A 369,924-nucleotide genomic window follows, 5' to 3' on the forward strand; every position below is an offset into this window, starting at 1 on the left:
TTTGCTAAAGGATAACTTGCCATGGCTGATAATAAAATCACTAGTACTACTGATATCACTGTAACGATTACACTGTTTAGAAAGTAACGGAAAAAATCAGATTCAAATAATAAGAGATAATTATCAAATGAAAAGGTCTTAGGTAGTGACCAAGGGGAAGTCATAAATTCCAATTGTCCCTTAAATGATGTGTTTACCATAATTAAAAATGGAACACCTGTAAAAACCAATAAAATTATCGCTAACATATATAGTGGTATTTTTTTAATCCCTTTTAACATTTAATTAACTCCTTTCCTTCTTTGATCTACGATTAAGATAACCGCTATTACCATAAATGCAATAATAAACATTGAAAACGAGATACTACTTCCATAACCCATATTAAAATTAGTAAACGTTTGCTCATACATATATGTTGCCATTAACTCAGTTGCATTGTTAGGTCCGCCACCTGTCATCACGTAGATCAGATCAAAATATTTTAATGATCCGATAATAGAAAGGATAGATGAAGTAACTATCGTTGGCATCAGCAAGGGTAATGTAATATTAAAGAATTTTTTTCTAGAATTAGCTCCATCAATTTCCGCCGCTTCGTATAACTCCTCTGGTATTCCGACAATTGCAGCTCTAAATAAAATCATATAAAATGGAGCAAACTGCCAAGAGATAGTCGCTATGACTGCCCAAATAGCTGTCACTTCATTTCCTAGCCAGCTTCGTTGTAATGAATCGAGCCCAATAGATCCCAATATTTGGTTAACAATACCAAAATTCCCATCAAATATATATACAAATAATATCCCTATTGCTACAGTTGACATCAAAAAAGGCATAAAATAAATAGAACGGAAGAACCTCATTCCTTTTATCGGACTGAATAGTAAGAGCGCCATTATTAATCCTAAAGGTAATTGAGTTATTAATGATGCTGCGACTAGAAGAAAGTTATTCTTTACAGAGGTCCAAAATACTCCATCTTGAATTAGGGTTATGTAATTCTGGATTCCAGCGAAAATAAGATTATCGTCAATTCCTGTCCATTCAAACAGACTATAATAAAATGTCATTACTATTGAATAGATAACAAATACACCATATATAAGCAAAGCAGGTGCCATAAATCCAAAAATTACCCAAAAATTATTATTAGTTTTTTTTGATTTTGGTTTAACCTTTTTGGTTCCAGAAATCCAACTGCTTTCTGTCTCCTTCTTTCTACTTATTAGATTTTCTTCTAATTTTCTCTCCAAAATATCTCACCTCTATTTAAAAGGGAACTATATCAAACACGAAATGTTTGATATAGTTTTCTTCTATTATTTTAGTGCTTCCTTTGCGCTCGCTTCCACTTTCTTGGCAGCCTCTTCTGGAGTTATAGTCAACCCGAACAGCGCCTGTGTGGTATCTAGATGTTCAGTAGCAACTTCAGGAGGAAGTGTCTGGTCATAAAAGGTTTGTAAATATTCAGCTTCATTTAGAAGCTTATACATTTCAGCTGAGAACTCATCTTCGTATGTTACATTTTTGATTGCAGCAATACCACCTGCCAAATCTACTAGATCTTGACCAGATTCAATAGATGTTAGCTCTTTGACTAATTCTGTCGCCAAATCAGGGTGCTTACTTTTTTCCGAGACAGAAAATGTAGGACTCACTCCCCCAACTAAGTGACTTTTATCTCCTTTTCCTCCTTCAATTGATGGAAAAGGAAAAAACCCTAACTTCTCCTCAAATCCAGGAGCATCTTTTCTAGTATTATCTAAAAAACTAGTAACTTGAGTTATCATTGCTGCCTTTTCTGAATAAATCAATTGTCTTGATTGTCCAGTATCATAATTCATACCATTTACTCCATCTGGAAATGCGCCCATTTCAACTAAGTCTTGGATTTTTTGACCTGCTTCGACATAGGCTTGATCATCAAAACCCCTTCCATCGCGTTTATATGCCTCATTGAATAGGTCCGGCCCGCCAATTCTTTCCGCGAAATACATTAAATAAAAGGCTCCAGGCCATTTGGATTGGTTTGCAAGAGCAAAAGGAATAATATCATTCGATTTTAGTGTTTCTATAACTGTCAAAAGTTCATCATATGTTTCTGGAACCGCTAGGTTATACTCCTGAAATATTTGCTTGTTGTACCATACTGGAACAAGACTCATACCTAAGGGTGCACCATAAACTTTATCATCAAACGTAGATACAGCTAATCCTGCTTCTAAATAGTTTTCAGCATCAATTTCTTCAGTAATCTCTTTTACTTGACCAGCTTCAACAAATTTTTCCAGCCATCCTCCACCCCATGAATGGAATACATCTGGAGGTGTGCCTCCACCCATTGCAACACTTAATTTTGTTTTGTAAGGATCGTTCTCTTGTTGCACCAGTTCAACATGTACACCCTCGTGTTTTTCTTCAAATCTAGCAACTGCATTCTCAAGAGTTTCTTTTTGGCCCGCAGTAGCAATATGCCATAAAGTAATAGTTGTAGAATCATTATCATCCGAAGTCGATGCTTTATTATCAGATTGACATGCTCCCAGAATAAATAGCAAACAAAATACAAAAAGTATCAATAGTAATTTTAGCTTCCTTTTTCTCATATAAATTCCTCCTCGTCTGTTAACGCTTTCATAAATAAGTAAATAATAATGATTGTCTACTATTTAATATTTATCCTCCCCTCCCCAAATCTATGTTTATCCATTATACGAACTAAGTATTTATATAGTAAACTATTATTCGTGCAATTGCAACACTTTTCACTATTGAATACTAATACAAAATATTCATTTTATTAATTAAAGTTTTCTTTATAAATTACCATAGTATTTATTTTTCTATTTCCTTCCATACTCTAGCTGATTTTTCGTATTTAAAAATTTTTCAAAGAAATTACTCTACACTAATTTAGCTCTAGATTAATGAATATTTTACTTTTTTTATATCCTCGTTTAGCCTGTTTTACGCGGTAACTTCATAGTTTACACAGATTATAGGGTGCATTCTCACAGGTAACTCTTTTTTAGTTCAGCACATGACTTGTTATTCTTTTATTTTTAGTCCGCTTATATTCGTGAAATTACTTTGAAATAAATCAAAATATTTGTACTATTCCTTATAAAAATTGCCACTTTTCATAGAAACTGCATTATTTTGTTATATACAACTGGGTGAACTAAGGTAGAGAGTGTAAAATATTTTAGTAAACTAAAGAGGCTTAAAAACAGTTTAATAATTGTTTAAACTTTAATTCTTTGGATGTTGGTATGAAAACTTCTAATTATAAGACTTTTTACAATATCTTATGGTATTGATTTTAGAGGAAAAGGGGATTTCCAATAAAAAAACACTAGACTCAATTACAGTATATCCTGCAAACTGAATCTAGCATTTAGTTGGATTGGAGTGCCCATCTGTCGAACGGTTAAGATATGAATTCGAGCTGTCAACAATTGGAATTGAGTGTATAACTAATTCCGAGTTAGCCGCTCACCAAATGGAAAATCCTACTCCAACCCCTCAACTTCTCTTAAAACCACTCCAACCAATGGATGATCTGCATCTAATCCTGATACTTTTTCAAGTGTTTTTTCTACACCATTCTCAGCAATAATTGCTTGTAATTCAACAGATTCTTTATCCTCGTTGAAATCATATTTCAATGCTGCTGCGATTGTTTTTGCAAGGTATGTTGGCTCTTTCCCGTTTGTTACTTCCATATAAACACTTGCAGGTCTGATCAGGCGATCTTGTGGACCGAGTTTGCGAATTGGACCACGTGCAACCCTTGTTACATCATCCGAGATGTATGGATTCATAAATCTGCCAATAATTTTATCAATGTATGCTTGATGTTCTGCCCTATCGAAGTCATATGTTTGAATGACTGCTTCACCTGACTCTGCTAGTGCTCCTTTGATGATTTCTTGAACTTTTTCATCATGCATTGCTTCGTTAATTGTTTTGTAGCCCATTTGGCGACCGATGTATGCTGGAACAGCATGACCAGTGTTTACTGTAAATAATTTCCGTTCGATGTAAGGTTTTAAATCCTGTACATAGGTTACACCAGCAATCTTTGGCACCTCACCTTTGAATGCAGGTTCTTCAACTACCCATTCAAAATATGGTTCAACAGATACTTCTAATGGATCTTCATTTACTTGATTTGGTACGATGCGATCAACTGCTGCATTAGGGAATCCATAGAGTTCATCAAATACAGCATGTTCTGCTTCTGTGATATGGCTGTATACTTTTTCTTTTAATAAGTCACTGCCGCCAACCATATTTTCACAAGCAATTAGATTTAATGGCTTTTTATTTGTTTTAGCTCGTTCACTTAAGCCTTTTGCAAGTAATTTAGAAATAATTGCTAGTATATTCGGTCCAACAGCAGTTGTAATGAGATCTGCTTCACAAATAGCTGCGATTACTTTGTCTGGATCTGTGATACTGTTGATTGCAGATACATTTTTTACTGTCACTGTTTCACTTTCTTCAGCGGCCAGTACGACATTGTATTGCTGCTTGTCATTTATTTCCTCAACAACCGATGCATTTACGTCTACAAATGTTGTGTGGTAGTTCGCTTGATTTAATAATAGGCCAATAAAGCCTCTGCCAATATTTCCTGCTCCAAAATGTACTGCTAACATTTAGTTCACCTCATCAAAAATACGAATGATTTCTTCTTTTGAAGCTGCATTCACTATTTTTTGGATATTTTCTTCTTCTGATAAAACGATCGCAATATTTGAAAGAACCTCCAAATGATCGTCACCTTTCCCAGCAATACCGATTAAAATTTTGACAATATTTCCATCACCAAAATCAACGCCATCTGGTACTGTTACAACGGATAAACCAGTTTCGATTACTTGGTCCTTCGCGTCTTCCGTACCATGAGGAATTGCAACGTTATTTCCCATAAACGTAGATGTTAATGCTTCTCTTTCTAACATTTTATCCACATAGCTTGCGTTCACATAGCCATTTTCGACAAGGATACCACCTGTATAACGAATTGCCTCTTCCTTATTATTCAAACTTACATTTAGCTGGATGTTATTTGGACTTAGTATTTCTTTTGCCATTATTTAATGCACTCCTTACAATAAATTTTTTTCTATTAAAAACTGCTGAAATTGTTCGGCTAAATAACGCTTTACCTTCGCCTCATCACCAGTTGAAAATAACCTGATGCTTTCCTCATCTTGAATTAATAAACTGCTTAGGAAACTAAATACCTCTAGCACTTCTTGATTCACCATTTTAGGCGCAAGCATGATTAATATAGTGTCTACACTCATTTGTTCACTATCCATTCCCTGAATCATTAATGGATAGTCTAACGTATAAATCATAAAGCTTGATTTAACAATATCGCTTGAACGAGTATGATAAAGTGCGGCAGATGTATTAGGTATTCCGAGTCCACTTAGCTGTTCCCTTTCTTGCAGCCTTTTAACAACATTTTCTTTATTTTTTATCATTTTTTCTATTTCTAATGTCGTACAGACTTCATTTAGAATCAATTCAATCGTCAGCTTTTCTGTTGCTCGTTGAATATGGAATGACTGCAAGAGTCCTAATATCGCTTGTGAATAGTGCTGTATAGCCTCCATATTGTGTAAAATATCGCTGTTTACAGTTTCTTCCTTAACAGATGCTGGCCCAAGTTCACTTTTATTCGATCGTAAACCAAGCTTCTTTTGCCTTACTTTTTTCTTAATGCGATGGATTTCTCCGTTTGTTAGCATTGGCGATGTTTGAAAGTATTCCCGGTCGAACTCCTGCAATGGTATCGTTGAAACGATGATATCATATTGATCAAGATTCATTTGTCGTAAATCAAAGAGTGATTTATTGTCCACTTTTTTAATTTCTGGAACACGTTGCATCAGCCTCGTTGCAAGCATTTTTGCTGTGCCAATTCCACTGGAGCAAATCACAAGCGCACGTAAATCCAGCTCTTTTTCATCATTTAATATCGTCGAGGCAAAATGAAGCACGAGATAACCAATTTCATCGTCGGGAAAATCCATATTCGGGAACGTTTCACGAACACCCTCGGCAATTAAATGAAATAAATCATAATAATCATCCTTGATGTCCTTGATCATCGGATTCTTTATTTGCATTCGCTGCTGCAGCCGATAGATCGTCGGCTTTAAATGGGCGACAAGGTCATGCAATAATGTTGCATTCTTAGTTAAATCGATATTTACATTTGTGCTAACATACTGAATCAGATCCTTCGCTTGAAAGGCAATGTCAATACTGGATTCTTCTATTAAATAATTCTGATCCACTCGTACTTTTGCTCCCATTAGATGCATCGTAATATAACCAATTTCATCTGTAGGTATATCCAGCTGCAGTTCTTCTTTCAGATTATCAATCATGCTTTTTGCAATCGCATATTCTTTCGTTGTTACAATTTGCTGCAAAAAGGCTTGATCAAACTTAATGGATTCCCCTTTTTGCAATCGTTCCATCGCAAGTGCAAGATGAACAACAAGCCCAATATGAGCGCTATCTGCTAATTCATATGGTAATTCTCCCCGTGCGTTTTCCACGACACTTTCTATAATGTTCAGCTTTTCTGGATTTACAAAATGTAATAATCGATTGGAAATAGCATTCAATTGATGTGTTGACTTCATTTGAATGCTATCTTTTATTAAGGAAACAAATTCAAAGGGGTCAACGTGCTTGGTTATTAAATAACTCAATGCAGCACGCTTCGCCTCTTCATTTCCCTCTATTTTCACGCCATATCCTCTTTTTCTAATTAATACTAGTTGAAATGCCGCGAGCTCCTTTTCAAGCTGATCTAAATCATGACTGATCGTTGCATCCGTTACTTTTAATTCATCTGCAAGGGTGAACAGTTTTACTGCTTCGTTCATTTCTAGAAGTGTAGCTAAAATAACCGATTGCCTTTCCTCTGGTGAAAAGTCATAGACCGACACATTGGTAAGAGCGAATTGCAACTGCAGCCTATCTGCATCGTCACCAATAATTTGAATCCCGACACCTGACTTTTTCACTAATGTTAAATGATAATCAGAAAGTATTTTTTCGATACTTTTTAAGTCGCGATGGACGGTTCGCTCACTTACTTCAAGTGCTTCAGCAATTGCCTTTACCGTTATTTCCTTACCACTTTTTAGTAATAGGTCGGTAATTCTTCGCTCACGACTAGTAATATTCAACCCTGTTCACCCCCGTTGCAGTAATCATTGTTAATCTTGTTTTAAACGATTCACGAGTTCATCATATTTTGGACTATTTAAGAAGTTTTCTACAGATATATGCTCAGCTGTAGGGATTTTCGCTTTTGCACGATCTGTTAAATCTTTATGTGTAATAACGATATCTGCATCATCAGGAATTTCGTTAATCGCTTTGTTCGTTACAAAAATATCGACATCTGATTTCTTAAATTTGTTTTTAAGCAGGGAGGCACCCATTGCACTAGAACCCATTCCCGCATCACATGCAAAGATAATCTTATGAATATCTTCTGTCTTCTTAGCTCCAGTCGCCGCTTCAACTTGCTCTGATGCTTCTTTATTCAGCGCACCTGCTACTGAGCTTTTCTTCCCTTTCATTTCTTCCATTTTGCTCGTTGCTTCAGATAAATCTTCTTCCTCTGCTTTGCTCGTTTTTAAAATAATTGCAGAGACAATAAAGGAAACAACCGCTGCCACTACTACACCTAGGATAACGCCAAGGTAACTATCTTTTGCTGTCATTGCTAACACTGCGATAATACTACCTGGTGATGATGCTGCTACAAGTCCAGCTCCAAAGATTTGGAATACGAACACACCACTTACACCACCAGCGATTGCCGCTAAAATTAATGCTGGTTTCATTAACACGTATGGGAAGTAGATTTCATGAATCCCACCGAAAAATTGAATAATCGCCGCTCCAGGAGCAGAGCTTCTGGATGAACCTTTACCAAAGAATGTGAATGCAAGCAGAATACCTAATCCTGGTCCTGGGTTTGCTTCAAGCAAGAAGAGGATTGACTTCCCTGCATCTGCTGCTTGCTCTAAACCAAGTGGACTTAAGATTCCATGGTTAATTGCATTGTTTAAGAATAAAATTTTCGCAGGTTCAATGATGATGTTTGCCAGTGGCAAGAGCCCAGCGCCAACGATTACCTCAACCCCTGCTGCAAGTAAATTCGTAAGTGCCCCTACTATCGGACCAATTCCCCATAAACCAAACATTGCAAGAAGTGCCGCAAGAATTCCTGCTGAGAAATTATTGTACAGCATTTCAAAGCCTTGGCGAATTCGATGCTGTAAGCCTTTGTCAATTACTTTCATCAAGTATCCAGCTAATGGACCCATGATCATTGCACCTAGGAACATCGGCACATCCGCACCAACAATAACCCCCATTGCTGCAGTCGCACCAACGACACCACCACGTAAATCATAAACCATTCGTCCACCTGTAAACGCTATTAATAGCGGTAACAAGTATTTAATCATTGGATCGACTAATGTTGCAAAGCTCTCATTTGGCAACCAGCCGTCTGGAATAAATAATGCAGTAATAATCCCCCATGCAATAAAAGCACCAATATTTGGCATTACCATGCCACTCAAATAACTACCGAAACGTTGCACACCTGCCCTGATGCCCGTTTTTTCAGCCATAAAAATACCCCTCTCAAAAATATGATTTTATAATAATTATTCCTTAGTTCTATCGTAGGACTTTGGTATGCAATAATCAATAGAATGTAAACCGCAATTTGGCAGGACGATGTTGACAAAATTTAATTACTGCTTTGGAAAATGAACAATTTGTCCTCAGAGTTATTGATGCTACTCTTGGTGTGACTGATTTGGCATGTTAACTTCTTGATTTGCCGCTCCAACTAAATCTGTGTACGCGCAATGTTCTATAATTCCCGCTCCATACTAACAAGAATGCATTCAAGATACCAATCAATCGTTTCAAACACACACTATTACTATACCCACCAACAAATAAAATAAGCGCTTGTGAAATCCAAGCGCTCGTGATGAAAAAATTCTATTTATTTTCCATTAATTACAGACAATGCTGCTTCATCTGCAATTACTGTTACATTTGCATGGTTTTGTAAGACAGATGCTGGAACATCTTCTGTTACTTCACCGTTTATTAATTTTGCAAGTGCTTCTGCTTTATTTTCACCTGAGACAAGTAAAAGAATTTCTTTACTTCTCATGATTGTATCGATTCCCATTGAGATTGCTTGCGTTGGAACCTCTTCAATGGAATTAAAGAAACGAGAATTTGCTTCAATTGTTGATTCATCTAAATCAACAACATGTGTTGTGCTTGTAAAAGGTGTTCCAGGCTCATTAAAACCGATATGACCATTTGCACCAATTCCTAGTAACTGAATATCAATGCCACCTGCTGCTTTCATTGCTGCTTCATGTGTCTCGCATTCTTCTTTTAAATCTGCTGCAACACCATTTGGCACGCGTACATTATCTAAGGTAATATCTACATGATCAAATAATTTATCCTTCATAAAATAGTAATAACTATTCGGATCTTCCTTTTCTAAACCAACATATTCATCTAGATTGAATGATTTTACTTGTTTAAATGATACTTCATTTTGATTATATTTTTCGATGATTCGTTTGTAAAGACCTTCAGGAGTGGAGCCAGTTGCTAATCCTAACACCGGATTTTCGAAACGATTGATTCTTTCTACTAAGAATGCACATGCCTCTTCGCTCATTGCTTCGTAATCTTTTACTTTAATAATTTCCATTGCTATTCTCCTTTGTATGAAACTACACCACGACAAATGGTGTACTTTATATTCATATGGTCATCAACGATTAAAATATCTGCATCTTTTCCTTTTGCAATACTTCCTTTTCGATCGAAAATTCCAATCTGTTTTGCCGGATTTATTGAGGCCATTTCAATGACGTTTTCCATTGATACACCATCCAACTGCAGTATTTGCTTTGCACCTTCATGCATCTTTAAGATGCTTCCTGCAAGTGTTCCATCTGCCAAAACAGCACGGTCCTCCGATACAATTACAGGTTGACCGCCAAGCTCATAATCGCCTGGTGGCAAGCATTTTGCACGCATTGCATCCGTAATTAGAATTAGGCGTTTGCTTCCCATATTTTGATAAATTAATTGTAGCATCTCTTTGGAAATGTGTATACCATCTGCAATGATCTCGCCAGATAATTCTTCCAATTGAAATGCAGCACCAACTGCGCCGATATCCCGATGGTGAATGCCGTTCATTGCATTGCATAAATGTGTTAATTGAGTGACACCTTGAAATACTGCCTCTTTCATTCCAGCAAAATTTGCATTTGTGTGCCCTGCAGAAACAGTTACACCAGTATCTACTAAATACTTAATAAATTCTCCTGTCTGATCATGCTCGGGTGCCATTGTAATTGTTTTGATCCTGTTTCCTGAAAGTTCCTGCCATTTCTTAAATTGGCTGATATTCGGTTCAATTATGTATTCCATTGGTTGTGCGCCAGCTTTTGATTTTTCTACAAATGGCCCTTCGAGATGTACGCCAACCACCTCTGCTTGACCTGCTTTATTTTCATAATTTGCAACGTTCTCTAATGCTCTTTCGATATTTTCCGGTGACTGCGTAATGGTTGTTGCAAGGTAGCTGGTTGTACCTTCCTCTGGCAAAATAAATGCCATCTTATCAAGCGCTTCTTCTGTTGCGTCCATTACATCAGCGCCATTTGCTCCATGAATGTGACTGTCAATGAAGCCAGGGATAGCATTAAGATTGGTGCCATCGATTAGTTGGACATGAGCTGGTAGTTCTATAAGAGATGTGATTGCTTTAATTTGTCCCCTTTCAATCAGAATATTACCATTTGGAATCACTTTGTCTTCGAGGAAAATCTTTGTGTTTTTAATGTAGACTGGTGTTTGTTGCATTCTCCATCTTCACTTCTTTACTTTTTATTTATTATTCTTAAAAATTAGAACATAGTCGGTGTCTTTATGCAGCAATCTTAGGTACCCTTCATAGATAAAAAATAGTAATATTCCTCTGAGTTGATTTTCTCCATATTCGGATTATCTAGTTGGCGCCAAACATCATTTTGAAGCTCGCTTTAAGTTTAATATTAGAACAAAAAATTGGTTTTGTACTTGAGAGTAAGAAAACGAAAAGCCTTTCTAAAGCAACTATTTGTATAGCGAGTCATTTGACTAAAAGCGACCTTCCTAATGTGTTGATCCTTGATGATTCTTCCTGCGAGCAGAACCGTATTAAAAGGATAGAATTACTTGGATCGCTCTTTTGACCATGCATCCAAAAGACGTTTCTATAAAGACTTTCGTATACTTACTCTTGGATGGTCAGATGGTGCCTCCTTCATGCCAAACGATTTCTCCCTAATACACTCCAAGAAATCAAAGATAAATGGTGTATCTGGAAACATTGATAAACGTAATTCTGGTTATAAGAGACTTGAAGAATCTTTACAAACAGCTCCTGAACAAATACCAGCTATGGTTGCATGTGTATGTTTGCAGGGGTACGTGCTTCCTACGTATTAATGGATTGTTAGTATACCCAGCAACCACTTGTTCAATCTATTAAAGAACTAGGTATCGATGTGATTGGTACGGTGAAAGCCACCAACTAAAGGCATATGGTTAATCAATAGCGAGTTGAATTAAAAGAAATTTACCGTCTGACAAAACCAACATAGGAAACGAAAACATCTTGCATTCCTTTCATACAAAAGTGGTAAACGAAATGCTAATACTATTTACTATATTATTATCTAGATGTACACCTATCATGACAAATAAAATTATAAACATTGAGTCCATAAGCTAACTTATGGACTAGGTTATTTTAAATAATTCAAACTAAGTTCAATACTCTCTAGAGGAGAACGTCTGCATTGATCTTGTTCTACAATCAACCACTCTACATTTGAATTACTCGCCTGTTTTATTACACCATCTATGTTTACTCCACCAGTACCTAATTCAGCAAAGAACCTCTCTTCGTCAGTAGTCATGTCCTTTAGATGAATTAGAGGCGTTCTGTTATGATATCGTTTTATCCATTCAATCGGATCTTCACCAGCTTTTGTCAGCCAGTAAACATCAAATTCTGTCTGGACCCATTCTGGATTTGTTTCCTTTAATAACAATTCAAGTGGTTTTTTTCCATCTTCTAATGGAATTAGTTCAAAATCATGATTGTGATAGCATAATGTAATTCCTGCCTCATAGCAGCGTTTTCCGGCCTCATTTAAAATAGAAATTAACTTATAGTATGCTTCTTGTGTCCTCCATTCGAGTGGAAGGTAAGGGCAGACAATGTGATTGTTTCCCAAAATGTGCTGATACTCAATTTCCACATCTAACTTTAGTTCTAATGAAGAAAGGCTAACATGGCTGGAAGCAGCTTTTAAACCAAGATCTTCTAATAATTTCCTTAATTCCACAGCATTTAGTCCACCATAACCTGCAAATTCCACACCATCATATCCGATTTTAGCTACCTTTTCTAAAGTCCCAACAAAATCTTCATGGCACTCATCTCGTAATGTGTACAATTGAAGTCCAATAGGTATATTTTTCATAAGATCATTCTCCCCGTCGAGATAAATTTGTATATTATACACCAATCTTAGAGACATCCATAATGTTATAGATTAATAGATTTATTTTTTTCACTTGATTCATAAGCAGCAAGTGCTACTTCCAATGCTTTTAACCCATCAAAACCTGTAATTGACGGTTCTTTTCCTTTCTGCACACATTCCACAAAATCCTGTATCAAGCCAAAGTCCATGTCATTGCCGTAAAATACATTGCTTAACGATTTCGCGCCACTGGTAAACATTCGAATATGCTCTTTATATGCGTCTACTTTGATCGTTTGCTTTGTGCCAATAACTTCAATTGTTACGTCGCCCCATGTTGGATATTCTGCAAATCTTGACCAACTCGCATCATGCGTTGCGATAACACCATTTTCAAATTCCAATGTAAGGATTCCTGCATCATCAATGTCGATGTCGTGAAAATAGGAAGCAACCATTGCATCAACATGGGTGATCTCTTTTCCTAAATACCAGCGCATAATATCTACCATATGTACCGTATGATCTAATACCGCACCACCACCGGATAAGTTTTTATCAATAAACCAACCACCCGGATTTTGTCCACGGTTAGTCGTCCGAAAAGCTACGATATCACCCAGTTCACCATTATCGATCAGATTTTTCAACTGAGCAATCGGCGAACTAAAACGAACTGGAAAAGCAATTTGTAAAATGACACCATTTACTTTACATGCCTCGATCATCTCTTCTGCATCTTCAATCGTTGTAGCAATTGGTTTTTCACATAATATATGCTTTTTTGCTTCTGCTGCGTTTAGTACCATCTCTTTATGGCGAGTATTTTCACTACAAATGATAACAGCGTCCATTTCCGTACGTAAAAAATTTTCTTGATCCGAAAAATGTTTCGTAAGATATTTTTCTGCCACTTTCTTTCCTCGCTCTAGGTCGTCATCAAAAACGCCAACCAATTCAATATTCCCAAGCTTCATCAGGCTATCCGCATAACTGTATGCATGCATATGCGCGAAACTCATCATGCCAATTTTCATTTCGTAACACCTCCGGAGAGTAGCGACGTGAATTCTTCCAAACGATTTAATACATTTTGATCCGCTTTGCGTGCGGTTGCTAAAATTGAATCGACAGAATAAGCAAGGGGAAGTGATGTATAATTCTTTAGACTAAAAGGATTCATTTCAGCACTATTAAATTCTATGATTTGCTTGATACCGCTCCATTCAAGCTCGATTTTCTCGTCATCATTTGAAAATGTATATTCCAAATGTGCCATTGTCCCATTACCAAAGTTAACGGTTACAATCGTATGATAGGGTGTAACTGCTGGTGTTGTACGCTTCACTTGTATAGTTAACGGTTCACCAAGTATTGCAGAAAACACAACTAAATCGCTAGCTATTAATCTTTGGTTTTCAGTTATAATTCCCGTTCTTCTAAAACGAAGCACTCCCTTAGGGTTGACGATGACTTCTTTTATTTTTTTAAAAAATGGATATTGCTCTAATTCATAATACACATACAGATTTTCATTAACCACATTAAGCAATGTTGAAGGGATATATACTTTATCCGTATCATTGATGACAGAATCAAAATTCACTTCATCTACAAGGAATGTCTCAATTCCCTCTGTTAGTTGATCCGCTGATTTAACAATGGTAACTTTGGCTGTTGTTGTAGCAAAATCTATTTTTTCTAGCTTTTTATATACAATTTTACGCATCGTTTTAACCTCCCTATATTTCGTAAATTATCGCTAATCTAGTGCACCACACTCTTCTGTCTTTCCATAAAATGATAGGCAGCACCTATCATACCTGAATGGTTTGAAAATTTAGCGAGTACAATCTCTGTATTTCGGAAAATAGAGGGATGTGCATACTTCTGTACATCGCCTTTAACCTCTTGTAAGAATTGTTCACCCCTACCAGTTATTCCACCACCAATAATAACTTTTTCTGGATTAAAGATATAGATGAGATTGGATATTCCGATAGCTAAATGTCTATAAAATTTTTCTACAGCCAGCTTCATTTGTGAATCCCCACGATCATATAATGCGAAAATTTCTTTTCCTGTCCAAGTACGATTCTCTCTAAACATTTTTGCCATGTGAATAAGTCCACTGATTGACGCAACCTTTTCAAATGGTTCTCCTTCAATCCGCATATATCCCCATTCGCCTGCACTAAATGTATGTCCGGTATAAAGTTCATTATTTATGATAATCGCTCCACCAACACCTGTACCGATTGTCAATGTAATAAAGTTTTCTACTTGATGATTACCTTTCCATTTTTCGCAAAGTGCTACACAATTAACATCATTACTGACTTCTACAGGCAATTGAAGTGCAGTTGAGACAATACGCTTGATTTCTAAGCCTTCATAATCAGGAATTGTATCTCCTGCACCAACAATTGTTCCTGTATAAATATTCACTTGTCCTGCAGTACTAATCGCAACACCAGCTATTTGATGGTTCTGTATCACTATTTTAGCTGCCTCGATTACTTTATTGATAATGAAACTTCCGCCGAGGTGTGCTTCTGTATCCATAGTTGAGTCATGAATTATTTCTCCATTTTCATTAACAATTCCATATTTAATATGAGTACCGCCTATGTCAAATGCTAAATAGTTATTCATTGTCCATAGCCCCTTTTCAAAAAAAAATTAAGCAAACAAAAGGCTTTTTGCATAATCAAAAGAAGCCCTTGCACCAAAACGACACTCCTCCAAGCCTTCAAATTCAATGGAAACATAGCCATCAAAGCTAGATGCTTTTAAAAGATTAATAATTTCTGGCATAGGCAGATCACCATGCCCAACAATTGCACCCCTTAGCTGGTTTCCAAAATGGGTTTCAAACCATCCGCCATATCGATTCATTTTATCTTGACGATAGTAAAAATCTTTAATGTGCACAACAGAAGCAAATGGTAAATTATTCTTTACAGCTGTTAACGGATTTTCGTCATAGCATAAAAAGTTTCCGACATCTAACGTTGTTCTAAAGTTATCACGATTTACCTGGCGAACAATGGTTTGCACGCGATCACTTGCTTGAACATAGAATCCATGATTTTCTATACTTGTTACAATCCCTTTACCGCTTGCATAGTCAGCAATCCGCTGACATGCCTCGACAAGTCTAGGTAAATCTTTAATAAAGAAATCCAATGTACGTTCATGTGGATCTCTACTTGCCAGATCATGACGCATGAATTTAATTCCGAGTTGAGCGCAGATATCAACATGCTGCATTACTCTTTTAATTTCTTTATCATAAGTCTCATCAGATTCACAGATGAAATTCGCACCGATTGCATAATTAGATAAATCAATCTTGAGTTGTGCAGCTTTCTCTCTCACCTTTTCAATTAAATCAGGTTTTTCTATGAAATCAAATCCCATAGGAACAATTTCAAGATGTTCCCCGCCAATTTCCTTTACCCAATCAATAACATCAATAATATCCATATCACCTTTACTAATTGCCTGATACAAACTATATGAGCTCATCCCTAGTCTCATCTATCTCACTCCCTAGTTTTTTAAAAATACTAATTATTGGTTAATCACCTGGTGTATCCAAAATTCGAAATACACCAGATGAAAGTTCATTCCTAACTCATTATTTTGTATATATTCCTTTTAAGAACATGTACATCATGTCATATAATGCACGCTTTTCTGGATCATCACTTGTTGCTGCTTGGAGTATTGTATCGTTACCTTGATAATATGCTTTAAACGTATTATCCATATAACCATAATCTACTCCGCCATTTAAATAATTCAGATACTTTTGCAAGTAATTTCCAGGTTCACTTAACAAGCGTTCGTCAAATTCAATTTCAACACCCATGCCATATTGTTTGGCACGGTGTGCACCATCAGGAATTCGATGATCCACGTTATCATAGAAGAAATGATTTGGTTGTAGTGCTGCTGCATCAAAACCTAGTTCTTCCCATGCATGACTTTTGTTTGAATACCAATTTGGAATCCAGTAGAACTTCAGATCTTTCGAGTGCACAAGTTCACTCGTGTACTGAATAACTTCTTCTTCATGGGAGACATCATTTTCAACATTTTCATTCATCCAGTAAATTCCACTCAATTCTAGATTGGAATAGTTTTCCTTATTCCATTTGTTGAAAAGCTCTCTCAAATACCAATCGATTGCTTTTTTCCTGTTCTGGTAGGATACATCCTCGCCTACTTGAACATCATCAAAGTTTTCCGATACTCCATCCCCATCTATATCACCAAAATCACTTTGTGCAACGGATGGATATGGGACTGTCAATACAACTTTAGTCTTCTTATTTTTCTTTTTCAGTTTTTGAGCTGCTTCTTTCGTTGCTTCATTTAATTGAGATAGATCGCCATTTTCGGCAAATGTCTTATCCATGTACCACTGCCAGTCTTCTTTGTTAGCAGGGTTGACAATTGTACCTAAATCACGACCTTGCTCAGAACGTATCCCTAAATAAAGAACGCCATCATACATCCAATCTTGAGGTTCACCATCTTCTCCAACATACGTAATATAAGGCATTATTTTTTCTTTCGTCCAATTTCCCCTACCATTTGGATATTGACCGTTGTATAATAGTACTAGGTCTTCTATACCATTAGAAGTTTTCTTAGAGGGTGCTAAATATTCAGCTTCTTTCGGATTTACCTTTTTAGCACCCTTCACTTTTTCGTCATATCCCCAAATTTCAATTTCGTCAATAAATGCCCACATTTCTGGAATAAATTCTACCTTCACATAACGGGCATACGCCATCGTTGTATTTTTGCTTTCATCTGGTATTCCATCAACATTGCCATCCCATAATAGCTTGTCTGTTTCGCCAGGACCAGCACCCCACAATGCATTTGCAGAGCTTAAATTTGAAACATTTTTCCAATGCTCACCGTCAGTAGATACATAATAGGAAACGGCAACTGGATAGAAAATAGCTATTTTCGAGTCACGTAGAAAGTTTGCAGTAATTTTTTGTATCGATTTTTCTTTACCTAAATCGAAGACAACACTACGAGTACCACCTCTTACATGTCCTTGCCAGCTTGGATTATTAAAGTCGTTTTCGCCATACTGTCCATCAGTTAATTCATTGCCTGAATCAATGTAGCTTTCTGGTGCATGGGATATCTCATAGCTTAAGCCAGATGCTAAGTTTTTGTATTCACTACCCTCATCTTTTTCCTTTGCAAATGCAGTTGTGGAAATACTTAACATCAAAACGGCTATGAATATTCCAATAAAGCTTTTTCTACGTATCAATCGTTTTCCCTCCCTAAATTAAATGATACTACCAGGACCTCTGCCAAACGCTTTTAGATTCGTTTTATAGGCAACACCCCTTTCGATATGTTACTTCTAAACCTACCTCAAACATCCGCTTCCAAGGCGAATTTACATTATCCAGCGTGATTTTATCTTTTATTAGGAGATTTTGATCAATAAATGATTGTAGTTGTGCATTAATTATTCCTTCTATTATTTCTAAATTTTTAGATATATCAAAGTATGTAGCCTCATATTGTGCTAAAAAGTCTCTAATCATCACATGCTTTACGATGGCTTGATAGCCCCAATCTTCAATTAATCTAGCATAATAAAATTCTCTGCTTTTATGTTGATACTGTTCTTGAGTATTTTTTCGATTAAATGATTCAATAGTGGTATGGGCAATAACCGTTCCCAATGTGTTTCCAGACGTATTCCAACCAGCATATGCATTTACTTTATCAATTAAGTTGTGGTCTTTAAGTAAATTCATTAGCACCACATCACTACCATTACAAAGTGCAACATCTGCTATGCCTAGCACTTTTCCTTTTTCTACATACAGTCTTATTGCATTTACAAATTCTTGATAATTCATTTCCGAAAAATATGATGGATGACGCTCCTGCAGTGTATGTACAGGTTCTGCAATATCATCCTTGCTGACTGCAGGAGAATGCACCATTAGAACAGCATCAGATTCTAAATTGTTATCCACTATTTTCCCGCCAGCAGTGCTTATTTGTGATTTAATACTTTCCCCTAATGAACGGTCTTCTAGTTTCGGAATGATGAATGGACCTTTTGTCGATGAGTAACGCACAAAAAAAGATGGTCTGAATTTCTTCACCTCACAAAAAGCCTTTGCAAATAGGGTGCATCCAACTTCATCAGCCCCAGGATAGATTGCAACCTTATCGTTCAACCCCAATTCTAAGACTCTTTGAATAAGTGATCGTTGTTCTTTCGAGCTAAATCCATATTCAGCATTGTCATCAAGAGGGATAACTAGAAAATCAACAATCCCTTGCTTTACTAGTTCTAATGCATATTTATTCGCAAACGCATTTGTCTTTCTACGATTTGTGTAATCATTTAGTATTTCAGCTGGTATTTCACTTACAATCTCTTTAAAGGCTATTTCTTCCTCAACTGTTTGCTTCGACCGATCGATTTTGTCTAATAGATGTCCATGTCGATATAACTTTTCTCCATACACAGCATAATAGTCCGGTTCTTCATCACTACTATTATACGAAGGTGTCCGCATAATTAAATTGAAAGCAAGTATTCTAATATCCTTATTGTTTTCTTTCATTTCCGCTAGTTGATTTAACCTGTTTACTACTTCATCAGGTGTACTTTGATGGAGACGAGACGGAACAATTCCCCCATATAAAAACATATCAAGTGAAACAATAAGATAATTTGCATCTTTAATTTCATTATTTAACCAGTCATAAATCTGGTTTGTGTTTGCAGGTATCTTCTTTTTTCCTAATAGCTCTTTCCTTGGAACGGTTAATTCCAAATCCGTCATTGCAGCTAGCTGCATTGGATAGTTTAGATTACATGGCCGCTCATCTAATGGTAAATAAACAATTTTCATGGTTTGTACCTCCAACTTAGATCAAGTAGAAATTAATAATGAGGCAACAGTTGCTTTTCTAACAAGCCCATAAATAATCCTCCTGATATTTGTGCTACTGTCCAACCTGATTCAATCGCCCATGGCCCCCATCCCACATCAGCAGGGGAACCAAATACTTCTTTTTTCTCAACATCAAATGCCCTTGCCCACGCCCCATTAATTTGGGGGTTTTCACTCTGAATTTGTGTATTCATCAAGAATGATGCGATGCTTTCCCATCGTTCTTTAAACATGTTGTCCTCTGTTACCAGATAAGCTTGAATAAAACCTATCGGGAGCCAATTATTGGAATACAATAGATCGACAACAGGGTCACCATTTTTTGTAAGCAAGGAACTCTCTCCTTCCCCTACCTCATGCCTCATATTTGCTTTATAACCAGAATCCCGCTCCAAGTAGCCTCCAGTATGATGTCGGTATTTCTCTAAGTCGTGCGTTACTTGATACAACCAGTCTTTGTGTTGCTTTGTTCCTGTAATCCAATATAACCAGCTTAATGGCAGGATAAGACGGCAATATTCTTGTGTTTCACTTTGTTCTCGTTTTGTATTCGGGTATACACTCATAATTGTCGATAATCCCCTAACTGCGGTTACCTTAAATTCCTCGATTCCTGTCAGATTATATGCTAATAGTAACGCTGCAAAGTAATGGGCGTTATAATGTGCACTAGGAAGATTTCCTGGATTTGCTTTCAATTCTTGCAATTTTTCTTTATTTAGATCAATGTTATCGGTACGAGCAACTCTTGTTCCATCTGTTCCGGTTGTTTTAACTAGAAATTTAAGCGCAATCACACAATCATCTAAATGCTTATCCGTTTTATGATAGAAGCATTTCAGCAATTGAGGGATGATCGCTCTAGCAACGTCATCTTGGTAACATATTCCCCATGCTTCATTTGTCCAGCGCATCATGCCAAATAAATCGCCATCCCCTTTGTATAAGTAATTTTCAAATACAAAGTCTGCTAGATTATCAGAAATCTGAAGACTTTCTAGATTTCCATGCAGTAAATAGTCCAAGAAATACGGAAGTGAAATTTCACCTATACAATCTGCCCTAAGTACATTGCTTTTACGTTGACTGCCTCCATAATATAATTCCGTTCCGAATCCTTCGAGAGCTCCCCCTTTTCCCTTTTCCAGAACAATTTCGGCATTTTCAAACCAGTTAATCGCTTTTACAGCAGATACTTGTATGCGCTCTTCTAAAGGAGAAATGTCATGAAACACTCCAGTTCTATATACAGGCTGATAATTGCTTAATGCTATCTCTTCGTCTAATAACCACCCCACAATAAACGCTACAACTTTTTTAATTTCTTCCCACGGGGCATAACGAGTTTTTCTGAAATTCCCTAAACGAAAAGAACAAATCAATAAATTGTTTGGATTATCAAACCATAAAGCCCGATCCGTAATTTCCTCCAGGATGGCATCGTTTATAGTAATCCGGTCATGTGCATGTTTTCTTACAAACTGTAAAATAGGGACCTTATTGTTGCACGTATTCATATGTGGCTTTATCCGCATGCCACATTGATCATCAATCAAAGTGCCCAATTCCAAATTTGAGATTTCCATCTTACTGGAACAATAAGCAAGCCGTTCGTATCGGGTACTTTCTGGTGGGGAGAAATATACATTACCAATACTAGCCATATATTCCACAAAAGTTTTCTTTCCTTTTTTTATCTGTTCTTCTAAGGCTCTTCTATTCCTTGGCTCTAATAGTAAAGGAACATTGTCTCCTCCTCCAAGGACAGCAATACTATCATAAAGATCTAAATTTGCATCTGCTATTTCAGAAGGCTTTATAACTACTACTTTTGCTTTTGTGTTCTTTACTATTTGTAGAAAATCGCTTTCGTGGGCAGTGATAACTACTAGCTTATTGTTATTCATGAGATAAACCTCCTTTTGAGCCGCATACTATTTTCCATATGTATGAAAGCGGACAATATAAATTTCCTTTTTGCCCACTTTATAAATGTCTTTGTTTTTCCATTGATGGTGCTCGTGATGTGTATATAAGCAAACCTACAATATATCCCTAACTAAATTATTATTTTTTCTACTTTTTGGATTGAATGTTTAGTAATTTTGTAGTGAACATAGGTAAACACACTAAACATACACAAGAATGGGAGAAATTGTAAAACTGTCGACAACATTACTAAGCTTACAAGAAATAAAATGATTCCCAGTACAGAAAATGGTTTATAAAAAATCAAATAGAATGAATTTCGAACTAAGTCTCTGATATTCATTTTATAATTTAACAACAATGGGTAAATATATAAAAACATTGATAAGACGATTACCACTAAGATTACAAATACAGAGAGAATGAATTCCTTTCCTTTATCTACCAAATGAAACAACACAAAGAAATCACCTGCTAACACTATGAATATAATCAGTTGAACAACGCTTACTGCTAGTCCTATTTTAAAATTCCCCTTAAATTGTTTAAAGAAGGTGGATGTAATCGGAGGTTCTTTATCTTGTGACCATTCCCGAATCACACCCATCATAGCAAGCCATGCAGGACCAATTGTGATTAAAGGCAATGATGAAATAATAAATAAGGCATTTAAGTAGACGAGATTTCCAGCAATCTCTAAACCTCTAAAAACTTTCCCATCATATCTCATTGTCTAATCCCCTTCTATGCTTTCATGTAATAAGTAAAAATTATTTAAAACCAGTTAACGTTACACCTTCAATAAATTGCTTTTGTACAAAGAAATAGAGGACTATGACCGGTAAAGTAAACATTACCGATGACGCCATTAACATTCCCCAATCAATTTGATTCGCCCCAATAAATGCCTTAAGCCCGATAGAAAGCGTCCAATTTGCAGGATCATTTAAGTAAATTAATGGACCTAAGTAATCACTCCATGCAGCAAGGAAAGTAAGGAGTGCAATGGTAAACAACGCTGGTTTTGATAATGGTAAGATAATCTTCCAATAAATTTTAAATTCAGATGCACCATCTAATTTTGCTGATTCTGTATATTCATTAGGAATCCCTAAAAAGAACTGTCTCAGTAGAAATATGTTAAAAGCGGATCCAAAGAAACTTGGTAATACTAATGGAAGAATCGAATCAACCATTCCTAATTTATTAAATAATACATATAGTGGAATCATAGTAACCTGATAAGGCAAGATCATAGTTGCCATCATTAAAAAGAATAAAAAATTACGCCCCTTAAATTGTAATCTTGAAAAGGCATATGCGACTAATGGAGAAGAAAATAATTGCCCTGCCACTGATAACATACAAATAAGTACCGTATTCCATAGATAGTTAAAGAACGGAATAGATTGCATTGCATCTGTATAACTTGACCAGATGAATTTTTCTGGAAGCCACTGTAATGGAATAGCAAAAATCTCATCTGATGTTTTTAGTGATGTTAACACTAACCATACAAAGGGCGTAAGGAATAATAATCCAACTACTGCTAAAATTAAATGTGGTATAACAGATTTTTTTAGAAAACGATTCTTTCCCTTTTTGTATTTCTTTGGTGTTGGCTTATTGCTTAGCCCTTTGCTTGGTTCAATTTCTTCTAACAATGCCAAATTTGCCATTTATTTGTCACCTCCATAATAAACCCATTTAGCGGATGATTTGAATATAAGAATGGTGAGGATTAATACGATAATAAATAAAATCCATGCCATTGCTGAAGCATATCCCATTTTCAAGAATGAAAATGCATTTTGGTATAGATAAACCGCATAGAATAGCATGGAGTTCTCAGGTCCACCCACTGACTGTGATTGCGTTCCCAATACATGTGCCTGTGCAAAAGTCTGGAACGAACCAATTAACCCAATAATAAGAAGAAAGAGGGTAATCGGTGAAATTGCAGGCAAAGTAATATGCCAGAACTTTTGCCACGAATTTGCTCCATCAATTTCCGCAGCTTCATAAAATGTTTTCGGTACATCCTGAAGTGCTGCAAGGTACATAATTGTATTTGTTCCTGTAGCCCAGAACCCCATGATAATAATTGCTGCTTTTGTCCAGTTAGGATCAAGCAACCAATTTGGCTCAATAAGTCCGATTGCACCAAGAAATTCATTTATCAATCCATACTGTGAATTAAATAACCACATCCATAATAATGAGCTTGCTACAACCGGAACTAGTGTTGGAAGAAAATATATCGTACGGTACAATGATTGTCCCTTTACATTCATATTAAGGATTAGAGCCATTACCAGGCTAAAGGCTAATTGGGGTATTAATCCGAACACAGTAATATAGACGGTATTGTAGAGGGATAAGTAAAATTTATCATCCCCAAACAATTCCTTATAATTTTCAATTCCTACCCATTCTGGTGCGGAAAAAAGATTATAATCTGTAAGACTATAGTAAAATGATGTAATAATTGGATATACTTGAAAGATAAGAAAACCTATTATCCAAGGACTTGCAAATAAAAGCCCAATGATTAACGTGCGTCTCTGTCTATTACGTGGTGATATTTCCTTATATATTTTCCCTTCCATCCTTTCTCCTCCTTCATACAGAAAGAACAAGACAACTAAAGACCAGTACTATAACAAGAATAAATATTAGGGACTTATGTATAATATGTTTTTTTAAAAAAATATAAATATCCTATTATTCTTGGACGCCTTAGCCTAATCTAGCATTAACCCCTACCTAATATGACTTTTCTGGCAGGGGATATACTAGTTATTGTCCTATTTCTTTTATTTGCTACTATTTGGAACTCTCTTTATCGGCTAATGGTTGAATCTTTTCTTTTACATTATCCATTGCTTCCTGCGCAGAGAGATTGCCTCGTAATACTTGTTCGGTTTCTTCATTCAATGCTTGTAAGTATTCATTGATATAGACGCTGTTAGGGAAACCTTTTAAGTTGTCACTTTTTGCAGCTTCATAGAATCCCCACATAATTTTTACATCTTCGTTTTCTGTTAAACGTGGATTATCTAAGGCAGCTTTTACAACAGGAATATTCCCATATTCGATAGCAAAATCGATTTGATTTTCTTCATCAAGTAAAAATTTCATAAATTGCCATGCTTCATCTTTATGTTCTGCATTTTTTGGAACATATAGAGCAGTTGGCGATACCATACCAGAACCTTCTAAATCTGGACGATCTTCCGGATATGGGAATGGTGCAACACCAATTGAACCATCTTCTCCTCTATAATCTCTAAAATTGTTTTCCCAGCCTATTAGCATTGCTAATTTACCAGTAATTAGTGGATCCTGTGGTGTTTCCCATGCACCCATTCCAGAGCGGATTGTATTAATTGCATCTACACCAAATTCGTTATAAAACTCTTTCTGATATGCAATTGCCTGCACATTTTCTTCTCTGTTTGGTGTAACTTCTCCTGTTTCTTCATCATAAAAGTCCCCACCAAACATTATTGGCCAAAATACATTGTCGATCCAAGGGTAATCAGGGATAAATCCTATTTGTGTAAGTTCGCCATTTTCTTCTATTGTTAGAGCCTTTGAATACTCTAATAATTCTTCCATTGTTTTGGGTGGTTCTGTATAGCCGGCATCTGCTAATGCCTGTTTGTTATAAAACAGCTTAGAAGCCATACTCATTGTCATCGGCATTCCGAATTGCTGGCCATCAATACTCATTCTGTTTGTAGCCGCTGGAATTAAACTATCTAAATTAAATCCATCCTCTTCTATGAATGTATTTAATGGCTCCAATGCACCAGCTGCAGCCCATGGACCAACCAAATTCCAGTAGATAAATGCGATATCTGGAGCATTTCCTCCTGAAATAGCAGTTAGTTGTTTTTGATCATCTTGATTTCCTAGAAAATTAACATGTACCTTATCTTGGCTCTCATTGTATTTATCTACTAACATCTCCATGGGACCAGAGTCCTTTTCACCTTGAACGCTCCAGAAATCTAGTTCTATTGTTTCGCCTGATTCATTTGTTCCAGAAGCTCCATTATCTGAACATGCAGCTAATGTAATCGTTGCCAATAATGTTACTAAGAAAACTAACCATTTCTTCATTTTCTAATCCCCCTTATTTAAGTCCAATTATTAAAAAATCACATTTCGAAACTAAATTTAAAACACCACCCCCAGTTCATAGTAAAATGTGAATATCAAAGCTTAATACATCTTGTTCAGTACTGATTTTGCTGTTTTTTCAACTGCAGAAAATGATGAATCCTTTTCTTGCCTATCAATAATCACTGTTAATATATCTAGCAAATGTAACTGTGCAATCTTTGAGGTAAAAGCTCCGCCTTGAAGTGGTGTTTCTTTAGATGCCGCTAGTAAAATAACATCTGCATATTGCGTAATTGGTGATCTGGCATGGTTTGTAATGCAAATAATAAATGCTTTATTCTCTTTAGCAATTTGGATAGCATCTACAACATCCTTTGTGCTTCCAGATGAGGAAATACCTACAACAACATCCTGTTCCCCAACGAGTGACGCTTGCATCGCCATAATATGTGAGTCTGATGAATAGTCAACATTTAAACCCATACGCATGAATCGTATTCTTGCATCATTTGCTGTAGTTCCTGATGAACCGACTCCAAAGAAATACACTTTTTTTGCATTAATGATTGCTGTTACTGCCTTTTGTAAACTTTCATTTTGAAGAAGTTCTAGCGAATCCTTCAACACTTTCGAATTTTGTTGTGTAATCTTTGCTGCAACCTCTTCTATCGTATCAGTTTCTTCAATCTTTCCATGTATTTGTTCATTAGGGTTAGCAAGATTTTGCGCAACCGCAAGTTTAAATTCTTGAAAACCTCTAAATCCAAGCTTTCGACAAAAACGAATTACCGTTGTTTCTCCAACTCCTGCTTTTTCTGAGAGATCTGTAACTGTTGAGTATACGGCTTCTTGGGTGTCAGACATAACGAGTTCTGCTACTTTTTGTTCGGATTTAGTTAATGATTTATATATGCTTGGTATTATCGTAAGTGGGTTTGATTTACCCGCTACTGTGCTCATAGTCTCCCCCTAAAAATATATTTCTTTACCTGTTTCACTAGATTCATAGATTCCACATAATATTTTCATCATCTCAACGCCATCTTCCACTGGGCTGACAACTTCTTTTTCGTTTTGAATACAATTGATAAAACTATTGATTTCATTTTGAAATGCTTGATTAATATCAGATGACAAACTATCAATCTGTGGTGTAACATTTAGAATGGTATTATGTTTTTCAGAAACAATAAGTAATTCTGGTTCTATTTCTGCACCACCCTTATCCCCATACAATTTTACCGAAATTTCATCTTCCTTCGCATGTAGTGTGAAACTAACATCGACTAGTAGTGATGCACCATTTTCAAAACGGATTAATGCATTTGCCATATCCTCCACATTATTTTGATATGGGTTATAATCTGCAGCTTTATAAAAGTCTAGGTTTTTTACGTTAGAACGATTCCCTAATTTTTCATACGTATTCCCACTAATTGATTTAACCTTTGGTCGTCCCATTAAATACCAGCATAAATCAATGACGTGAACACCGATATCAATTAATGGTCCACCACCAGAACGATCCTTATCCGCAAACCAACCACCAGGGTTTCCTAATCGTCTAAGGCAACTGGCTTTCGCATAGTATATTTCTCCTAAGTCACCATGATCGATAAATTGCTTAAGTAAGTTAATATTATTTGTATATCTTCTAACAAATCCTACTTGGAGGATTTTACCTGATTGTTTAACAGCTTTCTCTATTTGTTCCGCTTCTTCAACTGTTTTAGCAAGAGGCTTCTCGCACAGCACATGTTTTCCAGCTTCTAGTGCTGCAATACTGATTTTAGCATGCGTATTGTTCCAAGTACAAATGCTGACGGCATCTATTTCTTCATTACCTAATAGCTCCTTATAATCTGTATACACGAATGTTGCACCATAGTTATCCGCTGTCTTTTGTGCACGTTCTTTGTTTAAATCGCAAATAGCATATATTTCAGCGTGCTCATTTTGTGCATATGACGATAAATGTATATCTGATATGGACCCTGTACCGATAACTCCTATTTTCATTTTCCCCATCCTGTTCATCCTTTATAATATAGTTTAAAAGTGGCAATTCACTCTGTCTAATTCAATTTAATTGTTAGCGCCTTCATTTTATCCACAAAACGTTTTGTTACCACTGTAGGTCTTGTTATTGAAGTTCCAACCACTACCGAATAGGCGCCGAACTTAATCGCTTTTGAAGCGTCTTCTGGTGAATTAATTCTCCCTTCAGCCAAGATAATAATATTTGAATCCGTCGATAACTCCTTGATCAGTTCAAAGTCTGCCTCGATTAATTGCCTACTGTATGGTGTATAGCCTGATAGGGTTGTGGAAACAAAATCACACCCAGCTTCAATTGCGTATTTCCCTTCTGCCGCTGTTGAAACATCACCCATAATTAAGCAGTGACTATTCTTTTTGATGTAAGCAATTAACTCTTCTAAAGAAACGTTGTTAGGACGAATTCTCCTTGTTGCATCAAGGGCTATTACTTCCGTACCGGATTCAATTAGCTCCTGTACTTCTGTTAATGTAGGTGTGATATAGACACCACTATTCTCATACTCTCTTTTAATGATTCCGATTGTTGGAAGGCCTGTCGCTTTACGAATGGCAATAATATCTTCTTTCCCATTGGCTCTTATTGCAACTGCGCCCCCCTCTTTAGCTGCAAGACTCATTTTCGACATTATTGTGGAACCAAATAGGGGTTCACCTGGTGCCGCTTGGCATGACACAATTAGTTGGTTTTTAACCGCTTTCAAGAAATCCATCTTTTTCATCTTGTCACCTAACTTTTTGATTATTTTTCTCTACTTTGCTGTAAATGTAGCTTTCTAATTTTATTGATGTAAGGATTAACTCACTAAAACTCGCATTGGAGGATATTTGCTCCTCTTTTTATTATTTAATTGGATATATCCTCTTTTAATTTATATTATTTACTATTATCTGTCAATAGAAAATTATATAAACATTAGGAATACTTATTTCCCCTCCTATTTACTTGTACAAATAAAAAACTACATCAATTGAAATGTAGTTTCAGTTTGTCTTACTATTCGGATCGCCTACACATAATTAATCCCTTCCAACCTTGGCAACAGCAGAGGAAACACGCCATCTAGAATCATTTACAAATCCAAACAACAATTCCACTAACTCACTATTAGATAATGTCTTCGCCAAATTTTAGCAAGACATTATAAACACCCCCCTTATAATGGACAATAGGATATACGTCATAATGTTTGTAGGGTGTTGTACACTGTCACTCCCCGAATCTTGTCAAATTACAGGGTTAATCCAACTAATACAATCAAAAAATTTTACTATTATAATTTTACACGCTATTATTATAAATGCTGCATATATATACATCGAAAATAGGGGACAATGCAAATGAAATACATAAAGAAATTCATACCTATTTTATTTATTCTTTCATTAGTATTAGCTGCTTGTAGCACAGCAAATGAAAGCAAAGAATCGACAACCGATTCAAACAAAAATCCGGACGCAACTACCGAGGAAAAAGTGGTTCGACTAAGTGCTGCTGGAGAAATCCCAGGACTTGATCCCACTTTAGCTGATAATGATTTTAGCTTCAACGTAATCAATCAAGTATTCGAGGGATTGTATCGCTTGGATAAAAATGGTGAACCACAATTAGCGCTGGCAGCGGAAGAGCCGGAAGTTACGGAAGATGGGAAGGTTCTTACCTTCAAATTAAGGGACGATGCTTTATGGTCGGATGGTTCACCCGTTACTGCATATGACTTTGAATATTCGTGGAAAAAGGTTGTTGACCCAGACACAGGGGCAGCTTACGGACCACAGCTGGAAGAAATTGTTACAAATGCAACGGAGATTCTAGTAGGCGAAATGTCCGTTGACGAGCTAGGGGTGGAAGCACTTGATGACAAAACCCTTAAAGTAACGCTTGAGAGTCCTGTGCCGTTTTTCAAAGAATTATTAACAACAGCGACATTTATGCCGCAAAAACAGGAATTTGTGGAGGCACAAGGGGATCAATATGCGACAGATAGTGAACATACCCTATTTAATGGGCCATTCGTTTTATCAGATTGGACTAGTACAGACCTTTCATGGAATTATGAAAAAAATGATCAATACTGGGATAAAGAAGCAGTAAATGTCGATCGAATTGAAGTCAATGTAGTAAAAGATACCGAAACTGCAGTAAATCTTTATTTGAGTGGACAGCTTGACCGTGTCGAATTAACGAGTGATAATGTACAGCAATTCCAAGGGGAAGATGAATTTGCGACAACATTAACAGGAGCAGTAACCTATTTAAAAATGAACCAAGGAAAAGATGGCGAAACAACAGACCTTGCGAATTTAAATATCCGAAAAGCATTAAATATGGTGATTGATAAGCAAGTAATCGTTGATGAATTATTAAATGACGGATCGATTGTCGCAAATGCAAATGTGCCAAAGGGATTGGCTGAAAATCCAGAAACTGGCGAGGACTTCCGTGCTGAAAATGGGAATCTTACAGAATATAATCCAGAAAAAGGAATAGCGCACTGGGAAAAAGGTCTAGATGAATTAGGCAGGACTGAGCTTGAATTCGAGTTAATTAGCAGTGATTCCTCTGCATCTAAACAACTAGCAGAAAATCTAAAATACCAAATGGAATCCAATCTTCCTGGTTTGACAATAAATATAAGAAATTTATCGCCTAAAGCGAGCATTGCCGCAAATGTTGGCCAGGATTACGAACTGATTATTACTGGCTGGGGTGGAGATTATCAGGATCCGCTAACCTATTTGAATCTTTTTATCACAGATAGCCCTGGAAATCATACCGGATATTCCGATTCAGAATACGATAAGCTTGTACTCGGTTCGAAATCGGATTTAACCTACCATCCAGAAGAACGCTGGCAAGCACTTTTAAAAGCAGAAAGAATGCTTATTGAAGAAAATGCGGTACTTATCCCGCTATATCAAAAAGGTGTTTCATATATGCAAAAGGATAATATAAATGATTTCATTACCTATCCAGTTAGTTCAGATAACTATAAATGGATTGATATTGTAGAATAGATTGACCCACTTTACGGAGTGTCTGCATAAGAAGGACGTGCAGGCACTTCTTTTGGTTGGACAAATTATATGGTGGGACTATTTTTATCTCCGAGTGATTGGCACATGATTGGAGTACTTAATTCAATTTTTGAGCTTTCGGCACTTGGCCAAAGGACTTAATTCAATTTTCGAGCTCCCAGACTTCTAGTCAGATTTCCCCCAGCAAATCTTCCCCCTCACACAACCCCAACACTCTTCAACATAGACCACAATGGTGCTTCCAACCCATTTGCCATTTTCATAAAACCATAATCATTTGGATGCACGCCATCAACTGTGCCTTCATGCCAGCGCATGCCTAGTAATTTTGATCCGTCAACAAACACAATATGACTATCACCGTTTTGCTTAAATTGGTCTACTACCTTTTTTGAATGATTTCTGCGTCTCATTGTTTCTAGATTTTGCTCTGGAAGAATATCCAGTGCATGTGGAATCCGCGACATTACCATTATCGGAACGAGGGGATGCTGCTCACGATAAATCTCAATGAAAGAAACCAATGTTTTTTCGTATTCATCCGGAGTTACATTCGCCTCGTAGTCAATCACCAGACATGCTGGATTTTCGATGTCCCTAATTGTAAGTGCAACTTCCCGCTCACCTTTGCCACTACCGGAGAATCCCAGATTAATGAATTCAAGTTGAAATCTCCTGCTTAGAATATTCGTATAGGACATGCCTGGTCGACTGGCACTGCCGCCCTGTGTGATTGATGTACCATAAAATAGTGCGCGTTTATTTGAAATATAGGAAGTTGGCGCTTCAATAATAGCATCTGGTTCAATTCCAATAAGCAGCTCTTCAATGCCTTGATATAATGGGAGATTGATTGTCACTTCCCTAAGCTCGCTGGACGTGCTTGTAAAATCCCATAGCATTGCTTCATAGGTTTTCTCGTGAATAGGCGGGATCGCCGTTGCAAGATAATGCTGCTTTCCCGGCTCGCCAATGTAAATGTCAAATCCAGACTGTCCCGTTGCAGCCATATGCCCGATGTCAGCTACACCAGAAAGCCTAGTCTTCAGCAAAAGCTTCGTTGAATCTGTTTTAAAGCGAATCTGTCCACCAGATGTACAGTTAGCCAATTCATCTACACATATAGGAAGTTCCATAACACTGTGTTTAGGCATGCGCCGATACTCTTTTTCCTTGTCGAACCATGCAAAGCCATTCACTTTAAATGGATCATTTTTTGGGTCATGCCATTCGATTGGATCCACTTGTTGCTCCTGGATGTTTAACACATGCTCCATACTATAATTATTCCAGTTGTAGTTAGGATTTTCCATATTACCCCTCCTTATTATCATTTGGTCATTGTAGAAAAACCGCTCACTTTTGAGTTAAATTAATAATAGCAATTAATTGTTAACAAAATATTGATTTAAAGTTATTTTTTATAAATAATTCTAATAAGTTACTAGGAATTTTAACTGAAGGCAAAAAACGCAGGCCCCACCACGGGAACTGCGTTTTTCTTCGGTAGTTATGAAAGTATAACGACTTTCTTACTACATAAGTGCAACTAAGACTGTCACCGAAAGGCTTGGTGACACCCAAGTTTTCTAATATTAATTTTTACAATGCTTCTTCCCAAATGTCTTCTGCCCATTCAGGATTATCGATAAATGGATTACGGTTTCCTTGTATATCTTGAATTTTGTTATTACGATTTATTTCCCATTCATTGACAGGATCCTGTTCATGCCATTTCAGCAGGACAGAAATTTTACCATGGAATGGATTGCTACCATTATTCACACGATCATTTAATTCTAAATCTACTTTGTCGCCTGCTTCATAGCGCACTGCCATGTAAAATAACATTCTAGCGATATCGCCTTTTACTTCATTTGGTGGCTCAAAGGAATCGCCATCACGTTTACATTCCGCACAATTTTTTACACTAGATCCACCGTTATCGAAATCGAGGTTTCCTCTAGAGCTGTTTACTTGTACATCAGATGGTCGCAAGTGATGGATGTCTGTGCCTGGTCCATTACTTGTGCCAAAGTTTCCATGGGATTTAGCCCAAGTATGCTCACGATTCCAGTCACCAACCATGCCACCATTTCGATCCTTAGAACGTGATTCACCAGAATAAAGCAAGATCACATTATTCGGATTATTCGGGTCTTCATCTGTTACTTTCAGTGCATCCCATACTTCACTATAAGAAAGCTGGTGATGGTCATCGATGATTTCATGTAAAGAATCCTTTAATGCATCTCCTTTTTTACCAATCGCACTCGCATAATAATCTGCTTGCGGTACATCTACTTCAACCGCTTCAACGGTTACACTGAACGTTTCTGTAATACTTTCTGTTCCATCTGTAGCAGTAACAGCTACGATATGACTTCCTTCATCAAGCTTAAGCGTAAGGGTTGCTGTAGCTGAGTCGATTTCTCCCTTTGTAGAAGTAAAAGATAATTTATCGCCATCAGCGTCAGAAAAATAATCCGCTAATTTGAACGCAATACTCTCTCCCACATTCACCTTTTGATTTGAAAAAGGCTTTGTTAATGTTGGTGGATTATTTACTGGTGCTTCAGGTACCTCTTCAATTGAGTCGATAAATCTAATGCCATCTGGGTTTGCACCTTTCTGGTAGTCAAACTTCTGGACGTTTTCTGCTCCTCTTATTTGTGAAACGTTTTTGCCTTCAATAATAACCTCAGACATTTCCGTTCCTTTGAAATCAATAATCGCTCCTGCTTTTTTAGGTTTAATCGTCACCGTTTTATTCTTAAATCCATCACCATAAAATTCGGCGTACTCACCAGTAAAGACGATTCCATTCTTAACATTTGCTTTTTCGCCAAGTGTGATGGCAATGCTCTTATTATTAATGTTCAATTTTCCTGTATTGATGTTGCCATAATCTTGTGTTTCTTCTGGTACAATCTCAGATATAATTGGCTTTCCATTAGAGCCTATGAAAATAATATCATCTTGGTTGGCACCCTTTTTATATTCTATCTTTTCGATGTTTTCAGCGCCTCGTATTTCCGCAACATTTTTCCCTTCAATCGTTACCACTTTCATTTCCGTTCCTTTAAAGTCAAGAATCGCTCCGGCCTTTTTAGGATTGATGATTACTTCCGTCTGCTTGAATCCATCCCCATGGAATTCTGCGTATTCGCCGGTAAATGTAATTCCTTTTTTAATTTTGGAATTTGAATCAAGGTTAATTGAGATGCTCTTATCGTGAAGCGTTAATTCTTTTGCTTCTAAATTTGTAAAATCATATTCTTTCTCAGGTTTAATCGATGTAGGATCCTCTGGATTTTCTGGCTCTCCCGGTTCTTCAGGGTTCTCACCGTTTTCTGCTGCTAAATCAAGTTTAACCATTACTGGATCATGGTCACTTGCACGCCCTGCCATATCAGTAAAATCTGCATTAATATGAAGGATATCGATTTCGGTTGCTTCTACTAAATTATTCGAGACTAAAATATGGTCGAGTACCTGTGAATTTCCTTGGAAAAGATACGTATAACGATCCCCGTCTTCAACCTTGTTGATCATATTTGTCATATGTTCGCCTTCATGGATTTTCAATGCATCTGTAAACTGATAATCATTGAAATCTCCAACAGATACGATATTTGCTTCTGGACTTTGTGTTTTAATATCTGTTACAAAATCACTGACAATCGCAGCGATTTTCTTACGTTGCACTTCACTGTCATAAACAGGTGGCTGTGTAGAACCAAATAATGGAGTGTCTCCTGTTTTTGAATTCCAATGATTAGCAATGACGATAACACTTTCACCTTGGAAATCAAATTGTGCTGCTAAAGGCTTACGACTACTATTAAACGCTTCATTTGTTGGATCAATTCGACCAGGATTATGCGTTAATTTACCATTTTCATAGCCAACTGCTGTTGTTGCGTCACCTGCTGGCATACCTTCCGTTAAAGCAACACGTTCTGGGTTGTACAAGAAACCGACACGAATATTAGCATTTGGTGCACCACCATCCGCATTATTCACCGGATCAATATTGGCATATTCGTATCGGACACCACCTGCATCAACGATTGCTTGAATTAAACGCTCATAGCTTTCATTTGCTGCTGAATCCCCTGCATCCTGTCCATTATTATCCTGAACCTCTGTTACACCAATAATATCTGGGCTTTGCATGTCTTTCGCAAATGCTCTTGCTAATTTTCTTGCTTTATCAACTGAAGAAGATGATTTATTATTTGAGAAGTTTTCCAAATTATAAGATGCTACCGTTAACTTGTCCTCTTCCTTTTCAATTGTTGTAGTTTCTGGTGTTGCTTCCCCTTTTACAAACTTAGCTTGCATATCTTCTAAATCAGCATAAATTTTATAGTTTTGGAAGCCATAATTCACAACACCAGTAATTGGTCCTGTAAATCTATCGCCAGTTGCTACCTCAAAATTACGTGCTTGATTATTATCGTATAGTTTGAATTGGATACGATCTGGATTCGCTGTTTCTTCCGTTAGCTTCACACCGCCATGAAGTGTATTGGTTTCTCTATTTTCAAGAACCGTGATTAAATCACCATGCTCCTGTGGTGCAACTGCTTTCACAGTGCCAACCTCAACGAGCATTCCTTCAAGGCTTTCCCAGAAATCAATCGCATCTTCTTCCGGATCAAAGGCCGCGAAGCTATCATTGTCGATCACTTCAGTTGGAAGATTATTTTCATCAATTATGATTGGTGTTGGAAGTGCTACATTTTGTTTCACAGTTTCCACGATTCCACCACGATCGTCTCTTGCGTTAATTTGTGTAACCGTTAAGTCTGTATCTTGTTTTGTATCGTTATAGCCATCGATATGAAACTCATCAACCGATCCTGTTACACTTACCAAATCGCCGACTTTTACATTTGCAGCTTTATTTCCCGTATAAACGACCAGACCTTCTGATGTATTTGGGTTGTTGTCTGCTAAATTATCTGGTGTTTGGAAATGGAAATAGTTCCCGCTACCGATTTTATAAATATACGTAACCACACCTTGGATATCATTAACAAATGTACCCTTTAATGGTGACTCATGCGATTCCCCTTGAATATCATGGATTTGCATGCCTGCTTCTTGGTCGAAAACGTTGTAAGCGAATGTAGTGACATTACTTGCTGTCAGCCCATCTTTTACTGCAATTGCTTTAATTATTGTATCTTGCCCAATCACGATAGCTTTCTCATATACTTCACTAGACTCTGTTGGCTCATCACCATTCGTAGTGTAGTAAATCGTTGCACCATCTGTTCTTGTTGATAATGTTACTTCTGTTCCTGTTGGTACTGTTCCAGCACCAGGCGTTGCGGCTACTGCTTGAACCGCTGATCGATCAGCAACGATATCTGCTGCATTTCGCGGAATGATTTGGAATGCGCCATTGAATTCTTGCACAATCCCAGTAATCGAATCATAAGTATTCCTTACTTCTAACCCGAGTGCACCTGTTTCATCCCGTACGATAAATTCCGTTCCATCCGTAGCAGTAAAATTCGCCCAACCGTTACCTTCCTGAACATCTGCAATCGAAACATCATTTACATTTGCCAGCTCCGATTCGTTTTCTTCATTAAGCTGTTGGCCAGTTAATACGATAGCATTTGGAACACCTACCTGTGACACTTTCTTGTCAACGGTTGCATTTTGTAATTGTAATAATCCATTAAATGCGCTAAGTGAACCTGAAACCGTGATTTCATCCCCGATTTCTACATCTAATGCGCTCGGATAAATGGCAAGTGCTGCCGTTTTATCTTGAAAATGAATCGTGTTTTTCAATTTTGCAGTGACAATCCCTTTCACCTTAACAGCTCCAGTTGCTTGTGCACGTGCATCTGCAATGGAAATCACATCTTCTGGATTACCTGGTTCTTCTGGCAGATTACCATCCATTGTGTGGGTTCCTAGATTTGATGCGTCATCCATTGGAAACGCAGTCCATTCGATTGCTGGATCAAATGCATCATCAATGATCTTGTCACCTGTTGTGATATCACTGTTTCTTACTAATGTAACATCCTTTAGGTTCTCAATTCGTTTCCCTACTTGGCCAATCGAATCAATCACTTTCCCTGCTTTTTTCAGTACAATGGCGTCGTCACCATTGAAATTAATGACCGTCATATTTGCTAAATTGCCCTTTGCTTTTATCTCGTTATTTGCTTGATTATGGTATAAAACATACGTTTTCCCATCTGCCAATGTACTTGTTAAATTTACTTTTTGACTCGCTGTAGTCGCCCCATTTGCATAAAGCTCCAGCGTGTATTCACTTAAATTCATTGTCTGACCGGTACCATTATAAAGCTCGATTGCTTTATTAAAACTGCTGCCCTCAATGTATTCGGAAATAATTAAGTCCGAAGCATTTGCAGGTTCTGCACTTGCGGCCATCGGCAATGCTGGTAGCAATAAATTAATCACAAGCGTAATTGCCAACAAGGAACTCAGTCTCTTTCTCCATTTACCTTTACTCATGTTAAGTAAGCTCTCCTTTTAGGGTTAGACCCATTCATTTTCTAGTATTCTATCAATTCGAGTTAAGTATAAGTTTCATTAAATCCTCTGTCAATTTCCCATATTATCAATAGTTTGGAAGTTTCATTACTTTAGAACTAATTCATTTGAACTAATAATCTTCTGTAAGAATTTTTGTGCAAATTGCTATTTATTATTCATTTCCAGCAAACTTTTCATTAATTTGTCAGCTTTTAAGACTATCATTTGATTAATGAACTTCAGATGACTATATAGACTTTATACCTATTCGATTGTAAATTTTGTAAATTTAGGTTTATATTTATGTTAATAAAACTTTACGATAATCACAGGTGAATGCTCGTGCAGGTTGGAAATTATCGAGAGTGTTGATTAAGATTCAGACCCTTTCTGCATTGATAACAAAAGAAAATAGAATAGATCACGCTCTTTATTATAAAATGGTAGTATGATGATAATGGATGAAAGGAAAGGTGAGATAAAGTTGATTGAAGTTTATACTGATGGTGCATCGAATAGCAATTTAGGACTTAGTGGTGCAGGTGTCTATATTAAAGCAAATGGACAAAATTACGAATATACATTTCCTTTGAAAGTATTATCTAATCACGAAGCAGAATTTCATGCGGTGATTAAAGCACTTGAAATATGTCAGAAGAAGTTCCCAAATGAGGTTGTATCGTTGCGTTCCGATTCACAAGTAGTAGTCGATGTTATTGATAAAGATTTCACTAAAAACAAAACATTTCTCCCCTTATTAGAAGTAATAAGGGGAGAAATCAGTCATTTTCCATATTTCTTTATCAAATGGATTCCTGAAAGCAATAATAAAAATGCGGACCGTTTGGCGAAAAAAGCAATACATATGCAAAGATAATATTTGTTAATCGATGCTGGAGCACCTTTTATCAGCCAGCACGCTTAAACTTTTCCCAGTATAATCTTAGCCGGTATACTCACTCCTTTACCTGCATGCTTAATACACGAGGGTCTGGCAAGCATTCGATATAACCAGTCTAGATTTAGCTTCACCCATTGGTCTAGGACACGTTTCATTTTACCCGCTAGTATATCAAACCTCTCGCCAACACCGATAAATAACCCTTTCTTGCGGCTGGCAGATGTATTAGCAATCCACTGCTCCTGTTCATTTCCGTTCAAAGATACGAATACAATATCAGCATCTGACCTCCGCACATTTTCCGCAATAAGTGTATCCGTAAGTTCAAATGCACAGTGATGATATCCTACGATGATTAGTTTTGGAAACTGCCTTTCTATTTCCAAAACCAGCTTTTCATTAATATAATCTTTTCCACAAAAAAAAAGCAGCTAAGCCCCTTAACTTCTGCAAATTGATGCAAATCTATCATTAATGCTTCACTATCTAGTAGTTCCTGAAATGCTTGTTTTCGATTCTTCACCGCCAACATTAGACCACTGCTTGCTGGAAGCACATAGTCCGCTTACTCGACTATCGCCTTATACATTTGATTTTCCGTCGTTTCAATCAATAGTCTTAAATTTGCTAGAAAAACCATACACTTTTGCTGCCGATTCAATCTCGGAAAAAGATGATAATGTAGCAGATTCTTTTTGCTTAAATTACTAATATTAATTGATGCAACTGTTATTTCATTCTCCATTTATTAACATCCTTTAACTTTCATGAATTTATATATTTACTAATAATATAACAAATGAAGCAGCAATATGTGGTATTATTTAATAAATGCTGCGCTATTTGGAGGAAATAGACTACGATGAAGATTATTACGTATGGCACTTTTGATTTGATTCACGCTGGCCATATTCATCTGTTAAATCGGGCCAAAGCGATGGGTGACCATCTGACGGTAGGAATTTCTACCGATAAATTTAATCAGGAAAAAAGGAAGCAGGCATATCATTCTTTTGAACATCGTAAACTAATCTTAGAATCAATTCGATATGTCGACTTTGTAATCCCCGAAAATACTTGGGAACAAAAGGTCGACGATATCAAAAAATACAATATCGATGTTTTTGTAATGGGTGACGACTGGAAAGGTAAATTTGATTATTTACAAGATTATTGTGATGTTGTCTATTTGCCCAGAACGAATGGGATATCCAGTTCAACGATAAAGCAAAATGCCTTTGGGAAAAAACCATATGACTTATAAAATGATGCAAATTACTTACTTTTTACTTATTATAGTAATCTATTCTTAATGTCACTCATTTATAATAATAATGTCATAGATTGTCATTGCAATTGAATGAAGTAAAATTTATAATTATTAGGATGGAAATTTTACGGAGTTAAAGGAGAAATACGATGGGTCGTATATTAGTACGTAAAACAAAAAAGAAAAAGAGATTACGTCGTATTTTATTTATCGTAATCCTTATGTTTCTAGTATTAGTAGGATTTGGTGGATATGTTGCGATTCAAACGCTGCAGGCCGCAAGTGAATCTTACAATGATTTAGGTAGAGAAAAATCAGACCTTCGTGATGAGGTTGTTTCAATAAGTAATGATCCGGTATCTATTCTGCTAATGGGAGTAGAGGATTATTCTACAAATGGTGATAATGGTCGTACAGATACTTTAATGGTAGCTACATTTAATCCCGATGATGAAAGACTGAAGCTTTTAAGTATACCAAGGGATACATTAGTTGAGATTGTTGGTAAAGAATACCAAGATAAAATCACACATGCACATGCCTTCGGTGGAAAGAAAATGACAATTGATACTGTCGAGAACTTTTTAGATATTCCTATTGATTATTATGCTACCGTTAATTTTGACGCATTTAAAAATGTCATTGATATTTTCGGCGGTGTTACAGTTGATGTTCCATTTGATTTCGAGCAAAACAGTGATGATCGTAAAGCTGAGAAACTGCAATTCTATGAAGGTGAAATGGATTTAGATGGCAGATACGCTTTAGCATATGCACGAATGCGATACCAGGATCCACGTGGAGATATTGGTAGAAATGAAAGACAACAACAAGTAATTGAAGCACTTATTGGTAAGGCTTTATCGGTTGGTACAATAACTAAAATTGATGACTTAGCGAAAGAAGTAGGCAACAATGTCGAAACAAATATGCGGATAAGTGAAGTACTCGCTTTTGCAAAACAGTATTCCAATTTTAGTACAAGTAAAATTGATAAATTAAAATTGGAAACATATGAGGAAAGAATTAATGGTGGAAGTTATCAGATAGCGGATGAAGCTTCACTGGATGAAGTCAGGGCAGCACTGAAAGACCACTTGGAGATTGTATCAACGAATAATAATGATCGACTTTATGAAGCTTCTGCATATAAGGATAATAATTAATTGATAAAAAACAGGATTCTCAATCTAAGAGATTCCTGTTTTTTTATCTATATTAATACCTTGACAATGTTTGCTGCAATATTGTAGGGATTACTGTTGTTCCCCCAACAATCGTGAAATCACTGATTTTATTTTTCGTAATAAAGGTGTCAACAGGTTTTGGAATAATTTTACCTACTAATAATAAACCTTTACCTTCTTTCGCTGCTAATGCAGCACTTGAGAGTGCATCAGGGAATTCCAGTCCAGTAGTAATATAATAATGCTTGTTTTTCAGATTAAAATATTCTGCAATTTTCACTGCTGTTTCATAACGGTCTTGTCCGGATATTCTCACAGGATTTGGAAGCTGCTTAAATACATTATCACTAATCGCTAAATTACCGCCAATTGCTAATGTATTTGTTATTTTTAAATCCTTTAATGCCTGTTTCGTTTGTTCAGGCAGCTTATTATTTTGTGTCAGCAGAATCGGCATTCCCTGCTGAGATGCATAAGATGCAACCGACAATGCATCCGGGAAATCATAGCCATCGACTATTACTGCTTTCCGCACACCACTATTCACTTCTTTTGCAATAGCTACTGCTGTATCTATACGGGAACCTCCACCGATTCGTTTTACCTTTGGAACTAATTTTCTCATTTCATTTTCAACTGATTTACTTACCGCCAGCTCGCCGCCGAGAATATAAATATTAGTTGCTTTTAATCGCTGGATTTCCTTTTTCGTTACATCTGTAAATTGATTAGATTGTGTTAGCAATAAAGGAGAATTATACTTCTTCGCCAATGTAACACCAGCAAGTGCATCTGCATAGTCATCACCACGGGCGACAACAACAGAATTCGCAGTTTTCCAACCATCCTGACTGATTGCTACTGCAGTATCATACCGGCTGTGACCAGAAATTCTTTGGACACTCATTTCGTTATACTTAGAGGTTACTAAATTAACAAAGTCATTCCATTTATAGCCATATCTTGCAAAATATCCGTGTGGGTCGACATGGTTTGTTCCACCAAGATGCGTGGAAACGGCTTTATGCGACCATAATGTGCCTTTTCCTGTGTTTTCAGCGTCTGTAACACCAAGATTATAATCAAATAATACTTTAGCTATATAATAAGCATAGTTATTAATAGAGCGGGCAAATTGATCAAAACTGTGAACTCTTACAAGTTCGACATGGACAAATCGATCATTAGCAATAGGTCCTGCTCCCCATGCCCCATAATCTGTTGGATGTGTTTCAATAATATGATTATGATCGATAAATGCATGAACAAAAGCCCTTTTATAATTTCCCTTCATATAATTAATTTCACCATTAATAGTAGATTTATCATTGGCTGTTTCATGCGCAACTACACCTTCAACCGCACCATATCCACTCCGATAAGGAAATTTCGGCAGATGATTAATATGGTTATAATCAATATTAACTGGCTTCATATTCTTGATATAGTTGTTCACATCTGGATAGGAAGCATTTAAAGTAGCGGCTGGTTCTTCTTCCGCTTCGGGATGACTGTCATCAAAAACGCCATCACGCCAGGCCTCTGGTACATATTGTAATTCCTCTTCACTAAACTTACTGATGTCTATTCCATAAACCTCTGTACCAATCTTGATTCCGAATTCATTGTATTCGTCTTCCAGAGCTTCCTTCGTGTTCTCTACTTCTGATTGCTCATTATGTTCCGTACTTTCTGCAGCAGCTGGTGATTGTAAAAAGATGATTTGCATGATAAGTGCCAGCGCCACTGCTAAGCTTATTTTCTTCATTTTTACCTCCTATGATATGTTGTCTGAGCATTTTTCTAAATCTATTCCTCTAGCTGGCATCTAATATTATGTCGAATTTTAGCATTATTTAAGGAATTATTGTAACATTCGTAGATTCTTAGATTTATACTATTAATAATAGCAAAGATTTGTCTTATTGTTAATATGCAGGGAAATGTTTTAATAGCTTGCTAGAAATAATGCGATAAAGTGGATTAAATATACCGTAATAAATACATAGGAAGATTTTCCGTTTACAAAATTGATCATCTTATAGTACAATGAAAGAGCATTTTATGCATTTCGCTTAATCTTGCTTTTAAGAACGGGGGACCCAATAATTACTGCGGTATTTCCGCGTGGAGTGAATCCTTCTACGGATGGGCTTACTGTTTCCCACAGCCCTAACCCGAAAGCTAACCTCGTCAGCGTTTAATGGAAACAAATGAATATCTGAATTAGTGCTAATTGACACTACCCGTGTCTTTTTTTATTGGATAGGAAAGTATAAAAAATACCCTATCTAATTCTTATGACAAGTGCAGCCACGTTCAGCTCCCAGCTACTAGCGCGACTTCCCTCACCTCCGTACGATAAAGAAGACTTGCCGATTGTTGAAAACAGAGGATTAGTCGCACTTATCCCTTGTGGTGAAAGTCAACATTGACTCCTGTTGTTAAGGAAGGCCGACTAAAGCCTGGCTTCGCCAACGTCGGCATACCCCTAAAATGCAGGGGTATGTTTCCTTTATCTCAAAGGGCAAGGAAAAGTTCGACTAAGATCGCCACTTCCTGGGACTGGGATTACTCGCCCCATCGAAAACCTTTGTGGCAACGTCGAACCACCCCACGTCTTGTGGGGCGCAGTCCGTACTTCGCTAAACGGGCGCTTCCGCTATTGTGTTTGTCAATTCTCGTTTTTATTCAAATCATCTTTGTTTCCCTTGCCTAGGCACATATAAAACTAACAAGAAGGTAGGGTAATTGATGAAAAAGTTTAGATTTAGTTTAGCTAATCAAATTTTCATTGGTCTGATTTTAGGTGTTATTATTGGTGGTATTTTCTACGGAAGTGAAACGGCGCAAGGTTTCTTACAGCCATTCGGTGATCTGTTTCTCCGTTTAATTAAAATGATTGTTGTTCCTATTGTACTTTCAAGTATTATCGTCGCAATTGCCGGGGTTGGAGATTTAAAATCTGTTGGTAAACTTGGCGGTAAATCATTAACATATTTTATTGGTATGACATTGGTTGCAATTGCAGTTGGTCTAATAGCTGGGAATGTATTTCAGCCTGGCGCTGGAATAAATATGGACAGCCTGGAAAAAGGTGATATTTCCAGTTATGTCGAAACAAATGAGGATCAAGACGGCAAGTCTATCGCGGATACACTCTTGCATATTGTTCCTACAAATCCATTACAAGCGATGGTTGAAGGCGACATGCTGGCAGTTATCTTCTTTGCAGTTGTATTTGGTCTTGGTATTGCTGCAATTGGCGAGAAGGGAAAACCCGTACTCAGGTTCTTCGAAGGTATGGCAAATGCCATGTTCTATGTTACAAATCTATTTATGAGGTATGCACCAATTGGTGTATTTGCTTTAATTGGTGTAACGATTTCTAAATATGGATTCACTTCACTGATTCCATTAGGTAAGTTAGCCCTTACTGTATATGGAACGATGTTTTTCTTTGTTATCGTCGTTTTAGGCTTGATGGCTAAAATCGTTGGATTTAATATCTTTAAATTATTGAACATGATTAAAGAAGAATTAATTTTGGCATTTTCAACTTCAAGTTCAGAAACAGTGCTTCCAAGAATTATGGACAAGATGGAGCAAGCAGGAGCACCTAAACACATTGCTACTTTTGTTATTCCAACGGGTTATTCCTTTAACCTGGATGGATCTGTTTTATATCAAGCAATTGCATCGTTATTTATTGCCCAAATGTTTGATATCCATCTAAGCATTGGACAGCAAATTTTACTAATGTTAGTTTTGATGGTGACATCTAAAGGAATGGCCGGTGTACCTGGTGTATCCTTTGTTGTATTGCTGGCTACATTCAGTACGATCGGCTTGCCTGCTGAAGGATTAGCGTTTATAGCTGGAATCGACCGTATTCTTGATATGGGGCGTACAGCAGTTAATGTGGTAGGAAACTCATTGGCAGCAATTGTTGTTGCTAAATGGGAAGGTCAATTTAATCCTCCTGCTGAAGATGAAATAGTAGAACAAGCGATATAAAATGAAAAAGACTCTAGAGCAATCTAGAGTCTTTTTACAATACAAACCCAAACCATTTCTATTAATCTACTAATTTTTTAAGTTCATTTAGAATCTTGTCACTTACAGCTAGAGGTCCACCAATTACTTTAACCCAATCAATGTCGTTTTCTGTAATAAATGTGCCTACCCCTTCAGATACAGAATTTCTCACAAGAAGAACTCCTGTATTATCTTTAGCTGCTCTTGCTGCAACTGTTAATGCATCTGGGAAGTCAGCACCAGTTGTAACATAGTATTTCGTGGAATCTACATCAAAGTATTCTGCAACCGCTACAGCTGTATCTTCACGAGAATGTCCACTAATTCTTTCCGGATTTGGAACAAGTTTTGCTACTTTTTCAGAAATTGCTACAGGTCCACCAATTACTAGTGTTTCATCTACATACAAGTCTTTTAGTAATTGTTTAGTTGCATCTGGAAGCTTATCTGTTTGTGTTAATAGAATTGGGATTCCCGCTTCTGCTGCATATGAAGCAACAGATAATGCGTCAGGGAAGTTGTATCCATTAACAAGTACCGCTTGTTCACTTGATCCTTCTTCCACGACTTCATTCGCAATTTCAATTGCAGTATCGACACGTGAATGACCAGCTAAACGAATAACTTCAAGTCCTTGCTTCGTTAATGCTGCTTCGACATCAGCGCTGATTGCTACTTCGCCGCCAAGCAAGTACACAGTAGTTGCACCTAAACGTTCAATCTCTGCCTTCGTTACTTCTGTATATTTCGTTGGTTGTGTTAATAATAACGGTGCATCGTATTTTTCAGCCAACGGAATACCCGCAAGTGCATCTGCAAAGTCGTTTCCTTGTGCCAAAACAACAGTATCTGCAGAAGCCCAACCGTCCTTACTCACTGCTACTGCTGTTTTATAACGATCAGGTCCTGAGATACGTGAAACTGCTTGATCTTCAGCAGATGTTGCACGATAAATGCTTACTTCTTTCGTTGTTGTGTTGCCTGCTACATCCACTACTTCTAAATTAAATACGTTTTCACCTGGTTCAAGTGATACTTCTGTTGTTACTTCTTTACTAATTGCCTTCATCTTATCACCAGACATCTGTTGCGCAAATTCTTCATTGCCATCCACAGTATAAATTAACTCATCAAAGTTATCTGTAAGCTGTGCAACGAGCTTCGCTGATGTTGTTTTGTGATCTACAAAACTTGGTGATTTCACCTTGATTCCAGGTGCTGTTGTATCAACGAAGAACAATCTGCTATTTGATAGTGATGTTTCATTGCCTTTCTCATCTTTAGCATAAATGTGCAATGGGTGGTCCCCATCTTCAAATTCAACAAAGGTGTCAAAGAAGTAAACTCCTTTATCAAACTTTTCTAATTCTACTGGTTCTCCCTCTACAGTAAAGTCAACAATTTTAGAATCTGCTGTAACAGTACCAAATACTTCGATTTCACTAGTATTATAGATTCCAAATGTTTCAGGAGAATAAACTTCAACTACTGGTTTATTAGGATTAAGTTGTTCTTGTACTTCTATTTCTTTACTATTACCAGCATTGTCAACTGCTACTAGAGTCACACCATCTTTTGGTCCAATCTTTTTGGTAAACGTATATTCTTTGGCAGTAGCTGGTAAAATTTCATGGCTCTTTCCATTTAACACTACTTCTACATAAGACACTCCAGAACGATCATCAGAAGAACTAAATGTTACTTTATTTCCCTCCAGATTAGCGTTAAGTTTAGGTGCCACTGTATCAACAATTACAGGTACTTGAAGCTTCTGTGCTTCTTTTCCTTTATAGTCAATTGTCGCAGCAATTTCAAGATAATATTGTCCATCAGCAACTACTTTATTCTTAACCGTACCATCCCAGAAAACATTTGGGTTTAGTCTGTATGGTGAGTCAAGACCGCCATCAAAGTAATTTTTTCTAATATCACTCTCTGATTTGATTTTACGTAAAGATTTTTTATCTTTATCTAATACACTGTATTCCACTGTTTTCGCATTTCGCAAAAATGATAGCAGTGGAATAATTTCGTCATTGGCACTATCACCATTTGGCGAAATTGCAATATTTGCTGTTGAATTTTTTCCTGTAACTGGATCATTACCTAGATAGTAATAAAAACCATCTTGTCCATCAGAAAGCATTGCAGCCTCTTCATAGAATGAATCATTTTCATCATAAGCCAGTTCGTCCAGAATCGGTGCAGCATTCCAGTCACCTGCAAATCCGACATATGGTACAGATAGATCTGGCAGTTCGTCTGCTTTTGCGTCAGACAATGTTACAAATCCTTCAACAAAGTAGCCATTAGGGAATACTTCATTAGGATCTAAATTCATGAAAACTCCATCATCATTAACCGTAAATACTTTTGCTTTTGACAAATCAACTTCAACTTTAATTGTCGCTGTTTTTCCAGCAGGAATTGTCACGATTGATTTACCATTATTGACTTTTACATCAGCTTGAAGCTCTGCTGCTTCGAGTTGATCAAGAGTACCAGTTACATATGCATTACCTAAAAGACCCCAAACTTGGAAATCTGTTTGCACATTTGCTGTTACATCGTACGCCACTTCTTTATCACCATAGTTTGTAGCTTCTAAAGTAAAGTTAAATTTATCGCCAACTTCTTTTAATGCTACCTTTGCTTCGCCTGTTTCCTTTTCAGTTACAACAACAGGTGTTGAGATTGCTTTATGAAGTTGCATAATCCCTGCACCTTGACGACGTGGTGAGTAAGGAAGTTCAGTGTCAAACGCATCATTTACTGCTCCCTTATCAATTATCGGCTCAGCTGTATTCATTAAAATATTTTTTGCCATTTCAACGCGTGATTTACCTTCTAAATCAAACTCTTCATCCACACGTTGGAGTACAAGTGCAGAACCACCAGATACATGTGGTGCTGCCATTGAAGTACCACTCATTGTTCCATATTTATTATCCTGGAAAGTGGACAAAATATTTCCACCTGGTGCTGTAATTTCAGGTTTGAAATCAAGATTCGGTGTAACACCCCATGATGAGAAATCTGACATAGAATCTGCTAACGGATTCGCTGCAGTAAGCGTATCACCATTAAAGGAAACGGTAACCTTTTCTCCAGCATCTAGCTGTTCTCTTAATAACTCACCATCCGTTTTTGCCATGAATAGTTGTGGGATAACAATATCCGATTCTGATGCCATGTTTACCCATCCATCAGAATGGTTATAAACTATTACACCTGCTGCATTTGCATCCTGTGCATTATATGCTGTGTCTACGAATGAATTTCCACGAACAACAAAGGCAAATTTACCAGTTAGATCTTTACCCGCAAAATCATCTGCTGTACCTGTTCCAACAAATTCAAATTCATACGTTCCACCGAGATCATTTGGATGGACACTGCTTGCTGACATGAATGGAACAAGTCCCGAATTTTTGCCAAATGCATATTCCAGTGCATCCATATCCATGTAGCTATTTTCGATGGAAGCTACTTGTAATGAGTCATAAGACAAACCTGGTGAGCCTACCACACCAATATCTGGATTTGATGCATACGGATTAAAGAAGCCATTTCCTAGATGTGCAGAGTTTCCTGCAGAAATAGACATTAGCACACCATTTTCAACTGCATTTTCAATTGCTTGCTGCTCAGGATCAGTTTCATCAACAAATGATGCTGTAGAACCTAAACTCATATTCAGTACATCTGCACCTAAAATGATTGCATCGTCAATTGCTTTAATATAGATATCTCCCCATGTAGATGGCATCATTGGATCATTACCGAATACTTTAAGCGCTAAGATTTGTGCTTCTGGTGCAACACCTTTGATTCCGCCATTTTCTTCGTCCCCATTTGCCCCAACAGTTCCTGCAACGTGCATACCATGCATCGAAGCATCTGGGCCTAAGTCGCGGATTTCCTCGTTTTCATCCATATAGTTATAACCATATGGTACTTTTGCTGTATAGTATTTGCCTGGAAGATTTTCCTTATATCGGAAATTCAATACAGAATCCTTCGTTAACTCTGCTCCGTTTTCATTCGTTAAAATAAAGTCCTTATGGCTAGGATCAACTCCGGAATCAATGACACCGACAATCATTCCCTCACCATCATAACCATATTCATCCCAAGTCTTTTGCGCTTCAACTAATTCTTTACTATAGCGCATTTCTGGATCAGCTTTTGGACGTTCATATTCATTACTGATTGTTACATTTGTAACACCAGCTAGCTTTTCTATTGCTGCAATCTTTCCAAATTCAACAATTCCACTAAATCCATTGAACACTGTCGTAAAGCTTTCTTTATATTCGACATCCAATTTCTTTTTACTTAGTTCATTTTTTACTTTTTCTTGTGCTTTAAGTGCACTTGCCTGTAATTCTTCTTTTTTTGCTTTTGAAAGTTCACTAAATTTCTTTCCTTGTCCTGTCGCATATGTAATTGCAGGTTCCCCTTGCACTTCTACAATTACTCTTACCTTATCGGTTTCTTTGTATTGCTTTTCCAATTCTTCTTTTTTAATTTTATCCTTCGTAGTTACTTCTTTCTTTAACTCTACTGGATCTACTTTTTGCGGATTAGCAGAAATCACTGAGAAATTAGAGAAAGTAAGTAAAAGCACTAAAACTACTGCTAATAACTTTCTAATCGTTTTCAAAAAATTTTCCCCCTCTATTTAATTTACTTTTAATCCTGTAGTTAATCCTTACTAAATGACAGCTATTTTGTAGGATTAACCTCATCTAAACGCCCCTCCTATTCTACAAATATTAAGTTCATTTTACATATTCTTTACATGGCAATTATATTTCTAATAGGTATAATAGTCAAATAATTTATCATAGTAAAATTAATAGGCAATAAATCCCAAAACTATGAATCTAAGGTTACTAGTTCAGGAATTTACTGCCTATTAAAGCCCATTTTATTTAATTAACTCTCAATTAGGATGGAACTTAGAATCTCTACTGAATGGATACTTCCTTTATTCCTCAATCACGAATGATTCGGAAACGACATATTCGGACATGTTCTTCGCTACTAGAAAAACGGTTAGCTGATATTCACCGGGTTTTAACGTTTGTAAAGAAATATCATAGCCTGTGCTTTCCCATGGGGCAAGCTTCGTATCACCTAGTACCTGCATAAATGCGCGTCCATCCGAATATTTTGTAGTGGTCCCTTCTGTTATGTTTCTTAATTCATATTCATAACGCTGACTTGTCGTGAAGTTGAGTTCTATTTCTTCTGTACTATCATTTGTAACGGTATAGTGAAATGCTTTGCCATTACCTGCTGCTTCCACTTCTGCTAATTCAAACGTTAAACCATTATCTGCTTTTACTATTTGCTGGGTCACTGATTCATCCCCCTCATTTTGTTCTCCAGTACTACCTTGATCTGATTCTGTGTCTTGCTCATTTGACTCATTCGTCAGGTAAAAAACACCCCAAATTAATCCCAATATTAAGATTATAGACAGGGCAATAACTCCTGATTTCTTCATGGCTCATACCCCCTTGTCATTTAATGGTTATACTTTTGGCTAGGCAGATGTAACTCTGTCTAAGCCTTCCTTGTCCTGCGGGAATGGGAATGGCAATCGCTGAAAATCCACTAGATGGCCCTTTCTTCCGGAGGAGTTGAAGAGTTACCCAAGGTGCACGACTATCCGGAGTTGCAATCAACATTGCGCCTAATACCAGTTTATAAAAATAGCTTCAACTATATGAAATAAGTAATTATCTAAAAAATTAACATAAGTCCATTCATCTATACCCTTTACTAATCATTTGAAACGTTATGAAAAAAACCCATCTTCAAATAGAAAGACGGGTTTATATATAATTATTTGGCAAGTAATTGTTTTAGCTGATTTTCCTGTTCTGCTTTAATTGCAACGTTGCCACCGAAAATTGTCAAACGCTCTAACGCTTGATTTTTAATATAGGTTGACGTTATTTCTGGTATTGTTTGATGTACCAGTAATATGGCACTATTATTTTTAGCTGCAAGTACTGCACCTGTTAATGCATCCGCATAGTTTTTACCTGTTGCTACATACATATGCTTATTAGTAATCCCAAAATACTTTGCTATTTCAATATTTGTTTTGTAGCGATCCTGGCCACTTATTCTAACTGCATTCGGTAACTGCTTCATAAGCGATTCATTTACAACTAATTTTCCACCGACAACGATGGTCTGTTTAGCTTTTAGCTTGCCGATTGCAGCCTTTGTGCTTATAGGAAGCTTTTTACTTTCCGTTAATAGAATAGGCATGCCTGCTTTTGCTGCATAGGCCGCTATTGACAAAGCATCAGGGAAGTCATAACCATTCGCAATAACAACCTTATCAATACCCTCTGGTGAAACTTCTGAAGCTATTAATGCAGCAGTATCTGCTCTTGAATTTCCTGAAATTCTCCGAACATTAATCCCTTCCTTCTTCAGTTCTTCAGCAACAGCTTTTTTAACTGCGACTTCTCCACCTAAAATGATGACATTAGATGCACGTAATCGCTTAATTTCACGCAATGTTTGCGCATATAACTGCTTGTTGCTAGGAGTTAGCAGCATAGGCGCATCTAATTTAGATGCCAATGGAACGCCAGCCAGTGCATCTGCAAAATTATCGCCTCGAGTTAAAATAACTGTATCTGCAGAATTCCAGCCATTTCTACTTACTTCAATTGCTGTATCATACCTTAAGTAACCAGCTATCCTTGTTACCGGCTCCTTCCCAGCTGCAAGAACTGCAGTCAGCGCTGGCATTGCTTGTACTAATCCATACCCATATCCATTATTCGGATATCCTGGGTACTTTCTATCTTTTAATCGTATTGCTGTATTCTTTAAAATTTCACTCATTTGATCAATAGATAGGTCAGGCGCTGCTTGATATAATAGGGCAACTACTCCGGCCACTGCTGGTCCTGCCATCGAAGTTCCATTCAGGCGCCCGTAACTACTATTAGGTAATGATGAGCGAATTCCAACACCAGGGGCTGTGACATCTGGTTTTATTTCTTTATATGGTGAAGGACCCAATAAAGAAAAGGATGCTAGGTGATTATCCTGGTCTGTTGCTCCAACAGCAAATGATTCAGGATAATTTGCGGGCACTTCAACCGATCCCGGTCCACCAGTATTATTTAATGTCGTATTTCCAGCAGCGAATACGGGGAATATTCCAGCAGCCTTCCAAGCCTTGACTACTTCACGATACCATTCATCATGACCTTTTCCTCCTCCCCAAGAGTTATTCACGATATCTGGGGCAAGGTCAGGTCTTTCATTTCCAGCTTCATCTGTTGGCGATAATATCCATTGGGCTGCCTCCAATAAATCTGCATCAGTTGCCGAGCCATCATCGCCAAAAGCCTTTACTGCTATCCACTTAGCACCTGGCGCAACCCCGATTTGATTAGACCCATTTGGTTCACCACCGACAATTGTCCCGGTAACATGGGTACCATGTCCATCTGGATCATATGGTACTTTGTTCTTTTCTTTCACTGCATCAAACCAACTATATTGATGATTTACTTTACCTGTTTCAGCATTGTATCCACGATACTTTTCTTTTAGTGCAGGATGCTCCCAGTCTACACCAGAGTCAATTGTAGCAACTACAACACCTGTTCCATCAAAGCCACTGCTCCATGCCTCTGGAGCACCTACACGGTCAATGTTCCACTCGATATTTTGCACAGCATTTTGCATGCTCACATTTTCATCAGTTTTTGTCGTTTCATGCAAATAACGTGTTTCATTTGCAAGAATCTTTTCAACCTCAGAATATGTACTTACTTCTTCGGCAACCTCTTTGGTAGCAGTTACTACGATTCCGTTAATAATATAGTAGGGTCTAATATTTCTAGCATTACCAGCTTTCACTTGTTCTTCTAGGTACCCAAGTACATCCTGCTGTGATTCATTGGATGTATCTTTTAATGCAGAAATAACTGCCTCATGCTTTACTTCCTCTATTTCTTGTAAACTAGCACGAGAGCGTTCCGCACCTTCCTTGGCAATTTCAGCAACTTCCCCCGTATTCGTTTGTTCTCTTAATTTAATAATAAAGGTTAACTGTTGATCATTTGTTGAAAATTCATTCAAAAATTGCTGTGATATTTTTTCTTGATTGTCTAATCTATGTAACGACCCATTCGCCAATACTAAACTCGGATTCAGTAAGGATTGGATTATGATTAATACTAGTATTATATTAAATAGATTGTATTTACGCTGCATTATTTTCCTCCTATCTATAAATATTAAAAGCTAATTTAAAGCTTGTGAGCACTGCTTTCTTCAGTTATTTCCCATCAGATAGCCTCTGAGTGCTTTACTAGATTACAACTATTCATGATACCTACTCATTGGGTCACTTTCCAAGAATTCAAACTGCTTAGGCACAGATTTCCAGCCAATTCCATACATGCCTATGATTTCATTCTCCACATTGTAGCTTTGACTAGCCGCTTTTATGAATGGATAGTAGGACGAATCATAGGAGTCTTTAAGAATATCAACATTTGTCGGTGTATAATTCGGTCCTATATAATAGGCTGCATCTGTTAGAATCTCTTGTTGCACTAGATTCCTCAAAGCATTTCCAGCTGCCGCATGATCTGGATGTGGATCATAGTAACTGAAGGTCTTATGGATTGCCATCGGGTATTTCTTATTGTATTCCTTTATTACAGCTTCCACTTGTTCTTCTGTAAGCTGTCCATCTGTGTAAGCTCTCTTCGTAATATTTTCAGATTTTACACCTAAAACCGCTAATGCCTTATCAAATTCCTGATTTCTAGCAGTAACAAATGCTTCCTTTGTCATCCCTAATTGCTTCCGTATACCAGAATTAGATCCATCTGTTAATAGTACGACATGAACATCATATCCTTGTTGTAAATAGCTATAAATCGAAACACCAAATGTTAGTACTTCGTCATCCTGGTGTGGGATGTAATAAATAACTTGATTTCCATCTCCGTTAGAATATACAGTTCCAGTAAATAGTACTGGGAAAAATAGTAATAATAATAAAAGCAATATCTTCTTCATTTTCATGTTCCCCCTGCTTCTATTATACATTTTTTTAGTATGAAAGAGAGACAAATCTAGAATTTCCTTCATTACACGATAAAAAGGAATTCTTTTATGTTAAAATTAATCCATCTATGATTCATAGATTAATATGACGAGAATAGTCGAATTAAGGAAAGGTAATTGTATGGAAAAAAATATTAGTAGAGAACATCAGCGTAAACGAAGAATACATTCTATCGATATGACACGAGGACTAATCGTTTTACTTTCTGTTTTTATGTTTAGCATCCCTTCAGGAGTTTTTTCTTTTGACCAGCATGCTGAATGGTATGGATTGACGCTTGTAGATTTTATTTTACCTTGTTTCCTAACTATTTTTGGTACGAGCATGGCGATAGCATATCAAAAAGGAGTAAAACGCAAAAGATTTTTAACGCGGACAATCAAGCTAATTATCTTCGGTCTAATCTTTAATATTATCGCTGCATGGTCATTAAGTTTTTCGACTTTACGGTTTACAGGGGTATTACAAATGTTTGCCGTCCTAGGGATTGCGACTGTTATTATTACCAAATATGTCAAAAATCCAGTCCAATTAACCTTGATTGGGATGTTGATTTTATCTATTCACGGAGCAAACTTACTTTATATTGGCAGTGCTTGTGAGGAAGGCTTACCACAGCCAGATTGTAACCCTTCTGGAGTAATTGATACTGCCATTTTTGGGGAAAACCATATTTATGCACAGGGAGAACTGGGCTACGACCCTGAGGGCATCCCATCAACCTTCGCTGCTTTGGGAAATGTTTTATTCGGATTTTCAGCTGGTAGAATGTTATTATCGAAAAAAGGAAAAGAAAATAAACTACTCATACACGGCATTGTACTAATAGTACTTGCACTGATTGTTTCATCCATTCTTCCTTTTGGGAAAAGAATATGGACACCAGCGTTTGCATTAGTAACTGCTGGGGTTACATCAGTACTTTTGGCTATTTTCCATCTACTATTTGATAGGAACCCGATTACTTCAAGAACCAAGCCTATTAAAAGGGCTATTCTATGGTTTATGGAGGCTTTTGGGAAAAATAGTTTCTTTATCTATTTTGGCAAGTATGTTTTATATTCCCTTCTTATTCATATTACGATTCAAAATACAGAAGGGGTATTTTCCATTAATCATTATATCCATATGTTTACGGAGAAGATTAGTTCAGCCCCAGTCTTAATATACGCCTCCATTATATTTGGAATCTGGACAGTCTTGGCGCTAGTTTTTCATAAGTGTAAATGGTATGTGAAGATATAAATAATGAACCCCCTATTCATGTAGCAGGGGGTTCATTATTGGTTTCTTATTTATTTAGAATAGCTTCTAGTGCTTCTTTTACTACATCGCTAACTGCTTCTGATCCACCGAAGATTGTTAAGTCTTCTAGTGTTTTTCCTGATAGATACGTACTAATATTCTTCGGTACGATATCACGTACTAACACTAATCCTTTACCTTCTTTTGCTGCAAGTACTCCACCTGTCAATGCATCCGCATATCTAGTACCTGTTGCTACGTATAGAGAGTTAACATCTGCCCCAAGAGCCTCTAAAATAGCAATGTTTGTACCGTATCGATTACTTCCACTTAGGCGCTCTGCATTTGGAAGCTGTGCTTTAACATCATCAGATACTACTTGAGTACCACCGACAACTAATGTTTGTTTAACGCCAAGATCTGTTAATGCATTAGCAGTTGCATCTGGAAGATCAGAATCCTTTGTTAAAAGAATTGGAACTCCAGCTTGTGCTGCAAATGAACCGATTGTTAATGCATCAGGGAAATTATGACCATTTGCAATAACAACTTGTTCAGATGTACCGTCTGTAAGTTCTTCTGCAATTGCTACTGCCGTATCATATCTTAAATTTCCTTTAATACGACTAACACTATAACCCGCATTTTCTAGTGACTGTTGTGCATTTTTACTAACTGCAATGTCACCACCAAGAACATAAACCTCCTCAGCGCCTAAACGCTCGATTTCAGCTAATGTTGAATCTAACATACGGTCACTTGGTGTTAATAAAATTGGTGTATCCCATGCATAAGCTAATGGTGCTCCCGCTAATGCATCAGAGAAATCATCACCGCGTGCTACGATAACTTTATCTACTGAATCATCTGCCCACCCATTTTGACTAACTTCAATTGCAGTTTCATATCGATTCTTTCCAGATAAACGTTCAATTTCTTTTGCTGGATGTTCTGGTTGTTCTGGCTGTTCAGCAATTGCGTCTGCTGCAGCAAGTGCATCTACTAATCCATGACCAAATCCACTATTCGGTACCTCTGTATATGTTTCATTTGTTAGTGGTGTTGCTGTTTCTTTTAATACATTCTTCAATTCCTCCACTGTAGCATCTGGGTTAGCTTGAAGAAGTAATGCTGCTACACCAGATACTGCAGGTGCTGCCATTGATGTACCACTTGCAGTACCATACATATCACCAGGGTATGATGAAATAATATCTACACCAGGTGCTGAAACATCTGGTTTTGTTTCCCCATATGGTGAAGGACCAATCGATGAGAATTCTGCAAGTGCATCATTCTGATCTGTTGCCCCAACTGCAAACGCTTCTGGGTAAAGCGCTGGAAGACCTACTGTTCCTTCTTTCAATTGACCATCATTTCCCGCTGAAAATACTGGGAAAATATTAGCGTCTTGCCATACCGTAATTACATCACGGAAGTATTCCCCTACATCTTCAGGAGAAAGTCCTGACATCCCCCATGAATTATTAACAATATCTGGTGCATTATTTGCATCCCCACCTGGTTCAAGGATCCACTGAGCTGCATCAAAAATTTCTTGGGCTGTTCCAGAGTTTGATGAGTCAAGTGCTTTTGCTGAAATAAATTTTGCTCCTGGAGCTACACCAATTTCTATTCCTTCTCCAGTTCCAACCATTGTTCCAGTAACATGAGTACCATGTCCTTGATCATCGTATGCTGCTTCTTCTCCATTTACCGCATCAAAGAAACTAGCTGAGTGATCAACTTCTCCTGTTTCTGCGTTAAACCCACGATAATTGTTTTTTAACCATGGATGGTCCCACTGAACGCCAGAATCAATACTAGCAACTACTAGTCCTTCTCCATTAAATCCTTGCTCCCATACTTCTGGAGCTTTTACACGATATACATTATAGAATTGATCTGCATTTTGAAGCTCGTTTGTTAATTGACTAACTGGTTCATCCACTTTCACTTCAAAGTTAGGAATAATACTTGAAACTTCATCGTATGCTGCAATTTCTTCAGCTACTTCTTGTGTAGCTGTTACAACGATTGCATTCGTGATATGGAAAGATTTAACTTCTTCAACATCGCTATTGTTATTAAGAAATGCCTTCACGTTCGCTTGTGATTGGTTAGCAGTTGCTTTTAATTCGTTAATAACAGATTCACGTTGCGAAAGTTCCGCTTTTTTAGCTGACAAGTTTGCAATACTCGCTTCTGCCTTGGCTTGACTTGCTACTTTAGCAGTATTAGCTTTTTCTTTAAAATCTACAATAAAAGTAACTTTTTCTTCATTCTCAAACTGTTCTACTAAACTACTTGATAATTTATTTACTGCCGTTGTATTCGCTTCCGCACTAATTGCTGCTGGTGCAAGTAATGAGAATACTATTAACAATACGGCAATAATACTAAACCTTTTTGTACGTGCCTTAGAATTTTTCCCCATGAGATTCCTCCTCAAATTTTTGCAAACGTGACAGTTCCTAGAAAACTAAGGTTTAACTAAGCTTTTAGGTGACATTCTTAGTTGCACTCTGTAGTCAGAAAGTTCCCGTGCTTTCTTACCTACTAAAATAAATTGCAAGTATCCCTTTAACCTATTCTTTGAATGAACCAATTCACCCCCCGTGAGTATACGCATTTCACGGTAGCAAAGATAACTGTCCTGTTGTTATGTATCCGCTTTTTATTATATGTATATATCTATGTACCTAGCTAACTAGCATATACCTTAATTGATTTCCTTCTAAACCCTATATTCAGCTTTTTGAAATTCTCCTGCTCTGTTAAATTGCTAATATAAAAACTTCTGAGAATCATAGTTTCATTAAAGCTAATTATAGGAGGAAATATGTCAGTTCGTTTTCATTATATTAGAGGCAATTTTCCCAGTCAATGAAATATTCAATAAATAGTAATTTCATACCAGTGGTAACAATTACTTTTAAATCACTTATTTCAAGTCTGTGCTTTTTGGACTATCCAATATTTACCAATAACTAGGTAGGATGAAAATTATTGCCTTTAGACAACTTCAGAAAAACACCCCCTATCCCATTGAAAAAACCACAAGATTACCTTATTCATTACTATTGAAAAATAGAAGTATTTTATAAAAGGATAGCTTTTTATTGTTAAGCGGAAATCAACATTACGATAAGAAAGTATAAAACCTAACTCACTTGCATAAGTGCAACTAAAGGTATCACCAACAGGCTTGTTGTCACCAAAGTCTTCTAAAAAATACCACATTTCTTACAAATTTCACTCACAAAACAAGCTCCACCCACTAAAGTAGGTGGAGCTTGTTTTGTGAGTTCTTATTTTTCCCTTGCACGTACGCCGACGATTCTACGCATTCCATTTAATAATGGTTGCTTGCCATTTAACATGACACCTGACATCTCCGCCATTACTTGAAGGCCAATGACAACAATTCCTAAAATGATAAGCGACGTTAATAATGTACCACTATTAAAGGTAATTGCCAAAACACCGAAAAAGAAACTAAATGCATAGATGATCAATACTGATGCTCTGTGACTAAATCCCATTTTTACTAGCTGATAATGAATATGCTTTTTATCCGCTGTAGCAAGACTTTGTCTGCTGATCGTCCTTCTAATTATTGCAAGTACGGTATCGAAAATTGGTACTGCAATTACGATAATTGGTATGATAAAACTAAATAAGGCAACATTTTTAAATAGTCCAAGCATCGAGATTACTGCGATAGAATAACCGAGGAATAATGCTCCTGTATCTCCCATAAATATCTTCGCAGGATAAAAATTATGGTAAAGAAAACCAACACAGCTCCCTATTAATATGATACATAGGTAAGCTACTACAATACGATAGTCCATAACCGCCATTACTAGAATACTAGTTAAACCGATCGCAGACACCCCTGCTGCAAGACCATCTAACCCATCAATGAAATTAATAGCATTCGATGCACCAACAATCCAAAGTATTGTAATGAGGTAGCCAAGACCTTCTAAATAAACCGTTCCAAAGAATGGCATCGTTAGCTTCTCGATAATCAAACCGGAAGAGACAACTACAAGCGCCGCAGAAATTTGCCCTATTAGTTTATAAATTGGTTTCAAATCAAATATATCATCTAATAAACCAGTAATAATCATAATGCATGCCCCAATAATGATTGCTGTCATTTGTGGGTGCTCTGGCTGCAAAAATAAAAATCCCGGAATAGCACCAATGAAGATTGCTAATCCACCTAAGCTTGCTTTCACACCATCATGCATTTTTCTATGATTATCCGGTTTGTCTGTTGCATTTATTTTAAAGGCTAATTTTTTAATTAATGGTGTAATAAGAAACGCTGTTAATGCTGAAATGATGAATGCAATGATAAATTCAGCTATATTGAACATTAGAACACCTACTTAAGATAATAGTGTTGGAGATTTAAGAAGAGTATAACATAATTCTTTAGATTTCTCACCTATCAGTCTGACTAATTTATATAGGAATTACTTTCAATTGACTACTTTAAGATGGTTCATGCTATCTGATATACTTCCCTTTTTAAATTTGTATACTAAAATATCACTTTTATTATAATACCTAGACACTTTTATACAAGCATTCTCCAATCTCTCAAATATGGTAATATTAATAGTTGATATATAGGTTAAGATAGAAGAGAAAAAGTATCAATCACTTTTGTTATGCAACATATTATTTACGCATTTTTTTAGATTGGATGGTGGAAATGGATTTATATAGAAATGCAGATAGAAAATTTAGAATGGAAATAGAAGGTTTGCGTGCTGTCGCATCAATCCTTGTTGCTGTATATCATATATGGCTGGGAAATGTTTCAGGTGGTGTTGACGTCTTCTTTGTTGTTTCCGGATTTTTAATCACTACTTCACTGTTAAATAGGTTTGAAAGAAATGGAAGGATAGACTTTCCTGGATTTATTTTGCGTTTGGCAAAAAGGCTGTTCCCGGCAGCATTTTCCGTGCTGTTCATCGTTATGATTGCTTGTATTTTATGGCTCCCGCAAGTTCGCTGGGATCAAACCCTAGCAGAAGTTATTGCTTCTGCATTGTACTTCCAAAACTGGGAGCTAGCGACTAGTGCTATTGATTATCTAGCACAAAATAATGAGGCTAGCCCATTCCAGCATTTTTGGGCTATGTCAATTCAAGGGCAATTCTATATCATTTGGCCACTTTTATTATTTATTGCAATCCTACTTGCAAAGTATATTTTGAATAAATCAGTTCGGTTTACTTTCTTAATGACATTAATCGTAATATTATGCTTGTCATTTACTTATTCTGTTTATTTAACAGAGATTAATCAACCATGGGCATACTTTGATACATTTACAAGAGTATGGGAATTTAGTATCGGTGGTATAGTGGCACTACTGATTTCGAATATAGTTTTGCGTAAATCAGTCAGTGTGATCATCGGCTGGCTTGGTCTATTTGGGCTAATAAGTTGTGGTATCCTATTACAAGTTTCTACCGTTTTTCCAGGATACGCGGCACTTTGGCCTACATTGAGTGCGGTCTTTATCCTCTTAGCAGGGAATCAAGGTGGTTCATTTGGGGTTCATCGTCTATTAAGTACTAAACCGCTAGTAAAGTTTGGCAGCATATCTTACGGATTTTATTTGTGGCACTGGCCTTTATTGATATTTTACTTTATCTTAACTGGAAATGAAACAGCTCACTTAATAGATGGCTCTATTATTATTATTTTGGCAGTTGTACTTTCTTATTTAACGATAACGTTTATAGAAAAACCAATCAGAAACAATAAATCGATTAATACAAATTTAAAAACGGCATTGGTTGCAGTGGCTATCATGGCACCAGTATTAGTATTTTCAGGTTTCTGGTCAGGAAATATTAACCATCAGAATGCAGATTTAGAAAATGTAGTTGAGAATGAAGAATATCCAGGGGCAGCAGTATTTGCTTTTGCTTCCGGAGAAGATAACATAACAGAGGAAAGTGATATACCAGTAGCTCCTTCCCCTATCCAAGCAAGAAATGATTTACCGGTACTTTATAATGATGGTTGTCATCAAACGCTAGGTGAATCAGAAGTAATCGAATGTGAGTATGGTGTTACAGATAGCCCTGATTATATAGTAGCTCTTGTTGGCGGATCTCATTCCGCACATTGGCTTCCTGCTCTGCAAGGATTTGCAGAGGAAGAAAAAATAAAAATACTAAACTATACAAAGAGTGGTTGTCGTTTCTCAGCTGAAGAATTTGAAGCTGAGGATTGTACGGAATGGAATGAAAATTTGAAAGATATTCTTCTGGCAAATAAGCCTGATATCATTTTTACAACTGCAGATGCCACGGAACTGGATAATGTACCAGAAGGATATGTTAAACAGTGGGAAACATTAAGTGATGCAGATATACCAGTTTTCGCTGTTAGGGATAATCCAAGATTTGGATTCGATGTTCCATCCTGTGTTGAAGAGAAAGGGAAAGATACTATTGAATGTTCTATTGAGCGTGAGGAAATTCTTCCAGCAGCAGACGCATGGAGTAAATTGGAAAAACCACCAAGTAATGTTCATTACGTTGATTTGAGTGACTCTTTCTGTGAAGTTGATTACTGTAAGCCAGTTGTTGGGAATATATTAGTCTATAGAGACTCGTATCATATTACAGCAACTTATGCAAACACATTGGCTCCAATTATCCGTCATAAACTAATGCCAATATTAGAGCGATAACACCCTATAAACTTTATAGACTTTAAAATCAAGGTAACCCCTAACAGATCTAAGACTGTTAGGGGTTACCTCTTTCAAATTGTTATTTTACTAGATTGATAATTTGGTTCCTCGTGTTTTCAGAAATGGCTACCGAGCCACCTAAGAAATATAGATCTGGTTTAGAATTCACTTTTTTATTTAGCCAAGTATTAACTTCATTTGGTAATTTATTTGAAAGCGTCAAAATAATCGGAGCACCTAATTTCGCTGCAAATGGAGCAGCAGTTAAAGCATCAGCAGTTTCCATTCCTTGCGAAACAAATAAATTATCAATATCACTAGTTCCGTAATAATGATCTACAATCGCAGTGCTTGTTTCAAATCTTGTAGCACCAGATACTCGTACGACATTATTTGTGCCGACTAACTCCTTCAATTGTTTTTCAACAGTAGAGGAGACAGCTATTTTTCCACCTATAATTGTTACCTTTTTAACACCATAATCTGTAATATAAGTTTGTATATTTTCGTTTAACTTTTTGTTACCTGTTAGTAAAATAGGAATGTTATTTTCTCCTGCATAAGGCGCTATTGCCAATGGATCAGATGATGTTTCTGAACCAGTAGTCACAAAAATTTCGTCTACATTAGAATGTTTATCAACTTCTTTTGCAACCTCAAGTGCAGTAACATATCGGTCACGACCTGAAATACGGTTTATACCGCTATTAGGGAATTTCTCTTTTAGTGCTTTTTCTACATCTGCAGATATCGCTTGTGTTTCTCCGCCTAAAATGTAGATTACATCAGGTTGTAGTCTATCAAGCTCTTTCTCTACAGAAGCTGTAATTTTATTATTTTGAGTTAATAACAAAGGTGAATCCAAGCTAGAAGCAAGTACACTTCCTGTTAATGCATCAATCGGCAAGTCTCCTCTACCGATGACTACCGAGGACGGCTGTTCCCAATGCCATCCGAAGTTCGAAATACTTACTCCTGTCTCATATCGTGTGAGGCCTGATAGTCTGTAGACATCCAAGTATTCATTTTTAGGACTTAAATAACTTGATGCAACCCAGCCTGTTTGACCGGAGCTTGTACGGATTGGCAACCATACATACTGATTTACATTTGAATTATTTCCTTTATAGATCCCGGTTATAGTTACTTTTGTACCTTTATTTAAGGACCCAATTACACTACCACCTGCACTGCTTCGTAGTCGTACACCATTTGCATTGATATAAGCTGTGTCATTTTTCACCAATGACTGGCTTGAATAGTGCTGTGGACCTTCTACAACAACATTTTCATTATGAAATCTAAGTTGACCATTTTCTAGCTTATACGGCTCTAACTTATATGTTGGAAATGGTGTAATATCGATTAAGCTATAATCTCTTAATCGCTCAAAAACCTTTTCCTGATATGCAGTATAAGGATTTTCTAATGGATTGTTTCTTGGTAACATTCCATTGTATGCCATTATAGCAAAATACCAGTTTTCAATTACCATAGGATCATCATTATTAATGGTTGGAATTATCGGAGTTTTTGCTTTGCTATAATTCCATTTATCTTTTAAGATCTTAATTCCCTCTTGAATATTAAAGCGAATATTTGTTTTCAAATCACGAATATACTTTTCTTTTTCAGGTCCATCTTTCAAATACATATGATTTGAAATTTGCATTATGCCAATACCAATACAATCATAACCTAGTTTAACATTGGTATCATCGTATGCTAGTGTTTTGTCCCCTGCTTTACAGGCTTTAACTCTATCTGGAACTACTGTCCAATCTTGTTGCCATCCGCTTTCTTGAAAAGCAATTGCTTTTACGATTTCTGGTGCAACTCCAGCTTTGAGAGATTCTTCAGTTAATATTTTATTAACTTCTGCATAAGAAGGATTTTCACTTAGGGCACCAATCTTTTTATCACTGCTTAGGATATTTGAATTTTCTATATCCCTTTTTCCTTCTACTACAATATTATTTGTAATAGAAAACGTTTGTGTAACAATTTTGGAAGGCTCAGTCATTATATCCCCTTCCTCAAATTCAGGATAATTTAGTGTAATTTGATTATCTTCTATATTTATCCGTGCACGTTCATACACATCAGATGAATAAACACTTTCTGCACCTGTTTCGTCAAGTTTTAATACTTCAAAGTATAGTGCATTTGATGAACCATCGTAACGATAAGTAATTATTGCATAGTTCTGGTTATCAATCACAACTTTTTTAAGAGATGATACTTTGACTGTAAAAAGTTCTTTATTGAAAATTTCCTTACCACCTTCTATAATAGAAAGCTTTGAATGTACATCTCCGTTAGAAACTAGTATTTCTTTTGTTTCTGTTAATTGCTCCTTAGTCTCGCCATTGTTGAAATAATATGTATCTACTTCTTCAGCTCCAACTTGAAACGGTAATATGAGTACTAATGACAATAGAATCATAGAAAATAGATATTTAATTAATTGATTGTGTTTCACTTTAGTATAGTTCCTCCTTCAAACTTATTTACTTATAGCATAACATGACTAACATGGTTTTATCTATTTATTTCCTGATGATTTCCCTTAAAGATACAAAAATGTAAAATAATGTACTCCTCTTTATATTTAATCAAATAACTGTTGAAAAAATATAAACATTATTCAACAGTCATTTTTTACACTAACCACATTTATAAGGTACAATATAATTACTCTACTTCTATTATTAAAGGAGCAAAATTATATGAAATTTTCGCAAGAGGAAATCTTAACTTTCAATCCATATAAGGATCATAATTTAGATGTTGAAGTTAGATTAGTGCTCAAGGACATTGTAAAAAACGAATTCTCACACTTAATTGTCATTAAGCCGAGAAAATCTGTTCAAATTAAAGTAAAAGAGCTAGACAATCATCTGCTGTATAAATATAAATACCAAATTAAGTCAGGCAACAAATGGCAGGATCATATTATGTATCAAAATATTATTGAAGAAAATGAAACGGATGAAGGAATTAAGTATTTGTTTTTTCCTGGAAATCGTAAAACCAACCTATTTGCCAAAAAGAAAGATAATCACTTAATTGTTATCTTTCAAGGTATAAAGGACCTTAATAGAACGACTTATTATAATTATATTAAAACACTTAAAGACGTAAACGCACCACGACTTTATATTAAGGATGATTATGGAACAGATGAAAAAACGCATACATCGTATTACTTAGGACCTAATAAAAGCTTTACGATTTCTGATAAGGTTTTAAATTTAATTGAAGCTGCGAGAACTGAATTAGATATCGATAAAGAAAATGTTATTTGTGCTGGTTCTAGTAAGGGAGGATACGCTGCACTCTATTTTAGCCATAAAGGGAAATATGGTTATGCAGTTGTAGGTGGTCCACAAATATTAATTGGAAACTATTTGAGTAATGGAAAAATTGATGGGCATGAAGAGAAATCCATTCTACCGCCAATTCTTAGATACCTATGTGGTGAAATTACAGTTGAAAACATTGAATGGGCGAACAATATCCTATTAAACGAGATTAAAAGGTCAGAACATCAACCTAATATTGCATTACATGTTGGAAAAGATGAACCACATTACCCTAATCATGTTGTTCCACTATTACACTTTTTTGAAGAAACTGGGAGAAAGGAAATACAATTAGACCTTGGGGATTATAGTACTCATAAGGACTTAGCGAAACATTTCCCAGACTTTCTAGAAAGGAATGTAAAAGCTATTTGTGATAGCAACTAATCGAATAACTAATAGCCTTCCTTGATCCAATTAACAAAAAAAACACATTAACTCAAATTTTGTTAATGTGTTTTTTCGTTAATTAGTTTTATAGACTGGAATATCTAATACATATTAGAAATTTGTTTTGATGCCCAGCCAATATCTGTTGCATATTGATGCGAAGCATATCCAAGGGATTCCATTGCATTTTATATAGCGTATTTTGACCAGACCTTTGAGAAAGTATTTAACACAGTTACGGACAAGCCACTAAGTCTTGATAGATCAGGAAATTGGAATCGCTGTTTTTCGTCATTTACAAAGTTAGTTGGATTTAAATATGTCCTAACATCTTGGACCTTAGCATTTCTCCAAGCACCTAAGCTTACTCGATGCCAGCTACTTACTTCTTCTAGTATGGTAAATGTTGCTCCTTTTGCCATTGCATAAATATAACTATCTGTACTCTCAGAAGCATGAATTTTTAGATTTACTTTTGCTTCGCCTATTCTCTTGTTAACATTTGCTAAAGTACTATGGACATACAATGTAACCACTAAACTAAAATAGACAATTTTTGCTAGATAAAAAGAAGCACTTATTTCGCTAAAAAATAAGTGCTTCCATTTGTAAAATTGTTGTTGTTCTGCTATAAAGTGAACCCTCATTCATCATTCAGTGGGGGTTTCCCTACCATCTCCACTGCACAGACAAGCTTTACAAGGTTCTTACAGCCAGATAATGCGGGATAAGCAGTGAATGGTTGCACTTGCCACTTTTAATTAACCGATTAAATGATAAGTTTGTATTCGTCTCCAAGTATATTTATCAAAAGTACACTATTTTCTGTGTCGAATGCGATATTTTTTAACTTTTCATTTCCATCACCAAGCGCTATTACTGTTACAAACTCCACTTCGTCTCCATATTTTACAAAAGCTGCTTGTGTGTTATTGGTTATCTCTCCAAACTTCTCAGAAATTATTGCTCGGGGTGTTTCACGATCACCTGAATACATCTTTACGTCATCAACCTCTAGCAACTGTTTAAAAACCACTTTATCGTTTTCTGAAGATGCCAATAGTTTATCTTTATTCACTTCACCAACTTCAACATCTGGAGCAAAGTTAAATATTTGATGAAATTGCGTAGCTTCTTCACTACTTATTTTATCGTGGATGATAACAATATTTGGCTTGAAATACACGACTGCTCGTGAAATTTTAAGACCAGGATATGCATTGTTGATTCCTTTAACATAATCATAAACATCATTAGACACAAAATTCACAGTACGAATTTTATTTCTATTTTCAAATGGGTCGGTAATTTCATAGTCCTTGTCCGGTATATAAATCGTCGAATGGGCTTGTGGAGATAAGAAATATTTTCTTAATTTGTCTTTACTATCATAATTATATCTTCCTGAATCAGTCAAAATATCCTTTCCATTATAATACAATGAAATAGACAAATCATCACGGTGTTTATGCGTTTTTCTTCCATATCCGCTGATGAAGGAAATCCATGTGGAATTAGCCTCTGTATCTCCCTCTGTTTGCATAATTGTTATACCTGCATGCGAATCAGAAAATGACGTAAATAATTTTTTTCCCCAAGTATAACTACCCTTTTGTGTATCACCCAATAATGGCAGATCCCGATTAGGCTTTACCATATATTCAAGATATTCATTTGTTTGCGATAGCTTTTGATTAATTTCATTACCAAGTGTTAGTTTATTTTTCCTCAAAAATCTCTCGACCTCATTAAATATTTTTCTAGTCATCAAGTGATAGGAAGGAGAATTTTCTAAATGAACTCCTTTAGAGCTGAAATCCCTATAAACTGCATTTGTTATTCTTAGTTTCCCTTTTTGAAACCATTGTTTTGCTCTCGAATAATTCCCCATAAAAATGGACAAGAGCAGTATTGACCTGTCAACCATAATTCCATGATTATTTTGAACATAGTTCTTATCATCTTCTAAAAATTCCCCATGCTCGATTAATAATTTTGCAATAAGCTTCTCATTTATTTCAAGCTGATCTTTGGCGATATTGTAAAAATAAATAATATTCATTACTCGATTTGCTACTGTATGGTCTACCCACTTAAATTTATTCCGTTCTTCATCCGTTTTAATATATTGAATCCATTCTAAAAGTATGGAGTATGCCTTATACAAATATTTTTTATCCTCAGTAAGCACAAATGCATCACATAAATGACTAATCACATTCAAACATTGCATATACAGTTGATAGGTATTGGCCGAAACATGGTGCTTATAATTCCAATCAATTTTACTACCAAAAGAAATAACCTCTAGACTACTTATCAAAAAAAAGTCATTATTAAGAATACCCTCTGCCCATTCAATAGAGTCTTCGTGAGCAATCGTCGGCTTAATTAGATTTTTAGGATCAATTCTTTTAAATAAACCTTCCACGTCAAATGGATCATTATAAAAGGGAGCTAACTTTTCTTCTAGATCACTGATTTTACTTAAGATTTCTTTCATAAAAATCCTATCCCTTTTCTGAGTTTTTTTCTCATTAATAAAGCTTGTAATGATTTCACGCAAAATGAAACTCCCTTTCATCAATTACTATTCAACAAGGTTCAGCCTCTACTATCAAAATATTGTTCACAATAAGAGACAAACTCTTCGTACTGCTTATTATTTATTAAACGTTCAAATTTACTTAAAGGTTCAACTGGATTTCGAATTAACGGTTTGTAAAGCTGGTAAATTTCATAAAGAACCTCTAATCCTTCTTCCATGTCATCCCGTTTAATTCTAGGTACTCTAGATAGATACCAGCCAACAAAATAACTCGCAAACCTTCCTGTTACGTAAATCTTCAAAAGATTATTTTTCTCTAGAAATACATATCTTTCTCTTTCTAGCAGTAAATATTTTTTAAAAAACTTTTTAGATATCGTATTTGTTACAGAGTTAGTCACGGCTGCATAATACAAATGGATAACTAAATCAATCGCTTTAATCTTTGAGCAATGTAAGATCAACTCTTGGAAAAACAATGTATCCTGTCCTGCAGCCTTTTCAACCATAATTAAATTATTATTTTCAATAATTTCTTTCTTAACAATTAATGCCTGGATACTCTGTGCACGCATATTGGATTCCTTGAGAAATTCATAAGTATCCGTTACGATGCCATTTGAATCCCATTTAAAAGCATTTTTAGAGTAATTTAATACCTTTTGTTTTGTATCGTATTTGATAATATCTCCTACTACCAAATCAATACTGGTATCTTTCTGTAATTCATTGAATAACTGGAAGTATCCATCATTCACTGCTTCATTATCAGGATCAAGGTAAGTAATATAATCTGTCTTTGCTAGTTCTATTCCTTTGTTTCTAGGACGTGAAGCACTGCCACTTCCACCATCATTGAATTTATAAACTTGCACATTAGGGTACAGTCTTTCTAATCTATCTACCATATTTAATGTTGTATTGTCTGTAGAACCATCGTCAACGAGAATAATGTCCATATTCTTAAACATCGTAGATCTTAATAGACTCATGAAACATTTCCCATATAGGTGCTGTCCATTATTATAAACAGGAATAATAACAGATAACTGTAAATCCATTGATTTTTCTTCGGTATGATTCAAACGTTTTACATTAATTTCCAGACTATCTATACTATATCCATTTTCTCTTTCAGTTGGTTCCGTAGTATTCACTAGCTCACTAAGTTTGAAATCACTTGTTGTAAATAAGGTCCGATATTTATCCTTAATTTCTTGTACGAAATTATGTTCAATCCCTTGAATCTTCTCATTTCCCTCGTAATACGAGTCTTTCGTAATATACGATGAATTTGTATACTTAAATCCATTAACCAAATCTTCTAAATAGTATTCCCCATAATCATAGCCATCATTAAAGAAAGTTACATAATCATACGTGTCATATGTTTCATGTAATCCATCTAATAATACTAATTCCTTATCTTGATATGTTTGCCGATTGAAGTTTTCAAGTACTATTTCATTCTGCTTATCATTTACTATTACGGCAACTTTCTTGCTTGGTACATAATTCTTCTCGAAACCAATATTATTTAATAGTGTGTTTATTCGATGGAAGGATGTATGTTCTTTAAGTACACTTCTTACTCCATACATTCGAAGCAAGTATAAATCATTTTCACTTAGATTATTCATCATAAAATCCAATTCATTGCTATTTTGTATAATGAAAATGTTTGGAAACAGATTATTGATTCCTAAACTATAATTGGATAATATTAAGTTTCCCATTGCTTGTAATTCATAAACTCGATTCGCAAACATCGTTTCACTATTTTGAACAGAGTTTAAATTAATGGTCCAAGGGAAAATCTTAAATAACTTTTGTAATGTGGAATGTTCTATACTAGGTGATATGTATTGCAAATATTCAGGTGGGAAAAAATGATTTGGCAGGTTTTTATCAAAATTACGATCAATTATTTTCAGCTGTTTCCCTGCAGCAATTACGCCATCAAAAATAGTCCGTGAATCTGCTTTTCGATTTGGGTACTTCTCATACCATGATCCAGCAAATATTGCGCCCATATCTCCTACCGTATTGTTTATTCCAATCGGATTATTGTATATTGGGTTGACACTAAATTCTAATGGAAACACTTGATCATTATTGCAGTCGTTTTTATAATCCGCTATTTTCTCAATTGCTGTAGTAAAGATATAATCACACCGCTTGGCAATGTCCACAAAACGGTGATAATTGGTAGGATCTTCTTTCGAATAGAATACGATTTTAACTCCCTGATTACGGAAAAAGTTGATTAAATCAAATAGGTCATTCCTTACTTTCACATTGTTTGGATTTCCAAACCCTTTCCAGTCCTCATTCAATCCTCTCCAGGTTGAAGCTACGATTAACACATCAAGCTTTCCAGAGAGAGCTTCATATTCATCTTTCTTTACATAGTAAAAGTTGGCAACATCTTCATAGGATTTAAATAAAAACTCGTCACAAATAATCCCGATATTTACATCTATTCTATTGAAAAACCTTGTACCATTACTTTTTGGAATATCTGATATTTTCGGGAGTACGCTTGTTAAAAAATCCTTATCTGCGACCTGATTCTTAAGCGCCAAATATTTTTCTATATCCACAACGCCTTCACTACTGTTACCTGATGAATTTATATCTATGTTAAGGTGAATGTTCTCGCTCTTTAAATAGCTGAGTTCCATTAATAATTGATTAGTCAATGTTTCTTTCTCGACTTTTATTACTTTAAGACGCTCCTGTATTGGATCCCTTTCCATCACTTACTATCTCCCTTTTTTGTTTCGCAGCTTCCAGTATCTTGTCGTTAATTTACCTAGTTTAGAATTTTTTAAGCTTGAATACCTATTTTCAATTTTTTCAATTTCCTTAGTCATTTCTTTTTTCTCTGATAACAGTTTTTCTTCCCGTTTATACTCGTCTAATAATTGCTTTTGAATTTTAACCTTTTCTACTTTTTCATCCAAGTATTTTTTTTGATAGTCATTTTTATTAGCCTTTGTATTTTCTATTAATAACTGATTATCTTTTTCTAACTGAATTTTTTTTTCCATTAACGCATTTATTTGTTCTTCACTATTTTTAGTTTTATTTTCCAGCATTTTAACTTTTTTATTCAATTTTTGCTGATTTGTTAACAAACTTCTTTCAATATTATTAAATGCCTCTTCAAGCTCATCAAATAATTTTCTTTCGGATAATAAATCATTTTTATTTTCCTGACCCTTTTGATATATTACTCCAATCCACTTACCGAAGAATTTAACCTCAGCAATTGAGATTTCACTTGTTTGTAATTTGAGAAAGTCATTTAAATAGAAGGTTCTTTTATGATCTACGAAATCGTTAATGCCAAAAGGCGTGGTAATAATTAACCGTCCATTTTCTTTTACCAAGCTGGATGCTTTTGTAAAAAATGATTCGATATCATTGATGTGTTCTAATACTTCACCTAGGATCACACTACTATATTGTTGTTCAAATTCCTTTAGTACAAGATTACCCTTTTCGAAACGAACAGAATTCCGTGTTTCTTCCTCTTCTTTTTCAAGATTTTCATTTGCTTCACGGATTGCATCTTCTGATAAATCCAAACCTAATACTTTTTTGCCTTCTCTTCCTAGTAGGATAGCTGTTATACCTTGAGAGCACCCTATATCTAACACTTCATCGCCGGATATATTTCTGCATATCCAATGAATTCTTTCCCGAACTTTTCTTCTGAAATTTGTATCTGTCTCAGAATAGTAAACATCGTATATTTTATCTTGGATTTTTTCCACTTTTCCACCGCCTATACTAGTATCCAAACAGCATTAACGCACCAAATAATATGAGTGGGATAAATAAGCCTATTCCCTTTCCAACAGAGATAATACTACTATTTTCATTGCCTTTTTTAGCTATTTCTCTATTTGCATATTGCTTTTGAAGCATCTCTTTTTTGTACTTTTTTTTCTCTGATTCGGCTAATTCATTAAACCATCTTGTATATCTTCCATATTTGTTTAAAACCTCTACCTTGGAGCCAAATTCCTTCATTTCCCCGTAGTTTATCCACATAACACGATCACAGAAGGTTTTCATTTGACTTGAGGAATGGCTTATAAAAAATATTGTTTTTCCTTTTTTCTTAAATTCATCCAATTTGATTAGACACTTATTTGCAAAAGTAGAGTCACCAACTGACAATGCTTCATCAATTACAAGTATGTCTGGGTCCGTATGAATAGAAATAGCAAAACCTAATCGAGATCTCATCCCGCTTGAGTAATTTTTTACAGGCTGGTTTATATAATCACCTAAATCGGCAAAATCAATAATATCCGGAGTAACTCGCTCAATTTCATCATCTTTTAGCCCGTGCATCATACATTTTAATTTAATATTATCCATTCCAGAAAGATTGTTATTTAACCCTGCGCTAATAGCAATTAGCGAGGGCTGTCCATCTATATATATTTCACCTTCAGTTGGTTTTATCACCTGTGAAAGCATGTTGGAAATAGTTGATTTACCCGAACCATTAAGACCAACAATTCCAATCGTTTCACCTTCATATACTGTAAAAGAGACATCGTTAACAGCCATAAATACTTTATTTTCTTTCCGACGACGTAGTGAAAATAAAGATAACAATTTTTCAAATTGTTTCGTATGGATTTGAAATGCCTTAGAAACATGTTTAAATTCAACTTTTACTTTCATTAAAATACCTCATTTATAGAAATTATAAATAATCCATAAAATTCTCTCTGAATTTCAAATGTACTTTTGAACCAATAAACATCAAAGTTAAAGTAAGTGCCCAAAAATAGCATAAATAGACCGGATCCTCAAAGAACCATTGTCGCGCAAGAAAAGAGTCTCTAAATCCTTCAATAATATAATAGATCGGATTAAGCTGTAATACATTTGTGACCCAGTCTGGAACTCTATCGCCTGCAGGGTCCCATAACACTGGAGATAAATATAAAATCATTCGTACCATTGATTGTAAGAATGATTGATAATCACGAACAAGTGTGGCAATTGTTGAGCTAAATAATGTAAAAGCAAACAAAAATGAAAATAGGCATACAAGATAATATAGTAGCTGAATAAAATACATCGTTGGGTAGAACCCATATATCAACAACACTATACATAATAGAATCATTAAAATGAAGAACTGTAAGCTATTACCAACAATTTTTATTGTCGGTAATAAGCTTACAGGAAAATTCATCTTTGAAACCAAATTCATTTTTTGAAAAACACTATTTGATCCTTGGAGCATTGATGGATTTATGAAAAACCAAGGAATTAGCCCCATTAACATCCAAAGGAAAAACGGAACTTCTCCAACTGTGGTTATTACTGGACTCCCACCTCTTATTCCAAGACCAAAAACAACCCAGTAAATTGCTATTTGAATGACAGGATTCAAGAATTGCCAAAGTGAACCTAAATAGTGTAGCTGATACATTCCTTTAATATCAAAACTAGCCATTCTAATAATTAAATCCTTATGTTCGATTTGTTCCTTGATAACCTGTCTCATCGAATTAAACATATAAGATAGCTTCCTTTTTTTTGGTTATTATATAAATTTATATAAGTTCCCGTAATTAATGTAATTAATATTATCCGCGTATTCTTTAACAACATTTTTCGTATCGAATACTTGGGCAACGTTCATTTTGCTGAAATATGCACTTGTTAGCTCTTTAAATTCATTATGGTCACTTAGAACCAATACTAAATCAGATCCGTCCAATGCTTTTTCTAAGTCTTTTTCAACAAAGCTTAACTTAACATGTGGATCATATGCAACAACATCATATTCAGGAAGGGCATGTAGATGCTCATAGATTTCCATTGCTGGACTTTCTCTTATATCATCAACATTTCCTTTATAAGTTAATCCAAATACTGTAATTTTCTTACCGTTATGCTTCGCAAGTAGCTTCTCTGCAGATTCTACAACATAGCTAGGCATTGATTTATTTACTTGACGTGATAAGTTAATAATTTTCGCTTGTTCTGGTGCTTTCGCGATAATGAAGTATGGATCAACCGCTAAGCAGTGTCCGCCAACACCAGGACCAGGTGTATGCAAGTTAACTCGCGGATGTTTATTCGCCATTTCAATTACTTCTAAAGCGTTAATATCTAATTCATTACATACTTTTGTTAATTCATTTGCTAATGCAATGTTAACATCACGGAATGTATTCTCCATTAGTTTAGACATTTCTGCTGTACGTGCATTTGTTTTAATCAATTCACCTTGAACAAAAGTAGCATATACTTCTGCACCTTTTTCCGTACATATTGGTGTAACACCACCAATAATACGGTTGTTATGAATTAGTTCATGCATGATTTGCCCTGGTAATACACGCTCAGGACAATGTACTAAGAAGATATCCTCACCAATGACAAATCCTGCTTCCTCAAGTCTTGGCTTAACAAAGTCATCCATCGTTCTAGGCGCTATTGTTGATTCAACAATTACAACATTCCCTTTTTCTAAAAACGGAATAATGTTGTCTAATGCTTGCATTACATATGTTATATCCATTGATTTAAATTCATCGTCTTTATTCGGTGTTGGTACCGCAATAATAAACGCATCTGCAGGTTCAGGCTCAACTGAAGCTCTGAAAGTTCCTTTTGCGATCGCCTTTTCTAACGCTTCCTGTAGTCCAGGCTCTTCTATATGAATATGTCCATTATTTAACATGTCAACTGCTTCTCTTTTAACATCAACACCAACAACATCTACATCATAATTTGCAAACATAATGGATGTCGGTAAACCAATATATCCTAATCCCATTGTACAAAGCTTCACTGTAATTCCTTCTTTCTTTTCTTTAGGTTATTAAGGATTGTAATTTTTTCGAACAAAAATTAATACTTTCGATAAACTTCGAGCAAGTATTTCTGTTCTTTCTCCCAATTATACTTCTTTCGAGCATTTTTGCAATTCATACTAAAGTAGTCACGCTTCTCAGGATTTTCCAATAAGAAGTTTACACCTTTGGCTATTTCCTTAGGGTCGTGCGGGTCAATTGTGACACCTACTTCACTTTCTTCTACTGCTTTTTTAATTTCAGGGAAATTACATGCTACAACTGGAACTTCATTCATCATATACTCGAATAATTTATTCGATGATGCTGACCAGTGATTGAAGTTAATATTATTTAGCACTTGAAAGCCAAGATAAGCATTTTTTGTATATTTCGGCAATTCGCGAACAGGAACCTTTGATATGAACCGAATGCCTTTCTCAAGGTTCCTTTCCTGCACCATTTTGATTAACTTGTCTTTTATCTTCCCATCACCAATCAATACTAGTGTACCTTCTTTAAACAATGAATATGCTTCAATTAACTTTTCAAGTCCACGCCCTGCTTGAATTCCACCTTGATACAGCAGAATTTTCTCATTAGGCGGCAGGTTCAGCATGCCATGCAGGTCTACTTTTTCAGCTGTTTGCTGAATTTCCATTGACGGGTAATTATGCAGCACATGTGGATAGAATCCATATAAATCTTCGTTATATTTGGCACGAGTATCATTTTCAACCATCATACTATCCATCCGTTTAATGAAGAAGTGCTCAAATTTCTTGTACCACGGACTATCATAGCCTGTCCTGCTTGTTTGTACCTCATGTGAATCATAGATTAGAGGTTTTTTCTTGAATCGCCATTTAGAACTGATATAGCCTTGAGGCATTGTGTTTAAGTCATTGGAGTGGTAAATATCATAATTTCCTCGATGACCTTTTATAATCATCCGTAAAATTAATGCACTACGAATCCATACTACTCTTACTTTCGTTTTTAACAGCAAGGCTAACATAACAGTAAGAATAATTGTAATCCACGGAATATAATAAAGTAAAAATGCCCAAACCGCCAATAGTGGAATCAATGGCCATCTTTGACCAACTGCAAAGCGATATCCCTTTTGCAAAAATAACAGAGTGGCCGGATATCTCTTCATACGATGAACCCGGAAATGCTCATTCACTTCTTCATATTGTGAAATCGATGGATCATTTGGATCATCGATACATATTAATTCTACATCATAACCATTCTCAGATAAAGAGGTGCACTCTCTAAGCACCCTCGCATCGTTTGTAAAATGGTTCCAGACAAACATACCAACACGTTTCATTACGTTCTTCCCTCTTCATTCATTAATTATTTGTACAAGTTCATTTATATTATTTTCCCAGAGAAACGCATCTTGAACTGCTTTTGTACAGTTTTCACCGATTCGTTCAAGCTCCTTGGGATTATCCTTCAGTTTTACAATTTTTTCAATCATTCCTTGAATATCCTGCTGTTCAAAAGCAAAGCCAGCCCCACTCTTTGTTATTATTTGTGCTGCTGTCCCTTTTATTCCTGCGATAATTGGTGTCCCGCACGTCATATAGTCGATAATCTTTCCAGGGAGCACTGTAGAAAATACATCTACATCATTTAGAAAGGCAACGGCAATATTACTATTCTCAATTAATTCTAAGCTTTTCTTCCTCGTTGTGGGGTGATGCATATAGACATTCTTCAATTGATGTTTATCGATATAACTCGTAAATTCATCAGTCTTTATCCCATAGCCAATGACATCAAAGCGAATTCCTTCTTTTTGCAATGCGCTGGCAATTAATTTCAGGTGATCGATATCCTGGGCTAACCCGAGATTTCCCGTGTAAACAACACGAAATTCACCTTCATAAGTTTTACTACGAACAATTTCATGATCTCTTGGCCCATTCGGCAAGTAAATAATCGGGATATCCTTTTTTAATTTGGACCTTATATGTGACTCAAAGCCCTTACTGTTAATAACAATTTGATTTGCTGCTCCGTACATCCTCTTTTCGAGCATGCGGAAGATCTTAAGAATGAATCGATTATCGAATGTCTTCACACCAACTAAACTGTCCGGCCACAAATCTCTCACTTCTAATATGAGTTTTGATTTAAGAAATAATTTGCCAATCAATGCCGAAAAAACGATAAAAATTGGTGGTGAGCTAACCATGATATAATCATAATTCTCTTTTCTTAATTGCCAAAGTTTAATCAAAAACCGCCACATTATTTCGATATAAAAGTATAATCTGCTAACTATATGATTCGAAAACTTTTTATTTTTTATTGGCACCCGGATGATTTTTTTTGTTTCTTTATTTAAAGCCTCATCATCCCAAAACGTTTTATCATTGTATAAATTTTTGTTTGGATACGCTGGTTCTGTTGTCAAAACATCTGCGTCAATATCGGAATCATTCAATAGCTGATAGATATTTTTCATTCGATTACCTGCGCTGCCAATAACAGGATAGAAGTTTTGTGTCATTATTAATACTTTCTTTTTCATGAATCGTAACGCTCCTATATAGGAAATATACACCCAGTTGATTTTATCATAAATAAATATTTTATGATATTTTAATCCATATCGCAATTGAATTGTCGATTTTGGTTTTTACTGAGATCCAAGTATTTCCGTATATAGTGATCCTCTGAAATATTGGTATTTTCCCAAAGTGAAAATTACATTATGTTACAAATATACAATTCAATTTACAAAGTGTTTAATCACAGAAGACAAGTTTTATTTAAAAATCAGCTTGTTTAATCGTTCGTTAATATTGGATATATCATACTTCTCTACAATTGGTAAAAAATTATTATCCTTCTTTTTGTCCTCTTTTGTAAGTTTTACAATTAGTTCAACCGCTTCATCTATATTATTAACAATAAATTCCTTTGGATAAATCGTATCCGCACCTGGCCAATTAAAAACAATTGGCGTAGCTCCACTAGCCATTCCCTCCATTGGTGCTAGATGGAAGCTTTCGATATCACTAGTCGATAGCATATAATTAATATTTGTTAGCCATTCCGCAACATCATCTCCATGTCCATCAAAGAAGACATGATCTTTCCATGGAGAATCATTAATCTTGTCAAACACTTCAGTGAAATATTCCATTTCTGTTTTCCGATTTTTTAACCAAGGTAATTCCTCAGGTAATTTCCCTTTAATAAATAATTTATATCGCTTATCTTTTTTCCACAGCTTATCAAATATATCGATTACCCGATCAATTCGTTTTAGTTTAGGCAAAATACCTATAATACCCAAATTATGTGTGATATTTTCTTTCTTAGGTTGCTGGTATTTCTTTATATCAACCATATTCTGAATTAAGATTAGTTTGTCACGAGGGATCTTTTTAAGTCGATTAAATTCTTCAAATATATAAGGGCTAATTGCAATTACATTTGTTACATTCTTGTAATTAACATTCTCTAAATAGTTTGTCTCTAATTCCTGCCTGTGAACCCTAATAAACAATTGCTGACCAGGCAGTCTATGATTGGAATAAAACACTGCATTTCCAAGTCCCCATTCACAGAAAATAGCATCTGCTTTTTGCATCAGTTGCTGACTCTCTTCTAGATTGTGAACATTGTGACTGCTCCATTTATCTATCAGAACGTTTAACTGACTCCTCTCACAAAAGGCAATATAGTCTTTTAGAAATTTAAAATCATGACCTGCGAATAGTATCGTTTCTTTTTCCTGGTTAAAATTCCACAGCTTTTTAAGAATGTAGTTACTGACATGTGAAAATTGATAGCGAAAACTTGCTTTAAAACATCTTTCAGAAGCAATTTTATATATCTCCTGATTTCGAAATGCTAAGATAATCTTTTCCTTCGATTCTTGAAGACTACCTGCAAATAAAGGATAATCTTCACCAAGAATCTCTTCAAATTGAGCATTTCGATTTACTATAACTGGTTTTCCTTGAATCGAAAATGCCAATAATTCCTTTAAAGTCTCCCTTTGTTCATAATTAGAGGTAGAAGAATAATCAAAGAGATATCCTAAATCTGATTCATAAATTAATCTGTTGAATTTTTCGGGGGAATCATTTTCTATCGCTGTTAATCCCTTTATCTTCCGGTAGCGGTTTAAGAAGCTTAACTTTTCTCTCTCCTTTACTAGATGGTTACTTAGGATTATCATTGAAAAAAGTGTCTGCTTCCTTTTCGTCGTTTGAAATATACTTATTATTTCATTTGATAATTTCCCTTTATAAAGCAACGAAAAATAACGATTGCAAAATTCAGGTTTTGATAGGATATCATCGATAATCGGTGGTATTAAAATTACTTTATCCTCTAAAAGATCCGTGGTTTGTAATAATAGATGTTTCATTTTATAGGACTCTACAAATACAGCAGGGAAATTTTTGGAAACCTTCTCTAATTCACTATATTGATAATTCTTATCTATTAAAAAAGGAATCACTTTTTGTTTATACTTATCACACAGGGCTAATGACATTATTTCCTTTCCATGCAAAATAATAATATGATAATTGGATTTGTTTTCTAATTCCGAAATTTTATTACTAATATCCGTTGCCGTTTCATCTTCCATCTCTTTACTAACATTCCCATTTGGTAACCATGTGATTTTTTGATTCGTTGACAAGCTAGCCTGAGCCTCTTTCGACATGGGGGATCCTGGTAGAATATCCAGTGCTACCTTTTCATCGCTCATCAAAACTGAGGTCAAGGATGAAAGCCGTTCAATTGAATGGGGCGATACGGTTGACAATTGTTCGATATAAAGTAATATTTTTAAACGCTTCATTCTTTATCGCCACCCTTTATTAGAAAGCTTGACCGTCGCCTAACCTTTGGACGACTTGTCTTATTGCACATATGCAACAAGAGGATTACCATCTATACTTCACTGTCAAGCAAGTACATATTGTATTTTTTCTACCTTTATTATAATAATTGTTCATTACTAAACATCTTCTTATTCTTCTGTATAATGAGTTTCTCTATAACATCGTCTTGATGATGTATTAATTCATTAATTGAACAATCATTAATCGCCTCTACTTCAAAAAAAGCAGTATAACTTTCAATTTCATTTACATATTCAAACTCGGCTTCTTGATATCTATGACTTTTGCCATCTTCGGAAAACCCTTTTTGTCCAATACATGCGGCTTTTGAATAACAGAAAGCATGAATATTATCCTCCACATAATATTCCCCGTATGAATAATCAGGATTTAATACAGTTACATACCTCGTATCAATTAATTCAGAAATACTATATTTTTCATATACATAGTCCTCTAAATATACCTGAATACAATCATGATTGTACTGGTTATATATTTCTTCAAACCCATCAAATACCGAAATCAACGCGATAATTTTGATTTGTTGATAAGACTGATTATTAATCATATCCATAACCTTATAAAAAGCTTCTTTTGAATGTGCAGTAAATAGTAGCGTAACGTCAAGAGACGGCACTTTAAACGGGATGGAAATACAATCTAAAATAAATTGTATTCGATTTTGATACGTATGATTTCTAAAGATTTCTCTTCTATTTTTACTTGATATTTCCCGGTATAGTTGTGGGTTACTGCTTAGCATATTGACTGATTCTAAATCATTACTTGCTAGTGCTGTTACAGGAAATGCTTTAAGAGGAGAATGATAGATTATTGGGATACCTGAAGCAAGGGCTTCAATTTCTATTTTTGAAATAAAACGACTGGATCTCCCTTTATTCTTATTATTTAAGAGGAGTGAATTACCCTTTTTACTATTCGCCAGAAATGACTGCTCCATATCCATTTCTGGATTAATCATTCCGACACCCAATTCACTCAGCTTTGCATCATAATTTTTAAAACTGCTGATTGAAAGTTTCTTTTTAGGAACTGTTAATTTATCGTCAAAAAACCTATTGACTATCGCTTTATTTAATTCCGTCGGGTTATGAACTTTTGGATTCACTCCATATGGTAAATGATAAATATTATCATGATCAACAAGATCCCGATATACTGGGATCAACTTGTCATCAACAGTAAAAATATAATCAATAAACGAAGATATTTCTCTCATAACACCAACATGTGTCGAAGCCCCTAAGTCCCAAAACACAATAGGAATATGATTCGTTTTACACCATAAAGTTATCCGTTTTATTGCTTGGTATGTTCGATCATTTATAATTTCTTCACTATCCTTACATTGCCAGCTAGAATCAATTAACATGAAATCAGGAATAGACTTATTTAACATTTCATCCCACATATCTAAAGAAATGATAGAAACAATTTCAGCTATATTTGATAAATATTCGTCATCAAGTATTGCGGCGACTCTTATTTGTGATAAGCTCTTCTCTTCTCTCTTCTGGATTCTTGTTGCTTTTGGAATAGAATCTGAAGTAAAAACATTAAAAATCTCAAGTTCACCCTGACCGGACAAACGGATAGCGATTCTGCAATATTCAGTACTAGAAGTTGTATGGAATGACGTTAGATGATTGAATGGAATCCTTTTTTTTCTTACCTGCCGGAATTCACCATCATATTCGAGTAAATAGATGATTAAATCAATAGAATCAGTTTTTGTGCCACTAATTTTTATCGTATTCTCAGCACCAATTTTTATTTTTTGTCGATCAATATTAATTAATGAAAAATTTGTGTTATTTTCAAATAACGTTAAGTACTTTACTTCTTGGCTTTTAGATTTAATCAGAAACTTATATTGATATTGAGTTATTTGTATATCCTTTTTTGGGTAAAACCAATTATTTATATCAAAAAATTCTTGAGAAAGATTTTCAAAGCGATGGGTATTACTTTTATCCTTTTTAGGATATTCATTATTTTTTTCTAGCACATAAATCAAATCCTAACTGTTAAATGTTTTAGTAAATAATCGTATTTATAAGACTGAATGTTCGTAATAATCCTTGTCTGACACTTTTCAATACATTAAATTATTATTTCTAGTTTATCATATTCCTACTATATTAGAAATCTGAGCAACGACTTAAATTGCTTGTGAATTCTAAGATGATATTAAAAGGGAACAAGGCTAAAAGCTACCTTGTTCCCTTTTGTTTTTCTTTCCTGCTGCTGTTTATTTATTTTGCAACGTCAACAATTCGTCCTTCAACCTTGGGTACAATGTTACCAATACCTGCTAGATGATTCGCAAGGTTTTCCCAGTCTGAAGATCCTAAATCTGTTACACGGCCTTCTTCGTATGCTTTAGCAAAGCCTGTAAAACCATCTCCGCCTTTAGCAGTGAATGCATTTGTTACGATTTTATACATTTCTTTATCTTGAATTTCAGTATATGATCCATCTTCATTTTTATAAGAGACAGATATAACACGACTTTTTGCAGGTTTAGAAGAATCAAATTCTACTTTTCCACCAGCTACATGCAGGAAGCCGCCATTCTCATAAGGTAGCTGACCAACACTGATTTCAAATGCTTCTTTTAGTTCTGCACCAGATAGTTCCATTATTGCTGGGGTATTTCCAAATGGTAGTACTGTTATTACTTCACCAACTGTAATTGGCCCTTTATCAATCGCAGCACGAATTCCACCACCGTTTTGCAATGCCATTACTACATCTTCGTCAAATTTCTTTCCTTCAGCAAGCATACCATCTGTAATTAGATTTCCAAGTGGTGTTTCGTTCTTACGCACACTTACTTGTTCCTTATTTCCCTCGTCTGAAATTCTTGGGTTTTCTAATGCACTTTCAGCTGTTGCACCAATTTCCGTTTGTGAAACTTTCTCTACTTGAGAAGAATATTGGTCTAATAAACCTAGGGCATATGGATCATCTGCTTTTTCCGCAATATTAATTAATTTACCTGCAGAAGAAACAACTACTCCCTTATCATCAAACTCAACATCTAATTTTCCTAAGAAATTATTGTATTGATATGCTTGAACAATTACAGTAGGATCTTTCTCTTTTCCAGCATCATCTTTTGTAATAACGACTGGTTTATTTAATTGTGTATGGCTGTGTCCACCAACAATAACATCAATACCATCTACTTTTGCAGCTAACGTTAAGTCGTTATCTACATTTGGATTATCATCATAGCCGATATGTGTTATTGCAACAATTTTGTTTACACCTTGACCTTCAAACGCTTTTACTGCATTTTCAGCTTCTTGGATATAATCTTCAAATTCGATTGCACCTGGGCTTGAAAGATCTGCCGTTTCTGCAGTTGTTAAACCGAAGAAACCAACTTTTTCCCCTTCAATTTCCCTGATCATTCCATTATAGATATGACCATCTGCAGGTCTGCTTGAAATAATGTCACTGAATAATCCTGTGAATTTACCATCCTTGGTAAAGTCTACGTTTGAGCTTACAAACGGGAACTTAGCACCTTTAACAAAATCTGCTAACCCTTGTAAACCTTCCTCTGTTGATCCAAGGTCAAATTCATGGTTACCAAATGTCATTACATCATAGCCCATTAAATTCATAAATCTCAAATCAGCCATACCTTCGAATTCATTGTAATACAATGTTCCAGACATAACGTCACCTGCATCAATAAGCAATGCATTCGGCTCTTCTGCTCTTACTTCCTTTACTGCTGTTACACGTTTTGCAACATTATCTAAATTCGCATGTGTATCATTAGTATGCATAATCGTTAAATCTAAATGTCCATTTTCACTATTCTTCTTAAGGATATCATCAAGTTCCTCCTTAACAGCATCATTCACTGCTACTGTTCCGCCGAAGATACTCATTTTATCAACATCTTGGTCTAATAGATATTCAGATACTTTACCTGGTACCTTACCATGTACTAACACAACTGCTGAATCTTCTTTTGCTGCAAGTACTGCTCCAGAAAGAGCATCTGCAAAGCTATTACCGCTCGCAATATATACTCCATCGCTATTTACTCCAAATTCATTTAAAATAGCAATGTTCGTTTCATAACGATCCTTACCACTTAAACGTTTAGCACTAGGAAGTTCTTTTGCAACTTTTTCAGAGATTGCTGAATTTCCACCTAGAACTAATGACTCTTTTGCTCCAAGACTTGTTATTGCTTCTGCAGTTGCTTTTGTTAATTTAGAATCCTGTGTTAATAGAATTGGCAGTCCGTCTCTAGCTGCAAGTGCTGCTACTGATAGTGCATCCGCGTATTCCTTACCACTCGCAACGACTACTTTTTCCGCCTTACCATCTGTCAGTTTGTTTGCAATCTCTACTGCTGTTTCATATCTTGTACTTCCTTTAATTCTTCCTACAGTTAAACCTTCTTTTTCGAGTGTCTCAACAACAGCTTTACCTACTGCTACTTCTCCACCTAGAATTGTTACTTCTTTAGCGCCAAGGCGTTTAATTTCCTTTATTGTTTGGTCTAGTAATTTATCCTTCTGAGTTAATAGAATTGGAGTATCCCAAGCAGCTGCTAACGGAACCCCTGCTAACGCATCAGCGAAATCCTGTCCACTCGCAAGGATTACCTTTTCAACTGAACCTTTTTCCCAACCCTGTTTACTTACTTCGATAGCAGTTTCATAACGATTAGATCCTTTGATACGATCAATTTGTTCTACTTCAGCCTTTGGAAATTCCTTAGGATCTTGCTCTGGAGCTTTTTCTACCGGTTTAGGATTACTTGGATTTTCAGATTTAATATTTTTTTCAATTTCATAGACTGCAACAGTACCAGAAATTTCATGTGTTGCAGCTAGCAATGATTTACCTGTAGGACTGTCTTCAGCAGGGATGAACTGTAAGCCTTCCGGTGATACATCACCTTTCACATCCTCACTGAAATCACGGCTTGAAATTAAATCAATAAATTTCGGCTTCTCTGGATTTGACAAATCATAAATCATAACTCCACTTAGTCGCTCTAATGCGATAAATGCATAATTCGTTCCATTTATCTCTCCAACAACAGCCGTTTCTGGTTCTGGCCCCTTCGCATTACTACGGCCATCCTGTTTAATTTCATCACTGTTTGTATTGAAATAATCAGGCATTGCTTTTGCAATAATTTGTTCAAATTCACTGCCACTGTCATAGACTTGTTCCATAGTGTCAGCATCAAAGATGGAGAAGCTGCGTCCGCCATATCCGTAAATAGCTTCATATTTACCAGTCTTTTCATTTAATCCGTTTTCAACCGTAAGTTTATAATCTGCTAAGCTATTAAGATCAAAATTATCTAATTCTGCTTGTGTGTAATTAGCATAATTAGATGCTTTTAAGCTAACTTTGCCTTTTTCAAGTAATTTCTTTAGTTTCTTCTCTTCCGTGTATCCTTCACCATCATCATTGTACTCACCATATGCAAAGTTTCCATCTTCGTATGCACGTGCATCACCTTCATTTGGTGTGATGATGTATGTTTTACCATTTACAGTGAATGAATCAATTGCATCAGGCATATGGAATGTAAGAATCGGCTGCTTTTCTATTTCAATTTTTTCATTTGGAATAGCATCCATTTCATTTCCTGCTACTGAATGATCAATTACACCAAGTCCATTTACTTTTTTAATTGTATTTGTTGTTAAATCAATTGTTGCAATTGCATTGTTTTCCTGTAAAGATACATAGGCTGTTTTGCTGTCTTCTGAAACCGTTATATATTCAGGCTCTAATTGTTCTATTAATGCTTCACCTGTATTACCAGTTTTAGTATAACGTACCTTTTCATCTAACATGTCTTCTGTGAATGATAATGATTCCACTTTAAAGTTTTTAGCATCAATAACAGAAATTGTGCCTTCTGGATCATGTGTCGTTACTTTATTATCTGCATCAAGAGTCGCACGCGGTTCCCCTTCATTTGCAACAAGCACCTTTTCGCCGTCCGGTGTAAATGTTACCATGTCAGGTAATGAACCTACTTCTACACTTTTAACAAATGTTCCATCTTTTTTAACGAATATAATATGGCCAGGATCTGATTCAAGTTTGCTAGTTGCAGAGATTGCAACAAGGCCGTCTTTTGCCGGGCTAACTGCAATACTAGTAATACTCGCAACATTTTCTGAACTAAATCTTCCATTATCTAAATCTTTTAGAAGAATACGTTTAGAATCAATTTGTTGAAATTCACCTGATTTAAGATCTTTAAAAGAAAGAATATCAAAACCAGCTTCTTTACCATTTGTGACGAATGCTCTTTGTGTTTCAGCATCATATGCCAAAATCTCCGTACCTGTTTCCCCAACTTTACTATCATATTGCGCGATTTGAGAAACCTTCAGTTGCTCCTTTATGTATTGATGAAGCGGCGGTTGTTCTGTTTGTGCCTTTGCCTCATCTGCAAACACATTATAAGGTACAACCCCTGTAAACAATAACGATGCAGCTGCTGCTCCAGTTATTAGCTTTTTCTTAAATCCCATCCTGTAAAACCCTCCCTAAATTATCTTGCTATAGGTCATTTTACATATCTTTTGTTAATTAAGTGCAAAGTTATTGTAAAATTTCTGTTAATATCGTTACTTTATGACGATCTATGTAAATAATCAAAAATGGACTTTCAGTTATTAATTGAAAGTCCATTCACTTATTTCGTATTTTTTCCACTTTACGAAGCACCCTTCGCAAATAATCAACAATTGGTCTTTTTCCTCCCATTACAACTCCAGCTAATTCTGCTAGGATCTGAATCAGAAATAGAACGACGATAGTGATAATCAATGAGGTTGTCGTGCTTGCTTCAGAAAACAAGATGGCCATTATTCCAAATAATGCACTAAATGCATAAAGGATAAATACGGTTTTTCTGTGACTGTACCCTGCTTCAATCAACTGATAATGAACATGCTTATTATCAGCCTTCATAATATTTTCTTTATTAAATGCCCTGCGAACAATAGCATATAACGTATCAAAGATTGGTACTGCAAGAACGATGATTGGGATGATAAAGCTAAAGAATGTGACGTTTTTAAACAATCCAAGCATCGACACTACTGCAATCAAGTAGCCTAGGAAATTAGAACCAGTATCCCCCATATATATTTTTGCTGGATAAAAATTATGATAAAGAAATCCAAGATTCGCTCCAATCACTACGATACTAAGAAATGCAGCCAGAATTTGCGAATCGATAATCGCCATGACGAAGATGCTTATTAGGGCAATGGTAGATACTCCTGTTGCGAGACCATCTAAACCGTCTATCAGATTAATCGCATTGGTTATCCCGATTATCCAAACAATCGTGATAAAGACACTGAAAAAGCCGAGATCTACAATACCAAAAATCGGCAAGGTTATCCGTTCGATAATGATTCCAGAGTAAACAAGAAAAGATGCTGCAATTAATTGTCCTGTGAGCTTAACTACTGGTGTGATCGTAAAACGATCGTCAATAACCCCTGTGATAATGATGGCTAGCGCTCCCATAAAGATTGCTGGAAGATGCTGACTTGCAGGATTTAAATATAAGATGCCTAGCAGCGAACCAAGAAATATGGATATCCCACCTAACCTCGGTGTCACCTTCTTGTGGATTTTTCTCTGGTTTGGATGATCAACCGCTCCAATTTTCGTAGCAAATATTTTCACTGGATAGGTTAATAGGAAGGAGGAAATAAGTGATATTAGAAATGCAATAACTAAATCGAACGCGTTAATCATAATATTCTCCTTGCTGTTCATGTTGAATGTTGTAAACCTTCTTAAATAAAATTATAGCGAATGATGCATCTCATTAGCAAATCTAATCTCGAACAGAAAATAGAGAGGCTTCTTAGTATAGACTAATAATAATGAAATTATCGTTCCAACCCTAGTATGTTATGCTATTCACAATACTATTCCAATTATCTGAAAGAAGGGGATTCCTATGGATATTTACTTCTTTGTGATGGCAGCAATTTTAGTAGCTGGTTCAATATCTGTAATTATTAAAATTAATACCAGAAGAATCAAAGAGCAACCGGATCAAGCAAGTAAAGCACAAACTAACTTCTTTTTCGGTGTTGCCATAAGTGAAGCAATACCGCTTATTTTATTGATATTAGGAATAATGAATGCAGAAGCTGGTTCATCAGTCAATCAGTTATATGTACCTGCGATCATTATTATTTACACCATTATATGTGCAAGTTTATTTCTATTCTTGCAAAGTAAAGTAGATGTTGTTGAAGCGAATATAGCTAGTGTAACTAACTTCACAGCAATTGGCATGGCGATGGTGAATGCTATCCCGATTATTGCACTCGTCTTTTTATTTACACTTACACCATAATCAAAGTTTATGAAAAATGGATCACTTTGTACAATTATTAATTCAATTCACACATTGTATCTCTCCCTTTCATTCGCTAGCGTCAAGCTTTATAATAATACATAAAGTTACGAGATTGGTGGTGGCACTGTGGAGAAAAAGGTTTCCATTGAAAAGGTATGTATACTAGCTGGAAAAATTATGCTCGAAAGTGGTGCAGAAACGCATCGGGTGGAAGATACGATGAATCGAATTGCTTCTGCCTTTGATGTCGTAAATCCACAGAGCTACGCAACCCCTACCGGAATTAATTTTGCTGTTGATATCGCGGATGAAACGTACTTTTTGAGAATTACTACGCGGTCTACGGACCTGCATAAAATAGCAAAAGTCAATCATATTTCCCGAAGAATTACAGCAAAGGAACTTAATTTAAGTGAAGCATTCTCTTCATTAAACGCGGTCGATAAGGAACCACTTTTATATCCTTCGTGGGTTCGAGTTATTTTCGCTGCATTTGCAAGTGGCTGCTTCGCGATTATGTTTGGTGGAGTATGGAATGACTTTATTCCAGCATTCGTTGCTGGCGGCCTTGGCTATGCAGGAATGCTTGGCGTTGATCGTTTCCTCGAAATTCGCTTCCTTTCTGAGTTTCTAGGCTCGGTTATTATTGGAATTGTTACTGTGATTGTCATTTATTTCGGAATTGGCAAAGAAATGGACAAGATTATCATCGGTGGCGTCATGCCTTTAGTTCCGGGATTACTGATCACGAATGCCGTTCGTGATTTAATCTCTGGGCATTTAATTGCTGGGCTATCAAAAGGAGCGGAAGCAATAATTACTGCATTTGCGATTGGTGCTGGTATTGCAGTTGTGTTTGCTTTCATTTAAGAGGAGGATGCTGAATGGATATTTTCGCTCAATTAGTCACAAGTTTCATTGCTTCTGCGGCATTTGGCATTCTTTTTAATACACCAAAAAGGGCACTCATTCAATGTGGACTTGTTGGCATGATTGGCTGGATTGTCTATTATGTCCTTGTTGCACAAGGTTTGCATGTTGTTCCTGCCACCATACTCGCTGCGATGCTTGTCGCGTTACTTAGTTATTTTTGTTCAAAAATTTATCGTATGCCGATTATTATTTTTAATGTATCTGGAATCATTCCCCTCGTTCCAGGGGGAAGTGCATACAACGCAATGCGCCACTTCGTTATTAATGATTATTACACTGCAGTCCAATTATCAACTAAAGTAATGTTACTCTCCGGCGGTATCGCGATTGGACTTATGTTCTCTGAGGTGATCAGCCAAGTTGTTCGGAAGATTGCTGCAGCGAAGCGGTAGGGTTCTTCCTTTGAAGCTTTAGGTGGAGTGTTCCATGGGCCGGGGTGGAGCGATTAGCCGAAATTCGGAGCATTCGCAGACAATGCCGGAGCGCCTCGGTCCTAAATGGAGCGCTAGTTATTATTTTCACAATATTTTGAATAGACTTTTAATATTAACATAATCTGCATTATTTGATTAATTCTTTTTTTCCTATAATATAAAATATATATTTCTACATAAAGTGAGGGAACTTATGATGAATCAACCAGTACAACCAAAAGTAGTTATCGTAATTTTCGGGGCAACAGGGGATTTGGCTAAGCGCAAATTGTTTCCTTCCATATATCGTCTTTATCAGCATGGGAAGATTAGTAAAAACTTTGCTGTGGTTGGGCTTGCACGTCGTGAATGGACAGACGAGGTACTAAGGGAGAATGTGGCAGCATCGATTGGAGAAGCAGTTTCTCCAGATGAGGATCTGGAAGAATTTGTTTCACATTTCTTCTATCACCCGTTCGATGTTACAGACGATTCTTCTTACCAAGGATTGGATCATTTACTTAAAAACTTAGAAGGACAATATGACACAGAAGGAAATCGAATTTTCTATTTGGCAATGGCACCTAATTTCTTTGGAACGATTGCAAATAAATTAAAAGAGTACGGGTTAGAAAATTCTGACGGCTGGTCACGCCTTGTGATTGAAAAGCCTTTCGGGCATAATTTAGAATCCGCAAAAGAATTAAACAATCAAATTCGGTCTGCATTTAATGAGGATCAAATTTACCGAATCGACCATTATTTAGGGAAACAAATGGTCCAAAATATTGAGGTCATTCGTTTTGCCAATGGAATATTTGAGCATCTTTGGAATAATCGTTTCATCTCGAATATTCAAATCACATCAAGTGAGGTGCTCGGTGTAGAAGAACGTGCCCGCTATTATGATAATTCTGGTGCAACACGTGATATGGTACAGAATCATATTCTGCAAATGGTTGCGTTGCTATTAATGGAACCACCAATTAAACTCTCGACGGATGAAATTCGTTCTGAAAAGATCAAAGTACTCCGTGCCATCCGTCCATTAGATAAAAATGAAATTAGTAACTCCTTTATACGTGGTCAGTACGGATCGGGAGAAATAAACGGTGAGGCTGTTCCAAGTTATCGAGAAGAGGCAGAAGAGTTGGCAGACTCCAATACAGAAACGTTCGTTGCTGGTAAGCTTTTAATCGATAACTATCGCTGGGCAGGCGTGCCGATTTACATTCGTACCGGGAAAAGAATGACAGGAAAGTCGACTAAAATAGTCATTGAATTTAAAGATATCCCAATGAATTTATATTATAAAAAGGACAATGACCGCAATCCTAATTTACTCAGCATCAATATCCAACCAAACGAAGGAATCACACTTGGCCTAAATGCAAGAAAGTCCAGTGAGGGCGCACTAGCTGAACCAATTCAGCTTGCTTATAATCTAGACGAGACTTCTGGAATCAATACACCAGAAGCATATGAAAGATTACTCTATGATTGCATGATTGGTGACGCAACGAACTTCACACACTGGGACGAGGTAGCACTTTCTTGGAAATTCGTTGACTCCATTTTAGGTGTATGGTCTGAAGAGAAAGCTGATTTCCCGAATTATAAATCAGGATCGATGGGACCTAAGGCAGCCGATGAGCTCTTAGAAAAAGACGGATTCCACTGGTGGGAAGTATAATCTTCCTCTGCAATTTTCATAATTGTTAAAAGGAGCATACTCATCGGAGTATGCTCCTTTTTCTTATAATAGAATGGACAATCATTTTCTATTTCAATTCCTATGATAATTGAGGACACGTCCAGCGCAAGCGCCCGTGCTCCTAGCGAGACCGCATATAGCTTATTAATAGTAATCCTTTTTATTTGGAATTAAGGCGGTGATTGCAAGCACAATTGCAGTGATAATATGCATTATCATCCCGAGCACCGGAATAATCCCAATAATAGAAGTAATAATTCCTAAAATACTACCAGCTGACGCGCCTCGATCCCTATTTGTGATAAGTAATGTAATAATGTGAAGGATCAACATAACAAAGAGTGGTGTCCAGCCATTGGCAATAATATAGGCTCCACCGATTAACGGAATTCCTAATAGTCCTTCAAAAATTGCAGTTATCCATTTTAAGATTTTTGATCCTGACAAAATATCCCCTCCGATACATACTAAAAAGCTTCCAAACGTACTCATCTGTCAATAATATGATTTCTTATCAATCGTATCATATTATCCCCTGAAAAATAATATACCGACGCCTATTTTGGCAATAATTTTTAGAAAACTTCCTGTTGGCCCGATTTTCTTACCTCCTTAGCAATCAATTCTCAGGTTCATCTCCATGCCACCAGCGGATTTGCCCTGTGCCAAACAATATCGATCGATTCAATTGGACAATGACCTGGCACATTCGTTTAAATTGGCTATCAACCGTACTAAGCGATGCATTTACATAAATCCCTGTTCCATCACGAAAGGCAATATAGGTCTTATCATTATGTAAAAAGTAATCTCGAATGTGGCTAGCAGATAGCCATACACATTCCGTATTTTTCGTTGAAGCGGTGGGGAACATGTAAATTCCATTCATTTGTGATACTGGAACCGGAAGCTTACTCGTTGACTTTAATATGTCCTTTACTGCGCCACGTCTGCCGTCTAGTGTCGAACCGTATAAGATACAGCTATTATCAATGATTTGTTCAGCCTTCAAGCTAGAAAATTGCTGACTATCACCTTCGATTATGACCGATCGATAATATTGAGAATCATTCGCTAAGATTGCTTTCGTTTTCTGGGATACGAGATATACATTCTCCATGATAACCCCCTATTATTATTTATGACGTATATTACTGCTAGTATACTTATTTATTCAAACTATTTCTATAATTTTTAACTATTTTATCCAAGGTTATCCATTTTCCGTCAATTTTAAGTGAATGCAGTCGTATTTTGTAAGTTATTATACTACTTGGTTTCTGTTTCACTAGTTGTGATATACTTCTTGTAGATATTTGGAAGGAGAGATTTTATATGGATATTGCAGCCCTTTCAGTTGCAATGGCACAAAATCAAGTGCGAACAGAAGCGGGGTTCACGTTAATGGATAAGGTTATGAATATGTCTGAGCAGCAAAGCGGCCAATTAAACGAAATGTTAGGTCAGTCCGTAACCCATTCCGACCATCCTTCATTAGGTACGAAAGTGGACTTGAGAGCGTAAACAAAAGCGCAAGCGCCCGTTTAGGGACGTACGGACTGGACTGAACCGAAGGAGATAAAGGAAACACGATGAGCTTTAGCGAATCGATGTTGACTTATCGTACGGAGGTGAGGGAAGTCTCGCTAGTCGCTGGGCGCTGGAGCTGGACGTGGCTGTTCTCGGTAATTAAGTTATCCACAGCATTTAAATTTTATAATTTCCTAGACGTAAATAAAGAAGCTACAACCCACATTGGGGTGCAGCTTCTTTAGATGTATAATGACCTACCGATCATCTATTGTCTTTATTCGTTCCATTTAAATCATCTTGTGGAATATTATTATTGTGCAGATTATCTTCCACAGGTGCTCCATTGTTGTTTCCATTATGATCTAATGGCGCTCTTTCATTAACTGGTGCCTGTTCATTAACTGGTGCTTGTTCTTTAACTGGTGCCTTATTTGTTCCTGTTCCACACGCAGCAACCAGTGATAATGCAATAATCGGTGCACCAAGCTTAAACACAAGTTTGCCTCTCATATTACGTACCTCCTTTTGATGTAAGTTATCGTCATTAGGATAACCAATTTCAAAGAAGTCATACCCATATTTAGACAATTATTTTATTGCAAATGTAATTTCTGCTTCACAAGCCAACTCACCGTTTACAGTTGCAATTCCCTTACCTTTGCCAATCGGCCCCTTCATCCTTGTGATTTCCACCTCTAAATGCAATTGGTCACCTGGTCTTACTTGGCGCTTAAAACGGCATTTATCGACACCAGCTAAAAAACCGAGTTTCCCTTTGTTTTCTTCCTTCCCTAAAACAGCAATCGCCCCAACTTGTGCAAGTGCCTCAATAATTAATACGCCAGGCATTACAGCGTACTGAGGAAAGTGTCCCTGGAAAAATGGTTCATTAACGGTAACATTTTTTATTCCTGCAACACGTTTCCCTTCTTCCACTTCCGTTACTTTATCAACTAATAGAAATGGGTATCGATGCGGTATAATCTCTTTAATTTGTTCTATATCCAACATAATCATTGCTCCCTTGTAAAATTCATATTTTCAATATTATAGTAAAAAAGCATGTCATCTATTAAATAGGCACGCTTTTATGAATCATATTAAATTATGCTTTATCTATCTCTTAGTCTATTCCACTTTCGTTACAATATCAATAATATGCTGCCATGTTTCTTTTTTTAATACATCTGTTGGGACACCATCACCAAGGATACCATAGCCAATCATTAATCCAAGAACTAGCGCGGCTGCAGCGAGAATTAAAACAATAATAATCCGAAGCCAAATTGGAAAAATACGCAATCGTGGCTTTTTATTATTTCTGATTTCAATCTCCTTTTCCTGCTTTTGCTGTTTTCTTGATTGCTTTTCCGTTGTCTGAGCATTCGATTCTACCCTTTTTGTCGGGCTATTTTTCTTCGATTGCTTATATTCTTTTCTTGATTGTTTATCAGCAACGGTGCGATCTGATTGATTGGACATAGATAGTAACTCCTTAATTCCTGGCAAATGAAGTAATGGATGGAAAATCCCCTTGTTTGCATGTGATAGGCAACTGAAAATATCGTTTTCCTCATTGAATAACGAAGGACTGTTATGTAATACTTTGTTACAATCATATTTGCTAATAGTTTATCACAGAATGACAGCTAATATCTATCATTCCTTATGAATTACCTGCTTTTTATGATCTTAGCTGGTTTACCAGCCCCATCATTTGGTCACCCATTGATATCGTTCTTGCATTAAACTGATAAGAACGCTGTGCCAGGATAAGATCGGACATTTGCTCTGCAATATCAACATTGGATTGTTCAAGGACCCCACTTTGTAGTACATTCGCAGCTGTTGCCACGTCTTGAATAATATCTCCAAAGTTATATCCAAGTGCTGCTAAATCCGGTAGACGGAACATGTTCTGACCCGTCGCTTCTAATAATCTAGGACGGACCGCTTCAACTATTGCAATCGTACCAGCAATCTCTTGCACATTCCCACGCTCTACGACAATTTGTCCGTTTTCGCGAATCGTCATCGCCTCGAATCCTTCAGGGATGACAATCGGTCCATTCTCACCAAGGATTGGATTACCATCACTCGATACAAGCATGACATCTTGATTATCATTAATTGGATTTAAATAGAATGATCCATCTCGAGTATAACGGGTTTCTGTGTTACCATTCTCCGTTACTTGAATTTGAAAGAATTGATTTTCGCCAATTAATGCTGTGTCAAGCACTCGATTCGTTGTAACCAATGATCCATGCTCCAAGTTAATATTCGTTGCACCAAGTCTCGCACCAGAGCCAATACGGATACCATCCGGCGTTAGCCGTCCCTCTGCATTTGCTGGGCTATTTAAATTATCGATTTGCTGGAATAATAATGAGGAAAAATCTGCTTGACGGGTCTTATAGCCTGTCGTTTGACTGTTCGCCATATTATGTCCAATCAAATCAAGCTTGTTTTGCAATTGATTCATCGTAACTGCTGCTTGAATCATCATCCGTGACAATATTCATCCCTCCAATTCCAGTAAAAATAGGTTTCCTTTAGCCTTTAACCAATTCTCCCGATTTCACTTACCGCCTTGCCCATGCTTTCGTCATATGCACGTAGCACACGCTGATTCGTTTCAAACAAGCGGTAAGATTCCATCATCTGTGTCATCGTTTGTAAAGAGTCAACATTAGACTGCTCTAATGCGCCCTGTTCAATTTGAAAGGTTGCTTCAGCAGGAACAACCACCGCTTCCCCTGCGAATAGATTCTCTTCCTCTTTTACGAGTTGATTAACATCCGCTACATAGCCTAGCCCAAGCTGCGTGTTCTGCGCTGCCGTTTGCAGGATACCATTAGAAGTTACGGTAAATTCCATGCCCCCCGTTTGGACTGGATTGCCTGCTGCATCGAGAACGTAATACCCTTGATTTGTTACTAAATTTCCTGCACCATCAACGGTAAAGTTGCCATTCGTCGTATAGCGTAATTCACCTGCAGCATTTTGCACAATGAAAAAAATGCCACCTGTTTCATCAGGAAATTGTCCATTTATTAATGCCAAATCCGTCGTAATTCCAGTCTGACGAATATCCCCTTGTGTAAAGTTCGGAACAGTTTCTTGTACATAAACACCGGTATTAAGCGAACCAATTGGATTTTGAAATGGTAAATTGGCATGATGCGTTGTTATAGGAATCTGCTTCGACCCCATTTCCTTCAGCAACATTTCTGGAAATGCACGAACCGCAGTATGATCCGCTTTATATCCCGGTGTATTTACGTTTGCGATATTATTCGCTAGCACTTCCTGCTGACGCTGTTGCGTAATCATTCCACTAGCTGCTGTATAAAACCCTCTTAACAAGTCTTTCTCCTCCTTTATATCGGGAGTTACCGATTCATCACATTAGATTATTTTCTTACGTTCTATTTTATCGATGTTTTCAAGCATAATTCCTGTTCCTTTTGCCACACAGCTCATTGGATCCTCTGCAATAAATACAGGAACCTTTAATTCTTCTGCAAGTAATTCGTCTACGCCATGAATCAATGCGCCACCACCAGTTAAGATTACGCCACGATCAATAATATCCGCAGATAATTCGGGTGGTGTCCGTTCAAGCACAGATTTCGCTGCTTGGACAATTAGATATGCTGATTCTCGAAGTGCTTCCTCGATTTCGCCTGAGCGAACGGTAATGGTTTTTGGCAATCCGCTTACCATGTCACGACCGCGAATTTCCATTTCCTCATTTCGCGAATCTTTAAAGACAGTTGCAACATTAATCTTTATTTCCTCTGCCGTACGTTCTCCAATTAATAACTTATATTTTTTCTTTATGTATTGAAGAATTTCCACATCAAAATTATCGCCAGCCATTTTGATCGATTCGGAAGTGACAATACCACCCATCGATAGGACCGCGACATCGGTTGTTCCGCCACCGATATCTACAACCATATTCCCGCTTGGCTGATAGATTTCCATTCCAGCACCTATTGCAGCAACTTTCGGTTCTTCCTCAAGATAGATCTTCTTTCCACCTGATTTCTCTGCCGCTTCTTTGATTGCCTTTTGTTCCACTTTTGTTATATTTGTAGGACAGCAAATAAGCATTGTTGGCTTCGAAAGAAATCCTTTTACATTAATTTTATTTATAAAATGCTTTAACATTGCTTCAGTAACGTCAAAATCAGCAATTACACCATTTTTCAATGGGCGAATTGCTTCAATATTTCCTGGTGTACGTCCAACCATACGTCTTGCTGCTTCACCGACCTCAAGTACTTTACCAGTATTCTTATCCATTGCAACAACGGATGGTTCATTCAGGACAATTCCTTTACCTTTTACATGAATTAAAACATTGGCAGTTCCAAGGTCAATTCCAATATCTCTAGAAAACATGAATCAAGATCCTCCTAGTATTGCTTATCTTGCACTGTCCGAAAACACAATGCTACTCATTATTATATTTTACCACAAATTTCAACATTTAACTGTACATTGTGAAATAATTTTAGGGGGTTTTTTTTTGGCATTATGGTTGATATGACCTAATACTATTCCGGATAATTTTTTCGGTGGCTGATCTACATTATCCAGCCTTTGATTAATTTTTTCTTTGCGATTAAACATTACGATTTTGACTTCTCATTTTACTTCAATTATGATTATCGTGAAATTCGATTAAATGAGAGGAAGTTAGAACATGAGCAAAATTGGTATTGTAGTTGGTAGCCTGCGGAAGGAATCTTTTTCAAAGAAAGTTGCAAACAATGTAGCAGCTTTATTCCCAGAAGGATATGAAACTGAGTTTATCAAAATTGGGAATCTTCCTTTGTTTAATCAGGATTATGAAGGTGAGCTCGAAACGCCTGCAGAATATACGACATTCCGTAATACGATAAAGGAGTTGGACGCGGTACTATTCGTAACGCCCGAATATAACCGTTCTGTGCCGGGAGCACTAAAGAATGCTTTAGACGTTGGTTCCCGCCCATATGGTGAAAGCGCGTGGAATGGTAAATCAGCAGCGATAATCAGCGTATCTCCTGGTAATTTAAGTGCATTTGGTGCAAACCATCATTTACGTCAATCCCTTTCCTTCTTAAATATGCCAATCGTTCAACAACCGGAAGCATATATCGGAAATGTGGCAGAGCTATTGGATCAAGAAGGGAAAATTACAAATGTAGGTACAGTCCAATTTTTACAATCTTTCGTTGATACATTCGTTGAGTTGATCAAAAGACATAATGCTTGATGAATTTAAATAATTGCTTGGAATAAAGTGAAACTTCATTAAGTGGGGTTAATATCATCCCCCATTTATTGCTAGTTGAACAGAATCGGGATTTTGACTTTCTGTTGATCCCCCACTTACAATTCTTGATTTTTCTTGAATTCTTTTCTTTAAGGGTCTTACAGCTAGTTAATTCGGGATAAAATATAACTGCCGCCTTGCTGGTAATAATCCAATAAGGAGGCAGTTTCTCCATTCATTCCTTCGTAGGCAATAAAGGAAATTGTTTGGGGTATACGGGAATCGATGTCGATTTATCTTGTCATGTGGTGGGGGATATCCCGTTCACGTCTAGTACCAGAATCGGACAGGCTCTCTTTTCACATAGATTTTTTTCTTCCTATTCTTCAAGAAGCAGATTAGATGGAAACACTCTCCTCCCCCTCCTTGTTTGAGTCAAGCCTATATTTTTTCCTTGTTGCTTCGCCACCACGAAGATGGCGGATTGCTTTGTGATATTCTAGAATATCTTTCACTTGGTTCGCTAAATCGGGATTTATTTCCGGTAGTCTTTCTGTTAAGTCTTTATGGACTGTGCTTTTGGAAACGCCGAATTCCTTTGCAATCGTTCGAACGGTTTTTCTCGTTTCAATTACATGATTTCCTATCTTGATTGCTCTATCTTTGATGTAATCGTGCACACCATTCGCCTCCCTAAGTTGATTACTTCCGAGGTGTGAATCGAGACAAGGTGTTCATGGTGCTCAGGCAGCTTATTCATTTACGGAAAAGAGATCGTAATGGATATGTAACGATGGGGTTGGTGATGATGCAATAACGTAAATTGGTAGAATTTTCTGTATTTATTTTACAAAAAAATAAAAAGAGAGCATCCTGTTTGATTTGATGAATGTATCCACACAAGCTCTCACCTCAGATAATATTGAATGCTTGGTTTCTAACATTTTATTACAACACCACTCACTTTATGATTAAAATTGCATATTTGCCAAGGGGACAAGAAGTAATTTTATTAGAACAAAAGCTTAAAGCTAGTTTAGCGACGTACTCCCAGGCCTTTAGCCGTAGGAGATAAAGGAAACTGTTTGGGAGCTTAAGCGAATCGATGTTGACTTTCACCACAAGGGTATATGTGCGACTAAGCCTCATGTGTAACCAATCGGCAAGTCTTCTTTAGATTGTCATGAGGTGAGGAAAGTCTCGCTAGGAGCACGGGACGCTTACGCTGGACGTGGCTGCTTCAGCATAAGAAATATTTCAGCCAAATTTTATTCTTAACTACCAAAAGGAACACAGCCCAAATCTAAAGGCTGCATCCTATTGTTATCATACCTAAATATCAAGTTGTCTTAATGCATAAAGCGGTAATCGGCAGAAAAAGTAATCACGCTTCCTTTCGATAAAATGCAAATAGGATTTTATTAATAATTGTTTATCCTGTTTTGCTTTGCCGAGATAATAAATCTGAAATGGTGTATCAAGTGGCAATTCTGTTAGGATTTCAATTGCTCGCTTGTTATTCCCTTTTGCAATCTCAATATGTGCCTGTTCACTCTTATCTTCAGTTGTAATATTTTCCACACGATTATTATGTGCAGCCAAAAATGGAATATTTCGCTGTTCAATAAGATTAATTGCTTTATGAAAATGGTGTCTTTTAGAAATCTGGAGTGCCTTGGAAAAATGATGCATTCCTTGTTCATGTGAATCAAATGTATACGACAATCCTAATTTCACATGTACATCCGCTTCAATAAGCGGATTAGACACTTCGTTAAGGAGTTGATATGCGAATTTCCTAGCGATAATTAATTCATTTCGATTTAAGAAGTATGTGAGCGATAGCTGCTGAATACGTACTCTAAAATAAGATACTAATATTCTGTCTTCAATTGCTGCAAATAATTGTTGGTAGGTCGCTAATATGTATCCAACCTTTTCGACTTGATTCAAATAATAATAACCAACTGCCTTCGCAATTTCTATCAAACAAATTAATTCTGGATCACTCGTTTTCATTGCGTTTAATTTAGGTACAATTTTTATTGCAATTGCCCGATTTCCATTTAAGTCCAACATGATTTGGTAAACTTCTGCCCATTGCAGATTTGAGTAGTGTCCCGATTCTTTATTTTTGTTAATGAGTACTTGTAGATCAGCAAAATAACCATGAAGAAATAAGAATTCCATTCCTTTTTTTTGAATATCCTTTGAGGTCGATTGTAAACAGAACTTCCTCATTAAATCGATCATTGACTCTGAGCTATTTTCTAGTGAGAAAAAAGCTTGAAGTTGTTCTAAATTGAGCTCGTACTTCTCTGACAACATACTACTGAAAACCTCCAACAATATCCACCTCCCAAAATAGGATACCTTGACTTAATGAGCTTTCATTTAATTCATTTTGTCGGAATTATAAAAATTAACCCACCATTCCCACAGTATATTTTACCATGATTTTAATAGAGAAATAGCATTATCGTTCGACAGTTTTTGCATCAAGGTAAGCGCTTGATAACGTTCGTATCCTGGGCGATTATTGTAGACTACTACTACTAGTATTGATTTTCTCCTAATGATATCCAACTTCATTTTTCACTAATAAACGCATTCTTACCTTGAACAAAAGCGCAAGCGCCCGTTTAGCGACGTACGGACTGGACTGAACCGTAGGAGATAAAGGAAACACGATGAGCGTAAGCGAATCGATGTTGACTTATCGTACGGAGGTGAGGGAAGTCGCGCTAGTCGCTGGGCGCTGGAGCTAGACGTGGCTATTCTCGGTAATTAAGTTATCCACAACATTCAAATTTTATAATTTCCAGACGACTAAAAAATACTCTAGCAGTATTTGCTAGAGTATTCCTCGATCTTAATTTAAATTATGCACCAGATGTATTTGATGAATCATCTGTTTCTTCATTTGAGTCTTCATCATCTACATCGTCACCTGATGCTGGATCATCCGTTTTATCCTTATCAGGATTTTCTTCTGAGTCAATTGGTTCTTCGGTATCATTAGTAGCCTCTTCGTCCTTAACAGATTCTGGATTTTCTGCTGCTTCTTCCGTTAAAGAATCATTTAAGCTGCTTACGGATTGATTGAAATAGGTTTCAGGATTCACTTCTTTACCATCTTTTCTAATTTCAAAATGGACATGTGTTCCATTATCTTTTCCAAAAATACTCTTACCGGCAGTACCAACTTCGTCACCTTGCTTCACTTTATCACCAGCTGCAACGACTACATTTTCTAAGCTTGAATAATATGTCGTAACGTCATTTTCATGCGATAGAATGACAACATTTCCTAGTAGAGGATCCTCTTTCACCTCTGTTACTGTTCCACTTAATGACGCTACGACATTAAATGTTTCATCGTCAGCAGATGCAATATCGACACCCGTACTTTGATAGAACCGATTGTTATGGAGAATCAAAGCATTTTCTCTATCAACTTGTTCTGCATTGTAATCAAAAAATTTAGTTACGATTTCTGCTTGTTCTTGATCGGCTACAGGCATTTTAATTACTTCTTGCTGTTCTAAAACAGGCTCTGCATCATCTTCACTCGGTGTTGGTTGGTAGTCATCCGAATCTTGCTTATTTTGGATGTCAGTTGCATTTGGAATTTGATTTTCCAAATTTTGATACCATACCACAGCAGATAGAAGTAGTGCGGCAATCGTTAAATACAAAGCTGGGAAAAACCATTTCTTACGGAAAATACGACTCCACTTATTTTTTGGAGTGCCTTTGTTTTCCTCATTCATTTGATCATCACCTCAACAACCATTCTGTTCAGATAATGAAAATAATATACATCCTAGTAAAAAAAATATTTAATTTTATGCATATTATTATTGAATTAGGAGAAATTAACTGGTTTCAGACGGAATTCCCGAGTCTTAAGTTTGGAGCAATTAACCCACGTTAGCCTAATTCCTGTCCTGTAACCACAATGTAACCAATTAAGAAGATATTCAATAAGACGATTACACCAGTACATATCCATGCAACTATTTTTACTGGTAATTTGTTTGTAAATTCACCCATTTTCTTTTTATCACTAGTAAATAATACTAAAGGCACTACCGCAAAAGGAAGTGCTAGGCTTAAAACTACTTGACTCCACAACAGTAACTCACCCGTTCCCTTAGAACCAGCCAGCCAGGTCACAACAAAGGCAGGGATTACAGCTAATAAACGTGTAATTAATCGGCGAAGCCACGGTGAAATTCGTAAATTAATAAATCCCTCCATGACGATTTGACCGCTTATTGTACCGGTAATCGTAGAATTTTGGCCTGAAGCAAGTAGGGCAACCGCAAATAAAGTACTTGCAATTCCTATCCCTAATGTTGGACTCAGTAATTCATAGGCTGCTTCAATTTCAGATACATCTAAATTTGTACCATAAAACGCTGCAGCGCCAAGGATCAAGATAGAAGCGTTAATGAGAAAAGCAATGGTTAAAGAAAAAGTGGAATCGATTAATGAAAATTTAATTGCTTCTCTTTTTCCCTCTGTTGTTCTTTTGAATTGTCTTGTTTGAACGATAGAAGAATGCAAATATAAATTATGCGGCATAACCGTTGCACCTAATATTCCAAGTGAGATAAACAGCATTTGGGGATTGGTGGCAATTTCCGTCTTTGGAATAAAGCCTGCGAACAAGGCGGAGATTTCCGGCTTGGATGCAATTACCTCAAATGCAAATACAACAAATATCGTAGCCATCAATACGATGACTATCGATTCAATAATACGAAAACTTTTCTTTTGTAAATAAAGTAAGAGCAGTACATCCAATGTCGTAATGGCAATGCCCAGTAATAACGGAATACCAAATAATAAATTTAAGGCGATAGCAGAACCGATTACCTCTGCTAAGTCTGTAGCAATAATTGCTAGTTCTGTTAATATCCAAAGAAAAAAAGCTGTTTTCTTCCCGGTTGCATCCCTTGTTGCTTGCGCTAGGTCTCTTCCGGTAACGATCCCAAGCTTTGATGATAATGCTTGTAATAGCATAGCGATTAAGTTTGAAAGTAAAATGACAATCAAGAGCGTGTAACCGAATCGCGCACCACCCGCAATGGATGTTGCCCAGTTCCCAGGATCGACATAACCAACCGCCACTAATGATCCTGGGCCGGCAAACGCAAAAAACTTACGCCAAAAGCCACCTGTACTCGGAACACTAACGGAACTATTCACTTCTTCTAAACTCACATTCGAACTATGTTTTAACCAGCCATTCTCTTTCACTGTATCTTCTGGTTGACTACGCATCGATTATCCCTCCCGGTGTATGCGTTAAGGTAAATAAGTTTACCGAATGCAACTTTAATCGTAAAAAAATCACTTTTATAATTATTTATGCCACTATTTTAACTCCTTTATTTCCTTTTGTAAATACTTTTTTATTAATATACTATTTTGCGCATGGTAAACAATTAGCGCATCTTTCTGTGACTAAATCATTTCGAACAACCACAGGTTAGGAACCTCCTATTGATTAGTGCAGCTGATGTGTGCAGGGATAAGTCGAGGATCCTGTCAATTAGTTTCTCCTATAAGCGTGCACAAAGATAATAAAAAACCCTCGTTCATCTTGCAACGAGGGTTGGTGCGGTATCGTTTATTGAGTTAATTTCGACACCTTGATAGTAATATTTAATTATTTCCTGATAGGTTTTCCCTTCCAATGCCATTCCGTTTGCACCGTATTGACTCATGCCAACACCATGCCCATTTCCCTTGGTGGTGAAAACCAAATGATCATTATTTTGCTTTATTTGAAAGTCATTTGAATTTAGCTTTAGCTTTTCACGTATTTCTCTTCCAGAGAAGGTGTGTCCTTCAATCGCTAACTCTTTGACACGCCCACTCTCTGTTCGTGTTACTTCAAGGTTTAATGCAGCACCTTTTGGGAGTTCAATTTGTAGTGCAGCCTCTACCTCGTCAACGGAAAATGTCCCCTGACCGAGAAACTTCGGTGAATCCTTATCCCAAGGGCTTTCCACACTGCGTAAATATGGGAGCTCATTTTCCCAATAATCCTCTGAGTTCTCCGTAAAGCCATTACTTGTAGAAAAAAACTGTGCGGTTATTGGTGCATCTTGATAGGTAATAATTTCACCCTTTGTTGCATTTACCGCTTCTTTGATTTTATTCATATTTGCTGTAAAATCACTGCCCCATTGTTTTTGTAAATCAAGTTCATTTTTATATACCTGATGTGTGACTGTGTCTGTCAGGTCATATGCCGCATCGCTATTTCCATGAAGTAAATGGTTTACCGTAAAGGTCCTCGCTGCAAGTGCCTGTGCCTTCAATGCCTCTGGTTCAAATTCACTTGGCATTTCCGATGCAACAACACCAACAATATAGGTTTCCAATGGTAAATCCTCGACCGTTTTCGTGACACTTCGCATTACTTCAACTGATAATGATGAATCTTCTATCCCCAGTTCCTCATTTTGCTCCATATCAATACTACTTGCCTCCTGCTTATTCTCGTTTACAAATGGAATGACAACCAATGTCGGGATGATAAGAATAATCATCATTAAGCTAGCAAGAATAATGATAGTTGGTGCTCTCCACACCCTTGTTCCCCTGTTAAAGTGAATTGTCTTGCGATACGTAAAGGGAATAATATTTCGTTTATTTGCCATTGTTGTATTCTTATTATTACTAGAATCCTGCTGCCGCTTCTTTTGCAATTCCATGATGCGCGCAATATTTTTTTGATTTGCTTTATAAGGTTTATTGCCTCTTTTCAAAATCTCCCCCCTTTGCATTATTATAATTGAATACCTCGCTCTACCATCCACACTATTAATCTATACAAAAAAGAGTAGATTTAGACCATAAAAAATCATATCATCCTGTCCAAACCCCTTTTTTTGTTAATGCTATTTTATAAAATTGTTACTGCTATCAGGAAAGGCAAGGAGTGTTATCGAGTAATTGATATAAACTGTGGACTAGTGAGAATTTCAAATTTAGAACTTTAGAGAAATTGAAATTGCTCAAAAGTCTACATTGCCTTACTTCAATTAAGATCGTTTTAAGTGGTAAGTTACTCTTTAATATGTGATTTTTTAAAAGCCCAGCGGAAGAAATACCCGAAGACTTCTGCGGGAAGAAGAGCCTAGGTGAGACTACGAAGTGCGACAGCACGAGTAGGCTCACCAGCTCCCCGCGAAAAGCGAAGGGTATTTCTGCAGCGACTGGCCCGAGAGCCCATAGCACATTAAACTAGTCAGCAGTTTATATAAAATAACACAAACCATTGGAGTCTTGCTTATGAAATCGTCACTTTAATCGATGATTCCTTTTTGTTCGTAGATTCCTTATATAAATGGCAAGCAACATAATGGCTTGGCTCAACTTCTTGCCACGTCGGCTTTTCTAATCCACAGACATCCATTGCCATTGGACAGCGGGTCCGGAATACACAACCACTTGGAGGATTAATGGGGCTTGGCAATTCTCCTTGTAAAATAATCCGTTCCCTGCTTTCTTCAATGTCTGGGTCTGGAATTGGAATTGCTGATAATAATGCCTGTGTGTATGGATGCAATGCATGATTATATAGCTGCTCACTATCTGTAAGCTCTACCATATTCCCTAAATACATGACCCCGATTCGATCAGAAAATTGTCTCACCATCGCCAAATCATGGGCAATAAATAAAAACGTTAGCCCTTTTTCTGCTTGTAGCCTTTTAAGCAAGTTAACTACCTGAGCTTGTACCGATACATCCAATGCAGAAATTGGTTCGTCAGCGATGATAAATTCAGGACCAAGGGCAAGTGCACGGGCGATGCCAATCCGTTGCCTCTGGCCGCCACTAAATTCATGTGGATAGCGATTGCTATGATCGCGACTTAATCCCACTTCTTCCAAGAGTTCATAAACACGTTCCAATTGCTCGCGTTTATTTTTATATACCCCATGGATTTCCATTGGTTCTGAAATAACCTCGCGAATCGTTGAACGCGGATTTAGTGATGCATAGGGATCTTGAAAAATCATCTGCATTTTTCGATGCAAGGAAAACATATTTCTTGCTTTTAGTTCATGGACATTCTCACCTGCATATATAACATCGCCAGCGGTTTTCTCATATAGTCCCATAATTGTCCTGCCGATGGTCGACTTTCCACATCCAGACTCACCAACAAGTCCAAACGTTTCCTCTTTATTAATGGAAAAACTCACACCGTTGACTGCTTTTAATGTTTGCCCCTTGCCAACGGTAAAGTGTTTCTTTAAGTTCTTCACTTCGAGTACTTTTTCCACCATCTCGATTTCCCCCTTGTTTTCTAACCAGTGCCAGCTTATATTATAGAGTTTTTCTATCATGTTTGGATCATGTCACTATTTAAATAAACTGTGGACTAACTTAGGATTATATTTTGCTTCCTGGTCCACCGCTCCAGAAATACACTACGCTTTTCGCGGGGAGCTGGTGAGCCTACTCGTGCTGTCGCACTTCGTAGTCTCACCTAGGCTCTTCTTCCCGCAGAAGTCTTCGTGTATTTCTTCCGCTGGGGATAGTGCAGAATCTAGCGACAAAAGGATGATAAAACCACTAACTATCGACGTCGATTGTAGCAAAATACTGGAGACTCGTGAACAAATAGTAACTGCTGACAATATCTGAAATCAAAATTATCACTAGTCCGCATTTTATATCAAATGTTGATTATCATCTATCACAGATAAAAGTAACATCTTTTAAACAGCTAACTTTTTCATCGTAATCATTCACAAATTTCTAGTATTATTGGGTTTAAGAATTAGGTCAAACGTTTGTTTGAATTATTAATCTATTACTCAAACGAGATTATTCTACTACTTTTCCTTACCATTTATCACATAACACCTGGTTTTAGGACAAGTGTTTTATCAAAGGTTGATAGTTTCGCCATTGCACCTAATGGAACGGAGAAATGCGGGAGACAGTGTCCTATTTTGAAACCGCTCATAACAGGGATCATCAATTCCGCAAAGTAATGCTGAAAAACTTGCTGAAGTGTCAACGAACTTGGTAATTTGGATTCCACAATAGCAAAATCGCCGATAACGATTCCCGCAGCGTCTGTTAGTTTGCCTGCTAGCTTCAATTGATTAAGCATTCCATCTATTCTGTACGGTTCCTCGCCAATATCCTCTATTAATAGTAGTTTATCTTTTACATCCAGTTCATATGGAGTACCAATCGAGCTTGCTATTAATGATAGATTGCCACCGACAAGCTGCCCCTCTGCCTGACCCTCTACAATCGTTTGTAATGTAGAAATTGATTCCGAATAGGTTAAAATTGTTGGTTCAAACAGCTGCTGAAATAATGACCCGGATAAAGAATCAAAGTTATTTCTGCTAATATCAGATAGCATTGGTCCATGAAAGGTGATTAACCCTGTTTCTTGGCGAATTGTTGTATGTAAATAAGTAATATCACTATAGCCCCAAATAATTTTAGGATTGTTTTTAATTAACTCGAAATCAAGGTATGGTACAATCCTAGCTGTTCCATAACCGCCGCGCGCACAGAATATCGCCTTGATGCTTCGGTCGTCAATCATCTCATGAAAGTCCATTAGACGTTCTTCATCGGTTCCAGCTAAATAACCATGAACGCGGTTCAGATGCTCAGCAAACCTGACCTGTAATCCCATTGCTTGAAAGAATGAAATGGCCTTGCTTGTTTTTTCTAAATCTGGCGGGCCTGCTGGTGCAATGACACCAATTCTATCGCCTTTTTCTAAGTGCATCGGATAAAGCATAAATCAACCTCCAGTATGAAACATTTTATAGGATGATCCATTGTTGTAATGGACCATCCTATTCTAATGTTACCACTTTCTTATTATTGTTTTTCAGCATATTTTAAATCAAAATAGCCAACAGGATGGCGGAGTATCCCAGATACACCATCCGCTTCCAGTACTACTGTATTATAGTAACGAATCGGCATAATAATCATTTCATCTGCGAGCAATTTTTCCGCTTCATACAAATTCTCCCAGCGCTTTTCTTCATCTGTCTCTGTTTTCCCTTTCACAATCAATGCATCATATTCCGCATTTGACCAGCCTGTACGGTTCATATAAGAATCGGTAATGAAACTCTCGAGGAAATTCACTGGATCATTATAGTCATTAATGAATGAACTACGTGAAAATTGGAGTTCCAGATTTTTCTGAGCGTCAGAAAATACATTCCATTCTTGATTTTCTAAAGTTACATCTACATCTAAATTTTCACTGAACATGTTTTGCAATGTTTCTGCTACGGCTTTATTCGTGTCGGTTGTATTATATGACAGGACAATTGGTGGCAATGTATCATAGCCTTCCTCTGTCATTCCTTCTTCTAGAAGTTGTTTCGCTTGTTCCGGATCATATGCTACAAGTTCACCATTTACACCACGGAAATCTTCTCCCGTTGGACTAGTAAAACCCGGAGATATAAATGCAAATGCAGGCTCCACCCCATTTTTCACTACGAAATCCGCAATATCCTGTCTGTTTGCAGCCAAAGCAAATGCCTGTCTGATTTTCTTATTTTGAAATGGCTCTTCATTCACATTAAAACGATAGAACTCAAGTCCGCCAGCATTCCCAATATAAACATTGTCTCCATCGATTAACTGATCCGATAGCTCCGCGGGGATGGTCGCCGTATCAAGCTCACCACTTTGGAACATTTGATACTGTGTATTATCATCATTTACCATTGCAAAATGAATTTTATCCAGCTTCACTGCATCTGCATCCCAATATTCTGGATTTTTTGTAAAGAGCATTTCGCTATTATGCTCCCACGATTCCAGCTTGAATGGTCCGTTTGCTACGAATGACGCCGCCTCCGCATGCCATGAAGGGTTTTCTTCTGCTACCTTATGATTAATCGGGAAAAATGCTGGATTTGTCAGCAAATCCAGGAAAAATCCTGTTGGTGCAGCAAGAACGACCTCGAATGTTTTCTCGTCTACAGCGGTAATTGCTACATCTTCTGCAGTTCCCTCTCCATTATTAAATGCTTCTGCCCCTTTAATGAAGTAAGCTAAGAATGCCGCTGGAGATGGTGGTGTTGTCGCCGGGTCAAGCATTAATTTCCAAGCATAGACAAAGTCTTCAGCAACGACCGGGTCTCCATTCGACCAATACGCATCTTCACGTAGATGGAAAGTATAAGTTAATCCATCCTTGGAGATATCCCAGTCTTCAGCCGTCCCAGCTGCCGCTACTGAATCTTGATCAAGACGGGTAAGACCTTCCATCAAATTATTTAAAGGATCCCAGGAAACTGCATCAAAACCAATCGACGGGTTTAATGAAGTTGGTTCGATCGTATTATTAAGATGGAGTACTTTCTCTCCTGCTTCTTTCTCTGTTTCTGTCTCTGTCCCTTCATCGGTTGGTGGTGCTTCTTCCGTTGGCTCTTCCACTGCATCTTCATTTGCAGTACATGCCGCGAGGATAAATACTGCAAAAGCTGTAAGTAAAAAAACAAGAAATTTCTTCATCTTTCTGCCCCCATATATTTATTTTAAAGCAGTTGTTGCCATTAGCTGTTCCGCCCGTTCATCCTGTAACCAACAATCTACTCTATGTGTGTCGGTTAACTTAGACTCTTTGGGATAAACTTTATCACACACCTCCATTGCGAAAGGACATCTTGCAGTAAAAGCACACCCTTTCGGAGGTGAGAATAAATCTGGTGGGGTTCCATTGATTGGAATTAGATCGCCCTTTACATCCAGTCTTGGCACCGAATGTAGCAGTCCCTTGGTATACGGATGCTCTGGACGGTAGAAAATATCTCGTTTTGTCCCGGTTTCAATAATTTTGCCAGCGTACATGACTGCAATGCGATCGGCAATTTTTGCAACGACACCTAAATCATGTGTGATTAAGATGATAGAAACACCCGTTGCTTCTTGAATTTTTTCAAACAGCTCAAGAATTTGCGCCTGGATTGTCACATCTAGAGCTGTCGTTGGTTCATCAGCAATTAATAACTCTGGTTCGCAAATAAGGGCAATTGCAATTACAATTCGCTGCCGCATTCCACCACTGAATTGATGGGGGTATTGCTTTAGCCGCTCCTCTGGGTTAGGGATGCCGACAAGGGTCATCATCTCCAGTGCCTTCTTCTTCGCTTCCTGTGCTGACACTTTATAGTGGTCACGTAGTCCTTCCATTAATTGCGTGCCAATGGTTAGGGTCGGGTTCAATGCGGTCATTGGATCCTGGAATATCATGGAAATATCTACTCCTCGAATCGAACGCATCCTCTTCTCTCCTATTCTCGTTAAATCCTGTCCCTTAAAGAGGATTCTTCCATTGGAGATCTTACCAGGAGGGTCGGGAATCAGTCGCATAATAGCATTCGATGTTACACTTTTCCCACATCCAGACTCACCAACGATTGCCAGAGTCTCACCTTTATTTAAATAAAAGTTAACCCCTCTTACAGCCTTTACCGTTCCACCATAAGTAGAAAATGTAACGTGCAAGTTTTCTACTTCAAGAATTTTTTCCAATTTGACACCTACTTCCTAAGTTTTGGGTCAAGTCCATCTTGAAGCCCGTCACCTAATACGTTAAATGCAAACATTGTAAATGAAATAAAAAATGCCGGGAAAAATAACGTCCACCAGTATCCCGATGTAATGGCACCTAGTGCATCATTTGCCATCACACCCCAGCTCGCAAATGGAGCCTGGATTCCTAGTCCAATAAAGCTTAAGAAAGCTTCTGCAAAAATTGCTGTTGGCACCGATAATGTCATTTGTACGATAATCGGTCCCATCGTATTCGGTAATAAGTTTCTTCGAATAATCCGCGAACTTTTCGCACCAAATGATTTCGAGGCAAGTACATGTTCATAATTCTTGATTTGCAATACTTGTCCCCTAACAATTCGCGCCATTCCAACCCAGCCGGTAATGGTGAGGGCGATAATAATCGTGAGGAGGCTTGGTCCAAGAACGACGAGCAACAGAATTGTCACGAGTAAGCTCGGAATTCCATATAGAATTTCAATAATCCGCATCATTATCGAATCGGTTCGTCCACCTTTATATCCGGAAATTCCTCCCCAAATAATGCCAATCGTCACATCGATTAGTGCTGCAACTAGACCGACAAATAAAGAAATTCGAGCCCCATACCATGTTCTTGTAAAGACATCTCTTCCAGCATTATCCGTTCCAAACCAGTGCTCCTGAGATGGTGGCTGATACTGATTTGGTAAGTTTTGTACATTAACTCCATATGGCGAGAAAATAGGTCCGACCGTTGCCATTACAGCAAGTAAGATGAGAAAAGCAAGTCCTAACATTGCCATCTTATTTTGTTTAAGCCTTCTCCACGCATCCTGCCAGTAAGAGAGGGATGGTCTTGAAACAACTTCTGCTGCATCAATGTCTATTTTTTTCCTCGTAAACCATTCATCTGGTATTTCGGATTGATAGCTAGTAGGCTGCATTTCCTCTGTTGCTTTCATTTATTCCCCTCCCCGTTTATGAACTTTTATCCGCGGATCGAGAATTCCATAGGCAATATCAACGAGGAAAAGCATGAAAATGAGGAATGCGCTATAGAAAACGGTTGTCCCCATAATAACCGGATAATCCCGCTGGTTGATACTTTCCACAAAGTATTTCCCCATACCTGGAATCGCAAAGATTTTCTCAATTACAAAGGTACCGGTTAGTATACTTGCAAGCAGGGTTCCCATAATCGTAACGACTGGCATTAATGCATTCCGAAGTGCATGCTTAATCGTTATTTTCCATGGAGAAAGTCCCTTGGCTCGAGCCATCTTTATGTAATCCTGTGTCAATACTTCAAGCATCGTCGACCTCGTGAGTCTTGCGATAATTGCCATTGGTCCAGTTGCTAAAGCTAATATTGGCAGAATCATATGTGCTGGACTTGACCAAGTAGCAACCGGTAAAAGCTCCCAATCAACTGCTATTTTCTGTATGAGTAATGTTGCTAAAATAAAGTTTGGTATCGAAATGCCTAAAACAGCAAGCCCCATTGCTAGATAATCAATAATGCCATTATGGCGCAATGCAGCAATGATACCGAGGGTGATTCCCGAAACAATGGCCACTGCAACCGTAATGATTCCAAGTTCAAAGGAAATTGGAAACCCTCTTCCTAATAAGTCATTTACTGTCTGATTCGGTTGCTTAATAGATGGTCCGAGATCAAGAGTTACGATTGATTTTAAATATAACAAATACTGAATATGGTATGGTTCATTCAAATTATAATGCTTCTCTAAATTGGCTTGTACCGTTGCATTTGAAGAACCTTCACTATTAAATGGCGAACCAGGAATACTAATCATTAGCACAAATGTTACCGTAATAATGATCCATAGAGTCACAATCATAATAAGCAATCGCTTTAATATGTAACGAAGCAACACAGCCACCCCCAGAATTTTCGACAATGTTAGCGGTTTCATTTTTGTGTTAAAAAATATCTGATGTTTATCTATTGGTATATTACTAATTTTCTTTTAATTTTAGCATACAATTAGTAAATTGCAATATTTTTATCATTGTGTGACGTAAAGGGATGAGGATGATGCATATTCAAAATACCACACGAATTCTCTACTCCTCCTTCAAATACCCGTAAATCTCCAACCCCATTTCTGCAATTGCGTCCTTTGAGCGATTATCATCGACGTCCTGTGAAAGTACAGTGGCGACCATTGCACGATCACCAACATATAGTATGCCGATATCATGACGTACACCAGAAGTGAATCCCGTTTTATTAGCTAGCTGCCATTCGGGGATTTTTCCAATGATATCTGAATCAAATTGCGGTAATTTTGCTGGTAAGCAGTCTGTAAGCTGCTGTTTTTTCATAATTGCTATCATCTGCTCACAGGCATGCATTGAGATGATTTTTCCCATTGCTATTTTCTTCATCATCATCGTCAGTTCCTGTGCTGTGACTTGGTTATAGCCTTGTATAGTGGCCGGTACTGTCATTAGTTTATTATAAAATTTACTGTCCTGCATCCCGATATCTTTCATCATTTGCTGAATGCTCTCCATACCAATAACATCGATTAACATATTGGTTGCAGTGTTATCACTTTGGATGATCATTAAAGTGAGCAAATCATATATCGTCCATTTCGTTCCGGGTGACAAATGTTGGAGTACGCCTGAACCACCAACCATTTCTTCCCTTTTCAATTCTAGCGTGTTACTTAAAGACAATCTCCCATTTTCATAATCATTGAATACTGCGGTCATTATCGGTATTTTTATTATACTTGCTGCATAAAATAAATCTCCTTCATTTATGCCCCAGCTATTATTCGTACCTAATTCTTCTATCGATATTCCCCATTTCCCACCAGACTGCTTGATGATTCGCTTGATATGTTGACGTAGTTGTTCCATCGTGACGCCCCCCAATTGTTACTACTTTTGAACGCAGTGAATCTTCCAGTGATATATGGCTATCTTTTCCATTAATGTAGCATATGCATGCTAACTTTGAAAAGCAGGATGGCTTGGAGAAAATTTTGTATAGAAAAAAGCAGATGACTATTGCCATCCGCTTTTTGCTTGCATATGATATTTTGGTAAATTTAAGATAATTTCGTTGCGAATTCTATTTCTTCTTGTGATACAGGTTCCATAACATCATCTGTTTCGTTCACTCGTTCGATATCTGCACCTAGAGATGCAAGCTTTCCAGCTAAATTAACATAGCCACGATCAAGATGCTTTAATTCTGTAACACGTGTCACTCCATCTGCTGCTAATCCAGCTAAGATGAGTGCCGCAGCTGCACGTAAATCTGTTGCAGCAACTTCTGCTCCTTGTAAATCAGAGGCTCCTTCGATGATAACACTTCGACCTTCAATTTTCATTTGCGCATTCATTCGTCTGAATTCCTCAACATGCATGAACCGGTTTTCGAACACGGTTTCTGTAAGTACGCTTGTGCCCTCAGCCCGTAGCATTAATGCCATCATTTGTGATTGCATATCGGTAGGGAATCCTGGATATGGCAATGTCTTGATGTCTGTTGCTCGTAACTCACTATTGTTTGGTCCAATAACACGAAGACCATTTCCTTCTTCTTTAACGGTTACATTCATCTCTTCTAATTTTGAGATGACAGAACGAAGATGTTCTGTAACTGCATTCTCAATTAGTACATTTCCGCCAGTAATTGCTGCTGCAACCATAAATGTTCCAGCCTCAACACGGTCAGGGATAATACTGTGTTCTGCTCCATAAAGCTTATCTACACCTTCGATACGAATTGTTTCCGTACCTGCACCAATGATATTTGCGCCCATTCGATTTAAATAGTTTGCAAGATCAACGATTTCCGGCTCTTTTGCGCCATTTTCAATAATCGTTTTTCCTTCTGCCAGGCTTGCGGCCATCATGATATTCTCTGTTGCACCTACACTTGGCATATCTAAATAAATCTTTGCACCTTTAAGGCGACCATTTACCTTTGCTTCTACAAACCCATTACCTACATGGATTTCAGCACCCATTGCTTCGAAGCCTTTTAGATGTAAATCGATTGGACGTGATCCAATTGCACATCCACCAGGCATTGCAACATTTGCATGTCCATACCGGGCTAAAAGTGGTCCCATAACCAACACAGATGCGCGCATTTTGCGTACAAATTCAAACGGTGCTTCTGTTTTTAATTCATTACCTGCATCAATAACTACTGTATTATTTTCAGCGTAGAACTCAACTTTGGCATTCATATTTCTTATTACTTCGTTAATAGTGTAGACGTCAGCTAAGACAGGGACATCTGTTATTACACTCTTCCCTTCACTTGCTAGCAAGCTTGCAGCTATTACTGGTAACACTGCATTCTTTGCACCCTCTACCTTAACGGTGCCATTTAATTGGTGTCCACCTCTTACAATGATTTTTTCCATGTTTCAAATCTCCTTCAAATCCAATTTCACTATATTAATATTCATGTATTAGGATAGGTGTTCCGATTATATATTCAGTATTCCCTTTTTCGTCTTCTGTACTAGCAACTTGTATATTGTTTGCAATGTTATTTATGGTGATTTTATTATCCCATAATGGTGTATACCCATATATGAATTTTTTAATGACACCTTTGGTATTATTTGTCAAATCTAATTGTGTTTCTACTTCTTGAAGATCAAAATAATCAATAATTTCATCTATCAATGTATTATTAACTATTATATCATCTTGCTTCACTTTGAGCCACGAGAATGTTCTTTCCTTTTCAGAAAAATAGCTTTTATTTAGCGAATCTATCTTCGCTTGATAAAGTTCCATTACAAATTCATCCCAAAAATAGCCATCTAGTATTACAATTAATTCTGGGTGGCCTAGGTTATTTTTAGGCAAAAGAACACGGTAAGTTATCGTAAATGCATCTTCTATTTGAGTGGCTTCAGTTTGATATTGTATAATATTTTCATCTTCACTCATAGTGACTTTATAACTATTTTTTAGATTATCAACAATATTGATAGCAGTATTTTCTTCTAACTGCTCTTTTATAATGACTTGCCATTCTTCAATAGTCAACCTATTATTTTTGGCAAATTCTGCTATATCCACCAATTCATCTGTTGCTGGCGATTTTGCCATCGTATTGATTGGAAATAATAAAATAAGAACAATAAAGAGTATTTTCCACATAATATGTTCCCCCTATTTACTAATTATTTTTAGTATGAACAGGGAAAACTATTAATATACTAAACTTATAGAATGCTATTTAAAACAAATACACTAATTGCCCTGACCATTGCAAAATGTCTAGGAAAAATCTACTTACACCAGTTCCAATTATGATTGAAAGAAACAGCAAAAAGATTCTTCCCTCAGTTGCATGCCCTTTTCTAATAATTGGATCAAAGTTCATTACAATTACTAATCGCCAAGTGATATAGATAAATATTAAATGTGAAAATATACTCATCAATGCCGTTTGTCCAATAGAAAACATACGTAACCCCCTTGATAATTATGACTTGTGCCATCATAAGGTGCATCAATCTTTTCTAATAGTCTTAATTACAATCATGAAATAAGAAATGCTTTTTTACTTTCTTCCTTACTAAAAAAGTTGTATTTATATAGCAGTTTATAAAGAAAATATATTTCATTTCCCGGGGAATATCGACATTGTCTTGTGGAATGTTGGAAGATGTAATTTATTAGAAAACTTAGGTTTAACCAAAGCCCTTCGGTGACAGCCTTAGTTGCACTTATGTAGTAAGAAAGTCGTTATACTTTCTTAACTACTAAATTGTTTATTGTAATTAATTGTCATGATGGTTTGATAGCCACAATAAGGTATTAACAAAAGCGTTACAACTAGCTGTTGCAACGCTTTTATTTTGTAGACACCAAGTCAATTCTGTTGAATATCGGTTATCTTATTTGTCTCCGCTAATGTCCAATCGATTCATTGCTCGTTTGAGTGCTTGTTCAGCCCGTACGTAGTCAACATTGTCCTGTTTAGACTGTAAACGGCGTTCAGCACGTGCCTTCGCTTCCCTTGCACGCTGAACATCAATTGAAGCTGGCTTTTCTGCAGATTGTGCAAGAATGGTTACCTTATTCGCACTTACCTCCATAATTCCCCCACTAATCGCAATATGTCTTTCTTCACCATCGCGTTTTAAACGAATGGCAGAAATGGATAAGGGAGCGACTAAGGGAATATGGTTCGGCAAAATACCAATTTCACCATTCTCTGCTCTACAGACAACCATTTCAAAATCGTCTTCCAAAACTGGACCACTAGGAGTAACAACACTCACTGTTAGAGTTTTCAGGTGTAACCCCTCCTATGACCTCCGAAAAAACGAGGCATAATCATTTTTGACCTATGCACTCATTTCATCGATATGCCTATTGTTCCATACCTTTTGCTTTTTCAATTACTTCTTCAATTCGTCCTACTAATCGGAATGCATCTTCTGGAAGATCATCATACTTACCTGCTAGAATATCTTTAAAACCTTTTACTGTTTCTTGTACTGGTACGTATGAACCCACTTGACCAGTAAACTGTTCAGCAACGTGGAAGTTTTGTGATAAGAAGAATTGGATTCGACGAGCACGTGCTACAACTAGCTTGTCTTCATCTCCTAATTCATCCATACCTAAGATTGCAATAATATCTTGTAATTCACGGTAACGTTGAAGTGTTTGTTGTACTTCTGTTGCTACTTGATAATGCTCTTCACCAACAATTTCCGGATCAAGTGCACGTGATGTAGATGCTAGTGGATCCACAGCAGGGTAAATACCTTGCTCTGAAAGCTTACGATCCAAGTTTGTTGTTGCATCTAAATGCGCGAAAGTTGTCGCTGGCGCCGGGTCAGTGTAGTCATCGGCAGGTACATAAATCGCCTGAATTGATGTAACCGAACCTTTATCTGTAGATGTAATACGTTCTTGTAATTGACCCATTTCCGTTGCAAGTGTTGGTTGATAACCAACCGCAGAAGGCATACGACCAAGTAATGCGGATACCTCTGAACCTGCTTGTGTGAATCGGAAAATATTATCAATAAAGAGTAATACGTCTTGTCCTTGTTCATCACGGAAATATTCCGCCATTGTAAGACCTGTTAATGCAACACGCATACGTGCGCCAGGTGGTTCGTTCATTTGACCGAATACCATCGCTGTTTTTGTAATTACACCAGAGTCTTTCATTTCATAGTAAAGGTCATTACCTTCACGAGTTCGCTCACCAACACCGGCGAACACAGAAATACCACCATGTTCTTGAGCAATATTATTAATCAATTCCTGAATTAGTACGGTTTTACCAACACCCGCGCCACCGAATAAACCGATTTTTCCACCCTTAATATACGGTGCTAATAAGTCAACTACTTTAATTCCTGTTTCTAGAATTTCCGTATTTGTTGACAGATTTTCGAATTTAGGTGGTTGACGGTGAATCGGATCTAAACGTCCACCTTCAGGAAGTGGTGCATCTAAATCTATTTTTTCTCCTAAAACGTTAAATACCCGTCCTAATGTTACATCCCCAACTGGAACAGAGATTGGTCTGCCTAAATTCTCTACGACTGCTCCACGTTTTAGACCGTCCGTAGATGACATGGCAATTGTCCGAACATTTCCATCGCCTAAATGTAATGCGACTTCTAAAGTAAGTTGTGTACTTGTTGCTTCCGTCTCAATTTGTACGGTTAGCGCATTATAAATTTCAGGTAAATGGTTATCGTCGAATCGAACATCAACGACAGGTCCCATTACTTGTGTTACATGTCCCTTACTCATCGATTTCCCTCCTAGCTCTAATCTTTCTTGACGGTAGAACCACGTCCAGCTCCAGCACCCAGCGAGACTTCCCTCATCTCCGTACGATAAGTCAACATCGATTTGCTTACGCTCCCACAAAGTTTCCTTTATCTCGAAAGGCAAGGAGAAGTTCGACTACGTTCGCCACTTCCTATGGCAACGTCGAACCGCCTCACTTCCTGTGAGGCGCAGTCCGTACGTCGCTAAACTAGCTTTAAGCTTTTGCTATTCAAGCGCTGCTACACCACCGCTTATTTCCGTAATTTCTTGTGTAATCGCCGCTTGACGCGCACGGTTATAGGTCAATGATAGGTCATCGATAAGTTCTTTCGCATTATCAGTTGCGCTACGCATTGCCGTCATACTTGCCGCGTGCTCACTTGCTTTACCGTCTAGCAGTGCACCGAAGATTAGACTTTCTGCATATTGTGGTAATAAAACATGCAAGATCTCTTCACGGCTTGGTTCAAATTCATAATCACTTGTTGCACTACCATGTTCATGCAGGTTCTCAATTGGCAATAATTGCTTCATTGTTGGTTGTTGAGAAATCGCACTTATGTAATGATTATAAACAATGTTTAACTCATCAATTTCCTCATCAATAAACATTTGTACCGTTTCCTGTGCAATATCTTTAATATCGCTAAATACTGGTTGATCAGCTACGCCTAGAATACTTTTTGCAACAGGTATGTCCCGCTTCTTACAATATTCATATCCCTTGCGTCCTACGGCGATGATGGTATATTCATCTTTTGATCCATGCCGTTCTGCTATCGTTTGATTTAGCAATTTCAAAATATGACTATTATATCCGCCGACTAATCCTTTATCGGAAGTTATGACAAGATATCCTGTCTTTTTGACTTCACGTTTTCGAAGCATAGGATGAGATACGTCAATACTGGAATTAGCTATATTCGCGACAACTTCCTGGATTTTTTCACTATATGGCACATAGCCTTTCGCATTCCGTTCAGCTCTACTCATTTTCGACGCAGATACTAGTTCCATTGCTCCAGTAATCTGCTTCGTCTTTTTTGTTGAGTCGATTCGCGTTTTAATATCTCTTAGTGATGCCAAGCTTTTTCACCACACTTTCGTTACTTGGTTTAATTAATTACTTGTTGGTAAGAATGTATGTTTGAATGATTCGATTGCATCCTTCATTTCGCTATCCTCTGGTAATTTACCAGTATCGCGGATAGATGCTAATAATTCAGGGCGATTCGAATCTAACCATGTATTCATTTCACTTTCAAAGCGAAGGATATCTTCTACAGCAAGATCATCTAAGAATCCTTTTGTCAGTGCATAAAGGATCATTACTTGTTTCTCAACAACTAATGGCTTATGCAATCCTTGCTTCAATACCTCTACCGTACGTTCCCCGCGGTTTAACTTCGCTTGTGTTGCCTTATCAAGGTCAGATCCGAATTGTGAGAACGATTCTAATTCACGGAATGATGCAAGGTCTAAACGTAGTGTTCCCGCAACCTTCTTCATCGCTTTAATTTGCGCAGACCCACCTACACGAGATACAGATAACCCAGCATTAATCGCTGGACGTACACCAGAGAAGAATAGGTCAGATTGCAAGAAGATTTGTCCATCTGTAATTGAAATTACGTTCGTTGGGATGTATGCTGCAATGTCCCCCGCTTGTGTTTCAACGAATGGCAAAGCAGTTAATGAACCCCCGCCTAATGCATCACTTAATTTAGCTGCACGTTCCAATAGACGTGAATGTAAGTAGAATACATCCCCTGGGAATGCTTCACGACCTGGAGGACGACGTAATAGTAAGGAAAGTTCACGGTATGCTGTCGCTTGTTTTGATAAATCATCATAAACTACGAGAACATGCTTGCCGTTATACATGAATTCCTCACCCATCGCTACACCTGCGTATGGAGCAAGGTATAATAATGGTGCAGGATCTGATGCACCCGCAGTTACGACGATTGTATAATCTAATGCCCCGTATCTGCGTAGTGTCTCAACTGTACCTCTAACTGTTGATTCTTTTTGACCAATTGCTACATAAATACAAATCATATCCTGATCTTTTTGGTTAATGATTGTATCCACCGCTACAGTCGTTTTCCCTGTTTGACGGTCACCGATAATTAACTCACGTTGTCCTCTACCGATTGGTACAAGCGCGTCGATTGCTTTAATCCCTGTTTGCAATGGCTCATCAACTGATTTACGATCCATTACGCCAGGTGCTTGTGCTTCAATCGGGCGTGATTTTGTTGTTTCAATTGGTCCCCGACCATCAATTGGTTGTCCAAGTGGGTTTACAACACGTCCTAGAAGTCCCTCACCAACAGGTACTTGCATGATACGTCCTGTACGACGAATTTCATCGCCTTCTTTAATCCCTGTGTATGGCCCTAAAATTACGATACCAACATTACTTTCCTCAAGGTTTTGTGCTAGACCCATTACTCCATTGGAGAATTCTAGTAGTTCACCAGCCATTGCGTTATCGAGGCCATGTGCACGTGCAATACCATCCCCAACAGTAATAACCGTTCCAACATCACTTACTTCAATATCCGAATCATACGATTCAATTTGCTTTTTAATAAGTGTACTGATTTCTTCAGCATTAATGCTCATACCATTTCACCCCTTACATCATTAGTTCGCAGTCAAAATCTTGCGTTCGATGCTCTTCAATTTCCCACTGATGGTTCCATCATATATCGTATTACCAACACGAATTTTGATACCGCCAATTAGGGTAGGATCAATCTTATTATCAAACGTAACTGCCGTTTTATTTAATCGCTTTGCGAAGGATAGTTCTAATTCATGTTTTTCATCTTCAGTTAATGCTCGTGTAGAGTACACGCTCGCTTCTACCATTCCTTTTGCATCGTTTACCAATTGAATAAATTGATTAATCGTTGCTGGAATAATGTCAGTACGATGACGATCAATAAGTAATTTCAATGTATTTACGACATCTTTCTGCAGACTTTGGAAAGAGGTAGCTATAAGCTCTTTCTTCTTCTCACCGCTAACCGCAGGATGCATCAAAAATACATTCAATTCCTGATTGTTCTGGAATACTTCACGAACCGTTGTGAATTCCGTTACAAGCTCATCCAAATTATTCTTTTCGATACCAAGTTGAAAAAGTGCCTCTGCATAACGTTTTGCTACAACAGTTTCACTCATCGCTCTTCTCCTACCTCTTTAATGTACTCATTGATCAAGTTTTCTTGATCCTGTGCAGTAATTTCCTTTTCAATTACTTTACTTGCAATCAATACAGATAGTGAGGCAACTTGAGCTTGTAGAGCTTGAATTGCTTGTTCTTTTTCGTTTTGAATATCTTTTTGTGCTTGTTCTTTGATACGACTTGCTTCGAGCCTTGCTGATTCAATAATATCTTGTTCCTGCTTTATCCCCGCATTTTTTGCATCTTCAATCATTTTTTGTGCTTCTTGTCTTACTTGATTTAATTGTTCTGCAGCTTGTTTCGAAGCAGCTTCCGCTTCTAGACGGCTTTTCTCAGCAGATTCTATTTCACTTGCGACATATTCCTCACGTTGTTGCATCACATTCATGAGGGGACCCCAAGCAAATTTCTTCAATAACCAGAGTAATAGCAGAAAGAAGAATAATTGAGCTAACATATCGCCAAATCTAAATCCTCCAACTGCGCCAAGTGTTAATAGGCCAACGTATGAATGCACAGACTCCACTCCTTTCATAGGTACTCATGTTCATCTATTATGTCAGTCATTAATTACAAGAGGTTGTTCAAAAAGTCAGTTAAAAATGACACGTCGATGTTTCTGGTTAGCTTTCTTTTCCGTTCCTTGGAAAAGAAAGACGTTTTTCCTGCGTGCTAGATCGTTTGCTCACGTATTAAGATCCTACGTTCTGCTACTCAAAGCTACGCTGCCTCGAACTTCTCGATCCTTTTTATCTTCCTTTTTGAGTACATGTTACAAAATTACATAAAGCAATGGCGAAGATTCGCACAAGATGAACCTCGCCACTTTAGTTTTTTATTGTAATTATTATTGGAATACAACCATAAATGCGATAACCGCTGCGATAATTGGAATCGCCTCTACTAGTGCTACCCCAATAAACATTGTTGTTTGAAGTGAACCTTTCAATTCTGGTTGACGTGCAATACCTTCCACTGTTTTACTAACGATCATTCCGTTACCTAGACCTGCACCTAATGCTGCTAGTCCAATTGCGATTGCTGCTGCTAAAGCTCCCATTTAATAATTCCTCCTTTTATTGTTAAACCTTTAAATATATTTTTATTAATGGTCCTTGCTCACTTTATGAGACATGTAAACCATCGTTAACATCGTAAATACAAATGCTTGGATAGCACCGATAAATAAACTAAATCCTTGCCATACCATCATAGGAATTGCTGCACCAAAGAAACCAAATACACTTGATGTTGCAAGCCCAACAAGAAGACTTAATAGAATTTCCCCTGCATAAATATTACCAAATAACCGAAGACCCAATGTTAATGTGTTGGTGAATTCCTCAATTATCTTGAATGGCAACATTAATGGTACTGGGCTAACAAACGTTTTAAAATAACTCTTTGCACCATTGACCTTAATCCCATAGAAATGAGTTAACATAACAACCATTGCTGAAAGGGTTAATGTAAGTGTCGCATCAGCGGTTGGTGATTTCCACCATAAATCATGCCCGACGACCCCTACTGTCATTACCCCTACAAGATTACTGACAAATATGTAGGTAATTAATGTTAAACCAAGCGGTAAGAATACTTTACCTGTCTTCCAGTCCATCGTATCGCCAATGATACCTTTAATAAACTCAATAATCCATTCCATGAAATTTTGCATTCCAGTTGGTTTCATTTGAAGTTTACGACTTGCCAATGTACAGAGGACAAATACGATTAATGAAACAACGGCAATCATGAATACATTGGATAGGTTAAAGTCAAGCCACGAAATTCCAAACACGTCTTCAACTATTGGAGATGTATGATCCAATTTTTTCACCCCTTTTCACGATTATTCTTAAAAATCCACTCCCACTTCTAATTTAACATTAGTTATCTGATGGATGGTTTCTGCCCGCAATCATGCGTTGTAGGATGTCTAATCCCAAAATGATGTAGGAAGAGACGATACCAATAACCACTGCAATAAAATGAAAGTGCTCTTCAAACTGAAGCGCAATTAAAACAGTTAAAGCAACCGCAGCAAGTCTGGAGAAGGTTCCTAAACCTCCACGCACAGATCTATTTTCTGCAACTGCCTCCCCTAATGCTTTTGTTTTGTGCTGTAATAACCATAAATTATAAAAACTTACAATACTTCCTAATAACAGACCTTGAAAAATGCGAGAATAGGGTGTAAATGCAGTCCCAAGCACTAAAATCGCCAGAAGATAGAGCATCCATTTTCGTTGCCTTGTTACAATACTTCCATACTCGTACATCATTCACTCTACTCCCCTATAAACGAAACTAAGACAATTAGTCAAAGCTTCTTAGAAAACTAAGGTTTAACAACCCTTTGGGTGGCAGCCCTAGTTGCACCTATTCGATAAGAAAGTTGTTATACTTTCTTATCTACCAACAAAATCTGCGGTCTCTTGTATTAGAAAAGTAAGTTATTTTACAATTCACAGCAAAAAAATAGCAAAAATAGACACTGACTTCAAGAGCAAGAGAATAATACTAAGTGTGAAGATGAAAGAAATTGTAAAGTAAATCCCAATTCTTATGTATAATTACCACTTACTTATTATTACTATTGCCAAATTTGCATATGAAAACCTTATCATCCCACAGTAAGTAAGTTTACATTAGCATCACCTTAATTGTCAATGATATAATGAGTGATTTTATTTTAACATAACATTGATTTTCCGCTTTAAACGTTCCATTAATACTCCGAAAAAAATCGAATTTGATCATTTTATCACAAGTGAATAATCCGCTTACTTCGGCTCCTTCTTTTGATGGAAGAGCACTTCTTTCCAATAATTTTTTAAGCCGTTATTTGTCGAATTATAGTGATTTTCTCACTATAATCCGACAATGGGCATGCATTTTAAAAGTATGTCCAAATTGTGACATTTTTATATTTAAGATGCGTTATTTTTTTTAGAGTCAATCGTTAAGGGTATCTCCTGGCTTTCATAATTTCCATTTTCTAAATATACAGTAATGATAGCTGTATAATGCCCTGGTTCACCGATATCTCGCTTCTTTATTTCCCCTGTGTTCATTCCTATTTGTAAATCATCTGCCTCTAGTAGGTTACGATTAAATAGAAGACTATCTGGCGTGTACAAATCTACTTCTACTCGCTCAACCGATTCTGTTACATATAGGTTGTACTGATAGGAATCATCGGAAAAAGGCTTCAATGAGAATTCGAATCCCATTGCCTTTGGATTGTCTGCTTGTTGATTTATGAATAAATACGGCAGCAGATAGGAATGATGATTCTGATTTATTGTTAACCAGCCTTGATGGATCCCATCCTCCAATTGTGGGCTAGTGACTTGGAGCTCAATTGGGATATTCTTTGTTTCATGTTTCTCTACCGAAAAGCTTTGTGGTAATTTCCATGTTATTCCTTTATCCTTTTTCGGGATATCAAAGGTGTAGGTTTGTGTATCGTTTGTTGTATTTTCAATCTCAATATTGAGCGTTTTCGTATCGCTATATGCTTCAATTTTTCCAAACGCTAATTGGGAATGGTGAATAATAAATGGCGTTTTTATTGCCTCTTGCGGTCTTATCTTGCCCATTCCTTGCTCAATTGGTGCCACAATCTTACCTTCTTCAGAAAAAATGGGTGCTGCTGTCGTTCGGATTGCATCATAGATTTGACTCACCGTCCAATTGGGATGTGCTTCTTTTATTAAAGCAATGACACCTGTAACATGCGGTGCTGCCATGCTCGTCCCTTGAAGTGCTTGATAGCCTCCTGGAATGGTGCTCAATATATTCGTGCCAGGGGCAAGTATATCTGGTTTGATCTCCCAATTTACGGTAACGGGGCCACGTGAGCTAAAAGGTGCAATTGTACTCGCAGTTTCTTTGTACATTGTCTCATAATAATGTTTATTGGTTTCCAGCTGCTGCATTAACCATTCCCCATCTTGTTTGGAAATAGCAGCGACGGGGATCGTAATTACTCCTTCTCTACTTTCAATAGAACCTTGGAATAATTCATCTTTATTATTAAATATAACGGCAGCTACTGCTCCATTTTCCTCTGCTTTTTTTGCCATTTGAAAAAATGGGATGTCCCCACGCTTAAAGACTGCGATTTTTCCACGCATTCCCTCTGCTGCTTGAAGACCATCTACAATCGGATATGATTTTTTGAGATTCCAGGAAGATGCACCCATCATTGCTGTTAGCGGTATTTCCCTATTGGAAATTGCCTCAAAAAGGAATGGGACCTGTTGTGGATTGGTTAATGCACCAACTGACAATGCCTTCTCAGCCGTTGCTGGTGCGCCAACTGTCCAGTTATTTGGTCCACTATTCCCATTGGCAATCACGACTGGTATACCAAGATCGACTGCTCGATTAACTGCGACACTCGTTGGATAATCTGGTCCATTCACGGAATTTCCGAGCGATAGATTAATAACATCTACCCCATCTGTTACCGCTTGTTCCATTGCCGCAATAACTTGAACAGATGTCCCTGCACCACCTGGACCAAGTGCACGATACGCATGAATTTCGGCATCTGGTGCTACTCCTTTCAACTCCCCATTTGCAGCAATAATTCCTGCCACATGTGTACCGTGAAGCGTTGGAATGCCTTCACCTGGAACAGTTTCCATAGGATCGTCATCTAAATCAACAAGGTCGTATCCTGCTTTGTAATTCATTTGCAGATCTGTATGATTATAATCGATTCCTGTATCGATAACGGCAACTTTCACCCCTTTGCCTGTATATTCGGTTGTATTTAAATCAGATGGAAGCACGAGGTCTTGTGAAGATTCACTTAGACTTTTGATTATTACTGGATCCAGAGCTTCATAGGTTTGCACCTGATGGATTGCTTTGATAAAAGTTAAAGATTCCATCTTTGCTAATTTGTCTGCCGTTCCTTTTAATGCAAGTCCGTGAAATAATTTTTCATACGTTGCAACCACTTCTACATATGGATGATACTTCTCGATGTATTCCTTATGCACATTTGGGTCACCTTCCACTTCGATGATAACCGACTCGAGGGGCCTGGATGCTTGAGATGAGATTGGATGATGGATGAAGATGATTGCAAGGCATACTGTGAGGAAAACGATGTATTTGCGCATAATGTAATTGCCCCTTTTTACTGCTTAGTTTTTGATTGGGCAATGAAAAATATACATCCTAATTTAGTAGGGTGGTCGAGTCGGTTCCCGGTATACATGAAGCTAATCCGGGTATATCTTGCTTACTTTTCTGCCTGAACAGAAGTTTCTTGTTTCTTCGGTGCCTCATAATGATAATATGCGGTTACACCAATTCCACCTTCATTAATCATGTTTGCTATTCTTTCTTTGTTTTCCGTTGATTCATAATTATTTTGCTTCCCTTGATTCGTTGCCATTATATCTCCCCCCCTGCAGCATTTACTATTACCATATTCAACTGCTAGAGGAATGATGAGTAGTTGGTGGGGAAAAGCAGAAGAGCCGCTATCCCTTAAGATAACAGCACTTTCAACTACTACTTATTAAAATATCCCACAATCGCATCTGCAATTCTTCGGGAGGCCTCGCCATCACCGTATGGATTCGATGCTTTTGCCATTTTATCATGTGCCGCTTTGTCTGAAAGAAGTTCATTTGCAACATTGAAGATTGTATCTTCATCTGTCCCTACTAATTTCAGTGTACCCGCGTCAATTCCTTCTGGTCTTTCCGTTGTGTCCCGAAGTACGAGCACTGGAACACCAAGTGATGGTGCCTCTTCTTGAACGCCACCTGAATCGGTTAAAATTAAGTATGCACGTGCAGCAAAGTTATGGAAATCAACAACATCTAGTGGATCGATTAATTGAATGCGATCATCATTGCCTAAAATTTCATTCGCTGTTTCTTGGACAACTGGATTTAAATGGACAGGATAGACAACATGGATGTCATCATGTGTTTCCACCAACCGTTTAATCGCACGGAACATTTGCTGCATATTACTTCCAAGGTTTTCACGTCGATGTGCGGTCATTAAAACAAGACGCTTGTCACCGATTTTATCAAGAATTTCGTTCGAATAATGCTCATTTACCGTTGTTTTCAATGCATCAATCGCCGTATTCCCCGTTACATAGATGCGGTCTTCCGGTTTATTTTCATCCAAAAGATTTTGCTTCGATTTCTCTGTCGGTGAAAAATGTAAATCAGCCATCACACCTGTAAGCTGACGATTCATTTCTTCTGGAAACGGAGAGTACTTATTCCATGTACGAAGTCCAGCTTCAACATGACCAACTGCGATTTGATTATAATAAGCTGCAAGTGAACCTGCAAAAGTCGTACTCGTATCACCATGCACAAGCACGATATCTGGTTGAACCTTCTTCATTACATCATCAAGACCCTCTAATGCACGGGTGGTAATTTGCGCTAAGGTTTGTTGCTTCTTCATAATATTTAAATCATAGTCAGGTTTAATGCCAAAAATATCTAGTACTTGATCAAGCATTTCCCGATGCTGTGCCGTTACCGTTACAATCGACTCAAATTCATCCGATCGTTTATTTAGTTCTATAACGAGTGGCGCCATTTTAATTGCTTCTGGTCTCGTTCCAAAGATAGTCATTACCTTAATACGTTTTGCCATTGTCATTTTTCACTCCAAGTTCCTATTAGTGGAGCCCTTCGTAAATACTTCCCGAAGCTTCAGGTAAAATTCGGGAAGTGCCAGGCACCCTATATCTTATTTTGTTCCGAATAAGCGATCCCCTGCGTCTCCTAGCCCTGGGATGATATAGCCGTGATCGTCAAGTTTTTCATCCATTGCTGCCAAATAAATATCAACGTCGGGATGTTCTTTTTTAATTACTTCCACGCCTTCTGGAGCAGCAATTAGGCACATAAGTCGGATATGTTGTGCACCGCGCTTCTTAAGGGAATGGATTGCATCATTTGCAGATCCACCTGTAGCAAGCATCGGATCAATAACAATTAATTCACGTTCCGAAATATCCGATGGTAATTTAATATAATACTCCACAGGGGTTAATGTTTCTGGATCACGATATAGACCAACATGTCCAACTTTTGCAGCTGGAATTAGCTTCCGAACGCCATCAACCATACCAAGCCCTGCACGCAAAATTGGAACTAAGCCAATTTTCTTACCTGCCAGTACCTTTGTTTTCGTTCTAGTTACTGGGGTTTCAATTTCTACCTCTTTTACTGGTAAATCTCTCGTAATCTCAAATGCCATCAGCATTGCTACTTCATCTACCAATTCACGAAATTCCTTTGTTCCAGTGCTTTTATCTCTAATAAACGTTAATTTATGTTGAATTAACGGATGATCTAATACAAAAACGTTTCCCATTCACCGATCACTCCTTAAAATTATGATATCCTTAAAATTGTACTGAAAAAAGGAGTAGCTTTCAAGTAATCTGGGAAATTTGTCGAAAAGAAATTGTAAAAGGGACTTTCCAGCTGGAAAGTCCCTGTATGTTTTCATGCCAATTGGCCATATAAAACAAATTTACTTGTTAATGCTTGCACACGATTTTTTGCGTCTGCTTGTATTGCCCTGTCTTCTGGATTTTTCAATGAAAGGGCGATGATTGCTGCAATCTCCTTCATTTCTGTTTCACCAAATCCACGTGTTGTCACAGCTGCTGTTCCAATTCGAACTCCACTTGTAATAAACGGGCTTTCTTTATCGAATGGTATCGTATTTTTATTCGTTGTGATACCAATGTCATCCAATACCTTTTCCGCCACTTTCCCCGTTAAACCTAAAGGAGTTACATCAACGAGCAATAAATGATTATCCGTTCCCCCGGAAACAATACGCAATCCTTCTTCTGTAAGTGCATCGCTCAGTGTCTTGGCATTATCGATAATATTCTTCGCATATACCTTGAATTCCGGTGACAAGGCCTCTTTAAATGCAACTGCCTTCGCCGCAATAATGTGCATCAATGGGCCACCTTGGATTCCTGGGAATACAGATTTATCGATTTGCTTTGCATACTTTTCCTTACACATAATGATTCCACCACGAGGACCTCTTAATGTTTTATGTGTTGTCGTTGTCACAAAATCTGCATACTCCACAGGATTTTGGTGGTAGCCAGCTGCAACGAGTCCAGCAATATGGGCCATATCAACCATTAACAGTGCATCGATTTCATCTGCAATTTCTTTTAATTTAGCAAAATCAATTGCACGAGAATATGCGGAAGCACCGGCAACAATTAATTTAGGCTTCACTTCTTTTGCCTTTTCTAATACGACGTCATAATCGAGCGTTTCAGTTTCTTTGTCCACACCATAATCAACAAAGTTATACTGTTTTCCACTAAAGTTCACAGGGCTACCATGTGTCAAATGCCCACCATGATTTAGGTTCATTCCTAAAACTGTATCCCCATGTTCTAGCACTGTAAAGTAAACCGCCATATTAGCCTGTGCGCCTGAATGTGGTTGAACATTTACATGTTCTGCACCGAATAATTGCTTCGCCCGGTCACGAGCTAAGTTTTCTACGACATCGACATGCTCGCAACCACCATAATATCTTTTTCCTGGATATCCTTCTGCATATTTATTGGTTAACACAGAACCCATCGCTTCCATAACCGCTTCAGAGACAAAGTTCTCAGACGCAATTAATTCAATGTTGTTCTGTTGACGCTTCTTCTCTGCTTGAATTGCTGCAAATACTTCCGGATCTGCTTGTTTTATATGTTCCATTTGATTTCCCCCCTATGTAGACTATTAGATTCTATTGTAGCGTTTTCTCTGAAAAATTGATATATAAAATACAGATTATTCGTAGAATAGGTTATCCATTGTTTCCGCTCTACTGTATTGTTAATTATCTTCCCTTGTATCATCATAATTTGCTCGTTTTCCGCCAATTAATTTTGGTCTACTATATGCGCCAGTAATTCTTGCTTCGCCAATCGTTCGCTGTGTAAAGCGTAATGGTACGGCAACATGCTTCATATGCATTCCAATCATCGTCTCACCGATATCAATTCCTGCATTTGCTACAATGTGTTCAACGAGAACAGGATCGTTCATGTGTTTGTATGCATAAGATGCCATTGATCCACCCGCCGTTGGTACAGGAACAGCAGCAACTTCTTCTAGTCGATTTGCACGCATCGTTTCTCTTTCCACGACAAGTGCACGATTTAAATGCTCACAACATTGAAATGCAAGCACTACATTTTCCTTTTGTAGTAGCCTTTGCAATGCTGTAAAAATACTGCCAGCTACTTCTACACTTCCAGCAGTACCTATATGTTTCCCAATCACTTCACTAGTAGAACAACCAATAACAAATACATCTCCAGCATGCAGATGGCCGCTCTCAAGCCATTCATTCACAACAATATCTATATCATTCTGTACCTTTTGGTTTAATTCCTTCATCAATTACACCCCACCATGTTTATGATTAAATGACCAAGCCACCTTTTGCGACTTGGTCATCTTTTATCCTAAGTAATTCTTAATTTTATCAAGTCGATCTGCATGACGACCTGCTTCAAATTCCGTTTCCAGCCATATCTTGGCAATCTCTCTTGCTAAACCTGGTCCAATCACACGTTCACCCATTGTAATGACATTTGTATTATTATGCTGACGAGTCAGCTTTGCACTATAAATATCATGGACAACCGTTGCACGGATTCCATTTACTTTATTCGCAGCAATTGACATGCCGATGCCAGTCCCACAAATAAAAATACCACGATCAAATTCACCACTAGCTACACGTTCCGCTGCAGGAAGGGCATAATCTGGATAATCGACAGATGTTTCACAGGTACAGCCAGTATCCTCATATTCGATACCCATTTCCTCTAATAGATCCTTCATTTCATTTCTTAATGTCATCCCAGCATGATCCCCAGTAATAATCACTTTCATGCTTCTTCCTCCTCTTTTCCTGTCTAGTTCTAAACGGGCGCTTGCGCTTTTGTTTTAGATTAGGAAATTATAAAAATTTCCCTTTTACAATTTTCTTGACAAGCTAGGCCGCGTCCAGCTCCAGCGCCCAGCGACTAGCGAGACTTCCCTCACCTCCGTACGATAAGTCAACATCGATTCGCTTACGCTCCTCGTGTTTCCTTTATCTCCTGCGGCTCAGTCCAGTCCGTACGTCGCTAAACGGGCGCTTGCGCTTTTGTTCTTAGTTCACAGTAAATTTATTGATTTGCTTATTTAATTTTTCTGCTTGATTTTCAATTTCTAATGCTAATTCATCGACTTGTTCAATGGTAGCAATTTGTTCTTGGATTGCTGCATTTACCTCTTCCGCTCCTGCCGATGTTTCCTCAGCAATTGCTGCCACTTCTTGTGACTGTCTTACCGTATCCTGGATCGATGTAATTTGCTGATCCACCAGCATTGTAATGCTATCAATTTCTGCTGCAACATCGATAACAGATCCTGACATTTTTTCAAAAGCAAGGTTCGTTTCTTTTCCATTTTCAGATTCATTTCTTGCATAAACGACATTTTCGTTAATCTTCACAACAACACGATTAACATCCTCTTGAATGGACTGGATTAAATTACCAATCCGTTGAACCGCCTGTGCACTCTGATCGGCTAATTTGCGAACTTCTTCCGCTACAACTGCAAAACCTCTGCCATGCTCCCCAGCTCTAGCCGCTTCAATCGAAGCATTTAATGCAAGCAGATTTGTCTGTTCAGCAATCTCTCCAACCATTGAAATAATCGATTCAACTTGCAATGTATTTTGTTTCAAATGATCAACATCCTGTAAGGAATGTTCTTGCTCTTCTGCTAGCTTCTTAATACCTTCTACTAGTTGATTGACCACTTCTCTACTTGTATTTAATGTATCAAGCATTTGTGCAGATTTATCCTTTGACTGTCCAGCCTTCTCTTGAACTTTTATCGCCAGTCCAGTTGCCAACTCTACCGCCTCTGCAGTATTTTGGATTGCTTCAGAGGAGCTTTCCGCACCTCGTGAAATTTCATCAATGGACGTGCCGATTACGCGTGAGTGCTGTGCTGCTTTATGTGAAGCTGTTTTCATCTGCATTACAGCTTCATTCGTACTAGCAAAATGGATATCAATATTATGTACAATCGTATTCAGGTTTTTTAGCATCATATCAAAGGCAATCGACAATGCACGAATCTCATCCTCTGATTTAGGGATATTCACAACCTGATTCAAATTTCCTTTTGCCGCATCTGATGCAACCTTTTCTAATCTAGCTAGCGGTTTCGTAATAACACTAGATGCAAAATAAGCAAGTATCCCTGACCAAATAATCCCTAATCCTAGGATAATCACGGTATACCAATTAAATGGAATATCCCAGAAATCTTGAACATAATCATAAAGTAAATAAAGAAAACCCACACTCGTGCCATATGTAATAATTGCTAAAATCGTAGTAAAACAAACTAATTTCCATCGTAGGCTAAATCGATAGTTGTCCTTCATACGTCATCCTCCATATTACCTATCTATTTTCTTTATAAGTAAACGGATATACGCATCCATCTCCTTAAATGTTGCTTCATAAATTGCTAGATCTCCACCAAATGGATCAGGAATATCATAATTGATTAGATTCGATTCAAGTCTACGAATATGCTCGATATCGTTCACTAAATGTTTCCCAAGCATATCATTTAACTGGATATGATTATATTTCATTTGATTTTCTTGAATAAATAAGGATCGCTTCTCCTCGTAATCTGCATAGGATTTCTTTAATTCCTGCCATACTTCTTTATCGGCTTCCGAAATGAATTCCTTTAGTGTATAATATTTTTCCTGAAAATCAGGGAAATCGATAATTAATGATTGCTTATGCTGCGTTGTCATCGTTAAAACTACATCAGACCAGTTCAATAACTGATTGGTCACGGCTTGTGATTGATGGTTAATCGCTATTCCATGTCGCTCTAATACTTTGATTGTATTAGGGTTTGCTTGTTGTTTCCCACCTGCAAAAATCCCCGCAGATTGTACTTCAGCATTTGGCATCCTATCTCTTAAAATCGCCTCTGCCATTGGGCTCCGACATGTATTTCCCGTACAAACAAATAGTATCTTCATAGAGAGCCTCCATTTGGAATTTTATAGTATAAATATACCATAATACCTAGACATTTGACAGGTAATGTTGGACATCATGGGGCTGTGCAGATTTTCACCAAATGAGATTTAAGCTTGGTAAACGAAGGATTAGTAGGGGTTAACCAAATAGCAACCTTAGTCCGAATCCCAATAATATACTTCCGCCTAAAATCTCGCTATATTTCCCTAAAAAGCCGTGTACTTTCCTTCCTAGCAACATACCAATCCAGGAAAGAATCATACTTGATGCACCAAATAAAATAAGCGCGAGAGCTGTTTTCACTCCAGATATCCCAAGACTAAGGCCAATCGAAAAGCTATCCAAGCTTACCGTAAATGCAACAACAAGAAGGCCAATTCCAAATGGTTGGATTAGCTTCTTTGCTTCACGTTGAAAGGCAGAAAAGGCCATCTGTGCACCAATTCCTACCAGTAAAAGCCCAGCCGCAATAGTGGTCATATTTCCAATTTGTCCTGAGATAACTTTCCCTAATAAGATACCGATAAAAGGCATCATAATGTGAAAAATACCAATAGTAAAACCGATAAGCGCGATTCGCTTAAGTCGCAATTCCTGCATCCCCATAGCAAGACTAAGGGAAAATGCATCCATTCCTAATGCAACAGCCATAAACAACAATGCAATCAGCTCATGAATAATATACTCTGACATCGAGTCTCCCCCTAGGACATGCTTCTTTACTATATGCATGTCCTAGGGGGAGTATGAAGGATTAGACGTTACTTTTTTACCTATTCTAATCTAAGTTTGCGATCATAAACACAGTTAGATCGTTAAATATTTACTTGCAGCTTTTTTCAATCGATTCATTACCGCTTGGCCGATCCCTTCCTCTGAAAAGGCTTCGCAGATAATTAGATCAATATCGCTTGCCTTATATTTACGTAGGGCTTCATATAAATTGGAAGCAATTTCGTCGATATTATTTCCAAGGGTGAATATTTCCTCTGCATGCAAAAGACTTGCCGTTTCAGCACTTGCTAAAATGGCAAGTCGCACCCCACTCGCCTTTTCCTTGTCAATTACCTTTTGTATCTCAAGTGGGGTACCTTTAATTAGCCATAATGGAACTTCTGGGGAATAATGTCGATATTTCATCCCAGGTGCTTTTGGTCGATCTGTCGCATTTGTTAAAGCTGGATCAACATTAACTTCCCCAATCACTGCCTGTAGCTGTTCTGCCGTGACACCGCCTGGCCTAAGGATTGTTGGTATGGCCTCTGTACAATCAATAACTGTTGATTCAACTCCAACTCCTGTTGCACCGCCATCAAGAATTCCAGCAATTTTCCCATGCAAGTCTTCATAAACATGATTTGCAGTTGTTGGACTTGGTTTCCCAGAGATGTTTGCACTTGGTGCTGCGATTGGGATATCACAATTTTTCAGTAATGCTTGCGCAACAGGATGACTAGGAATCCGAACACCAATTGTGGATAAGCCCGCTGTCACATTTGCCGCACATGTGCCATTGCTCGGTAATACATACGTTATCGGTCCTGGCGAAAACGTATCCATCAATTTCTCGACGTATGGCTGAATGTTATCCACAAGCTTCATTAACTGCTCCTTTGTCGCAACATGGGCAATTAGTGGATTATCCTGTGGACGTCCCTTTGCCTTGAAGATCTTAGCAACTGCCTCTGCATTTGTTGCATCTGCCCCAAGTCCATACACCGTCTCCGTTGGGAAGGCTACGGTTTCTCCTCGTTTTAGTAGTACTGCAGCTTGATTTATCACTTGAATATTGTCTGTTTCATTATCTTTTATTGTCCATTGTAATGTCTCTACCATGATCGTTCCCTCTTTTCTATATTCTATTTTAGAGGATAAAGTCGATTTTCGCAAAATGTGGATAAGTGGGGTAAAACGTAAAAAATCCTCTGAATAGTTATCCACAGGATTTTTCTTGTTATTGAAGGAAGGATAGGACGAAATAGCTAATTATACACAAATTTTGTTCCATACTAACAGTTTTTTCACAAGTTATTAACACCCACCTGTTGATAATGTGCATAAGTTAACGTTTGCAGTTATTTGATTCTTATAAACGTTCTTTATTAAGGAACTTGATATGACCACCATTTCCCTTTTGAAATTGGATGTTTATCCACAAACGGCGTATTGTTTTGTCGATGAAATTGTAATGCATCTAATAAAATATCCACAACTGGTTGATGACTATTTACATACACACTTTTCGCGCGCTTTTCCTTCGCCATCACGAGAATAGTCTCAAGCAAGAATGGTAATTTATTTGCTGCTGATTTCGTAATATAAAGCTGTTTTAGCCAATAATCATCCTGTTCGACTGGATCTAACGTAAAGCAGCCTTCAATCTCGGAATGATTTTCAACAACATAGCCCGAAGTTAATATAGCCTTACTATCTAAGCTTATGTTTTGTTCAAAAAACTTTTTCAACTTTCCTTCCTCTGCATGGCGTGCTAGAATTACCCTCATCTTATCTCCCTCTTCTCTTATTAATAATAGAATGATAGAAATACCCTTTGCCATTGGCTGATTTCAAATAGATAATTCGGTTATCAAGTATAGAGCATAGTTGTGTAGTTGAAATAAAGTGCGGATTAGTGATAATTTTAATTTCAGATCTGGACGGACGTTGCTGTTCACACCTAAGTTTACATTCTAGTGCTTCAATCAACTACGATTGTTAATGGTAAGCCGCTCTTTTAAATGTGATTTTTTCAACCCCAGCGGAAGAAATATACGAAGACTCCTGCGGGAAGAAGAGCCTAGAACACTAAACTAGTCCGCAGTTTATCTAAATAACAGTAAACAATAAGAATGAATCCTTTCTATTATCTTATGCAGATACTAGAGAAACTATGACCAGCCGAGCCATTCGAATAGGAAGAATTTTACTTTTGGTTGTTCTTCTGCTACTTCTTCACTTTCTTCCTCTTGGTCTACACTGTCCGCATCTGCCGCGGATGCAACATTTGCCCCAAATGAGAAGTCTAGAAAGCATAGTGGCGGGAATAATACACACCACCAATTGGCACCATTGCCCTCACCAATTGTGATTAAAATTGCCTCGTATTCACCTGCTGGATATATATATGATCCATATAATTTGGTTGGAAAGGTAACATTTTTGCCGTATTCAACGGTAAACGCATTTTCCGCTCCTTCTTCTTCGATTACTTCTGCAACCATTTCATTTATGACAGGTAGCTTCGTTTCAATTAATTCCCGGGCATCTTCAATGTCTGTCATGTCTTTAACCCATTCGCTAATTTCCCGGTTCACACGATCTCTGACATGTCGTTTGATTTCTTGGTCACGTTCATCATCACTATTGGCCAATATTCGAAGACGGATTGCTTCATCTGGAATCTCCTGGTAATTATATTCTAAATCAGTATGTTGACTCGCACCTTTAGTAGGAAACATGGTAAATATTATGATAAAAATAAATGCAAAAAATACTAGTTTCTTCATCGTTTTATTTCCCCTCTCCCTCTGATAGCTTCAGTATGGGCAGTGAATTACGATTCTAAACTAGTATTCTAGTAATTTTATTTTATGCCTTTTTTCTTATTGCTGTTGATATAAACTGCAAACCAGCTTGGAATGATATTTGCTCTCTGACATACCGCTACGGAAATACACTACGCTTTCCGCGGGCGGCTGGTGAGCCTCCTCGTGCTACCGCACTTCGTAGTCTCACCGAGGCCTTTCCTCCCGCAGGAGTCTCCGTGTATTTCCTTCGCTGGGATGGTGCTTAATCTTTCTATTTTAAAGTGGCATATGTTCCAAATATGGCCGTTAATTGGAACTAAGGACAAGAAAGAATACTCCTCTAAAATAAAGATCCATTTTCTACGGATGCGATGTCACACTGTCGAAGCCTTCCTGCCTGTGGGATTAGCAACGGCTGAAAATCTACCAAAACCGGTCTTCGGTTTCAATGAAGCTGAAGAGTCGCCCATAGAAAACGATTGTCCACAGTGGAAATCAACATTGCAATCTCTTGGGGGGGATAGAATTAAAACCCCTACAATCTAGCAACAATAATTCGATCCTTCCCATTAATATCTTGAATGGTTTGAACCTTACTCTCTGGAAAAGTATCCTTGATTAACGAGCACACAGCATCTGCTTGTGTATAGCCGATTTCAAATGCAAGTGTTGCGTCCTGTTTTACGACTTTCCGCGCTTGATTGATAATCTGCTTGTATGCAGCCAACCCATTCTCCTCGGCAAATAGCGCCAGTGCTGGGTCAAAGTTTTTCACCGTATCCGATAGCACCTCTGTTTTTGCGATATATGGAGGATTGGATACAATGATATCCGCATGTATTTCACCATTGATGATTGGTTGTAAAAAATCACCCTCATAGAAATGAACGTTTGCTTGCAATCTCGCTGCATTATCCATCGCGACATCTAGAGCATCCGCAGATATATCTGTTGCAAATACAATTGCATTAGAAAGCTCTAGGGCGAGCGTAGTGGCGATTGCACCACTTCCTGTTCCAACATCAACAATCGTAAGGGCTTGTCCGTCATAATCTCGCTTCGCAACGTTAATCACATACTGTACAAGCTCCTCCGTTTCTGGTCTTGGAATGAGTACATTATGATTGACGAGAAATTCTCTCCCATAAAAGCTCTCCACTCCTGTAAGATGCTGGACTGGAATGCCAGTCTCTGCATGCTTGATTATATCTGCCTTAAATCTCGCAATTATGGGCTCATCGAGCACATCGTGCATCATCATATAAAACTTCGCTCTCGAAACACTTAAATAATGCTGGAGCAAGATCTCAGCAACTCTCGGTTCACGGTCATGCTTCTCTAAAAAAAGAGAAGCCCATTTTAGGACTTCATATTGTTTATTTCCCATATTATTCACCAATATGCTCGAGCTTTTCCATTTGTTCTGCGGATTGTAATGCTTCAATAAATTCATCTAACTTACCTTGCAGAATTTGGTCAAGCTTCTGAATGGTTAAGCCAATACGATGATCCGTAACACGGTTTTGCGGGAAGTTATATGTGCGAATTCGTTCTGAACGATCCCCTGTGCCAACTGCAGATTTACGAGTTTCATCTAATTCCGCCTGCGCTTCCTGCTGGTACTTATCATAAATTCTTGCTCGCAGTACTTTCATCGCTTTTTCTTTATTTTTGATTTGCGATTTTTCATCTTGAATGGAAACAACAATTCCCGTTGGTTCATGTGTTAAACGAACTGCAGACATTGTTGTGTTAACACTTTGCCCACCAGGTCCACTAGATGCAAAGGTATCGACACGAATATCCTTCTCATGCACTTCAACCTCTACATCCTCCGCTTCAGGTAAAACAGCTACTGTTGCCGTTGAAGTATGGATACGACCACCAGATTCCGTTTCTGGTACACGTTGTACGCGATGTGCACCATTTTCATATTTCAATTTTGAATATGCGCCATTTCCATTAATCATAAAGATAATTTCTTTGTAGCCACCAACACCAGTTGAATGAGCTTCCATTATTTCCGTTTTCCAGCCTTGATTCTCTGCATAGCGAGAATACATTCTGTACAAATCGCCGGCAAATAATGCAGCCTCATCTCCACCAGCTGCACCACGAATTTCCACAAATACGTTTTTATCGTCATTTGGATCTTTCGGTAGAAGTAAGATCTTCATCTTTTCTTCTAAATCCGTCTTTGACTGTGTTAACTCTGCAATTTCTGCCTTAACCATCTCTTGCATGTCAGCATCTTGCTCATCTTCCAGCATTTCCTTTGCATCAACAAGCTGGGAATCAACTTCTTTATATTCACGAAAAGCTTGAACCGCATCCGTCAAGCCGGATTGCTCCTTCGAGTACTCACGTAATTTATTTGTATTGCTTATAACCTCAGGATCACTTAATAATTCATTTAGTTTATTATAACGATCTTCCAATGATTGTAAACGGTCTAACATCACGAACACCTCTTTCTGATTGACAGTATCATTATAGTATACTCAAAGGATACGGTCAAAATTTACTTTTTCAATATATGTATGGATTACGAATTTCAAAAAGAGCACCAATCAGGCGCTCTAATCAGATACTTTGGATAACTTTTGTAGTAGTTGAATGCTCGGTTTATTTGGAACTTCGTGATGATGGCGGCATCTTGGTTCATAGGATTCTGATGCACCGACTAAGATAACCGAGTCGTCATAGGATGCTGGTTTTCCGTTAATTAGACGCTGGGTTCGATTTGCAGGTGCGCCACAAACTGGACAAATCGCACTTAATTTTGTTACAGATTCACTGATTGCCATTAGCTTCGGTACTGGTCCAAATGGTTCCCCGCGGAAATCCATGTCAAGGCCAGCTACAACAACTCGAATCCCTTGATTCGCTAATTCATTTGCAATGTCAACAATATTATCGTCAAAAAACTGTACCTCATCAATTGCAATGAACTCCACTGTTTTATCAATATGCTTTAGCACTTCTTCTGAGCTATTAATCGGTATCGCAACCGTTGATGTCCCATTATGGGAAACAACAGACTTTTCCTCATAGCGATTGTCAATTGCAGGTTTAAATACACGCATCGTTAGATTTGCATAAGCTGCACGGCGAATGCGACGAATCAATTCCTCTGATTTTCCAGAAAACATACTGCCACAAATCACTTCAACCCAGCCGCTTTGCTTCATTACATACATTTACAAAAATCCCTCACTTTAGCGTTATATAAAAAAGTTATGGATGTTGTTTAGTTTACCACTAAATACGACAACATTAACTTATATTTCATAGAAATAAAAAGTAAAAAACAGGCAAAATATAGACATTTTGCCTGTTTTTTCGTAAAATATGTCGGATACTTTACTTTTATTATGCAGCGACAACTACTAAAAGTTGTTTCAGCTTTTTATTTAAGATTATATTTCTTCTTGAATCGGTCAACACGGCCGCCGACTTTATCAGCTTTTTGTTTACCAGTATAGAACGGATGAGAATCAGAGCTAATTTCAACTCGGATTAATGGGTATGTGTTACCATCTTCCCATTCAATTGTTTCACTAGATCCTCTAGTTGATCCACTCAAAAATTTGAATTCTGAGCTAGTGTCAAGAAATACTACTTTTTGGTATTCTGGATGAATTTCCTTTTTCATCATCTTCCACTCCTTTTTGCCCTGAGTCCTTTAGAAACAGAGTTATTGTAAGAGCCGTCATAGGTATAAAACCTTATCAAAACTCACATGAAATAATTATACCAGTGTGAACTAGTGATTGCAATAGCTAGAAAAAAATAATATAGCTCATGAAACGATATAAAACCAACTACTTCTTGATTCCTTTTCGCTTCATTTCCTCTTCCATTTGTGCAAAAAATTCTTCATTGCTCTTCGACAATTTCAATTTTCTTAAGAAGCGTTCCAAGAAGTTTGGCGAATCCTGCATCGTTTTACGGATTGCCCACATTTTATCAAGCTGATCTTTGGAAACGAGTAATTCCTCTTTACGCGTACCAGAACGTAAGATATCGATTGCAGGGAAAATTCTGCGATCCGATAAATTACGATCTAAATGTAATTCCATATTACCTGTTCCTTTAAATTCTTCATAAATAACGTCATCCATACGTGAACCAGTATCGACTAAGGCTGTTGCTAATATCGTAAAGCTTCCGCCCTCTTCAATGTTTCTCGCAGCACCGAAGAATCGTTTTGGACGATGAAATGCAGCAGGATCAATCCCCCCTGAAAGTGTACGGCCACTTGGTGGGATAACTAGGTTATATGCACGTGCAAGTCTTGTAATACTATCCATCAAAATAATAACATCACGTTTATGTTCTACTAAGCGCATTGCCCGTTCTAGTACGAGTTCTGATACTTTAATATGGTTTTCAGGCACTTCATCAAAGGTAGAACTTACCACATCAACATCCTTTGCAACCGAACGTTCAATATCGGTTACCTCTTCTGGACGTTCATCAACAAGTAAAATGATTAATTTTGCCTCTGGATGATTTATGGTAATACTGTTCGCAATTTCCTTAATTAATGTTGTTTTCCCCGCTTTAGGTGGAGCAACAATTAACCCACGCTGACCAAAACCAACCGGCGTCATCAAATCGATAATTCGAGTAGAAAGATTACTCGCTTCCGTTTCTAGTTTCATGAAGCGATTTGGGTATAATGCGGTTAAACCAGGAAAATGCACACGTTCTTTCGATGTTTCTGGGTCTTCACTATTTACTGCGTCAACGTGTAGCAGGCCATAGTAACGTTCATTTTCCTTCGGTGGACGTACCTTACCAGAAACTTTATCACCGTTCCGAAGATCGAAGCGGCGGATTTGTGAAGCAGAAATGTAAATATCCTCAGCACTTGGAGAATAATTAATTGGTCTTAAGAAGCCAAATCCTTCTGAGGGAATAATTTCTAGCACACCATCCATAAATAGGAAGCCGTCTTTTTCTGCCTGGGCTTTTAAAATTGCAAAAATAAGTTCCTTTTTCGTTAATTTTGCATAATAAGACACTTTATATTCCTTTGCTAACGTATAAAGTTCCTTTAATGTCAGTACTTCTAATTGAGAGATTGTTAATGCGGACATTCTATCACCACGCCTATTCGTTATAATATCTTATGATTTAATATTGGAAAAATTTAATTCTTGTTCAAGATCATACTTATTTTTCATATTTTGAAACTGATTTTTTGTGAATGAAGCTATCTTGAGTGGAGTTGTTAATCTCCCCGATTACATGATGATTTTCTAAGAATATTAACGGAAACGATCTTCCGTTTTTTGTTTGCAGTGCTCATTGTTCGAGGGGGTATACCTTAATAGAACATAATAGCATTATCATAATATTGATCGTTCCACTTCTTTGTTGGAAGATGTCCTTTGAGAAATGTAGAATTAATGCAGAAGCTTAAGTCAGAAGTTTAAGTTAAAACTATAGCTGAATTATTCTCTAAGCGTAATTATGGTAGCGGTTTTATTCAGGTATAAACTATGCTAGCCAAGATGACTCTATCTTAAACATTTATTATCATACGCTTTTCATCCCTATTATTCAATACCAATTTTAGAAATTCTATTTATAATGTAATTTTCCCCACTTAGTTAAACTAGTTTACTAGTATTTTCTTACTAGATCACGATGTATACATGAAACTTATACAGAAATACTCGGGTTATTATATGAAAGGAAAGGAAGCCAATATGCTCCGGCTTCCTTTCTTTCATTATTTATTAGAAAACTTGGCGTTTGCCTTAGTTGCATTTATGTAGAAAGAAATATGGAAATACTTTCTTTACTACCAAGTCATTGGTTAAGGCTGCATGACAAGATTAGGTTTCTTCTGTAAGCTATGTTTTCCTTCAATAAAGCGAACGGTACCACTTTTTGCTCGCATGACAATGGTCGATGTTGTCGCATTCGAGCCTTTAAATTGAACACCCTTCAGTAATTCACCATCGGTAACACCTGTTGCGGCAAAAATTGCATCGTCTCCACTACAGAAATCATCCATGTAAAATACTTTATCTAAATCGGTAATGCCCATTTCATGGCAACGCATGATTTCTTCGTTATTAGAAGGAAGAAGCTTTCCTTGAATTTCCCCACCGAGGCATTTTAATGCAGCTGCTGCAAGTACCCCTTCAGGAGCACCGCCACTACCTAATAAAATATCAACACCTGTATCATCAAAGGCCGTATTCATTGCTGCAGCTACGTCACCTGCCGGAATCAATTTAATTCTTGCACCTGAATTTCGAATTTCTTGAATTAACTTCGCATGTCGCGGACGATCCAATACGGTTGCAACAACATCCTCTATATCTTTATGCTTTGCTTCAGCTACCGCTCTTAAATTATCAATGACAGGTGCATTAATATCAATTTTCCCAACTGCTTCTGGCCCAACAGCAATTTTTTCCATATACATATCTGGTGCATGTAATAAGGAACCTTTATCAGCTATCGCGATAACCGACAGGGCATTCCAAGATCCTTGGGCAACGATGTCTGTCCCTTCTAATGGATCCACCGCAACGTCAACCCCTGGACCATCCCCTGTTCCAAGTTTCTCACCAATATATAGCATTGGCGCTTCATCCATTTCCCCTTCACCAATTACTACCGTTCCTTGCATCGGAATCGTATCAAATACGGAGCGCATTGCGGTAGTTGCGGCATCATCTGCCTCATCTTTTACTCCTCTACCCATCCAACGTGCAGATGCTAATGCAGCTGCCTCTGTAACGCGTACGATTTCCATTGATAAACTTCTTTCCATCATATACCTCTCCCTTTTTAATAAAATATTCTCATCCCAAAAGAATGACTTTATTAATTAGGGTGTACAATTAGAAATTTCATTGCAATAAGTATGTTTTTAAACAGATTGCTCAAATTATGAGTTTTGGAATTGGATAACTTCCTTTTCTGTCATTTCTTCTCTCCATACTTTTGCACCAAGGCCAATGAGTTTCTCTGTTATGTTCTCATAACCTCTGTCAATATGTTCTAAGCCTGTTATTTCTGTTATGCCATTCGCCATAAGTCCTGCAACAATTAACGATGCACCGGCACGCAAGTCACTTGCCTTTACCTTTGCACCTTCTAATTGAACTGGACCAGTGATAATTGCCGATCCACCCTCGACTTTAATCATTGCATTCATTCTTCTCAATTCATCAATATGCTTTAATCGAGCAGAATAGATTGTATCCGTTATGACTCCAGTGCCTGTTGCTCTTGTCAAGAGTGATGTAAAAGGTTGCTGAAGATCTGTAGGAAATCCCGGATAAACCAATGTTTTGATATCGACGCTCTTCAGGTGCTTTTGTGGTCTGATTAGCAGTTGTTCATCGCTTTCTTCAATCGATATCCCCATCTCACGAAGCTTCGCTAACAAGGATTCGATATGTCTTGTAATCACATTATCGATGATTACTTCTTCTCCCTGTGCAGCAGCTGCAATTGCATACGTGCCAGCTTCAATTCGATCGGGAATAATCGTATGCTTACAACCATGTAACGTTGGTACTCCCTCGATTCGAATCACGTCCGTACCTACGCCTTTGATCTTCGCACCCATATTCGTAAGCAGTGTAGCAACATCGATAATTTCTGGCTCTTTTGCTGCATTTTCGATAACCGTTTTTCCTTTTGCCTTCACTGCTGCCAGCATAATATTGATTGTTGCACCGACACTAACAACATCCAAATAAATTCTTGCACCTCTTAATTCCTTCGCGCGCAAATAAATGGCACCTTGTTCATTCGTAACTTCAGCACCGAGTGCTTCGAAGCCTTTAATATGCTGATCGATTGGACGTGGTCCTAAATAACAACCTCCAGGAAGACCAATTACCGCCTTGTTAAATTTACCAAGCATTGCACCCATGAAATAATAAGATGCACGAAGCTTCTTTACTTTCCCATTGGGTAATGGCATTGCAACCATATTCTCCGGATTGATTGTCATTGCTTGTCCATCCCATGATACTTGACCACCAATTTCCTCCAGGAGATCCCCTAATGTATGAACATCAGAAATTTCCGGAAGTCCTTCCAAGGTAACTGGCGAATCCGCTAGTATGGATGCGGGTAACAAAGCAACTGCGCTATTCTTAGCACCACTTATCCGGACCATTCCATTTAATGGATGCCCACCTTCAATTAACATCTTTTGCATATAAATAACCCCGCTTTGAGAGGTTGTCCAAATCAGATTTGAACACACGTCATTTCTTTTTTACTTTTTTGGAAACTAGACGAAAGCCTAACACTTTTGCAAAAATCCCCCTTGCGTATAAGTGATAGTGAACCCATTCATTTCATTGATGAATTCATGCTATAGTCCATAAATAGTTGAGGAGAAAATTAGGATAATTAGGTGGAGATGTAAGCAACGAGCTAGAAGTCTCAAGATTTCTTTATCCTGCTAGCTTCGTTTCTGTAATTCTTATGATGTATGTCCCATCTAACATCCTTCATAAATCGCCTTACCCAGTTGAATAACGTTCTACTGGATAGAGCTTTACTTTAAGTTAGTTTTTACAGCTTAAAAATATTCATACCCAAAATTTAATTTATTCCAGTCGCTTATGAATTTCTCAATTCCTTGGTCTGTTAATGGATGTTTCACAAGTTGTCCCAACACACTGTACGGAATATTTCGAAAAAGGTATGTAACAAAACATCAGCTAGAATGGAAAACCACTCCAGTGCTGATGTTCATTTAATAAAATTAAGCTTGTTGTGATGAACCGAATTCGCGCATCTTACCTTTAACTGTTTCTATAATTGCTTCTGTGCCTGGTCCTAAGTATTTACGTGGATCATAAACATCTGGTTTAGCTGCAAGTGTTTCGCGAATAGCTTTCGTTTGTGCAATTTGATTTTCAGTATTTACGTTAATTTTTGCAGTACCTAAAGAAACTGCTTTTTGGATATCCTTTGTAGGAATTCCTGTTCCGCCATGTAATACCAATGGAACGTTAACAAGATTTAAAATTTCTTCCATTTCTTTAAATCCTAGGTTAGGTTCGCCTTGGTATGGTCCATGTACTGAACCTAATGCAGGTGCTAGGCAGTCAACGCCAGCTTCTGTTACTAGACGTTTACATTCGTTTGGATCTGCATAGTTGATTCCACCGATTACGCCATCTTCTTCTCCACCAACAGTACCTACTTCTGCTTCAACAGAAACACCGTGGATATGAGCTAATTCAACAACTTTCTTCGTTGTTGCAATGTTTTCGTCAATTGGTGAATGTGATGCATCAATCATAACAGATGTAAACCCAGCGTGGATTGCTTCTGCAGCTTTTTCAAAGCTTGAGCCATGGTCTAAGTGAATTGCAACTGGCACTGTTGTACCATATGATTCCATTAAAGACTTAACCATTGCTACAACAACATTGAAACCGCCCATATATTTCCCAGCGCCTTCAGAAACCCCAAGAATTACTGGTGATTTTTCTTCTTCAGCTGCTTTTAAAATAGCTTGGATATATTCCAAGTTATTGATATTGAACTGGCCTACTGCATAGCCATTTTCTTTCCCTTTTTCTAGCATTTCTTTCATTGATACTAACGGCATTATATTTCCTCCTTTAGATAATCGCAATTCATCTACCTAAATTTTTTTTACACTCTAAGAATACCAAGTACTAGAGACAGGTGCAACAATTTAGCTATAACTTAAATATTCAGGAAACAAAATTAGTCATTTTCTAACAGAATAGCATTAACTTGTGCGCAAAAATCACTAATATTAAATGGTTTTGCGATTACCCCTTTTACTAATTTGCTCTGTTTTACATCATCCATTATCTTCTCCACTAAGCCGCTTATAACAATGGTTGCAACCCCTACGTTCTCTTTTTCTATTGTCTCTAATAGCTTTTCCCCATCGATTATTGGTATATTATAATCTAGAATGATGAGGTCAAAGGTATTTGAATAGATTTTATCTAGCGCCTCTTTTCCTGTTGCTGCTGTCATTATTTGGTATCCTTCACTACTAAGGATATCTGTTAATAACAAGCGAATTCCTGGCTGATCATCGACTACTAAAATATTTTTTTTGATATGAATTCTAATCGCCCCCTACAGCATAGATTCATCCTCTTACACTAAGGTTCGCTATTACATCTCTTAATTCCTGCAAAACTGGTAAAAATTGTATTGCCAGTTTTTTACAATTTTTTTCAGACTTTTCATCATCCGCTGCTTTTTAGACAAAGTAACCTATTGCAACTAAGAAACCTACCTTAACTTATATGCTAATGATGAGTTTATATAAACTACGGACTATTTTAGTGCTTAAGGTTCTTCGGCCAGTTACTCCAGAAATACACTACGCTTTCCGCGGGGAGCTGGCGAGCCAACTCGCGCTTCGTTGTCTCGCCTAGGCTCTTCTTCCCGCAGGAGTCTCCGTGTATTTCTTCCGCTGGGGTGGAAAAAATCACATATAAAAGAGCGGCTTACCACTTACAAACGTGGTTATTTGAAGTAAAGCAATGTAACTTTTTGAGTGAATATCAACTTCTCTACTGAGCTGAATTTAAAATTGTCACGAATCCGCACTTTGTATCAACTACAAATTTCCATCCACACTTAATAATGACAACTACCTTTTAAAATAAAGTCATCGATAAAAAACCTCGACTAAGGGAGTCTACTTAGTCGAGGTTATTTTGTTATTTATTATTATATTGTACAGATGCTTCAATAAAGCCTTTGAATAGGCCTTGTGCTCTTGTTGGTCGTGATGTGAATTCTGGGTGGAATTGACATGCAACGAACCATGGGTGATCTTGTAGCTCAATGGTTTCCACTAATCTGCCATCTGGGCTTGTACCCGAGAAGATAAATCCTTTTTCTTCCATTTGTTCACGATAAACATTATTGAATTCATAACGGTGACGATGACGTTCTTCGACAGAATCTGCTCCATCGTATGCTGCTTTCGTCTTTGTTCCATCCTTCAGTACACATTCATATGCACCAAGTCGTAATGTACCACCTAAATCAGAGACATCCTTTTGATCTGGTAATAAGTCAATAATTGGATGTGGTGTACTTGGGTTGATTTCAGCAGAATGTGCTCCCTCCAGGCCAACAACATTACGCGCAAATTCAACAGATGCCAGCTGCATGCCGAGGCAAATTCCGAAGAAAGGAATCTTGTTTTCACGTGCATAACGAATCGCTTCGATTTTGCCATCAATTCCTCTATTACCAAATCCGCCTGGTACGATGATCCCATCCACATTCGCTAATTCCTGTTCAATTGCGGTCTTATCTAGTTGCTCCGAATTAATCCAATGAATATTAATATCTGCATCATACACATAGCCTGCATGCTTTAATGATTCTACAACTGAAAGGTATGCATCCGGTAATTCTACATACTTACCAACTAATCCAATATCAACGGTTTTCGACAGATTTCTTACCTTATTTACGAGGTCTTTCCATTCTTTCATATCCGCTGGTCCACAATCTAAACCAAAATGATCACAAACTAATTGGTCAAGCTGCTGATCTTGTAATGTAATTGGGATTTGATAAAGTGTATCAGCATCCGGCATTTCGATTACGGCATCTACATCAATATCACAGAATAGAGAGATTTTCTCTTTCATTTCTTTACTTACTTCATATTCAGTACGTAAAACAACGACGTTCGGTTGAATCCCTAATGATCGTAATTCTTTTACACTATGTTGTGTTGGTTTTGTTTTCATTTCACCAGCAGCTTTAATGTAGGGAATAAGGGTACAATGCACGTACATCACACTATCGCGGCCTACTTCCTTCTTAACCTGACGAATTGCTTCCAGGAATGGCAACGATTCGATATCTCCAACGGTTCCACCAATTTCTGTGATTACAACATCTGCCTTTGTAGCTTCACCAGCACGATAGACTTGATCCTTGATTTCATTCGTAATATGCGGAATAACCTGTACTGTACCACCAAGATAATCGCCACGGCGCTCTTTGCGAATAACATTGGAATACACTTTTCCTGTTGTAATATTGCTATATCTATTTAAATTATTATCAATAAATCGTTCATAATGGCCTAAATCCAAATCTGTTTCCGCACCATCATGAGTAACAAATACTTCTCCATGTTGATATGGACTCATAGTTCCTGGGTCAACATTAATATATGGATCAAATTTTTGGAGCGTTACCTTTAACCCTCGATTTTTCAATAAACGTCCTAACGATGCAGCGGTTATTCCTTTTCCCAAGGAAGAAACTACACCACCTGTAACAAAAATATACTTCGTCACGATGAATCCCTCTTTCCTTACTTTGATATTGATGTGTTTTATTTATTATTCTCGCAAACTTAATTCTCATCCAGTCATTAGATGACAACAACACTTGCGCTTAGCCAGTGAGCAAATTTTTAAACTTTCTTATCTGCAGATTATAAGTTCCTAAAATTTACTAGGAAGCTATGCTAAAACGATATGCTTTATCCTTATAATAAAAAACAAAAGCGTCTCCCCGTATCTCGGGGAAACGCATTGGAATTTAATTAATAGAGCCCAATTAAAATTGTACTCATAGAACAATAAAAAGTCAAGCAGCCCTAAAAAAATTATTCTTCCTCGTCTACGTCTACATCATCGTCATCGTCATCGTCATCGTCATCGTCAAAATCCTCATCGAAGTCATCTAGATTTTCATCATCAATATCTAAATCTTCATCATCCAGCACTTCGTCTAAATCTAAATCGTCCTCATCATCCAATTCTCCAAGTTCGTCATCGAAAGCAGCATCTTTTTCAATAGGTGTTTTCTTCTTGGCTGTTGTTTTCTTCTTTTTCACCGGAACATGTACTTCTTCATCTTGTTGTTCAACTGGATACCAGCTTCTGAGTCCCCACATATTTGAACCGATTGTCGTAAAGCGTCCATCAATATTCATATCTGTGTAGAATTGAGCAATTTTCTTTTCCTTTTCTTTTTTCGTGAATCCTCTTAACTCGGAAATTCTATCAAAAATTTCATTAAAATGAAGGGCTTTTTTTTCCTCTTTTAAAATCATCCCAGTCAATTCAATCAATGATATACTTTTTATTTCCTCGTGGCTAAGATCTTTTAAGCTCACGGTCATGCACTCCCTTTACTTATATATTGCTAGCCTTAACGCCTAGTTATTTAACGATGAATTCAATTTTATCCATAACATACTATAACATTTTTCATGTAAAATAAACATACATCCATTATAATCATTTTTAATATGATTATGCTAGTTTTCTGGAAGAAAAAAGTTGGAAGCATAAGTACTTCTCAACTTTTGAGGGTAAATTTGATTGATAAGTCTATTTCTTTCATTCTTGATCCAGTAAGTTGTTTTCACTTTTCTTTGTCTAGTTCAGCCTCCTAAAAGCTACCGGCATAAGCAATGGACACTCCAAGCACAAAAACCACGTGCTTTTCGGTCTCTTGCTTATGCGTCCGCTTTTGGGCAGTCGCCTTCACTTTTCTCTGTCTAGTACCGCGTGGGCTATCGACTATGGTCATTTTCAATGGACTCTCCGAGTGGGAAGTTCACTACTCTACGGTCCCTTGTCTCTGCCCTCCGTCGCTGAACAGCCCGCTATACTTTTCCTCCCTACATATTCCTTCGATATTGTCCGCCTACTTCGTATAGTGCATTGGTGATTTGACCGAGGCTTGCGACTTTGACCGTTTCCATTAGGGCCTCGAAGGTGTTCCCTCCGGCCGCTGCAACTGCTTTTAATTGTTTGAGTGCTTCGTCAACATAATCTTTATTTTTTTGTTTAAATTTATTTAGCTCGGTAATTTGATGTTCCTTTTCCTCGGTCGATGCGCGGGCAAGCTCCATCGAATCAATTTCCTCCGCTGCCATTGGGTTGGGATTTAGGTATGTGTTTACGCCGATAATTGGTAATTCACCGGAATGCTTCTTCCGTTCATAGTAAAGCGATTCCTCTTGGATTTTCCCGCGTTGATATTGGCGTTCCATGGCACCAAGCACACCACCACGATCATTCATTTTCTCGAATTCCTTGAGCACTGCCTCCTCGACAAGACCTGTTAGCTCATCAATAATAAAAGCGCCCTGTAAAGCATTTTCATTTTTCCCAAGGCCATATTCCTTATTAATAATCATTTGAATCGCCATCGCTCGTCTGACCGATTCTTCCGTTGGTGTTGTAATAGCCTCATCATAGGCGTTTGTGTGCAGAGAATTCGTATTATCCTGGATTGCAAGCAAAGCTTGGAGTGTAGTCCGAATATCATTGAAATTAATTTCTTGCGCATGGAGCGATCTCCCTGAAGTTTGTACATGGTATTTCAACTTTTGACTTCGCTCATTAGCACCATATTTATCACGCATCGTAATCGCCCAGATTCTACGTGCCACACGACCAATCACGGTATATTCTGGATCCAGTCCATTGGAGAAAAAGAACGAGAGATTATGTGCGAATTTATTAATATCCATCCCTCTACTTAAATAATATTCAACATACGTAAAACCATTTGCAAGGGTAAATGCAAGCTGTGTAATTGGATTCGCTCCTGCCTCCGCAATATGATATCCGGAAATGGATACCGAATAATAATTTCGGACCTGATGATCGATAAAATACTGTTGAATGTCTCCCATCATCCTTAAAGCAAATTCCGTTGAAAAAATACATGTATTCTGGCCTTGATCTTCTTTTAAAATATCTGCCTGCACTGTGCCACGAACGACTCGAATGGTGTCCTTCTTTATTGTCTCATACTCATCATTACTTAGTTCACGCCCGTTTTCCTCTTCAAACCTCACAACCTGTTGATCAATCGCTGTGTTAAAATACATCGCCAAAATGATTGGCGCTGGGCCATTAATTGTCATAGAAACAGATGTTAGTGGATTCGTTAGATCAAAATCGGCATAAAGCTTTTTCATATCAGCCAATGTCGCAATGTTCACGCCACTTTCGCCGACCTTTCCAAAAATATCCGGGCGATGTGCAGGGTCTTCACCGTATAAGGTTACCGAATCAAATGCGGTCGATAGCCGTTTTGCCTCATCGTTTTTTGATAAATAATGAAAACGTCGATTCGTCCTTTCTGGCGTCCCTTCACCAGCAAACTGTCGTGTCGGATCTTCCCCCTGCCGTTTGAACGGGAACACTCCTGCGGTAAAAGGAAAAGCACCTGGTACATTCTCCTTCATTAGCCATGTTAACCGCTCACCCCATTCGTGAAACGTTGGAAAAGCGACTTTAGGAATCTTCAATCCTGATAAAGATTCTGTGACGATATCCATTTCAATTTCTTTATTACGTACAATGAAGGTCATCGTTTCTTGATTGTAGCTTTCCTGGAGGTCATCCCAAGTTTCTAGTAGCGCTTTCGCCCCAGGGTCAAGGGTTTCGCGATATTGATCAAACGTTTGTTTGACTTTCTGTATTTCTAGGTCAAACGTTTGTTTGAATTCATCTTCCCCATACTCCTCGCCAATGATACTCATTGTTCCTTCAAGCTGGTACAGTTTCCGAGCAATCTCACTTTGCTTTCTTACGTTCTCATGATAGGTCCGTATATTAGTAGCAATTTCGCGAAGATAATGTCGGCGATCATTTGTAATAATCATGTTCTGCTTCTCTGCAATTGTATGACGATCAAAATCAACCATTGCATTCCAGTGATATTTATCATTTAATGTATCAACAAGAGATGCGAAAAGGGCATTTGTTCCTGTATCATGAAATTGACTCGCAATCGTTCCGAAGACAGGAAATTTCGTTTTATCCTGTTGGAAGATCATATGACTGCGCTCATATTGCTTCCGTACTTGGTTCAGTGCATCCTCCGAACCATTTTGTTCAAATTTATTAATAACAATAAAATCAGCATAATCGATCATATCAATTTTCTCTAATTGGGTTGGTGCACCGAATTCCGCGGTCATCACATACATCGATAAGTCTGTAATGTCAGTAATTGCAGCATCCCCCTGACCAATTCCACTTGTTTCAATCATGATGAAATCAAAGCTCGATGCACGGAGGACGCCGATTACATCTTGGATTGCTTTAGAGAGTTCCGTTTTCGAATCACGTGTTGCTAGAGAACGCATATATACCCGGTCAGTAAAAATAGCATTCATGCGAATCCGATCCCCAAGTAGGGCGCCACCCGTTTTTCGTTTGGTTGGATCGATTGAAATAATGGCGACTTTCTTGTCGGGAATTTCATTCATAAATCGCCGAATCAGTTCATCAGTTAACGAGCTTTTTCCAGATCCGCCCGTTCCGGTAATCCCTAATACTGGGATATTTTCATCGCCATGTTCCTTCAATAGCTTCAAAACACGTTGTTTTTCTCCTAAATGATCCGTATCACTCTCTACTAAGGTAATAAATTTCGCGATTGCCCGTCGATCTCCCTTTAGTAAATTATGGAAATCGTTTTCTGCTTCAATTGGCGGGGTAAAGTCACTTTCCTCAAGCATACGATTAATCATTCCTTGTAGTCCCATTTTCCGTCCGTCCTCCGGAGAGAATATCCAGTCTACTCCATAATCATGCAGCTCCTTGATTTCACGTGGGATGATGACACCGCCACCTCCACCGTAAATTTTAATGTGCGCTGCACCAAGTTCCTTTAATAAATCTACCATATATTTGAAGTATTCAACGTGTCCGCCTTGATATGATGAGATTGCAATCGCTTGGACGTCCTCTTGGATCGCCGCATGAACGACTTCCTCAACTGAACGGTTATGTCCCAAATGGATAACTTCTGCGCCACTCGATTGTAAAATTCTGCGCATGATATTAATGGAAGCATCGTGCCCATCAAATAAGCTAGATGACGTAATAAAGCGAACAGGATTTTTTGGCCGATATACCTTCACTTCCTCCATCTTGCTTCCCCCTTCGTTCTTTACGAATTAGACTCCTTCATATTGTTTATTTTTAATTATATATAAACTGTGGACTAGTTTAGTACTCAAGGTTCTCAGACCAGCCGCTCCAGAAATACACTTCTCGCAGGAGTCTTCGTGTATTTCTTACGCTCGGGTTTTAAAAAATCACTTAGAATGAGTAACTTACCACTGACAGCTGACGTTGAATGAGATGAAAGAATGGGAACTCATGAGTGAATAGCGACTACTGTATAAATCTGAAAATAAAATTGTCACTTGCTCGCACTTTATTTCAACTTTTCGTCAACATCCGGCCAATAACGAGGCGCTGTATTTCGTTCGTTCCTTCGTAGATTTGTGTGATTTTGGCATCGCGCATGTAGCGTTCGACGGGATAATCCTTTGTATAGCCATAGCCGCCAAATATTTGCACAGCCTCTACTGTGGTTCGCATTGCTACATCTCCAGCAAAAAGCTTAGACATGGCGGATGCCTTCCCATATGGCTTTCCTGCAGATTCTAGCCATGCAGCCTGATAGGTTAATAATCTAGCAGCTTCAATTTCTGTCGCCATATCCGCTAATTTGAAGGAAATCCCCTGGTTATTTGCGATTGGCTTGCCAAATTGCTCACGTTCTTTGGCATATTTTACTGCGGCATCCAGTGCTCCTTGTGCAATTCCAAGTGCCTGTGCAGCGATTCCATTCCGTCCACCATCAAGCGTTGTCATGGCAATTTTAAAGCCATCACCCTCAGCTCCGAGCATATTATCTTTTGGCACACGACAATTTTCGAAGATTAACTCCGTCGTCGGTGAAGAGCGAATCCCTAACTTCTTCTCCTTTTTTCCGAAAGTGAATCCCTCTGTTCCTTTTTCAACGATAAATGCGCTAATTCCTTTATGCTTGGCATCTGTATCTGTTTTCGCAAATACAATGTATAGATCTGCCACTCCGCCATTCGTAATCCAAACCTTATTCCCGTTCAGTACATAATGATTACCGTCCGCTTTTGCTGTCGTTTTCATTGCAGCTACATCACTTCCTGCACCAGGTTCAGATAGTGCATATGCGCCGAGCGCCTTTCCCGTTGCCAGTCTAAATAGGAAGTTCTCTTTTTGCTCTTCGTTTCCATATTTATAAATCGGCCAGCTTGCAAGTGACAAATGCGCGGACAATGTGACTCCAGTTGATGCACAAACTCTTGAGAGTTCTTCTACTGCTATACAATAGCTGACATAATCGGCATCGATCCCGCCATACTTCTCTGACCACGGTATCCCTGTAAGACCTAGTTCTGCCATTTTATCAAAAATTTCCCGGTCAAAACGCTCTTCCTCATCTCGTTCCGCCGCAGTAGGTTCCACTTCCTTTTTCGCAAAGTCTCGAACCATTTTTCGAAGCATTTCTTGTTCTTCTGTTAGCTGGAAATCCATATGTACTCCTCCTTCATCTACTTTTTACACTAATGCAGTAAATGCTTTGCAATCACGATATGCTGAATTTCATTGGTTCCTTCATAAATTTGTGTCACCTTTGCATCTCGGAAAAACCTTTCCACTGGATAATCCTTTGTGTATCCATATCCACCTAGAATTTGTACCGCTTCAATTGCGGTTTTCATTGCCGTTTTCGATGCATACATTTTTGCCATTGAAGCCTCTTTGCCGCAATCGATATTCCGTTCTACCAGTGATGCGACATGATAAACTAATAATTTCGCGGCTTCAACCTCTGTTGCCATATCTGCCAATTTAAATGAGATTCCTTGATTCGCTGCTATTGATCTTCCAAATTGCTCTCTTTTCTTCGCATACTTTACGGCATATTCAAGTGCCGCTTCAGCGATCCCAAGTGCTTGAGCAGCGATGCCGATTCGTCCAACATTCAAATTGGCCATGGCAATTTGGAAACCTTCTCCCTCGGTTCCTAGGAGCTGTTCTCTCCGTACAATACAGTTATCAAAATTTAATTGCACCGTACTTGAACCATGGAGTCCCATTTTCTTTTCCCTTTTGCCAATAATTAGTCCTTGGGTATTTTTTTCTATAATAAATGCACTGACCTCATTTGCTGTTTTGTCATGATTTGTTCTTGCAAAAACGATATACGTGTCTGCCACACCACCATTGGTAATAAACACCTTGGAGCCATTTAAAACATAATGTTCATCTTCTCGTTTGGCTATCGTCTTCATACTTTTCACATCTGATCCCGCCCCAGGTTCCGTTAAGGCAAATGCACCAAGGTACTCACCTGAGGCAAGTCTTGGTATGTAGCGTTTCTTCTGCTCCTCTGTTCCAAAATGTAGAATAGGGATCGTGCCAACAGACGTGTGGACTGATAATATCACACCAATGGCAGCGCTTACTTTAGAGAATTCATGAATTGCTATAATATAGGATGTATAGTCCATCCCACTTCCCCCGTATGCTTCAGGAATTGGAATGCCCATTAAACCAAGCTCTCCCATCTTTTCGATGATCTCTTTTGGAAATCGGTCTTCAGTCTCCATTCGCTCAATTTCTGGGGAGATTTCCTTTTGTGCAAATTCTCGAATGAGCTTCCGAATCATTTCCTGTTCTTCAGAAAAATTAAGATCCACCTTGGTATCCTCCCAATATCTTTTTCAACTATATTCGTAGAAGCCTCTACCAGATTTCTTACCTAACCAGCCGGCTTTGACATATTTTCTAAGCAATGGGCATGGACGGTATTTGCTGTCGCCAAATCCTTCATATAGTACTTCCATTATCGATAAACAAGTATCAAGTCCAATAAAATCAGCAAGGGTTAACGGACCCATTGGGTGGTTCATCCCGAGTTTCATGACTGAGTCAATATCTGCTGGTGATGCAACACCTTCATAGACCGTATAAATTGCTTCATTAATCATTGGCATCAGAATACGATTGGAGACAAAACCAGGAAAGTCATTTACCTCGACAGGTATTTTTTGCAGCTTCTTAGCTACTGCTTCAATTACCAGATGGGTTTCATCACTCGTTTGCAGGCCACGAATAATCTCGACTAGCTTCATAACAGGAACAGGGTTCATAAAATGCATGCCAATCACTTGATCTGGTCGATTCGTTACAGCTGCAATTTCCGTAATCGGCAGTGAAGAAGTATTCGACGCTAAAATGGCATGTTTTGGCATGATTTTATCAAGCTCACGAAATACTTTGGTTTTGACTTCCATATTTTCAATCACTGCTTCAATGATAAGATCACAGGATGCCGCGTCTTGCAGTTTATTGGAGGGTTTTAGTCGTTCTAATGTATTCTCCCTCCCCATCTCTGTCATTCTCTCTTTTTCTACAGCTCGAGCAAGTGATTTCTTAATCGTATTTATCCCTTTTTGGAGTGCTTCTCCATTCATATCATTCAGTAGCACCTCGAAACCTGATTGTGCACAAACTTGAGCAATTCCTGCACCCATTTGCCCAGCACCAATAACCATTATTTTATTAATCGACATCTAATAACAGCTCCTTTCTATTTTCGACTGTGGAGCGATTTGAAACTGAGGTGGAGCCTCACGTTCACACCTCAGTCCTTTTAGTTTTTATTCCCCAGCTACTTCAATCAAGATTGCGTCTCCTTGGCCTCCACCGCTGCAGATTGCTGCGATCCCCAGACCACCACCTCGGCGTTTTAGCTCATGAATTAATGTTAAAATTATTCTCGCACCACTTGCACCAATTGGGTGTCCAAGTGCAACTGCACCACCATTTACATTAATTTTTTCATGATCTATTCCGGCAATTTGACTGCTTGCGAGTGCTACAGCAGCAAATGCTTCATTAATTTCAAATAAGTCAATTTCATCAATTGAGTGTCCTGTTTTTTCTAATAGCTCGTTAATCACCAGACCCGGGGTTTGCGGGAAATTCTTCGCTTCTACTGCAACTTCTGCATGACCTAAAATCGTTGCTAGTGGCATTTTCCCAAGTTCTTCTGCTTTTTCGTCTGACATCATAACAAATGCACATGCACCATCATTTACACCTGGGGCATTTCCGGCTGTAATGGTTCCATCTTTGTCAAATGCTGGTCGTAATGCAGCTAATTTTTCAATTGTAGTATCTTTTCTTGGTGCTTCATCGGTATCTACAACAATTGGCTCACCTTTTCGTTGTGGAATCTCAACAGCCACGATTTCCTCAGCGAACTTTCCTTCTTCGATTGCTTTGTTTGCTAGCTTATGACTGCGGTAAGACCATTCATCCTGTGCTTCTCTTGTTAATCTAAATTCTTCTGCAGTTGAATTTCCGTAATTCCCCATGTGTACACCTGTGAATGTACATGTTAATCCGTCACTAACCATCATATCTTTTACTGTTTTATCACCCATGCGATTACCCCAACGAGCGTCTGGCAGATAATATGGTGCATTGCTCATGCTTTCCATGCCACCAGCAACAATTACCTCTTCATCGCCTAAGCGAATCAATTGATCTGCAAGGGTTACACTACGCATTCCAGAAGCACATACCTTATTAATCGTTTCTGTCTTCACTTCCCATGGCAGTCCAGCTTCTCTTGCTGCTTGACGGGATGGAATTTGTCCTTGCCCACCTTGTAAAACGGTTCCAATAATTACTTCATCAATCACTGAAACTTGTAATCCCGCACGATTCACCGCTTCCTCTATTGCCCTTCCACCTAGCTGCACAGCGGTTAATGACTTTAAGGCTCCTCCAAATTTTCCAAATGGAGTTCTGGCACCAGAAACAATAACAGACTTTCTCATATTCGCATCCACCTTTATCAATAGTTTTTGGCTTATATTAATATTTGTTATTATAAATCTATTAATCGATTAATTGAAAGCACGTTCCCCTATATTCTACAGAACAAACGCTTTCTACGCTATTTTCTCTTCCTCTTTAGTGAAAACAGATAATGCTAGAATTTCCGCAACATCCATCGTACTTATCTCTTCATCCACTTCCTTAGCCTTCGTTCCGTCTGTAATCATTGTTAAACAGAATGGGCATGCCGTGGAAATCATCGTTGGCTGAACAGCTAGTGCCTGTTCTGTGCGAGCAACATTGATACGATTTCCAGTCGTTTCTTCCGACCACATCAACCCACCACCAGCACCACAGCACATCCCATTTTCACGGCTGCGATTCATTTCGACTACTTCCAGGCCAGGTATGGATTGTAAAATTTCCCTTGGTGGATCGTAAACACCGTTATATCTACCTAAATAACAAGAATCATGGTATGTCAATCTTTCTTTTATTTCCCGCTGTGGTCGTAGTTTACCAGATTTCACAAGATCATATAATAACTGTGTATGATGATATACTTCTGCCTTGAAACCGAAATCTGGGTACTCATTTTTAAATAGATTAAATGCATGTGGATCAATCGTAACGATTTTTTTTACATCATATTTTTCAAAGGTTTTAATATTCTTCTCCGCAATTTCCTGGAATAGGAACTCATTACCAATTCTGCGAGCAGTATCGCCTGAGTTTGTTTCTGTATTTCCAAGGATTGCGAAGCTAACGCCTGCTTGGTTCATTAGTTTTGCAAAGGCTAAGGCAATCTTCTGACTGCGACTGTCATACGAACCCATCGAGCTGACCCAGAAGAGATATTCAAATTCCTTTCCTTCTTTTTGCAGCTCTTTCACCGTAGAAATAGATACAGATTCATCTTCCTCACGCCATTTTATCCGGTCTTTTTTCGATAGGCCCCATGGATTGCCTTGACGTTCGATGTTCGTAACCGCTCGCTGGGCATCTGGATCCATCTTTCCCTCCGTCATGACAAGATAACGGCGCATATCAAGAATCGTACCAACATGCTCATTATTAACTGGACACGCATCCTGACAATTACCACAGGTCGTACAGCCAGAAAGTTCCTCCACAGTGATTACATCACCAATGAGATTTGCATGCTGAACCGTTGCAGCTGCTTCGCCTCCAGCACTTGCTTGATTGCCCGTTGTATTTGCAAAGGCATAGGAAGGCACCCATGCGGTTTTACCGGTTATTGCCGCTCCTTTTTCCGTCAAATGATCACGCAGTTTAATCATAATATCCATTGGTGACAACATTTTCCCTGTACCAGATGCTGGACATACATCGGTACACCTGCCACATTCAACACATGCATAGAAGTCAACCATTTGATGCTGCTGGAAATCTTCTATCTTTCCAACCCCAAAGGCGATTTCCTCTTCATTTTCTTCCTGTTCATCCATTTCAAAATCAATTTTCTGCAATTTTAATGGATTCTCTTTACTTAAGAAAACATTCACAGGTCCAGCAAGTAAATGGGCATGCTTTGATTGTGGGACATAGACTAAAAATGTAAGTATTGTCAATGTATGTACCCACCAGGCAATGTAAAAGAGCACCATAGCCGCAGTTGGCGTCAAAAAGCTAAAAACGAGCGCAATCACACTTGCAACTGGCTCTGTCCATGTTGCTTCATGCCCTAGCCAAATTTGTGTCATGCCATTTCCAAATAATACAGAAACCATCAATGTACCAATGAATAATAAAACAAGACCCGCTTTAAATCCACGTTTTAATCGAACAATCTTTTCCATATAACGGCGATAAAATGCGCCAGCAACCGCAACGAGAATCATCAAGGTAACAAGTTCTTGGAAAAATACAAATCCAGGGTATGCGACACCAAAGGGCAAATGATTTCCTGGTGATAATCCCTTGATAAACATGTCAATCGCACCAAATTGCACAAGGATAAATCCATAGAACATCATCACGTGAATGGTTCCTGATTTCTTATCCTTTAGTAGTTTAGATTGACCGAATACATTTTTGACGATTCGTTGCAGTCGAAGCTTTATCTCGCTATCAAACGTTGACTCTTTTCCGAGCCTTATATAAGCAATGCGAGTGGTGATGACTTTAATAAATAGATAAAGTGCATAGACTGCGATTGCCAGGAATGCAATCCAATTAATTATAAGAAAAGTATCCATCTATTCGTTCCCCTTTCTTTCATTTTATGTTAGCGATTACATTTATTTGAAAAGTTTTACTTATTGAATTCTATTTTTACTTTAACAATGAATGGTCATTCAGTCAATGAGTTTTATTACTTTCTATTGGTTCTATTTTTTACGTTTATTTAAATGTTAAGTTACATCCTCCGTGGTCTGCTTCATTGAATAGAGTTTAGGTGACATCCGCCAAATTTAGGCGAGCACTGGTAATTTTCGAGCGAACACCCTACTATTTCGAACGAGCACTAGCATTTTTCGAGCGAACATCCAACTATTTCGAGCGGGCACTGGTATTATTCGAGCAAGGAACCAACCGTTGGAATTCAGTTTCTAGGTTGCATGCATATTTACATTGCACTCAAATTAAGTAATAAACCAGTGTAGTTACGTATTCCGCTTATCAGCACCCATTACTTAGCAGTTCAGGACTATAAATACTTTCTCACTGATAAATGTAACTACACAAAAAAACACGACTTGCCCTTCTCTTAGAAAAGGAGTCGTGTTTATTATTACATTTTTTCAGGTGCACTCACACCAATTAATTGCAATGCATTTTCAATTGTAATGCGAACTGCCTTCATCAATGCAATCCGGGCACTTGTTTGTTCTTGATTATCTTGGTCAAGCACCTTCTCTGCATTGTAGAAACTATGCAATAGGGTTGCTAAATTATAGACATATTGTGTGACCTTATGTGGTGTTTCCATTTCTGCTGCTTCTGCAATCATTTTTGGAAATTCACCGAGTTTCTTTAATAAATCCACTTCTTTTTCAGCGGTTAAGCGCGATACATCGTATGCACCTTCAATATCAAATCCTTTGTTTTTTGCCTGTTCCAGCATCGTACAAATTCGCGCATGTGCATACTGAACATAGTAAACAGGATTCTCATTCGTTTGTGATTTTGCTAAATCCATGTCGAAATCAAGCTGTGAATCATTGGAACGTGTAATGAAAGTGTACCGTGTTGCATCAACACCAACTTCTTCCATTAAATCCCTTAAGGAAACTGCTTTCCCTGTACGTTTACTCATCCGAACCTTTTCTCCACCTTCAAAAAGGTTTACCATTTGGATAATTTTTACTTCCATTTTTTCCGCTGGATAGCCTAGTGCTTGGATTGCAGCACGCATTCTCGGGATATAGCCGTGATGATCTGCACCCCAAACGTTAATGATTTTATCAAAGCCTCGATCTAATTTATCTTTATGGTATGCAATGTCAGGCGTGAAATAGGTGTAGCTGCCATCTTTCTTAATTAAAACACGATCTTTGTCATCCCCTAGATCTGTTGTTTTAAACCATGTAGCACCATCCTGCTCATAAATATGATTGCCTTTTTTCAATGTTTCCAGTGCATCTGTAATTTTATCGTCATGATATAAAGATCTTTCAGAGAACCAGTTATCAAAATGAACACCAAATTCTTCCAGATCCTTTTCAATATTCGCAAGCGACGCTTTTAGTCCGTATTCCTTGAAAAATTCGATACGTTCTTCTTTATCTTTCTCTGCCCACTCATCGCCATATTCCGTTACTAATGCATTCGCAATATCAATGATTGCTTGTCCATGATAACCGTCTTCAGGCATTTCAACATCCTGACCGAGTGCTTGAAGGTAACGTGCTTCAACAGATAAACCTAAATTTCCAATTTGGTTCCCAGCATCGTTAATATAATATTCACGCTCAACCTTGTAACCGGCAGCATCGAGAACATTACATAGTACGTCGCCAAATGCAGCTCCACGGGCATGACCTAAATGAAGGTCACCTGTTGGATTAACGGAAACAAATTCTACTTGCACGCTTTTCCCTTTTCCTGCATCTGTTTTCCCGTATTCTTCCTTCGCTTCTAAGATCGTAGGAATGATTTCACCAAGGAAATCATTTTTCATGAAAAAGTTAATGAATCCAGGGCCGGCAATTTCAACCTTTTCAATCGATGCTTTTGATTGATCTAAGTTTGCTACGATATCATCGGCAATTTGACGGGGAGCTTTCTTCGCTATTCTCGCAAGCTGCATTGCAATATTCGAGGCAAAATCCCCATGTGACTTGTCCTTAGGTTTATCTAATGCTACTGCCGGGAGCTCCTCTTCTGTCGCAAGCTTTGCGCCAAGGACGGCAGCCTTAATTTCCTGTTTTAATGTTTCTTCCGTTTGTTCTAAAACGTTCATTGTGAATCCTCCTCTTTATAATGTAACACCAATTCATGGGCACGTTCTTCTTGCCCATTTAATTTCACTTTGTAGGAAATGTTGACATGTCCTCCACCATGTTCATCCAGTTGCCGATGCGTGATTGTATCTGTGAAGGTTTCCATATGTAGTGATCCATGTGGATGCTTGTATATATTCTCCGTGATTTGATTCGCACGGAATTTCTGTGTCATCGATACAATACCAGTGCGCTTAATACTTACTTTATCTGCTTGAATCGTAATGAAGTTATTAATCGTAGCAGTGTCCTGGATATTTTCTTCATACGTAAGAACATCCATATTGCCTTTTCGATAATAGTTTCCAATATGTGTGGATGTATTATCTTCCAGCTGTCCTTGATCATTAATCTTTACGCTCAAGGTTATTTTAACCTTCTTTTGGATGGTATCCATCAAATCGCCTCATAACTTTGTTCAAAAACCATATAGTGTTCTTATTATATCGGTAAGTGTAGGGTCTTTTCAATATCTATCTATTTTCTTCTATATTTAATGCTTTTGTTATTATTTTTCACAAAGAAGTTTATTTCCTTCTATCCTTTCCCATAATGGAACTAATACAGTCATTTAATAAATGGGGATAATCATAATGAGACGTCATTTGCTTTTCAAAAAAAGGAATCGAATTATAATAAAATTCTTTATCGGCATGTTTATTTCCGCATGCATGTTTTTGGTTGGAATCTATTTTATTAGTTTTCTATTAGGTCCGCCGGCACTGACAAGTGAACAGAATACCATTTACTATAGCAATAATGGTGAAATTATTGGTGAGGAAAGTGGACTTGAAAACAGGTATTGGCTTGATTTGGATGGGATACCTTCTACGTTTGTCGATGCAACCATACTCATTGAGGATCAGCATTTCTTTGAGCATCATGGCTTTGATCTCAAACGAATTGCTGGGGCAATTGTAAAGAACATTCAATCTCTATCGTTAAAAGAAGGTGCGAGTACACTGACCCAGCAATACGCAAGGAATATATTTTTATCGCACGAAAAAACATGGACACGGAAGCTGAAAGAAGCCTTTTATACCATCCGATTGGAAATGTACTATTCAAAAGAGGAGATTCTTGAAGGCTATATAAACACGGTTTATTATGGGCACGGAGCCTATGGAGTCGAAGCTGCGAGTAAATACTTTTTTAATAAATCTGCGGCTGAACTCGATTTGGCTGAGTCAGCAATGCTTTCAGGCATTCCCAAAGGTCCAACCTATTACTCTCCATTTAATAATGAAACGAATGCAGCGAATAGACAAGCACTTATTCTAAACTTAATGAAAAATAATGAGGTAATAACGGAGCAAGAATACAATCATGCCAAAGCTGAGGAAATAGTTTACTCGCAAGCTAGACAAATAGAGAAAGAAATGATTGGACCTTATTTCCAAGATGTCGTTTTGAGCGAAGCAGCGGATCTTCTGAATTTAGAAATGGATGGGATTCGTTCTGGCGGCTTTAATATTTATACTACCTTGGATATCGACCAGCAGTCCATGCTCGAAACTACAACTAGTGCAACAATTAGTGCGCAAAGTGATATTGAAATCGGAGCAATGGCTATGGATCCAAAATCAGGAGCAATTCGCGCACTAATTGGTGGCAGGGATTATCAGAAGAGCCCATTTAACCGTGCTGTAGACGCAATGCGCATGCCTGGATCGACTTTTAAGCCGTTTTTATACTATGCAGCATTACAGAACGGTTACACGGCAAGCACGCTTCTAGCGAGTAAACCGACAACCTTTATGCTTGAAGATGGCGAAGTTTATGCACCTAGTAATTTTAACGATTATTATGCGGAAGAACCAATCACACTAGCACAGGCACTATCACTTTCCGATAATATTTATGCCGTAAAAACAATGTTGTATTTAGGTGCTGATAATTTAATAAAGACTGCAAGACAATTCGGGATTACGAGTGAACTGCCAGCTGTACCTTCACTTGCACTCGGTACAGCAACCGTTTCCCTTAAAGAAATGGTAACCGCCTATGGCATGCTGGCAAATGGCGGAAAGCAAATCGATGGGCATACGATTGAAAAAATTACGGATCGAAACGGAAAAGTCCTTTTTGAACGTGAAAATGAAGCTGGTCCATTGGTACTTGAACCGAAGCAGGTATTCATTTTAAATCATTTAATGACAGGTATGTTTGATCATAATCTTGATGGCTATACGGCTGTAACCGGTGCTAGCATTGCCGATAGCCTCACTCGTCCTTACGCTGGGAAATCAGGTACGACGAATTCGGATAACTGGATGATTGGTTATAGCCCGAGCTTGGTGACAGGGATTTGGACAGGATATGATGACAATCGTACAATGGAAGTAGTTGCAGAATCAGGATATGCGAAGAAAATTTGGGCGGATTTTATGGAATATGCCCATAAAGAATCACCCCAAGAAAATTTCGATGCTCCCATCGGCGTCGTTGGCATTCCAATCGATCCAAAGACCGGCGCACTTGCAACACCCTATTGTGACACAAGTGTTATCATGTATTTTGAAAAAGGAACCGAGCCGAGGAAATATTGTACGGAGCATTTTCAAGAGGAGAATGAAGTTGAATCGGATAAAGATAAGGGAATTATTGAGCGGTGGTTTGATATGTTTTAGTTAATAGGATAGATGCAAATCGTATCTAACATAGGACATTCTAATGCCATTGAGAAATGATAATTCACAGTCGATGTAAAGTGCGGACTAGTGACAATTTTGATTTCAGATCTGTAGAGAAGTTGATATTCACTCAAAAGGTTGCATTGCTTTACTTCAATTAACATCGTTTGTTAGTGGTAAGCCTCTCTTTTATATGTGGTTTCTTACAATCCCAGCGGAAGAAATACACGGAGACTTCTGCGGGAAGAAGAGCCTAGGTGAGACTTCGAAGTGCGATAGCACAAGAAGGCTCACCAGCTCCCCGCGAAAAGCGTAGTGTATTTCTGTAGCGACTAGCCTGAGAGCCTCAAGCATTAAACTAGTGAGAAGTTTATCTAGAATTAGCTTCAAGTCAATATAAATTCTCAGGGAAAATAATTTGCACAACGTATATTTCTAAACCTTCCAATTTCACCAAAAAAGAAGCCAACAATGTCGTGGTTCCGTTCCACTTGATTGTTGGCTTCCTTTTTGTCCTAGCAATACACGAGTGAACCCATGTAGTCATATTTTACAAACTAAATGAACAAAGTACAACCTATTTACCTTTTTTCACAAATTGTTCATATTTTATGGAATATTGGAGTATCTGCAAACCAGAGCGTCATTATTCTGGAAGGGCATCTTTCAACTCGTCTGCTGAATTATTCCACATTGCCTCATTAAACTCGACTAAGAAATCCTTTAGTAACTTTTTGGATGGCTCATCCATATGATCAACAACAATTTTTCCCTTTAGTGATTTTTCCATATGGGTGACATGCTGCCCCATTGATTTATACGCGCGTTTAATTGAGCGGTCAATAATAATTTCACTGCCAGCTACCCCGCCATAGTATGGTCCATTTTCGTTTCGATCGACGTTTACCCAAACAATCCAATAAAGCAGTCCATTTGGTACTTCCTCACGATTTGGAATAATCTTCACTCGTCGTTCGATTTCGCTTCTTGCGTGCATTGCACCCATATCGACATACGCCTTATTTTCGTTTGGATCAACAATTACAGAAGACATATTTTCCAAGCTAATGACACCTGATCCATAGCCACCATGACCATCCGTCGAATCATCTTTGATGATTGTAAAAGCATTACTTTTCTTTTTATTTGCGTCCTGTTCTGAACTCATCCAATCCCCCTCTTTCATCAAAGCTATTTATTTACCTAAATTGTATCATAAGCACCTATAATGGTCTGCTCACACCAAACTATGACTGCTTGATTTCCTCAATAAACTGAATTGCTTCCGTAATTTCAAGCTCGGTAAACTTCTGCTTTGGTTTTACTGTATGCACCTTTTCAATCGTTTCTTTGAGTGGGAAGTCATCAAAGAAAAGCATTGTAGACACGAGCTCTAAGAAGCGCGAGCTCTTAGCTTTCAACTTGTCCACTTTCACCTGATAATTTGGCATGTCCAAAGAAAACTGTTGTAGAAATACTTCACCCTCATTCGTAATCGTGTAATTATACTGGAAGTAATTACTCTTATCTTCCTTTATTTCATCTAAAAAGCCGAAGTTGCACAGCTCTTCAACCCGTAATGTGAGCTCCTCTGAATATGGTCCATAAACATAAAAATGGTACTTCTCCTCAAAAGGAATATTGCATTTCTGTAAGATATAAATCATCTTTTGCAGTTTCTTCCGACCTGTCACCCCATTTGCCATTGAAAAAAACTGCATAATTTTTGCATGATTGGTTAACAAATCTTCTCTCTCCTTAATTATATAAAATCTCTTTCATTCGATGTTTAATCCGTTCATCCGTTAGCGCCTCGATCCGATCTTTTGGAAAATACAACTTATGATCTGTCCGTCTCTTTCCAGAAATTGCCTCCACAATATCTGATTGTCTGGATAATTCTTTTACCTCACCATCTGGCATTAACAAATTTATCGGCAGACGTTCTCCTTCTTCACCAGGTCGATAGAAGTCATAAGGTAAATCAGACGAAGAATCGAGCACAAGATAATATTCTGGATCTATCCCGGCTTCCACAAATAACCCTGATAGCTCCATCCACTTATCTATTGGTTGATTCGGTGAATACTCTACATATTTAAATAAATGGCGATTCATGAACCGCTCACATAGATCACATAAAATCGTGTCATTTTCCTCTTGCCATTGCTGGAAGTAATAAAAAACAATGGAATCATCAAGCTTTAGATAATCCGCAAGCTTCACATCTTCATTGAAAAAGGAAAGAAAATGCTTTGGTTCAAGCTTAAAGGCAAAGTCCTCTGCTTCGAATAGCACCTTTGCCCGTTGCAATATTTTCGATAAAATAACTTCCGCGCTCCTTGTCACAGGATGGAAGTATACTTGCCAATACATTTGATAGCGGCTCATAATATAATCTTCGACCGCATGCATCCCCGTTGATTTGATCACCACCTGATCCTCAATCGGACGCATCACACGTAAAATCCGCTCCATATCGAAATGACCATAACTAACCCCTGTAAAATAAGCATCACGCTGCAAGTAATCCATGCGGTCCGCGTCAATCTGGCTCGAAATTAAACTAACGACCAATTTATCTTTATATGTTTTCGCGATAACATCGGCAACATCCCGGGAAAAACCTGGATTTACGCGTTCTAATACTTGATTAACCTTTGTATCACCGACAATTATTTGCTGGGTAAAATATTCATGATCGAGTTTAAACACTTTTTCAAAAGAATGTGAGAACGGCCCATGCCCTAAATCATGTAATAATGCCGCACATAAACAGAGTAAACGCTCCTCTTTATTCCAATGCGGGCGATCTTGGAAATTATTAATAATTCTCCTAACGATTTCGTATACTCCAAGCGAATGATTAAACCTGCTATGCTCTGCGCCATGAAACGTCAAATTCGTTGTTCCTAATTGTTTTATTCGTCGCAGCCGCTGAAATTCTGGTGTTGCGATTAAATCCCAAATGACTCTATCCCTTACGTGAACATAACGGTGGACAGGGTCTTTGAAAACTTTCTCCTCAGATAATTGTTCATCTCTATATGCCATTTTTCCCCATCCGTTCTTTTTAGGCTATTTTAACTTTTTAAGGCGAGAAGAATCCCAGTGAGTAAGTGGGAGATGAATCGCCTTCGGACAAGGGATGGCTTACTTGCCATCTCGATTGTCCGACTGTTCGAGAGCATATTGGATGAGATAAATAATTGTTTGAGTTCGAGTTGTAAAACCCTTCTTCTCCTTAAACTCATCAATACGCTTCAATAACTCCTTTGGATAACGCATATTTAAAACTTGTGACACTTCATAATCCTCCTTGTATATTAAATGATACATGATATAATAATTGTATATCATAATAATACACAATCAGGAGATAAAACACAATATTAGTCAACAAGGCTTACAAGTTTCGAATATACCCAAATAAAAAGCAAATCGAGCTAATCAATAATACAATCGGTTCTACAAGGTTTGTCTTTAATTTCTTTCTTGGCAAACAGAAAGACAAAGATGCCTATTGGTATATCGCTGAAGAAATGGTTCAAAACGGTCAAATATCAGCGAATGACTGGAAGGGTGAGTTTCTTAACAGGTACCAAACAGTATAAGAACTTCCTAACCTAAAAAAACAGTATCCTTTTTTGAAAGAAGTAGACAGTATTGCTTTGCAGAGGGCCCGCTGAAAACTTGTCGGATTCTTACGACAGATATTATAAAAAGCAGAATAAATATCCACGCTTCAAGTCTAAATTGAATCCTGTCCAGTCTTACACAACGAAGCATACAAACGGAAATATAGCAGTTATAGATAACTATGTTAAACTGCCTAAGCTTGGGTTGGTTCGCTTTGCCAAAAGTCGTGAAGTGAACGGGAAAATTTTGAGTGGAACAATTAGACCTAATCCTTCAGGAAAATACTTTGTTTCTATTGGAGCCGAAACCGAAGTATCAGAGTTACCGAAAACCAGTTTGACTGTTGGTGTAGATGTCGGTCTAAAAGATTTTGCTATTCTTTCAGATGAAAAAATCTACTCGAATCCAAAGTTTTTCCGTTCTTTAGAGGAAAAATTAGCAAAAGCACAACGAATCATAAGTAGACGAACAGTAGGCAGTTCGAACTGGTATAAAGCGAAAATTAAAGTCGCACGTATCCACGAAAAGATTGTCAATGCACGCAAAGATCACTTAGACAAAATCTCTACTAATATTGTCAAAAACCACGACATTATTGGAATGGAAGATTTGTCAGTAAGCAATATGTTAAAGAATCATCATTTGTCTAAAGCCATCAGTGAAGTATCATGGTCACAATTCAAAACAATGATCGAATACAAATCCAAATGGTATGGAAAACAAGTTGTCACTGTTGCGAAAAACTCCCCATCCAGTCAACTTTGTTCATGCTGTGGCTATCAAAACAAAGACGTTAAAAATCTTGGATTGCGTGAATGGGATTGTCCTAAATGTCATGCCCATCATGACAGAGATATTAACGCAAGTGTGAATCAAAAGAATGAAGCGATAAGACTTCTAACCGTCGGTGCGACGGGGTTAGCCTAATCAATAACTAGTGGATACACTGGTGTTCTTAGGAATCTCCCACTACAATCAGCTTGTAAGAGCGATAAGTGGTGAAAAGTTCAATATATGATGTAATTATATTATAGTTATAAAGAAACTTCCATGAACGACACGAATTTGTAATACTTCATTTATGAAAGTCAGCGCTGCTGAAATATTAAAAAAAAGAGGGACATTATGAAAAATTGGCATGAAATTATCACTCATGAAACCTTCCGATATATGGATCATTCACTTGAAAAACAAATTAATTCAAAACCAAATACTGCTTTAACATCATTTGCTGTAGATGATGCACTTGCGACCTCCGTAAGCAATGGGGAATCTGCCCCTGTGATACGATTATGGGTTCATCCTAAAACGGTCGTACTTGGGATACCAGATGCAAAGCTCCCTTATATTGACGAGGGAGTACCATTTTTAGCAGAACATGGCTATCATACTGTCATAAGAAATTCCGGTGGGCTTGCGGTCGTATTGGATGAAGGAGTGCTCAATCTTTCGCTCGTCATTCCAGGTGTACACGATCTCACAATTCACGACTGCTATGAAGCGATGGTTAGTTTCGTGCAATATATGCTTCGTGATCTAACCGATAAAATTGAAGCATATGAAATTGTCGGCTCTTATTGTCCAGGTGATTATGATTTAAGCATTAATGGCAAGAAGTTTGCAGGCATCTCACAAAGGCGAATTAAAGATGGTGCAGCAATTCAAATTTATTTAGATGTAGAAGGAAATAGTAAAGAGCGGACAGCACTCATTCGTGATTTTTACAGTATCAGTAAAAAAGACGCTGAAACGAAATTTGTCTATCCCACTGTAGAGCCGAATGTTATGGCATCCCTATCAGAGTTACTCGGACTTGATTTAACTGTAAAGGAAATGAAAGAGCGAGTGTATGCTGCATTAAGGAATTTCAGTACAAAAATTGTTGTTGAGGATTTTTCTGATAGTGAGCTTGAGGTTTTCGAAAAGCGATATGCCCAGATGGTGAAGCGGAATGAAAAGATTGCTCAGATTTAGTCAGGTGTTTGATCAGAGCTAAACGTTCCAGCTCCAAACCCACTCACATCAAAAAGTGCTTGTACTAAAGTTTCTACTCTAGTACAAGCACTTTAACATACAGTTTTATTCAGCTGCTACTGCTTGAGATGCAGTAATGATCGCTAAGTTAAATACATCTTCAGCATTACATCCGCGTGATAGATCGTTAACTGGTTTGTTTAATCCTTGTAAAATAGGACCAACAGCTTCGAACCCACCTAAACGTTGTGCAATTTTATAGCCGATGTTTCCTGCTTCAAGACTTGGGAAAACAAATACGTTTGCATCCCCTTTAATCACTGAATCTGGCGCTTTTTTCTCAGCAACACTTGGTACGAATGCAGCGTCAAATTGGAATTCACCATCAATGACAAGTGATGCATCTTTTTCTTTTGCAAGCTTCAATGCGTCTGCAACTTTTTCTGTTTCCTCGGATTTAGCTGATCCCTTCGTTGAGAAGCTAAGCATTGCAACACGTGGATCAATATCAAATAGTTTAGCTGTTACAGCACTCTCTGCTGCAATCTCTGCTAAATCTTGGCTGTCAGGAGCAATATTGATTGCACAATCTGCAAACACATATTTCTCATCATCACGAACCATGATAAATACTCCAGAAGTTTTCTTAAGGCCTTCTTTTGTTTTAATGATTTGTAATGCAGGACGAACAGTATCTGAAGTTGAATGTGCAGCACCACTTACTAAACCATCTGCTTTGTCCATATAAACTAGCATCGTTCCGAAGTAATTTTCATCAAGCAGGATTTTACGTGCATCCTCTTCTGTTGCTTTCCCTTTACGGCGCTCAACAAATGCAGCAACCATCGCATCGAATTCTGCATAATCTGCTGGATCGATGACTGTAAGTGAGGATACATCAACACCTAGCGAATCTGCTTTCTTGCTAACTTCTTCTTTATTCCCAATTAGAATTGGCTCAACAATTCCTTCTGCGCTTAGTTTACTAGCTGCAGTCAAGATTCGTTCATCTAAACCTTCTGGAAATACAATTTTTTTATTTTTCGATGAAACTTTTGTTGTTAATTGATCAAATAGCTGGCTCATCTTTTACCTCCAATATTGATTTGCTAAATTTAGCACACACTAATGATATAGGATTTAGGTTGTAATTTAAAGCAAATACATTTTAACAGAAAATTTTTGACAAAGAATCGACAACTGACTAAAATAGCTGGAAAGGTGAGTACTTACCTATGAATAGATTACCCCAATTATGCTATAGTAAAAACAGACACAAAATAAGTTTTGTTAAATACAAGGAGTGATTATCTTGGCTGAAGCAGTAGTAACCATGGATGGTTGGTGTACGCTACATGATACACGTACATTCGACTGGTCTTCATGGAAAATGACATCGGAACAAGAAAGATCCGAAGCAGTAGCAGAATTTGAACAATTAATGACAAAATGGGATATGACCGAGGAAGATAAAAACGGCAGTCAAACCCTTTATAAAGTAGTTGGCAATAAAGCTGATCTACTATTTATTTTCCTACGCCCTACAATGGACGAGCTAGAGGAAATTAAACGTGAAATCAATAAATCAAAAATCGGCGATTATTTAATTCCAGGATATTCTTATGTATCCATCGTTGAAATGACGATGCATAACCCAATGGATGGAGGTAGAGACCGTGTATTAGATCCAAAAGTAGAAGCACGCTTAAAGCCAATCTTACCTAAATGGGAACATGCTTGTTTCTATCCAATGGCTCGTCGTCGCAATGAGGAAGCAAACTGGTTTGCTATCGATAAGGCAGAGAGAACGAGATTACTTTATGATCACGGGATGACGGGTCGCAAATATGCTGGAAAAGTGAAGGAAATCATCACAGGCTCGATAGGACTTGATGAATGGGAATGGGGCGTAACTTTATTCGCTCATGATCCACTAGAGTTTAAGAAGATTGTTTATGAAATGCGTTTTGATGAAGTAACAGCGAAATACGGTGAGTTTGGCGATTTTATTATCGGTAATCATTTAGCAAAAGAGGCAGTTGCATCATACTTTGCACTGTAAACAAAGGCGGAAGCCGCCCGTTTAGTGACGTACGGACTGCGCCCCTGCAGTTTGGGGTGGTTCGACGTGTCGAACATTCCTTCGTAGGAGATAAAGGAACCACGATGAGCGAAAGCGGTTGACTTAGATTACGGAGGTGAGGGAAGTCTCGCTAGGAGCACGGGCGCTGAAGCTAGACGGGGCCTCTCCTGAAAGAAAGCCATGCTGTGATAAAAGACAGCATGGCTTTTTTTAGTTATTATTTCCTTTGTCCTCACATACATATAATTATTGAGTTAAGCAATATAGAAAAGGAAGCATTCGCTGAAACACAATAATTAGGAGGTTTTTTATATGAGCGAGAATCAAGAAGGTTCAAACCAGAATTCAGCGCAAGGACTAAGCCAGCAGCAATTTCCAAGCCAAAACCCATATCAGCCATACCCTTACTACTATTACCCACAAACATCACAAGCATATTATCCAGCATATCCAACGAGACAATTTCCATTACCGTCACAGCAGCAGCAAAACCAATCCACTGGGGGGCAAGGACAGCTTCCTGTACAACAATCCTATATTGAGAATATTTTACGTCTCAATAAAGGGAAGCTTGCAACGGTTCATATGACCTTTGAAGGTGGCCATCAGAAAACATTCAAAGGAATTATTGAAGCCGCCGGTCGCGATCATATCGTCCTAAGCGAAACCGCAACAGGAAGACGCGTTCTACTACTGATGGTGTACCTAGATTACGTTACATTTGACGAAGAAATTAATTATTCTTACCCGTTTGGGAGTAGCCAGCAATTAACGACACAACCACCTAGATAATTTTAAGAAGAAAAAAGGATGATACAGCAACCTTACTGTGTCATCCTTTTCATCCATTTTTCACTATACTAAGGAGCGATAACATGCGACACCCTTATGAAAAGTTTGCTCGAATCGAACTTATTTCACTTGTCATTGTTATCCTGTTTGGCTTAATCGCACTTATTCAGGGGTTCCTTATCCTTATCTTCTTTTCTCTCTATCTCATAGCTCTGAGCTTAGTTTGTGACGCGCTGCTCCATCTGTACTTCCGAAACTCGCAGCAGGCGGGCAAACAGATTCTTCGAGCCGTAATGCTATTTATCTTTGCAACCTATCTTCTGTTCGCATTATAAATTTCGCATTACAGCAATTCCAAGCAGGACCCAACCAATTAAAAACGCTACCCCACCAATTGGCGTAATCATCCCAAAAGTTTTAACGGATGTAACGGAATAGAGGTATAGACTTCCTGAAAATATAATAATCCCTACTAAGAACATCCAACCTGCCCATTGAAGGCCACCACTCTGGAACTTAGCTAAAAGCAATCCTGTTACAAATAATGCCATCGTATGGAACATTTGATAATCTACTGCCGTATTCCATGTGCCAATTTGCTTTTCAGTAACTTTTCCTTCTAAACCATGTGCACCAAATGCTCCAAGTGCAACTGCAATAAACCCGTTAATTGCCCCAAAAATTAAAAATAATTTCATACCCAATTGCTCCCATCTAATTAAAAGTCAAAAATAGAGCCGCCATTCGCTTCTTTCTCATCATCAATCACAGTCTTTTTTAATTGACCTTGACTACCGATCATAGCCTTTAATTCTGCTTCAGAAATCCCATCAGAAACCTTACTTTTTGTAATAACTGCAGGCACCGGCTCTTCTTCTATAAATAAATCACATAACACCTTCACATTTGAAATATGACGTACCATTGTATCGTGATTTTGTTGATTTTCCTTTGCCAAATTCAATTCATCGATCATCTTTTTTATGATCGTATTATTTTCTACTGCCAATCAAACCACTCCTCAAACAAAAACTTTAAAGCTTATTCTATTATAGCATGATTGGTTTTAGATTTAATATGAAAAGGGTTTACCGGAGATTAGATTGATGACGGTGCGCTATCATCACTTAGATAACTTACTAAGTTGACCATTAATAAGATTGCATTCAAGGTAATATTTTATAAAAGCCTGTCGCTTTTCCTTCACAGTTCTTATAGGCAACTTCATTAATATGATGTGAAATCAATGCAAAAAGCCGAGTACCATAACATATGCAATCGACTTTTATATACCTATATTCTACTATTACACCATGTTTCCTATCAAATTAAGAACGCATCGCTCCATAATATTTTCAGTAATTATAACAACTTCGGTAGTTAGCTCCACAGGGCGGAAATCCGGGTCTATGCATTTGTCCCAGTATTGCAAATGGATTTTATCAATCCAGTTCTCTGACTCTTCTACCCCCTGTCCACCCTCATCTTGAATGGAGTACCAGTATAACCACTCATTACCCGCATAGCAGACTAAAGTTATAATTAAAAAGCTTGCCCATAGACAAGAGTCTATCGGACTAGCCTTTTTACTGTTTTCTTCTATTTCTAATAAAAAGAATCATAAATATGACAAGATTAACGCCCAAGATAAGATAAACTATATTTGAATACGTACCAAAATAGCCGAGAATATCATTCCAAGAAGCTCCTAACGCTGCTCCTGCACTCACTAATATCGTATTCCAAATTATCGTCCCGATCGTCGTTAACAATAAGAATCTTCCTACATTCATATGAGCCATCCCAGCTGGAATGGAAATTAAACTCCTAATTAATGGGACAAGTCTGCCGAAAAATACGGCCCAGCTCCCAAATTTATTAAACCAAGCATTTGCCTTATGAATGTCCTTCTCCGTTAATCGTAAAATATGTCCCCATCTTTCGACGATTTTTTCCAACCGTTCCACGTCGAGTAATGTCCCAATGCTGTAAAGAATAACTGCACCTGCAACGGAACCAAAGGTAGAAATGGCAATTACCCCTAAGATACTCATATTCGTAGTTGTTGTCATAAAGCCCCCAAACGTTAAAATAACTTCTGAAGGAATTGGGGGAAACACATTCTCTAATGTTATCAAAATAAAAATACCAATATATCCAAATGAATTCATTACATCTATAATCCAGTTTTCCATTTATATTCTCCCCGCTGCCGTAACTTTCAGTTACTTTAAAATTTTCGAGTCCTTTGTCACCACATTCATAATAGAATTAACATCCCGATATCAATCAATCCAATAAAGCCTTTCTATCAAACGGCTTCTTTTGATGACTTGAAAATAATAATACCTTCATAACTCGATGCTCCCTTGGATCAAATTATTTAATGAAATTCATAAGATAGTTTACTACTGTCGTCATGCCTATACTATATACAGCAATTGTTAAAGGTTTTCCCAGTAGAATAATCGTAACGAATTTTTTAAATTTCATTTTGGTCAAACCTGCAATGTAACAAAGAATATCATCTGGTGCAACAGGGAAAAAAATAGCACACGCAAAAATTTTTTCAAACTTATTGCCTTTTTCAATCCAACCCGTGTATTTTTCATAAGTTTTTTCTTTTATCAAGCTTTTAACAAGTAGAACTCCGTACTTTCTTGAAAGAATAAATACAAGTATGGAACCCATACAAATCCCCACATAGTTATATAAAAACCCCATCCATGGTCCAAAAATAATAACGCCTGCCACACAACCAATAGCTCCTGGTAAAATAGGGAAAATGACTTGAACCATTTGAACTACCACGAATATAAACGGAGCCCAAAGTCCAAAACCAATAATAAATTGTTTTAACGTTTCTGTAGAGTCAAATAGTCCTTTCTGATATCCATAAAATAGTAGGATTGCGATCACGATCATCCCTATAGCGGTAGAAAAATTCATTAAGTACCAAACGAAATTTTTATGATTCATATTTTCTCCGACTTCCATCATATTCATAATCCCTTCATGAAAAGTAACGTAATATCCTTAAAAATCACTAAATATCTTTACTCACTGATTCTATTCGTAACCCGTATATTTCCCTTCCAAAGTATTTTTTGCCTTCCCTTACTTTTACATACGTATTTTTATATTCTTTTTCTATTGATAAGGCAAAATATTTAGCAGAAAATTTTCTTGTTGATTGAATGGCACCCATTGATAAATGAGTATAATCCTCGTAAATGGTGTGATAAGTATGCAACAAGGGGATACGGAGCATTTTTGCCACCATTTTTCCGTAAATACCTAGTGAAAATTCCGTATGAGTATGGATGATGTCAAATCCAAGACTCTTGATAGTTCTTATCAATTTCGGGTTATAAAACATACCAACACGTCTTCCACTGACAAAAGGGAAGCTAGGTACCCGAAAAACACCTTTTTCCCCTTTAACTGCTTTTGGATCGGTTGTGGTAACAACATATACTTGATGGCGAAACTTTAACTATTTATAAGACCCTAAAAATTCTAAAGCAATTATCCTTTGAATCGATAACCTGCCCCCCAAATGGTCTCTATATATTGAGGCTGAGAGGGATCCACCTCGATTTTTTCTCTAATTTTTCTAATATGAACCGTAACTGTTGAAATATCTCCATGAGAATCCATCCCCCATAATCGTTCAAATAACTCTTCTTTACTAAATACATGGTCAGGATTCATCGCTAAAAATAACAAGATATCAAACTCTTTCGTCGTAAAAGGCACTTCACAATCATTGATGAATACCCTTCTTGACTCTTGATCCATACGTAAGCCACGAAAGGAAATCATATCTTTCTGTATTTCCTTAGAGATTAACCTTTCATAACGGGATAGGTGTGCTTTAACCCTCGCCACCAATTCACCAGGGCTGAATGGCTTTACGATATAGTCATCAGCACCCAATCCAAGCCCTCGAATCTTGTCAATGTCTTCTCTTCTTGCAGAAACCATAAGAATAGGAATGTCCTTTTCGGCTCTAACCATTTTACATATTTGAAATCCATCTACTCCCGGCAACATTAAGTCGAGTAAAATTAAGTCAACTTGAGCATTTAATGCTTTTTCTAGCCCTTCCTCACCTGACAGGGCAATCTCAACTAAAAAACCATCTATTTCCAAATAATCTCGTTGCAAATCCGCAATACTTTTATCATCTTCAATAATTAATATTTTTTTCAACCTTTTTCACCTGCTTTTTTTATAGTGAAAAGAATTGTTATCCCCTGCCCATTATTATTCTCTGCCCAAATCGTTCCTTGGTGTTCTTCGATGATCCTTTTTGAGATTGATAATCCGAGTCCGCTGCCCCCTTTTTCCGTTCCTCTTGCCAAATCTGCACGATAAAACTGGTCAAAAATATGAGGGATGCTTTTTTCATTTATGCCTGGACCATTATCTTCTAATTTGAAGAAAATATGAGAATTCTGCACAGAAAGATAAAAATGTAATACCTTTTCTTCTTTGTCATTATATTTCAATGAGTTATCGACAATATTTGTAATGACACGTTTCATTTGTTCCCGGTCTACCATCGCAGCATATGTCTCGCTTTCATCAATGGTTAAGTGAATGTTCACTTTCATTTCCTCTACATCAAATCGGAGTTCCTCAACAAAATCACGTAAATATTGATCAAATTTAATCCATTCAAACTGGAAAGGAAGTCTTTGTAAGTCTAATTTGGAATATAAAAAAAGTTGGTCAATCATATGATCTAAATCATTTGACTTCAAATAGATGGTCTGAATATAGCGATCCATTTTTTCTTGACTATTGGCCACACCATCGCGTATTCCTTCTACATATCCTTTAATACTCGTAATGGGTGTTTTTAAATCATGTGAAATATTTGCAATCAATTCTTTACGGTTATTTTCATAGGCTACCTGAATATCAATGGATTCCTTTAATCTTACCCTCATTTCTTCAAACCCTTTTGCCAACTGGCCCAATTCGTCTTTTGATTCTGCTTTAATTTCGACATTAAGATTACCCTCTTTAATCAAGCTTGCCGCCGTTTGTAGTTTTCTTATCGGCCTAATAATACTCCTGGACATATAATAGGTAAGCAAGCTATTGGTTGCAATCAAAATGATTAATAATAAAGTAATGATGATGGGGAAAAATGTACGAACAAACCCTGTTACATTGCTTACATCTTGAATAAAAAATAAGGTACCCTCAGTTTTATCTGGAAAATAGAAATTGAATGGTTTAATCGTAACGAATTGATGATCAATTTCTTCAATAGCATCCATTTCCTGATTAAAATCAAATGGAGGAACATCCTTAATTCCTTTATTTTCTAATGATGGCGGTACATAAATGAGTTGCTTTCCTTTCCTTACAACCAACCTTATATCATACTGATTCAGTTTGTGTTCCGTTTCTTTTAAAAAGGACTGATCCAAAAATTGTTCTGAATTCAACATTGACTGTTGGTGTGTATCGATCATTAAACTTTCTTTTATTGAAGTTTCCTCTGGTTCATTCGATGGGAAGTAAATGTCCCTTATTTCTTTAATATCTCCTCTAAAAAGAAAAGAAACGAGTGTTACCATAATGATGGAAAAAACAACGGGAATAATGATCATGGCAATATATGATAGTAATAACCTTAGCCTAATCGACACATTTTCACAGCCTTCTAAATTTAATATTCCTTTTTCTTAAATTGATAATATCCAAGAGTAAAAAACAATGAACACCATGATAATAAATAAACAGCTCTTCCCATTACTACCATACTGAGCCCATTATTGATCCAGCGCTGGTACCAAGTAATATCATAAGTTGGAAGCCATAGTCCGACCTTAGGAAAGATAAACGGCAGGACGACCATCATAAAATAAAGGATAATTGAAAAGGTCAATGCACGACTGCTTGAGCCAAACCATTGTACAAAAAATACTAGAAACAAAGTGATAGCCATTAACGGGAACCATGACAATAGATAAGCGAATCCTCCCATTAACATTCCTTTAAATGTAAAATTTTGAAGCCATATCGCCCCAGTCAAATTTGATGATATATATATAATTAACAATAAGGTCATTAAATATAGGGCTATACATAGAATTTTCGAGTTAAAAATCTTTAATCTTGATATGGGACGTACAAGGATAAAGGCTAAAACATTCTTTTCCAGTTCTCCTGGGAAGAGGTCACTAACTGCCTGAGCTAGTAATAAGGGAAGATAGATGATAACAGCAAGACTTAAAATGATTAAAGAAAAACTTTCCCCATCAAAGAGAGTAAACCCAATCCTATTTTGTAAGATATTTACACTAGGTCCAACCAATATAGGAAAGAACGCGGAAATGATAAAGAAAGCAATTGTGGAGCGTTTGCGGATTAATTTCATCCACTCATTACTTAGGTTCTGCATGTGGATTCACTTCCTTCTCTTTAAGAATGCAGTCCATATAATAAGATTCAAAGGTTTTTCCCTCATCTAATTCTTTTTTCGTCATTTGACCTATTGATTTTCCATTTGAAAGGATAACAATTTTGTCACACAAGCGTTCTACCTCCTCAATAAGATGGGTAGAAATAAGAAAGGTTACTTCTTGTTCTTTTGCAAGACGTTTAATAAGCTCCTGAAAAGTCAGTTTCCCTTCAATGTCTAGTCCATTTGTTGGTTCATCCAAAATTACAAATGATGGGTTTGATAGTAAGGCAACAGCTAAGTAGAACCGCTGGCGCATTCCCGTTGAAAAGGATTTGATCTTTTCATTTTTATGTTTCTCCATCCCAACCCAACTTAACACTTCATCTAATCTCGCTTTTTCCAAATCCGGGTAAAAATGAGATGACAATAGTAAATTTTCATAGGCCGTCAAATAATCAATGGCTTCCACACCACTAATCAATGTTCCTACAGATTGCATGGCTGTCTCAAATTGGCTTTGGATATGATTGCCATTAATCAGAATTTCTCCTTGATCTGGCTGAGTTAAGGAAACAATACATTTCATTAAAGTTGTTTTTCCAGCTCCATTTGGTCCTAAGAGTCCAACTACCTCTCCTTTTTCGATGGAAAAACTAAGATCCTGAATGCCACGTCCATTTTTATACTGTTTCGTTACATGCTGGATGTCTAAAACATTAGTCATCGTTTCCCCTCCTTCATTTTTCATTAATATTAAGGCAGGGATGATACCCTGCCCGCTTTTCTGATAGAAGAATGATAGACACGCCTAAATTCGGATGTGCCTTTGCTAAAAACGACCTTATCTGTCTTTATCAGTCTTTAACATTTACTACTTTTTCTCCAGATAAATCAATGCCCGATACATTTGTGCTATCGATATTATCCAACTTGTTTGTCAAATGGAGAACGAGCTCATGGGATGTACCATTCACATCCTTACCCGTTACATAGATGTCAGCTTTTTGACCTACAAGATATTGATCTGTATTGACTTCACCAAAAAGATCTATTTTTGAAACCATAATATTGGATGTCAATTGTGGCAACTCCGGTATTAATTCATCAAGCTTTAATGCTCCACCAAAATCGTCACTTTCCAAGTCCTGACCTTGTTGGTCCATATTTTTCAATAAAAATGAAATGGAGGCTTGTCCAACTGCAGGTATTTCATTCTTGGATAGGCTAAGCTGCAATTCTGTATTTCCATTTGCTAGTTTTTTTGTATCAATACTATCTTGATAGTTTTTAGTTAGTGAATCAAAGATACCCTCGATATCTTTTTGCATTTGCGGAGAGATTTGTTCTTTTTCTTCTCCTTCCACTTCTGCATGCTCTTCACCGCTATCCTGTTCTACATAGTATTTTTCATCAACATTGCTTTTAAAAATATCTTGATGATCGTTACTGTATAATTCTAGTTTTTTTGACGCGCTTCCATTATTAATACTTACAGAACTTCTTGATTGATCACCTTTCAAATCCATTTGACTTACCGATGAGATTTGATAAATCTCGTTTCCATTGTCGGATAAAGAAGCTTGAACATTAGCTGTAAAACTATCCAAATGTTGCATATTTGTTACGGATGTCTTAAACAGATCATATCCAGACGAAGAAGCGGAAACTGTTGCAGTCATTACACCTCCAGCCATTAACAACCCACTAATTCCAACAGCACTTAACACTTTAAAATTCACGATATTTCCTCCTTATATTATGATATCTTACATAAATAAGCTTACTTGCCAAAGATAAACATCCTCTTAAGGAAATCTTAAATATTTCTTAAATTACTTTCACTTTTTAACCTATTTCTTTACATGATTTTGTTTCCCTGTGATTTTTATTACAATGATTATCTTCTGTTTAAATTTAAAAAAGAAGGTCAGAATGTTGTGATCTGAATTACAGAAATTTATAGCTGGTTTTTTTAAAGCATTAGCACATCCATTAAGAATTCGGATTCTAGAAATCCTTTCAGATGAAGAAAACAGCGTTAATGAAATTCAAACGATTTTAAAAGGTTGTTAGTTGAACCAATCGAACCCTCACAGGGAGTTATACCCCCTTAAAACTTTTTGTTAAGGTTTTTATAGCTAGTTAATGTGAGATAAAATTACCTACAATCCTTCTCTTTTAGCCGTTTGATCCTTTTCATACTGATTTTCTTTATATTTCTGAAAAACCCAAACTATAATTGTTAGCCAAAATCCACTAGCGAAGTATCCGCCAATAATATCACTCGGATAATGAACACCAAGATAAACCCTGCTTATCCCAATCAGAATAATAAACAGGCTGCTAAATAGAATTAATATCGTACGTCCAGAGCGATTTGGAATATGACGCCATAAGAGGAAAGCTAGGATGCCATAAAATGCAAATGCACTCATTGCATGGCCGCTAGGAAAACTATAACCGCCAATATCAATTAGACGATGAAGCTCTGGACGTGCTCGATGAAAGCTTTGTTTTAAAATCCAATTTAGGATTGGCGTAGTAAAAACGACTGTCCAAAGTAAAATGATTTCTACTCGATGCTTCAATACAACATATAGAAACAGGGTAGTCACCAGAACAATGACGAGCATGGCAGAAAAAGAACCAATAAATGTGAAAAACTTCATGATGGACGTCAGTGTTGATGTTTCGAACCCTTGAATAAAGGCAATCACTGTACTATCAAAGCTAGTAATACGTTGGCTGACTACAAAAATCACCATCATACTAAATCCGAAAAGCGTAACTAAACCGGTAATCAAGGCACCTGCCGAGTGCTTTTTATTTATCATGCTGAAAACTCCTTAGATGAAATTACATTTTATTTAGCAGGTAGGAAAGTATAAACTTTCCTCCGCTGCATAAGTGCAACTATGGTTGTCACCGAAAGGCTTGGTGACAACCAAGTTTTCTAAGAGATATATGGAATGACCAAGCTGATTTTAGTGCCTTCCCCAACAATACTTTCGGCTTGGATAGTTCCCTCATATTCTTCGATCATTTCTTTCGCAATAGACAACCCTAAGCCACTTCCTCCACTTTCTCTACTTCGGGCTTTATCTACCCTGTAAAATCGGTCAAAGATATGAGGTATATCTTCTTTGCTTATGCCAACCCCGTTATCTTGAATATCGATTCTATATTTATCATTCACTATTTTCGATGTAATTATTATTTCCTTATTTTCACCGCTATATTTAATTGCATTATCGATAATAATGATTAAAAGCTGCCTTAATTGCTCCTCAGGAATTGCCAGTTGCATTATATGTTTTGCATCTATTTCATTATGAATGATTAGATTTGGATAGATGAGCAAATAATTACTAACGATTTCATTTATAGTGTCGGAAATTAGATATGATTCAATCGTTTCTTGTTTTTCTTGATGGTTTTCAAATTGTGAGAGCCAGAGTAGTTCTTTCGTTAACTCGATCATCCGCTTCGTTTCATTAATACTGATATTCAATGACTTATCCAATACTTCTTTATCATTTTTTCCCCATCTTTTTAAGAGCGAAAGATGGCCATGAATGATTGCAAGGGGCGTACGGAGCTCATGTGATGCATCGCCAACAAACTTTCGCTGTTGTATCATCGATGCTTCCACTTTATCCATCATCCTATTAAAAATTAAACTAAGCTGCGAAAATTCATCGTTTGTCTCCATAACAGGTACTCTTTCCGCGAAGTTTTCACCTTCAATTTTTTTCATCGTATTTGTAAGCACTCGAAGTGGCGATAATAATTTTCCCGCAAGAAGTCGCCCACTAACAATACTTAAAACTAAAGAAAGGATGGTTCCTAATATTAATGTCCATGAGACTTTTTCTAAGAATCCTTCAAAAACCTCTTCATTCCTTCCGATTATAATTGTTCCATGAAAGAATTCCATATCTAATGAACTCCTGTATAGAAGCACAGTATCCTTTTCGATATTAAAATGGGAAAATCCGCGTTCTAAAGTGTTGACTTCATTATTAAGCTCCGGAAAGTCATTAGAAATATTTACGATTTCCTGTCCATTTTGATCCAGGATGCGAACCATTTCCTCATCCTCGACAATTTTTTCAAGGAATTGATCAGATAAAACAAAATTTTTTCCTTCTGTTTCCAAGTACTTTTCCTGTTCCGCCAAGAAAACTTGAATTTCCTCTGAACGTTTCCATAACGAATCTTCTTCTTGTTTTGTGGTAAAGGTTTGAATGAGGAATAGTTGGATGAGATTAACGACCATAAAGATTACAAAAATGACAATAGCAGATAAGAGGGTCATCTTTCCCTTTATCGATAATTTATTTAACATTGCCTCGTCCACCTTCTATTGCCGTAATACATATCCAGCTCCTCTTACTGTTTGGATATGGGAATCTTGATCTTTCTTATCTACCTTTGCACGCAAATAACTAACATAAACATCAACCACATTCGTCTCAATTGATGTATCATAACCCCAAACTTCCTCTAAAAGGATTTCCCTTGTCAGCACCCGATTTACATTTTCCATTAAAAGACGAAGTAGATTAAACTCCTTTTTTGTTAATTCAATGACTTCGTTATCTCGCTTCACAATCCTTGCTTCTAAGTCCATTTCAAGGTCTTGATAAATTAACTTGTGGCTGCTATGACCTCCATTTTCTATTCTTCTAAAGATTGCTCGCATTCTTGCTAATAACTCCTCGATTTCAAAAGGCTTCGAAATATAATCATCTGCACCGCTATCGAGGCCTGATATACGATCTAATACACTATCACGTGCAGTAATCATAATAATTGGCGTGTTCTTTTCTGCCCGTATTCTTCGGCATACTTCAATTCCGTTTAAGCCTGGAAGCATTAAATCCAATAAAATAAGGTCAATATCTTCCTCCAGTGCCTGCTTAACACCATCCCTTCCATTAAAGGAAACGAGTACCTCATACTTTTCATATTCAAGTTCCAATCGAATAAAATTAGACAAATTAGCTTCATCTTCAATAATTAGGATTTTTCTCATTATATGTTCTCCTATGTGACTATATTTATTGATCAATAGTACCCGTTTAGCGAATCATTACACTATACTATACTTTACATTAAACTAAAAAAGATGTCCGAAATAAGGTACTATTTCGGACACCCTTTCAATCAAATTCCTTTACTTTTACTCCTGGTCGTCCACTTCGCTTGCATCGTCATTCTCTTCATTGTCATCATTTTCGACATTTACAACTTTACCTGTAGTTGCATCTACTTTTACTTCTTGTTGTGTTCCATCTTGTGCTGTGACTTCAATGCTATAAACGATGGTGCCATTTTCATCTTCTAATTCAACATCTCCGACTGTTCCTGGAACTTGGTCAAGCGCTGTTTGTGTTGCTGCTTCTTTTGTAACAGTAGCTTGTTTCGCTAATTCTGCTTGGGATTGGTCATCATCCGCTTCTTCACCATCTGCTTCTTCATCATCTGCTTCTGCCGCTTCAACCTTTGTAACTTCGCCTGTAGTCGCATCTACTTTTACTTCTTGTTGTGTTCCATCTTGTGCTGTTACTTCAATGCTATAAACGATTGTACCATCTTCATCTTCTAATTCAACATTTCCAACAGTTCCTGGTACTTGGTCAAGCGCTGTTTGTGTTGCTGCTTCTTTTGTAACAGTAGCTTGTTTCGCTAATTCTGCTTGGGATTGGTCTTCTTTTTCTACTTGAGCACTATTTTCTGTTAGCGCGTTAGAAGTTGAATTTGTTGCCGCTGATGCATAGCTAAATCCTCCCCCTATAATAACCGCTGCTGCTACTGCTGGAATAATAATCTTATTTGCTTTCTTATTCATTTCTTGTTCCTCCTTCTTATTTTTGACTACATGAAATATCTTATCCTACTAAGATGAAAACAAGATGAAAGGTACCTAAAATAATAATTGGAGTTTCATTAGAGTTTTTTAATATTAAAACAGATATACTCCTATCGTTTCCACATCTAATTAATACTATCCTACAAAACAAATAAAAAGCCTTGGATTCTTCCAAGACCTCATGTACATATTTATCTCGCTAAAAAGCTCATATGAGTTAATATTTAAATTCAAATTAAATCGTATAATACTCCAATTTTGTCTCCTGTTGCTCTTCAATATAGCGTTTATACATCCATTGCAAAAATTTCACTTCATCTTCCTGCAACTGTCTACCAAGCTTCTTTCTTGTATCCTCGCATACTTGTAAAAAGCTCTTCATTTGCTGATTCCCCCTATACTGATGAACTTCAGGTAAATTATTAGTACAATTGTAACCTATAAAACGCACAAAATCAAGATAGGTTTTCGAATTAAGTGAATGTACAGATAATAATTCGCGAAGTTTAATTAAAAAAAGTGAAAAGAACCTAATTGGACAGATCCTTTTCACTTTTCAGATCAATTTTCACCATTTAACTTTGCTTCTAATTGTGCAACACGGGCTTGCAATTCCGTAATATCCTCTTTTGTTGCAATGCCAAGATCATCTATCACTTTCTGGGTTTGTTCCTTTTGTTTCGAACTCCACTCATTTTTCTTCATATCGCCTTTTTCAATGAAGTTATTCATCACCGTTTTCGCTTGTTCCTGTGATAGCTCATTCTTATCAACGAGTTCTTTTAACTTCTGCTCTAATTTCTCTTTTCCGCTTACTGCAGCACCTAGTCCTAATAAGAAACCTTTTCTTAGAAAATCACTCATCTAATTCATCCTCCTTATTTTCTAGATCGAATCATTCGGTAATGCATAACCAATATAATATTTATTATAATCAAAAATATTCCAATTAACGACAAGCCTATTATCCCTATACTCTCTATGCCTATACTAAATCCGTAAACAGCACTTATAATGCCTATTACAACCATAATAAATGAAATACTCTCTATAAGTAAATAAAAATGATGCCGCAGTCGATAATATTCTTTTTCTTTGTCCCATGTTCTGTTCTTTTCCCCACTTTCCAAGAAACCTAACAATGCTTTCGGATAGGATAGGATTGGTTCACTGGCATTCTTCGCATATTGCTTCGTAATCGACTTGATAATTATTCCTACGCCAAACCAATCTTTAATTTTTGGCTTTGCCCATTTAACAATATCTGTCTCCGGATTAATTGCGAAGAGAATTCCAACAACAATCGCAATTGCCCTGATCAAATATGCATAATCAGCTGGTAATTGAATCGGTTGATCTTTTATGATGACACCGATTTCTTCCATTAGTTTTTCCATTGTTTGCGAGTTAAAGTTTTTTAAGGAACCATTTTGATACAATTCAACCGTTTCTTTAATTACCTTCTTCAACTTTTTCTTATCTGCATTTGGTAAAATGAAGTTCATTTTATCTAATGCGTCGACGACAATGTCATAGTTATCGATGATAAACCCTTGAACAAGTATTTTGAATTGCTCCGTATCCTGCTTTTTAATTTCGCCAATCATGCCGAAGTCAAGAATCGCTATCGTTCCATCCTTTTGCATTAGGATATTTCCTGCATGTGGGTCTGCATGAAACTTCCCAGGATTCATGAATTGATCCATATAAAAGTCAAATAATACCTTTGTCGTTTGCTCAATATTTATACGATGAGATTTCATAAAGCCGATGTCTGTAATCTTCGCCCCATCTATCCATTCCATTACTAGTACTTTATCCGTACTTAATGAATGGATATAAAATGGAATGTGGATAGCCGGATTATCCTTGTATCTTTCCTTGAAGTATCTTCCATATTCTAATTCCTGTTTAAAATCCAGCTCACGATCCATCACTTGAACTAGTTCACTATATAATGCTTTTAAATTTGCCTTTTTTCCGAAATTCGTAAATACCTGTAATATCCAAAAGACGATACGTAATGCAATAAAGTCTTTATGAAAAATTTCTTCAATTCGGTTACGACGGACTTTAATTGCTACTGCAGTACCATCCTTTAATACTGCACGATATACTTCTCCAATCGAAGCTGAGGCAATAGAGGATTTAGTAATGCTCTCTAAATGCGTATCAATCGTGGTTTCCCACTCTTGGTTCAGCACTTTCTCCGCATAGTCAAAGGACATTGGTGGTACATGATCAACCAATTCCGTTAGTTCTCGGATAAATACATCTGGCATGAAGTCCGTTCTTGTGCTTAGAAATTGCCCCACTTTAATTAACACGCCGCCAAGTTGCTCGGCCTTCACACGATATTCCCTCGCCATTTTTGCAAGAAGTCGATCCCATTTATCCTTTGTCTTACTATCCCATATACTATGTCTGAAATAGAAAAAGTATATTTGGAAAATGAATTTAATTGCCATCCAGACAATGACAATACAACGGTAAACTAGATTATACTTTAATGACTTCATCTCGAAACACCTCGTCCTACTTTACCCAATTTCTTACATTTCTATTACTAACATACAGCATCAAGTCTGTAGTGTACAATTGAATGACCCACCTTACCATCCCTTCTGAATGCTTGAAGAGGGAGACCTGTTAAAGAAGGCAGCCGGAACATCCTAGATATGCAGAAAGGTGTTCCACCGACTATGATGGCTTTTTCGTTTTTTATAGTTTCCCTAAGACATGAAAAAAGTAGGAAAGTTGAACTTCCCCACTTTAGTTATATTTCTCTTAACGTGTTTTTTATTATTGTAGCCTTTCCTTCAATGAACGGCTGCCAGATTCCAAGAATAGGTCTACTTGAAAGTACAATAACAATGCTTGCTGATAATCCAGCAATTCCTAATAGCTCAACAATATTGTTAACCTCAAATAAATCGGCTTGACGGAAAAACTGAATGAGGAACCCATGTAATAGGTAGACATAAAGTGTCCGCCCTCCTAGACTCGTTACCCATCCTAGACTTTTCGTCGGAACCCAGGCCAATATACTTGTAACCATTATGGCCGCAGTGATATAAACAAAGAGTCTTGCTAATCCGCCATAATCCTCCATACCTAAATCAATATACGATTTAGATGCTAAGAGCCAGCCAGAGTTAAAGTCTGGCGCATAGTACAATGCTGCCGCTAACCCCACCATTATTACAAGGGACGTCGCTTTGACACTCTTTCTTTTCACTTGTAGAATTTGCTTTTCTGTTAACCAAAAGCCAATTAGGAAAAATGGGAAAAATACAAAGGTCCGTGACAAGCTAAAGGTATGCCCAATATCATCAAAATATCCGACGATTAATCCAATAACAACGGATAACACAATTCCTAAACCAACTGGCATTTTTCTAAATAATATTAAAAGCAAATGCCAGCTAAATAAACTAAATAGGAACCACAATGACCATTGCGGATCAAAAAGCCCTGTCTGCCAGCTTTCCTTTCCTAGCAGGAAATAAAAAAGCGTATATAAAACCTGGAAGATAAAATACGGTAATAATAATTTTTTTGCAAGTTTCATGATGTAGCCCTTATCACCTGAACCCTTTGCAAAAAATCCCGAAAGCAATACAAAGGCTGGCATATGAAATGTGTATATCCAAATATATAATGTGTGAAGTCCTCTTGATCCATCTATTAAAGGCTGAAGCATGTGACCAAATACCACTAAAAAGATCAATAGCACTCTGGCATTATCAAAAAATGCATTTCGTTTCATTATTTCTCATCCCTTTATATCAAAACATATTTATATATTATTAACTCTACCCCTTTTTATAAAAAATTACATGATATATGAATGAACTTAATTGGAATGTCTTTAAAATGTAAGTGATGATATAGGTTTGTAATGTATTTAAATTGAAAATAGATGCAGTCACTGAATATCGAGCGGACAGTGCAGTAATTCGAGCGAAGTCCAATGAATTTCGAGCGAGCAATGCTGAATATCGAGCGGGACCCCCTGAATTTCGAGCGAGCAATGCTATATATCGAGCGGACATGACTCGAAATGGAGATCTAGTCGATAAAAAAACAGCCACTCTATAAGATTATAGAATGGCTGCTCTCCTCGTTATGTTTAAACTGTAGTAGCATCTACTACTGCAGATTTATCATTGTATTTCTTGATATTTAATTTCCCTAGAATGCGCGATGTTAATGTTCCAGAAAGCATGCTACCACTTACGTTTAATGCTGTACGTCCCATATCGATTAGTGGCTCAACAGAAATAAGTAATCCTGCTAATCCAACTGGAAGTCCCATTGATGAGAGCACAATGATTGCTGCGAATGTTGCTCCGCCTCCAACACCTGCAACACCAAATGAACTGACTCCAACTATAAGAACGAGCTGAATAATAAATTCAAATGATAATGGGTTGATCCCGACAGTTGGCGCAATCATTACTGCTAACATTGCTGGATAAACACCGGCACAACCATTTTGACCCATTGTCGCACCAAATGATGCAGAAATATTTGCTACACTATCATCAACACCAAGTGCATCTTTTTGCCCTTTAATATTTAATGGTATTGCTCCTGCACTTGAACGTGACGTGAATGCAAACCCTAAGACAGGGAAAGCTTTCTTTAAGAAAGTAAGCGGCTTGAGACCAAACAATCCAACAATAATTAAGTGGATAATGAACATCACAATTAGTGCGAGATAGTTTGCAAGAACAAATTTACCAAGTTCAATTATCCCTGTAAAGTTTGTGCCTGCAACCATGTTTGTCATCAATGCCAATACACCAAATGGAGTTAGGCGTAGGATAAGTGTAACAATTCGCATGACAACTGAATAAACCGAGTTTACTATTTTCACAAACATTTCTGCTTGTTCAGGATTTTTCCTCCGTACACCGAGTACTGCAATTCCGACAATGACGGAGAAAATAACGACAGAAATAACCGAAGTCGGACGTCCACCAGTCATATCTAAGAAAATATTATTCGGTATAAATTCTAATATTCTTTGTGGTGTTGTTTGATCCTCTATTTCCGCGAAGCGTGATTCCAGTGATGCTGCGCGCTCCGTTTCGGCATCCCCTACTTTAATCTGTTCTGCATTTAAATCAAATACCAAAGCAGAGCCTATTCCGACCACTGCTGCAACCATCGTTGTCGTAATAAGAATTCCGATAATCCAAGCAGCCATTTTTCCAAGCTCTTGTGTTTTTTCGAGATTAATAATCGAACGGATAATCGAAACCATTACTAGCGGCACAACGATTACCATTAATAAACGAACATATCCGCTACCAACAATACTAAACCAACTTGATGTTATTGTTAAAACATTCGATCCTGCTCCGTAAATTGTTTGTAAAATAACTCCAAGCAAGATTCCAAGCCCCATACCTGTAAATACCCGTTTTGCAAACGAAACATGTTTCTTTTGCATATAAATTAATAAGCCGATAATTGCAAGCAAAACGACAATATTTATAATAATAAATAAAGCTTCCATCCTCTTTACCCTCCTGTTATTTTCAAAAGTGAACGCCCAGCCGTACCATTATCTGGCGGTCATCTTTGATGCACTTATGTAGATTAAACCATTATTCCTATGAATTTAATACGAATTAAACTATACCTCGGATTATAAATATATTCAAGTATTATTTTTTAATTCATTTTTCCTCACAGCAGAGAAAACAAATACAGGATTAGCTGTATTTGTTTCTTCAACTAATGGTCGGTTCTAATTCAAGCACAACGTTCCCTTGAATTGCTCGTGAAATCATACAGCTTTTTTCAGCCTTACTCACAAGCATCCCTAACTTGCGACGATCTGCATCGCTTGCATCTGCTTTTAATGATACGGTTGGTCGATGAATGATTTTCTTGTATGTAAAGACGCCATTAGTTACATCGACAATTCCTTCTGATTCAAGTGACATCTCGTCTAGTGGTAATTCCGCACGTTCAATCATCGCTGCCAATGTAATAATATAGCAAGTTGCCGCAGCACCTAATAACATCTCATCAGGATTTGTCCCAATTCCTGGTCCATCCATTTCTGGTGGAATGGAAATTTTGGTTTGTAGATTTCCTGCTTCAATATAACCATCACTATTACGTCCGCCTGGCCAATTTGCCTTTAAATGAAAATGATGTTCTGCCATTTTATCACCTCATTTGTTATTGTACTGGAATCTCTCGCTATACAGAAATAAAATAAACTATTTCACCAAGAATAACTCCGATAATCACAACCATCCATGCCGGTCTTTTCCAATAATGTAAAAGTGCAAATAAAAGGATGGCCAAAGCAAAATCTGCTCCACTTGCAATCGCACTAATAAACACGGGATCATAGAATGCTGCTAAGAGTATACCAACAACACTCGCATTAACAGCAGTTAACACACCTTGGAAGCTAGAGCGCTTTCTTAATTCATTAAAAAAAGGCAACACACCAATAATTAATAAAAAGGATGGCAAAAACATGGCAATTGTTGCGATAATTCCACCAACTGTCCCGTTTATCATCGTTCCTAAATAGCTTGCAAGGGTAAACATTGGCCCAGGAACAGCTTGAGCCATCGCGTATCCTGCAAGGAATTCCCCACTTGCCACTAAGCCATTTGGTACAACTTCTTGTTCGAGTAATGGCAGGACAACATGCCCACCACCGAATACAATCGTACCAATCCGGAAGAAAATATCAAAAATAGTAATATAACGAATGGTTATTAAGTTTGCAAGAATTGGCAAACCAATTAGTAAAATAACTAAAATGGATAAAGCGGATATTCCTTGCATTTTTGTGATATTCAAAGAAAAGGAACGTACATTAGTCTCTGCTTGCTTTGAAAACAGAAAATACCCGATAATTGCAGCACAAATAATAACTAGTATCTGTACGAGTGCAGACGGAAAAAGTAACATGATAAGTGCTGCACCAAGTGCTATAGCAATCCTCGGTTTATCTGGTGTTAGACTTTTTCCCATGCCTAGAATCGCGTGAGCAACAACCGCAACCGCGACGATTTTCAAGCTTGCAATCCATGTCACATCACCAAGCGAAAATGACTGAAATGCGAGCGCGAATAAAATAAGCACAATAACGGACGGTAGCGTGAAACCAAGCCAAGAAACGACTCCACCTAATACCCCGCGGCGAATCATGCCAATCGCGATACCTACCTGACTACTCGCTGGTCCCGGGAGAAATTGGCATAACGCGATAATATCCGCATACATTTTATCATCAAGCCACTTGCGTTTATCTACATATTCATCTTTAAAATAACCAAGATGTGCCGTCGGTCCGCCAAATGATGTTAATCCTAGTTTTAGTGAGGCACTTAGAACCTCTAATAATGAATGCTTTTTCATCGTTTCCTCCATTTATTCCAATTTAACTGAGATTTCATCCTCGAATGAATAACATTTCTACTATCACTAAATTACCATACCCGCGCATATAGCATCTTGAAATTTACATAAATTTTACAACTTAATGAAACATGAAAGCCATTAACTTCGTATTATTAGTATTAATAACATAAGGGTTAGAGAAATAAATCAAAAAGGAGGATTATTATATGCAGCAATCCATCATTTCCAATTACACACAACTTTACGAAGAACTAAAAAGCAGACTAAAATGGAAGGTTTCCGATAATCAAATTTTGATGTGTATTGCCTCTCTATATGTCATTGGCAATAAAAACCTAAATATGGAAAGATTGCTTCAGATTGCGGATACTATCAAAAGGAATGCAGGCTTTTTTTCCTCGATGCAATCTTATTCGAGATTTACAACAGCAGCAATGCTCGATGTGAACTTCGAAGATCCAGAAGCGCAGGTCCCAATGTTATTTGATTTATATGAACGGTGTAAAGCTGCTAAATTTCCCAGTGGCACCTACACGTATATTGCTGCATCGATCATACTGAAGAATCAAGAGAAGCAAGGGAACCCAGATTCGATTATTATGAAGGCAAAAGAGATTTACGATGGAATGAAAAAAGAGCATCTATTTTTAACGGATGCAAGTGATTATCCATTAGCAACACTACTTGCTTATGAAAATCGCGATGATATTATACAGCAAATCGAAAATTACTATGAAAAATTAAATAACCAAGGATTCCGAAAAGGCAATGATTTACAGTTCATGAGTCACATCTTGTCTTTAGACAATCATACAAACGACCAAGGTTTAGTGACCCGTTCTACTTATGTTGCAGATGAATTCCAACGAATAGGGATCAAACGCAAACCAGGCTATTATCCGGTAATTGCCATGCTAGCATTACTGCCGCAAGAAGAATTTGATATGGATGCTATTTTTACGATGTATGAAGCACTCAATCAGGAGAAGTATTTCAGATGGCAGAAAGATATGAATTTGATCATGGCAGTTAGCTTTTTTGTAAGTAAAAAGTTAGGACATGATGAATTAGCGGAAACCCGCATCATTACAACATTAGAAACAATCATACAGGCGCAACAGGCAGTGATGATTTCTACAATAACAGCATCAACTATCGCTGCATCAAGTAATAATAATACCAATTAAGACGAACCTAATCTTTAGCGTTCGTCTTTTAGTATCTCTTGTAAAATTCTCGCCTGATTATTTTCCACATCTTTAGCGGCAAATAGTAATGTTACAATTTTATGTTCAGCCACGATGTCTTTTAACTTCCCGAGTGCTTCAAGTTGCTCACCATTTTTCAATTGTTCTACATAGCGCTTTCGGAACACCGAAAAATTCAATTCACCCTGATGGAAGGCTTTTCTTAAGTCTGGTGTTGGTCCAATGTCTTTTAGCCAGTAGTCAAGCTTTGCATCTTTCTTTGCTATTCCCCTTGGCCATAATCGATCAACAAGGACGCGAACACCATCATCATCATTAACTTCTTCATAGATTCGCTTTATTTTTATTGGCATATTGGAATGCTCCTTTTATTAATTTTTGCTTACAATTACTTAGAGACATGGCTAGGGAGGATCTTTTCCATATGAGCTAAAAAATGCCCGCCCCTACAATGAGAGCGAGCATTTTTATTCATCTCTTATTTATTTTCTTCCTTTTTAGGGCCGGATGAGAACCAGCCGATTAGTGCGATTAATACTAATACACCATAGAAGATTAACTGCCATACTGTTGAGTGTGGGAATTCATGTGGAATCCAAGCGATTGCTGGATGTGCCATTACCATAACAGCAAGCTTAATACCAACCCACCCTACAATAACGAAGGCTGCAATTTCCAAGTTCGGACGTTTATGAAGTAGATCAACAAAGATATTCGCCGCGAATCGCATGATGATAATCCCGATCATTCCTCCGGCAAACACGACAGCAAATTGTGCAGCATCAAGGCTACCAATTGTACCCAAACCACTTGGAGTAAGCGCTAATGCCAATGCTACAGCAGCTAATATTGAATCTACCGCAAAGGCTAAATCGGCAAATTCCACCTTAGCAACCGTCCACCAAAATTCCTTTGGCGTTGCTTCCTTAATATCTTCTTCTTTAATTTCTAGTTCTTCTTCTGCATCCTCGCTCCTCGCTTTGAATCGATCGTACAGATTCTTAATCGACATGAATAATAGATACGCTGCTCCTAACGCCTGTACCTGCCACACATCGACAAGGAAGGAAATAACGAATAATGAGCCAAAACGTAAAACAAAGGCACCTGCAAGTCCGTAAAACAATGCTTTTTTCCTTTGCTTTTCTGGAAGATGTCTTACCATAATTGCTAATACTAAAGCGTTATCCGCTGCTAGTAGCCCTTCTAGACCGACTAGTACAACTAATACCCATAAATACTCTAAAATCAGTTCCGCTCCCATACTTTCTCTCCTTAGATAGTAGACTTGGCTAATATTAGCCACATACTTCACAACTTTAGTTGTACTTGTGCAAATGTTTCTTTATATTTGCATATAAAAATGGTCTTACCTGCAGTACAGGTAAGACCATAGAAAGGGACCTTTACCTGTACTGGTAAAGGTCTCGCTAACAACGTCCGTTGCCAATTAAGCCGGAGATATTATCTCGTAATGACGACATTAATTGTACAGCTACTCCCCTTTAGGAAATATTAAGTTACCTTTATTTAAACAGGATTAGCCGGCGATGTCAACTAGATACTTTACCAAAAATATATTTTTTAGTATTCCCAGTTTAAAAAAAATAAGCAATCACCTGCACATAAAGTGATTGCTAATTGTATTAAGTTAAACCTAGTTTTCCTCCGTCTTAGGCTTTGAAGAAAACCAACCGATTACCGCGATTAGTACCAATACACTGTAGAAAATAACTTGCCATATTGTCGAGTGGGGGAATGCTTCCGGGATCAAGCCAATTGCAGGATGCGCAACTACCATGACCGCTAGTTTCACTCCAACCCAACCAACAATTACAAAAGCGGCAATTTCCAAATTAGGACGCTTTTGAAGTAAACCAACAAATAAGTTGGCAGCAAAACGCATAATCACAACACCAATCATTCCACCAGCAAAGACAACGATAAATTGGGCCGTATCAAGGCTTCCAATCGTTCCAAGGGTTGTTGATGGCAGCGTAATTGCTAATGCAACAGCAGCTAAGATGGAATCGACTGCAAATGCTAAATCAGCAAATTCAACCTTTGTAACGGTCCACCAGAACTGCTTTCTTGAAACCTCTGGTATAACTTTTTGTCTGATAGCCGATTGCACCTCTTCATTCTCGATCTCTGGCTTGGATTTAAACCGTTCAATTAAATTCCGGATCGACATAAACAATAGATATAATGCGCCTAATGCTTGAACCTGCCATACATCAACGAGGAAGGAAATAATAAATAATGAGCCAAAACGTAAAACTAACGCCCCTGCCAGCCCATAAAATAATGCCTTTTTACGTTGACTCTCTGGGAGATGCTTAACCATAATTGCCAGAACAACCGCATTATCCGCTGCAAGCAATCCTTCAAGGCAAATTAAAACAACTAATACTCCTAAATATGCAATAATTAATTCTGATCCCATACTCTCTCTCCTTAACTATCTTTAAGTTTAGGTTAGGATCAAATGGAAAAACCCTCACCTTTCTTATCCCAAATTAACTGGCTGTAAGACCCCCACTTCAAGAATCCGAGAAAAACCAAGAATTGTAAGTGGGGAATCAACAGGAAGTCAAAATCCCGATTCTGTTCAACCAACATTAAGTGGGGGCGGATATTACCCCCCACTTAATGAAGTTTCACTTTATGGTAAAGGTCTTGCAAACAACGATCGTTGCCATTTAAGCCGGAGATAATCTCTCGTGATGACGACTTTATATGTACAGCTACTCCCCTTTAAGGAAATTATACTCCTATTATTTATACAAGTTAAGCAAATTATCCAGAAGTGGAACAGACTATAGTAACTTTTGCATGCTACAATTTATGTTGATTATTTCACAATGGAAAGGATTCATTTCTTTATTCTTTAAAATAAATAAGCAACCATCTCCCAGGAAGGAGTGGTTGCTTGCATATTTCTTACTTAGATGATTGATCGTTACCAAAGCCCATTTCATATGGTGTATCGCCATTTTCCTCAACAGCTAATTACCATCCATCACTTGAAAAACTGTCCTAGTCAATAATTCCGGCAAGGATTTCTTCCATTTTCTTTTGTAAATCTGCTAGTTTTTGTTTGCTATCCTCACTACTATTTCCCTTAACTCCAAAATAACATTTGATTTTCGGCTCTGTACCAGATGGACGTAAACATACCCAAGCATTTTGTTCGAGCATGAATTTCATCATATTTTCTCTAGGCAGACTGATTTCTTCCACCATATCTTCTTTAACTAATACCCGTTCGCCCGTTAAATAGTTTTCCACTTTTTCTACCTTAAATCCTGCAATTTCCTTAAATGGTTGTTCACGGATGGCTTCCATAATATTTGTTATTTGCTGCCCGCCTTCTTTTCCTTTTAGGGTTAACGATGATAAACCTTCCAAGTAATAACCATACTTTTCATATAGTTCATCTAATACATCGAATAATGTTTTCCCTTGCTGCTGCCAATAACTCGCCATTTCCGTTGCCATTACTGCCGCTTGAATGGCATCCTTTTCACGGACAAAGCTACTAATTAAATAACCATAGCTTTCCTCATAGCCAAAGACAAACGTTTCGCCTGTTGAAGCAAATTGCTGAATCTTATCGCCAATATATTTAAATCCTGTTAAGGTATCAATTGTTTCTACATTATAAGAGTTAGCAATTGCCCTCCCTAATTCAGTTGTAACGACAGTCTTTATCATTCTTGCATTCTGATAGACTACTGGATCATTTTTCTTCAAAATATAGTCTAAAAGCAGGGAGCCTAATTGATTGCCTGTTAATACTTGATATTCACCGTCTTTTTGCTTCACGGCGACACCTAATCTGTCTGCATCCGGATCGGTTCCAAGCAATATATCTGCGTTCACTTGTTTCCCTAATGCAATTGCCCGACTGAAGGCTTGATGTTCTTCAGGATTAGGTGACTCCACTGTAGAAAAGCCTGGGTCTGGAACTGCTTGTTCCTCCACAATATGTACATTGGGGAAATGCAGCTGCGCAAGCCCTCTCGTAACAAGATCACGTCCTGTTCCGTGTAAAGGTGTATAAACGATTTTCAACCCTTTTTCCTGATTCAATGTCATTTGATCCATTATGCTTATTTGCGCCAAGCGCTCTACATAAGCATTGTCAACTTCTTTTCCTACCCATGTAATTAATCGTCTTGCAACTAATTGTTCAAGCTCGAGATACGGCACAGAAAGTTCATCAGTCGTATCCTTAATAGAGGCTATGATCTTTTCTGCCTCTTCCGGAATAATCTGAGCCCCTGTCTCATTGTATACCTTAAAACCATTATATTCTGGTGGATTATGACTTGCTGTAATCATTACTCCTGCAACACTACCGAAATATCGTACCGAAAATGATAGAAGTGGTGTTGGTCTTAACGATTCAAATACATGTGTATGGATCCCGTAATATCCCAATACTTTTGCTGCTTCAACGGCAAACTCCTTTGACATATATCGTGAATCATATGCAATCACTACGCCACGGTCCTTTACGTTTACACGATTTACCAGCAAATAGTTTGCTAGCCCATTTACTGCTTTTCTTACTGTATAAATATTCATCCGGTTAATACCTGGTCCTAATACGCCACGCATTCCACCAGTTCCAAATGTTAATTCTTTATAAAAAGCATCCTCTAATGCTCGATTATTAGTCTTTAAATCATCTAATGTAGCTTTAAGTGATAAGTCGAGATTTTGAAACGTATTCCACTTTTGATAGACCTGCTGCCAACTATTCATCCAATTCTAATCCCCCATGATTTCTGTATGTTCAAATAGTAGCATATTACGATTGAATATTCTATTCTAGATGTTTGCCCAACTCGCTAATGGGTAAGAATAATAGTAAACTAGGAAACCATGCTTCCTATTAATCGGTTTTAAAGGTAAAATAGTAATATAGATTATTTTCGGAAAGTGGTGATGTGATGGTTAACAAACGATGGTTTAGAGTATTACTTTTCTTAATTATGTTCTTCCTATTAATTCTACTAATGAATTCTACTAAGTTCGTATTTGTACCATTTATCCAGTACTTAGGAGCTGTTGCATTTCCAATTGTAGGTGCAGGTATTCTTTATTACTTAACGAAGCCATTGATGCACTTTTTAGAAAAGCGAAAGGTAAATCGTATCGTCTCGATAATAATTATATTTATTACAATAATTATTGTTGCCGCCTTATTCTTGCTATTCATTTGGCCAATTGCTCGTGATCAATCAATCAATTTATTTGAAAGCATCCCAACGATGATCATTGCTGTAGAGAATTTCATTAATTATTGGCAAGAACATTATACGCTTATTCCGGATGCAGTGCTTGATCCAATCATGAGCTTTACCGATCAATTACCCACCCATATTGAAACGGTAGTAAATTACCTGTTCGGATTTATTGGCGGGTTCATCGGTCAAGTAATCAGTATTGCAGCAGGGTTAGTAATGATCCCGTTCTTCCTGTTCTTCATGTTAAAGGATGGAGAAAAATTAGTACCGTTTATTACACAAATTTTCAAAAGGAAAAAAGCAGATAATATCCGAAGTTTATTAGGTAAAGTGGATACGGTATTAGGTTCCTTTATTCAGGGACAGCTTATTGTTAGCTTCGTTGTCGGTGTCCTGCTATTAATCGGTTATCTCATTATAGGTCTCGATTATGCTGTAGCACTTGCCTTATTCGGGATGGTAACCAATGTCATCCCATATTTAGGACCTTTTCTCGCGGTTACACCAGCATTGATTGTTGGGGGGATTCAGGATCCATATAATCTCATCTGGGTATCGATTATTATGATTGTTGCACAACAATTTGAAAGTAATATCGTTTCACCAAACGTAATGGGACAAGCATTAAACTTACATCCTTTAACGATTATTACCGTCATTTTGGCTGCTGGAAGTATTGCCGGATTCATCGGAATTGTCTTCGCCGTACCAACATATGCAGTCGTCCGGACGATTATTGTCCATTTTTATGACACCTATGTAGATTCGAAGAAAAATAAAGAAGAAGCATTACTTTGAGCTATTCGCTAAGAAAATTATAATCTACTTTGGGAACGAAGGTTGTAAGAATTTCGTTATACCTTCTTAACTACCAAAAGGCAGGGAATAGTAGATTCCCTGCCTTTTTATGCATCAAAATGATAGACTATCGCCGTTCCAACCTGTTTATAACCAATTTTCTTATAAATACTGTTTGATGTCGGGTTGCCCCTATCTGTATATAAGCTGCAGAACTTGAGACCATCATCTAATATCTTCTGACTTAATGCAGCCACAGCGTTAGTTGCATAGCCATTTCTTTTAAATTCATCTGGTGTAAAAACAGCATTTATGGTCGCACCATGCTTCGTCTGTCTTGACTTGTTAGCCATGGACACTGCCTGATCCTCTACTTTCCAAAGGTAGATGGATTCATTGTCTAAATATGAACGTGCTAACAAGGATGCCTTTTGGTCCGTAATCGGAACTTTTGCCTCAATACCAAATTGTACGATCCAGTTTTTAATTAACGGATAGTCTTCATTACTTGCCTGCACTAATCGGCCATTATCGGCTAGCTTTACTTGCACCTGATCCAGCTGATAAATCAATTCATTCATTTCCAAGCTTGCACTTTTCCCACTCAAACTCTCATATTTACTGATAAAGCTTTCAACAAATGAATCCGGACCAATCACACCTGGCACATTTAAACCATTCTCATAGATAAAACTGGTAATTTCTTTAAAGACTGCCTTTTCTACATTTTCTACATCTGCTAATATCCAGTTATGTGGAGGTGTTTGCATGAATGCATAGATAATTTCTCCATTTTTTTCTACATGCCCTAGATAGAAATCTGTTTTGTCTTCTTTAAGATTGCCCAAGAGTCCTAATAATAAATTATTGCAGGATTCCTTTTTCAATAATAGTGATTCTACCTTCTCCTTATAGTCTGATACAGAGGTTGTAAATAAAACTTTCATGCTGCATCTTCCCCCTTTTTAATAAAATAGGAAAATATTAAGATCTTTCCTGTTTCAATTCACTTGACAAGAGAGGCCACGTCCAGCTCCAGCGCCCAGTGACTAGCGAGACTTCCCTCACCTCCGTACGTCACTAAACGGGCACTTCCACTTTAGTTCTAATAGTAACGAATTTTCTTGTTATGTAAAGGCTTTTTCACTAAACTAAAGGTAAAGGGGGTTTTATTGGTGGGGAAAAGAGAATTATTAGCAAAGCTCGATGAATTAAAATCCGATTATGTCCGAATCCAAAGCGATATGGATAAATTAGAATATGTACGTGGAAGAGTTTCCTCCGCTGAACAACAATTAATACGCTTAGAAGAGGAAATTGCAGAAGTAAACCGGCAATTAGACGAAATAGAGTGACGCTAATATTAGCGTCACTCCTTCTTTATTTTTGGTTATTTTCCTATCTGTTTAGTTCGGAAGATAATTAGCAGTTGATATAAAGTGCGGACTAGTTTAATGTGCTAAGGGCTCTCGGACCAATCGCTCCAGAAATACACTACGCGCATCTTAGGGGAGCTGGTGAGCCTCCTCACGCTTTCGCTCTTCGTAGTCTCACCTAGGCTCTTCTTCCCGCAGAAGTCTCCGTGTATTTCTTCCGCTGGGATTTTGAGATTATATTGTTTTTTTATCTTTCTCTAAATAAGATAAGATTGCGTTATCCTCTCTCAAGGCCTTTGATTGTAGCGAAGGACAGGAGACTCCCGCGGAAAGCGACTATACGCAGCGGAAGTCAACTTTGCGCCTAACTTAGTCCGCAGCTTTTACAAATAACAGCAAACGATACAAAACAAGCCTTATTAATAGTTACTTTTGACTTTCATCTTCACGAATGCTTTCGATTTTCGCTTGGATTTTTTCCTTTTCCTTCGTAGGCGGGGTTAAACTGATAATTTTATCCCCTGTTGATGGAACTGTACGCATCTCTTCGGAGTAAAATTTTAGCTGACCAGATGGTTTAATTAAATATAAGAAAACGGTCTCGTCATCCTTTTCAGCGACGTATTGTTCATGGCTAAATTGTTCTGTCAGTGTTGTTTGTCTAAATACATAGCCATCATCAAGCTTCTGCAGCAAATCCTGTAAATTAAATTTCTTATCAAATAGGATCCGTCCACCAACTTTGGAAACAACACCACTTGCATATCCATTTCCATATTCTGTATATGGGCTAATTTTAAAGACATTGGTCCTCCCATATTCTGGAACAAATGTTGTACAAACCAAAGAGTTATACGCAAGATCATCTGTAACTGCCAGTAAATAATCATATGGAATCGTGTCTAATATATGCTCTGTTTGTTCGGAAAGCATATCACCGTAATAGAAGGAAACACCTGCTTTACGTGTGATACTTAGATTTTCCCAATTGGAATCAACGATAATAACGGGAATATCTGCTTTCGTTAATGATCTAGATAGTTCTACGGTGAAACGATTACTACCAATTAATAATGCTCCAGGATGTCCCTCTGAAGAAAGTTTTAGCTTCTTCGCTAGCCAACCAATGGAAAAACCGTGGGCAACAACCGTAAAGATAACAAGTGCAAAGGTTAATGCTGTTAGAATTTCCGCATCCTGATACCCTTCATCAACTAAAATCGTCGCAAAATAACTGGAAACAGTTAAAGCGACAATTCCTCTAGGAGCAATCCAACCAATCAAAGTCTTCTCATTGAGAGATAATCCTGTCCCAATGGTCGATAAGAATATTGATAATGGGCGAACAGCAATCATCATTAACAGAACATAACCGATAATATTCGGGCTAAATATTTGTAATAATGTTTCCCGCTCGAGCGAGGCTGTCAACATAATAAAAATGCTGGAAGTCAGTAGAACGGTTATGTTTTCCTTAAAATGGCGCATATCCGAAATTGAGCTAATTCCTAGATTTGCAAGTGTAATCCCCATCGCTGTTACTGAAAGAAGTCCTGTTTCATGCATCACAATATCTGCTAAGGTAAAGCAGAAGATGACAACGACAACGACGACGGGCGATTTTAGAAACTCTGGCACATGTCCCTCTTCAAACACCCAACCTAGTCCTCTACCGAATGCCCAGCCTAATACTACCGCGAAGATCGAAGCAGCGATGAATAGGAGCAGCTGTGTTATGTCCTGCGTATCCGTTAAAAATTCAATTACTTTGAAGGCAAAGACAGCAAGTAACGCTCCAAATGGGTCAACGATTATCCCTTCCCATTTAAGGATCTTCGCTGGCCTAGGGTTTAGCTTTGCCTGACGTAGTAATGGCATGATAACAGTTGGACCTGTCACGATGAATAGTCCACCGATAACGAAAGACACGGCCCAGGACAATCCCGCAACATAATGAGCCGTTAATGAACCCAATATCCAAGCAATAAATGCACCAAGGGTTGAGATTCTAAATACAGGTTTCCCAATACCACGGAGCTCCTTAAAGTTTAAATTCAAACTACCTTCAAAAAGAATAATTGCAACAGCAACAGAAATTACTGGGCTATATAGCGCACCAAAGCTTTCTGCTGGATCGATTATTCCGAAGACCGGACCTACTAATAGTCCCGTTATGGACATAACAACAATCGCTGGCAAACGGTACCGCCATGCAATCCACTGCGATCCAATACCTAACACGCCGATTAACATAATAACAAATAATTCTATAGGGAGCATCCTCCACCTCCGACCACAATTTATATAAATAGTTTATAGATGAATGGAAGAATTGTAAATTAATTAGGTAATGAAAAAAATGTTGGCTCCGATTGAAAAAGTATCAATTGGAGCCAACACTCTAATCACTATTGGTTAATTAACAATTATAAGGTAAATATAGAAAACAACCATTAATACAAGACCAATAGGAAAACCATATTTTGCCCATTCTTTACTCGTAATCCCTAATTTATTTGCCGAAATAATATTTGGGATATTTCCTGGAATCAACATACCACCACTAACGATTAAACCTAATAATAGGAAGTGAACTGTCTCATGGCTCATTGCAGGGCTTATTTCCGCAGCAGCTAAGGTTGCATTATCAAGAATTGCTGAAATCATATTAATCCAGTATAAAAGTGATGGACTTAGATCAAGTAAGTACCGATTTACTAAAGGTTCGAAACCGGCACCTAATAATGTCAAGCCCATTACGAATAAGTAAATATAAATCGAGCGAATAATAATTTCTTTGTAGCTTTCTTCCTGGTTACCTCCTGTTACCTTCTCCGTATTTTGCTTTGGTCTCAAGAAGAAGAAGGCAAAGATTCCAATAATCAATACTGCGACAATTACTTCAATACCAATTAAATTAAATAGGAAGAAGAAATCCTCGTTTAATTTACTAGTAGTAATCGTAGATAGTGGCTCACCAAGTGGTGTTAGAACTGCACCTAAACCAATTGAAAAGCAAGCCAAAATAACTGCTTGGATTTGCGTCTTTCGATCAAGTTTTAAAATACTAATGATTGCTACTAAAACAATGGCAGCAACAATCGCTGTGATGACACTGGAAATAAGCCCTAAAACGATAATGATAATCGCAATAAACAAACGAATATTCATTGCCTGACTTATTTTTAAAATTCCTTTTTCAATTGGATTCTTTAGCCATTTAAATAGTAAACCAGCAATCAGAACCGCAAGTGTAATATTTATTGGATCCTTTAAAGCATGCGTAAACAGTTCCCAGTTTAGCACACCAGCTATAATTGCTGCTAATAGACCCATAATAAATAAAAATACTTCTAAGTTTTGCTCCACTGGTTTAACAAAGAACGGTAAGAACAATACAAGTAATAAAATAATAATCAAACCAACTGTCATAAATATACCTCCAACCATATGTATGTGATTTTTAAACTTGCGATTGAAACTGGGGAAATAATAATTAGTAAATTCTATCATTTAACTTTACTACTTTTTTTAGTAAAAGAAAAATGTAGTGCATGATATTCTCTCTTATCTTTTCATTAATCCTTGATACGAATGATTTTTCAAAGCTATCGATACTAATACAAGCTTATATTGCCCCCTTCTTATCAGAATAGTCACTACTTTACAATAAACAAAAAGGAGCCTGTTAACAAAGAATATAGCAATCCCTTGTTGACAGACTCCACCAAATCAATCCGTATGTTATTGTAGTATTACTATAACATAGCATCCATTAAAATTCTAACCTTTTTTCATTTTTCACTTCATTATCTTCACCAAAAGGGTGTCTAAAGTGGATGATTCTATTCAAACTAACCTTTCCAATAATAAATATGGTAGGATGAAATAAGATAAAGGAGGAACAGCTGTGGTATTAGTAAAAGAGGAGAAAATCTTACAAACTTATTTTGGTTATGAAACCTTTCGCCCTGGGCAAGTTGCTACAATTGAACATGTATTACAGTTGAAAAATACACTTGCTGTTATGCCAACTGGTGGTGGTAAATCTTTATGTTACCAGATTCCTGGCTTATCAATGGACGGAACTGCGATTATTATTTCCCCATTAATTTCATTGATGAAAGATCAAGTTGATGCACTAAACTCCTATGGTATTGCCGCCACATATATTAATAGCTCCCTTACAGTGGGTGAACAACAAACACGCTTACGAGATATCGCTTCCGGTCGCTATAAATTTGTTTATGTTGCCCCTGAGCGATTTGAAGCTGGTTCGTTTGTAAATTTGGTAAGAAAAATCCGGATTTCGCTTGTTGCTTTTGATGAAGCACATTGTATTTCTCAATGGGGACATGACTTCAGACCAAGTTATCGTTCCATTGTCCCTAATCTGAAGAAGCTAAATAATATCCCTGTATTTGTTGCCCTCACAGCGACAGCAACCGAAGAAGTAATTGCCGATATTAAGGAACTATTACATATCGAGCAGGTTGTTAATACAGGATTCGAACGTGATAATCTATCCTTTCATATCATAAAAGGGAAAGATAAGACGAGCTATATTAGGTCCTTTCTTCAAGAACATCCAAATGAGTCTGGCATCATTTACACTGCAACCCGTAAACAAGCAGACACATTATTTGACCAGCTAACTAGAAGAGGCATAAATGTCGCGAAATATCACGCAGGCATGTCCGAGAATGATCGGAAACAAGCACAGGCAGCATTTATTCATGATGAGAGCTCAATCATGATTGCGACCAATGCATTTGGAATGGGGATTGATAAATCCAATGTAAGGTTTGTCATTCACTATGCCATGCCAATGAATATTGAATCCTACTACCAAGAGGCTGGCAGAGGAGGTCGGGATGGAGAACATAGTGATTGTATTTTGCTTTTTTCACAGCAGGACGTGCAGTTGCAGAAATTCCTAATCGAGCAATCGTTAATGGATGATACCGCTAAGCAAAATGAATATCATAAATTACAGGAAATGATCAATTATTGTCATACACATAGTTGTTTATCATCCTTTATTTTAGAATACTTCGATGATAAGGTTACGAAGATAACTTGCGGTCATTGCAGTAACTGTGTAGAACGCCAGGAAAAAGAGGACATTACAGAGGAAGCACAAATGATCTTGTCCTGTGTGAAACGAATGGGCGAACGCTTTGGTGTCGGGATGACAGCAAAAGTGCTAAAAGGTTCTAGAGATAAGAAACTAAAAGAATTCCGACTAGACCAGCTCACTACCTATGGGATTATGTCTGCATATACCGAAAAAGAGCTGACAGAACGAATCCACTTCTTAATTGCTGAACGGCTGCTTGCAACCGAGGAAGGAAAGTTTCCAACGTTAAAATTGAACCAAAACTCTGTTGATGTGCTCAAAGGAAAACGTCCTGTTGAGATGTTTACCCTTACCATCCCAATAAGTGATGAAGCAGACTATCAGGAAGATTTATTTGCGCAGTTACGCACGCTAAGAAAACAAATAGCTGATGAGAAAGGCGTCCCACCATATGTATTATTCTCTGATGTCACCTTAAAGGAACTAAGTCGATACTTTCCTGTTACAAAGGAAGACATGCTAGAAATTAAAGGTGTCGGTGAGAAAAAGTACGAGCAGTACGGTGAAGAATTCCTTACTATCATTCAAAATTGGCGTAAGGAGAATCCGAATATAAAGCAAAAAATTCGAATTGCTGGAGATACCCCTGCCCCGAGACCAAAATCGAAAGAAGCTAATGATGATCGTCCAAGCCATATGATCACATACCAAATGTTCCAATCTGGTAAGCAAATCAAAGATATTGCTACCATTCGAGAAATGAAAAAACAAACCATAGAAAATCATATTTTCAAAGCATTCCAAGATGGTCATCCAATTGCATGGGGAATCTTCTTTAATGATGAAGAAGAAGCTGCAGTACTTGCAGCACGCGAGCAAATTGAAGAACCCCAGCTAAAGCCGCTAAGGGAAGCATTACCTGAAGGCTATGATTATACGAAGATAAAAGCTGTTTTGGTGAAGAATGGGTTGATGTAACCAATAAGGAATCCGCCTAGTGAAATCTACATACTGAGCTAGATGGGTTCTTTTTTTTGCTAATCTTTCCCCAAGCGATATCTTGGTGCTCGTGCTGATATCTCCATTTCTCATTCCTGCCTTTAACGATCGATTCACTTCCGTACTGTATACTATTTCAACATCCATAATAAGCGGGAGAGTATAGAGCCTCCCTCGCTTATTAAACCTGATCACATTTCACTAAGAATTTTATCTGCTTATCCTTTAATATCAAGCGCCCAAGTCCCATTACGAAAAACAGCTTCTGTCGTTCCATCCTGATTCACACCATCAATATCCAATTGATCTGAACCAATCATAAAGTCAACGTGGATTAAGCTGTCATTCACGCCATGTTTATCCAATTCTTCCCCGTTCATTGCTGCCCCACCTTTTAGATTGGTTGGGTATGCTTTTCCTAAAGCAATATGGCAAGAAGCATTCTCGTCAAATAATGTATTGTAGAAAATCAATCCCGATTGCGATACTGGAGATTCATCCGGCACGAGAGCAATTTCGCCAATTCTACGTGCACCTTCATCCGCATCCAATAGATGGCTCAGTACTTCTTCTCCTTGTTCCGCTTTAAAATCAACCACTTTTCCATCCTTAAACGTCAGGCTGAAATTATCAATAATGCTTCCACCGTAATTTAGTGGCTTCGTACTTGCAACCGTTCCATTAACATGATATTTATGTGGCATTGTAAATACTTCTTCTGTTGGCATATTTGGATTAAACATAACACCTGTTTCCGCTTGCGCTGATCCACCCTTCCAAATATGTCCCTCCGGAAGCTCAATTTCCAAATCTGTACCTGGTGATTTAAATACGAGCTTTTTGTAGTTTCGATCATTTAAGACTTCACGTGCAGTTTTCAATGTTGCATTATGTGCATCCCATGCTGCCATTGGATTATCTTGATCAACACGAACAATTTTTAGAATAGCGTCCCATAAGCTTGCTACAGCATCTTCACGAGATTTGTCCGGGAAAATTTTCTGTGCCCAATCTCCAGTAGGAATCGAAATAATCGACCATGGGATTCGATCATTCATCGTATAAGAGCGGAAATTCTTCATTTTTTCTGCGCTTGCTTTATTTGCCTTTGCAACAAGAGCTGGATCAATATTTTGTAATAAATCCGGGTTAGTAGAGCGAATGCTTAACACTGCAGCTCCTGCTTCTGCATATGTATCGTGTAACGCAACCTTCCAGTCAGGATAATCTGCAATTACCTCATCTGGCGCATTTTCGTATTTTAATAATGTTAATTCATCATCTGCCCAATTAATATGGACATCACTTGCACCTAATTCATATGCTTTACGGACAACAATTTTAGCGAAGTCTGATCCTTCAATCGTTGCATTAATCATCAATGCTTGTCCTTTTTGTAAATTAACGCCTGTACGTAATGCTAGTTCTGCGTATTTTTCCAATATTTGTTGTTCTACCATGTCTATACCTCCAAAATAAAAATTACATCGCTTTATTCTGTCACAGTTAGAGGGAAATTACCAAAGATTTATTCCATTTTTGTAGCGTAGAGAATAAAGTACGCTTATTTACGAATAGTAAACTTTGTGTTAAAATATTATTAAGTTACTTATTGTAATTAGTTATAAAGAGATATTCCATTATATAGACGGAAATGAATCTAAAGTGAGGTGAACATAATGGAGGAATTTAACTTATGTCCCCGTTTTGAAAAAGCGATGGGGCTGCTTAGTACACGCTGGGTTGGACTAATTTTGTTTGACTTGTTAAATGGTACAAAGCGTTTTTCAGAGATGGAAGCAGACTTACCTATCAGTGGTAGATTACTCTCCGATCGCTTAAAAATGCTTGAAAAGGAAGGGATCGTCGAACGAAATATCTATTCTGAATTTCCAGTTCGAATTGAGTACTCATTATCGGAGAAAGGGAGAGAATTAGAACCGGTAATCAAAGAAATTCAACTATGGGCGGATCAGCACGTTACTCCTGAAGAGGTTGCCAAGGATGAAGCATAACAACCTTAAGGACTGCTTTAAAATGCAGCCCTTTTTTATTGGGAAAATACAGATATACTTATCCAACTTCCCCTTCGACTTATTTTTCCTTCTTCCACAGAAAGTCTGCACCTAATTCATTTGCAAGCTCTTTTGATCTATTTTTCCGATCTCTTCGCTGCTGCGCTCGATCAGGGCCACTTTCATATAGCATTTTTTCTAGCTCTGTTTCAGGATAAACCGGTGGAACAGGAACTGGTTTGCCGTTCTCGTCGATTGCAACAAAAGTTAAAAACGCAGTATTACATACCCTTTTTTCCTCTGTTAGCAGATTTTCAGTTATTACCTTCGCGAAGACCTCCATCGATGTGCGATGTGTCCACGTCACGAATGCCTCAATCGTAATCGAATGTCCAACCTTTACTGGTGCGAGAAAATCGACCGAATCCGTTGACGCTGTTACGACGGGCTGTCTAGCATGCTTAATTGCTGCAATCGATGCAACATCATCAATATGTGCAAGCAGTCTTCCCCCAAATAAAGTTCCATGGATATTCGTGTCTGGCGGGAAAACCTGCGTCGTTTTTACTGCTAATGAATTTGCACATGATTTTGGTTCCAACATATAATTTCTCCTCATCTATTATTTCTTTTATATATGCTCATTTTGTAAGTTTTTTGTTATTAATATAACTGCGGACTAGTTTAGAATGATGATTTGCTCACAGGCTTACCGCTACAGAAATACACTACGAGCATCTTAGGAGAGCTGGTGAGCCAACTCGCGCTATCGCACTTCGTTGTCTCACCTAGGCTCTTCTTCCCGCAGAAGTCTCCGTGTATTTCTTTCGCTGGGGTTGGAAAAATCACATATAAAAGAGCGGCTTACCACTTACAAACGTGGTTAACTGAAGTAAAGCAATGTAACCTTTTAAGTGAATATCAACTTCTCTACTGAGCTGAATTTAAAATGTCCTCATAAAACCGGCGAAATTAATCGTGATATCGACTCTTTAAAACGGATACCAAGTGAACGTCTTTCATATAATTTCCGCGTCATTTGCGTTGATAATCTAATATCATCCTGAAAAGCAAGTGCTAAACTTTCTGCAGTATTTTCATCATAAATAAATGCATTCACTTCAAAATTTAAACGGAAGCTGCGAACATCAATATTCGCCGTACCTACCGATGCAATCTTACCATCTACGACGATGGTCTTCGCGTGAAGGAATCCATTTTGATAAATGTATACCTCTGCCCCTGCATTCAATAAATCACCACTATTTGACAAGGTCGCCCAGTATACAAATGGATGATCCGGTTTGTTTGGAATCATGATTTTAACATCAACACCGGATAACGCCGCAATTCTTAACGCATCCCGGAGACTTTCATCGGGAATAAAGTATGGCGTTTGAATGTAGATATACTTTTTCGCTGATAAAATCATTTTGATATAGCCATTCTTAATTTGTTCCCATTCCGTATCTGGGCCGCTTGAGACAATTTGCAGACCAACATTTCCAGCAGAAACCGCATCATAATAACGATCCTCATATAAAATATGATCCCTAGAAGCCTGGTTCCAGTCTAATACAAATCTTGCTTGCATATTCTGAACCGCCTGCCCAACAACACGTAAATGGGTATCACGCCAATACCCAAACCTTTTATATTTACCAAGATACTCATCACCGATATTAAACCCACCGATATAACCGATCCTTCCATCGATAATTGCTAACTTCCGATGGTTTCGGTAATTAATTTTGAAATTAATTTTTGCAATTTTTGATGGGAAGAAAGCTTCAACCTGTACTCCAGCACGTCTTAACCGTTTTACATAACTACGTTTCATTGACCTTGATCCCAAATCATCGTATAACACACGAACCTGGACACCTTCATTGACCTTTTTAATCAAGACATCCGCAATCCTCTGTCCAAGCTCATCATGTCGAATCGTATAGTATAACAGGTGAATATGGTCCTTCGCCTTTTGCAAATCCTGGATTAGTGCATCGAATTTTTCATTTCCATCTGTGTAAATAATAACTTGATTATCTTGTGTAAAAATAGCATCATCATTGCGAAGATGTAAATATACCAAATCAGAGAAATGATTGATTTCTTCATCTTTAAATTCAAAACGTTTCTCTTCCAGCGCTCGAAGCTGGGACTGTACCGTTGTTTTCACTTCAATTCTCGTCTTCTTATCCCAAGTAAAAATACGACTGCCACTTATCGGCTTACCAAAAATCAAATAGAGAATAAATCCTAAAATCGGGATAAACATGAGAACCATCAACCATGCCCATGTAGAAGTTGGATCCTTTCGTTCGAGAAATACAATAGAAATACCTAGTGCGATATTTAATATAATGATCGTTCCTAATAAATATGTTAGTATTCCCATCGTGAACCCCCTCTACCTATAAAGAACTATACCAAATGATACTACTAAAATATAGCACAGAACCTTCTTATAAGGTAAAATTTTTGTAGTTAATAAAGTATATCGACTTTCTTACTACATATGTGCAACTATGGCTGTCACCGAAAGGCTTGGTTAAACCTAAGTTTTCTAATTAATACTGCTTATCATCACCAAAGTAAAATAAATTACTACCAAAAGGTGCATTTTGTCTCAGTTGATACTGAATTTTTGCCTAATTTCTAAATTCGTTCTAAAATAAACTTACTATTAATGAGGAAGTGTCATACATATGAATACAGAACAGTTTAAGCTCGGAATCATTTATACGATTAGTGCATATATTCTTTGGGGGTTCTTGCCAATATACTGGAAGCTAGTTGATGATGTGCCTGCGGGGGAGATTTTAGCACATCGGATTATTTGGTCGTTTGTCTTCATGCTTATCCTCGTACTGGTGACCCGAAATTGGTCAAGCTTTATTCAAGCATGTAAACAAATGATCCATGATCGGAAGCAACTAGTTGGCATCACGCTTGCTTCCATTCTAATTAGCATCAATTGGCTAACATTTATTTGGGCGGTAAATAGTGAGCATGTCATCCAAGCGAGTCTCGGTTATTACATCAATCCGTTGATTAGCATTTTACTAGGTGTTATTGTCATGAAGGAAAAGCTGACAAGGAGACAGATATTATCCTTTGTCCTTGCAGCATTTGGTGTTCTGTATTTAACCTTTAGCTTCGGTGTCTTTCCATGGGTATCATTACTTCTAGCATTTTCATTTGCTTTTTATGGTCTACTTAAAAAGATGGTGAATATAAGTGCAATGTTCAGTTTAACAATTGAAACAATGATTGTGACCCCGATTGCTTTGATCTATTTACTCCTATTACCGGAACAAAGCTTCAGCTTTATGAACCCAACCATCGTAACGAATATGACCTTAATGGGTGGTGGCATCGTAACTGCTGTCCCACTATTACTGTTTGCAGTTGGGGCAAAACATATTCCACTCTCCATGATTGGCTTTTTGCAATATTTCAGTCCAACAATTATGTTAATTTTAGGTGTTTTTCTTTACAATGAAACCTTTACAAGTGCACATTTAGTCGCATTCCTATTTATATGGTCAGCATTAATTATTTACATGTTATCCGCGTACCGTCGACCAATTCGCAACCGGTAATTTGAATTATCGGATAAAACAATTGACATTATCAAGTAACACGTTTATACTAATTTATAATTTAGATAATTGAATCTCTTATCAAGAGCGGTGGAGGGAATAGGCCCTTTGAAGCCCGGCAACCTTTAAGTTAGACTTTCTAATTTATTACGGTGCCAAATCCTACAGGTCACCCGTGATCTGGTAGATAAGAGGAGGACCGGTTTGCGCATTCGCCCTCTTCTTAGGAAGGGGGTTTTTTATTTTCCCCCTTCTCCAGACGCTATATTTTTAAAATAAAAGGAGGAATTATGCATGTCTCAATTTCATTTGCAAAATCCAGAAACAATTTTACTTCATGGTGGTCAGGTTCCCGATCCGGCAACAGGTGCACGTGCGGTACCAATCTATCAAACTACTTCTTATGTATTCCGTGACACTGAACACGCTCAAAATCTTTTTGGCTTAACAGAATCTGGAAATATTTATTCACGGATTATGAATCCAACTGTTGATGCTTTTGAACAACGTGTCGCATTGCTGGAAGATGGTATTGGTGCGGTTGCAACATCATCCGGAATGGCAGCAATCACACTAGCAATTTTAAATATTGCTGGAGCTGGTGACGAAATAATTGCCGATAGTAATTTATATGGTGGAACGTATAATCTTTTTGCTACTACATTGCCACGTTACGGTATTACAGTAAAATTCGTTGATGGAACAGATCCTGAAAGCTTTCGAGCAGCAATAACAGATAAAACCAAGGCATTTTTTGGCGAGATCATCACGAATCCTAGTCTATACGTATTTGATGTAGAGACAATTGCTGAAATTGCACATGAAAATGGAATTCCATTGATTATTGATAACACGTTTGCACCTTATATTGCAAAACCAATTGCATGGGGTGCTGATATTGTTGTCCATTCCGCTACTAAGTGGATTGGCGGACATGGTACAACAATTGGTGGCGTTGTAGTTGATGGTGGACGCTTCAATTGGGATAGCGAACGATTCCCTGGCTTCACAGAGCCAGATGCGAGCTATAATGGGCTTCGTTATGTTGATGTTGGCGCAGCTGCATTTGCCACAAAATTACGTGTACAGCTTCTTCGAGATATTGGAGCAAGTCTAAGTCCGCAAAGCGCATTCTTATTACTACAAGGATTGGAGACATTAAATTTACGGATTGAAAGACATAGCAAAAATGCGTTAGAGGTTGCAAATTACTTGGATGCACATCCAGCAGTCGAGTGGGTTAATTTCCCTGGTTTAGAGAATCACCCATCACATAACCTTGCGAAGAAATACTTCACGAATGGATTCGGTTCAATCATTACATTCGGGATTAAAGGCGGCAGAGATGCAGGAAGGCAATTAATCGACAATGTTAAGCTATGGTCCCATGTAGCCAATGTCGGCGACGCAAAATCTTTAATTATTCACCCAGCATCGACTACCCATCAGCAATTGAGTGCAGAGGACTTAAAGAAAAGTGGCGTAACTGAGGAATTAATTCGTTTATCAATCGGTCTTGAGTCAACAAAGGATACATTAGCAGATTTGGATCAGGCAATTGCCCTTGCTGTTGGGGAAACTCCTACTTTGAAAGTAACAGAAGAAGATGCCATTAAATGGTTGCTCTCCTCCCCATTTGATCGTGATGAAGCAGGAATTCGCAAGAAAGTTATTGCTACGTTTGGGCAAATAAATAATGCGACCCAAAAATTAGCTGCATCTGGATATCAAATTATTCCTTTCGGAGAAAACACGAGTAATCAAACATTAGCAGACATTTCGGTTGAAGTTGACGCTGTATGGACTGCTGATGGCAACTTACCGAACTCGACTATCGAACAAATCATTAATAAACAAGGAAAAATCCTTTGGGTGGAACATCTTACGAATGCAGATAACACAATTGAGCATGCTAAGGCAGCCGGGATTACCGTAATTAGCAATAAGGAAATTTATGAAGAATCGGTAAAAACAAGAGGGCAATCCACGAATGTAACGATTGGTGTATGATTTAGATAGTTTCCTATCGGATAAAGTGAAACTTCATTCAGTGAGGTCTTACTGCCCGTTACATGCGGGATAAATGTTCTTTACTAAAGTCAGTTGCCTATCTTAGGAATTCAATCAAACGTTTGATTGAATTTGTCTAAGTCGATTAACTCCATATGGGTTATGCCTTTTATAAGATGTCCCCTTTCCTTGGGGGCATTTTATTTGTAGTTAAGAAGGTATAATAACTTTTTTATTTGACTGTGTTTAACTTACATTAATATTGATTACAATATTAATATATACATTATGGAAATCTACTTTATAATGAAGTCATCTAGCAAATTTTTTTCATAATATATACTAGTTATGTATAGGTGTGATTAGATGAAAAGAATGTTCCTATTTTTTATTATATTTGCTTTTACAATAGGTGTTAGTATGATTTATTTTCTAAATCGTACGGAACTAGAACAGCATAACGCTATTATTTCTCCACAAAAAGAACAACAAGTGGTCTATAAGAAACCCTTTGAAAAGGAAGTACCTGAAGAAGACAACAAAGAACATAAAGAAGTTGCCCTTCCAGATAAAATTATCGAGGCTTTTCAATGGACAATTGATGCTCTTCCGAATCATGAAACAAAGATTGTTGCTGTTGGCGATTCACTAACTGAAGGATTCGGTGACACGACTAAAAGTGGTGGGTATGTTGGTATTCTTGATCGTATCCTTAATGAGAATTATCAAATCGCGACGTTCAATAATTTTGGCAAACGCGGGATAAGTTCGGCACAACTGCTTAAGCAATTAAATAAAGAGGAAGTCTTTACCGCTATCAAAGATTCGAATATCGTTTTAATTACGATAGGCGCAAATGATATACTACACGTAGTAAGAGACAATATTGCAGATTTGCAGATTGAAGACTTTGCCCCAAAACAAATGGAATTTGGGGCGAATGTAATCCGCATTGTCGAACAGATTCAAGAATTAAACCCAAGTTCAAAAATATATCTAATCGGTTTTTATAACCCGTTTGAACAATACTTTTCCGACATTAAGGAACTGAATTTGATCATCGAATCATGGAATAATACGACAAGGCTTATTGCTGAACGATATAGCAATCTTACGTTTATCCCTACAGATGATATATTCCAGGACGAGGAGATTAATCTATTGGCAGAGGATAACTTTCATCCAAATTACATTGGCTATCACCGAATTGCAACTCGTGTCTTAGCGTATATTACAAAAGAGAAGGATGAAGAACATGTCCACTCGAAACCAGCGTTTGAAAGAGAAAAATAAATGGAAAACCCTGTTTTATGGCCTTCTCTCTCTAAATATTGCCCTTATCATAATATTTACTGTCCTTATTTTTTGGCCTGGATCTCGGGGAGATATTGCTTTAAATGAGGGGATTAGGGAAGAAGCAAGCTCCGAATTCTTCGTGCGAACAACAAAGGAAAACTTAAATGATTTAATTAATACTTATCTCACGCAGCTCCAGAAGGGTTCCGAACATCAATATCAGGTTTCTCTTGAAGATGATGTACAACTAATTGGCGAACTACCTGTTTTCTCAACCACTGTTCCGCTCGCCGCCCATCTTGAACCACTTGTACAGGAAAATGGCGATATTATATTAAAGCTACGCTCGATTTCTGTTGGATTACTGGAATTACCTAATAAAATCATCATGGAATTCATGAAAGAATATTTATCGATGCCTGAATGGGTTACAATAATCCCAAGTGACGAAGCAATCTATCTTGGTGTGACGGAAATGGAGATGAAAAGCAACTTCCATATTGCCGTGGAACGTATCGACATGGGAGCTAATAACTTAGTATTTAAAATTAATGTACCCTATCAATCATTTGGGATTGATTGATGAGCAAGCAAAGGCGTAAGCGCCCGTCCAGCAACGTACAAACTGGAGCACTCCACAATGAGATATAGGAAACATGCCCCTTCACTTTAGGGGTATGCCGACGTTGGCGAAGCCTGCTTTTAGTCGGCCTTCCTTAAGTACCGGAATCGATGTTGACTTATCGTAATGGAGAGTGTGAAGTATGCTAGTTGCTGGGCGCTGGAGCCGGACGTGGCTTGAACTCTAGTTACTTTATCACGAAGCGTTTCACTGTATTAGATAAGAAAAATGTAAATGATTGCTTAGGTGAAATCTGATCACCAATGACTAGCTTTCTTTCTTCAATTGCATGATTTGGACGATAATCCTCTAACCTTCCTTGATAAACTAATTGCATACCTTCGATCATACGAAGATCAGTTGGAGTGGTTAAACTTGCAGGCTTGCCAAATTGAAATTTCTCTAAATCCTTTAGAACCGTCGCGACGAATTGCGAACAGAAGAAAGCATTCTTACGTTTAATCTCGATTTGCAATAAAATACCGAAAAGACCAATGAAATTATATTTATAATCATGTTTTCTAGCTTCTATTTCTTCAATGTTACGGATTATCGATTGATATTCCGCTTCACTAAGCTGATAACGATAAATGGCACTCTGAGATTTCTTAAAGAATTCACTATGAATATCTTCTTTTACAAATCCACCAATAAATGGGTTGTTTGGATTTTTGCGACCAAAGCTGTATACATCCTTTAATGCGCGGTCATTGCTAATAGAAACATGGTTATAGGATGTTTTCGTACAATAATGGATTGTTCTAGATAACACGGTTCCTGTATCGGTGAACAGGAAATAGATTGTTCTTTCCTGCATCCAATTCACTCCTTCCCCAATCTATTGGATAGAAGTTCATTTTCTCACATCTTCACTCAAAAATATAGCATTATTTTCTACTAGACACTAAAAATTGTAAATTTTATAATAAATTTAGTTGAAAAATCACTTCCTATTATAATAGATTACAGTTTTACATTGACGAAGCCTTACAAATGACGTAAGCTAACGTTGATTACTATTTATTTTATTGGAGGATATAATTAGTTATGATAACTGTAAATAATGTTAGTTTACGATATGGTGACAAGAAGCTCTTTGAAGATGTTAATTTAAAATTCACTCCTGGGAACTGTTATGGTGTCATAGGTGCAAATGGGGCTGGAAAGTCCACTTTTCTAAAGGTATTATCCGGTGAGGTTGAACCACAGACTGGAAATGTTTCCATGTCTCCTGGTGAGCGACTAACGATGTTGAAACAGGATCACTTTGCCTTTGAAGATCATGAAGTATTGGATACCGTATTAATCGGCTTTGAGAAATTATATAAAGTAAAGCAAGAGAAAGATGCGATTTACATGAAAGCGGACTTCTCTGAGGAAGATGGTATGCGTGCAGCTGAGCTTGAAGGTGAATTCGCAGAAATGAACGGATGGGAAGCGGAATCAGATGCAGCGATTTTATTAAAAGGTCTTGGCATTGGCGAATCCCTTCATACGAAGAAAATGAGCGAATTGCCAGAAGACGAAAAAGTAAAGGTATTGCTAGCACAAAGCCTCTTCGGTAATCCGGATATTCTACTGCTTGATGAGCCGACAAACGGACTTGATCTACAAGCAATCCAGTGGTTAGAGGAATTCCTAATCAATTTCCAGAATACCGTTATTGTCGTCTCCCATGACCGTCACTTCTTAAATAAGGTTTGTACACATATTGCCGATGTTGATTTTGGTAAAATTCAAATCTATGTAGGTAACTATGATTTCTGGTATGAATCTAGTCAGCTTGCAACACAAATGGCACAAGATGCAAACAAGAAGAAGGAAGAAAAGATTAAAGAACTACAAGCCTTCGTAGCCCGCTTTAGTGCAAACGCATCGAAATCAAAACAAGCAACCTCTCGTAAGAAGATGTTAGATAATATTACACTTGATGATATTAGACCATCCTCACGTAAATATCCTTATATTGCTTTTACTCCTGAACGCGAAATCGGGAATGATTTATTACGTGTCGAAGGACTCACGAAAACAATCGGTGGTAAGAAAGTACTAGATAACATTAGCTTCATTATTAATAAAGACGACAAGGTAGCCTTTCTAGGTCAGGATGATATTGCAAAATCAACTTTATTCAAAATCCTAACTGGCGAACTTGAGCCTGATTCTGGTTCTTATAAATGGGGCGTTACAACTTCTCAATCGTATTTCCCGAAAGACAACAGTGAGTTCTTCGAAAATAATCAGCTCTCACTAGTTGACTGGTTGCGTCAGTATTCATCACCTGATGAGCAAACGGAAACCTTCTTACGTGGATTCTTAGGTAGAATGTTATTCTCTGGTGAAGAAGCACTGAAAAAGGCAAGTGTATTATCCGGTGGAGAGAAAGTTCGTTGCATGCTTTCGAAAATGATGCTTTCAAGTGCGAATGTATTAGTCCTTGATGAGCCAACAAACCATCTGGATCTTGAATCAATCACATCCTTGAACAATGGTCTGATTAAATTTAAGGGTTCGATTCTCTTTACGTCACATGACCATCAATTTGTAAATAGTATCGCGAATCGTCTAATTGAAATCACACCAAGCGGCATTATTGATAAAGAAATCAGTTATGATGAATACGTGCAAGACAAAGATATTCAAAAACAAATAAGCAAGATGTATGCTGTTTAATAGCGGAATATGCGCTCTTCCATTGGAGGGCGTATTTTTTTATATTTTAGGTTGGAGGCGGGGTTGAAAATACTTTACTGCTACATTCCTAGCTTCACACTAATTTTCTCTAGCATCTCCTTTGTCGTCTTTGCTAAATCATATTTCGACTTAAATCCCCATTCATTTACTGCTGCGGATGAATCAATGGCGTTTGGCCAGCTTTCGGCGATGTTTTGTCTAATCGGGTCGACTTCAAAATTTAGCGTAAACGTAGGGATATATTTCCGGATCATAGCAGCGAAGTCTTCGGGCCCAGCGGAGAATGCGGAAACATTGTACGCATTACGGTGCATAAGTTTCTCGGGATTTGCCTCCATTAGCGTAATAATTGCATTTAATGCATCGGGCATATACATCATATCCATCGCAGTACCTTCAGCAATATAGGATGTGTATGCTTGCTCTTTTACTGCGCCATAATAAATATCTACCGCATAATCGGTCGTTCCCCCACCGGGTGGTGCAGCATAGGAAATTAACCCAGGAAAACGTAGACCACGTGAATCGACACCATATCGTTTAAAATAATAATCACATAATAATTCTCCTGCGACCTTGCTCAAACCATACATCGTTGTTGGACGTTGCAACGTATCCTGCGGTGTATGATATTTCGGTGTAGACGGACCAAACGCGCCAATTGAACTTGGTGTAAAGAATTGCAAATCCAGCACTCTCGCAACCTGTAATGCATTAATCAAGCCCCCCATATTGACATTCCATGCGAGCCTTGGTGTTATTTCCGCCTTTGCAGATAACAAGGACGCTAAATGGATGATCGTATCCACTTGGTAATTCTTTGCAATGGAGAAAATCCCCGCTTCATCCATTACATCGACCAGTTCAAATGGACCTTTTGCCTTTGCAAGAGCAGCATCATTTGCACGGATATCTGTCGCAATAACATTTGCAGTCCCATACGTTTCACGGAGCTTCTCGACGAGCTCTGACCCGATTTGCCCGAGTGCACCAGTTACCAGTATCTTCTTCATTCCACTTACCCCTTTTTGTCTTACAGGATGATCTACTAAATGATCCCTAACGCTTTCCCGACCTTTTCATACACTGTAATTGCCTTATCTAACATTTCTTTTGTATGTGCGGCTGTTGGCATATTGCGAACACGTCCCGTTCCTCTTGGTACTGTTGGAAAAACAATTGCCTTTGCATATACTCCTTCTTCAAATAATCGTTTACTAAATTCCTGCGACTGTTTTTCGTCACCAATAATACATGGGGTGATTGGTGTTTCGCTATTGCCGATGTTGAACCCTAAATTTCCTAATTTTACTTTTAAATAATTGCCATTTTCCCATAGTAGCTCATTCAATTCAGTACTATTCATTAAGATTTCAAGCGCTTCTGTACTCGCAAGCGCGTCAGCGGGAGATATTGCGGTTGAAAACAAAAAGGGGCGTGAGCGTGCTTTTAACCAGTTGATTAGATTTTCCTTCCCAGCAACATAACCACCGACAACACCGATTGCTTTTGAAAGGGTGCCCATTTGGAAATCAATCCGCTTCTCTAGTCCGAATTGTTTCACTGTACCAGCACCCTTCCCCGTCACACCCGAACCATGTGCATCATCAACATAAGTAATCAAATCAAATTCCTCTGCAATGTCAGCGATTTCCGGAAGCTTGGCAATATCTCCATCCATGGAAAATACGCCATCCGTAATAACCATTATTTTATTATATGCACCTGATTCAATAGCCGCTTTCGCTTTCTGACGAAGGTCCTTTATGTCCGAATGTTCATATCGAATAATTGTTGCCCTTGAGAGACGGCATCCATCAATAATTGAGGCGTGATTCAGTGAATCAGAGAGAATTGCATCATGGTTATCCATTACCGCAGAAATCGCCGCCATATTGCAATTAAAGCCTGATTGATAGGAAATCGCCGCTTCCGTTCCCTTAAATTGTGCCAGCTTTTGCTCAAGTTGGATATGTAAATCAAGCGTTCCATTTATTGTACGAACAGCCCCTGCTCCGACCCCATGGGAATCGATGGCTTGCTTTGCTGCCGTTTTCAAGCGTTCATCTGTAGCTAGACCTAAATAATTATTCGATGAAAGATTAACTTTCTCTTGCCCATCAATCATAATAACTGGTCCATTGGCACCCTGTACGACATCAATTTCATTATATAGCCCATGTTTATGCAAATCAGCAATGCGATCGTCTAAAAACCGATTCAATGTCTTACTATTCATTTATCATTTTCCTCCCAATATTTGAAAGTGTTTGAAATAAGTGAAATGAATATTGAAAGATTCCTATTCTCTTACTATGTTTCAATTCTAACGGTTATTCCCCTTTTTGAAAGAATTCCCAATGGTTTATTGGAGCGCTTTTTATTATAATGGGGATAGAAACAACTTTTGGAGGCATTGTTTGATGAAAAAAGTATTAGTCACCCTGTTTGCACTCATTATTATCGGTATTGCCTTCTTTGGATTTAGACAACTAACCGATAATCCAGATGAAGTAATCCAAGACAATAACCATTCTAAGAAAATCAATGTATCGCTTAATATAAGATAGATATATAGGTTTAGAAAGCAGAAAAAAAGGAAAGCATGTTATATCAATGCTTTCCTTTTTGCTGGCTTTACGATTCATTTCATTAGTTAACGATGGTTACATTAATGGTACGTACGCCCCAATTCGTTGCTTCACCTGTTGTTGGGACATGTACGTCGATTTTATTGCCTTTAATTGCGCCACCAATATCAGCAGCTGTTGCATATCCGTAGCCTTCCACGAAAACTTCTGAACCTAGTGGGATAACGCTAGGATCAACTGCGATTACCTTGGCATTTGGATTCTTATTAAGATCAACACCTGTATAGGTTATACCAGAACATCCTGCACATTTTGCTGTATATGCTGTTGCTTTTACTGAAATAGTTTTACCCTGTGGTGCTTGTGTTTGTGCTAATGCAGTGTTCTGTGTATTAGCTTCACTAGCTGTTGCATCTGAAGTTGCTGGCTTACTAGACTCTGTCGCTACCGCTATGTCATCTTGCTTTACATTACCACCTTTAATTGATAACTCTTGACCAATAACGATTAAATCTGTTCTTAAGTCATTCCATCCTCTTAAATCTTTTAATGTTACATTATGCGCCTTCGCAATACTTGATAAAGTATCTCCCGGTAGTACTAAATATTTATCTTGAATATAGATTAATTGTTTAGGGTGAATTACTGAGTCTTTAAGTTCATTTATATCTATTAAATCGTCTACAGTCGTATTATGTTCATTTGCAATATCCCAAAGGCTATCACCTTGTTGTACTTCGTATTCTTCCGCGGAAGCACTTGTTACGGTTGCGCCAGCAATGATAATCCCAGTAGCAATTGCCGCTACAAATTTCTTCATTTGGGTTCCTCCTTAAATTTCTGACAAACCCAATAGTAACATAGGAGACTATCGAATACAGTTACAGGCGGTTTAAGAGTCGATTACAAGAATGACTAAATTGGGCAAGAATATTACAAATGTAACATTATTGATATAAAAGTCTCGTTTTCTAGATGATATATTACAAAAGTCACAAAAAACTAGACTCTGTAATAGAAAAGTCCTACAAAATATCTATTAAACATGGATTCTTTCTACTTTTTGATTTTCTCTTGCTTTATGTTCCGCATTATAATTTTCATCATATACATGGCATGCGACCCAATGCTCTTCCTTGTATTCTTGCCATGTTGGTTCTACCTTTGCGCAGACATCCATCGCTAGTGGGCATCTCGTCCGGAAACTGCAGCCACTCGGTGGATTAACCGGACTTGGAACATCGCCTTCTAGAATAATTCGCTCCCTTGATCGCTCAATTCTTGGATTTGCAATCGGAATAGCACTAATTAATGCTTGCGTATAAGGATGCAATGGTTCATGATACAATTCATCGCTCTTTGCAATTTCCGCCATCTTCCCTAAGTACATCACCCCGACACGATCACTAATATGCTTTACCATCGATAGATCATGGGCAATGAACAGATAGGTCAAACCATGCTCCCTTTGTAACCTTTTCAGTAAATTTACAACTTGAGCCTGTATCGATACATCAAGCGCTGAAATCGGCTCATCGGCGACAATGAATTCTGGACTGACCGCTAATGCTCGAGCAATACCAATCCGCTGCCGTTGCCCGCCACTGAATTCGTGTGGATAACGATTCCCATGATCCTTATTCAAGCCTACAATTTCTAATAATTGATTAATACGAGCGGTCCGTTCTTTAGGCGATTGAATCAGCGCATGAATATCGATCCCTTCTGCTATAATATCCTTGATCGTCATCCTTGGGTTCAGTGATGCATATGGATCTTGAAAAATCATTTGCATAGATCGATTAAATTCCTTTAACATCTTTTTCGATTTTGCTTGATGCACATCCTCTCCACCGAATTCGATCTTGCCTTCCGTTGCACTGTATAATCGCATGATTGCTCGTCCTGCAGTTGACTTCCCGCAACCCGATTCCCCAACAAGCCCAAACGTTTCCCCTTTATAAATATCAAATGTAATCCCGTCAACAGCCTTTAGTACATTCTTTCGGTCTAGTTTAAAATGCTTTTTCAAATCCTTTATTTCCAGCAGTTTTTCTCGCTCATTAGACATAAATATCGTTTCCTCCTACGATTGCAGATTCAGGGATATCTACTTTAGGCGCGCGCTCATCTAATAACCAACAAGCCGCTTCATGGGTTGAGGAAACAGATGTATCAGAAGGCATATGTTCTCCACATACGTTCATTGCATATGGGCAACGCGTTACAAATGGACAACCCGTTGGCGGGTCGGCTAAATCCGGCGGAGATCCCGGAATAACCTGGAGCTCTTCCTGTTCCTTATCAAGCTTCGGCATGGATCCTAGTAACCCCCATGTATATGGATGCTTCGGTTCGAAAAATATCTCATCAACCATGCCCGTTTCTACAATTTTTCCGCCATACATAACAGCAACTCGAGTGGCCGTATTCGCTACGACACCTAAGTCATGTGTAATTAATATTATCGCTGTCCCCATTTCCTCTTGTATTTGCCGCATCAATTCAAGAATTTGTGCTTGAATGGTAACATCAAGTGCAGTCGTCGGCTCATCAGCAATCAGGATTTTAGGATTACAGGAGAGGGCGATGGCAATCATTGCCCGTTGCCGCATTCCACCCGAATATTGATGTGGATATTGTTTAATCCGCACTTCTGGTGTTGGAATACCAACTAACTTTAATAATTGAATCCCCCGCAGATGGGCTTCTTTCTTCGACATATTTTGATGTTTCATCAGTCCCTCTGCAATTTGCTTGCCAATGGTCATCGTCGGGTTTAAGGATGTCATTGGATCTTGAAAAATCATACTTATTTCTTTTCCACGAATACTTTCCATTTGTTTTTCTGATTTTTGTAGTAAATCCTCACCATTAAAACGAATTTCTCCACCGATAAATTTGCCTGGTGGCGTTGGCACAAGTCTTATAATCGACTGTGCTGTCACACTTTTGCCGGAACCAGATTCTCCAACAATTGCAAGTGTTTCCCCTTTCATTAATTGAAAACTAACATTCCGTACCGCCTTAACTTCCGAGCCATATGTATCAAACGATACGGAAAGATCCTTCACTTCTAAGATTTCACTCATCATATGTCCTCCCTTTATTAGCGTTCATTCGGATCCAATGCGTCCCTCATACCATCACCAATAACATTAAATGCTAGCATCGTTAAGCAAATGAATACCGCCGGAAAGAATAACTGATTCGGGTAATATTGCAGTGCTGGCAGGGCATCTGACGACATCGTTCCCCAACTTGCTAATGGGGCTTGTACACCAATACCAAGAAAACTTAAGAATGATTCCGTGAAAATCGCACTTGGAATGGTTAATGTTAATGTAACTAAAATTGGACCTAGAGAATTTGGTATGAGATGCTTCCTTAATATTCTAGTATTACTTGCCCCTAACGATCTTGATGCCATAATAAACTCCTCTGACCGAAGCTGCATCACCTGTCCACGGACAATTCTAGCCATATTTATCCAGCCTGTTATCGTCATTGCAATGATTAATGTCCAAAGATTTTGCGGTAACACGACTAATAATAAAATAACGACCAATAGATATGGTACACCGTATAAAACATCCGCAATCCGCATTAGAATTTCATCGACTTTGCCACCGAAGAAGCCTGCGACAGCACCCCAAATAACACCAATTATTAAATCAATCAGGGCGGCCATTAAACCAATAAATAAGGAAATTTGCGCACCATACCATGTTCTGGCAAATACGTCTCTCCCTAAATTATCCGTCCCAAACCAATGCGTACCAGATGGTGGCTGGTTGGCTTCTAATAATTGATTTTCATAGTAGTTGTGCCCAGAAATTGGACCACCCATAATGGCCAATACCGCTAATAATAGAATGATAATAATACCGAATAATGCTAGTTTATTCTTTCTAAATCTGCGCCAAGCATCCTTCCAGTATGATGTGCTCTCCCCTACGATTTTCTCTGCTTCCGATTGTTTTAAATGTAATGGTTCGAAGTCAATTTCCTTTAATTGTCGATGCTCCATTATTTATTCCCCTCTTTCGATGTTACGTTAATCCGTGGATCAATTAAGCCATAAATAAGATCGACGATTAAAATTGAAACCAACAGAAGAACACTGAAAAAGACGGTAGTACCCATAATAACCGTATAATCACGATTAGTTACACTTACAACGAATTCGCTACCTAAACCAGGAATACCAAAGATCTTCTCAATGATAAAGCTCCCCGTAAGTATCGAGACAACTAGCGGGCCTAAGTAGGAGACAACTGGTAATATCGCATTGCGCAATGCATGTTTATAAGTAACAACTCGTTCGCTAAGTCCCTTCGACTTTGCTGTTTTAATATAATCTCTATTTAAAACATCCAGCATACTCGATCGCATTAATCTTGCGATAAAGGCAAGTGGCGTCGTCGCTAGGGCAGCTGCCGGTAATATGGTATGTGCAAATGATTCGAATCTAGCAATCGGTAAAACCTGAAGATAAATTGCGAAGATATATTGTAAGATTGCTGCCATAATGAAGCTTGGGACAGAAATTCCTAAGACAGCAATGACCATTGCTAGATAATCTCCAAATTTATTATGCTTTACTGCCGCAATAACCCCTAGTAATACTCCTATCGATATGGCAATAAAGATAGCCTCTAGACCAAGTATCAGTGAATAAGGGAAGCTCCTACCAATGATTTCCGTCACTTCTTGTCCAACATATTTAAAAGATGGACCAAAATCGAATGTGAAGGCATTAATGAGATAGGAAAAATATTGTTCATGAATTGGATCATTGAACCCGTATGCCTCATTCATCTGTGCTTCGATTGCAGGCGTTGATGCCCGTTCAGATGCAAATGGACCACCAGGAGCGGCCTTCATTAAAATAAACGTAACCGTAATAATTAAAAATAAAGAAAGAATGATGTAACCGATCCGTTTGAGTAAGTATTTGATCAAGAACATTCACCTCCAGCATTTACTGATTACACTTACAATAAGCGGTAATTATTTAAGGGAATCAACATAAGGCATACAGATTCCTCTATACACCTTATGTTGAAAAGCATTTTATCAATTACAGCATAGATCTATTACTCTGCTAGATACACCCACTTGAACTGTAATTCACCAAGTGGCGATACTTCTAAATCTTTCACGTAATCTTTGCTAAGCCATGCATTGGAATAGAAGTAAATTGGAGCAATTGGCATATCTTCCATAAATATTGCCTCCGCTTGTCTTAAGATCCCCTTACGTGCATCTGGATCTGTTTCCGTTCTTGATTGCTCAATCAGTTTGGAATACTCTTCGCTTTCCCAGTTCGTATAGTTGTTTCCACCGACAGATTGGAAAAGCTCGATAAAGTTAATCGCATCATTAAAGTCAGCAATCCAACCCATGCGACCAACTTGGAAATTCCCTGATCCCATACTATCAAGGTAGACATTCCATTCTTCATTACTGAGTGTTACCTCAACACCTAGATTCTGTCTCCACATATCTTGTACAGCCTGAGCAATTGCTGCATGTGCTTCAGCGGTATTATAGGAGAGACTAATTGCCGGTAATTTTTCTAACCCTAGTTCCTCTAGACCAGTCGCTAAATACTCTTTCGCCGTTTCCAAATCATTATCCTTAAAGTAACCTTCCGCATTTTCCTCCCAAATCGAAGTAGGGACAAGTGCCATTGCAGGGATTTCCTCACGTTGCGTAATACTTTGGATGATACCTTCGCGATTTATCGCTAGGGCAAATGCCTTCCTAATGTTAACATTATTAAACGGTTCTTTTTCCGTATTGAATGCATAATAGTACACACCGGCCTTTGGAGAGATATTTAATGATCCATCGGCTTTTAATGATGGAATTGCTGATAATGGCAATGAGTCTGTTGGATCTCCTGCCCAGTCTAATTCCCCATTATTAAACATCTCTAAAGAGGTATTTTCGTCATCTATCATATACATATTAATCGTCTCTAATTTTACTGTATCCGCATCCCAATAATCAGCATTCTTCTTAAGTACAATTTGATCCTTATGTTTCCATGATTCAATTAAAAACGGTCCATTCGTAACATACGTATCCGTAACATTAAGTGCCCAGTCATCTGCACCTTCAACTACTTTTTGGTTGACTGGATAGTAAGTATAAAAAGCAGTTAAGTCTAAAAAGTATGGCGTTGGTTGTGCTAGTACTACTTCTAACGTCTTTTCATCAATTGCCTTCACGCCAACCTCATCAATTGAACCACCCTCTTCTTTCGCAGCCTGTGCTCCCTTAATAACATACATCTGGTAAGCATAGTCTGTATCCGCATTATCCGGATTCAATACCCATTTCCACGCATATTCAAAATCCCCTGCAGTTACTGGATCACCATTCGACCACACGGCATCCTCGCGAAGATGGAATGTATACGTTAACAAATCATCGGATACATCATAGGTTTCAGCCATTGCTTCCTCCGCTTCACCATCTTGATTAATTCGCATTAAACCTTCGAAAATTTAATTAAGTACAGCACCAGAAGTTGTATCTGTAGCAAGACCTGGATGTAATGAAGGCGGCTCTGTTCTAATATTTATGTCAAATGTTTGATCGGCAGCAAGACCATCTCCACCCGCCGAAGCTTCTGGATCTTCCTCAGTATCTCCTGGATCTTCTGATTCTGTGGGTTCTTCCGTATTACCATCCTTACTTCCGCTATCATCACTATCTGCTGAATCATCTCCACTACAAGCAGCTAACAGGACTCCCATTGCAAGTAATAACGCTAAAAGCAATGACCAACTCTTCCACTTCATTCTTTTGACCCCTCTCTTAATATATCTATTTTATTTGACAGATAATTCAAAATTACCTGTGATAGCTATTATACTATTATCTTGAGATTTATCAACCATTTTTTATAAGAGTCATAAAATAAAGTATTATATGTATTTACTGTATATTGCTAATATTAAATAAATATTAGTTTCCCTGAATAATAGATTGATGCATTTTCCAAAAGTTATTTCCCTGTAGCAGCAAACTAAAGTATCACCATGGTTTAATGTGACATCATTCGTTGTAATTATACAGTGAGAAGGTTTTTAATACTATCTGTCCAGTGATGGATGATAATTTAAAATCGATGTAAAGTGCGGACTACTCTAATGTGCTGAGGGCTCTCAGGCCAGTCGCTCCAGAAATACACTACGCTTTCCACGGGGAGCTGGTGAGCCAACTCGCGCTATTGCGCTTCGTTGTCTCACCTAGGCTCTTCTTCCCGTAGGAGTCTCCGTGTATTTCTTCCGCTGGGATTGTGCAGTAGTTATTTATATCATTTTCATAAAAATAGGAGTCAGCATTTCCTCTCTAAAGGCCGTTGATTGTAGCGGAGGAGAGGAGACTCCTGCGGGAAAAGCGAAGATGTTGAGTCCATAGCGTTTTTTTGCTAGGGGCTCAGCTCAAGCCCTCCGGATGCGCGACTGACCGTAGCGAAAATCAACTTTGCGCCTAACTTAGTCCGCACTTTATCTAAAATATGATATAAACCCAGAGTTACGAGGTATATTTGTAAGTATCTGGCACTTAAAATATTTCCTAGTTCAGAAAGGATATAGCCGTATTTTTAAATCATAATAAAAAGGACTCCATCACTAGAGTCCCTTTATCAATCTACTATTTTATTTGAATAATCCACCAAAGAAGTTACTTATCGCCTGGAACATTTCACTGAAGAAGTTTGCTACCTTTTCCCAGAAACCAGCGTCTAATCCTAATTCATTCGCTTTATCTGATATAGAAGATGCAATATCTTGTAGCTGCGTTTTTACTGCGCCAAAGTCGATATCGATATTCCGCATTTTATCAAATAAATCAATCAACATTTGGCGATCCGCTTCATTTAGTGTGATTTCGAGATTTTGCAGCTGTTCGCTGACAATCTGTTCCACATCTTCCCTTGTTGCCGGATTTTGGTCGGCAATCATTTGCTTTATTTCTGACAATAATTGGCTAACCTTTTCTTGTGACATTCCTTCGCTATCAGCTAGGTTAGTCGCTACGCCTAGCTCCTCGTTGGCAATCTCCATACGTTCTTTATCGAGTTCGAAACCTTCCGCATCATATGCCTTGTAAATTCCTGTTAATGCAGAATGTCCCGATACCTTAACAGGGGATACAACATCAACTGTTGCATCAGACACGCCGGCAGTAAGCAAAGCATTGGCGTACATATCACTCGACACTTCGGTAATATTTTCCGGTGTAACGATATTGATTGTTAGCCCATTTCCTTCTTCCTGACGCACAATTTTCGCTGATGAAAATAGTCTCGCATTTGCATCACCTTTAATATAGTTGGCTACATCCTGTCCAGTAACATCGTATTCCACAACTGCCGCTGAGTCGGTAACTTCTAATTTCTCACGCACTTCATTTCGTTGATCCTCTGACAATGTACCACCATATACGACAATTGGCGGGCCTAATTTTTCATTAATGGAATCCGTATCTGTTGGCCCTGATGCTGCAAATACAGGTGCCGCTAATCCTGAAACAATACTAACCATAATTAAAAGCGAAATAATCTTCTTCAAATGTAACTTCATCATATTTTAATCTCCTTATACATCGACATTCTTAATTAGTGAAGAAAACAGTAGGATTTTCTTTTTGTGATTCCAACAATTAAATAAACTGTGACTTGTGGTTACTGTCTGTACTGCACTCATGCTTTTGACATGTTCCCTTATCCTTCACTATTAAACTATCCATTGCTTCCAATCTATTATAACCTGTTCCAAACTTTATGGATATTATTTTCTCCATTTCGCTTCCTTCATCAGTTGAAAATCGCCATTCTGTATTTCTAGAGCATTTCATTTCCAATATTATTTCGAATACAGTATATTTAGAGTATCGAAGTATTTCTATGGAAGGAAGGTCAATCCAATCATTGATTCAACACAAACTATTAAACGTAATTTAGCAATCATGTGGTTTGCTAACTTTTTTGTTTCTGGAAGTATGACAATGGTTATCCCGTTTATCTCCTTATATATTAGCTCCTTTGGTAATTTCTCCGCTTCCTATGTTCAAACATGGTCGGGATTAACCTTTGCAGTGACATTCGTTACCGCCTTTATCTTTGCACCAATCTGGGGGCGGATTGGCGATAAATTCGGCCGGAAGAATATATTAATTATTTCAGCTGCAGGTATTGGCATTTCCGTGTTCTTAATGGGATTTGCTACTTCTGTTTGGCAGCTCTTTTTACTGCGTCTTATCATGGGAATTGTTACAGGGTTCATCCCAATGTCACAAGCATTTATATCAACTCAAACACCGAAAGAGGTTGCTGGAAAGGTACTTGGAACATTGCAAACTGGTAGTGTTACAGGTTCATTAATTGGACCAATGCTTGGTGGAATACTAGCAGATACATTCGGATATTCGAATACATTCAAATGGGTATCGGTAACTATTTTCTTATCTGCATTGCTTGTTTTCTTTGGCGTTAAGGAAATTCAAGTGAAACTTTCTACGGATAGTAGAGACTATCAAACCTATTCTAGTAAACAAGTGATTATGCATATTTTACAAAAGCCTACATTGCTAGTGGTCTTGCTTTTATCCGCACTCGTACAAATTGCAAACTTCAGTATTCAGCCTATCCTATCATTATTTGTCGAGGAAATTCATGGTTCAGTTAATATTGCCTTTTTCGCTGGTATCGCCTTTTCTGCGGCAGGTCTTGGAAATCTGTTTATGGCAAGAAACTGGGGTAAGCTTGGGGATAAGGTTGGGCATACCAAAATATTGACCATCCTTTTAATCTTATCGGGAATCGTTTATCTCCCAGGTGCATTTGTTACAAGTATCTGGCAGCTCGTAATCCTACGTTTCCTTTTAGGAGTAACAATGGGAGGAATTATCCCTGCACGTATCGCCTATATTAGACAGGCTGCACCTCTATCCATGCAAGGCGAAGTACTCGGGTATAATACGAGCTTGCGATTTTTGGGAAATATTATTGGACCGGCTGTGGGTGGTATTATTGCCGCTGCATTCGGCTTCTCAGCAGTATTCTTTGTTACAAGTATTTTACTGATACTTTGTGGGGTTCTTATGCTCTTCACTTGGTATAAATTTGAACATACATTGAAGAAATCGCAAGCATTCTCCAGCCGTCATGTACATCAAGAATAATAGCAAAAGGAAGCACAAGGCAAATAATGCGTTGTGCTTCCTTTTTTCATTTTTATTCTACAATATTCCCCAGGAAATATCAGTTTATTACAAGCTTGCTTGAAGGATGGCAAGAGAATCCTGTTTGTTAAGTTTTTTAAACCCACCATATTCCGCTCTCATCGTTACTGTTTTTTCTGCCATGGATTCTACCGAGCTATCATCAATGCCATATTCGGCTAATGTTGCAGGGGCACCAATACTTGTCCAGAAATCACGTAATCGATTAATTCCCTCCAGTGCAGTCTCTTTGTCCGATTTTCCAGTTGGATCAACGTCAAATACACGCATAGCTAATTGTTTAAAACGAGGTGCATTTTCATCATCAAGGACATGCTTCATCCAGTTTGGAAAAATAATAGCTAATCCACCACCATGGGGAATATCATGGACTGCGGAAACGGCATGCTCTAAATTATGTGATGCCCAGTCGCCGGAGAAGCCCATGCTTAACATATTATTTAATGCTAAGGTTCCACTAAGCATAATCGTTTCTCGATGCTCGTAGCTCTCTAGATTATCGAGTAGTTTTGGCGCAGTTTCCATTACAGTTGTCAGCACACCTTCACAAAAGCGGTCTTGAACCTTCGTATTTGTTGCCTGATGAAAATAATGCTCGAATACATGTGACATCATGTCGACGATGCCATAAACCGTTTGATCACTTGGCACCGATATTGTATGTGTCGGATCAAGAATAGAAAACTTTGGATAAGTAAACGGAGCATAACCCCAGCCATACTTCTCATTGGTTTCCCAGTTCGTAATAACAGAGCCACTATTCATTTCCGACCCTGTTGCAGCATGTGTTAATACTGTTCCAAATGGCAGCGCATCATTTGCTTGAGCTTTTTTCGTAATAATATTCCACATATCAGTATCCGTTGCAGCGCCTACAGCGATTGCCTTCGTACAGTCAATCGTACTTCCACCACCAACTGCTAGAATAAAGTCAATACTCTCACTTTTGCAAATCTCAACACCTTTACGTACCGTTGAGATTCTTGGATTCGGTTCAACACCTGATAATTCAAATACCTCTGCATTTATTTCTGCTAACTTTTCCATTACATTATCGTAAATCCCATTGCGCTTAATACTTCCGCCACCATAGACGACAAGTACTTTCTTGCCGTACTGTGCAACTTCACTTGGTAATGCATCTAATTGCCCTTTACCAAATATTAGTTTTGTCGGGTTGTGATACGTAAAATTATCCATAAAGAGACATCCTCCTATTTGGTATATGCAATAACATCCATCTCAACGAGAACATCCTTTGGTAAACGGCTAACCTCAACCGTTGCACGCGCTGGATATGGTTCTGTTAAGAAGTTACCGTAAATTTCATTCACTGTCGAAAAATGATCCATTGATGCTAAATAAATTGTAAATTTAACGACACTTGAAAAGTCAGTGCCTGCTTCAGCTAAAATAGCTTGCAAATTTTTCAGTACTTGTTCGGTTTGTTTTTCAATACCTTCCACAACTTCGGAAGTTTCCGGATTAATCGGAATTTGCCCTGAAACATACACGAAATCCCCTGCTTCGATTGCTTGCGAATATGGTCCGATTGCTGCTGGTGCTTTGTCTGTTTGGATTGCATTTACCATTAGAATTCCTCCTTAAATTTTCTCCCTTATTTAACGGGGAGTAAGAACCCCACTGATTGAAGTTTCACTTTATTTAATCATACCATTAAGTTTCGGATTCTACAGCTAATACATCTCGATATGCCAAGACGGATTGGACATAATAGATATCCCCATAACAGGCATTATACTGTTTTGCCTCTTCACGTAAACAACTATAAATGCTCTTATCTGGTGCATTCTGATACATTTCCTGTGAAAAGTTAATTGCAATCTCCTGTGTATAACTCCCAGATTGCTCTAGCACATAATTTATAAAGCCACGGCCAAAGTTATACGACTGAATGGCTAATTCCAAGTCACCATTCGCTTCTTCTATTACTTTGGAGAAATAATAGACTCCCTGTTTAATAGACAGCTCAGGATCATTGATACAACCCACTTTTCCACAGTAGCTTTCAGAGGATTGCATTGGATCATTTCCTCTACCACCGGATTCCTGCATCATAATTGCTAACAGGACATCCACATAATTTGAAATTCCATTTTCCGCAGCATACTTATCCACAAGAGGACGATAATGATGTACTTTATCCGATATCCGTGGACCAGAATTCTTAGCCTCATGATTTGTATCATAATTTAGAATTGCTATCATCGAAACAACAAGAAACACGCCGAAAAGCAGTGCCATAATTATCATGGATTGCAATAATGCCTTCTTAATCGTCTTATTTTGCTTCATCCGCTCTCGTTTCCTTTACTACATCCGTTTTATTATAAATTAGTCCATAAAATATCAAGTTATGAACTAATTATACTATCAATACATGTTCTACTTATTATACACACATAAATTATCTTTTGCCATTAGGCTGTTGATGTATCCTTTACTACAACGTAAGTACTATGTTGATATCCACTGTGTAGGTCACGAGCAATTATCCACAACGGCATAACAATGCATTCTTTTATTAACAATGATAAGAATATTCCCCCTTTACCCACAATACTATCCACTTATCCCCAAAATGGTAACGAATACTCACAAATTATCAACAGGTTTATACACAATTAACAGGTGACTAAGAATATTCCTAGTCACCTCGATACAATATTTTTCCTCTTCTCCAGCCCTCAGTAACTTATTTTCTATTACCTCGCTTGAAATAGTAGAAAAATAAGGACAAGGAAGCAATGATGCATCCTTGTCCTTAACTATGATCTATTTCTTTGCAGCGTCTTTTTTGTACTGCTCAAATTCCTTTGTTGTACAACGTACCCAATGTCTTGGGCTCACTTCTCTAAATTCAGGTTCTTCACTTGAATCGTGTACGCTCGGATCATATGTGATACGTGTGCGATTACGTTCATATTCTGGATCTGGTAGAGGTATCGCAGAAAGCAGTGATTTCGTATATGGATGAATTGGATTATTATACAATTCTTCACTATCTGCAAGCTCTACTAGGTTTCCTAAATACATTACGCCGATACGATCACTGATATATTTTACCATCGAAAGGTCATGCGCAATAAATAAGTAGGTCAACCCACGTTCTTTTTGTAATCTCTTCAGTAGGTTTACTACCTGAGCCTGAATCGATACATCAAGTGCAGAAATAGGTTCATCGGCAATGATGAACTCTGGTTCTACTGCAAGTGCACGCGCAATTCCAATCCGTTGTCTTTGTCCGCCACTGAATTCATGCGGGAATCTTGTCGCATGCTCGCGGTTTAACCCAACAATTTCCAATAATTCCTCAACACGTTCTTTTCGTTCTTTATCGTTTTTAACTAATTTATGAACATCCAATCCTTCAGCAATAATGTCCAGTACCGTCATCCGCGGGTTTAATGAAGATGATGGATCTTGGAAAATCATCTGCATTTTACGATTGAATTTCAATAGCTCTTGTTTTGATTTTTTCCCGTGAACATCTTCACCATTAAACTTAACTTCTCCACCTGTTGCATCGTAAAGGCGAATAATGGTTCTTCCTGTTGTCGATTTCCCTGATCCAGATTCGCCAACAAGTCCAAATGTTTCCCCACGAAGAATATCAAAGGATACACCATCAACAGCCTTCACTATTTTATTTCGTCCAACATTAAAATGCTTCTGTAAATTAATTACTTCTAATAATTTATCTTCCGCCATTATTGTTCACCTTCCATTTTCGAAAATCCTTGCATTCTACGCTTTACGGATTCTGGAGGCTCAATCTTTGGTGCATCTTCATGAAGTAACCATGTTGCTGCGTAATGTGTGTCCGATACTTTAAACATCGGCGGCTCCATCACAGTATCTATCTCAAGAGCAAATTTATTCCGTGGTGCAAATGCATCCCCTTTTGGAGGATTCAGCATATCAGGCGGACTTCCAGGAATAGCATATAGCTCTTCTTCTGCACTATCTAATGTTGGCATGGAACCAAGTAGTCCCCATGTATATGGATGTTTCGGATTATAGAAGATATCATCCACTGTTCCAACCTCTACTACTTTCCCAGCATACATTACTGCAACTCTATCTGCGACGTTGGCAACTACACCTAAGTCATGGGTAATGAAGATTAATGCACTGTTCGTTTCCTTTTGGATCTTCTTCATCAATTCCAAAATTTGTGCCTGAATGGTTACATCAAGTGCTGTTGTCGGCTCATCCGCAATCAATAATTTTGGATTACATGCAAGTGCAATCGCAATAACAACACGCTGACGCATCCCACCAGAAAACTGATGTGGGTATTGATTCATCCGAACATCCGGTTGGGGAATTCCAACTAATTCCAATAACTCGGTCGCTTTTTTCTTCGCATCAGCACGATTCATGTTCTGATGTTTGATCAGACCTTCCATGATCTGATTGCCTACCTTCATTGTTGGGTTAAGAGAAGACATCGGATCTTGGAACACCATCGCAATATCATTACCACGGATTTTCTGCATTTCCTTCACTGATTTCTTTACGAGGTCTTCCCCCTCAAACAGGATTTGACCAGATTTTATGATACCTTGTGGCTTTGGAAGCAGTCCCATTAGTGTTGTTGATGTTACAGATTTCCCGGAACCTGATTCACCAACAATCGCTAATGTTTCTCCTTTATTTAAATCAAAGTTTACACCTCGAACAGCTTGTACCTCGCCATTGTAGGTGTTAAATGATACTTTTAAATCTTTGACTTCTAATAATTTACTCATTTAATAACACCTACCTTTTTATTTATGCATTTTCGGATCAAACGCATCGCGTAATCCGTCCCCAATTAGATTGAATGCAATCATAATTAACGAAATCAAGACCGCTGGGTACACTAGTAAATATGGATACAATCTTAAATTATCGAACCCTGCATTAATCAATGAACCAAGTGATGCATCTGGTGGAACAATACCAAGCCCAATAAAGCTCAAGAATGCTTCAAAGAAGATCGCATCTGGAATCGTAAACATCGTGTTGATGATAATAATCCCACTGATATTCGGTAATAAATGTTTCATTATTACTTTTCCATTTGATTGACCCAACGTTCGTGCTGCAAGAACAAATTCTTGGTTCTTAAGTTTTAATACTTCACCACGGACAATTCGCGCCATTCCTGTCCATCCAGTAATGGAAAGGGCAACAACAATCGACGTTATCCCTGGCTGGAGGACAAGCATCATTAATAGAACAACGACGAGATTCGGTATACCGACAAGAATCTCGATGATTCGCATCATGACGTTATCGACTTTTCCACCATAGAATCCGGCGATTCCACCATAAGCAACCCCGACTACCAGTCCGATGACTGCTGCAACAAATGCAATGATCAATGAAACTCTCGTACCTTCCCATAGACGTGTCCATTGGTCACGTCCAAGTGTATCCGTTCCTAACCAGAAATATTGATCGGACATATCCTTCGCATCATAGATATGATACGTTGCATCGACAACTGCAGAGTTTCTGCTACCATCACCTTCATCAACAACTTTAATATCAATAAATTCCTCTTTATTATCATAACGTGCGATAGCATTCGCAGTTGCCGCTTCGACATCATTGCCACGATACTTTCCACTTAATGTTCCATCTAAACCAAGCCAAGAAATTTTTTCTAAGACCGGTACATGTGGAGGCATCTTCGCTCTTGTTAAATCCTGATCGTCAGTCCCATATTCATTCATTTGCGGTCCGAAAATACTCATTAGGATTATGATGACGACTAAGAACACACTAATGACTGCTAACTTATTTTTGAAAAAGGCTCTTCTAGCATCCTGCATAAAGGTTCTACTAGGACCAGAGATTTTTTCACTTGTATCTTCTTTTCGTACTAGTGGAACAAGCAGTTCCTTTGGTATCTTATTCTGATCATTTGTAGCCATATTAACTATTACCTCCCGAAACTCTTATTCTAGGATCAATTAATCCGTAAAGGAGGTCAATTATTAAGATGATCACAACAAAAAGAAAAGCAAATAATAAGGTTGTTCCCATAATTGTTGGATAATCATTTAAAGTAACGGATGTTACAAACTGTTCTCCAATTCCAGGAATAGCAAAAATTTGCTCAATAACCATGGAACCAGTCATCATACTTACTGCCATTGGACCAATAACTGTAATTAACGGAATTAACCCGTTACGTAGCCCGTGTTTAAATACAACGCCAACCTCGCTGATTCCTTTTGCGCGAGCAGTAAGAATAAAGTTAGAGTTTAACACGTCTACCATTTCCGTCCGAATAAACCGGGCAGCTGTAGCCATTGGGAAGATCATTAATGCAATGGTTGGCAGGATTGAATATTCGAATCCTCCCCATAATGCAACGGGGAACCATTCTAACCGAACAGCAAATACATATTGCAGGATTCCTGCAAATACAAAGTTGGGGATGGATGAACCTAACACAGCGATTATTGTTGAGGTATAATCGATAGCACCGTTACGGAATACTGCTGCAATTAATCCCAAAATGATTCCTATAAATGATCCAATCAATAATGACTGAAAACCTAATTGTAGGGAAGGTCCCATACGGTCCATTAATATCTTTGTTACTGGTGTGTTATCAAAAGCAAAGGAAACTCCTAAATCACCTTTAACTAATCCACCCATATACCTTAGATATTGCACTGGTACAGGATCATTTAAGCCGTATTTCTCTAGTACAATAGCTTTTTGTTCTTCACTCAGTTTATCTTCAGCGCTTAACGGGCTACCGGGTAGCATTTTCATCATGAAGAATGTAACAGTAGCGATAATGAATAGTGTGATTAACATATAGAATAACCGTTGTAGTATATAGCGGAACATGCCAGCACCTCCTAAATTCAGATTTAAATAATATAAATAACGAAATGTTCGATATTATAAGATTTTTTAATCACAATGGAACAAGAGAGCATGGCCCTTTTGAGGCAAACTCTCTTGTCAATTATTAATAATCATATTCGATTAGCAACAATAAATCAATTATTCTGCTGAACCAACACTAGCCCATTTATATTCATACGTTGCACCAAATGGGTTTACAATAACACCTTGTACTTTTGGTGACACTAATTGTGCTACCGCCTTTTGATAGATAGGTGCAATTGCAGCATCTTCAAATAAAACTTTTTCAGCTTCTAAGAAGTTTTCATATCGTGCTGCATTATCTGTTGCTAGCTCTGTTGTTGTTGCATTGATTAATTCATCGTATTTAGGATTTGAGTAACCCATCTTGTTATTATCGCCATCTGTCAAGAATAAGTTCAAGAAAGTGTATGGATCAAGATAGTCTGGTCCCCAACCTGAAATTAGTAGGTCGTAATCCATGTTCGAATCCAAATCAAGACGTTGTTTAAATGGTACGTTTTTCAATGTTACAGTAAGACCAGGTAAGGTTGTTGATAATTGGTTAGATAAATATTCACCCATTACTTTAGCACTCTCACCATCATCACCAAGTAATTCAAGTTCTACTGCATCTGTTCCAAGTTCTTCTAGACCTTTATTCCAGTATTCTAGTGCTGCATCAACATCATATGTTACAAGATCGCCATTAACTTCACGGAAGTCCGTTCCAGCTTCTGGTGAATCCTCTGGCATTCTTGAGAAGTCAGATGGAAGGATTCCATTTGCAACAAGGGATCCGTTATTTAAGATTTCGTTGACGATTGCTTCTTTATCAAATGCTCTACTAATTGCAGCACGAATATTTGTGTTTGCAAGTGCTTCGTTTCTAGTTTCATTCATTTTCAAAAAGTACATAGCTGTTTGTGGTTCAACAGTATAATCTTCATGTGTAGCATATTGGTCAACAAGATCTGATGATAATGGCGCACGATCTACTGTACCTGCTTCATATAAATCGACACCAGTTTGTGGTTTCTTAACTACTTCATATGTCATCTTATCTAATTGAACTGTGTCTGCATCCCAGTAATCATCGTTTTTCACAAGATTCCATGAGTTACTTGTGCTTTCCCAATCTTTTAAGATAAATGGTCCATTAGCAAGTAATGTATCAGAGCTTGTTGCGAATTTATCGCCTTGTTCTTCAACAAATTTTTGATTTAGCGGTAGGAATGTACCAAATGTTGTTAACGATTCAAAGTATGCTGTTGGATTTTCTAATTCAACAACTAGAGTGTAGTCGCCATCTGCTTTAACACCTAAGTCTTCAACAGGAGCTTCACCTGTGCTTATCGCTGTAGCATTCTTGATAACACCGTTCATCATGTATGGACCATATTCTGATCCAGTATCTGGATTTACTGCACGTTGCCATGCATAAACAAAGTCATTTGCAGTTACAGGGTCACCATTTGACCATTTTGCATCTTCACGTAAGTTAAATGTCCAAGTAAGGCCATCATCACTTACTGTATGGTCAATTGCAATACCTTCTTGTATTTGTGCATTTTCACCTAGACGATATAAACCTTCCATTGTTGTTCCTAAGAACTGGAAACCATATTCATCTGTTGCAAGGGATGGGTCCATTGAAGGAATTGTATCCCCATTAACAAAGTTAAGTACGTTTTCTCCTTCTGTAGCTGTACCTTCTGTTCCTTTTCCTGCATTGTCAGATGGTTTTTCTGAACTACCACCGCCACAAGCAGCTAATACACTTAATATTAAACCAAAGGCAAGTAATAATGCCCAATTTTTAAGCTTCATTTCGTCGGCCTCCCATAGTTGTTTTTTTCTGAATATTCAAGATAAAGAAGTTATTCGATAACTTATAATGAAGATTATATCGCTATTTTAACTAGAATGCAAAGTTTTTTTTACAAAAAAGAATAATCCCTGTAAACTTTTGTCGAATAATGTCACAAGGCATATGGCTTTCGTCTCCTTTTTTAAAATTTGTAACATCATTTCAATTCTACTTTTTCAAATAGATATGGTATACTATCGTTCGTTATAGGAAGCTTCTAATATGTTTATATTTTCCATAACATAGGGATAAAATTACAAGAATCATAGGTGGAATTAGCATGAAAGCGAAACATTATATATACTTAGTCTATAATTTAATTGTTACCACACTTCTTTTCCTCATTTTTTCAAAGCAATACAATCTCACCAATTTCATCAATGCATTATTTTATATTTCACTTATCTATATCGTCATCGGATTGTTTATGTATATTAAACGAGAAGGTTTCTTTGATGGTATCACGTTTGGATTTCGAAGGTTTTGGAGTGTAATGTCACGGAACCCGGATTACTTAGAGGAATGGAAAGAGAAACCTTTGCCATCAGAGAGAAAGCATGAGAAATTCTACCGGTTTATTAAATTTCAAGGAATTGCCTTATTGATTATTTTAGTAATCCTGATGGTTATCTACTATCTATAAGAAAACTAAGCAGTGAGAGGAAATATATACTTGTAGAGGGTGACAAGATCCTCTCAGCCACTATGTTGGTTTCTTATCTGCAAAGTGATAAACAATAACTAGCAATTGATGAAAAGTGAGAACTAGGCGCAAAGTTGATTTCCGCTACGGACAGTCGCTTTCCGCGGGCAACGGCGATAGGTAGTGCGTTGGTACTCCTATATCGCTGGGTTTCGCACAAACCCAGCGTAGGAAATATACGGAGACTTCTGCGGGAGGAACGGCCTCGGTGAGACTCTGAAGTGCGGTAGCACAAAGAGGCTCACCAGCCGCCCGCGAAAAGCGGAGTGTATTTCCGGAGCGACGGCCAAGGAAGCAAATATCATCCTAAGTTAGTTTGCACTTTATGAAATTAAACAAACTATACGAAATTATCCTATCCATTAAAGAAACCTCACTATTTTATTATTGTGAGGTTTCTTTAATGGATTATTTACGGGTTAATTGTACTGGAAATAACAATGCTTCTATCCCACTCTTGCTTTCAATAATTTAATCAGATTATAACGATCCACAACAATTAAAAATGAACATATTTTCTCTTAAACTTTCCATCACTTCTTGACAATATTAGGAAAATTCAATATGATAGTAGGAATTATTTAATAATTTCGAAAGTAAATATCTAGTATTGATGCAATTGAACGGTAAAGGAGCTGAGCAGAGATGAGAATAAAAATCGCGATGTTTGGTAGATCAGAGACAATCATGAGAGCTAAAGCAATCATAGGAGATAACCCTAATATCAGCCTTCTTCCCTTTATCTACGAAGAAGAAATGGAAGTGCTAGAATTAATCGAGAGAGCTTTTCTGTGCGATATATACATATTTACTGAACCAATTTCCTATTTATATGTAAAAGAAAAAATAGAAAAAAAACGTTTACCAGTAGTACAGGTCGCATTGGATGAACATACGCTGCTAGCCTCCGTCTATCAGTTAATCCAGCAATGCCAGCAAGTGGTTAATCGGTTTTCTGTCGATGTAATTGAAGGGGCAAATATCATTCCCGTGCTAAGAGAATTAAATATTCATAGAGAGCATGTTTTTCATTATAGCTATTTGCGGGATGTCGTCGTTGATTTGGATGAAATTATCGAGCACCATACACATCTTTGGAATGAAGGAAAAATTGACCATGTCATAACTTCAAGCAAAGAGGTAGAATACCGACTCTATCTATTGAATATCCCGGCCAGCTTAATGCGAATCCCATCGAAAAATATCGAACAAGCAATTATGAAAGCAGCCTCGATGATTAATTTTAAGCAGACAACAAGTGCACAGGTCGTGGTTGGCTATGCATCACTTAAATCTCCGCCTGTTGGATTAGCAATACAGGATGAACATGTCTTACAAATTACACAAGACAAAATCCAAGCTGCATTAACCCTCTTTGCAAAAAATACCAATGCAGCTGTTTTTGCGATTAGCGGGAATCAATTTGCAATCGTCGGTACGAAGAACTTACTGGATTATTTAACCAGTCATTATCGTGATTTTCCGCTATTTCATGAGTTGACAAACCAATTACAGCTTCCCGTTGACATAGGCTTTGGACTCGGATTGTCACCAGAGGAGGCCGAAGAAAATGCACAATTAGCACTGAATGCCTGCAGTTTGGAGGAAAAGAGCATTAGTTATATTATTAATGAACGGAAGGAATTAATTGGGCCTATTGGGGTCAAGAAGCATGTCGATACGTCCAAGTTATATCAGGCACTTATTCATAAGGCAAGATTAAATAATGAATTATCCTATAACTTTATTGAATTCATTACGAACCGCAATAATGAGCCATTCTCCTCGAATGATATTGCTGTTTTCTATAATGTGACAAAGCGTAGCGCAGAACGAACCGTGAATAAGCTTCTATCAGGTGAGGTGATTAGAGTATCAGGAGAGGAAAGACCATATTTAAAGGGAAGACCGCGAAAGCTTTTTACGTTGAATCAATAAAGTGTAACTTCATTCTGTGGTAGTCTTACTCCCCGTTGCATGCGGGATAGAAGTTTAAGAACAAAAGCTTAAAGCTAGTTTGAGCTGTGTACGGACTGCGCCCCACAGGACGTGGGGTGGTTCGACGTTGCCAAAGGAAGTGGCGACCTTAGTCGAACTTCCCCTTGCCTTTTGATATAAAGGAAACTCTTTGGAAGCGTTAGCGGTTGACTTAGATTACGAAGGTGAGGGAAGTCTCGCTACAGCTTTAGCGCTGGAGCTGGACGTGGCTATTCTCGGTAATTAAGTTATCCATAGCATCCAATTTTATCGTTTCCTAAGCTATACAAAAACCAGACATGGCATAAGCCGCGTCTGGTTTTTTTAGATACTTAATAATTTTCGTACATCGTCTTCGCTTAAGGAAGAAAGCATTGTTTCACCTGGTTGAATGACTTGATCAATTAGTTCTCGTTTCTTTTGTTGTAATTCATAAATCTTTTCTTCAATCGTTCCCTCTGTTATAAGGCGAATGACTTGCACGACGTTTTTCTGTCCGAATCGATGTGCACGGCCTGTAGCCTGATCCTCGACCGCTGGATTCCACCATAGATCATATAGAATAACCGTGTCCGCTCCAGTAAGATTCAATCCAGTCCCACCAGCCTTTAATGAAATAAGGAAAATATTCTTCTCCCCATTATTAAAACGTTCACTCATGTCGACTCGATCCTTAGCTGGGGTTGACCCATTTAGATAGAAATAGTCAATCCCCTCTTTTGCCAGTTGTTCAATAATAAGCTCATGCATACTTGTAAACTGTGAAAAAATCAGCATTCGCTTGCCATTTTCGAGTGCAGATTTGACCGTATCCATCAATTGTTCAAGCTTGCTTGACCCACCCTGATAATTCTCAATAAATAAGGAAGGATGGCAGCAAATTTGTCGTAAGCGCGTTAATCCGGCTAATATTTTCATCCGATTGCGATTAAACCCGCTTTCCTTCATTGACTGTGCCGCTTCTTGTTGAACCTGGCGTAAATATCCAACATATAAATCCTTTTGATCTTTCGTCAGCTCTGACACACTGACTGACTCTATCTTCTCTGGTAACTCTTTTAATACATCTTTTTTCAGACGTCGCAAAATAAACGGCCGTGTGAGCATGGCAATTTTTTCATTGGATAATTGTTTGAAGTTCCGCTGATTCGGCATAAGTCCAGGTAATATCACTTGAAAAATAGCCCATAGCTCATCGATTGTATTCTCAATTGGTGTTCCACTTAGTGCAAAACGACGTGTTGCTTTAATCTCCCGCATCGCTTTTGATGTCTTCGTCGCATAATTTTTAATAAATTGCGCTTCATCCAAAATAAACGATTGGAAAGTTAATTCACGGTAAATATCAATGTCCTGCCTTAGTGTTGCATAGGAGGTAATCCACACATCCATCTCCATGCTTTCTGCAATTTTTTGATGACGTTCCGTAGGCTGCCCTGTTAAAATTGCCACGTTTAAATCAGGAACAAACTTTTCAAATTCATTTTTCCAGTTGTAGACAACCGATGACGGTGCAACAATCAGATGTGGCCAGCCATTTTCACTTGGCTCCGACGCAATATAGGCAATACTTTGCAATGTTTTACCTAGTCCCATATCATCCGCGAGAATTCCACCCAAATGATAATAGCTTAACGATTTAAACCATTGGAACCCTGTCATTTGGTAGCTCCGTAATGATGCATTCAAGTTCTCTGGCAGCTCATATACCTGTTCTTCTGGTGATCGTAGCTGATGTAGCAGCTCACGGAAAGATGGATCATAATTCTTTTTCATGTCGATTAATTCATCTAATTGTGTGCCACGATAAACCGGGACTTGAACATTTCCGTCTTGTATATCCTGTTTTCTAATCTCCATATCTTGGAAAAACTGCTGCATCGAAGCAAATTCTTCCCCTTCTAAGGACATCAGTGCTCCGCTTTGCAAGCGATAATAGCGCTTTTTCTCAATTACAGCATCGAGAATTTTATTAATCTCTGAATCATCGACACCATCAATATTAAATCCAATTTCCAATAAATTAGTAGAAGACTCCAAGCGGACGCTCGTGCTGGGTGCTGGATCATTTTCCACGATTAAATGATGAATTTCTGCCGTCATGAACAGCTCCACATAATCATCTAGAAGTGGCACTACATGAAAGAGAAAATCATACATTTCCTCTTCATCCGCCTCGATATATAGATCCTTGCCATTATAGTGAAAATTCGCATGCTCGATTAGTTGCATGATCTGTTGTTCCTTTTCCACATCACGGATAATAATGACATCCCCTTGCTTGCGACCATTAAAAGGATCGATTACATGACCCCCATAATGATATTCCAGCTTGCCAATAATCCAGTCGGCCTTCACTTCTAAATATAGTTTCGCCTTAAGTGGAACTTGAACAATCTCTTCTGTCACCTTTTCCGATGCTTCAACCTTTCCAATTCTTCTTAGGGTAGGGATAACCTCTGACATAAAAATATCTGCCTGCTTTTTTGTAATCGGTAATTGAAGGTCGCCCATGCCGAATCGAGATACTTCTTCGACAATCGGGATTTGTTCCTTCTTCGGAAAGTAAAATATTCCTTGGTGAAATAACATCTCATATCCCCTGAAATAGGTTGCATCCTTTATCTCATCCATCTTCAGCATCAGCTCATCGTTTTCACTTTTCGTTAATAAGAACTGAAATGGCAGGGTTTCTTTCTCAATGGCAATGTGTTGGTAATTATGTCCTTTCATCTCCACTGTAAAATTCCGTTCAATTAGCTTCTCGAGTAAGGCCGCTGCTATAAGCGGCGGGATAATAATCGTCCGTTTATCACTAACATTCCTTTGGAAGTGATAATTATCATAACCATTATATATCACTTCATTCTTCCTAATCGAATACAGCATTTCAAAAATTTCCAAATCCTGTTGGAGGAAATAATGAATCTCTGGGTTAAATGTGAACTTCTTCGTGAAGAAATACTCATTGCTTTGTAATACATGTTCTAAGAAATCATAGGCATCCTTCACTACATAACAATGCTTTTCCCCAGACTTTAATTCGATTAGTAAATTTCTGTCATAAGACCACCTAAGATAATATTCGACTTGCATTGGTGCTTTCTCAGGCAGTATATCGCTTGTCATATTTTGAGTACGTAGGGAACTGAATGCCTGAATAAAACGATCTGTTTGTTGATAATCAAACCTTGCAAAACCAGGTGCTTTATTTGACTCCTTGTTCGCTATGGCGATCAGCGTAGCGGCAATATGCTTACATGATTCAAATGTATCAAATGCTGGGCAGTTACAGAATGTATCAATCGAACCATTCGCATAATCCTTCATGTCAATTTCTACAAAGTAATTTTCTGTTCCTTGAACAGTCGCTGTCCAGACCGAATTATTAATATCATATAAAAGATTGTTTACCTTTTTTCGATTAAAATACTCCAAACCACGCTTATATATAATAGATGGAAATAACTTTTGGATATTCATTTCACTAAGTCTTTTCAAAATACTAGTAACCTACCTTCTATTACTTCTTATCTCTATTGTAGACGACATGCTTTTGTTTTTGAAACGTTTTACCTTATCCATACTTATAAGGATAGGTTTTCTAATATTATATTATACATCATTTCGAAGAATGATTCTTGAGGGAATTGTGCTGTGTTTAATCCGAAAGGCTATATTGTAAAAATCTGTTGTTTTTTTAAATGACTGATAATAATTCACAGTCGATATAAAGTGTGAACTTGCTTAGGGTGGGGGATGTTCACGGGCTACTCGCTACAGAAATACACTACGCTGGGATCGAGCAAAAGCTATTGATATGGAAGTGACAAACACACTATTTATCGCCGTGGATTCGGAGTACAGGAGACTCCTCGAAAATAACAAAAAATCCAAGCAATCAATAACTGCTTGGATTCTCCTCTTATTATTCTGTTCTTTTAGCTCTCCAAACTAGCGCAAAATAGAATACAATCGCTAGGAGGATTGAACCTGCAGAGGTAATATAAATCGAATGATAGCCGAATACTGCGAGCTGACCAAAGAGCATTGCCCCGATTCCAATTCCCAAATCGAAAAAGGAGAAAAAGGTTGCATTCGCCATCCCTTTGCGATTCTTCGGCGCTTTTTCTACGGACCAGGCCTGTAATGCTGGCTGAACAATTCCAAAGCCAAGCCCATATAATGCTGCGGCTACAAGCAGAATTGGTGTATTCGGTAGCCAAGCCAATAACAGCATGGCGATAAAGATCAAAGCGGCACCAGGTGGAAAAACATAAAGATGTCCCTTTTTATCATAAATCTTTCCAGCAAAGGTTCTTGATAACATTAAAAATAATGCATAAATTAGAAAATAATAATGAATGCCTGTAATGCCTTTTTCAATTGCATATAATGGAAGGAAGGTTGCAATTCCTCCAAATGTAACCGTAATGAAAAATACAAGCATGGAAGGTTGTAATGCCGTTTTCTCAAAAATATCAAACTTCACATGTGTCACTTTTACTTCTGGTTCATGTCCTTTTTTATATTTAATTCTTGACGCTAAAATAAACGATACAAGTCCTAGCGCAGCACAGATTAAAAATAGCTGCTTAAATGATATAATTCCCGCTAGCGTTAACCCGAGTGAGGGTCCTAGCGCAAGAGCAATATTTCCAGATAATCCAAAGTACCCTAGTCCTTCTCCGCGACGGCTAGCTGGAATAATATCTGTTGCAATCGTCCCTCCCGCAGTTGTAGAAAATCCCCAACCAATTCCTTGAATGATTCTTAAAATAAATAAAAAGGCAATACTAGCGACAAAAGCGAACCCACCGATAGAAAGGACGAATATGGATAGTCCTAGTAAATATACAAATCCTCTACCCTTCGATTCAAGCGCATGCCCAGCATATGGTCTAAATAATAATGCCGAAAAAGTAAAGATTCCAACTACAAAGCCAATTAATTGATTGCTTCCACCTAATTCCTGTACAAAAAGCGGAATAGTTGGCAAGGTCATTTGAAAGCCTAAAAACACAAAGAAATTTGCCAAACAAATAATCACAAAATCTCGTGACCAAATTCTTTCCTGTTGTACTTCCGTTTGTGCATTTGATAGAGTACCCATAATTTCCTCCCTTTCCCTTACTACTAAACTCGTATTATACAGGATTGGAAATTAATTAGAAATAATATCGCATCACTCATTAGAAACCATGATGAAATGATGATTAGAGGCAGCGCGCGAAAAGAAGCATCATAGTGGTTTTGGCCGACTTTTTATAAAGCATTTTACCTATAAATGTTACAACATCCAAAGAACATGGTATACTGGAACTAGATGAATCATATTATAAAAAGGACTAGCTGCAACTAGTCCCTTAGAATAAGCGGTTCCCCTAGAGAGGGATCGGCTACTCTAGTGTGAATAGACGCTCCCTAAAGACTTTGGAAGGCTAATAGGGAGGGTCTATTTTTTGATCATCGAAATAATCAAGGCGAGTAACGCAATCAATAATGTACCGAAACTTCCAAGTACCATCATTACTTCATACATTCCCACAGGCATCACCCCCAAACTTTAGCAAGGGTTAGCCGACCCGTCCCTAAAAGAACATTATCTAGTTTGATTATAGCATATCCAAACCAAAAATAGAACATACATTCTATTTTACATTACCATTTCTACAGTTGTTCTCCAATAACACCACATGCAATTCTATCTCCTGCATCTCCCCCTGGCTGGGAAATATAATCATCTTCCTTCTCATGTATCATCAATGCCGTACCTTGGTCAGTAAATAATGTATTTTCACCCTCTGGATTTAGTGTAAGCCTATCCGCTAGCACTTCCACCTTTACTGTTCCATCTTCATTGACCTCGATATTTTTTAAATCCCCCACATGTGGTCCAAGCGGATCTTTGAATCCGTGATGTGCCCCTGTTGGATTATAATGAGCCCCTGCTGATTTAAAATCTGGCGCCTCACATAATCCGACCTCGTGTATGTGGAATCCATGTACCCCTGGTGGAAGATTCTTTCCTTCCAGTGCAATTTTGATGCCATCTTTACTTTCCTTTAATGTTGCCGTTGCTACAATTTGCCCGTCCGCATTTTTCAAAGATACAGGAACTTTTTCTGTCATTGCGTTCGTGTTTATTGCCTCATCTTTATTTTCGAAAGCATTTCTATTTGAAACCCCATGCCCATTATCCTGTTCTCTATCTTGATTACTATTAAATACATTTAGCACAATTACAGTAATAAGCATGACAAAAACAATTAACCAACGATTCATTTTTATTCATCACCCTTCATATGGAATAGTAATTATCCTTTACGCTTAGGGTGATATTTAAACATAGGCACTAAAAAGCTGACACTTAGATTGCTCTAGGTGTCAGCTTTACTTAACAAGGTTATTATGCCACTACAACTTCTTCTTTTACCTTTTCTTTTGCGATTGGTGTGTGGCTCTTTAAGAAAGGAAGAACCCATCTGTCAAGACCATAACGTCCTGCATTATAACCTGCAATGATTAGGAATAATGTGATTAATACCATTTGTGCGTTCGTGCTTACTGTTCCACTGAATAAGAATGCGAAGTTCATTATGATCCCCATTAATGCTGCAAAGTTTGTGAGTAAACCTAGGATAAGTGCTGTACCAACTAATACTTCACCCCACATAACCATAAAGCTAAATAGTCCAGCATTCGGTAATGCAACTGCTTCTAAAAATGTTCCCCACCAAGCCTGAACGGTTGCACTTTCACCAGTACTGTTAGCAATTGCTCCTTGGATGAATCCACTTGCATCAAATCCACCACCAGTTAATTTACCAATACCACCCATTAACCATGTATACCCGATGTATAATCTTAAAATAGCTAAGATCCCAGCGACATATTTATTATTGCGGATAAAATTCATAATCATCCTTGCCATCTCCTTTAAATTTTTTGATTGCTCATTGTTTCACAATATATTGTAAAGGTGTTTCTTATTACATTTATAGAATACCACGATTTGATAATTTGAAAATACGATTGCTCACTAGTTCACAATTTAGCAACAAAGTTTTGTCTGAAATGTGAACAGAACGTTGATTATATGAATTTTTACCCACCTTTCTGATTCATCACATGCTCATTAACATACATAAATTGAGAGATTTCCATATATAAAGAGATGTGTATATACTCTCTCTGAGAGTTCGAGTAAAGCCACAACAATGCTTCTAATACCAGCTAGTTAAATAAACCTCATTTTTCTAAAAATTATTATTTACTTTTACTTTAACTGGTTATATACTGTGTATATAGATATAAACAGTATAACACCCGAGGAGGCTATCAATATGCAAGACTGGAAGCAGGCTTATCAGTTGGCAATCACTGAACTACGGACATCTAAGATAAGATATTTGGGCTCGGTAATTCTTTATTTACTTATTTCCTTCTTTGTTTTAATTATTGACGGCAAAGCAAGTACAGTAGGTTGGACCATCAATGATATATTTCTAATCATTATCTTTTGCTTTGCACCTTATTATATGAAGCCTAAAGAATTCCAATTGCAAAAGATTAATGGCGATCTGTGGGCTGCCTCATCTGTCATTTTGCTAAAACAACTGCCAATTAAAGAAAATGTATTGATTCGGAGCAGACTAATCGCTTATTCATTCTACTCTCTTCCACCACAGATCATTTTACTCGTTGCTTTATATGTTATCTCACCGAATTACAGAGAAATGATGACACCAACAACCTATGTAACTTTCTCCGTCATTTGGGTGGCAATTGGTATCTCCATTGGCTTTTCAATGGCAGCAAGTGATATAGGAGAATTAATGAATTCAAAGACAATGAGCATTGCTTTTGTTTACATCTTTGGAAGTATTGCTGTACTCTATGTTATTTTCTATCGATTATTAGATGATGGTATTGCCAAATGGACCATTTCCATCGCACAGGAATGGCCGTTCCTATCAATCATCATTTCGATTATCTCAACAATACTCAGCATCAAATATTACCTCCATTATATGAAGAAAAAGATGAAAAAATTAGATTATCTATAATGGATACGCTAGCAGAGAGGAGGATTTATGATGGAACTGCCGATACATCTGTCAAAAGATTCTCGAGAGCCGATTTATCATCAAGTAGAAAACCAGTTAAAAGCTCTAATTGCAGCTAATCACCTGCACGCAGGGACACTGCTACCTTCTATACGAGTATTAGCAAAGGATTTGGAGGTGAGTGTCATTACGATTCGCCGTGCATATCAAAATCTGGAATATCAAGGATTTATTCAAACATTGCAAGGTAAAGGAACCTTTGTCGCAGAAATTGAGAAAAAGTTAAAAAATAAAGTGAAAACGACATCTGTCTATGAAACCTTTGAAAAAGCAGTCGAAACTGCAATGAATTACGACTATACCATTGAAGAAATTGAGGAGATCTTTCAAGAAGTGTTAGCGGCACACAAGAAAGGAGATTAAATAATGAAAGCCTATGTGGAAATATCCAAACTGCAGAAAAGTATAGATGATTTTCAGTTAGGTCCAATTGATTTAATAATTGAGCCAGAAACAATTACAGCACTAGTCGGCAATAATGGTTCGGGAAAGAGTACGCTTCTAAAGCTAATGGTGAATCTTGCTTCCAGTGATTCTGGCAATATTAAGCTTTTTAATACCACTGTTGGCAGGGAAGATGAAAGCTGGAAAAAGAATGTCGCCTACTTGCCGCAAAATATCATTGGCATGGATGCTTATACAGGAAATACTTTAAAAGCCCTAATAGAAATCCTTTACCCAAACTGGGATAATGCTCTATTTATGGAGTTGATTAAACTATTTGACGTTCCATTAGATAAGCGATTTGGCAAGCTGTCACAAGGTGTTCAGCAAAAATTAAATCTAGCCTTAACGGTTGCGCGTAATACACCATTATTATTACTTGATGAACCTACAGCATTTATGGATATCCCTTCTAAAAGGTTTTTCATGGATATATTGGTTGATTGGATGGATAAAGGAGACCGCTCCATTATCCTTACAAGTCATCAAGTAGAGGATATTAAGAAACTTTCCGATTACTTATTCGTACTACGTAATGGAGATATGATCGGGAACTTTGAAAAAGAAAATTTAACAGAGAACTACAAGCGCTACTGGCTGAATGATCAATTGCCTAATACGACCATTCCTGGCGAAGTTTCTCGTGCCCACCTGCAGATTGTCTCCAATAACCCAGAGGTAACAGAAATATTTTTACAAAAAAATAAGATTCGCTGGATCGACAGAAAATCACTTGAGCTGGAAGAAATTATTACACTGCTTTTAACAGCAAATACCAGCTCGCATTATAGATAGGAGGAAATACATTGGAAATAATGTTATCAATTGACGGTTTAGAGAAATCATTCAAAGACAAGAAAGTACTACATAACATCTCCTTTGAGGTTCGAAAAGGAGAAATCATGGCAATCCTTGGACCAAATGGTGCCGGAAAATCAACTACCATCCGGAACATTATGGGAATCATGTATCCGGACGCAGGCTCCATTACCTTTCATAATTACAAGGGCAATGAAATACCTCGGCATAAAATTGGCTATCTTCCAGAGGAACGTGGACTTTATAAAAATGTAAAAGTAATGGATATCTTACTGTATCTCGCTGATTTGAAAGACTATCCATTAGATAAAGCAAAAGAGCGAATCCTCATGTATTTGAAGAAATTTGATTTAGAAGGAAAAGAAAAGGTATCGATCGAGGAACTGTCAAAAGGAATGGGACAAAAAGTACAATTTATTGGCTCCATCCTGCATGAACCAGAACTGCTTATTTTAGATGAACCATTCTCTGGGCTTGATCCAGTTAGCCAGGAACTATTTAAGGAAGAGATTCGGAGTTTAGCAGATCAAGGTACTGCGATTCTACTCTCCTCGCATCAAATGAATCTAGTGGAGGAAATGTGTGACCGACTCTTTATGATTCAAAAAGGACATAAAGTTATCTATGGCACATTAGATGAAGTTAAAACGGAATATGCTAATTTCAAATGTACAATTAATGGGAGAAATCAGCTGCAGGATCTTGAAGCAATTGCTGATGTAGAACGTGTCGAACAACATGATAATAGTGCCACTCTCTATTTATCAAAGAATGTTAATCCATCCAAATGGCTTAGATCTTTACCTGAACATCTCGTAATAAATGAACTGAAAATGAATCGCGTTTCCCTTCACGAAATCTTTATCGATATCGCAACAGGGAAAAACTTACTACAGGAAGCAGGTGCAAGTGATGCGTAATTCGAGGAAAGTTGCTAAATGGGAAATAAAACGGAACATGAAAAATAAATCATATTTGATTGGATTGTTTTTAACACCGCTTTTAATGATTCTCGGGTTTACCTTACCTGGTCTTTTCAGCAGTGACGATGACAATTCAGAGTTAACACAGGTCTATATTCATGATGAATTAAATTTATATACAGATATCGAAAGTATTGTCGAAGAGGTTGGCTTTAATTGGCAGCTGAGTAAAACTGATTTAAGTGAAGAAGAAGCAGCAGCTGCAGCACTGGAAGACAGCGAAAATACAGCCTATTTATTTTTAAATGAGCAAGTGCTTACCGACGGCGTTGTCCCTGTTTATACAAGCGAAGAGATAGATGTAGCTTTTATGAATGAGGTTCAATTTTTGACAACCCCGCTTCAGACCTTACAGTTAGAACAGCTTGGTCTATCTGTTGAGCAATTAGCGATGGTTTCAAATGGAGTTGTTTTTGAAGAAATATCCACAGAGGAGTCAGAGGCTGAAACTGGTGAAGCAGGACTAGAAACAGCATCACCTGAAGAATTTTTAGAACGGATCGTACCTGGTGCTTTTGCAGGAATCATTTTCATCTCAATCGTATTTACAGGGATGGCGATTTTCCAAAGTGCATCACAGGAAAAGAAAGATAAAATTGCCGAAATCATTTTATCATCAATTACACCAACAGAATTAATGCAAGGGAAAATTATCGGTTATTTCATATTGGGACTTATTCAAGTTGCTGTCTTACTAGTCTTCCTTGTTCCACTAGTAATCTGGAAATTTGACATGCCAATTATGGAATATCTACTTGTTCCAGAGACACTGCTTTTATCCGTTGTTGCCTTACTTGGCTACTTATTATTTGCAGCGATTTTCGTTGGAATCGGTGCAACAATGTCCGACATGACAACAGCTGGAAACTTCCAAGGATTTGTGATGATGCTGCCATTCCTGCCATTCGCCTTTATTGGCCCTGTGATTGGCAATCCCAGCGGCTTAATCGCACAAATCGGCACTTATATTCCCTTCAGCTCACCTGGTGTCATGATATTAAGACTTTCCATGCTGGAAGAATGGCCATGGATTGAAATCATTATCGGTCTAGCAATCCTGCTGATTAGCATCTGGCTATGTATGAAGCTAGCAGGAAAAATATTCAAGGTTGGTATTTTAATGTACGGCAAAAATGCTTCCCCAGCTGAAATTTGGAAATGGATCCGCGCATAATATTTACAGGAAGATCGGGCAAAAAGCGGCCCGGTCCTTTTTGTTTGTCACGGCTAGAGAATATTACAAAATTATTATGTATAGTTTAAGTAGAGTGTAGATTAGTGACGATTTTGATTTTAGATATGAAGTGATGTGGCTACTCACACAATAGATTTTATTGCTGCACTTCAATTAACATCGGTTTTCATTCTGTAAGCGACTCCTTTATCATAACTTTCTGCTCTATCTCCAGCGGAAGAAAAACACGGAGACTTCGAAGTGTGCAAGGACAAGAAGGCTCGCCAGCTCCCTAAGATGCGCGTAGTGTATTTCTGGAGCGCTTGGCCTGAGAGCCCTTAGCACATTAAAGTAATCCACAGTTTATCTAAAAGTTAACAAGCCTCCTACACTAAAGAAAAAAACCGATTGTTTAGTAACATCACATAAGCTATAATTGGATAGTTATAAATGAATTCAGCAACAAGGAGAGCGAAATATAGTGAACCATAGTAACAATTCAAGAAATTTTTCACTGCCATTAATTATCTCGATTATCGCCATTTCTTTTTCAGCCATCTTCGTAAAATGGTCAGATGCGCCACCAACAATTTCAAGCATGTATCGCATGTGGTTTGCTTCATTATTTTTATTTCCAATGGTCTGGCGTAATCGGAGCGAATTTCGAAAAATAACCAAAAGAGGATGGTATTTATTATTCTTCTCTGGCTTCTTTTTAGCCCTTCACTTCGCCCTTTGGTTTGGCTCATTGCAATTAACAACCGTCGCAAGTTCAACAATTATCCTTGCATTACAACCAATTATTTCCCTGATCGGCGGTTTTTTCTTATATAAAGAACGGGCAACAGGTGCAGCAATGTTAACGATGGGAATTGCTGTAATTGGGGCAGTAATGGTTGGCTGGGGAGATTTTGGCTTAAGTCACCAGGCAATTATCGGTGATATCCTTTCATTCCTCTGTGTCATTGCAGTTGTTTGCTATTTATTAATTGGACAAAATGCAGTGAAGAAAGTTTCTCACTGGATTTATAGTTTCTGTGTCTTTCTGTTTGCCGCAATTGTCTTAACGTTGTTTAATATCATCGCAAGTGTCCCTTTATTTCATTATGAGACAAGGGAATGGGGGATTTTTCTCTTACTTGCAATCGTTCCGACAGTTTCCCACGTCATTAATAATTGGCTATTAAACTATGTAAATGCCACATTCATTTCAATGAGCATCTTGGGTGAGCCTGTTGGTGCGACGGCCTTAGCAGTTGTACTATTAGGAGAACGTCTAAGCGTGCTACAAATTTTCGGTGGGCTTATTGTTTTAGTCGGTGTGTTTTTATTCCTAATGCAGCAGAAGAAACGCATTCCGGCTTAATTGGCAAAACTTAATATTTCAATGAGGCTTTGAGTCACAAAATATAAAAAAGTAACTGAAATGGAGGTACAATTCACTGATGAATTAGATCCTCTATTTTTCTTGATTTACAAGGGTTTAAAAGCAATTAGTAATGGAAATAGTGTAGAATTGTTAACCAAATCAGCAAGAAAATGTAGCTTAATATGCGCTATATAATTTGTATGCGATTATTTATGTTTATTAGTATGATAAATCATCAGCCATTACGGGTAAACAATTTGATTTAAAGGACAGCATCTATATGCAATGACCATACAAAAACTACTCGATTCTACAAGCTGTTTTCTCATCAATTATTGTTTTCTTTCTCCAATTAACTCACCAGTTAATGCAATAAGAAATTAGATTCTATTAGCTGATTTTTCCTAATAAAGAAGTATTGCTCCCCATTGGTTGTAGAACTATTACGGAATTTCCCAAATTTAAAACCATTACATTTCTTTATGGTATTTAGTAAAGTAAATTAAATAGATTAAAAAAATAAATAAATAAGCTGCAATAGCAAGTAAAATAATAAATAAATTATTTTCTAACATTACATATGTAATGATTAGAATACCAAATATTATTCCCATAACATCAAAAGCCTTTGCTTTTGCTTTGTTTACAATGCTAATATTTCGTTCATCTTTTTCTTTTTCTCTAACAAAGAAGCTATTCCGTATACCATTTGTAATTAAACATACAGCCATTACTCCAACAATTATAGATATAGTTTTTGGCGTAAATCCACCTAAAAAAAACATACCAACTGATGAACCAATTAACATTAGAATTAATACTCCAATAAATACATAATTAAAGTTTTTCATTTTCAGAGTCCTCCTCATATATAAATATTTCTTCAATATTTATTTTAAACAATTTAGCGATTTTAAAAGCAAGTAGTATAGATGGATTATATCTTCCATTTTCTAGTGAACCGATTGTTTGTCTCGTTACATCAAGTTTTTTTGCAAGTTCTTCTTGTGTAATACTATGCCGTTTTCTAATTTCTTCAAGTTTATTTTTCATTTTCACTCCTCCATTTTTTATGTAAAGCTCACTTTCCATTTTAGTATAATACTATCTGTTGTTTATGTAAAGCTAGCTTTCCATTTTAGTTTAAAAATAAGAAGCAGATGTTAACTGCTTCTTTAAGAAAATCATTTCTTCTATAAATAACTCATATTACTTACTATCAAAAATCTTATTCAACCTGTGCCGTAAGTTTAAGCACAATCCATCACATTTTCCATATTTATATTAACATTAATAACCAAATATTTATTCTTTTCCCACGGCCTTATTACCAATCCAGTTGTTTTTACATCTCTTTATAATATTTATTTACCTTTTGTGCTCCAAGACCGAACCCGTTGTCTTTCTCAAAGCCCCTTTTTTATTTGCTATTGCTTCACTACCCACTATATGTGGAATAACCCGCTATTTCACAGTAAATTTCCTAACTGGCTGACTGCCCTTCACCAGCTCAAATAATCTCGGCACTTGTTCTGCCATTACCTTTGACTCTGAGCGCCATTCCAATTTGGGTCCAACACCACCATATTCATAGGATACGGCCCACGGTTCCGGCCAAATTCCCTGTTTTATATTTTCCATCGCCCATTCAACTAGCTGCCAATTATCATCTGAAAGTGGCATATGTTCATAAAGCCGGTCATCAACCTGCTGAATTCCTGTCACATGCAGTTCACGTAATGCTTCTAAGGGGAGTTGGTTTATATAATCATGAACATCTATCCCTAAGAACTTACTCGTCATTTGTGCATGTGCTAGATCAAGTAGCAATCCACATTTGGTCTCGTGGATAATCCTCGTAATTAGCTCAGGCTTTATAATGGCCTGTTGCGTATCTCCGTCCGGGCGAAAAATCACATTTTCTAAAATAACAGTTTCCGCTCCAAACCGTTCTGTTACCTGATGAATATCGTGCAAGACCGTTTCTAACACTTGCTGTTGATGGTGTGGATCTTCACTAGCAATATCGATTTCAGGATAGTCGTCACTGTTTGCAACCATATGTAAATTTACAAAAGGAGTATCCGTTTTTTTACGTAAACCATCGATAAACGCCCAATCAACCTGTTCCATATTACTTTGTCCTGCATACAATGCAAAATGAACGTATGCTGGTCTCAATCCCTGTGCAATTTGAATTAATTGTTGATCAAAATCCGGACATTTAAAGAGATCGATATCGATTTTCCCATCAGTCAGTAATTGCTTTGATTCAACCGAATAATTCATCGCAAATTTCATGATTACACCCCTATATTAATTATTTACATGTTATTTGGTTTCATTTCATATATATTCATAATAAAGAGATTGATCCCTACATATCCATTCTACTTTTCTAATAAAAACTCCTGTAAATAAACCAATTTTTTTCATTTCGATTCATCTAGGAGGTTAAACAATGAAAGTCGCGGTTATTCATGGTTCAACAAGAGAAAATGGCAATACCGAGTATTTAACGTATCACGCGGTACCAAAGGAAAAAGGTACTCATATTTATTTACGGGATCATTTCATACAGCCAATCATTGATGAACGCCATGATGCCTTTGGTTTCCATCAAGTATCGGACGATCACGAAAAGCTGATTACGCAAATGTTAGAGCATGATATTATTGTCTTCGCAACCCCAATTTATTGGTATGGATTGTCAGGACCGATGAAGATATTTATCGATCGCTGGTCGCAAATCATGAAGACACCCCATTTTTCCCACTTCAGAGGAGATTTAAAGCAAAAGCAGGCATACTTAATTGCTGTGGGTGGTGATAATCCACGTGTAAAGGGACTACCACTTATCCAACAATTTAACTATATATGTCAATATTACGGAATGACCTTTGCTGGGTATGTCATCGGCAAAGCAAGTAGACCTGGAGAAATGAAACACGACCTTACAGCATTAAATGCCGCCTCTATATTATTACCTCCAACAATATAGAGGCTAGGAGGCTTTTCCCTAGCTTTATACCTATTATAAGAGAAATTAGATGAATGGTTCCTAGTATATTCAGAAAATTAATAGGAAAAAATAACGAACTTTCTAGTCCCTCTGAACGAATTTGGAAAAAATTACTTGTTATGACTATGCATTCGTAATATTATTAAGATGATAGTCATAATAAGGAGGTTCACATGAGATTTTTACGCAACTTTAGTTTCAGTATTGGTTTCTTGCTATTTTTACTTTTACTGATACCAACTACAGGCCATGCACAGGAAGGACAAACCTATGAAGTTAGTTCAGCCGTACTTAACGTAAGAAGTGAGCCTAGCAATAATGCGGAGATTTTAGGCTTATTAAGTAAAGGGAACAATGTCATGGTTTTCCAAGAGAAATACGGATGGGTACAAACGTATTATGGAGGACAAGTTGGATGGATTGCGAAGCATCATCTTATTCCAACAACGAATAATCAGCCTGCCAATGATAATGTTGCAACAACAACTACCCAAACATTAGAAAGTGTGACCATCACTGCTAACGGTGTAAATATTCGCACAGGCCCAGATACGAGCTATTCGAGCATTGGTTCCACTTACGCTGGTGATACGTATCATTTAGTAGCAACAGAAGGTGATTGGCATCAGGTTTCATTAGCGAATGGATCTAAAGGATGGGTTGCATCATGGCTTACAGATAAAGCCACAACAACGGGGAATACTACGCAATCAACTCCAGTACATACCGTTGATGACGATTCAACTGTAAACACCGGTGGATCACTTGCTGGCTACAATATTGTAATTGATCCTGGACATGGTGGAAACGACCCAGGGGCAATAGGGCTCGGTGGGGTTTATGAGAAAGACCTCGTTTCAAGTACTTCTGACATTGTAGTACAACAACTGCGCGATGCAGGAGCAGACGTCATTGTTACGAGATTAGGCGATTATTATATCTCACTTGACGAGCGTGCACAAATTAGCAACTCCTACAATACGGATGCATTTATTAGCTTGCATTATAATGCATTTCCAATTCTTGGGGTCCAAGGTGTGAGTACCTATTATTCTAGTGATACTGACCATCAGCTAGCACAGAGTGTCCATTCGTCTCTTGTTAGTAATGTTAATTTAAATAATCGTGGCATTATACAAGAGCATTACAAAGTCTTGCGTTCAACGTATGCACCATCCATATTAATGGAGCTTGGTTTTATTACAAATCCATACGACTTATCAATGATTCAAACATCTGATTACCAATATAAAGTAGCACAAGCAATAACAAATGGCTTAATAAATTATTTCAATTAACGTAACAAACGCTGTTCTCTTTATAAGAACAGCGTTTGTTGTCATTATTATTGCAACCACTTATCTGCTTCCAGCTTAATCGTATTACTTCTTTCCTCATTTAGCTCCTGTACACCGCGCTGGAATTTAATATGGATATATAGCTCTCTTAATATTTCCTCGAAAGATACATTGTCTTGAAGCTCCTGAATCATTTTGATGACCTCTTCTTTTTCACTCAAAGTATTACCCCCTTTTTTCTCTGCATATCTGATAATACAAATCATAGCATATAATCGTTCACGTAACGGTAAACTAAAAAGGATATTACAAAATAATTTTCTTAAAAAAATGTGCATACTGGGGATATTGTGGATATTTTGTGCATATCTTTAAAGCTGTTAATACAAAAATAGGAATCAGCTACCTGCCGATTCCTATCGTTCTTATAGATCATCAAACCCGTTGAGATCGCTTGTTTTCGTATATTGTCTTGACTTTTGTTCAAAGAAGTCTGTTTTTGTACCGTCAAAGTTATCCACATATGCACGGATCCATTTCATTGGGTTATCCACATTTTCTGAATAAACCTCACTTAGCCCCATCATACGCAGCATTTTATTTGCACGATATTTAATGTAACCAGCCATCTCCTCCAAATCAATGCCTTCTACATCTGCTAACACATATTTCGACCATTCCATTTCTAATTCAACCGATTCTTTAAAATGCGCATAAACCCAATCGGTAAATGCTGGTGTATTATACTCTGGATTTTCTGCTAAGGTTGCACGGAATAGTTCCGCAATAAAACGTCCATGCTCTAGCTCATCACGATTGATATAGCTAATCATCGTTGACGTACCAACCATTTTATTATTTCGTGCTAAATTATAGAAGAAGGCAAAACCAGAATAGAAGAACATTCCTTCAAGCAATGATGTATAGACTAATGTCTTAAGGATATTCTCAATCGTTGGTTCTTCCACAAATTCATTGTATTGCTTCACTAAATTTTCATTTCGCTTAAGCAGTACAGGATCTTTTCTCCCATGCTGAAAAGATTTATTTTGCTCATTTAGTGATACAACGGATGATAGTACATATGAGTAACTCTCATTGTGAACTGCTTCCTGCTGGGCAACTACAGCCATAATCGACTGAACCGATGCGTCTGTTGCGTATAGAGATATAAGTAATGCCGTTCTCGTTTGTGGTGCATCCAATGTTGCAAGCAGGCCAATAATTTTTAAATATGCATCCTGCTCTGCCTTCGATAATGACGGAAATTGCTTCACATCACTGGACATATTAATTTCATCTGCTTGCCAGTAATTCCCTACTAAACGTTTATACATTTTATACCAATGTGGATAAGCAATATCATTCCAATTTAAAATCCCACTAGATTCCCCGCCAAATAGTGCTGTTGACTTATTTGGGAATAACGGCTCTAATGTCTTCGCTTTATTAAGCAATGCTCTTGGCATCCTGTAACACTCCTTCAATCCATTCATCAACCATAGCTTCTTGACTGCCACGTGGTGATTGTTCAATCTTCAATGGCTCCCACTTGCTATTATAGAACTTTGCAAGCTTAATTGCTGCCTTGCAGAAAAGGTCATCCCCACCAAATTGGGTGTCTCCAGAGCCAAATATTGCAATATTATCTGGTTTATAACCAATTTCAAGAATAAGGTCTTTCACTTCGTCTGGCGTGCTGCCTTTTGCCCATGTAAAGGTTCCGATAAATACATAATCATAGTCTTCAGGATTAAACGGGCGGTCAATCCCGATTCGATGCATCTCTACTGAAATATTCTCCTCTAACATTCTCGATTCAATTAATTCAGCAATTTCCTTTGTGTTCCCACTATAAGACAGGTATGCAATGATTATCCTCAACTTTCACACCACTCACATTCTTCAATATCATTTGACGTCGATCGTACATAATACGTTGTTTTAAGTCCTTCTCTCCACGCTTGGATATGAAGGTCTAATAATACAGATGCACGAATTGTATTCGGCACATAGAAGTTAAAGGAAATACTTTGATCAATATGCTTTTGACGCGCCGCATTTTGCTTCACAGACCAACGCTGATCGACAATATATGCAGAACGGCGGTAAACATCATATGTGTTATGATCAAGATCTGGTGCCGTAACTGGAATACGGAAATCCTTTTTCTCCTCACTATAAAACGGTTTAAATACAGGGTCGATACTTGCAGTTGATCCAGCAATCATGGATGTTGACGAGTTTGGTGCTACTGCCATTAGGTAACTATTTCTAATTCCATTCTCTTTCACTTCATTTGCAAGTGATTGCCATAATTCATTCGTATATCCTTTTGCTGAGAAGTATTCACCAGTATTCCATTTACTTCCTTCAAAGTATGGATAGCTTCCTTTTTCTTTACTTAAATTCATGCTCGCTTCGATTGTAAGGTACGCAATCTTCTCATATAACCCATCTGCATAGGTTACCGCTTCATCTGTTTCCCATTTGATGTTTTTCAATGCTAAAAGATGATGCCATCCGAACGTACCAAGTCCAATTGCGCGATATTTATTATTCGTTATTGTCGCTTGTTTTACTGGCAGGTTATTAATGTCAATAACATTATCAAGCATTCTCACTTGTATTGGAATGAGTTTTTCCAATACCCCTGCAGGAACAGCCCTACCTAGATTAATCGAGCTTAAATTACAAACAACAAAGTCTCCTGATTTATATTTCTTGATGACAATATCTTCATCTTCAATATATTCTTCTAATAATTGTGTCGGAGATTGATTTTGTGTTATTTCTGTACATAGATTCGAGCAATAAATCATTCCTTGATGTGTGTTCACGTTTTGTCTATTTACTTCATCGCGGTAAAACATGAATGGCGTACCAGTTTCAAGCTGAGATATCATAATTCTTTTCATAATATCGATTGCTTTTACTGTTTTTCTAGACAAGGCTTCATTTGCTACACATGCCTGATATTTTTCTCTAAAGGATCCGTTCCCTTTTTCTTCATCATAGTAATCTTCTAAAGAGAATCCCATCACTTGGCGTACTTCGTGTGGATCAAATAAATGCCAATCATCTCTCGCTTCAAGAGCTTCCATGAAAATGTCTGGAATCGTTACACCGGTAAAAATATCGTGGGCGCGCTGACGATCATCCCCATTATTTAATTTCAAATCAAGGAACGGTTCGATATCCCGATGCCAAACATCCAAGTAAATTGCGATAGCGCCTTTTCTTGTGCCAAGCTGATCGACACTTACTGCTGTGTTGTTTAGTTGCTTAATCCAAGGTACCACACCACTCGACATGCCTTTGAACCCTTTAATTGAGCTGCCTCTTGAACGGATTTTACCCATGTAAACACCAAGTCCACCGCCATTTTTTGATAGATTCGCAACATCTGTATTACTATCATAGATTGCCTGCAAATTATCATCTACTGTGTCGATAAAGCAGCTAGAAAGCTGTCCATGTGTCTTCCCTGCATTATTAAGTGTTGGTGTTGCAACTGTCATATAAAGGTTGGAAAGTGCCCAGTATGCCTCTTTAACAAGTGTTAAACGGTGTGCTACAACCTCATCCTGCATTAAATACATCGCAATAACCATCCATCGTTCTTGTGGAAGCTCGTACGTATTTTTATTATGATCCGTTGCTAAATAACGAGTAGAAAGTGTATATAAACCTAAATAATTAAATAAGTAATCACGTTCAGGATCAATCGATTTCGATAATTCGCTAATTTCCTTCTTTGTATATTTTTCGAGAAGTAATGGGGAGTATATCCCGATTTCTGTCAGTTTTTCGATTAAGCCTTGGAAATTTCCATATGGGTTTGTCCCATTTTCTCTATTACTTGATGCTTGTTCATAAAGGTTTGTTAAATATAATCTGCTAGCGAGGAATGTCCAGTCTGGCTCTGCTTCATCAATATTCTCTAATGCTAGTTTACTTAGAACATCCATTTTCTTTTCATTGGTCATTTCTTCGTTAATGGCATGTGCTGCTTTTTCTTTATATTGATCCGTGCTGATTTGCAGCCCCTTGGATAATTCATCAATTAATTCGTTGATCGTAATTTGATTCGCAATAATAGCTGTAGGCATTTTATTACTTCCTCCCCAGGTAAAATAAAATAATAAAGCCGGTTCATTGTGGAATGAACGGCTGGTTAATATCAGTCAGGATATGCTTTTTGCTCTTTCATGTTGTATAAATCCGTACGGCAAACCACAAGATATAGTATCCTCAATTAAAATACCACTCTATATGTTGTATAAATCGTATCATGTTCCCCATAAGAATGCAAGTCCTATTTATTCGACATTTAGTTCTGAAATTTCTCCAAACGGTGGAAAAATGCCTGCAGAAATTCATAAAATAATTTTTCTGTTGGGAGTAATTGTCTGTCACTTGGAATCACAACGCCTACCGAGCGAGTAACTTCCGGTTCTGTGACTGGAACCCTAACAGCGGCATGTGGCACATTATCAACCAAGGTGATTTCTGGAACTAACGAGATTCCAAGTCCCGCTGAGACAAGTCCTTTAATAGAATCAATGTCCTCTCCTTCAAAGGAAACCATTGGCTTGAAACCTACACGTTGACATGCTTCAATAATGATATTGCGTAAAACAAAGTTCTCCGGGAATAATACGAAGGCCTCTTGTCGTAATTGATTTAAATTGATGGATCTGTCTTTTGCGAGTGGATGACTCTTCGGTAATAGTGCAACAATATTTTCTATAAATAATACCGTTCCAATTAATTTCGGTTCATTCATTGGAACTGGTGCTAAAAGCGCTAGATTGATTTCTCCCTTTTTTACTGCTTCTTTTAAATTATGGTAAGAGCCCTGGGTTAGCTTAAATTTCGCATGTGGATATTGCTCACGGAATGCAGAAATAGCCGTTGGCAAAATATACGATGCTAAACTGCTTGGAAAACCGATATGAATGGTACCTTGTTCAGGGTCAGTATATTCCTCAATCACTTGCAGGGCATCATCGATTACATGTGTCGCCCGCTCCATATGCTCAAGAAAGACTCTGCCAATTGGGGTTAATCGAACATTACGTCCTTCTCTTATAAATAGATCAACACCTAATTCATCTTCTAATTTAAAGAGTTGCCGACTTACAGCAGATTGTGCAACATGCAAACTATCCGCCGCTTTTGTTACATGTTCCCGCTTTGCAACCTCAATAAAATAGAGGATTTGCCTAAGTTCCATTCTCCTCACCTCCATTCCATTATCTCATATCGGCATCATTTATATCTATTTTTTATATTGTTTAGATGAATTAAATTGTGTACAATAATAAGAACAGTAAAAAAGATGGATTTTAAAAGGAGGATTTTATGCTATTATGAATTTAACTAAAGCAATGTCAACCGACAATACTAAACGCGTACATGATTATTTAGATGAGATTTATACAACTGTTGTAAAGCGTAACTACAGTGAGAAAGAATTCCATCAAGCTGTAGCATTATTCCTCAGATCACTAGTACCCCTTCTAGCTAAATATCCAATATATATGGAAAAAGGAATATTAGAACAAATTACAGAACCTGAGCGTCTCATTACATTCCGTGTCCCATGGGTTGATGACAATGGAAAAACAAGGGTAAATCGCGGGCTACGCGTACAATTCAACAGTGCTCTTGGACCATATAAAGGCGGCTTACGATTCCATCCATCTGTAGACTCAAGTATAATCAAATTCCTTGGTTTTGAGCAAACATTTAAGAACTCCTTAACAGGTCAACCAATTGGCGGCGGAAAAGGTGGCGCTGATTTTGATCCAAAAGGTAAATCAGACAATGAGATTATGCGTTTTTGTCAAAGCTTTATGATGGAGCTTTCGAAATATATCGGACCAAATGTCGACATTCCTGCCGGCGATATCGGTGTTGGCGCAAGAGAAATCGGCTATATGTTTGGCCAATATAAGAAGATTCGCGGCGCCTTTGAAGCAGGTGTTCTAACTGGCAAGGGCATCGGCTATGGCGGTAGTTTAGGACGTACGGAATCCACTGGTTACGGAACAATTTATTTTCTTCAAGAAATGCTAAAGGATAGCGGATTTTCATTAAAAGGAAGTACTGTAGTCGTTTCCGGCTCTGGTAATGTTTCTATCTATGCAATGGAAAAAGCAATGGAACTCGGCGCAAGGATTGTCGCATGCAGTGATTCCAATGGTTATATTTACGATTCGAACGGAATTAATCTTGAAACAGTAAAACAAATTAAAGAAGTCAATGCTGGAAGAATAAGTGAATATGTTAATAAACATCCAGAAGCATCTTATTCTGAAGGATGTTCCGGTATTTGGACGATTCCATGTGATGTCGCCCTTCCATGCGCAACACAAAACGAACTCGATGAGCAAGCAGCATTAACATTGGTTCGAAATAATGTAAAAGCCGTTGCTGAGGGTGCGAATATGCCTTCAACTCCAGAGGCAATCGATGTATTCCTTGAAAATAAAGTGTTATTCGGACCAGCGAAGGCAGTTAATGCAGGCGGAGTAGCGGTTTCATCATTAGAAATGTCACAAAACAGCATGCGTTTATCCTGGACGTTTGAGGAAGTCGACGAGAAGCTACATGAAATCATGAAAAACATTTACCAAAACTGTATCGATGCTGCTGAAGAGTTTGAACTAGAAGGCAATCTCGAAGCAGCAGCAAATATTGCCGGATTTAGAAAAGTAGCCGACGCAATGATTGCACAAGGTGTTGTATAAGAATAATTGAGTTTGTAGAAGGTGTCCGACATGGGACGCCTTCTTTTTTATTATCAAGGAGGCATCTGCTTAAACGAGTAACTGCGCCTCAAATTCGAGCGAGCACTAGCTTGATTCGAGCGACTCCCATACAATTTCGAGCGAGCACTGGCCTGATTCGAGCGACCTACCATCTATTTCGAGCGAGCACTGACCTGATTCGAGCGACCTACCATCTATTTCGAGCGAGCACTGGCCTGATTCGAGCAAACTCCCATACAATTGCCGAGCTATAAAAGAAAAAATCCGAACTAATTCGAATTCTAACGAAAGAATTTTGAATCATAGTTCTGACTTTTACGTTTTTCCAATTCTATTCTATATTACCCCAAAACAACCCGATCATCTTCAAACTCGATGCCCCTAATCCGTTTAAATTCATGCAGTAAATCTTCAATCGTGAGTTTCACTTTCTCTTCACCATGAACATCAAAAATAATTTGTCCCTTATCCATCATGATTAACCGATTTCCTAAATCCAGCGCTTGCTGCATATTATGGGTTACCATTAATGTTGTTAATCCAGAGTTCCGTACAACAGTCTCTGTCAAACTTGTGATTAACGCAGCTCTTGAAGGATCAAGTGCTGCTGTATGCTCATCTAACAGTAAAATACTTGGCTCTGTAAATGTCGTCATTAAAAGGGAGAGCGCCTGTCTTTCCCCTCCTGACAGTAAACCAACCTTTGCCGTTAAGCGATTTTCCAGCCCTAGGTTCAAGGCTTTTAAGCTATCCTTAAACATTTCCCTCCGCTGTTTCGTAACACCAGGTCTAAGCTTTCGTTTCTTATTGCGTGAATACGCGATTGCTAAATTTTCCTCAATCGTCATGGAGGGAGAGGTTCCTGCCATTGGATCTTGAAAAACCCGGCCAATAAATGCAGAACGCTTATACTCCGGTAAATGTACCATTTGCTTCCCATCAATGATCACATCACCAAGATCGGGCATAAGGTTACCAGAAATAACATTCATTAGTGTGGATTTTCCAGCTCCATTACTCCCTATTACGGTAATAAAATCGCCTTCTTCAAGTCGGAGATTAATATTGTTCAGTGCCTTCTTCTCGTCAGGAGTGCCCTCATTAAATGTAATGGATATATTATTTAGTTCAAGCATCGCGATTCCCCCTCTGTTGCGCGCGTTTTACTTGCCTACGTTTGTTTTCCTTCCTAGTCTGCACTATTTTTGGGACAACCAAGGCCGCAATAACAATAATCGCCGTAATCATTTTCATATCGCCAGTCTCCATGAAGTCGATTCTTAATGCCAATGTGACAATGATCCGATAAATAATCGCTCCTAGAATTACTGCAAGGGTTGCTTTTGCAATCGTTTTAGTACTAAATAATGCTTCACCAATAATAATCGACGCAAGCCCAATGACAATCAAACCCAGACCCATATTCGCATCTGCAAAGCCACCAAGCTGACCAATTAACCCACCTGCAGTGGCAACTAGTGCATTCGATATACCAACACCGAAGATAATCAATAAATCCGTATTTGCCGAAAGACTACGAATCATTTTCTTGTTATCCCCAATTGCCCGGAGTGCAAGACCAACTTCCGTCTTTAGGAAATAATCCGTTAGAAGCTTAATAATGATGGTAACAACAATCATGACTAACAAAATTGCCCATGTTGTTGGCAGTTGTTCTATGCCAATTGCAGACAATAGGTTATTTAGGAAAGTATCTATTCCCGTTGCACTCCAAATCGATCCGAGCTGATCAAATAGTGTTGTTTCTTGTAATAATGAAACGGTCGGTTGACCCATGATTCGTAAATTAATCGAGTACAAGGCAGTCATCATTAGGATACCCGCTAATAATGGGTTAATTTTTCCCTTCGTATGAAGAACTCCAGTTAAACATCCGGCAATAAAGCCGGCAAATGCAGCGAGAATGGTTGCAGTAATAGGAGGAATCCCATTTACGATAGAAGATGCCGCTACTGCTGCTCCTGTTACAAAGCTCCCTTCCACAGTAAGATCAGGAAAATCTAAAATGCGGAATGTTAAATATACCCCTAAAGCCATAATCGCATAGATGATTCCTGATTCCATGGCACCGAATATTGATATAAACATGAATTCCTTCCTTTCTACCTATTCTTGATGTATTAATCGCATGAGTCGCCACATATAGCTAGCACGCCTAATCTTATTTTGTTGGTTCTACAAATTGCGCTGTGTCATCCCATTCATCGTTCCACTCAATACCTTGCTCCTCAGCAGCATCTTTATTGATAAATAATTCGATTTCTGGTGGATACTCTGCTGGAATATCACTTACAGATTTCTCACCTGTTAAAATATCCGCAGCCATTTCCCCTGCACGATATCCAATCGTATAGTAGTCGATACCAAATGTCGCAAAACCACCTCTACCTAATGAATCAGGCTCCCCAACAATAAGTGGAATATCCTGTTCATTCGCTACACCAACAACACTCTCAAGTGCAGAAACGACTGTATTATCTGTAATGATATAAAGTACATCTACTTCACCGACAAGCGTTGTCGTTGCTTGTTGTACCTCAGCGGAATTCGCTACGGTACGCTCAACAATTTCAATGCTCGTTCCTTCTGCAGCAGCTTTTACCGCATCAACCTGTGAAACAGAATTTTGCTCACCAGCATTATAAACCATTCCAACTTTTGCATCAGGGAAATTGGCATTGATAAATTTGACCGTTTCTTTAATTGCATCTGGATGAAGATCAACGACACCGGTAATATTCGCCCCTGCCTCATCCATCGAGGGAACTAAACCAGCACCAACTGCATCGGTTACTGATGTAAAAACAATCGGAATTTCATTTGTAGCTTGTAATGCACCAAGTGCACTTGGCGTTGCGTTTGCAAATATTAGATCAACTTGATCCGCAACGAAGCCGTCAGAGATTGGCTTTACATTATTTTGATCATTTTGTGCGCTTTTCAAATTATACTCAACATCTAATCCTGCCTCTTCAAGTGCCGCCTGGAATCCCTTATACGCATTATCAAGTGACGGATGCTCCACGTATTGGCTGGCACCAATTGTATATTTTCCTTCAGCTCCGACAGATGAGGCACCATTGTCTTTATCCTCATTCGATCCACATCCTGCTAGAAAAATAAATCCAATAATTGCAATTACTAAAGTGAATTTCCTCATAACACTTCCCCCTTTTACTAGACTAAAGTATCTAAATATTTAATCGTGATTATATCACATAACCTTCCGAATCGCGAGACATTTTTAACTATTTTAAAAATAACACAATACTTAGAGGGACTTTTTGCTTATAAAACAAGACATTATTATCTTTTAGAAAAGCTGGGTTGTCATCATGTATTACCGATACTGGATTAGTCGCACTTACCCAAGCGACGAGGAAGATCATCATGCTTTCTTACTCTAACAAGTAATGGATAGCGATTAGCTCTTGCATCCATGTACTATATTTAACTACAATAAGGGAGGAAAGTTTTTTCTTGTCTAACAAGAGGGATTGCACTACCATGAAACTAATATCCTGTGACACAGAGAAAGTCCCAGCTCACATATTTCTAAAAGGGGAGAGTGTCTAATTCACTTCAAACCCTTACCTTTTTTTGTATGAAGAAGAATTTACTTGACTTGAAATATAGAGAGTCTTATAATCATTTTTTATGTTATGAAAATACTTTTAAATGGAAGAGGTACTTTTATGAGTAAGATTGGATTAATTGGTGATTTTGACCCAAGTGTTGTAGCGCATATCGCTATACCTCAAGCTATTCAATTGGCTTCAAATGAACTTGGTTGTCAAATTGAAATTGAGTGGATACCAACTTCTTCACTTGAAATTGATTTCGAACAGAAGCTAACTGTATTTCAAGCACTTTGGTCAGTTCCTGCTAGTCCTTATAAGAGTATGCAAGGTGCCTTAAATGGTATCCGATTTGCTCGTAAACATAAGGTCCCCTTTCTAGGAACATGTGGAGGTTTTCAGCATATGATTATTGAATTTGCTAGGAATGTTTTGGAACTTTCAGAAGCAGATCATGCTGAGGAGAACCCTACCTCTTCATTATTGTTGGTCGCTCCTCTCACTTGTTCGGTGAGTGAAAAGACGCATACTTTTACACTTACACAAGGCTCAAAAGTTGCGGAAATATATGAGAATCCCAAGATTGTTGAACAGTATGGAATTTGTAATTATGGTTTAAATCCTGAGTTTGCTCCTTTACTAGAGAAAGCAGGTATGCGCGTTGTAGGGGTTGATACTGATGGAGAAGCTCGTATTATGGAACTAATTAATCATCCTTTCTTTATTGGGACGCTTTTTCAACCTGAACGTTCAGCATTAAAAAATATCGTTCACCCGTTAATTAGAGCATTTATTCAAAAAGCCATTCAATAAAAGAGCTGTCGAATTAATCATAATTCGACAGCCACCTTTACTTATTCATACTCGAGAAGAAATCTCCCAATGGGTTTTCTTCTTCCTTCTTGGTTTCTTCATGTTCAGGCAATACGATAGAATCAAGATCTAGATTATCTAAACTCATTTCATCCGTTTCAGTGACTTCATCGGTTTCTTCCGTAATGCTTGTCTCTTGAAGATACAGCGCATCATCGATATTACTTGAATTACTATTGAGCGACGCAAGCAATGTTGTTGCTCGCATTGGATCATTTAATAATTGATACAAAATGCTACCAATTAACGCTTCTGAATGTTCATGTTTCAGCCAGCTTCTCTGCTCTTTCGTCAGCCTTTTGGGGAGCGGAATCGTAACCGTTTCTCTTTCTTTCGTCTGTGATTCGTTCAATGCCTTTAATACAAAGCCCGCAATCGTACTAGAAAAGTTTCTTCGTTCCTTTTCCTTTAGCAAGGAGAGTTCTTTCAAAAGATAATCCGGCGTATCAGATGGAACACGAAACGTAATTGATTGTCCCCGTTCAATCCCTTTTTTCGTCATGACTTCACCCTACTGTTCTTTTGTTGCCGCTACTTCTTGCCCTTTTACATTATTATTCTGTGCTGATTGAAGTGTAAACTGCATAATCAATTTGTAATAAGCATTTGCCATCATCCAAATACTTTCTTGCTCATCCTCAAAGAATTCAATATTAAAGCCATCAAGCTTGTTATTCAATGCTTTAATGTAATCCTTCAATACTGCAGAACCACCACCAACGAAATAGCAGATTTCTGATTGAGAGTTTTTCGACCATACATTTTTTAAATAACGATATTCCTTTTTCGCAAGCTCTAATAAAATATGATCCGTAATATCATGGACATTCGTTCTGCTTCCTTTTACCATAATGTGGTGGCGATCATTCTTTCTTGTAATGATATCCACAACATCACGACGACTATCAAGTTCTACACCATGTCTTGAACGAATTTCCTCACGAATTTCTTCTAATGATTCAGAAACACCTAAATTAAACCCTTGTGCCTTGTCATCATCCACATTACGGTTTCTAATAACCGCCACATCTGTGGACAAACCACCGATATCCTGAATTAATATTTGCTTATCTAATAGTTCCTTGTTAATAACTTTTAAATCATTATCCATAATTAAGTTTACATATGCTGCAAACCCTTCTGGATATACTTTTACTTCATCAAATTTAATATTTACTTTGATTCCTTGGTATTTCGGTGTTACTAAAAATTCTACTTGATGGACAGATCCTAGTAGTTGGGAACGATAGCCAACATCTTTACCTTCTTTCACTTCTCGTAAAGGTAAACCGGTTCCTAATGTATAATTTGCATCGATTACATCACCTTTTGCTTTAAATGCATCACTCGTCACTGCATCCAATGCTAATGAAGCAAAGAGCATTATTAATGTTTGATCTTCTTCAGATTTACTGCTTCCTGGATCTAGCTCCCGCGAATTTTGAGACTTAGTTGCTAGATTACCTACCCGATAGATTACGCCATTTTCTTCAAGCGCTGGAGAATGCACACGAATATGAATATTATCCAATACATCTTTCTTATCTAATTCTTCTATTCCAATTACGGGACGATCCTCTAAATCTGGTGCAATGATATTCGGAATATAGAATTGACCCTCAAGCTTACCGAATATCCCCTTTAACGCATCGTTACCTACATCGACTGCAGCAATTCTTGATTTTACCATTTTCTCATTTCCCCTCTCCATTTTATATAACTTCAATTCCATGAAGTTTAGCGGACTCTTTTTAATATGTTAGAGTTTCTATTTTTTTATGTAGCGAGTCTTTACTTCATCTTTATTGTAAATCAATCCATCTACTATACTAGAGTAACCGTTTCACTTGAAATTAGCAATCGGACTTTTTGCGTATTCTTTATTGTTTACAAGTTTACATTTTGCATTCGTTGTCATAATAGCATGTGTACGCATATGTTTTCTTGTAAACTTTTAAGAATACAAACTATCTTTAATTGTAAACTTGTATACTTATTTGTATATATTGATTTTATGTGGATTTCTATTCTCATATTTTGTGAAAACTACTTAAGTATAATTAACCAAATTAACTTGATTCATCCTTTTTCCTAGTTAAAAAAGATAAAAAAACAAGCCAAAACAAAAATACTCGTTTGGCTTGTTCCTATATTAGATTGCTTTCTTCTTATTAATTTGTTTACTTCTCAATTGTCCACAAGCAGCATCGATATCTGCTCCGTTTTCCCAACGAACGCCACAGTTAATACCACGTTCCTTCAACGTTTCGTAAAATGCTTGAATCGATGTGGATTCACTTCGTTGATATTCAATATGCTCGTCAACCGTATTGTAAGGTATTAAGTTGACATAGGCAAGATGGCGATGATTGTGAAGCAGCTTCGCAAGCTGTATCGCCTCTTCCCTATGATCATTAACATCGCGTAACATGATATATTCATACGTGATTCGGCGATTTTTCTTTTGTAAATAATATTCTACAGATTTCATTAGCTTTTCAATTGGGAATGCCTTATTAATCTTCATAATGCTAGTCCGTAGCTCATCATTAGGTGCGTGAAGTGAGATTGCCAAGTTAACTTGGATATCCGTATCCGCAAATTCGTAAATCTTATGTGCAAGCCCACTAGTTGACACCGTAATATGTCTCGCACCGATGTTTAGACCCTTATCATCGTTGACAACATATATGAAATCCATTAGGTTTGTAAAGTTATCCAATGGCTCGCCTATTCCCATTACGACGATATGGCTTACCCTCTCATCTTTTCCTTGTGCATCAAGATGCTTCTGTACATTCATAATTTGTTCTACAATTTCACCGCTTGTTAAATCGCGGTTTTTCCGGAGTAGCCCACTTGCACAGAATGAACATCCGATATTACAACCAACCTGTGTTGTAACACATACAGACAATCCATAGTGGAAGCGCATGAGCACTGTCTCAATTAAATTGCCATCCGCCATCTTGAATAGAAATTTAATCGTACCGTCCTTCGATTCTTGTCGAATATCTTCTTCAAGTGTGTGCAGGACAAAGTTCTCCTCGAGTAATTCAATCGTTTCATTATTGACGTTGTTCATTTCACTAAAGCTCGCAACCCGTTTCTTATACAGCCAGCTCCAAACTTGTTCTGCACGAAATCTCTTTTGCCCATGACTTGTAAGCCATTCCGTCAGTTGATCATAGGTCATTCCATAAATGGATTCTTTACTCATTTTGTACCCTCTTTCGATTCATTACATTTTTCTATCTTACATCATACTCCATATGGGGTACAGTAGCAAATGGTTATTGATTTTTTAAAAAGAAAATAATAGCTGTCAATACTGCGGTTTAAGACATGAACTAATATAAGGGAAATGAATGCAGTTTATTGAGGGTTTCGAAGCTACTTTAGGCGAAGGAGAAAGAGAGGATTCCGCTAATTAAAGGTATTTTTATTGTAGTAAGGAAACCTCTTGCTGCATACCGATTCCTGGTGATATATTTTTTCTCCTGCCGATATTCTGGCGTTCTTGCTGATTTAATGCTTCTCCTGCTGATATTCCAGCCCTCTTGCTGATTTACTTTTTCTCCCGCTGATATTCCAGCCCTCTTGCTGATTTAATGCTTCTTCTGCCGATATCCTGGCGCTACGCAATCCCCTATACATTCACCTTAATTTTAGCACATTAATTTCCGGGGAATTTAAAAATCGAAAGTTAAAAAATGAAATGGCATCACTACTGCCAAGACCCGCACTTACATATTGCTTCGTTCCCTCATAATCCCAAAGTCCCATTACACGATCACTTGGAGGGAAGAAGCTATTTGGCTCATACCAGGGCTCGGGGACAAATAATGCCCCAAGTATAGGTAAACGGATTTGTCCCCCATGATAATGCCCGGCCATGATTAAATCATAATCCCCCCAGCCCATACCAGGACTCTCTTTTATCGAATCCATTCTAACATCTGGGATGGGATAATGATTCAGGGCAATCACTAGATCGGTTGGTTGAATACTGTCTAGTTCCTTCATTTCATCCCATAACTTCTCCTGATAATTAAGATACACTTCTGATAAGGCATAATCAGGCTGGACAATGCCATTTGTTCTGCCTAAATACTTTGGATCCCTGATTATCGAAAGCTCGAAATTGGCAAAGTAAACTGTTGCGTCCCCCACTAAAACTTTATCAACAGATTCAAGCAGCTCAACACCCCTTGCTTCCATCTCAGTAATAAAAGCACTCTTTTTCACATCTTGCCCTACCACATAACTATCTGGATCCGTATTGCCAGGCACAAACCACGCGTTCTCTTTATTTCTAATTCCATCAATAAGGGAATAAAAAGGTTCATAATTCACACTCTCTACACTATCGAGCACGTCACCAGTAAAAACGATTGCATCATAATCAATCGCATTGATCGTTGGAATTAGTTCTGATTGATTTTCACCAAACGCTTTTTCATGCAGGTCACTAATTTGGAGGATTCGAAAACCCTTAAGCTGCTCTGGCAAATGATCAATAACAATCTCCTCTTCCACGACAATGAATCGGCGATTATCCCAAATAGTATAGATTGCTAATATGATGAAAGTTAATACGACAAGGGTACATAAGCTTTTCAACAGCCTAGACATATTCATCATATGAACTCGATTTCGTTCTCCTACTGCCTTTAACGTTCTGCTTATGATACAAGGAAATTTCTAGTTGATTCTCCATTAGCGTAATCACATATCCGGGTGGAATTTGCATAATTTGCTCATACGGCGTGATAAAGAGGTCTGCTTCACTCACCCTTGGCTCATTATCATTTGCGAAGGTCGCAAACCATTGGTCATTAAACTTACTATCTACATAAGGAAGTGTCAGCAGAGGGGCAATGCTTGTGCAAAAAGCAAAGGTCTCTTGATTATGAAAATAATATAGTGGCTCTTCCCTTTCATAACCAATTGCTCCAAAAAGCATTTCCTCACTATCATCCCATATTGCGAATATGAACTTTCCAACGAGGAAGTCCGGACAATCCCTTCCCCACTTTTGATACGCCTTAAGAATCAATTGCCCATCCTGAACAGTCTTTCGTTCTACTTCTTCAATCCCTAAACGGTCAAATAATTCCTCCCTGTTATCAAGATGAACATCAGCAGTAATCGCCATTTTCCTTTCCACATCAACATATGGTAAGGTTTCCCCTAATTTAGGAACTACACACCCGAGGAAAATCTGCTTTTGTTGCCAGATGATTGCTTCATCCCAGGGGTGAATATTGATTGCTTTCATCAACTCAAATCCATGGTTACCAGGTGCTTCTACATTATTCAATTGAACAATTCCGGCGATTGCAGGCATAATGATTAACTCCTTTTATTTGATAACTTCGTTCATTAAAAAGAACGTTGAATTCACAATAAAACCCTATTGACTAATAATAGGGTTTGGAAGTAGACCTAATTCAACGCTACTGAATTGCTTGTATTTGATTGCGTAATAGATTACTAAACATACTTGCCTTTTCATTCGATAGCTGGTCAAATCCACCCTGTTGGATGATTTCCCCTTCTTCAAGCACAACTACTTGATCTGCATTTCTGATTGTCGATAATCGGTGTGCAATGACGATAATTGTCATCTTTCCTTTTAATCGTTCTAATGCCTGCTGTATTTTCGCCTCATTTTCCGTATCAAGTGCACTTGTTGCTTCATCTAATACTAGAATGGATGGCTCTCTTAGGATTGCACGAGCTAATACGAGCCGTTGTCTTTCCCCACCTGAAAGCTTGATTCCACGATCACCTATTAGTGAATCTAGCCGATCTGGCAATTTGCGAACAAATTCAGCTGCAGAGGAAAATTCTAATGCCTCCCACATTTGCGCTTCACTTGCATTCGGTACTACTAATAATAAATTTTCTCTAATACTGACATTAAACAGAAATGGATCCTGTGGTACATAACTAATCGCTCGCCTTAACGATAAAAGATTGTCCGCTGTTAATGGCTTCCCATCGATTAACACCTGCCCTGATTCAGGTTGATTTAAGCCCATTAATAAATCAATTAACGTACTTTTCCCTGCGCCAGAACGGCCGACGAACGCTGTCATTTGATTCGCTGGGACAACGAGATTAATCCCTCTCAATGCATAATGGGGTCCGTTTTGGTTGTAACGGAAGGAGACCCTCTCACACTGAATGTGGTGCCTAATATCCAGCGGCGTAATCTGCTCATCGGTTTGTGCTTCAAATTCTTTAGCAGCTAAACTCTCATGCTGCAAGGCTTTAACTGCTCTAAATGCCGGAATGGTTGTTGCAATTTGTTCCATCGATCCTTGAATTCCAGCAACCCTTGGCCATAACCTGGAAAAGATGATAATCACTAGCATCAATTGACCTGCCTGAGCACTAAACATGTTAATTGCGATATAAATAAATAACGCAATAAATATTGCCGATGCAACCTTATAATATAATTGCGATGTAGTCTTTAACTTCGTGTATTCAAGCTGTTCATTTTGCATCTGTTCGGTGATATTGTTATACCAATTTATTCTTGAATCTTCTAATGAATTGCTTTTAATATCCTTGATGCCGTTAACCTGATCTGTTATTCCTGCAAGGAAACTTCTTCCTAATTCAAAATTCCGATTTCCAAGCGCTAATGACTGCTTCAAAAATTTCCGATTAAAGAAGATTAGAATTAACCCGCAGAGCAAGACAAATATGGTGATGGTCGGTGAAAGCCAAAAGGCAAGACCAATCTGGATTAAGGTAAAGACAATGGCAGCGACAAATTGCAAAACGGAATACGTTCCCGCACTTGTCCGAGCAATTTCCGATGTTAATATATTAAGAAGGTCGGATTTTCGATGTTTAATGAAAAAATCCCAATTTGCATGGAGCAAAGAACGATAGGTTTCAAGACGCATATACCTTAAAAATCCATGCTGAATCATCGCGTTTTTAATCGTTAGCTGCCGATTGACGACATTTTGACCGATAACAACAACAAGATAGATGACTAAAATTATTGGGAGTCCTAAAGAACTTGGAATAATCTCTAGAAAGCCAAACATACTTAATAATGGCGAGCTTTCCCCACCTAAATCGATTATCCCGCTCATGCTAATTAAAGGAACTAATAATAAGATACCAATCCCTTCTAATAACCCAATTGCAGTCATGGAAAATAAATTGATATAAAGGATTTTTCCAGAATACTGGTGAATTTGCTTCAAAAAGTAAACGACATGCTTCATTTGTTCGTCCTCCTAGGTTAAAGCCTGCCCCCTTGACTTCCTCCATGCCCATAAAAACGGTCGCAGCGGAAAATAGAGAAAATGTAAGGGCATTGGTAAAGGTAATGTGTCACGATCTTCAGGATACGGATATAGAAAGCTTAAGATGAAAATGCATTTCTGCTGGAATGACATTAAAGCAAATAAATTCTGCTTATGATACCTTGCAACACTTTCCGGAACTGGGTCCGTATGTAAATTGACCATGCTTTCTAGATAGAAAATCGCTCCTTGCGCTAGATTTCTTGATCTTTCCCCATTACACAACAATCCCATATTCGAAGGAAGCCTCGTATGAAAAAGCTCTGAAGCAAGGATAAGCGTCTGTCCCCCGATATGAAGCGAACGATAGTCTTTCAATATCTGAAGCACCCTTTCTTCGTCCAGCTTCTGACCGACCAGCTGATGAATATCAAGGAGCCAACGAATTCTTGACCACCCGTGACGGGCACCATGTGCAGTAAGAAATAGAAACAAATCCGACTTACTTAATAAATATACGGGTTGATTTGTAATACTGCTCTTCCTTCTTCTTTCCCATAATTTCGCAAAGCTTGGTTCCTTAGCCGGTCCTGGACTTAGACGCCAATGGATTTCCACTTTAATTTTCTTAATCGGATGGATAAAGGTGATATGATGATGACGCCATTTCCAGTCATTCAAAACTGTTTTAATATAGTCATCTTTTTCGTACCCGTACGCAACAAGAATTTCCTCCGCAAGATGAAGCTGTTCAATTGGGATAAGCACATCCAAGTCACTCGAAGTTCGGAGCGAAATATCACCATATAAGTCATGCGCTAGTGCAGGTCCCTTTAATTGAAGAAGCGGTATTTCACGAGCTGCAAACAGCTTCGATACCTGTTCCATTTCCGCTGTTAGAAATAGCATTTGAAAGGTATTCTGCTTATAATGCTTCGATATTGTCTCGACCACATAATCTGGAATCTGCTTGTCATTTGCCAATTTAAGCTTAGAGTGAAGCACTGGATACACACGGTGATGCATTGCTAAGTCGATAAAAAGATTCCAATCGACATCACGGAATAGGGTTTGGTCAATTGCCACTACATCGCTCGAATAATCGCTTTTTAGTATTTCTAAAATTAACTTCAATTCCTTTGGTATACTTTTTAGATTTAACTGATTAACCACTGCTTTCACCCTCTTTACATTCCTGATTCGATTCTTTTTGCAAATTTATTAACAACCGTAAATCTCTCCATCCCCTCTGAACCTGTTACATAAAAAGGGCCGCTACGTAACCATGCATGTGCGATAAATTCCCCTTTTTCATCTTTTGCAGTACCCAAATATAGCGTGCTCTCGATTTGACGCCTTTCCAACATTTTCATTGCAGCAATAGCCTTTACAAGACATTGGCTTTCCCAAAAGGTATACCGGCTCATTAGATGAATTGCTTGTGAAATACCCATTAATGCCTCCTTTTCGGAAGCATTAAGGGCAAAGGTCGTTTCCGCCATTTTATTGCCTAATGAAGGTGCAATTTTAGAAAATGGACGCCCCTTTAGAAATCGCGCCAAAGCTAAATAAAAATAGGATTCAAATAAGAGCATTTTTGTTTGAATACTAAATGATATAAAGGTTCGAAACTTTTTCAAATGGACTCCCCCTCTCTAATTGCCTTTATGAACGTTCAGTAATTTCTATCAACCCTTCACCTAGTAATTTCTCTAAAAAAGAAACGACTTGTTCACTACATGTATCACGTCCTATGTCATATTGGGTCACTAATGCAGCAACTACTTTTTCAATGGTAATCGGTTGATTGATATGCTCCCAGATTTCACCGCCGATTTCACCTAAATTATAGTATTTTCCATTTTGAATACTGAGCATTACTTTTTCCCCGTCCATATCACTGACAATATTCCCCTCTACTTGATTGACCACATGCTGTTTTGATAGCCGATGATATTTAATCATGTATTTGTCACTCCTTTACTTATCTTTGATAAGACTAAATCTACTAACTCATGCGCTGAAAATCGCGTTGTCGGACGACGCAATTGGAAAATTTCGAGATGTTGCATCATTTTTGCTGACATGTTGAAATGCCATTCCATTAAACCTGCAATTGTTACGATAAAATTGCGATATGTATGACAATATAAGGTGTAAAAACGTTCCATGTTCTGAATAGGCATAATAGAAATTTCATCACTATCGGTTTTAATTAATTCGAATACACCTGCAAGTGGCGTCGGTTCATTTGTAAACTGCACAGAAACTGGAACAGCAAATTTCGTTTCCCGTTCAATAATTGGTCGAAACCCGCTTGATTCAATCCCAAATTGTTGCAAGCTTTCCAACCATAGTTTTTGCTGTGGATATGCAGGTGTCGCCATTGGTATGTTATCCACAGATAATGTAACAGGAATTATATCATCACTTAAAAGATGATACCCACGCTTTAGAAATGCAGAGGCAAGTGTCGATTTTCCTGCCCCAGAGTCACCAACAATGGCATATGCCTTTCCATCAATTGCAATCGCACTACCGTGTAATGGGAGGATTCGCCTTTGTAGCAATACTGCTCCCATGCATGTTCCGAGGATATATAGACGAAGTTGATCTTCATGAGTACCTTCAATTGAATCTACTAAAATTTCGTTCCCATTCTTTATTAAAAAAATTGCAACGTCGGGAACTTGGAATAAAACTAGATTTTCTTTCACTACAAAGTATCGACTCGCAGTGGATAATTTGGACCATATTAGTGATAAATTGGCTTTACTAACAGTAATGTCAGCTTTACCTACTACCATTTTTAGTTCGGGTAATTCTGGAAATGGTAGTTCACTGGAAATATTATATCCAAAGGCTGTATATAGCGCCTTTTTGGTAGTAGCGACCATCATGTTCTCCCCTTTCCTTTATTAATTTATCTACATTCCGTTAACATACTATGTAAATGCTTTGCAATCTCTTCGCTTTCATTAAAATGACCGATGACATCCTTTATAAATTGTAATCATTTGAAATCTCAGTATTGTTCACTATAAAGAACGATATATTAAAAAATTACCCTCTACATTCATATCCTGTTGGTGGATGATATTATTAGCTTTTGTTCTCTATAACGAATATTATATTATTAATTTACCACCCTTTATTATGTAGTGTCAACCCTAAATGAATTACTTAAGAAAAAATGTGATAAGACATGATATTAAATGATTCAGGTCTTATCACCATATTCTTCATAATAATTAGCTGTAATTAACCACATCGTGTTCATGGGCGTCTGGGTCAGGTTGAACATCATCTGGAGTTCGTATTCCTGGGCCTGCCATAGTCATATTAATATCAAGTACTTCTAATGTAGGCATGTTCCATTCCTTTTTCATGGTATCACCTCCTTAAAGGGCGTTTTTTTGAATAAATCGGGATAAAATTATACTCCGTATTAATAATTTAAAGTCCATATCATATATAAGCTCTGGTTCCGGGCTTTTCCTCACCTTTTCTAGAGCCGATTCAAGTACTTGTGTGTTTATATATGCAGAGATTTGTGGGTTCCTTATGACTTCCGCCGACTCATTAATAAATGCAGACCAATCAGGAATCATTCTCTGTATACTATCTGCACTCTGGATTCCCTTGTAGAGGTGATTTAACCTAACCTTATCTGGCAATATACCTTTAGTAGACCTACGAATTAATGCCCGATCTACTCCATTTTGCACATACTGAGAATTTGGCACAGATAAGCAAAAACGGACGACTCGCAAATCATTTGTTGGATCACGATTCCACATTGAATGTTTTAGCGAAAATTTTGTATTGTAAGTTCCGCTACTCGTTCTGTAAAATAACTTTTCAAATTGATTTTTCCTAGCACCAATTGAATTTGGAAGATTAGAGCCATCTTCATAGATTCCGAAACTGCGAATTCGTTCAAAAACATTAGATCTCCTAGCAAATTCCGGATTTATTAATAACGGTATTGAAAAGTCCTGATGTTTGTTCGTAAACTCTCTAAAACTATTTTTGCCGATTACCTGCAGCACCCTTTTTCTTCCAGTTCCTTTCACATGAATAAACTGATTGATTTCTTTATATAGCTTAATCCAATGAAATCTTCTAAGTAGATTCGTATATATATCGATTGCATTTCCCCACGAAACAGAATAATTACCGCGATCTCCAGTTAACATTACTTTAATTCCTTGCTCACTAGCAACGCGATATAATCCAGAAATCCAGTATGAATTCTCAAAGTATTTATACGGCATTTCGAGCACATCTATCCATTCATCGATTACAGAATAAGGGCTGTCAATAGGGAAGGTAAGATAATTTTGTTCAATATTTCCTACATAATCAACGGTTGCTTGTATATAGGGACGTTCATTCGCTATCCTGCTTTTATGTGTCCAATCTTCAAAACCATCAACTGGAATATAACTAAAGGTATGTAGTTTTTTCCCTGTATTCTTTAATGATCTAGCAGCAAATCCTGAAACAGAACCAGAATCCAAACCACCACTTAAGCGTGATCCTACTTTTTGATTTGTTCGCATATAATCATTAACTGCGTTTCCAAATACTTCTTTAAATGCTTCCTCATATTCCTCATTTGACTTAAGTATCAATTTACTTTCTGTATCTATATAAACGTATCTTGTTAGCTTTAAGCTATCTTCCGTAACTGTTATCGAATGTGATGGTGGCACTTGTTTGATAGCCTTGTACACGGTAGAGGCTGTATCTACAGTATCAAGCATATCTGGTATCGCTAGGAAATCTGCAATCCACTCATCATTTAGTCTTTTCTCGATATTTGGTAATGTTAATAACGGTTGGATAACCGTACAAAATGCCAAGCGTTGATTGGCTCCAGCGTAATAAAGAGTTCTATTTCCGGAATAGTCTCTTGCACCAAAGAGTTTGTTGTTTCTTCCGTCCCAAATCATAAATGCAAAGTCACCAATTAGATATTTTGGCGAAGCTTCCCCCCACTTTTGGTATGCAAGCAAAATAAGCTGACTGTCTGGAAGTGTCTTTCGTTTCTCTTTATCCACTTGCAATATGTCAAAGAGTTCCTTTCGATTATCGATTATGGCATCAACAGTAATTGCCAGTTGACTTCCTGTATCATAATAAGGTAATTGTTCTCCAACCGATTCAGGAGTGATCCACTGTGCATGACAGCCAAGGAGAATATTATCCTTTTGCCAAATCTGCGCATCATCAGCAGGGAATTTTTGTAATGCTTCCATCATTTTGTATCCATGACTATTTGGTATTGGTTCTTTGTTTAGATGGAGAATTCCAGCTATTGCACTCATTTTTTCCCTCCTTACTTAATGCATATTTAATTCTTTATTAAGAACAAATAAAATGCAACGTATTGAATCCCTGAATAACACTACATAGAAAAGCTAAAATTATTGTTATATCGTTAAGGACCTACTAAATTTCATTATAATAACGTGCTATATAATGAACAATACTATAATATTATTCTTAAGGCAATACTTATTTGTATTTATTTGCAAACTAGTCACCCTATGGATGTGATTAGCGATTTATCTTAACTACATTACCGACTTTTCCAACTTGTTCTCAATCGATACTAATCTACCTTTACTAATCTTAAACACGACATCACAGTTTTCAATTGTACTTAGTCGATGAGCAATAATAATCACAGTCTTTTCACCTTTCAAACCATCTATCGCCTTCATAATTTCTTTTTCCGTTTCATTATCTAATGCGGATGTTGCCTCATCCATAAATAATATCTCTGGATTATGATACAATGCTCGTGCAATTCCAATACGTTGACGTTGACCTCCTGAAAGACGGACTCCTCGCTCGCCAACAGAGGTTTCTAATTGATCTGGAAGTGCTTCAACAAATTCTTTCAATTGCGCCTGCTCTAGTGCTCGCCATACTTCCTTGTCATCAATCTGGTTCGCTTCCATTCCAAAAGCAACATTTCCGCGAATTGTATCATCAGATAAAAAGATAGTTTGTGGAATATAGCCTATTTTTTGCTGCCATAATGCTTTTTGATCATTCAAGTTTTCCCCATCTATTGTAATACTCCCTTTTTCCGGTTGAAATAGCCCAAGGATAATGTCAACAAGTGTCGTTTTTCCTGCACCGGATTCGCCAATAAACGCAACCGAATGGCTGATTGGTATGGTTAAGGATATATTTTGCACAGCATATTCCTTTTGATTAGGATAACGGAAGGAAATCTCATTTAGCTGTATGGAATTATTAAATGCCTTCTCCCCCTTATTAACCTCAACTACATTTTCACTTAAAGATGAATTCTCCTCTTTATTCATAAACAAATCTTCATAAACTACATTCAGTGCTGGCAGACTATATCGCATCGTAGTTATCAAGGCAACTACACGATTTATCGAGGGCATAAGTCTAATTGCAGCCATTGCAAAAAGAGCCATCGTCGATATGAGTTGTGTCGCATTTGTTCCTTGTAAAATAATAATTAACATCACAATAAGGACGATAGCCATTATCAATGTTTCGATAAAATATCTTGGAATGACTTCCAACATTTTCATATATCGAATATTGTTGCCATTAATCTGGCTTTGTTCTTTGTAAGACTTGATAAAAAAGGCTTCTTTTCCAGATACCTTAACTTCTTTACTAGCCCCTAGTCCTTGATTAACCCATTTAATCATCGCACTACTTACCTTTTGTTGCTCGACTCCTAGTTGATCTATTTTATTTCTTTGAAGTTTAAAAAATAAAAAAACACTTCCACCTAATAGGATAGAAGCAGTTATCATGGCGATAGGTGCAGTAACGAATAGTAGTACCGATATACATATTATTACAAGAATTTCCGTTAGTAATTGAAAACCTGAAATCACAATTCCTTGAAAAACCCTAGGTACTTCATTATTTACATTTCTGAGTAAATCCGCTGTGTTTCTTTGCAAATGAAAAGTATAAGGCTTTGTTAAATATTCTTGAAACAAATCCCTTGAAAGTTTCACTTGTTGATTTGTTGTAACCCTTACTTGTAAATAGTTAAATAGAAGCAAATATAAGTTTTTGAAAATAAATACGGAAAGTAGTAATGCTACTAATAGGATAATAAATGCATTTGTATTTTGAAAGTTAAAGAATTCATACACATAAGCTAAAATCGCTTGATTCTGGATTATTTCAGGATTGGTTATAATGCCAATAAATGGAGCAATTAATCCAATTCCTACTGTTTCAAATATGGCTGCTATGATCATCATGAAGAATAGGATTAGTAGCTTTTTCTTTTCCTTTTTGTTGAAAAGGGTCGGGAGCTTATTAATTACACTTCTCAATTTTATATACCTCCAAAATATAGCATTTAAAAAATCGTACTCAGTATTAAAAATTACTTATTTTTTTTATAATGCCCACTATATTATTTTTCACAAAATATTGAAATTCACTTTTTGCCTTTATAAATCTAATTAATAGCTTTTCATTTTTTAACAAGCAAATTATCTTGATAGACATATAATATATTGATGGACTTTTATATTTCAATAAATCTTTATAAAACTCTTTATCATTTAATATTGAAGACAGTATTCTATATTTATTAGTTATTAATATAGTACTATTCACTACTTCATGTATATATGATAAAGTTACCTTGGAAAAATGATTCCTTATACTCTTTATGAAGATTTCATACCCGTATACTTTAGATATATCTATTAAAAACTCTTTATTATCCACTATATAGTCATATAGATCCTCCCTAAATATCCGCGTTAAAGAATCCCTTTTGCGCATATAATAATTATACAAAGGTTCTTCTACATAAATTAAACTCTCTATCAATGTCAATAACTTAAAATTTAATCTTGCATCTTCACTATGATGCTTATCTTCATCAAATTTTATATTATTTGTGTAAAATAATGACTTTCTATAGAGCTTATTTACACTGGATATTAAACTTAAGTCTTTGTTTGATAATATAGATGGAATAATTTGAATTTTTATTTCCGTTCTATCCAATATATCTGTATTTTCCCAAATTTCACTTCTCCTATTTGTATTATTTATCAAATCGATCGTTTTGATAGGACATACAACTATATCTGCATTATGCACTATAGATTTTTTATACATTATTTCATACATATTTTGCTCAATAGTATCATCTGGATCAACGAATGCTATATATTTCCCATTTGAGACTTCTAGCCCTTTATTTCGGGCTGAAGATACTCCGCCATTCTGTTTGTGGATAACTTTTGTCCTGCTATCTGTTTCAGCATAATAATCACATATCTCTCCACACTTGTCTGTTGATCCATCGTTTACAAGTATAAGTTCAAAGTCAGAAAACGTTTGTTCTAATATAGACTCTAGACATGTTTCCAAGTACTCTTCAACGTTATAAATCGGAACAATTATACTTATAGCTGGTTTCATTTATTTCATCACCTCTTTAATAATCACTACAAAATAATAAGTATTGGATCATTAATTATTTTATAGGGAAATTATTAATATATTATCTTTTAGTATTTTCCGACAAACAAATCAAGTGCTTTAAATTGATTTGTTGCTTCATCGCATACTTTATCAATATCAATTTTATTAGGTATTGGAATTACATTTTCCGGTTTCAATTTCTCCATATTCTTTATAAAGACACCATTTCCTTCTAAGTTTAGATCATTTAGTATGTTATGTGTTTTATTACTATATATAATAGGAAATACGTTTATATTATAAAGAAGTGCAAGTATTATAGAGTGAAACCTTGTGCCTATTATTAAATCACAGGACCGGTACTTAACAAGGAACGCATCTATATTTCCATTATAATTTATTATCTTTACTTTACTTTTGTGTTCTACCCCAATTCTCTGTTTTATATTATTACACATACTCAAATCACCTTCTTGTTCGCAAAATGAAAATAAATTAATACTAAATCCTAATTTACTGTAGTATTCTACTAACTCAACAATTTTGTCATTGTACACTGTATTATAATTTCTCAAATCCTCTCTTTTCTCTAAATTAATGAGAGAAAAACCTATACTCCTTTCCATAACAATAGAATTAGAATCATCCTTTTTTAAGTTAAAAACCGCATCTGTAGAAACTCTTATATTTTTAAGATCTTTAAATAGCGAATATGAATTGAAATCCCTAAAACAAACATCTTCAAACAATGAAAAGTATTTCTTATGACTGTTAACAAAGTCATTATCTGAAAACGGTCCAAAATTAGCTCCAATTATAAATGATTTTTTGTTTAATTTTTTCAATTTATCTGGTAATATGCTTTTACTTGTTAAAAATCCTTTCCAATCTGGACCTTCCATGAATATTGATCCCCCTATGATAACAAGTCCATCATATTTCCAGAAATTTAACAAATTGTTTATTTTACTAAAAACATCTACTTTCCGCAATCCGAAAAAATTAACACTTAGACTTCTTAATATAACAACATTATTATAATTACTAAAAATCTCACGATAAGTTTTATTTGAAGTTAACAAATACCACTCAACATCTGGATATCTGTCAAATAACACTTTTAAAAATAAGTCGTCTCCTATGTTTTTAGCAAAATAAGCATTTACCAGCATCCTCATATTCTAATTCACCTCAATAAATATCCATAATATTTTATTGCTATAAAAATATAATTTAAGTTAATGATATTGCAAATCCACTCATATCTTGTGTATTTTCGAATGGGTATTTAGATAAATTGTCACTGAATTCCTGGCACAGTTTTGGATTATCAATTAATTCTTTTACTCCATTATAAATTTGCTTTTCATCGATATTCACAATTAACCCTGTCTCCCCATTTTCTATTTGCTCTTTTGCCCCATTAACATTTGTAGTTACAATAGGTTTAGCCAAGCACCTTGCTTCAATTAAAGTAATACAATACCCCTCATATCTCGAAGGCTGAACATAAATGTCACACTGATCCATGTAAGGATATGGGTTTGAATCTGGACCTAATAAAATAAATCTATCTTGAAGTTTTAATTCTTTAATAAGACCTTCATATTCACTTCTGTAGCTTCCCTCTCCTAAGCAATACCATTTAACATCATAGCCATCATCAATTAGCCTTGATAAGACTCTTATAGCTAAGTCCTGTCCCTTTTCAGTAGCAAGTCTCCCTACTGTAAGTATTTTTATCCCATTAAAACCATCATTAAATCCTTTTCCTTCCTTGGACTTGGTTCGAATTAAGTTTGGAGACACTAAATTTATAAAAACCTCAGACTTTTCTTCTACAACAGGTACTAAAGATACTAATTTACTCCTTGCCTCTTCCGAAACTACAAAAAATCTTTCAAACTTTTTATAAGTCTTAGCTGCAAAATTTACATCAAATCCAATCTTAGTTACATCAAAATGAATCCATTGAATCTTCTTCCTAGCTTTTATCTTATGAACAACAAAATAGCTTATGAAGTCCATTGGACCAGCATAAGCTACCGCAACATCGTATTCATTTTTATAGATTGGAACATTTTTTAATAGATAATGAAAAAATAAACTTTTATTTTTCATAGTCTTAGCTAATACGGTTGCAATTGTTAAGCCTAACCCCTTTATTAATTTCCCTGTTTTAAAGAGATTAATTGCCGTTACTTTAGCAGGCTGATTTAGCGTGTTCTTTAATGAAGGATACTCAAGTATGTAGTCTATATGAACAGTATTAGGAATAGAATCTAAAAACCCACCATACTTCTCCAGCATTAGAATAGTTATATCATACTCATCCTCTGGCATCTCGGCAATCATATTAAGTAATGCCTTTTCTGTTCCGCCGATATTCATATTAATAATCATAAATACGATTTTTATCTTCACTATGGTCACACTCTTTCAACATCATTATTATCCTAATAACTGATAAACCTTTTCTATTTCCTCCGTATTCCCCTTCTTCTCTGAATGTAAGTAATTTACAATAGATTGTCGTAATTCTTGATCATTTATCAACCTTAGGATTCCATCACTTACTGCATCTGCATTCATATCAACAACCAGGCCATTTTTTTCGTGAATCATCTGATTAAATACTGCGTCAAATCTCGTTGTAACTACTGGGATATTAAGCATTCTTGCTTCAGCAATTGCAAGTCCAAAGCCTTCAAATCTTGAAGTTTGTACATAGATATCAGCATCCTTGATAAATGGATATGGATTTGTTTTTACCCCTAATAAAATAAAATGTTCAGCTAAATCATGCACTATAATAAAATCCTCAATTTCCTCTTTTAAAGGGCCTTTTCCTAATACGTACCACTTAAAGTTTATCCCTTTTTCTTTAAGTCTTTTACAAGCTTCTAGCGCAATATCATATCCTTTTCCTTCTGATAATCTACCTATTGTTAAGATCCTAATTCCATTGTAATTATCCTCATAATCTTTACCTATTTGTGACATTTTGTTAATTAAGATAGGATTATTAATGTCAAATATTACCTTTATTTTATCAGAATAAAAAGGAAATATATCTAAATACTTTTCTTTGGCTGAATAGGATACAGCAATAATCTTATTATATTTATCATAAAATTTCGTTTGATAATCTCTTTCCATCTCACTTATTATCAAACTAGTGTTTACCCACGCAAATTTATTATTTGCTTTTATTTTTTCAGCTACATAAAAAGTTGGAATCCCCTGTGCATAGCTTACAGCTATATCATATGTTTTAGGGTTATTCTCAATCACTTTGGAAACACTTTGCCAAAAGATCATAGCTTTTTGAGGGTTGGTATATTCCTTTCTTCTTATGCCTATTGAATACTTCAACCTTGAGTACAACATCATGTACTCACGTTCGCCGATAGCATATTTTATTGAATCTTTTACGTTTTGTTTCGTAAAGTTAGTATATTTTAATGGCTCTAGGATATTAACTTCTTCTGGCACTAATTCCTCTAATGCATGACCATGGGAAAATAACTGGAGGTCAACAGAATATCTTGAGTAATCAAGCATAGATAATAGTGTTACCAAGCTTTTTTCTGCGCCAGCAATATCCAATGAATCAATAACGAATAAAATACTTTTTTTCATCTGGTTATCACTTCACTTCCAAAAATAATTTCTACAAATTTATCAAAACTATTCTTAAACTCCACTACCAGCTTATCCTCTTAAACATCTACCTGCTTTAATCCTTCAGGCTTTGATAATAGCTTTATTTTCCTCAATCCTTTTCGTAATCCAAGATAAAGAACGTTGAGATAAGGGTGGAAGGAAAATAAGAATAACTGTCTTTGCAACTCTCTTTCATCTTGAACAGCACGTTTTAGATTACTATTATTATCTCGTATGTACGAATGGATTTTCTTTCGATGTGTTCCACCTTTGTCTTTCTTTCTGTTTAATAGCAACAAGTTATAATGAATGAGGCACATTTTTAATATCTCCTTAAATGATGCATCAGTGAGCTCCTCATATTGTTTTTCAATAAAGAGATGTCTTTCTTTTAATCCCCTTATAATATCTAAATTTCTTGGTGTATACGTTGCAACGATGCTATCACTTCGTTGATAATAATAGTAAAAAGGTTGTTGTAACAATAGAAACGTATTTACCCGCTGCATGACTTGATAAGCCCAGAATATGTCTTCAAATAGGACTCCCTTTTCAAATGGAATGTCGCTTATTAATTCTGTTCTATAAAGCTTCCCCCACGCAAAATTTTTTACCTTTTTATTTGTAACCAACTCGTACATCAAGGATTTATTTGTTAATATTTCCAGCGAATCTCCTTCTGTACTATACCTATTATCAATGAGCAATCTATCTTCATAAGCATAATAAAAAGCTGATTGCACAATATCAGCTTTATTCTCAATGCTATTACTGACCAGGAGTTCAATCATAGTTTTATCTAACCAATCATCACTATCAACGAACATAATAAATTCTCCTGTTGCCTGCTTCATGCCATGATTCCTAGCATCAGATAATCCACCATTCTTCTTGTGGATAACTTTTATGCGAGTATCACTTTCTTGATAATCATCCACAATTTCTCCACAATTATCTGGTGATCCATCATCTACCAAAATAATCTCTAGATTAACATATGTTTGGTTAATAATACTATCTACACATCTATGAATATACTTCTCTACTTTATAGATAGGGACAATAACACTAACCTTTCCCTTCTCTGGCATGCATTGTCCCTCCTATACGATTTCGTATAATTTTTGCAGTTCCTTTACATTATGATAGTCATTCTTTATACAGTTACTTGCTAGATGTTTTCCGAGCTTTAGATTATTGAATAACCTCTCAATCCCATCCACAACCCCCTTAACCGACAACTCGCAAATTACCCCATCAATCCCATCCCGTACCTGACTCCCCGCTGTAGGGTAATTAGTTATCAATACTGGCTTTCCAAGAATCTGTGCTTCCCCTACCGTAACAGCCTTTCCTTCATAACGCGACGGCTGCACATAAAGATCCGCTGCCTTCATATATGGATATGGATTCGTCTTTTTCCCTAATAATATAAAGCTTTCACTAAGATCGTTCGCTGCAATTAATTCTCGAAGCATTGACTCATCACCACCATAACCAACGACATACCAAGCAATCTGATCAATTCCTTTTACCTTTAATAACTTAAGTGCTCTGACGGCTTGATCAATCCCCTTGGCATGTGATAGCCTAGCAACCGTTACTATTTTGAATCGCGGATCACTATCCATTGGATTTTCCACTTTTTCATTAGCAAGTGACTGGACAAGGTCTGGGGATGTAATGTTTTCCATTACCATTACCTTCTTTTTAAGACTTGGATATTTCTTAATAAATGCTTGTTTGCAATCCTCAGATACTGCTACGATATGATTAAACTTATTCCACATTTTCACGTCCATATCGATATCTGTGTCGACGGTTGAAAAGTCTGTGTGTATCCAGGCAATCTTTGTTTTTGCCTTTACCTTTTCGGCAACAACGTAATGTGGCCATAAATAACTGATTGCGACATCATATTGTTTTTCAACCTTAGGTAAAAATGGTAATGCATATTTCCACATGTACTGCATCTGTTTATAGCCTGTTTCCGCTGATTTACCTATGCCTGCTCGATACTTTGCTAGAAGTCTTGTCATTCCAATTGATAGTTGACCAGTTTTGATTACTTCACTTATCGACATGCGAAAGGTTTTGTATATATTCGACTCCTCGATTAAATTAGGTCCAGTTGGAAGCAAACTCATGAAGTCACCAGTATGGCTATATAGCATCAAATCGACTTGATAACTTTCATAATCAAAGTTACTTAACATGCTAATTAAGCTACGTTCTACCCCACCAACTTCCATGTCAAAGGTGGTAATCAAGATATTTTTCATCTGCAACCCCATCACTTGATTTATAAATTTTCTTTAGTTTTTCAAACGCCAGTGTAAGCGAATATCCATTTTCCTCAAATCCAGTTATTATTTTATTTGTATTTTTTTCTTTTTTATTTGCAACTTCGATAATCTTATCAGCCCAAACATCAGGTCCATTTGCTAATAAAAGTTTTGAAACTAAACCGATGTTTAAATCTGCTTCGGGTTGGATTGCTTCTGATACGATGCACGGAATCCCACTTGCCTGTGCCTCCAATAATACAAGTCCTAATCCCTCATGAATGGACGGAAAAACAAAAACATCCATATTGTGGAGCATCGTTGCTATATCCGTTCTTATGCCAACAAACTTGATATTGGCTAGTAGACCATCATTCTTTGCCTTTGCCTCTATTTCGAGCCTAAGATCCCCATCTCCAACTAATAATAATTTTATTGATGGATCTCTCTTGATCACACTTTTCATTATTTCTAATAAAAAGGTATGATTTTTTGCCTCGATAAATCTTCCAACATGACCAATAATGATACTTTTTCCTACACCCGCTTCTAATTTAAATTTCTTAACCTCTGCATAAGAAGGTTGCAGGAAGGTTGAATAATCTATCACATTAGGAAAAAAGGAATACTTTCTTTGATTGACACCGTTCTTGCCAAATAAATAAGTTCCCGCTCCATTACTACATGCTAATAGATCGGTAGAAAATAGTTTGATAATAGTGCGCATCGTAGTAATGTAAACTTTTCTTGCAATACTATTACTATTGTCTAATGTTGTGTGGGCATGTGAAATCCGAATTTTCACACCAGCTAAATAGGCAGCAACATTTGCAATACCACAGTGAAAAAGCGTATGTGCATGAACAGCATCATACGGTCCATTCCTTTTTATTACGTTATATATTTCTTTAATTGAATTGGTTTTTGATAGCTTAATCACAGAACCACCAAGCGCTTTTATTTCTTGATCATAATGAGCTTCCTGACTGCTATAAGAAATAAAATCAAACTGTACGCTTTCACGATCCATATGCCGATAAATATTCATCAGCATCGTCTCTGTTCCTCCCATATTCATAGCACCAACTACCTGAAGAATCCTTAATGGCGCTTCACGTCTCATTTATCTTTTCCTCCAGATTTTTTCTCCCCCAACTTCCCCTTCTGCCACCTAACAAATTCAATCACAGCCCTAAACTCCTGTAACTGTTCCTTCTCAACCCCCGATTTCTTTAACTCATTCACAAATTCCAGCCATTCATTTTCTGGTATTTGTTCATTTGCAGATTTCACTGTGCCGAGTAATGTTCTTAAGTCAACATCGAGTACAACAGCCAGCTTCTCGATTATATGGATGGAGGGATTTTGATTTAAATTTCGTTCAATATTACTTAAATAGGACTTCGAGATATTTGCTCGTTCGGCACACTCCGATAGTGTGAGCCCCTTGCTTTTACGAAGTCTTTGAATATTTTCCCCTATCATAGGCTAAACCTCTTGTTTTCCAGGAAATAAATAACTCCTATTTCGGATGGGCTGATCAAATACTTTTCTTACGCATTGAATGACCCGCAGTTGTTCTTCTTCAGTAAGACTAGATCCAGATGGAAGGCAGATTCCAGTTCGGAATAATTCTTCTGCAACATCATGACTCCTTTCATGGGCGTAGAAACGTGCCCCTTTAAAAAGTGGTTGCAGATGAAGTGGTTTCCATACTGGTCTTGCCTCTATCCTTTCACGATAAAATGCAGTTAGTAGCTGTTCCGTAGTCACACCGGATACTTTCTCGTCAATGGTTAATGTTGTAAGCCAGCGATTCATGGCTGTATTCTCTAATTCACTCATAAAGTGAATACCAGGAAGATCTGATAGGTTACTATAGTAAACATCAAATATTTTCCTTCTAGCTGCAACACGATCTCCTAATACTCGTAACTGTCCTCTGCCGACACCAGCTAAGAGATTACTCAAGCGGTAGTTATATCCCATCACACTGTGCTGATAATGCGTAGCTTGATCTCGTGCTTGACTTGCTAAAAATCTGGCTCGTTCTAGTGCGGCTTCATCATTTGAGACAAGCATGCCGCCTCCAGAAGTGGTAATAATTTTATTTCCATTGAAAGAGTAAATACCGAACTTACCGAATGAACCTGATGCTTTACCCTGATAGGTCGTTCCAAGCGATTCGGCGGCATCCTCGATCAGTGGGACACCATATTGATCGCAGATAAGTAGGATTTCATCCATTTTGGCGCTTTGTCCATATAAATTAACAACCATTACCGCTTTTGGTAGTTTCCTCTTAAGAGCCGATTCTTGGAATGCTTTCATTAGTGCTTTTGGTGACATATTCCATGAATCTGGATCTGAATCGATAAAGACTGGCTCGGCACCTTGATATAAAATTGGATTTGCACTCGCAACAAAGGTAAGGGTTGAACAAAATACTGTATCACCCTTTTTTATATCCAACAAGGAAAGAGCTAAGTGAATGGCAGAAGTACCTGAACTTACCGCTAGCGCACCATTTACCCCAACTAATTCTGCAATCTCCTGTTCGAATGCATCCACGTTTGGTCCAACTGGTGCGATCCAATTGGATGCAAATGCTTCGTTTAAATACTGTTGTTCCTCCCCAGTCATATGAGGTGGAGAAAGATAAATCATTGATCTCGACAATGGAATCATCACCTTTTCTATTTTCTAATTATTATCCCGCCTAAGTCTAAAGTCGATTCAGTAGGCAAGCCCCCTCTGAATAATGTCTTACTTTTTATGAAAAAGCTTTTTTATCCATGACGATCCTTTTAATAATTCGTGTTGGTGAACCTACTGCTTTGCTAAATGCCGGAATATGTTCAATAACGGTAGATCCTGCCCCGATAACTGACCAGCTTCCAAGATGAATGCCTGGTATGACAGTAGCTGCTGACCCAATATGTACACCTTCACCAGTAGTCACATTTCCCGTTAATGTTGCATTTGGCGAAATATGGGTATAGTCTTCGATTGTATTATCATGTTCAATAATTGCGGCCGTATTGATAATGCAATGATTACCGATCACAGCCTTGGCATTAATCACCACATTCGGCATAATTACCGTTCCATTGCCGATTTCAGCGGTACTACTCACTACCGCTGTTGGATGGATAACGGGTAAATAGTCTTCTTGTGACAAATGAAGGCGCTCTACAATCAGTTTTCTAATCACATTGTCACCAATTGCGACAACCACTTTTGTATTTTTATTAAATAATCTCGTTAAGAAGGCTATTGGCGCATGAATGATACCCTTCGTCTGAAACCCTTGTTTATACTTATCATCTAAAACCGCGACCACTTCGTACTCCCCATTAGCAAATATCATTTCCTGGATGACCCTGCTGTGACCACCATCTCCCAAGATAATTACTCGCATCCTATAACACTTCTTTCTTGCCTGTAAATTTCATCATCGAAACGGAATCCTCAGACCGGATACCCTCCCGCTTCAAAACTTTTACAATCGTAAGCACAAGAATCTTTAAATCCAGTAAAAAATGTTGATTATTAACATACCAAATATCAAGGTTAAACTTTTCCTCCCAAGTAATTGCATTTCTCCCATTGATCTGTGCCCAACCGGTAATACCTGGTCTTACCGTGTGGCGTAAACGTTGCTCTTCGGTGTAGAGAGCTAAGTACTCCATTAACAACGGCCTCGGTCCAACCAAGCTCATCTCCCCTTTTAGAACATTGAATAATTGCGGAAGCTCGTCTAAACTATATTTTCTAAGAAACATACCAAGTGCGGTTATTCGCTGTTCATCCGATAATAGCTGCCCATTTGGATCTAATGCGTTGGTCATTGTTCTAAATTTATAAAGGTAAAACGGCTTCCCATTCAATCCTGGGCGTTGTTGCTTAAATAAAACAGGAGCACCTAAGGCGATCCTCACCATAATTGCAACGATAAGAAGGATTGGTAGGAATATGATAATCAATGTTAATGAAGTGAATACATCAAGTGCTCTTTTCATCTGAATACCAGCCTTTTTTACACATTAAAAAACCCCATTGACTGTCGCACTGGAGTCTTCTGATTTTTATTCTTTTTGATTACTTTTGCATATCCATCCGGATTTTCACGTTGCCAACGCCATGTATCCTCACACATCTTCTCAATCCCTCTTATTGCCTTCCAGTTCAATTCTTTCCTAGCCTTCGTAACATCTGCATAACAAATGCTACTATCACCTGGGCGCCGGTCTACTAGTTGATAGGGAATTGCTACGCCAGCGGCCTTCTCAAATGCGGTTACCATTTCCAATACACTGTAACCAAAACCCGTGCCTAAGTTAAATGCCTCAATTTCTGTTGTCATCTGCACCCTTTCCAAGGCTCGTAAATGTCCAATCGCTAAATCGGTAACATGAATATAGTCTCTTACCCCTGTTCCATCCTTTGTCGGATAATCGTCTCCAAATACTTGGAGCTGCTTCCTCTTGCCAACAGCAACCTGGGAAATGTACGGCATTAAATTATTCGGTATCCCATTAGGATCTTCTCCAATCCTTCCACTTTCATGGGCACCAATTGGATTAAAATAGCGTAGTATCGCGATACTCCATGAAGGGTCCGCAAATGCTACATCCCCTAAGATTTCCTCAATCATATGCTTTGTGCGACCATAAGGATTGATTGCTTGTAATGTCGTATCTTCCGTTATTGGCATATTATCCGTTATGCCATATACCGTAGCAGAGGAGCTAAATACGATTTTTTTCACACCAAATTGCTGCATTACTTCACATAAAATAATGGTGCTTGTTATGTTATTTTGATAGTAATGAAGTGGAACGGAAACCGATTCACCAACAGACTTGAGTCCAGCAAAATGGACAACCGCTTCAATCTCATTCTCCGCGAATATTTCCATCATATCTTCTTTCTCCAGTAGATCTGCTTCGTATATTGGAAAAGTTTTACCAGTAATCTCTGAAACTCGCTTCAAGCTTTGTGGATTGCTATTGGAAAAATTATCAACCACAATAATGTCATATCCTCCATTCAAAAGCTCGACACAGGTATGTGTTCCAATATATCCTGCACCACCCGTTACTAGAATTGCCATTTATTTTCCTCCTTTACTTTTTACCAAATTAAATAATCACTTTTATATAAGATATTGAGGGAAATTACATCCTCATAATAATAATAGGCAAAGTAAAAAACGATGATTGCGAAGTAGATAAGCTTTTGATCCTTCCCTCTGAACAGCTTTGGAAGCCATGATACAAGAATCAATCCATAAAGTTGAAAATAAATGGACATTCTAGCAAAGATCCACTCCTGCGTTGCAATGACCATAAAGACAAAACCAAGTAATGTCATATTGACAATATAATCACTCTCAGGAAATAGTTTCTTTAACTTATCTCTCCCTAAATAAGCGATTATAAGTGGTGCTGCTTCAACAACCACTCGAAGAAAATTCGCCCCACCTTCAGTAAAATCAACGTAACCACTATATTGTGTGTCATCAATTGCCTTAAACAATAGCGCAGAAAATTGCTCGTAGCCGAAAACAACAATAATCGCAAAGATAATCAAAGCGAAGGTAGCCTTTGACCATGCCTTAAAACGCACAATAAAATACATTGGAAGCAAAATGAGTGCACTTTGATGGAAGAATGATGAAAAAATAATAATAAGAAAATATCGCTTCCAATTCCCATTAATTAAATATTTTGCCGCTGCAAACGTAATTGCTGCTGCAAGGACCTGTCTAATCCCATTCATCGAAACTAGAAATAAACCACCTGTTATATAAACGTACAAGCTAAGTTCAATCAATCTAGAGTAATTGTATAGGACAATGATAATTAGTACATTTGTAATTAGTGCTGCTGTGAAGATCATGATTTGCGGATCTTCTGAGATATAATTTTTCAAGAACATTTGGAAAACGTCAAAGCCTATATCTTTCCCAGCAAGGATGGTTTCCCAAGTAAAATCCTTGATTTCAAAGGAATGTATATAAGAAGATGTATCTCCAATATTTGACCGCAGACCTGAAATTAGTACAAGTGTTGCTAACGAACAAAATATTAGTAGTTTATTAGGCTTTACAGCAGCAGATAAACCTGTTGCCATTACAGGAGCAGCAAAGTATCTGGCAAAAAATCCGCAACTAAAAGTGATAGCAAGATTCATCCAAAGAACAGTCATTTATAATATCCTTTCAATTTAAATGAAAAGTTTATAACTTATGCATCATTAGTATGTTTGAAAAAAGTCGATTTACTTGTATGATTAATATAAAAGTAAAGTGCTATTCCCACAGGTGTAGCAAGTAAGGTAGTGAATTTACATGGTGATTCAAGCAAAAAGTAATAATTTCTTACCATCAAATTACTTGATACATAATGAATCGATTCTCTTAATCTTTGTTTATAAGTTGGTGCGTACTTCATTGCAACTTTTCTAAAAAAAGAAAAACTACGAGGGTTCTTCTTGTATTGCTTTATGATATTCATACTTGAACCATCCTCTAAGTAATCAACATGACAAAGCACCTCATTCATGATTAGTAATGGATATTCCTGGTCAATAAGAATATATTTATAACTTAAAGGACAATACTTTTCACCAGAAAATAAAGGATAAGGAGGGACCTTTTTTGTTAATTCAGAACGATATACTAACTTCTTATCCCCCTTAACCTTGTATTTGGCATACAAGCTGGATAGGGTAGAATCCTTTATATTTTCAGGGAGTGTTGTTCCAATGACTCTCCCAGCTGGTGTAGCATCTAACCCAACTATTCCCGCATATGTTTTATCACCATGTTTTTTCCAAAATGAGAGAATCCTTTCAACAGCATCATTAGCCATGTAATCATCTGAATCAATGCATATATTAAGTTCTGTTTGGATCAATTCATAGGCTGTGTTATGTGCTCCGTGCATGCCTTGGTTTTCTTGATAGTGGTAGTTAATAGGAACTAATCCTTCTAATACCCAGCCTTCAATTAGTTCTCGCGTGCTATCTGTTGAACCATCATCAATGATTAACCAGATAAAGTCATTACAGCTTTGTCTCTTCAAGCTTTCATAACACAGGTGTAGTGTGTACGCTCGATTAAATGTTGGCGTGAATATAGTTAATGTCGGACTCACGATAGAACCTCCTCTTGAGCCTGAACTACATTTAATGCATGAACCATGTAATACCCCGAAAGCCAGTTTGCCATTGATGAAATATCATAACCAGTTTTTCTTATCATTTCTGATGTATTTACATGTTCATAGGCTGATGATAATATCGTTTGTGCCCATGCATCTGAAGATTCCCTTAGGCTCAGGAATTTAATCCTCCCTGTAATATCTACTTCACTTGTTATTGAATCAGCGATAATGCAATTTAAACCAGCCGCCTGGGCCTCTACTAAAACTACTGGTAATCCTTCAAATAATGAAGGAAATATAAATAAATCAAATCCCTGCATTAACTCGTTTATATCCTCCCGAACGCCTAAAAAAAGTACATGAGATTTCAAACCTAATCTAGTAGCTTTTTTTTCAATACTAGATCGTAAATCACCATCACCAACTAGGACTAGCATGGAATTCGGCTGTTTATTATGGACTGCTTTAAATATATTTAGTAAAAAATCATGGTTTTTAGACTTATTAAATCTCCCTACATGGCCTAATACTAATTTATCCTCAGCGTTAAACTCCGCTCTTATTTTTTTACGTACGTTTGAATCATAAACGAAATCATTTACATTAATAGCATTATTAAAGACAGTAACTTCCCTGGGTTTCTTTACATTTTTTCCAAATAACCATTCACCTGCTTTTGTAGAACATGCAAGATAATTTGTTGGATGATTTTTCATTGTAAACCTTGCGTATAATCTAAATGGAAACTTATAATCGACCCCTAAACCACTGCAATGACTATGCGCAATCCGACAAGGAATCCCTGCTTTATGAGCTGCTTTCAAAACAAAACTGCTATTTTCATTGATATGTGAATGGACTACTTTATACTCTGTATGAGAATCAAAAAATTCCTCAAGCAATGTAAAATAATTTTTGTAGTTACCAGGGCGAATGTGTGGCATCCTATATGTTTTTCCACCAAGTCGTTCTATCTCTTCATCGTAATCTCCACGTTCATCCCGATGTACCATAAAATCAAACTGGATCTTTGTCCGGTCCATTTGACGGTAGTAATTCATCAGCATCGTTTCAAGCCCACCACGATTCATAATCGTAACAACTTGTAAAATTCTAATTGGCTCCAATGTAGACACCTCCTAACGAACAATTTTTCTTAACAAATTAATACTCGATAACATGAAATACACACCAATTGCATTTTTTGTTTTTGCGCATAAATAAAACAGCTTCCAAACAAATGAGAAATAACTCATTTCAAGCTGTTTATATGATTCTTGTATTTGCTTATCGCTTAGTATGTTTTTTAACCTATTAATTTTCATTAAGATTGAAGATTTATTATCCTTACTTATTTCGTTGAACCCCAGACCAAGCGTATTAAGGCTGATACGATTATTTAATGCGGAGTAATATTCAGGTCCCAAACCTTTTTCAATTAAAAATTGATGAATTAGTTTATATAGCAAGGAATAATTATCCTTTAAAGAAGGTTTAAATCTTGATGTAATTGATTCTGAATTTCCACGCCAATAATGGTAATAAGGTTGATTTAGAAAGATGAACTTTTTTGTGTAATAAAGGGTTTCAATGTTGAATAAAGTATCTTCATTGGTACCTATTATTTCTAGATCGGTAAATGTTATTTTATTTTCTTTAATTATTTCTGCGCGATAGAGTTTTGACCAAACAGTACCCCACGCATCAAGTAATTCCGGCTTTGAAATCTCCTCATTTAAAGGACCAATCAATCTTCTCATTACCTTGAGCCGAACGTCCTGATCTATAAAAGATACTTTCTTTGGAAGATGAAAGTTTTTCTCCTTTGAATGTGATCCAAACTCACTTTTATACGAGCACATTACGATATCTGCCTTATCTTCTATTGCTGTTTGATACATCGCTTCATACATATCAGTCTCAATCCAGTCGTCAGGATCAACAAATCCGAGATAATCACCTTTTGCTAATTCAATCCCAACATTTCGTGCTGATGATACGCCACCATTCTTTTTGTCAACAACGATAATTCGCGCATCTTTAACAGCATATTCATTTACTATATCTAGACTTTTATCTGTTGATCCATCATTTATTGCTATTATTTCTATCGCTTTCAATGACTGGGAGATTAAACTGTCAAAACATCTATTGATAAACTTTTCAACATTATATATAGGCACGACGATGCTTATTTTCGGCTTCACTTTGATCCTCCAACATAAATTTTGAGTAAATCATGCTTAGTTCTTCAATAACCTCAGATACTGCATATTGCTTTACAAACAACCGACTATTTTCACTATGTTTTTTACGAAGGTCTTTGCTTTTATAAAGCTTCATTACTTTATATGCAAATTCAACTACATCCGAATTCAGGACAATCCAGCCATTATGATTATTAGAAACCAGCTCCCGATGCCCGCGATTATCTACAGCCACTACAGGCAATCCACATGCCATCGCTTCCATAATATTAACTGGCAATCCTTCGCGGAAACTCGACCCAACTGCAACATCACACATCGGTAATAATTGCTCAATATCTTTCCGAAAGCCTAGGAAATCTACCATTTGGCTAATACCGAGATCCTTTGCGAGCTGACGACAGCTTTCCATTAAGAAACCTTCACCGGCTAGTAATAATTTAGCATTTGGTATTTCATCCTTAATTAAAGCCATCACTTGAAGTAATAATCGTTGATTTTTATTCTTATTAAATTCAGCTGCATAAAATAACAAAAAGTCATCTGCCTTGTAGCCAAATGACTTTTTCCGTTCTAATTTCTCTTTATTATCGATTGGTTTAAACTTTTCCGTATCTACCCCAACACCGTGTATATGATCAATCGATCCTGCTTTAAACTTATGTGTCGTTGCTAGTTGGTAGTCCTCTTCATTTATCGTAATTAATCGATCAGTATGGCGTGCTAAATACCTTTCAATCGGATAATAAATGAGCCAGTTCATGTAGGATGCGCCTTTACAAAAGTGAAAACCGTGCGCAGTATAGATTACTTTTGTTCCTTTTTTTCTCGCTTTCCTAGCAGCAAGGCGGGAGAGCACTCCTCCTAATGGTGTGTGACAATGAATAATGGAATAGTTGTTCTGATCAATAATTTTCTTTAATTGTTTATATGCTTGAATATTTGATTGATGAAAGGGCGAGCGCTGAATATCGATATGATATTTATTATCTGTGAATGGTAAATCCATATTTCCTGATGCAGCAACATCTACTTCCCATCCCTGCTCTTTAAACCATTTCATATATGGCAAATGAAATGCCTTGAAATGGTAATCAACGGTTGCACAAAACAATATTTTCTCAGCCATTCAGGCCACCCCTCCATTATATGGATACTACTTCTCTTTGATCGTGAACCATTGCATTATTTGCTAAATCTAATAAGTATTTTCTAAGTGTGTCAGCATCAATTGTGCTGTAATTTTTTATGATTTGATTAATATCATCAATGTATAAATTTGTCGTCTTTCCAATATATATTTTCGGATATACTTGCTCTTGGTGAATCTCATTATCCTGTAATAATTCCTCGAAGAGCTTTTCCCCTGGCCTTATTCCCGTGTATTCTATGCCAATCTCCTCAATGGAATTACCCGATAATTTGATTAGGTTCTTTGCAAGATCGGCAATTTTCACAGGCTCTCCCATATCTAGTACAAATATTTCTCCACCATTCGCAAGTGCACCTGCCTGGAGAACTAATCTTGATGCTTCGGGTATTGTCATAAAGTAACGGACCATGTCAGGATGTGTAACGGTTACTGGTCCACCTTTTTCAATTTGCTTTTTAAACAGCGGAATCACACTGCCTCTGCTTCCCAAAACATTACCAAATCGTACGGCGACAAATTTCGTATCGCTTGCTTTATCCATACTCTGAACAATCATCTCAGCTAGTCGCTTCGATGCCCCCATCACACTTGTCGGATTCACTGCCTTATCCGTTGAGACCATCACGAATATATCAACATTATGTAGGCTTGCCGCCTTTGCAACATTCCTTGTTCCAATAATATTATTTTTTACTGCTTCCTCCGGATTACGCTCCATCAATGGGACATGCTTATGTGCTGCAGCATGATAGACAACATCAGGCTGATATTTACGCATGACATTCATCATCTTTATTTCATCCTGCACATCTGCAATCTCTGTAATGAAATCAATTTGACTACTTTTAAATGTCTCCTTTAATTCCATTTCAATGGAATAAATACTATTCTCTCCATGACCAAGTAAAATGACCTGTCTTGGACGGAAAGCTGAAATTTGCCTTGTTATTTCTGAGCCAATCGAACCGCCTGCTCCTGTAACGAGGACAACTTTATTGTTGATATACTCGGAAATACTTTCGATATCCATATCGACAGGGTCTCTTCCCAATAGATCTTCCACCTGTACATCGCGGAATTGATTGATTGATATTTTCCCAGTTATTAAATCTTCTAGAAAAGGAAGAATCTTCGTTTGTGCATTTGTCTTTGCACATTCTAGAAAAATTGTATTTAATTCTTTTTTACTTAGAGATGGAATGGAAATAATGATATGATCTATTTCAAGTTCCGCTACACTGCTTACGATTGCATCCACTCCACCGACGACAGGCAAACCTAGCAACTCAAGCCGCTGTTTTCTCGGGTCATCATCGATAAAAGCAACTGGCAACAGATTGCTCTCGTTATTTTTTAATAGTTGCCTAGCAACCATCGTGCCAGCCGATCCTGCGCCGATAATTAATGTGCGAATTTTATTATCTGTTTGATTTAGAAATGAATCACGATAAATTCTCCAAATAAATCGCGACCCTCCAATAAAGCACATATGAAGCAGCCATGTTATTACGAACAGCTTGAACTGGATTTCCTGAAAGAGAAGTAACTGAATAATCATAGCGGTGATAACGGAAAATGAGACAACTTTTAAGATAATTAATAACTCTTGAATACTCGCATATTCCCAAACCTTTTTATACAGTTTATATTTTGTGGAAAATAGATGATGGCATAATAAAATGGTTAGTATGGTCACTAGGACAGAATAGCCTACTAGTTGCAGTTCAATACTTGCTAGGTACGCACTAATAAATATCGCACTGAGCACAATACAAGAATCAATCAAAATAAATAAGGAAATACGCTGCCGATATGTCATTTCATCCCTCCTTCTTCCTATATTTTTAATAGAAATCAATGTAGTGGTATTTTTTTCCTAGTACAAAAGCGCAAGTGACTTTCCTATCCTATTAAAAGACTAAGGTTTAACCAAGCCTTTCAGTGACAGCCTTAGTTTCACTTATATAATAAGAAAGTTTAAATAATATGTATGGGCATCCAACCCGTCCTCACATCACACTATCGACAACGTACGTGTCTAAGGTATCTACAATACCCACAGCATGACCGAGTGTCTACATGGATAAAGGTAAGTAGACATCACCAAAAGTATTTTATTGCGTATGTATCGCACAAAAAATTCTTTATAGAGAACAATTATTTCAAAAAAATTTGTTTATTTGTCGTTAATAATGACACCAAGTAGATTTGCATGGGCCAACTCTAATATTCGTTTCGATTCAATAGCGTTTTCTAGTTCTGTTTTCCCATGCTCCAACACCAATACAACACCTTCGCATTGATTGGCAAGTACCCTTGTTTCAGTCGAGCTTAATATCGTTGGTGAATCGATTAATACGACATTATATCGAGTGGAAGCCTCATTTAATAGATTCATCATGACATCACTTCCCAGTATTTCAGTAGGGTTTAGTACGGATGTACCACTCGTCAATACGTCGAGATTTTTAATATCTGTTCGACTGATTGCCTGGTCGAGTATAGCACTTCCTTCAAGTACATTCGTTAATCCAGTTTCATTGGATATTTGAAAAATATCCTGGATTACTGGCTCTCTTAAATTAGCATCAATTAAAAGCACGCTATCCTTTTGTTGTGCAATTGAAACCGCTAGATTTGCTGCTGTCGTAGATTTCCCCTCACCGACACCAGGCGAGGTGATAAGAAATACACTGTTCTTCTTTTCATCCATTAGAAACTTAATATTAGTCCGAATCGTTCGAAACTGATCTGAGATTACAGAATCTGCATTCGAATAAGTAATTAGATGTATTTTCCGATTATCTACAGACTTTCTTTTATTGAATATCAACAATTTCACCCCGCAAATTTACATCCTTCTGTTTCCGTCTTTTCTTAGAACCTTTCACCCTGTTCATATTCGATACGATGCCCAATACTGGGACACCTAATATTCCCTCAATTTCTCGGTCCTTTCTTACTTTCCCATCTAAAGAATCTAATAGAAATACCAGCCCGATACTAACAACTAAACCGAATACCAGCGCAATGATTGTTGTGCGGTTTTGGGTGCTGTTGATTGCAAATGGGTTTTCCTTCGCTTCCGAAAGTAATTGGACTTCTGTAAAGCCTAGGATCGATACAATCTGACTTTTATACACTGATGCGGTTGTATTCGCAATTTCTGCAGTAAGCTTAAAATCTGTACCTATAACCGAAATATTAACAACTTGCGAATCATCAATCCTCGTTACTTCTATTTGACTCGCTATTGCTTCAGCCGACATATCAAGTTGCAGTTCATTTTTTACCTTCTCCATAATAATTGGATCCTTAATCATGACCATCAATGTATTCATATCCTGGTCACCTTTACCTAAAATCATTCTTGTTGATGATTGATACACTGGGGTGTAGTTATAAGAACTATAGAAATATCCTGCCAGTGTTGCTAAGATGGTAATCAGCGCAATAATCCAAAACCGTTTCTTAATCACATTAAAATATTCTTTGATATTGATTTCGGCAGGATTTTCACTTTCAATCATCCTATAATGTCTTCGCCCCATTAACATCACCTTTTCTATTGGTTATCATCATATCTATACTTAGGTTATTACAATATTCTTTATAAAGAACATTGTAATTAAAAAAATATCGCTTACTGGTGAATTATTTAAAATTATTCCTTATGGTTCATATATTAGTTCATTATAAAGAACAAGTCAACAACTAATTCTCGAATTATTAGCTTATTTCCATTTTTGTATTGTAAAACTTAACCAACGCTTCAACATCAGCGCAGGTTGGAATAAGTGACGTTCCTGGTCCAATAAGTGCGTCCCCTTTTTGTTCAAAACATGATCCAAATGAAAATCGAAGCATCCGAAAAAATTTTTTCTCAATAAGTGCTAAATAATATTTAGGGTTATGATTCATTGCATGATTATAAAGGATATGTGAAAAAATAGTAAAGTAACCTTGACGCTGATAGTCCTGATGAATACAGAGTTTATCTATCTCCCAAGTGCGATCTTGATATCGGTTTATTTCGGGGAAATTAGAGAATGCAAATCGCCCTTCTACGGTACTATTTGGGTTTGTGGGATTGTAAGGAGTGAGTTCAATTGTCCCGATAACCTTTTCTCTTCTAAGGAATCCTTTTTTATCTAATAAAAGATTGTATCTGAAACCATCCTCTGAATATGGATCATTTACCCAGCCAAATTCATCGCAGAAATATTCCCAGGTTGCTGCAAATTGTCTTTGTTGTTTAGCTGTTTGAACTAGTTCATACATTATTATTCTCCCTTCCTCGAAAAATCCCCATAAAACCCTTTGCCTCTTTCAGATAAGGGTTCTATAGGGTATGACTTTAATTGCCACAATTCGATTCACTAGCTGCCGAATGGATTAGTTGGATCTGGATTCTCCCCGCCGCCTGGGTTTCCTCCACCGCCATGGCCAGGGTTTCCTCCATGACCATGCTTCCATCCCTTCATTGTCATGCTCACATCCAAAACTTCAAGAACTGGAGATTTCCATTCTTTCTTCATTTCATCATCACCTTTCTTCAAATAAGTAATATGAGAATTTGGTTACTTAGTATTCCTTACTTTTCCACCCATAACTTGAACCACGGATTGGACGTTATAAACATTTGAACCTCTAGAAATCTCCCTCCAGCTATGTTGAAAGTCTGAAGATAGTGTCCCTATGCTTGAATAGATGGAATACTAATACTCCTCTCTCTACGATACGGAAATATTACAGATTCCCTAATTCTTTTTAAGAACGTAATGAACTTTATTAAGAACACCCCTACATAATATCTTATAGAAACGGAATTATCAAGTACTTTATTTAACTTTTATATACACTATTTATGTATTTACTTTTCACTCAAACGAATCATTAGACGTCTACTCGAAAAACCGCTATCATCTCTTAATAAGGAAACATTAGAAAACTTAGTTGTTACCAATTATTTAGGTCACATCCTTAGAAACACATATACAGTGAGAAAGTCTTTAAACTATCTTATCTACTTAAAAGGGAGCGAGAAACATTGACTTCAAACCGAGTTAATACATTTAATAATATTCCACTATCTGTCCTAGACTTAGCACCTATAGCTGAAGGCAGCGATGCGAGCCAGTCCTTTAAGGAAAGCGTAGAGTTAGCACAACATGTTGAAAAGTGGGGATTCAATCGTTTCTGGCTTGCAGAGCACCATAATATGCCTGGGATTGCTAGTTCAGCAACCTCTATACTAATTTCCCATATCGCTGGTAATACCGATCACATTCGTGTTGGCTCCGGCGGTGTCATGCTGCCAAACCATGCAACTCTCGTAATTGCCGAACAATTCGGAACACTGGAGTCCCTTTTCCCAGGGCGAATAGACCTTGGACTTGGACGTGCACCAGGAAGCGATCAGGCGACTGCATATGCATTACGCCGTACCTTAAACATGGGCCCTAACGACTTTCCAATGCAAGTGAATGAATTACAGGACTATTTCGCAAAAGAGCCTGTGTCTCGTGTGAAAGCAGTACCAGGTCAAGGCTTAGCCATTCCAATTTGGCTGCTAGGCTCCAGTGACTTTAGTGCAAGACTTGCGGCACAGAAGGGACTTTATTTCTCGTTTGCCAGTCACTTTGCACCGGCCTATACGATACCGGCGTTGAAATTATACCGAGATAATTTTCAGCCGTCTGAAACACTTCAGAAACCTTATGCAATGGTTGGCGTCAATGTCATCGCAGCAGAAACGGACGAAAAGGCGCAATACTTGGCGAGCTCACATCAATTACAATTCTTAAATATCCGTAAAGGGTTAGCTACCAAACTCCAGCCTCCAATTGACAACATGGATGAGATCTGGTCACCTATGGAAAAGGCCGCCGTAGAACAATCACTTGACCCAAGAACGACGATTATTGGTAGTCCAGAAACAGTGAAACGTGGTCTCGCAGCATTCCAAGAAGCAACACAAGCTGATGAAATGATTGTCAGCTCACAAATTTACCATCTCGAGGATCGATTGCGTTCCTATGAAATTGTTGCTGAATTGATGGATTAATTTTACAGGAGTCACGATGATACATCGTGACTCCTTTTGCTATTCTTTAATTTCAAGTCCCAAGAGCTGTGCAAAACCAACTGCCTGATCTGCTGTGATAACACACCCAGTTACGTTTTCCAATGATACTTGGAGCTGGCTGAACATACAGGTTGTTAAGTCAATCCCCTTCAACGAAGTATTTACAAAACTAGCTTCGCTTAACTCACATTGATTAAAACCGACCTTCAGAAATTCACAATCATAGAAGTCAGCATTATTTAATGAACATCCTTCAAACTTCACTTGCTTTAACTTCGCAAATCCAAACGAACTTAAATTTGCCAGACACGCATCAAACACAACATTCCCCAATGAAGCCTCCGTAAGATTAATTCCGAGCATTTTTGAATCCTTAAACACCACCCGATGGATACTTCCCAGGCTAAAATCCACATTTGACAAATCGCAATGGTCGAAAATTACATCCATTAGTTCAATCTTTTGAAAGGTAACATCTTCAAAAATGACATTTTTAAAAAGCACTTCTTCAAAAGCTATCCCTTCAACGTCTTCTCCTGTAATAAAGCAATCTTGGAACACACAACGGTGGTAATATGCCTCAACTTTCGCTTGAAAAATTTCGGTCGTTAATTCTGAGCTGATTTTCGGCTGCTGAATTTTAAAATTCGTGATGATATGATCACTCTTCTCCATTGAAATTGTATTCTCTTTTTGTATTTATTAGTATATATGTCTTCTGCTTTAATGTCTGTTTGGAATTGGTGTAATTTAAAATCTTCGTAGAAATAAAAAGGATTTACTCACCTTTTGTAGAATCTAGTTATAAATACAAATATAGGAGTGAAGTTTATTGTTAAAAAAGTATAGAACAAAACCATATACGGTCTTATGTTATGAGGCATTATATAGGAGACTAAAGGACAATTACCGAAACAATAAGGTTCTTAACCAGGAATACCTAAATTATATTACGGGTTATCGCGGAGAACAAACAGTTGATTATAAATTAAGCACTTATCCACATAAAAACTTCTACATATATCACGACCTTCGATTAAAGATTAACCACAATTACTTCCAAATTGATACTCTACTTCTCTCCAGCAAATTCATTATCATTCTTGAAATTAAAAATTGGAGAGGTGAACTAAATTATAATTCTGATTTAAATCATATAACGCAAACTTTTAATAATGTAGAAAAGGGCTATCAAAACCCAATTTCACAAGTCCTTTCACATGAAGTGCAACTGAATTCCTGGTTACAAGCCACTTCTGTTTTTGGAATACCTATCGAATCCCTCGTAGTGATTAGCAATCCCACAACAATTTTGAAAAACAATCAGAACGATCCAACCTTTTATAGTAAAGTAATCTATGCCGATAATTTGATTTCAAAGATTAATGAATTTAATAGTAAATACACGAAGAACGTGGTAAACAAGCAAATGTTAAATAAGATAAATGAAGCATTGCTAAAAGGTAATATAGATTATAGACCAGATGTAATCCAACAGTTTAATTTGAATGACAATCACTTTATAAGAGGAGTCCAGTGTGATCATTGCGGAAGCTATCCCATGGTTCGAGCATATAAAACTTGGAAATGTAACGAGTGCTTATATACAAATCCAACAGCACATGTGAGACCATTACTTGACTATTTTCTACTTCATAAACCTACGATAACCAATAGCGAATGCAGAGCCTATCTTCAATTAGATTCACTGAAGAACGCATATACCCTTCTAAATTCCATGGACCTCACTTACACTGGAAAAAATAAAGCCAGAAAATATCATGCACCAAAGTTAGCTGATTTTCCGCAAAATTCGTTCGTCCCAAATAAGAAAAGGGTAAGATTAGATCTGTAAAAGTAAGATGTGCAGACTAATATGGGAGCTGCTAAGAGCTACTCTCGTATTAGTCTTTAAATATTCAGCTGATGATACTTTTGGGTTTGTGGTGATTTCTCTTTCTCCTGCCAATATCCCAGCGCTCATGCTGATTTAACTTTTCTCCTGCCGATATCCCAGCGCTCATGCTGATATAACTTTTCTCATGCCGATATTCCTGCCCTCATGCTGATATAACTTTTCTCCTGCCGATATTCCCGCACTCGTGCTGATTTATTTTTTCTCATGACGATATTCCTGCGCTCATGCTGATTTATTTTTTCTCATGCCAATATTCCAGCGCTCGTGCTGATATATTTTTTCTCATGACGATATTCCAGCGCTCGTGCTGATATATTCTTTCTCATGCCAATATTCCAGCGCTCGTGCTGATAATCTTCCACCCTCTACTTTCAAAAACCAAAAAAGGAAAGCAGACTACCCAAAAATAGTCTACTTCCCTTCACTTCGTTCTTTTTCATTTAATACATCTGCTAATTCGTCCTCTATCGTTGTATCTGCTAGTTTTACCTTTGCACGGTATGCGGCGCGGGTGATGAGATGTCCTGCTACAGGTGAAGTGATAAACACGAATATAATTCCTAGTAGGAGGCGCACGCTGACGAAACCTATCGTTGTTACAAAATAAAGGAAGGCACCTAGAAGTGTTAATAATACTGCTAATGTTGAACTCTTTGTCCCAGCATGGGAGCGTGTGTATATATCCGGAAAACGAATAATCCCAATCGCACTAATGACAGCCATGATAGCACCTATCAACATGAAGAGTACTGCGATAAACTCAGCTATCGTGCTTACGTTCAATAATAACACCCCTCTCGATGTATTTAGAGAAAGCAATCGTACTTATAAACGATAATATTGCTAATATAAGAATTACCTCCAGAAACGCCGTCGTGTGAAATAATACCGAGATAATTGCAATGGCTGACACAAGGTGAACCCCAATCATATCTAATGCAATGACACGATCTGGTAAGCTTGGACCAATGATAATTCGATAAAGAGAGATAAGAATCGCAACCCCGAATAATACAAGTGCAGCTGATAGCATGATGTTAATCATTACCTTGTCACCTCCATAATTGCCTTTTCGAATTTACTCAGTGAGCGTAATAACATTTCCTTCGATTCTTCTACATCCATCCCATGAATGTAGAAGGTGTCCCCCTTTGGAGTCACCTCTATGACGACTGAACCAGGCGTCAAGGTTAGAAGCATTGCGAGTGCAGTAACTTCCACATCACTTTCCAATATCGTTTCATATTTGAATATCCCTGGTTTAATGCGAATTTTTGGGCTTAGAATATGTTTTAGCACAAGATAACTGGACTGAATTAATTCAGAGATAAAAATCAAGAGTAATTTTAAAAAGGCGTAGAAACGACCTAGATAAAATCGTTCACCAAAGAATCGATGCATTAAATAAACAATTCCTATTCCGACAATATATCCTGTGACAAATGTCGTAAACTTGAAGTAATCCTCATCCTGGAACAGCGTCCATAAAAAGGCGATAAACAAATTCGTTAAAAACTGAGCTGGCATAACATACTCCCTCCCTCATCATATCAATCGGATCACTTATCATACAATACCGCATCAATATATACATCTGGATTTATTAAGGTATTTGCCGCATCACTTACATATGGTGCTAATGCTTCTGCACCTAGCCCTAGTGCAATTGTCGCTATTGCAAGCAACACACAAGGAATGATCCACCCCTTTTTCATCGGTATTTCATCCTCAAAGCTAATCATCGTTTCTCCCCAGAAGCAATTTAGGAAAATACGAAGTAGTGAATAAAGGACGACAATACTAGATATAAAGGCTAGTGCCAGTAATAGATAGGAACCTGTTTCCACTGCACCTTGACCAATTAATACTTTCCCAATAAACCCACTCAAAGGCGGAATACCGGAAAGTGAAATCATCACAATAAAGAATATCCATCCGAATAACGGATAATTTCGAATGAGTCCGCTCATTTCATCCATGTTAGCTGAGCCTGCTACTTTAATCATGGTACCGGCAAGTAAGAATAATAATGCCTTCACGATCATATCATGCATCAAATAATAGATGGATCCTTCTAATGCTGCTTGTGTACCAACAGCTAATCCTACAAGGATAAAACCAACACCAATGACAACATTATAAGAAACGATTTGCCGGATATCTTTAAAGGCAACGGCACCAATACTCCCGCCAATTAAGGTTATCCCTGCTAGAATACCGATAATCGTATGTGTAAATTCTGGTTCATGATAAAAGAATAATGTAAAGACACGGATAATAGCATAAATCCCTACTTTCGTAAGCAATGCACCAAATAATGCAGCAACCGCAGTCGGTGGCGTGCTATATGAACCGGGAAGCCAATAATAAAGCAAGAGTCCGGATTTCAAGGCAAAAACGGTCAGAAACACCATACTAATTCCGGTTAATAGAGGTGTTTGCCCAGATTCTGCAATACGTTCAGAAATATGTGCCATATTAAGTGTCCCAATTGAACCGTATAAATAGGCAATTGCAATCAAGAAGAACCAGGATGAGAGCACGTTTATCACAACATATTTTATTGACTCCCGTAATTGCACCTTTTTCCCGCCAAGGGCGACCAATACATAAGATGCTAATAACATTACTTCAAAATTAACATAGAGATTGAATAGATCCCCCGTTAAGAAGGAACCGTTTACCCCAGCAATCAAAAAGCTAACGAATGAATAAAAGAACATATTCTCATGTGCTTTGCCAATCGATGAAAATGCATAGAGCAAACAGATGGCAGCAACAATGCTTGTCGTTAACACAAGAATAATGGAGAAGGAGTCCGCTACAAATAGAATCCCAAATGGCGGCTCCCAGCCCCCAAAGTCTAATCGAAGAATTCCCTCTTCCTGAATTCGATTTAATAAATAGATGGAAATCCCAATATTTATCAGCATGACACCGAGACTGATGCCACGTTGGATTTTGATATGTTTGCGGAAAAAAATGAGAATAATTCCAGCGAGAACAGGGAGAGCCATCGGTAGTACAAGTATATTATTCATGCTTATTCCCTCTCAGTTCATCTAAGGTATCTGTTCCCGTTTCTTGGTATGTTCGATAAGCCAATACTAGCGATAAAGCCGTTACAGCAAAACCTATTACGATAGAAGTTAGAATGAGTGCCTGTGGGAGCGCATCTACATATGGCCCATGATCTTTCCCTATTAACGGAACCTCACCCTCTTTTAATCCACCCATTGTCATGATCATTAAATGTGCAGCATGTGAAAGAATGGCAGTACCTAAAATGACGCGTATAACGCTTTTTGATAAGAGCAAATAAGTTGCTACAGTTACTAAAACCCCTGCTAGGATGGTGATTAACGTTTCCATAGATTACACATCCTCACTAATACTTAAAATAATCGTTACAACAACACCCACAACGACTAATGCTACACCCAATTCAAAGATTGTAACGGTCGTTAATTCCACTTCCCCGAAAAAAGGAAGATTAAAATAGCCAAAAGCTTGGGTAAGGAATGGCACATCAAATACGAATGATCCAAATCCAGTACCAACAGCTAGAAACGCACCAAGTGCCGCTACTTTTTTAAAATCAAAGGGGAGGGCTTTTTGAATGGTTTCAATATCATAGACAATAAATAACAATACAAAAGCAGTGGAAAGGACAAGCCCACCAATAAAACCTCCGCCGGGGCTATTGTGACCTGCTAGAAACAAATATACCGCTAACGTTAAAATAATATAAATGACGACCTTCGTGACCGTCTTTAAGATAACATTATTTATTTTCAAGCTCTTCCTCCCCCTTTCTAGCTTTTAATTTGATTAGTGTAAAGACACCAATTCCAGCTATTAGGAGTACAACGACTTCGAGCATCGTATCAAATCCACGGAAATCACTTAAAATCGCATTTACAATATTTTTTGCTCCTACAAGTTCATATGAATTTTCAAAGAAGCCCGAGATCGATTCAAATAGTTTCTCATTTTGAACCGCCAATGCTACAACGACAAAAATTGCACCTACCAAAACTGAAATCAATAAATTGACGCTTTTCGTCTTCCTTGAAGAATTCTCCTTTTGCCAGTCCGGCAAGAAATAATAGGCTACTAGGAAGAGTACGGTTGTCACTGTTTCAACAACTGTTTGAGTCAGCGCTAGATCTGGTGCTCGCAATAAGACAAAGAAAAGAGCCACACCATAACCAATAACACCATTCAATAAAATAGCAGTCAGCCTTGATTTTGCAAAAATGATCGCAATTGACCCGACAACCATCGTAATTGCAATGAACCAATCAATTGCATCAATCGGTGCATTACCAGCAATATCGAAATTAAGTGCTCCTGTGTAAATCAATGTACCGCCAACAACAATAATAAAGAATAAATAAATATACACGAGATAATCGCGAAGATATCCTGTCATATAGAAATTCGTTATTTTATTTGAACTGGTCTCGACGGTTTCAAGTACGGCATTATATAACGAATCAAATGACCAGCTTTCTGGAAGTAATGCATAAATTCTTTTCCAGTACTTTAATGAAATAAATAATAAAGTCCCAACAACAACAACACCAATCGTCATTATTAATTCTGGTGTAAATCCATGCCATGCAGATATCGTCACACCAAGATCTGCCTCTGCTGCAAACGCTGGAAAGATACTAGCCATTGCTGGAACGATCAAATAATCGCCAAGTACATTTGGGAAGAAGAAAATGGCAATTACAAGTACCGCTAAAATAATAGGTGCAATCAACATTCCAACTGGAGCCTCATGTGCAGGATGTTCCAGCCTTTCCTCCTGATACTTGCCAAGAAAGGTCTTAAAGACGACAATCATACAATAAATAAAGGTAAATACACTAGCAACCCATGCTAAAACCGGGAGCAGCGTGCCCCATGCCTCCAAGGAGAATATGTTTGCCTCCCTAATATTTAAAACAGAGGTAAAGAACATTTCCTTACTTAAAAAACCATTAAAAGGCGGCAATCCTGCCATAGAAAAGCTGCCAATCATCGCAATGGTAAAAGTGATTGGCATATACGTTGCGAGCCCACCAAGACGGCGAATATCCCGTGTTCCAACACCATGGTCAATGATTCCAACAACCATGAATAAGGCACTTTTAAATGTCGCATGGTTAATTAAATGGAATAACGCTGCAAATGTTGCTTGTGTATAGACAACAGAATCTGCTGAATAGCCATTATTTAAGGCAGCAGACCCCATGCCAAACATGCTCATAATCATCCCAAGCTGACTAATCGTTGAGTAGGCAAGTAATGCTTTAAGATCTGTTTGGCGAACTGCTGTAAACGAGCCCCAGAACATCGTAACCAAACCAACTACAGTAACAAGCCAGAACCAAAGCCCTTCCCCACCAAATACAGGCGTAAAACGAGCTACTAAGTATAGACCCGCATTAACCATCGTTGCGGAGTGTAAATAGGCACTAACAGGCGTAGGTGCCTCCATCGCACTAGGCAACCATATGTGAAATGGAAATTGCGCTGACTTCGTAAATGCGCCAAGTAAAATTAGTAGCATCGCCGGGATGAATAAGGTATGATCATAGAAATCCGGGATAATTGCGATAATTTCACGGAAACTAAACGACCCTGTAATGTTTCCAATCATAATAAATCCAGCAAGCATCGAGAACCCACCACTTACCGTAATAAGCAATGCCTTCTGTGCGCCTTCCCTTGACCTTTTCCGTTGAAACCAGAAGGCAATTAACAAGAAGGAAGAAATACTCGTTAATTCCCAAAACACATATAAGACCATAATATTATCCGAGAAGATAACACCGAGCATTGCTCCCATAAACAGCATTAAGTAACAATAAAAGTGCTTCAAAGATTCGTTTTCATTTAAATAATAGATGGAATATACAATTACTAATGCCCCTATCCCTGTTATAATAAGGCCAAAAATTAAACTAAGCCCATCTAAGTAACTAGAAAAATTAATACCATAAGAAGGAATCCAATTAATTGTATGTAAATAGGTTGCCCCATTCGCAATGTTTGGGATATAACGAACTAGGAATATAAACAAAATAATGGGTATTAGTAATACGAACCAGCCGATATGTATTCTTGATACCCTTTTTTGTAAAAAGAGTATTAGTGCAGCTGCTATAAAGGGGATAATAATTAGTAAATTGACAGATACCAAAATCAAACCTCCATTTCTTATCGTGAAGTACTTCGCGAAATTATCCAATTGAAGCAAGTAGGACTTGATTTCACAGTTGAATAGGTATACAATTTTTACTCTGCATGAATTCAATGACTGCATTAGAAAGGACCTGCAGCGATTAATTGGGTTACTTTTATGGATTGAAATAGAAATCAAACATAGTTAAACGGAATTAACATATTAGAATTCCTCGCATAAATATACTTAAGAATACGAATAGATAAACCTTATCTATATACTTCCCAAGCTATTCTTAATTATAGGCAAAATATTATATTGTAGAATTACCATTTTAGTTGATTAACCAAGAGGGAACTTTGAATGATTCTAGTTCAGTGGATAAAATCGAGTGTAAAAATCAATATATAATTTCGTTTAAAATGATATCATTCGCATTTAATATGCTTTTACACATTATTAATTATAACGCAAATTATACTTCAATGCACATCTGACAGCTGAGAAATGGATTTCAGCTTAGAATAATGCTTACTTATTAGGTGTATTCCATAAATTAATCATTATCTATGGCAATTAATGAAAGGATGGCTTATGCTATAGGTGACTAAGGTTTACGCGTTATTCTTAATTGCCATTTTTTTGATGAAATTATTTTCAAAATAAGGGTTCACGAAATCAAAATAACATGTTAAACTGATACAGTTTAAAGCATAGGTTACCTATTATATAAAACGAGTATATGAAAATTCAAGAGGTGAAGTTACCGTCATGAGGAAAATAAAAGGTCGGATGGATGAAAGCATCCTAGTTTGTGTGTACTATGGTCCAAACGGCGAAAGACTAATCAGGCGCGGTCATAAATTAGCTCAAATCATGGATTGTCCTTTATATGTATTAACAGTAGATGCACTGCCCTATGATGAATTCGACGCAGAAAAGTCAGGGTATGTTGAACGATGGAAAGAATTATGTGATGAATTAGATGTGGAAGAATTTATTATTCGTGATAATGAAAAGCGTTCTTCTGTCAAAGCCATTGCAGAGGTCGCACATAATCACAACATTACACAAATTATTGTTGGACAAAGCCCACAGAATAGATGGGAAGAGATAACAAAAGGTTCCTTTGTCAATGTATTATTACGCGAAATGACCTTTATCGATATTCATCTTGTTTCCGTTGATCGTACCATTAAGAGTGAAGAAGACATTTTATTTGAGAAGGGTGTACGTGGCTTCTTAAAAAAGGATGAAGACCGTTACCGACTAAGCTTTACAAGATCGAATCAAAACCTCTATGAAGGTATTTTTTATAAAGAAATTGGAACGGATTTTAATAATGGTGTATTTAAATTTATTAATAACACTGGAAAAACTTGTCAAATACACATTACCGAAGATATCGCTACAGGAAAAATGAAAGAACCGCCGAATGTAAAGGAAAAGTGACATTCGTTCGATATAAATGATGAATAAACCCATGGAAAGCGGTTTTGCTATCCATGGGTTTATTTTTGAGGGTGCCTGTCACTCCCCGAAGTTTGTCGAATGCAATGCTATTATTTAAACCAACCTTTTTCTTTAAATCTCGAAATAGCTGCAATCCGATTACTAACATTAAGTTTGTCTAATATAATGGAAACATAATTTCTTACCGTGCCATTCGTAAGATATAGTTCATTGGCAATTTCTTTCGTATTTTTCCCATCGGCAATGAGTTTGATAATTTGTTCCTCCCGTTCAGTTAACGGGCTCTCCTCCTCATATGCCATATCGATTAATTCGGGGGCATATACTTTTCGACCATCCATAATAATCCGAATCGAATTCGCCAATTCCTCGCTCGGACTATCCTTCAGCAAATAGCCACTAACACTTGCTTTCCGAGCACGTTCAAAATATCCTGTTCTAGCAAAGGTGGTTAAAATGATGATTTTACAAGCGTCATGTATCAATTCTTCTGCCACATCGAGTCCACTTTTCACTGGCATCTCAATATCCATAATACAAATATCTGGTTGTTGCTGCTTCACAAGGGCCAGTGCCTCTTCTCCATTGCTTGCTTTACCAACAACCTCCATATCCTCTTCCAAATCAAGTAATGACCCAAGAGCACCTAGTAATAATCGCTGATCCTCTGCAATTACAATCCGAATCACATGCACCCCTCCTGATCTATCATGTGAAATAATACAGCTTGTCTAGCTTTGCTTAATAACCGTTGGGACTTTGATTGTCAGCGTCATTCCTTCAATCGATTCAATTTGTAACGTCCCGTTGACAAATTCCAGTCTTTCTCTCATCCCGTCAAGTCCATGCCCTGCAAAAGATCCCAGTTTATCACGTATGCCAATTCCATTATCCGCAACAATAATGGTCACCTCGCTTGCTGACTGCTGAAGGATAATTTTGCAGAAGGTTGCCTTGCTATGTTTCACAACATTTGTCACTGCTTCCTTCAAGCACATTCCTAACATATTTTCAACGAATACAGGAATCTCAATCTGATTTGGATTCCCATCTAAACTATACTTCACTTGGGCTGCCTCGAAAACTTGTTGTACTCGAATTAGCTCATCAACTAACCTTGCACTTTTCATTGTTGATACGATTTCACGAACTTCCTTTAATGCTGTTCTTGCAGTTTGATTAATGTCGTTCAATTCTAGTTTTGTTCTTGCTATATCTCTATCCACTAACTTGCCCGCCAAATCACTTTTCAAGCCAATTAAAGAGAGCTTCTGCCCCAGTGTATCATGTAAATCCCGAGCAATTCGTTGCCGTTCTTCCATAATCATCAACTTTGCAATCCGCTCATTTGCATCTTCCAATTGAAGTTCCAGTTTTTCCCGTTTGACTCGGTTATACATCTCGAATGGCAGTAGAATGACGCCAATAATACAAAGAATAATGAAAGGGATTTGCGAGATGAAGAGCTGCTCCTGAATGAAGAACCCTGCCCCAACCGCAAGAACCGTCGTAACAAGATGGACAATATACAGCGCAATAAAGCCTGCCCTATTTTGAATATTACCGATGAAAAACGCTAGAAATAAGGAAAAGTAGACATAGCCAAAATAGAGGGTCATGCCAATGCTTATTGCCATTTCTATTCCTACCGATACATAAACAGTCCAACCTTTTTTAATAAATGCTAAGCGATAGGTAGTAAAAAATAAAAGAATCATTACAATTCCAATCATAATCTCAGCTAGTGTTGATGATTTAAATATAAAATAGAAAGGAAGTAGGCAAAATGCAATCCATGCAAAGAGGCTAATTCCTGTCTTTTTTGGGAAAATATGATACCACGCGTGCATGCTTTTCCTCCCTCAAGTAAAATAGCGTCTGCTTCCTCCCAGTATAACAAAGAATAGGAAGAAAAAACCCTCAGCAAGATGAAAATCTGAGGGAATCGCTCTTATTTTTCCTGAAAGCTTGGGCGGCTCGCTTTCATCCGTACTGTAGTTCTTTTCTGCCGTTCCAGTGCTTTAAATTCCTTAAAGCTAATAAAAGATCTGCTAGCCTGATCATACAGACGGAAGCGAATTGATACTAAGCTCGATGCTAATGTGATTGTTGTTGCTTGATGTAACGGTGGTGTCAATTCATGTGCCTTTTCCAAATTATAATTTGGTACCCTTGGCGCTAAATGATGGACATGATGGTAACCAATGCTACCAGTAATCCACTCCAATACTTTCGGTAGCTTATAATACGAACTACCATCTACCGCCGCCTTTACATAATCCCATTCATCTTCATTCTCAAAATAAGAATCCTCAAACTGATGCTGTACATAGAACAACCAAATCCCTGCCGAACCAGCAATCATAAGGATCGGTAATTGAATGATTAGAAATGCTTGCCAACCTATCGTCCAAATTAAGAGTGCATAAGTGGCAATAATGGAAATGTTGATTAAATACGTGTTCAAACGCTCTTTCCGTTTCGCACCTTTTCGGTTAATCCTATTTTCGATTAAGAAAAGGTAGATTGGTCCTAAACCAAATAACACGAGTGGATTTCGGTACAAACGATATGCTAGTCTGCCCCAGAATGATGCTTCTGCATATTCATCTACTGTCATTACCCACACATCACCGGTCCCACGTTTATCTAAGTTACTACTTGTCGCATGGTGGATCGCATGGTTTCGTTTCCACTTTTCAAAAGCAAAGTGGGTAATGATCCCCGTGATCGTACCGACAATCCGATTTGCCTTACTATTTTTGAAGAAAGACATATGTGTACAATCATGAAATATAATAAAGATGCGCACGACAAATCCCGCTGCTACAATAGAGAATACGAGACTTAACCAAACGGAAACAGCTAAACTCTGATATGCAAAAAACCAAAGAAGAAAGAACGGAACAATTGAATTGATTAACTGTATAATACTTAATTTTGTATTTGAACTCGCATAAGGTGCAACGCTTTTTCTTAATTGTGCTTGTTTTTGTTTACTCATATTATCCTCCAATTTAAAGCCGTATTTCGTTACTACATAGTATAGAAGAAAATCATCTAATTTATAAGTCATAAACGTCAAGGAATGTATATGACAAATGTCATGTGCGTTGTGTCTTTTGGTTCGGATGGAGCTTTCACAGGTGAAGTCGGAGCACTCCACTTTTCTAGGCGCTTAAGAAGGTTAAGCAAACAGAAAAAGACCACTATCTACTCAAATAGATAGTGGCCATCACAAAATTATTGCAACATCATTTTTTCCAATTCCAATGGTTCAATATAGTCGCCGTTCTTGTACGCACGCATATTTCCACCAGAGATTTCATCAATTAAGAGAATTTGGTTAATTGCATCTCTGCCGAATTCTAATTTTATATCATAAAGCTCAATATCCTTTTTCGCAAGTTCATCTTTAACAACTTGGGAAATTCGCTGTGTCAACGTCTTTAATGTCTCATATTCCACGTGTGTTAGGATTCCCAACATATGTAGTGCATCATTCGAAATTGGTGGGTCTTGTCGTTCATCATCCTTTAACGTTACTTCAACAAATGCATCTAAAGCTTGGCCTTCTTCTGTATATTTACCATATCTCCTTAGAAAGCTTCCAACTGCACGGTAACGGCAGATTACTTCTAATCCTTGGCCAAACACGGATGCAGGAACAACTGTCATGGTAGATTCTTCTATGTCAGCTGCAATATAGTGTGTTGGGATACCTTTTTCCTTTAATCGCTCAAAGAAAAATTGGGTTAATTTCAATCCTGCTCTCCCAGCGCCTTCAATCGATAATCCAACAGTGTTAGCTCCTGGATCGAATACACCGTTCTCTCCTGTTACGTCATCCTTGAACTTCAGTAAAAAATTCCCGTTCTCTAATTCATATACATCTTTCGTTTTACCTGTATATAATTGTTTCAACTTTTGCACCTCTCTTGTTGGAGTTTATCATAATTATTGCATAAATCAGATGTACTGTCACTTTCTCTTTTTTGTAATAAAATTTATTAATTGGTATTTCAGATACAGAGACTTGTATAATAGTATTAGGGGGTGACAAGTTGGATGTATTAGATATCATTAATAAATTGAAGGACAGAGTACCATCTATTCTCGGTTATGAACAACTTCGAAAATCTGCTGTACTCATTCCTTTAGTAGAGATAGAAAACGAAACACATATATTATTCGAGGTCAGATCAATGGAACTTCGGAGTCAGCCTGGCGACATCTGTTTTCCAGGTGGAAGAATTGACCTAGATGATCCAGAACCTAGGTATTGTGCAATTCGCGAAACAACAGAGGAATTAGGAATTGCAGAATCAACGATTAAAGATGTATTACCACTTGATTATGTCACAATGGATCGTGGTAGAATTATCTATCCGTTTGTTGGTCGAATAACAAATCACACACAAATGAGACCAAACCCTTCTGAGGTCAGTGAGGTATTTACTGTACCACTTGCCTATTTTCTTAATACAGAGCCGGAAAAGTACAGAGTAAATTTGCAAGTAGTCCCAGATGCGGATTTCCCTTTTGACTTAATTGTTGGCGGGGAAAATTATAACTTTCGCGAACATCCTATCGAAGAGCTGTTTTATAAATATGACAATAAAGTAATTTGGGGATTGACTGCGAAAATCTTGACTCATTTTATTGAGCTGCTTCATGAAAAATAAAAAAATCCATCCTGTAGTAAAAACGTATAGGATGGATTTTTTGTCATTTGCGATGGTCATTTGCTCTTGCATTAAAGGACCACAAGGCAGGTACTGTTTACACCATTCCCTCGCTAATATTCGACAAAAACCGGGAAGTGACAGGCACCGCTGCACTTATTCTTTATTCACATAATAATACATCATACCCATGAAGATACTGCCGCCAATCAAATTTCCGATTGTAACTGGGATGAGGTTGTGGATCATCCCACCAATAGTAACGGAGTCTGGATGCCCAAGCACGAAGGAAACCGCAAACGTGCACATATTGGCAATGCTGTGCTCATATCCAGAAATAAAGAAGCAAAAGACGAATAAAACCATTGTAAATAATTTCGGGCCATCGCCTTTAAGTGTCATTGGAATGAAAAATGCTAGACAAACGAGCCAATTACAAAGAATCCCTCTGAAAAATAATTCACTTGTAGGTGCAAGTGTTTTATTCTGTGCTACTTCAAGTAAAAATCCATTTACTGATTGATCATCAAATAGTCCCGTAGCGTAAATTAATAATGCAAAGACGAAAGCTCCAATCAAGTTACCAACATAACTGTAAGTCCATAATTTACCTACATCTTTCCACTGTAGTTTTTTCCTTAATGCCGCAAAGGTATAATAAAATGTATTGCCAGTAAATAAATCTCCTCCACCATATGCAATTAGAATGATTGCTGCACCGAATGTAACAGCTGCCATCGGATATGCAAAAGGAGACCCATCCATGTAAAAGAAGTTACCCGTTTTAAACGCAACAATGACTCCAAAACCGATAAACATACTTGCAAGCATCGATCGTAATAAATAGATAAACGCACTTTTTTGATAAATACCATATTTCTTGAGTGCTTGTTGTTCAACTTTAACAAGAGATTCCATTTCCATAAAAGATCATCTCCATCAATCTAATTCTTCACTTCTTCAAAATACGGAGCAAGGATATCTTTTAAAACATTGACACTATTATTGAAAAGCCTTTGCTCTTCATCATTTAAGTCAATTTCAATAATCTCTCTTATCCCTTTTCTATTAATGACAGCTGGTACACCTGCATACACATGATTATTTCCATATTCACCATCAAGATGTGCAGAAATAGTTAAGATAGAATTCTCGTTCTTAAAAATGGCATTCGTAATTCGAACTAATCCCATTGCAATTCCGTAATAAGTGGCGCCTTTACTTTCAATAATTTCATAGGCAGCATCGCGGGTCTTAGTGAAAATCGTGTCCAAATCAGCTTTATTATATTGCTCATTCTTCTCGATTAATTTCGAGACCGGAACTGTACCGACAGATGCAGAGCTGTAAACCGGAAGCTCACTATCTCCGTGTTCACCGATGATATATGCATGAACATTTCTCGGTGCAACGTTAAAATACTCTCCTAGTGAATAGCGAAAGCGGGCTGTATCTAAGATCGTACCTGAGCCAATGACACGTTCTTTCGGAAGTCCACTAAATTTCCATGTCGCATAAGTTAAAATGTCTACTGGATTCGTTGCAACGAGAAAGATACCATCGAATCCACTTTTCATTACCTGATCCACAATCGTTTTAAATATTTTTAAGTTCTTCTCTACTAAATCGAGTCGGGTTTCACCAGGCTTTTGATTCGCTCCAGCACAGATCACAACGATATCCATATCCGTACAGTCCCCGTAAGTACCAGAACGAATATGCATCGGGTTCGGAGCGAATACCTTTCCATGATTTAAATCTTTTACATCACCTTGTGCCTTTTTTTCATTAATATCAATCATTAGAAGTTCATTCACTGAACCTTGGTTAATTAAAGCAAATGCATAGCTTGAGCCAACAAATCCTGTTCCAATTAAAGCCACTTTGTTCACCTGGTTATTTTTCTCAAACATTATTTACCATTCCTTCCATGTCTCATTCATGAGATTATTTATATACTACAATACCCCAAAATTTCTAATTATAGCTAGGAACAAATTATTTTACTTTGTGAAATGTTTCACAAACATTTTATGCTTTTAGTATACAATGATTTATTCAAATAGGCAATAGTTTGTTCAATATTTCACAATTGTGATTTCCTGACAATAAACAGATGATGGAACATAAAACAGGTTAACTGCAAATAAGGCAACTAACCAAATGTTAGTTGCCTTAATTTCAATAGCAGCTCTACCCCTTAACTCCAACAGGCATAACTTCCTCAATCATCTCTCCATATTTCGCTTTTTCCGCTTCCGTCATCCAAATATGAATCACTCCATGATCTGAGCCTGTCCGAATTAAACGCCCAATTCCTTGGCGCATTCTTAGTAGCATATATGGTGCATCCACTTCTTGATCTGGATTTTCCGCGTGTTTTCGTTTTGCTTCGAATACCACATCTTTTGGTGGAAATGGCAGAGAAGAAATGATAACTTGTGTCAATGCCTCGCCTGGCACGTCCAAGCCTTCCCAGAGGTGATGCGTACACAGTACGGATGATTCCTCTAACTGGAACTCGCGGACCATCGCACTAATTTCCTTGTCACCTTCATACAGTAATGCAAATGGCCAGTCTTGATTATTTGCCCACTCCCTGAAGAGCTCCATCTCATTAGCAGTAGAGAATAAAATGAGCGAGCGCCCATTATTTTCCAGCAATTTATCATAAATGGTCTGCCATTTTTCTTCGGTACCAATGTCAAAATGACCCTCAATTTTCATCTGCTCATCATAATCAAATGGGGAGGCAACAGAGAAGGAATCATATGATTCTATTCCTAAGCTATTTGCTAAATAAGAGAAGTCACCGTTTTGTGCTAATGTTGCCGAAGAGAATATGAACGGAATCTTTTGCGAGAATACTTCCTGCTTTAGCACATCCTCTACTAGTCGCGGCATAATCACAAAGCTTGTCGTACTTTCATTCTCTTCCAACCAGTAAATTCCTTCATCATCTTTTAATAAAATGGATAGACCATAATCGAAGAACTCCAAATATTCCTCGATAATTTTAATATAATAATCGTCCATCGTGAATAATTCCGAATCAAAGACAAGCTGTTCTAACAATAACTGCACCTTATCATCCAAATTCTGCGCCATTTCCAGCATTGTTTTGGAATGGGGCAATTGCTTCCGATTCGATCCTTCTACATTCGTCGCGGTATTCTCTAGCAACTCAAACCACGCATCATTTAACTCCAGAATATCCTCTACTAGTAGTAAGGATTCCTCACGAATATCTTGACCCATATAGCCTGTCAACACATTCGTCAAAGTATCCAGATTATAACGATAGGTTAATCCCTTTTGTGCTGCAAATTCTAATAAATGCCCTTCATCAAAAACTACCGAACTTGCTTCTGGCAAAAGTGGCATCTGTCCTTCCCGTTTGCGTGATTCCTTCGTCCAAATATGCTCCATATAAAAGTCATGGGAACAAATAATAATGTCTGTCGCATGTCGATAATATTCCCTGTTTAATGTCTGTCCACTGCGATGGCGGAACTCACAGGTCGAGCATTGTTGTAATGGATCCCAAGCAATCTTCTCCCAAGTTTCATTCGGTACCCATGGATATTCTTTTCGGTCGCCATAACGTTCAAATGTCTTCATCGAGGTTCCCGTATCATAAACAAAGTCAGGAATCTGATCGTGCACACGTAGAATATCCTCATCATCTGTCAGATTCGCAAGTGGGTCCAGCTTCTTGACACAAACATACTGCTCCCGTGCCTTTGCTAGCCGAACATCAACTTGCAAATCTAGCGCTTTTTCTAGCTTCTCGATATCTCCGCCCTTTTTCACAAGCTGCTCGATCAAGGTTTCATCGGCACAGGATATGATCGCTGGTTTTCCTATATAACGTGCATAACAAATCGCGTACAATAAATAAACGAGTGTCTTTCCCGTTCCTACACCCGCCTCTGCAAAAATCGTACGTTTATTTTTAATCGCATTTTCCAACTGGAATGCCATGTATATTTGTTCATCTCGCAATTCAAATCCTTGTTCAGGTAAAATATCATAAAAAACATCACCAATATAATCGCCTAAACGATCAAAGAAATTCTCTGTTTTTGAAACAGTAAATGGAAGCGAACGCTTTGTGGTCATAATAAACTCCTCTTTATAAATTTCCTAAGCAAACTTATATTTTAGCATATTGAATAAATTAAACGCAAACAATAACAAGGTTATATCTTTTTTAAAAAAGTAATTGCCAAATATTGTTTCAATTGTACAATATTAAGTATAGCCACATTAAGAGGAAACTTACATCATAAGGTGCGTTATACTTCGTACGATTTAATTGAGAGAAGGTAAATTAGTGGAGAATACTAGCAATGAGAAAGTCAAGATTTTAAAAGAAAGTGAACCAATCTATTCTATTTTATTCATCATTGGAATATGCCATCTATTAAATGATTCGTTGCAGGCCGTGATTCCTGCGATGTTTCCCATTTTGGAGAGTTCACTAGGATTAACCTTCACACAGCTTGGCCTCATTGCGTTTACATTAAATATGATTTCTTCTGTTATGCAGCCATTAGTAGGAATATATACGGATAAACGCCCAATTCCCTATGCACTGCCAATCGGACTAACAAGCAGCATGTTCGGTATGATCGGGCTCGCATTAGCACCTAACTTCTTGATGATCCTTTTAAGTGTTGTCTTTATTGGTTTCGGCTCCGCTATCTTTCACCCAGAAGGATCTCGTGTTGCATATCTTGCTGCCGGAACGAAACGTGGGCTATCCCAGTCGATTTATCAGGTTGGAGGAAATGCTGGACAGGCACTCGCCCCTCTAATAACGGCATTAATCCTTGTACCACTTGGTCAGTTCGGAGCTATTTGGTTCACCTTCGTTGCTGCATTAGCTGTCATGTTTCTATCTTACATAGCGAAGTGGTATGCACGGCAAGTTAAAATTTTTAAAAGCAAGCAAAAAACTAAAACGGAACAAAAACCTAACAAAAATGTTTCTAAAGCAATCAAAGGTGCGATTATTATTCTTATCTTCATCACCTTTGCACGTACATGGTATAGTGCAGCAATTTCTAATTTCTATGCCTTTTATGTTATGGATAATTATGGGCTGACGATCGCTAACTCGCAAGTGTATATCTTTACTTTCCTAGCAATGGGTGCTGTTGGAACATTTCTTGGTGGACCTCTAGCAGATAGATTCGGTAAACGGAATATTATTCTATTCTCATTATTAGGCGCTGCACCGCTTGCACTAGCACTTCCATACGTTGGGCCAGTTATCGCTATTATTATTCTTGCAGTAACCGGAATAATGTTAATGTCCAGCTTCTCTGTCATCGTTGTTTATGCCCAAGAGCTTGTCCCAGGTAAAATTGGGACAATGTCAGGATTAATTGTTGGACTCGCATTTGGTATGGGAGCAATTGGCTCCGTTGCACTTGGTTACCTAATTGATTTATTCGGACTAACACCAACGATGATCACCATCTCACTATTACCCTTACTAGGATTTGCGGCATTCCTATTACCGACTGATGAAAAGGTGAAGGAATGGTATGCATAAATAGGCAGAAAAAAAGAAGCATATGAGATAAAGCTCATACGTTTCTTTTTTTCGTGTGTTGCAAGTTAAACATCAGTGAAAGTACCATTTCCCCAATGTTTCGAAGTAAGTCTATTCCGTAAATGTCCGATTCTGTTCAACTAACAATCAGTGGGGATGGGCATTCCCCACTGATTGAAGTTTCACTTTATAAAAAGTTTATACTTTATTCCGTGTTTGTTTAGCTATTTCAATTAAGATGAAGGATAAGGAAACAAAAATAAACAAACAGCCATCTGAAGGAGAATATTATGTCTATCCGTAAACGTCTTTTCATCTCTAACACCGCCATGATTGTATTGCCGATTTTGATAATCATGATTATCTTCATCCTATTACATATCATCTTAAGCAATGATACGAATTTCAATGGTTATGTCGGACAAGATAAAGGGCAGCCTGTAGAAGGTTCCAATATTGAACTATTTAATGAACTAAAAAAAATCGCATCATTGGAAGAGGAGAAATTACTCGATCAAGCATATATTTCAGCATTACCAGACCAATTCAATAATGACAGTACGAACATTTTAATCCGTAAAGGGACTGCACTCATGAATGGTTTTCAACCATCAAACGAAATTTCCATTGATGACCTTCCCCCATTTGGAAATGAGGGTTTTAATCAAGCAGGGGTGTGGCTTGGCAATGATCATTATTCCATTAAGCAGCATGACTTTTACTTTCAAGACGGAACGCCAGGATCTATTTTCTTATTAGATAATACGGCATCCTTTGTAAATACTATGCGAACCGTTTTTCCCTTTCTATTTGTTGGCTTAATCGTTTTACTCATACTTATCAACGTAATCCTATCCTATTTCATGTCACAAAGTATTTTGCGCCCCGTTAAACAGTTATCGGAGGCATCAACGAAAATCAGTAAAGGCGAGCTTGACTTTACAATGGGAGCAAGGGGTCGCGATGAATTGGGGCAACTTGTTCAAACGTTTGATGATATGCGGGCGCAATTGCAGGAATCCATCACATTACGTAACAAATATGAAAATAATCGAAAGGAATTAGTCGCGAATATCTCGCATGATTTAAAAACACCCATTACAACGATCATGGGCTATGTGGAAGGAATACAGGACGGTGTCGCGAATACTAACGATAAGCAAGCGCGATACCTCGACACGATTCATACGAAGGCGACCTACATGAACCGCCTAATTGAAGAGCTCTCCTTATTCTCAAAGTTAGATGTAAAGAAGGTCCCTTTTCACTTTGAATCGGTTGACATACAAGCATTCATCAAAGATTACCTTGAAGATATAGCCGATGACTTGAAGGATAAAGGGATTCAATTGTCATTATCTGGAACACTGACTTCTGCAACGGTAAAGATAGATCGTGACAAAATCATTCGTGTGTTAGAAAATATCATCTATAACAGCGTAAAATACAACAACAAATCCACTGGTAAAATTACGGTCTCTCTTACAGACGAGGGAAAAATAGTAAAAGTGATGATCTTTGATAATGGACCTGGTATTTCTCAAGCTGCGCTCACGACGATATTCCAACGATTTTACAGAATCGATCCAGCACGGAGCAAGGAAGGCAGTGGGCTCGGACTCGCAATTGCTTCACAAATTATCGAAGCACATAGTGGTACCATTTGGGCAGAGAACCTACGAACTGAAGGATTAGCAATTTACTTTACACTTAGAAAGTCAGAAGAGGACGGAGATAATCATGCCTAAGAATATACTAATCATTGAGGATGACCAGAGTATTGCAGAACTAGAGCGGGATTACCTTGAAATTGAAGGTTTCCAAGTAGAAATAGCACCCGATGGCAAAAGTGGCCTACAAGCAGCTTTAAATCATCCGAACGATCTCATTTTACTTGATGTTATGCTCCCGGAGATTAATGGATTTGATCTTTGCAAGCAAATCCGTAATGAAACCAATATCCCTATCCTGATGGTAACAGCCAAGTATGAAGATATTGACAAAATTCGGGGTCTCGGTCTAGGTGCCGATGATTATATTGTCAAGCCTTTTAGCCCAAGCGAACTAGTTGCACGTGTGAAAGCACATCTTGCTAGATATGACAGGCTCATTCATATAGAAGCAACACCTAAGGGAGAAATTCATGTCCGCGGATTACGAATAAACACCGCTTCTCGGCAGGTTTTCCTAAACGAAAAGGAGATCTCCTTTACAACAAAGGAATTCGATATGCTTACATTCTTCGCTGAACATCCAAATCAAGTTTTTTCAAAGGAGCATTTATTCGAACGTATTTGGGGATTAGAATTGATGGGTGACAACGCAACCGTAACCGTTCATATTAAGAAGATTCGTCAAAAAATCGAAAAGGATACGAGCAATCCGCAATATATTCAAACCGTTTGGGGATCGGGCTATCGGTTAATGGAATAGTTCCAAACTAAGTTTATAAAATGTTTATATTTGCTTCCAAAAGTGTTTATATCTGCTTGATATATTTAAATCAAGGTGGAGCAAAAAATTGAAATTATCGATTCGAGCAAAAAGATGGCTACTTATCACACATATCTTATTTGCCGCAATTATGTTTGGTAATATGGTAACGTTTCTCATTTTAAGTATTACGATAACAGCTTCTAATGATCCACAGCTTATTGAATCCTGTTATCAAGTAATGCTCTTACTATCCGGGTCATCGATAAGAGCATCAACCATCGGGACGACTGTTACGGGAATTCTCCTTTGCGTCTTAACGAAATGGGGATTATTCAAATTCTACTGGATTATCGTTAAAGAGGTCCTAACAATACTGCTCATTGGGATAAACATTTGGGGAATGTACTCCTGGACACTTAGGGCTCTAGATATATTTACAGTAACAGGTTTACAGATCAATCATGGGGAATTGTTGATTGGAATTAGTATTCAGTTGATCTCCCTTATCATCATTTTTACAATTTCCGTGTTCAAACCGTGGGGGATCCTGGCTAAAAAACAAAAAAACAAACTATCATAGGAGATGATTTATATGCATCATTGGGGATTCTTTCCACCATTTGGCTTCTTCTTTATTCTAATAATCGCGTTAGTCATTTCAAACATCATCATGTGGAGGCGCATACGCAAGATAAGTACGAACAGTATGTCTGACGCATTGTTTATTCTAGAAACACGTCTTGCAAAAGGTGAGATTAACACCGATGAATATAACGAAGTAAAAGAAGCGTTAAAAAAATAACTTAAAAAAAGCCGAGACCTTCTCCTCCCCCAAAGAAAAGTCTCGGCCTTAATATATAATACCCCTTTTACTAGATGTAACGAAACTACTAATTGGATATCTATTGCCCCACCAGCTGTCGCGCCGTACCATTTTCCTTATCGTTCGTATGCCATGAGAATGCATTTTCTAGCACATGAGGGGTCTGCCCTCCACGCTCAAGTGCCAGAAATAATATCATATAGCTGCTCATGGTAAGCAATAGAATCCGTTCTTTCTCTTCGTACTAGCCTCCGAAAGTCCATACACCCACATCATAGAAATCGCTTCCAAAATTACTTGATTAAATTTCCAATTTCATTTGCTGCAATAATTCAGATGTATGGGATAGATACTCACACGTATTTATTGCCTTCCACATCGCGGCCTCTTCTACTGAAAATGGTACGCCCTAGAAGCTTCTCTATTGTGTATCTCTCTTGTTAAACTATTCAATACTAGTTTAACTGATAAGAGATAATTTTTGGAAAACTTTGCTGGAAATAGAAAATAATTGATTAAAGGATACAAAATTACGGATAAAACAGCATTTTTCATCTTACATCTGTATTCAATCTATCTAAAAACCTAATAACTTTCGAAAATAACTTGAATAGGATTGACTAACTGGTATGGTTTTACCATTATTCATTTCCAAATAAAATGTCGAATGAGTATCTGGATATATGGCTTTGATCTGTTCTACATTAACAATAAAGGAACGATGACAGCGAATAAAGGATTTTCTTGGTAGTGTGTACTCAAATTCCTGTAGTGTATTAGTGTGTGTGCCAATGAATTCATTCGCATACACATGGGTTTTCCTGTCCCTCGCCTCTAAATAATTGACCATCTCAAACGGAATCGGCTTCCAGCCATCACTCACCTTGATCGTCACGACCGATCTTCCTTCCGTTAATGAAGGATAAATCGCAACAACACAGCCAGCTAATTTATTGTCTTGGTAAACAGGAACAGCCATGCCAAGATATGGAATACCGAATATGTCACGATTGATAAATTCTGACACCTTTTGTCCCGTAACAATTGCTTTGTGTGCAATCGTTCCGTCCTTAATCGAATCACCGGCTCTAATTTTCAAATCAATCCGCTTACTTGGGAGGTAATAAATATATTCACTTGTTGTGGCAACCGCAATCGATATTTCATCTGAAAATAGCTCGCCCATTAAATCCAAGAGCGAAGGAATGCTTAAATTCTCCATCATTCTACTCCTTTATCAAATTGCCCTACTTATTATTTCTACGCGTTAACCAAACGATTTCGGCATCACAACAGCATCTACTGTACCTTTTGCACATACTGTGTCATCCGCGAATACTTCTGTGTGTATTTTCCATCGTTTAGGATGCACCTCTTCTAATCTGCCAATCGCTTTTAATCGCAATCCTTGTGGGGTCGGTTTCACAAAGTCGATTGCAAGTGACGCCGTAACAAATCTAGGCGGTTCCACCTCATCACCAGGCTCATACCCATTTTTCCGGTGTAAGGCAAGTGATGCGGAACCTGTTCCATGACAATCGATTAATGAAGCAATTAGTCCACCATATACAAAACCAGGTATTGCCGTATGTTCTGGAAGCGGGGTATAAACGGTAATCGTTTTCTCACCTTGCCAGCCCGTTCTTAGATGTAAGCCATGTTCATTTAATCTTCCACAACCATAGCACCAAGCATAATCATCCGCATAGTAGTCTTGAATCGCATGTAACACGTTATCCATCTTTAGCTCACCCTTCCTTTTTTCAATTAGTATAGCATGTTTGTGGTTAGAAAACTTTGTTGCACTTATGTAGTAAGAAATATTTTATAATTTTTAACTACCAAACCAACGATATTACAGAATGAATAGATTTACATTACAAACGCCCTATAATGACCGATTATTTTATGACATAAAAGCGAAACTTATGCTAATCTATAGATGTACAAAAGAAAAGGTTTCATTACATATTTTGGGGGTTATTTACATGAAGAAACTCGTCATTTTAGGCGGGGGTTATGGTGGCATAAAAGTATTAGCAGGACTACTTGATTATCAATTACCTGAAGACATACATATTACTGTCATAGATCGTAATCCATTTCGTTCATTGAAAACAGAATTCTATACGATTGCAGCAGGCACGGTTGCTGAGAAAGATGTGCGTGTTGCGTTTCCAGACGATAAACGCGTGCAGTACGTTTTTCGTGATATTACAAAAATTGACACTGAAAACCAGCAAATCCTCTTCCAAGATCCTGAAGATACACTTGCCTATGATTACTTAGTAATTGGTCTTGGTTGCGAAGATAATTATCACGAAACACCTGGTGCAATGGAATTCACAGAAAGTGTGCAAACCTTCAATAAAGCACGAAATACAGGAGTTGCAGTCGGTAATTTAAAGGCATACGGGAAAGTATCCATCGTTGGGGCAGGTCTAAGTGGAATTGAAGTTGCCTCGGAAATTAGAGAAAGCAGACCCGATTTGAACATCCGCCTGCTTGACCGTGGCGCAACCGTATTAAAAGCATTTGATTCCAAAATCCAATCCTATGTAGAGGACTGGTTTATCGAAAAGAATGTCGATGTGATCCACCATTCGACTGTTGAATATGTAGAAAAAGATGGTGTATGCAATAATGGTGTTTGCTACCTTAATGATGTCACCATTTGGACAGCTGGTGTACGACCAAATCATTTAGTAAGAGAATTACCTTTTGCTAAAGATATTCATGAAAAAATTACGCTTAATGACTACTTCCAAGTTCCAACCAATCCAAATGTATATGTATTAGGAGACTGTGCATCGTCCTATTACTCACCAAGTGCACAGTTGGCAGGGCAACAAGGAGAAAGAATTGCTGAAGTGCTGTTAGCAATACTCAATGGAAAAAGTCCGAAGAAGCCTAAGGAAATCAAGCTGAAAGGAACGCTCGGTTCACTAGGTAAGTCAGATGGCTTTGGCAACATGATGAAAACACCATTCACAGGATTTTTACCTCGATTAGCGAAGTCAGGTGTATTATGGCTTAGTAAACGTCATTAATAAGTTGAAAAGGGATCAATTGCATTTGCTTGATTCCTTTTTCATCCAAAAAAATAACTCAGATTGATATTACTCAAAGGGGAATAACTGTGGAGATAAACTACAACCTAACAGAAGAGGATTACCTGAACTTTAACCTTTTTCATATGAAAAACTCTAAATCTGTTATGAAATCGCTAAATATACAACGATTTTTAACACCAATATTCTTTATCTTAATATCCTACCTATTTTCTCTAATTAGTGACACACCGTTCCTATTCGCATTTATACCCTTTTTACTGATAAGCATCCTTTGGTTCGTCTTTTATCCAAAGTTCTTCTACAAAACCGTTATCCGAAATGTAAAGAAAATGATTCGTGAGGGGAAGAATAGTGGATTAATCGGAGAACACCATATGATCCTTACAGAAGTTGAAATAACGGAATCTACCGCAACAGACGAAATCAAGGTGAAATGGTCTGGCATTCAGGCATTTAAAGAGGATGATGAATACTTCTATCTTTATAATAGCTCCGTAAGTGCCTATATCCTGCCAAAAAGGGAATTAAAGAATGCAGATGACGTAAAGGATTATCTGAAAAGCCATATGATTAATTAATCATAAACTAGGAGCGAACAGTATGCCGTACTGATCGCTTTTTTTGTCGGCAAATTTACCTAAATTTAATATCCAGTTAGTACTAGCTTAATAGTCTTTCGTTATGCTAGATATAGTAATTAAGAATATTAATTTGGGAGGTACAGTAATGCGATTCCTAACTAAATTTAGTATCAGTTTCGTTTGTGCTGTTCTATGGTTCTTTTAATTCAACTATCTCTCAACATCATAAATCTTTAAGCTCGGTAACAATTAATCTGCTCTTTTGATTGAGATTAATTTCCTAGATAATATCTACAAGCCCATACTAACTTACTCTTTCTCCGGATGATAATCCACGAACTCATGATGGTTTGCACTTTCTCCACGTAGTATCCTCACCCCAATCTGATATTAAAGAAAATCTTCTCCCCATTTTTCTATTTAACTTTCCCATTCCATAATTAGAAAAATCGCAGTGCTATCCTCAGCACTGCGATTTTTTTATCATTTATAGTGTTTCTCCATTACTTTCAATCACTTCTTTATACCAATGGAAAGAATCTTTACGGCTTCTCGCTAATGTACCTTCATCATCTTTATCAACATAAATGAAGCCATAACATTTCGACATCTCACTGGTTGACATAGAAACAAGGTCGATTTGCCAGCCCCATTCGGAAGCTTCCAGATAAGGGTTTTTCAATGAATTCATCAAGTTCCCTTCTGTCACTTCGCCTTCTGGTGATGCAGAAGATAACATTGACTTATAGTAGCTAAATGAAATGCAATCCACTGGATATTGTTTTAGAATTTCATCATCACCAGTTTCTTTAACATTTTCAATGTCGATTTCAGCAAAGAAGCGATCCATATATTTCGGATATTCAACACGAGCATGTACATCTGTGAAGAATAAGTTTGCTTGGTTATCCTGCTGTGCCTTCAATACATCTTCAGGATTTGGTGTGAATCGATCTTGGTTCTCCTATAAGGCAACATTATTATTGAATACCTTTTCATTAGCATTATTATCACTTTTCCCTTTTGAATGTAAAAAGCCTGCCAAACAGTAACAATACACTGATTATTGATTGCGTTTTCCTTTGAAAGTATTTTACTATTATTAGCCTATTACAATTAGTCGTAATTTTAACATTCATCTAATAAAAGAGAGCCTCGCTATTCAGCTATATCCGTTATGCCTTCACTTCCTGTAACATCTCCTCTATCGCTACAGCTACACCGTTCTCAATATTTGACTTTGTCGTATAATCGCAAAGGTCTTGAATACCTTCAGCTGCATTTGCCATTGCAACACCACGACCAGCCATTTGCAGCATACTCGCATCATTCCAGTTGTCACCTAAGGCCATTACATCGTCCATATCGATTCCCATGCTGTTAGCAAGGTGCTCTAAGGCAATTCCCTTTTGTGCATCTGGATGATTAAATTCCAAATTGATATCTCCGGAAGAAGTGATTGCGATGCCCGCTTCAGATTCTAATCGCTTACGCGCATTCATTAATTTCACTTTTTCATGGGAAAATGCTAAAATTTTATATATTTCAAGGTTTTCAATTGAGAATACCTCCATATAATTGTCGACGAATTCCACTGGTTCTGCTTGAAAGCGAAGGTCTGCCATTTTACGAACTTCCTCTTCGGAAACATGTGGATTAGCTGACTTCATAATATCGACAAGCACTTCTTGAAAATGCTCTCTACTGACAGAATAAATCCCGTTACTAGTAAAAAACTCGATATACATTTCCTCGTCTTGGCAAACTTGAAGCACCTTTTTACTCTCCGACATATTAAGCGGGACCTTTCGAATGATGTCTCTTTCTTCGGAAAATGTTAATGCTCCGTTCAAGCTAATGACTGGTGACACAATTCCCACAGCTTTTAACGGCTTACTTGCAGACTCATAGGATCTGCCAGTTGCGACAACAAACTTGATGCCTTGGTCAATCGCTTTTTTGATCACTTGTGCATTTTCTTCACTAACAACGCCCTGTTCATTTAAAAGTGTTCCGTCCAAATCTGATGCGATGAGTTTCATTTGTTTGCTCCTTACTTATTTGCTTTTCATTATTTTATAAACACTATTCATTTCTATTATACTATGTTTCCTTTTACTTTTCAGAGGGCACACTGAAAATGGATATTAAGAAATCTTTAAACTTATATTAAGGCGGGTTTCTAAAAGATTATTGCTTTATTGGAGAGGAATGATTATTTGATGTATTGTGCGGACTAACTTTGAATGTTATTACTTCCTTGGCCGTCGCTCCAGAAATACACTACGCTTTTCGCGGGGAGCTGGTGAGCCTACTCACGCTATCGCGCTTCGTAGTCTCACCTAGGCTCTTCTTCCCGCAGAAGTCTCCGTGTATTTCTTCCGCTGGGGATAGTGAAAAATCTAGAAATATAAGAATGAAAGACCCCTGAACTATCGACTTTGATTGCAGTAATATACTGGAGACTCATGGGGAAATACCAACTGTCCGCCCGATAGAAAGTTACAATTGTTATTAGTGCGCACTTTATCTAAATAGCAACAAACAATACAAATGGAACTTAGAAAAAGAGCATGTGCCACTGTTTAAGTAGCACATGCTCTTTCACTTTATTATTCTGCTGAGCCAACACTAGCCCATTTGTATTCATATGGTGCCCCAAATGGATTTAAGAACACGCCTTCTACTTTAGGTGAAACTAACTGTGCACGTGAACTTTGATAGATTGGTGCAATAGCGGCATCTTCAAATAAAATCTTCTCTGCTTCTAAGAAGTTCTCATAGCGTGCAGCATTATCTGTTGCAAGCGTTGAAGCTGTTGCTTTCACTAATTCATCATACTTAGCGTTTGAATAGCCCATGTTATTGTTTCCACTATCTGTCGTCCAAAGATTCATGTATGTGAATGGATCAAGGAAATCTGGACCCCATCTAGAAATTTGCATTTCATAATCCATGTTTGTATCTAAATCAAGTCGTTGTTTTTTTGGTACTTGTTTTAAGTTGATTTTTAACCCTGGTAAATTCTTTTGTAATTGATTCGCAATGTACTCCGTCATTACTTTCGTTGTCTGATCGTCATCAACTAATAATTCAAGCTCCACTGCTTCGGTTCCAAGCTCTGCTAATCCCTTGTTCCAGAATTCAACCGCAGCTTCTTCATCGTAAGTCATGAGGTCTCCATTAACTGCTCGGAAATCTTCGCCGCCATCTGGTAGTGGTGTGAAATCAGCTGGAATTAAACCATTTGCAACGAATGAACCATTATTAAGAATTTCATCAACTAAGGATTGTTTATCAAATGCTCTACTTATCGCAGCTCGAATATTTGTATTAGCAAGTGCATCTGATGTTGTTTCATTTAACTTAATAAAGTAAACAAATGTATCTGCTGCAACTGCATAGTCTTCATGTGATGCATATTGATCCACTAGATCCGATGTCAAATCAACACGGTCAACTTTACCTGTTTCATATAAATCAACGGCAGTTTGTGGCTCTTTAATAACCTCGAATGTTAGTTTGTCCAACTGAACCGTTTCTGCATCCCAGTATTCTTCACTCTTCACAAGTTCCCAATTGTTACTTGTACTCGTCCAGTTTTCAATCGTAAATGGACCATTTCCGAGTACCGTTTCCGAACTAGTTGCAAAGTTTTCTCCTTGTTCTTCAACAAATTTCTCGTTTAAAGGTAAGAACGTACCAAACGATGTTAACGTTTCGAAGTATGCAGTTGGGTTTTCAAGTTCAACAACTAATGTGTAATCACCATCTGCTTTTACCCCTAATTCTTCAACTGGAAGCTCTCCGCTACTTACTGCTGTAGCATTTTTAATTACGTCATTCATCATATATGGTCCATATTCAGAACCTGTATCTGGGTTTACTGCACGTTGCCATGCATATACGAAGTCATGTGCAGTTACCGGATCCCCGTTTTCCCACTTGCCATCTTCACGTAGTGTAAATGTCCATGTTAGCCCATCTTCACTTACTTTATGATCGATTGCCATACCATCGACAGGTGCTGTATTCTCATCTAAACGATATAGCCCTTCCATTGTCGCTGCCAAATAGATGAATGAAGATTCATCCGTTGCTAGCGATGGATCCATAGATGGAATCGTCTCTGGGTTTGTTAGATGAAGTACTTGTTCCTCTTTTTCTGCAGCAGAGTCATTTCCTGCTCCCTCTTCCTTTGGTGCATTTTCTGTATCTCCGCCTGAACATGCTACTACTACACTTAGCAATAATCCAAATACTAGTAATAACATCCAATTTCTTACTCTCATTGTAAATCCCCCTTAACTACCTTTTTCTGAAAATTTTCGTTGTTTCCATTAAAAAGAAACCTGTAAGTAATTATACCTAAATATTCTAATATTGCAAGGGAATTTTTTAAAATAATAGAATAATGATTGAATTAAAAAAGCTAGAGTAAGCATCCACTCTAGCCTTTTTTAAAGATTTTACGATTAAACTTGAATCGCTTTCGTTTGTAATTGAATCCAATTATTATTCTCTTTCATAGCTGCAATGGCCGTCGTTATTTGCTCCTCTACTCGGTTTTTTGCTGTTCCACCTGCAACATTGCGCGCATTAACGACAGCTTCTGGAGTTAATACATCAAAAATATCAGCCTCAACTAGGTTAGAATACGATTGAAATTCTTCCAATGACATATCTAGTAAATACTTTTTATCATTAATACAAGCTAACACGACTTGACCAACAACCGCATGGGATTCTCGAAATGGCATCCCTTTCCCAACTAAATAATCTGCTAAATCTGTCGCATTTGAGAAATCCTTACGAACAGCGGCATACATTTTTTCCTTTTTCACTTGCATCGTTTCAATCATTGGTGCAAACAATGCCAATGCACCCCTTAAGGTTTCGACAGTATCAAACATTCCCTCTTTGTCCTCTTGCATGTCTTTATTATATGCTAGTGGCAAACCTTTCAATGTCGTTAGCATTCCCATTAAATGACCATACACACGCCCAGTTTTCCCACGAACAAGTTCTGCAACATCGGGGTTTTTCTTCTGTGGCATCATACTGCTTCCTGTTGAGAATGCATCATCCAATTCAACGAAATTAAACTCAGCACTCGACCATTGAACAATTTCCTCACATAGTCGTGATAGATGGGTTGAGATTAAGGATGCATTCGCAAGAAACTCGACGACAAAATCGCGGTCACTCACTGCATCTAAACTGTTTTCACTTATACCGAAAAAGCCAAGTTTTTCAGCGACAAGCTGTCGATTAATCGGAAAGGTAGTACCAGCTAAGGCACCTGCACCAAGCGGCGATTTATTCACTCGCTTAAAGCTATCCATTAGCCTTTCCACATCACGCTGGAACATAAATACATATGCCATCATATGATGACCAAATAGGACTGGCTGTGCTCGTTGCAAATGCGTATAACCAGGCATGACCGTTTCCAAATTCGACTTTGCTTGATTTAATAAGGATTCTTGGACCGTTCCAATTAATTGAGCAATTTCTATAATCGCTTCCCGTAAATACAGTCGCATATCTAATGCCACTTGATCATTTCTGCTTCTTCCCGTATGAAGCTTTCCACCAATGGCACCTATTTCCTCAATTAATAGCTTCTCAACGTTCATGTGGATATCTTCGTTCTCAGCTGTTAAAACAGCTTCCCCAGCATTTATCTTCTTAGCGACGATTGCTAAACCAGCTGCAATGGTATCTGCATCTGCTTCTGGAATAATTCCACAGGCCTTTAACATCCCGACATGTGCGATACTTCCCTGAATATCGTATTTTGCTAACTTTTTATCAAAGTAGATTGATGCTGTATATTCATCAACTAATTGATTTGTTGGCTTGGTAAATCTTCCACCCCATAGTTTCACTTCTTAACAGCTTCCTTTACCCCAAGATTGACTTTATCAATTGAATTATCCTTCTCTTTGTTTGTACCATTAACAGCAGAATGTACCTTCGTTGGTAATCCCCATAATTTAATAAAGCCTAATGCTGCCCCGTGATCAAATGCATCATCCTTATTGTAGGTTGCAAGATCGAAGTCATATAATGAGTTTGCTGATTCACGACCAATAACTTGGGCGCTTCCTTTATATAATTTAACTTTTACCGTACCAGATACATAGTTTTGAGTTTGCTCGATAAATGCTTTTAATGAATCGGTTAGCGCTGAGAACCATAAGCCATTATAAACCGTTTGTGCAAATTTCTGTTCGATGATTGGTTTAAATTCTGCCAGTTCTCTCGGTAATGTTAGTGCCTCTAACTCTTGATGGGCAGCAATTAATGTCAATGCAGCTGGTGCTTCGTATATTTCACGTGATTTAATCCCTACTAACCGGTTTTCCACATGATCAATTCTTCCTACACCGTGTTTTCCTGCAATTTCATTCAATTCTAAGATAAGCTCATCTAATGGAAGTGCCTTTCCATCAATTGAAACAGGCTTCCCTTGTTCAAATGTAATTTGGATGGTTTGTGGTTCATCCGGGGCGTCAACTGGATCAACTGTCAGATCAAATGCTTCCTTAGGAGCCTCTGCCCAAGGGTCCTCAAGTATCCCACATTCATTACTGCGTCCCCATAAATTTTGATCAATACTAAATGGATTATCTAAATCAATCGGTATCGGGATATTATGTGCCTTTGCATATTCAATTTCTTCTTCTCTAGACATTGCCCATTCTCGAACAGGTGCAACAATTTGAAGCTCTGGATTTAATGCGGTAAAGGCGACATCAAATCTTACTTGGTCATTTCCTTTTCCAGTACAGCCATGAGCAACAGCAGCTGCACCTTCCTTCTCAGCAATATCTACAAGAATCTTCGCAATCAACGGACGTGATAGTGCAGAGATTAATGGATACTTCCCTTCATATAAGAGATTTGCTTGAAGCGCAGGCAGTACATATTCATTTGCATAAAGTGATTTTGCATCGATAACATAGGATTTGATTGCACCAACATCGAGTGCTTTCTTTTGTACAAAATCCAAGTCCTTCCCTTCCCCAACATCAAGTGCAACAGCGATAACATCATAATTATATTTTTCCTGTAACCAATTAATAGCTACAGAAGTATCTAATCCACCAGAATAAGCTAGAACAATCTTTTCTTTTCCCATTTTTCAATTTCCCCTTTCATATTTTACTATGTATGAATTATTATGCATTATATTGTATAATAATTCAAGTAGTTTTTTAACTATTTTAATTTATTTTGCAAAACGTGATATTTTATATAGGAGCACAGGCTTACCGCTCCGAAAATACACTACGCTAGGGAGAATAAACCCACCAACTATTGACCAATCTCCAAATAAGTTTGAGCCTTTAAAATTGTTGCACTTAGTAGTGAGAAAGTAGTTATACTTTCTTACCTACCAAAAAAGTCGGGCATCCAAAGTAGATTTACTACCTTGAATACCCGACTCTCCAACATTGTCTTATAGGTTTTTTAATGCGTCTGCAATAGGTGTATCCCCTGACAATAGGTCAAATGACTGACGATATGTCTTTTCTTCATTAAGAGCTGCAACAATTGTACTTGCAACATCCTCACGTGGAACTGATCCACCTGGAAGACTTTCTGCAATCGATACTTTCTCTGTTCCTGGTTCATTTAATAATCCACCAGGACGTACGATTGTATAATTTAGTGCACTCGCTACAAGTGCTTCATCTGCATAATGCTTCGCAGCCATGTATGGTTTAATCGGACTGTCTGCCCATGAATCACGTTTGTCAGCACCAATAGCACTCACAATGATAAAGCGTTCCGCACCAACCTTTTCTGCCGCCTCTATCGATTTGATTGCCCCATCTAAATCAACTAATATCGTTTTATCTGCTCCAGTATTACCACCAGATCCGGCAGTGAAGATCACTGCATCACTGCCTTCTACAGCACCTGCGATTTCCTCCACAGAACCTTCTAAATTTGCAACAACAGCATTCACACCCGATTCTTTTAATGCCTCCGCTTGTTCCTCTCTCCGAACCATCGCTTTCAGTGAATGCTCCTCACTTTCCTGTAATTGTCGTACAAGATGCTTCCCGATTTGCCCATTCGCTCCAATTAATAGTACCTTCATTGTAATAATCTCCCCTTTACTACTAAAAATACTTACTATATGCATTGTTTCAGAATACGAACTATTAATCAAAGCATGTGCTTCATGAAATTTATTCAGCACTGTTATTTCTTTTTACGTAATTTTATGCAATATTTTGTATTTCAAAATGGAAATTCATGAAAAATATCAGTGACTACAACTAACACAAAGCGTGTCATCAATTCAATACAACATGTAATATAATTAATGGTAAGCAAAAAAGACTGACCCAGGGGTAACCACCCCACGGCCAGTCTTTTTTGCTTTTTATCTTAACCGAATCGACCTGAAATATAATCTTCTGTACGTGTATCACTCGGATTTGTAAAGATATTATTTGTGTTATCATATTCAACAACTTTTCCATCTAGGAAGAAAGCAGTTCTGTCAGAAATACGGGCTGCTTGTTGCATATTATGTGTAACAATAATAATTGAGTAATCATTCTTCAATTCTTGAACTAATTCTTCGATACGAAGTGTTGATTTAGGATCAAGCGCTGATGTTGGCTCATCCATTAAGATAACATCTGGTTGAACTGCTAAGCAACGAGCAATACATAAACGTTGCTGTTGTCCACCTGAAAGTCCATAAGCATTTTCATTTAGTCGGTCTTTTACTTCATCCCAAATGTAAGCACCACGAAGGCTCTTCTCTACTACTTCATCTAAAATTTTCTTATTACGGATACCATGGATTTTCGGACCGTATGCAATATTGTCATAAATAGATTTAGGAAATGGATTCGGCTTTTGGAATACCATTCCAACTCTTGTTCTCAAGTCCTCTACTTTAAATGACTTATCTAAAATGTTCTTCGATTGGTACGAAATCGTTCCCGTTGTACGTACACCTGGAACGAGTTCAACCATACGATTTAATGTCTTGATATATGTTGATTTTCCACATCCAGAAGGCCCGATGATTGCTGTAACTTCCTTCTCGTAAATGGATAAATTAATATCTCTTAATGCATGTGTTTCTGAGTACCACAAGTTTAAATCTTTCGTATCGTAAACAATGTTACGATTTTTATTCGTTGTATCAACGGCAACATTATCCACTTTAAGCTTTACAGTTGATTTCTGATTTTCTGATGAAGAACTCATCGTTTTCCACTCCTTAATATCTTATGTCCATCCTCAATAATACCAAAACGAATCATCTCTATTTTCTTTAGTACCGCGCATTAATATCTTTGCTGGAATTTGTTTCGAATAAAGATAGCAATGGAATTTAGGATAAATAATAGTAAAAGCAATACGATAATTGTTGCTGCAGCTAAGTTTGCATATTCAGCAACTAAGGACGCATCAAGTGTCCAGTAGTAAATCTGCATTGGAAGTGCTGTAAATGTATCTAGTAATCCATTTGGGAAAGGAAGTAAAAATGCAGGAATACCTAATACAGTTAAAGGAGCAGTTTCACCAATAGCACGTGATAAAGCTAAAATCGTACCCGTTAAGATACTTGGTAAAGCAGCAGGTAAAATAACGGTTCTGATTGTTTGCCATTTTGTAGCACCCATTCCATATGCTGCTTCCGATAAATGCTGTGGAACTGCTCGAAGCGCTTCCTGAGCAGAAACAATCAAGATTGGTAATACGAGCAGAGATAACGTTAATCCACCGGCAAGCACAGCATTACCGAGTCCTAAAAACCTTGAAAATACAGTTAAACCCAAAAGTCCATATACAATCGAAGGTACACCGGCCAAGTTAGAAATATTCGTTTGAATGAAATTTTGGAACCATCCTTTTTTAGCATATAACTCCAAGTAAATAGCCGAACCAATTCCTATGATAATAGTAACAGGAATCACGACTAACATCGTCCAACTAGTACCTAAAAGTGCCCCCATAATCCCAGCTCTATCAGGATTTGATGATAGTTTTGCCGTTAAAAAATTCCAATCCAGCCAGCCAATTCCTTGCATAAGGACCCGAATTAGTAGAATTGCGAGTACAACAAGCCCAACTAATGTTGAAAGGAAAAAGATTACTTTCCAAATATTATTATTGCGAACTCGGGAATTCATCCTAGCCTCTAATCTGTTTGCATCAATTTGTTTCATAATTAATATTCCTCCCTAAATTTACGAGAGACATATCTTGCAAGTAAATTCATAATAAGTGTAAATACAAATAATGTTAATGCAACAGCATATAAGCTATAGTATATTGTCGATCCAGCTGGTGCGTCTCCTCCAGATACTTCAACAATATACGCAGTCATCGTCTGCATGGATTGTGTAATGTCAAATGTGAAGTTTTTGGAACTACCACTTGCAATCGTAACAATCATTGTTTCACCGATTGCACGAGATATACCAAGTACGAAGGATGCAATAATTCCAGATAATGCGGCAGGAATTACTACTTTTATCGTTGTTTCAAGTTTAGTTGCACCCATTGCAAGCGAACCTTCGCGCATTGCATTTGGAACTGATGTCATTGCATCTTCAGATAATGATGCAATCATCGGGATAATCATTACGCCCATAACAAGACCAGGACTGAGTATATTTGTTGCATCTACACCAGGGAAGATGGATCTAATAAGAGGTGTTACAAAAGTGAATGCGAAAAAACCGTACACGATAGTCGGTATTCCGGCAAGTACTTCTAGTAGTGGTTTGAGTACTCTTCTTACTTTATCAGAAGCGTATTCACTCAAATAGATTGCAGACATTAGCCCGATCGGACCTGCCACAAGCATCGCAATAATAGTAGACATAATTGTACCATTGATTAGTGGTAATACACCAAACTCAGGGTTCTGACTCAGTGGTTTCAATATTGTTCCAGTGAAGAAGTCCCAAATTGGTACCCTTTTGAAAAATTCAACTGCCTCTGTAATTAATGTAAGAACAATTCCTATTGTTGTTAGAACTGAAATGATTGCAATGATGAATAGAATCGTCGGAATTGCTTTTTCAAAATAATTAGAAAAGCTCTTCTTCTGCTTATTTCTTGCGATCATTTCTCCAATATCAACAGCATTCTTCTTGTTTAAATCGCCGTTTGTTGCCATTTTATTGTGGCACCCCTTCCGCAACATCGCTTAAAAACTCATAATAAGATGAGAGCAACGCGTTAGTTAGCTCTCATCTTATTAGATTATATATTAGTTTTTTATAAAACGCTATTTAATTATTGAATTGCGTTTAATTCATCAAGTAATGCTTTTGCTTCTTCATCTGGAATTGGTGCGAAACCAGTTTCTCCAGCGAAAGTATTTGTGTTTTCCATTACATATTTAGCATAATCAAGCACTTCTGGTTTTTCTTTAGCCATATTTACATTTAGGTAAGTATATACTGGACGAGTGAAGTTAGCATAATCTCCTTCTTCTCCAATTGTATCAAGTGACGGTACTACTGCACCTGCACCAAAGTCAACACCTACTGCTTGTACTTTTTCTTGGTTGCTATTGTAGTAACCAAATCCGAAGAATCCAATTGCATTTGTGTCTTCAGATACTAGTGTTACAAGTGTTGAGTAATCTTGTTGAAGATTGATATCACTAACTAAATCTTGTTCTTCAAGAATGTTTTCATAGAAGAATTCATAAGTACCGTGGTTTTCGTTTGGTCCGTAAGCTTGGATTTTCTCATCTGGCCATTCTGCGTTAATTTCAGACCATTTAGTTACTGTACCAAGGAAAATATCTTTTACTTGTTGTTCAGTAAGTTCTGTTGCCCAGTCATTAGCTGGATTAGTTACAATTGTTAAACCATCTAATGCTACTTTAAGTTCTTTAACTTCAATTCCAAGTTCATCAGCTTTCGCTTGTTCTTCATCTTTAATTTTACGAGAAGCATCATTAAAGTCTGTTCCATCTTCTACTAGGAATTTTTCAAATCCAGCACCTGTACCTGCACGACTTACTTCAACAGATACTCCTGGTTGATCTACTGTCATATATTCTTCAGCAATTCTTTGCATTAATGGGAATACTGTACCTGAACCATCGATTACAACACTACCTTCTAAATCTGTTGCTGCATCTTTTTCTGTTGTTGCATCACCTGCTGCTTTATCTTTTTCTGTTGTTGCATCATCTGCTGCTTTATCTGTATTGTCTTGCTTTGCTCCACCGCATGCTACAAGCACAACTGCAAGTGCTGCTACTACTAGGAACATAAGATACTTTTTGAAATTCATGACTAAATGTCCTCCCTATTGTGAACTATTTATTTTCGAGCTGAGTTTTGCTCTCAATTGATAGTATAGTGGGTAAATATTAAGATTGTGTGTAGTGAATGTAAAGGTTTTGTAAATTTATGTAGTAAAAGTCCCCCTAATTATGTAGATTATTGTAAAAACATGTGCCATTAAGCCCTGTTACCCCACTATTACCACTTTCTCCTTATATCATTTGCACTAATTTATTTGTTATACTACTTTTATTCATTATTTTTTAAGGAGTGTAAACACGTTGCTTACCTTTTTTAAAATCATATTTCAAATCGTGATACTGTATATCATCTTTCTATTAGGTCAGTGGATTCAACAATCCCTTCATCTATTTATCCCTGGAAGTGTAATCGGAATGATCATCCTCTTCCTATTGTTACTATTAAATATCGTCAAACCATTTTGGATCGATTTGGGAGCCAAGTTTATTATTAGGCATCTGGCCTTTTTCTTCATTCCTATGACGGTAGGTGTGATTGATTATCTTGATTTATTTAAAGGTGATGGTCTTCTCCTAGTAATTATCGTAATCATTAGTACACTACTCGTAATGATTAGCTCTGGTCTCGTAAGCCAATGGCTAGTGCAAAGGAAGGAAATTAACAATGACTAACCTATATATCGGTTTGATTGCGATCATTGGAACGATAATTATTTATATTTTATCAGCAAAACTCCATGATCGATTCGCTAAGCCCTTTACAATACCAATGCTCATCTCAACCATTTGTATCGTTATCATTTTACTCATTCTAAACATCCCTTACGCTACATATATGACTGGTGGAAGATGGGTAAATGAATTTCTTGGACCTGCAGTTGTTTCTCTCGCCTATCCTCTTTACATGCAGCGACACACCATTAAGAAGCTATTCATTCCAATCTTAAGCGGAATAATTGCTGGCGCAGTTATTGGTGTTCTGTCTGGCGTACTACTAACGAAATGGACGGGCTTTAGTGATGAAATAATCGCTACAATTAGCACTAAATCTGTTACTACACCAGTTTCAATGGCAATTACGAAATCTATTGGGGGCATTCGCCCATTAGCAGCTATCCTTGTCATGATTGCAGGGATTAGTGGTGCAGTTCTGAACGAATTGATTTTCAAACTATTCCATATCGACCATTATATTGCCAAAGGAATCGCTTTAGGCAGTGCATCACATGCTATCGGTACGGCTACATCAATGGAAAAAAGCCTAATTCAGGGATCTGTTAGTTCCATAGCAATGGTCATTAGTGCGATAACGGTTTCGATTATTACTCCAGGTATTATTGCAGTTTTATTGTAGGTCTGAATCAATTTTTGATAAACAGGGCAGAATTATTCATTACATACCCTGTTTATACTAGAATTGAAACCATATTTTCTGATAATCAAACAACCTATATTTCCTCATTGTTTTTATTTGTTACATATTCATTCGGCGATTCTCCACCAACAGAATTATGGTTTTTATATTGGCTCTTTCTTCCATTCCGATGCTCGCCGCTGTTTTCATTTGCTTTAAATTGCCTGTTTTTCTGTTCCTTATTTGTCATACTATGCCTCCTCCGTAATTTAGTTTAGTTTAAGGAATTATTGGTTATTTATACGCTTCATGAATAAAACGTTTCATTTCCACCCCAAAAACAAATTCCGATTCGATTGTAATAGTAACTGTTGATTAGATTTGCTGATTTTCGGAGCGACCGATTTAAGAGCACTTGATATCCAAAATTATGTTGCACTTTATATCAATTACCTGCAGACAGAACAGGGGGGGGAAAGTGGAATATTAGCAAGACTGGGGAAATAATCTAATTTATTTTGTTTAAAACGATAAACTACTATGGTAAAGGGAATTAATTAGAAACGGGGGAGAATAACGATGAAGCTTTACCTAGATCCAGGCCATGGCGGGACAGATCCAGGGGCTAGTGGAAATGGTTTAAAAGAAAAGGAAATCAATTTAGATATCGCGCTTCGGATTCGCAACTTCTTAACAGCAAATTATGAAAATATTGAAGTGAAAATGAGCCGTACAAATGATAGTACGAAAAGTCTACAGCAAAGAACGAATGAAGCGAATAATTGGGCAGCCGACTTTTATATGTCGATTCACTGTAACTCTTTCAATGGAACTGCAAATGGCTACGAAGACTATATTCATAACCTACTATCCGATCAATCTAGAACCGCCACATACCAAGATACCCTGCATGAGGAAATCATTAAAATAAATGGACTTTATAATCGCGGTCAAAAAAAGGCGAACTTCCATGTTTTGCGCGAATCGACAATGGATGCATTTCTTTCCGAAAATGGATTCATCGATAATGCTAAAGATGCTGCACTAATGAAGCAGACCTCTTGGCGACAAAAGGTTGCTGAGGGGCATGTGAATGGTTTAGCAAAGGCATTTAAATTAAAAAAGAAAGCAGGAAACCCAACCCGTATTCCAAGTGATCCAAATAAGCTGTTTAAAATTATTGCCGGCTCGTTCCAATCAAAGAAAAATGCAGATGAACGTGTTGCCTTTTTAAAAGGAAAAGGAATTGAAGCATTTGCGATTACCACTACTATTTCCAATGAACAATGGTACCGTGTTCAAGCTGGAGCGTTTTCAAATCGTAAAAATGCCGAAGAACATGTAAACGTGATTAAGAAAACAGGTGTAGATGCGTTTATTGATAGTTAGAGCAATAGTACAAGCGCCCGTTTGAGCTATGTACGGTGGGCAAGAGAAGTTTCGCTACAGCTTTAAAGCTGGAACTGGTGTTGAGGGAGGGGAATTTTTATATTTCCTTCTTGATAAAAACCCTTATCGATTTCATACGATAAGGATTTTTTTATACTTTAATGATTTATAACCTGCTAAATAACATGGAATTGCAGTCTCCAGGTATGGATTAATATCAAATTAATGGACATATCTCTCCACTTTTTTCCATAAAAACGCTTAGGCTACGATTATAAGCGCGTTACAGTTTTATAACATTAAGATGACAATAGGAGTACGTTATGAGAATTCTCTTCTAGTTATCCTAGACTTAGAACTTGTAAAGCCCTTCACTTAAGGGATTTGCAACATGTTAAATAGGAAAGATTACAACGAAAAACCATAGGGCGAAGTATTTGACCATACATTGCTTTGTAGTGTATAATATGAGGTCGCTACAACAATAAATTGAAATAAAATATGAGGTGAAGAAAGTGAAGAAATTAATGTCTTCAAAGATGGGATTCTTCGCGATCGCTCTAGTTCTTTTTTGGATTAAAACGTATATCATTTATTTAATAGAGTTTGACTTAGGGGTTAGTAATGGAATGCAGCAATTTCTATTATTCTTAAATCCTCTTAGCTCAGGACTGATATTTCTAGGACTAGCTTTGTTCGCGAAAGGCAAGAAAGTTGGAAAATGGATTATCATTATTGAAGCAATTTTGAGTTTCCTTTTATATGCGAATGTTGTTTATTATCGCTTTAACAGTGATTTTATTACTGTTGCCGTACTGATGCAATCAGAAAACTTTGGCAGTCTCGGTGGTAGTATCATCAACCTAATGAAATGGTCTGATCTTCTATATACTCTTGATATCATTCTGTTGATTGTATTATATAAGAAATTGAATATTATTTGGACTGCTGTTCGAGCTAAAACTCGCAAGCCAATTACCATTTTAGCTGCTGGTGTTCTTGTATTTACGATTAATCTTGGTCTTGCTGAAATTGATCGTCCACAATTATTAGAACGTACTTTTGACCGAAATTATTTAGTGAAGTATCTAGGACTGTATAACTTCTCAATCTATGACACTATTCAAAGCACAAAATCATCTACCCAGCGCGTTTTTGCCGACAGTAATGATATTACAGAAGTAGAGAATTACACGAAATCGAAATATGCAGCACCAAATGCAGAATTCTTTGGTAAGGGTGCCGGCAAGAATATTATCAAGATCCATCTTGAATCATTCCAGTCATTCTTAATTGATTATGAATTACACGGAGAAGAAGTAACTCCATTTCTAAATTCATTAGTACATGACGAAAGCATGGATTATACGTATTTCGATAATTTCTTCCATCAAACAGAGCAAGGTAAAACTGCAGATGCTGAATTGATTATGGATAACTCGCTTTACGGTCTACCACAGGGATCTGCTTTTTCAACCAAGGGGACGAATACGTATCAAGCATTACCTGCAATATTGGGCCAACAACAAGGATATACGAGTGGTGTATTCCATGGTGATGGAAAATCATTTTGGAACCGGGATGAAATCTATAAAAGTTTTGGTGTAAATGAATTTTATCACGAAGATTATTATGATATGAGTGAAGATAATATCATCAATTATGGATTAAAGGATAAACCATTCTTTGAGCAATCAATGCCTTATTTAGAAGAAATGGCTCAACCATTCTATGCACATATGATGACTCTAACAAACCATCATCCGTATTTAATTGATGAAGAGGAAGCTAGTCTTGCACCTGCTGAAACTGGTGACGGATCTGTTGACAGGTATTTCCAAACTGCTCGTTATTTGGATGAATCCTTGGAACAATTCTTTAATGATCTAAAGGAAGCTGGTTTATATGATGATTCTATTATTATGATTTATGGGGACCATTATGGTATTTCAGATAATCATAACCGGGCAATGTCCGAAATCATTGGTGAAGAAATTACACCATTGAAAAACTCAGAACTACAACGCGTACCATTTATGATTCGTGTTCCTGGTGTTGACGGTCAAGGAACCAATCATGAATATAGTGGTATGGTTGATGTTGCGCCAACATTATTGCATATTCTTGGAATTGATTCTCTAGACTATATTGTCTTTGGTACAGATATGTTCTCTGAGGATCATAAAGATTTTGTACCTTTCAGAAATGGTAATTTTATCACCGAGAAGTACAGTTCCATTAGTGGCGTTTACTACGATAACGTAACAAAGGAAGTAATTGAAGAACCAACGGAAGAGATGGAAGCTATGAGAGAAACTGTTCTTCATGAGTTAGAGCTTTCCGATAAAGTAATGTATGGTGACTTATTACGTTTTTATACACCAAACAATGACTGGACACCAGTTGATGTCAGTGATTATTTATATGTTAAAGACGAAGTAGAATCCGAATAGGTGCCTGGCACTTCCCGAATTTTGTCGAATATATTATAAAAAGTAGCTCCCTGCATATGTAGGGAGCTACTTTTTTTCTATAGAAACACGTCTTACAATGATCTTTACTTCTTACCATCATTTAATCTTCTAGCTTCTTCTGGACCTGACATTTTTGTTGCGCCTTTAAAACGAAGACCAACATCTCTGTCTGATTCAACACGACCACTTTCCCGTAATTTCTTTTCTTGACGATCTCTTCCCATGTTAACACCTCCTGATTTTAACATGAGTCATTTAAGTGGAATTTATGCATCATTATATAATGACTAACAATTCCTGGAAGATGCTCATTAGGACGAATATGCTCGGGTGCACGTCCACCCGCGATAATTAAGCCATCATATTCCTCTGGATCCACTTCAGCAAATGAAGTTGTTACCCATAACTATATTCTATATTGATTGAAGAAAGTCATATCCAATTTTTTATAAAAATTTAAACGCTAAACGAGCATGGTTTAGCCTTTTCTTTCATATAATTAATGGACACACGAGGGAGGTGATAAAAATGGGAAACACATTAATTAAAATCTCCGTTATCTATTTTTTAATTGGAATAACCCTCGGACTCTATATGTCAATCGGACATGATTATGTTTTAACAGGTGTTCACGTACACATCAATTTACTTGGTTGGGTGTCTCTTGCGATTGCTGGTATCTTTTATAAACTTTTTCCTCACCTTGCCCAAACTAATACAGCTAAGGTTCACTTTTGGCTACACAATATCGGATTACCAGTCATGATGATTTCTCTTGCTTTTGTAGTAACAGGTACTGGAGGTATATTCACTACATTCTTATCCATTGGTGGTGTCGTGACGGTTCTAGCAATATATTTCTTTGCATTCAATGTGTTGAGCAACTTAAATAAATCTGAATAAACTTTATGATGCATCGCTTCCTAGTGAGCGGTGCATTATTTTGTTCAAGGCTTATATTGGTAATCCGCACAAAGAATAATTATGATAGGAGGGAAAGATAAAAAAAGGTGGGATAACATGATTGAGAAAGTAGAATTAGGTAAAACGGGAATAAACATTCATCCAATTGGACTTGGCGCAAATAAAATTGGTGAAGAGGATAAGGAAACTAATACAGAGTATGGCGGCAAGATTATTACAGCGGCAATTGAAAATGGCTTGGACTTTATTGACACGGCATATATATATGGGAAAGGGCTATCTGAGGAAATCATCGGAAAAACATTGAAAGAAACTAATAATAGAAATAGCGTCATATTAGCAACAAAAGGTGCACATCGATTTGAGGGAGATACTATGATCGTCGGTAATTCCCCCGCATTTTTAACACAGACAGTGGATGAAAGTCTAAAACGGCTGCAAACTGATGTGATTGATCTATTCTATATTCACTTCCCTGACGAAGAAACACCGAAATTTGAAGCTGTCGGTGCATTACAACGATTAAAGGAAGCAGGGAAAATTCGTGCAATCGGCATTTCAAATTTTTCACTTGAGCAGCTTAAAGAGGCGAATCAAGATAAATACATCGATGTTGTCCAAGGTAACTATAATTTAATTGATCGGACTGCAGAAAGGGAGCTTTTTCCCTATTTATTTGATACTGACATTTCCTTTATCCCGTATTTTCCATTAGCTTCTGGCCTATTAGCAGGGAAATACAAACCAGACACCGTCTTTTCAGAAAAGCAAAAAGCTCGACCACAATTTCAAGATAATGCATATTTCAAGCATTTAGAAAAGGTGGACAAGATCAGGGAAATTGCTGCTAGACATGATGTAGACGTTGCACACATTGTCTTAGCGTTCTATTTAACACTGGAACCAATCGACACTGTTATTCCTGGTGCAAGAAACACAAAACAAGTAGTAGACAATTTAAAAGCAGCGGAAGTGAAGCTGACCAATGGCGATATTCAGCTAATTAATGAGGTATTTCCTATATAAAATTAACAACGATAGCAGGAATCTGCAGCCTGCTATCGTTTTTTTCATTTAGTCTATGATAAACACCGCTATTAACGAATCCCACGATTGTATTGGATAGGTGGTGTTACTGTCCGAGAAACAGCTTTTATTGCATGAAGTCCCCAGTACGGATCATTTAGCATTCCTCTTGCAACAGCAACTAAATCCGCATCGCCGTTCGCGATTGTTGCCTCAGCAACTTGAGGGTCACTTAATTTTCCTACTGCAATAACCGGAACATTTAATGCTTTCTTGAATGCACGAGCAAATGGTACTTGATATGCAGGATGGTTTGCCGGTCTTAATTTCCCTGGAGGTGCCTCTCCACCACTGGAGACATGGAAAACATCAACACCAGCTTCTTTAAAACGCTTTGCCATTTCAATCGCATGCTCAATTTTATATCCACCATCGATATATTCAATTGCCGACATTCTCATAATTAGTGGCATGTTAGCGGGCATCACACTTTTCACTGCCCGAGTCACTTCCACTCCAAATCTTGCCAGGTCCGCTCCATATTCATCTTGGCGATTATTTATACTTGGTGACATAAATTGATGAAGCAGGTAACCATGTGCGCCATGAAGTTCAATCGTATCAAACCCTGCTTCAACTGCACGTCTTGCAGCATCTTTGAATTGAATGACAAGCTCCTTCACTTCTTCTGTTGTTAAGGCTCTTGGGAGTTTCAATTTCCCGTTGATGCTTTCTTCTGGAAGAACTTCAACCGGAATATCCGATGCACCAACTGGTTGTTCTGCATCCTCAGCTTTCCGACCAGCGTGAGCAATTTGAATACCAATCTTCGCCCCGTACTTATGGACTTCATCAACAATCCGCTTATATCCTGGTACATGATCGTCCGACCATAACCCTAAGTCACCGTTTGTTATTCTCCCATCTGGATCAACATCCGTCATCTCGACAATAATAAGCCCCGTACCACCAATCGCCCTCGATACGTAATGAACAAAATGCCAATCATTTGGCATTCCGTCCTCTGTATCAACAGAGTACTGACACATCGGTGCCATTACGATTCTATTTTTTAGTTCTAGACCCTTAATTGTAAATGGTGCAGGTAATATAGCCATTAATTTCCCCTCCTATAATATATGCATGTGCATGCAATTTTATAGTTTAGACATAGTACTGTCAAATTAGCTGTTTTACCTATTTCTCAGAACATATAGAAGAAATCCCATCAAATCCCCCTACACTTAATAAGGAAGAAATTGTATACTTATTACAGTGCCTTTTTTGAATATTTTAGAAATAACCATCAATTATTGAAATCTGCTTAATGAAAATAGAAGGACGGATAATATGACCATATTAATCATGAAAAATATTGAGAAACATGAAAAGGATACGATATTATTTCCTTCCTTTCATTTAGCAATTGCTAAAAGCGAGATTACCGCCATTTATTCAACATTAAATGTCCGCAGCACAGTTTTAGACATGTTTATCGGCAACATACCTACCATTAACGGTGAAATAACAATAAATGGTGAATCACTCTTTAAAAATAAGCAAGCATATTTATTACAGCTTGGCATCTACTATTTTGAAGAAGGACTGTATGAAAGGCTTACTGTTAGAGACTACTTTGCGTTTTTTGGACGTCTTTATGGATTCCAGAAATCATTTGACCAAATTTTACAGCTAACACAGCTGCAAGAAAAGAAGCATAAAAAAATCAAGGATTTAACATTTTCAGAGAAAAAACGCGTGCAATATGGACGCTTACTCATCCAATCACCATCGCTATTTATCTTCGAAGAACCCGATTTGAATGTAGATATGGAAACCAAACGTATTTTCATCAATATAACGAAGATATTACAGGAGGACGGAAAAGGTATTCTCCTGTTAACAGGTAATATGGAAAGTGCGATTACGATCGCCGGTCACGTTTACCGGCTGGACGAAGATGGCTTACGGTTATTCGAAACAGAAGCTGAGGAACAGAATACTTCAATAATCGAAGCGGAGGAAAGAGAGGACGAGAAAGAGTCAAAGCCGATTCGGTTTAATAAAATTCCAACAAAAGTAAATGAAAAGATTGTTCTATTCGACCCGCCGGAAATTGATTACATAGAAAGTAATGATGGGCAAGCAAGTATCTACATAAAGGGAGAAGCATTTCCAAGTTCGCTCACACTAACGAACTTAGAGGAGCGTTTAAAGCATGTTGGATTTTTCAGATGCCATCGTTCTTACATAGTAAATTTGCAAAAAGTACGGGAAGTAATCACATGGACACGAAATAGTTATAGTTTGGTTCTCGATGACAAAGAAAAGACGCAAATTCCATTATCAAAAGGGAAAATGGCGGAGTTAAGGGATTTATTGGGCATAAAATAGGCCCCATTCATCCCAATAATTACTCTTTTCACGGAAAATATAATGTTAAGATCCTATTATTCTCTTATTCTATGGATGTAAGCAAAATTGATTTGCCAGGAGGAGAAAAATTGCAAAACATAATTGAAGTGAAATCATTAGCAAAAGTTTTTGGAAACCAAGCGGCGCTTGAAGATGTTAATTTTGATGTTAAAAAGGGAGAGACATTTGGATTTTTAGGACCGAGTGGTTCTGGAAAGACAACAACGATAAAAATATTAACAGGCCAATTAGCACAAACATCTGGTGAGGCAAATGTATTTCTAATACCAGCATCTTCCTTAAATAAACCGAAATACCGAAAAAAAATAGGTGTCGTGACAGATAACAGCGGTCTATATAGCCGTTTATCAATTTATGATAATTTAAAACTTTACTGCGACTTATATGATGTACCCACGAAGCGAATACAAGAAGTACTCGAGATGGTGAATTTAACGGAAGAGCCAAAAAAGCTTGTCTCCAAGCTTTCAAAAGGAATGCTTCAGCGGGTCACTTTAGCGAGGGCATTCTTGCATGAACCAGACCTGCTGTTTTTAGACGAGCCAACTTCAGCACTCGACCCAGCAAATTCCAAACACATTCATGATGGGTTACGCAGGTTGAATGAAAAAGGAACAACCATCTTCCTAACAACACATGACATGGGTGAAGCAGAGTCACTTTGTAATCGTGTTGCCTTCTTAAATAGAGGGAAAATTCAGCTGCTCGATGAACCGAAAGCACTTCGCAGGCAATTTTCCGATGCCACTGTAACGTTGGAGCTAAAAGATGGAAGAGAGATGAGGCTATCAAGCGGTGCTGATGGCGCAGATGAAATCCATCAATATATGTCAACAGATCAAGTCGTCTCGATTCATTCAAACGAACCAACATTAGGTGATATTTTTGTAGAAGTTACAGGGAGGGAATTAATATGACATTTTCTGCGAAGCGTGTGATGGCAATTTTCCAAAAGGATATGAAGGATTTATCTAAAAACATGTATGTGGGAACAACAATACTTACGCCGTTAATCCTTGCGATGATTTATGGAGGAATGATAGATAATCCGACAATCGAAATTCATTACTTTGTGATTAACTTGGCATTATCTATTGTAACTGCATTCGTCCAATGTGCAATTATTGCGGAAGAGAAAGAAAAGAATACATTACGAGGATTAATGCTTTCACCTGCAACGATACCTGAGATACTTGGCGGGAAAAGTTTAGTGACATTCATATTAACGATAATCACGATTATTCTATGTGCGATGCTGACAGGATATGAACCGGCAAATCTTGGGATTATTGCAATAGCCATTACTATTTCTACTTTATTTTATATTGCATTAGGTACATTAATGGGACTACTTTCTCGAACAGTAATGGAAGCATCCATTGTTATTTTACCCGTCATGTTTCTTTTCGGATTCGGAACGATACTGCAGCCCTTTGCAGAAGACTATCCAATTCTATCTGTTATCGACTATTTACCTAGCACCCAGCTGCTTGAGTTAGCGACCCTCGTTGAGGCGGGATCAGGATTTGTGGATGTAGGAGGAAATTTAGCAATCATTTTTGCTTGGGTTGTTGTTGCAACGATAGCCACTTCCATTGTATTTAAAAAGCGTGAGATGGATGAATAAGAGAAACCGCATAAGACATTTATGGTAAGATTGGGCATATCATTGCTTCAATCTTACCTTTTCATTATTAATAAATATCATTTTGTATCGTTTGTTACAATTTATATAAAACTCGGACTAGTTTAGCGCTTAAGGCTCTCAGGCCAGTCGCTCCAGAAATACCCTTCGCTTTCCGCGGGGAGCTGGTGAGCCTACTTGTGCTGTCGCACTTCGTAGTCTCACCTAAGCTCTTCTTCCCGCAGGAGTCTTCGGATATTTCTTCCGCTGTGGTTACAAAAAATCACAAATAATAGAGCGGCTTACCACTTAAAACGATCATAATTGAAGTAAGGCAATGTAGCCTTTTGAGCAATTTCAATTTCTCTAAAGATCTAAATTCAAAATTATCATAAGTCCGCACTTTATATCAACTTAACATTAACATCCAGTTAAAACTTCTCTCTGTATAAGTGCAACTAATTAAATCTCAGCAAATAAAAGGATGAAGACAATGAAAATAACGAGTAAGGTTCTTGAATGGGTTATTGAGCAAGTAAATAAAAATGCTACCATTGAATCGATTGAACAATTGAAAGGGAGTACCTCATCAATCCTACATCTGATAAAGCTTCGAACTAACACAGGAATAAAAGAGGTCATTTTGCGACAATTTACGAATCAAGAATGGTTACAGGAGGAACCAGATCTTTCCGTCCATGAATCAAGCAGTCTTCGAATGGCTGTAAGGGCTAAGCTCGCTGCTCCCGAAATAATTGCCTACGATATAGGAGATATTTGTGATGTTCCACTCGTGCTAATGTCAAAGCTTGAAGGTGAAGTGGATCTAAAACCAAAACATTTTCAGATGTGGTTAACTGGACTTGCCAAAGAACTGGCAACAATTCATGCTGTGAAGATAAACGACTTTCAGTGGAAATATTTTCGCTATCAGGATATAGAAAATATAAAAGTACCCTCATGGACATCTGTACCCGATGCTTGGAGGACTGCCATCGAACTAGTAAAAAAGCCGCATCCGCCATTTAAGGAATGTTTTATACATCGGGATTATCACCCTGCAAATGTACTTTGGAATAATGGATCGATAAGTGGTGTCGTTGACTGGGTCAATGCTTGTAAAGGCCCCGTAGGAATCGATATCGGTCATTGTCGGTGGAACCTTGCAATGCTCTTTGACGCCCGAGTTGCAGATGATTTTCTTGCAGCATATCAAACGTTTGCTGGGAATGCATTTACATATAATGTATATTGGGATCTATGCTCCTTAATCGATGTTCTATCTGATCCAATTGAAGTCTATGCAGGATGGGCGGAATTTGGGGTATCAGGAATTACCAGCAAAACTATGGAGGAACGCATGGATGCGTATTTACTAAGTCTATTACCATCAGAACATTGATTGAATACCCAATTAAAATCAAAAGATGGACCTCAAACAGTCGCAATCAACGACCATTCTGGATCCACCTTTTCTATTAGCATTTCTTAATTTATGCCTTTCATAAACCGTTTAAGCTTCGGAGCAAACAGGAACAATACTATTCCTAAAACAATAGCTATTCCACCTATCACTCCAAAATAAATTGCTTCTGTTTCCGGATTATAGAAACGGACAACCTGTGCATTGATTGCCTGTGCAGAGGCGTTTGATAAATTCCAAAGACTCATCATCTGTGCTGCAAAAGCCGCTGGTGCCAATTTCGTTGTTGCAGATAATCCAACAGGTGATAAACATAGCTCTCCAAGAACAACCAAGAAGAAGCTAAGTACAAGCCATAAAGGACTTACTAGGCTTTCCGTTCCATTAACAAAGGCTGGAATGATCATCACAATGAAAGATAGACCAGCAAATATTAATCCTAAGGAAAACTTCTGCGGTGTAGATGGCTGACGATCACCTAATCTAATCCAAATCCAAGCGAACACCGGTGCAAGTGCAACAATGAATAACGGATTTAATGATTGGAACCATGAGGATTGAATTTCGATTCCCGCAAAGGTTAATTGCGTCCGTTCATTTGCATAGGTTGCAAGAATATTTGAACCTTGTTCCTGAATCGCCCAGAACACCATTGCTGCGATAAATAACGGGATATATGCAAGCAAGTGTGAACGCTCATCTGCTGTTGTTTTTGGACTACGATACATCGTGTAAAAGTAAATCGCAGGAATAATAATACCAAGAATACTAATGAAAAAGATAACTCGTTCAATCGTTAGCCAACCGCCTTCAAATCCAAACCAACCGACAATAACTAGAACAATAACACTTAAGCTAACGATTTTAGTCGTTCTTCCACGCTCTTCCTTTGTAAGCGGGTTAGGCACATGTGATCCAGCAAGACCTAAATACTTTTTACGTGTAATTAAATAAACAACCAAACCTGCGAACATTCCAACAGCAGCAAGTGCAAAGCCAAGATGGAAGTTATATGTCTGTCCAATTGTTCCGACAATTAACGGTGCAATAAATCCGCCCAAGTTAATTCCCATGTAATAGATACTAAATCCTGAATCACGTCTTGGGTCCTTTTCACTGTAAAGGTCCCCTACCATACTAGCTACGTTTGGTTTAAGAAGACCGGTTCCTAAAATGATAAACGCCATAGAGATAAATAATGCCGTTACCCCAGCAGGAAGTGACAGGACAATATGACCAATCATGATTAAGACCCCACCGTAAAATACCGTACGGCCTGTTCCAAGTACCCTATCAGCGATCCATCCACCGATAATCCCGGACATATAAACAAGTGATCCGTAAATTGCCATGATGGAGTTAGCGAGTGTCTGATCCAGGCCTAATCCACCATGATTTAATTCATAGTACATGTAGAATAATAATATCGCACGCATACCATAGTATGAAAATCGTTCCCAAAACTCTGTAAAAAATAGTGTAGATAACCCTTTAGGATGACCGAAAAAGCCCTTCTGTGGAATGGTCTTCAGCATGTCCTCCTTATCTCGTGAGTCCATCGTGTGTAAATCCTCCTCTAAGTTGTAAAACTGAATATACTTTTACTTAATAATCTATCTTATCCTGCAAAAAAAACATACCTTTTAATTTTAGAATATATTTTAATGCATGTAAAGCCGATATACCCATAGTATTAACAGTCTAAACTTGCGTATGCATTGCTATGAATAGATGGTAGCGCTATCTGAAATATTATTATTTTTTTAATTACTGTTATTTATAACAAATTAAGGTCTAGCCTCTATATTTGCTGGAAATTAGAACCCAATCTCAGAAATCCAAATAGTAGTAAACGCTTGGAATGTTCCCCCCTGTTGTCTTTACTGTAAATTTATTAAAGTAACCTTCAAATACTTTTTCCATCTTCTACTAAGTACTTATGATTTTATTATAGCTCGTATTTTAGGCAGGGTGAAAATCATTAACTTAAGGAATATTCTCTACCAACCCACTTCAATCTATGCTACAATGAAATCAAACAAAATACCTGCAGCGGCAGGAGAGGTTCTAGAACTAACCCTCTATAAAAAACTAAAGAATTAACTGTATCTTTCTTTAGGATATGGTTTTTATTTTTGCTTTTTTTGGAATCGTCATGGACTATCATCAAATGATTCGTAATCTAATATTGAAGCATGACATCGAAGAGTTACTTTTCATGATCCTCTCATTCGTATGCAGGTGTTCCAAGCAAATTATTTTAAAGGAGCGCTATTAATGCGAATATTTTTCTATCTTATTGCCATAATATTGGCAAACGTTATTACTGCGAAATTTGCACCATTGCAATTGGGAGTCTTTATCATTCCCTATGGTTCATTTCTAATTGGAGCGACATTTATTTTACGAGATCTAGTACAGAACAAATACGGGAAAAAGAAAACATATTTGTTTATTGGTCTAGCACTTATTTTATCCGCTATTTCAAGTCACTTATTAGGAGATACATTGTGGATTGTGTTTGCAAGTGCAGTCAGCTTCCTCGTTTCGGAATCCATTGACACGGAAATTTACTCACGACTCAAGAAACCAATGCTTGTTCGCGTACTATACAGTGGAACGATTGGTGGAATATTTGATTCTACCATCTTCGTCATTATTGGTCTGTCCCCACTTGGTGCAGGATTTGTACCTTGGGATGCGGTATGGATGGCAATTTTAGGTCAAATCATTATCAAGGTTTGTCTGCAATTTTTAGGTGTGCTTGTACTTCAATTCTCGAAATTTGCAAGAGAAGATTACGCACATTAGTCTGAAGCAAAAAATGCTCTTCCTCAACTATGTGTTGGTGAAGAGCATTTTCCTTATACCGTACGTTTCATTTTTAGATATTCCTCATATCCGTTCAACCGCAATTTACAGGATGGGCATGTCCCACAGCCATCACCTTTGATTCCATTATAGCATGTTAAAGTTTTCGTTCGAACATATTCGAGTGCATCTAAATCATCCGCCATTTTCCATGTTTCTGCCTTGTTTAGCCACATTAATGGCGTATGAATTACGAATTTATGATCCATCGACAGATTTAAGGTTACATTTAATGATTTTACAAAATCATCACGGCAATCGGGATAACCACTGAAGTCTGTTTCACAAACGCCCGTAATAATATGCTTTGCACCTATTTGATAACCTAGAATTCCTGCAAACGTTAAGAAAACCAAATTTCTCCCCGGAACAAAGGTGTTCGGCAGTTCTCCATCTTTTCCGTCCTCTACTTCAATCGTATCCCTCGTAAGCGCATTCGGCGCCAATTGATTTATTAGCCCCATATCCAAAATATGTTGTTTAACGCCTAAGTCATTGGCGATTTCCTTCGCACAATCTATTTCTGCAGCATGTCGTTGATTATAATCAAAGGTGACTACTTCCACCTCTTTAAATGTTTTAAGTGCCCAGAACAGGCAGGTAGTACTATCCTGACCACCACTAAATACGACAATTGCTTTATCGTCTTTCAGCATAAACTTCCTCCTAACTTATAAAATACTTAGTATTTTATATAATAACACTAATTTCCACTTTAAAAGGGTATACAGACATAAACAGGTCTACTTGTAGGAGGATTTTACGTGATCATTTACCGTTTTCCAATCTTGATTCTCATGATGGTTCTTGTCTATTTATATATCGTTCCAGCTGAACCATTCATCTTTAAGCTATTTTTCAAATTGATTCCAATAGTAATGATTATTATTTATGCTTTTCGACAGCTTCCCTGGAAGAAAACACCGACACATTCGCTGATTCTAATTGGGCTATCATTCTGCATCATTGGTGACGCAACATTGCACTGGTTTCTGATTGGGCTCTCTGCATTTCTGATTGGTCATCTATTTTATATGATTGGTTTTCTTTTAAAATGGAAATTCTCGAAGGTACGCTTTATGATGTTGATTCCAATTGCTGTCTATGGACTTTTCTTCGGTAATGACCTAGTTAAATTCTTACATTTTAATGGAGATGCTGCACTAATTTTTCCGATTTTATGCTACCTTATTGTCATCTCTTTCATGGCTTGGTCCGCAATCATGACTGGAAATAAGTGGGCGATATTAGGAAGTATTCTATTTGTTATTTCCGATTCGATACTCGCATGGCATCTATTCATTTCGCCTGTAAAGCTTTCAGAACCACTGATTATGCTAAACTACTACGGTGGGCAGTTTCTAATCGCAAATAGCTTGGGCACAATTGTTGCAAAGAATAGACTCATTGTTTGGTAAGCTACTTTACCAACTTTCTTTACTATAATTAGTACAGTAGCAACTTATTAAATATTAGAAGAAAGTAATGTGAAGGTATCATTTGTATTGTATATTCCTGAATATGTAAAAATGCATCGCGATGTACGAATAAGTGAATAATCGGCAGATCAAGGAAAAGTTGGGGAATTAGTAAAACAACTTCTGATTCCTTCAATGTTGTTTGTCTACTACTTCTTACTCATTAAAACATAACAGAGTTTAATCACAGGACATTCACCTATCTAAGCTTAGATGAATATACTATCATTGCATCGTTTGCTTTTATTAAACTTGTCATCTATTGAAGGAGTGGACTAGAAAGGTGGAAAACTTTTTTAACTATACAATCTTACCTGGAGATAATTACTGGTTACTGGCACAGCGTTATCATACAACTGCTGGGGAAATATTCCTGGCTAATCCTGGAGTAAATCCATACTATCCCCCAATTGGTCAACATATCTCTATCCCTATACTTCGCCAACGCAATGTTAATTATGCACAACAAAGTCATTGTATAAGCCAGACAGAAGTTGACTATCGAAACGATATGCGTAGCCTTTGGGAAGAACATGTTGCATGGACTAGGATGGCGATTATCAGCTTAATCTTTAAATTACCTGATGTAGATTTCGTCATCACACGTCTCCTAAAGAATGCGACAGATATGGGGAATATGATCCGCCGCTTATACGGAAATGTTGCAGCTGAAACATATGCAACCTTAATTAAGGATCATCTTCTAATTGCAGCAGATCTTGTTAAAGCTGCCTTAGCAGGTGATCAGCAGAAAGTAATCGCGATAGATAAAAAGTGGCATGAAAATGCGGATGACATTGCTGTATTTCTAAATAGTATCAATCGCTTTTTAACAGTGGAAGCCGTTAAAGAAATGTTTTATCACCATTTAGATTTAACAAAACAAGAAGCTGTTGCCATGATAAACAGGGATTACCAGAAGGATATCGATGTATATGATGAAATAGAGAAGCAAGCCAGGGAAATGGCAGATGCAATTTCAGATGCAATGGTCAAAGGTTATCCAAGTATGTTTTAATTAGGTCAACTAAAATAAGCCCAATATAGAGGCTTATTTTACATACAATTTACTCGTCATAATATAAGGAATCCTCTGTACTTTACCGATATGCTAAATTGCTCTATTATTTAATGACAAAGTGGCGTACACAAACAATGCCTATGGAAAGTCCTAATGAAGTAGAAAGTGCAGTAAATATATCGAATGAATCCTTGAAAACCACATTAACAATCAGACCTAGGATAAAAAAGCATAAAAAGTAACCTAAAAGCTTTAATGCGAATTGTTGCAAGTATCTCCCCTCCGACCAGGAATAGTATGTGACTACTGTTTCATCAAATAACATAAGTACAAAAAGGCATTAAGTATATGAATATATCATAAACTTAATGCCTTAACTTAGCCTGGCGGCGTCCTACTCTTGCAGGGACAAAGTCCCAACTACCATCGGCGCTGAAGAGCTTAACTACTGTGTTCGAGATGGGAACAG

At 37.5% G+C, this 369,924-nt stretch carries 317 protein-coding genes, 1 rRNA gene, 6 pseudogenes and 3 riboswitches (1 of these 327 cut by a window edge); of the genes and pseudogenes, 69 read left to right on the plus strand and 255 right to left on the minus strand.

Annotated elements, in window-relative coordinates:
• From CWR48_RS00250 to nagA, 9 genes are all read right to left on the minus strand, one after another.
• Positions 1-281, minus strand: the 5' portion of a protein-coding gene (locus tag CWR48_RS00250) for a carbohydrate ABC transporter permease (protein ID WP_115771035.1). Its footprint begins 541 nt before the window's first position; only the first 281 of its 822 coding nucleotides appear in the window; the start codon lies at positions 279-281; its stop codon lies beyond the left edge, outside the window.
• Positions 282-1,256 (minus strand): carbohydrate ABC transporter permease, encoded by a 975-nt coding sequence (locus CWR48_RS00255; RefSeq protein WP_245976668.1) that lies wholly within the window; start codon positions 1,254-1,256, stop codon positions 282-284.
• A gap of 66 nt (positions 1,257-1,322) precedes the next feature.
• On the minus strand, positions 1,323-2,609 hold the full coding sequence (locus CWR48_RS00260; protein ID WP_115771036.1) for an extracellular solute-binding protein: 1,287 nt from the start codon (positions 2,607-2,609) through the stop codon (positions 1,323-1,325).
• Between the two features lie 906 nt (positions 2,610-3,515).
• On the minus strand, positions 3,516-4,667 hold the full coding sequence (locus CWR48_RS00265; RefSeq protein ID WP_115771037.1) for a mannitol-1-phosphate 5-dehydrogenase: 1,152 nt from the start codon (positions 4,665-4,667) through the stop codon (positions 3,516-3,518).
• Positions 4,668-5,105 carry a PTS mannitol transporter subunit IIA gene (locus CWR48_RS00270; RefSeq protein ID WP_115771038.1) on the minus strand — a complete coding sequence of 146 codons (438 nt, stop codon included), beginning with the start codon at positions 5,103-5,105 and terminating at the stop codon, positions 4,668-4,670.
• A 15-nt stretch (positions 5,106-5,120) separates the two neighbouring features.
• Positions 5,121-7,229, minus strand: coding sequence for a BglG family transcription antiterminator (locus CWR48_RS00275; protein ID WP_115771039.1), 2,109 nt, complete (start codon positions 7,227-7,229; stop codon positions 5,121-5,123).
• A gap of 30 nt (positions 7,230-7,259) precedes the next feature.
• The gene (locus tag CWR48_RS00280; RefSeq protein ID WP_115771040.1) at positions 7,260-8,693 is read right to left on the minus strand and encodes a PTS mannitol transporter subunit IIBC; all 1,434 of its coding nucleotides are present in this window, start codon (positions 8,691-8,693) and stop codon (positions 7,260-7,262) included.
• Between the two features lie 386 nt (positions 8,694-9,079).
• The gene (nagB, locus tag CWR48_RS00285) at positions 9,080-9,814 is read right to left on the minus strand and encodes a glucosamine-6-phosphate deaminase (protein WP_115771041.1); all 735 of its coding nucleotides are present in this window, start codon (positions 9,812-9,814) and stop codon (positions 9,080-9,082) included.
• A gap of 2 nt (positions 9,815-9,816) precedes the next feature.
• A complete protein-coding gene (nagA, locus tag CWR48_RS00290; protein ID WP_115771042.1) occupies positions 9,817-10,980 on the minus strand; it encodes an N-acetylglucosamine-6-phosphate deacetylase in 1,164 nt (387 codons plus the stop codon).
• Positions 10,981-11,334: 354 nt separating this feature from the next.
• On the opposite strand from nagA, the gene CWR48_RS00295 reads away from it, so the two are divergent.
• Positions 11,335-11,607: a hypothetical protein gene (locus CWR48_RS00295; protein ID WP_115771043.1), complete on the plus strand. Its 273-nt coding sequence runs from the start codon at positions 11,335-11,337 to the stop codon at positions 11,605-11,607.
• A gap of 299 nt (positions 11,608-11,906) precedes the next feature.
• Here CWR48_RS00295 and CWR48_RS00300 read toward each other — a convergent pair whose 3' ends face one another.
• The 15 genes from CWR48_RS00300 to CWR48_RS00370 all read right to left on the minus strand — a co-directional run bounded on the left by CWR48_RS00300 (position 11,907) and on the right by CWR48_RS00370 (position 28,458).
• A complete protein-coding gene (locus CWR48_RS00300; protein WP_115771044.1) occupies positions 11,907-12,650 on the minus strand; it encodes a sugar phosphate isomerase/epimerase family protein in 744 nt (247 codons plus the stop codon).
• 65 nt (positions 12,651-12,715) lie between these two features.
• Positions 12,716-13,690: a Gfo/Idh/MocA family protein gene (locus CWR48_RS00305; RefSeq protein WP_115771045.1), complete on the minus strand. Its 975-nt coding sequence runs from the start codon at positions 13,688-13,690 to the stop codon at positions 12,716-12,718.
• Positions 13,687-14,382: a hypothetical protein gene (locus tag CWR48_RS00310; RefSeq protein WP_115771046.1), complete on the minus strand. Its 696-nt coding sequence runs from the start codon at positions 14,380-14,382 to the stop codon at positions 13,687-13,689. The genes CWR48_RS00305 and CWR48_RS00310 overlap by 4 nt, the downstream gene beginning before the upstream one ends.
• Before the next feature lie 38 nt (positions 14,383-14,420).
• Entirely contained in the window at positions 14,421-15,308 is an 888-nt protein-coding gene (locus CWR48_RS00315) for an ROK family protein (protein ID WP_115771047.1), read from the minus strand.
• Positions 15,309-15,335: 27 nt separating this feature from the next.
• Positions 15,336-16,196, minus strand: coding sequence for a sugar phosphate isomerase/epimerase family protein (locus tag CWR48_RS00320; protein WP_115771048.1), 861 nt, complete (start codon positions 16,194-16,196; stop codon positions 15,336-15,338).
• Positions 16,197-16,296: 100 nt separating this feature from the next.
• On the minus strand, positions 16,297-17,961 hold the full coding sequence (locus CWR48_RS00325; RefSeq protein WP_115771049.1) for a DUF4855 domain-containing protein: 1,665 nt from the start codon (positions 17,959-17,961) through the stop codon (positions 16,297-16,299).
• 64 nt (positions 17,962-18,025) lie between these two features.
• Positions 18,026-19,576 (minus strand): DUF4127 family protein, encoded by a 1,551-nt coding sequence (locus tag CWR48_RS00330; protein WP_115771050.1) that lies wholly within the window; start codon positions 19,574-19,576, stop codon positions 18,026-18,028.
• A 32-nt stretch (positions 19,577-19,608) separates the two neighbouring features.
• Positions 19,609-21,525 (minus strand): hypothetical protein, encoded by a 1,917-nt coding sequence (locus CWR48_RS00335; RefSeq protein WP_115771051.1) that lies wholly within the window; start codon positions 21,523-21,525, stop codon positions 19,609-19,611.
• A gap of 152 nt (positions 21,526-21,677) precedes the next feature.
• Entirely contained in the window at positions 21,678-22,277 is a 600-nt protein-coding gene (locus CWR48_RS00340) for a YesL family protein (protein WP_115771052.1), read from the minus strand.
• A gap of 40 nt (positions 22,278-22,317) precedes the next feature.
• Complete coding sequence (locus CWR48_RS00345) at positions 22,318-23,226, minus strand: carbohydrate ABC transporter permease (protein ID WP_115771053.1); 909 nt, start codon at positions 23,224-23,226, stop codon at positions 22,318-22,320.
• The gene (locus CWR48_RS00350) at positions 23,227-24,156 is read right to left on the minus strand and encodes a carbohydrate ABC transporter permease (protein ID WP_115771054.1); all 930 of its coding nucleotides are present in this window, start codon (positions 24,154-24,156) and stop codon (positions 23,227-23,229) included.
• Positions 24,157-24,373: 217 nt separating this feature from the next.
• A complete protein-coding gene (locus CWR48_RS00355) occupies positions 24,374-25,675 on the minus strand; it encodes an ABC transporter substrate-binding protein (protein ID WP_115771055.1) in 1,302 nt (433 codons plus the stop codon).
• 102 nt (positions 25,676-25,777) lie between these two features.
• On the minus strand, positions 25,778-26,638 hold the full coding sequence (locus CWR48_RS00360; protein ID WP_115771056.1) for a MurR/RpiR family transcriptional regulator: 861 nt from the start codon (positions 26,636-26,638) through the stop codon (positions 25,778-25,780).
• 9 nt (positions 26,639-26,647) lie between these two features.
• A complete protein-coding gene (locus CWR48_RS00365) occupies positions 26,648-27,706 on the minus strand; it encodes a Gfo/Idh/MocA family protein (protein ID WP_115771057.1) in 1,059 nt (352 codons plus the stop codon).
• A 47-nt stretch (positions 27,707-27,753) separates the two neighbouring features.
• Entirely contained in the window at positions 27,754-28,458 is a 705-nt protein-coding gene (locus tag CWR48_RS00370; protein ID WP_115771058.1) for an N-acetylmannosamine-6-phosphate 2-epimerase, read from the minus strand.
• A gap of 613 nt (positions 28,459-29,071) precedes the next feature.
• Here CWR48_RS00370 and CWR48_RS00375 point away from each other — a divergent pair.
• On the plus strand, positions 29,072-30,754 hold the full coding sequence (locus CWR48_RS00375) for a peptide ABC transporter substrate-binding protein (protein WP_425453839.1): 1,683 nt from the start codon (positions 29,072-29,074) through the stop codon (positions 30,752-30,754).
• 218 nt (positions 30,755-30,972) lie between these two features.
• Here the strand turns inward: CWR48_RS00375 and CWR48_RS00380 are convergent, their stop codons facing one another.
• Positions 30,973-32,088 carry an SGNH/GDSL hydrolase family protein gene (locus CWR48_RS00380; protein ID WP_245976669.1) on the minus strand — a complete coding sequence of 372 codons (1,116 nt, stop codon included), beginning with the start codon at positions 32,086-32,088 and terminating at the stop codon, positions 30,973-30,975.
• 289 nt (positions 32,089-32,377) lie between these two features.
• On the minus strand, positions 32,378-37,288 hold the full coding sequence (locus CWR48_RS00385; protein ID WP_245976670.1) for an endonuclease: 4,911 nt from the start codon (positions 37,286-37,288) through the stop codon (positions 32,378-32,380).
• A gap of 505 nt (positions 37,289-37,793) precedes the next feature.
• Between CWR48_RS00385 and CWR48_RS00390 the strand changes: the two genes are divergently transcribed.
• Positions 37,794-38,186 carry an RNase H family protein gene (locus CWR48_RS00390; RefSeq protein WP_115771337.1) on the plus strand — a complete coding sequence of 131 codons (393 nt, stop codon included), beginning with the start codon at positions 37,794-37,796 and terminating at the stop codon, positions 38,184-38,186.
• Between the two features lie 44 nt (positions 38,187-38,230).
• On the opposite strand, the gene CWR48_RS00395 is transcribed toward CWR48_RS00390, so the two are convergent.
• Genes CWR48_RS00395 through CWR48_RS00405 form a run of 3 tightly spaced genes read right to left on the minus strand, consistent with a single transcriptional unit; the run spans position 38,231 to position 38,955 of the window.
• Positions 38,231-38,596 (minus strand): WecB/TagA/CpsF family glycosyltransferase, encoded by a 366-nt coding sequence (locus CWR48_RS00395; RefSeq protein ID WP_170140648.1) that lies wholly within the window; start codon positions 38,594-38,596, stop codon positions 38,231-38,233.
• Complete coding sequence (locus CWR48_RS20570; RefSeq protein ID WP_211316664.1) at positions 38,587-38,742, minus strand: hypothetical protein; 156 nt, start codon at positions 38,740-38,742, stop codon at positions 38,587-38,589. The genes CWR48_RS00395 and CWR48_RS20570 overlap by 10 nt, the downstream gene beginning before the upstream one ends.
• A 33-nt stretch (positions 38,743-38,775) precedes the next feature.
• The gene (locus tag CWR48_RS00405; RefSeq protein WP_115771062.1) at positions 38,776-38,955 is read right to left on the minus strand and encodes a hypothetical protein; all 180 of its coding nucleotides are present in this window, start codon (positions 38,953-38,955) and stop codon (positions 38,776-38,778) included.
• Positions 38,956-39,072: 117 nt separating this feature from the next.
• On the opposite strand from CWR48_RS00405, the gene tagD reads away from it, so the two are divergent.
• Together tagD and CWR48_RS00415 are read left to right on the plus strand one after the other, a co-directional pair.
• A complete protein-coding gene (gene tagD, locus CWR48_RS00410) occupies positions 39,073-39,474 on the plus strand; it encodes a glycerol-3-phosphate cytidylyltransferase (RefSeq protein WP_115771063.1) in 402 nt (133 codons plus the stop codon).
• A 155-nt stretch (positions 39,475-39,629) separates the two neighbouring features.
• Complete coding sequence (locus CWR48_RS00415) at positions 39,630-40,646, plus strand: LCP family protein (protein ID WP_115771064.1); 1,017 nt, start codon at positions 39,630-39,632, stop codon at positions 40,644-40,646.
• Positions 40,647-40,698: 52 nt separating this feature from the next.
• Here the strand turns inward: CWR48_RS00415 and CWR48_RS00420 are convergent, their stop codons facing one another.
• Complete coding sequence (locus CWR48_RS00420) at positions 40,699-42,435, minus strand: cell wall-binding repeat-containing protein (protein ID WP_115771065.1); 1,737 nt, start codon at positions 42,433-42,435, stop codon at positions 40,699-40,701.
• Positions 42,436-42,729: 294 nt separating this feature from the next.
• Positions 42,730-42,881: riboswitch (cyclic di-AMP (ydaO/yuaA leader) on the plus strand.
• 540 nt (positions 42,882-43,421) lie between these two features.
• On the opposite strand from CWR48_RS00420, the gene CWR48_RS00425 reads away from it, so the two are divergent.
• Entirely contained in the window at positions 43,422-44,684 is a 1,263-nt protein-coding gene (locus CWR48_RS00425; RefSeq protein ID WP_115771338.1) for a cation:dicarboxylate symporter family transporter, read from the plus strand.
• Positions 44,685-44,745: 61 nt separating this feature from the next.
• Here the strand turns inward: CWR48_RS00425 and CWR48_RS00430 are convergent, their stop codons facing one another.
• The 4 genes from CWR48_RS00430 to CWR48_RS00445 all read right to left on the minus strand — a co-directional run bounded on the left by CWR48_RS00430 (position 44,746) and on the right by CWR48_RS00445 (position 53,786).
• On the minus strand, positions 44,746-49,371 hold the full coding sequence (locus CWR48_RS00430; protein WP_245976671.1) for a cell wall-binding repeat-containing protein: 4,626 nt from the start codon (positions 49,369-49,371) through the stop codon (positions 44,746-44,748).
• Positions 49,372-49,698: 327 nt separating this feature from the next.
• The gene (locus tag CWR48_RS00435) at positions 49,699-50,220 is read right to left on the minus strand and encodes a BsuPI-related putative proteinase inhibitor (protein WP_115771066.1); all 522 of its coding nucleotides are present in this window, start codon (positions 50,218-50,220) and stop codon (positions 49,699-49,701) included.
• A gap of 341 nt (positions 50,221-50,561) precedes the next feature.
• Positions 50,562-52,970, minus strand: a complete 2,409-nt coding sequence (locus CWR48_RS00440) for a S8 family serine peptidase (protein WP_115771067.1) — start codon at positions 52,968-52,970, stop codon at positions 50,562-50,564.
• Between the two features lie 108 nt (positions 52,971-53,078).
• Positions 53,079-53,786, minus strand: a complete 708-nt coding sequence (locus CWR48_RS00445; protein WP_170140649.1) for a PIG-L family deacetylase — start codon at positions 53,784-53,786, stop codon at positions 53,079-53,081.
• 169 nt (positions 53,787-53,955) lie between these two features.
• Between CWR48_RS00445 and CWR48_RS00450 the strand changes: the two genes are divergently transcribed.
• Positions 53,956-55,080, plus strand: a complete 1,125-nt coding sequence (locus CWR48_RS00450) for a heparan-alpha-glucosaminide N-acetyltransferase domain-containing protein (protein WP_170140650.1) — start codon at positions 53,956-53,958, stop codon at positions 55,078-55,080.
• A gap of 46 nt (positions 55,081-55,126) precedes the next feature.
• Here the strand turns inward: CWR48_RS00450 and CWR48_RS00455 are convergent, their stop codons facing one another.
• Both CWR48_RS00455 and CWR48_RS00460 read right to left on the minus strand, forming a co-directional pair.
• Entirely contained in the window at positions 55,127-57,517 is a 2,391-nt protein-coding gene (locus CWR48_RS00455; RefSeq protein ID WP_115771070.1) for a S8 family serine peptidase, read from the minus strand.
• A gap of 874 nt (positions 57,518-58,391) precedes the next feature.
• Positions 58,392-59,471: a glycosyltransferase family 4 protein gene (locus CWR48_RS00460; protein ID WP_115771071.1), complete on the minus strand. Its 1,080-nt coding sequence runs from the start codon at positions 59,469-59,471 to the stop codon at positions 58,392-58,394.
• A 341-nt stretch (positions 59,472-59,812) separates the two neighbouring features.
• Here CWR48_RS00460 and CWR48_RS00465 point away from each other — a divergent pair, with 341 nt between their 5' ends.
• Positions 59,813-61,813 carry an acyltransferase family protein gene (locus CWR48_RS00465; RefSeq protein WP_115771072.1) on the plus strand — a complete coding sequence of 667 codons (2,001 nt, stop codon included), beginning with the start codon at positions 59,813-59,815 and terminating at the stop codon, positions 61,811-61,813.
• Positions 61,814-61,895: 82 nt separating this feature from the next.
• Here CWR48_RS00465 and CWR48_RS00470 read toward each other — a convergent pair whose 3' ends face one another.
• Positions 61,896-64,298: a cell wall-binding repeat-containing protein gene (locus tag CWR48_RS00470; protein WP_115771073.1), complete on the minus strand. Its 2,403-nt coding sequence runs from the start codon at positions 64,296-64,298 to the stop codon at positions 61,896-61,898.
• 247 nt (positions 64,299-64,545) lie between these two features.
• On the opposite strand from CWR48_RS00470, the gene CWR48_RS00475 reads away from it, so the two are divergent.
• Positions 64,546-65,568 carry an accessory Sec system protein Asp2 gene (locus CWR48_RS00475; protein WP_115771074.1) on the plus strand — a complete coding sequence of 341 codons (1,023 nt, stop codon included), beginning with the start codon at positions 64,546-64,548 and terminating at the stop codon, positions 65,566-65,568.
• Between the two features lie 191 nt (positions 65,569-65,759).
• Here CWR48_RS00475 and CWR48_RS00480 read toward each other — a convergent pair whose 3' ends face one another.
• The 13 genes from CWR48_RS00480 to CWR48_RS00540 all read right to left on the minus strand — a co-directional run bounded on the left by CWR48_RS00480 (position 65,760) and on the right by CWR48_RS00540 (position 87,653).
• Positions 65,760-66,218 (minus strand): hypothetical protein, encoded by a 459-nt coding sequence (locus CWR48_RS00480; protein ID WP_115771075.1) that lies wholly within the window; start codon positions 66,216-66,218, stop codon positions 65,760-65,762.
• 122 nt (positions 66,219-66,340) lie between these two features.
• Positions 66,341-68,074, minus strand: a complete 1,734-nt coding sequence (locus tag CWR48_RS00485) for a heparinase II/III domain-containing protein (protein WP_170140651.1) — start codon at positions 68,072-68,074, stop codon at positions 66,341-66,343.
• A gap of 101 nt (positions 68,075-68,175) precedes the next feature.
• On the minus strand, positions 68,176-70,878 hold the full coding sequence (locus CWR48_RS00490) for a glycosyltransferase (RefSeq protein WP_115771077.1): 2,703 nt from the start codon (positions 70,876-70,878) through the stop codon (positions 68,176-68,178).
• A gap of 6 nt (positions 70,879-70,884) precedes the next feature.
• Positions 70,885-71,901: a class I SAM-dependent methyltransferase gene (locus CWR48_RS00495; RefSeq protein WP_170140652.1), complete on the minus strand. Its 1,017-nt coding sequence runs from the start codon at positions 71,899-71,901 to the stop codon at positions 70,885-70,887.
• 16 nt (positions 71,902-71,917) lie between these two features.
• On the minus strand, positions 71,918-72,826 hold the full coding sequence (locus CWR48_RS00500) for an ABC transporter ATP-binding protein (RefSeq protein ID WP_115771079.1): 909 nt from the start codon (positions 72,824-72,826) through the stop codon (positions 71,918-71,920).
• A 22-nt stretch (positions 72,827-72,848) separates the two neighbouring features.
• The gene (locus CWR48_RS00505) at positions 72,849-73,673 is read right to left on the minus strand and encodes an ABC transporter permease (RefSeq protein ID WP_115771080.1); all 825 of its coding nucleotides are present in this window, start codon (positions 73,671-73,673) and stop codon (positions 72,849-72,851) included.
• A 27-nt stretch (positions 73,674-73,700) separates the two neighbouring features.
• Entirely contained in the window at positions 73,701-74,957 is a 1,257-nt protein-coding gene (locus CWR48_RS00510) for a nucleotide sugar dehydrogenase (protein ID WP_115771081.1), read from the minus strand.
• 59 nt (positions 74,958-75,016) lie between these two features.
• Complete coding sequence (locus CWR48_RS00515; RefSeq protein ID WP_115771082.1) at positions 75,017-76,297, minus strand: glycosyltransferase; 1,281 nt, start codon at positions 76,295-76,297, stop codon at positions 75,017-75,019.
• 15 nt (positions 76,298-76,312) lie between these two features.
• Positions 76,313-77,509, minus strand: coding sequence for a glycosyltransferase family 4 protein (locus CWR48_RS00520; RefSeq protein ID WP_115771083.1), 1,197 nt, complete (start codon positions 77,507-77,509; stop codon positions 76,313-76,315).
• A 237-nt stretch (positions 77,510-77,746) separates the two neighbouring features.
• Positions 77,747-79,804: a glycosyltransferase gene (locus CWR48_RS00525; protein ID WP_115771084.1), complete on the minus strand. Its 2,058-nt coding sequence runs from the start codon at positions 79,802-79,804 to the stop codon at positions 77,747-77,749.
• A gap of 140 nt (positions 79,805-79,944) precedes the next feature.
• On the minus strand, positions 79,945-81,879 hold the full coding sequence (locus tag CWR48_RS00530) for a CgeB family protein (RefSeq protein ID WP_115771085.1): 1,935 nt from the start codon (positions 81,877-81,879) through the stop codon (positions 79,945-79,947).
• Between the two features lie 247 nt (positions 81,880-82,126).
• Complete coding sequence (locus CWR48_RS00535) at positions 82,127-86,410, minus strand: choice-of-anchor I family protein (protein WP_115771086.1); 4,284 nt, start codon at positions 86,408-86,410, stop codon at positions 82,127-82,129.
• Between the two features lie 160 nt (positions 86,411-86,570).
• Positions 86,571-87,653: a glycosyltransferase family 4 protein gene (locus CWR48_RS00540; RefSeq protein ID WP_115771087.1), complete on the minus strand. Its 1,083-nt coding sequence runs from the start codon at positions 87,651-87,653 to the stop codon at positions 86,571-86,573.
• A gap of 208 nt (positions 87,654-87,861) precedes the next feature.
• Between CWR48_RS00540 and CWR48_RS00545 the strand changes: the two genes are divergently transcribed.
• From CWR48_RS00545 to zwf, 4 genes are all read left to right on the plus strand, one after another.
• Positions 87,862-88,266: a hypothetical protein gene (locus CWR48_RS00545; RefSeq protein WP_115771088.1), complete on the plus strand. Its 405-nt coding sequence runs from the start codon at positions 87,862-87,864 to the stop codon at positions 88,264-88,266.
• A gap of 129 nt (positions 88,267-88,395) precedes the next feature.
• Positions 88,396-89,139: a threonine/serine exporter family protein gene (locus tag CWR48_RS00550; RefSeq protein ID WP_115771089.1), complete on the plus strand. Its 744-nt coding sequence runs from the start codon at positions 88,396-88,398 to the stop codon at positions 89,137-89,139.
• A gap of 14 nt (positions 89,140-89,153) precedes the next feature.
• Positions 89,154-89,594: a threonine/serine exporter family protein gene (locus tag CWR48_RS00555; RefSeq protein WP_115771090.1), complete on the plus strand. Its 441-nt coding sequence runs from the start codon at positions 89,154-89,156 to the stop codon at positions 89,592-89,594.
• A 235-nt stretch (positions 89,595-89,829) separates the two neighbouring features.
• On the plus strand, positions 89,830-91,308 hold the full coding sequence (gene zwf, locus CWR48_RS00560) for a glucose-6-phosphate dehydrogenase (RefSeq protein WP_425453841.1): 1,479 nt from the start codon (positions 89,830-89,832) through the stop codon (positions 91,306-91,308).
• 165 nt (positions 91,309-91,473) lie between these two features.
• On the opposite strand, the gene CWR48_RS00565 is transcribed toward zwf, so the two are convergent.
• Positions 91,474-91,776 carry a hypothetical protein gene (locus CWR48_RS00565; protein WP_115771092.1) on the minus strand — a complete coding sequence of 101 codons (303 nt, stop codon included), beginning with the start codon at positions 91,774-91,776 and terminating at the stop codon, positions 91,474-91,476.
• 172 nt (positions 91,777-91,948) lie between these two features.
• Positions 91,949-92,449, minus strand: coding sequence for a competence protein ComK (locus CWR48_RS00570; protein ID WP_115771093.1), 501 nt, complete (start codon positions 92,447-92,449; stop codon positions 91,949-91,951).
• Between the two features lie 215 nt (positions 92,450-92,664).
• Here CWR48_RS00570 and CWR48_RS00575 point away from each other — a divergent pair, with 215 nt between their 5' ends.
• Positions 92,665-92,853 carry a YjfB family protein gene (locus CWR48_RS00575; protein ID WP_115771094.1) on the plus strand — a complete coding sequence of 63 codons (189 nt, stop codon included), beginning with the start codon at positions 92,665-92,667 and terminating at the stop codon, positions 92,851-92,853.
• A gap of 270 nt (positions 92,854-93,123) precedes the next feature.
• Here the strand turns inward: CWR48_RS00575 and CWR48_RS20645 are convergent, their stop codons facing one another.
• The 6 genes from CWR48_RS20645 to mreB all read right to left on the minus strand — a co-directional run bounded on the left by CWR48_RS20645 (position 93,124) and on the right by mreB (position 97,275).
• Positions 93,124-93,372: a hypothetical protein gene (locus CWR48_RS20645; RefSeq protein WP_245976672.1), complete on the minus strand. Its 249-nt coding sequence runs from the start codon at positions 93,370-93,372 to the stop codon at positions 93,124-93,126.
• Between the two features lie 78 nt (positions 93,373-93,450).
• Complete coding sequence (fabZ, locus tag CWR48_RS00590; RefSeq protein ID WP_115771096.1) at positions 93,451-93,873, minus strand: 3-hydroxyacyl-ACP dehydratase FabZ; 423 nt, start codon at positions 93,871-93,873, stop codon at positions 93,451-93,453.
• Between the two features lie 117 nt (positions 93,874-93,990).
• Positions 93,991-94,344 carry a DNA-directed RNA polymerase subunit beta gene (locus CWR48_RS00595; RefSeq protein ID WP_115771097.1) on the minus strand — a complete coding sequence of 118 codons (354 nt, stop codon included), beginning with the start codon at positions 94,342-94,344 and terminating at the stop codon, positions 93,991-93,993.
• Positions 94,345-94,546: 202 nt separating this feature from the next.
• The gene (locus tag CWR48_RS00600) at positions 94,547-95,380 is read right to left on the minus strand and encodes a flagellar hook-basal body protein (protein WP_115771098.1); all 834 of its coding nucleotides are present in this window, start codon (positions 95,378-95,380) and stop codon (positions 94,547-94,549) included.
• A 44-nt stretch (positions 95,381-95,424) separates the two neighbouring features.
• Complete coding sequence (locus tag CWR48_RS00605; protein WP_115771099.1) at positions 95,425-96,231, minus strand: flagellar hook-basal body protein; 807 nt, start codon at positions 96,229-96,231, stop codon at positions 95,425-95,427.
• Between the two features lie 42 nt (positions 96,232-96,273).
• Entirely contained in the window at positions 96,274-97,275 is a 1,002-nt protein-coding gene (mreB, locus tag CWR48_RS00610; protein ID WP_115771100.1) for a rod shape-determining protein, read from the minus strand.
• A 304-nt stretch (positions 97,276-97,579) separates the two neighbouring features.
• Between mreB and CWR48_RS00615 the strand changes: the two genes are divergently transcribed.
• Positions 97,580-98,134 carry an NADPH-dependent FMN reductase gene (locus tag CWR48_RS00615; RefSeq protein ID WP_115771101.1) on the plus strand — a complete coding sequence of 185 codons (555 nt, stop codon included), beginning with the start codon at positions 97,580-97,582 and terminating at the stop codon, positions 98,132-98,134.
• Between the two features lie 398 nt (positions 98,135-98,532).
• Here the strand turns inward: CWR48_RS00615 and spoIIID are convergent, their stop codons facing one another.
• From spoIIID to CWR48_RS00900, 57 genes and pseudogenes are all read right to left on the minus strand, one after another.
• Complete coding sequence (gene spoIIID, locus CWR48_RS00620) at positions 98,533-98,814, minus strand: sporulation transcriptional regulator SpoIIID (RefSeq protein WP_115771102.1); 282 nt, start codon at positions 98,812-98,814, stop codon at positions 98,533-98,535.
• A gap of 652 nt (positions 98,815-99,466) precedes the next feature.
• The gene (locus CWR48_RS00625) at positions 99,467-100,483 is read right to left on the minus strand and encodes an AimR family lysis-lysogeny pheromone receptor (RefSeq protein WP_147294853.1); all 1,017 of its coding nucleotides are present in this window, start codon (positions 100,481-100,483) and stop codon (positions 99,467-99,469) included.
• 533 nt (positions 100,484-101,016) lie between these two features.
• Positions 101,017-101,907, minus strand: coding sequence for a stage II sporulation protein SpoIIQ (spoIIQ, locus tag CWR48_RS00630; RefSeq protein ID WP_115771104.1), 891 nt, complete (start codon positions 101,905-101,907; stop codon positions 101,017-101,019).
• A gap of 160 nt (positions 101,908-102,067) precedes the next feature.
• Positions 102,068-103,426 carry an Nramp family divalent metal transporter gene (locus CWR48_RS00635; RefSeq protein ID WP_115771105.1) on the minus strand — a complete coding sequence of 453 codons (1,359 nt, stop codon included), beginning with the start codon at positions 103,424-103,426 and terminating at the stop codon, positions 102,068-102,070.
• A 317-nt stretch (positions 103,427-103,743) separates the two neighbouring features.
• The gene (spoIID, locus tag CWR48_RS00640) at positions 103,744-104,922 is read right to left on the minus strand and encodes a stage II sporulation protein D (RefSeq protein ID WP_245976673.1); all 1,179 of its coding nucleotides are present in this window, start codon (positions 104,920-104,922) and stop codon (positions 103,744-103,746) included.
• 524 nt (positions 104,923-105,446) lie between these two features.
• The gene (locus CWR48_RS00645) at positions 105,447-106,451 is read right to left on the minus strand and encodes an ABC transporter ATP-binding protein (protein ID WP_115771107.1); all 1,005 of its coding nucleotides are present in this window, start codon (positions 106,449-106,451) and stop codon (positions 105,447-105,449) included.
• Between the two features lie 572 nt (positions 106,452-107,023).
• Entirely contained in the window at positions 107,024-107,938 is a 915-nt protein-coding gene (locus CWR48_RS00650; RefSeq protein ID WP_115771108.1) for a S66 peptidase family protein, read from the minus strand.
• An 83-nt stretch (positions 107,939-108,021) separates the two neighbouring features.
• On the minus strand, positions 108,022-109,683 hold the full coding sequence (locus CWR48_RS00655) for a peptide ABC transporter substrate-binding protein (protein WP_115771109.1): 1,662 nt from the start codon (positions 109,681-109,683) through the stop codon (positions 108,022-108,024).
• A gap of 18 nt (positions 109,684-109,701) precedes the next feature.
• A complete protein-coding gene (locus CWR48_RS00660) occupies positions 109,702-110,703 on the minus strand; it encodes an ABC transporter ATP-binding protein (protein WP_115771110.1) in 1,002 nt (333 codons plus the stop codon).
• Positions 110,704-110,711: 8 nt separating this feature from the next.
• Positions 110,712-111,668: an ABC transporter permease gene (locus tag CWR48_RS00665; RefSeq protein WP_170140653.1), complete on the minus strand. Its 957-nt coding sequence runs from the start codon at positions 111,666-111,668 to the stop codon at positions 110,712-110,714.
• Positions 111,669-112,601: an ABC transporter permease gene (locus CWR48_RS00670; RefSeq protein WP_115771111.1), complete on the minus strand. Its 933-nt coding sequence runs from the start codon at positions 112,599-112,601 to the stop codon at positions 111,669-111,671.
• Positions 112,602-112,794: 193 nt separating this feature from the next.
• Positions 112,795-113,601, minus strand: a complete 807-nt coding sequence (locus CWR48_RS00675; RefSeq protein WP_115771112.1) for a serine hydrolase — start codon at positions 113,599-113,601, stop codon at positions 112,795-112,797.
• Between the two features lie 191 nt (positions 113,602-113,792).
• Positions 113,793-115,124 carry a UDP-N-acetylglucosamine 1-carboxyvinyltransferase gene (gene murA / locus CWR48_RS00680; RefSeq protein WP_115771113.1) on the minus strand — a complete coding sequence of 444 codons (1,332 nt, stop codon included), beginning with the start codon at positions 115,122-115,124 and terminating at the stop codon, positions 113,793-113,795.
• A 34-nt stretch (positions 115,125-115,158) separates the two neighbouring features.
• Positions 115,159-115,875, minus strand: a complete 717-nt coding sequence (locus CWR48_RS00685) for a YwmB family TATA-box binding protein (RefSeq protein WP_115771114.1) — start codon at positions 115,873-115,875, stop codon at positions 115,159-115,161.
• 79 nt (positions 115,876-115,954) lie between these two features.
• Positions 115,955-116,185, minus strand: coding sequence for a DUF1146 family protein (locus tag CWR48_RS00690; protein ID WP_115771115.1), 231 nt, complete (start codon positions 116,183-116,185; stop codon positions 115,955-115,957).
• 433 nt (positions 116,186-116,618) lie between these two features.
• Positions 116,619-117,020, minus strand: a complete 402-nt coding sequence (locus CWR48_RS00695; protein ID WP_115771116.1) for a F0F1 ATP synthase subunit epsilon — start codon at positions 117,018-117,020, stop codon at positions 116,619-116,621.
• Between the two features lie 76 nt (positions 117,021-117,096).
• On the minus strand, positions 117,097-118,503 hold the full coding sequence (gene atpD / locus CWR48_RS00700; protein ID WP_115771117.1) for a F0F1 ATP synthase subunit beta: 1,407 nt from the start codon (positions 118,501-118,503) through the stop codon (positions 117,097-117,099).
• Positions 118,504-118,749: 246 nt separating this feature from the next.
• On the minus strand, positions 118,750-119,610 hold the full coding sequence (gene atpG, locus CWR48_RS00705) for an ATP synthase F1 subunit gamma (RefSeq protein WP_115771118.1): 861 nt from the start codon (positions 119,608-119,610) through the stop codon (positions 118,750-118,752).
• A 33-nt stretch (positions 119,611-119,643) separates the two neighbouring features.
• Positions 119,644-121,155 (minus strand): F0F1 ATP synthase subunit alpha, encoded by a 1,512-nt coding sequence (atpA, locus tag CWR48_RS00710; RefSeq protein ID WP_115771119.1) that lies wholly within the window; start codon positions 121,153-121,155, stop codon positions 119,644-119,646.
• A gap of 21 nt (positions 121,156-121,176) precedes the next feature.
• Positions 121,177-121,719: a F0F1 ATP synthase subunit delta gene (locus CWR48_RS00715; protein ID WP_115771120.1), complete on the minus strand. Its 543-nt coding sequence runs from the start codon at positions 121,717-121,719 to the stop codon at positions 121,177-121,179.
• Positions 121,716-122,240: a F0F1 ATP synthase subunit B gene (gene atpF, locus CWR48_RS00720; RefSeq protein ID WP_115771121.1), complete on the minus strand. Its 525-nt coding sequence runs from the start codon at positions 122,238-122,240 to the stop codon at positions 121,716-121,718. Before atpF ends, CWR48_RS00715 begins: the two co-directional genes overlap by 4 nt.
• A 330-nt stretch (positions 122,241-122,570) precedes the next feature.
• The gene (gene atpE / locus CWR48_RS00725) at positions 122,571-122,783 is read right to left on the minus strand and encodes a F0F1 ATP synthase subunit C (protein WP_114917911.1); all 213 of its coding nucleotides are present in this window, start codon (positions 122,781-122,783) and stop codon (positions 122,571-122,573) included.
• Positions 122,784-122,828: 45 nt separating this feature from the next.
• Complete coding sequence (gene atpB, locus CWR48_RS00730; protein ID WP_115771122.1) at positions 122,829-123,551, minus strand: F0F1 ATP synthase subunit A; 723 nt, start codon at positions 123,549-123,551, stop codon at positions 122,829-122,831.
• A gap of 58 nt (positions 123,552-123,609) precedes the next feature.
• Complete coding sequence (locus tag CWR48_RS00735; protein WP_115771123.1) at positions 123,610-124,005, minus strand: ATP synthase subunit I; 396 nt, start codon at positions 124,003-124,005, stop codon at positions 123,610-123,612.
• Between the two features lie 648 nt (positions 124,006-124,653).
• A complete protein-coding gene (locus CWR48_RS00745) occupies positions 124,654-126,861 on the minus strand; it encodes a S8 family serine peptidase (RefSeq protein ID WP_115771125.1) in 2,208 nt (735 codons plus the stop codon).
• A gap of 122 nt (positions 126,862-126,983) precedes the next feature.
• Positions 126,984-127,139 carry a hypothetical protein gene (locus tag CWR48_RS20235; RefSeq protein ID WP_170140654.1) on the minus strand — a complete coding sequence of 52 codons (156 nt, stop codon included), beginning with the start codon at positions 127,137-127,139 and terminating at the stop codon, positions 126,984-126,986.
• A 119-nt stretch (positions 127,140-127,258) separates the two neighbouring features.
• The gene (gene wecB, locus CWR48_RS00750; protein WP_115771341.1) at positions 127,259-128,374 is read right to left on the minus strand and encodes a non-hydrolyzing UDP-N-acetylglucosamine 2-epimerase; all 1,116 of its coding nucleotides are present in this window, start codon (positions 128,372-128,374) and stop codon (positions 127,259-127,261) included.
• 96 nt (positions 128,375-128,470) lie between these two features.
• Positions 128,471-129,100: a uracil phosphoribosyltransferase gene (upp, locus tag CWR48_RS00755; RefSeq protein ID WP_115771126.1), complete on the minus strand. Its 630-nt coding sequence runs from the start codon at positions 129,098-129,100 to the stop codon at positions 128,471-128,473.
• Between the two features lie 134 nt (positions 129,101-129,234).
• Positions 129,235-130,479 (minus strand): serine hydroxymethyltransferase, encoded by a 1,245-nt coding sequence (locus CWR48_RS00760; RefSeq protein ID WP_115771127.1) that lies wholly within the window; start codon positions 130,477-130,479, stop codon positions 129,235-129,237.
• A 120-nt stretch (positions 130,480-130,599) separates the two neighbouring features.
• Positions 130,600-131,166: a TIGR01440 family protein gene (locus CWR48_RS00765; RefSeq protein ID WP_115771128.1), complete on the minus strand. Its 567-nt coding sequence runs from the start codon at positions 131,164-131,166 to the stop codon at positions 130,600-130,602.
• 63 nt (positions 131,167-131,229) lie between these two features.
• Positions 131,230-131,667, minus strand: coding sequence for a ribose 5-phosphate isomerase B (gene rpiB, locus CWR48_RS00770; RefSeq protein ID WP_115771129.1), 438 nt, complete (start codon positions 131,665-131,667; stop codon positions 131,230-131,232).
• A gap of 262 nt (positions 131,668-131,929) precedes the next feature.
• Positions 131,930-132,883: a methyl-accepting chemotaxis protein gene (locus tag CWR48_RS00775; RefSeq protein WP_425453855.1), complete on the minus strand. Its 954-nt coding sequence runs from the start codon at positions 132,881-132,883 to the stop codon at positions 131,930-131,932.
• A pseudogene (locus CWR48_RS21125) lies at positions 132,875-133,222 on the minus strand (HAMP domain-containing protein); the annotation flags it as partial. The gene CWR48_RS00775 and the pseudogene CWR48_RS21125, both read right to left, overlap by 9 nt.
• A gap of 15 nt (positions 133,223-133,237) precedes the next feature.
• Positions 133,238-133,843 carry a low molecular weight protein arginine phosphatase gene (locus CWR48_RS00780; RefSeq protein ID WP_115771131.1) on the minus strand — a complete coding sequence of 202 codons (606 nt, stop codon included), beginning with the start codon at positions 133,841-133,843 and terminating at the stop codon, positions 133,238-133,240.
• Between the two features lie 139 nt (positions 133,844-133,982).
• Positions 133,983-134,537, minus strand: a complete 555-nt coding sequence (locus tag CWR48_RS00785; protein WP_115771132.1) for a manganese efflux pump MntP — start codon at positions 134,535-134,537, stop codon at positions 133,983-133,985.
• A 114-nt stretch (positions 134,538-134,651) separates the two neighbouring features.
• Entirely contained in the window at positions 134,652-135,680 is a 1,029-nt protein-coding gene (locus CWR48_RS00790) for an L-threonylcarbamoyladenylate synthase (RefSeq protein WP_115771133.1), read from the minus strand.
• Positions 135,681-135,946: 266 nt separating this feature from the next.
• Complete coding sequence (locus CWR48_RS00795) at positions 135,947-136,348, minus strand: GNAT family N-acetyltransferase (protein WP_115771134.1); 402 nt, start codon at positions 136,346-136,348, stop codon at positions 135,947-135,949.
• Positions 136,349-136,732: 384 nt separating this feature from the next.
• Entirely contained in the window at positions 136,733-137,350 is a 618-nt protein-coding gene (gene spoIIR / locus CWR48_RS00800; RefSeq protein WP_115771135.1) for a stage II sporulation protein R, read from the minus strand.
• A gap of 556 nt (positions 137,351-137,906) precedes the next feature.
• Positions 137,907-138,758 carry a peptide chain release factor N(5)-glutamine methyltransferase gene (prmC, locus tag CWR48_RS00810; RefSeq protein ID WP_115771137.1) on the minus strand — a complete coding sequence of 284 codons (852 nt, stop codon included), beginning with the start codon at positions 138,756-138,758 and terminating at the stop codon, positions 137,907-137,909.
• 1 nt (position 138,759) lies between these two features.
• Positions 138,760-139,830: a peptide chain release factor 1 gene (prfA, locus tag CWR48_RS00815; RefSeq protein ID WP_115771138.1), complete on the minus strand. Its 1,071-nt coding sequence runs from the start codon at positions 139,828-139,830 to the stop codon at positions 138,760-138,762.
• Positions 139,831-139,950: 120 nt separating this feature from the next.
• Positions 139,951-140,571: a thymidine kinase gene (locus CWR48_RS00820; RefSeq protein WP_115771139.1), complete on the minus strand. Its 621-nt coding sequence runs from the start codon at positions 140,569-140,571 to the stop codon at positions 139,951-139,953.
• 209 nt (positions 140,572-140,780) lie between these two features.
• Positions 140,781-141,026: a type B 50S ribosomal protein L31 gene (locus tag CWR48_RS00825; RefSeq protein ID WP_115771140.1), complete on the minus strand. Its 246-nt coding sequence runs from the start codon at positions 141,024-141,026 to the stop codon at positions 140,781-140,783.
• A 169-nt stretch (positions 141,027-141,195) separates the two neighbouring features.
• Positions 141,196-142,476 (minus strand): transcription termination factor Rho, encoded by a 1,281-nt coding sequence (rho, locus tag CWR48_RS00830; RefSeq protein ID WP_115771141.1) that lies wholly within the window; start codon positions 142,474-142,476, stop codon positions 141,196-141,198.
• A 725-nt stretch (positions 142,477-143,201) separates the two neighbouring features.
• A complete protein-coding gene (gene glpX, locus CWR48_RS00835) occupies positions 143,202-144,170 on the minus strand; it encodes a class II fructose-bisphosphatase (protein WP_115771142.1) in 969 nt (322 codons plus the stop codon).
• Positions 144,171-144,287: 117 nt separating this feature from the next.
• The gene (locus CWR48_RS00840; RefSeq protein ID WP_115771143.1) at positions 144,288-145,574 is read right to left on the minus strand and encodes a UDP-N-acetylglucosamine 1-carboxyvinyltransferase; all 1,287 of its coding nucleotides are present in this window, start codon (positions 145,572-145,574) and stop codon (positions 144,288-144,290) included.
• Between the two features lie 555 nt (positions 145,575-146,129).
• Positions 146,130-146,984, minus strand: coding sequence for a class II fructose-1,6-bisphosphate aldolase (gene fba / locus CWR48_RS00845; RefSeq protein WP_115771144.1), 855 nt, complete (start codon positions 146,982-146,984; stop codon positions 146,130-146,132).
• Between the two features lie 122 nt (positions 146,985-147,106).
• Entirely contained in the window at positions 147,107-147,487 is a 381-nt protein-coding gene (locus CWR48_RS00850; protein WP_342772426.1) for a response regulator, read from the minus strand.
• Between the two features lie 599 nt (positions 147,488-148,086).
• Positions 148,087-149,694 carry a CTP synthase gene (locus tag CWR48_RS00855; RefSeq protein WP_115771146.1) on the minus strand — a complete coding sequence of 536 codons (1,608 nt, stop codon included), beginning with the start codon at positions 149,692-149,694 and terminating at the stop codon, positions 148,087-148,089.
• A 314-nt stretch (positions 149,695-150,008) separates the two neighbouring features.
• Complete coding sequence (gene rpoE / locus CWR48_RS00860) at positions 150,009-150,527, minus strand: DNA-directed RNA polymerase subunit delta (RefSeq protein WP_342772422.1); 519 nt, start codon at positions 150,525-150,527, stop codon at positions 150,009-150,011.
• 504 nt (positions 150,528-151,031) lie between these two features.
• On the minus strand, positions 151,032-154,307 hold the full coding sequence (gene icmF, locus CWR48_RS00865; protein ID WP_115771148.1) for a fused isobutyryl-CoA mutase/GTPase IcmF: 3,276 nt from the start codon (positions 154,305-154,307) through the stop codon (positions 151,032-151,034).
• Between the two features lie 295 nt (positions 154,308-154,602).
• Positions 154,603-155,745 carry an acyl-CoA dehydrogenase gene (locus tag CWR48_RS00870; RefSeq protein ID WP_115771149.1) on the minus strand — a complete coding sequence of 381 codons (1,143 nt, stop codon included), beginning with the start codon at positions 155,743-155,745 and terminating at the stop codon, positions 154,603-154,605.
• 29 nt (positions 155,746-155,774) lie between these two features.
• Complete coding sequence (locus tag CWR48_RS00875) at positions 155,775-156,914, minus strand: acyl-CoA dehydrogenase (protein WP_115771150.1); 1,140 nt, start codon at positions 156,912-156,914, stop codon at positions 155,775-155,777.
• Positions 156,915-156,938: 24 nt separating this feature from the next.
• Positions 156,939-157,790, minus strand: coding sequence for a 3-hydroxybutyryl-CoA dehydrogenase (locus CWR48_RS00880; protein ID WP_115771151.1), 852 nt, complete (start codon positions 157,788-157,790; stop codon positions 156,939-156,941).
• 87 nt (positions 157,791-157,877) lie between these two features.
• Positions 157,878-159,065, minus strand: coding sequence for an acetyl-CoA C-acetyltransferase (locus CWR48_RS00885; RefSeq protein ID WP_115771152.1), 1,188 nt, complete (start codon positions 159,063-159,065; stop codon positions 157,878-157,880).
• Between the two features lie 114 nt (positions 159,066-159,179).
• Positions 159,180-161,285, minus strand: coding sequence for a (Fe-S)-binding protein (locus CWR48_RS00890; RefSeq protein WP_115771153.1), 2,106 nt, complete (start codon positions 161,283-161,285; stop codon positions 159,180-159,182).
• A gap of 536 nt (positions 161,286-161,821) precedes the next feature.
• Positions 161,822-163,492 carry an arginine--tRNA ligase gene (argS, locus tag CWR48_RS00895; RefSeq protein WP_115771154.1) on the minus strand — a complete coding sequence of 557 codons (1,671 nt, stop codon included), beginning with the start codon at positions 163,490-163,492 and terminating at the stop codon, positions 161,822-161,824.
• Positions 163,489-163,929 carry a YwiB family protein gene (locus CWR48_RS00900; protein ID WP_115771155.1) on the minus strand — a complete coding sequence of 147 codons (441 nt, stop codon included), beginning with the start codon at positions 163,927-163,929 and terminating at the stop codon, positions 163,489-163,491. The genes argS and CWR48_RS00900 overlap by 4 nt, the downstream gene beginning before the upstream one ends.
• 196 nt (positions 163,930-164,125) lie before the next feature.
• On the opposite strand from CWR48_RS00900, the gene CWR48_RS00905 reads away from it, so the two are divergent.
• The gene (locus tag CWR48_RS00905; protein WP_115771156.1) at positions 164,126-166,162 is read left to right on the plus strand and encodes a transglycosylase domain-containing protein; all 2,037 of its coding nucleotides are present in this window, start codon (positions 164,126-164,128) and stop codon (positions 166,160-166,162) included.
• A 649-nt stretch (positions 166,163-166,811) separates the two neighbouring features.
• On the opposite strand, the gene CWR48_RS00910 is transcribed toward CWR48_RS00905, so the two are convergent.
• The 4 genes from CWR48_RS00910 to CWR48_RS20240 all read right to left on the minus strand — a co-directional run bounded on the left by CWR48_RS00910 (position 166,812) and on the right by CWR48_RS20240 (position 169,471).
• On the minus strand, positions 166,812-167,333 hold the full coding sequence (locus CWR48_RS00910) for a YwhD family protein (protein ID WP_115771157.1): 522 nt from the start codon (positions 167,331-167,333) through the stop codon (positions 166,812-166,814).
• Between the two features lie 79 nt (positions 167,334-167,412).
• Positions 167,413-167,910: a YwgA family protein gene (locus CWR48_RS00915; RefSeq protein ID WP_115771158.1), complete on the minus strand. Its 498-nt coding sequence runs from the start codon at positions 167,908-167,910 to the stop codon at positions 167,413-167,415.
• A gap of 13 nt (positions 167,911-167,923) precedes the next feature.
• Positions 167,924-169,219: an HD domain-containing protein gene (locus CWR48_RS00920; protein WP_115771159.1), complete on the minus strand. Its 1,296-nt coding sequence runs from the start codon at positions 169,217-169,219 to the stop codon at positions 167,924-167,926.
• Between the two features lie 99 nt (positions 169,220-169,318).
• Positions 169,319-169,471 carry a ribbon-helix-helix domain-containing protein gene (locus tag CWR48_RS20240; RefSeq protein WP_170140655.1) on the minus strand — a complete coding sequence of 51 codons (153 nt, stop codon included), beginning with the start codon at positions 169,469-169,471 and terminating at the stop codon, positions 169,319-169,321.
• Between the two features lie 83 nt (positions 169,472-169,554).
• Here CWR48_RS20240 and tnpB point away from each other — a divergent pair.
• Positions 169,555-170,731 (plus strand): annotated as a pseudogene (tnpB, locus tag CWR48_RS00925) (IS200/IS605 family element RNA-guided endonuclease TnpB).
• 198 nt (positions 170,732-170,929) lie between these two features.
• Positions 170,930-171,778: a lipoate--protein ligase family protein gene (locus tag CWR48_RS00930; protein WP_115771160.1), complete on the plus strand. Its 849-nt coding sequence runs from the start codon at positions 170,930-170,932 to the stop codon at positions 171,776-171,778.
• A gap of 105 nt (positions 171,779-171,883) precedes the next feature.
• On the opposite strand, the gene pta is transcribed toward CWR48_RS00930, so the two are convergent.
• Entirely contained in the window at positions 171,884-172,864 is a 981-nt protein-coding gene (gene pta / locus CWR48_RS00935; RefSeq protein ID WP_115771161.1) for a phosphate acetyltransferase, read from the minus strand.
• 226 nt (positions 172,865-173,090) lie between these two features.
• Between pta and hemQ the strand changes: the two genes are divergently transcribed.
• Positions 173,091-173,840, plus strand: coding sequence for a hydrogen peroxide-dependent heme synthase (hemQ, locus tag CWR48_RS00940; RefSeq protein ID WP_115771162.1), 750 nt, complete (start codon positions 173,091-173,093; stop codon positions 173,838-173,840).
• 333 nt (positions 173,841-174,173) lie between these two features.
• A complete protein-coding gene (gerQ, locus tag CWR48_RS00945) occupies positions 174,174-174,653 on the plus strand; it encodes a spore coat protein GerQ (protein WP_115771163.1) in 480 nt (159 codons plus the stop codon).
• Positions 174,654-174,982: 329 nt separating this feature from the next.
• Here the strand turns inward: gerQ and CWR48_RS00955 are convergent, their stop codons facing one another.
• The 11 genes and pseudogenes from CWR48_RS00955 to CWR48_RS01005 form a co-directional block, all read right to left on the minus strand.
• Positions 174,983-175,351 carry a DUF423 domain-containing protein gene (locus CWR48_RS00955; protein WP_115771165.1) on the minus strand — a complete coding sequence of 123 codons (369 nt, stop codon included), beginning with the start codon at positions 175,349-175,351 and terminating at the stop codon, positions 174,983-174,985.
• Positions 175,352-175,371: 20 nt separating this feature from the next.
• Positions 175,372-175,662: a YwdI family protein gene (locus CWR48_RS00960; RefSeq protein WP_115771166.1), complete on the minus strand. Its 291-nt coding sequence runs from the start codon at positions 175,660-175,662 to the stop codon at positions 175,372-175,374.
• Positions 175,663-175,959: 297 nt separating this feature from the next.
• On the minus strand, positions 175,960-176,256 hold the full coding sequence (locus CWR48_RS20650) for a DUF6176 family protein (protein WP_115771167.1): 297 nt from the start codon (positions 176,254-176,256) through the stop codon (positions 175,960-175,962).
• Entirely contained in the window at positions 176,240-176,848 is a 609-nt protein-coding gene (locus CWR48_RS00970) for a DedA family protein (protein ID WP_115771168.1), read from the minus strand. Before CWR48_RS00970 ends, CWR48_RS20650 begins: the two co-directional genes overlap by 17 nt.
• A 184-nt stretch (positions 176,849-177,032) precedes the next feature.
• Entirely contained in the window at positions 177,033-177,653 is a 621-nt protein-coding gene (locus CWR48_RS00975) for a TVP38/TMEM64 family protein (protein ID WP_245976675.1), read from the minus strand.
• Positions 177,654-177,699: 46 nt separating this feature from the next.
• Positions 177,700-178,128, minus strand: a pseudogene (locus CWR48_RS00980) (glycosyltransferase); the annotation flags it as partial.
• A gap of 53 nt (positions 178,129-178,181) precedes the next feature.
• Positions 178,182-178,868, minus strand: a complete 687-nt coding sequence (locus CWR48_RS00985; RefSeq protein ID WP_115771169.1) for a response regulator transcription factor — start codon at positions 178,866-178,868, stop codon at positions 178,182-178,184.
• Entirely contained in the window at positions 178,865-180,322 is a 1,458-nt protein-coding gene (locus CWR48_RS00990) for a sensor histidine kinase (RefSeq protein WP_115771170.1), read from the minus strand. Before CWR48_RS00990 ends, CWR48_RS00985 begins: the two co-directional genes overlap by 4 nt.
• A 20-nt stretch (positions 180,323-180,342) precedes the next feature.
• Positions 180,343-181,077 carry an ABC transporter permease gene (locus tag CWR48_RS00995; protein WP_115771171.1) on the minus strand — a complete coding sequence of 245 codons (735 nt, stop codon included), beginning with the start codon at positions 181,075-181,077 and terminating at the stop codon, positions 180,343-180,345.
• Positions 181,061-181,804 (minus strand): ABC transporter ATP-binding protein, encoded by a 744-nt coding sequence (locus tag CWR48_RS01000; RefSeq protein ID WP_115771172.1) that lies wholly within the window; start codon positions 181,802-181,804, stop codon positions 181,061-181,063. Before CWR48_RS01000 ends, CWR48_RS00995 begins: the two co-directional genes overlap by 17 nt.
• Before the next feature lie 130 nt (positions 181,805-181,934).
• Positions 181,935-182,819: a hypothetical protein gene (locus CWR48_RS01005; protein WP_115771173.1), complete on the minus strand. Its 885-nt coding sequence runs from the start codon at positions 182,817-182,819 to the stop codon at positions 181,935-181,937.
• 220 nt (positions 182,820-183,039) lie between these two features.
• Here CWR48_RS01005 and CWR48_RS20655 point away from each other — a divergent pair.
• Positions 183,040-183,141: pseudogene (locus tag CWR48_RS20655) on the plus strand (transcriptional regulator); the annotation flags it as partial.
• 101 nt (positions 183,142-183,242) lie between these two features.
• Here CWR48_RS20655 and CWR48_RS01015 read toward each other — a convergent pair.
• The 11 genes from CWR48_RS01015 to chrA form a co-directional block, all read right to left on the minus strand.
• On the minus strand, positions 183,243-183,914 hold the full coding sequence (locus tag CWR48_RS01015) for a phosphatase PAP2 family protein (RefSeq protein ID WP_115771174.1): 672 nt from the start codon (positions 183,912-183,914) through the stop codon (positions 183,243-183,245).
• Between the two features lie 119 nt (positions 183,915-184,033).
• Positions 184,034-185,428, minus strand: a complete 1,395-nt coding sequence (locus CWR48_RS01020) for a HAMP domain-containing sensor histidine kinase (RefSeq protein ID WP_115771175.1) — start codon at positions 185,426-185,428, stop codon at positions 184,034-184,036.
• Positions 185,429-185,443: 15 nt separating this feature from the next.
• The gene (locus CWR48_RS01025; protein ID WP_115771176.1) at positions 185,444-186,118 is read right to left on the minus strand and encodes a response regulator transcription factor; all 675 of its coding nucleotides are present in this window, start codon (positions 186,116-186,118) and stop codon (positions 185,444-185,446) included.
• 147 nt (positions 186,119-186,265) lie between these two features.
• Positions 186,266-186,934: a PepSY domain-containing protein gene (locus tag CWR48_RS01030; protein WP_115771177.1), complete on the minus strand. Its 669-nt coding sequence runs from the start codon at positions 186,932-186,934 to the stop codon at positions 186,266-186,268.
• Positions 186,935-187,190: 256 nt separating this feature from the next.
• Positions 187,191-187,337, minus strand: coding sequence for a hypothetical protein (locus CWR48_RS20245; RefSeq protein WP_170140656.1), 147 nt, complete (start codon positions 187,335-187,337; stop codon positions 187,191-187,193).
• Positions 187,338-187,516: 179 nt separating this feature from the next.
• Entirely contained in the window at positions 187,517-187,819 is a 303-nt protein-coding gene (locus tag CWR48_RS01035; RefSeq protein WP_115771178.1) for a phasin family protein, read from the minus strand.
• A 14-nt stretch (positions 187,820-187,833) separates the two neighbouring features.
• Entirely contained in the window at positions 187,834-189,474 is a 1,641-nt protein-coding gene (locus CWR48_RS01040) for an ABC1 kinase family protein (protein WP_115771179.1), read from the minus strand.
• A gap of 257 nt (positions 189,475-189,731) precedes the next feature.
• Entirely contained in the window at positions 189,732-190,724 is a 993-nt protein-coding gene (locus CWR48_RS01045) for an acyltransferase family protein (RefSeq protein WP_115771180.1), read from the minus strand.
• 363 nt (positions 190,725-191,087) lie between these two features.
• Positions 191,088-192,482, minus strand: a complete 1,395-nt coding sequence (locus CWR48_RS01050; protein ID WP_115771181.1) for an L-cystine transporter — start codon at positions 192,480-192,482, stop codon at positions 191,088-191,090.
• Between the two features lie 217 nt (positions 192,483-192,699).
• Entirely contained in the window at positions 192,700-193,140 is a 441-nt protein-coding gene (locus CWR48_RS01055) for an OsmC family protein (RefSeq protein WP_115771182.1), read from the minus strand.
• A gap of 37 nt (positions 193,141-193,177) precedes the next feature.
• The gene (gene chrA, locus CWR48_RS01060; protein WP_115771183.1) at positions 193,178-194,356 is read right to left on the minus strand and encodes a chromate efflux transporter; all 1,179 of its coding nucleotides are present in this window, start codon (positions 194,354-194,356) and stop codon (positions 193,178-193,180) included.
• A 209-nt stretch (positions 194,357-194,565) separates the two neighbouring features.
• On the opposite strand from chrA, the gene CWR48_RS01065 reads away from it, so the two are divergent.
• On the plus strand, positions 194,566-195,546 hold the full coding sequence (locus tag CWR48_RS01065; RefSeq protein WP_115771184.1) for a DUF4003 family protein: 981 nt from the start codon (positions 194,566-194,568) through the stop codon (positions 195,544-195,546).
• Between the two features lie 14 nt (positions 195,547-195,560).
• Here CWR48_RS01065 and CWR48_RS01070 read toward each other — a convergent pair whose 3' ends face one another.
• The 4 genes from CWR48_RS01070 to CWR48_RS01085 all read right to left on the minus strand — a co-directional run bounded on the left by CWR48_RS01070 (position 195,561) and on the right by CWR48_RS01085 (position 200,340).
• A complete protein-coding gene (locus tag CWR48_RS01070) occupies positions 195,561-195,920 on the minus strand; it encodes a DUF488 domain-containing protein (RefSeq protein WP_115771185.1) in 360 nt (119 codons plus the stop codon).
• A 125-nt stretch (positions 195,921-196,045) separates the two neighbouring features.
• Entirely contained in the window at positions 196,046-196,831 is a 786-nt protein-coding gene (locus CWR48_RS01075; protein WP_115771186.1) for a TerC family protein, read from the minus strand.
• 393 nt (positions 196,832-197,224) lie between these two features.
• Positions 197,225-198,013 carry a TerC family protein gene (locus CWR48_RS01080; protein ID WP_115771187.1) on the minus strand — a complete coding sequence of 263 codons (789 nt, stop codon included), beginning with the start codon at positions 198,011-198,013 and terminating at the stop codon, positions 197,225-197,227.
• A 593-nt stretch (positions 198,014-198,606) separates the two neighbouring features.
• Entirely contained in the window at positions 198,607-200,340 is a 1,734-nt protein-coding gene (locus CWR48_RS01085) for a phospho-sugar mutase (RefSeq protein WP_115771188.1), read from the minus strand.
• 188 nt (positions 200,341-200,528) lie between these two features.
• Here CWR48_RS01085 and CWR48_RS01090 point away from each other — a divergent pair, with 188 nt between their 5' ends.
• Positions 200,529-201,623 (plus strand): AI-2E family transporter, encoded by a 1,095-nt coding sequence (locus tag CWR48_RS01090; protein WP_115771189.1) that lies wholly within the window; start codon positions 200,529-200,531, stop codon positions 201,621-201,623.
• 107 nt (positions 201,624-201,730) lie between these two features.
• Here the strand turns inward: CWR48_RS01090 and CWR48_RS01095 are convergent, their stop codons facing one another.
• Entirely contained in the window at positions 201,731-202,570 is an 840-nt protein-coding gene (locus tag CWR48_RS01095) for a GNAT family N-acetyltransferase (protein ID WP_115771190.1), read from the minus strand.
• A 228-nt stretch (positions 202,571-202,798) separates the two neighbouring features.
• Here CWR48_RS01095 and CWR48_RS01100 point away from each other — a divergent pair, with 228 nt between their 5' ends.
• Positions 202,799-202,978 (plus strand): SE1832 family protein, encoded by a 180-nt coding sequence (locus tag CWR48_RS01100; RefSeq protein ID WP_115771191.1) that lies wholly within the window; start codon positions 202,799-202,801, stop codon positions 202,976-202,978.
• 447 nt (positions 202,979-203,425) lie between these two features.
• Here the strand turns inward: CWR48_RS01100 and CWR48_RS01105 are convergent, their stop codons facing one another.
• Complete coding sequence (locus CWR48_RS01105) at positions 203,426-205,279, minus strand: cation:proton antiporter (RefSeq protein WP_115771192.1); 1,854 nt, start codon at positions 205,277-205,279, stop codon at positions 203,426-203,428.
• 135 nt (positions 205,280-205,414) lie between these two features.
• Positions 205,415-206,431, minus strand: coding sequence for a DUF1646 family protein (locus tag CWR48_RS01110; protein WP_115771193.1), 1,017 nt, complete (start codon positions 206,429-206,431; stop codon positions 205,415-205,417).
• Between the two features lie 478 nt (positions 206,432-206,909).
• Between CWR48_RS01110 and recQ the strand changes: the two genes are divergently transcribed.
• Positions 206,910-209,057, plus strand: coding sequence for a DNA helicase RecQ (gene recQ / locus CWR48_RS01115; RefSeq protein WP_115771194.1), 2,148 nt, complete (start codon positions 206,910-206,912; stop codon positions 209,055-209,057).
• Positions 209,058-209,296: 239 nt separating this feature from the next.
• Here recQ and CWR48_RS01120 read toward each other — a convergent pair whose 3' ends face one another.
• The gene (locus tag CWR48_RS01120; RefSeq protein WP_115771195.1) at positions 209,297-210,538 is read right to left on the minus strand and encodes an aminopeptidase; all 1,242 of its coding nucleotides are present in this window, start codon (positions 210,536-210,538) and stop codon (positions 209,297-209,299) included.
• A gap of 219 nt (positions 210,539-210,757) precedes the next feature.
• Here CWR48_RS01120 and CWR48_RS01125 point away from each other — a divergent pair, with 219 nt between their 5' ends.
• Entirely contained in the window at positions 210,758-211,093 is a 336-nt protein-coding gene (locus CWR48_RS01125; protein ID WP_115771196.1) for a winged helix-turn-helix transcriptional regulator, read from the plus strand.
• Positions 211,094-211,172: 79 nt separating this feature from the next.
• On the opposite strand, the gene CWR48_RS01130 is transcribed toward CWR48_RS01125, so the two are convergent.
• Both CWR48_RS01130 and cls read right to left on the minus strand, forming a co-directional pair.
• On the minus strand, positions 211,173-211,694 hold the full coding sequence (locus CWR48_RS01130; RefSeq protein WP_115771343.1) for an acyl-CoA thioesterase: 522 nt from the start codon (positions 211,692-211,694) through the stop codon (positions 211,173-211,175).
• Between the two features lie 354 nt (positions 211,695-212,048).
• Entirely contained in the window at positions 212,049-213,491 is a 1,443-nt protein-coding gene (gene cls, locus CWR48_RS01135) for a cardiolipin synthase (RefSeq protein WP_115771197.1), read from the minus strand.
• 310 nt (positions 213,492-213,801) lie between these two features.
• Between cls and rarD the strand changes: the two genes are divergently transcribed.
• The 4 genes from rarD to CWR48_RS01155 all read left to right on the plus strand — a co-directional run bounded on the left by rarD (position 213,802) and on the right by CWR48_RS01155 (position 218,587).
• A complete protein-coding gene (gene rarD / locus CWR48_RS01140; RefSeq protein WP_115771198.1) occupies positions 213,802-214,698 on the plus strand; it encodes an EamA family transporter RarD in 897 nt (298 codons plus the stop codon).
• 75 nt (positions 214,699-214,773) lie between these two features.
• Positions 214,774-214,892, plus strand: a riboswitch (SAM riboswitch).
• Positions 214,893-214,992: 100 nt separating this feature from the next.
• Positions 214,993-216,708 (plus strand): PLP-dependent aspartate aminotransferase family protein, encoded by a 1,716-nt coding sequence (locus tag CWR48_RS01145; protein WP_115771199.1) that lies wholly within the window; start codon positions 214,993-214,995, stop codon positions 216,706-216,708.
• A gap of 366 nt (positions 216,709-217,074) precedes the next feature.
• Positions 217,075-218,001, plus strand: a complete 927-nt coding sequence (locus tag CWR48_RS01150; protein ID WP_115771200.1) for an SGNH/GDSL hydrolase family protein — start codon at positions 217,075-217,077, stop codon at positions 217,999-218,001.
• A complete protein-coding gene (locus CWR48_RS01155) occupies positions 217,964-218,587 on the plus strand; it encodes a YpmS family protein (RefSeq protein ID WP_115771201.1) in 624 nt (207 codons plus the stop codon). Before CWR48_RS01150 ends, CWR48_RS01155 begins: the two co-directional genes overlap by 38 nt.
• A 226-nt stretch (positions 218,588-218,813) precedes the next feature.
• Here CWR48_RS01155 and CWR48_RS01160 read toward each other — a convergent pair whose 3' ends face one another.
• Entirely contained in the window at positions 218,814-219,443 is a 630-nt protein-coding gene (locus tag CWR48_RS01160) for a hypothetical protein (protein ID WP_115771202.1), read from the minus strand.
• 230 nt (positions 219,444-219,673) lie between these two features.
• Between CWR48_RS01160 and CWR48_RS01165 the strand changes: the two genes are divergently transcribed.
• Positions 219,674-221,299, plus strand: coding sequence for an ABC-F family ATP-binding cassette domain-containing protein (locus CWR48_RS01165; protein ID WP_115771203.1), 1,626 nt, complete (start codon positions 219,674-219,676; stop codon positions 221,297-221,299).
• A gap of 80 nt (positions 221,300-221,379) precedes the next feature.
• On the opposite strand, the gene CWR48_RS01170 is transcribed toward CWR48_RS01165, so the two are convergent.
• Entirely contained in the window at positions 221,380-222,333 is a 954-nt protein-coding gene (locus CWR48_RS01170) for an NAD-dependent epimerase/dehydratase family protein (RefSeq protein WP_115771204.1), read from the minus strand.
• 35 nt (positions 222,334-222,368) lie between these two features.
• On the minus strand, positions 222,369-223,559 hold the full coding sequence (locus tag CWR48_RS01175; protein WP_115771205.1) for a glycine C-acetyltransferase: 1,191 nt from the start codon (positions 223,557-223,559) through the stop codon (positions 222,369-222,371).
• A 184-nt stretch (positions 223,560-223,743) separates the two neighbouring features.
• On the opposite strand from CWR48_RS01175, the gene CWR48_RS20250 reads away from it, so the two are divergent.
• Entirely contained in the window at positions 223,744-223,890 is a 147-nt protein-coding gene (locus CWR48_RS20250) for a hypothetical protein (RefSeq protein ID WP_170140657.1), read from the plus strand.
• A gap of 82 nt (positions 223,891-223,972) precedes the next feature.
• Here CWR48_RS20250 and CWR48_RS01180 read toward each other — a convergent pair whose 3' ends face one another.
• The 7 genes and pseudogenes from CWR48_RS01180 to CWR48_RS01210 form a co-directional block, all read right to left on the minus strand.
• Complete coding sequence (locus tag CWR48_RS01180; protein ID WP_115771206.1) at positions 223,973-224,731, minus strand: LysM peptidoglycan-binding and 3D domain-containing protein; 759 nt, start codon at positions 224,729-224,731, stop codon at positions 223,973-223,975.
• Between the two features lie 219 nt (positions 224,732-224,950).
• Positions 224,951-225,982, minus strand: a complete 1,032-nt coding sequence (locus tag CWR48_RS01185) for an ABC transporter ATP-binding protein (RefSeq protein ID WP_115771207.1) — start codon at positions 225,980-225,982, stop codon at positions 224,951-224,953.
• Positions 225,975-227,003 carry an ABC transporter ATP-binding protein gene (locus tag CWR48_RS01190; protein ID WP_115771208.1) on the minus strand — a complete coding sequence of 343 codons (1,029 nt, stop codon included), beginning with the start codon at positions 227,001-227,003 and terminating at the stop codon, positions 225,975-225,977. The genes CWR48_RS01185 and CWR48_RS01190 overlap by 8 nt, the downstream gene beginning before the upstream one ends.
• 17 nt (positions 227,004-227,020) lie before the next feature.
• Complete coding sequence (locus tag CWR48_RS01195; RefSeq protein WP_115771209.1) at positions 227,021-227,941, minus strand: ABC transporter permease; 921 nt, start codon at positions 227,939-227,941, stop codon at positions 227,021-227,023.
• Positions 227,941-228,876: an ABC transporter permease gene (locus CWR48_RS01200; protein ID WP_115771210.1), complete on the minus strand. Its 936-nt coding sequence runs from the start codon at positions 228,874-228,876 to the stop codon at positions 227,941-227,943. Before CWR48_RS01200 ends, CWR48_RS01195 begins: the two co-directional genes overlap by 1 nt.
• Positions 228,877-229,010: 134 nt before the next feature.
• A pseudogene (locus CWR48_RS01205) lies at positions 229,011-230,726 on the minus strand (peptide ABC transporter substrate-binding protein).
• Between the two features lie 864 nt (positions 230,727-231,590).
• Positions 231,591-232,517, minus strand: coding sequence for a DUF1002 domain-containing protein (locus CWR48_RS01210; RefSeq protein WP_115771344.1), 927 nt, complete (start codon positions 232,515-232,517; stop codon positions 231,591-231,593).
• Between the two features lie 385 nt (positions 232,518-232,902).
• Here CWR48_RS01210 and CWR48_RS01215 point away from each other — a divergent pair, with 385 nt between their 5' ends.
• Positions 232,903-234,117 carry an MFS transporter gene (locus CWR48_RS01215; RefSeq protein ID WP_115771211.1) on the plus strand — a complete coding sequence of 405 codons (1,215 nt, stop codon included), beginning with the start codon at positions 232,903-232,905 and terminating at the stop codon, positions 234,115-234,117.
• Positions 234,118-234,204: 87 nt separating this feature from the next.
• On the opposite strand, the gene CWR48_RS01220 is transcribed toward CWR48_RS01215, so the two are convergent.
• The 8 genes from CWR48_RS01220 to CWR48_RS01255 form a co-directional block, all read right to left on the minus strand.
• Positions 234,205-235,377 (minus strand): iron-containing alcohol dehydrogenase, encoded by a 1,173-nt coding sequence (locus CWR48_RS01220; protein WP_115771212.1) that lies wholly within the window; start codon positions 235,375-235,377, stop codon positions 234,205-234,207.
• A gap of 14 nt (positions 235,378-235,391) precedes the next feature.
• A complete protein-coding gene (locus CWR48_RS01225; protein ID WP_115771213.1) occupies positions 235,392-235,769 on the minus strand; it encodes a RidA family protein in 378 nt (125 codons plus the stop codon).
• A gap of 85 nt (positions 235,770-235,854) precedes the next feature.
• On the minus strand, positions 235,855-236,493 hold the full coding sequence (locus CWR48_RS01230) for a lysozyme family protein (RefSeq protein WP_115771214.1): 639 nt from the start codon (positions 236,491-236,493) through the stop codon (positions 235,855-235,857).
• A 480-nt stretch (positions 236,494-236,973) separates the two neighbouring features.
• Positions 236,974-237,909 carry an ABC transporter ATP-binding protein gene (locus CWR48_RS01235; RefSeq protein WP_115771215.1) on the minus strand — a complete coding sequence of 312 codons (936 nt, stop codon included), beginning with the start codon at positions 237,907-237,909 and terminating at the stop codon, positions 236,974-236,976.
• Positions 237,909-238,952, minus strand: coding sequence for an ABC transporter ATP-binding protein (locus CWR48_RS01240; RefSeq protein ID WP_115771216.1), 1,044 nt, complete (start codon positions 238,950-238,952; stop codon positions 237,909-237,911). Before CWR48_RS01240 ends, CWR48_RS01235 begins: the two co-directional genes overlap by 1 nt.
• 18 nt (positions 238,953-238,970) lie before the next feature.
• The gene (gene opp3C, locus CWR48_RS01245) at positions 238,971-240,125 is read right to left on the minus strand and encodes an oligopeptide ABC transporter permease (RefSeq protein ID WP_115771217.1); all 1,155 of its coding nucleotides are present in this window, start codon (positions 240,123-240,125) and stop codon (positions 238,971-238,973) included.
• Between the two features lies 1 nt (position 240,126).
• The gene (gene opp3b / locus CWR48_RS01250) at positions 240,127-241,056 is read right to left on the minus strand and encodes an oligopeptide ABC transporter permease (RefSeq protein WP_115771218.1); all 930 of its coding nucleotides are present in this window, start codon (positions 241,054-241,056) and stop codon (positions 240,127-240,129) included.
• 159 nt (positions 241,057-241,215) lie between these two features.
• A complete protein-coding gene (locus CWR48_RS01255; RefSeq protein WP_115771219.1) occupies positions 241,216-242,907 on the minus strand; it encodes a peptide ABC transporter substrate-binding protein in 1,692 nt (563 codons plus the stop codon).
• Positions 242,908-243,227: 320 nt separating this feature from the next.
• On the opposite strand from CWR48_RS01255, the gene CWR48_RS01260 reads away from it, so the two are divergent.
• Positions 243,228-243,590 (plus strand): DUF3899 domain-containing protein, encoded by a 363-nt coding sequence (locus tag CWR48_RS01260; protein WP_115771220.1) that lies wholly within the window; start codon positions 243,228-243,230, stop codon positions 243,588-243,590.
• Between the two features lie 705 nt (positions 243,591-244,295).
• Positions 244,296-245,588: a hypothetical protein gene (locus CWR48_RS01265; RefSeq protein ID WP_115771221.1), complete on the plus strand. Its 1,293-nt coding sequence runs from the start codon at positions 244,296-244,298 to the stop codon at positions 245,586-245,588.
• 363 nt (positions 245,589-245,951) lie between these two features.
• On the opposite strand, the gene CWR48_RS01270 is transcribed toward CWR48_RS01265, so the two are convergent.
• The 5 genes from CWR48_RS01270 to CWR48_RS01285 form a co-directional block, all read right to left on the minus strand.
• The gene (locus CWR48_RS01270; RefSeq protein ID WP_115771222.1) at positions 245,952-249,128 is read right to left on the minus strand and encodes a DEAD/DEAH box helicase; all 3,177 of its coding nucleotides are present in this window, start codon (positions 249,126-249,128) and stop codon (positions 245,952-245,954) included.
• A 427-nt stretch (positions 249,129-249,555) separates the two neighbouring features.
• The gene (locus tag CWR48_RS01275) at positions 249,556-250,740 is read right to left on the minus strand and encodes an MFS transporter (RefSeq protein ID WP_115771223.1); all 1,185 of its coding nucleotides are present in this window, start codon (positions 250,738-250,740) and stop codon (positions 249,556-249,558) included.
• A 342-nt stretch (positions 250,741-251,082) separates the two neighbouring features.
• Positions 251,083-251,181: a putative holin-like toxin gene (locus CWR48_RS20660; RefSeq protein ID WP_242985900.1), complete on the minus strand. Its 99-nt coding sequence runs from the start codon at positions 251,179-251,181 to the stop codon at positions 251,083-251,085.
• Between the two features lie 116 nt (positions 251,182-251,297).
• A complete protein-coding gene (locus tag CWR48_RS01280; RefSeq protein ID WP_115771224.1) occupies positions 251,298-251,912 on the minus strand; it encodes a superoxide dismutase family protein in 615 nt (204 codons plus the stop codon).
• Between the two features lie 124 nt (positions 251,913-252,036).
• Entirely contained in the window at positions 252,037-252,552 is a 516-nt protein-coding gene (locus CWR48_RS01285) for a DoxX family protein (RefSeq protein ID WP_115771225.1), read from the minus strand.
• Between the two features lie 421 nt (positions 252,553-252,973).
• On the opposite strand from CWR48_RS01285, the gene CWR48_RS01290 reads away from it, so the two are divergent.
• The 6 genes from CWR48_RS01290 (at position 252,974) to CWR48_RS01315 (ending at position 258,542) form a co-directional block, all read left to right on the plus strand.
• Positions 252,974-253,696: a hypothetical protein gene (locus CWR48_RS01290; RefSeq protein ID WP_115771226.1), complete on the plus strand. Its 723-nt coding sequence runs from the start codon at positions 252,974-252,976 to the stop codon at positions 253,694-253,696.
• A gap of 27 nt (positions 253,697-253,723) precedes the next feature.
• Positions 253,724-254,119 (plus strand): GntR family transcriptional regulator, encoded by a 396-nt coding sequence (locus tag CWR48_RS01295; protein ID WP_342772423.1) that lies wholly within the window; start codon positions 253,724-253,726, stop codon positions 254,117-254,119.
• A 3-nt stretch (positions 254,120-254,122) separates the two neighbouring features.
• Positions 254,123-254,995, plus strand: coding sequence for an ATP-binding cassette domain-containing protein (locus CWR48_RS01300; protein ID WP_115771228.1), 873 nt, complete (start codon positions 254,123-254,125; stop codon positions 254,993-254,995).
• 20 nt (positions 254,996-255,015) lie between these two features.
• Positions 255,016-255,939, plus strand: coding sequence for an ABC transporter ATP-binding protein (locus tag CWR48_RS01305; RefSeq protein ID WP_425453856.1), 924 nt, complete (start codon positions 255,016-255,018; stop codon positions 255,937-255,939).
• Positions 255,932-257,176: an ABC transporter permease gene (locus CWR48_RS01310; protein WP_115771230.1), complete on the plus strand. Its 1,245-nt coding sequence runs from the start codon at positions 255,932-255,934 to the stop codon at positions 257,174-257,176. Before CWR48_RS01305 ends, CWR48_RS01310 begins: the two co-directional genes overlap by 8 nt.
• 481 nt (positions 257,177-257,657) lie before the next feature.
• Positions 257,658-258,542, plus strand: coding sequence for a DMT family transporter (locus CWR48_RS01315; RefSeq protein WP_115771231.1), 885 nt, complete (start codon positions 257,658-257,660; stop codon positions 258,540-258,542).
• Positions 258,543-259,015: 473 nt separating this feature from the next.
• Here CWR48_RS01315 and CWR48_RS01320 read toward each other — a convergent pair whose 3' ends face one another.
• The 3 genes from CWR48_RS01320 to CWR48_RS01330 all read right to left on the minus strand — a co-directional run bounded on the left by CWR48_RS01320 (position 259,016) and on the right by CWR48_RS01330 (position 260,846).
• Positions 259,016-259,396 carry a DUF2178 domain-containing protein gene (locus CWR48_RS01320; protein WP_211316665.1) on the minus strand — a complete coding sequence of 127 codons (381 nt, stop codon included), beginning with the start codon at positions 259,394-259,396 and terminating at the stop codon, positions 259,016-259,018.
• Positions 259,383-259,598: a helix-turn-helix transcriptional regulator gene (locus CWR48_RS01325; RefSeq protein ID WP_115771232.1), complete on the minus strand. Its 216-nt coding sequence runs from the start codon at positions 259,596-259,598 to the stop codon at positions 259,383-259,385. The genes CWR48_RS01320 and CWR48_RS01325 overlap by 14 nt, the downstream gene beginning before the upstream one ends.
• 411 nt (positions 259,599-260,009) lie before the next feature.
• Positions 260,010-260,846, minus strand: coding sequence for a multinuclear nonheme iron-dependent oxidase (locus tag CWR48_RS01330; protein ID WP_115771233.1), 837 nt, complete (start codon positions 260,844-260,846; stop codon positions 260,010-260,012).
• 160 nt (positions 260,847-261,006) lie between these two features.
• Here CWR48_RS01330 and CWR48_RS01335 point away from each other — a divergent pair, with 160 nt between their 5' ends.
• Together CWR48_RS01335 and CWR48_RS01340 are read left to right on the plus strand one after the other, a co-directional pair.
• Entirely contained in the window at positions 261,007-261,546 is a 540-nt protein-coding gene (locus tag CWR48_RS01335) for a flavodoxin family protein (RefSeq protein WP_115771234.1), read from the plus strand.
• Between the two features lie 194 nt (positions 261,547-261,740).
• A complete protein-coding gene (locus tag CWR48_RS01340) occupies positions 261,741-262,865 on the plus strand; it encodes an N-acetylmuramoyl-L-alanine amidase family protein (RefSeq protein WP_115771235.1) in 1,125 nt (374 codons plus the stop codon).
• Positions 262,866-262,912: 47 nt separating this feature from the next.
• Here the strand turns inward: CWR48_RS01340 and CWR48_RS20255 are convergent, their stop codons facing one another.
• The 5 genes from CWR48_RS20255 to gltC all read right to left on the minus strand — a co-directional run bounded on the left by CWR48_RS20255 (position 262,913) and on the right by gltC (position 268,104).
• Positions 262,913-263,086: a hypothetical protein gene (locus CWR48_RS20255; RefSeq protein ID WP_170140658.1), complete on the minus strand. Its 174-nt coding sequence runs from the start codon at positions 263,084-263,086 to the stop codon at positions 262,913-262,915.
• A gap of 204 nt (positions 263,087-263,290) precedes the next feature.
• Positions 263,291-264,334: a ribonucleotide-diphosphate reductase subunit beta gene (locus CWR48_RS01345; protein WP_115771236.1), complete on the minus strand. Its 1,044-nt coding sequence runs from the start codon at positions 264,332-264,334 to the stop codon at positions 263,291-263,293.
• Positions 264,315-264,749, minus strand: coding sequence for a flavodoxin (locus tag CWR48_RS01350; RefSeq protein ID WP_115771237.1), 435 nt, complete (start codon positions 264,747-264,749; stop codon positions 264,315-264,317). Before CWR48_RS01350 ends, CWR48_RS01345 begins: the two co-directional genes overlap by 20 nt.
• Positions 264,746-266,977 carry a ribonucleoside-diphosphate reductase subunit alpha gene (locus CWR48_RS01355; protein ID WP_115771238.1) on the minus strand — a complete coding sequence of 744 codons (2,232 nt, stop codon included), beginning with the start codon at positions 266,975-266,977 and terminating at the stop codon, positions 264,746-264,748. The genes CWR48_RS01350 and CWR48_RS01355 overlap by 4 nt, the downstream gene beginning before the upstream one ends.
• A 221-nt stretch (positions 266,978-267,198) precedes the next feature.
• Positions 267,199-268,104 (minus strand): glutamate biosynthesis transcriptional regulator GltC, encoded by a 906-nt coding sequence (gene gltC, locus CWR48_RS01360; RefSeq protein WP_115771239.1) that lies wholly within the window; start codon positions 268,102-268,104, stop codon positions 267,199-267,201.
• Between the two features lie 154 nt (positions 268,105-268,258).
• On the opposite strand from gltC, the gene gdhA reads away from it, so the two are divergent.
• Positions 268,259-269,623: an NADP-specific glutamate dehydrogenase gene (gene gdhA / locus CWR48_RS01365; RefSeq protein WP_425453857.1), complete on the plus strand. Its 1,365-nt coding sequence runs from the start codon at positions 268,259-268,261 to the stop codon at positions 269,621-269,623.
• Between the two features lie 362 nt (positions 269,624-269,985).
• Here the strand turns inward: gdhA and CWR48_RS01370 are convergent, their stop codons facing one another.
• The 3 genes from CWR48_RS01370 to CWR48_RS01380 all read right to left on the minus strand — a co-directional run bounded on the left by CWR48_RS01370 (position 269,986) and on the right by CWR48_RS01380 (position 272,825).
• Positions 269,986-270,780 (minus strand): ABC transporter ATP-binding protein, encoded by a 795-nt coding sequence (locus tag CWR48_RS01370; protein WP_115771241.1) that lies wholly within the window; start codon positions 270,778-270,780, stop codon positions 269,986-269,988.
• The gene (locus tag CWR48_RS01375) at positions 270,773-271,753 is read right to left on the minus strand and encodes an ABC transporter permease (protein ID WP_115771242.1); all 981 of its coding nucleotides are present in this window, start codon (positions 271,751-271,753) and stop codon (positions 270,773-270,775) included. Before CWR48_RS01375 ends, CWR48_RS01370 begins: the two co-directional genes overlap by 8 nt.
• A gap of 73 nt (positions 271,754-271,826) precedes the next feature.
• On the minus strand, positions 271,827-272,825 hold the full coding sequence (locus tag CWR48_RS01380) for an ABC transporter substrate-binding protein (RefSeq protein ID WP_115771243.1): 999 nt from the start codon (positions 272,823-272,825) through the stop codon (positions 271,827-271,829).
• A gap of 535 nt (positions 272,826-273,360) precedes the next feature.
• Here CWR48_RS01380 and CWR48_RS01385 point away from each other — a divergent pair.
• Positions 273,361-274,056: a CTP synthase C-terminal region-related (seleno)protein gene (locus tag CWR48_RS01385; protein ID WP_115771244.1), complete on the plus strand. Its 696-nt coding sequence runs from the start codon at positions 273,361-273,363 to the stop codon at positions 274,054-274,056.
• A gap of 37 nt (positions 274,057-274,093) precedes the next feature.
• Here the strand turns inward: CWR48_RS01385 and CWR48_RS01390 are convergent, their stop codons facing one another.
• The 36 genes from CWR48_RS01390 to CWR48_RS21130 all read right to left on the minus strand — a co-directional run bounded on the left by CWR48_RS01390 (position 274,094) and on the right by CWR48_RS21130 (position 310,877).
• Positions 274,094-274,618 (minus strand): hypothetical protein, encoded by a 525-nt coding sequence (locus CWR48_RS01390; protein WP_115771245.1) that lies wholly within the window; start codon positions 274,616-274,618, stop codon positions 274,094-274,096.
• A gap of 9 nt (positions 274,619-274,627) precedes the next feature.
• Entirely contained in the window at positions 274,628-275,806 is a 1,179-nt protein-coding gene (locus tag CWR48_RS01395; protein WP_115771246.1) for a ParM/StbA family protein, read from the minus strand.
• Between the two features lie 462 nt (positions 275,807-276,268).
• Positions 276,269-277,336, minus strand: coding sequence for a dual-specificity RNA methyltransferase RlmN (gene rlmN, locus CWR48_RS01400; RefSeq protein ID WP_115771247.1), 1,068 nt, complete (start codon positions 277,334-277,336; stop codon positions 276,269-276,271).
• 308 nt (positions 277,337-277,644) lie between these two features.
• A complete protein-coding gene (locus CWR48_RS20965) occupies positions 277,645-277,773 on the minus strand; it encodes a hypothetical protein (protein WP_281270233.1) in 129 nt (42 codons plus the stop codon).
• The gene (locus CWR48_RS01405) at positions 277,774-278,751 is read right to left on the minus strand and encodes a metallophosphoesterase (RefSeq protein WP_211316666.1); all 978 of its coding nucleotides are present in this window, start codon (positions 278,749-278,751) and stop codon (positions 277,774-277,776) included. It abuts the gene before it with no gap.
• The gene (locus CWR48_RS01410; RefSeq protein ID WP_115771249.1) at positions 278,744-279,466 is read right to left on the minus strand and encodes a hypothetical protein; all 723 of its coding nucleotides are present in this window, start codon (positions 279,464-279,466) and stop codon (positions 278,744-278,746) included. The genes CWR48_RS01405 and CWR48_RS01410 overlap by 8 nt, the downstream gene beginning before the upstream one ends.
• A gap of 109 nt (positions 279,467-279,575) precedes the next feature.
• The gene (locus CWR48_RS01415; RefSeq protein WP_115771250.1) at positions 279,576-281,372 is read right to left on the minus strand and encodes an ABC transporter ATP-binding protein; all 1,797 of its coding nucleotides are present in this window, start codon (positions 281,370-281,372) and stop codon (positions 279,576-279,578) included.
• A 12-nt stretch (positions 281,373-281,384) separates the two neighbouring features.
• Complete coding sequence (locus CWR48_RS01420) at positions 281,385-282,566, minus strand: nucleotidyltransferase domain-containing protein (protein ID WP_115771251.1); 1,182 nt, start codon at positions 282,564-282,566, stop codon at positions 281,385-281,387.
• A gap of 14 nt (positions 282,567-282,580) precedes the next feature.
• Positions 282,581-282,988 (minus strand): lasso peptide biosynthesis B2 protein, encoded by a 408-nt coding sequence (locus CWR48_RS01425; protein WP_115771346.1) that lies wholly within the window; start codon positions 282,986-282,988, stop codon positions 282,581-282,583.
• A 70-nt stretch (positions 282,989-283,058) separates the two neighbouring features.
• A complete protein-coding gene (locus CWR48_RS01430; RefSeq protein WP_115771252.1) occupies positions 283,059-283,358 on the minus strand; it encodes a lasso peptide biosynthesis PqqD family chaperone in 300 nt (99 codons plus the stop codon).
• On the minus strand, positions 283,355-284,290 hold the full coding sequence (locus CWR48_RS01435) for an HPr kinase/phosphorylase (protein ID WP_115771253.1): 936 nt from the start codon (positions 284,288-284,290) through the stop codon (positions 283,355-283,357). Before CWR48_RS01435 ends, CWR48_RS01430 begins: the two co-directional genes overlap by 4 nt.
• 354 nt (positions 284,291-284,644) lie before the next feature.
• Positions 284,645-284,782 carry a paeninodin family lasso peptide gene (locus CWR48_RS01440; RefSeq protein WP_115771254.1) on the minus strand — a complete coding sequence of 46 codons (138 nt, stop codon included), beginning with the start codon at positions 284,780-284,782 and terminating at the stop codon, positions 284,645-284,647.
• Between the two features lie 12 nt (positions 284,783-284,794).
• Positions 284,795-286,726: an asparagine synthase-related protein gene (locus tag CWR48_RS01445; protein ID WP_115771255.1), complete on the minus strand. Its 1,932-nt coding sequence runs from the start codon at positions 286,724-286,726 to the stop codon at positions 284,795-284,797.
• A gap of 249 nt (positions 286,727-286,975) precedes the next feature.
• Complete coding sequence (locus CWR48_RS01450; RefSeq protein ID WP_245976677.1) at positions 286,976-288,745, minus strand: ABC transporter ATP-binding protein; 1,770 nt, start codon at positions 288,743-288,745, stop codon at positions 286,976-286,978.
• Positions 288,746-288,791: 46 nt separating this feature from the next.
• Complete coding sequence (locus CWR48_RS01455; protein ID WP_115771256.1) at positions 288,792-289,853, minus strand: glycosyltransferase; 1,062 nt, start codon at positions 289,851-289,853, stop codon at positions 288,792-288,794.
• An 89-nt stretch (positions 289,854-289,942) separates the two neighbouring features.
• Entirely contained in the window at positions 289,943-291,034 is a 1,092-nt protein-coding gene (locus tag CWR48_RS01460; protein ID WP_115771257.1) for a polysaccharide pyruvyl transferase family protein, read from the minus strand.
• A gap of 55 nt (positions 291,035-291,089) precedes the next feature.
• Positions 291,090-292,280 (minus strand): glycosyltransferase, encoded by a 1,191-nt coding sequence (locus CWR48_RS01465; protein ID WP_115771258.1) that lies wholly within the window; start codon positions 292,278-292,280, stop codon positions 291,090-291,092.
• A 27-nt stretch (positions 292,281-292,307) separates the two neighbouring features.
• Complete coding sequence (locus CWR48_RS01470) at positions 292,308-293,498, minus strand: glycosyltransferase (protein ID WP_115771259.1); 1,191 nt, start codon at positions 293,496-293,498, stop codon at positions 292,308-292,310.
• Between the two features lie 80 nt (positions 293,499-293,578).
• The gene (locus CWR48_RS01475) at positions 293,579-294,613 is read right to left on the minus strand and encodes a glycosyltransferase family 2 protein (protein ID WP_115771260.1); all 1,035 of its coding nucleotides are present in this window, start codon (positions 294,611-294,613) and stop codon (positions 293,579-293,581) included.
• Between the two features lie 12 nt (positions 294,614-294,625).
• Positions 294,626-295,804, minus strand: coding sequence for a glycosyltransferase (locus tag CWR48_RS01480; RefSeq protein WP_115771261.1), 1,179 nt, complete (start codon positions 295,802-295,804; stop codon positions 294,626-294,628).
• Positions 295,776-296,930: a glycosyltransferase family 1 protein gene (locus CWR48_RS01485; protein ID WP_115771262.1), complete on the minus strand. Its 1,155-nt coding sequence runs from the start codon at positions 296,928-296,930 to the stop codon at positions 295,776-295,778. The genes CWR48_RS01480 and CWR48_RS01485 overlap by 29 nt, the downstream gene beginning before the upstream one ends.
• Positions 296,927-297,292, minus strand: coding sequence for a helix-turn-helix domain-containing protein (locus CWR48_RS01490; protein ID WP_115771263.1), 366 nt, complete (start codon positions 297,290-297,292; stop codon positions 296,927-296,929). The genes CWR48_RS01485 and CWR48_RS01490 overlap by 4 nt, the downstream gene beginning before the upstream one ends.
• A gap of 3 nt (positions 297,293-297,295) precedes the next feature.
• Positions 297,296-298,495, minus strand: a complete 1,200-nt coding sequence (locus CWR48_RS01495) for a DegT/DnrJ/EryC1/StrS family aminotransferase (RefSeq protein WP_115771264.1) — start codon at positions 298,493-298,495, stop codon at positions 297,296-297,298.
• A gap of 85 nt (positions 298,496-298,580) precedes the next feature.
• Positions 298,581-299,228, minus strand: coding sequence for an acetyltransferase (locus tag CWR48_RS01500; RefSeq protein WP_115771265.1), 648 nt, complete (start codon positions 299,226-299,228; stop codon positions 298,581-298,583).
• A 1-nt stretch (position 299,229) separates the two neighbouring features.
• Positions 299,230-299,829, minus strand: a complete 600-nt coding sequence (locus CWR48_RS01505) for a sugar transferase (protein WP_115771266.1) — start codon at positions 299,827-299,829, stop codon at positions 299,230-299,232.
• A gap of 17 nt (positions 299,830-299,846) precedes the next feature.
• Positions 299,847-300,923 (minus strand): UDP-glucose 4-epimerase GalE, encoded by a 1,077-nt coding sequence (gene galE / locus CWR48_RS01510; RefSeq protein WP_115771267.1) that lies wholly within the window; start codon positions 300,921-300,923, stop codon positions 299,847-299,849.
• 20 nt (positions 300,924-300,943) lie between these two features.
• On the minus strand, positions 300,944-302,020 hold the full coding sequence (locus CWR48_RS01515; protein ID WP_115771268.1) for an EpsG family protein: 1,077 nt from the start codon (positions 302,018-302,020) through the stop codon (positions 300,944-300,946).
• Between the two features lie 38 nt (positions 302,021-302,058).
• Positions 302,059-302,970 (minus strand): glycosyltransferase family 2 protein, encoded by a 912-nt coding sequence (locus CWR48_RS01520; protein ID WP_115771269.1) that lies wholly within the window; start codon positions 302,968-302,970, stop codon positions 302,059-302,061.
• Positions 302,967-304,106: a glycosyltransferase family 1 protein gene (locus tag CWR48_RS01525; protein WP_115771270.1), complete on the minus strand. Its 1,140-nt coding sequence runs from the start codon at positions 304,104-304,106 to the stop codon at positions 302,967-302,969. The genes CWR48_RS01520 and CWR48_RS01525 overlap by 4 nt, the downstream gene beginning before the upstream one ends.
• 12 nt (positions 304,107-304,118) lie before the next feature.
• A complete protein-coding gene (locus CWR48_RS01530) occupies positions 304,119-305,186 on the minus strand; it encodes a glycosyltransferase (protein WP_115771271.1) in 1,068 nt (355 codons plus the stop codon).
• A complete protein-coding gene (locus CWR48_RS01535; protein WP_115771272.1) occupies positions 305,149-306,315 on the minus strand; it encodes a glycosyltransferase family 4 protein in 1,167 nt (388 codons plus the stop codon). The genes CWR48_RS01530 and CWR48_RS01535 overlap by 38 nt, the downstream gene beginning before the upstream one ends.
• Before the next feature lie 16 nt (positions 306,316-306,331).
• Positions 306,332-308,158: a polysaccharide biosynthesis protein gene (locus tag CWR48_RS01540; RefSeq protein ID WP_115771273.1), complete on the minus strand. Its 1,827-nt coding sequence runs from the start codon at positions 308,156-308,158 to the stop codon at positions 306,332-306,334.
• Between the two features lie 357 nt (positions 308,159-308,515).
• The gene (locus CWR48_RS01545; RefSeq protein ID WP_245976678.1) at positions 308,516-309,181 is read right to left on the minus strand and encodes a CpsD/CapB family tyrosine-protein kinase; all 666 of its coding nucleotides are present in this window, start codon (positions 309,179-309,181) and stop codon (positions 308,516-308,518) included.
• Positions 309,159-309,890, minus strand: a complete 732-nt coding sequence (locus tag CWR48_RS01550; protein WP_115771275.1) for a YveK family protein — start codon at positions 309,888-309,890, stop codon at positions 309,159-309,161. Before CWR48_RS01550 ends, CWR48_RS01545 begins: the two co-directional genes overlap by 23 nt.
• A 178-nt stretch (positions 309,891-310,068) precedes the next feature.
• Positions 310,069-310,620 (minus strand): hypothetical protein, encoded by a 552-nt coding sequence (locus CWR48_RS01555; RefSeq protein ID WP_115771276.1) that lies wholly within the window; start codon positions 310,618-310,620, stop codon positions 310,069-310,071.
• A 98-nt stretch (positions 310,621-310,718) separates the two neighbouring features.
• The gene (locus tag CWR48_RS21130; protein WP_115771277.1) at positions 310,719-310,877 is read right to left on the minus strand and encodes a paeninodin family lasso peptide; all 159 of its coding nucleotides are present in this window, start codon (positions 310,875-310,877) and stop codon (positions 310,719-310,721) included.
• A gap of 512 nt (positions 310,878-311,389) precedes the next feature.
• Here CWR48_RS21130 and CWR48_RS01565 point away from each other — a divergent pair.
• Positions 311,390-312,406 carry an LLM class flavin-dependent oxidoreductase gene (locus CWR48_RS01565; protein ID WP_115771278.1) on the plus strand — a complete coding sequence of 339 codons (1,017 nt, stop codon included), beginning with the start codon at positions 311,390-311,392 and terminating at the stop codon, positions 312,404-312,406.
• A gap of 39 nt (positions 312,407-312,445) precedes the next feature.
• Here CWR48_RS01565 and CWR48_RS01570 read toward each other — a convergent pair whose 3' ends face one another.
• Positions 312,446-313,102 (minus strand): pentapeptide repeat-containing protein, encoded by a 657-nt coding sequence (locus CWR48_RS01570; protein ID WP_245976679.1) that lies wholly within the window; start codon positions 313,100-313,102, stop codon positions 312,446-312,448.
• A 157-nt stretch (positions 313,103-313,259) separates the two neighbouring features.
• On the opposite strand from CWR48_RS01570, the gene CWR48_RS01575 reads away from it, so the two are divergent.
• The gene (locus CWR48_RS01575; RefSeq protein WP_115771279.1) at positions 313,260-314,282 is read left to right on the plus strand and encodes a nuclease-related domain-containing protein; all 1,023 of its coding nucleotides are present in this window, start codon (positions 313,260-313,262) and stop codon (positions 314,280-314,282) included.
• Positions 314,283-314,756: 474 nt separating this feature from the next.
• Here CWR48_RS01575 and CWR48_RS01580 read toward each other — a convergent pair whose 3' ends face one another.
• The 7 genes from CWR48_RS01580 to CWR48_RS01610 are packed head-to-tail and all read right to left on the minus strand — an operon-like array spanning position 314,757 to position 320,541.
• A complete protein-coding gene (locus CWR48_RS01580; protein WP_115771280.1) occupies positions 314,757-315,128 on the minus strand; it encodes a Na+/H+ antiporter subunit G in 372 nt (123 codons plus the stop codon).
• Positions 315,106-315,390 carry a Na(+)/H(+) antiporter subunit F1 gene (locus CWR48_RS01585; RefSeq protein WP_115771281.1) on the minus strand — a complete coding sequence of 95 codons (285 nt, stop codon included), beginning with the start codon at positions 315,388-315,390 and terminating at the stop codon, positions 315,106-315,108. Before CWR48_RS01585 ends, CWR48_RS01580 begins: the two co-directional genes overlap by 23 nt.
• On the minus strand, positions 315,390-315,872 hold the full coding sequence (locus CWR48_RS01590) for a Na+/H+ antiporter subunit E (protein ID WP_115771282.1): 483 nt from the start codon (positions 315,870-315,872) through the stop codon (positions 315,390-315,392). The genes CWR48_RS01585 and CWR48_RS01590 overlap by 1 nt, the downstream gene beginning before the upstream one ends.
• 32 nt (positions 315,873-315,904) lie before the next feature.
• Positions 315,905-317,386, minus strand: a complete 1,482-nt coding sequence (locus CWR48_RS01595; RefSeq protein ID WP_115771283.1) for a Na+/H+ antiporter subunit D — start codon at positions 317,384-317,386, stop codon at positions 315,905-315,907.
• Positions 317,379-317,717, minus strand: a complete 339-nt coding sequence (locus CWR48_RS01600; RefSeq protein WP_115771284.1) for a Na(+)/H(+) antiporter subunit C — start codon at positions 317,715-317,717, stop codon at positions 317,379-317,381. Before CWR48_RS01600 ends, CWR48_RS01595 begins: the two co-directional genes overlap by 8 nt.
• Before the next feature lie 3 nt (positions 317,718-317,720).
• A complete protein-coding gene (locus CWR48_RS01605) occupies positions 317,721-318,143 on the minus strand; it encodes a Na(+)/H(+) antiporter subunit B (protein ID WP_115771285.1) in 423 nt (140 codons plus the stop codon).
• Positions 318,130-320,541 carry a Na+/H+ antiporter subunit A gene (locus CWR48_RS01610; protein WP_211316667.1) on the minus strand — a complete coding sequence of 804 codons (2,412 nt, stop codon included), beginning with the start codon at positions 320,539-320,541 and terminating at the stop codon, positions 318,130-318,132. Before CWR48_RS01610 ends, CWR48_RS01605 begins: the two co-directional genes overlap by 14 nt.
• Positions 320,542-321,294: 753 nt before the next feature.
• Here CWR48_RS01610 and CWR48_RS01615 point away from each other — a divergent pair.
• On the plus strand, positions 321,295-321,975 hold the full coding sequence (locus CWR48_RS01615) for an adenine nucleotide alpha hydrolase family protein (protein ID WP_115771287.1): 681 nt from the start codon (positions 321,295-321,297) through the stop codon (positions 321,973-321,975).
• A 110-nt stretch (positions 321,976-322,085) separates the two neighbouring features.
• Here CWR48_RS01615 and CWR48_RS01620 read toward each other — a convergent pair whose 3' ends face one another.
• The 4 genes from CWR48_RS01620 to CWR48_RS01635 form a co-directional block, all read right to left on the minus strand.
• A complete protein-coding gene (locus CWR48_RS01620) occupies positions 322,086-322,685 on the minus strand; it encodes a response regulator transcription factor (RefSeq protein ID WP_115771288.1) in 600 nt (199 codons plus the stop codon).
• Between the two features lie 42 nt (positions 322,686-322,727).
• Entirely contained in the window at positions 322,728-323,846 is a 1,119-nt protein-coding gene (locus CWR48_RS01625; RefSeq protein ID WP_115771289.1) for a sensor histidine kinase, read from the minus strand.
• A 101-nt stretch (positions 323,847-323,947) separates the two neighbouring features.
• Entirely contained in the window at positions 323,948-325,000 is a 1,053-nt protein-coding gene (desA, locus tag CWR48_RS01630; protein WP_115771290.1) for a Delta(5) desaturase DesA, read from the minus strand.
• Between the two features lie 239 nt (positions 325,001-325,239).
• Positions 325,240-325,920 (minus strand): phosphoribosylaminoimidazolesuccinocarboxamide synthase, encoded by a 681-nt coding sequence (locus tag CWR48_RS01635; RefSeq protein ID WP_115771291.1) that lies wholly within the window; start codon positions 325,918-325,920, stop codon positions 325,240-325,242.
• A 140-nt stretch (positions 325,921-326,060) separates the two neighbouring features.
• Here CWR48_RS01635 and CWR48_RS01640 point away from each other — a divergent pair, with 140 nt between their 5' ends.
• On the plus strand, positions 326,061-326,681 hold the full coding sequence (locus CWR48_RS01640) for an NUDIX hydrolase (protein ID WP_115771292.1): 621 nt from the start codon (positions 326,061-326,063) through the stop codon (positions 326,679-326,681).
• A gap of 156 nt (positions 326,682-326,837) precedes the next feature.
• On the opposite strand, the gene CWR48_RS01645 is transcribed toward CWR48_RS01640, so the two are convergent.
• From CWR48_RS01645 to CWR48_RS01655, 3 genes are all read right to left on the minus strand, one after another.
• Positions 326,838-327,605, minus strand: a complete 768-nt coding sequence (locus CWR48_RS01645) for a formate/nitrite transporter family protein (protein ID WP_115771293.1) — start codon at positions 327,603-327,605, stop codon at positions 326,838-326,840.
• A 20-nt stretch (positions 327,606-327,625) separates the two neighbouring features.
• Positions 327,626-328,594 (minus strand): L-lactate dehydrogenase, encoded by a 969-nt coding sequence (locus tag CWR48_RS01650; RefSeq protein WP_115771294.1) that lies wholly within the window; start codon positions 328,592-328,594, stop codon positions 327,626-327,628.
• Between the two features lie 280 nt (positions 328,595-328,874).
• A complete protein-coding gene (locus CWR48_RS01655) occupies positions 328,875-330,803 on the minus strand; it encodes an ATP-dependent DNA helicase (RefSeq protein ID WP_115771295.1) in 1,929 nt (642 codons plus the stop codon).
• Positions 330,804-331,017: 214 nt separating this feature from the next.
• Between CWR48_RS01655 and CWR48_RS01660 the strand changes: the two genes are divergently transcribed.
• From CWR48_RS01660 to CWR48_RS01680, 5 genes are all read left to right on the plus strand, one after another.
• Complete coding sequence (locus tag CWR48_RS01660) at positions 331,018-332,244, plus strand: MFS transporter (protein ID WP_115771296.1); 1,227 nt, start codon at positions 331,018-331,020, stop codon at positions 332,242-332,244.
• Between the two features lie 290 nt (positions 332,245-332,534).
• On the plus strand, positions 332,535-333,992 hold the full coding sequence (locus CWR48_RS01665; protein ID WP_115771297.1) for a sensor histidine kinase: 1,458 nt from the start codon (positions 332,535-332,537) through the stop codon (positions 333,990-333,992).
• Positions 333,985-334,677, plus strand: coding sequence for a response regulator transcription factor (locus tag CWR48_RS01670; RefSeq protein ID WP_115771298.1), 693 nt, complete (start codon positions 333,985-333,987; stop codon positions 334,675-334,677). Before CWR48_RS01665 ends, CWR48_RS01670 begins: the two co-directional genes overlap by 8 nt.
• 88 nt (positions 334,678-334,765) lie before the next feature.
• The gene (locus CWR48_RS01675) at positions 334,766-335,260 is read left to right on the plus strand and encodes a hypothetical protein (protein ID WP_115771299.1); all 495 of its coding nucleotides are present in this window, start codon (positions 334,766-334,768) and stop codon (positions 335,258-335,260) included.
• Positions 335,261-335,272: 12 nt separating this feature from the next.
• Positions 335,273-335,482, plus strand: coding sequence for an SHOCT domain-containing protein (locus tag CWR48_RS01680; RefSeq protein WP_115771300.1), 210 nt, complete (start codon positions 335,273-335,275; stop codon positions 335,480-335,482).
• 598 nt (positions 335,483-336,080) lie between these two features.
• Here the strand turns inward: CWR48_RS01680 and CWR48_RS01685 are convergent.
• Together CWR48_RS01685 and CWR48_RS01690 are read right to left on the minus strand one after the other, a co-directional pair.
• Positions 336,081-336,725: a LytTR family DNA-binding domain-containing protein gene (locus tag CWR48_RS01685; protein WP_115771301.1), complete on the minus strand. Its 645-nt coding sequence runs from the start codon at positions 336,723-336,725 to the stop codon at positions 336,081-336,083.
• A 45-nt stretch (positions 336,726-336,770) separates the two neighbouring features.
• Entirely contained in the window at positions 336,771-337,244 is a 474-nt protein-coding gene (locus CWR48_RS01690) for a PaaI family thioesterase (RefSeq protein WP_115771302.1), read from the minus strand.
• A 247-nt stretch (positions 337,245-337,491) separates the two neighbouring features.
• On the opposite strand from CWR48_RS01690, the gene CWR48_RS01695 reads away from it, so the two are divergent.
• Both CWR48_RS01695 and CWR48_RS01700 read left to right on the plus strand, forming a co-directional pair.
• Entirely contained in the window at positions 337,492-338,553 is a 1,062-nt protein-coding gene (locus CWR48_RS01695; protein ID WP_115771303.1) for an NAD(P)/FAD-dependent oxidoreductase, read from the plus strand.
• An 89-nt stretch (positions 338,554-338,642) separates the two neighbouring features.
• Positions 338,643-339,155 carry a YcxB family protein gene (locus CWR48_RS01700; protein ID WP_115771304.1) on the plus strand — a complete coding sequence of 171 codons (513 nt, stop codon included), beginning with the start codon at positions 338,643-338,645 and terminating at the stop codon, positions 339,153-339,155.
• A gap of 490 nt (positions 339,156-339,645) precedes the next feature.
• Here the strand turns inward: CWR48_RS01700 and CWR48_RS01705 are convergent.
• From CWR48_RS01705 to CWR48_RS01750, 10 genes and pseudogenes are all read right to left on the minus strand, one after another.
• Positions 339,646-340,104 (minus strand): annotated as a pseudogene (locus CWR48_RS01705) (family 1 glycosylhydrolase); the annotation flags it as partial.
• Positions 340,105-340,333: 229 nt separating this feature from the next.
• Positions 340,334-341,200, minus strand: a complete 867-nt coding sequence (locus tag CWR48_RS01710) for a Cof-type HAD-IIB family hydrolase (protein ID WP_115771305.1) — start codon at positions 341,198-341,200, stop codon at positions 340,334-340,336.
• A 570-nt stretch (positions 341,201-341,770) separates the two neighbouring features.
• Positions 341,771-343,450, minus strand: a complete 1,680-nt coding sequence (locus tag CWR48_RS01715) for a peptide ABC transporter substrate-binding protein (protein ID WP_115771306.1) — start codon at positions 343,448-343,450, stop codon at positions 341,771-341,773.
• Between the two features lie 183 nt (positions 343,451-343,633).
• Complete coding sequence (argH, locus tag CWR48_RS01720; RefSeq protein ID WP_115771307.1) at positions 343,634-345,049, minus strand: argininosuccinate lyase; 1,416 nt, start codon at positions 345,047-345,049, stop codon at positions 343,634-343,636.
• Positions 345,046-346,305 (minus strand): argininosuccinate synthase, encoded by a 1,260-nt coding sequence (locus CWR48_RS01725; protein ID WP_115771308.1) that lies wholly within the window; start codon positions 346,303-346,305, stop codon positions 345,046-345,048. Before CWR48_RS01725 ends, argH begins: the two co-directional genes overlap by 4 nt.
• A 321-nt stretch (positions 346,306-346,626) precedes the next feature.
• Complete coding sequence (locus tag CWR48_RS01730; RefSeq protein WP_115771309.1) at positions 346,627-347,274, minus strand: SDR family oxidoreductase; 648 nt, start codon at positions 347,272-347,274, stop codon at positions 346,627-346,629.
• Between the two features lie 293 nt (positions 347,275-347,567).
• Positions 347,568-348,404, minus strand: coding sequence for a phosphate ABC transporter ATP-binding protein PstB (pstB, locus tag CWR48_RS01735; protein WP_115771310.1), 837 nt, complete (start codon positions 348,402-348,404; stop codon positions 347,568-347,570).
• An 80-nt stretch (positions 348,405-348,484) separates the two neighbouring features.
• Positions 348,485-349,369, minus strand: a complete 885-nt coding sequence (pstA, locus tag CWR48_RS01740; RefSeq protein WP_115771311.1) for a phosphate ABC transporter permease PstA — start codon at positions 349,367-349,369, stop codon at positions 348,485-348,487.
• A 2-nt stretch (positions 349,370-349,371) separates the two neighbouring features.
• On the minus strand, positions 349,372-350,328 hold the full coding sequence (pstC, locus tag CWR48_RS01745; protein ID WP_115771312.1) for a phosphate ABC transporter permease subunit PstC: 957 nt from the start codon (positions 350,326-350,328) through the stop codon (positions 349,372-349,374).
• A 119-nt stretch (positions 350,329-350,447) separates the two neighbouring features.
• Positions 350,448-351,461, minus strand: coding sequence for a PstS family phosphate ABC transporter substrate-binding protein (locus CWR48_RS01750; protein ID WP_115771313.1), 1,014 nt, complete (start codon positions 351,459-351,461; stop codon positions 350,448-350,450).
• A gap of 274 nt (positions 351,462-351,735) precedes the next feature.
• On the opposite strand from CWR48_RS01750, the gene CWR48_RS01755 reads away from it, so the two are divergent.
• On the plus strand, positions 351,736-352,107 hold the full coding sequence (locus CWR48_RS01755) for a CidA/LrgA family protein (protein ID WP_115771314.1): 372 nt from the start codon (positions 351,736-351,738) through the stop codon (positions 352,105-352,107).
• Positions 352,100-352,789 carry an LrgB family protein gene (locus tag CWR48_RS01760; RefSeq protein WP_115771315.1) on the plus strand — a complete coding sequence of 230 codons (690 nt, stop codon included), beginning with the start codon at positions 352,100-352,102 and terminating at the stop codon, positions 352,787-352,789. The genes CWR48_RS01755 and CWR48_RS01760 overlap by 8 nt, the downstream gene beginning before the upstream one ends.
• A 94-nt stretch (positions 352,790-352,883) precedes the next feature.
• Here the strand turns inward: CWR48_RS01760 and CWR48_RS20260 are convergent, their stop codons facing one another.
• Positions 352,884-353,039 carry a hypothetical protein gene (locus tag CWR48_RS20260; protein WP_170140660.1) on the minus strand — a complete coding sequence of 52 codons (156 nt, stop codon included), beginning with the start codon at positions 353,037-353,039 and terminating at the stop codon, positions 352,884-352,886.
• A gap of 329 nt (positions 353,040-353,368) precedes the next feature.
• Between CWR48_RS20260 and CWR48_RS01765 the strand changes: the two genes are divergently transcribed.
• Entirely contained in the window at positions 353,369-354,178 is an 810-nt protein-coding gene (locus CWR48_RS01765) for an N-acetylmuramoyl-L-alanine amidase (RefSeq protein WP_115771316.1), read from the plus strand.
• Positions 354,179-354,693: 515 nt separating this feature from the next.
• Positions 354,694-356,631: a lipoteichoic acid synthase gene (ltaS, locus tag CWR48_RS01770; protein ID WP_115771317.1), complete on the plus strand. Its 1,938-nt coding sequence runs from the start codon at positions 354,694-354,696 to the stop codon at positions 356,629-356,631.
• A 104-nt stretch (positions 356,632-356,735) separates the two neighbouring features.
• Here the strand turns inward: ltaS and CWR48_RS01775 are convergent, their stop codons facing one another.
• On the minus strand, positions 356,736-356,876 hold the full coding sequence (locus tag CWR48_RS01775) for a YpzI family protein (protein WP_115771318.1): 141 nt from the start codon (positions 356,874-356,876) through the stop codon (positions 356,736-356,738).
• Between the two features lie 304 nt (positions 356,877-357,180).
• On the opposite strand from CWR48_RS01775, the gene CWR48_RS01785 reads away from it, so the two are divergent.
• Complete coding sequence (locus CWR48_RS01785) at positions 357,181-357,555, plus strand: cytochrome-c oxidase (RefSeq protein ID WP_115771319.1); 375 nt, start codon at positions 357,181-357,183, stop codon at positions 357,553-357,555.
• Between the two features lie 117 nt (positions 357,556-357,672).
• Positions 357,673-358,602 carry an aldo/keto reductase gene (locus CWR48_RS01790; protein WP_115771320.1) on the plus strand — a complete coding sequence of 310 codons (930 nt, stop codon included), beginning with the start codon at positions 357,673-357,675 and terminating at the stop codon, positions 358,600-358,602.
• A gap of 71 nt (positions 358,603-358,673) precedes the next feature.
• Here the strand turns inward: CWR48_RS01790 and CWR48_RS01795 are convergent, their stop codons facing one another.
• Positions 358,674-359,720, minus strand: coding sequence for an NADH:flavin oxidoreductase/NADH oxidase (locus CWR48_RS01795; protein WP_115771321.1), 1,047 nt, complete (start codon positions 359,718-359,720; stop codon positions 358,674-358,676).
• 232 nt (positions 359,721-359,952) lie between these two features.
• On the opposite strand from CWR48_RS01795, the gene CWR48_RS01800 reads away from it, so the two are divergent.
• The 4 genes from CWR48_RS01800 (at position 359,953) to CWR48_RS01815 (ending at position 364,064) form a co-directional block, all read left to right on the plus strand.
• Entirely contained in the window at positions 359,953-360,996 is a 1,044-nt protein-coding gene (locus tag CWR48_RS01800) for a LytTR family transcriptional regulator DNA-binding domain-containing protein (RefSeq protein ID WP_115771322.1), read from the plus strand.
• 110 nt (positions 360,997-361,106) lie between these two features.
• On the plus strand, positions 361,107-361,955 hold the full coding sequence (locus tag CWR48_RS01805) for an ABC transporter ATP-binding protein (RefSeq protein ID WP_115771323.1): 849 nt from the start codon (positions 361,107-361,109) through the stop codon (positions 361,953-361,955).
• Entirely contained in the window at positions 361,952-362,665 is a 714-nt protein-coding gene (locus tag CWR48_RS01810) for an ABC transporter permease (protein WP_115771324.1), read from the plus strand. Before CWR48_RS01805 ends, CWR48_RS01810 begins: the two co-directional genes overlap by 4 nt.
• A gap of 490 nt (positions 362,666-363,155) precedes the next feature.
• Entirely contained in the window at positions 363,156-364,064 is a 909-nt protein-coding gene (locus CWR48_RS01815; RefSeq protein WP_170140661.1) for a phosphotransferase family protein, read from the plus strand.
• A gap of 86 nt (positions 364,065-364,150) precedes the next feature.
• On the opposite strand, the gene CWR48_RS01820 is transcribed toward CWR48_RS01815, so the two are convergent.
• Positions 364,151-365,644: a peptide MFS transporter gene (locus tag CWR48_RS01820; protein ID WP_115771326.1), complete on the minus strand. Its 1,494-nt coding sequence runs from the start codon at positions 365,642-365,644 to the stop codon at positions 364,151-364,153.
• A gap of 496 nt (positions 365,645-366,140) precedes the next feature.
• Positions 366,141-366,186, plus strand: a riboswitch (PreQ1 riboswitch).
• 176 nt (positions 366,187-366,362) lie between these two features.
• Between CWR48_RS01820 and CWR48_RS01825 the strand changes: the two genes are divergently transcribed.
• On the plus strand, positions 366,363-366,896 hold the full coding sequence (locus CWR48_RS01825) for a VUT family protein (protein ID WP_115771327.1): 534 nt from the start codon (positions 366,363-366,365) through the stop codon (positions 366,894-366,896).
• A 53-nt stretch (positions 366,897-366,949) separates the two neighbouring features.
• Here the strand turns inward: CWR48_RS01825 and queC are convergent, their stop codons facing one another.
• Positions 366,950-367,609 (minus strand): 7-cyano-7-deazaguanine synthase QueC, encoded by a 660-nt coding sequence (gene queC / locus CWR48_RS01830; RefSeq protein WP_115771349.1) that lies wholly within the window; start codon positions 367,607-367,609, stop codon positions 366,950-366,952.
• A 111-nt stretch (positions 367,610-367,720) separates the two neighbouring features.
• Between queC and CWR48_RS01835 the strand changes: the two genes are divergently transcribed.
• Positions 367,721-368,374, plus strand: a complete 654-nt coding sequence (locus tag CWR48_RS01835) for a lysoplasmalogenase (RefSeq protein ID WP_115771328.1) — start codon at positions 367,721-367,723, stop codon at positions 368,372-368,374.
• Positions 368,375-368,717: 343 nt separating this feature from the next.
• On the plus strand, positions 368,718-369,452 hold the full coding sequence (locus CWR48_RS01840; protein WP_115771329.1) for a LysM peptidoglycan-binding domain-containing protein: 735 nt from the start codon (positions 368,718-368,720) through the stop codon (positions 369,450-369,452).
• Positions 369,453-369,836: 384 nt separating this feature from the next.
• Here the strand turns inward: CWR48_RS01840 and rrf are convergent.
• Positions 369,837-369,924 (minus strand): 5S ribosomal RNA (rrf, locus tag CWR48_RS01845); the annotation flags it as partial.

Origin of the sequence: Oceanobacillus arenosus, assembly GCF_003369575.1 — a bacterium.
In the GTDB taxonomy this organism is placed as follows: domain Bacteria; phylum Bacillota; class Bacilli; order Bacillales; family Amphibacillaceae; genus Oceanobacillus; species Oceanobacillus arenosus.

Coding starts and splice junctions, on each gene's coding strand:
- CWR48_RS00260 (WP_115771036.1), bottom strand. CDS start 2,609: ATGAGAAAAAGGAAGCTAAAATTACTATTGATACTTTTTGTATTTTGT.
- CWR48_RS00265 (WP_115771037.1), bottom strand. CDS start 4,667: ATGTTAGCAGTACATTTTGGAGCAGGAAATATTGGCAGAGGCTTTATT.
- CWR48_RS00270 (WP_115771038.1), bottom strand. CDS start 5,105: ATGGCAAAAGAAATACTAAGTCCAAATAACATCCAGCTAAATGTAAGT.
- CWR48_RS00280 (WP_115771040.1), bottom strand. CDS start 8,693: ATGGCTGAAAAAACGGGCATCAGGGCAGGTGTGCAACGTTTCGGTAGT.
- nagB (WP_115771041.1), bottom strand. CDS start 9,814: ATGGAAATTATTAAAGTAAAAGATTACGAAGCAATGAGCGAAGAGGCA.
- nagA (WP_115771042.1), bottom strand. CDS start 10,980: ATGCAACAAACACCAGTCTACATTAAAAACACAAAGATTTTCCTCGAA.
- CWR48_RS00300 (WP_115771044.1), bottom strand. CDS start 12,650: ATGAAAAATATACCTATTGGACTTCAATTGTACACATTACGAGATGAG.
- CWR48_RS00305 (WP_115771045.1), bottom strand. CDS start 13,690: ATGAAAATTGGCATGATGAGTTTCGCGCATATGCATGCATACAGTTAT.
- CWR48_RS00310 (WP_115771046.1), bottom strand. CDS start 14,382: ATGCGTAAAATTGTATATAAAAAGCTAGAAAAAATAGATTTTGCTACA.
- CWR48_RS00315 (WP_115771047.1), bottom strand. CDS start 15,308: ATGAATAACTATTTAGCATTTGACATAGGCGGTACTCATATTAAATAT.
- CWR48_RS00320 (WP_115771048.1), bottom strand. CDS start 16,196: ATGAGACTAGGGATGAGCTCATATAGTTTGTATCAGGCAATTAGTAAA.
- CWR48_RS00330 (WP_115771050.1), bottom strand. CDS start 19,576: ATGAAAATTGTTTATTTACCATTAGATGAGCGGCCATGTAATCTAAAC.
- CWR48_RS00335 (WP_115771051.1), bottom strand. CDS start 21,525: ATGAATAACAATAAGCTAGTAGTTATCACTGCCCACGAAAGCGATTTT.
- CWR48_RS00340 (WP_115771052.1), bottom strand. CDS start 22,277: ATGAGATATGATGGGAAAGTTTTTAGAGGTTTAGAGATTGCTGGAAAT.
- CWR48_RS00345 (WP_115771053.1), bottom strand. CDS start 23,226: ATGGCAAATTTGGCATTGTTAGAAGAAATTGAACCAAGCAAAGGGCTA.
- CWR48_RS00350 (WP_115771054.1), bottom strand. CDS start 24,156: ATGGAAGGGAAAATATATAAGGAAATATCACCACGTAATAGACAGAGA.
- CWR48_RS00355 (WP_115771055.1), bottom strand. CDS start 25,675: ATGAAGAAATGGTTAGTTTTCTTAGTAACATTATTGGCAACGATTACA.
- CWR48_RS00360 (WP_115771056.1), bottom strand. CDS start 26,638: ATGAGCACAGTAGCGGGTAAATCAAACCCACTTACGATAATACCAAGC.
- CWR48_RS00365 (WP_115771057.1), bottom strand. CDS start 27,706: ATGGGGAAAATGAAAATAGGAGTTATCGGTACAGGGTCCATATCAGAT.
- CWR48_RS00370 (WP_115771058.1), bottom strand. CDS start 28,458: ATGAAAAAGATGGATTTCTTGAAAGCGGTTAAAAACCAACTAATTGTG.
- CWR48_RS00375 (WP_425453839.1), top strand. CDS start 29,072: ATGCAAATGAAATACATAAAGAAATTCATACCTATTTTATTTATTCTT.
- CWR48_RS00380 (WP_245976669.1), bottom strand. CDS start 32,088: ATGGAAAATCCTAACTACAACTGGAATAATTATAGTATGGAGCATGTG.
- CWR48_RS00385 (WP_245976670.1), bottom strand. CDS start 37,288: ATGAGTAAAGGTAAATGGAGAAAGAGACTGAGTTCCTTGTTGGCAATT.
- CWR48_RS20570 (WP_211316664.1), bottom strand. CDS start 38,742: ATGTTGGCGGTGAAGAATCGAAAACAAGCATTTCAGGAACTACTAGAT.
- CWR48_RS00405 (WP_115771062.1), bottom strand. CDS start 38,955: ATGGAGAATGAAATAACAGTTGCATCAATTAATATTAGTAATTTAAGC.
- tagD (WP_115771063.1), top strand. CDS start 39,073: ATGAAGATTATTACGTATGGCACTTTTGATTTGATTCACGCTGGCCAT.
- CWR48_RS00415 (WP_115771064.1), top strand. CDS start 39,630: ATGGGTCGTATATTAGTACGTAAAACAAAAAAGAAAAAGAGATTACGT.
- CWR48_RS00420 (WP_115771065.1), bottom strand. CDS start 42,435: ATGAAGAAAATAAGCTTAGCAGTGGCGCTGGCACTTATCATGCAAATC.
- CWR48_RS00425 (WP_115771338.1), top strand. CDS start 43,422: ATGAAAAAGTTTAGATTTAGTTTAGCTAATCAAATTTTCATTGGTCTG.
- CWR48_RS00435 (WP_115771066.1), bottom strand. CDS start 50,220: ATGAAGAAATCAGGAGTTATTGCCCTGTCTATAATCTTAATATTGGGA.
- CWR48_RS00440 (WP_115771067.1), bottom strand. CDS start 52,970: ATGCAGCGTAAATACAATCTATTTAATATAATACTAGTATTAATCATA.
- CWR48_RS00445 (WP_170140649.1), bottom strand. CDS start 53,786: ATGAAGAAGATATTGCTTTTATTATTATTACTATTTTTCCCAGTACTA.
- CWR48_RS00450 (WP_170140650.1), top strand. CDS start 53,956: ATGGAAAAAAATATTAGTAGAGAACATCAGCGTAAACGAAGAATACAT.
- CWR48_RS00455 (WP_115771070.1), bottom strand. CDS start 57,517: ATGGGGAAAAATTCTAAGGCACGTACAAAAAGGTTTAGTATTATTGCC.
- CWR48_RS00460 (WP_115771071.1), bottom strand. CDS start 59,471: ATGTTCAATATAGCTGAATTTATCATTGCATTCATCATTTCAGCATTA.
- CWR48_RS00465 (WP_115771072.1), top strand. CDS start 59,813: ATGGATTTATATAGAAATGCAGATAGAAAATTTAGAATGGAAATAGAA.
- CWR48_RS00475 (WP_115771074.1), top strand. CDS start 64,546: ATGAAATTTTCGCAAGAGGAAATCTTAACTTTCAATCCATATAAGGAT.
- CWR48_RS00480 (WP_115771075.1), bottom strand. CDS start 66,218: ATGAGGGTTCACTTTATAGCAGAACAACAACAATTTTACAAATGGAAG.
- CWR48_RS00485 (WP_170140651.1), bottom strand. CDS start 68,074: ATGAAAGAAATCTTAAGTAAAATCAGTGATCTAGAAGAAAAGTTAGCT.
- CWR48_RS00490 (WP_115771077.1), bottom strand. CDS start 70,878: ATGGAAAGGGATCCAATACAGGAGCGTCTTAAAGTAATAAAAGTCGAG.
- CWR48_RS00500 (WP_115771079.1), bottom strand. CDS start 72,826: ATGAAAGTAAAAGTTGAATTTAAACATGTTTCTAAGGCATTTCAAATC.
- CWR48_RS00505 (WP_115771080.1), bottom strand. CDS start 73,673: ATGTTTAATTCGATGAGACAGGTTATCAAGGAACAAATCGAACATAAG.
- CWR48_RS00515 (WP_115771082.1), bottom strand. CDS start 76,297: ATGAAACGTGTTGGTATGTTTGTCTGGAACCATTTTACAAACGATGCG.
- CWR48_RS00520 (WP_115771083.1), bottom strand. CDS start 77,509: ATGAAAAAGAAAGTATTAATAATGACACAAAACTTCTATCCTGTTATT.
- CWR48_RS00525 (WP_115771084.1), bottom strand. CDS start 79,804: ATGAAGCGTTTAAAAATATTACTTTATATCGAACAATTGTCAACCGTA.
- CWR48_RS00535 (WP_115771086.1), bottom strand. CDS start 86,410: ATGGGATTTAAGAAAAAGCTAATAACTGGAGCAGCAGCTGCATCGTTA.
- CWR48_RS00540 (WP_115771087.1), bottom strand. CDS start 87,653: ATGATTAACGCGTTCGATTTAGTTATTGCATTTCTAATATCACTTATT.
- CWR48_RS00545 (WP_115771088.1), top strand. CDS start 87,862: ATGGATATTTACTTCTTTGTGATGGCAGCAATTTTAGTAGCTGGTTCA.
- CWR48_RS00555 (WP_115771090.1), top strand. CDS start 89,154: ATGGATATTTTCGCTCAATTAGTCACAAGTTTCATTGCTTCTGCGGCA.
- zwf (WP_425453841.1), top strand. CDS start 89,830: ATGATGAATCAACCAGTACAACCAAAAGTAGTTATCGTAATTTTCGGG.
- CWR48_RS00570 (WP_115771093.1), bottom strand. CDS start 92,449: ATGGAGAATGTATATCTCGTATCCCAGAAAACGAAAGCAATCTTAGCG.
- CWR48_RS00575 (WP_115771094.1), top strand. CDS start 92,665: ATGGATATTGCAGCCCTTTCAGTTGCAATGGCACAAAATCAAGTGCGA.
- CWR48_RS20645 (WP_245976672.1), bottom strand. CDS start 93,372: ATGAGAGGCAAACTTGTGTTTAAGCTTGGTGCACCGATTATTGCATTA.
- fabZ (WP_115771096.1), bottom strand. CDS start 93,873: ATGTTGGATATAGAACAAATTAAAGAGATTATACCGCATCGATACCCA.
- CWR48_RS00595 (WP_115771097.1), bottom strand. CDS start 94,344: ATGTCCAATCAATCAGATCGCACCGTTGCTGATAAACAATCAAGAAAA.
- mreB (WP_115771100.1), bottom strand. CDS start 97,275: ATGTTTTCTAGAGATATTGGAATTGACCTTGGAACTGCCAATGTTTTA.
- CWR48_RS00615 (WP_115771101.1), top strand. CDS start 97,580: ATGAGCAAAATTGGTATTGTAGTTGGTAGCCTGCGGAAGGAATCTTTT.
- spoIIQ (WP_115771104.1), bottom strand. CDS start 101,907: ATGAATGAGGAAAACAAAGGCACTCCAAAAAATAAGTGGAGTCGTATT.
- CWR48_RS00635 (WP_115771105.1), bottom strand. CDS start 103,426: ATGCGTAGTCAACCAGAAGATACAGTGAAAGAGAATGGCTGGTTAAAA.
- CWR48_RS00645 (WP_115771107.1), bottom strand. CDS start 106,451: ATGGTGGAAAAAGTACTCGAAGTGAAGAACTTAAAGAAACACTTTACC.
- CWR48_RS00650 (WP_115771108.1), bottom strand. CDS start 107,938: ATGCTTTATCCGATGCACTTAGAAAAAGGCGATAGAATTGGTGTCATT.
- CWR48_RS00655 (WP_115771109.1), bottom strand. CDS start 109,683: ATGAAGAAATTTCTTGTTTTTTTACTTACAGCTTTTGCAGTATTTATC.
- CWR48_RS00665 (WP_170140653.1), bottom strand. CDS start 111,668: ATGAAAGCAACAGAGGAAATGCAGCCTACTAGCTATCAATCCGAAATA.
- CWR48_RS00675 (WP_115771112.1), bottom strand. CDS start 113,601: ATGGAACAACTACGTCAACATATCAAGCGAATCATCAAGCAGTCTGGT.
- murA (WP_115771113.1), bottom strand. CDS start 115,124: ATGGAAAAAATCATTGTAAGAGGTGGACACCAATTAAATGGCACCGTT.
- CWR48_RS00685 (WP_115771114.1), bottom strand. CDS start 115,875: ATGTGGAAAATACTCTTTATTGTTCTTATTTTATTATTTCCAATCAAT.
- CWR48_RS00690 (WP_115771115.1), bottom strand. CDS start 116,185: ATGTTTTCTATTGGACAAACGGCATTGATGAGTATATTTTCACATTTA.
- atpD (WP_115771117.1), bottom strand. CDS start 118,503: ATGAGTAAGGGACATGTAACACAAGTAATGGGACCTGTCGTTGATGTT.
- atpA (WP_115771119.1), bottom strand. CDS start 121,155: ATGAGCATTAATGCTGAAGAAATCAGTACACTTATTAAAAAGCAAATT.
- CWR48_RS00715 (WP_115771120.1), bottom strand. CDS start 121,719: ATGAGTGAAACTGTTGTAGCAAAACGTTATGCAGAGGCACTTTTTCAA.
- atpE (WP_114917911.1), bottom strand. CDS start 122,783: ATGGGAGCTTTAGCAGCAGCAATCGCAATTGGACTAGCAGCATTAGGT.
- CWR48_RS00735 (WP_115771123.1), bottom strand. CDS start 124,005: ATGATGTACGAGTATGGAAGTATTGTAACAAGGCAACGAAAATGGATG.
- CWR48_RS00745 (WP_115771125.1), bottom strand. CDS start 126,861: ATGCGCAAATACATCGTTTTCCTCACAGTATGCCTTGCAATCATCTTC.
- CWR48_RS20235 (WP_170140654.1), bottom strand. CDS start 127,139: ATGGCAACGAATCAAGGGAAGCAAAATAATTATGAATCAACGGAAAAC.
- wecB (WP_115771341.1), bottom strand. CDS start 128,374: ATGGCAAAACGTATTAAGGTAATGACTATCTTTGGAACGAGACCAGAA.
- upp (WP_115771126.1), bottom strand. CDS start 129,100: ATGGGAAACGTTTTTGTATTAGATCATCCGTTAATTCAACATAAATTA.
- CWR48_RS00760 (WP_115771127.1), bottom strand. CDS start 130,479: ATGGAACATATAAAACAAGCAGATCCGGAAGTATTTGCAGCAATTCAA.
- CWR48_RS00765 (WP_115771128.1), bottom strand. CDS start 131,166: ATGAAGGAATTAAACCAAAAGGTACAGAATGATATAGATATTGTTGTG.
- rpiB (WP_115771129.1), bottom strand. CDS start 131,667: ATGAAAGTGATTATTACTGGGGATCATGCTGGGATGACATTAAGAAAT.
- CWR48_RS00775 (WP_425453855.1), bottom strand. CDS start 132,883: ATGATGCTAAAAAACCTGAATACGATTGTACATAATATTGATATCCAT.
- CWR48_RS00780 (WP_115771131.1), bottom strand. CDS start 133,843: ATGAAGATACTATTTGTTTGTACGGGAAATACATGTCGGAGCCCAATG.
- CWR48_RS00785 (WP_115771132.1), bottom strand. CDS start 134,537: ATGTCAGAGTATATTATTCATGAGCTGATTGCATTGTTGTTTATGGCT.
- CWR48_RS00790 (WP_115771133.1), bottom strand. CDS start 135,680: ATGGTAGAGACATTACAATGGACAATAAAAGATAATGAAACAGACAAT.
- CWR48_RS00795 (WP_115771134.1), bottom strand. CDS start 136,348: ATGAGGGTAATTCTAGCACGCCATGCAGAGGAAGGAAAGTTGAAAAAG.
- spoIIR (WP_115771135.1), bottom strand. CDS start 137,350: ATGAAGAAACTAGTATTTTTTGCATTTATTTTTATCATAATATTTACC.
- prmC (WP_115771137.1), bottom strand. CDS start 138,758: ATGGGAAATAAACAATATGAAGTCCTAAAATGGGCTTCTCTTTTTTTA.
- prfA (WP_115771138.1), bottom strand. CDS start 139,830: ATGTTAGACCGTTTACAATCATTGGAAGATCGTTATAATAAACTAAAT.
- CWR48_RS00820 (WP_115771139.1), bottom strand. CDS start 140,571: ATGTATGTAATGAAGCAAAGCGGCTGGGTTGAAGTGATTTGTGGCAGT.
- CWR48_RS00825 (WP_115771140.1), bottom strand. CDS start 141,026: ATGAAAAAGGAAATTCATCCAGAATACCAAAAAGTAGTATTTCTTGAC.
- rho (WP_115771141.1), bottom strand. CDS start 142,476: ATGTCCGCATTAACAATCTCTCAATTAGAAGTACTGACATTAAAGGAA.
- glpX (WP_115771142.1), bottom strand. CDS start 144,170: ATGGAAAGAAGTTTATCAATGGAAATCGTACGCGTTACAGAGGCAGCT.
- CWR48_RS00840 (WP_115771143.1), bottom strand. CDS start 145,574: ATGCAAAAGATGTTAATTGAAGGTGGGCATCCATTAAATGGAATGGTC.
- fba (WP_115771144.1), bottom strand. CDS start 146,984: ATGCCGTTAGTATCAATGAAAGAAATGCTAGAAAAAGGGAAAGAAAAT.
- rpoE (WP_342772422.1), bottom strand. CDS start 150,527: ATGACCGTGAGCTTAAAAGATCTTAGCCACGAGGAAATAAAAAGTATA.
- icmF (WP_115771148.1), bottom strand. CDS start 154,307: ATGGAGGAAGTGAAGGTATATCGGCCAAAAAATCCTGTTCGCTTTATT.
- CWR48_RS00870 (WP_115771149.1), bottom strand. CDS start 155,745: ATGGATTTCCAGCTAACAGAAGAACAAGAAATGCTTCGAAAAATGGTT.
- CWR48_RS00880 (WP_115771151.1), bottom strand. CDS start 157,790: ATGTCGATTAATAAAATAATGGTTATTGGTGCTGGGCAAATGGGTGCA.
- CWR48_RS00885 (WP_115771152.1), bottom strand. CDS start 159,065: ATGAGAAAGTCTGTTATTGTTTCTGGTGCCAGAACTCCATTTGGAAAA.
- CWR48_RS00890 (WP_115771153.1), bottom strand. CDS start 161,285: ATGGATACTTTTCTTATAATTAATTGGATTGCATTCCTGGCAATCGCA.
- argS (WP_115771154.1), bottom strand. CDS start 163,492: ATGAACGTTTTAGAACAAACGGAAGAAACATTAAAACAGGAAATTAAG.
- CWR48_RS00900 (WP_115771155.1), bottom strand. CDS start 163,929: ATGGATACCATCCAAAAGAAGGTTAAAATAACCTTGAGCGTAAAGATT.
- CWR48_RS00905 (WP_115771156.1), top strand. CDS start 164,126: ATGAGACGTCATTTGCTTTTCAAAAAAAGGAATCGAATTATAATAAAA.
- CWR48_RS00910 (WP_115771157.1), bottom strand. CDS start 167,333: ATGAGTTCAGAACAGGACGCAAATAAAAAGAAAAGTAATGCTTTTACA.
- CWR48_RS00920 (WP_115771159.1), bottom strand. CDS start 169,219: ATGGCATATAGAGATGAACAATTATCTGAGGAGAAAGTTTTCAAAGAC.
- CWR48_RS00930 (WP_115771160.1), top strand. CDS start 170,930: ATGAAAAATTGGCATGAAATTATCACTCATGAAACCTTCCGATATATG.
- pta (WP_115771161.1), bottom strand. CDS start 172,864: ATGAGCCAGCTATTTGATCAATTAACAACAAAAGTTTCATCGAAAAAT.
- gerQ (WP_115771163.1), top strand. CDS start 174,174: ATGAGCGAGAATCAAGAAGGTTCAAACCAGAATTCAGCGCAAGGACTA.
- CWR48_RS00955 (WP_115771165.1), bottom strand. CDS start 175,351: ATGAAATTATTTTTAATTTTTGGGGCAATTAACGGGTTTATTGCAGTT.
- CWR48_RS00970 (WP_115771168.1), bottom strand. CDS start 176,848: ATGGAAAACTGGATTATAGATGTAATGAATTCATTTGGATATATTGGT.
- CWR48_RS00975 (WP_245976675.1), bottom strand. CDS start 177,653: ATGATGGAAGTCGGAGAAAATATGAATCATAAAAATTTCGTTTGGTAC.
- CWR48_RS00995 (WP_115771171.1), bottom strand. CDS start 181,077: ATGCAGAACCTAAGTAATGAGTGGATGAAATTAATCCGCAAACGCTCC.
- CWR48_RS01000 (WP_115771172.1), bottom strand. CDS start 181,804: ATGACTAATGTTTTAGACATCCAGCATGTAACGAAACAGTATAAAAAT.
- CWR48_RS01015 (WP_115771174.1), bottom strand. CDS start 183,914: ATGATAAATAAAAAGCACTCGGCAGGTGCCTTGATTACCGGTTTAGTT.
- CWR48_RS01020 (WP_115771175.1), bottom strand. CDS start 185,428: ATGTTAAATAAATTATCGATAAAGGGAAAGATGACCCTCTTATCTGCT.
- CWR48_RS01025 (WP_115771176.1), bottom strand. CDS start 186,118: ATGAGAAAAATCCTAATTATTGAAGATGAAGCTAATTTGTCTAATTTT.
- CWR48_RS01030 (WP_115771177.1), bottom strand. CDS start 186,934: ATGAATAAGAAAGCAAATAAGATTATTATTCCAGCAGTAGCAGCAGCG.
- CWR48_RS20245 (WP_170140656.1), bottom strand. CDS start 187,337: ATGAAGAGCTTTTTACAAGTATGCGAGGATACAAGAAAGAAGCTTGGT.
- CWR48_RS01035 (WP_115771178.1), bottom strand. CDS start 187,819: ATGAGTGATTTTCTAAGAAAAGGTTTCTTATTAGGACTAGGTGCTGCA.
- CWR48_RS01040 (WP_115771179.1), bottom strand. CDS start 189,474: ATGAAGTCATTAAAGTATAATCTAGTTTACCGTTGTATTGTCATTGTC.
- CWR48_RS01045 (WP_115771180.1), bottom strand. CDS start 190,724: ATGAAACGAAATGCATTTTTTGATAATGCCAGAGTGCTATTGATCTTT.
- CWR48_RS01050 (WP_115771181.1), bottom strand. CDS start 192,482: ATGGAAGCTTTATTTATTATTATAAATATTGTCGTTTTGCTTGCAATT.
- CWR48_RS01055 (WP_115771182.1), bottom strand. CDS start 193,140: ATGGCAGAACATCATTTTCATTTAAAGGCAAATTGGCCAGGCGGACGT.
- chrA (WP_115771183.1), bottom strand. CDS start 194,356: ATGAAAAAGCATTCATTATTAGAGGTTCTAAGTGCCTCACTAAAACTA.
- CWR48_RS01065 (WP_115771184.1), top strand. CDS start 194,566: ATGCAGCAATCCATCATTTCCAATTACACACAACTTTACGAAGAACTA.
- CWR48_RS01070 (WP_115771185.1), bottom strand. CDS start 195,920: ATGCCAATAAAAATAAAGCGAATCTATGAAGAAGTTAATGATGATGAT.
- CWR48_RS01075 (WP_115771186.1), bottom strand. CDS start 196,831: ATGGGAGCGGAACTGATTTTAGAGTATTTATGGGTATTAGTTGTACTA.
- CWR48_RS01080 (WP_115771187.1), bottom strand. CDS start 198,013: ATGGGATCAGAATTAATTATTGCATATTTAGGAGTATTAGTTGTTTTA.
- CWR48_RS01085 (WP_115771188.1), bottom strand. CDS start 200,340: ATGAATAGTTGGCAGCAGGTCTATCAAAAGTGGAATACGTTTCAAAAT.
- CWR48_RS01090 (WP_115771189.1), top strand. CDS start 200,529: ATGGTTAACAAACGATGGTTTAGAGTATTACTTTTCTTAATTATGTTC.
- CWR48_RS01095 (WP_115771190.1), bottom strand. CDS start 202,570: ATGAAAGTTTTATTTACAACCTCTGTATCAGACTATAAGGAGAAGGTA.
- CWR48_RS01105 (WP_115771192.1), bottom strand. CDS start 205,279: ATGCTCCCTATAGAATTATTTGTTATTATGTTAATCGGCGTGTTAGGT.
- CWR48_RS01110 (WP_115771193.1), bottom strand. CDS start 206,431: ATGACAGTTGGTTTGATTATTATTTTATTACTTGTATTGTTCTTACCG.
- CWR48_RS01120 (WP_115771195.1), bottom strand. CDS start 210,538: ATGGTAGAACAACAAATATTGGAAAAATACGCAGAACTAGCATTACGT.
- CWR48_RS01125 (WP_115771196.1), top strand. CDS start 210,758: ATGGAGGAATTTAACTTATGTCCCCGTTTTGAAAAAGCGATGGGGCTG.
- cls (WP_115771197.1), bottom strand. CDS start 213,491: ATGGGAATACTAACATATTTATTAGGAACGATCATTATATTAAATATC.
- rarD (WP_115771198.1), top strand. CDS start 213,802: ATGAATACAGAACAGTTTAAGCTCGGAATCATTTATACGATTAGTGCA.
- CWR48_RS01145 (WP_115771199.1), top strand. CDS start 214,993: ATGTCTCAATTTCATTTGCAAAATCCAGAAACAATTTTACTTCATGGT.
- CWR48_RS01150 (WP_115771200.1), top strand. CDS start 217,075: ATGAAAAGAATGTTCCTATTTTTTATTATATTTGCTTTTACAATAGGT.
- CWR48_RS01155 (WP_115771201.1), top strand. CDS start 217,964: ATGTCCACTCGAAACCAGCGTTTGAAAGAGAAAAATAAATGGAAAACC.
- CWR48_RS01160 (WP_115771202.1), bottom strand. CDS start 219,443: ATGCAGGAAAGAACAATCTATTTCCTGTTCACCGATACAGGAACCGTG.
- CWR48_RS01165 (WP_115771203.1), top strand. CDS start 219,674: ATGATAACTGTAAATAATGTTAGTTTACGATATGGTGACAAGAAGCTC.
- CWR48_RS01170 (WP_115771204.1), bottom strand. CDS start 222,333: ATGAAGAAGATACTGGTAACTGGTGCACTCGGGCAAATCGGGTCAGAG.
- CWR48_RS01175 (WP_115771205.1), bottom strand. CDS start 223,559: ATGAATAGTAAGACATTGAATCGGTTTTTAGACGATCGCATTGCTGAT.
- CWR48_RS20250 (WP_170140657.1), top strand. CDS start 223,744: ATGAAAAAAGTATTAGTCACCCTGTTTGCACTCATTATTATCGGTATT.
- CWR48_RS01180 (WP_115771206.1), bottom strand. CDS start 224,731: ATGAAGAAATTTGTAGCGGCAATTGCTACTGGGATTATCATTGCTGGC.
- CWR48_RS01185 (WP_115771207.1), bottom strand. CDS start 225,982: ATGTCTAATGAGCGAGAAAAACTGCTGGAAATAAAGGATTTGAAAAAG.
- CWR48_RS01190 (WP_115771208.1), bottom strand. CDS start 227,003: ATGAGTGAAATCTTAGAAGTGAAGGATCTTTCCGTATCGTTTGATACA.
- CWR48_RS01195 (WP_115771209.1), bottom strand. CDS start 227,941: ATGGAGCATCGACAATTAAAGGAAATTGACTTCGAACCATTACATTTA.
- CWR48_RS01210 (WP_115771344.1), bottom strand. CDS start 232,517: ATGAAGTTACATTTGAAGAAGATTATTTCGCTTTTAATTATGGTTAGT.
- CWR48_RS01215 (WP_115771211.1), top strand. CDS start 232,903: ATGTGGTTTGCTAACTTTTTTGTTTCTGGAAGTATGACAATGGTTATC.
- CWR48_RS01220 (WP_115771212.1), bottom strand. CDS start 235,377: ATGGATAATTTTACGTATCACAACCCGACAAAACTAATATTTGGTAAA.
- CWR48_RS01225 (WP_115771213.1), bottom strand. CDS start 235,769: ATGGTAAATGCAATCCAAACAGACAAAGCACCAGCAGCAATCGGACCA.
- CWR48_RS01230 (WP_115771214.1), bottom strand. CDS start 236,493: ATGAAGCAAAATAAGACGATTAAGAAGGCATTATTGCAATCCATGATA.
- CWR48_RS01235 (WP_115771215.1), bottom strand. CDS start 237,909: ATGGCGGAAGATAAATTATTAGAAGTAATTAATTTACAGAAGCATTTT.
- CWR48_RS01240 (WP_115771216.1), bottom strand. CDS start 238,952: ATGAGTAAATTATTAGAAGTCAAAGATTTAAAAGTATCATTTAACACC.
- opp3C (WP_115771217.1), bottom strand. CDS start 240,125: ATGGCTACAAATGATCAGAATAAGATACCAAAGGAACTGCTTGTTCCA.
- opp3b (WP_115771218.1), bottom strand. CDS start 241,056: ATGTTCCGCTATATACTACAACGGTTATTCTATATGTTAATCACACTA.
- CWR48_RS01255 (WP_115771219.1), bottom strand. CDS start 242,907: ATGAAGCTTAAAAATTGGGCATTATTACTTGCCTTTGGTTTAATATTA.
- CWR48_RS01260 (WP_115771220.1), top strand. CDS start 243,228: ATGAAAGCGAAACATTATATATACTTAGTCTATAATTTAATTGTTACC.
- CWR48_RS01265 (WP_115771221.1), top strand. CDS start 244,296: ATGAGAATAAAAATCGCGATGTTTGGTAGATCAGAGACAATCATGAGA.
- CWR48_RS01275 (WP_115771223.1), bottom strand. CDS start 250,740: ATGGGTACTCTATCAAATGCACAAACGGAAGTACAACAGGAAAGAATT.
- CWR48_RS20660 (WP_242985900.1), bottom strand. CDS start 251,181: ATGCCTGTGGGAATGTATGAAGTAATGATGGTACTTGGAAGTTTCGGT.
- CWR48_RS01280 (WP_115771224.1), bottom strand. CDS start 251,912: ATGAATCGTTGGTTAATTGTTTTTGTCATGCTTATTACTGTAATTGTG.
- CWR48_RS01285 (WP_115771225.1), bottom strand. CDS start 252,552: ATGATTATGAATTTTATCCGCAATAATAAATATGTCGCTGGGATCTTA.
- CWR48_RS01290 (WP_115771226.1), top strand. CDS start 252,974: ATGCAAGACTGGAAGCAGGCTTATCAGTTGGCAATCACTGAACTACGG.
- CWR48_RS01295 (WP_342772423.1), top strand. CDS start 253,724: ATGATGGAACTGCCGATACATCTGTCAAAAGATTCTCGAGAGCCGATT.
- CWR48_RS01300 (WP_115771228.1), top strand. CDS start 254,123: ATGAAAGCCTATGTGGAAATATCCAAACTGCAGAAAAGTATAGATGAT.
- CWR48_RS01305 (WP_425453856.1), top strand. CDS start 255,016: ATGTTATCAATTGACGGTTTAGAGAAATCATTCAAAGACAAGAAAGTA.
- CWR48_RS01310 (WP_115771230.1), top strand. CDS start 255,932: ATGCGTAATTCGAGGAAAGTTGCTAAATGGGAAATAAAACGGAACATG.
- CWR48_RS01320 (WP_211316665.1), bottom strand. CDS start 259,396: ATGAAAAACTTTAATTATGTATTTATTGGAGTATTAATTCTAATGTTA.
- CWR48_RS01325 (WP_115771232.1), bottom strand. CDS start 259,598: ATGAAAAATAAACTTGAAGAAATTAGAAAACGGCATAGTATTACACAA.
- CWR48_RS01330 (WP_115771233.1), bottom strand. CDS start 260,846: ATGAAATTTGCGATGAATTATTCGGTTGAATCAAAGCAATTACTGACT.
- CWR48_RS01335 (WP_115771234.1), top strand. CDS start 261,007: ATGAAAGTCGCGGTTATTCATGGTTCAACAAGAGAAAATGGCAATACC.
- CWR48_RS01340 (WP_115771235.1), top strand. CDS start 261,741: ATGAGATTTTTACGCAACTTTAGTTTCAGTATTGGTTTCTTGCTATTT.
- CWR48_RS01345 (WP_115771236.1), bottom strand. CDS start 264,334: ATGCCAAGAGCATTGCTTAATAAAGCGAAGACATTAGAGCCGTTATTC.
- CWR48_RS01355 (WP_115771238.1), bottom strand. CDS start 266,977: ATGCCTACAGCTATTATTGCGAATCAAATTACGATCAACGAATTAATT.
- gltC (WP_115771239.1), bottom strand. CDS start 268,104: ATGGAACTTAGGCAAATCCTCTATTTTATTGAGGTTGCAAAGCGGGAA.
- gdhA (WP_425453857.1), top strand. CDS start 268,259: ATGTCAACCGACAATACTAAACGCGTACATGATTATTTAGATGAGATT.
- CWR48_RS01370 (WP_115771241.1), bottom strand. CDS start 270,780: ATGCTTGAACTAAATAATATATCCATTACATTTAATGAGGGCACTCCT.
- CWR48_RS01375 (WP_115771242.1), bottom strand. CDS start 271,753: ATGTTTATATCAATATTCGGTGCCATGGAATCAGGAATCATCTATGCG.
- CWR48_RS01380 (WP_115771243.1), bottom strand. CDS start 272,825: ATGAGGAAATTCACTTTAGTAATTGCAATTATTGGATTTATTTTTCTA.
- CWR48_RS01385 (WP_115771244.1), top strand. CDS start 273,361: ATGAGTAAGATTGGATTAATTGGTGATTTTGACCCAAGTGTTGTAGCG.
- CWR48_RS01390 (WP_115771245.1), bottom strand. CDS start 274,618: ATGACGAAAAAAGGGATTGAACGGGGACAATCAATTACGTTTCGTGTT.
- CWR48_RS01395 (WP_115771246.1), bottom strand. CDS start 275,806: ATGGTAAAATCAAGAATTGCTGCAGTCGATGTAGGTAACGATGCGTTA.
- rlmN (WP_115771247.1), bottom strand. CDS start 277,336: ATGAGTAAAGAATCCATTTATGGAATGACCTATGATCAACTGACGGAA.
- CWR48_RS20965 (WP_281270233.1), bottom strand. CDS start 277,773: ATGTATAGGGGATTGCGTAGCGCCAGGATATCGGCAGAAGAAGCATTA.
- CWR48_RS01405 (WP_211316666.1), bottom strand. CDS start 278,751: ATGTCTAGGCTGTTGAAAAGCTTATGTACCCTTGTCGTATTAACTTTC.
- CWR48_RS01410 (WP_115771249.1), bottom strand. CDS start 279,466: ATGCCTGCAATCGCCGGAATTGTTCAATTGAATAATGTAGAAGCACCT.
- CWR48_RS01415 (WP_115771250.1), bottom strand. CDS start 281,372: ATGAAGCATGTCGTTTACTTTTTGAAGCAAATTCACCAGTATTCTGGA.
- CWR48_RS01425 (WP_115771346.1), bottom strand. CDS start 282,988: ATGCTCTTATTTGAATCCTATTTTTATTTAGCTTTGGCGCGATTTCTA.
- CWR48_RS01430 (WP_115771252.1), bottom strand. CDS start 283,358: ATGATTAAATATCATCGGCTATCAAAACAGCATGTGGTCAATCAAGTA.
- CWR48_RS01435 (WP_115771253.1), bottom strand. CDS start 284,290: ATGGTCGCTACTACCAAAAAGGCGCTATATACAGCCTTTGGATATAAT.
- CWR48_RS01440 (WP_115771254.1), bottom strand. CDS start 284,782: ATGAAAAAGGAATGGAACATGCCTACATTAGAAGTACTTGATATTAAT.
- CWR48_RS01445 (WP_115771255.1), bottom strand. CDS start 286,726: ATGAGTGCAATAGCTGGAATTCTCCATCTAAACAAAGAACCAATACCA.
- CWR48_RS01455 (WP_115771256.1), bottom strand. CDS start 289,853: ATGAAACCAGCTATAAGTATAATTGTTCCGATTTATAACGTTGAAGAG.
- CWR48_RS01460 (WP_115771257.1), bottom strand. CDS start 291,034: ATGAGGATGCTGGTAAATGCTTATTTTGCTAAAAACATAGGAGACGAC.
- CWR48_RS01470 (WP_115771259.1), bottom strand. CDS start 293,498: ATGAAAAAAAGTATTTTATTCGTTATTGATTCATTGGATATTGCTGGC.
- CWR48_RS01475 (WP_115771260.1), bottom strand. CDS start 294,613: ATGCCAGAGAAGGGAAAGGTTAGTGTTATTGTCCCTATCTATAAAGTA.
- CWR48_RS01480 (WP_115771261.1), bottom strand. CDS start 295,804: ATGAAAAATATCTTGATTACCACCTTTGACATGGAAGTTGGTGGGGTA.
- CWR48_RS01485 (WP_115771262.1), bottom strand. CDS start 296,930: ATGAGACGTGAAGCGCCATTAAGGATTCTTCAGGTAGTTGGTGCTATG.
- CWR48_RS01490 (WP_115771263.1), bottom strand. CDS start 297,292: ATGATAGGGGAAAATATTCAAAGACTTCGTAAAAGCAAGGGGCTCACA.
- CWR48_RS01495 (WP_115771264.1), bottom strand. CDS start 298,495: ATGATTCCATTGTCGAGATCAATGATTTATCTTTCTCCACCTCATATG.
- CWR48_RS01500 (WP_115771265.1), bottom strand. CDS start 299,228: ATGCGAGTAATTATCTTGGGAGATGGTGGTCACAGCAGGGTCATCCAG.
- CWR48_RS01505 (WP_115771266.1), bottom strand. CDS start 299,829: ATGAAAAGAGCACTTGATGTATTCACTTCATTAACATTGATTATCATA.
- galE (WP_115771267.1), bottom strand. CDS start 300,923: ATGGCAATTCTAGTAACGGGTGGTGCAGGATATATTGGAACACATACC.
- CWR48_RS01515 (WP_115771268.1), bottom strand. CDS start 302,020: ATGACTGTTCTTTGGATGAATCTTGCTATCACTTTTAGTTGCGGATTT.
- CWR48_RS01535 (WP_115771272.1), bottom strand. CDS start 306,315: ATGGCTGAGAAAATATTGTTTTGTGCAACCGTTGATTACCATTTCAAG.
- CWR48_RS01540 (WP_115771273.1), bottom strand. CDS start 308,158: ATGACATATCGGCAGCGTATTTCCTTATTTATTTTGATTGATTCTTGT.
- CWR48_RS01550 (WP_115771275.1), bottom strand. CDS start 309,890: ATGGGGCGAAGACATTATAGGATGATTGAAAGTGAAAATCCTGCCGAA.
- CWR48_RS01555 (WP_115771276.1), bottom strand. CDS start 310,620: ATGTATGAACTAGTTCAAACAGCTAAACAACAAAGACAATTTGCAGCA.
- CWR48_RS21130 (WP_115771277.1), bottom strand. CDS start 310,877: ATGAAGAAAGAATGGAAATCTCCAGTTCTTGAAGTTTTGGATGTGAGC.
- CWR48_RS01570 (WP_245976679.1), bottom strand. CDS start 313,102: ATGGAGAAGAGTGATCATATCATCACGAATTTTAAAATTCAGCAGCCG.
- CWR48_RS01585 (WP_115771281.1), bottom strand. CDS start 315,390: ATGATTAACATCATGCTATCAGCTGCACTTGTATTATTCGGGGTTGCG.
- CWR48_RS01590 (WP_115771282.1), bottom strand. CDS start 315,872: ATGCCAGCTCAGTTTTTAACGAATTTGTTTATCGCCTTTTTATGGACG.
- CWR48_RS01595 (WP_115771283.1), bottom strand. CDS start 317,386: ATGAATAATATACTTGTACTACCGATGGCTCTCCCTGTTCTCGCTGGA.
- CWR48_RS01600 (WP_115771284.1), bottom strand. CDS start 317,717: ATGGAAACGTTAATCACCATCCTAGCAGGGGTTTTAGTAACTGTAGCA.
- CWR48_RS01615 (WP_115771287.1), top strand. CDS start 321,295: ATGAGGAAAATAAAAGGTCGGATGGATGAAAGCATCCTAGTTTGTGTG.
- CWR48_RS01625 (WP_115771289.1), bottom strand. CDS start 323,846: ATGCACGCGTGGTATCATATTTTCCCAAAAAAGACAGGAATTAGCCTC.
- desA (WP_115771290.1), bottom strand. CDS start 325,000: ATGAGTAAACAAAAACAAGCACAATTAAGAAAAAGCGTTGCACCTTAT.
- CWR48_RS01645 (WP_115771293.1), bottom strand. CDS start 327,605: ATGGAAATGGAATCTCTTGTTAAAGTTGAACAACAAGCACTCAAGAAA.
- CWR48_RS01650 (WP_115771294.1), bottom strand. CDS start 328,594: ATGTTTGAGAAAAATAACCAGGTGAACAAAGTGGCTTTAATTGGAACA.
- CWR48_RS01655 (WP_115771295.1), bottom strand. CDS start 330,803: ATGACCACAAAGCGTTCGCTTCCATTTACTGTTTCAAAAACAGAGAAT.
- CWR48_RS01665 (WP_115771297.1), top strand. CDS start 332,535: ATGTCTATCCGTAAACGTCTTTTCATCTCTAACACCGCCATGATTGTA.
- CWR48_RS01670 (WP_115771298.1), top strand. CDS start 333,985: ATGCCTAAGAATATACTAATCATTGAGGATGACCAGAGTATTGCAGAA.
- CWR48_RS01680 (WP_115771300.1), top strand. CDS start 335,273: ATGCATCATTGGGGATTCTTTCCACCATTTGGCTTCTTCTTTATTCTA.
- CWR48_RS01685 (WP_115771301.1), bottom strand. CDS start 336,725: ATGGAGAATTTAAGCATTCCTTCGCTCTTGGATTTAATGGGCGAGCTA.
- CWR48_RS01690 (WP_115771302.1), bottom strand. CDS start 337,244: ATGGATAACGTGTTACATGCGATTCAAGACTACTATGCGGATGATTAT.
- CWR48_RS01695 (WP_115771303.1), top strand. CDS start 337,492: ATGAAGAAACTCGTCATTTTAGGCGGGGGTTATGGTGGCATAAAAGTA.
- CWR48_RS01710 (WP_115771305.1), bottom strand. CDS start 341,200: ATGAAACTCATCGCATCAGATTTGGACGGAACACTTTTAAATGAACAG.
- CWR48_RS01715 (WP_115771306.1), bottom strand. CDS start 343,450: ATGAGAGTAAGAAATTGGATGTTATTACTAGTATTTGGATTATTGCTA.
- CWR48_RS01725 (WP_115771308.1), bottom strand. CDS start 346,305: ATGGGAAAAGAAAAGATTGTTCTAGCTTATTCTGGTGGATTAGATACT.
- CWR48_RS01730 (WP_115771309.1), bottom strand. CDS start 347,274: ATGAAGGTACTATTAATTGGAGCGAATGGGCAAATCGGGAAGCATCTT.
- pstB (WP_115771310.1), bottom strand. CDS start 348,404: ATGAGTTCTTCATCAGAAAATCAGAAATCAACTGTAAAGCTTAAAGTG.
- pstA (WP_115771311.1), bottom strand. CDS start 349,369: ATGAAACAAATTGATGCAAACAGATTAGAGGCTAGGATGAATTCCCGA.
- pstC (WP_115771312.1), bottom strand. CDS start 350,328: ATGGCAACAAACGGCGATTTAAACAAGAAGAATGCTGTTGATATTGGA.
- CWR48_RS01750 (WP_115771313.1), bottom strand. CDS start 351,461: ATGAATTTCAAAAAGTATCTTATGTTCCTAGTAGTAGCAGCACTTGCA.
- CWR48_RS01760 (WP_115771315.1), top strand. CDS start 352,100: ATGACTAACCTATATATCGGTTTGATTGCGATCATTGGAACGATAATT.
- CWR48_RS20260 (WP_170140660.1), bottom strand. CDS start 353,039: ATGACAAATAAGGAACAGAAAAACAGGCAATTTAAAGCAAATGAAAAC.
- CWR48_RS01765 (WP_115771316.1), top strand. CDS start 353,369: ATGAAGCTTTACCTAGATCCAGGCCATGGCGGGACAGATCCAGGGGCT.
- CWR48_RS01775 (WP_115771318.1), bottom strand. CDS start 356,876: ATGGGAAGAGATCGTCAAGAAAAGAAATTACGGGAAAGTGGTCGTGTT.
- CWR48_RS01785 (WP_115771319.1), top strand. CDS start 357,181: ATGGGAAACACATTAATTAAAATCTCCGTTATCTATTTTTTAATTGGA.
- CWR48_RS01790 (WP_115771320.1), top strand. CDS start 357,673: ATGATTGAGAAAGTAGAATTAGGTAAAACGGGAATAAACATTCATCCA.
- CWR48_RS01795 (WP_115771321.1), bottom strand. CDS start 359,720: ATGGCTATATTACCTGCACCATTTACAATTAAGGGTCTAGAACTAAAA.
- CWR48_RS01800 (WP_115771322.1), top strand. CDS start 359,953: ATGACCATATTAATCATGAAAAATATTGAGAAACATGAAAAGGATACG.
- CWR48_RS01810 (WP_115771324.1), top strand. CDS start 361,952: ATGACATTTTCTGCGAAGCGTGTGATGGCAATTTTCCAAAAGGATATG.
- CWR48_RS01815 (WP_170140661.1), top strand. CDS start 363,156: ATGAAAATAACGAGTAAGGTTCTTGAATGGGTTATTGAGCAAGTAAAT.
- CWR48_RS01820 (WP_115771326.1), bottom strand. CDS start 365,644: ATGGACTCACGAGATAAGGAGGACATGCTGAAGACCATTCCACAGAAG.
- CWR48_RS01825 (WP_115771327.1), top strand. CDS start 366,363: ATGCGAATATTTTTCTATCTTATTGCCATAATATTGGCAAACGTTATT.